At 34.6% G+C, this 437,615-nt stretch carries 454 protein-coding genes, 8 tRNA genes, 1 rRNA gene, 1 other RNA gene, 1 pseudogene, 4 riboswitches and 9 other annotated features (1 of these 478 only partly in view); of the genes and pseudogenes, 382 read left to right on the top strand and 83 right to left on the bottom strand.

Features of this window, described 5'->3' with window-relative positions; all coding sequences use genetic code 11:
* A 5S ribosomal RNA gene (gene rrf, locus AB1K81_RS18555) occupies window positions 1–77 on the top strand; the annotation flags it as partial.
* Between the two features lie 264 nt (window positions 78–341).
* On the opposite strand, the gene AB1K81_RS07980 is transcribed toward rrf, so the two are convergent.
* Both AB1K81_RS07980 and AB1K81_RS07975 read right to left on the bottom strand, forming a co-directional pair.
* The gene (locus AB1K81_RS07980; RefSeq protein ID WP_412976086.1) at window positions 342–530 is read right to left on the bottom strand and encodes a hypothetical protein; all 189 of its coding nucleotides are present in this window, start codon (window positions 528–530) and stop codon (window positions 342–344) included.
* An 84-nt stretch (window positions 531–614) separates the two neighbouring features.
* Window positions 615–1,883 carry a BaiN/RdsA family NAD(P)/FAD-dependent oxidoreductase gene (locus AB1K81_RS07975; protein WP_412976085.1) on the bottom strand — a complete coding sequence of 423 codons (1,269 nt, stop codon included), beginning with the start codon at window positions 1,881–1,883 and terminating at the stop codon, window positions 615–617.
* Window positions 1,884–2,063: 180 nt separating this feature from the next.
* Here AB1K81_RS07975 and AB1K81_RS07970 point away from each other — a divergent pair, with 180 nt between their 5' ends.
* The 6 genes from AB1K81_RS07970 (at window position 2,064) to AB1K81_RS07945 (ending at window position 7,747) form a co-directional block, all read left to right on the top strand.
* Window positions 2,064–3,689, top strand: coding sequence for a putative polysaccharide biosynthesis protein (locus AB1K81_RS07970; protein WP_412976084.1), 1,626 nt, complete (start codon window positions 2,064–2,066; stop codon window positions 3,687–3,689).
* A gap of 16 nt (window positions 3,690–3,705) precedes the next feature.
* A complete protein-coding gene (locus AB1K81_RS07965) occupies window positions 3,706–4,419 on the top strand; it encodes a pseudouridine synthase (RefSeq protein WP_412976083.1) in 714 nt (237 codons plus the stop codon).
* A 10-nt stretch (window positions 4,420–4,429) separates the two neighbouring features.
* A complete protein-coding gene (thpR, locus tag AB1K81_RS07960) occupies window positions 4,430–4,996 on the top strand; it encodes an RNA 2',3'-cyclic phosphodiesterase (RefSeq protein ID WP_412976082.1) in 567 nt (188 codons plus the stop codon).
* Window positions 4,997–5,000: 4 nt separating this feature from the next.
* Window positions 5,001–5,912, top strand: a complete 912-nt coding sequence (locus AB1K81_RS07955; RefSeq protein ID WP_412976081.1) for an NERD domain-containing protein — start codon at window positions 5,001–5,003, stop codon at window positions 5,910–5,912.
* Window positions 5,884–6,840: a diacylglycerol/lipid kinase family protein gene (locus AB1K81_RS07950; RefSeq protein ID WP_412976080.1), complete on the top strand. Its 957-nt coding sequence runs from the start codon at window positions 5,884–5,886 to the stop codon at window positions 6,838–6,840. Before AB1K81_RS07955 ends, AB1K81_RS07950 begins: the two co-directional genes overlap by 29 nt.
* Before the next feature lie 100 nt (window positions 6,841–6,940).
* Window positions 6,941–7,747 (top strand): phosphotransferase, encoded by an 807-nt coding sequence (locus AB1K81_RS07945; RefSeq protein WP_412976079.1) that lies wholly within the window; start codon window positions 6,941–6,943, stop codon window positions 7,745–7,747.
* On the opposite strand, the gene AB1K81_RS07940 is transcribed toward AB1K81_RS07945, so the two are convergent.
* Complete coding sequence (locus AB1K81_RS07940; RefSeq protein ID WP_412976078.1) at window positions 7,739–8,026, bottom strand: YtzH-like family protein; 288 nt, start codon at window positions 8,024–8,026, stop codon at window positions 7,739–7,741. The two genes, AB1K81_RS07945 and AB1K81_RS07940, sit on opposite strands and share 9 nt — an antisense overlap.
* A gap of 75 nt (window positions 8,027–8,101) precedes the next feature.
* Between AB1K81_RS07940 and trmB the strand changes: the two genes are divergently transcribed.
* Both trmB and AB1K81_RS07930 read left to right on the top strand, forming a co-directional pair.
* A complete protein-coding gene (gene trmB, locus AB1K81_RS07935; RefSeq protein WP_412976077.1) occupies window positions 8,102–8,746 on the top strand; it encodes a tRNA (guanosine(46)-N7)-methyltransferase TrmB in 645 nt (214 codons plus the stop codon).
* A 124-nt stretch (window positions 8,747–8,870) separates the two neighbouring features.
* A complete protein-coding gene (locus AB1K81_RS07930) occupies window positions 8,871–9,713 on the top strand; it encodes a YtnP family quorum-quenching lactonase (RefSeq protein ID WP_412976076.1) in 843 nt (280 codons plus the stop codon).
* A gap of 54 nt (window positions 9,714–9,767) precedes the next feature.
* Here the strand turns inward: AB1K81_RS07930 and AB1K81_RS07925 are convergent, their stop codons facing one another.
* Window positions 9,768–10,082, bottom strand: a complete 315-nt coding sequence (locus AB1K81_RS07925; protein WP_412976075.1) for a PepSY domain-containing protein — start codon at window positions 10,080–10,082, stop codon at window positions 9,768–9,770.
* Between the two features lie 166 nt (window positions 10,083–10,248).
* Here AB1K81_RS07925 and AB1K81_RS07920 point away from each other — a divergent pair, with 166 nt between their 5' ends.
* Together AB1K81_RS07920 and AB1K81_RS07915 are read left to right on the top strand one after the other, a co-directional pair.
* Window positions 10,249–11,313 (top strand): M42 family metallopeptidase, encoded by a 1,065-nt coding sequence (locus AB1K81_RS07920; RefSeq protein ID WP_412976074.1) that lies wholly within the window; start codon window positions 10,249–10,251, stop codon window positions 11,311–11,313.
* Window positions 11,314–11,382: 69 nt separating this feature from the next.
* Window positions 11,383–11,889 carry a DUF84 family protein gene (locus AB1K81_RS07915; RefSeq protein WP_412976073.1) on the top strand — a complete coding sequence of 169 codons (507 nt, stop codon included), beginning with the start codon at window positions 11,383–11,385 and terminating at the stop codon, window positions 11,887–11,889.
* A 17-nt stretch (window positions 11,890–11,906) separates the two neighbouring features.
* Here the strand turns inward: AB1K81_RS07915 and AB1K81_RS07910 are convergent, their stop codons facing one another.
* A complete protein-coding gene (locus AB1K81_RS07910; protein WP_412976072.1) occupies window positions 11,907–12,347 on the bottom strand; it encodes a YtoQ family protein in 441 nt (146 codons plus the stop codon).
* Between the two features lie 147 nt (window positions 12,348–12,494).
* Here AB1K81_RS07910 and AB1K81_RS07905 point away from each other — a divergent pair, with 147 nt between their 5' ends.
* From AB1K81_RS07905 to AB1K81_RS07870, 8 genes are all read left to right on the top strand, one after another.
* Window positions 12,495–13,007 (top strand): hypothetical protein, encoded by a 513-nt coding sequence (locus AB1K81_RS07905; RefSeq protein ID WP_412976071.1) that lies wholly within the window; start codon window positions 12,495–12,497, stop codon window positions 13,005–13,007.
* A 234-nt stretch (window positions 13,008–13,241) separates the two neighbouring features.
* Window positions 13,242–14,051, top strand: a complete 810-nt coding sequence (locus AB1K81_RS07900; RefSeq protein ID WP_412976070.1) for a DUF1444 domain-containing protein — start codon at window positions 13,242–13,244, stop codon at window positions 14,049–14,051.
* Window positions 14,052–14,071: 20 nt separating this feature from the next.
* Window positions 14,072–14,677 carry a YtpR family tRNA-binding protein gene (gene ytpR, locus AB1K81_RS07895; protein WP_412976069.1) on the top strand — a complete coding sequence of 202 codons (606 nt, stop codon included), beginning with the start codon at window positions 14,072–14,074 and terminating at the stop codon, window positions 14,675–14,677.
* Window positions 14,678–14,843: 166 nt separating this feature from the next.
* Window positions 14,844–17,099 (top strand): DNA translocase FtsK, encoded by a 2,256-nt coding sequence (locus AB1K81_RS07890; RefSeq protein WP_412976068.1) that lies wholly within the window; start codon window positions 14,844–14,846, stop codon window positions 17,097–17,099.
* Window positions 17,100–17,166: 67 nt separating this feature from the next.
* Window positions 17,167–18,276: a nicotinate phosphoribosyltransferase gene (locus AB1K81_RS07885; RefSeq protein WP_412976067.1), complete on the top strand. Its 1,110-nt coding sequence runs from the start codon at window positions 17,167–17,169 to the stop codon at window positions 18,274–18,276.
* Window positions 18,277–18,442: 166 nt separating this feature from the next.
* Window positions 18,443–19,753, top strand: a complete 1,311-nt coding sequence (murC, locus tag AB1K81_RS07880; protein WP_412976066.1) for a UDP-N-acetylmuramate--L-alanine ligase — start codon at window positions 18,443–18,445, stop codon at window positions 19,751–19,753.
* A gap of 265 nt (window positions 19,754–20,018) precedes the next feature.
* Window positions 20,019–20,420, top strand: a complete 402-nt coding sequence (locus AB1K81_RS07875) for a DUF948 domain-containing protein (RefSeq protein ID WP_412976065.1) — start codon at window positions 20,019–20,021, stop codon at window positions 20,418–20,420.
* Window positions 20,421–20,435: 15 nt separating this feature from the next.
* Window positions 20,436–20,825, top strand: a complete 390-nt coding sequence (locus tag AB1K81_RS07870; RefSeq protein WP_412976064.1) for a YtxH domain-containing protein — start codon at window positions 20,436–20,438, stop codon at window positions 20,823–20,825.
* 50 nt (window positions 20,826–20,875) lie between these two features.
* Here the strand turns inward: AB1K81_RS07870 and AB1K81_RS07865 are convergent, their stop codons facing one another.
* Window positions 20,876–23,008: a cell division protein FtsA gene (locus AB1K81_RS07865; protein ID WP_412976063.1), complete on the bottom strand. Its 2,133-nt coding sequence runs from the start codon at window positions 23,006–23,008 to the stop codon at window positions 20,876–20,878.
* Between the two features lie 164 nt (window positions 23,009–23,172).
* On the opposite strand from AB1K81_RS07865, the gene AB1K81_RS07860 reads away from it, so the two are divergent.
* From AB1K81_RS07860 to motS, 4 genes are all read left to right on the top strand, one after another.
* The gene (locus AB1K81_RS07860) at window positions 23,173–24,249 is read left to right on the top strand and encodes a bifunctional 3-deoxy-7-phosphoheptulonate synthase/chorismate mutase (RefSeq protein WP_412976062.1); all 1,077 of its coding nucleotides are present in this window, start codon (window positions 23,173–23,175) and stop codon (window positions 24,247–24,249) included.
* A gap of 131 nt (window positions 24,250–24,380) precedes the next feature.
* Window positions 24,381–25,376 (top strand): catabolite control protein A, encoded by a 996-nt coding sequence (ccpA, locus tag AB1K81_RS07855; protein WP_412976061.1) that lies wholly within the window; start codon window positions 24,381–24,383, stop codon window positions 25,374–25,376.
* Between the two features lie 59 nt (window positions 25,377–25,435).
* The gene (gene motP, locus AB1K81_RS07850; RefSeq protein ID WP_412976060.1) at window positions 25,436–26,260 is read left to right on the top strand and encodes a flagellar motor protein MotP; all 825 of its coding nucleotides are present in this window, start codon (window positions 25,436–25,438) and stop codon (window positions 26,258–26,260) included.
* A complete protein-coding gene (motS, locus tag AB1K81_RS07845) occupies window positions 26,250–27,038 on the top strand; it encodes a flagellar motor protein MotS (RefSeq protein WP_412976059.1) in 789 nt (262 codons plus the stop codon). The genes motP and motS overlap by 11 nt, the downstream gene beginning before the upstream one ends.
* A 14-nt stretch (window positions 27,039–27,052) precedes the next feature.
* On the opposite strand, the gene AB1K81_RS07840 is transcribed toward motS, so the two are convergent.
* From AB1K81_RS07840 to AB1K81_RS07825, 4 genes are all read right to left on the bottom strand, one after another.
* Complete coding sequence (locus AB1K81_RS07840) at window positions 27,053–28,207, bottom strand: acetoin utilization protein AcuC (protein ID WP_412976058.1); 1,155 nt, start codon at window positions 28,205–28,207, stop codon at window positions 27,053–27,055.
* Complete coding sequence (locus tag AB1K81_RS07835; protein WP_412976057.1) at window positions 28,204–28,854, bottom strand: acetoin utilization AcuB family protein; 651 nt, start codon at window positions 28,852–28,854, stop codon at window positions 28,204–28,206. The genes AB1K81_RS07840 and AB1K81_RS07835 overlap by 4 nt, the downstream gene beginning before the upstream one ends.
* A complete protein-coding gene (locus tag AB1K81_RS07830; protein ID WP_412976056.1) occupies window positions 28,854–29,507 on the bottom strand; it encodes a GNAT family N-acetyltransferase in 654 nt (217 codons plus the stop codon). Before AB1K81_RS07830 ends, AB1K81_RS07835 begins: the two co-directional genes overlap by 1 nt.
* 105 nt (window positions 29,508–29,612) lie before the next feature.
* On the bottom strand, window positions 29,613–32,579 hold the full coding sequence (locus AB1K81_RS07825) for a transglycosylase domain-containing protein (RefSeq protein ID WP_412976055.1): 2,967 nt from the start codon (window positions 32,577–32,579) through the stop codon (window positions 29,613–29,615).
* A gap of 123 nt (window positions 32,580–32,702) precedes the next feature.
* Window positions 32,703–32,919: a binding site (T-box leader), on the top strand.
* 62 nt (window positions 32,920–32,981) lie between these two features.
* Between AB1K81_RS07825 and tyrS the strand changes: the two genes are divergently transcribed.
* Window positions 32,982–34,253, top strand: coding sequence for a tyrosine--tRNA ligase (gene tyrS / locus AB1K81_RS07820; RefSeq protein WP_412976054.1), 1,272 nt, complete (start codon window positions 32,982–32,984; stop codon window positions 34,251–34,253).
* 46 nt (window positions 34,254–34,299) lie between these two features.
* Here the strand turns inward: tyrS and AB1K81_RS07815 are convergent, their stop codons facing one another.
* Window positions 34,300–34,836, bottom strand: a complete 537-nt coding sequence (locus tag AB1K81_RS07815) for a DUF6241 domain-containing protein (protein WP_412976053.1) — start codon at window positions 34,834–34,836, stop codon at window positions 34,300–34,302.
* 278 nt (window positions 34,837–35,114) lie between these two features.
* On the opposite strand from AB1K81_RS07815, the gene AB1K81_RS07810 reads away from it, so the two are divergent.
* Window positions 35,115–36,170 carry an ATP synthase beta subunit C-terminal domain-containing protein gene (locus AB1K81_RS07810; RefSeq protein ID WP_412976052.1) on the top strand — a complete coding sequence of 352 codons (1,056 nt, stop codon included), beginning with the start codon at window positions 35,115–35,117 and terminating at the stop codon, window positions 36,168–36,170.
* A gap of 446 nt (window positions 36,171–36,616) precedes the next feature.
* Here the strand turns inward: AB1K81_RS07810 and AB1K81_RS07805 are convergent, their stop codons facing one another.
* The 3 genes from AB1K81_RS07805 to rpsD form a co-directional block, all read right to left on the bottom strand.
* Complete coding sequence (locus AB1K81_RS07805; protein ID WP_412976051.1) at window positions 36,617–37,306, bottom strand: alpha/beta fold hydrolase; 690 nt, start codon at window positions 37,304–37,306, stop codon at window positions 36,617–36,619.
* Window positions 37,307–37,457: 151 nt separating this feature from the next.
* The gene (locus AB1K81_RS07800; protein WP_412976050.1) at window positions 37,458–38,414 is read right to left on the bottom strand and encodes an acetamidase/formamidase family protein; all 957 of its coding nucleotides are present in this window, start codon (window positions 38,412–38,414) and stop codon (window positions 37,458–37,460) included.
* A 302-nt stretch (window positions 38,415–38,716) separates the two neighbouring features.
* Entirely contained in the window at window positions 38,717–39,319 is a 603-nt protein-coding gene (gene rpsD / locus AB1K81_RS07795) for a 30S ribosomal protein S4 (protein WP_412976049.1), read from the bottom strand.
* Between the two features lie 340 nt (window positions 39,320–39,659).
* On the opposite strand from rpsD, the gene AB1K81_RS07790 reads away from it, so the two are divergent.
* The gene (locus AB1K81_RS07790; protein WP_412976048.1) at window positions 39,660–41,555 is read left to right on the top strand and encodes a sensor domain-containing diguanylate cyclase; all 1,896 of its coding nucleotides are present in this window, start codon (window positions 39,660–39,662) and stop codon (window positions 41,553–41,555) included.
* A 70-nt stretch (window positions 41,556–41,625) separates the two neighbouring features.
* Here AB1K81_RS07790 and AB1K81_RS07785 read toward each other — a convergent pair whose 3' ends face one another.
* Window positions 41,626–42,105, bottom strand: a complete 480-nt coding sequence (locus tag AB1K81_RS07785) for a GAF domain-containing protein (RefSeq protein ID WP_412976047.1) — start codon at window positions 42,103–42,105, stop codon at window positions 41,626–41,628.
* A 121-nt stretch (window positions 42,106–42,226) separates the two neighbouring features.
* Between AB1K81_RS07785 and refZ the strand changes: the two genes are divergently transcribed.
* The 10 genes from refZ to AB1K81_RS07735 all read left to right on the top strand — a co-directional run bounded on the left by refZ (window position 42,227) and on the right by AB1K81_RS07735 (window position 52,044).
* Entirely contained in the window at window positions 42,227–42,835 is a 609-nt protein-coding gene (gene refZ, locus AB1K81_RS07780) for a forespore capture DNA-binding protein RefZ (protein ID WP_412976046.1), read from the top strand.
* A gap of 241 nt (window positions 42,836–43,076) precedes the next feature.
* Complete coding sequence (ezrA, locus tag AB1K81_RS07775; protein WP_412976045.1) at window positions 43,077–44,768, top strand: septation ring formation regulator EzrA; 1,692 nt, start codon at window positions 43,077–43,079, stop codon at window positions 44,766–44,768.
* A gap of 182 nt (window positions 44,769–44,950) precedes the next feature.
* Entirely contained in the window at window positions 44,951–46,090 is a 1,140-nt protein-coding gene (locus AB1K81_RS07770) for a cysteine desulfurase family protein (RefSeq protein ID WP_412976044.1), read from the top strand.
* A 6-nt stretch (window positions 46,091–46,096) separates the two neighbouring features.
* Complete coding sequence (gene thiI, locus AB1K81_RS07765; protein WP_412976043.1) at window positions 46,097–47,299, top strand: tRNA uracil 4-sulfurtransferase ThiI; 1,203 nt, start codon at window positions 46,097–46,099, stop codon at window positions 47,297–47,299.
* Window positions 47,300–47,398: 99 nt separating this feature from the next.
* Window positions 47,399–47,608, top strand: coding sequence for an alpha/beta-type small acid-soluble spore protein (locus tag AB1K81_RS07760; RefSeq protein WP_412976042.1), 210 nt, complete (start codon window positions 47,399–47,401; stop codon window positions 47,606–47,608).
* 122 nt (window positions 47,609–47,730) lie between these two features.
* Window positions 47,731–48,339: a DUF2953 domain-containing protein gene (locus tag AB1K81_RS07755; protein WP_412976041.1), complete on the top strand. Its 609-nt coding sequence runs from the start codon at window positions 47,731–47,733 to the stop codon at window positions 48,337–48,339.
* Between the two features lie 21 nt (window positions 48,340–48,360).
* The gene (gene ytfJ / locus AB1K81_RS07750; RefSeq protein WP_412976040.1) at window positions 48,361–48,912 is read left to right on the top strand and encodes a GerW family sporulation protein; all 552 of its coding nucleotides are present in this window, start codon (window positions 48,361–48,363) and stop codon (window positions 48,910–48,912) included.
* Window positions 48,913–48,999: 87 nt separating this feature from the next.
* Window positions 49,000–49,500, top strand: coding sequence for a thiol peroxidase (gene tpx, locus AB1K81_RS07745; RefSeq protein ID WP_412976039.1), 501 nt, complete (start codon window positions 49,000–49,002; stop codon window positions 49,498–49,500).
* Between the two features lie 361 nt (window positions 49,501–49,861).
* Entirely contained in the window at window positions 49,862–50,863 is a 1,002-nt protein-coding gene (locus AB1K81_RS07740) for a class I SAM-dependent methyltransferase (RefSeq protein ID WP_412976134.1), read from the top strand.
* A complete protein-coding gene (locus AB1K81_RS07735) occupies window positions 50,860–52,044 on the top strand; it encodes an acetate kinase (RefSeq protein WP_412976038.1) in 1,185 nt (394 codons plus the stop codon). The genes AB1K81_RS07740 and AB1K81_RS07735 overlap by 4 nt, the downstream gene beginning before the upstream one ends.
* 181 nt (window positions 52,045–52,225) lie before the next feature.
* On the opposite strand, the gene AB1K81_RS07730 is transcribed toward AB1K81_RS07735, so the two are convergent.
* Complete coding sequence (locus tag AB1K81_RS07730) at window positions 52,226–52,660, bottom strand: universal stress protein (RefSeq protein ID WP_412976037.1); 435 nt, start codon at window positions 52,658–52,660, stop codon at window positions 52,226–52,228.
* Between the two features lie 117 nt (window positions 52,661–52,777).
* On the opposite strand from AB1K81_RS07730, the gene AB1K81_RS07725 reads away from it, so the two are divergent.
* Window positions 52,778–52,939, top strand: a complete 162-nt coding sequence (locus AB1K81_RS07725) for a hypothetical protein (protein ID WP_412976036.1) — start codon at window positions 52,778–52,780, stop codon at window positions 52,937–52,939.
* A 139-nt stretch (window positions 52,940–53,078) separates the two neighbouring features.
* Window positions 53,079–54,194 carry an alanine dehydrogenase gene (gene ald, locus AB1K81_RS07720; protein WP_412976035.1) on the top strand — a complete coding sequence of 372 codons (1,116 nt, stop codon included), beginning with the start codon at window positions 53,079–53,081 and terminating at the stop codon, window positions 54,192–54,194.
* A 36-nt stretch (window positions 54,195–54,230) separates the two neighbouring features.
* On the opposite strand, the gene AB1K81_RS07715 is transcribed toward ald, so the two are convergent.
* Window positions 54,231–55,331 (bottom strand): M24 family metallopeptidase, encoded by a 1,101-nt coding sequence (locus AB1K81_RS07715; protein WP_412976034.1) that lies wholly within the window; start codon window positions 55,329–55,331, stop codon window positions 54,231–54,233.
* A gap of 137 nt (window positions 55,332–55,468) precedes the next feature.
* Here AB1K81_RS07715 and AB1K81_RS07710 point away from each other — a divergent pair, with 137 nt between their 5' ends.
* Both AB1K81_RS07710 and AB1K81_RS07705 read left to right on the top strand, forming a co-directional pair.
* Entirely contained in the window at window positions 55,469–56,134 is a 666-nt protein-coding gene (locus tag AB1K81_RS07710) for a PspA/IM30 family protein (RefSeq protein WP_412976033.1), read from the top strand.
* Window positions 56,135–56,245: 111 nt separating this feature from the next.
* A complete protein-coding gene (locus AB1K81_RS07705) occupies window positions 56,246–56,926 on the top strand; it encodes a metal-dependent hydrolase (protein WP_412976032.1) in 681 nt (226 codons plus the stop codon).
* Window positions 56,927–57,053: 127 nt separating this feature from the next.
* Here the strand turns inward: AB1K81_RS07705 and AB1K81_RS07700 are convergent, their stop codons facing one another.
* The gene (locus tag AB1K81_RS07700) at window positions 57,054–58,139 is read right to left on the bottom strand and encodes a PulJ/GspJ family protein (protein WP_412976031.1); all 1,086 of its coding nucleotides are present in this window, start codon (window positions 58,137–58,139) and stop codon (window positions 57,054–57,056) included.
* Between the two features lie 62 nt (window positions 58,140–58,201).
* Between AB1K81_RS07700 and AB1K81_RS07695 the strand changes: the two genes are divergently transcribed.
* The 12 genes from AB1K81_RS07695 to AB1K81_RS07640 all read left to right on the top strand — a co-directional run bounded on the left by AB1K81_RS07695 (window position 58,202) and on the right by AB1K81_RS07640 (window position 68,220).
* Window positions 58,202–58,621 (top strand): type II secretion system protein, encoded by a 420-nt coding sequence (locus AB1K81_RS07695; RefSeq protein WP_412976030.1) that lies wholly within the window; start codon window positions 58,202–58,204, stop codon window positions 58,619–58,621.
* Window positions 58,614–59,069 carry a hypothetical protein gene (locus AB1K81_RS07690; RefSeq protein ID WP_412976029.1) on the top strand — a complete coding sequence of 152 codons (456 nt, stop codon included), beginning with the start codon at window positions 58,614–58,616 and terminating at the stop codon, window positions 59,067–59,069. The genes AB1K81_RS07695 and AB1K81_RS07690 overlap by 8 nt, the downstream gene beginning before the upstream one ends.
* Window positions 59,070–59,071: 2 nt before the next feature.
* On the top strand, window positions 59,072–60,697 hold the full coding sequence (locus tag AB1K81_RS07685) for a GspE/PulE family protein (protein ID WP_412976028.1): 1,626 nt from the start codon (window positions 59,072–59,074) through the stop codon (window positions 60,695–60,697).
* 11 nt (window positions 60,698–60,708) lie between these two features.
* Entirely contained in the window at window positions 60,709–61,749 is a 1,041-nt protein-coding gene (locus tag AB1K81_RS07680) for a type IV pilus twitching motility protein PilT (protein ID WP_412976027.1), read from the top strand.
* A 2-nt stretch (window positions 61,750–61,751) separates the two neighbouring features.
* Complete coding sequence (locus tag AB1K81_RS07675) at window positions 61,752–62,951, top strand: type II secretion system F family protein (protein ID WP_412976026.1); 1,200 nt, start codon at window positions 61,752–61,754, stop codon at window positions 62,949–62,951.
* Window positions 62,952–63,180: 229 nt separating this feature from the next.
* Window positions 63,181–63,264: riboswitch (cyclic di-GMP riboswitch) on the top strand.
* A 35-nt stretch (window positions 63,265–63,299) separates the two neighbouring features.
* Window positions 63,300–63,665, top strand: a complete 366-nt coding sequence (locus tag AB1K81_RS07670; RefSeq protein WP_412976025.1) for a competence type IV pilus major pilin ComGC — start codon at window positions 63,300–63,302, stop codon at window positions 63,663–63,665.
* Window positions 63,666–63,776: 111 nt separating this feature from the next.
* On the top strand, window positions 63,777–64,529 hold the full coding sequence (locus AB1K81_RS07665; RefSeq protein WP_412976024.1) for a prepilin peptidase: 753 nt from the start codon (window positions 63,777–63,779) through the stop codon (window positions 64,527–64,529).
* A 14-nt stretch (window positions 64,530–64,543) separates the two neighbouring features.
* Window positions 64,544–65,470, top strand: a complete 927-nt coding sequence (gene pilM / locus AB1K81_RS07660; RefSeq protein ID WP_412976023.1) for a type IV pilus biogenesis protein PilM — start codon at window positions 64,544–64,546, stop codon at window positions 65,468–65,470.
* A complete protein-coding gene (locus AB1K81_RS07655) occupies window positions 65,467–66,009 on the top strand; it encodes a hypothetical protein (protein WP_412976022.1) in 543 nt (180 codons plus the stop codon). The genes pilM and AB1K81_RS07655 overlap by 4 nt, the downstream gene beginning before the upstream one ends.
* The gene (locus AB1K81_RS07650; RefSeq protein ID WP_412976021.1) at window positions 65,999–66,529 is read left to right on the top strand and encodes a hypothetical protein; all 531 of its coding nucleotides are present in this window, start codon (window positions 65,999–66,001) and stop codon (window positions 66,527–66,529) included. Before AB1K81_RS07655 ends, AB1K81_RS07650 begins: the two co-directional genes overlap by 11 nt.
* Before the next feature lie 80 nt (window positions 66,530–66,609).
* A complete protein-coding gene (locus AB1K81_RS07645; RefSeq protein WP_412976020.1) occupies window positions 66,610–66,834 on the top strand; it encodes a hypothetical protein in 225 nt (74 codons plus the stop codon).
* 78 nt (window positions 66,835–66,912) lie between these two features.
* On the top strand, window positions 66,913–68,220 hold the full coding sequence (locus AB1K81_RS07640; RefSeq protein WP_412976019.1) for a DRTGG domain-containing protein: 1,308 nt from the start codon (window positions 66,913–66,915) through the stop codon (window positions 68,218–68,220).
* Window positions 68,221–68,240: 20 nt separating this feature from the next.
* Here AB1K81_RS07640 and AB1K81_RS07635 read toward each other — a convergent pair whose 3' ends face one another.
* Window positions 68,241–68,537, bottom strand: a complete 297-nt coding sequence (locus tag AB1K81_RS07635; protein WP_412976133.1) for a YtpI family protein — start codon at window positions 68,535–68,537, stop codon at window positions 68,241–68,243.
* Window positions 68,538–68,658: 121 nt separating this feature from the next.
* Between AB1K81_RS07635 and AB1K81_RS07630 the strand changes: the two genes are divergently transcribed.
* Window positions 68,659–69,621, top strand: a complete 963-nt coding sequence (locus AB1K81_RS07630) for a DHH family phosphoesterase (RefSeq protein ID WP_412976018.1) — start codon at window positions 68,659–68,661, stop codon at window positions 69,619–69,621.
* Window positions 69,622–69,733: 112 nt separating this feature from the next.
* Here the strand turns inward: AB1K81_RS07630 and AB1K81_RS07625 are convergent, their stop codons facing one another.
* The 3 genes from AB1K81_RS07625 to ytrH all read right to left on the bottom strand — a co-directional run bounded on the left by AB1K81_RS07625 (window position 69,734) and on the right by ytrH (window position 70,947).
* Complete coding sequence (locus AB1K81_RS07625; protein ID WP_412976017.1) at window positions 69,734–69,931, bottom strand: YtzJ family protein; 198 nt, start codon at window positions 69,929–69,931, stop codon at window positions 69,734–69,736.
* Between the two features lie 180 nt (window positions 69,932–70,111).
* Window positions 70,112–70,615 carry a sporulation membrane protein YtrI gene (gene ytrI / locus AB1K81_RS07620; RefSeq protein ID WP_412976016.1) on the bottom strand — a complete coding sequence of 168 codons (504 nt, stop codon included), beginning with the start codon at window positions 70,613–70,615 and terminating at the stop codon, window positions 70,112–70,114.
* A complete protein-coding gene (gene ytrH, locus AB1K81_RS07615) occupies window positions 70,615–70,947 on the bottom strand; it encodes a sporulation membrane protein YtrH (RefSeq protein ID WP_412976015.1) in 333 nt (110 codons plus the stop codon). The genes ytrI and ytrH overlap by 1 nt, the downstream gene beginning before the upstream one ends.
* A 131-nt stretch (window positions 70,948–71,078) precedes the next feature.
* On the opposite strand from ytrH, the gene dnaE reads away from it, so the two are divergent.
* The 8 genes from dnaE (at window position 71,079) to AB1K81_RS07575 (ending at window position 81,890) form a co-directional block, all read left to right on the top strand.
* Window positions 71,079–74,429, top strand: coding sequence for a DNA polymerase III subunit alpha (gene dnaE / locus AB1K81_RS07610; protein ID WP_412976014.1), 3,351 nt, complete (start codon window positions 71,079–71,081; stop codon window positions 74,427–74,429).
* Between the two features lie 90 nt (window positions 74,430–74,519).
* The gene (ystJ, locus tag AB1K81_RS07605; protein ID WP_412976013.1) at window positions 74,520–75,746 is read left to right on the top strand and encodes an NADP-dependent malic enzyme; all 1,227 of its coding nucleotides are present in this window, start codon (window positions 74,520–74,522) and stop codon (window positions 75,744–75,746) included.
* A gap of 57 nt (window positions 75,747–75,803) precedes the next feature.
* Window positions 75,804–76,418, top strand: a complete 615-nt coding sequence (locus AB1K81_RS07600) for a FadR/GntR family transcriptional regulator (RefSeq protein WP_412976132.1) — start codon at window positions 75,804–75,806, stop codon at window positions 76,416–76,418.
* A 159-nt stretch (window positions 76,419–76,577) separates the two neighbouring features.
* The gene (gene accD / locus AB1K81_RS07595; protein ID WP_412976012.1) at window positions 76,578–77,438 is read left to right on the top strand and encodes an acetyl-CoA carboxylase, carboxyltransferase subunit beta; all 861 of its coding nucleotides are present in this window, start codon (window positions 76,578–76,580) and stop codon (window positions 77,436–77,438) included.
* On the top strand, window positions 77,435–78,391 hold the full coding sequence (gene accA / locus AB1K81_RS07590) for an acetyl-CoA carboxylase carboxyl transferase subunit alpha (protein WP_412976011.1): 957 nt from the start codon (window positions 77,435–77,437) through the stop codon (window positions 78,389–78,391). Before accD ends, accA begins: the two co-directional genes overlap by 4 nt.
* Window positions 78,392–78,695: 304 nt before the next feature.
* A complete protein-coding gene (gene pfkA, locus AB1K81_RS07585; RefSeq protein WP_412976010.1) occupies window positions 78,696–79,655 on the top strand; it encodes a 6-phosphofructokinase in 960 nt (319 codons plus the stop codon).
* Between the two features lie 15 nt (window positions 79,656–79,670).
* Entirely contained in the window at window positions 79,671–81,431 is a 1,761-nt protein-coding gene (pyk, locus tag AB1K81_RS07580) for a pyruvate kinase (RefSeq protein ID WP_412976009.1), read from the top strand.
* Window positions 81,432–81,497: 66 nt separating this feature from the next.
* Window positions 81,498–81,890, top strand: coding sequence for an FxsA family protein (locus AB1K81_RS07575; protein ID WP_412976008.1), 393 nt, complete (start codon window positions 81,498–81,500; stop codon window positions 81,888–81,890).
* Here the strand turns inward: AB1K81_RS07575 and ytvI are convergent, their stop codons facing one another.
* On the bottom strand, window positions 81,891–82,997 hold the full coding sequence (ytvI, locus tag AB1K81_RS07570) for a sporulation integral membrane protein YtvI (protein WP_412976007.1): 1,107 nt from the start codon (window positions 82,995–82,997) through the stop codon (window positions 81,891–81,893).
* A gap of 315 nt (window positions 82,998–83,312) precedes the next feature.
* On the opposite strand from ytvI, the gene citZ reads away from it, so the two are divergent.
* From citZ to AB1K81_RS07440, 26 genes and pseudogenes are all read left to right on the top strand, one after another.
* On the top strand, window positions 83,313–84,428 hold the full coding sequence (citZ, locus tag AB1K81_RS07565) for a citrate synthase (RefSeq protein WP_412976006.1): 1,116 nt from the start codon (window positions 83,313–83,315) through the stop codon (window positions 84,426–84,428).
* An 88-nt stretch (window positions 84,429–84,516) separates the two neighbouring features.
* On the top strand, window positions 84,517–85,788 hold the full coding sequence (gene icd / locus AB1K81_RS07560; protein ID WP_412976005.1) for an NADP-dependent isocitrate dehydrogenase: 1,272 nt from the start codon (window positions 84,517–84,519) through the stop codon (window positions 85,786–85,788).
* Window positions 85,789–85,813: 25 nt separating this feature from the next.
* A complete protein-coding gene (mdh, locus tag AB1K81_RS07555) occupies window positions 85,814–86,752 on the top strand; it encodes a malate dehydrogenase (RefSeq protein WP_412976004.1) in 939 nt (312 codons plus the stop codon).
* A gap of 384 nt (window positions 86,753–87,136) precedes the next feature.
* On the top strand, window positions 87,137–87,829 hold the full coding sequence (locus AB1K81_RS07550) for a response regulator transcription factor (protein WP_412976003.1): 693 nt from the start codon (window positions 87,137–87,139) through the stop codon (window positions 87,827–87,829).
* Window positions 87,826–89,190 carry a two-component system histidine kinase PnpS gene (gene pnpS, locus AB1K81_RS07545; RefSeq protein WP_412976002.1) on the top strand — a complete coding sequence of 455 codons (1,365 nt, stop codon included), beginning with the start codon at window positions 87,826–87,828 and terminating at the stop codon, window positions 89,188–89,190. The genes AB1K81_RS07550 and pnpS overlap by 4 nt, the downstream gene beginning before the upstream one ends.
* 175 nt (window positions 89,191–89,365) lie before the next feature.
* Entirely contained in the window at window positions 89,366–89,914 is a 549-nt protein-coding gene (locus tag AB1K81_RS07540) for a nucleotidyltransferase family protein (protein WP_412976001.1), read from the top strand.
* A gap of 361 nt (window positions 89,915–90,275) precedes the next feature.
* On the top strand, window positions 90,276–92,912 hold the full coding sequence (gene polA, locus AB1K81_RS07535; RefSeq protein WP_412976000.1) for a DNA polymerase I: 2,637 nt from the start codon (window positions 90,276–90,278) through the stop codon (window positions 92,910–92,912).
* Window positions 92,913–92,924: 12 nt separating this feature from the next.
* Window positions 92,925–93,752, top strand: coding sequence for a DNA-formamidopyrimidine glycosylase (gene mutM, locus AB1K81_RS07530; RefSeq protein WP_412975999.1), 828 nt, complete (start codon window positions 92,925–92,927; stop codon window positions 93,750–93,752).
* Window positions 93,753–93,765: 13 nt separating this feature from the next.
* Entirely contained in the window at window positions 93,766–94,368 is a 603-nt protein-coding gene (coaE, locus tag AB1K81_RS07525; protein ID WP_412975998.1) for a dephospho-CoA kinase, read from the top strand.
* A gap of 126 nt (window positions 94,369–94,494) precedes the next feature.
* The gene (locus AB1K81_RS07520) at window positions 94,495–95,526 is read left to right on the top strand and encodes a glyceraldehyde-3-phosphate dehydrogenase (protein ID WP_412975997.1); all 1,032 of its coding nucleotides are present in this window, start codon (window positions 94,495–94,497) and stop codon (window positions 95,524–95,526) included.
* A 142-nt stretch (window positions 95,527–95,668) separates the two neighbouring features.
* A complete protein-coding gene (locus tag AB1K81_RS07515; RefSeq protein WP_412975996.1) occupies window positions 95,669–96,055 on the top strand; it encodes a cytosolic protein in 387 nt (128 codons plus the stop codon).
* 30 nt (window positions 96,056–96,085) lie between these two features.
* On the top strand, window positions 96,086–96,553 hold the full coding sequence (gene nrdR, locus AB1K81_RS07510) for a transcriptional regulator NrdR (protein WP_412975995.1): 468 nt from the start codon (window positions 96,086–96,088) through the stop codon (window positions 96,551–96,553).
* Window positions 96,554–96,600: 47 nt separating this feature from the next.
* Window positions 96,601–97,959, top strand: coding sequence for a replication initiation and membrane attachment family protein (locus AB1K81_RS07505; protein ID WP_412975994.1), 1,359 nt, complete (start codon window positions 96,601–96,603; stop codon window positions 97,957–97,959).
* Between the two features lie 21 nt (window positions 97,960–97,980).
* Window positions 97,981–98,913, top strand: coding sequence for a primosomal protein DnaI (gene dnaI / locus AB1K81_RS07500; RefSeq protein WP_412975993.1), 933 nt, complete (start codon window positions 97,981–97,983; stop codon window positions 98,911–98,913).
* A gap of 209 nt (window positions 98,914–99,122) precedes the next feature.
* The gene (ytxC, locus tag AB1K81_RS07495) at window positions 99,123–99,974 is read left to right on the top strand and encodes a putative sporulation protein YtxC (RefSeq protein ID WP_412975992.1); all 852 of its coding nucleotides are present in this window, start codon (window positions 99,123–99,125) and stop codon (window positions 99,972–99,974) included.
* A gap of 55 nt (window positions 99,975–100,029) precedes the next feature.
* Window positions 100,030–100,247, top strand: a binding site (T-box leader).
* Window positions 100,248–100,427: 180 nt separating this feature from the next.
* Complete coding sequence (thrS, locus tag AB1K81_RS07490) at window positions 100,428–102,380, top strand: threonine--tRNA ligase (protein WP_412975991.1); 1,953 nt, start codon at window positions 100,428–100,430, stop codon at window positions 102,378–102,380.
* A gap of 234 nt (window positions 102,381–102,614) precedes the next feature.
* Window positions 102,615–102,737: a sequence feature (ribosomal protein L20 leader region), on the top strand.
* 65 nt (window positions 102,738–102,802) lie between these two features.
* Complete coding sequence (gene infC / locus AB1K81_RS07485; RefSeq protein ID WP_412975990.1) at window positions 102,803–103,309, top strand: translation initiation factor IF-3; 507 nt, start codon at window positions 102,803–102,805, stop codon at window positions 103,307–103,309.
* Between the two features lie 29 nt (window positions 103,310–103,338).
* Window positions 103,339–103,533, top strand: coding sequence for a 50S ribosomal protein L35 (rpmI, locus tag AB1K81_RS07480; RefSeq protein WP_412975989.1), 195 nt, complete (start codon window positions 103,339–103,341; stop codon window positions 103,531–103,533).
* Between the two features lie 78 nt (window positions 103,534–103,611).
* Entirely contained in the window at window positions 103,612–103,971 is a 360-nt protein-coding gene (rplT, locus tag AB1K81_RS07475) for a 50S ribosomal protein L20 (protein ID WP_186870212.1), read from the top strand.
* A gap of 76 nt (window positions 103,972–104,047) precedes the next feature.
* Window positions 104,048–104,230, top strand: coding sequence for a DUF1294 domain-containing protein (locus AB1K81_RS07470; RefSeq protein ID WP_412975988.1), 183 nt, complete (start codon window positions 104,048–104,050; stop codon window positions 104,228–104,230).
* Between the two features lie 186 nt (window positions 104,231–104,416).
* The gene (locus tag AB1K81_RS07465; protein ID WP_412975987.1) at window positions 104,417–105,790 is read left to right on the top strand and encodes a tyrosine-type recombinase/integrase; all 1,374 of its coding nucleotides are present in this window, start codon (window positions 104,417–104,419) and stop codon (window positions 105,788–105,790) included.
* Complete coding sequence (locus AB1K81_RS07460; RefSeq protein ID WP_412975986.1) at window positions 105,768–108,194, top strand: site-specific integrase; 2,427 nt, start codon at window positions 105,768–105,770, stop codon at window positions 108,192–108,194. The genes AB1K81_RS07465 and AB1K81_RS07460 overlap by 23 nt, the downstream gene beginning before the upstream one ends.
* A complete protein-coding gene (locus tag AB1K81_RS07455; RefSeq protein ID WP_412975985.1) occupies window positions 108,184–110,061 on the top strand; it encodes a tyrosine-type recombinase/integrase in 1,878 nt (625 codons plus the stop codon). The genes AB1K81_RS07460 and AB1K81_RS07455 overlap by 11 nt, the downstream gene beginning before the upstream one ends.
* The gene (locus AB1K81_RS07450; protein ID WP_412975984.1) at window positions 110,028–110,585 is read left to right on the top strand and encodes a hypothetical protein; all 558 of its coding nucleotides are present in this window, start codon (window positions 110,028–110,030) and stop codon (window positions 110,583–110,585) included. The genes AB1K81_RS07455 and AB1K81_RS07450 overlap by 34 nt, the downstream gene beginning before the upstream one ends.
* Before the next feature lie 84 nt (window positions 110,586–110,669).
* Window positions 110,670–112,061: a hypothetical protein gene (locus AB1K81_RS07445; protein ID WP_412975983.1), complete on the top strand. Its 1,392-nt coding sequence runs from the start codon at window positions 110,670–110,672 to the stop codon at window positions 112,059–112,061.
* Between the two features lie 282 nt (window positions 112,062–112,343).
* Window positions 112,344–112,532, top strand: a pseudogene (locus AB1K81_RS07440) (hypothetical protein); the annotation flags it as partial.
* 194 nt (window positions 112,533–112,726) lie between these two features.
* Here the strand turns inward: AB1K81_RS07440 and AB1K81_RS07435 are convergent.
* Window positions 112,727–113,194 (bottom strand): helix-turn-helix domain-containing protein, encoded by a 468-nt coding sequence (locus tag AB1K81_RS07435; RefSeq protein ID WP_412975982.1) that lies wholly within the window; start codon window positions 113,192–113,194, stop codon window positions 112,727–112,729.
* Window positions 113,195–113,515: 321 nt separating this feature from the next.
* Between AB1K81_RS07435 and AB1K81_RS07430 the strand changes: the two genes are divergently transcribed.
* Complete coding sequence (locus AB1K81_RS07430) at window positions 113,516–113,806, top strand: RNA polymerase alpha subunit C-terminal domain-containing protein (protein ID WP_412975981.1); 291 nt, start codon at window positions 113,516–113,518, stop codon at window positions 113,804–113,806.
* Between the two features lie 226 nt (window positions 113,807–114,032).
* On the opposite strand, the gene AB1K81_RS07425 is transcribed toward AB1K81_RS07430, so the two are convergent.
* Window positions 114,033–114,323, bottom strand: coding sequence for a DUF1294 domain-containing protein (locus AB1K81_RS07425; protein WP_412975980.1), 291 nt, complete (start codon window positions 114,321–114,323; stop codon window positions 114,033–114,035).
* A 552-nt stretch (window positions 114,324–114,875) separates the two neighbouring features.
* Here AB1K81_RS07425 and AB1K81_RS07420 point away from each other — a divergent pair.
* Window positions 114,876–115,454: a TVP38/TMEM64 family protein gene (locus tag AB1K81_RS07420; RefSeq protein WP_412975979.1), complete on the top strand. Its 579-nt coding sequence runs from the start codon at window positions 114,876–114,878 to the stop codon at window positions 115,452–115,454.
* Window positions 115,455–115,493: 39 nt separating this feature from the next.
* Here the strand turns inward: AB1K81_RS07420 and AB1K81_RS07415 are convergent, their stop codons facing one another.
* Window positions 115,494–115,880: a sigma-w pathway protein ysdB gene (locus tag AB1K81_RS07415; RefSeq protein ID WP_412975978.1), complete on the bottom strand. Its 387-nt coding sequence runs from the start codon at window positions 115,878–115,880 to the stop codon at window positions 115,494–115,496.
* 110 nt (window positions 115,881–115,990) lie between these two features.
* Here AB1K81_RS07415 and AB1K81_RS07410 point away from each other — a divergent pair, with 110 nt between their 5' ends.
* From AB1K81_RS07410 to AB1K81_RS07385, 6 genes are all read left to right on the top strand, one after another.
* Window positions 115,991–116,476 (top strand): dUTP diphosphatase, encoded by a 486-nt coding sequence (locus AB1K81_RS07410; protein WP_412975977.1) that lies wholly within the window; start codon window positions 115,991–115,993, stop codon window positions 116,474–116,476.
* Window positions 116,477–116,535: 59 nt separating this feature from the next.
* Window positions 116,536–117,621 carry a M42 family metallopeptidase gene (locus AB1K81_RS07405; protein ID WP_412975976.1) on the top strand — a complete coding sequence of 362 codons (1,086 nt, stop codon included), beginning with the start codon at window positions 116,536–116,538 and terminating at the stop codon, window positions 117,619–117,621.
* Window positions 117,622–118,080: 459 nt separating this feature from the next.
* Window positions 118,081–118,830 (top strand): DUF817 domain-containing protein, encoded by a 750-nt coding sequence (locus tag AB1K81_RS07400; RefSeq protein ID WP_412976131.1) that lies wholly within the window; start codon window positions 118,081–118,083, stop codon window positions 118,828–118,830.
* Window positions 118,831–119,444: 614 nt separating this feature from the next.
* On the top strand, window positions 119,445–119,747 hold the full coding sequence (locus AB1K81_RS07395; protein WP_412975975.1) for an RNHCP domain-containing protein: 303 nt from the start codon (window positions 119,445–119,447) through the stop codon (window positions 119,745–119,747).
* A 100-nt stretch (window positions 119,748–119,847) separates the two neighbouring features.
* On the top strand, window positions 119,848–120,351 hold the full coding sequence (locus AB1K81_RS07390) for a DUF1572 family protein (protein WP_412975974.1): 504 nt from the start codon (window positions 119,848–119,850) through the stop codon (window positions 120,349–120,351).
* 13 nt (window positions 120,352–120,364) lie between these two features.
* Complete coding sequence (locus AB1K81_RS07385; protein WP_412975973.1) at window positions 120,365–120,874, top strand: GNAT family N-acetyltransferase; 510 nt, start codon at window positions 120,365–120,367, stop codon at window positions 120,872–120,874.
* 155 nt (window positions 120,875–121,029) lie between these two features.
* On the opposite strand, the gene AB1K81_RS07380 is transcribed toward AB1K81_RS07385, so the two are convergent.
* From AB1K81_RS07380 to sspI, 6 genes are all read right to left on the bottom strand, one after another.
* A complete protein-coding gene (locus tag AB1K81_RS07380; protein ID WP_412975972.1) occupies window positions 121,030–121,638 on the bottom strand; it encodes a lytic transglycosylase domain-containing protein in 609 nt (202 codons plus the stop codon).
* 54 nt (window positions 121,639–121,692) lie between these two features.
* Window positions 121,693–122,364, bottom strand: a complete 672-nt coding sequence (locus tag AB1K81_RS07375; RefSeq protein WP_412975971.1) for an ABC transporter ATP-binding protein — start codon at window positions 122,362–122,364, stop codon at window positions 121,693–121,695.
* Window positions 122,357–123,490: an ABC transporter permease gene (locus AB1K81_RS07370; RefSeq protein WP_412975970.1), complete on the bottom strand. Its 1,134-nt coding sequence runs from the start codon at window positions 123,488–123,490 to the stop codon at window positions 122,357–122,359. The genes AB1K81_RS07375 and AB1K81_RS07370 overlap by 8 nt, the downstream gene beginning before the upstream one ends.
* Window positions 123,487–124,710 carry an ABC transporter permease gene (locus tag AB1K81_RS07365; RefSeq protein ID WP_412975969.1) on the bottom strand — a complete coding sequence of 408 codons (1,224 nt, stop codon included), beginning with the start codon at window positions 124,708–124,710 and terminating at the stop codon, window positions 123,487–123,489. Before AB1K81_RS07365 ends, AB1K81_RS07370 begins: the two co-directional genes overlap by 4 nt.
* Before the next feature lie 21 nt (window positions 124,711–124,731).
* A complete protein-coding gene (locus AB1K81_RS07360; RefSeq protein ID WP_412975968.1) occupies window positions 124,732–126,321 on the bottom strand; it encodes a hypothetical protein in 1,590 nt (529 codons plus the stop codon).
* A 295-nt stretch (window positions 126,322–126,616) separates the two neighbouring features.
* A complete protein-coding gene (gene sspI / locus AB1K81_RS07355; protein WP_412975967.1) occupies window positions 126,617–126,841 on the bottom strand; it encodes a small acid-soluble spore protein SspI in 225 nt (74 codons plus the stop codon).
* A 98-nt stretch (window positions 126,842–126,939) separates the two neighbouring features.
* On the opposite strand from sspI, the gene AB1K81_RS07350 reads away from it, so the two are divergent.
* The 10 genes from AB1K81_RS07350 to AB1K81_RS07305 all read left to right on the top strand — a co-directional run bounded on the left by AB1K81_RS07350 (window position 126,940) and on the right by AB1K81_RS07305 (window position 136,817).
* The gene (locus AB1K81_RS07350) at window positions 126,940–127,677 is read left to right on the top strand and encodes a TrmH family RNA methyltransferase (protein ID WP_412975966.1); all 738 of its coding nucleotides are present in this window, start codon (window positions 126,940–126,942) and stop codon (window positions 127,675–127,677) included.
* A 51-nt stretch (window positions 127,678–127,728) separates the two neighbouring features.
* Window positions 127,729–127,959, top strand: a binding site (T-box leader).
* A gap of 93 nt (window positions 127,960–128,052) precedes the next feature.
* A complete protein-coding gene (locus AB1K81_RS07345; RefSeq protein WP_412975965.1) occupies window positions 128,053–128,199 on the top strand; it encodes a hypothetical protein in 147 nt (48 codons plus the stop codon).
* Between the two features lie 32 nt (window positions 128,200–128,231).
* Window positions 128,232–129,266 carry a phenylalanine--tRNA ligase subunit alpha gene (pheS, locus tag AB1K81_RS07340; protein WP_412975964.1) on the top strand — a complete coding sequence of 345 codons (1,035 nt, stop codon included), beginning with the start codon at window positions 128,232–128,234 and terminating at the stop codon, window positions 129,264–129,266.
* A 12-nt stretch (window positions 129,267–129,278) separates the two neighbouring features.
* On the top strand, window positions 129,279–131,705 hold the full coding sequence (pheT, locus tag AB1K81_RS07335) for a phenylalanine--tRNA ligase subunit beta (RefSeq protein ID WP_412975963.1): 2,427 nt from the start codon (window positions 129,279–129,281) through the stop codon (window positions 131,703–131,705).
* A gap of 173 nt (window positions 131,706–131,878) precedes the next feature.
* A complete protein-coding gene (locus tag AB1K81_RS07330) occupies window positions 131,879–132,442 on the top strand; it encodes a nucleoside/nucleotide kinase family protein (RefSeq protein ID WP_412975962.1) in 564 nt (187 codons plus the stop codon).
* Window positions 132,442–132,903 (top strand): NUDIX hydrolase, encoded by a 462-nt coding sequence (locus AB1K81_RS07325; protein WP_412975961.1) that lies wholly within the window; start codon window positions 132,442–132,444, stop codon window positions 132,901–132,903. The genes AB1K81_RS07330 and AB1K81_RS07325 overlap by 1 nt, the downstream gene beginning before the upstream one ends.
* Before the next feature lie 170 nt (window positions 132,904–133,073).
* On the top strand, window positions 133,074–133,943 hold the full coding sequence (locus AB1K81_RS07320) for a GNAT family N-acetyltransferase (protein WP_412975960.1): 870 nt from the start codon (window positions 133,074–133,076) through the stop codon (window positions 133,941–133,943).
* Window positions 133,944–134,029: 86 nt separating this feature from the next.
* Complete coding sequence (locus AB1K81_RS07315; protein WP_412975959.1) at window positions 134,030–134,866, top strand: SDR family NAD(P)-dependent oxidoreductase; 837 nt, start codon at window positions 134,030–134,032, stop codon at window positions 134,864–134,866.
* A gap of 5 nt (window positions 134,867–134,871) precedes the next feature.
* On the top strand, window positions 134,872–136,368 hold the full coding sequence (locus AB1K81_RS07310) for an AMP-binding protein (RefSeq protein ID WP_412975958.1): 1,497 nt from the start codon (window positions 134,872–134,874) through the stop codon (window positions 136,366–136,368).
* Window positions 136,369–136,385: 17 nt separating this feature from the next.
* Window positions 136,386–136,817: an NUDIX domain-containing protein gene (locus AB1K81_RS07305; RefSeq protein ID WP_412975957.1), complete on the top strand. Its 432-nt coding sequence runs from the start codon at window positions 136,386–136,388 to the stop codon at window positions 136,815–136,817.
* Between the two features lie 67 nt (window positions 136,818–136,884).
* Here the strand turns inward: AB1K81_RS07305 and rnhC are convergent, their stop codons facing one another.
* Window positions 136,885–137,820: a ribonuclease HIII gene (rnhC, locus tag AB1K81_RS07300; protein ID WP_412975956.1), complete on the bottom strand. Its 936-nt coding sequence runs from the start codon at window positions 137,818–137,820 to the stop codon at window positions 136,885–136,887.
* Between the two features lie 163 nt (window positions 137,821–137,983).
* Here rnhC and zapA point away from each other — a divergent pair, with 163 nt between their 5' ends.
* The 12 genes from zapA to uvrC all read left to right on the top strand — a co-directional run bounded on the left by zapA (window position 137,984) and on the right by uvrC (window position 151,354).
* Window positions 137,984–138,247 carry a cell division protein ZapA gene (gene zapA, locus AB1K81_RS07295; RefSeq protein WP_412975955.1) on the top strand — a complete coding sequence of 88 codons (264 nt, stop codon included), beginning with the start codon at window positions 137,984–137,986 and terminating at the stop codon, window positions 138,245–138,247.
* Between the two features lie 7 nt (window positions 138,248–138,254).
* Window positions 138,255–138,806: a CvpA family protein gene (locus AB1K81_RS07290; RefSeq protein ID WP_412975954.1), complete on the top strand. Its 552-nt coding sequence runs from the start codon at window positions 138,255–138,257 to the stop codon at window positions 138,804–138,806.
* Window positions 138,807–138,937: 131 nt separating this feature from the next.
* Window positions 138,938–140,656, top strand: coding sequence for a DNA polymerase/3'-5' exonuclease PolX (polX, locus tag AB1K81_RS07285; protein ID WP_412975953.1), 1,719 nt, complete (start codon window positions 138,938–138,940; stop codon window positions 140,654–140,656).
* A gap of 36 nt (window positions 140,657–140,692) precedes the next feature.
* The gene (locus AB1K81_RS07280; protein ID WP_412975952.1) at window positions 140,693–143,029 is read left to right on the top strand and encodes an endonuclease MutS2; all 2,337 of its coding nucleotides are present in this window, start codon (window positions 140,693–140,695) and stop codon (window positions 143,027–143,029) included.
* Between the two features lie 20 nt (window positions 143,030–143,049).
* On the top strand, window positions 143,050–143,457 hold the full coding sequence (locus tag AB1K81_RS07275; protein ID WP_412975951.1) for a DUF350 domain-containing protein: 408 nt from the start codon (window positions 143,050–143,052) through the stop codon (window positions 143,455–143,457).
* A 217-nt stretch (window positions 143,458–143,674) separates the two neighbouring features.
* Window positions 143,675–145,372, top strand: coding sequence for a long-chain-fatty-acid--CoA ligase (locus tag AB1K81_RS07270; protein ID WP_412975950.1), 1,698 nt, complete (start codon window positions 143,675–143,677; stop codon window positions 145,370–145,372).
* Window positions 145,373–145,533: 161 nt separating this feature from the next.
* Complete coding sequence (gene fadR / locus AB1K81_RS07265) at window positions 145,534–146,118, top strand: fatty acid metabolism transcriptional regulator FadR (RefSeq protein ID WP_412975949.1); 585 nt, start codon at window positions 145,534–145,536, stop codon at window positions 146,116–146,118.
* A 120-nt stretch (window positions 146,119–146,238) separates the two neighbouring features.
* Window positions 146,239–147,012, top strand: a complete 774-nt coding sequence (locus tag AB1K81_RS07260) for an enoyl-CoA hydratase (RefSeq protein ID WP_412975948.1) — start codon at window positions 146,239–146,241, stop codon at window positions 147,010–147,012.
* Window positions 147,013–147,034: 22 nt separating this feature from the next.
* Window positions 147,035–147,808 carry an electron transfer flavoprotein subunit beta/FixA family protein gene (locus AB1K81_RS07255; RefSeq protein WP_412975947.1) on the top strand — a complete coding sequence of 258 codons (774 nt, stop codon included), beginning with the start codon at window positions 147,035–147,037 and terminating at the stop codon, window positions 147,806–147,808.
* A 25-nt stretch (window positions 147,809–147,833) separates the two neighbouring features.
* Window positions 147,834–148,808: an electron transfer flavoprotein subunit alpha/FixB family protein gene (locus AB1K81_RS07250; RefSeq protein WP_412975946.1), complete on the top strand. Its 975-nt coding sequence runs from the start codon at window positions 147,834–147,836 to the stop codon at window positions 148,806–148,808.
* Between the two features lie 335 nt (window positions 148,809–149,143).
* A complete protein-coding gene (gene trxA / locus AB1K81_RS07245) occupies window positions 149,144–149,458 on the top strand; it encodes a thioredoxin (RefSeq protein WP_412975945.1) in 315 nt (104 codons plus the stop codon).
* A gap of 96 nt (window positions 149,459–149,554) precedes the next feature.
* Complete coding sequence (gene uvrC / locus AB1K81_RS07240; RefSeq protein WP_412975944.1) at window positions 149,555–151,354, top strand: excinuclease ABC subunit UvrC; 1,800 nt, start codon at window positions 149,555–149,557, stop codon at window positions 151,352–151,354.
* A 36-nt stretch (window positions 151,355–151,390) separates the two neighbouring features.
* Here the strand turns inward: uvrC and AB1K81_RS07235 are convergent, their stop codons facing one another.
* Window positions 151,391–151,828 (bottom strand): YslB family protein, encoded by a 438-nt coding sequence (locus AB1K81_RS07235; protein ID WP_412975943.1) that lies wholly within the window; start codon window positions 151,826–151,828, stop codon window positions 151,391–151,393.
* A 277-nt stretch (window positions 151,829–152,105) separates the two neighbouring features.
* Between AB1K81_RS07235 and AB1K81_RS07230 the strand changes: the two genes are divergently transcribed.
* The 4 genes from AB1K81_RS07230 to AB1K81_RS07215 all read left to right on the top strand — a co-directional run bounded on the left by AB1K81_RS07230 (window position 152,106) and on the right by AB1K81_RS07215 (window position 155,825).
* Window positions 152,106–152,723, top strand: coding sequence for a succinate dehydrogenase cytochrome b558 subunit (locus AB1K81_RS07230; protein WP_412975942.1), 618 nt, complete (start codon window positions 152,106–152,108; stop codon window positions 152,721–152,723).
* A 28-nt stretch (window positions 152,724–152,751) separates the two neighbouring features.
* Window positions 152,752–154,503: a succinate dehydrogenase flavoprotein subunit gene (gene sdhA, locus AB1K81_RS07225; RefSeq protein ID WP_412975941.1), complete on the top strand. Its 1,752-nt coding sequence runs from the start codon at window positions 152,752–152,754 to the stop codon at window positions 154,501–154,503.
* 33 nt (window positions 154,504–154,536) lie between these two features.
* Window positions 154,537–155,301, top strand: a complete 765-nt coding sequence (gene sdhB, locus AB1K81_RS07220; protein ID WP_412975940.1) for a succinate dehydrogenase iron-sulfur subunit — start codon at window positions 154,537–154,539, stop codon at window positions 155,299–155,301.
* A 74-nt stretch (window positions 155,302–155,375) separates the two neighbouring features.
* On the top strand, window positions 155,376–155,825 hold the full coding sequence (locus AB1K81_RS07215; protein ID WP_412975939.1) for an acyl-CoA thioesterase: 450 nt from the start codon (window positions 155,376–155,378) through the stop codon (window positions 155,823–155,825).
* 39 nt (window positions 155,826–155,864) lie between these two features.
* On the opposite strand, the gene AB1K81_RS07210 is transcribed toward AB1K81_RS07215, so the two are convergent.
* Window positions 155,865–156,089 (bottom strand): helix-turn-helix domain-containing protein, encoded by a 225-nt coding sequence (locus tag AB1K81_RS07210; protein ID WP_010099041.1) that lies wholly within the window; start codon window positions 156,087–156,089, stop codon window positions 155,865–155,867.
* A gap of 232 nt (window positions 156,090–156,321) precedes the next feature.
* Here AB1K81_RS07210 and AB1K81_RS07205 point away from each other — a divergent pair, with 232 nt between their 5' ends.
* The 8 genes from AB1K81_RS07205 to AB1K81_RS07170 all read left to right on the top strand — a co-directional run bounded on the left by AB1K81_RS07205 (window position 156,322) and on the right by AB1K81_RS07170 (window position 161,482).
* Window positions 156,322–156,774, top strand: coding sequence for a MarR family winged helix-turn-helix transcriptional regulator (locus AB1K81_RS07205; RefSeq protein WP_412975938.1), 453 nt, complete (start codon window positions 156,322–156,324; stop codon window positions 156,772–156,774).
* A gap of 23 nt (window positions 156,775–156,797) precedes the next feature.
* On the top strand, window positions 156,798–157,610 hold the full coding sequence (gene racE / locus AB1K81_RS07200; RefSeq protein WP_412975937.1) for a glutamate racemase: 813 nt from the start codon (window positions 156,798–156,800) through the stop codon (window positions 157,608–157,610).
* Between the two features lie 171 nt (window positions 157,611–157,781).
* A complete protein-coding gene (locus AB1K81_RS07195) occupies window positions 157,782–158,849 on the top strand; it encodes a GerMN domain-containing protein (RefSeq protein ID WP_412975936.1) in 1,068 nt (355 codons plus the stop codon).
* A 125-nt stretch (window positions 158,850–158,974) separates the two neighbouring features.
* On the top strand, window positions 158,975–159,724 hold the full coding sequence (gene rph, locus AB1K81_RS07190) for a ribonuclease PH (RefSeq protein ID WP_412975935.1): 750 nt from the start codon (window positions 158,975–158,977) through the stop codon (window positions 159,722–159,724).
* Window positions 159,725–159,736: 12 nt separating this feature from the next.
* Window positions 159,737–160,333 (top strand): XTP/dITP diphosphatase, encoded by a 597-nt coding sequence (locus tag AB1K81_RS07185; protein ID WP_412975934.1) that lies wholly within the window; start codon window positions 159,737–159,739, stop codon window positions 160,331–160,333.
* Between the two features lie 12 nt (window positions 160,334–160,345).
* Window positions 160,346–160,855: a metallophosphoesterase gene (locus tag AB1K81_RS07180; RefSeq protein WP_412975933.1), complete on the top strand. Its 510-nt coding sequence runs from the start codon at window positions 160,346–160,348 to the stop codon at window positions 160,853–160,855.
* Between the two features lie 472 nt (window positions 160,856–161,327).
* A tRNA-Gly gene (locus AB1K81_RS07175) sits at window positions 161,328–161,401 on the top strand.
* A 7-nt stretch (window positions 161,402–161,408) separates the two neighbouring features.
* Window positions 161,409–161,482: transfer RNA gene (locus AB1K81_RS07170), tRNA-Arg, on the top strand.
* A gap of 53 nt (window positions 161,483–161,535) precedes the next feature.
* Here AB1K81_RS07170 and AB1K81_RS07165 read toward each other — a convergent pair.
* On the bottom strand, window positions 161,536–162,132 hold the full coding sequence (locus tag AB1K81_RS07165) for a TetR/AcrR family transcriptional regulator (protein ID WP_412975932.1): 597 nt from the start codon (window positions 162,130–162,132) through the stop codon (window positions 161,536–161,538).
* 99 nt (window positions 162,133–162,231) lie between these two features.
* Between AB1K81_RS07165 and AB1K81_RS07160 the strand changes: the two genes are divergently transcribed.
* The 13 genes from AB1K81_RS07160 (at window position 162,232) to AB1K81_RS07100 (ending at window position 175,837) form a co-directional block, all read left to right on the top strand.
* Window positions 162,232–163,077 carry a Rossmann-like and DUF2520 domain-containing protein gene (locus AB1K81_RS07160; RefSeq protein ID WP_412975931.1) on the top strand — a complete coding sequence of 282 codons (846 nt, stop codon included), beginning with the start codon at window positions 162,232–162,234 and terminating at the stop codon, window positions 163,075–163,077.
* Window positions 163,074–163,943: a 3-methyl-2-oxobutanoate hydroxymethyltransferase gene (gene panB, locus AB1K81_RS07155; protein WP_412975930.1), complete on the top strand. Its 870-nt coding sequence runs from the start codon at window positions 163,074–163,076 to the stop codon at window positions 163,941–163,943. The genes AB1K81_RS07160 and panB overlap by 4 nt, the downstream gene beginning before the upstream one ends.
* On the top strand, window positions 163,921–164,769 hold the full coding sequence (gene panC, locus AB1K81_RS07150) for a pantoate--beta-alanine ligase (protein WP_412975929.1): 849 nt from the start codon (window positions 163,921–163,923) through the stop codon (window positions 164,767–164,769). Before panB ends, panC begins: the two co-directional genes overlap by 23 nt.
* A gap of 3 nt (window positions 164,770–164,772) precedes the next feature.
* Window positions 164,773–165,162 carry an aspartate 1-decarboxylase gene (panD, locus tag AB1K81_RS07145; RefSeq protein ID WP_412975928.1) on the top strand — a complete coding sequence of 130 codons (390 nt, stop codon included), beginning with the start codon at window positions 164,773–164,775 and terminating at the stop codon, window positions 165,160–165,162.
* A 42-nt stretch (window positions 165,163–165,204) separates the two neighbouring features.
* Window positions 165,205–165,627, top strand: a complete 423-nt coding sequence (locus AB1K81_RS07140) for a hypothetical protein (protein WP_412975927.1) — start codon at window positions 165,205–165,207, stop codon at window positions 165,625–165,627.
* Window positions 165,628–165,912: 285 nt separating this feature from the next.
* On the top strand, window positions 165,913–166,896 hold the full coding sequence (locus tag AB1K81_RS07135) for a tetratricopeptide repeat protein (RefSeq protein ID WP_412975926.1): 984 nt from the start codon (window positions 165,913–165,915) through the stop codon (window positions 166,894–166,896).
* Window positions 166,897–167,047: 151 nt separating this feature from the next.
* On the top strand, window positions 167,048–168,337 hold the full coding sequence (gene tig, locus AB1K81_RS07130; RefSeq protein ID WP_412975925.1) for a trigger factor: 1,290 nt from the start codon (window positions 167,048–167,050) through the stop codon (window positions 168,335–168,337).
* Window positions 168,338–168,692: 355 nt separating this feature from the next.
* Window positions 168,693–169,970, top strand: a complete 1,278-nt coding sequence (gene clpX / locus AB1K81_RS07125; RefSeq protein ID WP_412975924.1) for an ATP-dependent protease ATP-binding subunit ClpX — start codon at window positions 168,693–168,695, stop codon at window positions 169,968–169,970.
* Window positions 169,971–170,232: 262 nt separating this feature from the next.
* On the top strand, window positions 170,233–172,569 hold the full coding sequence (gene lon, locus AB1K81_RS07120; protein ID WP_412975923.1) for an endopeptidase La: 2,337 nt from the start codon (window positions 170,233–170,235) through the stop codon (window positions 172,567–172,569).
* On the top strand, window positions 172,550–173,131 hold the full coding sequence (gene yihA, locus AB1K81_RS07115; protein ID WP_412975922.1) for a ribosome biogenesis GTP-binding protein YihA/YsxC: 582 nt from the start codon (window positions 172,550–172,552) through the stop codon (window positions 173,129–173,131). The genes lon and yihA overlap by 20 nt, the downstream gene beginning before the upstream one ends.
* A gap of 441 nt (window positions 173,132–173,572) precedes the next feature.
* Window positions 173,573–174,397 (top strand): transporter substrate-binding domain-containing protein, encoded by an 825-nt coding sequence (locus AB1K81_RS07110; RefSeq protein ID WP_412975921.1) that lies wholly within the window; start codon window positions 173,573–173,575, stop codon window positions 174,395–174,397.
* A gap of 27 nt (window positions 174,398–174,424) precedes the next feature.
* Window positions 174,425–175,087, top strand: a complete 663-nt coding sequence (locus AB1K81_RS07105; protein WP_412975920.1) for an amino acid ABC transporter permease — start codon at window positions 174,425–174,427, stop codon at window positions 175,085–175,087.
* 12 nt (window positions 175,088–175,099) lie between these two features.
* Window positions 175,100–175,837, top strand: coding sequence for an amino acid ABC transporter ATP-binding protein (locus AB1K81_RS07100; protein ID WP_412975919.1), 738 nt, complete (start codon window positions 175,100–175,102; stop codon window positions 175,835–175,837).
* Between the two features lie 45 nt (window positions 175,838–175,882).
* Here AB1K81_RS07100 and AB1K81_RS07095 read toward each other — a convergent pair whose 3' ends face one another.
* Complete coding sequence (locus AB1K81_RS07095) at window positions 175,883–176,362, bottom strand: LiaI-LiaF-like domain-containing protein (protein ID WP_412975918.1); 480 nt, start codon at window positions 176,360–176,362, stop codon at window positions 175,883–175,885.
* 237 nt (window positions 176,363–176,599) lie between these two features.
* Here AB1K81_RS07095 and hemA point away from each other — a divergent pair, with 237 nt between their 5' ends.
* From hemA to AB1K81_RS07055, 8 genes are all read left to right on the top strand, one after another.
* Window positions 176,600–177,964, top strand: a complete 1,365-nt coding sequence (hemA, locus tag AB1K81_RS07090; RefSeq protein WP_412975917.1) for a glutamyl-tRNA reductase — start codon at window positions 176,600–176,602, stop codon at window positions 177,962–177,964.
* A gap of 20 nt (window positions 177,965–177,984) precedes the next feature.
* Window positions 177,985–178,803 (top strand): cytochrome C assembly family protein, encoded by an 819-nt coding sequence (locus AB1K81_RS07085; RefSeq protein ID WP_412975916.1) that lies wholly within the window; start codon window positions 177,985–177,987, stop codon window positions 178,801–178,803.
* A 15-nt stretch (window positions 178,804–178,818) separates the two neighbouring features.
* Entirely contained in the window at window positions 178,819–179,748 is a 930-nt protein-coding gene (gene hemC / locus AB1K81_RS07080; RefSeq protein WP_412975915.1) for a hydroxymethylbilane synthase, read from the top strand.
* Entirely contained in the window at window positions 179,748–180,482 is a 735-nt protein-coding gene (locus AB1K81_RS07075; protein WP_412975914.1) for a uroporphyrinogen-III synthase, read from the top strand. The genes hemC and AB1K81_RS07075 overlap by 1 nt, the downstream gene beginning before the upstream one ends.
* A gap of 17 nt (window positions 180,483–180,499) precedes the next feature.
* Window positions 180,500–181,486, top strand: a complete 987-nt coding sequence (hemB, locus tag AB1K81_RS07070) for a porphobilinogen synthase (protein WP_412975913.1) — start codon at window positions 180,500–180,502, stop codon at window positions 181,484–181,486.
* A gap of 15 nt (window positions 181,487–181,501) precedes the next feature.
* Window positions 181,502–182,788 (top strand): glutamate-1-semialdehyde 2,1-aminomutase, encoded by a 1,287-nt coding sequence (hemL, locus tag AB1K81_RS07065; RefSeq protein WP_412975912.1) that lies wholly within the window; start codon window positions 181,502–181,504, stop codon window positions 182,786–182,788.
* 199 nt (window positions 182,789–182,987) lie between these two features.
* Window positions 182,988–183,980: a stage VI sporulation protein D gene (spoVID, locus tag AB1K81_RS07060; RefSeq protein ID WP_412975911.1), complete on the top strand. Its 993-nt coding sequence runs from the start codon at window positions 182,988–182,990 to the stop codon at window positions 183,978–183,980.
* A 73-nt stretch (window positions 183,981–184,053) separates the two neighbouring features.
* Complete coding sequence (locus tag AB1K81_RS07055; RefSeq protein ID WP_412975910.1) at window positions 184,054–185,070, top strand: hypothetical protein; 1,017 nt, start codon at window positions 184,054–184,056, stop codon at window positions 185,068–185,070.
* Here the strand turns inward: AB1K81_RS07055 and AB1K81_RS07050 are convergent.
* A complete protein-coding gene (locus AB1K81_RS07050; RefSeq protein ID WP_412975909.1) occupies window positions 185,067–185,255 on the bottom strand; it encodes a hypothetical protein in 189 nt (62 codons plus the stop codon). The genes AB1K81_RS07055 and AB1K81_RS07050 overlap by 4 nt on opposite strands.
* A 141-nt stretch (window positions 185,256–185,396) precedes the next feature.
* Window positions 185,397–185,629 (top strand) — a binding site (T-box leader).
* A gap of 166 nt (window positions 185,630–185,795) precedes the next feature.
* Here AB1K81_RS07050 and AB1K81_RS07045 point away from each other — a divergent pair.
* Window positions 185,796–188,438 carry a valine--tRNA ligase gene (locus tag AB1K81_RS07045; RefSeq protein WP_412975908.1) on the top strand — a complete coding sequence of 881 codons (2,643 nt, stop codon included), beginning with the start codon at window positions 185,796–185,798 and terminating at the stop codon, window positions 188,436–188,438.
* 26 nt (window positions 188,439–188,464) lie between these two features.
* Here the strand turns inward: AB1K81_RS07045 and AB1K81_RS07040 are convergent, their stop codons facing one another.
* Window positions 188,465–189,331 (bottom strand): ATP-grasp domain-containing protein, encoded by an 867-nt coding sequence (locus AB1K81_RS07040; RefSeq protein WP_412975907.1) that lies wholly within the window; start codon window positions 189,329–189,331, stop codon window positions 188,465–188,467.
* A 1-nt stretch (window position 189,332) separates the two neighbouring features.
* A complete protein-coding gene (locus AB1K81_RS07035) occupies window positions 189,333–190,223 on the bottom strand; it encodes an ATP-grasp domain-containing protein (RefSeq protein ID WP_412975906.1) in 891 nt (296 codons plus the stop codon).
* A 63-nt stretch (window positions 190,224–190,286) separates the two neighbouring features.
* Here AB1K81_RS07035 and AB1K81_RS07030 point away from each other — a divergent pair, with 63 nt between their 5' ends.
* The 24 genes from AB1K81_RS07030 (at window position 190,287) to yajC (ending at window position 209,906) form a co-directional block, all read left to right on the top strand.
* A complete protein-coding gene (locus tag AB1K81_RS07030) occupies window positions 190,287–191,564 on the top strand; it encodes a bifunctional folylpolyglutamate synthase/dihydrofolate synthase (protein ID WP_412975905.1) in 1,278 nt (425 codons plus the stop codon).
* 118 nt (window positions 191,565–191,682) lie between these two features.
* Entirely contained in the window at window positions 191,683–192,600 is a 918-nt protein-coding gene (locus AB1K81_RS07025; protein ID WP_412975904.1) for a hypothetical protein, read from the top strand.
* Between the two features lie 189 nt (window positions 192,601–192,789).
* Entirely contained in the window at window positions 192,790–193,461 is a 672-nt protein-coding gene (gene radC, locus AB1K81_RS07020; protein WP_412976130.1) for a RadC family protein, read from the top strand.
* Between the two features lie 231 nt (window positions 193,462–193,692).
* On the top strand, window positions 193,693–194,736 hold the full coding sequence (locus AB1K81_RS07015; RefSeq protein ID WP_412975903.1) for a rod shape-determining protein: 1,044 nt from the start codon (window positions 193,693–193,695) through the stop codon (window positions 194,734–194,736).
* 12 nt (window positions 194,737–194,748) lie between these two features.
* On the top strand, window positions 194,749–195,612 hold the full coding sequence (gene mreC, locus AB1K81_RS07010) for a rod shape-determining protein MreC (protein ID WP_412975902.1): 864 nt from the start codon (window positions 194,749–194,751) through the stop codon (window positions 195,610–195,612).
* Complete coding sequence (mreD, locus tag AB1K81_RS07005; RefSeq protein WP_412975901.1) at window positions 195,609–196,133, top strand: rod shape-determining protein MreD; 525 nt, start codon at window positions 195,609–195,611, stop codon at window positions 196,131–196,133. Before mreC ends, mreD begins: the two co-directional genes overlap by 4 nt.
* A gap of 63 nt (window positions 196,134–196,196) precedes the next feature.
* Window positions 196,197–196,889 carry a septum site-determining protein MinC gene (gene minC, locus AB1K81_RS07000; protein ID WP_412975900.1) on the top strand — a complete coding sequence of 231 codons (693 nt, stop codon included), beginning with the start codon at window positions 196,197–196,199 and terminating at the stop codon, window positions 196,887–196,889.
* A complete protein-coding gene (minD, locus tag AB1K81_RS06995) occupies window positions 196,882–197,679 on the top strand; it encodes a septum site-determining protein MinD (RefSeq protein ID WP_412975899.1) in 798 nt (265 codons plus the stop codon). Before minC ends, minD begins: the two co-directional genes overlap by 8 nt.
* Before the next feature lie 233 nt (window positions 197,680–197,912).
* Complete coding sequence (locus tag AB1K81_RS06990) at window positions 197,913–198,683, top strand: peptidoglycan DD-metalloendopeptidase family protein (protein ID WP_412975898.1); 771 nt, start codon at window positions 197,913–197,915, stop codon at window positions 198,681–198,683.
* Complete coding sequence (locus tag AB1K81_RS06985) at window positions 198,670–199,536, top strand: site-2 protease family protein (RefSeq protein ID WP_412975897.1); 867 nt, start codon at window positions 198,670–198,672, stop codon at window positions 199,534–199,536. Before AB1K81_RS06990 ends, AB1K81_RS06985 begins: the two co-directional genes overlap by 14 nt.
* Window positions 199,537–199,596: 60 nt before the next feature.
* Window positions 199,597–199,672: a sequence feature (ribosomal protein L21 leader region), on the top strand.
* Window positions 199,673–199,685: 13 nt separating this feature from the next.
* Entirely contained in the window at window positions 199,686–199,994 is a 309-nt protein-coding gene (gene rplU, locus AB1K81_RS06980) for a 50S ribosomal protein L21 (protein WP_412975896.1), read from the top strand.
* Window positions 199,995–200,005: 11 nt separating this feature from the next.
* Complete coding sequence (locus AB1K81_RS06975; RefSeq protein ID WP_412975895.1) at window positions 200,006–200,335, top strand: ribosomal-processing cysteine protease Prp; 330 nt, start codon at window positions 200,006–200,008, stop codon at window positions 200,333–200,335.
* Between the two features lie 11 nt (window positions 200,336–200,346).
* Window positions 200,347–200,637 (top strand): 50S ribosomal protein L27, encoded by a 291-nt coding sequence (gene rpmA / locus AB1K81_RS06970; protein ID WP_010098994.1) that lies wholly within the window; start codon window positions 200,347–200,349, stop codon window positions 200,635–200,637.
* A 138-nt stretch (window positions 200,638–200,775) separates the two neighbouring features.
* Window positions 200,776–201,303 carry a Spo0B domain-containing protein gene (locus tag AB1K81_RS06965; RefSeq protein ID WP_412975894.1) on the top strand — a complete coding sequence of 176 codons (528 nt, stop codon included), beginning with the start codon at window positions 200,776–200,778 and terminating at the stop codon, window positions 201,301–201,303.
* A gap of 13 nt (window positions 201,304–201,316) precedes the next feature.
* Window positions 201,317–202,597: a GTPase ObgE gene (gene obgE / locus AB1K81_RS06960; RefSeq protein WP_412975893.1), complete on the top strand. Its 1,281-nt coding sequence runs from the start codon at window positions 201,317–201,319 to the stop codon at window positions 202,595–202,597.
* A gap of 126 nt (window positions 202,598–202,723) precedes the next feature.
* Window positions 202,724–203,746, top strand: a complete 1,023-nt coding sequence (gene safA / locus AB1K81_RS06955; protein WP_412975892.1) for a SafA/ExsA family spore coat assembly protein — start codon at window positions 202,724–202,726, stop codon at window positions 203,744–203,746.
* The gene (locus AB1K81_RS06950) at window positions 203,743–204,699 is read left to right on the top strand and encodes a hypothetical protein (protein ID WP_412975891.1); all 957 of its coding nucleotides are present in this window, start codon (window positions 203,743–203,745) and stop codon (window positions 204,697–204,699) included. The genes safA and AB1K81_RS06950 overlap by 4 nt, the downstream gene beginning before the upstream one ends.
* Before the next feature lie 123 nt (window positions 204,700–204,822).
* Window positions 204,823–205,374 (top strand): YhcN/YlaJ family sporulation lipoprotein, encoded by a 552-nt coding sequence (locus tag AB1K81_RS06945; RefSeq protein WP_412975890.1) that lies wholly within the window; start codon window positions 204,823–204,825, stop codon window positions 205,372–205,374.
* Window positions 205,375–205,567: 193 nt separating this feature from the next.
* On the top strand, window positions 205,568–206,176 hold the full coding sequence (ruvA, locus tag AB1K81_RS06940; protein WP_412975889.1) for a Holliday junction branch migration protein RuvA: 609 nt from the start codon (window positions 205,568–205,570) through the stop codon (window positions 206,174–206,176).
* 13 nt (window positions 206,177–206,189) lie between these two features.
* Complete coding sequence (ruvB, locus tag AB1K81_RS06935; RefSeq protein WP_412975888.1) at window positions 206,190–207,194, top strand: Holliday junction branch migration DNA helicase RuvB; 1,005 nt, start codon at window positions 206,190–206,192, stop codon at window positions 207,192–207,194.
* 11 nt (window positions 207,195–207,205) lie between these two features.
* Window positions 207,206–207,388 carry a DUF2905 domain-containing protein gene (locus tag AB1K81_RS06930; RefSeq protein WP_412976129.1) on the top strand — a complete coding sequence of 61 codons (183 nt, stop codon included), beginning with the start codon at window positions 207,206–207,208 and terminating at the stop codon, window positions 207,386–207,388.
* 13 nt (window positions 207,389–207,401) lie between these two features.
* Window positions 207,402–208,430, top strand: a complete 1,029-nt coding sequence (gene queA, locus AB1K81_RS06925) for a tRNA preQ1(34) S-adenosylmethionine ribosyltransferase-isomerase QueA (protein ID WP_412975887.1) — start codon at window positions 207,402–207,404, stop codon at window positions 208,428–208,430.
* 15 nt (window positions 208,431–208,445) lie between these two features.
* Window positions 208,446–209,588 carry a tRNA guanosine(34) transglycosylase Tgt gene (tgt, locus tag AB1K81_RS06920; protein ID WP_412975886.1) on the top strand — a complete coding sequence of 381 codons (1,143 nt, stop codon included), beginning with the start codon at window positions 208,446–208,448 and terminating at the stop codon, window positions 209,586–209,588.
* Between the two features lie 57 nt (window positions 209,589–209,645).
* Entirely contained in the window at window positions 209,646–209,906 is a 261-nt protein-coding gene (yajC, locus tag AB1K81_RS06915) for a preprotein translocase subunit YajC (RefSeq protein WP_412975885.1), read from the top strand.
* Between the two features lie 115 nt (window positions 209,907–210,021).
* Here the strand turns inward: yajC and AB1K81_RS06910 are convergent, their stop codons facing one another.
* Window positions 210,022–210,399: a TIGR04086 family membrane protein gene (locus AB1K81_RS06910; RefSeq protein ID WP_412975884.1), complete on the bottom strand. Its 378-nt coding sequence runs from the start codon at window positions 210,397–210,399 to the stop codon at window positions 210,022–210,024.
* An 80-nt stretch (window positions 210,400–210,479) separates the two neighbouring features.
* Window positions 210,480–212,039: a stage V sporulation protein B gene (gene spoVB, locus AB1K81_RS06905; protein ID WP_412975883.1), complete on the bottom strand. Its 1,560-nt coding sequence runs from the start codon at window positions 212,037–212,039 to the stop codon at window positions 210,480–210,482.
* 116 nt (window positions 212,040–212,155) lie between these two features.
* On the opposite strand from spoVB, the gene AB1K81_RS06900 reads away from it, so the two are divergent.
* The 7 genes from AB1K81_RS06900 to dtd all read left to right on the top strand — a co-directional run bounded on the left by AB1K81_RS06900 (window position 212,156) and on the right by dtd (window position 220,987).
* Window positions 212,156–212,443 carry a post-transcriptional regulator gene (locus AB1K81_RS06900; RefSeq protein WP_412975882.1) on the top strand — a complete coding sequence of 96 codons (288 nt, stop codon included), beginning with the start codon at window positions 212,156–212,158 and terminating at the stop codon, window positions 212,441–212,443.
* Between the two features lie 58 nt (window positions 212,444–212,501).
* On the top strand, window positions 212,502–214,760 hold the full coding sequence (gene secDF / locus AB1K81_RS06895; protein ID WP_412975881.1) for a protein translocase subunit SecDF: 2,259 nt from the start codon (window positions 212,502–212,504) through the stop codon (window positions 214,758–214,760).
* A gap of 84 nt (window positions 214,761–214,844) precedes the next feature.
* Complete coding sequence (locus AB1K81_RS06890; protein WP_412975880.1) at window positions 214,845–215,147, top strand: LapA family protein; 303 nt, start codon at window positions 214,845–214,847, stop codon at window positions 215,145–215,147.
* A gap of 80 nt (window positions 215,148–215,227) precedes the next feature.
* The gene (recJ, locus tag AB1K81_RS06885; protein ID WP_412975879.1) at window positions 215,228–217,564 is read left to right on the top strand and encodes a single-stranded-DNA-specific exonuclease RecJ; all 2,337 of its coding nucleotides are present in this window, start codon (window positions 215,228–215,230) and stop codon (window positions 217,562–217,564) included.
* Entirely contained in the window at window positions 217,554–218,066 is a 513-nt protein-coding gene (locus AB1K81_RS06880) for an adenine phosphoribosyltransferase (RefSeq protein ID WP_412975878.1), read from the top strand. The genes recJ and AB1K81_RS06880 overlap by 11 nt, the downstream gene beginning before the upstream one ends.
* A gap of 226 nt (window positions 218,067–218,292) precedes the next feature.
* A complete protein-coding gene (locus tag AB1K81_RS06875; protein ID WP_412975877.1) occupies window positions 218,293–220,491 on the top strand; it encodes a RelA/SpoT family protein in 2,199 nt (732 codons plus the stop codon).
* Between the two features lie 52 nt (window positions 220,492–220,543).
* On the top strand, window positions 220,544–220,987 hold the full coding sequence (dtd, locus tag AB1K81_RS06870; protein WP_412975876.1) for a D-aminoacyl-tRNA deacylase: 444 nt from the start codon (window positions 220,544–220,546) through the stop codon (window positions 220,985–220,987).
* A 43-nt stretch (window positions 220,988–221,030) separates the two neighbouring features.
* Here dtd and AB1K81_RS06865 read toward each other — a convergent pair whose 3' ends face one another.
* A complete protein-coding gene (locus AB1K81_RS06865; protein ID WP_412975875.1) occupies window positions 221,031–222,077 on the bottom strand; it encodes an N-acetylmuramoyl-L-alanine amidase family protein in 1,047 nt (348 codons plus the stop codon).
* Between the two features lie 104 nt (window positions 222,078–222,181).
* On the opposite strand from AB1K81_RS06865, the gene AB1K81_RS06860 reads away from it, so the two are divergent.
* The 4 genes from AB1K81_RS06860 to ssrS all read left to right on the top strand — a co-directional run bounded on the left by AB1K81_RS06860 (window position 222,182) and on the right by ssrS (window position 226,066).
* Window positions 222,182–222,355: a hypothetical protein gene (locus AB1K81_RS06860; protein ID WP_412975874.1), complete on the top strand. Its 174-nt coding sequence runs from the start codon at window positions 222,182–222,184 to the stop codon at window positions 222,353–222,355.
* A gap of 56 nt (window positions 222,356–222,411) precedes the next feature.
* Window positions 222,412–222,635, top strand: a binding site (T-box leader).
* Window positions 222,636–222,703: 68 nt separating this feature from the next.
* Window positions 222,704–223,984 carry a histidine--tRNA ligase gene (gene hisS / locus AB1K81_RS06855; RefSeq protein ID WP_412975873.1) on the top strand — a complete coding sequence of 427 codons (1,281 nt, stop codon included), beginning with the start codon at window positions 222,704–222,706 and terminating at the stop codon, window positions 223,982–223,984.
* Between the two features lies 1 nt (window position 223,985).
* The gene (aspS, locus tag AB1K81_RS06850; RefSeq protein ID WP_412975872.1) at window positions 223,986–225,749 is read left to right on the top strand and encodes an aspartate--tRNA ligase; all 1,764 of its coding nucleotides are present in this window, start codon (window positions 223,986–223,988) and stop codon (window positions 225,747–225,749) included.
* 124 nt (window positions 225,750–225,873) lie between these two features.
* A non-coding RNA gene (gene ssrS, locus AB1K81_RS06845) (6S RNA) lies at window positions 225,874–226,066 on the top strand.
* A gap of 655 nt (window positions 226,067–226,721) precedes the next feature.
* On the opposite strand, the gene AB1K81_RS06840 is transcribed toward ssrS, so the two are convergent.
* Both AB1K81_RS06840 and AB1K81_RS06835 read right to left on the bottom strand, forming a co-directional pair.
* Entirely contained in the window at window positions 226,722–227,381 is a 660-nt protein-coding gene (locus AB1K81_RS06840; protein WP_412975871.1) for an RsfA family transcriptional regulator, read from the bottom strand.
* Between the two features lie 253 nt (window positions 227,382–227,634).
* Complete coding sequence (locus AB1K81_RS06835) at window positions 227,635–228,918, bottom strand: replication-associated recombination protein A (protein ID WP_412975870.1); 1,284 nt, start codon at window positions 228,916–228,918, stop codon at window positions 227,635–227,637.
* A gap of 180 nt (window positions 228,919–229,098) precedes the next feature.
* On the opposite strand from AB1K81_RS06835, the gene cymR reads away from it, so the two are divergent.
* The 17 genes from cymR (at window position 229,099) to mtnN (ending at window position 245,224) form a co-directional block, all read left to right on the top strand.
* Window positions 229,099–229,518 carry a cysteine metabolism transcriptional regulator CymR gene (cymR, locus tag AB1K81_RS06830; RefSeq protein WP_412975869.1) on the top strand — a complete coding sequence of 140 codons (420 nt, stop codon included), beginning with the start codon at window positions 229,099–229,101 and terminating at the stop codon, window positions 229,516–229,518.
* 30 nt (window positions 229,519–229,548) lie between these two features.
* Window positions 229,549–230,691 carry a cysteine desulfurase family protein gene (locus AB1K81_RS06825; protein WP_412975868.1) on the top strand — a complete coding sequence of 381 codons (1,143 nt, stop codon included), beginning with the start codon at window positions 229,549–229,551 and terminating at the stop codon, window positions 230,689–230,691.
* A gap of 10 nt (window positions 230,692–230,701) precedes the next feature.
* On the top strand, window positions 230,702–231,814 hold the full coding sequence (gene mnmA / locus AB1K81_RS06820; RefSeq protein ID WP_412975867.1) for a tRNA 2-thiouridine(34) synthase MnmA: 1,113 nt from the start codon (window positions 230,702–230,704) through the stop codon (window positions 231,812–231,814).
* A gap of 13 nt (window positions 231,815–231,827) precedes the next feature.
* Window positions 231,828–232,484 carry a tetratricopeptide repeat protein gene (locus AB1K81_RS06815; RefSeq protein ID WP_412975866.1) on the top strand — a complete coding sequence of 219 codons (657 nt, stop codon included), beginning with the start codon at window positions 231,828–231,830 and terminating at the stop codon, window positions 232,482–232,484.
* Between the two features lie 29 nt (window positions 232,485–232,513).
* Entirely contained in the window at window positions 232,514–234,838 is a 2,325-nt protein-coding gene (gene recD2, locus AB1K81_RS06810; RefSeq protein WP_412975865.1) for an SF1B family DNA helicase RecD2, read from the top strand.
* Window positions 234,839–234,911: 73 nt separating this feature from the next.
* A complete protein-coding gene (locus AB1K81_RS06805; RefSeq protein ID WP_047986374.1) occupies window positions 234,912–235,106 on the top strand; it encodes a hypothetical protein in 195 nt (64 codons plus the stop codon).
* A gap of 47 nt (window positions 235,107–235,153) precedes the next feature.
* Window positions 235,154–236,221, top strand: coding sequence for an AI-2E family transporter (locus AB1K81_RS06800; protein ID WP_412975864.1), 1,068 nt, complete (start codon window positions 235,154–235,156; stop codon window positions 236,219–236,221).
* A 40-nt stretch (window positions 236,222–236,261) separates the two neighbouring features.
* Window positions 236,262–236,462: a binding site (T-box leader), on the top strand.
* Window positions 236,463–236,623: 161 nt separating this feature from the next.
* Entirely contained in the window at window positions 236,624–239,266 is a 2,643-nt protein-coding gene (gene alaS / locus AB1K81_RS06795) for an alanine--tRNA ligase (protein WP_412975863.1), read from the top strand.
* 103 nt (window positions 239,267–239,369) lie between these two features.
* Window positions 239,370–239,639, top strand: coding sequence for an IreB family regulatory phosphoprotein (locus AB1K81_RS06790; RefSeq protein WP_412975862.1), 270 nt, complete (start codon window positions 239,370–239,372; stop codon window positions 239,637–239,639).
* Window positions 239,640–240,053 (top strand): Holliday junction resolvase RuvX, encoded by a 414-nt coding sequence (ruvX, locus tag AB1K81_RS06785; protein ID WP_412975861.1) that lies wholly within the window; start codon window positions 239,640–239,642, stop codon window positions 240,051–240,053. It begins immediately after the preceding gene.
* A 15-nt stretch (window positions 240,054–240,068) separates the two neighbouring features.
* Window positions 240,069–240,353 carry a DUF1292 domain-containing protein gene (locus AB1K81_RS06780; protein ID WP_412975860.1) on the top strand — a complete coding sequence of 95 codons (285 nt, stop codon included), beginning with the start codon at window positions 240,069–240,071 and terminating at the stop codon, window positions 240,351–240,353.
* A 131-nt stretch (window positions 240,354–240,484) separates the two neighbouring features.
* Entirely contained in the window at window positions 240,485–241,600 is a 1,116-nt protein-coding gene (gene mltG / locus AB1K81_RS06775) for an endolytic transglycosylase MltG (RefSeq protein ID WP_412975859.1), read from the top strand.
* 144 nt (window positions 241,601–241,744) lie between these two features.
* Window positions 241,745–242,383, top strand: a complete 639-nt coding sequence (locus tag AB1K81_RS06770; protein WP_412975858.1) for an O-methyltransferase — start codon at window positions 241,745–241,747, stop codon at window positions 242,381–242,383.
* Between the two features lie 15 nt (window positions 242,384–242,398).
* Complete coding sequence (gene udk, locus AB1K81_RS06765) at window positions 242,399–243,064, top strand: uridine kinase (protein WP_412975857.1); 666 nt, start codon at window positions 242,399–242,401, stop codon at window positions 243,062–243,064.
* 112 nt (window positions 243,065–243,176) lie between these two features.
* Window positions 243,177–243,653: a transcription elongation factor GreA gene (gene greA / locus AB1K81_RS06760; RefSeq protein ID WP_412975856.1), complete on the top strand. Its 477-nt coding sequence runs from the start codon at window positions 243,177–243,179 to the stop codon at window positions 243,651–243,653.
* A gap of 170 nt (window positions 243,654–243,823) precedes the next feature.
* A complete protein-coding gene (locus AB1K81_RS06755; protein WP_412975855.1) occupies window positions 243,824–244,507 on the top strand; it encodes a YrrS family protein in 684 nt (227 codons plus the stop codon).
* A 30-nt stretch (window positions 244,508–244,537) separates the two neighbouring features.
* On the top strand, window positions 244,538–245,224 hold the full coding sequence (gene mtnN, locus AB1K81_RS06750) for a 5'-methylthioadenosine/S-adenosylhomocysteine nucleosidase (protein ID WP_412975854.1): 687 nt from the start codon (window positions 244,538–244,540) through the stop codon (window positions 245,222–245,224).
* 52 nt (window positions 245,225–245,276) lie between these two features.
* On the opposite strand, the gene sigK is transcribed toward mtnN, so the two are convergent.
* From sigK to AB1K81_RS06710, 8 genes are all read right to left on the bottom strand, one after another.
* Window positions 245,277–245,981 (bottom strand): RNA polymerase sporulation sigma factor SigK, encoded by a 705-nt coding sequence (gene sigK, locus AB1K81_RS06745; protein WP_412975853.1) that lies wholly within the window; start codon window positions 245,979–245,981, stop codon window positions 245,277–245,279.
* 143 nt (window positions 245,982–246,124) lie between these two features.
* Complete coding sequence (gene mnhG, locus AB1K81_RS06740; protein WP_412975852.1) at window positions 246,125–246,493, bottom strand: monovalent cation/H(+) antiporter subunit G; 369 nt, start codon at window positions 246,491–246,493, stop codon at window positions 246,125–246,127.
* Complete coding sequence (locus tag AB1K81_RS06735) at window positions 246,474–246,785, bottom strand: Na(+)/H(+) antiporter subunit F1 (RefSeq protein WP_412975851.1); 312 nt, start codon at window positions 246,783–246,785, stop codon at window positions 246,474–246,476. Before AB1K81_RS06735 ends, mnhG begins: the two co-directional genes overlap by 20 nt.
* Complete coding sequence (locus AB1K81_RS06730; protein WP_412975850.1) at window positions 246,786–247,262, bottom strand: Na+/H+ antiporter subunit E; 477 nt, start codon at window positions 247,260–247,262, stop codon at window positions 246,786–246,788.
* A gap of 5 nt (window positions 247,263–247,267) precedes the next feature.
* Window positions 247,268–248,749, bottom strand: a complete 1,482-nt coding sequence (locus AB1K81_RS06725; RefSeq protein WP_412975849.1) for a Na+/H+ antiporter subunit D — start codon at window positions 248,747–248,749, stop codon at window positions 247,268–247,270.
* Window positions 248,742–249,080 carry a Na(+)/H(+) antiporter subunit C gene (locus tag AB1K81_RS06720; RefSeq protein ID WP_412975848.1) on the bottom strand — a complete coding sequence of 113 codons (339 nt, stop codon included), beginning with the start codon at window positions 249,078–249,080 and terminating at the stop codon, window positions 248,742–248,744. Before AB1K81_RS06720 ends, AB1K81_RS06725 begins: the two co-directional genes overlap by 8 nt.
* The gene (locus AB1K81_RS06715) at window positions 249,081–251,423 is read right to left on the bottom strand and encodes a Na+/H+ antiporter subunit A (RefSeq protein ID WP_412975847.1); all 2,343 of its coding nucleotides are present in this window, start codon (window positions 251,421–251,423) and stop codon (window positions 249,081–249,083) included.
* A gap of 268 nt (window positions 251,424–251,691) precedes the next feature.
* Window positions 251,692–251,832: a sporulation histidine kinase inhibitor Sda gene (locus AB1K81_RS06710; protein ID WP_412975846.1), complete on the bottom strand. Its 141-nt coding sequence runs from the start codon at window positions 251,830–251,832 to the stop codon at window positions 251,692–251,694.
* A gap of 485 nt (window positions 251,833–252,317) precedes the next feature.
* Between AB1K81_RS06710 and AB1K81_RS06705 the strand changes: the two genes are divergently transcribed.
* The 11 genes from AB1K81_RS06705 to AB1K81_RS06655 all read left to right on the top strand — a co-directional run bounded on the left by AB1K81_RS06705 (window position 252,318) and on the right by AB1K81_RS06655 (window position 260,915).
* Complete coding sequence (locus AB1K81_RS06705) at window positions 252,318–252,836, top strand: YqeG family HAD IIIA-type phosphatase (RefSeq protein WP_412975845.1); 519 nt, start codon at window positions 252,318–252,320, stop codon at window positions 252,834–252,836.
* Window positions 252,836–253,933 (top strand): ribosome biogenesis GTPase YqeH, encoded by a 1,098-nt coding sequence (gene yqeH, locus AB1K81_RS06700; protein WP_412975844.1) that lies wholly within the window; start codon window positions 252,836–252,838, stop codon window positions 253,931–253,933. Before AB1K81_RS06705 ends, yqeH begins: the two co-directional genes overlap by 1 nt.
* Window positions 253,934–253,940: 7 nt before the next feature.
* Entirely contained in the window at window positions 253,941–254,768 is an 828-nt protein-coding gene (gene aroE, locus AB1K81_RS06695; protein WP_412975843.1) for a shikimate dehydrogenase, read from the top strand.
* Between the two features lie 4 nt (window positions 254,769–254,772).
* Window positions 254,773–255,063: a ribosome assembly RNA-binding protein YhbY gene (gene yhbY, locus AB1K81_RS06690; RefSeq protein WP_412975842.1), complete on the top strand. Its 291-nt coding sequence runs from the start codon at window positions 254,773–254,775 to the stop codon at window positions 255,061–255,063.
* A gap of 36 nt (window positions 255,064–255,099) precedes the next feature.
* Window positions 255,100–255,663, top strand: coding sequence for a nicotinate-nucleotide adenylyltransferase (locus AB1K81_RS06685; protein ID WP_412975841.1), 564 nt, complete (start codon window positions 255,100–255,102; stop codon window positions 255,661–255,663).
* Complete coding sequence (yqeK, locus tag AB1K81_RS06680; protein ID WP_412975840.1) at window positions 255,656–256,243, top strand: bis(5'-nucleosyl)-tetraphosphatase (symmetrical) YqeK; 588 nt, start codon at window positions 255,656–255,658, stop codon at window positions 256,241–256,243. The genes AB1K81_RS06685 and yqeK overlap by 8 nt, the downstream gene beginning before the upstream one ends.
* A 4-nt stretch (window positions 256,244–256,247) precedes the next feature.
* Complete coding sequence (rsfS, locus tag AB1K81_RS06675) at window positions 256,248–256,589, top strand: ribosome silencing factor (protein WP_412976128.1); 342 nt, start codon at window positions 256,248–256,250, stop codon at window positions 256,587–256,589.
* Between the two features lie 3 nt (window positions 256,590–256,592).
* The gene (locus AB1K81_RS06670) at window positions 256,593–257,342 is read left to right on the top strand and encodes a class I SAM-dependent DNA methyltransferase (protein WP_412975839.1); all 750 of its coding nucleotides are present in this window, start codon (window positions 256,593–256,595) and stop codon (window positions 257,340–257,342) included.
* Window positions 257,343–257,428: 86 nt separating this feature from the next.
* Window positions 257,429–258,010, top strand: coding sequence for a helix-hairpin-helix domain-containing protein (locus AB1K81_RS06665; protein WP_412975838.1), 582 nt, complete (start codon window positions 257,429–257,431; stop codon window positions 258,008–258,010).
* A gap of 63 nt (window positions 258,011–258,073) precedes the next feature.
* Entirely contained in the window at window positions 258,074–258,637 is a 564-nt protein-coding gene (locus tag AB1K81_RS06660; RefSeq protein ID WP_412975837.1) for a ComE operon protein 2, read from the top strand.
* A gap of 7 nt (window positions 258,638–258,644) precedes the next feature.
* Window positions 258,645–260,915: a DNA internalization-related competence protein ComEC/Rec2 gene (locus AB1K81_RS06655; RefSeq protein WP_412975836.1), complete on the top strand. Its 2,271-nt coding sequence runs from the start codon at window positions 258,645–258,647 to the stop codon at window positions 260,913–260,915.
* Window positions 260,916–260,989: 74 nt separating this feature from the next.
* On the opposite strand, the gene AB1K81_RS06650 is transcribed toward AB1K81_RS06655, so the two are convergent.
* Window positions 260,990–261,124 carry a YqzM family protein gene (locus tag AB1K81_RS06650; protein WP_412975835.1) on the bottom strand — a complete coding sequence of 45 codons (135 nt, stop codon included), beginning with the start codon at window positions 261,122–261,124 and terminating at the stop codon, window positions 260,990–260,992.
* A gap of 310 nt (window positions 261,125–261,434) precedes the next feature.
* Between AB1K81_RS06650 and holA the strand changes: the two genes are divergently transcribed.
* Entirely contained in the window at window positions 261,435–262,448 is a 1,014-nt protein-coding gene (gene holA / locus AB1K81_RS06645) for a DNA polymerase III subunit delta (protein ID WP_412975834.1), read from the top strand.
* Window positions 262,449–262,484: 36 nt separating this feature from the next.
* On the opposite strand, the gene rpsT is transcribed toward holA, so the two are convergent.
* On the bottom strand, window positions 262,485–262,751 hold the full coding sequence (rpsT, locus tag AB1K81_RS06640; RefSeq protein WP_412975833.1) for a 30S ribosomal protein S20: 267 nt from the start codon (window positions 262,749–262,751) through the stop codon (window positions 262,485–262,487).
* 200 nt (window positions 262,752–262,951) lie between these two features.
* Between rpsT and gpr the strand changes: the two genes are divergently transcribed.
* The 39 genes from gpr (at window position 262,952) to AB1K81_RS06445 (ending at window position 303,290) form a co-directional block, all read left to right on the top strand.
* A complete protein-coding gene (gene gpr / locus AB1K81_RS06635) occupies window positions 262,952–264,043 on the top strand; it encodes a GPR endopeptidase (protein ID WP_412976127.1) in 1,092 nt (363 codons plus the stop codon).
* 109 nt (window positions 264,044–264,152) lie between these two features.
* The gene (spoIIP, locus tag AB1K81_RS06630) at window positions 264,153–265,322 is read left to right on the top strand and encodes a stage II sporulation protein P (RefSeq protein ID WP_412975832.1); all 1,170 of its coding nucleotides are present in this window, start codon (window positions 264,153–264,155) and stop codon (window positions 265,320–265,322) included.
* Window positions 265,323–265,337: 15 nt separating this feature from the next.
* Window positions 265,338–265,673: a DUF3679 domain-containing protein gene (locus AB1K81_RS06625; protein WP_412975831.1), complete on the top strand. Its 336-nt coding sequence runs from the start codon at window positions 265,338–265,340 to the stop codon at window positions 265,671–265,673.
* Window positions 265,674–265,929: 256 nt separating this feature from the next.
* Window positions 265,930–267,738 (top strand): translation elongation factor 4, encoded by a 1,809-nt coding sequence (gene lepA / locus AB1K81_RS06620; protein ID WP_412975830.1) that lies wholly within the window; start codon window positions 265,930–265,932, stop codon window positions 267,736–267,738.
* Between the two features lie 108 nt (window positions 267,739–267,846).
* Window positions 267,847–269,016 (top strand): radical SAM family heme chaperone HemW, encoded by a 1,170-nt coding sequence (hemW, locus tag AB1K81_RS06615; RefSeq protein WP_412975829.1) that lies wholly within the window; start codon window positions 267,847–267,849, stop codon window positions 269,014–269,016.
* Window positions 269,017–269,082: 66 nt separating this feature from the next.
* Window positions 269,083–270,114, top strand: coding sequence for a heat-inducible transcriptional repressor HrcA (hrcA, locus tag AB1K81_RS06610; protein WP_412975828.1), 1,032 nt, complete (start codon window positions 269,083–269,085; stop codon window positions 270,112–270,114).
* 51 nt (window positions 270,115–270,165) lie between these two features.
* Window positions 270,166–270,747, top strand: a complete 582-nt coding sequence (grpE, locus tag AB1K81_RS06605; protein ID WP_412975827.1) for a nucleotide exchange factor GrpE — start codon at window positions 270,166–270,168, stop codon at window positions 270,745–270,747.
* Between the two features lie 31 nt (window positions 270,748–270,778).
* Window positions 270,779–272,608, top strand: coding sequence for a molecular chaperone DnaK (gene dnaK, locus AB1K81_RS06600; protein WP_412975826.1), 1,830 nt, complete (start codon window positions 270,779–270,781; stop codon window positions 272,606–272,608).
* Window positions 272,609–272,951: 343 nt separating this feature from the next.
* Window positions 272,952–274,079, top strand: a complete 1,128-nt coding sequence (gene dnaJ / locus AB1K81_RS06595; RefSeq protein WP_412975825.1) for a molecular chaperone DnaJ — start codon at window positions 272,952–272,954, stop codon at window positions 274,077–274,079.
* Window positions 274,080–274,148: 69 nt separating this feature from the next.
* Window positions 274,149–275,087, top strand: a complete 939-nt coding sequence (prmA, locus tag AB1K81_RS06590; RefSeq protein ID WP_412975824.1) for a 50S ribosomal protein L11 methyltransferase — start codon at window positions 274,149–274,151, stop codon at window positions 275,085–275,087.
* Between the two features lie 9 nt (window positions 275,088–275,096).
* A complete protein-coding gene (locus AB1K81_RS06585; RefSeq protein ID WP_412975823.1) occupies window positions 275,097–275,852 on the top strand; it encodes a 16S rRNA (uracil(1498)-N(3))-methyltransferase in 756 nt (251 codons plus the stop codon).
* Between the two features lie 2 nt (window positions 275,853–275,854).
* Window positions 275,855–277,210, top strand: a complete 1,356-nt coding sequence (gene mtaB, locus AB1K81_RS06580) for a tRNA (N(6)-L-threonylcarbamoyladenosine(37)-C(2))-methylthiotransferase MtaB (protein WP_412975822.1) — start codon at window positions 275,855–275,857, stop codon at window positions 277,208–277,210.
* A 111-nt stretch (window positions 277,211–277,321) separates the two neighbouring features.
* A complete protein-coding gene (gene deoC / locus AB1K81_RS06575) occupies window positions 277,322–277,993 on the top strand; it encodes a deoxyribose-phosphate aldolase (protein ID WP_412975821.1) in 672 nt (223 codons plus the stop codon).
* A gap of 162 nt (window positions 277,994–278,155) precedes the next feature.
* The gene (rpsU, locus tag AB1K81_RS06570) at window positions 278,156–278,332 is read left to right on the top strand and encodes a 30S ribosomal protein S21 (protein ID WP_042145999.1); all 177 of its coding nucleotides are present in this window, start codon (window positions 278,156–278,158) and stop codon (window positions 278,330–278,332) included.
* A gap of 15 nt (window positions 278,333–278,347) precedes the next feature.
* Entirely contained in the window at window positions 278,348–278,794 is a 447-nt protein-coding gene (locus AB1K81_RS06565; protein ID WP_412975820.1) for a GatB/YqeY domain-containing protein, read from the top strand.
* A 230-nt stretch (window positions 278,795–279,024) separates the two neighbouring features.
* Window positions 279,025–280,323, top strand: coding sequence for an NfeD family protein (locus AB1K81_RS06560; protein ID WP_412976126.1), 1,299 nt, complete (start codon window positions 279,025–279,027; stop codon window positions 280,321–280,323).
* Between the two features lie 51 nt (window positions 280,324–280,374).
* Entirely contained in the window at window positions 280,375–281,367 is a 993-nt protein-coding gene (gene floA, locus AB1K81_RS06555; RefSeq protein WP_412975819.1) for a flotillin-like protein FloA, read from the top strand.
* Window positions 281,368–281,400: 33 nt separating this feature from the next.
* Window positions 281,401–281,907 (top strand): hypothetical protein, encoded by a 507-nt coding sequence (locus AB1K81_RS06550; RefSeq protein ID WP_412975818.1) that lies wholly within the window; start codon window positions 281,401–281,403, stop codon window positions 281,905–281,907.
* Window positions 281,908–282,004: 97 nt separating this feature from the next.
* Window positions 282,005–282,283 carry a sporulation protein YqfC gene (gene yqfC, locus AB1K81_RS06545; protein ID WP_412975817.1) on the top strand — a complete coding sequence of 93 codons (279 nt, stop codon included), beginning with the start codon at window positions 282,005–282,007 and terminating at the stop codon, window positions 282,281–282,283.
* 27 nt (window positions 282,284–282,310) lie between these two features.
* Window positions 282,311–283,543, top strand: a complete 1,233-nt coding sequence (gene yqfD, locus AB1K81_RS06540; protein ID WP_412975816.1) for a sporulation protein YqfD — start codon at window positions 282,311–282,313, stop codon at window positions 283,541–283,543.
* A gap of 2 nt (window positions 283,544–283,545) precedes the next feature.
* Entirely contained in the window at window positions 283,546–284,514 is a 969-nt protein-coding gene (locus tag AB1K81_RS06535; protein ID WP_412975815.1) for a PhoH family protein, read from the top strand.
* A 76-nt stretch (window positions 284,515–284,590) separates the two neighbouring features.
* Complete coding sequence (locus AB1K81_RS06530) at window positions 284,591–286,720, top strand: HD family phosphohydrolase (RefSeq protein WP_412975814.1); 2,130 nt, start codon at window positions 284,591–284,593, stop codon at window positions 286,718–286,720.
* Window positions 286,720–287,184, top strand: a complete 465-nt coding sequence (gene ybeY, locus AB1K81_RS06525; protein ID WP_412975813.1) for an rRNA maturation RNase YbeY — start codon at window positions 286,720–286,722, stop codon at window positions 287,182–287,184. Before AB1K81_RS06530 ends, ybeY begins: the two co-directional genes overlap by 1 nt.
* The gene (locus AB1K81_RS06520; RefSeq protein ID WP_412975812.1) at window positions 287,174–287,527 is read left to right on the top strand and encodes a diacylglycerol kinase family protein; all 354 of its coding nucleotides are present in this window, start codon (window positions 287,174–287,176) and stop codon (window positions 287,525–287,527) included. Before ybeY ends, AB1K81_RS06520 begins: the two co-directional genes overlap by 11 nt.
* A gap of 177 nt (window positions 287,528–287,704) precedes the next feature.
* Window positions 287,705–288,607 carry a GTPase Era gene (era, locus tag AB1K81_RS06515; protein WP_412975811.1) on the top strand — a complete coding sequence of 301 codons (903 nt, stop codon included), beginning with the start codon at window positions 287,705–287,707 and terminating at the stop codon, window positions 288,605–288,607.
* Between the two features lie 176 nt (window positions 288,608–288,783).
* The gene (locus AB1K81_RS06510) at window positions 288,784–288,930 is read left to right on the top strand and encodes a YqzL family protein (RefSeq protein WP_412975810.1); all 147 of its coding nucleotides are present in this window, start codon (window positions 288,784–288,786) and stop codon (window positions 288,928–288,930) included.
* Between the two features lie 27 nt (window positions 288,931–288,957).
* Complete coding sequence (recO, locus tag AB1K81_RS06505) at window positions 288,958–289,701, top strand: DNA repair protein RecO (protein WP_412975809.1); 744 nt, start codon at window positions 288,958–288,960, stop codon at window positions 289,699–289,701.
* 55 nt (window positions 289,702–289,756) lie between these two features.
* Window positions 289,757–289,931: a binding site (T-box leader), on the top strand.
* Window positions 289,932–290,041: 110 nt separating this feature from the next.
* Window positions 290,042–290,920 carry a glycine--tRNA ligase subunit alpha gene (gene glyQ, locus AB1K81_RS06500; protein ID WP_412975808.1) on the top strand — a complete coding sequence of 293 codons (879 nt, stop codon included), beginning with the start codon at window positions 290,042–290,044 and terminating at the stop codon, window positions 290,918–290,920.
* Window positions 290,920–293,004 carry a glycine--tRNA ligase subunit beta gene (gene glyS, locus AB1K81_RS06495; RefSeq protein ID WP_412975807.1) on the top strand — a complete coding sequence of 695 codons (2,085 nt, stop codon included), beginning with the start codon at window positions 290,920–290,922 and terminating at the stop codon, window positions 293,002–293,004. The genes glyQ and glyS overlap by 1 nt, the downstream gene beginning before the upstream one ends.
* A gap of 170 nt (window positions 293,005–293,174) precedes the next feature.
* Window positions 293,175–293,804 carry a transcriptional regulator CcpN gene (gene ccpN / locus AB1K81_RS06490; RefSeq protein WP_412975806.1) on the top strand — a complete coding sequence of 210 codons (630 nt, stop codon included), beginning with the start codon at window positions 293,175–293,177 and terminating at the stop codon, window positions 293,802–293,804.
* Between the two features lie 19 nt (window positions 293,805–293,823).
* On the top strand, window positions 293,824–294,624 hold the full coding sequence (locus AB1K81_RS06485; RefSeq protein ID WP_412975805.1) for a pyruvate, water dikinase regulatory protein: 801 nt from the start codon (window positions 293,824–293,826) through the stop codon (window positions 294,622–294,624).
* 460 nt (window positions 294,625–295,084) lie between these two features.
* Window positions 295,085–296,893: a DNA primase gene (gene dnaG / locus AB1K81_RS06480; protein ID WP_412975804.1), complete on the top strand. Its 1,809-nt coding sequence runs from the start codon at window positions 295,085–295,087 to the stop codon at window positions 296,891–296,893.
* Window positions 296,894–296,921: 28 nt separating this feature from the next.
* Window positions 296,922–298,043, top strand: coding sequence for an RNA polymerase sigma factor RpoD (gene rpoD, locus AB1K81_RS06475; RefSeq protein ID WP_412975803.1), 1,122 nt, complete (start codon window positions 296,922–296,924; stop codon window positions 298,041–298,043).
* A 91-nt stretch (window positions 298,044–298,134) separates the two neighbouring features.
* Window positions 298,135–298,686, top strand: a complete 552-nt coding sequence (locus AB1K81_RS06470; protein ID WP_412975802.1) for a hypothetical protein — start codon at window positions 298,135–298,137, stop codon at window positions 298,684–298,686.
* Between the two features lie 76 nt (window positions 298,687–298,762).
* Window positions 298,763–299,128, top strand: a complete 366-nt coding sequence (gene cccA, locus AB1K81_RS06465; protein ID WP_412975801.1) for a cytochrome c550 — start codon at window positions 298,763–298,765, stop codon at window positions 299,126–299,128.
* Between the two features lie 77 nt (window positions 299,129–299,205).
* Entirely contained in the window at window positions 299,206–299,919 is a 714-nt protein-coding gene (locus AB1K81_RS06460) for a tRNA (adenine(22)-N(1))-methyltransferase (protein ID WP_412975800.1), read from the top strand.
* Complete coding sequence (locus tag AB1K81_RS06455; RefSeq protein ID WP_412975799.1) at window positions 299,900–301,030, top strand: Nif3-like dinuclear metal center hexameric protein; 1,131 nt, start codon at window positions 299,900–299,902, stop codon at window positions 301,028–301,030. Before AB1K81_RS06460 ends, AB1K81_RS06455 begins: the two co-directional genes overlap by 20 nt.
* Window positions 301,031–301,068: 38 nt before the next feature.
* Complete coding sequence (locus AB1K81_RS06450) at window positions 301,069–302,379, top strand: DEAD/DEAH box helicase (RefSeq protein ID WP_412975798.1); 1,311 nt, start codon at window positions 301,069–301,071, stop codon at window positions 302,377–302,379.
* 17 nt (window positions 302,380–302,396) lie between these two features.
* Window positions 302,397–303,290, top strand: a complete 894-nt coding sequence (locus AB1K81_RS06445; RefSeq protein ID WP_412975797.1) for a deoxyribonuclease IV — start codon at window positions 302,397–302,399, stop codon at window positions 303,288–303,290.
* A 45-nt stretch (window positions 303,291–303,335) separates the two neighbouring features.
* Here the strand turns inward: AB1K81_RS06445 and AB1K81_RS06440 are convergent, their stop codons facing one another.
* A complete protein-coding gene (locus AB1K81_RS06440; RefSeq protein ID WP_412975796.1) occupies window positions 303,336–303,620 on the bottom strand; it encodes a DUF2624 domain-containing protein in 285 nt (94 codons plus the stop codon).
* 171 nt (window positions 303,621–303,791) lie between these two features.
* Here AB1K81_RS06440 and AB1K81_RS06435 point away from each other — a divergent pair, with 171 nt between their 5' ends.
* A complete protein-coding gene (locus AB1K81_RS06435) occupies window positions 303,792–304,163 on the top strand; it encodes a hypothetical protein (RefSeq protein WP_412975795.1) in 372 nt (123 codons plus the stop codon).
* 14 nt (window positions 304,164–304,177) lie between these two features.
* Here the strand turns inward: AB1K81_RS06435 and AB1K81_RS06430 are convergent, their stop codons facing one another.
* Complete coding sequence (locus AB1K81_RS06430; RefSeq protein ID WP_412975794.1) at window positions 304,178–304,528, bottom strand: hypothetical protein; 351 nt, start codon at window positions 304,526–304,528, stop codon at window positions 304,178–304,180.
* A gap of 84 nt (window positions 304,529–304,612) precedes the next feature.
* Between AB1K81_RS06430 and AB1K81_RS06425 the strand changes: the two genes are divergently transcribed.
* From AB1K81_RS06425 to phoU, 12 genes are all read left to right on the top strand, one after another.
* The gene (locus tag AB1K81_RS06425) at window positions 304,613–305,248 is read left to right on the top strand and encodes an NfeD family protein (RefSeq protein WP_412975793.1); all 636 of its coding nucleotides are present in this window, start codon (window positions 304,613–304,615) and stop codon (window positions 305,246–305,248) included.
* 201 nt (window positions 305,249–305,449) lie between these two features.
* A complete protein-coding gene (locus AB1K81_RS06420; RefSeq protein ID WP_412975792.1) occupies window positions 305,450–307,078 on the top strand; it encodes a Na/Pi cotransporter family protein in 1,629 nt (542 codons plus the stop codon).
* Window positions 307,079–307,293: 215 nt separating this feature from the next.
* A tRNA-Asn gene (locus AB1K81_RS06415) sits at window positions 307,294–307,368 on the top strand.
* A gap of 8 nt (window positions 307,369–307,376) precedes the next feature.
* Window positions 307,377–307,453: transfer RNA gene (locus AB1K81_RS06410), tRNA-Met, on the top strand.
* Window positions 307,454–307,478: 25 nt separating this feature from the next.
* Window positions 307,479–307,554 (top strand) — tRNA-His (locus AB1K81_RS06405).
* An 8-nt stretch (window positions 307,555–307,562) separates the two neighbouring features.
* Window positions 307,563–307,639, top strand: a tRNA-Ile gene (locus tag AB1K81_RS06400).
* A gap of 9 nt (window positions 307,640–307,648) precedes the next feature.
* A tRNA-Ser gene (locus tag AB1K81_RS06395) sits at window positions 307,649–307,741 on the top strand.
* Between the two features lie 52 nt (window positions 307,742–307,793).
* Window positions 307,794–307,866, top strand: a tRNA-Phe gene (locus tag AB1K81_RS06390).
* A gap of 150 nt (window positions 307,867–308,016) precedes the next feature.
* Complete coding sequence (locus AB1K81_RS06385; protein WP_412975791.1) at window positions 308,017–308,628, top strand: superoxide dismutase; 612 nt, start codon at window positions 308,017–308,019, stop codon at window positions 308,626–308,628.
* Between the two features lie 121 nt (window positions 308,629–308,749).
* The gene (locus AB1K81_RS06380) at window positions 308,750–310,024 is read left to right on the top strand and encodes an MFS transporter (RefSeq protein ID WP_412975790.1); all 1,275 of its coding nucleotides are present in this window, start codon (window positions 308,750–308,752) and stop codon (window positions 310,022–310,024) included.
* A 68-nt stretch (window positions 310,025–310,092) separates the two neighbouring features.
* Window positions 310,093–312,225, top strand: a complete 2,133-nt coding sequence (locus AB1K81_RS06375; protein ID WP_412975789.1) for a peptidoglycan D,D-transpeptidase FtsI family protein — start codon at window positions 310,093–310,095, stop codon at window positions 312,223–312,225.
* A gap of 135 nt (window positions 312,226–312,360) precedes the next feature.
* Window positions 312,361–313,020, top strand: coding sequence for a phosphate signaling complex protein PhoU (phoU, locus tag AB1K81_RS06370; protein ID WP_412975788.1), 660 nt, complete (start codon window positions 312,361–312,363; stop codon window positions 313,018–313,020).
* Between the two features lie 47 nt (window positions 313,021–313,067).
* Here phoU and AB1K81_RS06365 read toward each other — a convergent pair whose 3' ends face one another.
* On the bottom strand, window positions 313,068–313,622 hold the full coding sequence (locus AB1K81_RS06365) for a hypothetical protein (RefSeq protein WP_412975787.1): 555 nt from the start codon (window positions 313,620–313,622) through the stop codon (window positions 313,068–313,070).
* A 22-nt stretch (window positions 313,623–313,644) separates the two neighbouring features.
* Complete coding sequence (locus AB1K81_RS06360) at window positions 313,645–313,854, bottom strand: hypothetical protein (RefSeq protein WP_412975786.1); 210 nt, start codon at window positions 313,852–313,854, stop codon at window positions 313,645–313,647.
* 175 nt (window positions 313,855–314,029) lie between these two features.
* Between AB1K81_RS06360 and rpmG the strand changes: the two genes are divergently transcribed.
* From rpmG to AB1K81_RS06340, 4 genes are all read left to right on the top strand, one after another.
* On the top strand, window positions 314,030–314,179 hold the full coding sequence (gene rpmG, locus AB1K81_RS06355; protein ID WP_026681152.1) for a 50S ribosomal protein L33: 150 nt from the start codon (window positions 314,030–314,032) through the stop codon (window positions 314,177–314,179).
* A 75-nt stretch (window positions 314,180–314,254) separates the two neighbouring features.
* Window positions 314,255–314,812, top strand: coding sequence for a 5-formyltetrahydrofolate cyclo-ligase (locus AB1K81_RS06350; RefSeq protein ID WP_412975785.1), 558 nt, complete (start codon window positions 314,255–314,257; stop codon window positions 314,810–314,812).
* An 81-nt stretch (window positions 314,813–314,893) separates the two neighbouring features.
* A complete protein-coding gene (locus AB1K81_RS18550; protein ID WP_489685621.1) occupies window positions 314,894–315,079 on the top strand; it encodes a hypothetical protein in 186 nt (61 codons plus the stop codon).
* A gap of 108 nt (window positions 315,080–315,187) precedes the next feature.
* Window positions 315,188–316,738, top strand: coding sequence for a rhomboid family intramembrane serine protease (locus tag AB1K81_RS06340; RefSeq protein ID WP_412975783.1), 1,551 nt, complete (start codon window positions 315,188–315,190; stop codon window positions 316,736–316,738).
* An 18-nt stretch (window positions 316,739–316,756) separates the two neighbouring features.
* Here the strand turns inward: AB1K81_RS06340 and AB1K81_RS06335 are convergent, their stop codons facing one another.
* Entirely contained in the window at window positions 316,757–317,590 is an 834-nt protein-coding gene (locus AB1K81_RS06335) for a hypothetical protein (protein WP_412975782.1), read from the bottom strand.
* 135 nt (window positions 317,591–317,725) lie between these two features.
* Here AB1K81_RS06335 and AB1K81_RS06330 point away from each other — a divergent pair, with 135 nt between their 5' ends.
* From AB1K81_RS06330 to AB1K81_RS06315, 4 genes are all read left to right on the top strand, one after another.
* Window positions 317,726–319,183 (top strand): spore germination protein, encoded by a 1,458-nt coding sequence (locus tag AB1K81_RS06330; protein ID WP_412975781.1) that lies wholly within the window; start codon window positions 317,726–317,728, stop codon window positions 319,181–319,183.
* Between the two features lie 84 nt (window positions 319,184–319,267).
* A complete protein-coding gene (locus AB1K81_RS06325) occupies window positions 319,268–319,483 on the top strand; it encodes a YqgQ family protein (protein WP_412975780.1) in 216 nt (71 codons plus the stop codon).
* On the top strand, window positions 319,476–320,438 hold the full coding sequence (locus AB1K81_RS06320; RefSeq protein ID WP_412975779.1) for an ROK family glucokinase: 963 nt from the start codon (window positions 319,476–319,478) through the stop codon (window positions 320,436–320,438). The genes AB1K81_RS06325 and AB1K81_RS06320 overlap by 8 nt, the downstream gene beginning before the upstream one ends.
* A gap of 160 nt (window positions 320,439–320,598) precedes the next feature.
* Window positions 320,599–322,479: an LTA synthase family protein gene (locus AB1K81_RS06315; RefSeq protein ID WP_412975778.1), complete on the top strand. Its 1,881-nt coding sequence runs from the start codon at window positions 320,599–320,601 to the stop codon at window positions 322,477–322,479.
* Between the two features lie 25 nt (window positions 322,480–322,504).
* On the opposite strand, the gene AB1K81_RS06310 is transcribed toward AB1K81_RS06315, so the two are convergent.
* A complete protein-coding gene (locus AB1K81_RS06310; protein ID WP_412975777.1) occupies window positions 322,505–322,687 on the bottom strand; it encodes a DUF2759 family protein in 183 nt (60 codons plus the stop codon).
* A gap of 174 nt (window positions 322,688–322,861) precedes the next feature.
* Between AB1K81_RS06310 and AB1K81_RS06305 the strand changes: the two genes are divergently transcribed.
* A complete protein-coding gene (locus tag AB1K81_RS06305) occupies window positions 322,862–323,488 on the top strand; it encodes an MBL fold metallo-hydrolase (RefSeq protein ID WP_412975776.1) in 627 nt (208 codons plus the stop codon).
* Between the two features lie 51 nt (window positions 323,489–323,539).
* Here the strand turns inward: AB1K81_RS06305 and AB1K81_RS06300 are convergent, their stop codons facing one another.
* From AB1K81_RS06300 to comGA, 8 genes are all read right to left on the bottom strand, one after another.
* On the bottom strand, window positions 323,540–323,782 hold the full coding sequence (locus tag AB1K81_RS06300; RefSeq protein WP_412975775.1) for a DUF2626 domain-containing protein: 243 nt from the start codon (window positions 323,780–323,782) through the stop codon (window positions 323,540–323,542).
* A gap of 135 nt (window positions 323,783–323,917) precedes the next feature.
* Window positions 323,918–324,289: a hypothetical protein gene (locus AB1K81_RS06295; protein ID WP_412975774.1), complete on the bottom strand. Its 372-nt coding sequence runs from the start codon at window positions 324,287–324,289 to the stop codon at window positions 323,918–323,920.
* Complete coding sequence (gene comGF, locus AB1K81_RS06290; RefSeq protein ID WP_412975773.1) at window positions 324,261–324,677, bottom strand: competence type IV pilus minor pilin ComGF; 417 nt, start codon at window positions 324,675–324,677, stop codon at window positions 324,261–324,263. The genes AB1K81_RS06295 and comGF overlap by 29 nt, the downstream gene beginning before the upstream one ends.
* On the bottom strand, window positions 324,658–324,996 hold the full coding sequence (locus AB1K81_RS06285; protein ID WP_412975772.1) for a prepilin-type N-terminal cleavage/methylation domain-containing protein: 339 nt from the start codon (window positions 324,994–324,996) through the stop codon (window positions 324,658–324,660). The genes comGF and AB1K81_RS06285 overlap by 20 nt, the downstream gene beginning before the upstream one ends.
* A complete protein-coding gene (gene comGD / locus AB1K81_RS06280) occupies window positions 324,983–325,456 on the bottom strand; it encodes a competence type IV pilus minor pilin ComGD (RefSeq protein ID WP_412975771.1) in 474 nt (157 codons plus the stop codon). Before comGD ends, AB1K81_RS06285 begins: the two co-directional genes overlap by 14 nt.
* Window positions 325,401–325,715 carry a competence type IV pilus major pilin ComGC gene (gene comGC, locus AB1K81_RS06275; RefSeq protein WP_412975770.1) on the bottom strand — a complete coding sequence of 105 codons (315 nt, stop codon included), beginning with the start codon at window positions 325,713–325,715 and terminating at the stop codon, window positions 325,401–325,403. Before comGC ends, comGD begins: the two co-directional genes overlap by 56 nt.
* A gap of 13 nt (window positions 325,716–325,728) precedes the next feature.
* Entirely contained in the window at window positions 325,729–326,781 is a 1,053-nt protein-coding gene (comGB, locus tag AB1K81_RS06270; protein ID WP_412975769.1) for a competence type IV pilus assembly protein ComGB, read from the bottom strand.
* Complete coding sequence (gene comGA / locus AB1K81_RS06265) at window positions 326,744–327,754, bottom strand: competence type IV pilus ATPase ComGA (protein ID WP_412975768.1); 1,011 nt, start codon at window positions 327,752–327,754, stop codon at window positions 326,744–326,746. The genes comGB and comGA overlap by 38 nt, the downstream gene beginning before the upstream one ends.
* 95 nt (window positions 327,755–327,849) lie before the next feature.
* Here comGA and AB1K81_RS06260 point away from each other — a divergent pair, with 95 nt between their 5' ends.
* A complete protein-coding gene (locus AB1K81_RS06260; protein ID WP_412975767.1) occupies window positions 327,850–328,365 on the top strand; it encodes a shikimate kinase in 516 nt (171 codons plus the stop codon).
* Between the two features lie 31 nt (window positions 328,366–328,396).
* Complete coding sequence (locus AB1K81_RS06255; RefSeq protein WP_412976125.1) at window positions 328,397–328,582, top strand: YqzE family protein; 186 nt, start codon at window positions 328,397–328,399, stop codon at window positions 328,580–328,582.
* A gap of 67 nt (window positions 328,583–328,649) precedes the next feature.
* On the opposite strand, the gene AB1K81_RS06250 is transcribed toward AB1K81_RS06255, so the two are convergent.
* Both AB1K81_RS06250 and AB1K81_RS06245 read right to left on the bottom strand, forming a co-directional pair.
* Window positions 328,650–329,441, bottom strand: coding sequence for a YqhG family protein (locus AB1K81_RS06250; RefSeq protein ID WP_412975766.1), 792 nt, complete (start codon window positions 329,439–329,441; stop codon window positions 328,650–328,652).
* On the bottom strand, window positions 329,431–331,095 hold the full coding sequence (locus tag AB1K81_RS06245; protein ID WP_412975765.1) for a DEAD/DEAH box helicase: 1,665 nt from the start codon (window positions 331,093–331,095) through the stop codon (window positions 329,431–329,433). The genes AB1K81_RS06250 and AB1K81_RS06245 overlap by 11 nt, the downstream gene beginning before the upstream one ends.
* A gap of 157 nt (window positions 331,096–331,252) precedes the next feature.
* A riboswitch (glycine riboswitch) is annotated at window positions 331,253–331,353 on the top strand.
* 3 nt (window positions 331,354–331,356) lie between these two features.
* A riboswitch (glycine riboswitch) is annotated at window positions 331,357–331,437 on the top strand.
* Window positions 331,438–331,527: 90 nt separating this feature from the next.
* Here AB1K81_RS06245 and gcvT point away from each other — a divergent pair.
* From gcvT to gcvPB, 3 genes are read left to right on the top strand one after another with little or no spacing between them, the layout of a single operon-like run.
* The gene (gene gcvT / locus AB1K81_RS06240; RefSeq protein ID WP_412975764.1) at window positions 331,528–332,640 is read left to right on the top strand and encodes a glycine cleavage system aminomethyltransferase GcvT; all 1,113 of its coding nucleotides are present in this window, start codon (window positions 331,528–331,530) and stop codon (window positions 332,638–332,640) included.
* 17 nt (window positions 332,641–332,657) lie between these two features.
* On the top strand, window positions 332,658–334,007 hold the full coding sequence (gene gcvPA, locus AB1K81_RS06235; protein ID WP_412975763.1) for an aminomethyl-transferring glycine dehydrogenase subunit GcvPA: 1,350 nt from the start codon (window positions 332,658–332,660) through the stop codon (window positions 334,005–334,007).
* Window positions 334,000–335,463: an aminomethyl-transferring glycine dehydrogenase subunit GcvPB gene (gene gcvPB / locus AB1K81_RS06230; RefSeq protein ID WP_412975762.1), complete on the top strand. Its 1,464-nt coding sequence runs from the start codon at window positions 334,000–334,002 to the stop codon at window positions 335,461–335,463. Before gcvPA ends, gcvPB begins: the two co-directional genes overlap by 8 nt.
* A gap of 167 nt (window positions 335,464–335,630) precedes the next feature.
* On the opposite strand, the gene AB1K81_RS06225 is transcribed toward gcvPB, so the two are convergent.
* A complete protein-coding gene (locus tag AB1K81_RS06225; RefSeq protein WP_412975761.1) occupies window positions 335,631–336,002 on the bottom strand; it encodes a rhodanese-like domain-containing protein in 372 nt (123 codons plus the stop codon).
* A 390-nt stretch (window positions 336,003–336,392) separates the two neighbouring features.
* On the opposite strand from AB1K81_RS06225, the gene AB1K81_RS06220 reads away from it, so the two are divergent.
* The 3 genes from AB1K81_RS06220 to AB1K81_RS06210 all read left to right on the top strand — a co-directional run bounded on the left by AB1K81_RS06220 (window position 336,393) and on the right by AB1K81_RS06210 (window position 340,501).
* Window positions 336,393–338,951, top strand: coding sequence for a vitamin B12-dependent ribonucleotide reductase (locus AB1K81_RS06220; protein ID WP_412975760.1), 2,559 nt, complete (start codon window positions 336,393–336,395; stop codon window positions 338,949–338,951).
* A 169-nt stretch (window positions 338,952–339,120) separates the two neighbouring features.
* Window positions 339,121–339,540: a transcriptional regulator MntR gene (gene mntR / locus AB1K81_RS06215; protein WP_412975759.1), complete on the top strand. Its 420-nt coding sequence runs from the start codon at window positions 339,121–339,123 to the stop codon at window positions 339,538–339,540.
* Window positions 339,541–339,610: 70 nt separating this feature from the next.
* On the top strand, window positions 339,611–340,501 hold the full coding sequence (locus AB1K81_RS06210; RefSeq protein WP_412975758.1) for a patatin-like phospholipase family protein: 891 nt from the start codon (window positions 339,611–339,613) through the stop codon (window positions 340,499–340,501).
* Window positions 340,502–340,519: 18 nt separating this feature from the next.
* On the opposite strand, the gene AB1K81_RS06205 is transcribed toward AB1K81_RS06210, so the two are convergent.
* A complete protein-coding gene (locus tag AB1K81_RS06205; RefSeq protein WP_412975757.1) occupies window positions 340,520–340,888 on the bottom strand; it encodes an SA1362 family protein in 369 nt (122 codons plus the stop codon).
* 211 nt (window positions 340,889–341,099) lie between these two features.
* On the opposite strand from AB1K81_RS06205, the gene AB1K81_RS06200 reads away from it, so the two are divergent.
* The 25 genes from AB1K81_RS06200 (at window position 341,100) to spo0A (ending at window position 361,778) form a co-directional block, all read left to right on the top strand.
* On the top strand, window positions 341,100–341,606 hold the full coding sequence (locus AB1K81_RS06200; protein WP_412975756.1) for a YqhR family membrane protein: 507 nt from the start codon (window positions 341,100–341,102) through the stop codon (window positions 341,604–341,606).
* Window positions 341,607–341,759: 153 nt separating this feature from the next.
* Window positions 341,760–342,821, top strand: a complete 1,062-nt coding sequence (locus AB1K81_RS06195; RefSeq protein ID WP_412975755.1) for a M24 family metallopeptidase — start codon at window positions 341,760–341,762, stop codon at window positions 342,819–342,821.
* A gap of 26 nt (window positions 342,822–342,847) precedes the next feature.
* Window positions 342,848–343,405: an elongation factor P gene (gene efp / locus AB1K81_RS06190; RefSeq protein WP_412975754.1), complete on the top strand. Its 558-nt coding sequence runs from the start codon at window positions 342,848–342,850 to the stop codon at window positions 343,403–343,405.
* Between the two features lie 124 nt (window positions 343,406–343,529).
* Entirely contained in the window at window positions 343,530–344,477 is a 948-nt protein-coding gene (locus AB1K81_RS06185) for a hypothetical protein (protein WP_412975753.1), read from the top strand.
* Window positions 344,478–344,716: 239 nt separating this feature from the next.
* Window positions 344,717–345,703 carry a stage III sporulation protein AA gene (gene spoIIIAA, locus AB1K81_RS06180; RefSeq protein ID WP_412975752.1) on the top strand — a complete coding sequence of 329 codons (987 nt, stop codon included), beginning with the start codon at window positions 344,717–344,719 and terminating at the stop codon, window positions 345,701–345,703.
* Window positions 345,639–346,151 carry a stage III sporulation protein SpoIIIAB gene (spoIIIAB, locus tag AB1K81_RS06175; RefSeq protein WP_412975751.1) on the top strand — a complete coding sequence of 171 codons (513 nt, stop codon included), beginning with the start codon at window positions 345,639–345,641 and terminating at the stop codon, window positions 346,149–346,151. Before spoIIIAA ends, spoIIIAB begins: the two co-directional genes overlap by 65 nt.
* 18 nt (window positions 346,152–346,169) lie before the next feature.
* Window positions 346,170–346,376 carry a stage III sporulation protein AC gene (spoIIIAC, locus tag AB1K81_RS06170; RefSeq protein WP_010093209.1) on the top strand — a complete coding sequence of 69 codons (207 nt, stop codon included), beginning with the start codon at window positions 346,170–346,172 and terminating at the stop codon, window positions 346,374–346,376.
* Window positions 346,377–346,381: 5 nt separating this feature from the next.
* Window positions 346,382–346,774 carry a stage III sporulation protein AD gene (gene spoIIIAD, locus AB1K81_RS06165; RefSeq protein ID WP_412975750.1) on the top strand — a complete coding sequence of 131 codons (393 nt, stop codon included), beginning with the start codon at window positions 346,382–346,384 and terminating at the stop codon, window positions 346,772–346,774.
* A gap of 36 nt (window positions 346,775–346,810) precedes the next feature.
* Window positions 346,811–347,983, top strand: a complete 1,173-nt coding sequence (spoIIIAE, locus tag AB1K81_RS06160) for a stage III sporulation protein AE (protein WP_412975749.1) — start codon at window positions 346,811–346,813, stop codon at window positions 347,981–347,983.
* A 10-nt stretch (window positions 347,984–347,993) separates the two neighbouring features.
* On the top strand, window positions 347,994–348,620 hold the full coding sequence (spoIIIAF, locus tag AB1K81_RS06155; RefSeq protein WP_412975748.1) for a stage III sporulation protein AF: 627 nt from the start codon (window positions 347,994–347,996) through the stop codon (window positions 348,618–348,620).
* Window positions 348,617–349,240, top strand: a complete 624-nt coding sequence (gene spoIIIAG, locus AB1K81_RS06150) for a stage III sporulation protein AG (protein ID WP_412975747.1) — start codon at window positions 348,617–348,619, stop codon at window positions 349,238–349,240. The genes spoIIIAF and spoIIIAG overlap by 4 nt, the downstream gene beginning before the upstream one ends.
* A 14-nt stretch (window positions 349,241–349,254) precedes the next feature.
* Window positions 349,255–349,800 carry a SpoIIIAH-like family protein gene (locus AB1K81_RS06145; protein WP_412975746.1) on the top strand — a complete coding sequence of 182 codons (546 nt, stop codon included), beginning with the start codon at window positions 349,255–349,257 and terminating at the stop codon, window positions 349,798–349,800.
* A 241-nt stretch (window positions 349,801–350,041) separates the two neighbouring features.
* Window positions 350,042–350,527, top strand: a complete 486-nt coding sequence (gene accB, locus AB1K81_RS06140) for an acetyl-CoA carboxylase biotin carboxyl carrier protein (protein WP_412975745.1) — start codon at window positions 350,042–350,044, stop codon at window positions 350,525–350,527.
* A 14-nt stretch (window positions 350,528–350,541) separates the two neighbouring features.
* Complete coding sequence (gene accC, locus AB1K81_RS06135) at window positions 350,542–351,903, top strand: acetyl-CoA carboxylase biotin carboxylase subunit (protein ID WP_412975744.1); 1,362 nt, start codon at window positions 350,542–350,544, stop codon at window positions 351,901–351,903.
* A 39-nt stretch (window positions 351,904–351,942) separates the two neighbouring features.
* Entirely contained in the window at window positions 351,943–352,338 is a 396-nt protein-coding gene (locus AB1K81_RS06130; protein ID WP_412975743.1) for an Asp23/Gls24 family envelope stress response protein, read from the top strand.
* A 139-nt stretch (window positions 352,339–352,477) separates the two neighbouring features.
* Window positions 352,478–352,861: a transcription antitermination factor NusB gene (gene nusB, locus AB1K81_RS06125; RefSeq protein WP_412976124.1), complete on the top strand. Its 384-nt coding sequence runs from the start codon at window positions 352,478–352,480 to the stop codon at window positions 352,859–352,861.
* A gap of 14 nt (window positions 352,862–352,875) precedes the next feature.
* A complete protein-coding gene (gene folD / locus AB1K81_RS06120) occupies window positions 352,876–353,727 on the top strand; it encodes a bifunctional methylenetetrahydrofolate dehydrogenase/methenyltetrahydrofolate cyclohydrolase FolD (protein WP_412976123.1) in 852 nt (283 codons plus the stop codon).
* Entirely contained in the window at window positions 353,724–355,073 is a 1,350-nt protein-coding gene (xseA, locus tag AB1K81_RS06115; protein WP_412975742.1) for an exodeoxyribonuclease VII large subunit, read from the top strand. Before folD ends, xseA begins: the two co-directional genes overlap by 4 nt.
* Window positions 355,066–355,299 (top strand): exodeoxyribonuclease VII small subunit, encoded by a 234-nt coding sequence (locus AB1K81_RS06110; protein WP_412975741.1) that lies wholly within the window; start codon window positions 355,066–355,068, stop codon window positions 355,297–355,299. The genes xseA and AB1K81_RS06110 overlap by 8 nt, the downstream gene beginning before the upstream one ends.
* A 2-nt stretch (window positions 355,300–355,301) precedes the next feature.
* Entirely contained in the window at window positions 355,302–356,186 is an 885-nt protein-coding gene (locus tag AB1K81_RS06105) for a polyprenyl synthetase family protein (RefSeq protein WP_412975740.1), read from the top strand.
* Window positions 356,187–356,213: 27 nt separating this feature from the next.
* On the top strand, window positions 356,214–357,041 hold the full coding sequence (locus tag AB1K81_RS06100; RefSeq protein WP_412975739.1) for a TlyA family RNA methyltransferase: 828 nt from the start codon (window positions 356,214–356,216) through the stop codon (window positions 357,039–357,041).
* A 50-nt stretch (window positions 357,042–357,091) separates the two neighbouring features.
* Window positions 357,092–357,541: a transcriptional regulator AhrC/ArgR gene (gene ahrC / locus AB1K81_RS06095; protein WP_412975738.1), complete on the top strand. Its 450-nt coding sequence runs from the start codon at window positions 357,092–357,094 to the stop codon at window positions 357,539–357,541.
* 18 nt (window positions 357,542–357,559) lie between these two features.
* Entirely contained in the window at window positions 357,560–359,275 is a 1,716-nt protein-coding gene (gene recN / locus AB1K81_RS06090; protein ID WP_412975737.1) for a DNA repair protein RecN, read from the top strand.
* A gap of 184 nt (window positions 359,276–359,459) precedes the next feature.
* Entirely contained in the window at window positions 359,460–360,746 is a 1,287-nt protein-coding gene (gene spoIVB, locus AB1K81_RS06085; protein ID WP_412975736.1) for a SpoIVB peptidase, read from the top strand.
* Window positions 360,747–360,995: 249 nt separating this feature from the next.
* Window positions 360,996–361,778: a sporulation transcription factor Spo0A gene (spo0A, locus tag AB1K81_RS06080; RefSeq protein ID WP_412975735.1), complete on the top strand. Its 783-nt coding sequence runs from the start codon at window positions 360,996–360,998 to the stop codon at window positions 361,776–361,778.
* Window positions 361,779–362,172: 394 nt separating this feature from the next.
* Here spo0A and AB1K81_RS06075 read toward each other — a convergent pair whose 3' ends face one another.
* On the bottom strand, window positions 362,173–362,409 hold the full coding sequence (locus AB1K81_RS06075) for a DUF2627 family protein (protein ID WP_412975734.1): 237 nt from the start codon (window positions 362,407–362,409) through the stop codon (window positions 362,173–362,175).
* A 372-nt stretch (window positions 362,410–362,781) separates the two neighbouring features.
* On the opposite strand from AB1K81_RS06075, the gene AB1K81_RS06070 reads away from it, so the two are divergent.
* The 7 genes from AB1K81_RS06070 (at window position 362,782) to AB1K81_RS06040 (ending at window position 370,197) form a co-directional block, all read left to right on the top strand.
* A complete protein-coding gene (locus AB1K81_RS06070) occupies window positions 362,782–363,879 on the top strand; it encodes a Glu/Leu/Phe/Val family dehydrogenase (protein ID WP_412975733.1) in 1,098 nt (365 codons plus the stop codon).
* A gap of 12 nt (window positions 363,880–363,891) precedes the next feature.
* Complete coding sequence (gene lpdA, locus AB1K81_RS06065) at window positions 363,892–365,313, top strand: dihydrolipoyl dehydrogenase (protein ID WP_412975732.1); 1,422 nt, start codon at window positions 363,892–363,894, stop codon at window positions 365,311–365,313.
* Between the two features lie 36 nt (window positions 365,314–365,349).
* A complete protein-coding gene (locus tag AB1K81_RS06060) occupies window positions 365,350–366,345 on the top strand; it encodes a thiamine pyrophosphate-dependent dehydrogenase E1 component subunit alpha (RefSeq protein ID WP_412975731.1) in 996 nt (331 codons plus the stop codon).
* Window positions 366,346–366,357: 12 nt separating this feature from the next.
* Window positions 366,358–367,341: an alpha-ketoacid dehydrogenase subunit beta gene (locus AB1K81_RS06055; protein WP_412975730.1), complete on the top strand. Its 984-nt coding sequence runs from the start codon at window positions 366,358–366,360 to the stop codon at window positions 367,339–367,341.
* A 19-nt stretch (window positions 367,342–367,360) separates the two neighbouring features.
* Entirely contained in the window at window positions 367,361–368,623 is a 1,263-nt protein-coding gene (locus AB1K81_RS06050; RefSeq protein ID WP_412975729.1) for a dihydrolipoamide acetyltransferase family protein, read from the top strand.
* 87 nt (window positions 368,624–368,710) lie between these two features.
* The gene (locus tag AB1K81_RS06045) at window positions 368,711–369,142 is read left to right on the top strand and encodes a BrxA/BrxB family bacilliredoxin (RefSeq protein WP_412975728.1); all 432 of its coding nucleotides are present in this window, start codon (window positions 368,711–368,713) and stop codon (window positions 369,140–369,142) included.
* Window positions 369,143–369,210: 68 nt separating this feature from the next.
* A complete protein-coding gene (locus AB1K81_RS06040; RefSeq protein ID WP_412975727.1) occupies window positions 369,211–370,197 on the top strand; it encodes an aromatic acid exporter family protein in 987 nt (328 codons plus the stop codon).
* Between the two features lie 46 nt (window positions 370,198–370,243).
* On the opposite strand, the gene prli42 is transcribed toward AB1K81_RS06040, so the two are convergent.
* Window positions 370,244–370,387, bottom strand: a complete 144-nt coding sequence (gene prli42, locus AB1K81_RS06035; RefSeq protein ID WP_412975726.1) for a stressosome-associated protein Prli42 — start codon at window positions 370,385–370,387, stop codon at window positions 370,244–370,246.
* A gap of 165 nt (window positions 370,388–370,552) precedes the next feature.
* Here prli42 and AB1K81_RS06030 point away from each other — a divergent pair, with 165 nt between their 5' ends.
* The 6 genes from AB1K81_RS06030 to AB1K81_RS06005 all read left to right on the top strand — a co-directional run bounded on the left by AB1K81_RS06030 (window position 370,553) and on the right by AB1K81_RS06005 (window position 378,198).
* Complete coding sequence (locus AB1K81_RS06030) at window positions 370,553–372,202, top strand: acyl-CoA mutase large subunit family protein (RefSeq protein ID WP_412975725.1); 1,650 nt, start codon at window positions 370,553–370,555, stop codon at window positions 372,200–372,202.
* A 25-nt stretch (window positions 372,203–372,227) separates the two neighbouring features.
* The gene (gene mce / locus AB1K81_RS06025; RefSeq protein ID WP_412975724.1) at window positions 372,228–373,046 is read left to right on the top strand and encodes a methylmalonyl-CoA epimerase; all 819 of its coding nucleotides are present in this window, start codon (window positions 372,228–372,230) and stop codon (window positions 373,044–373,046) included.
* The gene (locus AB1K81_RS06020; protein ID WP_412975723.1) at window positions 373,043–374,599 is read left to right on the top strand and encodes an acyl-CoA carboxylase subunit beta; all 1,557 of its coding nucleotides are present in this window, start codon (window positions 373,043–373,045) and stop codon (window positions 374,597–374,599) included. The genes mce and AB1K81_RS06020 overlap by 4 nt, the downstream gene beginning before the upstream one ends.
* A gap of 20 nt (window positions 374,600–374,619) precedes the next feature.
* Window positions 374,620–375,738 (top strand): M20/M25/M40 family metallo-hydrolase, encoded by a 1,119-nt coding sequence (locus tag AB1K81_RS06015; RefSeq protein WP_412975722.1) that lies wholly within the window; start codon window positions 374,620–374,622, stop codon window positions 375,736–375,738.
* Between the two features lie 277 nt (window positions 375,739–376,015).
* Entirely contained in the window at window positions 376,016–377,251 is a 1,236-nt protein-coding gene (locus AB1K81_RS06010; RefSeq protein WP_412975721.1) for a DNA polymerase IV, read from the top strand.
* A 239-nt stretch (window positions 377,252–377,490) separates the two neighbouring features.
* Window positions 377,491–378,198: a DNA alkylation repair protein gene (locus tag AB1K81_RS06005; protein WP_412975720.1), complete on the top strand. Its 708-nt coding sequence runs from the start codon at window positions 377,491–377,493 to the stop codon at window positions 378,196–378,198.
* A 156-nt stretch (window positions 378,199–378,354) separates the two neighbouring features.
* Here AB1K81_RS06005 and AB1K81_RS06000 read toward each other — a convergent pair whose 3' ends face one another.
* The 4 genes from AB1K81_RS06000 to AB1K81_RS05985 are packed head-to-tail and all read right to left on the bottom strand — an operon-like array spanning window position 378,355 to window position 382,464.
* Window positions 378,355–379,734, bottom strand: coding sequence for an aldehyde dehydrogenase (locus AB1K81_RS06000; protein WP_412975719.1), 1,380 nt, complete (start codon window positions 379,732–379,734; stop codon window positions 378,355–378,357).
* A gap of 6 nt (window positions 379,735–379,740) precedes the next feature.
* Window positions 379,741–380,664, bottom strand: a complete 924-nt coding sequence (gene rnz, locus AB1K81_RS05995; RefSeq protein ID WP_412975718.1) for a ribonuclease Z — start codon at window positions 380,662–380,664, stop codon at window positions 379,741–379,743.
* A 12-nt stretch (window positions 380,665–380,676) separates the two neighbouring features.
* Window positions 380,677–381,693 carry an NADPH dehydrogenase NamA gene (gene namA / locus AB1K81_RS05990; protein WP_412975717.1) on the bottom strand — a complete coding sequence of 339 codons (1,017 nt, stop codon included), beginning with the start codon at window positions 381,691–381,693 and terminating at the stop codon, window positions 380,677–380,679.
* Between the two features lie 15 nt (window positions 381,694–381,708).
* On the bottom strand, window positions 381,709–382,464 hold the full coding sequence (locus AB1K81_RS05985; protein WP_412975716.1) for a glycerophosphodiester phosphodiesterase: 756 nt from the start codon (window positions 382,462–382,464) through the stop codon (window positions 381,709–381,711).
* Between the two features lie 190 nt (window positions 382,465–382,654).
* Here AB1K81_RS05985 and AB1K81_RS05980 point away from each other — a divergent pair, with 190 nt between their 5' ends.
* From AB1K81_RS05980 to AB1K81_RS05960, 5 genes are all read left to right on the top strand, one after another.
* Complete coding sequence (locus AB1K81_RS05980; protein WP_412975715.1) at window positions 382,655–383,614, top strand: MBL fold metallo-hydrolase; 960 nt, start codon at window positions 382,655–382,657, stop codon at window positions 383,612–383,614.
* A complete protein-coding gene (locus AB1K81_RS05975; protein ID WP_412975714.1) occupies window positions 383,604–384,398 on the top strand; it encodes an SDR family NAD(P)-dependent oxidoreductase in 795 nt (264 codons plus the stop codon). The genes AB1K81_RS05980 and AB1K81_RS05975 overlap by 11 nt, the downstream gene beginning before the upstream one ends.
* 21 nt (window positions 384,399–384,419) lie before the next feature.
* Window positions 384,420–384,740 carry an iron-sulfur cluster biosynthesis family protein gene (locus AB1K81_RS05970; RefSeq protein WP_412975713.1) on the top strand — a complete coding sequence of 107 codons (321 nt, stop codon included), beginning with the start codon at window positions 384,420–384,422 and terminating at the stop codon, window positions 384,738–384,740.
* 248 nt (window positions 384,741–384,988) lie between these two features.
* Window positions 384,989–385,156 carry a hypothetical protein gene (locus AB1K81_RS05965; RefSeq protein WP_412975712.1) on the top strand — a complete coding sequence of 56 codons (168 nt, stop codon included), beginning with the start codon at window positions 384,989–384,991 and terminating at the stop codon, window positions 385,154–385,156.
* Window positions 385,157–385,579: 423 nt separating this feature from the next.
* Window positions 385,580–386,122 carry a GNAT family N-acetyltransferase gene (locus tag AB1K81_RS05960; RefSeq protein WP_412975711.1) on the top strand — a complete coding sequence of 181 codons (543 nt, stop codon included), beginning with the start codon at window positions 385,580–385,582 and terminating at the stop codon, window positions 386,120–386,122.
* Between the two features lie 691 nt (window positions 386,123–386,813).
* On the opposite strand, the gene AB1K81_RS05955 is transcribed toward AB1K81_RS05960, so the two are convergent.
* Window positions 386,814–387,725, bottom strand: coding sequence for an aldo/keto reductase (locus tag AB1K81_RS05955; RefSeq protein ID WP_412975710.1), 912 nt, complete (start codon window positions 387,723–387,725; stop codon window positions 386,814–386,816).
* Between the two features lie 129 nt (window positions 387,726–387,854).
* Here AB1K81_RS05955 and AB1K81_RS05950 point away from each other — a divergent pair, with 129 nt between their 5' ends.
* From AB1K81_RS05950 to AB1K81_RS05855, 20 genes are all read left to right on the top strand, one after another.
* A complete protein-coding gene (locus AB1K81_RS05950; RefSeq protein ID WP_412975709.1) occupies window positions 387,855–388,400 on the top strand; it encodes an NUDIX domain-containing protein in 546 nt (181 codons plus the stop codon).
* Window position 388,401: 1 nt separating this feature from the next.
* Window positions 388,402–389,574, top strand: coding sequence for an endonuclease Q family protein (locus AB1K81_RS05945; RefSeq protein ID WP_412975708.1), 1,173 nt, complete (start codon window positions 388,402–388,404; stop codon window positions 389,572–389,574).
* A 92-nt stretch (window positions 389,575–389,666) separates the two neighbouring features.
* Window positions 389,667–390,314, top strand: a complete 648-nt coding sequence (spoIIM, locus tag AB1K81_RS05940) for a stage II sporulation protein M (RefSeq protein ID WP_412975707.1) — start codon at window positions 389,667–389,669, stop codon at window positions 390,312–390,314.
* A 79-nt stretch (window positions 390,315–390,393) separates the two neighbouring features.
* Entirely contained in the window at window positions 390,394–390,852 is a 459-nt protein-coding gene (fur, locus tag AB1K81_RS05935) for a ferric iron uptake transcriptional regulator (RefSeq protein WP_412975706.1), read from the top strand.
* Between the two features lie 176 nt (window positions 390,853–391,028).
* On the top strand, window positions 391,029–391,235 hold the full coding sequence (locus tag AB1K81_RS05930) for a YqzK family protein (protein ID WP_412975705.1): 207 nt from the start codon (window positions 391,029–391,031) through the stop codon (window positions 391,233–391,235).
* Window positions 391,236–391,238: 3 nt separating this feature from the next.
* A complete protein-coding gene (xerD, locus tag AB1K81_RS05925; protein ID WP_412975704.1) occupies window positions 391,239–392,129 on the top strand; it encodes a site-specific tyrosine recombinase XerD in 891 nt (296 codons plus the stop codon).
* Window positions 392,130–392,227: 98 nt separating this feature from the next.
* Window positions 392,228–393,403, top strand: a complete 1,176-nt coding sequence (gene deoB, locus AB1K81_RS05920; RefSeq protein WP_412975703.1) for a phosphopentomutase — start codon at window positions 392,228–392,230, stop codon at window positions 393,401–393,403.
* A gap of 15 nt (window positions 393,404–393,418) precedes the next feature.
* On the top strand, window positions 393,419–394,243 hold the full coding sequence (locus tag AB1K81_RS05915; protein ID WP_412975702.1) for a purine-nucleoside phosphorylase: 825 nt from the start codon (window positions 393,419–393,421) through the stop codon (window positions 394,241–394,243).
* 18 nt (window positions 394,244–394,261) lie between these two features.
* Window positions 394,262–395,566: a pyrimidine-nucleoside phosphorylase gene (locus AB1K81_RS05910; RefSeq protein ID WP_412975701.1), complete on the top strand. Its 1,305-nt coding sequence runs from the start codon at window positions 394,262–394,264 to the stop codon at window positions 395,564–395,566.
* Between the two features lie 131 nt (window positions 395,567–395,697).
* Window positions 395,698–396,879, top strand: a complete 1,182-nt coding sequence (locus AB1K81_RS05905; RefSeq protein WP_412975700.1) for a D-alanyl-D-alanine carboxypeptidase family protein — start codon at window positions 395,698–395,700, stop codon at window positions 396,877–396,879.
* Window positions 396,880–396,983: 104 nt separating this feature from the next.
* Entirely contained in the window at window positions 396,984–397,337 is a 354-nt protein-coding gene (gene spoIIAA, locus AB1K81_RS05900) for an anti-sigma F factor antagonist (protein ID WP_412975699.1), read from the top strand.
* Window positions 397,334–397,777 carry an anti-sigma F factor gene (gene spoIIAB, locus AB1K81_RS05895; RefSeq protein WP_412975698.1) on the top strand — a complete coding sequence of 148 codons (444 nt, stop codon included), beginning with the start codon at window positions 397,334–397,336 and terminating at the stop codon, window positions 397,775–397,777. Before spoIIAA ends, spoIIAB begins: the two co-directional genes overlap by 4 nt.
* 12 nt (window positions 397,778–397,789) lie before the next feature.
* Complete coding sequence (sigF, locus tag AB1K81_RS05890) at window positions 397,790–398,542, top strand: RNA polymerase sporulation sigma factor SigF (RefSeq protein WP_412975697.1); 753 nt, start codon at window positions 397,790–397,792, stop codon at window positions 398,540–398,542.
* Window positions 398,543–398,674: 132 nt separating this feature from the next.
* Window positions 398,675–399,295 (top strand): stage V sporulation protein AA, encoded by a 621-nt coding sequence (locus AB1K81_RS05885; protein ID WP_412975696.1) that lies wholly within the window; start codon window positions 398,675–398,677, stop codon window positions 399,293–399,295.
* Window positions 399,273–399,701 (top strand): stage V sporulation protein AB, encoded by a 429-nt coding sequence (locus AB1K81_RS05880; RefSeq protein ID WP_412975695.1) that lies wholly within the window; start codon window positions 399,273–399,275, stop codon window positions 399,699–399,701. The genes AB1K81_RS05885 and AB1K81_RS05880 overlap by 23 nt, the downstream gene beginning before the upstream one ends.
* Window positions 399,702–399,765: 64 nt before the next feature.
* Complete coding sequence (locus tag AB1K81_RS05875; protein ID WP_412976122.1) at window positions 399,766–401,184, top strand: spore germination protein; 1,419 nt, start codon at window positions 399,766–399,768, stop codon at window positions 401,182–401,184.
* 121 nt (window positions 401,185–401,305) lie between these two features.
* Window positions 401,306–402,613, top strand: a complete 1,308-nt coding sequence (gene lysA / locus AB1K81_RS05870; RefSeq protein WP_412975694.1) for a diaminopimelate decarboxylase — start codon at window positions 401,306–401,308, stop codon at window positions 402,611–402,613.
* 114 nt (window positions 402,614–402,727) lie between these two features.
* Complete coding sequence (locus AB1K81_RS05865) at window positions 402,728–403,165, top strand: peptidylprolyl isomerase (protein ID WP_412975693.1); 438 nt, start codon at window positions 402,728–402,730, stop codon at window positions 403,163–403,165.
* 22 nt (window positions 403,166–403,187) lie between these two features.
* Window positions 403,188–403,649 (top strand): site-2 protease family protein, encoded by a 462-nt coding sequence (locus AB1K81_RS05860; protein WP_412975692.1) that lies wholly within the window; start codon window positions 403,188–403,190, stop codon window positions 403,647–403,649.
* A gap of 244 nt (window positions 403,650–403,893) precedes the next feature.
* A complete protein-coding gene (locus AB1K81_RS05855; RefSeq protein WP_412975691.1) occupies window positions 403,894–404,259 on the top strand; it encodes a GNAT family N-acetyltransferase in 366 nt (121 codons plus the stop codon).
* A gap of 109 nt (window positions 404,260–404,368) precedes the next feature.
* Here the strand turns inward: AB1K81_RS05855 and AB1K81_RS05850 are convergent, their stop codons facing one another.
* Window positions 404,369–404,458 carry a YjcZ family sporulation protein gene (locus AB1K81_RS05850; protein WP_412975690.1) on the bottom strand — a complete coding sequence of 30 codons (90 nt, stop codon included), beginning with the start codon at window positions 404,456–404,458 and terminating at the stop codon, window positions 404,369–404,371.
* A gap of 159 nt (window positions 404,459–404,617) precedes the next feature.
* Between AB1K81_RS05850 and AB1K81_RS05845 the strand changes: the two genes are divergently transcribed.
* The 13 genes from AB1K81_RS05845 (at window position 404,618) to AB1K81_RS05785 (ending at window position 416,740) form a co-directional block, all read left to right on the top strand.
* Window positions 404,618–405,361, top strand: a complete 744-nt coding sequence (locus AB1K81_RS05845) for a segregation/condensation protein A (RefSeq protein ID WP_412975689.1) — start codon at window positions 404,618–404,620, stop codon at window positions 405,359–405,361.
* A 1-nt stretch (window position 405,362) separates the two neighbouring features.
* Window positions 405,363–405,950: an SMC-Scp complex subunit ScpB gene (gene scpB, locus AB1K81_RS05840; protein WP_412975688.1), complete on the top strand. Its 588-nt coding sequence runs from the start codon at window positions 405,363–405,365 to the stop codon at window positions 405,948–405,950.
* 242 nt (window positions 405,951–406,192) lie between these two features.
* Entirely contained in the window at window positions 406,193–407,293 is a 1,101-nt protein-coding gene (locus AB1K81_RS05835; protein ID WP_412975687.1) for a D-alanyl-D-alanine carboxypeptidase family protein, read from the top strand.
* 1 nt (window position 407,294) lies between these two features.
* Window positions 407,295–407,882 carry a nucleoside recognition domain-containing protein gene (locus AB1K81_RS05830; protein WP_412975686.1) on the top strand — a complete coding sequence of 196 codons (588 nt, stop codon included), beginning with the start codon at window positions 407,295–407,297 and terminating at the stop codon, window positions 407,880–407,882.
* Between the two features lies 1 nt (window position 407,883).
* Window positions 407,884–408,414 carry a spore maturation protein gene (locus AB1K81_RS05825; protein ID WP_412975685.1) on the top strand — a complete coding sequence of 177 codons (531 nt, stop codon included), beginning with the start codon at window positions 407,884–407,886 and terminating at the stop codon, window positions 408,412–408,414.
* A gap of 91 nt (window positions 408,415–408,505) precedes the next feature.
* Complete coding sequence (locus tag AB1K81_RS05820; protein ID WP_412975684.1) at window positions 408,506–409,249, top strand: pseudouridine synthase; 744 nt, start codon at window positions 408,506–408,508, stop codon at window positions 409,247–409,249.
* A 51-nt stretch (window positions 409,250–409,300) separates the two neighbouring features.
* Window positions 409,301–409,879 carry a thiol-disulfide oxidoreductase ResA gene (gene resA / locus AB1K81_RS05815; protein ID WP_412975683.1) on the top strand — a complete coding sequence of 193 codons (579 nt, stop codon included), beginning with the start codon at window positions 409,301–409,303 and terminating at the stop codon, window positions 409,877–409,879.
* A 17-nt stretch (window positions 409,880–409,896) separates the two neighbouring features.
* Window positions 409,897–411,612, top strand: a complete 1,716-nt coding sequence (gene resB, locus AB1K81_RS05810; RefSeq protein ID WP_412975682.1) for a cytochrome c biogenesis protein ResB — start codon at window positions 409,897–409,899, stop codon at window positions 411,610–411,612.
* A 20-nt stretch (window positions 411,613–411,632) separates the two neighbouring features.
* Entirely contained in the window at window positions 411,633–412,826 is a 1,194-nt protein-coding gene (ccsB, locus tag AB1K81_RS05805) for a c-type cytochrome biogenesis protein CcsB (protein WP_412975681.1), read from the top strand.
* A gap of 108 nt (window positions 412,827–412,934) precedes the next feature.
* Window positions 412,935–413,651, top strand: a complete 717-nt coding sequence (locus AB1K81_RS05800; protein ID WP_412975680.1) for a response regulator transcription factor — start codon at window positions 412,935–412,937, stop codon at window positions 413,649–413,651.
* Window positions 413,651–415,420: an ATP-binding protein gene (locus AB1K81_RS05795; protein WP_412975679.1), complete on the top strand. Its 1,770-nt coding sequence runs from the start codon at window positions 413,651–413,653 to the stop codon at window positions 415,418–415,420. Before AB1K81_RS05800 ends, AB1K81_RS05795 begins: the two co-directional genes overlap by 1 nt.
* Window positions 415,421–415,467: 47 nt before the next feature.
* Window positions 415,468–415,648, top strand: a riboswitch (cobalamin riboswitch).
* A gap of 154 nt (window positions 415,649–415,802) precedes the next feature.
* Window positions 415,803–416,225, top strand: a complete 423-nt coding sequence (locus tag AB1K81_RS05790) for a DUF4430 domain-containing protein (protein ID WP_412975678.1) — start codon at window positions 415,803–415,805, stop codon at window positions 416,223–416,225.
* A gap of 5 nt (window positions 416,226–416,230) precedes the next feature.
* Window positions 416,231–416,740, top strand: coding sequence for an ECF transporter S component (locus tag AB1K81_RS05785; RefSeq protein WP_412975677.1), 510 nt, complete (start codon window positions 416,231–416,233; stop codon window positions 416,738–416,740).
* Between the two features lie 17 nt (window positions 416,741–416,757).
* Here AB1K81_RS05785 and AB1K81_RS05780 read toward each other — a convergent pair whose 3' ends face one another.
* Window positions 416,758–417,012, bottom strand: coding sequence for a ferredoxin (locus AB1K81_RS05780; RefSeq protein WP_412975676.1), 255 nt, complete (start codon window positions 417,010–417,012; stop codon window positions 416,758–416,760).
* A 134-nt stretch (window positions 417,013–417,146) separates the two neighbouring features.
* Here AB1K81_RS05780 and AB1K81_RS05775 point away from each other — a divergent pair, with 134 nt between their 5' ends.
* From AB1K81_RS05775 to AB1K81_RS05740, 8 genes are all read left to right on the top strand, one after another.
* Window positions 417,147–418,214, top strand: a complete 1,068-nt coding sequence (locus AB1K81_RS05775) for a YpbB family protein (RefSeq protein ID WP_412975675.1) — start codon at window positions 417,147–417,149, stop codon at window positions 418,212–418,214.
* Window positions 418,207–419,739 (top strand): RecQ family ATP-dependent DNA helicase, encoded by a 1,533-nt coding sequence (locus AB1K81_RS05770; protein ID WP_412975674.1) that lies wholly within the window; start codon window positions 418,207–418,209, stop codon window positions 419,737–419,739. Before AB1K81_RS05775 ends, AB1K81_RS05770 begins: the two co-directional genes overlap by 8 nt.
* A gap of 1 nt (window position 419,740) precedes the next feature.
* Window positions 419,741–420,316 carry a CPBP family intramembrane glutamic endopeptidase gene (locus tag AB1K81_RS05765; RefSeq protein ID WP_412975673.1) on the top strand — a complete coding sequence of 192 codons (576 nt, stop codon included), beginning with the start codon at window positions 419,741–419,743 and terminating at the stop codon, window positions 420,314–420,316.
* A gap of 1 nt (window position 420,317) precedes the next feature.
* A complete protein-coding gene (locus tag AB1K81_RS05760; protein WP_412975672.1) occupies window positions 420,318–420,620 on the top strand; it encodes a hypothetical protein in 303 nt (100 codons plus the stop codon).
* Between the two features lie 149 nt (window positions 420,621–420,769).
* Window positions 420,770–421,348 carry a genetic competence negative regulator gene (locus AB1K81_RS05755; protein ID WP_412975671.1) on the top strand — a complete coding sequence of 193 codons (579 nt, stop codon included), beginning with the start codon at window positions 420,770–420,772 and terminating at the stop codon, window positions 421,346–421,348.
* 173 nt (window positions 421,349–421,521) lie between these two features.
* Window positions 421,522–422,802, top strand: a complete 1,281-nt coding sequence (locus tag AB1K81_RS05750) for a Glu/Leu/Phe/Val family dehydrogenase (RefSeq protein ID WP_412975670.1) — start codon at window positions 421,522–421,524, stop codon at window positions 422,800–422,802.
* Between the two features lie 90 nt (window positions 422,803–422,892).
* Complete coding sequence (locus tag AB1K81_RS05745) at window positions 422,893–423,873, top strand: YpdA family putative bacillithiol disulfide reductase (protein ID WP_412976121.1); 981 nt, start codon at window positions 422,893–422,895, stop codon at window positions 423,871–423,873.
* 17 nt (window positions 423,874–423,890) lie between these two features.
* On the top strand, window positions 423,891–424,943 hold the full coding sequence (locus AB1K81_RS05740) for an LLM class flavin-dependent oxidoreductase (protein ID WP_412975669.1): 1,053 nt from the start codon (window positions 423,891–423,893) through the stop codon (window positions 424,941–424,943).
* A 441-nt stretch (window positions 424,944–425,384) separates the two neighbouring features.
* On the opposite strand, the gene AB1K81_RS05735 is transcribed toward AB1K81_RS05740, so the two are convergent.
* Window positions 425,385–426,356 carry an asparaginase gene (locus AB1K81_RS05735; RefSeq protein WP_412975668.1) on the bottom strand — a complete coding sequence of 324 codons (972 nt, stop codon included), beginning with the start codon at window positions 426,354–426,356 and terminating at the stop codon, window positions 425,385–425,387.
* A 92-nt stretch (window positions 426,357–426,448) separates the two neighbouring features.
* Between AB1K81_RS05735 and prsW the strand changes: the two genes are divergently transcribed.
* From prsW to AB1K81_RS05665, 14 genes are all read left to right on the top strand, one after another.
* Complete coding sequence (gene prsW, locus AB1K81_RS05730) at window positions 426,449–427,084, top strand: glutamic-type intramembrane protease PrsW (RefSeq protein WP_412975667.1); 636 nt, start codon at window positions 426,449–426,451, stop codon at window positions 427,082–427,084.
* 149 nt (window positions 427,085–427,233) lie between these two features.
* The gene (gene sleB, locus AB1K81_RS05725) at window positions 427,234–428,139 is read left to right on the top strand and encodes a spore cortex-lytic enzyme (protein WP_412975666.1); all 906 of its coding nucleotides are present in this window, start codon (window positions 427,234–427,236) and stop codon (window positions 428,137–428,139) included.
* A 12-nt stretch (window positions 428,140–428,151) separates the two neighbouring features.
* Window positions 428,152–429,492 carry a germination protein YpeB gene (gene ypeB, locus AB1K81_RS05720; protein WP_412975665.1) on the top strand — a complete coding sequence of 447 codons (1,341 nt, stop codon included), beginning with the start codon at window positions 428,152–428,154 and terminating at the stop codon, window positions 429,490–429,492.
* Between the two features lie 96 nt (window positions 429,493–429,588).
* A complete protein-coding gene (locus AB1K81_RS05715; protein ID WP_412975664.1) occupies window positions 429,589–430,251 on the top strand; it encodes a flagellar brake protein in 663 nt (220 codons plus the stop codon).
* Window positions 430,252–430,290: 39 nt separating this feature from the next.
* On the top strand, window positions 430,291–430,968 hold the full coding sequence (gene cmk / locus AB1K81_RS05710) for a (d)CMP kinase (RefSeq protein ID WP_412975663.1): 678 nt from the start codon (window positions 430,291–430,293) through the stop codon (window positions 430,966–430,968).
* A gap of 117 nt (window positions 430,969–431,085) precedes the next feature.
* The gene (gene rpsA, locus AB1K81_RS05705; RefSeq protein WP_412975662.1) at window positions 431,086–432,210 is read left to right on the top strand and encodes a 30S ribosomal protein S1; all 1,125 of its coding nucleotides are present in this window, start codon (window positions 431,086–431,088) and stop codon (window positions 432,208–432,210) included.
* An 87-nt stretch (window positions 432,211–432,297) separates the two neighbouring features.
* Window positions 432,298–432,885 carry a YphA family membrane protein gene (locus AB1K81_RS05700; RefSeq protein WP_412975661.1) on the top strand — a complete coding sequence of 196 codons (588 nt, stop codon included), beginning with the start codon at window positions 432,298–432,300 and terminating at the stop codon, window positions 432,883–432,885.
* A gap of 9 nt (window positions 432,886–432,894) precedes the next feature.
* The gene (locus AB1K81_RS05695; RefSeq protein WP_412975660.1) at window positions 432,895–433,782 is read left to right on the top strand and encodes a YIEGIA family protein; all 888 of its coding nucleotides are present in this window, start codon (window positions 432,895–432,897) and stop codon (window positions 433,780–433,782) included.
* 1 nt (window position 433,783) lies between these two features.
* Complete coding sequence (locus tag AB1K81_RS05690; RefSeq protein ID WP_412975659.1) at window positions 433,784–433,969, top strand: capping complex subunit for YIEGIA; 186 nt, start codon at window positions 433,784–433,786, stop codon at window positions 433,967–433,969.
* A gap of 247 nt (window positions 433,970–434,216) precedes the next feature.
* Window positions 434,217–435,527, top strand: coding sequence for a ribosome biogenesis GTPase Der (gene der / locus AB1K81_RS05685; RefSeq protein ID WP_412975658.1), 1,311 nt, complete (start codon window positions 434,217–434,219; stop codon window positions 435,525–435,527).
* 12 nt (window positions 435,528–435,539) lie between these two features.
* A complete protein-coding gene (locus tag AB1K81_RS05680; RefSeq protein ID WP_412975657.1) occupies window positions 435,540–436,577 on the top strand; it encodes an NAD(P)H-dependent glycerol-3-phosphate dehydrogenase in 1,038 nt (345 codons plus the stop codon).
* A gap of 63 nt (window positions 436,578–436,640) precedes the next feature.
* Complete coding sequence (locus AB1K81_RS05675) at window positions 436,641–436,901, top strand: stage VI sporulation protein F (protein WP_412975656.1); 261 nt, start codon at window positions 436,641–436,643, stop codon at window positions 436,899–436,901.
* Between the two features lie 273 nt (window positions 436,902–437,174).
* Window positions 437,175–437,372 carry a DUF2768 domain-containing protein gene (locus AB1K81_RS05670; RefSeq protein ID WP_412975655.1) on the top strand — a complete coding sequence of 66 codons (198 nt, stop codon included), beginning with the start codon at window positions 437,175–437,177 and terminating at the stop codon, window positions 437,370–437,372.
* 23 nt (window positions 437,373–437,395) lie between these two features.
* Window positions 437,396–437,615 carry the 5' portion of a hypothetical protein gene (locus AB1K81_RS05665; protein WP_412975654.1) on the top strand. It continues 500 nt past the right edge of the window, so the window shows 220 of its 720 coding nt (coding positions 1–220); its start codon is at window positions 437,396–437,398; its stop codon lies off the right edge, out of view.

Below are 437,615 nucleotides of genomic sequence, written 5' to 3'. Positions count from 1 at the left end.
CCGAACACAGCAGTTAAGCTTCTCAGCGCCGATGGTAGTTGGGGCATTGCCCCTGTGAGAGTAGGACGTTGCCAGGCTAAATTAAAAAGCCAAGAGATGAAGACTATCATCTCTTGGCTTTTTTGTTATTTAGCAATACTATGTAAAACCTATTAATTCGCTTAATAATTTTTCTATTCAAATATTTAATTATAAGTTAGTAATAAAACATTCCATTTTTTGGTTAAGAGTTACTAATGTTGAGTAGTTGTATAATTATCACTGAAGAGGTAATACGTTTAATTTAATTCCTTTTTCGTAACAGAAAAAGCACGCCCAATACAGGCGTGCTTAACTCCCAATTATGCCATTCCAAAAGGTCCTAATTTTTGCGTATTGCCTCCGCCTTTTCCACTCATACCTGCTACGAATGGAACCATTTTAGAAATGGCTTGGCCAAGATTTTGGTTGTTTCTAGTCATCGTATAATAAGTTGCTGCACCTACTCCAACTGAAGCGACAATTGGCAACCATTTTCCTTTTGTTTGCACTCGAAACCAACCCTTTCTTCTAGCCTTAGTTTAGTCCCCAATACAGTATTAGAATGCCTCAAACTGAGGAAAAGATTAAAGGAATCAAATGCCAGTACTTGCAGATTCAAAAGCTGCATTCATTCCAGCAAGTCTTCCTGTTACTAACGCAGACGTAATGTTGTATCCACCTGTATATCCATGGATATCTAAAATTTCACCACAAAAATAAAGTCGATCCATTATTTTTGATTGCATAGTATTTGGTACGATTTCCTTAATGGAAACACCGCCTCCTGTAACAAATGCTTTTTCTAAAGGAAGTGATCCATTCACTGTAAAGGTAAAGTTTTTAAAGTCTAGAACGATAGAACGAAGTGTTTCTTTTCCTAAATTAGCCGCTTTTTGATTATCTGAAACGTTATTTTTTTCTAAAATAAAGGTTAAGAAACGTTCTGGTACTATTCCCTTTAATAAATTTTTAACTGCTCTCTTCGGATTTTCTTCAATAGATGATAATAGTTCATGGAAAAGAAGGTCCTCGTTTTTATCAGGTAGCGTATCAAGGTGCATTGTTACTTGTTTTTTACCTTTCAAGATTTCTTTTACAACAAATTGAGAACAGCGTAAAACAGCAGGGCCAGATACACCAAAATGGGTGAAAATCATATCCATTTTATGGGTTATGATTGGTTTGTTTTTATCATTTAGGACTGAGAGTTCTACACTTCGTAATGAAAGCCCTTGTAATTTCTTTTGCTTAATAAAGTCTTCATTAGAAGTTAATGCTACTTCTGTTGGATATAATTCGGTTATCGTATGACCAGCTTTTTTCGCCCATGCGTAGCCGTCACCAGTCGAGCCTGTATAAGGAACAGCCTTACCCCCAACTGCAATTACTAAAGAAGAAGTCTCGATTTTGTCTCCATTTTCTAAGATGATCATGTGGTTATTTTTTCCGTAATGTACAGCTTTAACAGGTGTATTTAGTTTAACCGTTACTTGAAGCTCGTCCATTTTATTTATAAGTGCATTTACAACATCTTTGGCAGAGTTAGATACAGGAAACATCCGACCATGGTCTTCTTCTTTTAGAGCGACTCCTAGACCTTCAAAGAAGTCTATAATGTCATAATTATTGAAGACAGAAAAAGCACTATATAAAAACCGACCATTCCCAGGTATATGCCTGATTACTTCATCCTGTGGAAGACGATTAGTAACATTACATCTACCACCACCTGAGATAGCCAGTTTCTTGCCTAATTTGTTCCCTTTTTCGATTAACATCGTTTTTGCTCCGTGTTCAGCGGCAGCAATGGAAGCCATTAAACCAGAAGGTCCACCACCTATTACGATTACGTCATAATTCAATGCGATTCATTCCTTTCATCAGTATATTTTATCATTTCTAAGTAACGGTACTCAATTTTGAGCCAAAAAAATTATGTACATATCGAATTGTATAGAATTGTAAGCTAACGTTATCCATTGAACCGCTAGTATGATAAAATAGGCTTAATGTAATATTTTAAATTAAATGCAGGTGAAAAAATGTCGAAGTCATCAATTGTAAGAGGTGCTTTCCTATTAACGGGGGCGTCTTTTTTATCGAAGTTTTTAGGGATGATATATATTATACCCTTTAATGCAATGGTAGGCCCAGAGGGTGTCGCATTGTATAATTATGCCTATATACCATACAGTATATTAATTACAATTGCTACGGTAGGTATTCCTTTAGCCGTATCAAAGTTTGTATCCAAATATAATTCATTTGGTGATTATTATACTGGCATGCAAATGTTTAAAACCGGGATTTTTATGATGGCACTAACCGGGATTATTACCTTTTTAGGTTTATTTTTTAGTGCTGAATTGATTGCCCAACAAATAATTACCGATGAAAAAGAATTACAGAATAGTGTAGAAGATGTAACGATGGTTATCCGTATGGTTAGCTTTGCATTAATTATTACACCTTCCATGAGTATTATGCGTGGATTTTTCCAGGGAAATCAATCAATGGGGCCAACAGCAGTTTCCCAAGTTATTGAACAGATTGCGCGAATCATATTCTTATTGGTTGCTGCTTTTTTAATTATTTATGTCTTTAATGGGACAGTTACAACCGCAGTAGGCTATGCGACTTTTGCTGCGTTTATAGGTGCAATGGTTTCTTACGCAGTATTATTAATATATTGGAAAAAAAGAAAGCCGTATATTGACCAGAAAATAGCCGAACAAAAGACTGCTCATAATATTCCTAAGAAAAAGCTGATTGCGGAATTATTCCGCTATGCTGGCCCTTTTGTTATCGTATCAATTGCTATACCTGTTTTTCAGCTTGTAGACACACTTACTTTCAATAGGGGAATGGTGGCAATTGGTGAGGGTGCCGTTTCAGATGCGTTATTCGGTTCTATTTATTCACTAAGTCATAAGCTTGTTATTATACCAGTTACAATTGCAACTGGTTTATCGTTAGCGATTATGCCGGCAATAACTTCTGTGTTTAGTCAAGGTCAAAAGCCGTTACTGCATAACCAAATTAATCAGGCATTACAAATTATTATAGTATTAGTTATCCCCGCATCACTTGGTTTAACAATACTCTCTAAAGAAGCTTACGGTACATTGTATGGAGGGTTGGAAACGCTAGAGCGAACAGGTTCATTACTGGGCTGGTATGCTCCTGTTGGTATATTATTTGCGATTTTAACGGTTACATCCTCCATATTACAAGGAATAAATCAACAAAATCATGCTGTAATCAATCTATGCGCAGGAATTTTATTTAAAGTTCTTTTTAATATTCTATTTATCCATATGTTTAGTGCAAAGGGTTCGATTTTTGCAACGGCAATTGGGTTAGGTATAGCTGTGGTGCTCAACTTAATCCGAATTAAGAAATCAATTGATTTTCCGTTAAAACAAATAATAAAGCGAAGTATATTAGTAGGAATTTTTGTAGTTATTATGGGAATTGTAATTTTCATTTTAAAATTAATAGTTGGGGCGATCTTCCCATATGAAGAAACAAGGCTTGGTTTAATGTTTATGTTAATAATTGGTGTGGTCTTTGGGGGATATGTGTATTTGTGGTTCGCATATAAATCAACCTTATTAGAAAGAGTATTTGGAGAGAGAGTACGTGTACTAAGGAAAATATTTAGGTAGACACTGAGGTGTTTAAATGAGATTAGATAAATTACTTGCTAATATGGGATATGGTTCCCGTAAAGACGTAAAAGAATTAATTAAAAAGAAACGAGTTACCGTTAATGATTATCTTATTAAAGATAGTGGAATGAAGATTGATACTACTAGTGACTTAGTGAAAGTAGATGAGCAAGTTGTTAAGTACAAACCGTTTATATACTTAATGATGAATAAACCTCCAGGTGTTATTTCTGCAACCGAGGACTTGTATGATAAGACTGTAATCGATTTATTGCCACCAAGTGTGCAGCATTATCGACCATTTCCTGTTGGGAGATTAGATAAAGATACAGAAGGGCTCTTGTTATTAACGAATGATGGAAAGCTTGCTCATCAACTACTCTCGCCTAAGAAAGATGTAGGAAAAACATATTATGCTAAAATTTCGGGAACGGTAACAGATGAGGATATTGAGGCTTTTCTAGAAGGTGTTATATTAGAAGATGGATATCAAACGAAACCAGCTAAACTAAGTATTATTAGCTCTGGAGAACTTTCTGAAATTGAAGTTGTCATTACTGAAGGAAAATTTCATCAAGTAAAGCGTATGTTTGAAGCAGTCGGGAAAAAGGTTGTCTATTTAAAGCGATTAAGCATGGGAGAGTTAAAACTTGATAACACTTTAAAATTAGGAGATTTTCGTGAGTTAAACGATAAAGAGCTTTCTTATTGCCAATCAATGAAGTGAGGGATAAACTATGGGACAAAGTCCACATTATTTTATCGCAATTCCTGTACCAGATGATTTAAAAGCAATATTTGCTACTTGGCAAGATGATTTAATGCAAAAGCTTTCTTATAAAATATGGCCACATCAAGATGATTTGCATATTACATTGAAATTTTTAGGAGCTGTAGAAGAAGAACAATTATCTCAGCTACAGAAAGGATTAACTAATATTACACATACGGATTTTCCTTTAAACGTGGGGTCTATAGGTACTTTTGGAAAGCATGATAGTCCCCGTGTACTTTGGGCAGGTGTAGATAAAACGGAAATTTTAGAGGAACTGTATAAAAAAATAGAAGTAACAGCGACTCAATCAGGTTTTGCTAAAGAGAATAGACCATACCGACCTCATATTACATTAGCAAAAAAATGGACTGGTAATAAAGACCAAGTAGTTATTCTAAATGAAATAAAAGAAGACTATACATTTGAGACATTTCACATCAATGTGGAAGAATTTGTTCTGTATCAAATTTTTCCTTCTAAATTACCGAAATATGAAAGAGTAGAAACATATCGGTTAAAAAGGGGGTAATCCATTGGCCCAATTAATTAAACTTCAAAATTATATAACTCGTTATGAATGGGATATTTATCGGTATCCTAGTCAATTTATCCGATATAAACAAGATAATTGGAAGAAAATCCATTATTTATGGAGTAATGATGAACTTCTTATACCAGATCAACCTGAAGAAGAGGAACTGAAAAAATCAAAATGGAATTTATTTCAGAAGAAAAAGAGTCATGAATATACAATAGAAGATAAAGAAAAGGAAACGATTCCTCGTACTGAAGAAGAATTAAAGCACTATTTTTTAGAGCATATTATCCCATTTCAATTTAAATGGGCTACCTCAACTTTATCAAGTGTTTCTTTTGTAGATTCTAAATTTTATAAAGAAGAACTACTTCAGTATTTCTTAAAGAGATTTCCTGATACGTACTTATTAATGTATTATCCAATATTTGAAATTCGTAATGCTCCAATCGAAGGTGAGCTAATTTTAATTAACCCATTAGGTATTGAAATTATCTATTGTTTAGAAGAGGAACAAGATGCGGTGATCATGGCGTCAGACGATCGAAGCTGGGTATTTGAAAATGGCAATAAGAAAACGAAACGATTAAGTCCTGTATTTGCTTTGAAGAGAACGGAGAAAATAGTTAGAGGAATTTTAGATAAATATAACATCACGTTTCCGATTCAGAAGGTAGTACTTTCTCGCACAAATATTATTAATTTTCTATCAGAACCTTATAACACTAGAATAATAGGGAAACATGAATATGATGATTGGTTTCAAGAAAAACGTTCACTCATCTCTCCCCTAAAAAATAATCAATTAAAAGCAGCGGAAGCTTTGTTAAAACATTGCCAATCTTCCTATGTAAAGCGTCCTGATTGGGAAGAAGATTTTGATGGGATTATCTTGGAAGATGAGGAATGAAGCTATGTACATTTTTATTGTAAATCCAGTATCAGGGAATGGACGAGGCTTAAAGGTATTTCAAAAATTAGTAAAAAGTACTCTATACCAACAACTAGAAACAAAGTATTACTATACAGAATATCCTGGTCATGCAGAAAAACTTGCTAACGAGATAACTGCTGGAAATGCCCGGGATATTAAATGCATCGTTATAGTTGGTGGGGATGGAACGGTACATGAAGTATTAAATGGGTTAAGAGATGTTAAAATACCAATTAGTTTTATTCCAGGTGGTTCTGGCAATGATTTTGGACGAGGTACAAAGATTATGGGCTCGCCAATAGAAATTTTAAAAAGAATAGTAAACGATGAGAGTCCATTAATCTATTGGAAAGGTCATTTCATAAAGGACAAAGAAGAACGTTATTTTATAAATAGTATTGGATTCGGGTTTGATGCTGAAATTGCCAAAAAGGCCAATCTATCAAAATATAAGAATTTATTAAATAAACTCCGTCTAGGCACATTAACTTATGTAATAGCACTTATACAAGTATTAATTTATTTTAAACCATTTGTCGCGGAAGTTGAACTTGATGGCGAGAAGAAGTTACTCACAGATTGTTGGATGGTTACAATTGCAAATCATCAATATTACGGTGGCGGAATGAAAATCATTCCTACTGCTAAAATACAGCCCAATATCATACCCGTACTGATTATACATGGCATATCAAAATGGAAAGTGTTAGGATTATTTATTACGGTATTCACTGGTAAGCATATTGATTTTAAAGAAGTAGATTTATATCATGTAGAAGAGTTATCTATTCACATTAGTAACCCCATTTATTACCAAGTTGATGGACAAACTGCTTTTACCAATTCTTGTTTAATTGCTAAGGATAAACAAACTATCCAAATAATGGGGTCAAATTTTTCATAATAATTTGGGTAGACATCTTGAAAAGAATGAGAGAATTCGATACTCTATTAACATGTCTGTAATTTTACGTTAATTTATTTGGTGATATGGGGAATGCATGATGGAATGGTTTAAGAAGGTATTAGGTGAAGAATGGGAAATAACGCCTGCTGGTGGACTAACTGGGGAGGCGTATTTTGCCAAGAAAGATACGAAGCAACTTTTTCTTAAACGAAACTCATCCCCATTTTTAGCTGTTTTATCAGCTGAAGGTATTGTACCTAAGTTAGTTTGGACGAAACGACTGAACAATGGAGATGTTGTTACCGCACAGAAATGGTTGGAGGGAAGGGAATTAAGACCAGCTGAAATGCAGCATCAACGTGTAGCTGATCTTCTTTATAAAATTCACCATTCCACTGAGTTATTGCATATGTTACTAAGGTTAGGAAAGAAACCAATCACGGCTGATGACTATATTGTTTCTATTGAAAAGCGATTAAAACGTAATCAAATAGACAATGCTTCCATAGAAGTAAAGGACGCATTGACGTATTTAAATAACTATTTACCGGTTGCTAGACAAGAAAACTTAACAGTTTGTCATGGAGATATGAATCATCATAATATACTTTTAACAGATGATGGGCAATTATATCTAATAGATTGGGATAATGCGATGATTGCAGACCCAATATTAGATTATGGTAAGGTATTAAATTCTTACATTCCAAAAGAGAACTGGAAAGATTGGTTGAATCAATATGGAATCGAACTTGATAACGCGTTCCTTATCAGAATGTATTGGTATTTAATTGTTGACTGTTTATCCTTTTTCGCTTTTCATTATGAGCGTAATGAACATGATAAATATGAAGAACGTCTTTTATTATTAAAGGAATTAAATTTCCAAATGAGATTATTGTAAATTAGTTTGTTCAATTGCACTTATCCAATTATTAAGATTTTCTTTATTGGTTACGATATGCTCTTCTTGATTTTGAACGCTTTCACCTTGTCTACCATAATTATAGATTTCAGGTAAAAGCTGTAAGAGCTGTTCATTAGTTATTGCGTTTTTAGCCATCATCGATTTAACAAGTCGTTTAATTTGTTGATATTCCGAAACTTGAGCACAACATTCTGTTTGTTGTTCATCTAAAATGTCTAGTAGCAATTCGAGTTGATGATTTACGGTCAATGACATGTGACTTCACCTCATGGAATAGTATTCGATAATTCATTAAAAATATGTACGAGCGATAGAAAGAGGTGTCCGATATTGCGTCAACGTAATAAACCTTGGGCAGACGACTTTTTGCGTGAAAATACGCATTTAGTAATTCCAAGTCCAAGTGAACATAGAGGTAAATGGCAGGAACTATTTGGAAATAATAATCCAATTCATGTTGAAGTTGGAACTGGTAAAGGTCAGTTTATCGTAGGAATGGCAAGGCAATATCCCGATATTAATTTTATTGGAATTGAGCTTTCAAAGAGTGTTATCGTAACTGCAGCAGAGAAAGTTCAAGACTCAGATCAAAAGAACATCTTATTAATTCAAGAAAACGCCGAGAATTTAAATGAGATATTTATGGAAAATGAAGTTTCCACTATTTATTTAAATTTCTCAGATCCATGGCCAAAAAAACGTCATGCAAAAAGAAGGCTAACTTTTCATACGTTCTTAAAGCGGTATGAAACAGCTCTTAGTCCTAAAGGGGAGTTAATTTTTAAGACTGATAACCGAGGTCTATTCGAATATTCCTTAGTTAGCTTTTCGGAATATGGCATGCTGTTAAATGAGGTTAGTCTTGACTTACACAAGGATCACGATCCGGAAAATATTATGACCGAATATGAGGAGAAGTTTTCTGCAAAAGGTCAGCCAATATATCGTTGTAAAGCAGTATTTAGAGGAGAGTAATGTTACTCTCCTTTTTATTTTGTGGGGGAAAATAATGCGAAATTTAAATTTCTATGATAGCGTTTGCAAGAATATATACCTTTCGATACACTATTATTATATGATAATGAAGGGGGAGCATTAAATGGATGCATTACAAGTAGGTCGTGCTTCTTTAACTTGGCTGAATGGTGGAGTAAATCATTTAGATGGAGGAGCGATGTTTGGCGTTGTTCCGAAAGCCTTATGGACTAGATATTATCCAGCAAATGATCAGAATCAAATAGAATTAAGAACAGATCCCATTTTAATTCAACTTGATGGCCTCAATATATTAATTGATTCTGGGATAGGCAATAATAAATTAACACATAAACAAAAAAGAAATTTCGGGGTAACAGAGGAGTCCTCTATTGAAGCTTCCTTATCTGAACTAAACTTATCAATCGATGATATTGATATAATACTAATGACGCATCTCCATTTTGATCATGCATGCGGGCTAACGAAGGTATCCGCAAAAGGATATGAATCCGTATTTAAAAATGCAACGATTTATACTTCAACAATAGAATGGGATGAGATGAGACATCCTAATATCCGCTCTGTCAATACATATTGGGAAATGAACTGGAAGCCTATTGTAGAACAAGTTAAAACGTTCAATGAAGAAATGGAGATTGTGCCTGGGTTAAAGATGATCCATACTGGTGGACATAGTAATGGTCATGCCATTATCGTATTTGAAGACAATGAAGAAACATTTATTCATATGGCAGATATTATGGCAACAACTGCACATCAAAATAAACTTTGGGCAATGGCATATGATGATTATCCAGTAACCTCTGTCCATCAAAAAGAAAAATGGATGGAATATGGTTATCAGAAAGAAGCATGGTATACGTTTTATCATGATGCTTTTCGTCGGGCAATTAAGTATAATGCTTCAGGTGAAGAAATAGAAGTTGTGGAAAGAAGACGTTAAAAAATAATGAAAAATAAAAAGTAGCCTAGTTAATATAGGCTACTTTTATTTTGATTACATAGACTCTACAACATCAATAACTGCTCCGGTCTCTGTATCTGCATAAAATTCATATTGTTTATTTTGTCCGTCAATAGTTCGGGTAACACCACCACGATATGCATTATAATGTAAGCCATTTTTTTCAATAGTTTCTGGCTTCATATAAATCCATGATCCACTAATTGGTCCATGTTTTTTGAAAGTTTCTTTTGCGTTTTTTAATGCTTTTTCAGGTGTTATCTTTTGATATTGATCCAATTGTTGCTTTGCTAAGTATCCAGCTGCAAATCCAACGCTTGCAGCAACCATTGTTTTCTTCCAACCCATTTTCTCACCTCGTGGCATTAATCTTTTATCACTTGTTAGTTTATTTTTTAGTATACCGTAAAAGCAATAAAATAGAAAATATAATCCAATATGCAAGAATTGTGGAAACAATCAAGACCTTTCGGTATACTTAAAGAGGTAGTTATAAGGATGGAGGGGTACATAGATGAATCAGGAAACATTACAATTATTTAAAACGTTGACCGAGTTGCAAGGTGCACCAGGAAATGAGCATCCCGTACGGGCATTTATGAAGAGTGAATTAGAAAAGTATTCTGATGAAGTAATTCAAGATAATCTTGGTGGCGTTTTTGGTGTTAGAAAGGGAACTGGTCCACGTGTAATGGTAGCAGGACATATGGATGAAGTTGGTTTTATGGTGACACAAATTACCAAAACAGGCCTTATCCGATTTCAAACATTAGGTGGTTGGTGGAGTCAAGTATTGCTGGCACAACGTGTACAAATCATGACAGATAATGGACCAGTAATAGGTGTTATTAGTTCTATTCCTCCACATAATTTAACGGAAGAACAACGTAATAAACCAATGGATATTAAAAATATGTTAATTGATATTGGTGCTGACGATAAAGAAGATGCAGAGAAGATTGGAATTAAGCCTGGGCAGACCGTCGTTCCAATTTGCCCGTTTACACCAATGGCTAATGATAAAAAGATATTAGCAAAAGCATGGGATAATCGTTATGGTTGTGGACTTTCTATTGAATTACTTAAGGAATTAAAAGGGGAAACATTACCAAATGAATTGTATTCAGGTGCAACGGTCCAAGAAGAAGTTGGTTTAAGAGGAGCGAAGGTTGCTGCTAATATGATTAATCCTGATATTTTTTATGCACTTGATGCATCACCTGCCAATGATATGACAGGTAGTGATAGTGAGTTTGGTAAGTTAGGTAAAGGGGCATTACTACGTATCTTTGACCGTTCCATGATTACACACCGTGGAATGAGAGAATTTATCTTGGATACTGCAGAGTCTAACAATATTCCGTATCAATATTTTATCTCACAAGGTGGAACGGATGCTGGAAGTGTACATCTTTCCGGTAATGGAGTACCATCTGCAGTAGTTGGTATTTGTTCACGCTATATCCACACAGCAGCATCAATTATTCATGTGGATGATTATGCAGCAGCAAAGGAGCTTTTAGTTAAGCTAGTGAAATCTACCGATCAAAATACTGTCGATATGATTCGTAAACAATAATGGTAAAACAGCTGCTCCCTTGGGCAGTTGTTTTTTTGCTATATTATTCCATTTAAAAGGAGTCAAGCCATGAAGTTAATTGTAGGTTCAAAAAATCCAACAAAAGTAAATGCGGTACAAGATATTTTTATAGATAATGAAATCATTGGTATAGATGTACCGTCTAACGTTTCTAGTCAACCGTTTTCAGATGAAGAAACAATGCAAGGTGCCATAAATCGAGCCAAACTTTGTACGGAAGTCGAAAAGAATAGTTTCGGTATAGGATTAGAGGGTGGCGTCATGTACGTTGGTGATAAACTTTTCTTATGTAACTGGGGTGCACTTGTAACACCAACAGGAAGTACCTTTATAGCAAGTGGTGCTAGAGTGTTGTTACCGAAAGAATTAGAAATACCATTAAAGCAAGGAATAGAGCTTGGTGCGATTATGGACGAGTATGCTAATAAAATTGATGTATCAATAAAAGAGGGTGCAATCGGTGTGTTTACGAATAATCTCTTAAGTCGAAAGGATATGTTTGCCCAAGTTGTCACCCTTCTTAAGGGGCAATATGAGTATTGGAATAAAAAATAAGGGGGTAGCCCCCCCTATTATTCAAAAATATATCCTAACACGTCTATTGCTTGCTCGACTGTTTCTACAGTTACATTTGCTTTATTAGAAAGTTCTTTTAACGGATGAATCAAACTTTCAGGACGGATAATAATCGTCGGTTTATTCATCGTAATAGCTACACTTGCATCCATCGCAGTATTCCACTGTTTGTATTTCTCCCCAAACAGAGCAATTACAATATCAGCTTTTTGCATTAAAACTTGTGTTCTAAAATTATTAATACTTGAGGCAGCATCGTCTTTATATACGTTGTTTGGCTGCTCACCTAATATATTTTCTCCAATATCATCTGATAAGTCATGGTTTGTTTGTGGACCTACAAACTTTAATGGTAATTTCTTTTCTCTCGCTTTACTTACTATTTCTTCTCGCCAACTATCGTGAATTTGTCCAGCTAGATAAACGATGAGTTCCATTTGTTTACCTCCCTAAAAAGATTATGGTAAGTTAATAGTATCGAATTATAATTAGAAAGAAAAGTTATACGATTATACTTCTCCTTGAATTAATAGTAAGATTATAGGAGAGTGATGATAGGTCTAAAGTAGGAGGATGCGCAAAAAATGTCTAAAGCAACATATTCTATAAGTTCTATATTAGTAATATTTATCATTGTTTTAACAGTATTTAGTTTTAGAACGGAAGAATCGATTATTGAGCAAGCAGGAGAAAAAGCGAAGGAAATTTTTTATAATGAAGAAGTTCCCGAGGATAATTATCATGGTGAATATTTTTCATTTTATCTTCCAAGTAATATGGAAGTTGAAGAAGTCGATGATTTTAATGCCATTTTACAAAATGGACATCGGACATTAATTGTCTTTTACAATAAATTAGAAAGTAATGATAGTAATTTAAATTATGAAGCCGCTAAAACAGAGGATGCAGCATTATTAGAATCCTTCACGGATGATAATAAGTTCGGATATATTCGTTTACTACAAGATGAAGAACATATGGAATATGAGATACAAGTTGGTGTGGGCGGAGTTAAACTTACAACGTATACTACAAAAAATGAAATAATAAGTGATTCAGAAAATCTTATGAAAATAGCTCTATCTATAGTTCAGTAGTTATGCAAGGTTGGACTAAATAAAATAGTATGCTGGAAAATCGGACTAAACTGTTATAGCGGGAGCGGGTCAAATGCTCTAATCTACTAGTTCGATTTTTTTGTTTGAATACATTTCCTTTGACCTTGTATTCTATATAGGTGAAATAGTTGAATAGAAAACCAAACATAGCTATCATATAAAAGTATAGGTATAAACTAACGTGTAGCCGAATCAATACAAGGAGGCTTTTTTATGAAAATGACCAGTCTTAAAATGAAAAAAATCCTTGAGGAAAGGCTGACAGATTCTAGTCTTAATACAAAGTATAATAGGGAACAGGATACTTTGCGATTAGAGTGGAAAAGCTCAAATCAAGGTGTAACGATAAAATTACCTAATATAATCGCTAAATATAATGAGCGTGGTGAACAAGCTATAGATGAGCTAGTTGATCATATACATGAATCTTTAAAAATTATGAATCAGTCTTATCAGCTTGAAGGTATGGAGAAACAAATTTTTCCAGTGATACGATCAACTTCATTTCCAACTAGTTCCAACTCAGGTGCAGAACTTGTGTTTAAAGAACACACTGCTGAAACAAGAATTTTTTATGCGATTGATTTAGGGAAGTCATACCGGTTAATTGACCGTGTTATGCTGGAAAAGGAAAACTGGTCAGATAAGCAAATCGATGAAATTGCTACTTTTAACCTAAGGTCATTAGAACAATCCTATAAAGTCGATACAGTTGCTGATAATGATTTTTACTTTTTTGCCAAGCAAGATGGGTATGATGCAAGTAGGATTTTGAATGATTCACTATTAGAAGAGATTGCGGGAATGAGTAAAGGTGAATTAGCCGTTGCAGTACCACATCAGGATGTATTAATTTTGGCAGATATTCGAAATAAGACTGGTTATGATATCTTAGCACAAATGACTATGAAGTTTTTCACGGAAGGTAGGATACCAATCACCTCATTACCTTTTATTTATGAGGAAAGGAAATTAACACCTATCTTTATCTTAGCTAAAAATAAACCAGAAGATAAAAAATAAAACTAGAAAGAGTGAATAGAATGGACGTTTTTTATAATCCAAAAGGAATTGGTGATGTTTTAATTATCCCTATAGAAGAAACAGATGATCGTTATAGTGTATCCCATGAGATAATTGGGCCAGTTACTAAGATTATTGGTGGCAACAATGAAGTATTAGGATATAATATTGCAAATGCATCAACATATTTCTCGTTATCCGAAAATGGGAAAATCAACCTAACAAATGAATTGTTAGATGAAATTAAAAATTTGTTTGAGGCAAATAACATAAATGATACGCTAGACTTTGACTTAAGTCCTAAATTTGTTGTTGGCTATGTGCTCGAGAAGGAGCAGCATGAAAATGCTGATAAATTAAGTGTATGTAAAGTTGATGTAGGTGATGAAGTACTTCAAATTGTATGTGGTGCTCCGAATGTAGATAAAGGACAAAAGGTGGTTGTCGCTAAAGTTGGGGCCACGATGCCAAGTGGTTTAAGAATTAAGCCTACCGAATTAAGAGGGGTAGCGTCTAACGGAATGATTTGTTCTCAGAAAGAGCTAGGAATGCCAAATGCTCCAAAGGAAAAAGGAATTTATGTGTTAGACGATTCCTATTCAGTTGGACAAGCTTTTCCTGTATAATAGAGAGCAACCTGGTGTTATTACAGCCTAGGTTGCTTTTTCATTTTTAAGAAATTCTTATATAATTAGTAATATGATTTACTAGGAATAGTGTTATGTACTTAGAATCATAGAAGTACCAAAATATAAGTTAAACTAATGGAATCAAAAGAAAAGAGTGAACAAAATGTGGGATAAATGGAAGAGAAAAATAGAAACATTTATATGGAAGGAAGTAGATGAAGAAGAAGACTTACAAGATTACGAACCCAAAGAGCTAGACTCTCAAGCTGACATAAAGACAAGAATGGTCTATCAATATCCATACAATAATTCATACCATATTCCACAAATATCGGATCCAAAGGCAAAAATAAATAATAGACTAAATAAAGATATAGAAACACCAGCTTATCTAAGAAAAGGAAATAGATCAACTCATTCTGAACAACAATTACAGGTTCAATCTGAAGTTCAGAAAGAAAAAGAGAAAAAACCGTTTAAAAGAACGGAGGTTCCTTCACCGATTTATGGATTTAAAAATAGAAGTGAGAAGAAAGAAGTTGAGTCCATTCCAGCTTATGTAAGAAAACAGAATCAAGAATATGTAACAACCTCTAAAGCTATTGAAACAGATCCAATTAATGATTCAAGAGAATCTAGTAGTCTTGAAAACAATTATTTTGATAAGCAAGATGTAATTGATAAGGTTTGGGAAACACCATCTACTGAGAGAAATGGATTTCAACTGGAGCCTGAAAAAGAAGTTACAATCGAATTAGACACAGACCTTCTGTCTAGATATCAGCCTGAGCAAGAAAAAGTGGAGGAAGTAGCTGTAACCATTGAAGAAAATGAAGATTCAGTACCAACAACTAGATTAGAATATAAACATCAAAGAAGTGTTCCATATAATGTGATGATGACACCGGAAGATAAACGAAAAATATTACATAAAGAAGTGGAGCGAAAACTACAACCAGAAACAACTGAAGAGCCACAAAGAATTAGCAGTGGATCCGACCAAACTACGATTCCATTACATTTATTAAATGATCCGGTAGAAAAAAGTAATTTAAATGACCAATGGATAAAAGAACAACAGCAATTGTTAGAGCAAACATTAAAACATTTCCATGTCCGTGCTAGAGTTGTGAATGCTACCCAAGGACCTGCTGTAACAAGATTTGAAGTGCATCCAGAACTAGGGGTTAAAGTAAGTAAAGTAAAAAATCTTAGTGATGACTTAAAATTAAATATGTCCGCTAAAGATATTCGTATCGAAGCACCAATTCCAGGAAAAAACACCATCGGGATTGAAGTTCCAAATCCAACATCACAAATGGTAGGACTTCAGGATATAATTGGCTCTGAATCATTTAAAGAAAATTCATCTCCGCTCACTATTGCCTTAGGGTTAAATATTGAAGGAGTACCAATTGTAACGAATATACAAAAAATGCCACATGGTTTAATAGCTGGGGCAACCGGTTCAGGAAAAAGTGTATGTATTAATGCTATTTTATTAAGCTTAATTTATAAAGCACACCATGATGATGTTAAATTTCTCTTAATTGATCCGAAAATGGTTGAGTTAGCACCATATAATGGAATTCCACATTTGGTATCTCCTGTTATTACGGATGTAAAAGCAGCTACTGCTGCATTAAAATGGGCTGTAAATGAGATGGAAGAACGTTATGAGAAGTTTGTTCAAGAAGGAGTACGTGACATCGAACGGTACAATCAAAAAGTGCTAAAACAAGGTCGTGCTTCTGATAAAATGCCTTTTATTGTTATTGTTATTGATGAATTAGCGGATTTGATGATGGTTTCTCCTCAAGATGTTGAAGATGCAATCAGTAGAATTGCTCAAAAGGCTAGGGCATGTGGAATTCATTTATTGTTAGCAACACAGCGTCCTTCTGTTGATGTATTAACAGGTCTTATTAAAGCCAATATCCCAACTAGAATTGCATTTAGCGTATCATCCCAAATAGATTCAAGAACCATTCTCGACACAGGTGGTGCTGAAAAATTATTAGGAAAAGGGGATATGCTTTTTGTAGAGAATGGCACCGGAAAAAGTGTAAGACTCCAAGGCCCATTTGTTTCAGACGAAGAAATAGAACGAGTTACAAGTTATGTTAGTTCCATAGCAGAACCAAACTATTTATTTGAACAAGAGTCATTGTTGAGGCAAGTCGAGGCGGATGAAGAAGAGGACGATCTATTACCAGAAGCGATACATTTTGTATATAACCATAATAGTGCTAGTACATCTTTGTTACAGCGACATTTTAAGATTGGATATAATCGTGCAGCAAGATTAATTGATACACTAGAAAGTAAAGGGATTATTTCCGGACAAAATGGAAGTAAACCAAGAGATGTGCTTATTACCAAGGCAGAATTAGAAGAACTATTAAAAAGCGACACATAGTGTTTCCTTGTTATAATGTGTAGCTAGATATATTATATATATGGGAATAATAAATAAGGAGATTACAATGAAAGAGATAGAGCAAAAGTTAAGCGGTAAAATTGAACGTTTAACTAATAAAACTTTTAAATTTGATAAACGTATAAAAGAAGGCTGGTTCTCAGCTGTATATTTTTTAAAGACAAAAGAAATAGTGGAGAAAAAATTACCTAGAAATCATGTAACAATGCAGTTTTTTCAAAAAAAAGATGCCGTTCTTTGTGGTACAGACGAAGCAATCGCACTAGTACATACTTTTGCAGAACATCCTGAATCTTTAGAAATACACTCTTTGAAAGACGGGGATAAAATTAGTCCGTTTGAGACTGTTTTAACGATCTCGGGTCCATACCAAGAGTTTGGTTATTTAGAGGGGATAATAGATGGGATTTTAGCTAGAAGAACATCGATAGCGACAAATGTATATAATGTTGTAAAAGCGGCAAGAACGTCTGGTCAGCAAAAGCCTGTTATTTTTATGGGGGACCGTGACGACCATTATACTACCCAAGCAGGAGACGGTTATGCTGCATTTATTGGTGGTTCAACTGCTCAGGCTACCCATGCGATGAATGAATGGTGGGGAAAAGAAGGTATGGGCACAATGCCACACGCGCTGATTCAAATGTTTAAAGGTGATGTCGTAGCGGCAATGGAAGCCTATCATGAAGTATATCCAGATGATGATTTAGTAGCTCTAGTCGATTATAATAATGATGTTATTACAGATTCGTTAAAAGTTGCTCGAGCATTTGGTGATAAGCTTAAAGGTGTTCGGATTGACACTTCTAATACACTGGTTGACAAATATTTCCTTCGTAATCATCATGTGATGGGTACGTTTGATCCTCGAGGTGTAAATCCGGAGTTAGTTTTTGCTCTACGGAAAGCTCTTGACGATAATGGGTTTAATCATGTTGAGATAGTAGCAACTGGAGGTTTTACAGAAGAGAAAATTCGATATTTCGAATCATTAGGTGTTCCAGTAAATACCTATGGAGTAGGCAGAAGTTTATTAAAGCAAGATATTGGTTTTACCGGTGATAATGTATTATTAAATGGATCTCCAGAGGCAAAAAACGGGCGCCGTTATCGTCCTAACCCAAGATTGGAAAAAGTAGAATATCCGAAGAGGTAATCATACTGATATTATCAGGACACAACCAAATTACTATTTTATAACGGAAAAAGATTTGTTATAATAGCTTAATGTTATTATATATTTAGTAGCATACGGTTTTATGCTACTCTTCGAATGAAGGCACAACCCGTGTTTTTACACATATAGTTGGAGGTTCACTTTTATGACAATTTACCATTTTATTGGTATTAAGGGTACAGGAATGAGTGCATTAGCTCAAATTCTCCACGATTCCGGAGAAAAAGTGCAAGGTTCAGATGTGGAGAAGACCTTTTTCACTCAAGCTGCTCTTGAAGCAAAAAATATACCGATTTATCCTTTTTCAAAAGAAAATATAACGGAAGGTCTAACGATTATTGCAGGAAATGCATTTTCGGATGACCATGTAGAAATCCAAGAAGCTAAGCGTAAAGGATTAGTATATTACCGTTACCATGAATTTTTAGGTGAATGGTTAAAACAGTACACTAGTATTGCTGTAACTGGTGCCCACGGTAAAACTTCAACAACTGGTTTACTAGCACATGTTCTTGATTCATCTTATCCTATTTCATATCTTATAGGGGATGGAACGGGACATGGACATGTAGACAGTAATTATTTTGTTTTTGAAGCATGTGAGTATCGCAGACATTTTCTTAGCTATGAACCAGATTATGCTATCATGACGAATATCGATTTTGATCATCCAGATTATTTTTCAAGTATCAATGATGTATTTGATGCATTTCAATCAATGGCTGATAATGTAAAAAAAGGTATAATAGCATGTGGTGATGATGAAAAGCTACAGCAAATTCAAGCTAAGGTACCGGTAGTTTATTACGGATTTTTACCATCTAATGATTTCCAAGCCCAAAATGTTAGAGAGACCGAAAAGGGTACGGAATTTGATGTATTTGTTCGAAATACTTATTATGACACATTTACCATTCCTATGTATGGTAATCATCACGTACTAAATGCATTAGCCGTTATTGCAATCTGCCAATATGAAGGAATGGAAGCCGAAGCGATAAAAAATATTAGTACCTTTAAAGGTGTTAAGCGTCGCTTTACCGAAAAGAAGATTAACAAACAAATTATTATCGATGATTATGCACATCATCCTAGGGAAATTACAGCAACTATAGAATCTGCAAGAAAAAAATATTCTGATAAAGAGGTTGTGGCAATATTTCAACCACATACTTTTACGAGGACGAAAACATTTTTACAAGAGTTTGCAGATAGTCTAAAGGATGCAGATGCGGTGTATTTATGTGAGATATTTGCTTCTGCAAGAGAAGACGGTGGACAGTTGACGATTGATGATTTACAGAAATTAATTCCAAATAGTTCTATTCTAGAACTTCAGAATGTTAGTGAGTTAAAGAAGCATGAAGAAGGCGTATTAATCTTTATGGGGGCTGGTGATATTCAAAAATTTCAACAAGCCTATGAAGAAGAATTATCTCCTTTAGAAAATGCTTAAAATGTATCATAAGTCTGTTGCTAAAAAAGCAACAGACTTTTTTCTTGCCTTTACTTAATATGCAACAGAGGAAAATAATCCATGTATTAGAAATTTCTTCTACAAATCATTCGAATTTTATGATAGAAAAGCCTATAATGGAGATATACTAAATAGGAACTAAGAAATAAAATGGCCAATGTTTAAAAGGTGGGACATAAGGGAATCGTTTAAATGTACAAGCACAGCCATTGGCAATTATATTCATGGAAGGGATGATCAACTGATGGAGATATTATTATACATTGCTGCTTTAATTGCTGCTGTTGCTTTTGCAGTACTAGTAATATATTTAGCAATGACATTAAAAGCTTCAACTCGTACACTTAATAATGTGGCGAATACATTAGAAGGCCTTGAAAAACAAATGCAAGGAATCACATCAGAGACTACAGAACTATTACACAAAACGAATGCACTTGCAGATGATGTAAGCCAAAAAACAGCAAAATTAGATGGCTTATTTGATGGCGTTAAAGGAATTGGCGAGACTGTTCAAGATTTCAATAAAACATTAAAACAGTTTTCATCTAGTGTTTCTAGAGCAGCTGTTGAAAATCAAGATAAGGCATCACAGGCAGTAACATGGGGTGCTGCTCTATTTGATTTAATAAAAAAGAAAAAATAAAAGGGAGGAATAATCATGTCAGATAATAATGGTAAAGATTTTGTAGTAGGTGCGGTGATTGGTGCAGCTGTTGGTGCTAGCTTAGCTTTAATGTTTGCCCCAAAGTCTGGTAAGGAATTAAGAGGGGATATTAATCAAGGGGCGATACAGGTGCGTGAACGAGCTTCCGAATGGAAAGATGTTGCACAGTCAAAAGGTTTAGAATGGAAAGATATCGCACAAGCAAAAGGTCAAGAATGGAAAGAAAAAGCTACTGAAAAAGGGACAGAATTAAAACAAAAGACACAAGATATCACTTCAAATGTCCAAACGAAAATCCAAGACTTACGTAAGACCGATCAAAATGTAGCTAATGAAGAACAATCTCTAGCAACTACTGATCTTGAAAAAGAGGAAACGAATTAAAATAAAGGATGTCTTATTAAGGGAGTTACCCTTTTTAAGACATCCTTTTCTTAATTCCAAATGATTGCTAACCGGTCGCCATTCATAATGGGTTCGTAAAAAGTAGTAGGTTGGTCATTTTTTGTTAATACAAATTTTCCATTAGCTCCGGTTAAATCAATATCAACATAGCGAAATACATCTTGAAAAATAAACCCATCAATTTCTTTATCTTCAATCATAATATGATCATCTGGATAAATCTTATCCTCTTCTTCTAATACTTGATTTCCACGTTTTAAAATAAGTTGTGGTTGCTGAAGTGTAACCGTTTGTTGATTAAAAGCTACTTTTATTTGATGATAATATTTCTTGTTCATAAACTCAAGCAATGTTTTAGCTGTTGGACTTATTTTAGGAATTACGGTTAGTTGATCGTTTTCTCGTAGTTTGTAATCAAGTGAAACAGGTTTTCCGTTTACCGTTATTTGATTCTCAGCTAAACCTAAAGTCATTTTTTGATTATTAACAAATAGATTAAATTCCTTTTCGTCTGGTAGTCTCTCAGAACTTATAAAGGTGAAGAAATCTTTAATAGTCCTAGGCGTTTTAATAACGACTTTATCTCGATCTTGAATGATATAATCTTTTGTCTTGATTAAATTATTTACATAGTACGTTGGTGTGAGTTCATAGGCTTTATCATTATAGCTAATTTTAACTGGTGGCACTTCACCTACTAGTTCCTCAAGCTTAATCTCTGGTTGACTACCATCCAATCCTTTAGTTATTTCAATGATATCCCCATTTTGAACAAATGTATCGACGGTTGCGGTTTGTTTATTTAAGCGTATAGTCGGACTTTTTCCAAATTCTCCAGGTAATGTAATTTGCTTATCGTTTAAAGTAATAATCGATGCCATTCCTGGTTTTCCATATAGTTTATTTATTTCTATCCCTGCTTGTACTAAGCAGTCTCCTATGGTGAGTTGTTTCATTTCAAACATTCGGATTGTTTTATCATTTACTTTAATCGATATGTAATGAATTGGATTTTGTTTTGCGGCAATCGCAATCCCAATTGGAGTAACAAAATCTGGTCCCTTAGGGAGATTGTCTGTTTTATTCAGTACTTGGATTGCATCAATATCTCGAATGGCGACTCGGTTTTCTGGTAATTGCAGTTTATTAGCTAAACGCTTAGTAAAGTCTGGTGTTTGACTACCACCACCGACGAGCATTACTGCCTTAGGTTGTGTTCCATTTAAATGTAAAATTTCCTCAGAAATGGCTGATGCTAATTTTTCAATACTATCCTCGATATCTCTAACTAAATCGTCATACGTAATAGTTGATTCAAATCCTAGAATGTCAAAAACAGTAGCTTCTCTATCATTTACAACTTTCCGTTTCGTTTCTTCAGCTAATGGAAAGTCTAATAAATACTTATCACTTACGGCTTCTGTAATTTCATCTCCCGCAATAGGAACCATACCATAAGCAACAACAGTTCCCGAATTCGTTATCGCAATATCACTAGTTCCAGCTCCAATATCAACTAGTGAAACATTTAATCGTCTCATTGATTCAGGTATTAAAACTTGTATTGCTGCAATAGGTTCTAATGTTAATGCATCCATTTCTAAATTTGCTCTATTAAGTGCTGATATTAATGATTCGACTACTACCTTTGGTAAAAATGTTGCGATTACTTCAACAGAAGCATATTGTCCACTTTGATCAATCAAGGATCCTATTTTATCTTCGTCGATTTTATAGTGAAGTACAGAATACCCTACACAGTAATAATTAGCATAATTTCGATTAGACTCTTCCGAAGAAATAGTATGCTGTGCAGCATGTACGGCACTTAATTCTAAGTGTTTAATCGTTTCATGATCAGTAATAGGTTTATGATTCAGTTCAAGTGTAGCAGAGGAGGTAATCGTTCTTAGTGACCTACCGGCAGCAGCTACACAAACTTTATATAGTGGTCCATGGGTGGATTCTAACGTTTCTTTTACTTCTTTAATTACTTTAGCTACTTCTTCTACATGGTGAATTTGTCCATCTAACATAGCTCTTACGGTATGTTCTTTTACACAATAATCGACCAACGTATACATGTTGTCAATTTTTTCTAAAATAATTCCAGTAACTGAACGGGTTCCGATGTCTAACGCAAATATATATTCTTCCTTCATTATGTATCCCCCTAAAAGAAAAGCATTTAAATATGTATTCTATAATCTCTACTAATATTATAAACTTTAGGATGACAAAGGGAAAATTATTAGCTATAATTGGTCACATTATGTAGAATAAACTTATATATTGTAGTTTTTCCTTTTGGTGGGAGGCATTATAGATGAATCACAATGAATTAGAACAATTAAGAGATCGACTAGATGATGTTAATTTACAAATACTTGAACTTGTGAATTTGCGAGCAGCAATTGTAAAACAAATTGGTCAAATAAAAAATAAACAAGGTATGAAGCGTTTTGACCCTGTAAGAGAGAGGGAAATGCTAGATCAATTAATCTTGCATAATAATGGACCATTTGATAATTCTACGATTGAACATATTTTTAAAGAAATATTTAAGGCGGGTTTAGAATTAATCGAAGATGACCATCGCAAGGAACTGTTAGTTTCTAGGAAGAGAAAACCAGAAAATACGATTATTGATATTAAAGGGGAAAAAGTTGGTGATGGTAAAACCCATTTTGTTATGGGACCATGTGCAGTAGAAAACTATGAGCAAGTAAGGGAAGTAGCAAAAGCTGTGAAAGCTAATGGAATCAAACTATTTCGTGGTGGAGCATTTAAACCAAGAACGTCCCCTTATGATTTTCAAGGGTTAGGGATTGAAGGGCTACAGATTTTAAAGAAAGTGGCAGACGAATATGATCTTGCCGTTGTCAGTGAAATTGTTAATCCTGCTCATATTGAGATAGCTCTTGATTATGTAGATGTGATTCAAATCGGTGCAAGGAATATGCAGAACTTTGAACTGTTGAAAGCAGCAGGAGAAGTAGACAAACCAGTTTTACTAAAACGAGGGCTATCTGCAACCATTTCAGAATTTATTAATGCAGCTGAATATATTTTCTCTCGTGGAAACGGGAATATTATCTTGTGTGAGCGAGGTATTCGTACGTATGAAACGGCAACTAGAAATACATTAGATATCTCAGCAGTACCGATATTGAAGCAGGAAACGCATTTACCAGTAATGGTAGATGTCACACACTCAACTGGTAGAAGAGATTTATTAATTCCTACTGCAAAAGCAGCACTAGCTATAGGTGCTGACGGTATCATGGCAGAGGTACATCCTGATCCTGCAGTTGCACTTTCAGACTCAGCTCAGCAAATGGATATAGAAATGTTTGAAAACTTTTTACAGGAGTTATCGAAATATACTTCATCTATTAGCTAAAAAGGGTTTGATTCAAAAGGGTCAAACCCCTTAGTTTTACTTAGAAATATTTTGTATTTTTTCATCTAGTGGAGTATGATAATGATTAGAATGATATATGTCGAATGGAACGGAATTAGGAGGTAATTAAAATGACAGTAACAATATATGATGTAGCAAGAGAGGCAAATGTTTCTATGGCAACCGTTTCACGTGTTGTTAATGGTAACCCAAACGTTAAACCGACAACTAGAAAGAAAGTATTGGCAACAATTGAACGTTTAGGGTACAGACCTAATGCAGTAGCGCGTGGGCTAGCAAGCAAGAAGACAACTACAGTTGGAGCGATTATTCCAGATATTTCTAGCATATTTTTTGCGGAATTAGCACGTGGAATTGAAGATATCGCTACGATGTACAAATATAATATTATTTTAAGTAACTCAGATCAAAACAAAGACAAAGAACTTCAATTAATTAATACGATGCTTGAAAAGCAAGTTGACGGGATTATCTTCATGGGTGGAAATATTTCTGAAGAGCATATTCAGCAATTCTCAACAGCTTCCGTTCCAGTAGTATTAGCAGCTACATATGACGGTACCGATTCGACGCCATCTGTAAACATTGATTATGAGGAAGCGTCCTACGAAGCGGCTAAGAACTTACTTGATAAAGGAAATAAGAAATTAGCCTTCATTAATGGAAATGAAGATCATATGATTAATCAGTTAAAATACCAAGGTTATTTAAAAGCGTTAAAAGAAGCATCCATTCCATTTAATGAAGAATACGTTGTTAATGGCGATTATACGTATGAATCTGGAATGAAAGCTATTGAACAATTTATGAGTTTGAAAGATAAACCATCTGCAGTATTTGCAGCTTCTGACTCTATCGCACTAGGAGCAATCCATGGTGCACAAGATTTAGGATATAATGTACCTGAAGATTTAGAAGTATTTGGATTCGATAATACAAAACTTGCAAATATGGTACGTCCTACGTTATCAACGGTTGTTCAACCAATGTATGATATAGGTGCTGTAGCAATGCGCCTACTTACTAAATATATGAATAAAGAGGAAGTAGAAGAGAAAAAAGTCGTATTACCACACCGTCTTGTAGAAAGAAACTCAACAAAGTAAATTTAATGTCGGTATTTACAATATAGCGTCAATGAGGCATAAGTTTGGGGAGAGGGAATATGAGAAAAAGAGATATATTAACACCTATCGGCATAACTATAGGTTTTATTATGATTATGGCTGCAATACTCGCAAATGCTGGGGCTGAAGGCTTTGTCTCCTTTCTTGACATTTCATCTATATTAATCGTCATAGGTGGTGTTATTGGTTCATTATTGATTAATTTCAACTTGGATCAAATCAAATTAACAGGTAAGGTTATTAAAGGTTCCTTTAATAAAGACGAGCGCAAGCTTCCTGAATTAATCAATCTTTTTATCCGACTCTCTGAACGTGCAAGGCGAGAGGGAATTCTGGCATTAGAAAATGAATTAGACGATGTAGAAGATCCGTTTATTAAAAAAGGAATTCTTCTTGCTGTTGATGGTATTGAGCCAGAGGTAATCCACGATATTATGAGTGCAGAAATTACTGCTATGGAAGAACGCCATTATCGTGGAAGAATGATTATAGAAAAATGCGGGGAATATGCACCTGCTTGGGGAATGATAGGTACATTAATTGGTTTAGTGTTAATGCTGAACAATTTAACAGATCCTGCCACACTAGGACCTAGTATGGCAGTGGCACTACTTACTACTTTATATGGTACGGTACTTGCCAACTTAGTGTTTATCCCGATGGCAAGTAAGCTTGAAAATAAAACTGAGGAAGAAGTATTTATTAAGCAGATTATTATCGAAGGTGTTATTGGAGTTCAATCTGGTCAGAATCCCCGAATACTTGAGGAAAAACTTGGAGCATTTTTATCGGATGATATAAAAGCAAACGAGGAAGTAGAATCAAGTTCTACTTTCGTGGGGGAGGGCGTCAATGAAGCGTAGGGAAACTAAAAAAGGTGTAAAAAAAGGTGCCCCAAAATGGATGGTAACGTACTCCGATATGGTCACATTAATACTAGTTTTTTTTATCCTACTATTCTCTATGTCCCAGATTGATGCAACAAAATTCCAAGCGGTTTCTGAATCGTTTCGAAACAGGATGATTTTTGATTTTTTTCCTTCTCCTGTTCCTATGGATAATCCTACGGAAAGTACGAGTACAGAAAATCAAGGACAAACATCAAATGAATTTGAAATACCTGTAAACAATGAGGAAGAATCTGAACAGAACGCCAATTCCGATGAAACAGTAGATGATTCATTGGGTGATTTAATGGTAGAGGTTGAAAACTACTTAGATGAGCATAATTTAAATCATGTTGTATCAGCTAGTCGGTCTGAACGTGGAGTAGAATTAGTTTTACAGGATAGTATATTATTCGATCCAGGTGAAGCGGAAATCTTACCTTCAGCACGTCCCTTCTTAACAAAAGTTGGAGACATGCTAGCTCGCATTGATAATGATATTAAAGTAGAAGGTCATACCGATGATGTACCAATGTCTGGCTACCGCTATCCATCTAACTGGGAACTATCAGGTGCGAGAGCTAGTAGTGTTGTTAGAATATTAGTTGAAGAGAATGATTTAGAAGAAGAACGATTCTCAATAGCTGGATTTAGTGATACGAAGCCTATTTTACCAAATGACAGTGCAAGTAACCGTAGTAAAAATAGAAGAGTGGAAATTGTTATTTTAGAAGATTCATATACAGAAAACTAAAAGGAGTTGAATAATCAACTCCTTTTTACTTTTGTGTATTTCAATAGGTTTTGAAGGGTGAAGTTATTTTTCTCTTCAATAGCTTTCTTACGAGGGATTATTGGAAATAATTCATACTCGTCGTGCCAAAAAGTTGGTAAGGTAACAGGTGATTCTTCCTGCCACTTTTCAATCCATGATAAAGGTAGTTCCCCTTGCATAGGCTTTCCATCCTTCATGACATTCCAAATTTGAGCCCATGCTCTTGGAACTACTCGCCAAATATCATACCCTCCGCCACCAAGAGCAATCCATTTACCATGACAGTATGTTTTGCTTATGTCTAATGCGATTTCTGGTATTTTTTCATAGATTGCCATTGACGCACATAAGTGTGTCAATGGATCGTGAAAATGAGAGTCAGCTCCATTTTGAGTGATGAGAATATCAGGTTTAAAGAAATCAGCAATTTCTCTTAAAGCGGTTTCATAATTAGCTATAAAAGATTCGTCTTGAGTGAAAGCGTCTAATGGTAAATTAAAACTGTACCCATGACCTTCTTTAATTCCGCGTTCATTAACACTTCCTGTTCCAGGGAACAAATATCTCCCAGTTTCGTGTATAGAAAATGTACATACACTGGGATCATCGTAAAATGCCTCCTGAACACCGTCTCCATGATGTGCATCTGTATCAATATACAATACTTTTAAGTTATAATTTTTCCTAATGTATTTTATAGCAATGGCTGCATCGTTATAAATACAAAATCCAGAAGCTTTCTTTTTAAAGCCATGATGAAGGCCACCGGCAAAATTTACGGCACAAGTAGAACCATCTTTTAATACAGCATCTACTGCAGACAAGGTCCCACCAACGATCTGAGCGGCTGCTTCATGCATTTTTGGAAAAACTGGTGTGTCTTCCGTACCAAGTCCAAATTTTAACAATTCGTCTTTAGTCAAGAGTAGGGAGTTTTTAACTGCATGAATATATGATGGGTCATGAAATAATGAAATATCGGTCTCACTAGCAAGTCTGGGTTCTATTATCTGCTCGTCTGATAGTTGACCAGCTTCCTCTAATAAGTCTTTTGTGAGCAATACTCGTTTCTGATTAAACGGGTGATCGTCATGGAAGTGATAGTTCAATAGAGAATGATCAAACACATATTTTATCTTTTGATTCATAGTCTTGGCTCCGGTATATTATTTGGCCACATGAGTTCATACCCAGCATCTCTTAAATCACGAATAATTGGGAGTGGATTCATCGTTTGTACCCGAAATACTAAAATTTTATAATCCGGTTCATCTTTAAAAGGATAAACTAAAACAGATGATATGTTTACATCCCTTTTTCCAAAAACAGATGCAACTTCAGGTAAGATACCAGGCCTATGAGGCACCTTTATCTCAATATGCGAACCTTGAACATGGGTTCCTGTAAGCTGGATTAACGTATAAAGCAAATCCTTCTCTGTAATAACACCGACTAATTTGTCGTTACTTATCACTGGTAGACAAGCAATTTCTCGATCATAAAATATTCTGGCAACTTCTTCGACAAAATCTAACGGATGTGCAGTAATTACAGGACTAGTCATAATTGAAGAAATTTCTCTTTTTAGGACATGTTCGTCTGGATTTGATGATAAGATAGATGGGCGTGCATCTCTTACATCACGATCAGAAACTATACCAACTACAAACTTATCTTCATTTACAATTGGAATGTGTCTAATTTTATGGTCTATTAATAATTGATGTGCTTTCTCGATAGAATCTGTTGGACGTAATGTAAGAACATTACGATTCATTATTTCTTCAACATGCATTACAATCCCTCCCTAAGACTTCGTAATTGGTAACGTTTTAGAAATCTTAACTTTTCAAATTGCTGTATAGAATCCTCATCAACATTGGAACCTATTCGAACCATAAGACAATTTGCAGGGTGTGAAATGATCTCCGGATCATCTGTAGGAGCGGGAAGTAACCCCCCAGTAGCCATCATTTTCTCCATAACTTTTCGATATTCCCAAACACTTAAATTGGTTCCTTTTAAGTCCCAGTGCCAATAGTATTCAGTAGAAATAATAATATAATTTTCCATAAAAGGATCCATTATGGAAACTCTTAGTAGATTAGACGCCACTTTAGCCCCACGATAATCTGGAATTACTTCAATAGCTCCCAATTCTACTAGATTTTTCATTTGAAAGGTTGACCACCTTTCTAGAGGGTCAGGATGAAGGTAGGTAACATAACCTACTATTGTCTCTTCTTCTCTGGCAATGATAATTCGGCCTTCAGGCAAATCTGCTATACCGATTAATGCTTGAAATTGTTTTGAAGCCGGGCGAAAAGAAGTTAATTCATGATGAAACTCATACTGATGTAACTTCTCAGCTGGGATTGGTCCTTCGATAATAATCGTCTTATCATTTACTTGATGTTCTATACAGTTATATGTTTTGATATGTTCCATTTTTTCACCACCGAATTATCATGTTAATCTTTATTATACAAGATTATCGTTGTAATTTTTAGTCTTTTCTAGAATAAAAAAAGAAGAGGGGGTTTATCCCTCTTCTTATCCAGCATCATTGCCATTTTCTTCGCTGTTATTATTATCATTATCCCCAGGTGTGGGTTCTTCCTCTTCTTCCTCTTCTTCCGGTTCATCACCAGGATTTCCAGGTGCGACAGGATCAACTGATTCCTCTGGCTCTTGTGGTTCTTTCGGTTTATCTTTATCCGGTTCATCCGGTTCTGAGAAATCACCGATTACGATTTCTTTTGAAGGTGATGATTCTAAACCAAAGTAATCAACAGCTCTTACATGGTATACTCCTTTATTACTTGGTATTGAATATTGAGTTTCAATGGAATTTCCTATTAACTCAAATCTTTCACCTGGAGCACTTGCTCTGTAAATTCGATATCCAATAACATCTTTACTGTTTGAAGCTTTCCATGATAATCGATTACCATTATTCACTAATGTTGTAGGGGCAGTAGGTTGAGCTCCATCGTCTTTAACTAAGGTTTCAATTCCTTCTATATTAGGAAGGCTAATTTTTTCCCATGCTTCTCGTCTGATGGACGGGAAGAGTTGGGTTAAATCTTTCAGTTTGTCATATTGATTTCGAATTAACCAATCTGTACTAAAGGATAAGCCATCATCCTGGACAAATTCTTGTGGAGTATTTGGTCCTGCAAGTACTGCTTTACCATCCACAAGTACATATGATCCTCGGATTATACTATCGTCCACTTGTCTCGGTACAAAGTTGATATTATAAATATCACTGGAGACTAATCCGGCTTCAGTACATAGGTCAGAAGGAATCATTCCAGATGTAGCACAAATGTTACGTGATACAATGCCGTCAGGTCTTTGGAATCTTTCCGTTGGTGCGACTAATTCAGGGCGAATGTCTGAAGCAGCATTCATTAGTTCTGCCCACAATTTTATATTTCGATTCGTATGGTGAAGCTCACAACTAGAACATACTAGTGATTGGCCAATTCTATATCCTAGCCAAGCCCCCATAGTAACATTAGGGTTAGTACCAACGAAATGCACATCATGGGTAAATTGTGATGTACCAGTTTTCCCAGCCCAATCTACATTTTTATATTTCAACTGACTTGGAAGATATGCTGCTGAACCTTGAGTAACAACATCTCTCATCATATCAAGAGTTAAATAACTCGTCTGTGCAGTAAATACCTCTACTTGTTCACTTTTATGTTCATAAATAACTTCTCCATCTTGATTGGTGATTTTATCAATCATGAAAGCATCAACAAAATTACCACCATTAGCGAATGTTACATAAGCATTTGTATTTTCTTCTATTGTGATACCAGTAGATGTACCTCCAATAGCAAGAGAAGGGTTTGCATATTCATGATCACCGATGGAAGTAATTCCCATTTTTCGTAAGTATTGTTCAACTGGGTTGTCATTCATGATTTCTCGATATACTTTTACAGCTGGCATATTGTAAGAATTGGCTAAATGAGTTCGAACAGGCAATATACCATGATATCTTTCATCGAAGTTCTGTGGTGTATAAGGACCACCAGGTGTCTGCCACGTTGTTTCTATATCTGCAATCGGTGTCCCAGGTTGTACAATACCTTTTTCCATAGCAGGTGCATAAACCAATATAGGTTTCATCGTACTACCGTTTGAACGTTTAGCCTCTGTAGCATAATTTAATTGGTTGTCAAAGCTGAAGTCACGACCTCCAAGGAAACTAATAATTCTACCTGTTGAATTTTCAATTAATATTGCACCAGCCTCTACTCGTTGACTAGTAATTATTTCCCCAGTACTAGGGTCAGTTACCTGTCTAGTCGAATCAGGTCCATAATGTTGGAAGTTTTTAGCTACTTCTTGGAACGCATCATATATTTCTTTATCAATTGTAGAATGTATATTATATCCATTTCTACGTAAATCCCGATTTGCTAGGATTTGATATTGTTCATATAGTTCCTCATCAGCAGCTAAGTCTTCTTTTGAATAACCATCTTCTTCTGCAAGAATATACATTAATATTTCTTTAGCTCTTTTTTCCAATTCAAATGTCAAATATGGATATTTATCAATCGGTGTCTCTGATTCTGTTACAAAATCTGAGACAATATCATACTCGAGAGCAGCTTGATAGTCTTTTTCATTAATTTTTCCTAATTCATACATCCGGCTTAGAACTACTTTCATCCGATTAATACCAGGCTCTAAACCTTCTGGATCTTTTAAGCCGCCACCACTTTGATATGGTGTGTAGTAGGAAGGACTTTGTGGTAATCCCGCTAAAAATGCAGCTTGTGGCAGATTTACCTCGTCAGCGTTTACCCCAAATATTTCTCTAGCTGCAGTTTGAACACCAGCAATATTTCTACCATTAGCTCCACGTCCATAAGGGATAATATTCAAATATGCTTCCAATATTTGATCTTTTTTAAAGAACTGCTCTAAACGCATTGCTAATAAGATTTCTTTCGCTTTTCGTTCAAAGGAAACTTCATTGGTTAAAATCTGGTTTTTAATGAGCTGCTGTGTTAATGTACTACCTCCAGATTTAATCTCAGAATTAGTAAATTCTTGCACTAAGGCACGAATAATCGCTTTTGGTACAACACCATTATGTTCATAGAAGAATTCATCTTCTGTAGCAATAACAGCATTTCTTAATGTAGGTGAAATACCCTCTAACTTTGTTTCTTCACGATGAAGATCTGCTTGAATATCCCCTATGTAAACATCACCAGCAAAATAGAGCTTAGATGTTTCTTCATAGTTATAAATATCTTTTTCCATCGTTTCGTATGTAAGGATTGGCTCGTCTTTAACAAGAGATGCAAAGTAACCAAACCCAATACCTGCACCGAAGAACATCCCGATGATCCCTATCACAATAAAAAATAATATAACATTCCAGATAACATCATATGTAATTCGGGATACACGTTGAATCTTTCCAGTGCTCCAGACTGTTTTTACCTTGGTTCCAAATTCTTGGATAAATTGTTTAAAATCCACGATAAAACCTCCTATTATTCCAAGCATAATTATAGCATAGTAGTCTGTGAAGGAGGTATAGTAATTTAGAAAAAATCATTGCATTTTTTAATTTTATTTAATATGATATGTGTAATACTATATATTAAAGCAATGAAAGAAATAGTAGTATGGCAAATCCCTATCCAAGAGAGCTGGTGGTTGGTGGGAACCAGTATAAATTTGCATGCGAATTACAATTCTGGAGCATTCTTAATAAGCCTATTAGGTAAAATTAAGACGGTGAAGTCATCGTTAACAACCCCAAAGTGGCAGCAATCTGCAACAAGGGTGGTACCGCGTGTTTAAACTCGTCCCTTATATACATAAGGAATGGGTTTTTTTATTTTTATAAGAAAATATAGTAGTTGGAGTGTGAATGGAATGCATATTTTAGAGGATTTAGAAAAAAGAGGGTTAATTAATCAGGTTACAGATAGAGAAGGGTTAGAAAAGCACTTAACAGAAAATGAAGTGACACTATACTGCGGTTTTGACCCAACAGCAGATAGTTTACACATTGGACATCTTGTACCACTAGTGATGTTAAAACGATTCCAAAAAGCCGGGCACAAGCCAATTGCCTTAGTTGGTGGTGGAACTGGGATGATTGGTGACCCTAGTGGACGTTCCACTGAGCGTTCGTTGAACACAGAGGAAGTGGTACAAGGCTATAGTGAAAGCTTAAAACAACAAATTTCTAAAATTCTTGAAGTAGATAAGAACGAGAATGAAGTTGTTGTAAGAAATAATTATGAATGGCTTGGAAGTATGACTGTTATTGATTTTTTACGTGATGCAGGTAAGCATTTTGGTGTAAATTACATGCTTGCTAAAGAATCAGTATCTGCGCGTATCGAACAAGGTATTTCTTTTACAGAGTTTAGTTATATGATCTTACAATCATTAGATTTTCAGCAATTATATACGCAAGAAAATTGTACTCTACAAATCGGCGGTAGTGACCAATGGGGAAATATTACTGCAGGTATGGAGTTGATTCGTCGGGCTAGAGAAAATGAAGAGGAAGAAATAAAAGTATTCGGACTTACTGTACCATTAATTACAAAAGCAGATGGTACTAAGTTTGGGAAAACTGCAGGCGGTTCTATTTGGTTAGACCCAGAAAAAACTAGCCCATATGAGTTTTACCAATTCTGGATTAATTCCGATGACCGTGACGTAATGAAGTTTTTACGTTACTTTACTTTCCTAAACGAAGATGAACTAAACGAGTTAGAAAAAGAAGTAGAAAATCATCCGGAAAATCGTGTAGCACAAAGACGATTAGCGGAAGAAATGACAAGAATGGTTCATAGTCAGGAAGCGGTAGAACAAGCACAAAAAATTACTGCATCGTTATTTAGCGGAGATTTAAAATCACTTTCTGCTAGTGAAATCGAGCAAGGCTTCAAAGATGTGCCTTCATTCCAAGTAGGTAAGGAAGCAATTGGAATAGTAGATCTATTAGTTAATGCAAAAATTTCACCTTCAAAACGTCAAGCAAGAGAAGATGTTACAAATGGTGCGATTTACATTAATGGTGAAAGACAACAAGACTTAAATTATGTTATAACAGAAGCCGACCGAATTGACGATAAGTTTACTATTGTTAGAAGAGGGAAGAAGAAATATTTCTTAATTAGATACAATTAAAATGAAAGCTGCTAAGGATGATTTCCTTAAGCAGCTTTTGTTAAAATTATTGTTGAGTTTTAATATAAGCCTCTTCTTCTTCAACTGTAAGTACACCAGTAGCTTTTCCTATAGTGCCACCTTGAAGTTCCCAAATGGTATTATGGTCATCATCAACGCTTGAAAAATCACCTTTTGCCCATTTTTCTAAAATGAAACTATATACATCTTTATGATGGAGCTCAAGAATATTCAAACCTTCTAAAAGCCAGTTAATTCTTTCAGGATTAATTTGATAGAAACCCCATTTTTCATCTGCTTTTACTTTTTGATGGCTCATTCCATGGATATATTCTTGATAATCGGCATCTGTTAATTCATCGATAGTCTTTATTTGCCCAAATGGATTTAATCCTTTATCTTTATATGATTCCAATTGTTCATCTGTCACGGATCCACCTGTAGATTCTCTTATTTCATCTATGCTATTTGTGTTAGTAGTTACGTCTTTTTCGCTTTCCATCAAATCGGAGACAATTAAATATCCGAAAAAGCCTACGATAAGTACCGCTACAAAGGACAAAGAAATGATAACTGTCTTCATTAACCAATACCCCCTAATATAGAGTAATATATGTGGAAATAAATGAAAATAAGCCTATTTTACTAGTTTTTGTAATTTTTAGACTTAGTCATCGATTAAGTTTGAAATATAGTGTAGAAGATTGAGGGGATTAGCAAGGAACGTTTTGATTTTTTATGATTTTCTTGTAAGCTAGATAGTGTATGATGAAATGAACATATTATTTCTATGCTGTAACTGATATACTTTTCTATTTGACCAGTAATTTACATATATACTTGAGGAAGGAGCATGTGGGAATGGACGAATTAAAACTTAATGTTTCCTATTTGCGAAAACGAGTTCCTAATTTAACAATTGCAGCTAAAGAGAAGGGATTACGCCCTGCTACGGTTTCGAATTTATGTACAGGAAAGACACCAGTTGGACGTGCAGAAGTGAGAACATTAGTTGCTTTAGCAGAACTCGCGGATTGTAAGCTCGATGATTTAATTATTCGTGGAAATGATGTGCAAATGATTGAAACGGGTATTAAAGTACTGGATTTTTTAGCTCCGATTACTAAAGGTGGAATTAACGGATTTGTGGCACGTCCAGGAATGGGGCAGTTGGTACTATTGGCTGAAATATTTTACAGGTTACAAGCAAAAGATTGTATAACGGTACTTTTAATGCCTAACTTTGAATGCCCTGATTTAAAAGAAGTGAAAGAATCTGCAAATATTCTTTGCCATGATACAGAGAGCGTTTATAGGGAAATGATGAACGTAAATGAGAAGCAAGATGTAATTTTGGCTGCCGATAGGTCGCTAGTCATCACAGGGGAAATCTATTCTTTAATCGATGAACTAAAGGTATCAAAAGGAAAAACCATTACTACTTTCCTAGTTGATCAAACTGGAGAAGCGGTAGATGAAGAACTTCCATATGGACCTTTAGATACCTTGGTGACCTTCGACGCGGAATTAGTGTCAAGAAAACTATTTCCTGCAGTAAATCCTGTGACTTCAACATCTGTTATTACAGAAGAAGGAGCTAAACTAGATAATAAACATTATATTGTTCAACAAAAGGCGAGAAAAATAATGCGTCGTTATCGCGAATTGCGATTTTTAGTTAGCGCTTTTGGTTATGAGAAATTACAGCCTTCTGATAAAGAAGTTTATAAACGAGGGGAACTGCTTGAAGCATACTTGACGCAAAGCTTTTTTGTTGCCGAGCCTTTTACCAAAATGAAAGGAACTTCTGTACCACTAACCAATACATTAGAAGATATTAGTGGTATTCTAGAAGGGGAGATAACTAAGGTTAATGCTGACCAATTACAATATATAGGATCGTTAAGTAAGGTATAAAAATTGATTTTTAACGATAGTGGTATAGAAGAGGCTGAGACAAAAGTTTTTTAGTCAAACGAATAACCGAATGTAGTGCACCTACGACGCACCGTAAATATACTGCGCTTTCACTTCCAGCACAAGTGCGACATCTGCTCGAAAAGACCTCGCAGTGTCTTCTTTGCACCTCACAGTACAAGTGCGACATCAGCTCGAAAGAACCTCGCTGTGTCTTCTTTGACGCGGGGGGCTGGTGAGCCAGGCTGCTACTTGAATAATCTTCTCTGTAGCCTTGCACCGAGGAAACCTGCTGCGTAGCATTACTAGCAGACGCAGGTGCATACTCGGAGTCTCACCGATGCCTTTCCTCCCGCTGGAGTCTTCGTATATTTCCGGTGCTAGTATGGTGAATCATTCGGCTTTACTTCTGTACAATTTTGTTATGTCCCAGCCTCTTTCTGAACTTAACTATTAAGATATTCCGTAACTATGGAAATAAATTCTGATAAATTATCACGATGGACATGATGACCAGCACCGTCAATTGTAACCATTTTACAATCAGGAATAAGTTCAGAAACTTCTCGTAACTTGTCTTGTGAAATGTTACTTAAACTACCTCCAATAACTAACGATGGCGTAGAAATTTTCGGCAAGTTTTCCCACCACTCTGGTTTCGGTTGATTTAATTGCCCCATAATTGCCTGAACTACTTTCCAATCAAATGGTAAGGGTTGTTCTGGTTCAGGTGGAATTTCAATTGGTTTATCGGGAACTGGTGGAGGTGTATCAACAATTACTAATTTTTCTAGTCTCGAAGTATATTGTTGTGCGAAAAGATAGGATACTGTCCCACCCATTGAATGACCAATAAGAATAAAACGTTCCAGTTTCAAAGCGTTAACGAATAGAAGCAGGTCTTCACACATTTCTTCAAAAGAATACGTATTTGTTCTTGAGCTTTCTCCATGACCTCTTTGGTCTAAAGCAAGAAAGCGGAATTTTTCTCCCAATCTAGTAGCTACCTCATTCCAAGAATCTGAACTAGTCCCCAGTGAGTGTAGCGCAACTATTGGTAGTGCTAGAGGATCACCACATTCTCTATACTGAAAAGTATTTCCGTTTATGTTTATTTGTTCTGCGAAAGATTTCATATAATCACTCCTATATTTTAATAAAATTATTAATAATAATTTAATTCGCCCGATACAAAAAGAACTGCATTGAAGTGAAATTGAAGTGTGTCTAGTAATAAAATTGATTTTGTTACGATTGTGTATTGCAAAAGATTAATGGATTTATTTATTATCTTAAAGCGTCAAAGGGCAAATAGGCATGTACCCCCTTAACCGAATTAACTATTTGAGTTATTTTAAGGTCAACAACCATAGTAGCGTAAGCGTAAGCTTCTGTCCTAGTAATATTGTATAGTTCGGCCATCAAATCCAGCATATCACTTAAGGCTAACCACATTGCTTCATCTAAGTCTGCATGAAAAGCCATAGTAATCCATCCAGAATTGGTTTTTGCTCTTGGTCTGTGAATTTTTATATCTTCTCTGACGTTAAACGTTAAACTAACACGTTCCATTGGACACTCCAATGCAGGACCTGCGACTTCACCATCTCCTTGAACCGCGTGACCATCTCCCGTAGAAAAGAGTCCACCTTCAACCGATACCGGTAAATACAATGTGCTTCCAGCTTGTAATTCTTTACAGTCAATATTACCGCCACTATCTCGAGGAACAAAAGTAGAGTGTTGACCATCCATCATGGGTGGCATACCCATAACACCCATAAATGGGCGTAATGTTACACTAAAGTCAAAATTACCAAATTGACTTTTTCCTACCATTTTATCAACCTCTAGTTTAAAATCTAATATTACTTCTTTCGCTTGTTCTAATCCTAGCTTTTTATTCCAGTAGCTTGGAAACCCTCCTGCAGAAGTCCACCCCCATGAGCCTGGAATAATTTCATTGATTTTTATTTCTAAAGTATCACCGGGGGAAGCTTGGTTAATATATACAGGGCCAACTAAGGCATGGCCGAACTGATTGGATTGACGCTCGGGCTTAAGGTCTGTAAATCGCTTTCGTTGTTCTCCGGGAGCATGACGCTTTTCTAGTCCCCAAGCTGAATCTAATGTTTGGTAAATAACAGTATCTCCTGATTGAATGGTTAATGAAGGGTTTAAATCTTTACTGAAAAATCCGTGTAAAGTCTCTGAAGTAGGATTTAATTCATAAGTTTTTGACATAGATTTAACCTCCGTATTCAAAAATAGTAGAGGGATGAAGTTGTAGTTCACGCGATTCATTGTGGTCCGGACACATGATAAAAGCGTATGTATCATCCTAGTTCAATTAAAGAGTAACATAAATTACTATTAAAAGTAAATATATTTTCTGTGGAGAGTAAAATCAGTGTTAGAAGTTGAATGTAGATTAATTATGGAAAGGAGTTGAATTTATTTCATATCATTGCTTTTCCAATAAAAAAACCTTGAAAGGTTGGGTTAACAACATTTCAAGGCTTTTGAGTGTATAAACATGTTTAAGATTAACGAGAATAGAATTCTACGATTAATTGCTCTGTGATTTCAGACGGTAATTCAGAACGTTCTGGTAAACGGTTGAAAGTACCTTCTAATTTATCAGCATCAAATGTTAAATATTCTGGTACGAAGTTAGTTACTTCAATCGCTTCTTTCACGATGTCAAGGTTTCTTGATTTTTCGCGTAGACCAATTACTTGACCAGGTTTTACTAGGAAAGATGGAATATCAACGCGAGATCCATCAACTGTTACGTGGCCATGGTTTACAAGCTGACGAGCTTGTCTACGAGTACGTGCAAGACCTAGGCGATAAACAAGGTTATCAAGGCGAGACTCAAGAAGAATCATGAAGTTTTCACCATGAACACCTTTCATTTTACCAGCTTTATCGAATAGAGTACGGAATTGACGTTCGTTTAATCCATACATAAAGCGTAATTTTTGTTTTTCTTGTAATTGAAGACCATACTCAGAAAGTTTTCTGCGTTGGTTTGCTCCATGTTGCCCAGGAGCATAAGGGCGTTTGTCTAGCTCTTTACCAGTGCCAGTTAATGAAATGCCAAGACGACGTGATTTTTTCCATACAGGACCTGTATATCGTGCCATAGGACATTTCCTCCTTTATATTTTATTTGCATAAAACAAAATCCAACCGTGATCGATCCAACCCCCATTATGTTTTCATGTACCATCGCTCCAGCAGCTGAGAGTTACACGATACACCTCGAATATGAGGAACAAAATGAACAGATTGGTGATACACTTAGGCTGCCTTATTATTTTACACAAGGAATAGTATATAATTTTTTACAGTTTAAGTCAATGATTCTTTTTAAAGTAAAGCTTGTTTACATAACGTTTTGTTTAGTTTAGTGTGATAAATTGGTAAATTCTATGAAATTTATTATATAATAGTTTATATAAATCCTCCTAATAGGTGATTATGATGAATAAAAAATCTCTTCAAGAAAAACTAAAATTAATAAACTATAATTTACTTACTACAGTGTCACCTAAAAGTAAGGACTACTATAAAAAACTTTCCAGTAGTTTATTTAACTTATTGGATGTAGAGTTTATTGGGATTTATTTATATGACCAATGGACTAAGTTGTTTAAGCTGGTTTCAAATATAGAGGGTACAATAGAAAACTTAAATAAATATATCCAAGATGATAATAGTAAATACTGGAACACAATTACTCAAAATAAACCTTTATTGATAGAGGAGAAAGATTTATTATCATCTTCAGTAGAGGGAGATGTAATTACAATTCCTGTCCAACCTTTATATGGCCGGATTGGGATTATTGTATTTGGAATAGATACTAAGGATAGGTATTCAGATGACATTATTAATACGATTAAAGAAGAGATAGAGACATCTTGTACAATTGTAAATCAAATTATCCAATCTCAAGTAAATGCGGAGAGACATCACTTATTGTACGATATTACGTCAAAATTCTTAGTTTTAAATAATAAAACAGATATACTGACGGAAATCATTTCTAGTATTCGAGCTATATATCCTGACTTTACATATTACCTTTTATTGTCACAGGATCACGATGATACATTGGGACTTCCAATAAAAGCAATAGAATTTAGTGATGATTCAACTAAACTAGCAAGTTCTCAAGCTTTCATAAATGGTGAAATTCAAATAGAAGATCGGATACGGGAAAAGAAAACATGTGTTTACGTCCCACTAAAAGGTAACCAAGGTGTATATGGTGTGATACAAATAATTATCCCGACGATAACGGCTTTCCCAGAAGAAGAACTAGATTTCATTAAAAAGTTTGCAAATATTGCAGGAAAAGCAATTGAAAGTACTATTCTTTATCAGAACTCTAAGCACTTGGTATCGGATTTACAATTAATCAATGATTTAACACATCAATTAAATTCTAATTTGGAATTAACGGAAATCACAAGACTTGTAAGGGATCAAATAAATAAAATTTGTGAACCATCCGAAATAGGTTTTATATACAAAAAGCAAGAAATGGCACACCATTTTGAAGCTATAGATGGTAGTTCATCGCTTTTTGAAACTTTAGAGGGAAGAATGATTTCTCGAGATTTAGTTCAAGTTATATTAAAGCGTAAAGAGGCAATTTTTTCAGGCGATTATAAATCTGATAGTAAACTATCTGCGTATCAATCTGTCATGGTTTTACCTATGATTAATGATGGTGTGATTAATGGAATTGTAATCGTACTACATCAAAATAGATATGCTTTTACCTTTGACCAATTTAAGTTATTACAATCCATAATTCGTCATTCCACATTAGCATTTGTCAATACGATTTTGAAAGAGCAATTACAAAAAGCAGCTTCAACTGATTATCTAACTCAATTATATTCTAGAAATTACTTAGATGATAAAATCCTTCAGCATATGCAGAGTGGTGAAATGGGAACTTTAATATTGTTTGATATTGATAATTTTAAGCACATTAATGACACGTATGGTCACTATATTGGAGACGAAGTAATTAAGCAAGTTTCTGATATTATTAAATCTAGTATAGAAGAACGTGATGTTGCTGCTAGGTGGGGGGGAGAAGAACTTGCTATTTATTTACCGAACACGGATTTAAATAGTGGTGTTCAACTTGCAAGAAAGATAAATACACAGGTAGAGAACTTTACAGAACCAAGTGTAACCTTATCTGCAGGTGTATCATCTTGGAAAGCGACATCAGAGGATTCTGCGAAAAATTTCTTTATTCGTGCTGATAAGGCATTATACGAAGCAAAAAGTTATGGAAAAAACTGTGTCGTGAAATATAGTTTCGATGAACAGGAGAAGGACAATATTCGTATATGATCAAAAAATAGAGATTGAGATACTGAATCTCAACCTCCATTTTCAATGAGCACTTAAAGAGTACTAACCATTATAAATGCTTTTTAAGTTCTTCCACGAATTTCTCTAGGTAAATTTGATCAGTTTCATCGAAACGATTTAGTACTGGGCTGTCAATATCTAATACGCCTAATATTTCACCATTTTTTATAATTGGTACAACAATTTCCGATTTACTTGCACTGTCACAAGCTATATGTCCTGGGAATTGATTTACATCTTCTATACGTTGGGTTTTTCGTTCTTTTACTGCAGTTCCACATACACCTTTTCCGTAAGCTATACGAATACATGCAGGTAAACCTTGAAATGGCCCAAGTACAAGTTCGTCATCTTTCCAAAGGTAGAACCCTACCCAGTTAGTTTGATCAAGGAATTGGTTTAATAGAGCTGAAGCGTTGGATAAATTAGCGATAGTATCTGTTTCGCCATCAACTAGAGCAGTTAATTGTTTAATTAATAGTTCATAATCTTTTACTTTATCACCGGAATAAAGACTTGTTTGAAACATAAAAAATCATCCTTCCTTAATTTTGTTAAATTATCCCGGTAAATCATGCAGGATAATTTAATTCTTTGTCGTATTTATAAAATAATGATACATAAAACGCAACGAAAGGAGTTGAATTTCAATGAAAGATACCCCTACAAAAAGAAAAGTAGTTGAGGCGGCTTCATCTCTTTTTTATCAAAAAGGGTTCCATGGTACTTCCGTTCGCGATATCGCTGAAAGAGCCTCTGTCAATGTTTCTTCCATCAGTTATTATTTTAAGGGGAAACAAGGACTTTTAGAGTATGCCGTTTCTCGATATTATGAAGAATACTTGGCAATCATTGAAGCAACTCTTGAGGAATTTGATAATGATACACCAAACGAAAAATTAAAAAAATTAATACACCAAATTATACAATATAAACATACAAATCTTCAATTATCCTGTTTTATCCATCGCGAATTATCAATGGATTCGGTATTTGTTCGGGAAATGGTTGTTACTTACTTAGCAAAAGAGAACTTTATAATTGGAAATACGTTCTTAGCAGTGTTCAAGGAGAAGCAGGAGAAGAAACATAAGCTTGATGGTCAATTTTTATTAATGCAATTAAAAGGCATGCTTGTAACGCCCTATGTATTACATAATGAATGGAAGTCGCAAGTAGTTGGTGATTATTCGCATTCGCAATTCGTTAATAAATACGTTCAAACGATTCACCAATGGGTAGATTATATAACCCAATAAGAAAGCAATTTAGGTTGTTAAAAAACAGCCTTTTTTTATTCTTAAAAACAGGCAGAGGTACGTGAAATACAATATTGCACATTTTTTGACAAAAAAATTCGTTTTTAATTGATTTTTTTAGCCAAAAATCGCTTATACATGGTATTATAATGATTATAGTAAATAAGCAATATATGATGTTATTGTTGTTTTGTATTTATATAGATGGAATTTCTGCTTTGATTTTTTAGGGGGCTTTATTATGGAAATAATAATTGGAATAATACTTGTCGCAATCGCACTAATCATTATAAGCCTTATTCTTCGAAAGAGAGTATATGATTTTGTTGATCGTCTTGAGAGCTGGAAACTAGATGTTATGAACAGAAATGTATCTGCTCAGCTTACTAGAATAAAAGCGCTAAATTTATCTGGTGAAACGCAAGAACGTTTCGAATCTTGGAAGGAACGATGGGAATTTATTCTTTCGAAAGATTTGCCAGATATAGAAGAGTATTTATATGATGCAGAAGAGGCTGCAGATCGATTTCGGTTCTCGACAGCCAAGAAGATACTAAGGAAAACAGAGCAGAATTTACAAGCAATTGAAAAGGATATTGATAAAATTCTCGTTGAACTTGATGATTTAGTTGATTCAGAGGAAACAAGTCGTAAAGAGGTACAATATATTCAGCCAACTATTAAAAACTTACGTAAGAAAATTGCCCAAAATAGATTCCAATATGGTAAGGCAGAGGTTCGTTTTGAAGTTGAGCTTGATGAACTAGGTGAGTTATTAGGCAATTACCATGATCTAGTTGATTCTGGAAACTATACAGATGCAAAAGAACTGGTGACATCCTTAAAAAACAGACTTAATTTATTTGAAGAAGAAATAGAAGAATTTCCAGAAATATACAGAGCATGTAAACAAGATATCCCTTCACAAATTGATGATTTATATGCTGGTATTAGAGAGATGAAAGAAGAGGGATTCCGCATTGATCATCTCGGCTTTGAAAAGGAGCTACAAGGATATCAACAACGTCTTCTTGATTGTGTAAATGCTCTAGAAAAAGGTCAAGCTTCAGAAGTAAAGGCTTTAAGAAAAGAAATGGATGAGCGAATTCAAGAAATGTATCAGCTTCTCGAAAAGGAAGCTATTGCCAAAAGCTATATGGAAACCCAAGTTTCTAGTTATCAAAAATCAGTTGAGGAAATCGCTGCTTCCTTTGAGGAAACGAAAGCAGAAGTTAATACTTTAAAGCAGACGTATTATTTTGATGATCAAGACATGGAAAAATATTTATCATTAGAAAAAAGTATTGCTCAACTGCAAAAAGTTTATGATGAAGTGATGGAAGGATTAGAAGATGAAGATACGCCACATTCAGAACTAAGGTCCCATCTTGAGACTGGTTTTAATCAAGTAGAGGAACTTCTTGAAAAACATAATGACTTTAAGATTAGTGTTTATAATCTACGTAAAGACGAGATTGAAGCGAAAGAAAAGTTAGCGGATATTCGTGAGCAAATAAATGAAACAAACCGTAGGATTAAAAAGAGTAATATTCCTGGTGTCCCAAACTTCATATGGAACTTGATGGATGAAGCTCTAGAGAAAAGCAATCATGTGTTAAAGACGCTAGAGAAAAGTCCACTAGATATTTCAGAAGTGCAACGATCCTTATCACAAGCCAAGACAGCAGTTGATTTATTAATCGAGCAAACAGAAGTGATGTTGGATCAAGCTAATTTAACAGAACAAGTAATTCAATATGCTAACCGTTATCGTAGCAAGTATCCATTACTCGCAGCAAGACTTCTAGAGGCGGAAAACTTATTTAGAAACTATGATTATGAAGTCGCATTAGAAGAAGCTGCAAGTGCACTTGAAGAAGTAGAGCCAGGTGCTTTAAAACGTATTGAAGAAAATCAAGTCATTTTTAAATAAGAATGGAAGTGAGGCTGCTTTATGGAAAGAAATTTCCTAAAGACAGCCTTCCGTTTTGTGTTTATATACTGTTCAAAAGGTTAATTTACAGTGTGTTAGTTTGGTATGTACTGACGATGCTGATTTGGATATAAACTGTGAGAAAACTACGGGAAAATATATAACATAAGGGAGGATTTTTAATGATTTATCTAGATAACAGTGCAACAACGAAACCACATCCAGAAGTGTTAAAAAGTTTCCAACAAGTATCGACGAACTTTTTTGCAAATCCTTCTTCAATTCATCAGCTCGGTGGAGAGACGGAAAAACTACTTCTAAAATCTAAAGAACAAGCAGCATCACTTCTCCAAGTAGAAGAGGATGAAATTATATTTACTTCAGGCGGAACTGAGGGGAACAATATTGCAATTAAAGGCATTGCATTACAACATCAAGGTAGAGGGAAGCATATTATTACTACAGAAATTGAACACCCTTCCGTTTACGAAGCATGTAAGAGCCTAGAAACATTAGGTTTTCAAGTAACCTATTTGCCTGTTGATGAAAATGGAAAAATTTCAGTTCTTGATGTAGAAAATGCAATACGTAAAGATACGATATTAATTAGTATTATGCATGTTAATAATGAAATTGGTTCGATTCAACCAATAGAAGAGATAGGTGAAATTGCTAAACAATATCCTAAGCTCTTCTTCCATGTCGATCATGTTCAAGGATTAGGTAAGGTCCCTTTAAAACTAGCAAATAGTGGAATTGACTTATGTACGATGTCAGGACATAAAATACATGGGTTGAAAGGAACCGGAGTATTATATTGCCGTAAAGGCGTTCGCTTATTTCCATTATTCCATGGTGGTGAACAAGAATTTAATATTCGCTCAGGGACAGAGAATTTAGCTGGTTCTGTTGCTTTTGTTAAAGCTTTACGTCTAATAAAAGAAAGCCAGTCAACAGAAGCGAAAACGTTACGTAAGCTAAACAGATATTTACGTCAAGAATTAATGAAAATGGACGAAGTAGTAGTAAATACTGCTGAACAAGCTGCACCACATATCATGAACTTCTCAATTCCTGGGTTAAAACCAGAAGTTATGATTCATACTTTAGGAAAGCAAGGAATATTTATTTCAACAAAGTCAGCATGCTCGTCTAAAGATTTGGATGAAAGTAGAATAATTAAAGCCTGTGGATATTCAGAAGAGAGAGCGAAATCAGCATTACGTGTTAGTCTTTCTTATAACAATACAGTTGAAGAAATAAAGATATTTATAAATAAATTAAATGAAGCAATAACACAATTAAAAGAAGTTATGGAGTAGATAAAAATGGAATTTGATCATATATTAATTCGTTATGGAGAACTTGCCTTAAAAGGAAAAAACCGAAAATTATTTGTAGAAAAACTTCAGCAAAATGTTCGTCATAAACTTAATGATTTTCCTGAAGTAAAAGTAAAAAGAACGCAAGGGAGAATGTTTATTCTATTAAATGGCCAAAATCCACAGCCTATTATAGATAAAGTTAAATATATATTCGGAATCCATAGCCTAAGTTTGGCGATAAAAGTGGAGAATGAATTGGAAAAAATAAAAGAAGCGGCTTTATATACTTTAACTAATGCAGAAAACGTGAAAAAGTTTAAAGTTACAGTAAAACGTATAAATAAAGGATTTCCAGAAAGATCCCAGGAATTAAATCAAATTCTTGGTGGACATCTTTTAAGTAATACAGATTCTTATACAGTAGACGTTCACAATCCTGATTTAGAAGTAAAAGTAGAAATTCGTCAAGAAGCAACCTACATTACATCAAGCGTGGTTCGTGGTGCTGGAGGTCTTCCGGTTGGGACCTCTGGTAAAACGTTATTATTATTATCCGGAGGTATTGATAGTCCAGTTGCAGGCTATCTAGCTATGAAACGTGGAGTAGAAATTGAAGCAATACACTTTCATTCACCACCTTTTACGAGTGAACGTGCAAAACAAAAGGTGTTAGATTTAGCAGAAAAACTGGCAAACTTTGGACCTAGTATCAAAATTCATGTCGTACCTTTTACAAAGTTACAACAAAAAATCTTCCAAGAAACCCCAGATGGTTATGGTATGACTGTAATGAGAAGAATGATGCTTCGGATAAGTGAAAGAGTATGTCAAAAGGAAGACATCCTATCTATGACGACTGGTGAGAACCTAGGACAAGTTGCTAGTCAAACAATGACTAGTATGAATACGATTAATGAAGTTACGAATTATCCAATCATCAGACCCTTAATTACAATGGATAAGGATGAAATTATTGATATTTCGAAAGCAATCGATACTTTTGATATCTCAATTAGACCTTATGAAGATTGCTGTACTATCTTTGTTCCAAAGGCACCTAAGACAAAACCAAAACGTGATCGAGCTAATTATTTCGAATCAAAATACGATTATGAGGAATTAATTCAAGAAGCAATCGATGGAATAGAAGTTGTTAGAGTTTCTGACCAGAAAAAAACAGTGGATGCTTTTGAAGGATTATTCTAGAAAATCACGGTAAATTATTTAGCAACACTTACCAATAATAAACATGAATGGAATGCCTCCGTTTCGCACAATATAAGTGTACCAAGGAGGTGAAATACCATGGCAAACAACAATAGCAACAATTCAAACCAATTGGTAGTACCTGGTGCTCAACAAGCACTAGACCAAATGAAGTATGAAATTGCTCAAGAATTTGGTGTTCAACTTGGTGCTGACACAACTTCTCGTGCTAACGGTTCTGTTGGTGGAGAAATCACTAAGCGTCTAGTTCAAATGGCTGAACAACAGTTTGGTGGATTCAACGGTTAATAACAATTAAATAGTATAAATGGCAGAGAGCTATTCATTGCGAATAGCTCTTTTATTATTTTCTGCGAATAAAATTGGAAACATGTGGCAAACTATCGGTATTAAATCTTGGAGATGGAAGTATGCTTTGGATAATTATTGGCTCCTTATTGCTAATCCTTTTTTTTATTCTTATAACATTAAAATTGAAAATACGTTTTTATTATCGTTATCAGGAGGAGAAACATTTTATTGCTGTTGAAGTTTTTTATATCCGGATGCGGATTTTACATCGTGAAATGAATTTAAGTGAACAGTCACAAAATGGTTATTCTAATTTAACGGAAGTGCTCCAAGATATGGATAAGGAGGATTTAAAGGATTTTAAAGAAAGAGCTTTTAACATTCTTCCTCAATTAAAAAACGCTAAAAAAATGTTGACTATTATGATGAATAGCATCATTTTTCATCGGTTAAATTGGAAAACACATTTTGGTCTTGGCGATGCAGCTTCAACAGGTATAGCAGCAGGTGGAATCTGGATGTTTAAAGGTACTCTGTTAGGGTTCTTTTATGAACGATCTAATTTATTGTGCAAGCCAGAGATCTCTGTCACTCCTCATTTTCAACAAAAAGGGTTATATTCTGAAATAGATTGCATTGTATCAATTAGTTTAGGAAAAGCTATTCACACGAGTTTACGTATAGTACAAAATATAAAGTTTTATAAGAAAAAGGAAGTATATACTTAGATTTCTAAAGGAGGATTTACAATGGAGGAACATCCAATTCAAGGTCTTATGACTACCGCTATGGAAAACTTAAAAGATATGGTAGAGGTCAATACAATTATTGGAGATCCTATAGAATCTCCAGATGGAAGTGTCATTATTCCTGTCTCTAAAGTAGGGTTTGGATTTGCTGCTGGAGGAAGTGAGTTTGTTCCTAGTGACTCAGGTTCTGGAGGAGATAGTGATTCGAGCAGTGAGGCAGTATTTCCATTTGGAGGTGGTAGTGGTGGCGGTGTTTCTATTACACCAGTAGCATTTTTAATTGTAAGTCAAAAGGGAATTAAAATGGTACATCTTGATCAGAATACACATATTTATGAAAAGATAATTGATTTTGCTCCAAAAGCAGTTGAGAAAATTCAACAGCTGCTAAAAGAGAGCAGTCAAGGTAAAGGAAAGGGATCGAAGGAGAAAGATAATCAAGGGAAAAGTAGTGAGAATGAAAAGAAAGAAGACCAGCCCGACCCTAAAAAGAAATCTGATGAGGAAGAAAAGAATAACTCTGAAGAATCATCATCCATCTACGATATTTAAATTAAAGTTGATTGGAGATTCTTTTTTTGGAAATCGCACTATTCTTTTACTATAATAGATATAAGTCTATGGAATAGGAGGAAGATTATGGTTAATGTTACGTTTAAGCAACAACCTGTTACACTATTAGGTAATGAATTAAAGGTAGGGGATCAAGCTCCAGATTTTATGGTTCTTACCAATGACTTAGAAGAAAAATCGCTTTCAGATTATAAGGGAAAAATCAAATTAATTAGTGTCGTACCTTCTATTGATACAGGAGTTTGTTCGATCCAAACGAATCGTTTCAATCAAGAAGCGCAAAAGTTAGATAATGTCCATGTCTTAACAGTAAGCATGGATTTACCATTTGCTCAGAAGCGGTGGAGAGAAGTTAATAACGTGGAATGCTTAGATATGCTTTCTGATCATCGAGATGCTGACTTTGGAGAAAAATATGGTGTTTTAATAAAAGAACTCCGATTACTAGCTCGCTCGATATTCGTAGTAGATTCTAATGATAAAGTTACATATGTAGAATATGTTTCTGAAGTATCAGAACATCCTGATTACGATAAAGCATTAGAAGCTGCAAAGAAAGCAGAATAACATAAAAAGTCTTCCGTTAAGGAAGGCTTTTTTATTTGATATTAGTCATGTTTTGAAAAGAGTATTTTCAAACACTAATTCAACTCTCGAAAAAGCCTCTTTTAAAAATGTACGCACTATGTCTACAGTCGATAAATAGTTCACTATATCTTTAAGACTTGGGTTACTTGATTCATCGGCAGGAAAATCATTTGGTAAACCAAATATAGTGTACTAACTTAAATTAAAGATGATGTTTAATTACCTTTCTTAATAATACTTTTAATTTAAATCTTCTGTCTAAATCATTATTTTGTACAGTTAAGCCTTATATCTGTTACAATATAACGGGTCTAAAAGGAACGGAGGATTATTTATGAATATGGAAAAAACGAGCGTGGAGAAATTATTTGAATGGATAGATCAGACTACAGGAATCATTGAACAACATTTAAATGAACCATATCTTGATAGTTTAGTTATCTCACTTGAAACACTTTTTTACCAAGGTCCAGAAGAATCAATCGACGATATTTTGTCACACAAATTGAACATGGCATTAGATATAATAAAACTAGAGGAATATAAGCCAGATGAAATTAGAAAAGCAATTCAATTTGCTGTCTTAAAAGGGATGAAAGATAATACACAACAACAGCATCTCATTACCCCTGAAGCTATTTCATTAATTGTTGGCTATATAGCGCAAAAACTAATTGGTACAAAAGACACAATTCGTCTATTTGATCCTGCCTCCGGTACAGGAAATATGTTAACCGCGGTTGTATCACAACTCGATAAAAAGGTGGAAGCATATGCTAGTGAAGTTGATCCGACATTAATTCAACTTGCTGTAATTAGTGCTAATTTACAAAAAGTTTCCATTGAATTTTTCCATCAAGATAGCCTAAGACCATTTCTATTAGATCCGGTGGATTTAATTGTATCTGATCTGCCTGTTGGATATTATCCCGATGATATACGTGCAAGTAGCTATGAACTAAAGGCTGAAGAAGGACATTCTTTTAGTCACCATTTATTCATCGAACAAAGTTTAAACTACACTAATGCAGGTGGCTATTTACTTTTAATGGTTCCAAACTTCATTTTTGAAAGTGAAGGAAAGGACAAGTTACATGCTTTTATACAAAAACATGCTCATATTGTAGGGGTAATTCAATTACCGGAGAGTGCATTTAAATCTGAGAAAAATGCGAAATTCATTTTAATCTTGCAGAAGAAGGGGAAAAATACAGAAGGACCGAAACAACCATTATTAGTACAACTTCCATCCTTAAAAAACACTAGAGCTATGGAAGAGGTGTTAAATAAAATGAATCATTGGTTTACAGATTATCATAACAACAGGAGTGAACTTCATTGACAAACGTATTAGCTATAAATGCTGGTAGTTCATCGTTAAAATTCCAGCTTATTACTATGCCTGAAGAAAAAGTAAAAGCCAAAGGACTTGTGGAGAGAATAGGTTTACCTGAAGCAGTCTTCACATTTGAAGTCGATCAAAAGGACAAACAAGTTACGGACATTCCGAATCATGAAGTGGCAGTTAAGTTATTATTGACTAAATTAACATCATCTGGGGTTATTCAATCATTAGATGAAATTAATGCAGTTGGACATCGTGTCGTGCATGGTGGAGAAAAGTTTAATGATTCAGTTTTAATAACAGAGCAGGTCATTAAAGATATTGAGGAAGTTTCTGAACTTGCTCCACTGCATAATCCTGCTAACTTAACTGGTATTCATGCATTTAAAGAAGTTTTACCTAATGTTCCAATGGTAGCTGTATTTGACACGGCTTTCCACCAATCAATGGAACCTAAGTCATATTTATATAGTTTACCTTATGAGTACTACGAGAAGTATGGAATTCGCAAATATGGTTTCCATGGTACGTCGCATAAATATGTTTCCCAACGTGCTGCAGAAATAATGAATAAACCGTTAGAAGACTTACGTTTAATATCTTGTCACCTGGGGAATGGAGCAAGTATTGCTGCTATTAAAGGTGGTAAATCAATTGATACTTCAATGGGATTCACACCACTTGCTGGTGTAACGATGGGTACTCGCTCAGGAAATATTGACCCTGCATTAATTCCTTATATTATGGAAAAGACTGGGAAAACAGCAGAGGAAGTAGTAAATGTCCTAAATAAAGAGAGTGGAATGCTTGCTTTATCCGGATTTTCAAGTGATTTACGTGACATTGAACAAGAATCCACTACTAATAAACGAGCAGAACTTGCACTAGATGTATTCGCTGGTAGAATCCATAAATATATTGGTTCTTATGGGGCAATCATGTCAGGTATTGATGCGGTTATTTTTACTGCAGGAGTCGGTGAAAACAGTGATACCATTCGAGCTAAAGTATTAAATGGTTTAGAATTTATGGGTATTTATTGGGATCCTATGTTAAATCAAGCTGCTAGAGGTAAAGAATTATTTATTAGTTATCCGCATTCACCGGTGAAAGTTATCGTAATTCCTACAAATGAAGAGGTAATGATAGCAAGGGATACAATTCGACTTTCACACTAAAAAATAGGTATTGATATGGTTTACTATATCGATACTCTTAAAAGGAAAGCATATTTCCCCCTGATAAGAAAAAGAGGCTGGGACATTTCAATCAAACAAATAACCGAATAAATAACTGGTAAAGTGCATTATTCGGCGGTACATCTGTACTACTTTGTTATGTCTTAACCTCTTTTTTAATTTATCTTACGACTAAAACATCACAAGATGCGTGTCTTGTTATACTTTCTGATACGCTGCCAATTAAGAAGCGTTCTACAGCGTTCATTCCTGTTGCTCCACATATAATTAAATCAACTTTGAATGTTTCAGCAATATCCTTTGCAATTTTTACTCTAGGTGAACCATATTCGATACAACGGGAGATATTGGTAATGCCTACTTCTTTTGCGCTTTCAACATAACTATCAATTAAGTCCTTGGCATAATCCTCAGCTTGATTGGATATTGTACCGTCAAATGATTCAGCATATGCAAATGATCGAAAATCAACTACATGTGCAATGATTAAATGTGCATCATTTCGCTTTACGATATCTAGTGCTTTATTAAATGCTGTCTCAGAAGCTTCAGATCCATCAATTGCGACTAAAATGTTTTTATACTCATACCTCACTTTTCTCTCCCCTTTCTCATTTATACCTTTATTATACATTAAAAGCGCTTTCATTTGGTAAAAGTAAGCAGGCCTATATTGACAAAAATAGTACAAACTAATCATGGAGGTGAGTACATGGCCAAGAACAAAAACAAAAATAAACACAGGTTATTTGAAGATCCAAGTGGTGTTTCTGCAGTACAAAACCAATTATTTGAAAGTTATCAAAGTGGTGTTGTAGAAGACCAGTTGCATAATAATAAAGGTATTTGGACCTTTAATAATAGAAAGGCTTAACGTACACCTCTAAACAATCTACTCTAAAATAGGGTAGATTGTTTTTTATTTATTCGGTATTCTAGTATTAATAGTAGTATTTTTTATATTTTTTGTTACAATGGAAGTGCTTACAATTTAACAGGGAAGGTGTTCCAAAATGAAAATTGGGGTTCCAAGAGAGATAAAAAATAATGAGAATCGCGTAGCAATTACGCCAGCAGGAGTAATGACCTTGAAAAATGCGGGTCACGAAGTATTTATTGAGTCTAACGCTGGGATGGGATCTGGATTTACCGATGAACAATATGTACAAGCTGGTGCAGTTATTGTAAACACTGCAAAAGATGCTTGGGCTCAAGAAATGGTAATGAAAGTAAAAGAGCCGCTACCAGAGGAATATGATTATTTTTATGATGGATTAATTTTATTTACATATCTTCATTTAGCTGCAGAGCCATCACTTACTCAAGCATTATTAGATAAAAAAGTGGTTGGACTTGCCTATGAGACTGTTCAGTTAGCTAATGGCTCCTTACCACTACTCACACCTATGAGTGAAGTAGCGGGTCGTATGGCTGCTCAAATCGGAGCTCAATTCTTAGAAAAGCCAAAAGGTGGTAAAGGCATATTACTTGCAGGTATTCCTGGAGTAAAAAGAGCCAAAGTAACGGTTATTGGTGGGGGTGTAGTTGGTGCTAACGCAGCAAAGATCGCTGTTGGTCTAGGAGCGGATGTTACCATATTAGACTTGAATCCAGAAAGACTACGATATTTGGATGATATTTTTGGTTCTTCCATTAATACGATGATTTCGAATCCACTAAATATAGCGGATAGTGTTCGTGAATCAGATTTAGTAATTGGGGCTGTACTTATACCAGGAGCAAAAGCACCAAAGCTAGTAACAGAGGATATGGTTATGGTAATGTCAGAAGGATCTGTTATCGTAGATGTGGCAATTGACCAAGGTGGTATATTTGAAACCAGTGATCGGATTACTACCCATGATAATCCCACTTATACAAAACATGGTGTGCTTCATTATTCTGTGGCAAATATGCCAGGTGGTGTACCTCGAACAGCTACAATCGGGTTAACCAACGTAACAGTGCCATATGCATTGCAAATTGCTACTAAAGGCTACCGAGAGGCGTGCTTGAGTAACCCTGCTTTATTAAAAGGTTTAAATACAATAAATGGATTCGTAACCTATGAAGCAGTTGCAATTGCACATGGTTTAGAGTATCGAAATGTCGAGGACTTACTACAATAAGAAGAGGGTTTGACCTTTAAGGTCAGACCCTCTGTATTAATTGATAATCTGAAGCTCTTTTGGAAACTTAGTCAAGACTTGAGCACCTTCAGAAGTCATGAAAATCATATCTTCAATTCGAACGCCGGCTGTTTTTGGAACATAGATTCCTGGTTCGATTGTGTAGCACATTCCTTTTTGCAAAGGTAAGGAATTATTTCCGTGAAGCGATGGATATTCGTGGGTTTCTAATCCTAACCCATGTCCAATACGGTGGTTGAAATAGTTGCCGAAACCGCTAGAATCTATATGGTCTCTTGCTGCTTTATCAATATTACCTACAGCAGTTCCTAATTTTGAAGCTTCAATTGCCTTTAGTTGTCCTTCCAGTACTGTGTTATAAATCTTCTCTTGCTCAACAGTAATAGACTGAAATGCAACCGTTCTTGTAATATCAGAACAATAACCTTCATAGATTACTCCCAAATCGAATAATACCATATCACCTTTTTGAAGTTTAGCCGTTCCTGGTGTACCATGTGGAGAAGCGGTTTTATCACCGAATAACACCATAGTAGAGAACGACATTGCTTGAACACCTTGTTTTTTAAGCTCATACTCAATAGTTGCAATTACTTCAAGTTCACTAATGCCTTCTTTTAAGGCGTTGATACCAGTTTGCACACCAAAATCAGCTAGTTCTGCTGCTCTTTTTAGTAGTTCATACTCTTTATCTGTTTTAATGACACGTAATGTGGAAAGTAGCTCCTGTGCACTTTTAATGGTACTCTCAGGTAGAATTCCTTGAATACTATTGTACCTACCTAGTGTAAGGTTATCTTCTTCTACACCAAGAGTTTCAGGTATTTTTCCAACATTATTTAAAAAGGACTGAAACAACTCCCAAGGATTTTCATGATCATGATAATCTATCATCGAATAATTCCAACCTGCATTTCTTGCATCTTCTGCTTCCATAGCAGGTAAAATTAGTACAGGATCATGAGTACTACTCACATAAACAGCAACAACGCGCTCATGTGGATCAGTTAAATAGTTACTTAAATAATAAACATTTGCTGGTGTAGTAACGAGCATACTATCTAATTGATTTTCTTCTAATTTATTTACTAAAGATTGAATCCTTCTTTTTGACATTCATATCACCTCATCTATTACTATCATTATAAACTTAAAAAAAAATGAATTACAACTAAGAAAAATTTGAAACCATTCAGACTTTTATTCGTACTATAGGTAAGTTGTAATAAAATTTAAATTAATGGAGGTTGCCTATGTTTAAATTTTTCAAGAGAGTGAAGACTGTTGTAAGTTCAGAATTAAATGCAATGCTTGATAAAGCAGAAGATCCGGTGAAAATGCTGGACCAATTCCTTCGTGATATGGGAGAAGACATTCGAGAAGCAGAAGCAGCGGTTGCTAAGCAAATTGCAAATGAAAAAATCCTAAAACGTAAAGTAGAAGATGCTCAGGCTATGGTGCAAAAGAGACAGTCTCAAGCAGAAAAGGCTGTAGGTGCTGGTGAAGATGACCTTGCTAAACGTGCTTTACAAGAAAAGAAAGAATACGAGAATCAGGCAACATTACTTCAACAGTCATATGAACAAGCAAAAAATGATTCCGAAGTACTTAAGAATAAGTTAGATGAAATGAAAAAAGAATATCATGAAATGAATCTTAAAAAGGATTCATTGAAAGCTCGTGCTGAAGCAGCTCAAACACGTACAAAAATTAACCGTAGCATGTCATCGATTGGTGGCGATGAATCAAGAAGAGGATTTGAGCGTATGGAGGAAAAAGTACTTCGCTTTGAAGCAGAAGCTGAAACAAGTGAAGACCTATCCACTCAAGCTAGAACATTAGATGATGAGTTTAAAAAGCTTGATACAGATGTAGATGATGAATTAGCAGAATTAAAGAAGGCAATGGGTAAAGAGTAGTCAATAAAGACGGCATTTCATAATGCTGTCTTTTATTGTATTTTTAAAGGAAATTGGCCATAAATGTAGAATATATATTGTAAAGAACAAAATCGAAAGGGATGAAGCTTTATGAAAGTATCTTATCATGGACATGCTGTTGTAAAAGTGGAATCAGATAAGAATACGATATTAATAGACCCATTTATAACGGGAAATGGATTATGTGATTTAAACGCAGATGAAGTGAAGGCAGATTACATATTACTAACTCATGGTCATAATGATCATGTTGGGGACACAGTTGAAATTGCTAAAAGAAATGATGCACTTGTCATCGCTCCAAATGAACTAGCGGACTATTTAGATACTAAGGGTGTGAAAGTTCATGGGATGCATATTGGAGGTTCTAGAGAATTTGATTTTGGGAAAGTGAAATTTACTCAAGCATTTCATGGCTCGGGCTTCTCAGAGGAAGATGGAACAATTATATATACCGGTATGCCAGCAGGGATTTTATTAACGGTTGAAGGGAAAACCATCTATCATCTTGGGGATACAGCTTTATTTACTGATTTGAAAATGTATGGTGAAATGCATGATATTGATGTAGCGTTTATTCCTATTGGAGATAATTTTACAATGGGTCCTGATGATGCATTAATTGCAGCGGATTGGATTAAAGCAAAAATAGTTGTTCCAATTCATTACAATACATTTCCCGTAATTGAGCAGAATCCTGAAGATTTCGTACGTAAGTTGAAGACCGGTGAAGGGAAAGTTATGCATGCAGGCAGTGTGTTAGAACTTTAATGGTATGAGAAGGATATAAAAAACGTGAGCACTTTGCTCACGTTTTTAAGTTGAATTAAAGTCATTTATTCCAAGATTAGATAGTCGAATCTATTGATATTTGTCTACATTTTACGCCTTATTTTCATTATAAGTCACAGCTTCCAGTGCCATTTTTAATTATAATATTATTTGGAGAGCTTACAGTTGAATGAAAAATAGCGTTTCCTTCAGTGCAGATTTTTCCACTAGATGAATTAAAATCTACAGGCATGTAGAATGTGGCATTGCCTTTTATGATTATGTTGGCTTGATTTTCTATACGGACAGGACCATTAAAAGAAGCATCCCCATTAACTACTACAGCTGATGTTGAGTACAATTTCAGATTGTTAAATTTGGCATCTCCACCAATGTTAATGTTGGAATTGTTATGTAATAGTGTCTCAGCCAGAGATGTAAAATTCCTTTGAACATTAATGGAGGTATTCCAATATAAACTAAGGTTTTGCTCTATAAAGGCATTCTTTCCTACATTTATTTCGGTTGAATTATCCAATCTAAAAGCCTTATCGGCGTATAAGTTGTTATCAATCATAAATTCAACATCATGAATAGACAGGTTGTTGTTAGAAAAAAGTGTACTACCATTATTGATAGATATTTTTGGACATTGCCAAGAACCAATTTGACGAACGGTAAATTTAGTATTGCCATCGTAAATACATGATACAATCTTATCTACTTCATTAAATTCGGACGGGACTTCTTCTTCGGGTTCATCAGTTAATACTATCGGTGGTGGGTTCTTGATTGACTTCCAAGTAGTTTTAACCGTAATCTCATAACCACTACGATTTGTTGTGGTAATGGTTATGGGAAGTGTTTCTTGAGCAATAACCTCTTTAATACAGCCATTTACTATTTGGAGACTTTCATTTTCATTTATTACAAATTTTGATATCTGAATATCATTAGGTTGACTAAGACAAAGATTGAACCTCGTATATTGTGAAAGCGTGTCACTTTCCTTTAAATAATCATTCTTAAGTTGATTTACTAATACATTCGTTTCTTGAACTAAATTGATTCTTTCTGAACTAGTTTCTTCGTTTTGAAAAAGTTGAAATATAAGAGCAGTTGAGAGAGCTATGATAATGGTAAATAATGAAATGGTTGCGAGTAACTCTACTAAAGTTAGCCCCTTTTCATTTTTTAATTGACGAAATAGCATATTTATCACATCCGATTAGATGGTATAATAGGATAAAAGTCCGATATTTGGAGTGGATTCTATTGAATAGAAGGTCTCATTTATTATCTAGTAATGGTTTTACCCTTGTAGAGATTATAGCATCAATTACGATTCTTGGAATAGTTGTGGCCATACTTTTACCTATTTTTCCACAAATAATTGGTTGGACGAGTAGCGCTGATAATCAATTAAGAGGAAGTAATTTATTAGATCAAGCAGCCTTTGATATAAAAAATAGCAATATACTATCTACATTAGATCAGAGTAATGATTGTCCTAATATGAGTAATCCAATTAACTTGAGTGATACATTTACCTATATGGATAACTATTATCCTGTTATTTCATTATGTAAGGAAACAGGGACAAATCTATACCAGACCCATATTGAAATATATGATGAGGAAAATAAAATGCTAAGTGATACATACATCTATTTAAATGGTGATAGGAATGATTAACAATCAAAAAGGTGTAGCGTTCGTATTAACTTTGTCTATCATTACATTAATATTATTGTTTATCATGGTGTTATTTTACCAAGCTATAAACACCTCGACGCAAATAAATACTATGGAAAAACATATTGACGCAAAAAATATAGCTAGTATGGGAATGGATTATTATCAATATCATTTGGAGAACATGCAAGACGAGTTGCAACAAACGTTAAACAATGGTGGAATAAATGAATTGTTATCGAAAATTAATCAATTGAATAATGAATTACGAGGAAAAAAGGAAATCGATAGCAATAGATATTTTGAATTAGAGTTACCAACTAGTATCCCATATTCAGAAGGTAGTATAGAAATAGTAATTGCCTATAGCAGTAAAGGAACCGCCTTTGCAAAAACTGTAGAAGAGACAAGCGAAATTACGATAAAAATAAAAGGAAATGGGGAATAATGATGGCAACACGTAAACGACTAGGAGATCTTCTTAAAGAAGCCGGTCTAGTTACCGAGCAACAAATTGATGAAGCTTTAGAACATAAACGCCCCGATCAAAAGCTTGGTGATGTTTTACTGAAGTCAGGTTATGTAACCGAGCAACAACTAATTCAAGTACTGGAATTACAGTTAGGCATTCCCCATGTATCACTTTATCAATATCCGGTCGATGAACGTGTATTATCATTTGTTTCTAGAGAAACGGCGGAGAAGAATTACATTATCCCTCTCAAAATAGAAGACAATTCACTTCTTATAGCAATGAAAGACCCGATGGATTATTATGTCATAGATGATTTAGAGTTAGCTACTGGATTTAATATTAAACCTGTCATTGCGACGAAAGATGATATTCTTTATGCTATTAATAAATTTTATGTGAAAAGCAATTCGCCTAGAAGTATAGAAACAATGAATGACGATGATGAAAGTACAGTTATTCAGTTACTTGATCAAATATTATCTACAGGTGTTCAATTAAAAGCTAGTGATATACATATTGATCCACGTGAAATAGAAGTAAATATTCGGTACCGAATTGATGGTAGGTTGCATACGGAAAGAACAGTACCAAAGAAGATGCAAAATTCACTAATTGCTAGAATAAAAATTTTAGCTGATTTAAATATAACGCAAACGAGGCTACCACAGGATGGACGAATAAAGACAACAGTTGGCGTAACACCAGTTGATTTACGTATATCTTGTTTACCAACTGTCCACGGTGAGAAAGTGGTTATCAGAATATTAGATTTGAATAATGCACTTATGAACTTTAGTGATTTGAATTTTTCCGAAGAAAATCATAAGAAGTATTTAAAATTAATCAATCAGCCTTCTGGCCTCGTGTTATTAACAGGACCAACTGGATCTGGGAAAACATCAACCTTATATGCTGCATTACATTATTTAAATAAAGAAAGCGTTAATATCGTGACGGTAGAAGATCCGGTCGAGTATCAAATGGAAGGGATAAATCAGGTACAAGTAAATAGTTCAATCGGACTTACCTTTGCTAACGGGTTACGTTCGATTTTAAGACAAGATCCAAATATTATCATGGTCGGAGAAATTCGTGACCAAGAAACAGCGGAAATTGCAATCCGTTCTTCGCTCACTGGACATCTAGTTTTCAGCACATTACACACAAACATTGCTGTTGATACGGTTCCAAGACTAATTGAAATGGGAATAGAGCCTTATTTAGTAGTATCTTCCCTTAAGGGGGTAGTTGCACAGCGTTTAGTTCGACGAATTTGTAGGGACTGTAGAACGGATAGAAACCCAACAGAAATGGAAAAAGAGATTTTTTATAACAATGGATTAGAAGTGGATCGTATATATTACGGTGAAGGTTGTAGTTCTTGTCATAACAGCGGATATCGTGGAAGAATTGCCCTTCATGAAATTTTAATTTTTGATGATGAAATACGCAATATGTTATTAAATAACAAACCACTAACAAATATAAAAAAATATGCTAAAGATCAAGGCATGTCCTTCTTAATTCAAGATGGACTTGAGAAAATGAAGCGTGGGTTTACTACTTTAGAAGAAATAATGCAAGTTTCTATAAATGTATAGGGGGAAATAAGATGAAGGAACAACTGGATAAATGGCTTACGCTTGCTTATCATCTGCAAGCATCCGATGTACATATTACTATAGGAAAACCCCCTGTTTTTAGGGTGAATGGAAATTTAATAGAACAAGATTTGCCTAAAATCACACCTAAGGATACTACAGAAATTGTAAAATCGATACTACCAGAGGATAAATGGTTACAGCTAAAAAGTGAACGAGAGCTGGATTTTTCATATGGGATTCATGGAGTTTCACGCTTTAGAGTAAACACTTATTACCAACGTGGCGAGTTATCGTTAGCAATTCGTATCGTTCCCACTAGAATTCCATCAATAGAGGAGCTCCATTTACCAGCAATTTCTAAAAAGCTAATGGAAGAGACTCAAGGCTTAATTCTTGTTACCGGACCAACTGGTAGTGGGAAAAGTACTACATTAGCTTCAATGATTGATTATATGAACCATACGATGAAAAAGCATATTATTACATTAGAAGATCCAATCGAATACATGCATTCCCATGATAAATCAGTAATTGACCAGCGTGAGGTTGGCTTTGATACAAATAGTTTTGCAGCTGGATTAAGAGCGAGCTTACGCCAAGATCCGGATGTCATACTAGTAGGTGAAATGAGAGATTTGGAGACTATTTCTACTGCAATTACAGCGGCTGAGACTGGCCATTTAGTTTTAGGAACGGTTCATACAATTGGTGCAGTATCAACAATAGAAAGAATTATTGATGTTTTTCCAGTTGAACAGCAATCGCAAATCCGTATACAACTATCGAATATTTTAAAAGCTGTAATATCTCAAAGATTACTAATTACAAAGGATAGAACTACCCGACGTGTAGCAACAGAAGTACTTGTGAATACATCCGCTGTTAAAAATTTAATACGTAATGAAAAATTGCACCAAGTACAAAATGTACTACAAACATCGAAAGAGTATGGGATGCATACGTTGGAAATGGATATAAAAAGACTTCTTCAGGAAGACCTTATTACGCAAGAAGCTGCTGCTCCTTTTATTCGTGAAGGGAGTTACTAGTTATGGAATTTCAATATACTGGTAAGAACCTATCAGGAGAAAAAATTAAAGGGAAGATTAATGCTAATTCAAAAGAGGAAGCCTTAATGCTACTTCAGAGTAATGGTCAGGTTGTCATTGAAATTAAAGAATCAACCATTTGGAATAAAGATATAACGATTCATCGGAAAATAAATCATAAAGATCTTGTTATCTTTTTAAGGCAGTATGCCACGTTAATTCATGCGGGTATTTCGATATCAGATGCAACGAAAACGATGATAAAACAGTCTGAAAGTATAGTATTAAAAAATGCTTTAACCGATATTGAAAAACAACTTGAAAAAGGACAAGCATTATCGAAATCAGTAGAAAGACATCCTAAAATTTTCCCACCTTTGTTAATCAATATGATTCGTGCTGGCGAGGCAAGTGGTAAGCTAGACGAAATTCTTAATGAAATGGCAGATTACTTTGAAAAAGAGTATCGAAACCGCCAAAAAGTTATTTCGGCTTTAATTTATCCTAGTATTGTTGGTATTGTAACATTATTTCTTACGGGATTTTTATTAATTTTTGTTGTTCCCCGGTTTATAGGAATGTTAAATTCGTTTGGTGGAGATATTCCTCCGTTTACACAGTTTATTTTAAATTTAAGTGATTGGTTAGCAAGTTACTGGTGGGTATTCATATTACTGATTACTATCGGGAGTATACTTTATAAGTACTTCCTGCAAAGGGAAGAATTTGCGTATCGTGTGGATATTATAAAAATGAAATTCCCTTTTCTAGGAACTTTAGTCCATAAAAGTGCTTTAGTTCGTATGACACAAACATTGAGTACACTAGTAAATAGTGCAGTACCTATTTTACGTTCAATTGAAATCACGGAAAGAGTGGTGGGAAATCGAGTGATAAATAGAGTACTTGGAGATTCTAGAAGAGCTTTAGAAGTAGGAGAATCCATTACAAAGCCGATGGAGGGGCATTGGGCGTTTCCGGCATTAATCATACAAATGATTCAAATCGGTGAAAAAACAGGTACTTTAGATAAAATGTTACTGAAAGCCGCAGAATTTTATGAAGAAGAAGTAGAACAGCTATCAAGTCGCATTAAAACATTAATTGAACCAATAATGATTATTATTTTAACCATTATTGTAGGAAGTATCATAACAGCTGTGGTAATTCCGATGTTTTCATTGTTTGAAACCATTCAGTGATAACTTTAAAAAGTCGACGTAATGATTCATGATAACAGTCCACCAGGGATAATAAGCATGGATGGAGGTATTGGTTATCGCAATGGATTAAAAATGGTTTAGGTAATTTTTGAGTTATAAATAGTCAATTAAGTAAGGGTTAGTATAATATATTTTTTACTCGATTTTTATCAGACAAGCAATATATTTTGTAGAAAAAAAGAAACTGATGACGTATAATTAATCTAGGACTTATGTAGGGTACGATGAAGAGCTATCTTTATTTGGGCACTTGGATAGCTAAGAGTGAGTAGTGCAACCGTCCTACACTGTTTATAAAATGATATTTATAAAAGGTGGGGAATAAACATGAGGAACTATTTAAAGAAAGTAATGAAGAAGGAAAAAGGCTTTACATTGGTAGAGTTGTTAGCAGTAATTGTTATATTAGGTGTTATTTTAGCGATTGCTATTCCTAGTGTTGGGAATGTGATTAAGAATGCCCAAGAAGATTCTCGTGCTGCTAGTGTTAAATTGATTGAAAATGCTGCAAGATTAGCAGACATTGCTGGGGACTGGGATCTAGTTGATGATAACGATGATGGAGTTTTATCAGTAACTGAATTAAAGAATGCGGGGTATTTAGAGGATGAACCTGTAATTCCTGGTACAGATGATCCTTATGCCGGAACAGTTGATAAAAACTATGTTTATTCTGGTGAACCAACTTCTTAATGATGAAAAAATATATCGAAAAAATTATTTTAACAACGCCCATGCATGAAATCTGCAGGGCGTTTGTTTAATATATATTATGAAAAGTTACCTAAAATAGGAGAGTTTCAGTTGGAAATACTATTTACTATTTTCTTTTTAATTTTTGGACTGATTTTTGGTTCGTTTTACAATGTAGTCGGCTTGCGGGTCCCTATACATGAATCTTTTACAGAAGGAAGGTCGATGTGTCCAGGCTGTAAGCATTCTTTATCGTGGTATGAACTTATCCCTGTTTTTTCATACATATTTTTACTAGGTAAATGTAAGCGCTGTGGTGAGAAGATATCGATACTTTATCCGATAACAGAATTAGCTACAGGATTTTTGTTTGTTTTAAGTTACCTTACTTTTGGATTGTCTATAGAATTAATGATTTCGCTACTGTTATGTTCTATGTTAGTTATTGTCTTAGTTACGGATATAAAGTACATGCTAATCCCGAATAAAGTACTTCTTTTCTTTTTACCTATATTTATTATCCTACGAATAATCGAACCTCTTACCCCATGGTGGTCGTCCATAGTTGGAGCGTTCATCGGTACTTCAATTATTGCGATTATAATTCTAGTAAGTCATGGGGGAATGGGTGCTGGTGATATGAAACTGTTTGGGGTATTAGGAATTGTATTAGGGGTGAAACATGTTTTACTTGCCTTTTTCCTTTCCTGTATTATTGGTTCAGTAGTAGGGGTTCTTATGCTTTTACTAAAAGTTATTGAGCGTAAACAACCTGTTCCATTTGGTCCTTATATCGTCATTGCAACAGTCATTACATATTTTTATGGTGATCAATTAATTAACTGGTATTTTAATATCCTCTAATGGCAGGTGAAACAATGGGATTATTTAAGAAAAATAGAGTCAATATTGTGATTTCAAACCGAGCATTACGTTATACATACTATAAAAATGCCAAAAATACTTCCCTTACATTTGGAGAAGAAGAGTTGCCTATTGGGGTAATGAAAGACGGAAGAGTAGAGTCAAGAGTTGCTCTTGTAAAAATAGTAAAGAAGCTTGTCAAATCTCACAAATGGAGTGGAAGTAATATTTACTTTTGTGTTCCAGATGATACGGTAGTGATTCGTCAGCTGCAAATACCTGTTACATTAACTATGAATGAAGCGGTTAGTTACGTTAAAACTCAGTTAGGTACTAGTATCTATTTGCCATTTGAAGACCCTTCTATCGCTATTGAATTTTTGGAAGAGGAAGACGAAAAGAGAAATTTGCTTCTATTTGCATATCCAAAAGAGAAAATTATCGAGTTTGAAGGTGCTTTTAAGGAAGCAGGTCTTAAGTCTAAGGCAGTAGACCTTACTTCACCATCAGTTTATAGGTATTATTACAAAAATCGTCAAGAAAAGGCTGATGGAGTTTTACATATTCACTGGAATTTAGATGCATTGTCATTAACTACTTATCGTCTAGACAAAGCGATATTTACAAGATACATGAGTAATGAGGTATATGAAGAAAAACAGGAATTAAAAGAAGATGAGGCAAGTCAAGTAATAGACGATAATATTCGAGAAATTACGAGAATCATTGATTTTTATCAGTATTCTATTACAAAAGGGGAAGAAAGGATAAACTTACTATTAGTTACTGGTGACTTCCCGTATTTACATAGCGTATTCAAGATATTAGAAGAAACAGTTAATATTCCTATATATAAGTTTGAAGAAGAAATACCGATTAAGTTCATAGATGCTCTCGGATTAGCATTAAAAAATGGTGTTCATAAAGGGGAAACAATATGAATACAGAGATAAACCTTTTAGAACAAAAACCTAAAAAAAATCTAGCATTTTATTTCGTAATATTTATCTTCATAATTTTAATCGCTACTACTATTGTTGTACTAAATTTACAAATAGATTATTACAATACTCGAATTAAAACAGAAGGGGAACATATTGCTCAATTAGAAGAAGTTCTTCGAGAACATAATTTAAACATGGAAGACGAACAGCGATTAAGTCAAGTACATGAGATGTTGTCTACCATTCAAATGCAAAGTATTCCAAATGTCTGGCTATATTTCGATTTGACAGATCTTTTTAACCAAAACCAATTGCAAAGTTATGTTTTTTCTGGTGAAAATCAGGTGATCATTTCTGCGAAATTTAGTAGTCTCCCAAAAGTTGCTGATTATGTAGCTGCCATACTTGAACGGAATTATATTAACGATGTCGATATATCAAATGTGAACAGTGTTGGTGAATCTTACCAAGCAACCTTAACAATTAGTTTGGATCTGGACCGAATAAGAAAGGAGCTTGGTGAAGATGCAGATTAGATGGACAAAAGCTTATACATATATGTTACTTGGAATTATTATTTCCACGATTGCAATATTTGGAATTAGCTATATAAATATAATCAAACCATTACAAAACCAAGTGAATATATTAGAACAAGAATCAAAAATGTTTCAAAAGCAATATGATCTTTTAATGGAACAAAATATTAATGGTACAGATAATGAAATGAGTTCGGAGTTACAAGGTCGAATCCCGAATGAAAAAGCTCCTGATACCGTGTTAGAGAGTCTGGATAAACTTTCTGAACAATATAATGTTTCGATTTCATCATTACGCTCAAACGGAAAAACAGTAGAAAATGATGAGAATAGTATATTACAATCCAATACGTACTCAATGGATGTCGAAGCAACTAATATTTCGCAACTGAATTCTTTTTTAGATGCAATGGAAGAAAGTGGACGGTATATGATAATTAGAACAATGTCACTGTATCAATCTGAAAAAGGAAGTACGTTATCTATTACATTTGAAACGTTCCATACGAATTTTTAAATACCTGTCCAACAGATAAGTTCTTAAAAGGAATCCTATTTCATACCTATCTATATAGAAATGAAATAGGAGGAATAATCATGAGACATTATGCGTTCTTACGTTTACTATTAGCAGCTTTCTTTATGTATTTTGCTTGGCCACTGATACCACAATTTAGTTCACAGCTTGAAATGCTGTTTTGGGCTTGTTGGTTAGCTTTTTTTGTGTTCGTCTTTGGTGCTAATCTAGCCACTTTACTAAAAATATCGGACCCACCAGTAATGGAACAGGAATTTGATAAAGTTAGACAAACAGATGGTTAAACATTGAGCCTGATGCGATTCATCTGTATAATATAGTTACAAAAGGTGACTAGTACAGTTGAAAGTCGGTGATCCGAAGTGGCTACAAAACATGAACAAATTATTCAACATATCATTTCGTTATCTGTCGGAAGTAAAATCTCGGTTAGACAGATTGCTAAACATTTAAATGTAAGTGAAGGAACAGCTTATCGTGCCATAAAAGAGGCAGAAAACATTGGTTTAGTAAGTACCATTGAACGAGTAGGTACCATTCGTATTGAACGAAAGAAAAAAGAAAACTTTGAAAGATTAACATTTGCAGAAGTAATCAATATTGTGGATGGACAGGTCCTTGGAGGTCGTGATGGCCTACATAAGACGCTTAATAAGTTTGTCATCGGTGCCATGCAATTAGATGCAATGATGCGCTACACTGAAGCGGGGTCATTATTAATTGTCGGAAACCGAGTAAAAGCCCATGAGCTAGCATTAAACGAAGGTGCTGCAGTATTGATAACTGGTGGTTTTGATACGGATGATTATATTAAGCGTTTGGCTGATGAGAAACAATTGCCTATTATTTCAACGAGTTATGACACATTTACCGTAGCTGCGATGATTAACAGAGCAATTTATGATCAGCTAATTAAAAAGGAAATTGTACTTGTTGGTGATATTTGTACACCAGTAGAGCACGCACATTACTTGAAGATAGATGAAAATGTGGACGCGTGGTATGAAATAAACGAAAAATCTACCCATTCCAGATTCCCAGTGTTAGATGGGAAAAATCGAGTTGTAGGTATGGTTACTTCTAAAGATATTATTGGTAAGGATAGGGATTTTCCGATTGAAAAAGTAATGACGAAAAATCCAATTGTAGTTCAATCCAAAACATCGTTAGCATCTGTAGCACATATGATGGTGTGGGAAGGGATAGAGGTCGTACCTGTAGTAGATGAATCATCTACATTAAAAGGTATAGTTTCTAGACAAGATGTACTAAAAGCCCTTCAACAGATTCAGCGCCAACCCCAAATTGGTGAGACGATCGATGATATTGTAAAAAATAACGTAGAATCTTCTGAGGATGATAAGACTACCTTCCAGGCAAAGGTAATTCCACAAATGACTAATCAACTAGGAACTCTATCTCCTGGAGTATTTACTTCACTCGTTACAGAGGCTAGTAGTCTTCTCCTATTACAATTGAAAAAAGGAGACTTGGTTGTTGAAAATATCACAGTATACTTTATAAAACCAGTTCCAATCGATTCTAATTTAATCATTAAACCTAAGATTATTGAAGCAGGACGAATTTATGCGAAGATTGATATAGAAGTATTTAATGAAAAGAAGCTAGTAGGGAAAGCGTTACTAATGGCACAAATTATGGATAGATAAAAAAGCTGACTAGAACAATACTAGTCAGCTGGGTTTAATCTTTTCCATTCATTGCGGTAATGCTTTGTTTCTTTAAGTCCTCGAACAGACTGCATAATTCCAAGTACGATAAAAATGATACCGATAAATAGGGAAATCTTTGTTTGATAAAATACATATTGGTTAATACCAAAGGCTAAAATGAATAAACCAAGACATATTCTTGATTTCGCATTAAAGTACTTTTGAGTTAATCCATCCTTTGTTTTTAATATAGCAACTTTATAATATATGTACATAACAACGGATAGGACTATCACAATTGGAAAAATAATCATAAAATCCATATAATCTACTCCTAATAATATAGCTAATTTTATACATGTCATATTGTAGCATTATATCATAAATTTAAGCTAGTTATTATATGAAAATACTTTGAACAGTAAGGAGAACGCTATGTCTATACAAGCTATTCAACAAGCAATAGAAGAATATAATAGGATTATAATCCACAGGCATGTGCGTCCTGATCCAGATGCATTAGGATCTCAAGCGGGCCTCAGTGAACTGATTAAAGCATCCTATCCGGAAAAGGAAGTTTATGTAGTAGGAGAAGATGACCCTTCATTAACCTTTATGGTGAAAATGGATAAAATAGAGGATCATGTGTTTAAAAATGCGTTAATCATCATTTGTGATACAGCTAATACAGAAAGAATTGATGATGTTAGATATAAGCTAGGGGCAACAATCATTAAAATAGACCATCATCCTAATGTTGATCCATATGGTGATTTAAGCTGGGTTGACACGAAGGCTAGTTCGACGAGTGAAATGATTTATGATTTTTACTTAAATGCAGAAGGTTTAACATTAAATGATACTGCTGCAAGGTTACTTTACGGTGGGATTGTTGGGGATACAGGAAGATTTTTATTTCCAAGTACAACAAAGAAAACATTACAATATGCAGCGGAGCTGGTAACATATGATTTTGATCGTACGAAATTATATGATGGAATTTATAATGTAAAAGATCATATTGCTAGAATGCGAGGATACATATTACAAAATTTCACTTTGGATGAGGATGGACTAAGTGTTGTTAAATTAACAAAGGATATTCTTGAAAAATTTAATGTAAGTCCATTAGAAACGGGGCAACTGGTTGGAACGTTAGGGGATATCGAAGGTATTCTAACGTGGGTGTTTTTCATTGAAGAAACCGATCAAATTCGTGTTCGTTTACGATCAAAAGGCCCTATCATCAATGAAGTAGCAGCAAAATATAATGGAGGCGGCCACCCATTAGCATCAGGAGCATCCATTTACTCCTGGGAAGATGCCCAAAAGGTCATCCAAGACCTAAGACAAACATTAAAAAAATGGGACAGAGGGACAGGTTCATTGTCTCAGTAGTGCAGTAAGGAAAATACTATAGATTACGCGGTTCAATGGTACGTGGTGGGTCGGGGAACCTGTCCCTCTGCCACACAAAAAAGTGCTGATTTCATTTTTGAAATCAGCACGATTAACTGCTTTTGCTTTTTGTTACTGGAATAAACCAGCAACCAGATGGTGTTTCATCATAATATACATCGAGTCCGTATTTCACTATATCTCGCTTAATTAAACGAATAACTTCTTTTGATTCTGCATAGGCGGTACGTCCATTACGAAGTTGATTAATTTTGCGGTCACGAATACGTCTTTCATTCATAATCAACATGAGAATTCCTCCCTTTCCCAATAATATGAATGGTTATTCATCTATATTCTTATTTTACTCGAAAAGTGTTGAAATTCCTACTACTAAGCATTTTGTTTCATGAAATGTTCACATAATTCATCAAAAAACCTTACCCTTTAAAGATATGATAAAGGTAAGGATGAGGTGTTTGTATATTTTTTAATTTGATATCTTACCATTCACGATAATTCGAACAGTTGGTGCTATGATTAATCGCTTTATTTCAAAGTCATAAGAGAAATCATCGACTTTATAGGATTTATTTTCAATTGAGGATAATAATAGAGTGTCACTTTCTGCTACCATTAATAAATCTTTCCCGATTATGTCTTTAATTTCTTCTTTTACTAAACCTTCTAACTCATTTTGAAGCAACATATCAATTTTTAGTTCTTTTGCATTTAGAATTTCAAGTTCAATTTCTTCTATTACAATTTTTTGTTTCGATTTTTCATTTAAATCTTCATTATCTTTTTCCAATGCCAGTATTCTATTTTCTGCGTCATTTAGTTCCTCATGAAGTTTACTATTTTCAATTACCTTTTCTTGATACATCGTTCCATACATAAATATCACGACCCAATAGGAAATAAGGGCACCGAATAACATTCCAACTAAGAAGCGTTGCCAGCCAGGTTTTTTATGATATCTTGGAACATGCATTAGGTGATGTCCTCCTGAATAAGCCATTCTAGAATAATCATAGCAGACTTAGCACCGCCCATTGCTGATAATATAAGAAGTCCCTGCTTCAATACCTCTATAAAAGGACCATCTAAAAATCCCCTTTGTAGGTTTTCGATAGCGTCAAATGTACCTCCTATGGCTGCGACAATAGCCCAGATTCCAAGCTTTCGTGCAATTCGAGCCATTCCTGTAAATGGAGCTTCTCCTGTAGCAAAAGCACCAATACCACCAATTAATGTTCCGCCTATAAGGACGCCGAAAGCAATAAAAAAGCATTGGATAAATTGAGCAAAAAACCGTTCTTCCATATTGGATACCCCTTAAGTTTAAAGTGTGTTCCATTCATTCTATGTTTATATAGGACGAGTTATGTTTGTAGATATACAGAACACATGGAAATTGGCTATAATAGATTTAGAGAAAGTAGAGGCGGGTTAGTATGTCATTTACGCATTTACAAGTAAAAACAGGATATAGTTTTTTTAACAGCACGATTACAGTGGAAAAATTAGTTAATCAAGCATATCAATTGAACTTTGAAGCTTTAGCTATTACAGATGAGCATGTATTACATGGAGTTATTCCATTTTATAAGTTATGCATTAAAAAAGGAATCAAACCGATTATCGGAATGTCAATTAACGTTAAAGAGGAAGAGAATATAGAAGAATTGATCTTACTTGCAAAAAATAATGCAGGATATCGAAATCTAACGCGGTTAAGCACCTATATTCAAAGAAATGAAAAGAATAGTATTGAAAAAGAATTATTACCTAATTATATGGATCAATTAGTTGTTATCTTGCCGGTAAACACGAGTAGAGTCCAGCAATTATTGCAAAATAATTCCTATGATCAGGTCGAAAATTATCTTTCTTACTGGAAATCTCTCATAGAGGAAGAAGACTTTTATTTAGGTGTATCAGACTTTAGAGAAAAAGTGGAAAATCTATCTTTACATGTGGTTCGGGCATACCATGAATCCTTTCAAACGAAAATAGTTGCAATTAACGATGTCCGGTATTTACAAGAGAAGGATGCATATGCATTTGATTGCTTACAGGCAATGAAGAATGGAAAAAACTGGTCTGTAAAAGAGGGAAATAAATTAAGTCGAAACCATCATTTACGTTCCAAACTCGAGATGGAACAAGTATTTGCAGAATGGCCACAAATATTAGAGGCATCGAGGGAAATTACAGATAAATGTAATGTGACCTTTAATTTTGAGGCGAGAATGATACCTTCTTATCCAGTACCGGATAGTAAATCAGCACAAGAATATTTAGAAGAAATTTGCTGGAATAATATACAGAGTCGGTATCCTAATGTTACAGATTATATTAAATCAAGATTAAAACATGAGCTCTCCGTCATTAAGAAAATGGAGTTTAGCGATTATTTTCTAATCGTATGGGATTTCATTAAGCATGCAAAAGAAAATAATATCATGGTTGGTCCTGGTCGTGGTTCTTCAGCAGGTTCTCTAGTTGCTTACACGCTAGGAATTACCGATGTAGACCCAATTAAGTATAATTTATTATTCGAACGCTTCTTAAATCCAGAGCGTATTACGATGCCAGATATTGATATCGACTTTTCCGATGTACGACGTGATGAAGTAATTGCATATGTACGCGAAAAATATGGTGCTGAACATGTTGCCCAGATTATTACATTTGGAACCTTTGCAGCGCGTTCTCTAATTCGTGAATTAGGTAAAACAATGGCCATTGACCAAGAAGACATATATTTTATTTTAAAGCAAATTCCTAGCCAGACGTCTAGTTCATTAGTTACTATTGTAAAATCATCGAAGGAATTGACTAATTATATCCAGCAATCCGAAAACTTAAAGCAATTATTTAGAATTGCTACTGTCTTAGAAGGGCTCCCAAGACATATTTCTACACATGCTGCTGGTGTTGTTATAAGTGAAAAACCATTAGTAGAACATGTGCCATTAACAATAGGGACAACAAATACTGCTTTAACGCAGTATCCAATGACCGATTTAGAGTCACTCGGATTACTTAAGATGGACTTTTTAGGGTTAAGAAATTTAACGCTTATTGAACGAATTATCAAATCTATTCGATATAAAGATGATAAAGATTTTAATTTAAACAACATTCCAGAACATGATTCTCAAACCTTTGATCTTTTAAAACGAGGGAAGACAAATGGAATCTTTCAGTTAGAGTCAGATGGTATGAAGCAAGTATTAGAGCAGTTGAAGCCTAATAGTTTCGATGATATCGTGGCTGTAAATGCGCTTTATCGTCCTGGACCAATGGATTTTATTCCTACGTATATCGAGCGTAAGCACGGCATTAAGAAAACAACGTACCCACACCCTGATTTGGAGCCAATACTGAAAAGCACGTATGGTGTTTTAATTTATCAAGAGCAGATTATGCAAATTGCAAATCGAATTGCAGGATTCACATTAGGACAAGCTGATGTTTTAAGACGTGCAGTAAGTAAGAAGAAGCAGGACATAATGGATGAGCAGGAGACTCTGTTTATTCATGGTTGTATTAAGAATGGGTATGAGAAGAAAATTGGTGAGGAAATATTTGCATGGATTGTAAAGTTCTCAAATTATGGATTTCCAAAAAGCCATGCAGTTGCGTATAGTAAAATTTCCTATCAATTGGCTTATTTAAAAGCTCATTATCCCAAGCATTTTTACGCAGAGTTACTAACTTCTATTGGAAATCAACATGATAAAATTCATGTTTACATGAAAGAGATGAAGGATTTAGGGATTAATATTGGTGTGCCTTCTATTAATAAAAGTATTGGCAGATTCACCGTAGAAAAGAATTGTATCCGAATGGGTTTACAATCGATAAAAGGGATTGGTAACCAAGCGGTGCAAGAAATTATTCAAGCAAGGAAAGATAGACCGTTCAAAAACTTATTTGATTTTTGTCTACGGGTTACACCCAAAATTGTAAACCGGGCTACTATGGAATCGTTAATCAGAGCTGGGGCGTTTGATGAAACATATAGTAATCGTGCAAGCTTACTAGCGTCTATAGATCAAGCGATAGAATCTGGAGAATTATTTCGAGAATTTACTGATCAACCAAACTTGTTTCAAGATCAATTGGATTTAGAACCGAACTATGTAGTGATTGAAGATTTTAGTCAAATTAAGAAGCTTTCAGATGAAAAGGAATTACTGGGGATATATATTTCCAGTCATCCATTAATACAATATCGTAGTGTTTTAAGGGAAAACGGCTATATTACTCTACAACATGCAAAAGAGCTTGAGGGGAATAAAAATGTTAGAAGTTCCGTAATCATACAAGCAATTAAAACAATACGCACAAAACGAGGGGAGCCAATGGCATTTTTAACCGTAAGTGATGAAACAGAGGATATGGATGCTGTAGTATTCCCTGAGTTATATCGATTAAACAGTCGCTACATTGAAGAAGAAGCACTAGTATTTATTTCCGGAAAAATCGAGTCCAGAAATGGGAAAAAACAATGGTTACTTTCTACAATTGAGCCATTTGAGGAAGAGAATTTAAACCAACGATCTAAATCTAGATTGTTTATTAAAACAACAGAGCAAACTAATAAAGATGCATTAACTGTTATTAAAAAAATAGCAACAAAATTTCCTGGAACAACACCAATCATTGTTTACCATGAAGAACAAAAGAAAACCTACAAATTAGCAAATGATTATTTTATTGAAATAAACAAGCAAACATTAGGTTCTTTAGCGGACTTTTTTGGGAAATCGAACGTTGTTTACGAAAAGCAATAAAAACGAAACTTTACAGAGATTAGCATTTTGTTATAATGTAGTAGTCGAGTGGTCAGACCACTTAGGCGGCAAAAAGGAGCGAAATTAAAAGTGAACTTAAGAGACGAAGCATTGCATATGCACAAAGTGAATAAGGGGAAACTGGAGACGGTATCTAAGGTACCAGTCACAAATGCGAAGGAATTAAGTCTTGCCTATTCCCCTGGAGTTGCAGAGCCATGCAAGGAAATTCATGACCGCAAAGAAACGGTTTACGATTACACCATGAAAGGTAATATGGTTGCCGTTGTAAGTGATGGTTCCGCGGTTTTAGGATTAGGAAATATTGGTCCTGAAGCGGCATTGCCAGTTATGGAAGGAAAAGCAGTATTATTTAAAAGCTTCGCTGGAGTGGATTCATTTCCAATTTGTTTAGATACTCATGATGTGGATGATATCGTTAAAACAGTAAAATTAATGGAACCAACATTTGGTGGTGTTAATTTAGAAGATATTGCTGCTCCAAACTGTTTTGTTATTGAAGAACGATTAAGAAAAGAAACAAACATTCCTATTTTCCATGATGACCAACATGGTACAGCCATTGTGACGATTGCTGGATTAATAAATGCATTAAAACTAGTTGGAAAAAGCTTCTCTGAGATTAAGGTTGTTGCCAACGGTGCAGGAGCAGCTGGTATTGCCATTGTTAAATTGTTATACCATTTCGGAGTACGTGATATGATTATGTGTGATTCGAGAGGTGCGATTTTTGAAGGCCGCTCTTATGGAATGAATGGTGTGAAAGATGATGTCGCTAAATTTACAAACCAAAACAAGAAAGAAGGTTCTCTGGAGGAAATGCTAGATGGTGCTGATGTATTTATTGGCGTGTCAGTAGGTGGAGCATTAACACAAGATATGGTTAGAAAGATGAATTCGGACCCTATAATATTTGCTATGGCAAACCCAGATCCGGAAATTTTGCCAGAAGATGCAAAAGATGCCGGAGCTAAAGTAATTGGTACCGGTCGATCTGACTTTCCAAATCAAGTGAACAATGTTCTTGCTTTCCCAGGAATTTTCCGTGGAGCATTAGATGTTCGGGCAACACGTATTAATGAAAAAATGAAGATTGCAGCTGCGGTTGCTATCGCTTCACTAATTTCAGACGAGGAATTGAATTCAGATTATGTAATCCCTGCACCATTTGATGCAAGAGTAGCTCCTTTAGTAGCAAAAGAAGTAGCAAAAGCGGCAATGGAATCTGGGGTTGCACGTATTCAAGTTGATCCAGAAGAAATTGCGGAAAAGACTAGACATTTAGCAAAAATTTAATAAGTAGTTCCCTTTAAATAATAAGGATTTATTAAAAGGAGTGAAACATGGGTGTCCATGTCGCCAAATAATAAGGTTTACCACGGCGTTCTAGAGGAGATACGCAAATTTATTGAAGCAAATGACCTTAGACCAGGAGATAAACTTCCTTCTGAACGAGAATTATCAGAAAAGCTACAGGCTGGTAGATCATCCATTAGAGAAGCTTTGAGGGCTATGGAGCTTATTGGTGTTATTGAAACTAGACGTGGAGAAGGTACCTTCTTAAGTAAATATCGCCCATATCAGACGGTTCAATTACTTTCTTCGTTTATTTTAAAGGAAACGACTAAGGAAGATTTGTTATCCGTTAAGATGCTATTAGAAAAAGAAACCGCCAAGTTAGCTTTTACACAGATAAATGAACCAGAGTTAATTGAATTAGAGAGTATTTTAAATAATTCCTCTTTAAACGAAAAAGAAAAGCATTTTGCCTTTTTCAGTTATTTATTCGATATTAATAGTAATCAACTGTTAATGCGTATTTGGGGATTAATTGATGAGTATTCAAAGAGCTTTACAGGTAATTATTCCAAAACATTTTACTTGAAATTAATGGAATCCTATAAAACGAAAAACTACCAATCCATAGAAGGTCTATTCCACGAAGAAAATGCTTACGATATTGTGTAATTATTAAATTTTATATTTTTCTATTTCTTCGACTATTAATGACACATTTTTTGGGTAGACTTGCTGTATAGTAATATAATCAGGTCCAAATTAATAATTCGTATTCTAAATACATACCTGTTTATAATGGTAATGGTTAATGATAAAGGGGGACTTACTTTGCTCAAAGATCTTTTTAATAAGAAAAAGAAGTATGCTTCGATTCCTAGTGAGCAATCAAAAGTAGATATTCCTGAGGGATTAATGAAAAAATGTGATAATTGTTATAAAATATTCTACCGCAAGGAAATAAATAACAATCTAAATGTATGTCCAAACTGTGGACATCATCATCAATTAAATGCTTGGGAGCGAATTGATAGTTTATTTGATTCAGAAACATTTGTAGAATGGGATAAAGGAATGATAACAGCTAATCCATTGAATTTTGCTGGATACGAGAAAAAAATGGAAGGTGACCGCGAAAAAACAGGGTTAAATGAAGCGGTGGTTACTGGTTTTGGTACAATTGATGGACAGGCTACAGCAATTGCGGTTATGGATGCTAGATTTCGCATGGGAAGTATGGGGTCAGTAGTAGGTGAGAAGATTGCTAGAGCAATTGAGAATGCTAGAAAAGAATCTATGCCGTTTATTATATTTACTGCATCAGGTGGTGCTAGAATGCAAGAAGGTGTTCTTAGTTTGATGCAAATGACAAAGACTTCTGTAGCTATTAGTCGTTTCTCCCAGGCTGGAGGACTCATGATTTCCGTTATGACTCATCCTACAACTGGTGGAGTTTCTGCTAGTTTTGCATCGTTAGGTGATTATAATTTCGCTGAGCCAGGTGCCTTGATTGGATTTGCCGGGCGTCGTATCATTGAACAAACGATTCGAGAAAACTTACCAGATGATTTTCAAACAGCAGAATTTCAATTGAAGCATGGTCAATTAGACCAAGTTATTCATCGTCATGACTTAAAATATGTATTAGGGACACTACTTAAAATGCATCAGAAGGGTGGAGGTCCTAGATGAATCAAGTTTTAGATTTTGAAAAGCCAATTATAAATTTAAAAGAAAAGATTGCTGAACTTAAGAAATTTACTAGTGATAGTGATATTGATTTATCAGATGAAATCGCAACTCTTGAACAGCGTCTAGCTGATTTAGAAAATGATATTTATGGAAACTTAAAGCCCTGGCAGCGTGTGCAAATGGCTAGACACCAAGAGCGCCCTACAACCTTAGATTATATAAAAGAATTATTTACTGAATTTCTCGAGTTTCATGGAGATCGCTTTTATGGTGATGACGAGGCAATTGTTTCTGGGATTGCGTATTATAAAGATACACCTGTTACCGTTATTGGTCACCAACGGGGTAAAGATACAAAGGAAAACATCCGTAGAAACTTTGGGATGCCACATCCAGAAGGATATCGAAAAGCTCTACGCCATATGAAACAAGCGGAGAAGTTTAATCGTCCTATAATTTGTTTTATTGATACGAAAGGTGCATACCCTGGTAAAGCTGCAGAAGAGCGTGGTCAAAGTGAAGCAATAGCACGTAATTTAATGGAGATGGCAGGAATTACTGTTCCGATTATTTGTATTGTTATTGGTGAAGGTGGCAGTGGTGGTGCTTTAGCACTTGGAGTTGGGGACCGAATTCATATGCTTGAAAACTCTACTTACTCTGTTATTTCTCCTGAAGGTGCAGCCGCACTTCTTTGGAAAGATTCTGGACTTGCACAAAAGGCAGCAGAATCCATGCGTATTACAGCACCAGATTTATTTGAACTTGGAATAATTGACGAAATTATTCCTGAGCCAAAAGGTGGAGCACATCGTAACATAAAACAACAAGCTGCTAATATTGATACCGTCATCGAAAAATCTCTAGATGAACTAAAAGATTTATCAATTGATGAATTGTTGGAGAAAAGATGGGAAAAATATAAGCAAATTGGAGAATATAAGGAACTTTAAAAAAGGCTGTCTCGATTTTGTGTTACTCTGCAAAATCGGAGACGTCCTTTTTTTATTGAAGATTAAATAGTATGGCTTAATGTAAATGTGTTTTACTTATTGTTGCAAATAAAATCATTAAGTAAAGCATATTAAAAATAACTTGCAAATTTCGGTGTTTTTGATTGATATTTTAGGATTTTAGTCTTATCTTGTAAATGAGGCAAACGGAAATAAAGAGAGTTTCTATGATAATCTGACCGTAGTAATTCTATTTAACCAGAGCATACTAGATATTGAATTTATAATATAGAGGTGAATTAATATGAAAAGATTAGGAGTACTAACTAGTGGTGGTGATGCACCAGGAATGAATGCAGCAATTCGTGCAGTCGTTCGTAAGTGTATTTATCACGATGTTGAAATATATGGCATAAAAAATGGCTATCAAGGGTTAATTGAAGGTAATATAGAAAAAATGGATGTTGGTTCTGTTGGCGATATTATTCAGCGTGGTGGAACAAAACTTTTCACGGCTAGAAGTGAAGAATTTAAGACAGAAGAAGGACAACAAAAGGGTATTGAGCAACTTAAAAAGTATGGCATTGAAGGATTAATTGTTATCGGTGGAGATGGAAGTTTTCGTGGTGCTCAAAAATTAACTGAAAAAGGTTATCCATGTATCGGCGTTCCGGGCACTATCGATAATGATATACCGGGTACTGATTTTACAATTGGTTTTGATACAGCATTAAACACAATTATTGAAGCAATTGACAAAATCCGTGACACAGCAACTTCACATGAACGTACATATATTGTAGAAGTAATGGGTAGAGATGCAGGAGACTTAGCTTTATGGGCAGGACTTGCAGATGGAGCAGAAAGTATTTTAATTCCTGAGAAAAAAGATGACTTAGAAGAAGTTGTTTCCCGTTTAAAACGTGGCATAGAGCGAGGTAAAAAACATAGTATAATCATTGTTGCTGAAGGTGTAGGTAGCGCGTTTGATTTTGGTGAACAAATTCAAAAAGCAACAAATCTAGAAACAAGAGTAACGGTTCTTGGACATATTCAGCGTGGAGGGTCACCAACTGCTAATGATCGTGTACTAGCAAGCCGCTTAGGTGCAAAAGCAGTAGAGTTACTACTTGATGGAAAAGCAGGAAGAATGGTCGGTATACAAAATAATAAATTAGTGGACCATGATATTACAGAAATCTTACAAGAAAAACACTCTATTGATGAAGAAATGTATAAATTATCTAAAGAATTATCGATTTAGTAGGAGGATTTTATAATGAGAAGAACTAAAATAGTATGTACTATAGGGCCGGCTTCCGAATCGGTTGATACATTAGTAGAGCTAATTGAAGCTGGAATGAATGTTGCTCGCTTGAATTTCTCCCATGGGGATTTTGATGAACATGGTGCAAGGATAAATAATATTCGAGAAGCAGCTAGAAGAACAGGTAAAACGGTAGCGATTCTATTAGATACAAAAGGGCCTGAGATTCGAACTGCTAATTTTAAAGATGGTCAAGCAGAATTAATTGAAGGTAATACAGTTTACATTGCTATGAACGAAGTAGAAGGAACAGCTGAGCGATTTTCTATTACATACCCTGGCTTAATTGATGATGTTCATGTAGGGTCAAGAATTCTTTTAGATGATGGTCTTATTGAATTAGAAGTAGTCGAAATTGATCAGCAAAATAAAGAGTTAAAAACCGTTGCGCTTAATTCCGGTTTAATTAAGAACAAAAAAGGTGTAAACGTTCCGAATGTGGCGGTTAAATTACCAGGAATCACAGAGAAGGATGCGAAAGATATTGAGTTCGGAATCGAGCAAGATGTAGACTTTATCGCGGCTTCGTTCGTACGTAGACCATCTGATATTCTAGAAATTAGAGAACTATTGGAAAAACATAACGCAACACATATTCAAATTATTCCTAAAATCGAAAACCAAGAGGGTGTTGATAATATTGATAGCATCCTTGAAGTTAGTGATGGCTTGATGGTTGCCCGTGGTGACTTAGGTGTGGAAATTCCAGCTGAGGATGTACCATTAGTACAAAAGCAATTAATTAGAAAATGTAATACAGCCGGTAAACCTGTTATAACAGCCACCCAAATGCTTGATTCTATGCAACGAAACCCTCGCCCAACACGAGCAGAGGCATCAGACGTTGCAAATGCTATTTTTGATGGTACAGATGCAATTATGCTTTCTGGTGAAACAGCGGCTGGTAACTACCCAGTAGAATCAGTTAAGACGATGAATAATATTGCAGTAAAAACGGAAACTGCTTTAGATCACCAATCTATTTTGAAAAACCGTAGTGAATCAGTTGATATGACGATAACAGATGCAATTAGTCAATCTGTTACCCATACTGCTATGAATTTATCTGTTAGTGCAATTATTACACCAACTGAAAGTGGACATACTGCACGTATGATTTCTAAATACAGACCCAAATCTCCAATTATAGCTGTAACATACAATGACCGCGTTAATCGTCAGCTTTCATTGGTATGGGGTGTCCTTGCGATTACAGGAGCTAAAGCAAACTCGACAGATGAAATGTTAGACGTTGCAATTGATTTAGGAATTCAAGCGAATCTTTTAAATCGAGGAGATCGTGTTGTTATTACAGCAGGTGTCCCTGTAGGAGAAACTGGAACTACAAATATGATGAAAGTTCATATTATTGGAGATGTCGTTGCCAAAGGACAAGGGATCGGAAAGAAAAGTGCATATGGTAGAGCAGTCATCGTAAAAAACACTGAAGAAGCACTTCAAAAGATAAATCATGGTGATATCATAGTTACATATGGTACAGACCGTGATATGATGCCTGCAATTGAAAAAGCAGCTGGTATAGTAACAATTGAAGGTGGGCTAACTTCACACGCAGCTGTTGTAGGTCTAAGCCTAGGAATTCCAGTTGTTGTAGGAGTAGAAAATGCTTTTGATTTACTAAGAGACGGTGAAGATATTACAATTGATAGTACAAAAGGTGACATTTATAAAGGTCATGCAGGCGTACTTTAAACAACAAGAAGAAGGGAAAATGCTCCCTTCTTTTTTCCTATCTAATTTAAGAGAGGTAGATTTGTAATGAGATGGTTATTTCTAGCATTTCTAATTATTTCTGCAGCCGAAATAGCAGTGTTAGTCTGGGCGGGAAATTTAATAGGACCTTGGTGGGTTTTCATCATTATTCTGTTAACAGGATTTTTTGGTGTGTCATTAGCCAAGAAAGAAGGGCTTGAAACATGGAAACGAGCACAATATTCTATGCAGTATGGCCAAGTCCCCACACAAGAGATTTTAGACGGAATTAGTATACTAATCGGTGGAGTATTTTTATTTTCTCCTGGTTTTATAACAGACATTGTGGGATTCATCTTAGTCTTACCACAAACTAGAAAGTATTTTAAACTATTACTTGGTAAACTAATTAAAAAAATGATCGACAATAATACCATTATTATTAATCGGAAATGGTAGTTATCCTTTGACGAATTGAATTAGCTTGATGAAAATTCCGGACTGGTACAATACATAAATAGTAATCATAATAATCGGTGCAAACAATACTCCAGCAAAGCCCCAAATCTGAATGGTAACAAATAAAATAATGAGACTAACTAAAGGGTTGATACCTATACTAGCAGAGAGGATTTTTGGTTCTATTATTTGGCGTATTACGATAACAGTCATGTAAAGGATGCTGAGTGGAATAGTGTTTGAATAATCTCCAGTCAAAAAATTATAAATAATCCATGGAACAAAGATTACACCGGTACCAATCACGGGAAGTAAGTCAACTAGAGCTGCAATAGCAGCAATCGTTAGTGCATGTTTGCTTCCAATAACGACTAAGCCAATAAATATTATGGAAGCTGAAATGAAGATTAATATAAACTGTGCCCTTAAATAACCTGTAAAAGCTTTTTTAATACCTTTTTGTATATCGTATACAAACGAAAGCAGATGTTCAGGTAGTATTTTTTTTAGCAGACTTGTTATGTTATGCCAATCATTGACGATCATAAACGTAGCTAATACGATAAAGATAAGTGTAGTTATTGAATCGGGAAACTTGCTCACTACTTCTGGTAATTGAAATATTATGGAGTTCAATGAATTTGTAACCGTATTAGTTAGGTTTTCTAGAAATCTTACTATATTTTCTTGAATAGTTGTCTGCTGTGATTGGTCTAAAGAGTTAAATAGTGTAGCAATAGTCTGATAGAGGGGAATGATATGTTCATTTATCATATTCTCCATTAATTGGATAAAGGAATCGAAGTATGTTGGTAATTTATCCATAAAATAAAAAGCACCTTGAATAACCTCATTAATTATCACAATAACAACACTTACGAAAAAAACAAATATTGTAATGATGACTGCTAATGTAGCTAACACTCTTGGTATTTTCCAATTTTTTTCTATATAGGACACCAATGGATTTAGAAATAAAGCAATGACAAACGCTATTAAAAAAGGGTAGATATAGCCGATTGTCATTTTGACAGAAAAGAATACTATTAGTAATAAAACTACAAGAAACAGTCCTCTAATAATTGGATCTAATAACTGCTTGTACAATATAACGACCCCATTTGTAAAAATATATCTATTAAACTATATGTTAGACAAACAGGAAATATTAATAGTATCGTTTGTAAAGAGTAATTTGGTGAAAGCTTTACAATAATAGTCGCTTTATTTAATAGATTAATTTATTGAATAATTATTTGCAGAAAATTAAACGGTTTCATTTCACATTGCTTCAAAAATACTTTATAATTGGTTTTGGGGATGACAATAACCGTTTATTTCGACTTGGGAATTGTCTAAATTATTTAACATTATTTTTCGCTTAATGTTAGTACAATATAGAAAAAGGAGAGGGTTTTATCTATGACAGCAACGAAAGGTCTTGAAGGGGTAGTAGCAACACAGTCATCAATTAGTTCTATCATTGATGACCAACTAACTTATGTAGGTTATAGAATTGATGATTTAGCAGAGAATTCAAGCTTTGAAGAAGTAGTATATTTATTATGGAATCTAAAGTTACCAACCATCGCTGAATTAGATGCCTTTAAAAAGGAACTAAATGAAAACATGGAAGTTCCTGAAGCAGTACTAGAACAATTACGTTCTTACGATTTGACTAAAGTGCACCCAATGGCAGCACTTAGAACATCTATCTCTTTACTAGGTTTATATGATGAAGAAGCTGATGTGATGGAAGATGAAGGTAATAGACGTAAGGCGGTTCGCTTACAAGCTAAGATTCCAACTATCATCGCAGCGTTCTCACGTATTAGACAAGGAAAAGACCCTATCAAACCATTAGAAGATGTTAGTTATGCAGAAAACTTCTTATATATGTTAAATGGTAAAAAACCTAATGATATTGAAATTGAAGCAATTAATAAAGCGTTAGTACTTCATGCAGATCACGAGCTTAATGCATCTACTTTTACTGCTAGAGTATGTGTTGCAACACTATCAGATATGTATTCTGGCATTACTGCAGCAATCGGCGCACTAAAAGGTCCACTTCACGGTGGTGCTAATGAGCGAGTTATGAAAATGTTGACTGAAATTGGTACGGAAGATAATGCAATTCCGTATATAAAAGAGAAACTAGCAAATAAAGAAAAAATTATGGGTATGGGACATCGTGTATATCGTAGTGGTGACCCAAGAGCTAAGCATCTTCAAAAGATGTCTAAAGAACTAACAACGCTTACTGGACAAGAAAAATGGTATAATATGTCTGTAGCAATTGAGGACTATATTAAACAGGAAAAAGGCCTACCTGCTAACGTAGATTTCTATTCGGCTTCTATGTATCATAGTTTAGGAATTGATCATGATTTATTCACGCCTATCTTCGCTATGAGCCGTGTATCTGGTTGGGTTGCCCATATTTTAGAACAGTATTCTAATAACCGTTTAATCCGTCCACGTGCAGAATATGTTGGACCTAACACTCAAAAATATATTCCGCTTGAAAATCGCTAGGAAATTAATAAAAATATTGTTAGTTCTAATAGCCGGTGCTTCCGGCTATTATTACGATAAGCTACTAGAAAACTAGGAGGAATTTTGTATGACACAAGGAGAAAAAATTGTAGTAGAAAATGGTGTTTTAAATGTACCAAATCAACCTATAATTCCATTTATCGAAGGTGACGGTACTGGTCCGGATATTTGGGCAGCAGCTAGTCGTGTATTAGAAGCAGCTGTTGAAAAAGCTTATAATGGTACAAAGAAAATAGAATGGTTAGAAGTATACGCTGGTGAAAAAGCATTCAATAAAACTGGAGAATGGTTACCACAAGAAACATTAGATAAAATTGATGAGTATAAAATTGCTATCAAGGGTCCTCTTACAACACCAATCGGTGGTGGAATTCGTTCGTTAAACGTTGCGTTACGTCAAGAACTTGATTTATTTACTTGCCTACGTCCAGTACGTTATTTTGAAGGTGTTCCTTCTCCAGTTAAACGTCCTGAAGATGTGGATATGGTTATTTTCCGCGAAAATACAGAAGATATTTATGCAGGTATTGAATGGCAAAAAGGTTCTGACGAAGTGAAGAAAGTAATCGAATTTCTTAAAAATGAAATGGGAGTACATAAGATTCGCTTCCCTGAAACATCTGGTATTGGTATCAAACCTGTTTCAGAAGAAGGTACAAAGCGTCTAGTTCGTGCAGCTATTGAGTATGCACTAACGGAAGGGCGTAAGAGTGTTACTTTAGTTCATAAAGGTAACATCATGAAATTTACAGAAGGTGCTTTTAAAGGCTGGGGATATGAAGTTGCTGAACAAGAATTCGGTGATAAAGTATTCACTTGGGCACAATATGATCGAATTGCTGAAGAGCAAGGTAAAGATGCTGCAAATAAAGCTCAAGATGAAGCCGTTCAAGCTGGTAAAATTATAGTAAAAGATGCTATCGCTGATATTTTCTTACAACAAATCCTTACTCGACCAAATGAATTTGATGTTGTTGCAACAATGAACTTAAACGGAGATTACATCTCTGATGCATTAGCTGCACAAGTTGGTGGTATAGGTATTGCTCCTGGTGCAAACATTAACTATAACACGGGTCATGCTATTTTCGAAGCTACTCATGGAACAGCTCCTAAATACGCTGGCTTAGATAAAGTTAACCCTTCATCTGTAATCTTATCTGGTGTATTAATGCTTGAACACCTTGGTTGGAGAGAAGCAGCTGATTTAGTTACTAAAGCAATGGATAAAACAATCGCTTCTAAAGTTGTAACGTATGACTTTGCTCGTCTAATGGATGGAGCTACAGAAGTAAAATGTTCTGAGTTTGCTAATGAATTAATTAAGAATATGGATTAATTAACTTCAAAGGAGGCAACTTACAATGGGAAACAAGCGTAAAAAAATATCAGTAATCGGATCAGGATTTACAGGTGCAACAACGGCATTAATGCTAGCTCAAAAAGAACTCGGAGATATTGTTCTCGTGGATATTCCTAATATGGAAAATCCAACAAAGGGTAAAGCCCTTGATATGTTAGAAGCAAGTCCAGTTCAAGGCTTTGATGCTAATATTATCGGAACTTCCAATTATGAGGATACGAAGGAATCAGATATAGTAATTATTACTGCAGGTATTGCTAGGAAGCCAGGAATGAGTAGAGACGATCTAGTGAATACAAATGCTAAAATTATGAAATCTGTAACACAAGAGATTGTGAAATACTCAAAAGATACGATAATAGTTGTTTTAACTAATCCAGTTGATGCGATGACGTATACTGTATTTAAAGAGTCTGGATTCCCAAAAGAGCGAGTCATCGGTCAATCTGGGGTATTAGATACAGCGCGTTTCCGTACATTTGTTGCCCAGGAGTTAAATTTATCTGTTAAAGATATTACTGGTTTCGTATTAGGAGGCCATGGAGATGACATGGTTCCATTAACCCGATATTCCTATGCTGGTGGGATTCCATTAGAAAAGTTAATCTCTAAAGACCGTTTAAATGCAATCGTGCAAAGAACACGTACAGGTGGCGGAGAAATCGTTAACTTACTCGGCAACGGTAGTGCATATTATGCCCCTGCTGCATCATTAAGTGTTATGGCAGAGGCAATTCTTAAAGATCAACGTCGTGTTTTACCATCAATTGCATATCTAGAAGGTGAATATGGGTATAACGATATTTACTTAGGAGTACCTACAATACTAGGTGGTAATGGAATCGAGCAAATCATCGAACTAGACTTAACAGAAGAAGAAAAAGCAGCCCTTGATAATTCTGCTGAATCTGTTAAGAACGTTTTAGCGGTTTTAGAATAAATTAAAAAAAGAGTTTCATTCTACGCATCCAGTGGAATGGAGCTCTTTTTGTCTGTTAGAAACTAGCATTTTAGATATTGGTGCAATTGAAGCTTTGGAAAAATGTAATGCTTGCATATGAGGAACTTTCATCTTAAAGACTAAACCTTTATTGAAAATATGCAGCAGTTATTTATGAGATTAATCCCGAAAGTAAGGCAATTAACAGATTGGATGAAGGCTATAAAATAAGGATGTTCTAAATACGATTAGGACATCCTACTAATACATAATGTAAAAATTTATTTACAATAGTTATCTATTATTTTAATTATTCATGTTTCATTGTAAGATGAAGATAGATAAAAAGGATTGTTAACATAATAGAAATGGGGAATTAGTCGAATGAATGAACACGTTCTTATTGTAGACGACGAAATATCTATTGTAACATTGTTAAAATTTAATCTTGAAAAATCTGGGTTTACAACTGATGTTGCCTATGATGGACTTGAAGCTATACGGAAAGCAGATAAGAATACCTATGATTTTATCATCCTTGATTTAATGCTTCCTGAAATGGATGGGATCGAAGTCTGTAAGCATTTAAGAAGAAATCATATTGATACACCCGTTTTAATGTTAACTGCAAGAGACGAAGAGTTTGATAAAGTATTAGGGTTAGAAATTGGAGCAGATGATTATTTAACAAAGCCATTTAGCCCTAAAGAAGTAATTGCCCGAATTAAAGCAATTCTAAGGAGAACTAATGTCACTGTACCAAGTACTGTGAAAAATATTAAAATTGGTGATCTGACAATTTTCCCAGAGCGCTATGAAGCAGAGAAAAATGAAGAAGTGCTCACCTTTACACGTAAGGAATTTGAGCTGTTACACTACTTAGCAACACATAAGGATAAAGTGTTATCAAGAGATCAGCTATTATCAGCTGTATGGGACTATGATTTTGTTGGAGACACTCGAATAGTCGATGTGCATGTAAGTCATCTAAGAGAAAAAATTGAACCCAATACGAAAAAGCCGATTTATATTAAAACGATTCGTGGGTTGGGTTATAAAATGGAGGATCCAACGTGAGGTTTTTATCCTTAAAACCGATATTTCGTTATGCAATTATCATCTTTATCATTGTAGCATTTACAGGGATTGTATTTAGTCAGTTTATGAATAATTACATTGTATTGGTTTTAGTACTTTTAACAGAATATATTATCCTCATGATGATGTTGCATTTCGTTTTTGACAATTATGTAAAACCAATTCGAAAAGCAACGGATACGTTAGACGAGTTAGTGAAGGGGAATTTTCGTGCTAGAATGCATCACCCTGTAACTGGTAGTATGGCTTCTTTGCTAATGAAAATCAACAAACTGGCTCGAAGCTTAAGTGAATTATCTATTAATGAAAAAATGCAAGCAGAACAATTAACGACGGTCATTGAAAATATTCAAAGTGGTTTAATCCTAATTGATGAAAAAGGATATATTCATTTAGTAAACAAAAATTTTCTCAGTCTCTTTGGAAAGAAAGAAAAGGACTATATAGGTTACTTGTATTATGATGTGTTGGATAACGAGAAAATCCATAAAGCTATCCAACAGACTTTTTTATATGAAGAGAAAGTAAAAGATTCTGTTATTGTAGAAAGTGATCATGAGCAATATTTTGAAATTATGGGAGCTCCAATATTTGATGAAAAAAATATATTAAAAGGTGCAGTTCTTGTACTCTATGATATTACGGAATTAAAGAAATTGGAGTCTATGCGGAAAGACTTTGTAGCAAATGTTTCCCATGAATTAAAAACACCAATTACGTCAATAAGAGGCTTTTCCGAGACATTACTTGATGAGGATTTAAATGATAAAGATACGGCAAGACAATTCTTAAGTATTATAAATGAAGAAAGTAAACGACTTCAGACTTTAATAGAAGATTTATTATCATTATCCAAACTTGAAAAAGAAGATTCTAGATTAGAATTAGCGAACCTTCACTTTTCAGAATTGATGGACGAAGTGATACCGGTTCTTAAACAACAAGCAGAAAGTAGTGGTATAACACTTAAGGTTGAAAGTGTAGATGGTCTTGAATTTAAAGCAGACCGTTCTGGTGTTAAACAAGTTATGATCAATGTACTTGCTAATGCGATTAATTACACCCCAAATGGTGGAGAAGTAACGTTAATAGCAGAGGAACAAAAGGAGTATATTCATTTAATGGTTAAAGATACTGGGATTGGCATCCCAAAGGAATCGTTACCAAGAATATTTGAACGGTTTTATCGTGTGGATAAAGCCCGGAGTAGGAACACCGGTGGTACAGGATTAGGACTTGCGATTGTGAAACATATCGTCGAATTGCATAATGGAAAAGTAGAAGTAGAAAGTGAAGTAAATAAAGGTACGGCTTTTCATATTTATTTTCCGAAGAATTAAAAACACTCTCTCTGAGAGTGTTTTTGTCTTGAATACGTTAGCCTCTTTATATTAATTAAATAGTGCGTTATAGTTTCTATATAGTCTAGTTACGAGTAAAGAGGATTTAATGAATTATATAGTAATGATTAATATGTCACTTCACAAGTTTATTATCATCGTTAGGAGAAATAGGATGTTAGAGACGTTATCGCTTATTGGAAAAAAAGTAAACCAAACAGACAACATGTGGGGAGTGGGTGGCTCTCTTTTATTGAACTTCCATCATTTAATTGATAAGCCGAATGATATAGATATATTGGTCGACGAAAAAAATACGACACAGTTTAATAGCATAATGTTTAGCATGGCTGAGTCACAAGAAGCAAAAAGTCTCAAGCCATTTAAGACAGCTTTTTTTTCTAAGTATCGTATGGATCAGGTTACTATTGATATAATGGGGGGCTTTGCTATTGAACATAGTGAAGGTGTTTATACATTACCGATAAACCAAGAATCAATTGTAGAATATAAAAAGGTAGAAGGGGTCCGAATTCCACTCTGTTCGCTTGAAGACTGGTATATATTGTATTGGTTAATTCCAAATAAACAACCAAAAGCAATTCTATTAGAAAATCATTTTCTAAAGTATGGTGTTAAACACCCACAATTACTAGTTAAAGGATTAGAAAGGCCATTACCGTTCGAACTAAAACAGAGAATTAAAAAATTATTAAATATTTAGTTAGAAAAGATGAATAGATTCACCATGTTTTGTAGTCTTGCAATAATATACTTAAGCCTCGAATAATAGTAGATTCTCCATTTTTTCATGTTCTTTAAACCAAATAACCTATCTCGTGGCGAGAATACTCAGCTTTTTATTTTCACCACAGGCCCGACATCCGCCCGAAGAAACCCTAGCCCTTTGTCTCACCAATGCCTATCATCCCGCTTGAGCCTTCACATATACTTGTCACTCGAAGAATCAACTTAATACGCTTTTTAACACGGTATGAACCTATTCAGTCAAATTTTTTACGTAAAGTTATGTAAATGGTAAAATAGATGAAAAGCTGCCTGATACGAAGAAGGAGGAACTACTAATGACTAAAAAATTGGTTTTAATAGATGGAAATAGTATTATATACCGTGCTTTCTTTGCTTTACCTTTATTAAATAATGATAAAGGCGTTTATACGAATGCAGTTTACGGGTTCACAACGATGCTACTAAGAATTTTAGAAGAAAAAAAGCCAACCCATATGCTAGTTGCATTTGATGCAGGTAAAACGACGTTTAGACATAGTACATACAAAGAATATAAAGGTGGAAGACAAAAAACTCCACCAGAACTGTCAGAACAGTTTCCACTAGTAAAGGAATTATTAAAAGCATTTAATATACGTCATTATGAACTTGAACAATATGAAGCAGATGATATTATTGGTACTCTTGCAAAACAAGGAAAAGAAAACAATTTTGAAGTAGAGGTTATTTCCGGTGATAAGGATATGCTTCAACTCGTATCCGATAAAGTAACGGTAAATGTTACAAAAAAAGGGATCTCAGAAGTAGAGGCATATACTCCGGACTATTTATTAGAGAAAATGGAAATAACACCAGAACAAATTATTGAGTTAAAAGCTTTAATGGGAGATAACTCTGATAACATTCCAGGAGTCCCAGGAGTCGGTGAAAAAACAGCAACAAAATTATTCAAGCAATATGAAACTATCGATAATTTATATGAACATTTAGATGAAGTTAGTGGGAAGAAATTGAAGGAGAATTTAACGAATCATAAAGAGGATGCCTTTATGAGTAGAGAGCTTGCTACAATAAATTGTGACTCTCCTATTGAAGTATCCATTAATGATTTATCCTATGAAGGGTATCCGAATCAGGAAGTAGCAACGATTTTTAAAGATTTAGGTTTCCAATCCTTGTTAAGTCGAGTAACTACGGATGAAATGGCAGAAGAAACGAAGGAAGAACTTGAAGATTTGGATTATACGATAGTAGAACAAGTCCATTCTGACATGTTTACAGGTGAAGAAGCACTAGTCATTGAGATGCTTTCAGATAGCTATCATACAGCGCCGATTGAAGGAATTGGAATAGTAAACGATAATCAGGCATACTTTATTCCGACAGAAGTTGCCTTGGACTCAATCGAATTTAAAAAATGGGCAGAGGATCCAGTGAAAAAGAAAATTGTGTTTGATGCAAAGCAATCAGTTGTTGCTTTATTAAAGAAGGGGATACATCTAAAGGGAGTAACTTTTGATGTTCTACTTGCATCATATTTACTTAATCCTTCTGAAAATAACCATGACATACCGTCTATTGCTCATCGATTGGGCTTTAGAACTGTCCAATATGATGAAGAAGTATATGGAAAAGGAGCTAAAATGAAGGTTCCAAAACAAGAGGCACTAGCAGACCATATCGTACGTAAGACGGATGTATTAAGAAAGTTAGAAAATAAGATGGATGATGAGCTTCAAGAATATGAACTTTACTCCCTTTTAAAAGAACTTGAAATGCCTTTAGCACTTATTTTAGCTGAGATGGAACATACTGGAGTTTTAGTAGATGTACCGCGACTAGAGGAAATGGGTACAGAATTAAAAAAGCGTCTAGAGGAAGTGGAACAGGAAATCTATGTGCTTGCAGGAGAACAATTTAATATTAATTCACCGAAACAGCTTGGCCCTATCCTTTTTGAAAAGCTCGGTTTACCTGTGATTAAGAAAACAAAAACAGGGTATTCTACTGCGGCAGATGTCTTGGAGCAACTGGAACCACAGCATGATATTATTTCAAAAATACTACTTTATCGCCAACTAGGTAAACTACAATCTACATATATAGAAGGTTTACTTAAAGTAGTCGATAAGGAAACGAGTAAAATCCATACCCGCTATAATCAGGCGTTAACTCAAACTGGTCGATTAAGTTCCATTGATCCTAATCTGCAAAATATCCCGATTAGAATTGAGGAAGGTAGAAAGATTAGACAAGCATTTGTCCCTTCTGAGAACGATTGGATTATGTTTGCTGCCGATTATTCGCAAATTGAATTACGTGTATTAGCACATATTGCTAACGACGAAAAGTTAATTGCTGCATTTAAAAACGGTGAAGATATTCATACACAGACTGCAATGGAAGTGTTCCATGTTGGAAAGGATGAAGTCACTTCTAATATGCGTAGACAAGCTAAGGCGGTTAACTTTGGAATTGTATATGGAATTAGTGATTTTGGACTTTCTCAAAGCCTAGGAATTACTCGTAAGGAAGCCAAAAAATTTATTGAACGTTATTTAGAAAGTTATCCGGGAGTCAAAGCTTATATGGATGATATTGTTCAGGAAGCAAAGCATAAAGGCTATGTTACAACACTTATGAATCGTAGAAGGTATCTACCTGAAATTACAAGTAGAAACTTTAATTTAAGAAGTTTTGCTGAAAGAACGGCAATGAATACTCCAATTCAAGGTACAGCAGCCGATATTATTAAAAAGGCAATGATTGATTTACGAAAAAAATTATTAGAAGAAAACATGCAAGCTCGTCTTCTTCTTCAAGTACACGATGAGTTGATTTTAGAAGCACCTAAAGAAGAACTTGAGAAACTGAAAGAAATTGTTCCAGCTATGATGGAAAACACAGTCGAGTTAAATGTCCCATTAAAGGCAGACTATGCTTTTGGCAATAGCTGGTATGATGCGAAATAAGGAGAAATTTAAATGCCAGAGTTACCAGAAGTTGAGACAATACGAAACACACTAAAACGGTTTGTGTTAAATCGAACAATAGACGAAGTTAACGTGTATTGGGGAAAAATCATAAAAAAACCAGATGATGTTGAACATTTCAAACAGCTGTTAATAGGTCAAACCATTCAAGATATAAAACGAAAAGGAAAATTTCTTTTATTTGAGTTAGATAATTACACGTTAATTTCTCACTTGAGAATGGAAGGGAAATACAGTGTTCATTATAAGGATGAACCTGTAAAAAAACATACCCACGTAATTTTTTCCTTTACAACTGAAGAAGAACTCAGGTATAACGATGTTCGAAAATTCGGTACGATGCATATCGTAAACAAGGGGGAAGAGTTTATTCAAAAACCTTTGAATCAGCTCGGACCAGATCCTTTTGATGAAGACTTTACAGCAGATTATTTCTATAAAAAACTTAAATCTACTAACCGCTCCATTAAGGCAGTATTGTTAGATCAATCAATCGTAGCTGGTTTAGGAAATATTTATGTAGATGAAACGTTATTTAAAGCACGAGTTCACCCTTTACGAAAAGCGAATAAACTTACTAAAAAAGAAGTACAAGAAATACGAAAACAAGCTATCTTAACTTTGGAAGAAGCAGTAGCTCAAGGTGGAACGACTATAAGATCGTATGTGAATAGTCAAGGTGAAATGGGAATGTTCCAACAGGAATTGTCTGTCTATGGCCAAGAAAATAAAGAGTGTCCTAATTGCGGCAAATCCATTACGAAAATGAAGGTTGGTGGCAGGGGCACTCATGTTTGCTTGAACTGTCAAAAGCTTTAAAGGAGATTTTACAATGCCATTAGTAATAGGATTAACTGGAAGTATTGCAAGTGGGAAAAGTACCGTATCATCCATGTTTAAGGAATTAGAAATTCCGATAATTGACGCTGACCAAATTTCAAGAGATGTAGTAGAGCCTGGTGAAGGTGCACTCCAAGATATTATAAAAGAATTTGGCAAAGAAATTTTGCTACCAGACGGTACACTAGATCGAAAAAAATTAGGTTCGATTATTTTTACCGAGACGGAAAAACGGGCAAAATTAAATGCTATTGTACACCCCGCGGTTAGAAATCGTATGTTGGAGCTAAAGGAAGCTTACATTAATGCAGGCGAAAAATGTGTTGTGATGGATATTCCGTTACTCTTTGAAAGTAAACTAACACATATGGTTGATAAAGTTCTCGTTGTATATGTTGATGAAGAGGTTCAATTGCAAAGACTAATGAATCGAGATAGTTCTTCAAAAGAAGAAGCATTACAAAGAATTCATTCACAAATTCCGGTTAAGGAAAAGGTGAAACTTGCTGATGCAACTATAGATAACAACGGTTCAAAAGAGAATACTTTTGCTCAGCTTAAAGATGTTTTAAACAAATGGGAAGTACAACTATGAGAAAAACTCAAAGGATAATGAAAGTCCTTTGAGTTTTTTGTATTTATGCTTACATTTTATCGTTAATGTGTTATACTATATTTGAATTTTCAAGTCATTAGTATATCATAATCAGGAGGACTTATAATGAGTAAAACTCGAATTGCTATTAGTGGATTAGGAAGAATTGGGAGAATGGTATTTAGGCAAGCGATTACTGATCCTAATTTAGAGGTTGTAGCGATTAATGCTAGCTATCCACCAGAAACGTTAGCACACCTAATTAAATATGATAGTGTTCACGGGAAATTCAAAGAAGAAGTTAAAGCAGTTCAGAATGGACTTGAAGTAAATGGAAAACGAATTGAACTTGTAAACTCTAGAGAACCTGATAAATTACCTTGGTCTAAGTTAGCTATTGATGTAGTAATTGATGCAACTGGGAAATTTAAAACAAAAGAATCAGCTGGTTTACATTTAGTTGCAGGTGCAAAAAAAGTTGTCATTACAGCACCAGGCAAGCAAGTTGATAAGACAATAGTAATGGGAGTAAACCATAGTAGTTATGATGAAGAAAACGATGACGTTATATCCAATGCATCATGTACAACAAACTGTTTGGCTCCAGTAGTAAAGGTATTAGATGAAAACTTCAAAATTAAAAATGGACTAATGACGACTGTTCATGCCTTTACAAATGACCAAAAGAATTTAGACAATCCACATAAAGATCTTCGTCGTGCAAGGGGATGTACACAATCCATAATACCAACTTCCACAGGTGCTGCGAAAGCGTTAAGTGAAGTATTGCCACATCTTAAGGGGAAATTACATGGAATGGCTCTACGCGTTCCAACACCCAATGTATCATTAGTGGATTTAGTTGTGGACGTCGAAGAACCTGTGACGGCTAATATCGTGAATAATATATTTCGTGAGGCAGCTGCTAATGAATTAGCTGGTATCATTCAATATAGTGAAGAGCCTTTAGTATCTATTGATTATACAACTTCTGATTATTCTGCTATAATTGATGGTTTATCTACAATGGTAATGGAAGACAATAAAATCAAGGTGTTAGCATGGTACGATAATGAATGGGGCTATTCAGCAAGAGTGGTTGATCTTGTTAAGTATGTAGGTAGTTTCTTAAAGGCTAAAAATGTATCCGTTTCCTAAAAATATGTAAGTAGATTTAAGAGTTGGGCCATTCCCAGCTCTTTTTGATTTTAAATTTTTACTAGGGATAATTTGTAAAACATGTTAAAATAAATAGAGTTATAGTATACGGAACTAGTCAGATTAACTAGGAGTGGATGGCATGTCTTTTGGTAAGAAGATATCACGTTTTTTTTATAACCAAGCTGAAACATCAGATAAACATTGGGATAAAGAATTGCAAACCCATTATTATAAAACGACGAAAGACAAGGGACTTGCTATGTTACAAGATCTAGTGAATAGATCGAATAAATATGAACTTAATTCCGTTTCTTCAGAGCATGGTGAATTAAGTTTTTATATTGTAAAAGGGAAAAAAGCTTTCGTCATTGCTACTGTTATTATGGTTCGTCCATATCAAACTGCGATTGATTTTACCGTTTCTAGTGAATCAGCTTTACCGTTTGATTTTGGATATAGTTCTAAAGTGGTCAAAGAACTATATGAAAAATTAAATAAAGAATTACCTTTAATCGATAAAATTTAATGTGATTGTTAGATGAATGGGGTTAATTAAATGAGATGTTCAAATTGCCAGAATAAAAATACAAAAGTACTAGATTCAAGACCAATAGAAGAAGGACGTTCTATCCGTAGAAGAAGAGAATGTGAGAAATGTGGGTATCGTTTTACTACCTTTGAACGAATTGAAGAGGTACCACTTATTGTTGTGAAGAAGGATGGTACTAGACAGGAATTTAGTAGAGAAAAACTTGTTCGAGGATTAATAAAGGCTTGTGAGAAAAGGCCAGTTTCGATAGAGAAGATTGAGTCAATTGCTTTTGATGTTGAAAAGGAATTACGTAATACTGGAGCATCAGAAATTGATAGTGAAGAAGTTGGAGAAATGGTAATGGAACGTCTTTCCGGTGTTGATGACGTAGCATATGTCCGTTTTGCGTCTGTATACCGTCAGTTTAAGGATATTAATGTTTTCCTTGATGAATTAAAAGACTTAATTCAAACAGATAAAAAGAATTCCTAATAAAAATTGAAACATCTGCAGTAAAAATCGTAGAAAGAAGGGTTAAGATGAACATAGGAAAAATATTGCCAGTGGATGGTTATACTGTTGATTTGCATGGTAATTTGCCTGTTGATTATTCAAAATCATTAACCCATCTTTATCAGCCATTGCTTGGTATGAAGGCAGTTATGCTTTATCAAACACTTTTACATGAAATGGATTTTCAAAAAGAAGTATCGATTCAAACCCACCATACATTAATGAATTACTTAAATATTTCCCTGGTTGAGATTTATGAAGCTAGATTGAAGTTGGAGGGAATTGGTTTGTTAAAAACGTTTGAAGACAAGACGCTTGAGCAAACTAATTTTCATTATATCCTTCAAGTTCCTTTTTCACCTTCTGATTTTTTCCAAGATGCAATGCTTTCGCAATTATTATATCATCATATTGGAAAAGATAAATTTTCTCTTTTAAGATCTTGTTATTCCAGAAGTATTAAACAGCCTGCTGGAAATAATATAACCGTTTCTTTCGGAGATGTATTTGAGACCATTCAAACTGAAGTAACTCCAATGCAAAATATTAATCGTATTCCTGAAAGTACTGGACCAAAATTAGAATCGGTGGATTTTTCATGGATGGAACAAATGCTTAAAGCACGAATGATTCCTTATAAACGAGTTCTAACTTCGGAAAATAAACGAATAATGAATCAAATGATGCAGTTATATGGACTTTCAGAATATGAAATTGAGAAATGTGTGCTTTGGGCATTAACAGATGAAAATAGGCTTGATATAGAAGAGTTTAAAGAAGCATGCCATGATAGTTTTAAAACTTCACGTAGAGAAGCGACCGTACAACTGACTTCAAAGCCTTTTAATCAAACACAAGTAGAGAAACATGTTCCAAAAGAGCCTGTATCTAAAGAAGAACAACTCATCCGTCATTTAGAAAATATATCACCTAAGCAACTGCTTGAAGAACTATCAAGTGGAAATTATGCATCAGAACCAGATCTAAAAGTAATTCGTGAAATTATGACAACCCAAGGGTTGCCTTCGCCGGTAATGAATGTATTAATTCATTATGTTTTGCTCCAAACTAATATGAAGCTCTCAAAGGCCTATTTAGAAAAAATTGCTAGTCATTGGTCGCGAGCAAATCTAAAGACGGCTAGAGAAGCCATGATGTTTGCGAAAAAAGAAATAGAACGGTATCGTATAGCTACTGAGAAAAAACAGCAAAACTATCAAAATTATAATAAGAAAAGCAACAAAACGGAAATAATTCCGGAATGGTTTAAGGAACGGAAACAAAATACAGTAAAAGCAAAAGCTGAAGCAACAATAGATTTAGAACGTGAAAAAGATGAAATTGCTTCTCTCTTACAAGAGTACGCTGACAGTTCGAAAAAATAATGAGTACCAAGGATGATTGACATGAAACCAGTACAATCTGAATTAAAAAAATGGATGGAAAGAAACGAAAATTTCCAGGAAAATTATAATAGGATAAAAAATGAAGTATTAAATAATCCTGAAATAAAAGAATTTCTATCGTTACATCCAGAGCTTCCAGAACGGGAAATTGAAAAAAATCTAATTAAATTATATGAGTATACCACGCAGTCAAAGCAATGTGATCAATGTTCCTCTTTAGGTGGATGTAAAAATATGATACAAGGATATTCTCCTATTCTCAGTGTAGAAAATAATGAAATTCACTTATCCTATGAGAAGTGTCATAATCGTATTGTCTTTGAAAAAGAACAAAACCAGAAAAAATTAATTCAAAGCCTATATATGCCTAAGGAAATATTAGAAGCAACAATAGATGGAATCGATCATGATCCGAACCGAAGACAAGCAATTCGTGAAATTATAGCGTTCTTAGGAGAAGTTAAAGATGGTCTTCCTAAGAAGGGACTTTATCTTTACGGGCCATTTGGAGTAGGAAAAACGTATTTTTTAGGTGCAATTGCAAATGAATTAAAGAAACATAATATTTCTTCCATGTTAATTTATATGCCTGAATTTGTTCGAGAAATTAAGTCCTCAATCAAAGATGATTCTATTAATGAAAAAATAGACTACTTTAAAAAAGCTGATGTGTTAATGTTGGATGATATCGGAGCCGAAACCCAGTCGGCCTGGTTTCGAGATGAAGTTCTTGGAACAATTTTACAATATCGCATGATGGAAAGATTACCAGTATTCTTTACTTCAAATTATAGTATGGATCAACTGGAGGACCACCTTGCTAAATCGAATCGTGGTGATATTGAAGCAGTAAAAGCTGGAAGAATCATGGAACGAATGAAACAAATAAGTAAGGAAGTTCCTATCTTTTCAAATAATAGAAGAGAACAGTAAAGTCGATAGAAGGTTTTCCTTTTATCGACTTTTTATATTTTAGCTATTTTTCAACTATGAACATAAAGCTTGATGTATCTATGTAAAATGCCCTTATTTTTATCCCTATCATTTACTAACCTTACTAGTTTTAACGGATTAATCATTTTTTAATAAGTATGTCCATATAATGTAACAGTTTGGTTTTGGATGAGGGTGATGAGACTAAAATGGATGTTTATTTTTCTTCTACAAAAGAAGTAATCAGTTTTTGTGAGCAATTATTTCATTATAACAAGAAAATCGAATTACATTGGAAAACGCATGAAGATTGGGGGAATCATTTAAGAATTGAATACCAACAGACAGACAATGAATTAGTTGATTCCGTAGTTAAATCGATGGTTGAGGTTTTTGTTAACCACCGATTAACGAATTGGATAAGGGATATTATCGAACAAATTTATTATTACTCAAATCGAGATGAAATCGAGAAAATTATGGATATTACTCACTGGTTAATTGCTGGTGAAGATGAGGAAAGTGTCCAAGTTAGAAAGCAGAAAGATGATCCACTGCAACTTCTATATTCATTATTTGTTTCGAATGTGAAGAATACAACAACTGTACACTTTGAATCAATTGTAAAATTTAGATTGAAGGTTTTTAAGGAATATTTAGTTAATATGGTTGGATTAGCGATTGATGAATATAAACGAGAAGAGGATCATCAAGAATTTGTCAATATGCTTAGAGAATACATTGCAAAGAAAGAACCAGTTTATAATGTCGTTCATATATTACAAGGAAAAACGTTCTCATTTTTTAAATCTGACGGTAAAAAGTTTTCAAGAATAGAACTAAAAATGTTAATGCAGAAGGAGCCACTCTACATAGTAGGTTTAGATGCGGATGAACTAAATCTTGCTCCATTAGTTGCAATGGCTCCGAAAAAAATTAAAATTTATGGGGATTATCCGTCAGAACCGAAAACGTTAACCGTTATTAATGTTTTCCAAGAAAGAGTTGATTTTGAGCCATTTCATAAATTTCCTTTTCCTATTTATTTAAAAAATCAATAACAGGACTTGATTATCCTTTAAACTAACGCTATAATGTGGTTTATATTTAATATATTCATCTGTAAGGATAAGGACATGATCATTTGATTCCTGTTTTGCTTAGAGAGGGAAGCCTAGTGGTGAAAGCTTCCACATACAGCCGAATGATTACCACCTTTGAACTCTATTATCGAATGTAGTAGATAATAGCGTATATCTGCGTTAAAGATTTAAAGCCGTAACTTAGGTTACGGGAATTAGGGTGGAACCACGTGACCAACGCTCGTCCCTTTGCAAATTATGCAGAGGGATGGGCGTTTTTTAATTCATCAAAATTTTCTCTTTACTGTTGTATGGCTGTGGAAATTGAACTCAAAGAGCAGTGAGCGGTCGGAATACCGAGACTCCCGCTGCTTGATACTAGCAGTAAAATAGGAAGGAACATTAGAAAAATTAGTATAAGGAGTGTTAATGATGTCAGAAATTACAATTGTATTCCCTGATGGAGCTAGTAAGGAGTTTCCTCAAGGGACAACTGGAGAAGATATTGCAGCTTCTATTTCACCAGGATTACGAAAGCAAGCGTTAGCAATTAAATTAGATGGTAAATTATTTGACTTAAAGCGTGAATTAAATCAAGGTGGAAAGATTGAAATTATTACGTATAAAAGTCCAGAAGGTGTAGAAGTTGCCCGTCACTCCACTGCACATTTAATGGCTCAAGCTATTAAGCGACTTTATAAAGATGTTAAATTTGGAGTAGGACCGGTTATTGAGGAAGGGTTCTATTATGATTTTGATATGGAAGAGAAGATCACTCCAGAAGATCTTCCGAAGATTGAAAAAGAAATGAAGCGTATTGTGGATGAAAATCTGCAAATAGAGCGTGTAGAAGTATCACGTGAAGAAGCGAAGAAAATGTTTGAAGATATAGGCGATAAATTAAAGTTAGAACTTATCGATGCAATTCCTGCAGATGAACAAGTAACTATTTATAAACAAGGAGAATTTTTTGACCTTTGCCGAGGGATACATGTACCTTCCACAAGTAAATTAAAAGCGTTTAAACTACTAAGTATCTCTGGTGCATATTGGAGAGGGGATAGCAATAATAAACAGCTTCAGCGTATTTATGGTACAGCTTTTGAAAAGCCTGCTCAAGTTGAAGAATATTTACAAATTCTAGAAGAACGAAAAGAACGTGACCACCGAAAGTTAGGTAAAGAACTAGGTATCTTTACAGTAAACCAAAAGATTGGTCAAGGTTTACCGCTTTGGTTACCAAAGGGTGCAACAATCCGTCGTCAAATTGAACGATATATCGTTGACCTGGAGGAACGTCTAGGCTATAACCATGTTTATACGCCAGTACTTGCTAACGTTGATTTGTATAAGACAAGTGGACACTGGGATCACTATCAAGAGGATATGTTCCCAACTATGCAAATGGATAATGAAGAACTAGTTCTTCGTCCAATGAACTGTCCACACCATATGATGATTTTCAAAAATCAATTATGGAGCTATCGTAACCTTCCAGTTCGTATAGCAGAACTTGGAACAATGCATCGTTATGAAATGTCTGGAGCATTGGCGGGTCTACAACGAGTTCGAGCAATGACTTTAAATGATGCACATATTTTTGCCCGTCCTGATCAATTGAAAGAAGAATTCATCCGAGTAGTTGAGTTAATTCAACATGTATATAAAGATTTTGGAATCAATGATTATTATTTCCGCTTATCATACCGTGATCCAGAAGATAAAGAAAAATATATTGATAACGATGAAATGTGGGAAATGACACAAGGTATTTTGAAAGAAACAATGGAAGACATGAATCTTGAGTATGTAGAAGCGGAAGGAGAAGCAGCGTTCTATGGTCCTAAGCTAGATGTACAAGTAAAAACTGCACTAGGTAAGGATGAAACGTTATCCACTGTACAAATTGACGTATTGTTACCAGAACGCTTTGAACTATCTTATATAGGAGAAGACGGAAAGGAACATCGTCCAGTTGTCCTTCACCGCGGTGTCGTATCTACAATGGAACGCTTTGTAGCATTCCTGCTAGAAGAATATAAAGGAGCTTTCCCAACTTGGTTAGCACCAGTTCAAGTGAAAGTGATACCAGTTTCTCCACAGGTTCACCTTGATTATGCGAAAAAAGTAGCGGAAAAATTACAATACCAAGGTGTTCGTGTGGAAGTCGATGAGCGAGATGAGAAGATTGGCTATAAGATTCGTGAAGCCCAAACAGAAAAAATACCATTTGCTCTAGTTGTTGGGGATAAAGAAGTTGAAGATGTTGCGGTTAATGTCAGAAGATACGGTGAGCAGCAATCAGTAACACTTCCTTATCAAGAATTTGAAAGTCTTATTAAAGATGAGATTGATAAGAAAGTTTTGCGTAAAAAAAATAACTGATAAGTATAGACACGTGGCAGTACTGGCCGGAAGTGGATAGTTACAAACAAAAGCTTTGGTGTAACTATCCAACTATCTCGCGTAATTATCTGCAGTTACTCGTTAGTTTCCAATTTAAATATGGTGATACTTCCATTTCTCGGATAAGTAGTGTATACTAGTTTATGAAATAGGGTTGACATTTTATTCAGTTACGTGTTAATCTATAAAAGTTGAATAAAATTGAATGATCTTGATGACAAGTAGAAGCACCCGCTTCTCACCTGATTGACACGCTTAGTAGTCGACTGGTTTACATCTTTTATGAACGATTAAAGATATGTGGGTGCATTTGTGTGCCCACATTTTTTGTTTGATTAGAACTTGTCAGGCAATGGATCAGACCCAAGAATATTTGGAGGTGGCTGGTTATTAGCAAAGATATGAACGTTAATGAAAAAATTCGTGCGAAAGAAGTACGATTAATTGATTCAAACGGGGATCAACTTGGTGTGAAATCACGTCAAGAAGCATTAGAACTTGCACAAAAAGCTAATTTGGATTTAGTTTTAGTGGCACCTAATGCAAAACCACCTGTTGCTAGAATCATGAATTACGGTAAATTCCGTTACGAGCAACAAAAGAAGGAAAAAGAAGCTCGTAAAAATCAAAAAGTTATTAACGTTAAAGAAGTACGCTTTACACCTGGAATTGGCGAACATGACTTTAATACAAAATTAAAGAATGCTCGAAAATTTTTAGAAAAAGGCGATAAAGTAAAAGCAGCTGTTCGTTTTCGCGGACGTGCAATTACTCACAAGGAGCTAGGTCAAGAGGTATTAGATCGCTTTGCAGAGGCGGTTAAGGATATCGCAACAGTGGAATCTAAGCCGAAAATGGAAGGCCGTAATATGTTCATGATGCTTGCTCCAAACAATGAAAATAAATAAGCATTTAAGCATTCGAGGAGGAAATCAACATGCCAAAAATGAAAACCCACAAAGGGTCAGCTAAACGTTTTAAGAAAACTGGTTCTGGAAAAGTAAAAAGATCACATGCTTTCACAAGCCATATGTTCGCACATAAATCTCAAAAGCAAAAGCGTAAATTACGTAAAGGTGCACTAGTTTCTTCTGGTGACTTCAAGCGTATCAAAGCAATGCTTCCTAAATAAGAGGTATACTTTTTCAAAAAGCAATTATAAAACTAAACTAAACTGACATACAACGTAATGTATTAGGAGGGAATTACTATGCCACGTGTTAAAGGTGGAACAGTTACGCGCGCACGTCGTAAACGCGTACTTAAATTAGCTAAAGGTTACTACGGTTCTAAGAGAACTCTATTTAAAACAGCAAAACAACAAGTAATGAAATCAGGTCAATATGCTTATCGTGACCGTAAAAATAAAAAGCGTGAATTCCGTAAGCTTTGGATCGCACGTATCAATGCTGCTGCACGCATGAACGATCTTTCTTACAACAAATTAATGCACGGTTTAAAATTAGCAGGTATTGAAATTAACCGTAAAATGTTATCGGAACTTGCTATTAATGACGAGCAAGCATTTGCACAACTAGCTGAAAAAGCTAAAACTGCATTAAACAACTAAGATGAGGTGAAGAGGGGGAATACCCCTCTACCTCATTTTTTTATGGGAAAAATTATAAGTTGGAGGAGAAAAATACATGGAATTACTATATTACATAGGGTTTAGTAACCTATTAGGATTTGTACTTATGGGTTTCGATAAGAAAAAAGCAAGAAATGCCGAGTGGAGGATTCCAGAGCGGACTCTATGGGGAGTTGCTATTCTAGGAGGGTCTGTCGGCTCTTATATTGGTTATGAAAAGCCAAGTATTTGTACATAATTTCAGGAAAGTATTGGATATTTTTTTATGGTGTTCTATACTTATGATTAGTGAGGTTATTGTCTATATCCAATTATAAAGAAATCATAAAGGTTCTAATTGCAGTTGGATGGGGACGTAGCCCACAGCGGGAGGCGTATCCGCAGGTCGATAGACCGAGGACCTTATACCTTGGGGGTAAAATATATGGGTGTAATTAAGGATAGACAAACATCGTTAGGAACAGTTTATGAACGATACGACAGTAATAATGAGCTTATCCAAAAGTTTGGGATAATTGGCTTTATAAAGCTATCAACTGTAAGAAGGAAAACTTACTTCATAATTACAGATTTAAAAGGAAACTTAATAGAAGATGCCAATATCTATTTGAATGAAAAGATTGGCGATGACAAATATAAAAAAAGAGAAACTGCTTTTTCAGCTTTAAAGGTGTTCTACTCCTTTTTGGAACTTGTACATATTGATAATCTACAAAATTTAACTAACGGTGATATTAGGGATCTACGCTTGTTTTTAGAAGGGGGAAAAAAAGAAGGTAGTGTATGGAGTGTTGATCTTCGAGTTAGACGAGACAATCAGACATATAACAACTATCTAAATGTTTATAGAAACTTTTTAGAGAAAATGTATGGCATAAGAGATTCATTTTTGTTTGAAACGATAAAAATAGGTACAACTATAGGTAATGGATTCTTTGCACATGCACATAAAGGGACACAGGAACGATACAAGGCAAATAAAAAAGTATTTAAGCAACAATCTGTTCCGAAATACATAAAGCCTTATCAATACGAAAGAATTATGGATGTAATTGAAGAAAGCTATGGGATACGTGAAAAAGTGATTATTGATTTGATGTATAATTATGGGCTGCGTATAGGAGAGGTTTTAGGGCTAACATTTGAAGATATAGTGCCATCATATAAAGAAGGTTATTATAACCTCATCATCCGTGATAGAGTTTCTGACAAGCCTACACAAAGGGCCAAAGGAGTTATAACTCCTACATCGAAAGATGAATATAATGATGCTTGGTATAGAGAACAAGGTAATCACCTTGGATACCAGACGGTTCTAATTGAAGACGAAATGGCAGAATTGATTCAAGAATACATAGACGAATCGAGAGATGACATCCTTTTAAGTAAAAGCCCAATAAAAAGGGAAAACCTAAAAAATAATGCAAAAGCAGACAGGGTTAGTACGACTCCCCTTGTAAACAATGAGAATCAATATATCTTTTTAAATCACCAACACTATACTCCTATTACACAGGCTGGATGGGGGTATGTTCTTCGGGGGATTTTTAAAGAAGCAGGGATCCATGTAGATAAAGGTTCAAAATCTACTAATCTAAGCCATCGTTTTCGACATGCTTTCGCTATGAATCGAGTAAAAAACGGAATGCAAATTTTAGAACTACAAAAAGAACTTCGTCATGCAAGTCCGAAAAGTTGTGAAGCCTATTATAATCCTGATGATGAAGATAAAGTAGAATTGTTGAGGAAAAACAACGAAAGGTACAAAGAGCCTTATGATAAAGATAAAAACAAATGATTATTATACTGAGATTGAAAAAGAGACCATTATCTCAATAATTGCATCCCTTGAATCCGATTTGCAAATAAAAAATTTAATTTGGAAATGGCTTCAAACTAAGGATATTTGCGATATTCTAATGAAACGTAAATTCAAAGCAAAAAGAGGAAACTTAAAATTATTGTATATAAAAAAGTTTTTGTTAATTATCGGAAAGTACATACACAGCCAAGCGGATTTTAATTGGGAAAATTATTGTTTCATTTTTCACGAGGTTTCTGAAATTAGTAATTTTTCCCAAGCATCAAGAGAGATGATAAGCAATTTATATCAAAATATCATCTCGTTTGATGTGATTACGAATCCTGAAGTGAAATCATTTATAGTAAATTATAGAAATCTTTTCTTACCGTATGAGTTTGAAGTGAGGAGTAAGAAAAGACTAAAAATAACTCCGTTTATTGAAAATATTAGTACCAATTTTCCGATTAATTCAAGTGTAGGGCAAATTATACAGATAGGATACCATTCTCACAATAAGTTCATTTATGGTAATTATTTTATGCCTACGAATAATAAATTTTTATTTAATATCATGAAAACTTTTTTAGAGAATTTCGATCAACAAAGTGGTTACAAATTGACAGTCCATCATAGAGTTATGACTACATTATTTGAGAATAGTTTGAGTGGTTACAAAATTGATAGGTTTGAGGATTTTAACAAAGATACATTTAAAAAACAATTGCTCTTTTTCAATCAAATCATTGAAGAATATAACCCTGTCGGAAAACGTGAAGCCTACCCTTTTCTTACAATGTTTTATAGATCCATAGATGATACTTACCTAGAAGAAACCGGAGAAAGGTTATTCAATTCATTTTATTTCAATAGAGATCTTTTTACTCATATCTTATATCAAAAAAGTCTTGAAGAAGGCTATGAGGTTGTAAACATTAATGGAATAGGTGACTATCCTAAATGCGATAAATGGTTTGTTGTCGCTGACCTTAATAAAAGTGGAACTCACATAGGGAATATTAATAATTCCTTTATGAACTTTGAGCAGGTACACAATATAGAATTTAGAGAGGACTTAAAAGACTACATATGGAAATCTGATTTGACATATCGAGGTACTTACAACCATTTTTATGTCTTAATAGACTTTTTAAACCAAGCAGAAATGTATTTTCAAGATGAAATAAAAGTATTAACCTTAAAACCTTCATTAACGACATCCGACAAACTATTGGGTTCAAGTGAGGTTAAGCCTTTTTCTAATAGATTTTTAATTTTTTATCATGCAAGTCTCATATCAAATGAAAAATATAACGATAATACAACTAAGTCTCAAATTACTGTCATACGTAATTATCTAAAGCATATCCAAAGAAAATATAGCATTTCTATGTTTAGTATTGACCAATTCAGTTCAATCAAAATAGATAATAAAGGTGGAATTCCAATTCCATCAGAAGACTTTACTGAAATACAAAAGGAATTTATTCGAAGAATAAAGACTGAAGAAAATGAGACATTATTAATTGTTTTACAATTATCCATTGAAACAAAACTTCGTCACGGTGAGGTATTGGGATTAGAAAGGGATTGTATTGTATCAATTGATGATAGTGGTGAATATGGCACTATTAAATATTACTCTAAGACTTCTGGAAGAAAATATAAGACAGAGGTCTTTATGATAGAACATATTCGATTAATTGAAAAGGCTTTAAAACTAACTCAAGCAATTTATGAAAAAGCAGATACACCTTTAAAAAAATATATTTTTATTGGTAGTCATTACTATCTTGATAATAAAGTGATTAAATTAAAGAGCAGATTTAATCGTTTATTTACAGACGTTTGTAAAGACTTATATGATCAAGAGAAAATAAGATTACAGTACAGCCCTAGTAATTTACGAGATACATATATTGAGAGAGCTTGGCAAATGGTTGAGGATGGTCTTATTTCAACATTAGAGGTTGGTGTAATCACCGGAAACACAGCAGGAGTTGCAGCTAAATATTATCGTGATAGAGAGAACACAAAACGGTATGTTGAGGCACTTTATGAAGTTTCAATTTTGGACGATGAATTACAGGGAGAAATTGTTGATATTGAATCAGTTAAAGACTTACCACCTGTTCAAGATGGTGCGGGTAATTGTGCAAGTGAATCGTGTATAAAAGTAGAACTGGACGAAGATAGTTTTTATAAATGTTTGACTTGTAAAAAGTTTGTAACAACTATTGAACGTAGTTCTTATTTTGAAGAGAAAATGAAAGTTTATAAAAAAAATAAAGAAAATGCTACCTCGGTTGCTGAAAGAAACTTTTATTCAGGTTTGATGGAGTTGTATGGAAGTTACTTAGCAAAAATGTATTCGATTATGGAGGGGGAAAATGAACACTGAAAAAATAGAGTGGAATATAGATAATGCAAGTACATTATCCGGGCAACAGAATTACCTGAAAAGTGATTTTATTGATGAGCCAGCCCTATTGATTAGGACAAATTTGAGGTTTTCTGATAATAGATGGGAGATTGCCGATAAACTACACCCAAAGGCACACCCACTTGATTTTTCCCCTATCAAGTCAAAAATGTTTAGAGTATTATTGAAAAAAATTATGCTGCGTGAGCTGTTTAATAAACGAAATAGACCCAGTACAGTTTATAGCAGATTTAGTGAGATAAGAAGATTCATTTTTTATCTAGAAAAAGAAAAATATATGTATGATTTAAGATACCTAACACCAGAGATCATTAAAGGATATGTGGAAACACTTAAAAAAAATAATATAACAAAAAACTATCTATCGACGCTTCTTAAAAGTGTTGGTGGATTTTTACAGGAAGTTCAATTCGCTGGATGTGACATTGATTTATCGGAGTTTCAAAAGATACTTACTGTTCCAATAGCAGAGAGAAAAGCGGAAAAAGAGGTTCGTAAAACACCAAATATCCCAAAAAGAATTTTTAATCTTGTTGTTAAACGTGCCTTAAAAGATATGAAGGATGAAAGTCTTAGAAAACAAGATCGTATGATGGCGTGTTTAATTGTTATTTTATCCCACACAGGTATGAGAAAAGGCGAACTTCACAGATTAGAAGCTGGTAAATTAAAGGACATTACAATATTAAACAAAAAAGCAAAAGCATTTATACTTAACTTTTTCACTTTTAAAACAACTGCTGAAAATAATGGCAGATGGACTAAAACAATCGCATTTCCTGAAACGGTACAGGCTTATCGGACTATTGTGAAACTTTCAAAAGACGGGAGAAAAAAGGGAAACACCAATTATTTATTTTTGAACAAGTTTAATAAGTTATATGGTCGGACAACATTTGATAATCTTTTTGATACCTTTTTTTATAGAAATCAAAATGAATTATTTGATAACATATCTGAATATGAAAAAGAACAAATTCATTTGCAGAAAATTGACAGCTATTTAAAAGGTGTAATCCCAAAAACCTTACCAAATGTTCCGAAAATAGGTGATACTTTTTATACTTTAAATCCACATCAATTTAGAGTAGCCGTGGCAAATATTCTAAAAGATAAAGTTAGTTTGCAATGGATAAGAGAGCATATGAATCATTTGACTGAAGAAATGACAAAGCACTATTTTAGAGATGAACTTATAAAGGAAACACTATTCAAACGGGCAATGAATGATGGAACTTCTTTAGGTTTGGAACAAAACAATCAAAATCACTTTATAAAAAAAGAACTATCAGAACCAGAATTAATAAAAGCATATGAAGAGATTAATAAATTTCTCAAAAAGAAGAAATTCAATATTTTTAAGAATATTGATGAAATTATCAATACCTTAAAATATAACCCCTTACGTGAAAGCATCGTTGGGGTATGTACTAGACATTTAGGAATGTTGTGTGAGCGTCAATATCGTCTTGCAACCTTTGAAAAATGGTATTTTCTAAGTCCAAAAGTACCTAATATTGAATCGTTTGATTTCACCTATAAACGATTTATTGATAAGTCAAAAATCGTTCAACGCAACAAAGAATTAGTTCAACAAGATTCAAAGTATCAAAGAGATTATGAGAATGAATATTCTTCTTTAATTAAGTTTTATCAAAACCGGGTTGTACAAGAGCATGAATTACTTCTTTCTATTTTGAACAAGAAAGGAAAAGAATTCATCGTATCTTCTTACCCACAATTAGAAATCATAATTTCCGATATTGAAAATGTTAACAAGGAGATTACCAAATGGGCATTGACATTGAACTTAAAGAATGTGTAAATGAAAACACTCTAAGATATGGTATTGGTGAATTAGGTGAAATTAGCAGCACAAAAATACAGGAACAATTGATTTTGATAGAAGAATATCTACAAAAGGTCTGTATCAAACAAAGGCAATTAAAAGAACAAATAAAGCAGTCTAATAAATTATCTATTTCCGCTGTTTCTTCGGGGGCAAAAGTACCAAGAAGTCAGATTAACCTAAATACAAATACATTAAAACTCTATATTGAAAAACGAATTCAAGAAATTGAAAAAGAAGACATTTTAAATATAAATAGGACTAAAAAGCTCAAAAGTGAAAAAGGGGAGCTTTCCGTGTATGTAGATGGATTAAGACAGAAAGTAGTGGACAGCTTCGAAATGAAATTATATATAGAAAAGTTGGAGGCTGAAAATAAACGTCTTATCCAACAAATAGAAGATAGACAAAAGGATATTCAAAAATTAGAAATTGAAAACAAAAAATTGCGTAAGGAAGTTGCTCATCAGAATAATAAAAAAATTGTATCCTTCAGTTGATATAAAATCTAAGGTTACAAAAGGATAGTTGAACCTGATTATTGGCATGAGTTAGTGGGTATTTTGGAGAGGAGAGTCGATAAGATGGCTAAAAAGAAATCCAAGAATAAAAAGGGGTTTAGAAAGAAACATAAAAAACAAATTAAAGATAATTATAGCTTCAAGGAAATGGATATGACTTTTGAGGGTGCCAGAGATTTTCAACAATTATATTTATCAGCAAAACAGTTTGGATTTAGTGAACCGAAATTTGAAGAAGCATTTCAACAATTTGAAGAATCTTATAAACAATACAGAGCATTAAAGATCGTACCGGATAGATTTAATCATTTCTTTGCAAAAAAAGGCTGGATTGCATTTGAAACTTTAAGTTTTCCTTTAATGGAAAGTTGCGTCAAACTCGCCGAACAAGGAAAACCTGATGAAGCAGAAGATGCCTTAATTGAATACTTTACTAATAGGGAGAAAGTGAACTTTCTAGCTACTAGACTGATGGCTTTAGAAGAATTTAGGCCTAGAAGGACCCTGATGATAAATGCCCTAGAAGATCACTTTAGCGGAAGATACCATGCAAGCGTACCATTATTTTTGATGATGATAGATGGACTAGTGAATGACTTTGAAAATGTTGGCTTTTTTGCAGAAAGTGTAGAACTAACAGTTTGGGATACGATTGCAGCTCATGATAGTGGTCTTGGTACAATAGCAAAAATTTTTGGCAGAAGTCGTAAGAAAACGACTGATGAGGAAATTGTGTTACCGTTTAGAAATGGGATTCTACATGGTAGAGATTTAGGCTATAGTAATGTACAAGTTTCCTCAAAGGCACTTTCTACGTTACTTGCATTAAGAGATTGGGCAGATGCAGTTAAGGCTGGAAAAAAGGGTATCAATAAAGAATTTGTACCGCCAACAATCGAAGAGACAATGAATCAGCTTGCAAGCTCATTAGAACAATTGCACGAAAATCAAAAAGAACGAGAGTATATGAACAAATGGGTTAGAAGAGATTTAAAGGTTGGCGAGGATCTCCCAGAAAAAGGAGAGGTCAGTGATTATGCCAAAAACACCCCAGAAAAGGCCTTGATTGAGTTCATATATTATTTAAAAAAGAAAAATTTTGGAAACATGGCAAAGTTGATTTCAAACAGTTATTTAAAAGGTACAACAATAGGCAAGCTAGCTGGTGAACTTCGTGAAATATTTGATCAAATGAAACTAATAGATTTTAAATTAGTAAACGTTTATGATACCGCACCTGCAATTAGTGAAATTGAAGTGTTACTAGAATTTGAAAGAGTAGAAGACCAAACTCTTTTTGAAGTATTGCATAAATTTAGACTTTGCTACGAAGGAGAAAATGGTGATCCAGTTGCTCGAGGATATAAAAAGGCAGAATGGAAAATTTTGAGACATACTATTCGGGATTTGGAATACTCCCATCTAAAGATAAAAAGTGGTAACTTGAAGGGGTAAATCCAAATTAATAGGAAAAACACGGCATGGATTGTCAAACGCCTATGTAATTAACAGTCCTACCATTGCGTTTATTATTGATAAACATCTAAAAGATAAAAGTCTTAAATAAGCTAAACTATAGCTATTGAATCTCTTTTAGTTTCCGATAGTATTCGTTAGTTTACAACTCACTTAGTGGTTCTCTAATTCGCACTTACTGGCTCAATCAATCGACAATACTCATTGAACCCAAAAATTCATAAAAACAAATTGTGGACTTAATATTTATACTAAGAAAGGTTAGAGCAGAACATTACCTTCACTTTAGCAGTTAAATTAATTGCATTACTGTTAGTTAACGCTATGGATAGCGATGTTTTCCGTTATAGGGGCATATTACTTGTAACATTAAACAGTTTTCGATTGCTAAAGGTAAAAAAGAATAGAATCACATGTAAAAGGAATAGCACAACGTTATCCCTATTTTGATAAAACTATTATTTAGTTTTGGGTATCATTGTTGAATTGTTTCTGGCAAATTGACGTATGTTTTGGAAATTTGTTTATTAATCCTTATGAATCACTACTTATGAGAAGATGTATAGGTGCTAATATTTATACATATTTATGGAATTGTGTTTACTCCACTAACGGGGCAGAATAGTGAAAAGGTAGCGATAATGCTACCTTTTTGTGTCATCAATGTATTTCTTTTTCAAGCTGTCTGAACCAATGCCACCAATAATCATTAAAACTAATGGTGAAAAACTTACCACGCCCTTTGGCAATCCTTCTAAAATCATAATATTTGTACCAACAAAATAATTTAAGCCGAAAATTATTAGTTTTACTAGTAATAAAAATACTCCTAGCATAAATACACTATCAAAGAACGTTTTCCATTTTGGATATGCCAATTTCTTACTATCTTGAATTACTTGTTCCGTCAATTCTTTGTCACTCCTTAACATTTCATCTATTGTGATACCGAATAAATCACTCAACTCAATGATGATTTCGATACTTGGATAGTTCTTACCAGTTTCCCATTTTGAAACTGATTGACGACTCACGTGGATTTTGTCAGCAAGATCAGTTTGTGACCACCCTCTTTTTTCTCGTTCCTTTTTTAATCGTTCACTAAAAATCATGTTAGTCATCACCTTTCCTTATTTCATTATCGGGGGAGTGTATAGCTAAAGTAAAGATAGTTATAGGTGCATCAAGGTGCAACCTCATGTTGCCAATTAATAAACCTTGTCTTATCTATGTTATTTTATCCTTTATGTTGTAAAAGTAAAAATTACTAATGATTAATTATACTATTCGGGATGCGATTATCCAGTAATGATAGTCGCTCCTTGCGTAGATGGGCAGGTTAATTGAACATACAAATTTTTCAGACTGAACAACTATTGTATACTAATGAGAAGTATGTTAAATTGCAATTTAAAATAGTAGGAGGGTTATGATTGAAAGTAGAAAAAAAATTAAGAGTATGTGAAAAAGGGCATAAATATTATAAAAGTAGTGACTGTCCAAGTTGTCCTACTTGCGATAAAGAAAATAAACCTGAAAGTGGCTTCCTATCGAAATTAAGTTCACCAGTCAGAAATGCCTTGCTTCACGAAGGGATTGATACTGTGCAAAAACTCTCAAATCAGACCGCAAAGGAAATTTTAAAAATTCATGGTATTGGACCAGCTTCCTTACCAATTATGAGAGCTTCATTGGAAGAAGTGGGTTTATCATTTAAAGAATAATACTTTGTTTTCTATCAATTGCAACTTAGATTGTGAACCAATGTACTTAAAGTAACGGGTGCTTTAACAAAACAAGTATTAAAATTAAAGAGCCTAGAATATGCAAGAATTTATACACTTCATGTATATTTAGGTTCTTTTTCCATTCAAAAAACATACTGCCATAAACAGCATCTATTGATTTATTGATTGCCTAATACATTGAATGGCATTTTACTTTTTCTCATTATAAAGGGTTATTCTGAAAGAAATAAATGGCAAAAATGAATAATGCGATTTGAAATGTAATGATTACCGGAATACCATATTTGAATGATTTATGGTGGGTTTTATGCCGAAATCGCTTGCCACCTAAAAAAATCCCAACAGAACCGCCCAACAACGCAATATTAAATAATGTTTTCTCTTTAATTCTCCATTCCCCTTTGACAGCCCTTTTTTTATCTCGGTACATCAAAACCATACCAACAGTATTGATGAAAAATAAATATGCAAATACAAGAAAAATCAACTCCAAATTAACCTCCATCTCATTCCTTTAAATCTCAATCAATTGAATTATGTAAAGGAGTTACATTTAATCAAACTACAAATAATTATAACCGAAATTTGAATAAGATTCGCTTTTATTGGGCGAGTACAAAAGGAAAGAAAAAAGGTCATATTATTAATGAAGATTTACATGAGTAAAAACTGTCCAATTTTTTCATGGAAAAAGAACACGTTATATAAATAATTTACCAATATGAATCCAATTAGTTTATCATATTAGAAAAAAATAATTGTTTTTTTGTCCAAAAGTAAAGTAGACCTAATTTTACTAAAAAGCCAATAATAATCAAGTTAGAGTTTGATTGTACAAAAATCTCACTTATCATAATATTGGAATGAAAACATTCCGTCATAAAACAAAGCATAACTCGTTTCGTATTGGAATGCCATTATTAATTTTAGTTCATATTGTTCTATATGTTTATTTTTACATGTCATAATAGCTCGTCTCTTGTCATATACATGTACCATTAGTGGGTGCAGTGTCTTTTCTGATCTCTTAAAAAGGAGGCAGTTTATGGAGTTATTCGGGCAATATATAATGGCAATCGTTCAAACAGGTGGGTTATTTGCTCCGTTATTATTTATTATGGTTCATTTAATCCGTCCAATGTTTTTTCTACCGGTAGTATTTATTTGTGTATCTGGTGGTATTCTGTTTGGTGTATTTGCTGGTACAGTGTACTCCATAATTGGTATTACATTATCTAGTATTCTATTTTACATTTTTATTCAATGGATGCCGAAGTTGTCTAAACGTCTACTTAGAATGAAGCAAAGGTTAATCGGTAAACACTCTGAATTAACGGTTACACAAATTACATTGTTACGTCTTATTCCATTTATTCATTTTCATTTATTGTCCTTATGTTTACTTGAGATTAGTTCAAATTTTAAAGACTATATGAAATCATCATTAATTACAAATATCCCACTTGCTTTAATTTACACATCAGTCGGTGGTTGGTTATCCAATTTATCCCCAATGCATATTCTCCTATCTTTATCAGCATTACTCCTCTTGATTTATGCACTAAGAAGAAAAGAAATTGTAATAAAGTGGGAAGACTTTTTCCAAACGACAACACAACATTAAAAGGCTTAAGGGGGTTAGAAATTCCCCTTTAAGCCTTTATTAATTTCGTAATAATAATTTATTAATAGGGTGCTTCCAAGTTATCTTAGCATGGGGATAACGTAACAGTAATTCCTTCTCTAAGAAATATAGGTCATCTCGAGTTAGTCCTTGTAATTCAAGTGGATCTATTACCGTTACGTGAATATCTACAATTTCAAAGGAATCCTCCGTTGTACCTACATATTTTTCTCCTTCAAATTGACAACCTTTATAAACAAAACGAATATTTTTCTTACTATTTCCACGTTCATCTAAATAGTAAAAACCTTTTGTTTCCTTGGCATTATTCAGTAGCCTGTCAGGATTTCGAAAGTATTGTATAATAGAATAAACAAGCAATATAATAGCTGCTAATAGTAAAATGCGAAATAGATACACAATCATGACCATCGTCTCCTAAGATTTGGTTATTATTATGCAATACGTAATGGAAGTAAACAAGGTTTCATTATTTATATTAAAAACATGTTACAAACATAAGAAGGAGTTTGAAAATGAACTGGAACTTACTATTTGATATGCAGAAACGACTGGATTCTTATATTGAAGAAAATCATCAATTAACAGGGCGAGACTTATTTCAAGATAAATATTTAGCTTTATTAGTTGAGTTAGGTGAACTTGCTAATGAAACAAGGTGTTTTAAGTTTTGGAGCAATAAACCTAGAAGTTCTCGCGAAGTTGTGTTAGAAGAATATGTAGATGGCATTCACTTTATATTATCATTAGGTATTGTAAAAGGCCTAACTTTTGTTTCGAATACTTTAAATAGCTCAGATCTTACGGAAACAGAATTATTTAATCAAGTATTTGAACAATGTGTTGTGTTTAAAAACGCTCCAAATCAGATAAACTATACTCGTTTGTTTGAAACCTATTTAGAATTAGGTTTGAAACTTGGATTTAAAGAAGAGGATGTTCAAGAAGCGTACATAAAGAAAAATGAAGTAAACTATGAACGTCAAAATAGTGGCTATTAATATCTAAAATTTGTGTTTCACGTTATACTAATAGAATAAAGAATATTGGAGGTATACATATGGCTAAATTAGATGAAACATTATTGATGTTAAAAGATTTAACAGAAGCTAAAGGAATCTCTGGTAATGAAAAAGAAGCAAGAGATGTTATGGAAAAATACATAACTCCATATGCAGATGAAGTGTTTACTGATAACATTGGTAGCTTGATTGCTAAAAAAGTCGGTGAAGAAAACGGACCGAAAATTATGGTTGCAGGTCACTTAGATGAAATTGGTTTCATGGTAACGAGAATCGATGATAAAGGTTTTGTTTACTTCCAAACGATAGGTGGTTGGTGGAGTCAGGTAATGCTCTCTCAACGTGTTACGATTGTAACTTCTAAAGGTGATGTTACAGGGGTTATTGGATCTAAGCCACCACATATCTTATCAGCAGCGGAGCGTAAAAAGCCTGTTGATATTAAAGACATGTTTATTGATATTGGTGCTACAAGTAAAGATGAGGCTTTAGAATTTGGTGTCAAACCTGGGGATTCTGTTGTTCCTTACTTTGAATTTACACCAATGAAAAATGAAAAGCTATTACTTGCGAAAGCATGGGATAATCGAATTGGTTGTGCAATTGCAATTGAAGTCTTAAAGCAATTACAGAATGAAAGCCATCCTAATATTGTGTACGGTGTTGGAACTGTTCAAGAAGAGGTTGGTTTACGTGGGGCAAAAACAGCGGCTCACGCTATTCAACCAGATATTGGTTTCGGTGTTGATGTTGGTATTGCTGGGGATACACCAGGAATTAAAGAACAAGATGCAGATAGTAAAATTGGAAAAGGTCCACAGCTAGTTCTTTATGATGCATCAATGATTTCTCATAAAGGGGTACGGGACTTAGTAGTCCAAACAGCAGAAGAGAACAACATTCCATTCCAATATGCTTCGATTGCAGGTGGTGGAACGGATTCCGGTTCTATCCACTTAACAGCTAATGGTGTTCCATCATTATCCATTACGATCGCAACTAGATATATCCATTCACATGCTGCTATTTTACATCGTGATGACTTTGAGAATGCGGTAAAACTAATCGTTGAAGTAATCAAAAAGCTTGATAGAGAAACAGTAAACAACATTTTCTTAGCTTAAGAATATAGATCGCATAGTAGAATGTTATATTTCTACTGTGCGATTTTGCTTATCAAATATGTAATTAAATGTGATAAGAAAGTTGAAAAGACGGGGGTTCGAATGGAAGCTTTGTTGATTTAGTGGGTGTTTCTAGTATAGGATACTGATCCTTATAATCATAAAGGGTTTTTCTATCTTTTTCCGCAAAACGATCATACTTCTTTAACTTGATACGATAAGTATAAAGCATTTTTCCATAGGGGAAATGCTTTTTTAATACAAAATTATTTAAAACAACAAGAAAACAAATTAAAACAATATATTTTTATTGTAAAACGATAAGTGTTGGTCTAAAATTAAGAAGAGAGGTGAAATTTATAAAAATAAATAAGTATGAAGAGGAGAACTCTTATGAATTTACCATTACAAAAAGATTCAACAAAAAAGCTTGTGCACAACGGGATTAGTAGGGGGATAATGCAGCTCGTGGGCTTCGGATGGCAACAGGCATTATCCTGTATATTTCCTGTTGTAATATTTGTATCATTAGCTATTACACAAATCATCTCATTACCTTTTCTACCTCGATATGATTGGTTGTTTATCATCTGTCTTTTAATGCAATGGTTCATGGTACGTTCTGGTCTGGAAACTAGAGATGAGTTAAAGGTAATCACGTTATTTCATATTATTGGCCTCGCGCTTGAACTATTTAAAGTGCATATGGGATCTTGGTCGTATCCGGAAGAGGGGATATTTAAACTATTTGGTGTACCATTATACAGTGGGTTCATGTATGCAAGCGTAGCTAGTTATCTTTGCCAAGCTTGGAGGAGATTAAAAGTAGACCTTGTTAATTGGCCACCCTTTCTGTTAGTTGTAGCTTTAGCAACATCTATTTATTTAAATTTTTTCACCCATCATTATTGGATTGATATTCGTTGGTACTTATCCGTCCTTGTCATTATTGTTTTTTGGAAATCTTGGGTTACTTACAAGATAAATGGAACGCAATATCGTATGCCTCTTGCACTATCTTTTATTCTAATTGGATTCTTTATTTGGATAGCAGAAAATATCGCGACATACTTTGGTGCTTGGGAATATCCAAATCAACGAGATACGTGGAGCTTAGTTCATCTTGGCAAGGTAAGTTCTTGGTTACTATTAGTGATAGTTAGTTTTCTAATTGTAGCCACATTAAAGCTAGTAAAGCAAAAAAAGTAATAAATATATTAAAATGCTAAATATAGAAATGAATGGCATAGGGGAATTTATCCTATTTCTTCAATTTTTATCTGCATATATACCTAGAATTACTATGTATTATTTAAATCACCTTATACCACATAGTATTCATATATAAATATCTGAAAAGGATAGGGAGTAAACAGAGCGAGAATTTTAGTAAAAATTATCCCACGAATGTATAGGAAGTATTTTCTTGAAAGTAAACATGATAAACTATACTTGTTGGGTAACAAATAGATATTCGTGGTAATCTTAAAGGGGATGGTTAAAGTATTTACTTTAACTTTTATTCTACTCTAGGAATAGGGGACGGCTGCCAACGTCAGTGATACTAATCATACACCTACTGGTGGAAGGTGGAGTAACTTCTGTCTTACAGTGACTGGCACAAAGGAAACCAAAACCAGTTATGGTTCGGATATGCAGATGAAAGATGCTGTATGGAAGCTGGAATCAGAAGTAATCGCTATCCCTAAAGGAAGGCGGTGAATGGGTCACTAGATTAGTAAAGCCTGGGACTTAAAAATGTAAGGAAAAGAAACGGAACCCTGCCTCCGTAGATTTTTATTAAAAATCTTGGAGGTAAATTCTTGAGTAGAAAAAAAGAAAACACAGGATTTCAATGTGGACATTGTGGATCTAAGGTTTTACCACTTACAAATGGTAGCTTTCGAAATCACTGTCCGTATTGTTTATATTCCAAGCACCTTGATGAAAATCTTGGTGATAGGAGTAGCTTATGCCAAGGACTTATGGAGCCCATTGAATTGATTTATCATACAAAAAAAGGGTATCAAATCGTTCATAGATGTTGTACCTGTCATAAAGTACAGCGGAACATTATGGCGGTAAATACGGTACAAGAAGACAACATTTTTCTGTTATTAAACTAAATTTGTTATAAACCTCTTAATCTATTTGTTACCCTATTTCTTTTTAATAATACTTATTTATTTTACATAATTGAAAAGAATCATAATAGAGGGGGCCAACTTGAACCAATTTAAAATGGAATATCTAAATGTAATAATGAGCCAATTTAAACATTTTAAGAACAGGGCTGAATTAGGAATACAGCAGTTATCAGTAGATGAGTTACATTTTAAACCTAGTGGAGAGTCTAATAGCATAGCGATGATTATTAAGCATTTAAGTGGTAATATGCACTCGCGGTGGGTAGACTTTCTCACAACAGATGGTGAAAAAACATATCGAGATAGAGACGCGGAATTTACCTGGGGAAATGAATCAAAGGATTATCTTATGCAAATCTGGGAAGATGGATGGAATCTACTCTTTAACACGATTGAGAGTTTAACAGAAGATGATTTAGATAAAACCGTGATATTAAGAAAAAAACCTCTAACTGTTCTACAAGCAATTCAAACTGAAATTGCCCATATTAGTTATCACTTGGGGCAATTACTTTATATTGGTAAACAAATAAAAGATAAAGAGTGGATAATTCTAAGCATACCTAAAAATAAATCTAACTGAAAGGTTGATTTGAATGATTGTACTAGAAACAGAAAGATTATATTTAAGAGAATTAGTTTTAGAAGATGTGGATGCATTATCGTTAGTACTCTCTGATCCGGAATCTATGAAATATTACCCAGATCCATATAATCGTGAGAAGGTTAAAAGCTGGATTCAACGGAATATTGATAATTATAGAACATATAACCACGGGTTATGGGCTGTAGTTCTAAAAGATGGAGATATCTTCATAGGAGATTGTGGGATAACGATGCAAAACATTGATAATGAAGTCCTACCTGAAATTGGGTTCCATATTATAAAGGACTACTGGAATAAAGGATATGCAACAGAAGCGGCTAATGCATGTAAAGAATATGCCTTTAACGTAATAAACTATCCTGCTGTTTATTCTTATACTAGCATTCATAATATTCCGTCTTGGGCAGTAGCAAAAAAAATTGGAATGCAAACATATAAAGAGTATGAAAGAAATGGAGTAAAAATAATTGTACATGTAGCATACAACAGTAATTTATAAATATTACACCGTTTTACTTCTTTTAATCAGGGTCAAAAAAATACATTATATAGTTTCTTCTTTAAAAAGGAACAACTTAATTCAAAAGGAGAAGACTTTTGATGTTTAGAAAATGTCAGAGGAACTTGAATAACGAATTCAAGTTCCTCTTCGATTTAAGCTAAATAATTATTCATAACTTTCTTAACGTAATTCTGTGTTTCTTCAAATGGTGGTATTCCTTGGTACTTATCTACGTTACCAGGACCAGCATTGTATGCAGCTAATGCCAACTCCATATTGCCGTTATACCGGTTTAACATTTCCCTTAAATATTTCGTCCCGCCTTCAATGTTTTGTTTAGCATCAAATGGATTTAATACACCTAGGCCACGTGCGGTAGAAGGCATTAATTGCATTAATCCTTGTGCACCTGCACTACTTTTAGCAAATTGATTATAGTTGGATTCCGTCTTAATAACAGAATGTATTAACCGTTCATCAATACCATATTTATTAGCAGCTTCGGTTATAATAGCACTATATTCATTCGGAATGGGTTGTAATCCGCTTGGTTGTGCTAAATTAGTATTATATAGTAGTGAAGAAGAGGGAAAAGGTAAATTAGTTTGTTTCGTAGAAGTCGACTCTTCTAATTTACTATCTAGTATTTGTTTAAATGCCAAATCTACAATAGGTGAAAAACTTGATAGACTATCATTATTTGAACTTAAGATTGACATTGCTTGATATTGCATTATCATTTGTAGTTGTCTAATATCCATACGTTAGCCACACCTCTATTCACTACCATTTTACTATATAAGTAAGTTAAAATACTAGAATGAAATTATTTCTTTACCAGAGTCCTTTAAAATGTCCTCATAAAATGAATCTTCCCCAATACAAATCACTCGATCACAAAGGTGATTAATTTCATCCATGTCATGCGAAGTATAGATGATTATTCGATTATTGTCTTTTGCTTGTTTTAGTAGGTAAGAACCAATTTCTATTTTAGACTTTAAGTCAATCCCGACAGTTGGTTCATCTAAAAGTAACATTGTCGGTTCATGGATAAGAGTGATAGCGATGTTTAACTTCCGTTTCATCCCACCTGAAAGCTTTTTAACTGGTTCTTCCCATTTATCGAGATTCATATCTAAGCATAGTTGTCTTAATTCTTGACTGCTTTTAGAAGATAAGGAAAGCTTTTCAAAAAACAGCATATTTTCTTTCACCGTAAGCTCTTCCCAAATGGCAATATCCTGTGGAACATAGCCAATGTACTTACGTATTTCTTTCCGATTTTTGCTGTACAAGTAATTAAAAAAGGAAATGCTACCTTTATTAGGCTTATCAATCGTCGCTAAAATACGTAATAAGGTTGATTTACCCGCTCCGTTTTCTCCGACAAGTCCGATAATCTCACCAGGCCGAACGGTAAAGGTAAGATTTTCGAGTACTAGCTTTTTCCTATAGCGTTTCTTCAAAGAATCTACACTAAGCATTGGTAACCTCCTTTCGTATTAATGTTAAGATTAAAAATATGAAACTAATAATTCCCCATAAAATGGTAAGATTCTCATTAATAAAATCTTGAAGCGGGTTAAAATAATTTACATAAGGTATTTCAGGAATGATCTGATGAATCGGAATGATAGCACCTGTTAAAAAAGCTAGGACGATAACTAGCAAAATGGATACCCAATAGTAGGTAAAGGCTTTTCTAAAAAAACTTGCTAAACCAAAAGAGAGCATACATAACATTAGTCTAAAGCTGATTAATATGAATATAAAACGAAGTGAAATCGATTGATCTAAACGTAAAGTAAACAAAGCAATAGCTATTAAATCAAATAAGAAAAAAATAAAAAAATATAAGATAATTAATTTTAAATAGTAACTCCATTTAGAAACTTTCATAAACGAAAAACGAGCTGAAACGGTTAGTGCTCTTTCTTTAATTACCCAGTCAAATAAAAATAATGAACTTAATAAACTTAAAATAGCCCAAATTGTCCATGTATTCCATGAAATGAGAGAAGGTTGTTCCTCTGAATTCGACGTACCTGTGTAGGTAAATGCTGTATTCAATAGGTTTTCATTTAACTGAACTTGTCTTACCTTATTTTGGACTTCTTCCCAACTCCAAGGGTCAGAACCGTTATATTCTTCATTCATTTGTAGAATGAAGTTAGTCGCTTTAGCACGACCTGCTTCCTCTTGGACTAGTGAAACAATCATTTCTTTTACAGGAGTATAGGCAAAGGATAATTCTGTATAGTAACTCGAGATAATATTTTTTCTAAGCCCACTTTTTATATTTACTTCAAATTCATCATGAATAATAAACACACTGTCAACTTCATGTTTTTCAAGATTGTATAATGCTTCTTTTTCGTTACTTTCATAAACTTGTACAAGATTAGAATTAGAAATTGATTGTAGTAAATTGTTTGCCAAGGCTGAGTCATCTTCTACCACGATTCCAATGGGAACCTTGGAGTCGTCCTGGATAGTGTTTACGATAGAAATAAAAAGATATGTTCCAAGTACTGGAAGTAATAGCCAGAAAAGCGTGGTTAACAGTTTCTTTTTCCACAATAGAAGACGTGTTTTCAAGATATCTATCATGTCTTTAAACGCTCCTTTAGTAAGGCTAGACTAACCGTTAGGAATAAACCTATGCCAGTCGATAAAAGAAGAGGGATGTAATCCACATAGACTCGACCATTTAGTAAAATTTCCTCTAACCAATGAAATACTTGGAAAGAGAAAACATATGCTAAGTAATCTTGAAGATAGAGTGGCAAATAAATTTCTGGGATAAAAGATCCACTCGCAAGCATTAGGGTTCCGGTCAAAATAAGCTGCACTAATAAGGATAATTTTTTGGAACTTATAACGGTTTCTATAACTGATAAAATAAATAAAAAGATAACCGAATGTAAAGCTAGTAGTATCAATAATCGTGCATAATTATCACCTTGTAAATTAATATCCAGTGCCTGTACTATTCCGGTAAATAATAACATTCCTATCAGGATACTAATGATCAATGTGATCAATATTCTAGCTGTTATTTGTTGAAGATCTGTTACACCGTAAAGCATCATTCTAGTTTTAATTTCCTTCGATTGTTCTTTATATAAGAGTTGGTAAATCGTGAATATCCAGATGGTATACAAGAAAAATGCTGCAGCCAAGCCGAAATATTGCTTTGGTGAAGAAGTGGCATTATTAGACAACGCATGTTGATCTAATACATTGTCCTTACTAATCGCATATAACAAGAATTCATTAAATTGTTCTAGTACAATTTGGTTTCTCGATTCGGCGCTTAAGTTTAATTCTCTAGCGAAATGATTGATGGTTAAAATATTTGCTTGGGAAGAACTGATATGCCTTGCAGCGCTATTTACTAGCTCTTTAATAAGATAACTTTCCATTTCTCGATTAGGATTACCAACAATAGTAACGACAACAGAATCTCCATTTAATAATTTACTCGTAAACTCTTCCGGAAATAGAATATAGGAAACTATTTCGTCCTCTTCTATCATTTCTTTAGCAACAGTTTCGGAAACACGTTCCATGTGTAAAAAATCACCGAGCTGAGTGGAATCCTCTAATAATTGGATAATCATGTCCGTTTCGCTAGATTGGTCTAAGTCAACCAATCCTATTTGTAACGGTTCTTCCTCTAAATTTGATATAAAAGTAACTAAAATATACGCAACGAGTCCAATTAATAAAATTGGAAAAACGAAAAGAAGAGGAAGTGATCGCCACTTCCTCCTGAGTTGCAAGAAATTATTTTTGGTGAATAACGATACAAACTTAAGGAATTGCATTATGTTCACCTACTTCATAAATTAAAACCCAAATCCAATAATTCCCATTAACCACTGCTCTAATTGTGGAGTGACTTCTGTTTCATAGTATGTCATTAACTCTTCTATAGATAAACTACCAATATCTTTTATTTCATCTCCATTTGGTAATGAAATACTGTCAGTAATTTTGGAGTCTTTGTTGATAGTTAATACGACTGCATTTTCTGGAATACCGTCACCAGCTATTGTTAATTCATGATTGGAGTTCATTTGATCTCCATCATATTCCGCATTACCAGTCCAAAGTAAATCAAAAGTATAACCAGTTTGATCATGGAGAGTAAATTTACGGTTGAAATCTTTCTTATTTTTATCCGTTGTTTCATTAGATTCGTAGATTAGTTGTATCGTATCAAAAGATAAAGTAATAGTATCATTGGTTTCACCATCATTATTTGATAGTGTACCATCTAATGAAATTGTATGATCTGTTCCAAACTCATCAACAAGACCAAAATTATATGTGAGTGATACATCGGAATCATTATTTTCAAGCTGTCCAGTTAAATAAAGGGTAATTAATTGCTCTTCAGTTGGCCCTACTTCAATAGAAAAATCTCGTTTAACTATAATATCTTTATTGACCCAAATAGTTGATGTAAGGCCATTTGGTATGATGAAATTATCTAATCCATTTATCGCTTCTGTCATCACATTATCGTATTCTTCTTCAAAATTAGGAATATCTAAATTAGCATTTTCACCTAGTACTACAGGACCTGTTCCTTGTGCTTGAGCATACTGTACAATTATCTCTTTTAAATGTTCATCGTCAGCCATTTTAGTAAATAAGTCTTTTAATATCGCTTTTACTTGGTCTTCTGTTAAATGGAAAGTAATTTTTTCTGTATCAATGTTGTCACTTTCCATTTTGACTGTTTCATTACTAGATTTAAATGCATCTTCTGGTAATTCATCATATAGCCACTTTACATATTCATCTTCAATATATTTTACATCTTCCTCAGCTATAATATTACCTTCAAAAAGCATATTAAAGTCTAGCTTTTCTTCACCAGTAAAGGCATTTGGGTCAACTTGGTGAAGTAATTTACCTAAATCATCACCATTTAATTGTAATATTTCATTGATAAAAGGTAAGCCGAGCATCATTTTTTCAGACGTAACATAGAAATTAATATCCTCGATAGAGATATTTCCAAAGCTTCCCTTTATTCCTGCAGTTGCGATCTTCTCTTTACGATCCAATTGACTCGTTACAGTAACGGTACTGCTATTAATAATTTGTTCTGGTGTAACAAATCCTTGACTATTAGAAAGTTGCATATTTAATTGTGCAGAAATCTCATAAATATCTTCGATAGGATTTTCTAATCCTTTTTCATGCCAACTAAGCTCAGAATCAAATCTTTCCTTGACTTGTTCGGTTAGAAAATCATACGTATTCTTTTCAGAAAGAAAATAACTTGCCTTTGGCGTATTGCTTTCAATTAGAACAAATGCAGCAACACTTCCACCAATAAGTAAAACTGCTGCAGCGATAATAATCGCAAATAATTTGCTGAATCCCTTTTTATTCTGCTTTCCATCTTGATAGTAATCTACCATCTGTATTCCCCCATTCAAATCTGCCCATAAATTTTAATACAATACTTACATTGTATAACACCGATTTACAAAAGAGTCAATTTATTTTCGAAATGATATAAAATATATTGAATCATTACTAAAATTCTGAAGTGAAAGTAAGATGAAAGTTTTTATAGCTCTTTTGTCCATGTGTAGTAACTATTAAAAACGAAACTAATAGTTACTTCCATTATATTAGACAAGTTTAGGTAAATGACTTAATTTTAGATAAAAATAAAAGAAGGTATCATGTAAGACACCTTCTTAGATATGGTTAACTACCTGCAGTTTCACTTTTAACACCTTGCTCTAATGCTTCAAGCATTTCTTGTTTTTCCTGCTCATCTGATTGCTTCCAAATTAACTCAAATAATACACCAAGACCAGGAAGCATTTTTTCTTCACCTGATTGAATCGCATCAACAATGGTTGCTTCCAACTGACTTTGATCGTTATTTGAGATATTGGATAAAATGGCATTACGCAAATTTAGATTCAAAAAATCACTCCTTATTTGTATTAAACTATGGATAGTTTGACCAGTTTAGGATTAAATATGTATGATAGTAAAAAGAATAATGATAAGGAATGAAGAATTTGTTAACATCTGTAAAGAACGATAAAGTGAAAGCTTTGAAGAAATTACATACAAGGAAAGAACGTGAGAAAACAGCAACTTTTTTCATTGAAGGCTTTCATTTAATAGAAGAAGCGGTAAATAGCAATTGGACGATAAAGGAAATTATATTACAAGATGGCGTTTACTTACCAAAGTGGGCCGATGATTTTAAGATTGTTGAAGTCAGCGAAAATGTGTTTCAACACATCACCCAAACGAAAACTCCTCAAGGTATTGGAGCCGTTGTTAATTTGAGCAAAGTTACTAAGTTTGATGGAAATCATGTACTACTACTAGACCGTATACAAGATCCAGGTAATTTAGGTACAATCATTCGCACTGCTGATGCTGCAGGTTTTGATGCCGTTATTCTAGGAGAAGGCACTGTAGATGTTTATAATGATAAAGTAATTCGATCAACACAAGGCTCCATATTTCATATACCAGTTATACGTGACAATCTAATAGAGCGTATTCAGAATTTGAAAAAGGAAGGTTTTTCTATTTGGGCAAGTGCACTCACTAATTCAAAGGATTTTCATACAGTAAAGACTAACGATAAGGTTGCCTTAATAGTAGGAAATGAAGGATCAGGTATCCAGCATGATTTATTAGACTTGGCAGATGAACTAGTAAAGATTCCTATTTATGGTAAAGCAGAGTCACTGAATGTTAGTATTGCAGCAGGGATTTTAATGTACCATATTAAAGGTTAATTCTTGCAAATACTAGGTAAAATGACTATAATTTATTCTATATGTGAATAGTTAAAAGCTATGAAAGAGCGATTAACAGTAAAAAATATAGTTTTCAGGGAAGAAGCGTCTTAGACTGCGAACGCTTCTACTATCAACTCGTTAATCTTTCACTCTGGAGCTGACACTTGGACCTAATTAATTTAGTAAAGGTGTTCCGGAAAAATCCGTTAAAAATCTCGAGTTGGGCACACAAAGAGTGTCAACAAGGGTGGTACCGCGAAAACAAGCCTCGTCCCTTTTTTTATGGGATAGAAGGCTTTTTTATTTTAGTTTTGAACATAGTTTTGTCACCGTATGCAAAGTATTGAAGTGATTGTACTGAGTGGTCCAAATATGCGGAGACTTCAGTGGGGAATAGGCTCACCAGCTGCCCACGGCAAGGAAGATAATTCTATTGGTTATTCTAGTAATTGTCGCCCTTGTGCTGGAAGTAACGGCAAGTATTTTTGGACTGCGGACACGGCTGATAATGAAATGTGAAAATACTTATGAATTCTAGGAGGGAAAAAACTATGCAAGAAGAATTAAAAGCCATTCAAGAAGAAGCACTTGCAAAAGTGAAAGAAACATCAGACCTTAAAGAACTACAAGAAATCAAAGTTGCATACCTAGGAAAAAAAGGCTCACTTACACAAGTATTACGTGGAATGGGCAAACTCTCACCAGAAGAAAGACCCGTAGTAGGTGAAATCGCCAATCAAGTACGAGAAGCAATTACAACTGCTATCGATGAAAAGCAAACAACACTTGAAAATGCTGCTTTAGAAGAAAAACTAAAAGCTGAATCTATTGATGTAACTCTTCCGGGCAGACCAATTAAAGTTGGTGGACCACATTTACTTACAAAAGTGATAGAAGAAATTGAAGACTTATTTATTGGAATGGGCTATGAAGTGAGAGAAGGTCCTGAAGTGGAAACGGATTACTTTAACTTTGAAGCACTAAATTTACCAAAGGATCACCCTGCAAGAGACATGCAGGATTCCTTCTATATCACAAATGAATTATTACTACGAACACATACATCACCAGTACAAGCGCGTACGATGAAAGAATATAAAGGTGAAAAAGGATTTAAAATGATTTGCCCTGGTAGAGTGTATCGTCGAGATACAGATGACGCAACTCACTCTCATCAATTTACTCAAATTGAAGGATTATATGTAGATAAAGACGTTAAAATGAGTGACTTAAAAGGAGTTCTAAACGTATTTGCGAAGAAAATGTTTGGAGAAGATCGAAATATTCGCCTGCGTCCAAGCTTTTTCCCATTCACTGAACCTTCTGTAGAAATGGATATCTCTTGTAAAGTATGTGACGGAGAAGGTTGTTCTGTATGTAAAGGAACAGGTTGGATTGAGATTTTAGGTGCCGGAATGGTACATCCGAATGTATTAGAAATGGGTGGGTATGATCCAAAAGTATACTCAGGCTTTGCGTTTGGAATGGGGCCAGAACGGATTGCCATGTTGAAATATGGTGTAAACGACATTCGCCAATTCTATTTGAATGATAGTCGATTCCTAAAACAATTCCACCAGGCTTAAGGAGGGTAAAAGATGTTAGTTTCATTAAATTGGTTAAAAGATTATGTAAATATTGATGGTATAAGCCCAGAACAGCTTGCTGAAAAGGTAACAAAGTCTGGGATTGAAGTGGATCATGTGGAGTATATTGCGGAAAAGAGCAATAATGTTGTCGTTGGTTATGTGCAGACTTGTGAAAAGCATCCAAATGCCGACAAGTTAAACCTTTGTCAGGTTGATGTTGGTGAAGAGACATTACAAATTATTTGTGGTGCTCCTAATGTACGGCAAGGCCAGAAAGTAGTAGTCGCTAAACCTGGTGCTGTATTGCCTGGTAACTTTAAAATTAAAAAGGCAAAACTTCGTGGGGTAGAATCTAATGGAATGATATGTTCCTTGCAAGAGCTAGGATTTGATGAAAAACATATCCCGAAAGAATTTGCAGAAGGTATTTTTGTTTTTCCGGAAGATGCTCCAGTTGGTGAACCTGTTGAAACGTTATTAAATTCAACAGATGCGATATTAGAGTTTGATTTAACTCCTAACCGTGCAGATTGCTTAAGTATGTTAGGAGTAGCATATGAGGTTGGCGCATTATTAGATAAACCTGTGATACAACCGAATGAAGAAGTTCATACTTCAAGTGAAAATGCAGCTGATTATATCTCGGTTAAAGTAGAGGAAGAATCCTTAAATCCTTACTATGGAGCTTTTGTCATTAAGGATGTAGAAATTAAAGCATCCCCAATATGGATGCAAAATTACTTGTTAGCTGCTGGAATCAGACCAATTAACAACGTCGTAGATATTACGAACTATGTATTGTTAGAGTACGGTCAACCATTACATGCATTTGATTATGATCGTTTAGGTTCAAAAGAAATCGTTGTTCGTACAGCAAAAGAGGGGGAACAAATTGTTACCCTTGATGATGTGGAACGAACCTTATCTTCAGAAAACCTAGTGATTACAAATGGGCATGAACCTATTGCACTTGCTGGTGTTATGGGTGGTGCTAATTCAGAAGTGACTAGTGAAACGAAGAATATCTTACTAGAAGCAGCATACTTCGATTCAATATCCATTCGTAAGACAGTAAAAGCTACTGGTCTTCGCAGTGAGGCAAGTACTCGTTATGAAAAAGGAATTGATCCAAATCGTGTTAAACGCGCTGGATTACGTGCATGCCACCTATTAGAACAATATGCAGGCGGGAAAGTTTTAGATGGTGTCGTTGAATTCGATAAACTCGATCGTAGTGAAACAACGGTTGAAGTTGATACGGCAACAATCAACAAGAGACTAGGTACGGATATTTCTTCAAATGATATTGCAAAGATTTTAGAGAGATTAGCATTTAATTTTGAGCGTTCAGAAGATAACTTCAGAGTATTTGCTCCAACTCGACGTAGAGATATTACAATCTTTGAGGATATGCTAGAAGAAGTAGCTAGAATTTATGGATATGATAATTTACCGTATACTCTTCCAAAAGGAGAGGCTACTGCGGGAGGTCTTACGAAGAGACAACAACTTAGACGTGCTGTGAAAAACTATTTAGAAGGTGTAGGCTTAATGGAAACTAGAACCTATTCTCTAACTAGTGAAGCGTTTATCCAGAAACTAATAAGTCCAGAAATAAAAGCTTTAAATCCAGAACCAATTAGCTTAGCCATGCCAATGAGTGAGGAACATAAATATTTACGTTTAAGTGTTTTACCAGAACTATTAAAAACAATAAGCTATAACCTAGCTAGAAACCAAGCTAATCTTGCTTATTACGAAATTGGCTCCATCTTCATTACAAGCGAAAAGGAATTAACAAAACAACCTGATGAGCAACTCCGTCTTTCTGGTGTTCTAACAGGAAAATGGTTAGAACATTTATGGCAGCAAGAAAGTAAGAAAGTTGATTTCTACGTAGTGAAAGGGATTGTAGAAGGGTTATTCGACCATTTAGAACTTCCTTTATCTGTTAAACAGACTCAGCTTACAGATATGCATCCAGGACGTACGGCTGCTATATTATTAAACGGTAAAGAGATTGGGTTTATCGGTCAGTTACATCCAGTACTTGAAAAAGAGCTTGATTTAAAAGAAACGTATGTATTTGATATTAATATGGAAGCAGTGCTTGCTTCACATCACCATGTACCAAGCTATACACAGATTCCAAGATATCCATCTGTTACAAGAGATATAGCATTTATTTTGGATGATGCAGTACATGCAGGGGATGTAAAAGCAACTATTGAAGAAGTAGGGGCACCACTCGTAAAACAAGTTCAAGTATTTGACTTGTACAAAGGAGAAAATCTACCAGAAGGTAAGAAATCAGTTGCATACAGTCTACTATACCTTGATCCAGAAAAGACTTTAGTGGATGAAGATGTGGAACAATCTTATCAAACCATTATTGAAGCAGTAAATCAAAAACATAATGCATACGTAAGATCGTAATATGTTATTGGTTAGAGAAGAATAGGTATTTGTAAAAGATCACATAGAGTGCTATGTGATCTTTTTTATTGAAAAAAATGGAAGAAAAAATAGTTAAACAGTCTGAAAATTGTGTTAGAATAAGAGGAAATAGAATATTGAAAAATATGTCGAATTAATGGGGAGTACGATACGTGTTAGCATATAACCATCCATATATTATCTCAATTGCTGCAGTATCTGGTGGAGGGAAAACAACGATTTCTAAAGAACTTCATCAATTATTACAACAGTCCAAAGTGATTTATTTTGATGATTATCAATTAGAAGGTCCAGAAGATATAATCGATTGGGTAGATAGAGGAGCAAATTATGAAGAATGGGATATAACTCCTCTTATTCAAGATATAGAGAAACTAGCTACAGAATCGTTACATTATATCATTCTTGATTATCCTTTTGCACGAATGCATTCCAAATTACGCAGTTCAATCGACTTAGCAGTGTTTATTGACACACCGCTTGACATTGCTTTGGCTCGTAGAATAATAAGGGATTATCAACAGGATTCTAAAGTAGAATTATTCAAAGAAATGGATTTATACGTGAATTATGGCCGAAAAGGATATTTAGAAATGTTAACTTCCATTAAGCCAAACAGTGATTTAGTTGTAGATGGGACGTTAACCGTTCAAGATATTTTAATAAACATTACAGAGGCAATGAAGGTAAATCAAAGAGATTTGGAGGAGAAATAATGGGTTACATAGAAGAACTTAGAGCACTTGTGGGGAATAAACCTTTAATATTAGTTGGTACTGCAATAGGGGTCATCAATAATGACGGTGAAATTTTACTACAAAAAAGAGGAGATGGCCGCTTTGGAGTTCCGGGTGGATTTTTAGAATTAGGAGAATCTGCTGAAGAAGCTGGAAGAAGAGAGGTTCTGGAGGAAACTGGAATTGAAATAGGGGAATTAGAGTTAGTAACGGTTATCTCAGGAAAAGAACATTTTGTTAAATTGCCTAATGGGGATGAATTCTATTCTGTGACGATTGTTTATAGTTGTAGGGATATAATTGGTGGGGACTTAAAAGCAGACGGAACGGAAACAGTAGAAGCAAAATTCTTTAAGCCTAGCGAGTTACCGGATGGCTTAAATCCGTTACTAAAACAGCTTATTTCGTCCTTATCTATATCTTATAAGAAGTCAAATTAATACAGCAAAATCATGGATTAATGGAGGATATAATGCTGACCTCAACTTTAACGTTTTGATAGTAGTTTATTAAATAGAGTAAAGCTATTCTCCATAGTGAAAAATAATACGATACAACATTTTTAGTTTAATTCCAAAGCCTATAAATCATAGATGAAAAGGGGATAACCGTGGTAAACATAACATATATGCAACAAAATGACGTCGAAAAAGTAGCAAAATTCATAGCAGATTTAAATAGTATGGAGTCCTCTCATATTGGATTTTGTAGTAAAGATAGTGTAGAAATTACGGAGTATTTTCAGGAAGAAATTCCTTTTACTCACTGCTTTGTAACTGCTTTTAGTGATGGAGAACTTGTTGGGGTATTAGGGATTGATCCTGATTTTGAGAGCGGTGTAGGAGAGGTATGGGGACCTTTCGCTTTAAACGAACATATGGATATAGTGGATGAAATGTGGGAATTGCTTCATGCAGAAAGACCAAATAATATTAATAGTTATATTTTATTCCCAAATAAAGAAAATAAACTGGTCTATGAGTTTGCCAATCGTAACGCTTTTATAAAAGGGAGCGAACAAACAATATTAGTCTTTGACCGTAACGATATTCAGCTATTGCAGGATACTAGTTTAAAGGAACTAACACCTGAATACTATGATGATATGAAAGCACTACATGATCATACTTTCCCGGGTACTTATTATAGTGGCGAACAAATTATTAGTCGACTTGACGAGCATAATAAAGTATTGATTCTGTTAGAAGATGGGGAGCTATGTGGTTATGTATATGTTGAAGCGGAACCAGAGTTTGGTGATGGAAGTATTGAATTCGTTGGTGTGAATGAAGTGAAAAGAGGGAAAGGAATTGGTAGTCAGTTAGTAGCAGGAAGTTTAAAGTGGTTATTTACCTTTGACACGATTGAATCTATTAGATTAACAGTAAGTACAGAGAATAAAACAGCTATAAACCTATATCAAAAAGCTGGGTTTAAGTTGAAACATAGTTTATACACTTTCAGGAAGAGTGAGAACTAGAGGTTGTCTCTTACTATATTTAAGGGTGGGGAATGTATGGCTACAAAACTAAATTTATATCATGTTTCTTCCTATAAGGAGAGCATATGACAAAAGCGTATACGTTATTAGAAAAGTTATTATTTCCGCCGACCTTAATAAATACAATAAAACTAGAAAAAGAGCTTCAAGGTAAAAACATTATCATTACAGGAGCGAGCTCTGGTATTGGAGAACAATTAGCTGTTTTATTAGGAGAAATAGATTGCCATTTAATCCTTGTAGCAAGAAGGAAAGAACGACTTCTTCAACTACAAAAACAAATTAAACGTGCGAAAATTAGTGTTTTTGCTGGGGATTTAAGAGACAAAGTAGAAATGCATCACTTGATATCCTATATTCGTACCCTAGATGGGAAACTAGATATCATTGTTAATAATGCAGGAATTTCCATTAGCCGTTCCATATTTGATTCTTTAGACCGCTTACATGATTTTAAGCGAACAATGGCAATTAATTATTTTGCCCCCGTAGAATTACTACTGGCTACTATTCCAATACTTGAAGGGAGTCATGGACAAATCATAAATATTTCTACCATTAATACATTACTGACTCCTTTCCCAAAGTTTTCTGCTTATCAAGCTTCTAAACAAGCCTTTGATGTTTGGTTCCAATCAGTGGCACCTGAGCTGAATTCAAAGGGTATCCGCACCACTTCTATTTATCTGCCACTTGTTAGAACACCTATGATTGAACCTACGAAAAAATATATAAATGCACCAGCTATGTCACCATTACATGTAGCAAAGATTATTAGTAAAACGATGTATACAGAGCGTAAACGGTTTAAGCCTTGGTGGATAATATTTGGACAAGTAAGTTCTCTACTATTTAGAAGCGTTTGGGAAAGAACCTCAAAAGTTAACATAAAAAAAAGGTGATATTAATGAAAATCTTAATTTTTCTCTATATTTTATATAAGATAAACATGATATCACCTTCCAGTCTGTTTTCCTTAGTCAAAGCACTTACTCGAACAGGAACTAATTTAATGGCGATGTTAGAAGTGGCTGTTACAAAGTACAATAAAAGGGTTGCGATTATAGACGATGACAGAAGTATTACATTCAAGCAATTATATATTGAATCTAATCAATTAGCAGATTATGTTTTTCAGTTTGAGGGAATTCGTGAAGGGAAAAAGGTTGCTATTCTTTGCCGTAATCATATTCTGCTCATTGAATCGATATTTGCGGTTTCAAGAGTAGGGGCAGATCTGTATTTACTGAATACCGATTTGGGTAACGAACAAGTTAATAATCTATTATCTAGTAATAAGTATGATGCGATTATTTATGACTCTGAGTTTAGTTCACTAGTTGTTAATGCTAGATGTAATGGGAAGAAAATCGATATAAAATTACTTAATCAGTTAACACATTGTACTTCAAAGATTCCAAGGGCTTCTAGTGGAAAACTAATTCTCCAAACAGGTGGAACGACAGGTACGCCTAAAGTAGCAGGGCATAAACCATCCTTATTAAATTATTTAAACCCTTTATCTACAATGATTAGAAGGATGAACATACTACATTACAAGTCTGCTTATATAGGTACGCCAATTTTTCATGGATATGGATTAGCTCTATTATTGTTGTTTATCGCTTTAGGCAAGAAATGTCTAGTCACAAAACGTTTTGATGCGAAGCATGCTAATCATATAATAAATCAACATCGAGTTGAATTGATAACCGTTGTACCAATAATGCTACAAAGGTTATTACAATTAAATAATACGAATCTGCAATCTTTGCAATGTATTGCTTCAGGTAGTGCAAAGTTAAATCCTAAGCTTGTTCAATTAACATCTTCTCGATTGGGAAATGTGTTATATAATTTGTATGGTACATCTGAAACAGGATTAAATATGATTGCAACACCAAGGGATTTAAACTTTTCGGCATTAACGATTGGAAAGAAAATATTTGGTAGTCATATTAAAATAGTTGATAAAATGGGTAAAGAAGTTAATTCAGGAGTAATTGGTGAAATTATGGTTAAAAATTCGTGGTCCCAAAAATATAGGATAAACAGATGGATTCTCACAGGTGACCTAGGATATCAAGATAAAAATGGATACTTTTATTTAAGTGGAAGAACTGACGACATGATAATATCGGGTGGTGAGAACGTTTATCCGTCAGATGTTGAGCATATTCTCTCGGAGCATTCCGAAATAGAGGACGTCGCTGTAACAGGAGTATTGGATGAAGAATTCGGTGAGCGATTAAGAGTCTTTGTTAAGACTACATCTTTAACAGAAGAAGATATTCGAAAATGGCTAAGTACAAGGGTAGCAAGGTATCAAATGCCTAGAGAAATTGTAATTGTAGATTGCATACCTTATACACCATTAGGGAAGAAAGATCTAAAGCGATTATAGTAGTAGAGGAGATAATGATGACTCATAAATTAGGGGCAGGAATGGTTGTACTAGAGGATAATAAAATTTTATTAATAAAAGATGAGAAAGGCTGGGGATTACCTAAAGGTGGAACGGAATTCGGTGAATCTTTTATGGAAACTGCAATAAGAGAGGGAAGAGAAGAAACAGGTTATGAAATAAAGGCAAATGAAGTTGCCTTTATTACAGAATTTAAGTCAAAAAAATTCGGTAACTATTTACAAGTCTATTATTTCGGCAAAATAGTAGGGGATTCTGATATGCCTATTGATCCTGAAATAGAATCAGTAAAATTTATTGCGACAGAGAGATTAAGAGAGTATATTAAGTTCCGACCGTGGATAATACCTTTAGAAAGGTGGCTAGAAGAGCGGACTATTGGGTATTATTCGTTTGATTTGGACGAAGAAGGTTTTGAGATTGATTAGAAGATTACCATAGTTTAGAAAGAATCTGAAAAGAGAGATGATGAGAGCGCCTCATCATCCATCTTCATCATAAATACTGTCTAGCTTTCTTTGTATTTGCAAAGTGAAGCTTAGCACATGTTTGAAGTACTTCTTCACCTTGTTCACGAATGATTCGAGCGATAGTTTGATCAACCACCTTAGATGCACCTTTTCTTAGTTCAACACCAATTTGTTCAGAAAGCTTATCCATTTCTTTGACAAAGCTTGCTCTAGCAATAATAGACGCTGCTGCCACTGCTATCGAATAACTCTCCGCTTTCGTCATAAAGTATGTTTTGCTAGGTAATGTTCCTTGCTCTGATGCGATATGTTTTTTATATACTCCTGGCTCGCAAAATTGATCTATTAAGATCCCTGTATAATCGACATCACCTATCTTGTTTAGGAGATTGTTAATTGCGTGATGATGAAGCATTGCTTTCATTTTACCTTGTGACCAACCCCTTTTTTGAAGTGTGTTGTATTTCGGGTTATGTAAGATTAGTAATGAATAAGGAATATGCATTTGTGCCATTTCTTTTGCTAAATGAATAATTTTCTCATCTGTTAAGTTCTTAGAGTCTTTAACACCTAGCTCTTTTAATAAAGAGATTTGAGATGAGTTGATATAAGTACTAGCTACTGTTATTGGTCCAAAATAATCTCCTGTTCCCGCTTCATCTGAACCAATATGTGAAGAAGTAAATAGAGTCTCTGGTGGAGTATAGATAGAATGAATTGCTGACTTTTTGATTTCTGCATCAGTGTCCGAATTATTTACTCCATTTAACCACTTCCCGATTTCCACACTAGGATTATTGCCTTGGAATAAGACTTTCCCTGATTTGTAAGCAGTTATAACTGCATTGGAAGTTTTCGCACGGAAAACCGCCCCTTGTGGTGAAGATGTTAATGATTTATGATAATATTGTTTCATTTTTTCAATTTCTTCAGTTGTAAACACATACACATTTTGAGACATGAACGTTCATCCTTTCTATTCAATATTGACTATAACAAAGTATTCATAAGAAAGAAATGCAAAAAAATAGGGCACGAACAGTTTCCCAATTGTCTGTCTTCGTGTTAAGATAAACTATAGAAAAAAATGCTAGAATCGTTAAATAAGGTAGGAGGGTAACCTAGTGACCCAAAAACAAGATAAAACGCGTGTAACGGTTGAAATAAGAAATAGGTCATACACGATTGTTGGAGATGAGGATGCTAGTCATGTTCGTTTAGTGGCTAGTCTAGTAGACCAAAAAATGAGAGAAATCCATGAAATGAATCCACAGCTAGACACGGCTAGTCTTGCTGTTTTAACTGCAATAAATTCTATGAATGATTACTTAACATTAAAAGAAGAGTATGCAACATTACTAGGTTCAATAAAAAAAGAAAGAGGATAAAATACATATGGTAGATTTTATACTGATATTCTTATTAATATTCGGTTTCCTTGTCGGATTAAAAAGGGGACTGATACTTCAGGCGGTACATTTATTAGGATTTGTAGTTGCCTTTATATTAGCTTCCGTCTTCTATGATGATCTTTCAAACCACTTAGCTATTTGGATACCATATCCAGATTTAGGGGATGAAAGCCTGTGGGCTGAATTTTTACAAGCATTACCTTTGGAGAGTGCTTTTTATAATGCTATTTCCTTTGCACTTATCTTCTTTGTAGTTAAATTTGGTTTGCAAATATTAGCTTCCATGATTGATGTTATTGCTTCACTTCCAATCTTGAATTCTATAAATAAGTTATTAGGTGCAATCTTAGGTTTCTTGGAGATTTATTTAATCCTTTTTGTATTTTTATACATCGTAGTACTTACTCCAATCGGTACAATTCAAGAATGGGTAAATAATTCGAATGTAGCATTATTTATTGTGGAACATACACCATATTTCTCGGAAAAGATTAAAGATCTATGGTTTACACATATCGTTTCCATCATTGAATGATAAAGACAAGGCTAATTCATAATACTAGGATTATCATTGTATGCTAGGTACAATAAAGATAATTCGTTATGAATTAGCCATATTTTTTGTTTGGCTTGATAATATTAAGAAATTTTGAATGGGTGATAAAGGTGACAATTAATAAAAAAGACGTTATAAAATTGTTAGAAACATTTGCGATATATCTAGAATTGAAAGGGGAAAATCCCTTTAAAATATCTGCCTTTCGAAAAGCAGCACAAGCATTAGAGAGAGATGAACGATCCTTATCTGATATGATGGATTTTACAGAAATAAAGGGAATTGGTAAGGGTACAAGTACAATAATAGAAGAGTATCTGGAAAAGGGTGAGTCTGAGGCCCTGGAAGAACTAAAAAAAGAAGTTCCAGAAGGATTAATTCCATTACTTAATGTTCCTGGTCTTGGAGGTAAGAAGCTTGCCAAGTTATATCAAGAGCTTAATGTCGTTGATGCAGAAAGTTTAAAGGAAGCAATTGAATCAGGGAAAGTTGAAGGGTTAGCAGGTTTTGGTAAAAAATCGGCAGAAAAGATACTTGCTGCGTTAAGCGATTTGGGGAAACGCCCGGAACGTTTACCTATTGCATATATGCTCCCGATTGCAGAGCGTATTGAAGAATATTTACGTACAATTCCAGAAATTCATCAATTTTCAAAAGCGGGTTCCCTTCGCAGGATGAAAGAAACGATTAAAGATATAGATTTTATTATTTCGACAGATGAAATGGAAAGTGTGAGGGAAGCATTACTACAAATGCCTGATTTAAAAGACGTAATTGCTAAGGGAGATACCAAGATTTCTATTACGTTAGACGATGTGTATGATGTAAATGTAGACTTTCGTTTAGTAACGAATAAAGAATTTGCAACTACTTTGCATCATTTCACTGGCTCGAAGGATCATAATGTTGCTATGCGCCAATTGGCGAAATCCCGAGGAGAGAAAATTAATGAGTATGGTATTGAAGTTGAAGAGACGAATGAATTATTAACTTTTTCCAGTGAAGAGGAATTTTTTAACCATTTTGGCTTACAATTTATTCCTCCTGAAGTGAGAGAGGATACTGGTGAAGTTGTTGCTTTTCAAGAGTCAATTGACTTAGTAGAGTTAGAAGATATTCGTGGAGATATCCATATGCATACTACTTGGAGTGATGGGGCTCAGACGCTTGAAGAAATGGTGAATCAGGCTAGAAACTATGGTTATGAATATATCGCTATCACAGACCATTCTAAAAACCTACGTGTTGCTAATGGTTTAGATGAGGACCGACTTCGGAGTCAACGAGATGAAATTGCAAAACTAAATGAAAAATATAGTGATATTCACATATTTTCCGGTGTGGAAATGGATATTTTAACTGATGGTTCTTTAGATTTTTCTAATGATTTTCTAAGAGAAATGGATTATGTCATTGCAGCAATCCATTCGAGCTTCAATCAATCAGAAGAACAAATCATGAAAAGATTGTATAATGCTTTAGAAAATCCTTATGTGTCTCTAATTGCCCATCCAACAGGTAGACTTATTGGTAGAAGAGAAGGATATAAAGTGAACTTAGAAAAGTTAATAGAGCGAGCTAAAGAAACAGATACTGCGCTTGAAATAAATGCTAATCCTAACCGATTAGATATATCAGCAGAGTGGGCGAGAGTTAGTCAAGAAGCAGGAGTAAAAATAGCGATAAATACAGATGCTCATAGTTATAAAATGTTGGAGCATATGAAATATGGTGTTGGAGTCGCAAGAAAAGGCTGGTTAAAGAAAGAAACGGTGTTAAATACTTGGACAAAAGAGAAACTAATAGCGTACTTTAACCGTAATAAATAAAGAAGCCAGATTACATCTTGGTAAAGGAGCAAGTCAATGAACGAACGAATATTACGAGTGTTAGATTTTCAAAAAGTAATCGATCGCTTGATTCAACATGCTCAAACTAGTTTGGGAAAAGATTTAGCATCAAAGTTGAAACCTTCTACTAATTTAGAAGAGGTAAATCGATTACAAGATGAAACAGATGAAGCTAGTCAGGTAATCAGATTAAATGTACCAATACCTTTAGGTGGAATTTTTGATATAAGACCTAGTCTAAAAAGAAGTGTTATCGGAGGAGTATTAAGTACATCAGAATGTTTAGATGTGGCTAATACTATTTACGGCGGTCGTCAAGTGAAGGATTTTATTGACGGATTAGATGAAGATTTACCTATTCTGAAAGAACTAGTGGAAGCCATTACACCATTAAGAAATCTTGAGCTTGAGATTAAAAGCTGTATTGATGACAATGGTCGTGTGATGGATAGCGCTACAGAAAGATTAAGAGGGATCCGTACTTCTATAAGGACACATGAAAGTAGAATAAGGGAGAAACTAGAAAGCTATACGAGAACAAAGAGTAATATGTTATCTGATGCGATTATTACGATACGTAATGACAGATATGTATTACCAGTAAAACATGAGTATCGCGGAGCGGTTGGGGGGATAGTTCATGATCAATCTGCATCGGGACAAACGTTATTCATGGAACCAAAAGCAGTAGTAGACTTAAATAACCAATTACAAGAGTTACACGCAAAAGAAAAACAGGAGATTGACCGTATTTTACGGGAGTTAAGTCAAAGTATTGCTGAAGAGGAATCTTTTTTATCAGAAAATGTCCGTATTTTAGCTATTGTCGATTATATGTTTGCTAGAGCAAATTTAGCTCGAGAAATGAAAGCTTCAAGACCAACGATGAATGATCTCGGGATTATGAAAATGCAACAAGCACGTCATCCTTTGATACCAATTGATGAGGTAGTTGCAAATGACATTGAGATTGGAAGAGATTTTACTTCCATTGTAATTACTGGTCCGAATACAGGCGGTAAAACCGTTACATTAAAAATGGTCGGATTATGTACATTGATGGCTCAATCTGGGTTACAAGTACCGGCACTTGATGGATGTGAAATGGCAGTATTTGAAAATGTTTTTGCAGATATTGGTGATGAACAATCTATCGAGCAAAATTTAAGTACGTTCTCCTCGCACATGACAAATATAGTAGATATTTTAAACTATGTAGATGACCGTACCCTTGTCCTTTTTGATGAGTTAGGAGCCGGTACTGATCCACAAGAAGGGGCAGCTCTTGCTATGTCTATCCTAGACGAAGTGGTTTCGAGAAATGCACGAGTTATTGCAACAACACATTATCCTGAATTAAAAGCATATGGGTACAATCGGAAAAATGTCATTAATGCTTCTATGGAATTTGATGTGCAAACGCTACAGCCTACATACCGTTTATTAATTGGTGTGCCTGGTAAGAGTAATGCATTTGAAATCTCTAAAAGATTAGGGCTAGAGCAATCTATTATTGAACGAGCTAAAAGTCATATTGGGGTTGATTCTAAAAGCGTTGAGAATATGATTGCATCGTTAGAAAAGTCGAAAATTCAAGCAGAGCAAGAATATGAAGAAGCACATAAGATCCTACTTGAAAGTGAAGCTTTAAAGAAACAAATCGAAGAAGAATGGCATCGATTTGAAAGTAAACGTGAGGCATTATTCAAGAAAGCGGAGGAAAAAGCTGAAAAGGCACTTGCTAATGCTCGTGAAGAAGCAGAGACTATTGTTAGGGAAATTCGTAATATGAAGACCGATGCTAAACTGAAAGAGCATGAATGGATTGCAGCAAGAAAAATGTTAGAAGAAGCACAGCCACAATTAACTTCTAAAAAGGAAACTAAAGAACAGAATATAACAAAGGAAACATTTAACCCTGGTGATGAAATTAAGTTATTAACATTAAATCAAAACGGGATAATTCTTGAAAAAGTAAGTGACAATGAATATTTGGTACAAGTTGGTATAATGAAAGTAAAAGTAAAAAGAAATGACCTGCAATTAATTGGCAAAAAGAAAGAATCATATCAAAAACCTTTAGCAACCGTAAAAGGCTCTAATTATCACGTACCTCTTGAGTTAGATCTTCGGGGAGAACGATTTGAAGACGCCTTACTCAAGCTAGAGAAATACATCGATGATGCTATATTAGCAGGTTATCCGAAGGTCTTTATTATTCATGGTAAAGGAACTGGAGCACTACGTAAGGGTGTACAAGATTATGTGAAAAAACATCCAAGTATTGCGTCAACTAGACAAGGTGCAGCAGGTGAAGGAGGAAGCGGTGTTACCGTAATCGAATTTCGATAAGAGTCTAAGGGGATGGTTAAATGAACAACTTTTGGGAGAATGTGTTTATAGATACTGCTGCTAGTTTTAGTGTAGTTATACTTTGTACGGTTGTATTCTTAGCGGTATTTGAATTAGTAACGAAATATAAGAATTGGGAAGAGATACGACAAGGAAATGTTGCCGTAGCAATGGCAACTGGTGGTAAAATTTTTGGTATTGCTAACATTTTTAGATATTCAATTGAACATAATGATACATTGTTAACAAGTATTGCTTGGGGGACGGTTGGATTTATACTTTTATTAATTGGTTATTTTATTTTTGAATTTCTTACACCAACCATTACGATTGATGAGGAAATTGGTAAAGGAAATAAGGCTGTCGGACTAATTTCCATGATCATTTCCATTGGACTGTCTTATGTTATTGGTGCAAGCATTATATAGAGGTAAAGGGAGAACATTATGGAGACTTTGGCAAAAGTATGTATAGGAGTAGCGGTAGCATTTGTTTTAGTAGGGGTACTATATCTCGTTTTTGATTTTGACTTTAGTATTTTTTAGTTACAAAAGAAAAAAATTTTTCAGAATCTAAAATAAAATTTCAAAAAATATAAATTAGTCGGTATAATAGAACTAACTATATAAAAAGGAGGTTAGTTTTATGGGGGAAGAAAAAAGATGGCATAAGCATTACCCAGATGAAATACCGACTTGTCTTTCTTATGACGAGAAGCCATTGCATCTATTTTTACAAGATGCTGCTTCAGAGTACAGAGAAAAGAAAGCGCTTCATTTTATGGGTAAGGAATTAACGTATGGCGAAGTGTTTGAACAGGCTAAAAAGTTTACCCACTATCTTCAGGGCCTGGGCATCAAAAAGGGCGACCGCGTAGCAATTATGTTACCAAACTCTCCGCAATCAGTTATCGGGTATTATGGTGCTTTAATGGCCGGCGCAATTGTGGTGCAAACCAATCCACTTTACACGGAGAGGGAATTGGAGTATCAATTAAATGATTCAGGTACAAAGGTTATTGTTTGTTTGGATATTTTAGTTCCTAGAGTGACAAGCGTAAAGAAAAATTCTCCACTTCAACATATGATTGTTACGGGAATTAAGGATTATTTACCTTTTCCAAAAAACTTACTATATCCATTTATTCAAAAGAAGCAATATAACATGGTTGTGAAAGTAGAAGAATCAGCTGATACACATGTTTGGAATAAGATAATGGAGCAGGCTAAACCAGAATATGAAGAGATAGATGTAAATCCCGTCGAAGATATAGCATTGCTTCAATACACTGGTGGTACAACGGGTTTTCCTAAAGGTGTCATGCTATCACATCAAAATTTAGTTGCAAATGCGAAAATGTGTGAAGCATGGATTTATAAGATGAAAAAAGGTGAAGATATAGTTTTAGGTGTATTGCCATTCTTCCATGTTTATGGGATGACTGCAGTAATGAATATTTCCATCTTAACAGCCGCAAAAATGATTCTCTTGCCAAAGTTTGATGCAGGTGAAGTGCTAAAGACAATTCATAAATTAAAGCCAACTGTATTTCCTGGTGCACCAACGATTTATATTGGGTTGTTAAACCATCCTGAGCTTAGTAAGTATGATTTATCATCAATTGATGCTTGTATTAGTGGTTCCGCTCCTCTTCCAGTTGATGTTCAGGAAAAGTTTGAAAAGGTAACAGGTGGTAAGTTGGTGGAAGGTTATGGTTTAACCGAATCGTCACCAGTTACGCATGCTAATTTAGTATATGGAAATCGAATAAGCGGTAGTATAGGTCTCCCTTGGCCAGATACGGATGCAAAAATTCTAGATATGGAAACCCACGAAGAGGTAGAAATTGGGGAGATTGGTGAATTAGCAGTGAAAGGTCCACAAGTTATGATGGGTTACTGGGAAAAGCCCGAGGATACTGAGAACACGTTGAAAGATGGGTGGCTATTAACGGGTGATTTAGGTTATATGGATGAAAATGGCTATTTTTATATTGTAGACAGAAGGAAAGATATGATTATTGCTGGTGGGTACAATATTTATCCTCGAGAAGTAGAAGAAGTTCTATATGAGCATGAAGCGGTTCAAGAAGCGGTTGTAGCAGGAGTTCCTGATCCATATCGTGGAGAAACAGTAAAAGCATATGTCGTTCTAAAAGAAGGATACGCCATTACTGAAAAAGAATTAAATACGTTTTGTAGGGAAAAGTTGGCAGCTTATAAAGTTCCAAGAATTTATGAATTCCGTGATGAATTACCTAAGACAGCAGTAGGAAAAATCTTAAGAAGACAATTAGTGGATGAAGAAAAAAGAAAAGTTAAGGATGAAGTAAGTACTACTTGAGCAAAATGCTTAAGAGGCTTCTAAAAGCATACAAACTTAATATTGACAGAATAATATTCTGGGTTTAAAATAAAATATGAATGAATCATCATTCATATTTTATTTATTTTGAAAGGCGACTAGAGCTTTTCCAATGCTTGTATGCTTGAAGGAGAAACGTAATGAAAAACAACAAACCGAAATATAAGTTAATTATTGATGCGGCAGTCGATGTGATTGCAGAAAATGGTTACCATGCTTCACAAGTTTCCAAAATTGCTAAAAAAGCAGGGGTAGCAGACGGTACCATATACTTATATTTTAAGAACAAAGAGGATATTTTGGTTTCTGTTTTTGAAGAAAAAATGGGACAGTTTATCGAACAAATTGCTGCAGCAACTAGTGAAAGAAAAAGTGCAAGTGACAAGCTGCTTACATTAATTGAAATGCATTTTGGTCAACTAGCTGCTAATCATCATTTAGCGATAGTAACACAGCTAGAGTTAAGACAGTCTAATTTATCCTTGCGTCAGCAAATAAATAGTATTTTAAAACCCTATCTAGTAGTTATTGATGGAATTGTCAAAGAAGGAATTAAAGAAAAACTTTTCCGTCATGATATTAATGTACCTTTAATTAGACAAATGATTTTTGGTACATTAGATGAAACGGTAACAAACTGGGTCATGAATGAAGAAAAATACGACTTAGTAAGTTTATCCCCAGTTGTTCATAAATTAATCACGCAAGGAATAAGTGTTAAGTAATACATAGTTAAACTAATTCTAGCTTCATCGTATTGATGTAATGTATAAAACGCAATGCGGTTTGAAAGAAAAAGATTTCAAACCGCATAACTAGAAACTAATTATGAATGGGGTGTTAACGTGGGAGCAATTGATTTCACATTATCAGGAAATGTTGCAACGCTAACGATTCAAAGTCCACCTGCAAACGCTTTATCTAGTACTCTTTTGAATGCGCTTTCTGAAAAACTAGATTTAATTGAGAAGGAAGAAAAAGTAAAGGCGATTGTTTTAAAAGGGGAAGGAAGATTCTTCTCAGCAGGAGCAGACATTAAAGAATTTACATCTTTACAAGAAGCATCAGACTATCAATCGCTCGCAGAATTTGGTCAAGAGTTGTTTGACCGAATTGAGCATTTTTCAGTACCTGTAATAGCAGCAATCCATGGGGCTGCTTTAGGTGGTGGCATGGAGCTTGCACTTGCTTGTCATATCCGAATTGCGACTGAAAATGCAAAGCTGGGTCTACCTGAATTGACTCTTGGAATTATACCTGGCTTTGCAGGAACACAGCGCCTTCCACAGTATGTTGGGACAGCAAAGGCATATGAAATGATCTTAACAGGTGAGCCTATTACAGCAAAGGAAGCATACCAGTATGGGTTAGTGAATCAAGTTGTTAGTGAAGAAGAAGTATTTGAAGTAGCAACAACATTAGCTACTAAAATCGCTTCAAAAAGTAAGCCAACAATAAATCGTATAATGCAACTTGTACCTTATGCAAAGTCTGAAAATTTTGCGAGTGGGGTAAAAGAAGAGGCAAAAGCATTTGGGGAAATATTTGGCTCCCAAGATGCTAAAGAAGGGGTTTTAGCTTTCATTGAAAAACGAAAGCCTAATTTTATAGATAAATAGATAACAAGAGGAGGAACTAGAGATGAATATCTACGTGTTATTAAAAAAGACATTTGATACAGAAGAAAAAATCGTAGTGACTGATGGTCGAATTGAGGATGATGGTGCAGAATTCATCATTAACCCTTATGATGAATACGCAGTTGAAGAAGCTATCAAACAGCGTGATGAACATGGTGGTGAAGTTACTGTTGTCACTATTGGGGATGAAGATTCTGAGAAGCAACTTCGTACCGCATTAGCTATGGGTGCTGATAAAGCTGTCTTAATTAATACTGAAGATGACCTTGAAGAAGGGGATCAATATACAACAACCAAAATTTTGGAAGCGTTCTTCGAAGATAAAGAAGTAGATTTAATACTAGCTGGAAACGTCGCAATCGATGAAGCAAGTGGTCAAGTTGGACCAAGACTTGCAGAACGTTTAGGTATTAATTATGTAACAACTATCACTAGTCTAGAAATTGACGGCGATACAGTAAAAATCGATAAGGATGTAGAAGGAGATGTGGAGAAAATCGAAACATCTTTACCACTATTAGTAACATGTCAACAAGGTTTAAATGAGCCAAGATACCCTTCTTTACCGGGAATTATGAAGGCGAAGAAGAAACCTTTAGAAGAATTAGAAATCGATGATCTTGATTTAGATGAAGATGAATTAGAACCAAAAACAAAGACAGTCGAGATATTCTTACCACCTGAAAAAGAGGCAGGAAGAGTGTTAGAAGGAGAAATAGAAGACCAAGTAAAAGAACTTGTTTCGCTGCTAAGAAACGAAGCGAAAGTACTTTAATTAGAGAGAGAAAGGAGAATTTATCATGAGTGAAAAAATACTAGTTATAGGTGAATCTAGAGATGGTGTGTTACGTAATGTTACTTTCGAAGCAATCTCTGCAGCGAAAAAGATAAAATCTGAAGCTGAAATCGTTGGTGTTCTTTGTGGAAATGATACACTTGAAGAACAAGCTAAAGAAATGATCTATTATGGAGCAGATAGAGTTGTTACAGTAAAAAATGAAAAGTTAGCTTCTTATACTTCTGATGGGTATGGTCAAGCGATTTTAGCAGTTATTGAGGACGAAAATCCTTATGGTATCGTGATGGGGCATACTGCAATCGGAAAAGATTTAACTCCAAAAATTGCAAGTAAGTTAGAATCTGGTTTAGTATCAGATGCTGTTGATATACATGCTAATGGTAATGAAGTTGTATTTACAAGACCTATTTATTCTGGTAAAGCTTTTGAAAAGAAAGTAATTTCAGAAGGAATTGTGTTCGCAACAGTACGCCCTAATAATATTCAAGCATTAGATCGTGATGAATCTCGTTCAGGCGATGTTCAAGAGAAAACAGTTGATATTTCGGACTTGCGAACTGTCATCAAGGAAGTGTTACGTAAAGCTACAGATGGTGTTGATTTATCAGAAGCAAAGGTTGTAGTAGCAGGTGGACGTGGTGTGAAGAGTGCTGATGGTTTCAAACCATTATACGAATTAGCTGAAGTATTGGGTGGTGCTGTAGGAGCGTCTCGTGGAGCATGTGATGCAGACTACTGTGATTACTCTCTACAAATTGGCCAGACAGGTAAAGTCGTAACACCTGACCTATACATTGCAGTTGGTATCTCAGGAGCAATCCAACATTTAGCAGGAATGTCCAATTCAAAAGTAATCGTAGCTATCAATAAAGACCCAGAAGCAAACATCTTTAATGTAGCCGACTACGGAATAGTTGGAGATCTATTCGAAATCGTACCTATATTAACAGAAGAAATAAAAAAACTAAAAGCTTAATAAAGTGTTTGTAGCTTATTTTAAATAAGGCATATTTTGGGATTGTTACTTGCACTGAACGGCCCGAATACACGTAGACTCCCGCGGGAATGGTGGCATAGGTGAGACCCCACAGAGCTTTAGCTCAAGAAGGCTCACCAGTCCCCCCGCAGGAAAGCAGTGTGTATTCGGGCCGCGGGCTTGTAAAGAGAGTAATTACATGGATTTAAGCTAAAAACTATTAAGATATAGTGTTTTTTATTTGGATAAGAATCTCAAGAATAAGCAAACTGTTAGTAAGGTTATCTATAATAATGGTATACTCTTTTTGAAATGAAGTAAAAGGAGGAATTTGAGTGGCAATTAAAAATGTTACAGATCAAAACTTTGCAGATGAAACCTCAAAAGGTTTAGTATTAGCTGACTTCTGGGCGCCATGGTGTGGCCCTTGTAAAATGATAGCTCCAGTACTTGAAGAAGTAGATGGAGAAATGTCTGAAAAAGTACAAATTGTTAAACTTGATGTAGATGAAAATCAAGAAACAGCAAGTAAATTTGGTGTAATGAGTATTCCAACATTATTATTATTTAAAGATGGTAATGTCGTTGATCAAGTGATTGGATTCCAACCAAAGGAAGCACTTGTTGAATTAATTAATAAACACGCTTAAGTTTAACAAAAATCTAGTTCAAATAATAAATCCCTTGTTGCAGCTGTAACAGGGGATTATTTTCTACTGTCTAAAATAGTTTAAGGAATGACGATAATGAACCAGAAAATCCAAGAAAAGCTAGCAGTTTTACCCGCTAAGCCGGGGTGCTATTTAATGAAGGATAAACATAATACCATTATATATGTTGGAAAGTCCAAGATGTTAAAAAATAGAGTTCGTTCCTACTTTACGGGTGCACATGATCAAAAAACACAACGATTGGTTCAAGAAATAGTGGATTTTGAATACATTATCACTTCATCAGAGATAGAAGCACTCATTTTAGAAATGAATCTAATAAAGAAGTATGATCCGAAGTTTAATGTCATGCTCAAGGATGATAAATCCTATCCGTACTTAAAAATCACCTCCGAAAGACATCCGAGATTAATCATCACACGAAAAGTAAAAAAAGATAAAGGGAAGTATTTTGGGCCATATCCAAACGTTATTGCTGCAAGAGAAACAAAAAAGTTATTAGATAGACTTTATCCTTTGCGTAAATGTAATAATCCTCCTGGTAAGCCATGTTTATATTATCATATGGAACAATGCTTGGCATGTGGAGATAAACCACCAACAGTTGAGTTCTATAAGGATGTCGTTCATGAAATACAATCATTCTTGCAAGGTGGTTTTAAATATATAAAACAAGCTCTTACTCAAAAGATGCAAGATGCAAGTGAACAATTAAACTTTGAAAGAGCAAAAGAATTAAGGGATCAAATTCAACATATTGAAGTAGTAATGGAACAACAAAAGATGACCTTAAATGATAGAGTGGATCGTGATGTATTTGGCTATAGCTATGATAAGGGATGGATGTGTATTCAAGTGTTCTTTATTAGACAAGGGAAATTAATCGAACGAGATGTTTCTGTTTTCCCTTTCTTTGATGAAGCAGAAGAGACGTTCTTAAGTTTTATAGGTCGATTTTACCTCCATGAGAACCATCCTAAACCAAAACAGATCTTTGTTCCAATTGGTACCGAAACGGAATTATTAGAAGAGTTACTAGAAATAGATGTTCATACTCCTTACCGTGGTAGGAAAAAAGAGTTAGTAGAATTGGCTATGGAAAACGCAAAAGCCTCTTTGTCAGAGAAATTTTCTATTATTGAGCGAGACGAGGAACGAACTATAGTCGCTGTAGAAAAGCTTGGTGAGGCATTAAATATAGAGACACCGCATCGAATTGAAGCATTCGATAACTCCAATATCCAAGGAACTGATCCCGTATCTGCTATGGTTGTATTTGTAGATGGGAAACCGAGTAAGAAGGACTATCGGAAATATAAAATAAAAGATGTGCAAGGTCCAGATGACTACGAAACGATGCGTGAGGTCATTAGAAGAAGGTATACACGTGTTTTAAAGGAATCGTTACCAATTCCAGATTTGGTTATAGTAGATGGTGGGAAAGGCCAAATGAGCGCTGCTCTGGATGTGTTAGAGAATGAATTAGGATTAGACATCCCGCTGTGTGGGCTTGCTAAAGATGATAAACATAGAACGAGTGAATTATTATATGGATTTCCACCAACAGTCGTACCATTATCAAGACAATCTCAAGAGTTTTATTTAATTCAACGCATTCAAGATGAAGTGCATCGATTTGCTATAACATTCCACAGACAACTACGAGGTAAAAATTTATTCCAATCAGAGTTAGATAAAATACCAGGTGTTGGTGAGAAACGAAGAAAGCTATTATTAACACATTTTAAATCTGTAAATGAAATACGAAATGCTCAACTTGAAGATATTACAAAGCTTGGCATTCCACAAAATATTGCCGAAATCGTGTTGAAATATTTAAATGAGGATAATAATGAAGAGGATGCTTTAGACTAACCCTAAAATTTATTAGGATAGTCTAAGCATCCTCTTCTATTCTACAAAGACAACTGTAAATTCAACTTGATGAATTTTAGGGCGTATTTCTTCTACACATTCACATTCTACTCCTTTAAGAATAGAAATTGCTTCAGCAAGAAATCCCGCTTCTAATCGGAATTCTGTTTCAATTGGCATGGCTAAACGTTGAACAACAGAGTCTGCTAGAAGATGAAATTCTAACTTGTTACTCTTTTCCTTAAATAACTCAAGACGACCCCAACCCACTTTTTCAAAGAAAAAGATGATATCCCCCAACGCTTGTAGATTGAATTTTCTTGCAAGGCTTCTCCCCATAAAATACAGTAGTGCATCAGATTCAGATCCAAATATATCTGGTAAGCTAATATATCGAATTAAGTCATATCCTGCACCTGTTGATTGAATCTTTTCCAATAATTCAATTGGAAGTTTCTCTTGTTTTTTTGGCATAGCTAGATTCCTTCCTATATGTAAAAAATTCACATAGTAACATTATAAGTATATTGTTATTATCCATGCATTTTTATTTTTACGCAAGATTTACTAATCCTTGAAAGCGATTTAAATTAGGAAAAAAATTAGGTGGCCTTTTCTTGACGCTAATTAGAGTTAGTCGTACAATAAACATGTTGCAAATTGTACATTTTAGTGAAAATATTGATGTTTTATTTCGTCTAAAATGTCAGACTATTTACTAAATCATCAGAAGAACTAAGGGGGGTATCACATGGCGGAGCATAGGGAGTATTTTTACAGAAGGTTACACTCTTTATTAGGTGTAGTTCCAATCGGATTATTTATGGTTCAACACTTAGTAATTAACCATTTTGCAGTGTATGGAGAGGAAAGTTTTAATAAAGCAGCTAGTTTTATGCATAATCTTCCATTCGTACTAGCATTAGAAATCTTTATCATTTACTTACCAATTTTATTCCATGCAATTTTAGGGGTTTATATTGTATTTGTTGCAAAAAACAATGTAAGACGTTACGGTTTCGTACGTAACTGGTTGTTCTATTTGCAACGTATATCAGGAATTATTACGTTAGTATTTATTGCATGGCATGTTTTTGAAACACGTGTGCAAGTGGCTCTAGGAGCGCCTCTAGATTATAGCCTTATGGAAGGAATTTTAACGAATCCAGTAATGTTCTGGTTTTATGTTATTGGTGTTCTTTCTGCTGTATTCCATTTCTCCAATGGATTATGGGGCTTCTTCGTTTCTTGGGGTATTGCACAATCACCAAGATCACAAAAAATTGTTACATATGCTACTTTAATCGTATTTTTAGTAGTGAGTTATATCGGTATTAGAACACTAATTACTTTTGCTTATGGAGTGTAAGAAAAGAGAGAAGGAGTGAGTTTTCATAATGAGTAACCGTAAAATTGCTATAGTAGGCGGAGGCTTAGCTGGTCTTATGGCAACTATTAAAGCTGCCGAAGCTGGTGTAAGCGTTGACCTATTTTCAATAGTTCCTGTAAAACGTTCTCACTCTGTATGTGCCCAAGGTGGTATCAATGGTGCCGTTAACACGAAAGGGGAAGGAGATTCTCCTTGGCTCCATTTTGACGATACGGTGTATGGAGGAGACTTCTTAGCAAACCAACCACCTGTAAAAGCAATGTGTGAAGCAGCACCAGGAATAATCAATATGTTAGACCGAATGGGGGTAATGTTTAACCGTACACCAGAAGGTCTACTTGATTTCCGTCGTTTTGGTGGTACACAACATCACCGTACTGCTTTTGCTGGGGCAACAACAGGTCAGCAATTATTATATGCATTGGATGAACAAGTACGACGCTATGAAGTAGAAGGCTTAGTAACGAAATATGAAGGATGGGAATTCCTAGGTGCAGTTCTTGATGAAGAAGGTGTTGGACGTGGTATTGTCGCACAAGACATGAAGACACATGAAATTAAGTCATTCCCGTCAGATGCAACGATTATGGCAACTGGTGGACCAGGGATTATCTTTGGTAAATCCACTAACTCTATGATTAATACTGGATCTGCTGCAAGTATTTTGTATCAACAAGGTGCAAAATATGCTAACGGTGAATTCATCCAAATCCACCCTACTGCAATTCCAGGAGACGATAAGCTACGTCTTATGAGTGAATCTGCTCGTGGTGAAGGTGGACGTGTTTGGACTTATAAAGATGGTGAACCTTGGTATTTCTTAGAAGAAAAATACCCTGCATACGGTAACCTAGTTCCACGTGACATTGCAACTCGTGAAATTTTTGATGTTTGTGTTAATCAAAAACTGGGGATCAATGGTGAGAACATGGTTTACCTTGACCTTTCTCATAAAGATCCAAAAGAACTTGATATTAAACTTGGTGGAATCATTGAAATCTATGAAAAATTCGTAGGAGAAGATCCACGTAAAGTTCCAATGAAGATTTTCCCTGCTGTTCACTATTCAATGGGTGGTTTATGGGTTGACTACAATCAAATGACAAGTATTCCTGGAATATTCGCTGCTGGAGAATGTGATTATTCACAGCACGGAGCTAACCGATTAGGTGCCAACTCTTTACTATCGGCAATTTACGGTGGTATGGTAGCAGGTCCTAAAGCAATTGAATATGTTGAAGGATTATCTAAACATGTGGAAGACTTAGATTCTAGTCTTTATGAAAATCGTGTTAAAGAAGAAGAAGAGAAGTTTGAAGCTCTAATGAACATGAGTGGTGAAGAAAATGCTTATCAGATTCACCAAGAGCTTGGCGAATGGATGACAGATAATGTTACAGTAGTACGTGAAAATGCGAAACTATTAAAAACAGACGAAAAAATTCAAGAATTACTAGAACGCTGGGGAAATATCAATATCAACGATACTTCTCGTTGGAACAACCAAGGCGTAATGTTTACTCGTCAGCTTAAAAATATGCTTCACTTAGCGCGTGTTATTACGATTGGTGCTTATAACCGTAATGAAAGTCGTGGTGCACATTATAAGCCGGAATTCCCTGAACGTAATGATGAGGAATGGTTAAAGACTACGATTGCAGAATTTGATGCAAAAGAAAATGGACCAAAATTCTCTTATGAAGAAGTCGATGTATCCTTAATTCCGCCACGTAAACGTGATTACACGAAAAAGCACTAAAACGTAAAAAATAGCGAAGGGAGTAAACTGAAAATGGCTGAACAAAAGACTGTTACATTTATTATTACGCGTCAAGATAGCCCGGATACTGCTCCATATCAGGAAACATTTGAAGTTCCGTATCGTAAGAACATGAATGTTATTTCTGGGTTAATGGAAATTCGTAAAAATCCCGTTAATACAAAAGGGGAAAAAACGACCCCAGTAGCATGGGATATGAACTGTTTAGAAGAGGTTTGTGGTGCATGTTCAATGGTGATAAATGGAGTGCCTAGACAATCTTGTGCTGCTTTAGTTGATGAATTAGAGCAACCAATCCGTTTAGAGCCAATGTCAACATTTCCAGTTGTACGTGATTTAGTTATCGATCGTGAACGTATGTTTGATGCACTAAAACAAGTTAAAGCCTGGATTCCTATTGATGGATCCTATGATTTAGGGCCTGGTCCTCGTATGCCAGAGAAAAAACGTCAATGGGCTTATGAACTTTCAAAATGTATGACTTGTGGGGTATGCTTAGAAGCTTGTCCAAATGTTAATGATAAATCCAATTTCATTGGACCTGCTGCAATCTCTCAAGCTCGTTTATTCAACTCACACCCTACAGGTGAGATGAATGCAAGTGAAAGATTAGAAGGTTTAATGGAAGAAGGAGGACTAGTTGGTTGTGGGAACGCACAAAACTGTGTCCAAGTTTGTCCAAAAGGAATTCCATTAACAACTTCTATCGCAGCAATGAACCGTGCAGCTACTGTACAATCATTTAAAAATTTCTTTGGTAGCGATAACGCACATTAATAATAACTTACAACCAGACCCTTACCGAGACTTTGGTAGGGGTCTTTTTCACATAAAGTGGGGAGAGTTAACACATGAGGAAAATTTCATATATTGAAGATTTTGAGGTGTGGAAAGGAGAATTTTCCTTTTCTATACCGGTTCGAATTCGTTTTTCAGAAACAGATATGTTTGGGCATGTTAATAACGTTAGTCCGTTTATTTACTTTGAAGAAGCACGGATTGAGTATTTAAAGTCTGTTGGGCTGTTTGAAAACTCGAGTCATACTGAAGGTATTCCTATCGTTGCTGATTTGCAATGTGATTACTTAAAGCAATTATTCTTCCAAGATAGCCTCAGACTATATGTTAAAGCAGCGCACATTGGAAACACCTCATTTGATATTCACTATATGGGTGTCAATCAACATGAGGAAGTTTGTTTAACAGGAAGAGGGAGAATAGTGTACATTGATCCATCTACTGGAAAACCACTTAAGCTTGGCGTAAGTCTTAAGGAGAAATTATTGGCAGCATCTAAATAACTATAAAACCGACTTCCTGTAAAGGAAAGTCGGTTTTTTCTAGAGCTTTAATTCACCCATGCGGATGAGCTCTACAACTGCCTGTGAACGCCCCTTGACTCCTAATTTTTGCATAGCATTTGAAATATGGTTACGGACAGTTTTTTCAGATATAAACAATTCCTGGGCAATTTCTTTTGTTGTTTTGTCCTGAACTAAGAGCTCGAATACTTCTTTTTCACGTTTAGTCAATAATTGCTTCGGTTTGTACTCGTTGTCCTTCAAATGTTAACCCCTCCTTGCTGTCATAGAGCTGCAGACTTGAGGGTAATTATTTAGTCACTAATAGCTTATGTGATGAAGAATAAACGGTGCGCACATTTCTTGAATGAAAAAAATATATTAATATACACCATTTTTTCCACTAAATACTATAGTTTTTGAAAAAAATCATAAGTTTTTCGAGCTTTTATGATAAAATATGACTATATTGAATGGAAGTTCAGGAGGTAAGGTCTTGGTATATAATATTTCAGCAGAACAAATTGCAAAGTTAGAAAAAAAACTCCGACATATTTCGGGTGCAATAAAACAAAATGGCCGTAAAATACTTAATAATTATCCGATTACAAATCCTCAATTCATTGCTCTTCAATGGTTAAAAGAAGAAGGTGACTTAACGATTGGAGAACTATCTGCAAAAAATGGGTTAGCGTTTAGTACCACTACCGATTTAGTGGATAGGATGGAAAAAAATGATTTAGTAGAACGTGTACGGGATACGAACGATCGACGAGTAGTACGTATTCATGTTTTAGAAAAAGGACATCGAATTATTGAAGAAGTTATTTTAAAGCGTCAAGAGTATTTAAATAATGTGCTAGAGAATTTTACCGAAGAACAAACGACAACTCTTATAGAACTTCTTGATTTACTTCATGCACAAATGAAAAGTATAAATGAAAAATAACATCTTAGAAGAGGCGAATTTAATTGAATAAACCAATCGGTGTCATCGACTCTGGGGTCGGTGGTTTAACAGTCGTACATGAATTAATGAGACAACTTCCAAGGGAGAAACTTATTTATCTTGGAGATACACTAAGGTGTCCATATGGTCCAAGAACTTCAGAGGAAATACGAAGGTTTACTTGGGAAATGGTCGAATTCTTATTAACAAAAGATATTAAAATGTTAGTTATAGCCTGTAATACAGCTACAGCATATACGCTTAATGAATTACAAAATCAACTAACTATACCAGTAGTTGGTGTCATCCAACCAGGTGCTCGTGCAGCAATTAAATCAACGTTAAATGACCATGTTGGTATTATTGGTACGGAAGGGACTATCCGTAGTAATGCTTATACGGAAGCACTAAATATGATTAAACCGGAACTTTATATTTCTTCACTTGCTTGTCCGACATTTGTACCAATGGTAGAACAAGGAATGTTGTCAGGGGAGATTGCGAGGTTAACGGTTGCAGATGCTCTATATCCATTAAAAGACTTCCCTGATATGGATACACTTATATTAGGTTGTACGCATTATCCGTTATTAAAAGATGTAATTCAGGAAGTGGTTGGACCACAAGTAACATTGATTTCTTCGAGTGAAGAGACTGCTAGAGAAACTAGCACGATACTAGAAATAAATCAAATGTTAAATGATGGATTAGAACATTGTCATCATCAATTTTTTACAACTGGTGATATTGATATATTTACTTCATTAACAAATAGGATATTTAATAGCTCAATTGAAAATTTAAGATCTGTTTCTATTGAAAAGGCTGTTATATAATTTCCGAGTAGTAGGTCTACTCTTCGTGATAACAAAACTAATTTGTTATATTGCGGGAGTTAGCCCTTTTTTGTATTAATAAAAATTTGTCCACAAATTTTATACTTCAGGTCTAATTTAGTTGATGGGCTCGTATACATAGTAGTACAAACCATCGTAGGAGGGAATGACATGAGAAAGCGAATAGTGCTATTGGTAATGACTACTTTGTGTACGTTACTGTTTTTAACGGGATGTTTTCAAGGAGAACAATCTTTACCTGATATGGATCCGCCGCCAAATGCTGAAGCAGTTGACGGACAGGATAATCAGTCTTCAGAAAGTGATGAAAGTGAAAACGAGGATACAGATGAAACAGGTCAAACAGTAAGTCGTCAATTATTCTTGTTAGATTCAAATGGATTGGTAGCCCCACAAACGCTTGAACTGCCAGTACCTGAAACAAAGGAAGTTGCATCTCAAGTATTAGAGTATATGGTTAAGGATGGCCCAGTAACAGCATTATTACCGAATGGATTTCAAGCAGTACTACCGGCAGGTACAGAAATTCTCGGCCTTGATATCGCTGAAGGTACGATTACGGTAGATTTATCTGAGGAATTTGCAGAATATGGTACAGAGGAAGAACACCAGATCTTAGAAGCAATGACGTTTACGTTAACTCAATTTGATAATATTGATCGAGTGAAGCTTCGTATTAATGGAGAAGATTTAAAAGCAATGCCTGTAAACGGCACTCCAATTGCAAATGGATATTCTCGGGCAAACGGAATTAACATTGTCCAATCCGATACCGTTGACTATATAAATAGTAAAGCTGTAACAATGTATTTCCCGACAGAACATGATGACAATCAATACTTCGTTCCAGTTACGCAATATGTAGAAGTAAAAGATGGTGATATTACCCAAGCAATCGTTCAAGCTTTAATTGATGGACCAACATATGAAACGAACTTGATGCAGGTTTTTAATGAGCAAACCATGCTTCTAGACGAACCAAAATTAAATAGTGGGGTGCTTGAGTTAGTATTTAACCAGGAAATCTTGAAGGATATGGAGAATGGCGTTATTGCAGATGAGGTGATGGAGTCATTAGTTCGCACATTAACCGAGCAAGAGACCATTGAAGCAGTGAACGTGAAAGTAGAAAATGTAGAGCAAATTGCAAATGAAAGCGGAGAAGTCTACTCAGAACCAGTTACAAGAGAATCCATTAATCCATCTGAAAAATTATAAATAAAAGATAAAGGGAGGGAGCAGTTATCTGTTACCTCCTTTTCTTTGTGTATCCTAAACAATTGTATAAGGTGAATCTTTCCAGTAAAATATGATAAGCTAATGGTTGATAAGGAGGAAAATAAATGAGAACTGATCAAAGAAATGTAAATAACTTAAGACCAATTGCGATTACAACAGAATTTATAAAGCATCCAGAAGGCTCTGTATTTATTCAAGTGGGAGATACAAAGGTTATTTGTAATGCTACTATTGAAGATAGAGTCCCTCCTTTTATGCGTGGCCAGGGGAAAGGATGGATAACAGCAGAGTATGCTATGTTACCTCGTGCTACCCAAGATAGAAATATTCGTGAATCTTCTAAAGGTAAAGTTTCGGGAAGAACGATGGAAATACAAAGATTAATTGGACGAGCGCTTCGTTCAGTAGTTGATTTAGATTCAATTGGTGAAAGAACGGTATGGATAGATTGTGATGTTATTCAGGCTGATGGTGGTACAAGAACAGCCTCTATAACAGGAGCATATGTAGCAATGGTTCTTGCTTTTGGTAAACTTTTACAAAATAATGTGTTAAAGAAAATGCCCGTTACAGATTTCCTTGCCGCAATCTCAGTAGGTATATTACCAGATGGAACGGAAATATTAGACTTAAACTATGAGGAAGATTCAGCGGCAAATGTGGATATGAATATTGTTATGACTGGTTCGGGTGAGTTTGTAGAGATTCAAGGAACAGGTGAAGAATCTACCTTTTCTATGGTCCAATTACAAAACCTATTAAAGTTAGCAAGTGATGGAATAAGTGAGATTTTTGAGATTCAAAAGGAAGCAATCGGAGAACTAGCTAATCGAATAGGTGAAACAGTTAAATAAGGAGTTCATGACATGAAAGAGATTATTATAGCAACTAAAAATGAAGGTAAAGCTAAAGAATTTAAAACGTTGTTTGACCGGTATGGGATTAAAGCGGTATCTCTTTTAGACTTACCTCAAGATTTGCCAGATATTGAAGAAACCGGTTCAACATTTGAAGAGAATGCAGCATTAAAATCCGAGGGTATAGCAAATATATTAAATATCCCGGTAATGGCTGATGATTCTGGCTTGGAAATTGATGCTCTTGACGGTAAGCCAGGGATATTCTCAGCTCGTTATGCTGGAGAGCCGAAAGATGATAAGAAGAATATTCAAAAGGTGTTAGAAGAGCTAAAAAATGTTCCCGAAGCAGATAGGACTGCACGATTTGTGTGTGTGTTATCCATATCCATTCCAGGGGAGAAAACTATTTATAAAAAAGGTTATTGTGAAGGCTCTATAGCAATAGAAGAAAAAGGTAACCATGGGTTCGGATATGATCCGATATTTATTCCAAAAGTATACAGCCATACAATGGCGGAACTAACTCCTGAAGAAAAAAATAAAATTAGTCATCGTAAAAATGCGATGGTTCAATTAGAGGATTGGATACAAAACCAACGTTAGTAGGGGGATATCATGACAAAAGTTGTAATTATGAGTGATAGCCACGGATTAACAGAAGAAATAGAATTAATTAAGGAAAGAGAAAAAGCTGATTATGTATTACATTGCGGTGATTCAGAGCTAAGTGAGTCTGCTAAAGAATTAGAGGGTGTTTACACAGTAGCTGGAAATTGCGATTTCTATGGTAACTTTCCAAAAGAAATAATTAAAGAAATTAATGGATTAACATTTTTAGTGGTACACGGTCATTTACATAATGTAAAAATGAGTTTAATGAACCTATCCTACCGTGCTGAAGAAGTGAATGCGGATATAGTTTGTTTCGGACACTCTCATATTGCAGGAGGGGAAAAAATAGGAAATAAACTATTCCTGAATCCAGGGAGTATCCACCTTCCTCGGATGAGGAGAGAGAAGACTTATTGTGTTTTAGAATGGAAAACTGGTCGTGAGGTTGAGGCTAGATTCCGAACGGTTGAAGGAGATACGGTAGAGGAGTTATCATACAGTATTACTCTTTAATGACAAAAGTGGGGTGTTTCTGCATGAAGCACCCTAACATTTTAATATTTTGTAAATTAGTAATTTGGATTTAGGTGTTGACTTTTAGGATCAAACTCCATATAATAATTTTTGTGACCAAAAAAAGTTACGTTCAAAAGAATAATGGTGCAAAATATGTGGGTGTAGTGTAATGGTAAAACTCCAGCCACGAGCGACCGCTTCTACCGAATATACTACGAGTTGTCCCGAGGAATACGCTTCCTTGAAAATACTAGAAGACACAGGGGCATGACCGTGCGTGAACAAGAAATGAATAACAAATCTACACTTTATGCGGGTGTAGTTTAATGGTAAAACTCCAGCCACGAGCGACTGCTTCTACCGAATATACTACGAGTTGCCCCGAGGAATACGCTTCCTTGAAAATACTAGAAGACACAGGGGCATGACCGTGCGTGAACAAAAAATGAATAACAAATCTACACTTTATGCGGGTGTAGTTTAATGGTAAAACTCCAGCCTTCCAAGCTGATGTCGTGGGTTCGATTCCCATCACCCGCTCCATACATATGTCCCAGTAGCTCAGCAGGATAGAGCAACAGCCTTCTAAGCTGTGGGTCGGGAGTTCGAATCTCTCCTGGGACGCTAAAAGAGGTAGAGCCAAACTTTTTGAATGAAAAGTTTGGCTCTTTTATTTATCATTCATATGGAAGCATCGTTTTTATCATCAAGAATTGCTTGTTAATATGCTCCTCCGTAATACCACCAACAAGAGATAGAATACTCAACCCTTCAATTACAAACATAAAATTTTCAGCAAGTACATCGATTTTATCATTCACTAATACGCCTTGGCGAACTCCTAATAATAAAATTTCCATAATGGTAGTTTTTACATGGTCAAGTAGTGACTGTTGAAATTCCCGATGTTGATCGTCTTTATGTGAAAATAAAAATTCGTATGTAGAACGTAACATGCTTTCTTCCATATGGAGTAATCGTCTTTTGTGCGATGCAAGGAAAGCATCTAAAAGTTCAATAAATGGTCTGTTTTGGTCGATGGACTTTTTTACCGCTTCAAAATTTTGATGATTTCTTCGCTTCACTACCTCCATATAAATTTCATCCACTGAACTAAAGTAAAGGTAAATACCTCCTCTACTTATAGAACATTCATCAATAATATCTTGCATCGTAACCTCGATAAATCCTTTACGACAAAAAACGTCTTTTGCACTTTTTAATATAGTTTCTTCCTTTTTTCTTCGCCTTTCTGCCTGAGACGCTTTTATCATACAACCACTCCAAATTATTTAATGACGCATCTGTTATTATGTGTTACAATCTTTTCAATAATATATGACACGAGTGTCATTAAGTCAAGAGGTGTTAGAATGGAGCTTCCTAAAGTTGGTTTTATCGGAGCTGGGAAAGTCGGTATTACCCTCGGTAGATATTTTGCAGAAAATGAGATACCTATAATTGGTTTCTATAGTAAAACGGAGACAAGTTCGAAGCAAGCTGCATACATAACAGGTTCAAAAAGTTTATCACTTGAGGAAGTTATTCAAGCTAGTAATCTACTATTTATAACCGTTCCTGACTTTGTTTTGCCTGAACTATGGGAGCGGGTTCGTACATTTAACCTTGAGGGTAAAGAGGTTTGCCATTGTAGTGGTTCACTAACATCTTTCGTGTTTAACGATATTGAATTTAAAGGGGCCAAAGGCTTTTCTTTACATCCACTTTGTGCAATTCATGACCTCTATTCTTCCTATATGAAAATGGAAGCGGTTCATTTTACGTTAGAAGGACCAAGAGGTGGAAAATATTTACATAACCTACTTCGAATCTTAGACAATCCAGTTGAACATATTGCTCCCGAGAATAAGGTTCTCTATCATACAGCAGCTGTGTTCTGTAGCAATTTAGTTATAGCGTTGGCTAAAATGGGCTCTGACCTGTTAAAGGATAGCGGGCTTAGTGAACAATTTGCAGTACATGCATGGAGAGGGCTATTTGAGCGGAACGCTCAGAATATAGTTGAAAGAGGGTTAATCCCTGCTTTAACTGGTCCGATTGAAAGAGGTGATGACTCTACAGTGAAGTCTCATCTTAGTTCTCTTCATGGTTCTCATCGAAAGGTTTACCAAATACTTTCACAAGAGTTGATTGCTTTAGCAAAAGAGAAACACCCGGAAAGAGATTTCTCAAATATAGAGGAGGTACTGAAAAGATGAAGAATACTGTGATGACGCTACAAAGGCAAAAACGTGATGGTGAAAAAATAACTATGCTTACTGCATATGACTATTCTACTGCGAAATTGATGGATAAGGCTGGGATAAACTGCTTATTAGTAGGAGATTCGCTAGGTATGGTGATGTTAGGGTATGATAGTACTCTTCCTGTTACAATGGAAGATATGTTACATCATACTAAAGCAGTAGTTCGAGGGGCTGAAAATGCATTAGTCGTAGCTGATTTGCCATTTATGTCTTATCAAGTAACTGTTGAAGGTGCTGTGAAAAATGCAGGTAGATTAGTAAAAGAAGCAGGTGCTCAAGCAGTAAAACTTGAAGGGGGAAGAGAAGTATGTCCTCAAATTAAGGCAATTACTCAAGCATCTATTCCTGTAATTGGACATCTTGGTCTAACTCCTCAATCGGTGAATGCACTTGGTGGATATAAAGTGCAAGGACGAGAAATTGACGCAGCGGAAAAACTTCTTGAAGATGCATTGGCTGTACAAAATGCTGGCGCAGTTGCATTAGTACTAGAATGTATTCCTGGAAGCCTTGCAGAATGGTTATCGGAAGTGCTAACTATTCCAACGATAGGGATTGGTGCAGGAGCAGGATGTGATGGGCAAGTATTGGTTTACCAAGATATGCTTGCTATGTACAGTGATTTGTCACCAAAGTTTGTTAAGAATTTTGGTTCTATTGGTGAGCTTATGAAAGAAAGTTTTATGACGTATGCTAACGAGGTTAAGAAGGGAATATTTCCAGCAGTGGAGCACACCTATAAAATTGATCAAGAAGTGTTAGACAAAGTGAAGAAGAAATATGAGGAGGAGCATCATGATAATCGCAACGACCACTGAGGAAGTACGGCACTATGTACGTGAATGGAAAGAAAATGGTCTTACTATTGGCTTTGTTCCAACGATGGGATATTTACACGAAGGTCATGCGAGTTTGATACGAAACGCAGCTGAAGAAAATGACAAAGTTATCGTAAGTATCTATGTTAATCCAATGCAATTTGGGCCGTCTGAGGATTTAGATAGTTATCCTAGAGACCCTGAACGTGATCAAACAATTTGTGAGAGGAATGGAACTCATCTTATATTTTTCCCTAAGGTTAAAGAATTATATCCATCTGGGTTCAGTTCTTTTGTAGAAGTTGATGGTCCTTCAGATGGTCTTTGTGGTAGTACAAGACCTGGTCATTTTCGTGGTGTATGTACCGTAATTACGAAGTTTTTTAATATCGTTCAACCAGACAATGCTTACTTCGGTAAGAAAGATGCCCAACAGCTTGCAGTGATACGTAAAATGACTAAGGATTTATGCTTCCAAGTAAATATTGTAGGTTGTCCGATAGTTCGGGAACCTGATGGATTGGCATTGAGTTCTAGAAATAAGTATTTAAATCCAACGGAAAGAAAAGCAGCTTTGTGTCTTTCAAAAGGTCTTAATGAAGGTTTAAGATTAATAGAAAATGGGGTAAGAAAAGCAGAGATAATAAAATCTGCTATACATGCTCGAATTGAACAAGAACCACTTGCACGTGTGGATTATGTAGAGGTTGTTGACCCAGATAATATAAATTCTATTGGAAATATTGAAGGGGCTATTTTGTGTGCGGTCGCGGTTTATATTGGTAACACTAGATTAATTGACAATTTTACATGGGAAGAGGCATAAGAAATGAATGTAACAATGTTAAGAGGGAAATTACACAGAGCAACAGTAACAGAAGCAAATCTAAATTATGTAGGAAGTATTACCATTGACGAGGGTTTAATGGAGGCAGCTGGAATATTAGAGTATGAACAAGTCCAGATAGTTGATATAAATAATGGAAATAGATTTGAAACTTATGTTATAAAGGGAGAACGAAACTCTGGCATGATTTGCTTAAATGGTGCTGCTGCAAGATTGGTTCAAGTTGGCGATAAAGTCATCATTATGAACTATGGACAGCTTTCATTAGAAGAGGCAGCCAATCATAAACCTCAAGTGGTATTATTAGAAGATAATAATCAAATTATCGAGACTAATGATTTTATAAAACATGGGGTAGAATCGGGTAGTTAAGAGATTTTAATTAATTGGTTAAATAAGGGAGGTATGTTGAAGGTGAAATTAATAAAGTTTTTGTTTATCACGATACTCGTATTAGGAATTCTAGGATATGGCGTTTATTATTTCGGAACGAATATAGCATCGGAAAAATTAATGGAAGTGTTGTCCGCTGAATTAGAAAATAGTGGGGAAATGGAAAATATAAAAAAAGCGATTGAATCTGATCCAGAATTACAAGCCTTCTTAGAAGATGTGAAATCTGTAGATGAAAGTACCTTACCTGTTCAGACAAAGGAAGAAGCCACTAGAATGTTAGTGAAAAAAGTTGGAATATCTGGTCTTCAAGAAATCCAATCTAAAGTTCAACAGGGACAAATGTCTAAGGAAGAGCTTATGCAAGAAATAGAAGAGAGATTATCTCCGGAAGAAATCACAGCTCTAAAAGTTATTGCCTATAAGGAGCTCTATAGTAAATAAATGTGGTAAAAGGACTAAATTTTAGTCCTTTTTAATTTGTCATAAGTTCGTAGTTTGTTATGCTAAGTCCTACAAGATTGCTTTTCATTGTAGATTATGCAATTATATAGATTGGAATTTATAACTGTAAATAGAATAATTATTCTAAGGGTCTGTGACTACTGTAAATGTTGAAACCATTGAAGGTTTCTTTTTTTATACTAGTAGTAAGGATTTAAAATCCTGTTATCTATGTATTCTTCTATTATCAAATGATAAAAATATTGTACAAAGGGAGGGGAAGCTATGAGTAATGATGAAGATAATGTTATTCTCTTTCCTAAATGGAAAAATACTTTAAGAGAAGAAGGTTTTCTTGCATTACAGGAAAAGCGATATATTGAGGCATTAGATAAGTTAAATGAATTACTCCAATATAACACAGAAGATCATGAAATTATAATAGGTAAGTTAATGTGTTTAATGGAGCTTGGGCGCTATCAAGAAGCAGAAGATATGTGTGAAGAAATCATTCAAAATAAACAGGTTGAACATCATTATCAATATATACATATCTATCTGACTATTTTATTCCAAACGAACAAGTATAATGTATTAATGGATATTATTGAAAACGAGCTAGCATCTGAAAATCTACCTGATGTCCTAAGAGAACAGTTTCTACAGCTATATGATATGAGTGAGAAAATGGAAATGGATGTTGTAGAAAAGAAATCATCCATTTATACCGAAGAATTACTAGAAGCAGTATCGGCTTCTAATCACGATAAACAATGGAGAGCAATTGTGCAGCTACGATCTATGGGAGTTGACCCCGATAGCAATACAATCGATTTATTAGTAGAAGAGGACATCCATCCGGTTATTAAAACAGCAATTTTCTGTTGGCTGCAAGAGAGCCATTACACTAGATTGGTTAATGTAGGTAAATTCGGGAAAAAATTAACTATAAAGCCGCATGATATACCAGAAATTCCTTTAACTGAAGCATATAAACGTATTTTAGGTCATTTACATGAGGTAGAACAAGGGAATCCAACATTATATCATTTTTTAGAAAAATTACTGTATCGATATTTCTATGTTCACTATCCAATTCTACCATTAGGAGAGGATTCCGAATTAGTGGCAGAGAGTTTAAAAATAATAGGCTACCAAATTATGAATCAACAAGAAATATCTCCTATTGAAAAACATGAAAAAGCAATCCAATATATGGAAGATATATTAAACTGTGAACAGTTATATTTATCTATCATTGAGGATTAATTAAAACTTTTTCATATGTCTTGAAAGGCATAACAATTATGGTATAATAAGATGGTTGCAATTTTAGAAAGTGTTTATAAAATACTTAAACGAATCTAATTAATGAAATTAAGTAGTTAATGGAAATAATAGATTTTTGGAGGGAAAATATATGTCAGTAAAATGGGAAAAAAAAGAAGGTAATGAAGGAGTTTTAACATTTGAAGTATCAGCAGAAGAGTTTGAAACTGCTTTAGATAAAGCCTTCAAAAAAGTTGTGAAAACAGTTCAAGTACCTGGATTCCGAAAAGGTAAAATGCCTCGTCCAATTTTTGAAAAACGATTTGGTGTTGAAGCATTATATCAAGATGCGGTAGATATTGTATTACCAGAAGCATATACGAAAGCAGTTCAAGAATCCGGAATTGAGCCAATTGATCAACCAAGTATTGATATTGAACAAATCGAAAGAGGTCAAACGTTAGTATTTACTGCTGATGTAACTGTAAAACCTGAAGTTAAGCTAGGTGAGTATAAAGGTCTTGAAGTGGAAGAGTTAGATGCTACAGTAACTGATGAAGATGTAGACAATGAATTACAACAACTTAGAGAGCGTCATGCAGAATTAGTTGTTAAAGAAGAAGGTAGTGTCGTAGAAGGTGACACAGTTGTTATGGATTTTGAAGGCTTCCTAGATGGCGAAGCATTCGAAGGTGGAAAAGGCGAAAACCATTCACTTGAAATCGGATCTGGTCAATTTATTCCTGGCTTTGAAGAACAATTAATTGGAAAAGAAGTTGGCGTGGAAACAGAAATCAAAGTTACTTTCCCAGAGGATTATCATGCAGAAGATTTAGCTGGTAAAGAGGCTACTTTCAAAGTAACTATTCATGAAATTAAAACAAAAGAACTTCCAGAGTTAGACGATGAGTTTGCAAAAGATGTGGACGATGAAGTAGAAACTCTTGAAGCTCTTAAAGCTAAAAAGCGTGAAGAACTTGAAGCAGAGAAAAAACAAACTGCAGAAAATGCTAAGCGTGAAGAATTAATCAATAAAGCTAGTGATAATGCAGAAGTTGAAGTTCCAGAAGTAATGGTTGAAACAGAACTTGACCGTATGATGCGTGAGTTTGAACAACGCTTACAAATGCAAGGCATGACTTTAGATCTTTACTACCAATTCTCTGGTCAAGATGAGAATGCATTAAAAGAACAAATGCGTGAAGATGCTGGTAAACGTGTGAAAACGAACCTTACATTAGAAGCAATCGTTAAAGCAGAAAACCTAGAAGTTACAGATGAAGATGTTAATGCTGAATTAGAAAACATGGCTTCTATGTATGGTGTAGATACTGCGCAACTTACTCAAATGCTTGGTGGAAATACGGAAGCGATTAAAGAAGATTTATTATTTAGAAAAGCAATTGATTTCTTAGTGGATAATAGTAAAACAGTTGCATAATATAATAATGGACTGGTAAAATACAACAAAAAACAAGGTGCGAAATTTCGTGCCTTGTTTTTTTAACCTAAAGAATGTTTATCTTTAGTAATTTTAATCGTAATTTAGTATGATTAAATTCAGAGTAAGATTCTGTCGTTGTCAATTTTATTGGGTATGGATACATATACTAATAAAATGAGTGTGGATAGATATTTGATGCTAACATGATTTGAATATGAAATTATTGATAATGGTAACCTATACATCAAATGACAGTGTATATTATTTTGTTTTCAAATCGGCATCTGATATGATATCTATTATAACTAAACGTTTTGTGTTATTGACCAGAAACTTTAGGGGTGAAAAATTAATGTTCAAATTTAATGAAGAAAAAGGGCAGCTTAAGTGTTCGTTTTGTGGAAAAAGTCAAGAACAAGTACGTAAACTAGTTGCTGGTCCTGGTGTTTATATATGTGATGAATGTATTGAGTTATGTACTGAAATCGTAGAGGAAGAACTAGGTACTGAAGAGGAAATGGAATTTAAAGAAGTTCCAAAGCCAAAAGAAATTTGTGAAATCTTAGATGATTATGTAATTGGACAAGGAAAAGCAAAGAAGAATCTTTCGGTAGCAGTTTATAATCATTACAAACGTATAAATTCACCAAAATCAAATGATGATGTTGAAATATCGAAAAGTAATATTGCAATGATTGGTCCTACTGGTAGTGGTAAAACATTACTAGCGCAGACACTTGCACGTATTCTTAATGTGCCATTTGCGATGGCTGATGCAACATCTTTAACAGAAGCAGGTTATGTAGGGGAAGATGTAGAAAACATTCTTCTAAAACTTATCCAAGCGGCTGATTATGATATCGAAAAGGCTGAAAAAGGTATTATTTACATTGATGAAATAGACAAAGTTGCTCGTAAATCCGAGAACCCATCCATTACAAGAGATGTTTCTGGTGAAGGGGTACAACAGGCTCTTCTTAAGATTCTGGAAGGTACCGTTGCAAGTGTACCGCCACAAGGTGGACGTAAACATCCGCACCAGGAATTTATTCAAATTGATACAACAAATATTTTATTTATTTGTGGTGGGGCGTTTGATGGTATCGAACAAGTCATTAAGAGAAGACTTGGTAAAAAAGTAATTGGTTTCGGTGCAAACGAAAAACAGGAAGAATTAGATAAAGGTAAACTACTTTCTAAAGTGCTTCCAGAAGACTTGCATCGATATGGGTTAATTCCTGAATTTATTGGAAGACTACCAATTATTGGTAGCCTTGAGCCATTAGATGAGGCAGCACTGATTGAGATTTTAACGAAGCCAAAGAATGCACTTGTTAAACAGTATGTAAAATTATTCCAAATGGATAATGTGGAATTAGAATTTGAAAAAGAAGCACTAGAAGAAATCGCTAAAAAAGCAATTGAACGTAAAACAGGTGCTCGTGGACTACGATCAATTATTGAAACAATTATGTTAGATGTAATGTTTGAGCTTCCATCAAGAGAGGACATTACAAAGTGTGTTATTACAAAGGATACAGTGATCAATGAAAATGGCAGTCCGAAGCTATATTTCAAAGATGGCACTGTAACTGAAGGAATAACAAAGCTTCCTAAAGAAAGTGCGTAACGGTATAACATTTATGTGAAAAGGGCTGACTAGGATTCTTGTCCCAACCAGATGTGACATCTGAAGTGGAATTAAAGTCCATAGTTAGCTCTTTTTATGTTCGATGTTATTTCATTGAAAGAATTAGCTTGAGCTTCAAGGGGTAAGCTAAGAAAAACATATTCAATCTATATTATTTTACAAAGAAAAGATAGTTCTATAAACTTTAATACAATATATACATAATATGTTAGACAATTAATTGTTTGGAGGTACATACAATATGACTAATGATGTAAAACAAGTTCCCCTCCTCCCGTTACGTGGCCTATTAGTATTTCCGACGATGATATTACATCTTGATGTAGGAAGAGATAAGTCTATCGCTGCCATAGAAAAAGCAATGGTTACTGATCAGACTATCTTTTTAGCCGCGCAAAAGAAAGTGAGTATAGATGATCCAAAGCCTGAAGAAATATACCGTATTGGAACATTAGCTAAAATTAAGCAAATGTTAAAACTTCCAAATGGGACATTTCGTGTGCTGGTAGAGGGTTTAAATCGTGGTGAAATAATTCGATTTATAGATGAGGAAAATGAATTAACAGTTGAAATTCAGGAGTTAGAGGAAGTACATGGTGATAAGCTAGAAGAAGAAGCGCTAATGCGTAATATTCTTAAACAGTTTGAACAATATGTAAAAGTCTCTAGAAAAATAACGAAAGAAACATTAACTACGGTTAGTGATATTGAAGAATCAGGAAGGCTTGCTGACATTATTACATCGCATCTTACTTTAAAGTTAAAAGAGAAACAAGAGCTACTAGAGATGGTTAATACACAGGAACGATTACAGCACTTAATCAATTTAATATCTAATGAAAAGAAAGTATTAGATTTAGAGAAGAAAATTGGACAACGTGTCAAATCTTCAATGGAGAAGACACAGAAAGAATATTATCTTCGTGAACAATTAAAAGCAATTCAAAAAGAGCTAGGGGATAAGGACGGTAAAACTGGCGAAGTAAGTGACTTACGAGAAAAAATTGAGAAATCCGATATGCCAGACCGCATCATGGAAGTAGCAATTAAAGAATTGGGGCGATATGAAAAAGTCCCTCAATCTTCTGCAGAGAGTTCGGTAATCCGGAACTATTTAGAATGGTTACTAGCTTTACCATGGACAGAAAAATCGCAGGATACGATAGAGATAAATCATGCTCAGGAAATTTTAGATAAAGATCATTATGGACTTGAGAAAATTAAGGAACGTATTTTAGAATACTTAGCAGTTCAAAAGTTAACAAACTCAATTAAAGGGCCAATTCTTTGTCTTGTTGGTCCGCCAGGTGTAGGTAAAACCTCACTTGCAAGGTCCATTGCAAACTCTGTTAATCGCAATTTTGTCCGAATATCGCTTGGTGGTGTTCGTGACGAAGCTGAGATTCGTGGACATAGAAGGACTTATATCGGTGCTATGCCAGGTCGTATAATTCAAGGCATGCGCAAGGCAAAGACGGTTAACCCTGTCTTCTTATTAGACGAGATAGATAAAATGTCTAATGATTTTAGAGGGGACCCATCTTCAGCGATGCTAGAGGTATTAGATCCAGAGCAAAACAATAGCTTCAGTGATCATTTCATTGAAGAACCTTATGACTTATCAAATGTACTATTTATAGCGACAGCTAACTATGTGAATAATATCCCTGGCCCTTTATTAGACCGTATGGAGTTAATTTCACTTTCTGGCTATACCGAGATGGAAAAGCTTCATATAGCGAAGGAGCATCTTCTTCCTAAGCAATTAAAAGAAAACGGTTTGAAAAAAGGAAATTTACAAGTGAGAGATGAAGCTCTCCTTAAATTAATTCGCTTATATACTAGAGAAGCAGGGGTTCGTACATTAGAAAGACAAATAGCAAAGGTTTGTCGTAAAGCTGCTAAGTTAATTGTATCTGACGAAAAAAAACGTGTAGTCGTAACTGAGAAAAGTTTGGAAGAACTTCTTGGTAAACCAATTTTCCGATATGGACGAATGGAGAAAGAAGATCAAATAGGTGCAGCGACAGGACTAGCTTATACAACAGCCGGCGGTGATACGTTATCGATTGAAGTGTCCCATTACCCTGGTAAAGGCAAACTAACGTTAACAGGTAAACTTGGTGACGTAATGCGAGAATCAGCACAGGCGGCATTTAGCTATATTCGATCCAGAGCGGATGAACTTGGTATTGAGCAAGATTTCCATGAAAAATATGATATTCATATCCACGTTCCAGAAGGTGCAACACCAAAAGATGGACCTTCAGCAGGAATCACCATGGCTACTGCGCTTGTCTCTGCACTTTCTAATCGTGCAGTAAAGAAAGAAGTAGCTATGACAGGAGAAATTACGTTAAGAGGGCGTGTCTTGCCAATTGGTGGACTTAAAGAAAAATCATTAAGTGCTCATCGAGCAGGAATCACAACCATAATTTTCCCTGAAGATAATAAAAAGGATTTAGATGATATTCCTGAGAGTGTACGAAACGAGTTAACCTTTATTCCGGTTAATCATCTAGACCAGGTACTAAAGCATGCCCTAGTGGAGGAGAAAAATGAAAGTAACAAACGCTGAAATCGTAATTAGTGCTGTAAGTAAGAAACAATATCCGAATGACCAACTACCCGAAATCGCACTAGCAGGGAGATCAAATGTTGGGAAATCATCTTTTATTAATAAGCTTATAAACCGAAAGAATTTAGCTAGGACATCATCAAAACCAGGGAAAACACAAACATTGAATTTCTATCGGATTAACGATGCATTCTACTTTGTTGACGTTCCTGGATATGGCTATGCAAAAGTATCAAAGACAGAGCGTGAAAAATGGGGAAAAATGATGGAAGAGTATTTCCAAACACGTGAGACGTTAAAAGCAGTATTTTTAATTACGGATATCCGTCATGAACCTACTAGAGACGATATCCAAATGTACGAATTTCTTAAGCATTTTGATCTTCCAGTAGTAGTAATTGCAACAAAGTTGGATAAAATTCCAAAAGGAAAAAGAGCACAACATATTAAACGTACGTTAAATACCCTACAAATTGATAAAGGGGATTTAGTATTACCTTTCTCATCCGAAACTGGGGAAGGTAAAGATGAGGCATGGGGGATATTAAAAAAATATTTATAGATTGGAAGGGACCAAATCGTATAATTTGGTCCCTTTTCATTTGTCTCAACTGAAGTTACTACATTATGTACTATTAACGAGATAACTTCAATCTATATCGAGAAACATCTCCGATTTATCTTGGAATTACAACGGTATTTCAGAAAATATCAATGCAAAACAGTGAAATATCGATCATCTCAACCACAGCATCAGCCATAATTTCGTTTCACTCAGCCTACTTTATAGCTAATATTGACGAATTAAGAGTGTTTTAGAGTATTACACAGCAATTATAAGCGTTTCGCAGGTATTTACGTTTAATAAAGATAATATATCTTTTATCTAGATTAATCTGACTTTTTGAAATTAGGTATCAAATTCTAATATTGTTATACTCATAAAGTAGGAAATGATTTTTAGTCATTTCAAAAAACAAGGAAGAAAGGATTAATTTACCTTATGAAAAAACTGAAAATTACACTTTTTATCGCGATTTTATTGGTTGTACTAGCTGCTTGTGGATCGGAAGGGGAAACTGACAGTTCAACTGAAAATCAAACAGGAGATAACCAGAATGCTAGTTCAGAATATGGATTGATTGAAGAGGGCAAGCTCATTTTTGCGGCTTCAGGAGAGTTTATGCCTTTTAGTTATATGGAAGGTACTGAAATGGTTGGTTATGATATTGCAGTTGCAGAGGCTATTGCAGAGAAATTAGGTTTGGAAGCAGTTCCTCAAAAAGCCAAGTTCTCTGGTATTGTAACTGGCGTTAATGAAGGACGTTATGATATTGCGGTAGCAAGTCATACGGTTACGGAAGAACGTAAAGAGAAAGTAAATTTTTCTAAAGCTTACTATTATTCTGGCCCGGTAATTTATACGAGACCAGACAGTGAGATTCAATCAGCTGAAGATTTACAAGGTAAAGAAATTTCGGTATCTAGAGGCTCTACTTATGTAGATACAGCTAAGGAATACACAGATAACGTTCCACAAGTTGATAGTGATGTAGTTGCATTACAATCATTAGCATCTGGCCATCACGATGCCGTAATTACAGATAATATTACAGGTAAAACCGCGATTATGAATGGTCTGGAAATTGAAAGTCGAGGTCAATTAGGTGTAAGTGAACAAGCGATTGCGGTAAATAAAGAGAATGAAGCTTTATTAAATGCAATTAATGATGCGCTTCAGGAATTAAAAGATAGTGGTGAATTAGCTAAACTAGCAGAAGAATGGGTTGGTGTTGATATTACGCAAGAACCTGAAGAATTAGAGTAACTTACTATATGATGTAACGTTAAGGAGTTGAAACACTTGTCTCATTTTTTACATGTATTTATGGAAAGTTATCCATTATTTCTTCAAGGTCTGAAAATTACCCTTTACTTATCTGCTGCGTCTTTATTAATAGCTTTTATTATTGGATTATTTTTTGCGATATTAAAAATTTCCAAAATTAAGCCATTAGAGTGGATAGCTGATGCGTATATTTGGGTGATACGTGGTACACCATTAATTGTACAGATTTTTGTACTATATTATGGTATAACTGAAATTATACTTATTGATAAATTCTGGGCAGGTGCGATTGGCCTTGCCATCCATAGTGGGGCTTATATTGCGGAGATTATTCGTGGTTCCATCCAATCTATAGATAAGGGACAAATGGAAGCTGGGAGATCCCTCGGGATGACAACACTTCAAACTATGCGGAGGATTATTCTTCCGCAAGCATTTCGTCGCGCAATTCCTTCTCTTGGTAATCAGTTTATCATTGGCATTAAAGACTCTTCATTAGTTTCCTTCATTGGAGCACAAGAATTATTTGGTGTGTCTAGCTCGCTAGGATCCAATTCTTTTGATTTCTTAACATTCTATTCGGTTGCAGCTATATATTATTTAGTTATTGTCTTAGTGTTAACAGCTATTGTGAATCGAATTGAGAAGAGACTTTCGAGAAGTGATTGAGGAGGAAAATATATGACTACAAAAGAAATGCTGCGTGTAGAACAATTAAATAAATCTTTTGGTGATTTGCACGTTTTGAAGAATGTTGATCTAAATGTAGATGAAAGTGATGTTGTCGTATTAATTGGTGCTAGTGGTTCTGGTAAAAGTACTTTATTACGTTGTTTGAACTTTTTGGAGATGAAGGATGACGGTAAGATAGTTCTAGAGGGTGAACAAATAGAGAAAGAAACTCATAATTTAAATAAAATCAGAGAGCATGTCGGGATGGTGTTTCAGCATTTTAATCTATTTCCACATAAAACAGTATTAGAAAATGTGATAGAAGCACCGGTTTTAGTTAAAAATATCCCAAAAGAGCAAGCGATAGAAGAAGGAAAAGCACTACTAGATAAAGTAGGGCTCGGAGATAAATATGATGTTTATCCTTCTACTCTCTCCGGTGGTCAAAAACAACGGGTTGCCATAGCAAGATCATTAGCTATGAAACCAGATGTTATGCTATTTGATGAACCTACATCTGCACTTGATCCGGAATTAGTAGGAGAAGTATTGGCTACGATGAAGGAATTAGCTGATGAAGGAATGACCATGATTGTGGTAACACATGAAATGGGATTTGCTAAAGAAGTTGCGGACTGGGTAGTATATATGCATGATGGAAAGATTGTGGAATACGGAAGGCCAGATGAAATATTTAACCACCCAAAAGAGAAGCGGACACAAGAATTCTTGAGTTCCATATTATAACATAATGAGGCTTATCCTAGGGGAGATTCCCTAAGGATAAGCCTTTTACTTTTTCTTTAAAAGATAAATACCAATGATAACAAGAACTATTGGCCAGTAAACGTTAATAAAGTTTACTACATCATGTATCCAATTAAACCAGGTAGGAATATTAACAGAAAAGATAAAAAGGCATGCTAATGCAGTAAGAATAATTCCTGGTAATAAACCTTGCTTTGTTTTTAAATAACGAATTAAAAAAGCAATACCGACAATTAATGGGTACATAGCCCAGTGGTCAATCCAAAAACTATAATGCCTTATACCGTGAAAGTGAATGCCTAATCCTAACAAAATGGTTCCACTAAACAATTGATTATAATCTTTAACTTGGAAGCTATAGATTAAAAGAGCTATGCCAATAATAATTAGTATTGTTGGCCAAGAATAAAAATCTGTAAATATTGGGAGTTTCAATTGTCTTAATAGGAAATAAACACCAATCCCAATTAAAAGATATGCGGTTAACGTATTTTTATTTTTCATTTCATCACCTTTGATAAAGATAAATAATGCGCTCTATAAGTTGATTTCTTGCTTCTTATAGAAGGGTGTGATAGAGTACATCTGAGTTTAATTTTACGTTTCACATAATGATAACATATAGTTTCATAATCTGTTCACAAAAGTGAAAAATGAGACGTTTTTACTATGTTATACTATATTATAGTATGAATTTTTAGCGAGACGAAGAACCGCTTTATTTTTCGGAGGAGAGATACGGTGCATATTTTAAAAGTTGGTTTAAATTACAAAACAGCCCCTGTAGAAATTAGAGAAAAACTAACTTTCTCAGAAAACTCTCTTCAGGATGCTATGCAGGAATTAAAAAAACGTAAAAGTATTTTAGAAAATGTCATATTATCAACCTGTAATCGAACAGAGATCTACGCTGTTGTAGACCAAGCACATACAGGGCGTTATTATATTAAGCAATTTTTAGCTGACTGGTTTGATGTGGATAAGGAAGAATTATCTTCATTTTTAAGAATTTCTGAGGATGACGGCGCTTTAGAGCATTTATTTAGAGTTTCATCAGGACTAGATTCAATGGTATTAGGGGAAACGCAAATTCTTGGACAAGTTAAACAAGCGTTTTTAACTTCCCAGGAAGTAAAAGCAACCGGTACTATATTTAATGAATTGTTTAAGCAAGCTATTACCTTTGCTAAACGAGCTCAAAAAGAAACATCTATAGGGGAAAATGCAGTATCTGTAAGCTATGCAGCTGTAGAATTAGCTAAAAAGATTTTTGGTACATTAGATGCAAAGCATGTCGTAATTCTAGGTGCAGGGAAAATGGGTGAATTAGCCGCGAAGAATTTACAAGGCTCTGGTGCTACTAAAATTACGGTTGTAAATCGTACATTAGAAAAGGCTAGCGCATTAGCAGAAAAATTTAATGCTCAAGCAGCCCAAATCGATAACCTTGAAGAGGTGCTGAAAAGTACAGATATTTTGATTAGCTCAACAGGGGCGGATTCCTATGTTATCACACAAGAAATGCTTGAACCAATTCAAAAGGAACGAAAGGGTAGGCCATTATTTTTAGTTGATATTGCTGTTCCTAGAGATTTGGACCCTGCATTAGAGAAATTAGATAATGTATTTCTTTATGATATTGATGATCTTCAGCATATTGTAGACGAAAATCTAGAGACCCGTAAAAAAGCAGCAGAGCAAATCGAAATTTTATTAGAGAAAGAAATTATCACTTTTAAAGAGTGGATGAAAACTTTAGGCGTTGTACCAGTCATTTCTGCTTTACGAAACAAGGCATTAACAATTCAAGCAGAAACGATGAAAAGTATCGAGCGTAAAATGCCTAACTTGACCGATAGAGAGAGAAAGGTACTTAGCAAACATACAAAAAGTATTATCAACCAGTTACTAAAAGATCCGATTACACAAGCTAAAGAATTAGCTGGGTCAGAAAACGCAGCCGAAGCTTTACAATTATTTGTTGATATCTTTGGTATTGAAGAGGAAGTAAAAGAGGAATTTGCAAAACAAACCATCAAAAATGATGAATTACTTGAGTCTCTAAAAAGAGAGATTCCGTTAGTAAGTAAGTTTGCTACGAAATAACTCAGTAAAGGATTTGTCGTATGGTAGAGGTACGTTGGATCTATGAGGGAATATTATGTATTTATGCTTTGAGTCTTATTTGTTATTTTATTGATTTTGTACAGCAAAACCGGAAGGCGAATATATTAGCCTTCTGGTTACTTTGTATGGTTTGGCTCTTACAAACCTTTTTTTTATTTTCCTCACTCATTAGAGAGAGCCGTTTTCCGATTGCTACTTTAACCGATAGTCTATTTTTCTATGCTTGGGTCCTCGTGACATTTTCGGTATTAATGAATCGCCTATTAAAAACTTATTTTATGGTATTTTTTATAAATTTATTTGGGTTCTTTATATTGCTAATGCATATCTCACTTGTTGCTAAGACGCAAAGTGTACAAAGTGGGATTCGACTTGTAGATGAAATTTTAATTGCACATATTTCCTTGGCAATTATTTCATACGGATTTTTTACGATTTCCTTTATCTTCTCCCTTATATATATCGTGCAATATCATTTCTTAAAAGAAAAGAAAGCTATAAAATGGATATGGAAGTTGGGAGATTTACATCGGTTGGAGAAGGTAACTTTTTGGACGATAACAATTGGTGTTCCGTTATTACTACTAGGTATTATTTTAGGCTTTGCATGGGCTTATACGGAGAATACGGAATTTTATTGGTTTGATTTAAAAACAATTGGTTCAATACTTGTTTTAGGAATTTATATAATTTATTTACTACTTCGAGTGGTTAAACGGAATACAGCTAAATCTTTAGCCTTGTACAATACTTGTGCATTTTTAATATTGATTATTAATTTCTTTTTATTTACTAGACTTTCAAATTTTCACATTTAAGTAGGAGGATTACATATGCGTAAAATAATTGTTGGTTCAAGACAGAGCAACCTAGCACTAACACAGACGAATTGGGTCATAAATGAATTAAAAAAAGCCGGAGTAGGGAATGAATTCGATGTAAAAAAGATTGTTACAAAAGGGGATAAAATTCTTGATGTAACGTTATCTAAGGTTGGTGGAAAAGGGCTATTCGTTAAGGAAATAGAGAAGGCACTTTATGATAAAGAAATCGACTTTGCTGTTCATAGTATGAAGGATATGCCTGCACAATTGCCAGAAGGATTAATCATTTCTGCTGTACCAGTCAGGGAAGATCATCGAGATGCACTGATTTCAAAAAATGATGTACCTTTAAAGGAGTTACGAGAAGGGGCAATTGTTGGAACTAGTAGCTTACGTCGTGCCGCACAAGTGTTGGCTGAACGGCCGGATCTTGAAATTAAATGGATTCGTGGGAATATCGAAACTAGAATCCGTAAGTTGCAAGAGGAAGATTATGATGCAATTATTTTAGCGGTATCAGGACTAAAACGTGTTGGTTTAAGTGAAGAGCTTATTACCGAATACTTAGAGCCAGAAGTATGTGTTCCAGCAGTTGGACAAGGTGCATTAGCAATTGAGAGTCGTGAAGACGACCAAGAACTTACCGAGATACTAGCTAAGATAAATGATGACTATACAGTTAAAACTGTTACTGCTGAAAGAACATATTTAAATCTTTTAGAAGGCGGTTGCCAAATTCCTATTGGTGGATATGCACATTTAGAAAATGATGAAGTCGTGTTAAATGCGCTTGTTGGAACTCCAGACGGAAAAACAATTTTAAAAGAAGTTGTACGAGGGAAAGATCCAGAAGAAGTAGGAAAAGAAGCAGCTGAAAAGCTTTTACGTCGTGGTGCAAAAAGGATCATTGAAGAAGTAAAAGAGGAGTTAGATCAATAATGCTTCCGTTAGCGGGGAAGAAGGTTTTGGTTACTAGGGGACAAGAGCTTGCTCAAAAGTTTACCGAAAAGCTTCTTGCAAATGGTGCTACTGTCTATGAAGTACCGTTATTAAAAATCACCTGTAAAAATTTTCTTAATGATGTGTATATGGTGAAAAATAGCCAATGGATTTTTTTTACGAGTGTTAATGGTGTAAAATGCTTCTTTTCATTAATAAAACAATATAACATTACATTACCTAGTGTAAACTTTGTGGTTGTAGGACAGAAAACAGAAAAGGTTCTTGAACAATATGGCTACAAAGCTACCTTTATTCCTTCTATTTATGACGGTGAAAATTTAGTAAAAGAGTTCCTTGAAAAATATGCTGGAGTTAAAAACGTATTGTTAGTGCAAGGAAATCGATCAAGGGATGTTATTGCTAAAGGGCTATCCGAAGCGGGTGTTTCCTTCCAAACTTTGGTAGTCTATGAAACACTTTATAATTCAGATGAAAAGTATAGACTACAACAAGTATTAAATGAAGTAGAGTTTGATTTTCTAACCTTTACTAGCCCTTCAACGATTGAAGCATTTGTAAAGTTTGCAAATAAAACTTTTTCCGACAGAACTAGAATAGTTTGTATCGGGAACACAACGCTTAAAAGAGCGAAGCAATTAGGATTTAAGCAAGTAGTTTGTCCTGATACGTATACTATTGAAGGTATGATTCAAGTTATGTGTGAAGAATAAAGAGAGGACTGATTTACATGAATATAAGTACTGAGTTTAAACGTCATCGCCGTCTACGTTCATCCAATTCGTTGAGAGCAATGGTAAGAGAGTACCATTTACGTGTGGAGGATTTTATTTATCCAATGTTTGTTGTCGAAGGAAATAATGTAAAAAACGAAGTCCCTTCTATGCCGGGAGTTTATCAAGTATCCATGGATTTATTACTAGATGAAGTAAAAGAAGTACATGAGCTTGGTATTAAATCCATTATCCTGTTTGGTGTACCAAATGAAAAGGATGAAGTTGGTACAGGTGCTTTTATTGAAACAGGAATAGTTCAAGAAGCGACTAGATTAATAAAAAATGAGTATCCAGAAATTCTAATTGTGGCTGATACGTGCCTATGTGAATATACGTCCCACGGACATTGTGGGGTAATTCATAATCACGATGTAGATAATGATGAATCATTAAAACTACTAGCACGTACGGCTGTATCTCAAGCTAAAGCAGGTGCTGATATTATTGCACCATCTAATATGATGGATGGGTTTGTAAAAGTGATTAGACAAGCTTTAGATGAAGCAGGGTTTACAAATATTCCTATTATGTCTTACGCAGTAAAATATGCTTCTGCTTTTTACGGTCCTTTCCGTGATGCTGCAGATAGTACACCGCAATTTGGCGATCGTAAAACATATCAAATGGATCCCGCTAATCGATTAGAAGCAATAAGAGAGGCAGAATCCGATGTCGCTGAAGGAGCAGATTTCCTTATTGTAAAACCAGCATTATCGTATTTAGATATTGTTCGTGATGTTCGCAATAACTTTAATCTTCCAGTTGTTGCTTATAATGTAAGTGGTGAATATTCCATGGTTAAAGCTGCAGCTCAAAATGGATGGATTGATGAAAAAAGTCTAGTGATGGAAAAATTGACATCGATGAAACGTGCAGGTGCAGATTTAATTATTTCCTATTTTGCTAAAGATGTAGCGAAGTGGTTAAAGGAAGATAAATAAACGAGGAGGTTAATAATGAAACAATTTAATCAATCAATTGATGCGTACAAAGAAGCGATTGATTTAATGCCAGGTGGAGTAAACTCCCCAGTAAGGGCATTTAAATCAGTAGGTATGGATCCGATTTTTATGGAGAGTGGAAAAGGCTCGAAAATTAAAGATATAGATGGTAATGAATATATTGATTATGTTTTGAGCTGGGGGCCCCTTATTTTAGGTCATTCGGACGAAAGAGTGGTCGGTAAGCTTCATGAAGTGATTGAAAATGGTACAAGTTTTGGTGCTCCTACATTATTAGAAAATAAACTTGCTAAATTAGTAATTGAACGAGTACCTTCTATTGAAGTGGTTCGTATGGTTAACTCTGGTACTGAAGCGACGATGAGTGCTTTAAGACTTGCACGTGGCTATACAGGTAGAGATCTAATCTTGAAATTTGAAGGTAGTTATCATGGGCATGGAGACTCTCTATTAATTAAAGCTGGCTCAGGTGTTGCTACATTAGGCTTGCCTGATAGCCCAGGTGTTCCTAAGTCTATTGCTCAAAACACGATTACGGTTGCTTATAATGACCAAGAAGGTGTACGGACTGCCTTTGAAAAGTATGGTGATAATATTGCTGCTGTAATTGCAGAGCCGGTATGTGGAAATATGGGAGTAGTTCCACCTAGTAATGGTTTCTTAAGCTTCTTAAGACAGATAACAGAAGAACACGGTTCTCTATTAATTTTTGATGAGGTTATGACAGGCTTCCGTGTTGGTTATCATTGTGCACAGGGGCATTTCGATGTAACCCCAGATTTAACTTGTTTAGGTAAAGTTATTGGCGGTGGTTTACCTGTAGGAGCATATGGTGGAAAACGAGAAATTATGCAACAAGTAGCGCCATCTGGGCCGATCTATCAAGCGGGAACCTTATCAGGTAACCCATTAGCAATGACTGCAGGATATGAAACACTAAGTGCATTAAACGAAGCTTCTTATGAAGAAATGAATAAAAAGGTAGATTTATTAGTAGATGGTTATCAAAAAGCAGCGACAGACTACAATATACCTCTACAAATTAATCGTGCAGGCTCTATGGTTGGTATTTTCTTTGCGGAAGAACCTGTTACTAGTTTTGCTACTGCTTCTAACTATAATTTAGCGCACTTTAATAAATATTATCGAATTATGATTGAAGAAGGTGTCTTCTTACCACCTTCACAATTCGAAGGTCTGTTCTTATCGACTGCTCATACGGAGGAAGATATTGAAAAGACAATTCAAGCAGCAAGAAAAGCATTTTCACAACTTAATTAAGTACTGTAAAGACTATTGGGAATGTCCTAATAGTCTTTTTTTGATAAAAATTTTCTTATTTACATGTTTTAAGACTGTAAAAAGTTCCTATTTCTATCAAGAGATTTTTCTCTACTTAGCATATCCTAATGTCTTGGCTCATATAGATAATTAAGAGATAAGAGCATATGGAATGTATGTTTTGAAGGGAGGAAGTTACTTGGCTAGTGAACAGAATGTGTTTCGCTTTGATTTAAATGAGTCATTGTATTTTGAGAAAGGCCAGGAAGTCGCTGAAATTATGGGGATTTCCTTAGAACCAGAGATTTCTATACAAGAATTTAATGATTATATTTCCATTAGAGGTGTTATTGAATTACATGGTTCTTATCAAAAAGCAGAAACTTTAGATGAAGATGAAGATGAATCGTACATAGAAGGGTATGATTCAAAAAGGTATATGGAAAGGGTTACGGATACTCAATATGGAGTTACAGAATTTACCCATCGTTTCCCTGTTGAGATTACGGTTCCTTCCTACCGAGTGGAAAATCTAGATGAGATTACAGTCATGATTTCAGAATTTGACTATGAATTACCAGAACCAGATTATCTTTATTTACGTTCTACAATTGAAATTCATGGAATTAATAGTCAAGTGGAAGTTGAAGATGAAACCGAGTCAGAAGAAACCTATGGAAACGAACCAACAAATGAGCCTAGTTTAACTAGAGATGAAGAATCATTTGAATTTGAAGTGAAGAATGAAAATGAATCTTCCAGTTACTTAGAAGATACTCCGGAACCATTACCTGCGTTAACAGATGAAGAGTCAAATGACGCAGTAGAAAACGATCGTTGGAAGTTTATGCAAAAAACACAAACCTTTGATGAATTTTTCAACAAAAATAAAGAACTAGAAGTAGTGGAGGAAGAGACATTGGAAGAATCCTCCTCTGATGAATCTGTTAGTCTTGATGACGCTGACGAAAGTAGAACTGGAAACGCAGATTTAACGTATCTGGCTGATATGTTTCGTAGTGGGGAAGAGCAATATGCAAAATTAAAGTTACGTATTGTTCAAGAAAAAGATACGTTAGAATCCCTTGCTGAACGATATGAAACTACAACACTTCATATTCGAAATCAAAATCGACTAGAAGATGATGATATATCAGAAGGGCAATTACTATATATTCCTGTTAAAAAGTAAATGAAGAAATGATTTACCCCTTGTCATGAGTCAAGGGGTAAATTATTGTAAGATTTTATAGGTGGTGAATATCTTGGAGAATGTTCGGCGAATATTAGAATCATATCGTGTCTTTCCTATTGATATAGAAAAAGTCACCGAACGTCTGTATTTTATTAAAGGGAATAAACAACAATATGCTTTAAAAAGAAGTAGTTTAACAGATTCTCGTATTCCTACTTGGATTAATATATATCGAACCGCTTATACTCAAAACATACCGAATATATTACCAATATATTTGAATAAGTCTGGTAAATTATTTACTAAAGATGGAGAGGACATCTATTATTTAACTCCATGGATTGAACATCAAAATCGAAATGCTTCTATAGGTAAAGTGTATCAAAATCTAGGCTTCATTCATTCTAAAACAAAACGTATACAACAGATTACGGGAGAAAATCGGGAAAGTTCACGTGAGAACTTTTTGTTATATAAAAAACAAATGGCGGAGTATCGAAAGAAGTTATTAGATCATGTAGAACAATTTGAAGCGGAACATTTTATGTCACCGGTAGAATTATTTGTGTGTACGCAATATCGTGATTTAGTGCAAGTGTTTTATGTTCTTGAAAAACGTCTAAATCAATACTTAGAATCATTAGAAGAATTATCGGAATGGAAGGTGTGTCTATGTCATGGGAGAATGAAAGATTCCCATGTGCTTCATGGGAACCAACTATTTTTCATTAATTGGGAACATGCATCATTTAACAACCCAATTCTAGATATATCGACGTATTTAAAGCACAAAACACAGTATTATGATACCGAAGAAAGACTTTTATTAGATCAATTGAAATTATATACCGAAGAAAATAAGTTAGAAAATCATGAACTAACTCTACTTTCCATACATTTATTAGATCCTACAGATTATGTTAGGATAATTGATACGTATAGAAATACGAAATCTATGAATATGATAGATTATGTGGTAAAACTCCAGCGGTATCATCGTCAACTATTATTTGGTATCCGCTTTTCCGAATATATTGAGGAAGAATATGAAATGGTCTCATTAGATGAAAGTAGTACAGAAAGTTAAATCCACTTTAAATAAAACGCTATATAAATTCCTGCTAACAGCAATGTAAGTAACACATCAAAGGTTGTAGGGAGGAATATAGTACGGATTAATTGGAAAATAAGTATCGGTAGCGTAATCTGTTCTGCAATAAATAAACATTTTCTAGCCCATGGTGGTAAACGGTAGCGATAATATCGTGCCATATCATAATCACCTCCATTATAATGCACCAAAATCGTTATTTTTAATACTATATGTATAAACCAAGCTAATTCGTGCAATCATCTAAATTAATAGTTGATTTTATAATTGAAATTGGCTAAAATAAGAAAATAATCATATAGGAAAAGCAAATGAGAGGGAAGAGTACAGAATAGTTGCCTTAAAGAGAGGAAAACATTGGTGGGAGTTTTCTAGGTAAACGTTTTGGAAGGTCGCCCTTGATGCAGCGACTCTGAAAATCCAGTAGGAGTATGCCGGGTTAATAACCGATATCAAACAATGAGTGTACAGGTGAAATCTATCCACCTGTAAACAAAGGTGGTACCACGGAAACCCAACCCTTTTCGTCCTTTATTAAGGATGAAAAGGGTTTTTTATATTTTTAGGGCTTAGCTATTGATTTCATTTAAAGGTAAATCACTCTATTTTTTCGCTTTGAGAGGAGTGTATTTGTCTTCTGCTTTAGACAGAAATCAATATTTGCAAATTATGACCTAACACCATAAAGGAGGATGATTTAAATGGAAGAAAAAAACACAACCCTACCACCCAAATACGATCCACAAACAGTAGAAAAAGACCGTTACAAATTCTGGTTAGATGGAAAATACTTTGAAGCAACCAAAGACCCAGACAAAGAACCATTTTCCATCGTAATTCCACCACCAAACGTAACCGGTCGCCTGCATCTTGGTCATGCATGGGATACTACTATGCAAGATACGATTTCACGAATGAAAAGAATGCAAGGCTATGACGTGTTATGGTTACCTGGGATGGACCATGCGGGAATCGCAACACAAGCGAAGGTAGAAGCACGTCTTAAAGAAGAAGGCACGAACCGATATGAGCTTGGTCGAGAAAAATTCCTACAAAAAGCTTGGGACTGGAAGGAAGAATATGCATCCTTTATCCGTTCCCAATGGGAAAAATTAGGTCTCGGACTAGATTACTCAAGAGAACGCTTTACCTTAGATGAAGGACTATCTGATGCAGTTAAGGAAGTGTTTGTAAAGCTGTATGAAAAAGGATTAATCTATCGCGGGAAATACATCATTAACTGGGATCCTGTAACCAAAACAGCTCTCTCTGATATTGAGGTAATTTATAAAGAAGTTAATGGTAATTTCTATCATATGAAATATCCAATTAAAGATAGTGATGAAACGATTGAAATTGCAACAACTAGACCAGAAACCATGCTTGGTGATACTGCTGTTGCAGTACATCCGAAAGATGAACGATATCAGCATTTAATTGGAAAAACAGTAGTTCTTCCAATCGTTGGTCGAGAAATTACCATCATTGCTGATGAATATGTGGATATGGAATTTGGTTCTGGTGCAGTTAAAATTACACCGGCACATGATCCAAATGACTTTGAAATTGGTAACCGTCATGATCTAGAACGTGTTCTAGTAATGAATGAAGATGGCACGATGAATGAAAATGCTGGTAAATATGAAGGTATGGACCGTTTTGAATGTCGTAAACAAATAGTAAAAGATTTACAAGATAAGGGAGTACTGTTCAAAATAGAAGAGCATGTACATCAAGTTGGACATTCTGAACGAAGTGGTGCAGTCGTAGAGCCTTACTTATCAACTCAATGGTTTGTAAAAATGCAACCGCTAGCTGATGAAGTTTTAGAAATGCAAAATACGGAAGACAGAATAAATTTTGTTCCAGAACGTTTTGAAAGAACGTATTTAAACTGGATGGAAAATATTCGCGATTGGTGTATTAGTCGTCAGTTATGGTGGGGACATCGAATTCCAGCTTGGTATCATAAAGAAACAGGAGAAATCTATGTTGCAAAAGAAGCTCCAAGCGATATTGAAAATTGGGAGCAAGATGAAGATGTACTTGATACATGGTTCTCTAGTGCTTTATGGCCGTTTTCTACCATGGGGTGGCCAAATGAAGACGCTGAAGACTTTAAACGATACTTCCCAACGGATGTATTAATTACGGGATATGATATTATCTTCTTCTGGGTAGCGAGAATGGCATTCCAATCAAAAGAATTTACTGGTAAGCGACCATTCAAAGATGTATTACTCCATGGATTAATTCGCGATTCAGAAGGAAGAAAATTTAGTAAGTCACTTGGTAATGGCGTCGATCCGATGGATGTTATCGAGAAATATGGTGCTGATTCACTTCGTTATTTCTTATTAACCGGAACCTCACCAGGCCAAGACATGCGTTTCTATTGGGAAAAAGTAGAATCTACTTGGAACTTTGCGAATAAAATCTGGAATGCTTCCCGTTTTTCTTTAATGAACTTAGAAGGATTTACGTTTGAGGATATTGATTTAACTGGTGAGTTATCTTTAGCAGATAAATGGATTTTAACTAGATTAAACGAAACCATTGAACAAGTAACACGTAATACCGACAAATATGAATTCGGTGAAGCAGGTAGACATCTCCATAACTTCATCTGGGATGAACTATGTGATTGGTATATAGAAATGGCGAAAATCCCACTATACGGAGAGAATGAGCTTGCTAAGAAGACGACACAATCTGTATTAGCCCATGTATTAGATCAAACCATGCGCTTACTACATCCATTCATGCCGTTCATCACCGAAGAAATATGGCAAAAGCTTCCACATCAAGGAGATTCTATTACAATTGCCAAATGGCCAACGGTTCGTGAAGATTTCCATGATGAAAAGGCATCAGAAGAAATGAAACGTCTAGTTTCCATTATTAAGGCAGTTCGTAATATCCGTGCTGAAGTAGACACACCAATGTCTAAACAAATTAGTCTGTTAATTCAAGCTAAGGATGAGACTATTGTCAATGAACTGGAAAGTAATCGCGGTTATTTAGAGCGTTTCTGTAATCCTAGTGAGCTTGTAATAGGAATTAAAGTTGATGCTCCTGAAAAAGCAATGACTGCTGTTATTACAGGTGCAGAAATCTTCTTACCATTAGAAGGGTTAATTGATTTTGATAAAGAAATTGCCCGTTTAGAGAAAGAGCTTGAAAAATGGAATAAAGAAGTGGAAAGAGTAGAGAAGAAACTATCTAATAAAGGCTTTATCGCGAAGGCTCCAGAATCTGTCGTGGAGGAAGAAAAGAAAAAACAACAAGATTATTTAGAAAAACAAAAAGCAGTACAGGTGAGACTAGCAGAATTAAAATCATAAACTATAAACGGGAATCTAAGTTTCAACTAAGATTCCCGTTTTATTGTTTTACTTATGAATGACACATACTTTTCCACTATATTGATATCACTAACAGCACTAAGGGTTCTAGAACCAACTACATCTTCTATCTCATTAAATAATAACTCCCCATCTAACCCAATTAAAAAGTCTATGCCGACCATTCCAAAATCAAAATGCTTTATAATGCTCATAATAAGCGCTCTTTCTCCTTCACTTAACTGGTATAGGTTAGCCGAACCACCAAGTTTGAAATTTGCGCGAAAGTCTGTATTACTTTCTCGAAGAACCGCACCAACAATCTCTTTTCCTACCACGAATACTCTTAAATCCTTTCCAATCTGAACTTTTGTAGATTGGATCACATAATCAATTGGGCTACACTTCAAAAGAAAGGTTAGCCATTCATCATTATCTTTAATGAAATAAACTTGTTTTCCGCCCCTACCAGTTGCTTCTTTTATTACAAAGGGATGATTAGAAAGTGGGGGCTTTTCCGTTAAGTTTTTTCCATTTATGAAGAAAGTATCTACCATTGGAACTCCTAAACGGGCCATTTCGAAATAAGTTTTCGATTTATGATTACATAATTCTGAGATTATGGAAGAATTAAAAACGTGTACGCCTAATTGTTCTAACTGCTTGTTTAGGATAGGCTCAACAGTACGAACAACTGCAAAATTAGGTAGTGTGGATTCCTTTTCATCAATTAAAACAGAATATACGTTTTGGACCACTCCGACTTGAAGCTCTTCTCTTAAAATTAATTGTAAATATAAGCCTTGTTTATTTGCCTCTGAAATAAACCAATCTATGTACTCTTTATTTTCAATTGCATCTTCTGAACTATATATTAACCAGCCATTTGCCACATTAATCCCTCAATTTTTCTAAAATATACTCCACAATTGCATCAGCAGCGTTAATTCCAGTACAATCGTAAAGATTTCGAATATGTGCATTAGAGTTAATTTCACAGATGATATATTGATCATTCTCACCAAATAATAAATCAACACCGCTAAAATCTGCACCAATTGCTTTGGAAGCTTGAATGGCAATTTCTTTAGCAACTTCCGTCGGTTCATAGGCGACCATCTTACCACCGCTAGTAATATTTGCTCTGAAATCATTTTCTGAATATCGTTTCATGGCAGCAACTACTTTGTCCCCTACGACTTGTAGTCTTATGTCTTTACCTTCACTTGATTTAATAAATTCTTGAAACATAAACGGTTTCCCATATAATTCTTGTACCTTCTCTTCTAGCTCCTTTTTTGTATGAATTAAATAGACTTGTTCCCCAAATGAGCCGTAAGCCTCCTTCACAATCATTGGAAATCGTAATTGTTCTATAATGAAATCTAAATTTGGAAGATCTTTTTCTTTACGATTATAATATACCTTTGGTGCAATAATAGTTTTCGGTATAGGAAGATTTTGTTTTGCTAAAGCTTGATACGTAGCAACTTTATCATCACTAGTTTCGATTACATCTGAGCGATTAAAGACAGGGATACCAAGAGATTCTAGTTGTCTAGCTAAATAAATATCTTTGTCAGTAAAAATAACATAGTCTGGTAATTCATAATCTGTTAGAACTTCAAGATTACTGGTACTTAATGATGATAATAGTTCATTGTTTTTTATTATATAGGTTTTAGAATTTTGCTTTGAGGCCGCTTCAAATAGCATCTCGGCAAAATCTAAAAATTTGTTACCAGGCAAATTGCCATTATAAATAATCCAACCAATTTTACTCAATATTCGAATTCCTTTCATCATATGCTATACTAAATTTTAATTGATAATAAAGCTGGTGATATTATGTTTCATAGTATAAAACAGATAGAATCTTTTTTTAAAGAGAGAAGTACATTAGGTATAAAGCCTGGACTAGATCGTATGTATGCGTTGCTAGCCTCTCAAAAGAATCCTGAAAAAAATTTTAAATCTATACATATTGCAGGCACGAATGGGAAAGGATCAACCTTAACGTATTTAAAGTCAGCCCTAGTTGAAAACAATTACCGTGTAGGAGTTTTTACTTCCCCTAGCTTTACTGGTTTGACTGGATATATTATGATTAATAATCAACCAATAAGTGATAAGTCTTTTATTCAATTGTTCAATAAGTTATTACCAAGTATAAAAGAGTTAGATTTAAAAGGGATGCACGCCACGGAATTTGAAATTATAACAACGATAGCTTATATGTATTTTAGTGAAAACATCGATATTGCTATTATTGAAGCGGGTATGGGTGGAAGAGAAGATTCCACCAACTGTATTCAGCCAATTGTCTCTATTATAACAAATATCGCCAAAGACCATGCTAGTTTTTTAGGAGAGACAATAGAAGAAATAGCTTACCATAAGGCTGGCATTATAAAAGATAATATTCCAGTAGTTCTCGGAAAAATTAACCCAGCTTGTATTTCAGTTATTGAGGAAGAGGTTCGCCTAAAAAATACAACAACTTTTCTGTTAAACAGAGATTACTTTTATAAAAGGACAATTATAGATGATAATCGACAGTTTTTAGAATGGAATTATCGTTATTTAAATTATCAGGTTGAAATTCAAATGACTGGATTACATCAAGCGGATAATGCTGCAACTGCTTTAATGGCACTACAGATAATCAAGAATAGTGGAATTAGTATAGAATGGGAAAAAGCACTTGCAGGATTAAGAGATAGTAAAGTTCAAGGTAGATTTGAAAAGATTCATGATAATCCGATTATAATACTAGATGGTGCACACAATCCGAATGGAATGGAAGCATTTCTTAACACGGTGAATCAATTATATCAAGATCAACATAAGCACCTAATATTTGCTGGATTTAAAGATAAAGAATTACAGAAAATGCTTGAGATGGCATTACCGTACTTTAATTCGGTAATGGTGACTTACTTTGATCATCCACGTGCAGAATCAGCTGAAAATTTAGTGGAAATGGTAGCATCTGACAAGGTGAAAAGTACGAATTGGGAAGAAGAAATGAAGAAAATAAAAGAAGGTAATGATATTTATTTCTTTGCGGGTTCACTACATTTTATCGGTATAGTTAGAGAATATATAAAAAATCAAACCTTGTAAGGTTATTCCGGTTTATGTTGAAATAAATAGTTCTCCTTGTGACAACATTCTCCTTACTTTTTGCAATGTATATGCTAGAGTTGAAAGAACGAATCTAGCAAAGTGGGGGTAACAGAACATGGCCGTTAAAAAACAAATAGTAGTCAGGTTAGATGGAAAAGGAAAACAAGGGTCTTTTCGTAAATCAAATTATAGTCAAGTAGAGAATATAGAGAGAATGAATGAAGAACTAGCAGCTGCAGAAGAATCTAGTGACAGTAAGATTCATACTTTTACTAGAAATTATGATATACCTTTACTATCACAATCTAGCTCAAAGAGTAAAAGTAATTTTCATATATTTAAACCGATTATTATTGCGATTATTTCTGCTATTATTATCGGTTCTATCATGGGATTTATTATGTTAAAAATAATAGTTAATTTTGACAATAATCTTACAGTAACACAAGATTATGTTGCTCCTACTAATGGTGAAGAAAATGGTAATGAGGGAACAACTACTTCCACCAGCACGGAAACTTCACAATATAAAATTGATGCAATGTCTGCCTATGTTTTACAAGGAGGAGTTTTCTCATCAGTAGCAGGTGCAGAGGTGGAATCAGAAAAGTTTGTGGATGCTGGATATTCACCAGTTATTTGGGAAAAAGACAATCAATTCTTTTTACTAGTAGATTTAGGTTTATCTAAGGAGTCATTGCAACAAGATGTGACTTCTCTTAAAGAGAGTGGAATAGAAGTATATGCGAAAGAATGGCAGTTAAGTGAACAAGAACTGGAACTTACAAAAGAGGAACATGAGTGGTTAGTTTCATTTCAAGATAAATGGAAATTGACTTTAGAGACAGGGAATATTGAAGCGAAACAGTGGCAACAGATATTAGATCAAGCGCCTACTCAGTCAGAAAAACTGTCTAGTCTAGTTCGTAGTATTGAGGAGAATGTTTCTGCTGATGATAAAAATACAGAAGGTGTTTTACTTAAAACTTGGAAAACTTTTGCAACGGTATTAACTACTGTAGGTGTGGAGTGATATAGTATAAAAAATTTTAAATTAAGAAGAAACCAGAACCTAAAAAATAGAGATATAGGTACTGGTTTTATTTTTTTGGATAAATTTTTTAAGTTGAAATGTTTATTTTGTTCATTTGTAAGTGATTCATAACTAAGCTATTCTATTTCTAAACGAAAGGAGGAAATATCGTTGAAAACTTCATCGATTATGATCAAAGATGTTCCGAAAGAAGACCGACCTCGTGAACGACTTCTAAGTTTAGGTGCTAATCATCTTTCGAACCAAGAGTTGTTAGCAATTCTATTAGGGAGTGGAACAAAAGATGAATCGGTTATGACCCTTGCTAATCGAGTTTTAATGCATTTTGAAGGATTAAAGCTTTTAAAAGATGCAACCTTTGAGGAACTTACTGCTATAAAAGGAATAGGAAATGCTAAAGGAGTATTAATTCTATCTGCGTTAGAACTTGGAAAGCGTTTAAGTCAGTATAGACCAAATGAACGTTATGTAATTCGCTCACCAGAAGATGGTGCAGATTATATTATGGAAGAATTGCGTAATTTAAATCAAGAGCATTTTGTAGTTCTGTTCTTAAATACTAAGAACCAAATTATTCATCGTCAAACAATATTTATTGGTTCACTTAATGCGTCAATTGTCCATCCTCGTGAAGTTTTCCGTGAAGCAGTTAAAAGGTCTGCTGCATCCATCATCGTAGCTCATAATCATCCTTCAGGTGACCCAACCCCATCCCAAGAAGATATCCATGTGACAAAACGACTTCAGGAATCCGGTAAAATGATAGGTATCGAATTATTAGATCACTTAATCATAGGAGATCATAAATTTGTATCATTAAAGGAAAAAGGCTATATATAGCACTATCAATTTCTCTCGTTTTTTCGTATAATTAAATAGATAAAGTATGAGCGCCATTTTCATATTAAGTTGAAAGTGGCGCTTCTTGAGATTGGAAAAGAGATAATACATATTTTTTCCATGGAATCATGTGCGTTATTTGAATATATTATACGGTCCGCCACATAAAATATAAAAGAACAGTCATGCTTTATAATGCAAAACTTATAGTAATCGGAGAGGGAGATATTATTGGGGATCTTTGGATTTTCTCAAGATTTAGGAATTGATTTAGGTACAGCTAATACATTGGTATTTGTTAAAGGAAAAGGTGTAGTATTAAGAGAGCCATCTGTCGTCGCTAAAAATGTAGAAACAGGTGAAATAGAAGCAGTAGGTAGTGCAGCAAGAAATATGCTAGGTAGAAATCCGGGGAGTATTTCAGTTATAAGGCCGATGAAAGATGGTGTAATTGCTGATTACGATACAACAGCTGCAATGATGCAATATTATATTAAACGTGCAATGAAGAGTCGTTCAACATTTGCTAAAAAGCCAAATGTGATGATTTGTGTTCCTTCAGGCATTACAATGGTAGAAGAGCGTGCAGTAATTGATGCATCGAAACAGGCTGGTGCAAGAGAGGCATTTCCAATTGCTGAACCATTTGCAGCAGCAATTGGAGCGGGGCTACCTGTATGGGAACCGACAGGGAGTATGATTGTCGATATAGGTGGTGGAACGACAGAAGTAGCAGTTATATCATTAGGTGGAATTGTTGCATGCCAATCTATTCGCAATGCAGGCGATAATATGGATAATTCTATTGTGAACTATATTCGAAAGTCGTATAATTTAATGATTGGTGAAAGAACAGCCGAACAGATTAAATTCGAGATTGGTTCAGCAAATGATAAAAGTATAGCAGAACATGAGATGGATATTCGTGGAAGAGATTTGCTTACCGGATTACCTAAAACTATATCTATTACCGGTAGGGAAGTTTCAGAAGCACTAAAGGATACAGTAGACGCAATTATAGATGCTGTTAAAACTACGTTGGAAAAAACGCCACCTGAATTAGCAGCAGATATTATGGACCGTGGGATTGTATTATCTGGCGGAGGTGCGCTATTACGTAATCTTGATAAAATAATTAGTGATGAGACTAAGATGCCGGTATTTGTTGCGGATAATCCACTAGATAGTGTTGTAATTGGGACTGGTAAATCGTTAGAATATATTCAACATTTTAAAGCGCAACCGAATGTATCTACTCGTCCTACAGTAGAATAAGTAGGTGTTTTTATGTCATTATTTCGGAAAAAAAGATTATTTATTATACTAATTGGAATTATAATACTCGTTGCTCTAATAGGGTTTTCAATAAAAGATCGTACCAATTTAACTACAGGAGAACAGTTTGTGAGTGATGTGATTGGAGTATTACAAAATGTAATTTCTGCTCCTGTACAGTATGTTGCGAACATCTTTGAGAATATCGATGATGTTCGTAATACATATGATGAAAATCTTATTTTACGAGAAAAGTTAGCGCAATATAAAGGATTAATTTATGAAGTACAAGAGATTAAAGAGGAAAATGAAGAATTAAGGGCGTTAGTAGAAAAAGAGGATTCGATTCGAGCGTATAATCCCATTCATGCGACTGTAACTGCAAGGTCTCCAGAACGTTGGATAGACCAGGTTACGATTAATAAAGGTTCACTTGCAGGAGTAAAAGAAAATATGGCAGTAATTACAGCTGAAGGTATGGTTGGGAAGATACAGACTGTTTCCGAGGTAACCTCTACCGTTCAACTGTTAACTGGTTTTGATGAATTTAACCGAATTTCGGCAACAGTTTCTCGAGAAGAAGGAAACGATATTTTTGGTCTAATCGAAGCATACGATAAAGAAACAAAGTCTTTATTGTTTAAAATCATCGAGGAATCAGACCAAGATTTGGAAGAGGGAGAACTAGTTGTTTCTTCTGGAATGGGTGGTGTCTTTCCAGCTGGTTTACTTATTGGTACTGTTAAAGAAGTTATTCCAGATCAATATGGATTAACGAAAACTGCATTAATTGAGCCTGCCGCTAATATGTATGAAATTAATAATGTAGTAGTAGTGGAACGATTATTAGGAAGCGAAGAGGGGGAGGAGGAATGAGACATATTTTCCTACCCCTTATTCTTCTATTAATACTAGTGTTGGAAGGGGTTGCACTGGACTTATTACCAAGTGGCCTCATTGACGGTGACATCATGATTACACCTCATTGGGTTTTAATGTTTCTAGTATTAATCGCAATCTATTATGACCGTAGGAATTCCTACCATTCCATCGTTTATGCTCTTATTTTTGGGCTTCTATTTGATATAGCTTATACTGGAATATTAGGGGTGTATATGTTTACTTACGGTGTTACCGTTTATATCATTCACGAACTAAGAAATATGTTACATAGTAATATTTATTCGGTATTATTGTTTGGTATAATAAGTATAATTATTGCAGATGTAATCATTAATATGATCTATTATTTTGTAGGAATAATGGATGCAGAATGGATTAACTACATCATGTCACGCTTATTGCCATCGATTTTAGCGAATTCTATTTTCTTACTTATTATTTATCCGATATTCGCCAAAAGGCTTGAAAAATGGAAAGATAATAGCATGAAATAGAATAAATTGATTAGTTTTTATACCTACACGTATAAATATTGAAGCACTAATGAGGTGAAAGCATTGCAGGACACAAAGCAAAAACAAAATGTAACTATAAAAGGCACTAGAGACGGGCTTACACTATTCATTGATGATCGTTGTTCATTTGAAGATGCGTGTAGGGAACTTCGTGATAAGTTATCCGTTAATAGCTCACAAAAAGATGAACAAGTCGTCCCTGTTACGGTAAAACTAGGAAGTCGTTATTTATATGATGATCAAATGGAAGAATTGGAAAAAATCATTACTGAAAAAAAACAGTTTACCGTTCAAACAATAGATTCGAATGTAATTTTAAAAGATGAGGCACTCAAGATGCTGGAGGATACGGAGATTAAAGTATATAGTCGAATCATCCGATCTGGACAAGTTCTGGAAGTAAAGGGTGACTTGCTTTTAATAGGAGATGTAAATCCGGGTGGAAAAGTTGTTTCAACCGGGAATATTTATATTATGGGTAGTCTTCATGGCATAGCCCATGCAGGAGTAGACGGTGACCAAAATGCAATTATTACAGCATCCTATATGAACCCGAGCCAACTTCGTATAGCGGATTACATTAGCCGTTCTCCTGATTACCAAACAGATGGCGTCTATATGGAATGTGGTCTCATCGATAAAGAAAAAGATAAAATCATAATTGATAGATTACAAGTTTTAACACATAAACGTAAAAGTTTAAGTGGATTTGAAAGGAGAATAATCAATGGGTGAGGCAATTGTTATAACATCTGGTAAAGGTGGGGTAGGAAAAACTACTACTACTGCTAATTTAGGAACTGCACTAGCTTTAATGGATAAAAAGGTTTGTTTGATCGATACGGATATTGGTTTACGAAATTTAGATGTTGTAATGGGACTTGAAAACCGCATTGTCTATGATATTGTGGATGTTATTCAAGGACGTTGTAAATTAAAACAAGCATTGATTAAGGACAAACGCTTTGACTATCTTTCTTTACTTCCAGCTGCTCAAACAAGTGATAAATCAGCTGTTACTCCAGAAGGAATGCGCGAAATTGTTAAGGAATTAAAAACGGAATATGATTATATTATAATTGATTGTCCAGCTGGTATTGAGCAAGGGTACCAAAATGCCGTGGCTGGGGCAGATAAAGCAATCGTTGTGACAACACCTGAAAAATCTAGTGTCCGTGATGCAGATAGAATAATTGGATTACTAGAAAAAGAAGAGATAGATTCACCAACATTAATTATTAACAGAATAAGGAAGCATATGATGAAAACAGGAGATATGCTTGAAATCGATGAGATTGTTCAAGTCCTTTCTATTGATTTAATTGGTATAGTATTAGACGATGATGAGGTAATAAAAGCATCAAATCATGGAGAACCAGTAGCATTCCAACCGAACACCAAATCATCCATAGCGTACCGAAACATAGCTAGAAGAATACTAGGAGAATCTGTACCACTTCAATCACTAGAAGACGAAACTGGTATGTTTAAAAAAGTGAAGAAGTTCTTTGGAATTAGAAGTTAATTTAATTAACAGAAGAATGAACAAATGATCGTTCATTCTTTTTTTGTTGTGAAATAAATGGGTTTTGATTATAAATAAGTATTACAATGCGTGATTGGAATGGAAAATACAAGCGACTCCAATGAAAGGATAGTTATCGGGGAGATCAATCAATTAAATATTTGTCCAATCATATCTTGTCCAATCCCTTCATACAATGGTATAAACGACGATTAATGAAGGAATGAGGACCTATGAAAAAAGAAATAAAGGATGTCAGAAAATCAATCAGTGAACGAAAAAAAATTAGAGGAGTGCCTACAAAAGCAAAATCATCAACGATAAGTACAATCATGCCTTCCATACCACAAGATGAAGAAAAACACGGTTTTTACCCTAACTTTATCGATAGCCAAGCAACAGATTATTCTAGAAGTACTACGATAACTAATATTATCTTAAAAGGGATATTTTCTATTATGTTATTTTTTTCTATCGCTATTATTTGGCAAAATGATGCTAAAATTTTTGATGCGCCAAAAGAATGGACAAGTAATATGCTAACTGAGGAATTCCCTTTTGCAAGTGTGTATAAGTGGTACAACGAAACGCTCGGGACACCATTAGGCTTTTCACCAGATAACTCAGACGATTCAGAGGAAGTATCTTTAGCATTACCAGTATCCGGTAATGTCATTGAAACATTTCAAGTGAATGGAAAAGGGATCATGATTGCACCAACAGAAACTACTTCAGTTACTGCACTACGTGAAGGTGTTGTCGTATTTTCTGGGAATAAACCAGATACAGATAAAACGGTAGTTATTCAGCATGCTGATGGATCAACTTCAACATATGGTTTTTTAAGTTCTATTGATGTGCATTTGTATCAGATTATCAATAACCACCAAAGGCTTGGAGAATTTACACCTACAGAAGCGAATGAAATGGTATATTTTGCAATTGAAAAAGATAATAAATATGTTGATCCGGTTCAGGTGATTGAAGTTGATGACAATCCGTAAGCTGATACCTCCAATTCATATACATCCAATTTTATTATTCTTTATCATCATATCTTTTATAACGGGGACATTTGTTGAATTGTTTATCATTTTATCTATTGTATTGTTTCACGAATTAGGCCATTATATAGCTGCGGCATATTTTAACTGGAGGATTAGGCAAGTAATGCTATGGATATTTGGTGGGGTAATGGATACCGATGAACAAGGAAGTAGACCTGTTAAAGAGGAATTCATTGTCACGATAGCAGGTCCTTTTCAGCATGTCATGATTTATTTATTAGTCCTTATTGCATCTTACTTTTCTTTGCTACAACCATCCTTAATTGATACGATACTTTTCTATAATACGACATTACTTGTCTTTAACTTACTACCGATTTGGCCATTAGATGGTGGCAAGTTATTATTTTTTCTCCTGTCGCAACGATATTCCTTTCAACGTGCATACCATAATATAATTATTCTATCGATAATACTTTGTTTACTAATTATTATAGTCCAGTTGTTAGTTTTCTCATTTACATTAAGTTCTATATTGATCATGGTATTTTTACTCTTCGAAAATAGATCAGAGTGGAAGAAAAGGCATTATGTATTTATCCGGTTTCTGTTAAATCGCTATAAAGGAAATAATTGGATTAAGTCTGTGAGCCCAATAACGGTACCATATCAATATACATTGATGGAGGTGTTTTCGCTTTTCAAACGCGACGTGAAACATTCTATCTTTATTCAAATGCCGGATAATAAACGGCTAGCAATTGATGAAAATGAATGTTTAAGAAGTTACTTCTTTGATAGAAATTATGATAAGACAGTTGGAGAAGCTGTTACATATACAATAATATAGAAACTCACTTGACAAAGATTAGCGTAACATGATAACATTTGTATGTTATTCATCGTAGCACCCGTGCTACAACCGCACAGAACAGGTTTTTAAAAGCTATTAATAGTTTACCTGTATGGCGAGTCTGAGTTTAATAAGGAGGTGCAGTTATGTACGCTATTATCGAAACAGGTGGTAAGCAAGTTAAAGTTGAAGAAGGCCAAGTAGTTTACGTTGAAAAAGTTACAGCAGACGTGGATGAAACTGTTACTTTTGACAAAGTTCTTTTCGTAGGTGGGGAAAACGTTAAAGTTGGTTCTCCTTATGTTGAAGGTGCTACTGTTACGGCTAAAGTTGAAAAACACGGTCGTCAAAAGAAAGTCACTGTATTCAAATTCAAGCCTAAGAAAAACTACCATAAGAAACAAGGTCATCGTCAACCTTATACGAAATTAGTAATCGAAAAAATTAACCAATAAGGGCCATTCTTATGATAAAGGTAACTGTATACCGAGATAATAATCAAATAAAGTCCTTTGAATTATCTGGACATGCAGATAGTGGTCCCTACGGATATGATTTGGTTTGTGCAGGAGTATCTGCAGTTTCATTTGGGGCAGTTAATGCCGTTTTGGAGCTAGCCGATATCGATCTAGCAATTGAACAAGGTAGTGATGGCGGTTATCTTCGTGTAACTATTTCAGATTCTGAAGCTAGTGAATCGATGGAAAAAGCCCAACTTCTGTTCGAAGGAATGATTGTTTCACTTCAAACAATTGAACGTGATTATAGTCAGTTTATTAAGATACAAAGTAAATAGGAGGTGCTCTAATGCTACGTCTAGATTTACAGTTCTTCGCATCTAAAAAGGGTGTAGGTAGTACAAAGAACGGTCGTGACTCTGAGTCCAAACGTCTTGGTGCTAAACGCGCTGATGGTCAATTCGTAACTGGTGGATCAATTCTATATCGTCAACGCGGTACGAAAATCTATCCAGGTGAAAACGTTGGTCGTGGTGGTGATGACACACTTTATGCAAAAATCGACGGTGTTGTAAAATTTGAACGCTATGGTCGTGACCGCAAAAAAGTTAGTGTTTACCCAGTTGCTCAAGAAGCATAATATTATGACTTATAAAGACTCCAATCATTTAGGTGGTTGGAGTTTTTTTGTTAGAAAATGTATTATAGGGAATCTTTTATATCTGTGATGAACCCATCCAAATTTTCTGCTATAATTTTACTATTGGGGGAGGATAATGTGGATATAAAGGATGTTATTCATTTATTGCGACTACAAAGACATGATCTAATGAACGATTTACAAATTGTTCATGGGTATTTAAGTATGGGAAAAAATGATAAAGTAAAGAACAAAATAAATAAAATTATTGAAGAGTTTAATCGTGAAAGATTACTTATGAATATAAATTGCCCGAATTTTGCTTTATGGTTAATCCAAGTGAATTTACAACATAATCATATTCAATTTACATACGATATCCATACTAAAAGTAAAAATCTACATTCATATGATAGTGTATTAACTAAAATTGGGAAAACAATAACTCGTTACATCTTAGACGATAAATTAGAAATAATAAAAGGGGAATTACTACTTTTAGAAAATGAAAGTATTTTGAACATGGTAATTACCTTAAGTGGGCGACCGATTGATTGGAATAGGTGGAAAGAAAGACTATCAGAAGAATTTGAAAATGTATTAATACAGGTAGAGGATCTAGAAGAAAGTATAAAATTTTCGTTCTCTATATCTTCGTTTGAATAGATGAGGTGAGTAGATGTTTGTCGATCAAGTCAGTGTCTATGTAAAAGCTGGAGACGGTGGAAATGGTCTTGTTGCTTATCGTAGAGAGAAATATGTACCTTTAGGAGGTCCTGCCGGTGGAGATGGTGGCAACGGTGGTGATGTTATTTTCAAGGTAGATGAAGGATTAAATACATTAATGGATTTACGTTATAATCGCCACTTTAAAGCTAAACGTGGTGAAAACGGAATGAGTAAGAATCAACATGGTAAAAACTCTGTACCACTTATTGTACCAGTACCGCCTGGAACGACTGTAATTGATGAGGATACAAATCAAATCATTGCAGATCTTACCATTCATGGCCAAGAAGCAGTCATTGCAAAGGGTGGTCGAGGTGGTCGAGGGAATTCCCGTTTTGCAACCCCTCGTAATCCTGCACCCGATTTTGCTGAGAACGGTGAACCGGGTGAAGAAAAGAATATAAAAGTAGAATTGAAATTGATAGCAGATGTAGGGCTTGTTGGATTCCCAAGTGTCGGTAAATCTACGTTTTTATCCGTTGTAAGTGCAGCTAAGCCAAAAATTGCAGATTACCACTTTACAACGTTAGCTCCTAATTTAGGTGTCGTGGATACTGGTGATCAACGAAGCTTTGTATTAGCTGATTTACCAGGATTAATCGAAGGAGCTCATCAAGGCATAGGTTTAGGGCATCAATTTTTACGTCATGTAGAGCGGACGAGAGTTATCATTCACGTTATAGACATGGCCGCTACTGAAGGAAGAGATCCTTTTGAGGATTATGAAAAAATTAATAAAGAATTAAAAGAATATGATGAAAAGCTCATGACTAGACCACAAGTAATTGCGGCGAATAAAATGGATATGCCTGGGGCTGAAGATAATTTAGAGAAGTTTAAAGAACAACTTGGTGAAGGTGTGCCAGTATATCCAGTGTCAGCTTTAACAAAAGAAGGATTAAGAGATATTTTATATGCGGTGGCAGATCTTTTAGAAACGATACCGAAGTATGCACCTCAACTTGAGGAAACCGAGGAAAAAGTAGTCTATCGCTATCAGAAAGAGGAAAAAGGATTTACCATTAATCGTGATGATGATGGAGCATTTGTTGTTTCAGGTCCGAAGATTGAAAAGTTATTCAAAATGACTGACTTTAACCGTGATGAAGCAATTCGTAGATTCGCACGTCAAATGCGGTCAATGGGGGTAGATGAAGAGCTTCGTAAAAAAGGTGCAGTAGACGGAGATACTATCCGTATATTACAATTTGAATTTGAGTTTGTTGATTAAAGTCGTTCTCCTAGAGAATGGCTTTTTTATTTGTTTCGAATAAAGTTCAACATTTCCATATATTTTGCATATCTTGATATAGAGTGATTAGCCCAGAATGAGAGAAGTGAAAGGAGTTCGTAACACATGAAAATTCATATTGTACAAAAGGGAGATACAATGTGGGAGCTATCCCAAAAGTATGGAGTTGATTTTGAAGAATTAAAAGCTGCAAATTCACATATTGCTAGTCCAGACATGATTATGCCTGGTATGAAAATTCGTATTCCAACAACAGCTAAAACAGTTAAAAAAGAAGCTCCAGTAAAAGAAGTAAAGAAAGAACAACAGGTAGAAACACCATATAAGGATATTTCTCCTAAACCAATACCTGTAATTAAAGAAGATGATGAAAAACCAGTAATGCAAGTAAAACCAGAAGTTCCTATGCCCGAGATGCCGCAAATTCCGCAAATGACCATGCCTCTGATGCAATCTCCAACAATTGAACAAGAACAACATACAACCTATATGACTTTTAACTTTCCAGAAAGCTCAGAGAGTAAGGAATCTCATGACAAACCAGTACATCATGAAAAAAAGACTAAAGAGCAGCCTGCAAGTTTCCAACCGATTTACGAACCAATGCATCACCCAGTCCAAATGATACCTTGTTTCCCTGTTCATCCTTGTCACCATGTTCATCCTTGTTGGGGAGGGCATCCAGTACCTTTATTTCCGATGCAATTGCCTGCACATGTCGGGCAGCAACCAGTAATGCCAATGGTACAAAATACTAAAGATGATTGTGGCTGTGGAGGTCCTTCGATTCCGCAAATGGGCGAAACATTTGATCCGAATATGTTCCAAGGACAACAAGGAATGCCACAATTTGATCCAAGTATGTTCCAAGGACAACAAGGAATGCCACAATTTGATCCAAGTATGTTCCAAGGACAACAAGGAGTGCCACAAATTAATCCAAGTATGTTCCAAAGCCAACAAGGAATGCCGCAGTTTGATCCGAATTTTGCTGGGAACCAAGTAGATGGACAGCAATCAGAAGCAAATGTAACTTTTCCAACCATGCCAGGCTATCCTGAAAATGGTTTTCCAACCCCTCCTGGATTCGGTGAATTACGAGTGAATGAGGAAGAATCATCAGATTGAGTAACGAACTAAGTAGAGACGATCAAAGAATCAATCGTCTCTCTTCTTTTTTATATTGGGAGGGAAGTATTGAAGCAAAAATTATTCAACCAATTAAGCGTAACATATATTATATCGAAACGATTTCTGGTAATAAATATGTGCTGAAAGGTCATTCCAATGTTATTAATTTAAAGCAGCAATGGGATTTTTTTGATTCATTTCATTCTAAAGAAATTGTGCCTTTTGTTCGATATCCAAATGGTAAAAATGAGATTTCTACAGGAACCAATTATTATTGGACAATTTCTCCATATATAACAGGAAGAAAGCTAAATTATCAGTCGGAAGTGGATAGACAGAGAGCGGTTAAAACAATAAAAAAATTTCACACTGCTGCAAGTCAAATATATGTTCATAATATGGTGAAAAAGTCGTTGTTTATTAAAAGATGGCAAGCAAGGCTGTATAAATTTATAGAAACAGAACAACTATTTGAAAAAGAAGGGTTCTTATATTTATATCATGATATTATTTTCTTAATGAAACGATATTTAGAAATTGTGTCTAGATATCCGTGGTATAAAGAACAATTACATGCTGAGACGAATGGAACATGGGTACATGGTGATGTTGCATCACATAATTTTATACAAAATGAAAAAACATATATGATTGATTTTGACCTGTTACAATGTACTTTTCAAGATTATGATTATATTCAATTAGGGCAACGCTTTTTGCCACACATTAATTGGGACGTAGAAACATTATTATCTTATAAGATGGTTAATGAAGAAAGTTTGGAACGATTCCTAATTACAGTATTTATTCCAAGTGATATGTTGAGGGAATGGTTACATTTCTTAACAGGAAAAAGACGGATTAGTGTGGAATCGTACTTGCAGACAATGGAACAAGAATGGATTAAACGAAAAGATTTTTTAAATGATTCTAAGCGGCTATTAAAGTAAAGCACTTGCAATTTATTATTAAAAGTAAGATAGGATTTTTTCCACTTTTTTTTGAAAAAGGATAATATAACCGGTTGTAAATTACCTCTCTTTTAGCAAACTAGCTGTAAGGGAGGTTATATTATGCGTAGAAAATTACTTCTTGTTCTGACAAGTTTAATTTTTGCTACCGCCTGTGGAAATGAAACGGAAGAAGGTACAAATGAAATCAACAACAATTCCATCAGTCCGATCAATTATGAAACACCAGAAGAACAGGAAGAAAGAACCGATAATCGAGAAAAAACCATTGGTGAACTAGGTGGCTATCCGCAAAGTGAACAAGAATATGTAAATGAAGGGGATAAAAATTTAGGAGCGAGCAATGAAGATTCCTATACTAATGAAAGAACGTTACAAATTTCTGAATATTTATCAGAAAGAAAAGAAATTGTTCAAGCTCAAGTTGCTGAAACAGATGAACGAATTATTGTAGCTGTCATGACAGGAAATAAATATTATCCCGACTTACAAGATACAATTGAAGATGAGGTAAGACAAATTGTTTCCGATAAAGAAATTGTAGTCTATACTGATAGCATTTGGTGGGACCGAATGCGCAATTTAAACAGTAGTCCTAACCATCTAGATGAAGAAATCGAAGAAAACTTAAATAACTTCTTTAGAAATGATTAGGGACAGGTACATTGGCTCAAACCTACAAGGAGAAATCTTTGTAGGACTTTTTTATGCAATATATAATAGTTTAGGGCACTTTGAATAGATGAGGCAATAATGGCTCAATGAACTTTTCCCTCTGTCCAACATGTGCTGGGATTGGGAAATTGTGATAGAATAGGTGAAGGATTTAAAGTGGGGAGAAGATAGAATGATTTCGTATTTACGTGGGAACTTAGTCTCTATTCAAGATGAGGCTGTTATTATAGATGTGAATGGTATAGGGTATGAAGTAATTTGTCCGAATCCATTTGTATTTCAAGATTATTTAAATAAGGAATTTCACATACATACTTATTTCCATGTGCGAGAGGATGCTCAAATATTATTTGGCTTTAAAAATGAGGACCAAAAATATTTATTTACAAGATTATTATCAGTTTCTGGTATTGGTCCAAAAGGGGCATTAGCGATATTAGCTGGAGTTAATATTCCGGATTTTGTAGCGGCTGTTGAGCGTGAGGATGACAAATTCTTAACTAGTTTTCCTGGGGTTGGCAAAAAAACAGCAAGACAGATTATTCTTGATTTAAAAGGAAAATTAACTGCGAACATCCATATTTCCAATGTTGACGTAGAAACTGATACAAAGGGTCAAGTGCGATCTGATGAATTAAAAGAAGCAGTTGAAGCGTTAAAAGCTTTAGGTTATATGGATAAAGAAGTTAAACAAATTCTACCAGAACTGAAAAAAGATATTAACGATCATAATACGGATGAAATAATTAGAAAAGCGTTAAGCTTGTTAATGAAAAAATAGGGAGGAAGATTGTATGGATGAGCGAATGGTTACTGGTGAGTTACATGCTGAAGAATCCTCCGTTGAGCTTAGTCTTCGCCCGACAACATTAAATCAATACATTGGTCAGGACAAAGTAAAGGAAAACTTACAAATCTTTATTCAAGCTGCAAGGATGCGAAATGAACCATTAGATCACGTACTATTATACGGACCACCAGGACTTGGAAAGACAACTCTTGCTGCTATCATTGCTAATGAAATGGGAGTGAATTTTCGTTCTACATCTGGTCCAGCAATCGACCGAGCTGGAGATTTAGCAGCTATTCTTACCTCTTTAGAAGCGGGAGACGTTCTATTTATTGATGAAGTTCATCGTCTGCCAAGAGCGGTTGAAGAGGTACTATATTCAGCTATGGAAGATTTCTTTATTGATATTGTAATTGGTACTGGACCAAGCGCAAGATCTGTCAGAATTGATTTACCTCCTTTCACATTAGTAGGTGCTACTACAAGAGCAGGATTATTATCAGCACCTCTACGCGATAGATTTGGAGTACTATCGAGGTTAGACTATTATGAAACGAAAGATTTGTGTGCGATTGTAGAACGAACTGCAGAGATTTTTGAAACGAAAATTGTAAAAGAAGCAGCACGAGAAGTTGCACGTCGATCACGAGGAACGCCACGTATAGCTAATCGTTTGCTGCGTCGAATTCGAGATATATCTCAAGTGAACGGGGAGGAGCAAATAAGCTTAGATACGACTAATATAGCGTTACGCATGCTTCAAGTAGATGACCAGGGATTAGATCATATAGACCATAAATTGTTAAAAGGAATCATCGAGGGATTTCAAGGTGGACCAGTTGGATTAGACACAATTGCTGCAACTATTGGTGAAGAATCACAAACAATCGAGGACGTCTATGAACCATTTTTATTACAAATTGGATTTATTCAACGAACACCTAGAGGCAGAGTGGCAACACATAAAGCATATCAACATTTTGGTATGAAAGTGAATGATGAAGCGTGAATTTAGGTAAGATGTTTATTATAATAGGAATTATTTTCATCGTTATTGGGGTAATATGGTTAATTGTTGGTAGACTACCTGGTGATATATCGTTTAAGAAAGGAAATGTCACCTTTTATTTCCCAATCATGACTTCTATTGTTGTCAGTATCATTCTATCGTTGATTTTTTACATTATAGGAAGATTTCGTTAAAAGGAGTAACACCATGAATATTGAAGATTTTGATTTTGATTTACCAGAAGAATTAATAGCCCAAACACCATTGACTGAGAGAAGCGCATCTAGATTAATGGTATTAAACCGAGAAAAGAAGGAAATAGATCATAAGCATTTTAATAATATTAAAGATTATTTAAGACCCGGAGATTGTTTAGTACTTAATGATACACGAGTTTTACCAGCAAGACTTTATGGAATAAAAGAAGATACAGGTGGAAAAGTGGAGATACTCCTTCTTAAGCAGCTAGAGGGAGATTCATGGGAAGTTTTAGCAAAACCTGCAAAACGCCTTAAAGAAGGAAGCATCCTAACTTTCGGGGAAGGGAAATTACGAGCTACCTGTACAGATACACTGGAACATGGTGGGCGTATATTACAATTTGATTATGAAGGTATTTTCTATGAAGTATTGGATGAGTTAGGTGAAATGCCTCTACCTCCATATATTAAAGAACAATTGCCAGAAAAAGAACGCTATCAAACTGTGTATGCTAAAGAACAAGGGTCTGCTGCTGCTCCGACTGCTGGGTTACATTTTACGAATGAATTATTGGAAGAATTAAAGGAAATGGGTGTAACGATTACGTTTATTACACTTCATGTAGGACTTGGAACTTTTCGTCCTGTAAGTGTAGACAATATTGACGAACATAAAATGCATGCAGAATTCTATGTCATGTCAAAGGATACAGCTGATACGTTAACAAAGATTAGGGAGCAAGGTGGTAGAATTATTTCAGTAGGGACAACGTCTACAAGAACTCTTGAGACGATTGCAAGAGATAACAATGGACAATTTGTCGAATCTAGTGGTTGGACAGATATATTCATCTACCCTGGATTTGAATTCAAGGCTATTGATGGGCTTATAACGAATTTTCACCTACCTAAGTCAACGTTAATTATGCTTGTAAGTGCGTTTAGTGATCGTGAATTTATATTGAAAGCTTATAATACTGCAGTACAAGAAAAATATCGCTTCTTTAGTTTTGGCGATGCGATGTTAATTATTTAGAAGAGGAAAGATAAAATGACTATACCTATACGTTATGAATTAATTAAAACAGATAAACAAACAGGGGCTAGACTTGGAATTGTTCATACACCTCATGGTTCTTTTGAAACCCCGACCTTTATGCCAGTTGGAACACTTGCAACGGTAAAAACGATGAGTCCGGAAGATTTAAATACAATGGGTGCAAATATTATCTTATCAAACACCTACCATTTATGGTTAAGACCGGGTGAAGATATTATTAAAGAAGCTGGCGGATTACATAAGTTTATGAATTGGGATGGTGCAATTTTAACTGATTCAGGTGGATTTCAAGTGTTTAGTTTAAGTGATATGCGGGAAATTAAGGAAGAGGGAGTTCACTTCAGAAACCATTTAAATGGAGAAAAGCTATTTTTGTCTCCAGAAAAGGCTATGCAAATTCAAAATGATTTAGGCTCTGATATTATGATGGCTTTTGATGAATGTCCACCGTATCCAGCAACATATGAATATATGAAGCAATCTGTGGAAAGAACTTCTAGATGGGCAGAAAGATGTTTAAAAGCTCATGCGAAACCAGATGTTCAAGGGTTATTTGGAATTATTCAAGGTGGAGAGTTTGAGGATTTACGTCGACAAAGCGCACAAGACTTAATTTCTCTTGACTTACCAGGCTATGCAGTAGGTGGACTTTCTGTTGGCGAACCGAAAGATGTTATGAATCGGGTATTAGAATTTACGACACCGTTAATGCCAAGTAATAAACCAAGATACTTAATGGGTGTTGGTTCTCCGGACTCCTTAATAGATGGCGCCATTCGTGGTATAGACATGTTTGATTGTGTATTACCAACACGAATTGCACGAAATGGAACATGTATGACTTCATCAGGTAGATTAGTGGTACGAAACGCAAAATATGCACGTGATTTTAATCCGATTGATGAAAACTGTGATTGCCATGTATGCCGTAATTATTCAAGAGCATACATAAGACATTTAATAAAATGCAATGAAACATTCGGATTTAGACTTACTACTTATCATAACTTGTATTTTCTGTTAAAATTAATGGAGCAAGTACGACAAGCAATACGCGAAGATCGACTTGGAGACTTTAAAGAAGAATTCTTTGAACAATATGGTCTTAATAAACCAAATGCAAAGAATTTTTAGTGACGTTTAGAAAGCTAAAATTTTTAAACGAATAGATTTGAAAGGAGGGACAAGTACATGGAAAATTTTGTGACGTTAATACCATTAATAGCAATGTTTGTTATCTTCTATTTCTTGCTAATTCGTCCACAACAAAAACGTCAAAAACAAGTAAGACAAATGCAGTCTGAACTTAAAAAAGGTGATTCTGTTGTAACGATTGGTGGTTTTCATGGTGTAATTCATGCTTTAGATGAAAACACTGTAGTATTACAAGCAGGAGACGGTTCAAAACTTACATATGATCGTTCTGCGATTCGTGAAGTTAAAACTGTATAATAACAAATGATAAAAGAGACTGACCTTTTGGTTAGTCTCTTTTGTGTAATCTTGCATGGATTTATACTAGAACCTTCCCGCAAATACTTTTTTATTACTTGTATGGTTCAAATCTTTACTCATGATTTGAAGCAATGTTAACCCCGATAGCTCCACCAAATAATGCAGCCAGAATGTAGAATAGGTGATGGATAGTCTGTTGTAAATCGAAGCCTACTTGATATCCTAAAAATTGAACTAAAAACGTAAACACGGTGAATCCTAGTCCAGTAATGGTACCAATCAACCAACCCTTTTGTTTTCCTTTGGCACCCGCAACTGCCCCACCAATAAATAGTGAGATTAATCCAATAACAAGTGTTACCCAATCAAGAGCAGGTTCATTAAAACTGGAAAATCGTAATAGTAAAGCTAAAGCCATACTTGAAACTAGAATTAATCCAAGTACAACGATCCAACCATAAAGTAGAGCAGTGAATTGTTGGTTACGCATAAAACTCCCCCTCACAAAAGTCCTTTTATAGTATTCATATTCTCGTCCTATAAAAAGTAGACGAGTTTTTTGCAGTGATTTTATGATTTAATCCATTTTTGGATAAAAGGAATTTGTTCTAGTTCTTCTTTTGTAATGAACTTTAAAACAAAAAGTAGTACGATATAAATAGCTGTCAGGATGATTAAGGCTAAGCCAAATAATATGATGTTTGGATCAAATTGAATGTAAAAATCAAAAATCATTTTTCCAATAAACCAGGTTACGATGATTAATGCTATCATTTTCATTATGTCTTTGATTGGGATATAAAAATTAATAGCCTGACGTAGGGAGGCTAGATGTAATAATGTGATTAATATAACGCCTACTGACATAGCTATTGCAACACCCATGATGCCGAAACTTTCATTGGATGCAAGTATAAACAACACAACAAATTTTACTACTGCTCCAACTAAACTATTCCACATTGCTGGTCTAGCGAGATCAAGTGCCTGTAGTGCTGCTTGTAAAGGTGACTGTATATAAAGTAGAATATAAAATGGTGCCATAAATATTAAGATATTACTAGCATTAGCAGTACCATACATAAAAGATAATATTGGGACCGCAAAAATAGAAAGTACAACGGTTGCAATAGCTCCTGAAGCGAATGATATTCGAATAGATTGGTGAATTCGATAATGTATAAGTTGACTATTTTTTCTTGCCTCGGCTTCCGAAATGTTAGGAACTAGAGCTATGGATAGTGATTGAGTTATAAATGTAGGTAGAAAAAGGAGTGGTAGAACAAATCCAGTTAACTCTCCATATTGTTTTGTAGCTAATTTATTTGAGATACCTGCTAAGTTTAAGCTATGTGCAACAATAATTGGTTCAAGGAAATAAGAAAAGGAACTAATCATTCTACTTCCTGTACTTGGTAACGCGATAGAGAATAGTTCTTTAACAGTTTGTTTACTAGATTTTATATAAGCAAAAAAACGATGGCGTATACGAATTGTTTTCTTACTCTTAAATTGAAATATCATATAGAGTAAGGAAGCAAATTCACCTAAGATAACACTAAACATGGCTCCGGCTGCTGCAAATTGTACACCATAAGGTAATAGTAGATGTACAAATAGGGCAACAAAGCTTATTCGTACAATTTGTTCAATAACTTGTGAATAGCTTTGTGGTTTCATGTTTTGTTTCCCTTGGAAATAGCCACGTAAAACAGATGAAACTGCAACAATCGGAATGATTGGACTAACCGCAATCAAAGGATAAATGGTTCGATCATCTGTCAATAACGTAGTAGCAATAAATGGTGCGGCAACTATCATGACTGCTGTAAAGATAATACTAGAAATAGATGTTATGATAATCGAAACAACTAATATTCGTTTAATTTTAGCTTGGTCGTTTTGTGCATCTGCTTCTGCTACGCGTTTTGAAATGGCAACTGGAAGTCCGAGTTGGGTTAAAGTCATCACTAGGAATAGAGTAGGAAGAGCCATCATATATAGGCCGACGCCCTCTTCGCCCATTAGTCTGGCAACGACAAGACGATTTACGAAGCCTAGAAATCGGGTGATCATTCCTGCTAATATTAAGATAAGGGTCCCTTGGAGAAAAGTTTGTTTAGACAACATCGACGACCTACCTTCTCAAAAAATAAATTTTCATATACAATGATATATATGCAAGATTAGTGGCTAAGCATGACAACTTGTACAATGAATTAATTCTTTCTAGGAAGGTGAAGGTCTTGGAAATAATAAAGACTGTTGATAATTGGAAAGAGGAGCTAAAGCCAGCTTTAGAGAGTAAGGCGCTGGAGTTTCAATTAATGGGGTATTCTAAAGCAACAGAAGAAGATGTTTGGAATTGCCTTTCAAAGAAGGTGTGGAAAGGTAATCCAGAAAAAAGGCTATATGAGGTTGTCCAAGATGTCTTGCACCTTAGTTCAACTATTTATATGAGCTATTTAACGATAGATGCATACCAAGATGATGACTTGATGGCTTCCATAGCAGCTCTAACCGGCAGTGATTAAACCCCTGTAAGCTTATACATACACGGTTTGATACAGATTAAGGGAGGAACTATTTATTATGAAAAGTAAAGGACGTATTACATCCTTTTTCCTAATAGTTATTGCATTAGGACTTATTATTGGACTATTTACACCAAGTGTTACTAAAAATATTAATCTTGGGCTAGATTTACAGGGTGGATTTGAGGTTCTTTATAAAGTGGAACCTTTAGATGACAATCAGGAAGTAGATCGCAAATTAATGGAAGCTACTGTTCAATTATTGAATGATAGGGTTAATAAGCTTGGGATAAGTGAAGCAGTAATTGACATTGAAGGGGAAGACCGAATTCGGGTCCAGTTAGCTGGTGTTGAAAACCAAACACAGGCTCGAGAAATGTTAGCAACCAGTGCTAGACTAACTTTTCGAGATGTAAACGATACTGTTTTATTAGATGGTGCGGATGTAAAAGAAGGTAGTGCTAAGCAGGATTTCCATCCTGACACGAATGCTCCAATTGTTACTTTACAATTAAATGATGGTAAAAAATTTGCTGATGTAACGAGAGAATTATCTACTAAGCCAGAAGGAGAAAATTTACTAGTTATTTGGATGGATTATGAAGAGGGTGATTCCTTCAAAGATGAAGTACTAAAAGAGGATCATAAGTTTATTTCAGCTCCATCTGTAAATGAACCTATAACTGGTGGAAATGTTATGATTACTGGATCCTTTACTATTGAGGAAGCACAGTATCTTGCAAATATCATTAACTCAGGATCCTTACCAGTAAATATGGACGAAATCTTCTCAACGTCAGTAGGAGCACAGTTTGGTGAGCAAGCATTAGATCAAACTGTATTTGCTGGAATCATTGGTATTGGGATTATTTTCTTATTTATGTTAGTTGTGTATCGTTTCCTAGGACTCATTTCGGTTATTTCATTAAGTGCTTATGTCTTTTTAGTGCTTGTTATCTTTGAAAGTCTTAATGGTGTTCTTACTTTGCCAGGTATTGCTGCTTTAATCCTAGGTGTTGGTATGGCGGTCGATGCTAATGTCATAACCTTTGAACGTATTAAGGAAGAGCTGCGTGAAGGTAAATCACTTCCATCAGCATTTAAAACTGGAACTAGTAATTCATTACGAGCTATTCTCGATGCAAACATTACTACGCTTTTAGCGGCTGCTGTATTATTTGCTTTTGGGACAAGTTCTGTAAAAGGTTTTGCTACGATGCTAATTATTAGTATAGTTGTTAGCTTTATAACTGCAGTCTATGGAACTAAACTATTACTGCAATTATGGATTAAAGTTAAATACTTTAAAAATCATCCTGGTTGGTTTGCAGTAAGAAAGTCAGATATTAAAGATATACGAGAGAATACCGAACTACCAGCTACTTTCCTTCGTAAGGAGTGGAGTGTTGTAGATCATCGTAAAAAGTTTTTCATTTTTACTTCTATTCTGCTGGTTATTGGTGCAATTTCCCTAATAGTCTTTAAATTGAATCCCGGAATTGATTTTACAAGTGGATCAAGGGTGCAGATTATGGCGGAACAATCGCTTAATTCTGAAGAAATTAAGTCAGACCTTAATAATTTAGGGCTAGAGGCAAAATCATTAGTAATTTCAGGTGAAAATAATGAAATTGCGGTTATTCGATACCAAGAAGTAATTGAGGATAAAAAAATCGGTGAGCTTACTGATTATTTCCTAGAAAAATATAATGCTGAACCAAGTGTCAGTGTTGTCTCTTCAATAGTTGGAGAAGAATTAGTAAAGAATGCAGTTTATGCACTTCTTATTGCTGCTATTGGAATGATTATTTATGTGGCGTTCCGCTTTGAGTTTTTCTTTGCGATAACGACTATAATCGCTCTACTTCATGATGTATTTATTATGCTTATGGTCTTTAGTATTTTTAGAATCGAATTTGATGTAACAATAGTTGCGGCAATACTAACAATAATTGGTTACTCAATAAATGCAACCATCGTTACCTTTGACCGAATTCGTGAAAACATCCAACGCACGAAAAAAGCAGTTAAGTCCTTTAAAGACCTTGCAAGTATCGTGAATAGGAGTATCGTACAAACGATGACTAGGACGGTAAATACTACGATAACAACTATAATTGCTGTCGTAGCATTCCTTGTTCTAGGTGCAGAACCGATACAAGGATTCGGGATAGCATTATTCGTAGGTCTAATTGCAGGAACCTATTCATCTCTATTCCTTGCTACTCAATTGTGGCTAGTATGGCGAGGGAAGAATATTAAAGAAAGACCAGTTGATTTTAGAAAGAAAAAACGTGTTGAAGGACCACAAGTATAAAAGACAATCCCTTTGCAAATTGCAAGGGGATTGTTTCTTTATTCTTTGTATAAAATATAGATTAGAGATTAAGGAGGTTATTGTATGAAAGGTCAAACCTATGTAATTATTGCTATTATTTTTATGATAGTAGTCGCTATATTTGCTGTTACCAATGTAAGTCCTGTTCAAGTAAATTACTTTTTCTGGCAAGTAGAGTCACCTTTGATCCTTGTCATATTATTTTCTGTGCTAATGGGAGTGATCATAACGGCAGCAGTTGGTATGGTAAAAATGTTTAAAATGCAAAAGGATTTAAAAAGTTTGCGAAGAAAGAATGATAAATTAACGCAGCTATTTGATAAAGACAAGGTGGAGAAATTAAACGAAACTGAAACTGATAGTTGAATTCTGGTTACCTTGATTAGATATTCTCATTGCTACCCCTGACTCTATTTGTGTATAATAGATTAGTCAGGGGTGAATTTATGTTACGAAGCAAGTCAAAATGGAAATTTGTAAGTTCTGAAGAATGTCAAGGACAGTGGAAGGATAACTCAACTGAATTGTCCCCCGTGATAAAAGAGTTATTAATACAACGTGGTATACAATCGAATGAAGAGGCACAAGAATTTTTGTTGCCATCTATTGATAAATTAATTGATCCATCGAATTTAGCATCAATGGATAGTGCTACAAAGCGAGTTCATCAAGCGATTAAAGCCAAAGAAAAAATATTAGTATTTGGTGATTATGATGCAGATGGCGTTAGTTCTACAACCATACTTATTAAAACGTTACAAGAGCTAGGAGCGGATTGTGATTTTTATATACCTAACCGGTTTACAGAAGGATATGGACCGAATGAATCCGCATTCAAAAAAGCTTTTGCGGACGGATTCAAGCTTATTATTACGGTAGATACTGGAATAGCATCTGTCCATGAAGCAGAAGTTGCTAAAGAACTAGGGCTAGATTTAATCATAACAGACCATCATGAACCACAGGATGTTTTACCTGATGCGTACGCAATTATACATCCTAAATGTTCTCCAGATTATCCGTTTAAAGAATTAGCTGGTGCAGGTGTAGCATTTAAATTTGCACAAAGCTTACTTGGTTACTTTCCAGAACAGTTTTTAGATTTAGTTGTAATAGGAACAGTAGCTGACTTAGTTCCTTTAGTTGGAGAAAACCGCATTTTAGTTTACTTTGGCTTAAAGAAATTATCAGTAACAACGAAACAGGGACTAATAGCTTTAAAGAAACAATGCAATATAGAAGGGAAAACTACCGAAGAAGATATTGGCTTTTTAATTGGACCTAGATTAAATGCGGTAGGGAGATTACAGGATGCAGATCTTGCAGTCCACCTTTTATTAACAGAGGATCCTGAAGAGGCAAATGAACTAGTAGAAATGGTTGGACAACTTAACCAAGAAAGACAACAAATTGTTGCTTCCATTGTAAAAGAAGTGGAACAACTAGAAAATATAGATGCTAGTAAAGGTGTAATAGTTGTAGCTAAAAAAGGGTGGAATGAAGGAGTCCTAGGTATTGTTGCGTCTAGGTTAGTTAGAAAATATGACCGACCAGCTATTGTGCTGTCTATTAATGAAGAAAATGGTACTGCAAAAGGTTCGGCAAGAAGTATTCCAGCATTTGATTTATTTCAAAGTTGTATGAATTTAAAAGATCTTTTTACGCATTTTGGTGGTCATGCACAAGCTGCTGGAATGACGTTACCAGTTGAAAATGTGGCCTTACTAGAAAAAGAACTAGATACTATAATTAAACAGGAATTAACGAGTGAAGATTTCAAACAAGAGGTTCTAGTAAGTAAAACACTTCAGCTTTCGGATATTTCTGAAGGGCTAATTAATGAAATAGGTAAACTTGCACCATTTGGTATGGCAAATCCAAAGCCGAAGTTTCATATTAAATGTAATCCTTATGAAGTTCGCCAATTAGGGAATATGAAAAAACATCTTAAGCTCATGTTTAACGAAAATGGAATTTCGTTAGAAGGTATTGCATTTGGGATGGGAGATTTATATTCTTATATATCACCTAAAGCGTTAGTTTCGGTTGTTGGTGAGCTTGGGATAAATGAATGGAATGGTATACGTAAACCACAGATTGTTGTGGAAGATATGGAAATCGGTCATTGGCAACTATTTGATCACCGAGGTAAAAAACAAGTTGATATTAGGGACTTCCTTAATCAATTTGATAACCACACCGTACTATATAATGAAAAATTCAATACCGTTCATAACTTTCCTGATGAAATTAGACAAATAACATATCAAGAAGCGGTAGCATTAGATGAGAAAGTCGACGTATTGTATCTTTATGACCTACCATCAGATCTAGAAGAATTAAGACTCATTATCAACAAAGTAAAACCGGTAAATATACATGCATGTTTTTATGTGGAAAATAGTGCTTACTTGTCTGCATTTCCATCTAGAGAAGACTTTAAATGGCTATATTCTGTAATCTGGAAAAAACAAGTCCTTGATAGTAGAAAAGACTTAAATCCAATTATAAATGCAAAAAAATGGCATAAAGATGCTGTTATATTTATGTTAAACGTGTTTTCTGAGCTTGAATTTGTTAATATAAATAATGGACTTATTCAATTAAATAAATCACCTCAGAAAAAAGATCTGCAGGAAGCAAGCGTTTATCAGGAACGTTTAAAACAAACAGAAATTGAAAAAATACTTTATTACGCTACGTATGAAGAATTATTGAGATGGTTTCAAGATTGTATGGGACAGATGGAAAACCTTAAGGAGGAAATGAAGCATGGATTATAAACAATACATTAAAATTGTACCCGACTGGCCTAAACCAGGCATTGAATTTAAGGATATTACACCATTAATGGATAATGGTCAGGCCTTTAAATCAGCTGTAGATGAGATAGTAGAGTTTGCAAGAGATAAACAAATTGATTTAGTGGTAGGACCAGAGGCAAGAGGATTTATCGTAGGGTGTCCTGTTTCTTATGCATTAGAAGTAGGATTTGCACCAGTTAGAAAAGAAGGTAAACTACCACGTGAAGTAATTAAAGTAGATTATGGTTTGGAATACGGACAAAATGTTTTAACAATCCATAAGGATGCTATCAAACCTGGTCAACGAGTATTAATTACAGATGATTTGCTAGCAACAGGTGGTACTATTGAAGCAACAATTAAATTAGTAGAAGAACTTGGTGGAATTGTTGTAGGTTGTGCCTTTCTAATTGAGCTAACGTATCTAAACGGACTAGAAAAACTAAAAGGTTATGATGTCTTAACTTTAATGAAATATTAAAGCTAGAAGGTCTGGTGGAGGTAATCTTTCATCAGACCTCTTATAATATGGGAAACGTGTTAAGGGCAATTTTTAGTATGAAAAAATTTTAGGACAGCTCTAAAGTCCCTGGTTTGTCGACAATCTTGACGAATTGGCATAAAATGTTTATTAATTTTTACTTTACATTTTCGTAATTTTTTTTGATACTAGAAAGAAAGTATCTTCTACAATAAAAGGTGATAATATGGCAAAAAGTGACATTATAACAATAGAGCAATTAGAAGAAATGGCAAAAAAATATCTTTTAGAAGAAGATGTTAAGTTTGTTATGCGAGCATATAAATTTGCAGAAGAAGCGCACAAGGACCAGTATCGTAAGTCTGGTGAAGCGTATATCATACACCCTATTCAAGTTGCTGGAATCCTAGTAGATTTAAGAATGGATCCAGAGACCGTAGCGGGTGGTTTTTTGCACGATGTTGTAGAGGATACCGAGATAACACTTGAAGAAATCGAAGAAGAATTCAATAAAGAAGTGGCCATGCTCGTTGATGGTGTCACAAAACTAGGTAAAATTAAATATAAATCTAAAGAAGCACAACAAGCAGAAAATCATCGAAAAATGTTTGTTGCAATGGCAAAGGATATACGGGTAATATTAATTAAGTTAGCTGATAGATTGCATAATATGCGAACCTTAAAGTTCTTACCACCTGAAAAACAACGTTTAAAGGCAAATGAAACGATAGAAATTTTTGCACCACTCGCTCATCGTCTAGGAATTTCAACTATTAAATGGGAACTAGAAGACATTTCTTTACGTTACTTAAATCCTCAACAATACTACCGTATCGTTCAACTAATGAAGCAAAAACGTGAACAACGTGAATCCTATATTGACGATGTTATACAGGAAGTGAGCAAACAACTTGAAGAAGTTAATATAGAAGCAGAGATCTTTGGTAGACCAAAGCATTTATATAGTATTTACCAAAAGATGGTGAAACAAAACAAACAATTTAATGAGATTTATGATCTATTAGCAGTACGTATTATAGTCGATAGTATTAAAGACTGTTATGCGGTGTTAGGGATTATTCATACATGCTGGAAGCCAATGCCTGGTAGATTTAAAGATTATATTGCGATGCCAAAGCAAAATCTTTACCAATCTTTGCATACTACTGTAATTGGACCAAAGGGAGATCCGCTAGAAGTACAAATTCGAACAAAGGAAATGCATGAAATTGCCGAGTATGGGATTGCTGCACATTGGGCATATAAGGAAGAAAAGCAAGTAAATAGGGATAAAAAATCCTTCGAAGAAAAACTTACATGGTTCAGGGAAATTTTAGAGTGGCAAAACGAAACTCATGATGCAGAAGAATTTGTTGAATCATTAAAAGTCGACTTGTTTTCTGACATGGTTTATGTATTTACTCCTAAAGGTGATGTGATAGAGCTTCCTTCAGGTTCTGTACCACTTGATTTTGCTTATCGTATTCATACCGAAATAGGTAATCATACTATAGGTGCAAAAATCAATGGAAAAATGGAACCACTAGATTATAAGCTTAAAAACGGTGACATTATTGAAGTGCTAACATCTAAGCATTCATATGGACCGTCACAAGACTGGTTGAAAATTACACAAACATCACAAGCAAAAAATAAAATTAGACAATTTTTCAAGAAACAACGACGTGAAGAAAATATTGCCAAAGGTAAAGATTTAGTTGAAAAAGAGATTCGAGCACTTGATATTGAACCGAAGGAAGCATTAACAGAAGAAAATTTAAAGCGTGTTTACGAGCGATTTAACTTTGTTTCTGAGGAAGATTTATATGCTGCTGTTGGATATCAAGGTATTACAGCAGCTTTAGTGGCAACAAGATTAACAGATAAAATACGTCAATCCCGTCAAAAAGAACAAGACCTTGCGCAAACACTAGAAGGGACAAAAAACGACTACAAGGAACAGAAAAAATATAAGAAAGATTCTGGTGTTATTGTAGAAGGTATAGATAACTTGTTAGTACGTTTGTCTAAATGCTGTAATCCGGTTCCAGGAGATGAAATAATTGGATATATTACAAAAGGTCGCGGTGTCTCAGTGCATCGATCGGATTGTCCTAATATACAAACTGAGGAAGCAAAAGAACGCCATTTACATGTAGAATGGGAAGAAGATCAAACACAGAAGCAATATCATGTGGATCTAGATATCTCTGGTTATGATCGAAGAGGTTTATTAAATGAAGTTCTACAGGCAGTGAATGAGACTAAGACGAATATTACTCATGTAAATGGTAGATCAGATCGTAATAAAATGGCTGTTATACAAATAACCATTTTAATTCATAATACGAATCATTTAAGAAAAATTGTGGATCGAATCAAACAAATTAAAGATGTTTATGCTGTAACACGTACGATTCAATAACCCCATATTTATTATGGGGTTTTTGCATAGTAAAGTTAAAGGAGTTATAAAAATGAGAGCTGTTATTCAACGAGCGAAAGATGCTAGTGTTTCGGTGAAAGGGGAAGTAATTGGAGCAATAGATAATGGTTTTGTAGTATTATTAGGAGTTACACATGACGATACAAAGGAAGATGCTGCGTATCTTGCTAAAAAAATTGTCCATTTACGCATTTTTGAAGATGAAAATGGAAAGATGAATTTATCCCTTAAAGACGTCGGAGGGGACATGCTTTCTATATCACAATTTACATTATATGGTGATACGAGAAAAGGTAGAAGGCCGAATTTTATGCAGGCTGCAAGACCTGAACAAGCTTTTGAATTATATGAGCATTTTAATGCTTTAATCCGTTCAGAAGGGATACAGGTAGAAACGGGAGAATTTGGGGCTATGATGGATGTTAAACTATTGAATGTCGGTCCTGTAACGTTAATTTTAGATAGTAAAGAATAAGAGAGGTGGCAGTTATATACCAACTGCTTACCTCTCTCTTATTTTACTTAGCAAAATATTGTTGTAATCCATTTACCATTCCTGAGACTAATTTCTTTTGATATCCATTTGTTGAAAGAAGAGCATCTACTTCAGGATTTGAAATGAAACCAAGCTCAATTAAGACAGCAGGTTTTAAATTTTGACGGATAACCTGAAAGTCACCGAAATGATATCCTCTGTCTCGGTCACCTGATTCTCTAATAACCTGTTGATGGATATGACGAGCAAGGTCTTCATATTGGTCATGGTAATAATAAGTACTAATCCCTGAAGCCGATGGTATATCTGGTGCACTATTGTAATGGATACTAATAAAAGCATCAGCATTTACGGTATTCGAAAGGATGGCACGACTTCCTAATGTAACAAAGGTTTCTTTGTCTCTAGTCATTAACACTTCTGCACCTAGCATGGATAGCTCTTGTGCTAAAATTTCTGCCGTTTTATAGGTTAAATCTTTTTCAAACACTTCATTTATACTTATTGCACCAGAATCATTTCCGCCATGACCGGGGTCAATTACGATAGTCTTACCTTTAAACCCATCATTTGTTTTTCTTGTACCTTCGGTAACGAGATCTTTTAAAACATATCCTTCCGTATCTTCGAATTTAATTTTCAACCAATTATCCACTTGATCTATTACAGCAAGTTTGTCTCCTTTACTCGCAAAATGAATAATCTCATAATCAGTAGAAGGGCCATTTCTTATTTGCGTTTTTTCGAATTGCACTGTAATGGTTTCTTGTTCACTAGTTTCTACTACGTTTTCGCTAGAATCATCTTGCAATATCGTTACATAATCCATGGATACCCAAGCTGTAGATTCATCAAGTTGAATTTCAACCCAATCGCCTTCTTGATTCACAATGGAATATTTCTCATTAGAATGTACTTGACCTATTTTGTTATAATTCGTTCCTGGCCCACTTCTTAAATTTAAATTGTCTTCGTTTACAATGATTTCTGATGTACTAGCTGTGACAGGGATAATCCCAAATGTAAGCAAAACAATGATTACAATCAGTATAGTTTTTTTATAAGGCAAAAGACTTCCTCCTAATTTATGAACAAACTTAAGGTTTCTTTTCTATTTTAATAAATATTGTCCAATTAGGCAAAACTAGTGTTAAGTAAAAGGAGGCACAAGTTATGCGAATGAGTGAAAAGCATTGGAGCTCTCAAAATAATCGAGATATTTTCGGGGTAAACTTACATAAGTTTATTGAAATGGAAGAGTCTTCTGGACATATGGAAATCGCACAAGAATTAGGGATATCATTAGGTGAAGTAAAAGCATTGAAAAAAAAGATAAATCGTACTTGACAATCACGGGGCAAAACATTATGATAATATTCATTCAAGTATCTTGAACGATAATGAAATATCCTATGATGGAAAGAGTAACTAGCTATTGCATGAATAGAGACAAAATGCCTTAGGCTGAAAGCATTTTGCATCGCAACCTGGTGAAGGACATTCCTGAGGATCTATATTGAACGTATATACTAGTAAATATAGACGTCTTGCAGGCGTTAACTGTGAAAAGAGGATGTTATTAGTAACATCAACTAGGGTGGCAACGCGGGTAACTCTCGTCCCTTTTTATTAGGGGACGGGAGTTTTTTGTATACTTTTTTAATGAATGATACATAGTTGTAGGAGGATGAAGGAATGAATATTAAAGCGCCAAGAGGTACAGTAGATATTCTACCGAAGGATGCGCAAAAATGGCAGTATGTTGAGGATAAAATAAAAGGAATTTGTGATAAGTTCCATTATGAGGAAATTCGTACACCATTATTTGAACATACCGAAGTATTTTCACGTGGTGTTGGGGATTCAACAGATATTGTACAAAAGGAAATGTACACGTTTGAAGACCGTGGAGGTAGAAGTCTCACATTAAGACCAGAAGGTACAGCTGCTGTAACGAGAGCATTTGTACAAAATAAGTTGTATGGGGAAGCCAATCAACCAGTAAAGCTTTTCTATTTTATGCAAATGTTCCGATATGAACGTCCACAAGCAGGTAGAATGCGTCAGTTAAATCAATTTGGGGTTGAAGTGCTAGGAAGTGCAGATCCTGCTGTTGATGCAGAAGTTATTGATTTAGCTATGACGGTTTACCAATCTTTAGGATTAACATCTTTAAAACTAGTAATTAATTCATTGGGAGATGTAGAAAGTAGAAAAAGTCATCGTGATGCATTAGTTAAACACTTTACTCCACATAAAGAAGAGTTATGTAAAGATTGTCAGTCACGGCTTGAGCAAAATCCGATGAGGATATTAGATTGTAAGGTCGACCGTGATCATTCAGCTATGAAGACTGCTCCTTCTATTTTAGATTATTTAAATGAAGAGTCATCTACTTATTTTGAAAAGGTTAAAAATTATCTTGATTTAATGGGAATTTCCTATGAAGTCGATCCAAATCTAGTTAGAGGGCTGGACTATTATAATCACACTGCATTTGAAATTATGAGTGAGGCAGAAGGATTCGGCGCTATTACAACTCTTGCTGGTGGTGGTAGATATAATGGTCTTGTTGAACAGCTGGGAGGACCAGCTACACCAGGTATCGGGTTCGGAATGGGAATTGAACGACTTTTAATGGCACTTGATGCTGAAAGTGTCGAAATTCCTGTTGAGGACGATTTAGATTGCTTTATCGTTTCCGTTGGAGAAGCTACAAAATCCGAAGTAGTTCGTATAACACACGATTTACGTCAACATGGTATTCAAGTCGATCAAGACTATCAAGGTAGAAAAATAAAAGCTCAATTTAAAGCGGCAGATCGATATAAAGCGAAATATGTATTAGTTTTAGGAGAAGAAGAGCTAGAAAAACAAGTTATTAATGTAAAGGAAATGGCTACTGGTGAACAAGTAGAAGCTCCTCTAGATCAATTGATTAACTTAATGAAAGAAAAGCTACTAGGAGGAAAATAGGATGAGCGAAAGAGTACTTGCAGGAACTTTACGAGAAACAGATGTCGAAAAAACTATTTTACTTAAGGGATGGGTACAAAAACGCCGTGACTTGGGAGGTCTAATATTTATCGACCTTCGTGATAAATCTGGTGTTGTACAGGTAGTGTTTAATCCTAATCATCAGGAAGCATTATCTATTGCTGAATCAGTTCGTAGTGAATATGTTATTGAGGTTGTAGGACAAGTTGTACTTCGTGATGAGAATACGATAAACCCACAGATGGAAACAGGGACAGTTGAGGTCATTGCATCTCAAATTTCTATCTTAAATAAATCAAAAAACCCACCATTCCTAATTCAGGATGAGACAGATGTATCAGAGGATTTACGTTTAAAATATCGTTATATTGACTTACGCCGTGGATCTCTTCAAGAAACATTTAAAAAGCGCCATCAAATATCTCAAGTTGTTCGCAATTTCTTAAATGACGAAGGTTTCTTAGAAATGGAAACCCCAATTTTAACAAAAAGTACACCTGAAGGGGCTCGTGACTATTTAGTACCTAGCCGTGTACATCCTGGTGAGTTTTATGCATTACCACAGTCACCTCAATTGTTTAAGCAGTTGATTATGATGAGTGGATTTGAAAAATATTATCAAATTGCTCGTTGTTTCCGTGATGAAGATTTACGTGCAGATAGACAGCCTGAATTTACACAAATCGATATCGAAACTTCCTTTATGACAAGTGATGATATCATGACAATGACAGAACATATGATGCAAAAGGTAATGAAAGAAGTAAATAATGTTGACATTGAGTTACCTTTACCACGTATGCCTTATCAAGAAGCGATGGAGCGTTATGGTTCTGATAAACCGGATACGCGATTTGATTTAGAACTTATTCATGTTTCAGATGTTCTAATTAATTCTAATTTTAAAGTCTTCCAAGGTGCAATTGAAAGTGGTGGAAAAGTCGCCTTACTAAATGTGAAAGGTGAAGCAGCTAACTTCTCTCGTAAGGATATTGATAAGTTAACAGAATTTGTAAATGTTTATGGTGCTAAAGGTTTAGCATGGCTTAAGCTAGAAGGAGAGGAATTAAAAGGTCCGATAGCAAAATTCATCTCTGAAGAGGAAAAACAAGGGTTGATTGAAAAAGCAAATGCACAAGATGGTGATTTACTATTATTTGTCGCAGATAGAACTTCTGTCGTTTATGATAGTCTCGGTGCATTGAGACTTAAGCTAGGAAAAGAACTTGGTTTAATAGATGAAAGTAAATTTAATTTCTTATGGATTACAGATTGGCCATTATTTGAATATGACGAAGAGCTTGGGCGATATTTTGCAGCTCACCATCCGTTTACTATGCCATTTGAAGAAGATATTGAAAAACTTACTTCCGACCCAGCTAGTGTACGGGCAAATGCTTATGATTTAGTACTTAATGGTTATGAACTAGGTGGCGGATCGATTCGTATTTATAAGCGTGAACAGCAGAATGAAATGTTCAAAGTACTTGGTTTTACGGAGCAAGAGGCTGAAGAACAATTTGGTTTCTTATTAGAAGCGTTAGAATATGGTGCTCCACCACATGGGGGAATTGCACTAGGACTCGATCGTATTGTAATGCTTCTTACTGGTAGAAGCAATCTGAGAGATACCATATTATTCCCTAAAACAGCTTCAGCTTCAGATTTACTGACCGATGCACCGAGTGAAGTGAGTGAAACACAGCTAACTGAATTATCTATTCAACTAAATCAAAATAAATGACATGATTTTTCATCTGTCTATAATTTGTAACAATTGTAATGAATACTTCATATAAAGGTATATTGAACGCACGATATTCGTGTGTTAAGATATTTTTACAAACGTAATGCATTACGAAATGGAGTCAATCCTGATATGTTAGTCTATAAAATACGTTTTGACCGAACAGAATAGAAAAGGGAGCCTGATTTAGTTTTCGTATGGCATACATGCCTCGTGTTCGCCTATGTAGGAGGAAGTATAAAATGCGAAACAAGGCACCCACCTGCTCGCAAGCGGGATCAAAACTTACTATAGACGGCATTATTGGGATTGACGTATACATAATACCTATGGCTAGCTCCTGCAATGGAAGCTAGCCATTTTTCCACGTAAATATTTCTAAATAATTCGTAATTAATATATAGGTGGATAATAATGGACTATTTGAGTTATCGTGTGCTGTTAGATGCTCATTATTCTTAGAGAGTACAGAACTAGTGGTGGCGCAAAAATCTATTAACTGGCTCTTATATTAAAGATTTAAAAGAAATAGAGAGTTGAATATTAAATGAATATTGAAGGATATTGTATTAACTACTGATGGACTTCTAGAGTGTTATAATGAATCAAATCAGTCAGCAGTAAATATTTATAAATAATGGCTTACGACCAATTTGATGAGGGGAATAGAAGAATACTTCTAACAATCGATAGTACTACTATTATTTCATGAAATAAAGGATTCTAACGTGACAATACCAAGTAATGAATAAGAGGCTGGGACATACAAAATAGAATGGATGTTAAACCGAAAAATGCCACTAACTAGAACCGGTTGTATATACGGAGACTCGGTATGGCATCGGTGAGACTCTGCAATATGTATTTCCGGAACAAGATTGATATGGATTATGCAGTTTTTATTTAACTAACATTCTATTGTCCCAGCTTAATCATATATTATTCTAAGCTATTAAACATTCAAAATATCTAGTTAGATCCTTGAGCGATTTGCTCCAAGTTGCCGTTTTTATCCATACGGAAAGCAGGAGCCTTAAAGGAACCTTGATCCTCTAATACGGTCATTTTTCTAGCTCTATCCATAATTTGGACGAAAACTTTATAATCTTCTTGAATTGTGACAAGCTCACGTTTTGTATCAGATAGCTCCTTTTCTAATTTAGTTATCTGCTCTCTAAGCATTGCATTTTCTTTTTGCGCTTGATCGAGCGATACTTTTGATTGATTGGAAGCATAATAATCTTTTTTTAGTTGGTTTAAAAATTGTATTACTGTTTCTAACGTAATAGTAGAGGATGTAGTTTCTGAACTATTATTTTCCTCTGTATGAACGGTTTCATAGTTTTGTTGAAACGTAATAACTGGTGATCTATTTACTTTTCTAGTTTTTTCCATAGCGCGTTTCTTTTCTTTACGTTGTCTTTTAGCTAAATCAATAGCATTTATATATTTTTTTCGAATTTCGGCATTCCACCTAAACCCACATGCTGCAGAAGTACGATTCAGCTTATCTCCAACCTCTTCAAAAGCATTTAGCTGGGTACTTCCTTCACGGATATGCCTAAGTACCGTTTCTGCTAGTAGTAGGTCGTCTTCATGTGACCATGCATCCTGTCTTACTTTAGTCATATATTTCATCTCCTTTTTCAATTACTACCTAATTCAAAACAATAGATTTTCTAACTAGTAAATTTTGTAAATCAAAGAGTCAGTTCATTAGATAGACAGTTTTTAGAATTGACTTTAAGGTCAGTAATTCCTTTTTCCATAGTTTAGACGGGAGTTTATTATTTTATACGTAGTCTAAATAAAATTTTCCACTGTATTTCGTCTTAAAATAGAAAAAACTAGGCATCTATAGATGTCTAGTTTTCTACACTTTTTATTTATGATTCTTCTTCTCTTTCAATATCTGTTCATAAACTTGCTTCATTGCTTGTTCAAATTTTCCTGTGTCCTTAGGTTTGTAGTATTCTTTATTTTTAATAGGATCTGGTAAATATTGCTGATTAACCCATCCACCGGGGTAATCATGAGGATATTTATAGTCTACACCTCTACCTAAACTAGAAGCACCTTGATAATGAGCGTCTTTTAAATGTTTAGGGATATCACCACTTTTACCGCTTCGGATGTCTGCTAATGCTGCATCCAGTGCAGTGTATGCGGTATTCGATTTCGGAGATAAACATAATTCAACAATTGCGACGGCTAAAGGTATTCTTGCTTCAGGAAAACCTAATCTTTCAGCAGCTTCAACAGCTGCTACCGCACGTGGCCCAGCTTGTGGATTAGCCAAACCAATATCCTCATATGCTATAACAATCATTCTTCTAGCAATCGAATCTAAGTCACCTGCTTGAATTAATCTCCCTAGATAATGAAGGGCTGCATTGACATCACTACCTCGTATTGATTTTTGGAAGGCGGATAATACATCATAGTGGGCATCCCCATCCTTATCATGGGAAAAGCTTTTCCTTTGCATACATTCTTCAGCAATTTCTAAGTTAATATAAATTTCATCATCCTCATTTTTCGGTGTTGATGCTACAGCTAACTCTAATCCATTTAGTGCAGAACGCATATCACCACCAGAACTATGGGAGAAATGTTCTAACGCTTCATCTGTTAAATTAATTTTTTCCTTCCCAAATCCATTTTCTTTATCCGTTATTGCCCGTAATATGGCCTTCTTTACATCATCTGGTGTCAAAGCGTGTAATTCAAATATGTGGCAACGACTCCGGATGGCTGGATTAATAGCATGATATGGATTACTAGTTGTACAACCAATTAAGGTAATTAAATTACTTTCTAGATGGGGTAGAAGAAAATCTTGTTTCCCTTTATCTAAACGATGTACTTCATCTAAAATCAATACCATAGAGCCAGACATCTTAGCTTCTTCTACAACTATCTCCATATCTTTTTTCTTATCTACTACGGCATTTAATTTTCTAACCTGTAAATTAAGTGTTTTAGCAATAGCGGTGGCCATAGATGTTTTACCAGTACCTGGAGGTCCATATAAAATCATAGAAGCAAGTTGCTCTGCTTTTACCATACGGTTTAATATTTTCCCATCACCGACTAAATGTTCTTGTCCAATGATTTCATTTATATGATTAGGTCTTAGGCGATAAGCAAGTGGTTGGTGTTTCATATTTCATCGTCCTTTAAATATAATAATAGTTTGGTAATCTTAGCCTAAGCTTGATTCGAAAAAAATGCAAGAAGACTAACTTCGTGCTATAATACCATGTATTTTAAACTTAGCGGTGATAATGGTATAGTTAATATAGAAAAAATCGAAATTAGAGTTGTGACTAGAGGAGTAATATATATGAAAATTTCAACAAAAGGACGCTATGGGTTAACGATAATGCTGGAGCTTGCCAGAAATTTTGGAGATGGCCCAATTCCATTAAAAACAATTGCCAAAGAAAATAATTTGTCTGAACATTACCTAGAACAATTAGCAGCACCACTTAGAAATGCTGGGTTAATCAAGAGTGTGCGTGGCGCATATGGGGGATATATTTTACCAGAAGATCCAAAACAGATAAGTGCTGGTGACATTATTCGCGTCTTAGAAGGTCCAATAGTTTTAGTTGAAGGCATCGAGGATGAGGAACCAGCAAAACAAGCGTTATGGAAACGTGTAACGGAAGCAGTTAAAGAGGTATTGGATACGACCACTTTAGAAGATCTTGTGAATCATGAGAAAGATGATCCGTTAGAAGGATATATGTTTTATATCTGATTATAAGAGTAAGAAAGGACGATAATAGAAATGGAACACATTTATTTAGATCACGCAGCTACCACGCCAATGGATAAAAGAGTAGTTGAAGAAATGTTGCCAGTTTATAAAGAAGTGTTCGGAAATCCTTCTAGTGTACATTCTTTTGGAAGAAAGGCGAGACAATTATTAGATACAGGTAGACGTGTTTTAGCGGATAGTATCCGAGCAAATGAAAAAGAAATTATCTTTACTAGTGGTGGGACAGAAGCGGATAACCTTGCTTTAATTGGTACTGCAAAAGCAAATCAGCATAAGGGAAACCATATTATTACGTCGGTTATCGAGCATCATGCAACCCTTCATACAGCTGAATATCTAGAAAAAGAAGGATTTGAAGTAACATATTTACCTGTAAATAAAGATGGGAAAGTATCTGTGAGCGACCTGAAACAAGCTTTACGTGACGATACGATATTAGTATCCATTATGTATGTTAATAATGAAACAGGGATTATTCAGCCTATTCATGAAATCGGAGCCATACTAAAGGACCACCAAGCCTATTTCCATACGGATGCAGTTCAAGCTTATGGCACGTTAGAAATAAATGTAAACGAGCTTGGTGTTGATCTATTATCGGTTTCGGCACATAAAATAAATGGTCCTAAAGGTATTGGATTTTTATATGCAAAGGAGGGCATAAAGATTAATGCCCTTCAGTTCGGTGGAGAACAAGAACGTAAACGACGTCCTGGAACTGAAAATGTAGTGGGGGTTGTCGGGTTTAAGACAGCGGTAGAACTAATGATTGAAGAACGAGAAACTCGGAACCAAACATATGAAGGATATAAACAACTATTTTTACAAATATTGAAAGATGAGGGAATTCATTTAGATATTAATGGTGATATCAATTGTACGATTCCTTCTACTGTTAATATAAGCTTTCCAGGTACTAACGTAGAAAAGTTACTTGCCAATTTTGATTTATCGGGAGTCGCCGCTTCTAGTGGTAGTGCATGTACTGCAGGTTCTGTTGAGCCATCACATGTATTATCAGCGATTTATGGCGAGAATGATCCATGTACAACAAATTCGATCCGCTTTAGTTTTGGTTCTGCCAATACGAGGGAAAATGTAGAGGAAGCTGCATATCGTATTGCAAAAATTATAAAGCGATTAGTAAAGTAAGGTGGTTATAATGAAGGAAAATAAAGATATACGTGTTGTTGTCGGAATGAGTGGTGGAGTCGATTCGTCGGTAGCTGCCTTGCTTTTAAAAGAACAAGGCTATGATGTAGTTGGTATTTTTATGAAAAATTGGGATGATACTGATGATTTTGGAGTATGTACAGCAACAGAAGATTTTGAGGATGTTGTTCGAGTATGTAATCAATTAGACATTCCCTATTATTCGGTCAATTTTGAAAAACAATATTGGGATAAAGTATTTACCTATTTCTTAGAAGAGTACAAAGCAGGACGTACTCCAAATCCTGACGTTATGTGTAATAAAGAAATTAAATTTAAAGCTTTTTTAGATTATGCTCTAGATTTAGGGGCGGATTATTTAGCAACAGGGCATTATGCTCAAGTGCGTGAAAATAATGGAAAATACGAAATGCTTCGCGGGGTCGATTCGAATAAAGATCAAACCTACTTTCTAAACCAATTATCTAGTGATATTTTAGAAAAAGTAATGTTTCCATTAGGACATTTACCAAAATCGAAAGTTCGTGAAATAGCAAAAGAACATGGATTAGCTACTGCAACGAAAAAAGACAGTACTGGAATATGCTTTATCGGAGAACGTAATTTCAAAGAATTCCTAAGTGAATATTTACCAGCACAACCTGGTGAAATGCAGACATTAGGTGGAGAAGTTAAAGGTAAGCATGATGGCTTAATGTATTATACGATTGGTCAACGTCAAGGTCTCGGTATTGGTGGTTCAGGAGATCCTTGGTTTGTTGTTGGGAAAAATTTAAAAGAGAATATTTTATATGTTGAACAAGGATTTAGTAATGAGTATTTATATTCAGATGAACTTGTTGCAACAGATATAAATTGGATAAATCCTGATTCAATCCGAGAAACGTTTACCTGTACGGCAAAATTCAGATACCGTCAAGAGGACAGTGGTGTGACAGTATATGTACAAGGTGATGGTACAGTTAAAGTGATTTTTGATGAAAGTCAACGTGCTATTACACCAGGTCAAGCTGTTGTGTTTTATGATGGTGAAGTATGTCTTGGTGGCGGAACGATTGATAAGATTAAGAAGCAAAACAACATTTTAGATTATGTTGGATAGGGAGAACGGGGAAATGAATAAGATTGCAAAAGCAGTAGAATTAATGAAAGATAATCAATACGAGCAAGCAGCAAATCTCTTTAATGAATACATTGAAGAGAATCCGAATGACCCTGTTGGTTTTGTGAATTTTGGAAATTTGTTGCTGCATATAGGAGAACATGAGACTGCCATAAAGTTTTTCCAAAAAGCAATTTCAATTAATGAAACAACTGCGACCGCTTATTACGGTATTGGTAATGTTTATTACGAAAAAGAAGACTTCCCTAATGCCGGGAAGAATTTCCTTGAAGCAATTAAAAATGGCCTAGAAGAAGCAGATGTATACTTTATGCTTGGAATGACTCATCAGAATCAACAGCAATTTAAACTGGCACTTCCTTATCTGTTAAGAGCAAAGGAACTAACTCCAGATGATGAAGAAGTTCTATTTCAATATGGACTTGCTTTAGCACAGAGTGAATTGTTATCTGATGCAAAAAAAGAATTTGAACTGTTACTAGAGAAAAATAACGAACATAGTGACGCCTACTATAATCTTGGAGTCATTTCCTTATTTGAAGAAAATGTAGATAGGGCAATAGAGTACTTTAATAAAGCATTGGAATTTAATCCAGAGCATGTATTAGCAGCGAACGGTAAGCGAGTAGCAGAAGAAGCAATGAATTAAGAGGGCAGTCTGAATGTGGGGTATTTAGTATGGAACATGATCAAAACATGGAAATAGAAACGTTTATTAAGGGAGAACTTCTCTACACGATTTTTCAAAATGACATAGAGCATTTTTCCATTGCGAAAGTAAAAATACTAGATACTAATTTAAACTACGCGGAGAAAGAAATCGTTATTAAAGGCTATTTCTCTCAGTTGCAAGAGGAAACTGTCTATAAGTTTACTGGGCAGCTTGAAAAGCATCCTAAATATGGTCAGCAATACAATGTGGTATCATATCAAACTTTCATTCCTGATACTAAAGATGGATTAATATCCTATCTATCTAGTGATATGTTTTATGGTATAGGGAAGAGAACGGCCAAAAAAGTAGTTGACCATTTAGGTGAGTCAACTGTATCCAAAATATTAAATGACCCAACTGTCCTTGAATCCGTTCCAGGCCTAAAAAAGGAAGCAGCAGCTACGATTGTTAAAACATTGCAAGAAAACCAAGGTTTTGAACAAGTTGTTGTTTATTTATCTAAATATAATATAGGTTTAAAAATGGCGCAAAAAGTGTATGAAAAGTACAAAGACGAAACAGTTGGCTTATTAGAAGAAGATCCGTATCGCTTTGTTTTCGACATTGAAGGGTTTGGATTTCATACCGCAGATGAAATTGCCAAAAAGAATGGAATATCTTTATCTAGTCCTAATCGTGTTGGGGCTGGATGTATATATATTTTACAAAGAAGTGTACAAAATGGACATGTATTCTTACCACTCGAATATTGTGTAGATGAAATTAGTGCTTTATTAGGAAGCCCAGATCATGAGTTATCAACTGAAGTTATTCAACACATTATTGAAGAGTTAAATACAGAGAAGAAAGTAATCTTAATTGAAAGTAGAGTGTATTTACCATCACTTTACTATGCTGAGGATGGGTTTGCCTCAAGTATAAAAAGATTAATCGGTTCTCAAATTGAAGAAGAAACAACACTTGCCGATTTAATGAAGATTATTGGGAAAATTGAAGAAGAAGAAGTCTTAAGTTATGGTAAGGAACAATTCTCAGCAATTGAGCAAGCATTAAAGTCGAAATTAATGATTCTAACAGGCGGCCCTGGAACAGGGAAAACCACTGTTATTAAAGGAATTATAAAGGCTTATGCAGAAATCCATAATCTTTCCATTGATCCGCGTGATTATGAAAATAAAAAAGACTTTCCTTTTGTATTAACAGCCCCTACTGGTAGGGCGGCGAAACGAATAAAAGAATCAACAGGGCTCCCTGCTTTAACTATTCACCGATTACTTGGCTGGAATGGTAGTGAGGGCTTTGAAAAGGACGAGCATGAACCTTTAGAAGGAAAGTTTCTAATCGTGGATGAGTTTTCTATGGTAGATATATGGCTTGCTAATAACCTTTTTAAAGCCATTCCTTCTGATATGCAAGTTCTTATCGTTGGAGATGAAGATCAGCTTCCTTCGGTTGGTCCTGGGCAAGTTTTAACGGATTTACTTGAGAATAACCATATTCCGAAAGTAAGTCTTCATGAGGTCTATCGACAAAAAGAAGGCTCAAAAATAATTCAACTAGCTCATGGTATTAAAAATAACAGTTGCTCTATGGACATACTTACAAATGATAAAGATTTTAGCTTTATTAATTGTCGTGAGAAGCATGTAGTGGATGTCATCACCAAAGTATTCGAAAAGGCGATGAATAAAGGACTAGATGTTCGTGACATTCAAGTTTTGGCTCCAATGTATAAATCCCAAGCAGGAATAACGATGATTAATAATGCCTTACAAGAATTAATCAACCCAAAAAGTAAAGGGAAAAGAGAAGTAAAAGCCAATGATACAATTTTCCGAACTGGAGATAAGGTTATTCAATTAGTTAATCAACCTGAAGATCAAGTGTTTAATGGAGATATTGGTGAGGTTGTAGCAATTTTCCGGGAAAATGAAAATACAGAGAATGTAGAACAATTAGTCGTTTCATTTGATGACCGAGAAGTCGTTTATGAACGAAAGGACTATATTAATTTAATGCTAGCTTATTGTATTTCCATTCATAAATCGCAAGGAAGTGAATTTCCTATTGTGATATTGCCGGTTGTTTCATCGTATAATCGTATGTTACGTAAAAATCTACTTTATACAGCTATTACGAGAGGACAAAAATCTCTCATAATTTGTGGTGAAAAAGAAGCCTTTTTCAGGGGAATTCAAACGATAGACACAAATAAAAGGTATACTTCTTTACAGGAGCAGTTAAGCGAAAGGTTCCACAATCTAGAAAATCATAATGATAATTCACAAGAAGATGAATACGACATGTCTCCTTATGATTTTATGTGATTAGGTATATTTTGGGAAAATAGGGAAAGCATAACATAATACTTATCATATTTTTCAGGAGAGATTAGTACTTATGTTAATGCGATGCCCGAATTGTAGCAGTAAAGACATTGGAAAAATAGGTTCTCAACAATTTTATTGCTGGAATTGTTTTGTAGAAATGTCTGTTTCAGGTAATGAACTAACTGTGCATCAAGTAGAAGCTGATGGTAGTTTAAGCTCACTTAATGATTTATTTACTGAAGAAGAAAGAAAACTAGAATGGTAATCCTTTAGTTTGGAACGAAAATTCTAAAACTAAAGGAGTTGTACCTTATGTTTTCCGAAAAGAAGCCAACTAATTTTCTCTATTGGATTGTTACAGGGATATTTGTATTCCTTTTCATATATTTACTAGTAAAGCTTTTTCCTTACTATAAGGCTTTTTTTGCTTTTTTATGGCATCTATCTGCACCATTTTTGATTGCCTGTCTAATTGCCTATTTGCTATACCCTATCGTACAAAAAATCCATGAATATAATATTCCTAGAGGTATAGCTATTTTATTCATATACATTCTTTTTTTCGGTGGGGTTGGTTATTTAGTATATCGAGTGTATCCGGCAATAGTTGCACAATTAAAAGATTTGGATGATTATTTACCACATCTAGTGGACATGTATCAAGACATTATTTATCAAGTATATGAATCCACTTCTTTCTTACCAGAAACAGTACATGATAAAATAGAAGATATGATACGCTCTATTGAAGCATCGTTGGATTCTTTGATAGGTAAACTAGTTGGTGGAGTTACTAAAATAATCGACTTTATTGTTGTGTTAACGGTAATACCAGTATTAGTTTTCTACTTTTTAAAGGATTATGGGAAAATTAAAGGGTATGTAAAACGGTTTATTCCAAATAAATATAAGGATACATCTAGTAACCTTGTGCATGCTATTGATGAAGGGCTAGGTGGCTATCTTCGAGGTCAACTACTTGTAAGTCTATTTGTAGCTATTACCACTTATATTGTATTTCACTTCTTAGGATTAAAATATACTTTATTACTGGCAATATTTATGGGGATTATGAATTTCATACCGTATTTTGGACCTATCATTGGGGCGATTCCTGCAATCATAATTGCACTAACTGTATCAGGAAAAATGGTTCTATTCGTTGTAATTAGCGTTTTCGTTATTCAATTAATAGAAAGTAATTTATTGTCACCCTATATCGTTGGTAGAAGTACACGGATTCATCCTGTTGGAATAATCTTTGTTTTATTACTTGGTGGAAAGGTAGGCGGGGTATTAGGAATGGTACTAGCTGTTCCATCCTTAACTATTTTTAGGGTCATTATTAAACATATATGGATTATGGTAAGAGAAAATTGACTTTTTATTAAAAGTTAACTATAATATCGCTATCATAGTTATTATCGCAATGAAGGTTCTGAGTACATGGCACTCAATTTTTAGAGAGAGATTTCCTTAGGCTGAAAGAAATCTTAAATTAGAACCATGGAAGCTAAGCCTGAGTACGGCTAATCCCCGTCGGTTTCATACCGTTATCATGTTCAAGTGATGGACATTCGTCCATAATTAGGGTGGTACCGCGAACAATCTCGTCCCTGCAATAATGCAGAGAGGAGATTTTTTTATTTGTGTAAATTTTTTATCCTTACTGATTTAGAAGGGAATTTATAAAGTTTGCACTGAGCTATCCGAATATACGGAAACTCCCGCGTGTATGGTTAGAAATCAATAATATTTTAGTTAATAATAAGGAGGATATATATGAAAAAATTAACTTCAGCTCAAATTAGACAAATGTTCCTTGACTTCTTCCAAGAAAAAGGACATAAAATCGAACCAAGTGCTTCACTAGTCCCTCAAGACGATCCAACATTATTATGGATTAATAGTGGAGTAGCTACTTTAAAAAAATACTTTGACGGACGCGTTATTCCAGATAATCCTCGAATCGTAAACGCCCAAAAATCTATCCGTACAAATGACATCGAAAACGTAGGTTACACGGCAAGACACCATACATTCTTTGAAATGTTAGGAAACTTTTCAATTGGAGATTATTTTAAAAAAGAAGCAATTGAATTCGCATGGGAATTTCTTACAAGTGAAAAATGGTTAGGTCTTGATCCTGAAAAATTATCAGTTACCGTTCATCCAGAAGATGATGAAGCTTATGACATGTGGTTAAACGATATTAAATTACCAAAAGAAAGAATAATTCGCTTAGAAGAAAACTTCTGGGATATAGGTGAAGGGCCAAGTGGTCCAAACACTGAGATTTTCTATGATCGTGGCGAAAGTTATGGTAATGATCCGAATGACCCGGAATTATATCCTGGTGGCGAAAATGACAGATATTTAGAAGTTTGGAACTTAGTATTTTCTCAATTCAACCATAATCCAGATGACACGTATACACCATTACCAAAGAAAAACATTGATACGGGTATGGGATTAGAGCGTATTGTTTCCGTTATTCAAAACGTCCCTACTAACTTTGAAACAGACTTATTCATGCCAATAATTAAAAAGACAGAGCAACTAGCTAATGTAAAATATGGTGTGGAAAAAGCAAGCGATACTGCTTATAAAGTTATTGCCGACCATATTCGAACAGTCAGTTTTGCAATTAGTGATGGGGCATTACCTTCAAACGATGGAAGAGGTTATGTATTAAGAAGATTAATTCGTCGTGCAGTTCGTTTTGCTAAAGAAATTGGAATTGAAAAGCCATTTATGTATGAATTAGTTGCAACGGTTGGTGAGATAATGAAAGACTTCTATCCAACAGTTTTAAAACAACATGATTTTATTCAAAACATTATTAAAGTGGAAGAGGAACGTTTCCATGAAACATTAAATGAAGGACTTGATATTTTAACAACTATCATAGAAAAAGAAAAGTCAAAAGGTTCGAAGGTATTCCCTGGTGAAGAAGTATTCCGTCTCTATGATACTTACGGATTCCCAAAAGAGTTAACTGCTGAATATGTAGAACAATTAGGATTTACCGTAGACGAAGATGGATATGAGAGAGAAATGGAGAAGCAACGAGAACGTGCAAGAAATGCTCGTCAAAAAGTTGATTCGATGCACGTCCAAGATGAAGTACTTGGGAAAATAGATGTTGAAAGTGAATTTATCGGATATGAAAGTTTAGAATCCGATACAAAAATCGTAGCATTAATTAAAGATGGAGAACTGGTTGATATTGCAAAGAAGGGCGAGGAAGTGTTAATCTTTCTAAAAGAAACTCCGTTCTATGCTGAAAGCGGAGGACAAATCGCTGACCATGGCACGATTTCAGGAGCTAATGGAACTGCTTCAGTAGAACATGTTCAAAAGTCGCCTAAAGGTCAAAACATTCATCGTGTAGTGGTTGAAGATGGGGAGCTACATGTCGGTGATTCTGTTAAGGCACTTGTAGATGCTGATTCCCGCAATCTAATTATTAAGAACCACACAGCTACACACTTACTACACCAAGCACTTAAAGATGTTTTAGGTACTCATGTGAATCAAGCAGGGTCTTTAGTTGCCCAAGAGCGACTTCGATTTGACTTCTCGCATTTTAATGCTGTTACGGAAGAAGAATTAACCCAGATTGAAAAAATCGTAAACGAAAAAATATGGGATTCAATTCAGCTGGAGATCAGTTTTAAGAGTTTAGCAGAGGCTAAGGAAATGGGTGCTATGGCGCTATTTGGGGAAAAGTATGGTGAGATTGTACGTGTTGTCAAAATCGGTGACTATAGTCTTGAATTGTGTGGTGGTTGTCATGTACGAAATACTTCTGAAATTGGATTGTTCAAAATTGTATCAGAAGGTGGAATTGGAGCAGGCACACGACGTATTGAGGCTGTAACAAGTAAATTTGCATATCAGTTCTTATCTGAGAAAGTAAGTCTATTACAAAACACGGCTCTATTAGTCAAAACGAAAGATGTGAAAGTACCAGAACGTGTAGAGGGACTTTTCCAAGAAATAAAAGCATTACAAAAAGAGAATGAATCATTAAATGCAAAACTTTCTAATTTAGAGGCTTCTTCAATTTTAGATAAAGTTGAAGTAGTTTCAGGAGTGAATGTATTAGCACAAAAAGTTAACGTAAAAGACATGAATCAACTAAGAACAATGGTCGATGAGTTGAAACAAAAACTCGGTTCTGCCATAATCTTATTAGCAACAGAAAGTGACCATAAAGTACAACTTGCATCAGGAGTTTCAAAAGATTTAATTGATAGAGGGCTACATGCTGGTAATTTAGTGAAAGGTGCAGCTCAGCTTTGTGGTGGTGGTGGCGGTGGTCGCCCTGATATGGCACAAGCTGGTGGAAAAGACGCAAGTAAAATAGTTGAAGCCTTACAATATATGAAAACGTATGTCGAGGCAAATTTAAAGGAATAATGATTACTGTCAACGTACACCAAAATCAATAATAAATATTATATTAAATCTTTTAAACATGTTAGAATTAAAATAGAGTTAAAAAGTGGAATGAGGTGTCGTGATGAGTTCAATTGATAAAACAATGAAATTCAATTTTTCGGAAGAGCCATTTGATCGAGATATTAAAGAAATTTTAATGACTGTCCATGAGGCGCTTCAAGAAAAAGGATACAACCCTATTAATCAAATAGTCGGTTATTTATTGTCTGGGGATCCTGCATATATACCAAGATATAAAGATGCAAGAAATCTAATTCGTAAAATTGAACGTGACGAAGTAATAGAAGAACTTGTCAAATATTATTTAGAACAGCAGTATAAAGGTAATTAGATGAAGATAATGGGTTTAGATGTTGGCTCTAAGACAATTGGAGTCGCAATTAGTGATGAATTGGGATGGACAGCTCAAGGACTTACAACGATTAAATGGGATGAAACCGATATTCATTCTGCAGATAATCAATTAAAAACGATTATCGAAGAGCATAATATAACAAAAGTAGTCATTGGCTTACCTAAAAACATGAACGGTTCAATTGGAGAACGTGGAGAAGCGTCAAAGCGTTTTGCAGATCATATTGAAAAGGTATATAATCTGCCTACCGTTTTATGGGATGAACGTCTAACGACTATGGCAGCTGAACGTGTTTTACTTGAAGCTGATGTTAGCCGAAAAAAACGTAAAAAGGTAATCGATAAAATGGCTGCTATGATGATATTACAAGGTTATCTTGATCAAAAGTAAAAAGGAGAATTAATTATGGCTATTGAAGAAAAAGAACGCATCATCATTCCTGATGAAAATGGAGAAGAACATTTATTTGAGGTATTATTTACATTTGATGTAGATGATACAGGTAATTCTTACATTGCAGTAGTGCCAGCAGAACAAAAAGATGCTGAAGAAGTAGAAGTTTATGCATTTCGTTATGAGGAAAAAGATGACGAGGATATTTCCTTATTTGCAATTGAGTCAGATGAAGAATGGGAAATTGTAGAAGAAATGTTAAATACACTAGCAGAAGAAGAGGAATTGAACGACTAACTAATGTTATTAAGCTCATTCCAAAGTAGGTGTCTAGTAGGAGACACCTACTTTTCTTTATGCGTTTTGATAAATCCTAGCACTTATTGTCTTTTTTTAGTATAATATACCGGATGAGAGGGGGATGATGAATGTCAAAAGGAAAAGATGAAGGTAATTTTAGAGATAATTTAATTGCTAGAAGTGAAGAGGCAAGAACAGTTCGTAAAATCGTAGCTATTGTTATCATTACACTCATTATCATCCTTGCAGTCGTCGGTATTTCTGGCTACTTGTACATTAAATCAGCTCTAGAACCAGTTGAACCAGGAAACGAGCAAGGGGTTGAGATAGAAATTCCTTTAGGTTCATCAACTTCAAGTATTGCTACCTTACTTGAGGAGAATGAGATTATAAAAAATTCTATGATATTTAGATTCTACATTAAGTTTAAGAATGAATCTGATTTTCAAGCAGGAAACTATACTTTCACAAAATCAATGACCTTCGATGAAATTATAGAATCCTTGAAAAGTGGTAGAATAATCAAGGAACCTGTATACCGTGTTACCATCCCAGAAGGACTTAATATGGAGGAAATTGCAAAGTTATATGCAGAAAAGCTTCCAATTACTGAGGACGAATTTATTGAAAAGGTGACAGATTCAAATTATATTAGTCAGTTAATGGAAAAATATCCAATTCTTACTGAAGATATTTTAAATCCTGAATTACGGTATGCGCTTGAGGGTTATCTCTTTGCAGCAACATATGATTTTTACCAAGAAGATCCTCCTGTAGAAATTATTATAGAGAATATGTTGGACAAGTCACAAGCAGTACTTGGTCAATATATGGATGGTATTTCCGAAAGAGGGTTAACCATACATGAGGCTGTTACGATGGCATCACTTGTAGAGAAGGAAGCAGTAACAGAAGACCAGCGCAAAAAAATTGCCGGAATCTTTTACAATCGTCTAGATGTCGGCATGCGTCTACAAACAGACCCAACTGTTTTGTATGCACTTGGTGGTCATAAGGAAAAAGTATTAATAACTGATTTAGAAGTAGAATCACCTTTCAATACTTACCAAATCGATGGTTTACCTATTGGTCCAATTTCAAACTTCTCGGAAAATGCTTTGTCAGCTGCGATTAATCCTGAAGAAACAGAGTTCTACTATTTCTTACATGATGGAGAAGGAAATATCTATTATTCTGAGACTTTAGAAGAGCATAATGCTTATAAGGCGCAACATATTAATTAAAAAATCGTGGAAGTGTGAAGAATGTATTCACATTTCCCGATTTTTTGCATGATGTCCTAGATTTTTAGTAGTAAATCAATTATTAAAGCATAATTTTGCCACAATTTGGTATCCTAATAGGATAAGTATAAATGAGGGTTTTATATGGATGAACAATTACTAAACTATTTAAACAACCTTCTTCCACAAACGGAAGAATGGGTAAAAGAGCTTGAAGAACAAGCAAAAATCGATCGTATCCCTATCATGGATCCTGTTGGGATTAATTTTCTTATGCAATTAATACGTCTAAATAAACCAAAGAAAATCCTAGAGATTGGTGCAGCAATTGGTTATTCAGCATTACGTATGAATGAAGCTAATCCTGATGCATTGATTACAACGATTGAAAAAGATGATGTAAGGTACAACCAAGCGGTTAACAACATAAGAAAGCAAAAAAAAGAATCATCAATAGAGATTATTCATGGAGATGCTTTAGAGGAATTAAGTAAGCTTGCAGAAAATAAAAGAAGTTACGATTGTATTTTTATTGACGCTGCTAAAGGCAAATACAAAAGCTTTTTTGAACTAGCATTACCATTATTAGAAATGAATGGATTTATCATATCCGATAATGTATTGTTTAGAGGCTATGTGTCTGATCCTAATTTTGAACATCCACGTTATAAGAAAATGGTGGAAAAAATACGAGCATATAATGAATGGCTGGTAAATCATCCTAGCTTTATTACAACAATATTACCTATTGGTGATGGGGTTGCTATTAGTTATAAAAAATAGAAAAGGGGTAGCAAGATGCAAGACAGACCAGTAGTGATTGGAGTTGCAGGTGGTAGTGGAAGTGGAAAAACATCTGTAACAAAATCAATCTGCCAGCGATTTTCAGATAAAACAATTCTAGTCATTGAACAAGACTATTATTATAAAGACCAGAGTGATCTGCCTTTTGAGGAACGTTTAAAAACTAATTATGACCATCCACTTGCTTTTGATAATGATTTATTAGTTAAACATATTCATGAATTGTTGAATCAAAAACCCATTGATAAACCTGTTTATGACTACAAAGTGCATAACCGTTCAAAGGAAGTTATTCGTGTAGAACCTAAAGATGTCATTATTTTAGAAGGTATTTTAATCTTAGAAGATCCTCGACTAGTTGATTTAATGGATATTAAAGTGTTTGTTGATACCGACGCAGACCTCCGAATTATTAGAAGGATGCTTCGTGATATTAAAGAACGAGGAAGATCACTTGACTCTGTTATAGATCAATACTTAAACTCTGTTCGCCCAATGCATTTACAATTTGTTGAACCGACAAAGCGTTATGCAGATATTATCATTCCTGAGGGCGGAGAAAATCATGTAGCAATTGATCTAATGGCGACAAAAATCGCTGATATTTTGTCAAAAAATAAAGAAAATAGTTTAAACAAAAGTATTGAAAAACTATATTAAATCTGCCATAGTTATGGTTAGTATACTTTTAAGTTGATTTGGATAAACCCAAGTCACAGGTCAATGTTTTATCAGATTTAAAGCAGTAGATAGACAAAGGAGTGTTTTTTTTATGGCTGTTGAGAAAAGTTATTATATGACACAAGAGGGGAAAGAAAAGTTAGAGCAAGAACTTCTTTATTTAAAAACCGAAAGAAGACAAGAAGTTGTTGAAAGAATTAAGGTTGCTCGTGATTTCGGCGACTTATCTGAGAACTCTGAGTATGATGCGGCGAAGGATGAACAAGCTTTTGTAGAATCCCGAATCTCTCAGGTAGAAAAAATGATTCGTAACGCTGTAATTATTGAGAATGATAATGAAAATCCAAATATGGTTTCCCTTGGTAAATCAGTTACATTTAAAGAACTACCAGATGGTGAAGAAGAAACATATACAATTGTTGGTAGCGCTGAGGCAGATCCATTTGAAGGTAAGATTTCGAATGACTCTCCGATGGCAAAAAGCCTACTTGGGCATGAAATAGGAGAAGAAGTTGCGGTAGTAACACCAGGTGGAGAAATTCAAGTAAAAATATTAAAAGTAGAGTAGTAAAAAGCGGGGTGCATACTCCGCTTTTATTATATTTGCAGGTCGTTTCTACCTACATTATTTATAACAAAAATACATAAAAATCAATATGGTAATAATGGAAAGAATATTATTCCTATCATATAAATTGTGATAATATAATAAAGTATACATAGGGAGGGGAAGATAGAATGAGTAATTTTGATAGATATTCTCGTGTAAACAAATTTGAAAAAAGACGTAAAAATACTAAATTAATGTCTATACTAATTGTTGCTGCAAGCTTCCTAGTAATTATTCTATTAGGTCTATGGATATTTGGTCCAGATGATGAGCCTAATGTTACGGAAGAAATTTCAAGTCCTAATAATGAGCCAGAAGAGGATGAAAATAAGAGTACAGAAGTAGAAGACACGGATTCGGAACAGGGCTCTACTTCAACAGAAGATTCTTCCTCTGGAACAGAAGACAATACTAGTGATCAAACAGAACAAGGTGATACAGGAATAGATTCAAATGAAAATGTAGAGACGGAAACAACTGAACCTGTAGCAACAGATGATGATAATGTAGTCAGTGCATATACTGGTGATTGGCAACCGGTTGGTACAGAGCAAGTTGGTCCACATACAACACAATTCGATACGGAATCTATAGATTGGAAAGAAATGGAGAAGGCAATTCGCTCAGCTACTGGCCTTACCGAAGAGGATATGATTACGTGGTTTATCGGAAATGGTGGACATCAAAAGGCTATAGGAACTGTAACCAATAAGGCCCAAACAGAAATTTATCGTGTTTATCTTAGCTGGGTAGACAATCAAGGTTGGCAACCTACCTTAGTTGAGATTTTAAAAGAAAATGATAAAGATTAATTGATTTAATTACTTAGGAGGACATGCATCATGACAATTGGTATCGTTGGCGCAATGGATGAAGAGATTGAAATTTTAAAAGAAGAAATGACTGAAAAAGATGAAACTACCATTGCAAATTGTTTATTTATAAAAGGTAAATTAAAAGGCAAAGAAGTAGTACTATTAAAATCTGGTATTGGGAAAGTAAATGCTGCTATGGCGACGACTATTCTGATAGAGCGATTTTCCCCAGAACATATAATTAATACCGGCTCTGCTGGAGGATTTTCGGATAAGTTAGAAGTAGGGGATATCGTAGTCTCCTCTGAAGTGGTTCATCACGATGTGGATGTAACAGCCTTTGATTATGAGTATGGACAAGTTCCAGGTATGCCTGCTACTTTTGAAGGGGATAGATCATTAGTAGATAGTGCTATGAAAGCAATTGACCAACTGGACGTTAAAGGTGAGGTTGGTTTAATAGCAACAGGCGATTCCTTTATGGAAGATCCGAAACGGGTAAATGAAATACGAGAAAAGTTTCCGACTATGATAGCAGCTGAAATGGAGGCTGCAGCAATTGCTCAAGTATGTCATCAATACAACTTGCCATTTGTTATCATTCGTGCGCTTTCTGACATAGCTGGCAAAGAATCTTCCGTATCTTTTGATGCATTCCTAAAAAAAGCTGCACATAACGCTTCTACGATGATATTTCATATGCTGGAAGATTGATATTAAAAGAGGATGCATCGTAGTAACTCAACTACGTACATCCTCTTATTTTTTACCCTTTACGTTCATTTCGATAATACTCATGAAAAACCTTCATTAAAGCCCTTTTTTCGATTCGAGATACATAGCTTCTAGATATGTTCAGTTTCTTCGCAATTTCTCTTTGTGTCATTTCTTTTTTATTATTCAATCCGTATCGATAAATGATTACTTCTCTTTCGCGTTTATCTAGAATTGAAAAATAATCCTGCATTTTTTCAATTTCCATATTTAATTGGATGTATTCTATGACATTTTCATTTTCTGCTTCTAAAATGTCAATAAGACTGATCTCGTTACCTTCTTTATCCTGACCAATAGGATCATGTAATGAAACATCTTTCTTAACCTTTTTTAAGGCTCTTAAATGCATCAGAATTTCGTTCTCGATACAACGAGCAGCATATGTTGCAAGTTTTGTACCTTTCCCAACAGAAAAGCTCTCAATCCCCTTAATTAAGCCAATAGTACCTATAGAGATTAAGTCTTCCATATCTTCACCGGTATTTTCAAATTTTTTTACGATATGGGCAACAAGTCTCAAATTATGTTCAATTAGTTTATTTCTTGCTTCCTCACTTCCATTTTGCATTTCCTCAATGTATTTTGCTTCTTCCTCTGAAGAAAGGGGCTGTGGAAAGGCATGGTTTTTTACATAGGAAACAAAGAATAGAGCTTCCTTAATTAGCAATGCAAGGACACTCAATATTCCGGACAAACACATACACCTCCTGACTAGGCTGGGCTATAGCCTATATAAACACACTATGTCATGTGAAGTTGTCTTGTGTCTGTCCTTATAAAACAAATACAAGCTAAAAAAAAGACGTCTTATAGGGACTTGCCCTTAAGACGTCTGATTTATGATTGTTGTTTTCTCATTGCTTCTTCATATGCATCTGTACGATTTTTCGTAACAGGCTTTACCCCGCTATTATGAGCTGCACGACCAATCATATGAGCGGATACCGGTGCGGTAATTAAAATGAAAACTATTCCGATTAAAAGTTTTCCACTTACGATATCCTCTCTAACTAATAAGTATAGAAAGGCAGCTATTAAGATACTCGATACACCAAGCGTAGAAGCCTTTGTTGCAGCATGTAGCCTTGTAAAAATATCTGGAAAACGCATGATACCAATAGAAGCAGATAATGTAATAAAGGCACCGAAAAGTAATAATAAACTAACAATAATATTTACAACTAATTCAATCCAAGTCCCTGTCAATAATAACACCCTTTTCTACATATTTTGCTGTAGCAAGTGTACCTAGGAATCCTAAAATTCCAACTAGTAAGACCACGTCGTTTAAATATGGTGTAGAAAGGTAAATGGCTACAAGTCCAGTAAGTGCCATTAGGTTAATACCAATAGTATCTAGCCCAACAGCGCGATCTGGGTTAGTAGGACCTTTAAAGGTTCTATAAAGAAGCAATACAAGTGATATTCCAATTGCAATGGAACAGATGACAATAGTACCATCTAATATTTTTTCTGAAAGTTTAATGGCTTCTTCCATTTATCTAGTCACCTCCAGAATGGCTTTTTCAAAACTATCTTTTATTTCTTTGACCGATTTGTCTACTTCATCTATATCCATTGCATGAATGTACAGTATGTCGTTATTATCCGAAACGGCAACAGATAAAGTACCTGGTGTTAGTGATATAAGATGTGCTAATATCGTTATTTCCCAGTTGGTTTTAACCTCTAAAGGTAATGCGAATATACCTGGTTCGATTTCTGGTTTTGGTGTATAGACCAATTTAAGAATACTTATATTGGAAAGAATTACTTCTTTAACAAATAAGAGTAAAAGGTTTACGATTTTTACCACTCTTATTCCGTAGAACCTGCCTGGTATAAAACGATTCAGCAGAAGTACTAATAGAATACCCCAAATGTAACCTGCAATAAAGCTGGATAAAGTATATGATTCACTCAGGAACATCCACATGATTGCAATAATTAAGTTAATAATAATTTGAAATGCCATGGTAATTACTCCTTTAATACAGAATCAATATAAATTTGGGGATCTAGTAAATACTCTGCTACCCCTTCAATAGAAGGATAAATAAACTCCGCTCCGATTCCCAGAAAAACAGAAACTGCTAGCAAACCAACAATAGGTAAAATCAATCCTAAAGATGGTTTTTTCTTATACGTTTTGGATTCGTCTTTTTCTCCCCAGAAACCTCGAATGAATATTTTCATTACAGAATAGAGGATTAAAAGACTTGAAATCAATGCAATTAATGTAATCGCGATTTCATCAGCAGATAGTGCTCCTCTTAGTAATAATAGTTTTCCAATAAATCCGCTAAACGGTGGAATTCCAGCCAAGATAAATGCTGAGATAAAAAGTAACCAACCTAAAAGAGGATAATGATGGATTAATCCACCCATTTTCTTTAAGTCTGATGTACCTGCTACATAGGCTATTACTCCAACGAGTAAGAAGAGGGCGGACTTAATAACCATATCATGTAGTAAGTAATAAATGGATCCACTGAGCGCATCTTGATTAAAAATGCCAATACCCATAATAATAAAACCGATAGCAGGAATAATGTTATAGCTAATAATTAATTTGATATTATTCGTTGAAAGAGCTCCTATAACCCCAAATAACATGGACAGACCTGCAATCCATATAAATGCTTCATGCGTTATTTCCATTCGATGAATAAAAATTAGCGAGAAAACACGGAGAATGGAATATATCCCGACTTTAGTTAAAAGTGCACCAAATAGGGCTGATACGACCGGATTTGGAACGGTATATGGTCTTGGTAACCAGTAATAAAGTGGGAATAACGCTGCTTTTGTACCAAAGACAAAGAATAATAATACGGCAATTGTAGTTAAAATGCCATTTTGTTCCACCGTTGCTACACGTTCAGCAATTTGTGCCATATTAATTGTTCCAACTGCACCATATAGTAGTGCAACAGCTGTTACGAATAGCATGGAAGAGAAGAGGTTAATGAGAACATATTTTATCGATTCTCTTAATTGAACTTTATCTCCTCCTAATACAATCAATGCATAAGAAGCCATTAGTAGTACTTCAAAGAATACAAATAGGTTAAACAAATCACCTGTTAAGAACGCACCAGAAACACCTGCTATTAGCATAAAGAAAAAGGTGTAAAAGTAATGAGTTTCCTGCCTTAATGTTAATGAATGTGGTGCGAAAAATGCAGCTGCAGTCGCAATGACATTAGTTGTTAAGATAAGTAGAATTGATAATTTATCCGCAACTAATATAATTCCATAAGGTGCAACCCAATCACCTGTTTCTAAAATTATCACCCCATCCGTAAACACTGAGTAAGTTATATACAACGCTACCGCTAAACTAATTAAGGTAAAAAGTTTAGTTAAGAGGCGAGTAGTTTTAACTTTAGAATTCGTAAATGCAACAATTATACCTGATATTGCTGGGATGATGATAGGTAATACTGCTAAATTACTCATTCGATTCACCCCTCATTTCTTCCATATTGTCTGTTTTATTTTCTTGTGCTGTTCGATAAGCTAGTACGAGTAATAGGCTTGTAATACCAAAGCTAATTACGATGGAAGTTAAGATTAAAGCTTGTGGTAATGGGTCCGTATAATTTGTTACCGAATCATCTAATATAGGAGGTTGACCTCTTTTAAGTTTCCCCATCGTCAGGATAACTAAGTGGGCTCCATGGGATAACAGCACTGTACCAATAATAATCCGTAATAACTGTTTTTGTAATAGGTTATAAACAGCAGTTGCAAATAATATTCCAGCTAAGATAAGAATAATATATTCCATTTATTTAGCCTCCTTATTATCTCGTACTTTAATGAGGCCATAGATGGCTAAAGCAGCAATTCCAAGTACTACTATTTCAAATAGGGTATCCAGTCCACGCATATCTACTAGAATGACGTTTACGATATTATGACCGCCTCCTAGTTTATAAGAGGTTTCAATAAAGTAATCGGAGATCTTATCAAACCAATTAGAACTGTGAGCAGCGATACCAGTTAAAGTAATTAATAATCCCATTCCGACAGCTAAGATCGTATTAGTTGTAGTTGTTTGAATAGTCTCCTCACGTTTCCTAAGCTCTGGTAAGTGATAATAAGCGAGTAGGAAAAGAGCCATCGAAACAGTTTCCACTACTAACTGTGTTAATGCTAAGTCTGGAGCACGGAAGATGACAAATAGGATGGAAATTCCAAATCCTACAATACCTGTGATCAATATAAGAGCTAGCTTATTATTAACAAAAATAGTAGCTAAGGCAGCAAGTACCATGATTACTACAACTGCTATGTCGACCACTTTCACTTCCTCTAAATCATCAAAACTTATACTACTTAGCCCACCAGTTGTAAACATAATAGTAAACGTAACTGCTATGATTGCTAGTAAAATAATAGACATATATAACTTAATTGATCCCGTCATATAAGAGTTTGTAATACTAGCAGAAATGTCATCTATCTTTTGAATTAGTTTGTCATACACTTTATTTAAACTAAGCTTACCAGGTATAGCATCATAAATATTACTCCATTTCTTGAGAGTTAAGAATAGGATTATGCCAAGTCCAACTACTATAAGAGACATTTGAAAAGGCTTAAAATCAAACCCATGCCAGTAATGAACATGATAAGGTTCCATTGTACTGTTTGTTATAGCACCCGTAGCATGAGCTAACAATGTTCCATTAGGAATATTTGGGAAAAGCCCAATGATAATGACACCTAGGACTAATATGATAGGTGAGATAAGCATTCCAATTGGTGCTTCATGTGGCTTTTTCTTAAGCAATTCAAATTTCTTTGGTCCAGTAAACACACCGAAAAATAGATACATGGAGTATACAAATGTGAAGATACTACCAAACACTGCTAAATATGGAATAGCTGTTGATAGTACTTGTGCAAAACCATCTGTACCTTCAACTAATTTTACCGATGAACCAAAGAATAATTCTTTACTATAAAAACCATTTAGGAATGGAAGTGGCACACCCGCCATGGAGAAAGTGCCAAAAATAGCTAACGTACCTGATATCGGCATAATAGTAAATAAGCCACCAAGTTTTCGTATATCTCTTGTACCAGTTTCATGATCGACAATACCCGCAATCATAAAGAGGCTTCCTTTAAATGTCGCGTGGTTTAAAATATGGAAGACCGCTGCAAATATTGCAGCCTCTGTACCAAATCCTAACATAGCCATAATCATACCTAATTGACTAATAGTAGAGAATGCTAGTATTCCTTTTAAATCAGTTTGTCTCACTGCCATATAAGAGCCCCATATTAACGTTATAATCCCCACTATACTAACGGTAATAAAGAACCATTCAAATGCTACAAAAATCGGTAAAAATCTCGCGATAAGATAAATACCTGCTTTAACCATTGTAGCGGAGTGTAAGTATGCACTAACCGGAGTTGGTGCTTCCATTGCATCAGGTAACCAAATATGAAATGGAAATTGTGCAGACTTAGTAAATGCTCCAAGAAGTATTAATCCTAATATTAATGGCAAATAATTACTGTTCATAATGAAATCTATTTGTTCAATCATTTCGCGAATACTAGTTGTACCGGTGATAACGGATAGTAAAACCAAACCACCGAGCATACTTAATCCACCGAAAACGGTTATAAGCATAGACTTTTGTGCACCATAGCGTGATCGTTCACGGTGATGCCAATATCCAATTAATAAGAAAGAAGAGATAGATGTAAGTTCCCAAAATGTATAAAGTACAAATACGTTATCAGACAATACTACACCTAGCATGGCTGACATGAACATAAGCAAGTAAACATAGAAGTGCCCTAAACTTTCAGAAACATGTAAGTAGTAGATGGAGTAGAATACAACAAGTGTACCGATTCCACTAATTAGTAGGACAAATAATAAGCTTAGTCCATCCAAATAGAAATCAAAATTAATATCAAGGGAAGGAATCCAGTTATATGTATGACGTAAAGGAGAAAAGTCATTACCTATAAAACGTATAAAGTAAAGGAAGATTCCTAAGGGGATAAATAATACAAATATACCTGTATGCACTTTATTTTTAAATTTACTTATTAATGGTACAAATAAAGCAAATACAAGTGGTATTAATACTGCAAATATCATGTATGAATTGACCTCCTATTAAATTGTTTGTTTATCCCAAAATAGCATTATATATTTATCCTTATTTTGAGTTAGCTTCCAACTTATCATTTACTATTGTTTATTTTAATATATAAACACCAAAGTCTCAAAGCGATATAACGTTACATATAAAAGAAAGCTTACCATATTTTATAGGCAGAAAAAAATAAAAAACCCTTATCATTCACAAGAATGACAAGAGTTATAAAATTACTTCCTATTTATATAGTTTTAATTCAAATTATGGTTAGCTACTATATTTTATTTTGTGACTTAAACCTCGACGATATATTTCATCTTCAATAAGTGAAACGAAATCAGGGCTTAATTTTAATTCATTTGCTTTATAATATGACTCGATTAACAATTCATCTGACAAATGTTCCATAATCGTAGCCCTCCTAGACCTAAACAATACTTTAATTTTTAATTACTAGATTAAAGTTAAATATAACGTAACACGAAAAATAATAGAGGACAAGATACCAGTTATCTACATGAGGTTGTAGATAACTTGTGTATAAAATCGCCATTTTTCACGTAAACCTAGTAATAATACTGTTGATAATGTGAATATAGTTATCCACAGTGCGACTTATGCGAGAATTTGTCGAACGATTTTTGCATTTTTAATGGGAAAATTACATATTTCTACCTCTTACAACATATATATGGTATTTTAATATGCATAGGTTTTTATTTGGCAGAGGTAAAAAATTGCCCTCTACTGCATAAAAAACTAACTTAAGTTAGAAATAAGTTAATGCAACTTTTTCTAGTACTATATATAATAACCAAAAATACTTTTGTATAAACATTGGATAGGTTAGTATATAAACGATAACATTTATTGTTAATAAAGAGGTGTAACGATTGTTAAAAAGATTTCTACCAAATGAACATGTTAAAAGTATATTTGATATTAATCCCATTGTTCTAAAGGAAAAAGGGATCAAGGGAATTATTACAGATTTAGATAATACGTTGGTAGCATGGGATGTAAAGGATGCGAGTACTGAAGTAATAGAATGGTTTAAACTAATGAAGGATAATGGCATTAAAGTTACCATCATATCAAATAATAAAGAAGATAGAGTGAAAATGTTTTCAGAGCCACTTGGTACACCGTTTGTATTTAGTGCTAGAAAACCATTAAGACGTGCTTTTATTACTGCTGCAAAGAAAATGGGATTGAAAAAAGAAGAAATCGTGGTTATTGGTGACCAACTATTAACTGATGTTTTAGGTGGTAATTCAGCAGGATTTTACACCATTCTAGTAGTACCGATTGTACAAACTGATGAAAAGATAACGCAATTTAATCGAAGTATAGAACGGAAAATAATGAATTATTTCCGTAAAAAAGGCATGATTAGTTGGGAGGAAGAATAGTGGAGAACATACATTGTATCGGTTGCGGAGTTGAGATACAGACCGAAGACCCAAAAGGACTTGGGTATACACCAAAATCTTCTCTTGAGAAGGAAAATATTCTATGTAAAAGATGCTTTAGACTAAAGCATTATAATGAAATACAAGATGTGTCTATTCATGATGATGATTTCCTAAAAATGGTAAGTTCGATTCGTGAAAAAGAAGGCCTTGTCGTACATATCGTTGATATATTTGATGTGAACGGAACAATGATTAAAAGTCTACCTCGAATAGTGGGAAATAACCCAATTATTCTTGTTGGGAACAAAATGGATTTATTGCCAAAGTCTACAAACCAGAATAAACTTATACAATGGTTACGCTCAACCGCAAAGGAGCAAGGCATTAAAGTAGAAGATGTATTCTTAATTTCATCGGTTAAAGGGTATGGTATTGATGTATTAACGGAGCAAATTGAAAAATATCGTGAAAATCAAGATGTCTATATTGTTGGAACAACAAATGTAGGGAAATCTACATTTATCAATCGATTAATTAAACAATCCGTGGGTGAAAGTGATGTCATTACGACTTCTTATTTTCCTGGAACTACATTAGGGTTTATTGAAATTCCATTAGATGAGGGTTCTGCACTTATTGATACACCTGGAATTGTAAATCACGAGCAAATTGCACATTACGTATCCGACCAAGATTTAAAAGTAATAACACCTACGAAAGAAATAAAACCGAGAGTTTATCAACTAAATGCAGAACAAACATTATTCTTCGGTGGATTAGCTCGTTTAGATTTTATAAAAGGAGATAGACAATCATTCGTTTGTTATTTTTCAAATCAACTTCCAATACACCGAACAAAGCTTGAAAAAGCAAATGATTTGTATAACAATCATCTTGGTGAATTATTATCTCCACCAGATGAAGAATCCATCCAATCGTTACCACCACTAACGACAAGCTCGTATCGATTAAATGGTGATAAAACAGACATCGTATTCCCTGGCTTAGGATGGGTTACTGTAAGTGGTGCTTGTACAATTGTTGCACATAGTCCTAAGGAAGTTGCGGTATCCGTAAGAAAGTCGTTAATTTAGGAGGAATTTGATGGAACAATTAGGCTTAATAGGATATCCAATCAAGCATTCCTTATCTCCTTGGATACATACGAAGTTCTTAGAAAATACAAATTTTAAGGGGAGTTATTCGATCTTTGAAGCCCGAGAAGATGATTTATTACATCTTGTTCAGACTATGAAGGATAAAGGTGTTAGAGGATTTAATGTTACAATCCCATTTAAACAAAAGATAATTCCTATGTTAGATGAACTCGACCCTACTGCAATGAAGATTGGCGCGGTCAACACGGTATTGAATCATGATGGTAGACTTATTGGCTATAATACTGATGGAATTGGTTTCCTTCGCTCATTAGAAATAAGTCATCCAGAAGTAGTCGATAATAAGAAGATAAAAATACTTTTAGTTGGAGCTGGTGGTGCAGCGAGAGGCATCTATTATGCACTCAAGCAAGCTGGTTATTTATCGATTAATATAACTAATCGGACGATAGAAAAAGCGGAATTAATAGTTGGAAGAGATAAATCTGCATGTATTTCTTTAAAAGATGCAGAGAGAAACCTACAAGAATATGACCTGATTATCCAGACAACTAATGTTGGTATGAGACCGAATGAAGAAAATTCGCCGTTGTATCTTCATAATCTGAAATCTACTGCGATAGTTAGTGATATTGTTTACCAACCTATTTGGACAAAATTTTTAAAAGAGGCAGAAGCTAAAGGTGCAAAAGTACACCACGGTTATTTAATGCTATTATATCAAGCTCAATTTGCATTTGAGATATGGTTTGGTATCGTACCACCACTTAATGAAATGGATAAACAATTAAAACAATTACTAGAAGGGTGATAACATGCTAACAGGTAAACAAAAAAGATATCTTCGCTCCAAAGCACATCATTTAAAACCAATTTTTCAAGTAGGGAAAATTGGTGTTAATGAAAATATGATCGTTCAAGTTAATGAAGCATTAGAAAAGAGAGAATTAATTAAAGTAAGTATTTTACAAAACTGTTTAGAAGATAAAGATACGGTAGCGGAAAACTTGCAGGCTGGAACAAATGCTGAAATCGTACAGATTATAGGTAATAATATTGTATTGTATAAAGAGTCTAAAGAGAATAAAGAGATTGAGTTACCATAACTTGTCGGTAATTAGCTCTTTAGAAGGGGTTATTAAATGAATCGTATTGGAATTCTAGGTGGTACCTTTGATCCACCTCATATAGGACATTTAATTATCGCACAAGAGGTAAAAGATGCACTTAATTTAGAGCAGGTTTGGTTTATCCCAACCTATGAACCTCCTCATAAAGATGTAGCAACGCTAGAGGTAAGGAACCGAATTGAGATGCTTAGACTTGCATTAGAGGATAATGATGCATTTATATTGAATACTATTGAAACCGAACGTTCAGGGAAATCATATACAATAGACACGATGAGGTTGTTGGAAGAAAAATATCCTAATACTGATTTCTACTTTATAATAGGAGCAGATATGGTAGAATATTTGCCTAATTGGTACAATATTGACGAGTTAATGAATATGGTCCAATTTGTCGGGGTGAAACGTTCTGGATATGAATTAAAAAGTCCATTCCCGATTAAAGTGGTTGACATCCCAATGGTTGATATTTCATCTAGTGTAATAAGAAACAGAATTCGAGAGAAAAAATCAATAAAATACCTTGTTCCAGATTCAGTGTATTCTTATATAAAGGGGCATGGTTTATATGAATAAAAATGAAGCAATTAAATTAGTGGAACCACATTTAACAAAAGAGAGATTTGAGCATTCCTTACGTGTTGCGGATACAGCTGTAAAACTTGCAAACAAGTACAATGTATCAATAGAAAAAACGGAACTTGCAGCTGTTTTTCATGATTATTGTAAGTATCGTTCTCTGAATGAAATGCAAAGAATTATTGAAACATCAAGTTCTCTGCCGAAAGACTTGCTTTTATATCACCACGAACTTTGGCATGGTCCGGTGGCTGCTTTAAAAATAGAGGAAGAATTTGGAATTACTGATGAAGAAATAAAGGCTGCCATTTATTATCATACTACTGGAAAAGCTAATATGAGTAAACTAGAACTTATTGTATTTGTAGCAGATTATATTGAGCCTGGTAGGAGCTTTCCTGGACTCGATAAAGTCCGAGAAATGGCAGAACATGATCTTATTAAAACAGCTTGGATGGTATCTCGAAATACAATTACTTATTTAATGGAAAAGAAAAATCGTATTTATCCTGATACATTTCATGCATATAATGATTTAACAAGACTTTTAGATGGAGGTAATAAATTTGAACAATAATCCTATGGAAATTTTAAAATTAGCAGCTGAAGCATGTGATGATAAGCGAGCAGAAGAGATTGTAGCATTAGATTTAGCTCAAGTATCTTTAGTAGCAGATTATTTCTTAATTTGCCACGGCACTAACGAACGTCAAGTCCAATCCATTGCTAGAGCTGTAAAAGAAAAGATGGATGAACATCAAATATCGGTAAAACGACTAGAGGGCTTTGAACAAGCAAGGTGGGTGCTAGTTGATTTAGGTGATGTAGTATGTCATGTTTTCCATAAGGATGAAAGACAATATTATAACTTAGAACGTCTATGGGGAGATGCAGCTCCGGTACCTCTAGAGGTAGGTCAATAGATAATGGCATATCAACTAATGGCAAGTCTTTATGACCAATTTATGGAGGATGCTCCATATGATAATTGGGTGGAATTCACCAAGAAAATCATTGAGAAATATCATTTGAAAGCAGCTAATGTAATTGATTTAGGTTGTGGTACCGGGGAGATTACACTGAAATTAGCAAAAGAATTTAATATTACGGGTGTTGATTATTCAACAGATATGCTTACCATAGCTTCACAAAAGGCAAATGAGGAAAATGTAAAAGTAAATTGGATCCATCAGGATTTAAGAGAGCTTGAAGGTTTAAATAACTTTGATTTAGCTATCAGTTATTGTGATGTAATCAATTATATTACGACAGAAGAAGACGTGCAAGAAGTGTTCTTACATGTTAGCCAAGCTTTGAATGACCATGGCATATTCATTTTTGATGTTCATTCGATTAAGCATGTAGTAGAGGATTTAATAGGGAACTCTTTTTCTGATGTTACAGAAGATAGCGCATATATTTGGACTTGCTATCCTAGTGAAATTGAAGGAGAAATGTTTCACGAATTAACGTTCTTTAAATCAAACGGAAATACATATGAAAGGTTTGATGAATCCCATCATCAGCGTACATTTCCTATAAAAGTTTATCAGCAATTATTAAATCATGCAGGATTTGAAATTTTAGCTTTTCACCGTGATTTTTTACTAGAAGATGATTTTTCTGAAGGTGAAGCGGAAAGAATTTTTGTTATTGCACAAAAAAGGACGAGATAAGTGATTTTCTCGTCCTTTTCTTTTTTTGCCAGAAACATATCCCTTTTTGTATCATAAAGGAACACTAGTATTAGGATGTGATAGTAATGCTAGAAATGATTCGGAAAAACAGATTTATATTGTTTATCGTAATGGGAGTTGTAATTGTATTCATAATTTATATTAAAAGGGCAGACCATCAGGAAGTTATCACTCCATTTGATGATGGAAAGAATTTAGCGGGCGTAGAAAATCTTGAAGAAAATGAAGCAATTTCAGCAGTTGTAGATATAAAAGGTGAAGTAATACGTCCTGGGGTATATGAAATGGAACCGAATGCCCGTGTTAAGGATGTTATAGATATAGCTGGGGGATTTACAGAGGATGCTGATCAAAATTATATTAACCTTGCCCAAAAGGTAATCGATGAAATGGTAATTCTTGTTCCACGTATTGGGGAAGAAGGGGGGACTACAGAAGATAGTCCGGAAAATTCCAAAATAAGAATAAATTATGCGACAGAAGAAGAAATACAAAAACTACCAGGAATCGGCCCTTCAAAAGCAAAAGCAATAGTACAGTATCGTGAGGAACATGGATATTTTCAATCGATTGAGGATTTATTAGGTGTTTCTGGTATCGGAGAGAAGACGTTGGAGGGTATTCAAGAAGAGATACAAGTTCCATAAGAGATTGACGATAAAAAACTTGCCATGTACACTAGACTTCATAGAAGGGAGAGACGTTAAACGATGGAAAGAATTTCTTGGAATCAATATTTTATGGCTCAAAGCCATCTACTTGCGTTAAGAAGCACATGTACAAGGCTTATGGTAGGAGCAACTATTGTTCGAGATAAACGAATCATAGCAGGTGGGTATAATGGAAGTGTTTCTGGTGACGTTCATTGTGTCGATGAAGGGTGTTATGTCATCGATGGACATTGCGTAAGGACGGTCCATGCAGAGGCAAATGCTCTTTTACAATGCGCTAAATTTGGTGTTCCTACAGAGAACGCAGATGTTTACGTTACCCACTTTCCATGCTTACAATGTACGAAGCAATTAATTCAAAGTGGAATAAGAACAGTTTTCTATGCTGAGGACTATAAAAATCATCCATATGCGATTCAACTTTTTAAAGAAGCGGGAGTACGGACAGAAAAAGTAGAACTAGATTATTTAGCGCTTGATATGAATTACAAAGAAAAAACTTCTCTCATCACTGAACTACTACAACTAGTAGATGATAAAAACTCTAGTGATGTCGCTGCTCTGAAAGAGAAAGCACAGGAATTATTTCATTTAACAAGGTAAGATTCGTATGAAAGGCTACTGGTATATTCTTGCTTTTGCTGCAGTTTGTAGTGCTATTTCCATCATTTATAATACGTTTTTTTGTTTGATACTATTTATCATTTGGGTACTTTATTTAAATAGGAAGAAGCGGCTAGGGAAGATTCCTATAATTACTTCCCTAGTCGTTTATCTAATGTTCTTATTGTTAATACCTCCGATTGAATCCATTCACTTTGAATTAGAACCATTTACGACTACAGTAACAGGGAAAATTATCGGTTCTGTTACTTCATCAGATACAATCCTCCAATTTGATTTAAAAGATGATAAAACAGAAAACTTAATAAAAGTAACTCTTTTTCAACCAGATTTCCATCATCCAGATATCTCGAATATTAAGTCTGGTGCAGAGTGTACTGTAGAGGGAGAGGTACGTCTTCCGGAAGATAGTCGTAACCCCGGGCAATTTAATTATCAAAGGTACCTTGCTACTAATGGAATATATTATGAGATGTTGATTACTTCCCTAGATTCTCTTTATTGCGATGGTCAGAATAATCTAAGTTTGCTTCATACAGTTAGATTAAACTTAATGAATTATCTTTTAACTCGATATTCAGAAGAGGCCAGTTCTTGGATAATCGCCCTCGCTTTAGGTGATGATAGGTTTATTTCTGAGGAAGTAACAGAACTTTTCCAGCGGTGGGGATTATCTCACTTATTAGCAATATCTGGTTTGCATATTGGCTTAGTTGTTGGATTATTATATTTTGTTATGATAAAGCTACAATTTTTAACAATTGAAAAAGCACAAAGTTTAATGGTTTTATTGTTACCAATATATGCTTTTCTAGCTGGTGGAGAACCTTCCGTATTACGTGCAAGTCTAATGGTTATTATTGTGATTATAATGCGAAGATGGAGGTGGAAACTAAATACTTTAGATGTCATCAGTATCGCATTCTTAAGCTTAATTTTAATGAATCCATACATTATTTACCATATAGGTTTTCAGTTATCATTTCTCGTTAGTTTTGGTATCATTCTGTCAAAAAATTGGCTATTGGACAGTGGACAGTTACTTTTTCAAATGATTAAATTAAGTTTTATTTCGCAGCTCATGATAGTACCCCTCCAAATTCTTTACTTTTATAACTTTAATCCACTTTCAATCTTGCTTAATATTTTCGTTGTTCCTTATTTTACTTTCTTTGTAATTCCTCTTATGTTTGTACTTTTGTTTATTTCTCCATTTCCTTTCATTACTGAATTATTAGATAAGTTATTTACGTTTATACAAGAAGGCATTTTTTTAAAGATAGTAGAATTGGTAGATTTATATGCGTATTTTCCGTGGTTTACAGGACAATTTCCAACTATGCTTCTCGTATTATATTATGGTTTGTTCGTGTTAATGATGAAAAGGATTCAATTGGCTAAATTAAATCAAGCCTTTTCCTGCGGTATCATCTTAACCATTCTTTTAGTATACATAATGGTAAGGCCGTACCTATCTCCTTATGGAAGTGTAACGATGTTAGATATAGGTCAAGGGGATGCGATTGTAATTGAATTACCATTTCGAAGAGGAGTGTTTATTGTCGATGCAGGTGGTGCTATCTCGTTTGAAGGGGAAAAGCCAACAGATACGATTTACAAAAAGGTAGTAAAACCTTTCCTACAATATCGAGGTATCAAAAATATAGATGCTATATTTATTAGTCATGAAGATACTGACCATAATGGAAGTATTCCATATCTGTTAGAGGATTTTGAGGTAAAAAAAGTGATTGTAAGTGAGTTTTATCAATTTGAAAACGAGCTGCTTCAAAAGGTTGCTAATAAGAAGGTTTTACGAGTGAAGGCAGGACAAACCATTGATATGAAAGGAAAGAGGTTTAAAATTCTTTCCCCACGGGTAGATAAAAAAGGCAGCAATGAAAATTCTCTTGTGTTTCAAACTACTCTTGGCGGAAAAAACTGGTTATTTACCGGTGATATTGATAAAGAAACCGAAAAGGCTATTCTACATTCAGCCCCCGATTTATCCGTTGATATATTAAAAGTAGCTCATCATGGAAGTAACACCTCGACTGATCAAAACTTTATTTCTGCAACAAAACCAGATTACGCATTGATTTCAGTTGGAAAGAATAATCGGTATGGTCACCCAAACAACGAGGTTTTGGAAGTGTTTGAGAAGGAAAATGTTTATGTTTTAAGAACAGATCAATCAGGTGCTATAATTTATCGATTTAATGAAAACAATGGAACCTTTTATCAATTCAATCCATAATCTATAAATGAACTAGGAAATAACAAAAGAGACCGGATATATACCAGTCTCTTTTGTTACGATACCATATGTACTTAAGAGCCAACAACACTAATTACTACACCGATTAAAAATATTAAAAGAAAGAAAACTAAAGAAAAAGTAAAACCTTTAATGGAATCAACTACATCATTATTTTTTGATTGTGGATCCTTTTCAAATTCATTCATAGCTAACCCTCCTATACCAACCTTTAGTATAAATTAAATACATAAAAAAATCCACCATTGATGCAAAAATGTCAAATTTAATTATGTATACCCAAAAATAGAAAGACTTAACAACTATACTTTATGCGAGAAGGGTCATGCTATAAAAGAAAGAAAAACATCGTTTAACATATTGTTCCTAGGGCATTATGTTAAACGTTCATATAGATAGGGAGGGAAATTCTTATCCCTAATTTCCCTCTCAGGTTTTTCTTGCTATTCACCGATTAACCCATTACCATAAAGAATATAATTAGTTGGAGTGAATAGCATGTCATATACAGAGGCAATAAAACAAATAAAAAAACAAAGTATCCCAGAAGTCATTTTATTATATGGTACAGAAAACTATTTTATCCAGAAAATCAAGGAATTATTGGTAAAAAAAGTTTTAGATGATGAAGAAAATTTATCTACGTATGACTTAACTGAAACACCTATACAAGAAGTAGTTGCAGATGTGGAAACCTATCCATTTTTTGGTGAAAAAAAAGTCATTATCGCTACTAATGCTGTTTTTCTAAAAGCTAAGTCAGACAAGCTTCCTTTTGAACACCAATTATCTGTTTTAGAGCAATACATAGAGATGCCAGTAGATTATTCTGTGTTAGTTCTAGTTGCACCATATGAAAAGATTGATGAACGGAAGAAAATCAGTAAACTTCTAAAGAAAAATGGTCTAGTAGCAGAATGTAATCCGATAAAAGACTATGAATTAAAAAACTGGATAATGAATTTAGCAAAGCAACTAAACATGACGATAAATGATGACGCATTTGAAACGTTTGAGAATGAACTTTCTACGGATTTAAATATCATCGAAAGTGAATTAGAAAAAATCTCTCTCTATGTAGGGGAAGGCGGTATTGTAACCAAACAAGTTGCTGAGGAAATGGTATCACATTCGGTAACGAGTTCTGGGATTCGTCTAGTTGATACAGTCATCGAAGGTAACCTTGCGAAAGCAATTGCAATTTACAAAGACTTAGAAAAAATGAAGGAAGAACCAATCGCCTTAATTGGATTATTAGCTTTCCAATTTAGAACTATTTTAAGAGTGAAGCTTTTAAAACAAAAAGGTTATAGCTCTGGTCAAATGCAAAAACAATTAGGAGTGCATCCCTATGTAATAAAGGTTGCACTTAACAGAGAAGCGAAGTTTACGGTTAACAAACTAAACTATATTATCGATCAACTAACTGAAACTGATGCAATCATTAAGCAAGGTAGAATGGATAAGTCACTGGCATTTGAATTGTTATTATATAATCTTATAAAACAATAAAAAAACGATCCTTCTGGGATCGTTTTTTTTGAATAATTAGGCACCAAGACCGTTAACTTTTTTAGTTAGACGACTCTTTTGACGGTCACCAGCATTTCTATGGATAAGACCTTTTTGTACTGCTTTATCAATTTTTTTGACTGTTTCTGTTAATGCGGTTTTTGCATTTTCAACATCATTAGCTTCAACAAATTTCTCTAAAACTTTTATTTGTGAACGCATTTCAGATTTTACTGATTGGTTTTGAGCACGCTTTTTATTGTTTACATCAACACGTTTAATTGCGGATTTAATATTAGCCATTATTTCACCTCCTAAAAACACTAACGTTCATTACATTGAACAAGAGACATTGTACCAAAGTTAGAGCTTGTTTTCAATAAGAATTATCCTATCTTCATCGTAAATTGTATGTTTTTAACAAAAATGTTAAGGCTAATCCTATAGATTTATGTATATTTACAATGCCTGAAAGGATGCGATTTAGTTTGAGTGAAAAGGAAATGAAGGAAAACCAATTTCAAGTACGTACTGACCTAGCTATCGAAGCAAAAGATATGTACGTAGAAAAGGAGACTCCTCCTGAGGATAAAATAAAAGGGGTACAACTTAAGGATATTGAAGAGAATGGAATTAAAATTTCTTACGTTGATATAGATGCTGAAGGTGCAGAATTACTAGGGAAGAAACCTGGCTCTTATGTAACCATTTACGCAGATGGTGTTAAAAAACAAGATACGAAACGCCAAGAGAATGCAGCCAAAATTTTAGCAAGAGAGATTGAGAACTTGCTTGAGAAAAATAATATTAAAAAAGATGCAACAGGGCTTATCGTAGGTCTTGGTAACTGGAATGTGACACCAGATGCACTTGGACCGATGACGATAGAAAAAGTATTAGTGACTAGTCACTTATTTAAGTTAGAACATGAGTCAGTGTCTGAGGGGTATAGACCGGTAGGGGCAGTTACCCCTGGTGTAATGGGAATTACCGGGATTGAAACGAGTAATATAATTTTTGGGATTGTAGAAAAGTTTAGCCCAGATTTTGTTATAGCAATTGATGCATTAGCGTCTAGATCAATAGAACGAGTAAATGAAACAATCCAGTTATCGGATTCCGGCATTCATCCTGGGTCAGGTGTAGGGAATAAACGCAAAGAGCTTAGTAAAGAAACTCTAGGGGTACCGGTTCTAGCTATTGGGGTACCGACAGTTGTTGATGCAGTAACCATAACAAGCGATACCATTGATTTCATTTTGAAGCATTTTGGAAGAGAATGGCGCGAAAAAGATCGCCCATCTAAGTCGTTGGCTCCGGCAAGTATGTCTTTTGGAGGAAAAAAATATACGGAAGAGGATTTGCCTGACGAGGAAAAAAGACAAACTTTTATGGGGATTGTTGGCAATTTATCTGAAGAGGAAAAAAGAAAACTAATTTCGGAAGTCTTAACCCCAACTGGCTATAATATGATGGTTACACCAAAAGAAGTAGATGGTTTTATGGTAGATATGTCCCATGTTTTAGCGAACGGAATAAATGCTGCGTTACATGAAGCGGTTGATGTTGACAATTTCGCTTCCTATTCAAGGTAAGAAATTTGTATAACTCTATTAAATTTTGTGAAAAATGAGAGCAAGAGGTTCTACCTTCCGAAGATTCGTCATAGATTTTATTATAGACGACTAGGAAGGTGGAACAATTATGCTAGAACCTCACCGATTTAAAAGCAATCATAAAATAGCTAACTATGTAAAAAAAAGCGCAATATATGTAGTGAGTGTATTCATTTTATTTGTTCTTATAGGAGTAATTACAACAATTTCACCTGCATTAAGATTATCCTCCAATACATTAACAAATTGGACGAGTGAGATTGAAAGTTCTACGTTTATGTATTTACTCGGAATGGAAAACCGAATCTTTATGGATGGACTTCCTCCAGAAGCGGAAATACCAAATCTATCATCTACTCTTTTTCAAATAGCAACTAGCATACAACCAGATGATCCGAGAAGCTTACTTGGAAATGAACTTCCGGGTTTTTCCATTTATGATAGTGAAATATTTATAGCTGGTGAAGGAACAAATTATACAAATCTTCCAATTGAGTCTTCACCACCACTTGAAGAGGTTTTAAAAGACAGAGAAGCTGTGGTAGATGAAGGTGTTGATGTAGAAAGTCCAGAAGAAGTCCCAGAAGGCACACCTACTACAGGTGGAAGAGAGGTTGTTTTTATTTACAATACACATAATTATGAATCGTTTTTACCACATTTACCTGGCGTAACAAACCCAAATTTGGCTCAGCATAGTGAAGTGAATATATCATTAGTAAGTGAACGCTTTTCCAGTGCGCTTAAGAAATATGGAATTGGCAATCAATTAGACAAGACTGATACGATGAAATTATTAGATGAGAAAAACATGGAGTACTGGCAATCCTATGATGCAATTCGAGCAAATGTTCAAGAAGCTTTTTCTAATAATAAAGATATTCAATATGTTTTTGATTTTCATAGAGATTCACAAGGTAGAGAAGAAACGACAAAGATTATAGAAGGGGAAGCATATGCAAGGATTGCGTTTGTGATAGGTGGAGAAAATGCTAATTATGAAAAAAACCTAGAAATCGCTACTAAACTCTACAAATTAATGCAAGAAAAATACCCGGGATTAAGTAGGGGGGTATTGCCACCTAAAAAAGGTGCGGGAACAGACGGAGTTTTCAATCAAGATTTACATGAGAACGCACTTACTGTTGAGGTTGGTGGAGTAGAAAATAATCTGGAAGAATTATACCGATCTGCTGAGGCGTTAGCGGAAGTGTTTAGTGAATTATATTGGGATGCTGAAAAAGTTAGTTCGGAATGAGGAGGGTTTTAAAAGATGTTTAAGTTTATATCCGTAATGTTGTTACTAGTGATATGTTTTTTAGTAGGTGCCATCGTAGGGATTGACCATACTGGCCAAAGCATCTTCTCTACTGAACCTAATGCAACTACTACAGAAGTAGTAGAAACATCGAATGAAGTTAAACATACTGCGAATGAAAACCCCAATGCGCCAGAAGTTGTTAATCAGCAAACGATTACCGAGGAGCTTCAAGCTACAAATTCCGACCATCTAAGTCAAAAAACAGCATCCTTCATTGAAGTGATTGTACAAGGCTTTTATGATGTAATTGTTGAAATCTTATATCAGATATCACAATTGTTTTTCTAGAGTAAGACACTATACTGGTGGCCCGAATCCATTCCATCAAATAAGGTGTAATGGATTCGGGCCACCAACATTTTTATGGATATTTACCATATCATACATAAATTAAGACCATAAATGTATTAATATAACAACTCTTTCTTGAAACAATAGGCTTCAATTGCTATAATCATCCTAGCAATCATCGAAATTTTTATAGGAAGTATTAAATTTGTACTTTTACTGTTAGTGGTAAAGGCAATAGGAGTGAACATCACGTATGGCGAGAAAACAAGAAAATGTACGTAATTTTTCTATCATAGCCCATATCGACCATGGTAAGTCTACTTTGGCTGACCGTATATTAGAAAACACACAAACTGTTACAAAACGTGAAATGAAAGACCAAATTTTAGATGCGATGGATCTAGAAAGAGAACGTGGAATAACAATCAAACTAAATGCAGTACAGTTACATTACAAGAGTAAAAGTGGAGAAGATTTCACATTTCACTTAATTGATACACCAGGTCACGTCGATTTTACATATGAAGTATCTAGAAGCTTGGCAGCTTGTGAAGGTGCCATATTAGTTGTGGATGCTGCACAAGGAATCGAAGCACAAACATTAGCCAATGTATATCTTGCTTTAGATAATGAATTAGAGATTATTCCTGTCATTAATAAGATCGATCTACCTAGTGCGGACCCAGAACGCGTGAAAAAGGAATTGGAAGAAGTTATTGGAATAGATCCTGATGATGTGATATTAGCATCTGCTAAAGCGAATATTGGTATTGAAGATATCTTAGAAAGAATAACGGAAGCTGTTCCACCACCAGCAGGTGATCCTGATGAACCATTAAAAGCACTTATTTTTGATTCATTATACGATTCCTATCGGGGTGTAGTTGCTTATGTTTGTATTAAAGAGGGCTCTGTAAAGGTTGGAGATCGTATAAAAATGATGGCAACTGGAAAAGAATTTGAAGTAAATGAAGTTGGAGTGTTTACTCCGAAACAATTGCCTTTAAAAGAGCTTCATGTTGGGGATGTAGGATATATTACAGCTTCAATTAAAAATGTCGGAGATACACGTGTAGGAGATACCATTACCTCTGCAAATAATCCAGCTACTGAACCACTTCCAGGGTATAGAAGACTTAATCCGATGGTGTATTGTGGATTATATCCGGTGGATTCTAATAAATATAATGATTTACGTGAGGCGCTAGAGCGTTTGGAATTAAATGATTCGGCATTACAATATGAAGCAGAAACATCACAAGCATTAGGATTTGGTTTCCGTTGTGGATTTTTAGGATTATTACATATGGAAATAATCCAGGAAAGAATCGAACGAGAATTTAAAATTGACTTAATCACAACTGCACCAAGCGTTATTTATGAGGTTCAGCAGACAGATGGGGAAGTAATCACTATTGATAATCCATCTATAATGCCAGATCCACAAAAAATACAAGAAGTTCGTGAACCATATGTGAAAGCTACTATCATGGTACCAAATGAATATGTTGGAGCAGTCATGGAAATCGCTCAGAAGAAACGTGGTCAGTTCATTGATATGGAATATCTAGATGATATTCGAGTAAATGTTATTTACCATATACCACTTTCTGAAATTGTATATGATTTCTTTGACCAATTGAAATCCAATACGAAAGGGTATGCTTCATTTGACTATGAATTGCTCGGATATCAAGCATCGAAGCTAGTTAAAATGGATATTCTCCTTAACGGTGAGACGATAGATGCGTTATCATTTATTGTCCATAAAGATTTTTCGTATGATCGTGGGAAGCAAATTGTAGAGAAATTAAAAGAACTAATTCCAAGACAACAATTTGAAGTACCGGTACAAGCAGCAGTTGGGAATAAAATAGTGGCAAGGTCAACCATTAAAGCAATGCGTAAAAATGTTTTAGCAAAATGTTATGGTGGTGACATTTCGCGTAAAAGAAAACTTCTTGAAAAACAAAAAGAAGGTAAAAAACGGATGAAGATGGTAGGTTCCGTAGAAGTGCCTCAAGAAGCGTTTATGGCTGTTTTAAAAATGGATGATGAATAAGTGAGAAGACGGAAGAACTTAATAAAGTTTTTCCTTTTCTTTTTTAGATAGTTATCCAGTTGTCCCATGTTTTTCATTAAGCAATTTGAGTGTTAGGAGAAAACTATAATGATTCAATCTGTATATATTCACATACCGTTCTGTCAGCATATATGTCATTACTGTGATTTTACGAAATTCTTCTATAATGAGCAATTGGCTACGGAATATTTAGATGCATTATCTAATGAAATAAATGTACAAGTTCAGGGTGAAAAGAACCGAGTAAAGACCATCTTTATTGGTGGAGGAACACCTACCGCATTAAATTATAATCAATTAAAGAAGCTACTCGCGTTCGTAGAAGAAAAATTTGATGTTTGGAACTGCGTGGAGTACACCATTGAAGCTAATCCAGGTGATTTCGATGAAAAAAAAGCTAAATTATTGAAAGAATACGGGGTTAATCGAGTTTCACTTGGAGTACAAGTATTTGATAATGCGATGTTAGAAGAACTTGGACGAGCTCATCGTATTGAAGATGTCTATAAAACAGTCGAGCTTTTAAAAAAAGAAGGGTTAACTAATATTAGTCTTGATATGATTTACTCATTACCCAATCAAACACCTGAACACTTTGAAAAAACTGTAACTGAGGCTCTTTCTTTTGACTTACCGCACTATTCGGCGTACTCTTTACAAATTGAACCGAAAACAATTTTTTACAATAAGTTTAAAAAAGGTCAATTACATCGACCAGCACAAGAAGACGAGGTTGAAATGTATGAAATCCTTAAAAATAAAATGCGGGCAAGTGGACTTAAGCAATATGAAATTAGTAACTTTTCAAAACCTGGTTTTGAAAGTAAGCATAACTTAACCTATTGGAACAATGACTATTATTATGGATTTGGTGCTGGGGCAAGTGGGTACCTACCGGGAAAACGTACGATGAATATTCGTCCATTACCCGCCTATATTAAACAAGCTAATGAAGATGGTAGACCATTATTGAAAGTTGAAACAATAGGATTAAAAGAACAAATTGAGGAAGAATTATTCTTAGGATTGCGAAAGTTAAGTGGAGTTAGCAAAAGAAAATTCCAAGATAAGTATGGTTTTAGTCTTGAATTACTTTATAAATGGCAAATTGACCATTTAGTACAAAAAGGTTGGTTAGTGGATAAGAAAGATAAAATCCATTTATCTGAACAAGGTGTGCTATTTGGTAATGATGCATTTGAGTATTTTCTTTTAGAAGATGAAGATATAAAGGCAATAGCATTGACAAAAAAATAATGATTTGATAATTTATTATTAGTATTAGCACTCAAGGATATAGAGTGCTAACAGGGGTGATCATTAATGTTAACGGATAGGCAATTAATGATTTTGCAAGTTATAATTGATGATTTTATTGAATCAGCCCATCCAGTTGGTTCGCGTGCGATTTCAAAAAAAGATGATATATCATTCAGTGCTGCTACTATCCGTAATGTGATGGCTGACTTAGAAGAAATGGGGTTTATAGAAAAAACTCATTCTTCTTCTGGTCGTGTCCCATCAGAAAAAGGATATCGTTATTACGTGGACAATGTCATAGCACCGTCCATTGATAAAAGCAATTTAAATATTATGAAGGATTTAATACGGGATGAATTCATCGATTTTGAGAGACTCGTACAAAAGTCAGCTGAGGTATTATCTGATTTAACTAATTATACGTCTATCATCTTAGGACCAGAAATTTTTGAAACAAAGGTTAAACAGCTACAAATTGTCCCGTTATCAGAACATACGGCGGTAGCAATAATGGTAACGGACTCGGGACACGTTGAACATCGTTCCTTTACAATCCCAGGAGAGATTAGTCCAACTGATTTAGAAAAAATCGTCAATATTTTAAATGAACGACTAAAAGGTGTTTCTTTAGCGCACTTACCAAATGTAATTACAACTGAGGTACTCTCTTTAATGAAGCTATATGTAAGAGATTTTGAAAAGTCGTTTGATTATATTAAATCAGCTTTCTTCCATGACCAACCAGTTAAACTTTACATTGGTGGTAAGACTAACCTTTTAACACAACCAGAATTTAACGATATTAATAAAGTTCGTTCATTCTATCAGATGATGGAAAATGAAGATCAGGTTGTAAACTTGTTAAAGACAGCTCAACACGGAATCAAGGTTTCGATTGGAAATGAAAATAAGATAGACGAGATTAAAGACTTCAGTTTAATTACTGCGTCCTACCAATTAGGATCCGAACAAATGGGTACAATAGCGCTAATTGGACCTACTCGTATGGAGTATCGTAAAGTAATTACGTTATTAAATGCATTATCAAATGAAATGACAGAAGCTTTATACTTATGGTATAAAAACAACGTATAGTAAAACATGAAATGAAAGTTAGTAGGAATGTGTGTATTTGGAGGTGCCAGCATGGAAGAAAAAGAGGTTACAGGTGTCGAAGAGGAAAAGCCACTTGAAAATGAGGAAGAAATTCAAGATGAGGCTGTTTTTGATTCGGAAGTAACAGAAGATTCGGCTTCAGATGTGGATATATCGAAGCTTGAGGAAGAATTAGCAAAAGCTAATCAGGAAAAGGAAGAGTTATATCAAAAGTTGTTAAGGACACAAGCGGAATTTGAAAACTATAAAAAACGTTCCCTTAAAGAAAGAGAAGCAGAACGTAAATATAAAGCGCAAGATTTTGTTACAGAGCTCTTACCTGCTATTGATAACTTTGAACGTGCTTTACAGGTGGAAACTACAGATGCAAATAAAAGCTTATTAGATGGCATTTCTATGGTTTATAGACAGCTTGTTGATGCTTTGAAGTCACAAGGTGTTGAGCCTATCGAAACTGTAGGTAAGGAATTTGATCCAAATATTCATCAAGCAGTAATGCAGGTAGAAGAAGAAGGGTTTGATCCTAACACAGTTGTAGAGGAACTACAAAAAGGGTACATGATGAAAGATCGTGTAATCCGTCATGCAATGGTAAAAGTTAATCAATCTTAAGAAAAGGCTATGATTCAAGGAGGAAATATCAATGGGAAAAATCATCGGAATTGATCTAGGAACAACTAACTCATGTGTTGCAGTTATGGAAGGTGGAGAAGCAGTTGTTATTCCAAATCCAGAGGGTAACCGTACAACACCATCAGCTGTAGCCTTTAAGAATGGTGAAAGACAAGTAGGGGAAGTAGCAAAGCGTCAATCTATTACAAACCCAAATACCATCCTTTCCATTAAACGTCATATGGGTACAGATTATAAAGTAAAAGTGGAAGATAAAGAATATACACCACAAGAAATTTCTGCGGTTATTCTTCAGTACTTAAAATCATATGCAGAAGATTATATTGGTGAAAAGGTTGATAAAGCAGTTATTACTGTACCTGCTTACTTTAATGATGCAGAACGCCAAGCAACTAAAGATGCTGGTAGAATTGCTGGTTTAGAAGTGGAACGTATTATTAACGAACCTACGGCTGCTGCTTTAGCGTATGGTATCGAAAAATCTAATGAAGATCAGACTATTCTTGTCTATGACCTTGGTGGAGGTACTTTTGATGTATCAATCCTAGATATTGGTGAAGGTACTTTTGAAGTTGTTGCAACTGCAGGGGATAATCGATTAGGTGGAGATGACTTTGATGAAGTCATTATTAATCATTTAGTTCAAGAATTTAAAAAAGAAAATGGCATTGATTTATCTCAAGATAAGATGGCGATGCAACGCCTAAAAGATGCTGCTGAAAAAGCTAAAAAAGACCTTTCAGGGGTTGCACAAACACAAATCTCATTACCATTCATTACTGCTGGAGAAGCAGGTCCATTACATTTAGAAATGAATCTTACTCGTGCTAAATTTGAAGAGTTATCTTCTGATTTAGTAGAACGTACGATGGTACCGACTCGTAAAGCGTTACGAGATGCAGATTTAACTGCTAATGATATCGATAAAGTTATTTTAGTAGGTGGTTCTACACGTATTCCAGCGGTACAAGAAGCAATTAAACGTGAAATCGGAAAAGAACCTTCAAAAGGAGTAAACCCGGATGAAGTAGTAGCATTAGGTGCTGCAATCCAAGGTGGGGTTTTACAAGGTGATGTAAAAGACGTTGTATTACTTGATGTTACACCACTATCATTGGGTATTGAAACAATGGGTGGCGTGTTTACTAAATTGATTGAGAGAAATACAACAATCCCAACTAGTCATTCACAAGTTTTCTCAACTGCTGCTGATAACCAGACAGCTGTTGATATTCATGTGTTACAAGGGGAGCGTGAAATGGCGGCAGATAATAAAACACTTGGCCGTTTCCAATTAACCGATATCCCACCAGCACCAAGAGGGGTACCACAAATTGAAGTTTCTTTCGATATTGATGCGAACGGTATTGTTAACGTACGCGCTAAAGACATGGGTACTAACAAAGAACAGTCTATCACGATTAAATCTTCTTCTGGTCTATCAGATGAAGAGGTTGATCGTATGGTTAAAGAAGCAGAAGAAAATGCCGAAGCTGATAAAAAACGTCGCGAAGAAGTTGAACTTCGTAATGAAGCAGACCAACTTGTCTTTACAACAGATAAGACCTTAAAAGATTTAGCGGATAAAGTTTCAGAAGAAGAAAAACAAAAAGCAGAGTCAGCTAAAGATGAGTTGAAAAAAGCTTTAGAGGGCAATGACCTTGATGAAATTAAAGCGAAGAAAGAAGCTCTACAAGAACAAGTACAACAATTATCTGTAAAACTTTATGAGCAAATGGCCCAAGAAAATCAAGCTGGTCAAGAGCAATCAGATCAAAACGCGGCAGATGATGTAGTAGATGCAGATTATCAAGAAGTAGATGACGAAGATAAAAAATAAGTAAATATATTAACAAAAAAAGTCAAAGTCAGGACCTTCTTGACTTTGGCTTTTTTTGAAGGTAATTATCTGATTGGCAATTTGATAACTTTTAGATGCACTAAGCGATTGGAATACACGTACACTCCCGCGGGAGAAGTGGCCAGGGTAAGACCCCACAGTGCTCGAGGACGAGTCGACTCACCGCTCACCCATCAGGAAAGCGGAATGTATTCAAGCCCCGAGCTCGGTGTATCAATCATTAAATAATTTTAAAGAATACTAGCATTGAACCATTTGCCATCATATTACTGTTAATGTTATGATTTACTCTATGTGAAAGTGATTCGGGAGAGTGATACAGATGTCAAAACGAGATTATTATGAAGTTCTAGGCGTAGAAAAAAACGCATCAAAAGAGGAAATTAAAAAAGCATACCGTAAATTAGCACGTCAATATCATCCTGATGTAAATAAAGAACCGGATGCAGCAGATAAGTTTAAAGAAGTAAAAGAAGCTTATGAAACATTATCAAATGACCAAAAACGTACACAATATGATCAGTTCGGACATGCAGGAATGAACGGTAATCAAGGCTTTGGAGGCTTTGGAGGATCACAAGATTTTGGTGGTTTTGGTGATATTTTTGATATGTTCTTCGGTGGTGGCGGACGTAGAAGAGATCCAAACGCACCACAGCAAGGTGCAGATTTACAATATACCATGATATTAGAGTTTGAAGAAGCTATCTTTGGGAAAGAAGCAGATATAACCATTCCGAAAGATGAGCAATGTGATACTTGTCACGGTTCAGGAGCTAAACCTGGAACTAAACCAGAAACTTGTACTCACTGCCACGGATCTGGACAATTAAACACGGAACAGAATACACCATTTGGCCGAGTGGTAAACCGTAGGGTTTGTCATTATTGTGATGGCTCCGGGAAGATTATTCCAGAAAAATGTATGACGTGTAGTGGAAAAGGTACTGTTAAGAAAAACAAAAAAATACACATCAATATCCCTGCCGGTATTGATGATGGGCAACAAATACGTGTAGCTGGAAAAGGGGAGCCAGGTAAAAATGGTGGTCCTGCAGGAGACTTATATGTAGTCATTCAAGTTAGAAAACATGAATTCTTTACTCGTGAAGGGGATCATATTTTCTGTGAATTGCCATTAACCTTTTCGCAAGCAGCCCTTGGCGATGAAGTAGAAGTACCAACAGTACATGGTAAAGTGATGCTGAAGATTCCTGCTGGCACTCAAACTGGAAAGGTCTTTCGTTTGAAAGGTAAAGGGGCACCTAATGTTCGAGGCTACGGTCAAGGGGATCAACATATTAAAGTTCGTATTGTAACACCTACTAAACTGACAGAACGTCAGAAAGAGTTACTACGTGAGTTTAATGAGATTTCTGGTAATGAGAGAATCGAAGAACAAGATGATTCATTATTCCAGAAATTCAAAAGAGCTTTTAAAGGGGAATAGCATCTATTCCCCTATTACATAATTTTAAAAACTAGAATATAAGAAATTTAACGAAATGAGTGAGATCACTTGAAATGGTCTGAGGTATGTATCCATACGACAAATGAAGCAATTGAACCGATTTCTAATATACTTCATGAATTAGGTGCAAGCGGGGTTGTGATTGAAGACCCGTTAGATTTAATAATCGATCGAGATACGATGTTTGGTGAAATTTTCGAGTTGGATGCCAGTGACTATCCAGAAGAGGGTGTCTATATTAAGGCCTATTTGCCGGTAAATAGTTTTCTCGTGGAAACGATAGAAGAAATAAAACTAGCGATTAATAATTTAACTACCTTTGATATTGACTTAGGGAAAAATCAAATTACATTGAGTGAAGTAAATGAAGAAGATTGGGCAACTGCATGGAAAAAATATTATAAGCCTGTTCAAATCACTGAAAAGATTACAATTACACCAACTTGGGAAGAATATACTAGAAAAAATAACGAGGAAATTGTTATTGAATTAGATCCTGGTATGGCATTTGGTACAGGGACTCATCCTACCACGGTTTTAAGCATTCGTGCTCTAGAAAAGTACATAAAAGGAAACGAGACCATAATTGATGTTGGTTGTGGTTCAGGAGTACTGAGTATAGCATCGGCACTTCTCGGTGCAAAGGATATTTATGCTTATGATTTAGACGAAATAGCAGTTAAAAGTACAGAGCAAAATGCAAAGGTGAATCAAGTTAATAAATCTATTCATACGAAACAAAATAATCTATTAAACGATGTTCATATGGAAGCAGACCTCATTGTTTCTAACATATTAGCTGAAATTATTGTTAGATTTGTTAAAGAGGCTTGGGATAACTTAATTCACGGAGGGTATTTTATTACTTCTGGAATTATACAGGCAAAAAAACAAATGGTGTTAGACGAACTTGAACAACAAGGGTTTGAAATTGTGGAAATTAATGAGCTAGAGGATTGGGTTTCGGTAGTAGCTAAGAAAAAGTAGGTGCATTTTATGCAAAGGTATTTTATTCCAGAAAGTAATTGGGATCATGATACCGTTACGATCGATGGTGACGATGCTCACCATATAATACGGGTTATGCGAATGAAAGTAGAGGATAAAATAATCTGCAATCCTCCAAAATCTAAAGGGGCTGTATGTAAGATTATACAAATCGCTACTAATTATGTAATGGCTAAAGTTGAAGAATGGATTGAAAACGATTCAGAGTTACCTGTTTCCATTACAATTGCCCAAGGCCTACCAAAGGCCGATAAAATGGATTTAGTTTTACAAAAAGGTACGGAACTAGGCGCATCTGCTTTCATCCCTTTTATAGCAGAGCGTTCTGTAGTTAAATGGGATACGAAAAAAGAAGAAAAGAAGTTAATTCGATATGCTAAAATTGTAAAAGAAGCTAGTGAACAATCACATCGTAATCACTTACCAGAGATAAAACCTGCAATGAATTTAAAACAGCTTTTAGAAGAAAGTGCTACATACGATGTGCTTCTTATTGCATATGAGGAAGAAGCAAAGACTGCTAATTATCAATCATTTGCTAGCGTAGTAAGGGAATTTAAACGAGGGGAGAAAATTATGATATGTATTGGACCAGAGGGAGGATTTTCGCCTCATGAGGTAGATACATTAAAAGAACATAATTTTATTCCTGTTCGACTAGGCCCAAGAATTTTAAGAACAGAAACAGCTGCTTTATATGCGTTAGCTAGTATATCGTATCACTTGGAAGAATTGGAGGGTTAAAATTGCCAACAGTTGCTTTTCATACATTAGGATGTAAAGTGAATCACTATGAAACAGAAGGAATTTGGCGTATGTTCATGGAACAAGGCTATGAACGTGTAGATTTTGATCATGACTCTGATGTTTACGTTATTAATACATGTACCGTAACAAATTCAGGGGATAAAAAGAGTAGACAAATTATTAGAAGAGCAGTTCGAAAAAATCCTGACGCCATTGTATGTGTTACTGGATGTTATGCACAAACATCACCAGGAGAAATACTAGAGATACCCGGGGTTGATGTTGTTGTTGGGACCCAAGACCGTAAAAACATGATTAAATATATAGAGGACCATAAGAAGACGAGAGAACCAATTAATGGTGTATCGAACATCATGAAAAATCGTGTGTTTGAGGAAATGGATGTACCAGAATTTACTGATAGAACTCGTGCTTCTTTAAAAATACAAGAAGGATGTAATAATTTTTGTACGTTTTGTATTATACCTTGGTCAAGGGGTCTACTTCGTTCACGAGATCCAAAAAGCGTAATAGAACAGGCACAAAAGTTAGTGGATGCTGGATATAAAGAAGTTGTTTTAACTGGCATTCATACGGCAGGGTATGGTGAGGATTTAAGTGACTATAATTTCGCAATGTTATTACAAGATTTAGAAACAAAAGTAGATGGATTAGAGCGTATCCGTATATCTTCTATTGAAGCTAGTCAAATTACGGAAGAAGTAATTGAAGTATTAGATCAGTCAGAAAAGATTGTCCGTCATTTACATATTCCTTTACAATCAGGATCTGACTCTGTATTGAAACGTATGAGAAGAAAGTATTCTAGTGATTATTACTACCAGAAAGTAGAAAAAATTCGCAAAGCCTTACCTGATTTGGCTATAACGTCAGATGTTATTGTAGGCTTCCCGGGTGAGACAGAAGTAGAGTTTATGGAGACATACAACTTTATAAAAAAAGTTAGTTATTCTGAGTTGCATGTATTTCCATTTTCTCGAAGAACAGGGACTCCTGCAGCTAGAATGGAAGATCAAGTAGATGAAGATATTAAAAATGAAAGAGTACAACGTATGATTGACTTATCAGAAGAACTTGCAAGGGAATACGCCTCTCGTTATGAAGATGAAGTTCTAGAGGTAATCCCAGAAGAACGTTTACTTGAAGAAGAAAATCCAAATATGCTGGTTGGTTATACAGATAACTATTTGAAAGTTAAGTTCGAAGGTACACATGATATGATTGGCAAGATTGTACGTGTGAAAATAAATAAATCAGGTTATCCGTATAACGAAGGTACATTTGTACGGATTATGGATAATGCAACACACGGTAAAATGAAATTGAATGCCTAGTCATAAGACTGGGCATTTTACTTATTAAATAATGAATTATAAATAGCTTTTTATTATAGAAAATGCTATGATACCAAAGAGGTACGTACAACTGAAGAAGGGAAGATAATAATGATACAAAACTTAGAGAAATTTATTGATCATACGCTATTAAAACCAGATACAACAAAAGAAAGCATTTTAAAAATTGTAGAAGAGGCAAAGGAATATGAATTCGCTTCTGTATGTGTCAATCCGCATTGGGTTTCACTATGCTATGAACATTTAAAGGATACACCGGTTAAAGTTTGTACTGTAATAGGGTTTCCATTAGGAGCAACTTCCACAGAAACGAAAGTATTTGAGACAAAGCAAGCTATTTCTGAAGGTGCTACTGAGGTAGATATGGTAATAAATATTGGCGAATTAAAATCAGGTAATGATGATTTTGTCAAACAAGATATACTTGCGGTAGTTGAAGCTGCGAGAGGACAAGCACTGACAAAAGTAATCATAGAAACATCGTTATTAACAGATGATGAAAAAGTACGTGCATGTAAGCTAGCTAAAGAAGCTGGTGCAGACTTTGTTAAAACTTCTACTGGATTTTCTGGTGGAGGTGCAACAGTTGAGGATATTACATTAATGCGTAAGACTGTCGGCCCAGAAATGGGAGTGAAGGCTTCTGGAGGAGTACGTGACTTATCAGGTGCTAAAGCAATGATTAGTGCAGGAGCAACAAGAATTGGAGCAAGTGCTGGAGTTGACATCATTAATGGTAATCAAGGTACATCGGATTATTAAGAATAATTACCTATACATGCCAGATAGAAAAAGCTCTTTCCGCGTGTATAAGAAAAAATAATCAGTTGACCGATGTTTCGTGTTATATTATAATTACAAAAGGCGTGTGAAATGACATTCGTCTTATAATCTGTTTTATGCTTCGGAGGGAGGGAAATTAGCATGTCAAATACAACTCGCGTTCGTAAAAACGAGTCTCTTGAGGATGCTCTTCGTCGCTTTAAACGTAGTGTTGCAAAAAGTGGGACACTACAAGAATATCGCAAGCGTGAACACTATGAAAAACCTAGCGTTCGTCGTAAAAAGAAATCTGAAGCTGCTAGAAAGCGTAAATTCTAAAGAAGGTGCTAGAAGATGTCATTATTAACACAGTTAAACAATGATATGAAGCAGGCGATGAAGAATAAGGATAAGGAAAGACTTAGTGTTATTCGCATGGTTAAAGCTTCATTACAAAATGAATCGATAAAACTTGGTAAAAGTGAACTATCGGAAGACGAAGATTTATCAATTTTATCAAGAGAATTGAAACAAAGAAAAGATTCCCTCCAAGAATTTAAATCAGCTGGACGCGATGATCTTGTTGAAAAACTTGAAACGGAAATCAAAATAATTGAAGAATATATGCCTGAACAGCTTTCTGATGAGGAGCTTTCAGTTATTATTCAAGAAACGATTCGAGAAACTGGTGCATCTTCAAAACAAGATATGGGTAAAGTGATGAGTCGGATTATGCCTAAAGTTAAAGGTAAAGCTGACGGATCTAAAATTAATAAATTAGTTCAAGAACACTTGAATTAGTATACCCGAGAAACCCTTGCTTAAAAATGGCAAGGGTTTTTTAATTTTTCGATACATACAAATCCTCATATTCCTACCGTTTCAACATAAAACTATGATACTATTTACTTATAGTAACATGTCCTTTTTTACTTTTTTGAAACCTTATTTTCACTTTAAACGTATGAAAAGATGTGTTAAAGGAGGTGTAATAATTGCTTAGGAAACGATGGGTGTGTTGTTTTTTCATAATGAATGCCATTATTTTATCGTTATTTCCATTAAGTAATCAAGATGTTTCATATGCTGATGAACAAGGTGGAGGGAAACTAATCTATACTATTCCAATTGAAGATGATGTGGAAAGGGGATTAGAAGCCTTTTTAAGAAGAACTACGGAAGAAGCTAAAGAAGCAGGTGCAGATCACATAATTTTCGAGATTAACACACCAGGTGGTAGTGTGGAAGCAGCTGATAACATTGGCACAATCATTGCTGATTTAGAGATTCCAACTACTTCATTTATTATTAGTCAAGCTCTGTCTGCAGGATCTTACATAGCACTTCATACGGATACTATTTATATGACGCCTAGAGCAACAATGGGAGCGAGTGGTGTTATTAACTCAGATGGCACTGCGGCTGATAAGAAAGCACAGTCTGCTTGGTTAAAAGCGATGACAAGTGCTGCTGAAGCTGGAGGACGTGATCCTATATATGCTGCCGCTATGGCAGATTCTAGTATTGATTTACCGGAATATAATGCTCCTGAGGGAGAATTCTTAACGTTAACTCCTCAAGAGGCAGTTGAAGTAGGATATTCTGAAGGAATAGTGTCCCATCGAACGGAATTACTACATGAATTAGGCTTATCAAATGCAACGATTATTCAGTCAGAGACAACACTTGCAGAAAATATTGCAAGATTTATTACAAACCCTATCGTTATATCCATCCTATTATCATTGGCAGGTTTAGGATTGGTTGTGGAATTGTATTCGCCAGGATTTGGTGTACCTGGTAGTATTGGAATTATCTCATTAGTATTATTTTTCTATGGACATGTGGTAGCAGGACTTGCTGGTATGGAAGCAATAATTATTTTATTAATAGGTATTGCACTTATTATTGCAGAATTTTTTGTACCTGGTGGAATTTTAGGTATATTAGGAGTGGGAGCGATAATAGGTTCTCTCTTCATGTCTGGTGCTGATATTGGGGAAATGACGATGAGTATAGCCATCGCTTTTCTAGTTGTTATTATTGCATCTGTTATTTTATTTAAAAGAGTAGGTTTAGATAAAGGCGTATTCCGTCATGTCATACTCCGGGATCGCACATCAACCGAATTAGGTTATGTTTCAAATGAAAACCGACTCGAATTAATTGGCATGGTAGGGGTTACTGCAACACCGCTTAGACCTTCAGGAGTCGCTACAATTGGTAAAGAAAGATTAGACGTCGTTTCTGAAGGAAGCTTTATTGAAGTCAATAGACCAATTAAAGTTGTAAAAGTAGAAGGTGTCCGTATTATTGTTAGGGAATTATAAGGTTAATTAATAGCCTATAAGATAAATATAAAAATCTAGGAGGAATATATTATGGAAACATCAGAATTCATTTTTCCAGTGATTCTAGTCGCTGTAATCTTGATTGCAATTGCAATCTTATTTACATTTATACCGGTTACACTATGGATAAGTGCACTAGCCGCAGGAGTTCGTGTAGGCATACTACAATTAATCGGGATGCGCTTACGTCGAGTTGTACCAAGTCGTGTCATTAATCCATTAATTAAAGCACACAAAGCTGGACTTGATGTTACAACAAATCAACTGGAAAGTCACTACTTAGCTGGTGGTAATGTTGATAGAGTAGTAAATGCCTTAATTGCTGCACACCGTGCAAATATCGAATTATCATTTGAACGCGCTGCTGCAATTGACCTAGCTGGTCGTGATGTATTAGAAGCAGTACAAATGAGTGTTAACCCTGAAGTAATTGAAACGCCATTTATTGCAGGTATTGCCATGGATGGAATTGAAGTAAAAGCAAAAGCAAGAATTACTGTACGAGCAAACATCGACCGTCTAGTTGGGGGTGCAGGTGAAGAAACAATCATCGCCCGTGTAGGTGAAGGTGTCGTAAGTACTATCGGTAGCTCTGTAACACATGCAAAAGTATTAGAAAATCCAGATTCTATCTCACATACTGTTTTATCTAAAGGATTAGATGCAGGTACAGCGTTTGAAATTCTATCCATTGATATTGCTGATGTTGATATCGGTAAGAACATTGGGGCGATTTTACAAACTGATCAAGCTGAAGCTGATAAAAACATCGCACAGGCTAAAGCAGAAGAACGTCGTGCAATGGCCGTAGCCCAAGAACAAGAAATGATTGCAAAAGTACAAGAAATGCGTGCTAAAGTTGTGGAGGCAGAAGCAGAAGTACCTCTTGCCCTTGCAGAAGCATTACGTTCTGGAAAATTAGGTGTTATGGATTATTTAAATTATGAAAATATAAATGCTGATACTGATATGCGTGATTCAATTGGAAAACTATCTAAAGAAAACAATGATGAAAATAAATAAGCTAATGTTTAGTTTAGGAAGGGGGATACGTTAATGGAAGGATTATTACCTATCATAGCCGTAATTGTTTATGGAATTGTTAAGGCGTTGAGTGGGAACAATGGGCAAAATCAAAATAATAAGCCTACATCAAATCGCCCAAGTAGTATTCCTAAACCAACACCTACCCCTTCAGGTGGTCAAGAGAGAACAAGACAAACTAGTCAGCAAGCTGCTCCTTCAAATACGTCTATAGAAGAACAACAAAAAATGCAAATGGAACAGTTGAAGAGTAGATTGAATACCGGAACTAATGTATACATGGAAGAAGTTAATCAACAAGATATGACTTTAGGAAAAGGTATTCAAGATGCAATTAAGCATCAAACTACAAACAAGAATAAACAGGCTAAAGAGCAGTTTAAAAAAGAAGTTAAAACAGGACTTAATCATAGCGGAATTGTAAATGGTATTATTATGTCAGAGGTATTAGGTCCTCCTAGAGCACGTAAACCATATCAAAATGTAGTTGTTGAAAGAAAAAGACAATTACATCGTTAATTAAAACCCAAAAGCATCCTACCGATGCTTTTGGGTTTTTTAGTTCTTATCTGTTTCATTTTCTCATAAATATGTAAGTGAGAGGGGGCTAGCATCTGTGAAAAAATTACAACAACGATTACGACCTTGGCTAGTAAAATATCTAGCACTGCCTTCTGATGTTGTAATGGAATTGCCTAGAATAACTATCATTGGTCAGATACATGTATATATAGAAAATCATAAAGGTCTTGCCGTTTTTACGGATGATGAATTAAGACTAAAGTCAACTAAGGGCTATATTCAGATTAAGGGATCCTCATTTGTCTTAAAGATGATGTTACCAGAGGAAATTTTACTGGAAGGAAAAATAACAGATGTGAAATTTATTTCATGATAAATGCTAGTTAACCGGGAGGATGAAATGAAACAGATACAAGGGTCATTTATAAAGGGGTATGTACGAATTGTCGTTAGTGGTAATTTACCAGAACTTTTTTTTCAGGAATGTACAACTAAAGGTATTACGGTTTGGAATATTAAGAAAGAAGGGAAAAACTCTTGTAGTGGTAATGTAAAACTTTCTGATTTATCAAAAGTGAAATTATTAAGGCGAGGGAAAAATTATAAGATTTCGTTTAAACAACGGAGAGGATATCCATTTTTGTTAAGTCGCTTTTTAAGAAAAAAAGAATTTGTCTTATCTTTTATTATGAGTATTTTATTAATCTTATTCATGTCAAATATTATTTGGAAGGTTGAAGTTACCGGTGATTTACCAATAGAAATAGAAGAAAAAATTGCTAAGCAATTGGATGAGTATGGAATTCATCCAGGAGCTTGGATTTTTACAATTGATTCTCCCGGTATCATTCAACAAAAACTTACGAATGATATTCCAGAATTATTATGGGTTGGTGTGCGTCAAAAAGGGACAACCTTTCAATTAGAAGGCGTAGAAAAAATTGTAGTTAAAGAAGAAGAAGTCGATGGACCAAGGGACTTAGTGGCAACGAAAAAAGGTGTTATTAAAAGTATGTATGTTTCGAGAGGACTACCAAAAGTGGAAATCAATGACTACGTAAGGCCAGGACAAATCCTAGTTTCAGGTACATTAAACCAAATTGAAGCGAAACCGGATGAAGATGAATCCAATGATGAAAAAGAGATAAAACAAATAGTAGTACCTGCAGAAGGTGAAATTATTGCAACTACATGGTATGAGATGGATGTCACTGTTCCATTAAAACAAAATTATGAACTCCTAACCGGTAACCAAGAAAAGAAATACTATTTTGGAATTAATGATTTTAAAGTTCCGGTTTGGGGATTTCGTTCCCCTGAATATGAAGCGGTTCATTATGATAGTACGGAAACTCCTCTTAGATTCTTAAAATGGGATTTACCATTTAAAATTATAGAGACAACATTAAGTGAAAAAAAGTTACACGAACTGGAAAGGTCAAAGGAAGAAGCTATTCAAGCGGGTATCAAACAAGCAAAGGAAGAGCTCCAATTGCAACTTGGTCCAAAGGCAAAAGTAGTATCGGAAAAAGTTTTGCATGAAACTGTAGAGAATGGTAAAGTTAAATTAGAATTGTATATGACAGTAGAGGAAAATATTGCTAAAGCACAACCTATAACTCAAGGAGATTGAATATGCCTGAAAATTTAAACGCAATTGATATTGAACTGACAAGTCCAGAAGAAGCTCTAGAGCTTTTTGGAAATAATGACAGATATTTAAAACATATTGAGGATAAACTAAATGTCTCCATCGTTACTAGAGGAGAAAAAATTAGTGTTTCTGGAACAGATAGTGATATCGCAATTGTACAGGACGTCCTGTTAACTCTTTTAAGTGTTGTTCGTAAAGGAATTAAAATTGCTGAGCGTGACATCGTTTACGCAATTGAGTTAGCAAAGCAAGGTAAAATCAATCATTTTGAAACATTATTTGAGGATGTCATTGCCAAAACTGTTAAAGGTAAATCTATTCGGATTAAAACCCTTGGACAAAAAAGCTATGTCTCTGCTATTAGAGAGAATGATTTAGTATTTGGTATTGGTCCTGCTGGAACTGGGAAAACATATCTTGCTGTAGTGATGGCGGTTCAAGCACTTAAAAATGGCCAAGTAAAGCGAATTATTTTAACTAGACCTGCTGTCGAAGCAGGAGAGAGTTTAGGTTTTTTACCTGGTGATCTAAAAGAAAAGGTTGATCCTTATCTTAGACCGTTATACGATGCATTAAATGATGTACTAGGCGCTGAGCATACACTAAGACTAATTGAAAGAGAAACGATAGAAATTGCTCCTTTAGCTTATATGAGGGGTAGAACATTGGATGATGCATTTGTTATCTTAGATGAAGCGCAAAACACAACCCCTGAACAAATGAAGATGTTCTTAACTCGATTAGGGTTTGGATCGAAAATGGTAATAACAGGTGACTTAACACAAATTGACCTCCCAATAGGAAAAAGGTCAGGGTTACATGTGGCTGATAAAATGTTATCAACTATTAAAGGGATTTCTTTTATCCATCTAACTCAAACTGATGTAGTGAGACATCCATTAGTACAGAAGATAATTGATGCATATGAAAAAAGCAACAAGATTGATTAGTCAAGAGACCCAAATGAGGGTCTTATTTCTTTATTTTTTAAAGTAAATAGATGAAAATAATAGAGAGGTGATTATCATGAATTCGTTTAAGAACATTATAGAATATATCATGAAAATACGAACTAAATGGCTGCGAATTATCTTGCCGATTGTTGTTTTAGGCCTTTATTTTTTTCTTTTAACGTTTAATAATGTCTATACGGAAACATATGATATCGAGCCTCTTACTACTGCAAGAGAAACTATTCGTTCACCGATTACGATAGAAAATCAGGAAGAAACCGAGAGGAAAAAAAACGAAGCTGTGAATGCAGTTGAAGATCGCTTTGATATTTCGACTACTATAGCGGAAGAACAAGTTAGTTACATAGAAGAAATATTTAATGCAATAGATAAACTAGAGTCAGAGTCCCTTACTGAAGAGGGAGAAGGAATACCAGTTCCTTTAACCAACCAAGAGAAAGTAAACAGACTAAAAGAATTGTTATCGAATAGTATCACAGAAAAAGTGGAAGATAGTATTTATTTAAGACTACTTGATGTTTCACCGGAAGAAAGGGCAAAGGGTGAAGAATTATTTATTTCCTATGTACAAGAAGTATTTCAAAGAGGGGTTAGAACAGAAAATATAAATACAGCCATTAATGATGTGAAAGAGAATATTCGTTATTCGACTCTTAATGACAATTTAATAGATGCGCTACAAGAATTAACGGAATTTGTTATCGTTGAAAATTCCTTCTATGATTTGGAAAAAACATCTGAAGCTCGGAATCAAGCCTCGAGTAATGTTGATCCGGTAATGATTAACGCTGGTGAAGTTATTGTTCGAGAAGGAGAAACGATTACGAATGAAACGTATGAAAAACTTGAATTAGTTGGACTATTAAATAAAGACAGAAATGTATTTCCAGTTATTGGGTTAAGTATTATCATATTGTTAATAGTGTTGATTATGATTTATGAATTGAATCGAATTGATAACCGAAAAGGTTTAGATAAAGGAACAATAGCCTCCGTTTTACTAATTAGTTTTATCGTAATATCACTAATGAAAGTAATAAGCTTATATACTACACAAGGAAATGAGTTGTATTTTATAGTACCAGTAGCAACGGGAGTTTTATTAGTTAAACAGTTAATAAACGAAAGGCTTGCAATCGTGTTAACTACTTTATTTGCTCTTTTAGGTGGAATCATATTTAATGGACAAATTCCTGGAACACTAAATATTGAAGCGCTAGTTTATTTCATTTTTTCACAGTTTGCTGCAATTGTTTTTTTAATGAATGTAAAAGATCGCTTATCAATTGTTCGTTCAGGAATTGGAATGTCCATTGTTAATATCATTACGATATTATTATTTGTATTCTTGTCCTTTGAAAAATATACTTTAGGTGATGTATTTGTTCTATCTTGTTTTGGGTTGGCTTCTGCATTCTTATCTGCAGTACTTACGATAGGTCTATTACCTTTTTTTGAGACAGGTCTTGGTATCCTTTCTGACATTAAGTTACTGCAACTTTCTAGTCCGAACCAACCATTGCTTAAAAAAATTCTCACTGAAGCACCTGGTACCTATCATCATTCTATTATGGTTGCAAATTTGAGTGAAACGGCATGTGATGCGATAGGAGCTAACGGTTTATTAGCGAGAGTAGCTGCTTATTATCATGATATTGGAAAAACAGTCAGACCACATTATTTTATTGAAAATCAATTATCAATAAAAAACCCACATGATGTCATTTCGCCAGAACAAAGTGCTGAAATTATAATCCGTCATCCCTATGATGGTGCTGAATTGTTAAAGAAACATCGGATGCCAAAAGAAATTATTGACGTTGCCATACAACATCATGGAACAACTTTATTAAAGTATTTTTATTTTAAAGAGAAAGAAACTAATAAAACAGCAAGGGAAGAGGACTTTCGTTATCCTGGACCGAAACCACAGACGAAAGAGGCGGCTATTATTTCTATTTGTGATTCCGTTGAAGCAGCGGTACGTTCCCTTCAAGAACCAACAGAAGACAAGATTGATGAAATCGTTTCTAGCATTGTAAATGACCGATTAATGGATGGTCAATTAGATGACTGCCCACTTACGATTAAAGAAGTAAAAATGGTTCACCAAACAATTTGTGAGACATTAAAAGGAATATTTCACTCAAGAATTCAATACCCATCTAAGGAGGCAAAATAGTGGAAATAGACTTTCATGATAATACAAATTCTGTGATAGAAGAACATCAAGAGTTAATTAAAGGGCTTCTTGATGTAGCGGCTAAACAAGAGCAAGTTGCTAATAATGCTGAGGTATCCGTCACGTTTGTGAATAATGAGGAAATCCGAGAAATAAATCGGGAGTATCGGAACATAGATAAGTCTACTGATGTTATATCATTTGCTCTTGAAGAATCTACCGAAGAGGAAGTAATGATTATTGGAGAAGATATACCAGTTGTTTTAGGGGATATTATAATTTCAGTTGAAAGAGCGAAAGAGCAAGCTGAAGATTATAATCATTCCTTTGAAAGAGAACTAGGTTTTCTAGCAGTGCATGGTTTTTTGCATTTATTAGGTTATGATCATATGACAGAAGAGGATGAAAAGATAATGTTTCAAAAACAAGAGGACATACTAGGGGAATTCAATCTTGGAAGGTAAAAAAAAGCAGATTGGTTTCACATTTGCCCTTAATGGTATTAAAGAAGTAATGAAATCTGAACGAAACTTTCGGTTGCATATTATATCAACCTTATTAGTCATTATAGCTGGTATTTATTTCGATATTGAAACGATAGAGTGGGTGGCTGTTTTTACTGTTATTGGTTTAGTAATCACTACTGAAATATTAAATACTGCAGTTGAGGAAATTATAAATTATGTGAAGCCTGAGATTCATCCTGCTGCTAAAAAAATAAAAGATATGGCAGCTGGCAGTGTTTTAATAGCATCTATTACAGCGTTAGTTGTAGGATTTATTATTTTTGTTCCGAAAATATTTTAAGGGGTATCTATTGGCAAATAGCCTTTGATACCTTTTCTTTTTTTGAGGATATTTATCGAAGGAGATAAACTTTTTAAAGCTTTTGTCGATAACATGAAACTAGAAAGATTTTGTAGTATAATAGACCAAACATAGAAATGATATCGTAATAAGTAACTTCTTGGAGGAAAAACATATATGGAAAATAAATACAAATCAGGTTTTATTGCAATCATAGGACGTCCAAATGTTGGCAAATCAACATTTATGAATAAAGTAATTGGCCAAAAGATTGCTATTATGAGTGATAAACCACAAACGACTAGAAATAAAATACAAGGTGTTTTAACTAAACCTGATGCACAATATATTTTTATTGATACACCGGGAATTCATAAACCTAAGCATCGCTTAGGTGACTTTATGGTGAAAATTGCCGAAAATACTTTGAATGAAGTAGATGCTGTATTATTTATGATTAATGCGGATGAAGGATATGGTAAAGGAGACCAATTTATTATAGACCGTCTAGAACGAGTGAAAAGTCCAGTATTTCTAGTAGTGAATAAAATTGATTTAGTACATCCTGATAAACTACTTCCGCTTATTGAATTATATAAAGAAAAATATGATTTTGAAGAAATTATTCCAATTTCTGCTCTGCAAGGAAATAATGTTGATCATCTTTTAGAGGTTTTGAAATCTCATTTACCAGAAGGGCCACAGTTTTATCCAGCAGATCAAGTGACCGATCATCCAGAGAGGTTTATTATAAGCGAGTTGATAAGAGAGAAGGTATTACATCTAACTAGAGAAGAAGTTCCACATTCTATTGCAGTTGTTATTGAAAATATTGAAAAACGCGAATCAAATGCTATTTTTATACAAGCAGTTATTGTGACGGAAAGAAAGTCTCAAAAAGGGATATTAATTGGAAAACAAGGTAGCATGCTGAAAAATATTGGGAAAGATGCACGGAAGGATATTGAAGCATTATTAGGTTCTAAAGTGTATCTTGAACTTTGGGTAAAAGTTCAAAAAGACTGGAGAAATAAGCAGAGTCAATTGTTTGAATATGGTTTCCGCCAAGATGAATATTAGAGTTGGTAAAAATTATAACTAATTGTTTCTGACTTGAGTGGAAAAGATAAGTATATCCGGAAACATTGCTAGATTTTAATTAATAAGCATGAATTCCAGATTAAAGTAGGAAAAAAGCAGTGTTCTAACTTAGAAACTAATACTTTTAAAAGGTATAAAGAAAGGTGTGTTTTCTTGTGATCGACTTAGTATGGAAACTATTTAGTCAAACAGGAAATATTGAGACCTATTTACTGATGAAAGAGTTAGAAAGTGAACCTCATGAGCTAGACGATAGCTCTGAAAATAATCTGGAGAACTTACCGGTTGATACAAACATGTAGCATGCAGTATATAAAGGGGAAGTATGTATGCTAGAGAAAATTGATGGCATAATAATAAAAACTAAAGACTATGGTGAAACACATAAAATTATTACGATATTCAGTAAAAAAATAGGTAAATTTTCTGCTATTGCACGAGGTGCAAAAAAACCTAAAAGTCGAATGGCTGCCGTAACGCAGCCATTCATTTATGGACAATTTTTTGTATACCTTAATAAAGGTTTAAGTAATGTGCAACAGGGAGAAATTATTGAATCATTTCGACCAATACGGGAGGATATAATTAAAACAGCTTATATTGCCTATTTAATGGAATTAACAGATAAATTATTAGATGAGCAAACCCCTTATTTAGAAATTTACACACAACTTATGAAAACAATGGAATGGATTAGTGAAAATGAAGATGTAGATATTCCAATCATGATGTATGAAATGAAATTGTACCGTGCAGGAGGTTTCGCCCCTACAGTACATATCTGCACAAATTGTGGTGGGAAAAATGCACCTTATACTTTTTCCATGGTAGAAGGTGGATTGCTTTGTTCGAAATGTCATTACCTTGATCCTGAATCGATAGGCTTATCAAATTCAGTTGTAAAGCTGTTATATATTTTTTCTGCAATTGGCATTGAAAGAGTAGGAAATGTATCCGTAAAAGATGAAAATAAGCAATTATTAAGGAATTTATTAGATAATTACTACGATCGTTACGGTGGATACTATTTAAAATCAAGAAAGTTTCTTAACCAATTGGATAAGTTAAAATAATATCCAAAATGTTGACAAATGTTATTTATATACAGTAATATGATACATATTCATTAGGAATGTGATGAAAGAGAAGAGTACTTTCTGTTCAAGTTATAGCGAGTCCAGGATGGTGTAAGCTGGATACATTGACAGTTAGGAATGGCGCTCTGGAACATGTACAAATAAAGTGGCTTTATTAATTGATAAAGCAAATAGGGTGGAACCGCGGATTAAAACCCGTCCCTATGTCTATAAGCTAATTATAGGCATAGGGACGGGTTTTTATATTTTCTTATCTCTGTATTACTTAGAGAATCCGGCAAAAAGAGTAATTTAAGAATAAATGGAGGTAGTTTGGATGAATATTCAAAATATGATACTAACTTTGCAGAAGTTTTGGTCAGAACAAAACTGTATATTAATGCAAGCTTATGATGTGGAAAAAGGTGCTGGAACAATGTCTCCTATGACATTATTACGAAGTCTCGGACCAGAGCCTTGGAGAGTAGCTTATGTAGAACCTTCGCGTAGACCAGCAGATGGTAGATACGGTGAAAATCCAAACCGACTTTATCAGCATCACCAGTTTCAAGTAATAATTAAGCCCTCACCAGATAACATTCAAGATCTATATTTGGATTCCTTAAAGGCTTTAGGAATAAATCCACTGGAACATGATATTCGCTTTGTAGAGGACAATTGGGAAAATCCAACACTAGGTGCGGCTGGTCTCGGTTGGGAAGTTTGGTTAGACGGTATGGAAATTACACAATTTACGTACTTCCAACAAATTGGTGGACTAGAAGCAAATCCAGTCACGGTTGAGTTAACTTACGGAATTGAGCGTTTAGCATCTTACATTCAGGATAAAGAGAATGTATTTGATTTAGAATGGACAGAAGGATTTACTTATAAAGACATATTTAAACAACCTGAGTATGAACATTCCAAATATACATTTGAAGAATCTAACGTTGATATGCTTTTTAAATTGTTTACGATGTACGAGGAAGAAGCACAAAAAACAATGGAAAAAGGTCTAATTTTCCCAGCTTATGATTATGTACTCAAATGTTCTCACACCTTTAACCTTTTAGATGCTAGAGGTGTAATCTCTGTTACAGAGCGTACCGGTTATATTTCAAGAATTAGAAATTTAGCTCGAAATATTGCGAAGGCATATGTAGAGGAAAGAGAACACCTTGGTTTTCCTATGCTTAAAAAGGAGGATAAATAATGGCTAAGAATGTGTTATTTGAAATTGGTCTAGAAGAACTTCCAGCTCGATTTATAGATGATGCTCAAACACAACTTGAAAACAAAACAATTAATTGGTTGGAAGAAAAACGTATCTCTTATACTTCAATCCAAACTTTCTCCACACCTAGAAGACTTGCAATTCTCATTCAAGGCATGGATGAAAATCAAGCGACAATAGAGGAAGAAGCGAAGGGGCCGGCAATTAAGATTGCAAAGGACAAAGATGGTAACTGGACGAAGGCAGCTATTGGTTTTACTAGAGGCCAAGGGAAATCTGTAGAAGATATTTATACGAATGATATTAACGGTACTACTTATATTTTTGTAAAAAAAGTAATTGAAGGTAAACCAGTAACAGAGATTCTACCTGAATTTAAGAGTATTATTGAGACAATCCAATTCGGAAAAAACATGCGATGGGGCGAGCAGTCGATGAGATATGCTAGACCAATTCGTTGGTTAGTAGCATTATACGATAATGAAGTAATACCATTTGAAATTGCCGGTGTTCATACGAGCAATACTTCATTTGGACACCGATTTTTAGCTGCTAGTGTGACGATAACTAATCCATTAGCTTATAAAGAACAAATGAAAGATAACTTTGTTATTGTTGATTCTAAAGAAAGAGAGAATTTAATTTTACAAGGAATTAAACAAGTCGAGAATCAAGAAAAATTTTCCGTCCCAGTAGATGAAGATTTATTAGAGGAAGTCAAAAATTTAGTAGAGTATCCGACTGTTTTTGTAGGTTCGTTTGAGGAAGAATTTTTGGAACTACCGGAACAAGTGCTAATTACTTCTATGAAGGAACATCAGCGTTATTTCCCTGTTAAATCTCAAGAAGGAGAATTACTTCCAAATTTTGTTGGTGTTCGAAACGGGGATAACGATAACTTAGTTACTGTAATTAAAGGTAATGAAAAAGTATTAAGAGCACGATTATCAGACGCTCAATTCTTTTATGAAGAAGATCAAAAGAATTCTATCGAGTTTTATCAGGAGAAATTAAAGAATGTAGTATTCCAAGAGAAACTAGGAACAATTCATGAAAAGGTAAATCGTGTCGTTCGTATTTCAAAGAAGATAGCTGAAGTATTACATGTCAAAGAATCTGATAAAGAACATATTATCCGTGCAGCAGAAATAAGTAAATTTGATTTAATGACTAATATGGTCAATGAATTTACTGAACTTCAAGGTATAATGGGTGAAAAATATGCCCGGATTTTTGGTGAAGATGAGGCTGTTGCAGTTGCTATTAAAGAACATTATATGCCTACAAGTGCAGGTAGTAATCTACCGGACACTTTAATTGGTTCAATTGTAAGTGTTGCAGAGAAGTTAGATACCATTGTAGGGTGCTTAGGTGTAGGTCTAAAACCATCCGGTTCAACAGATCCATATGGATTACGCCGTCAAGCAACAGGAATTTTACGTATTGCGAATGAACGCGGGTGGGAGATCAAAGTAGTAGATTTATTTAACATCGCAGTTGAATTATTTGCATCTCAGAACATTAAGGATTTTGATATTAAATTAGTACAACAAGAGTTACACGGCTTCGTTCAACAAAGAGTAGCCTTTGTACTAAAAGAAAAAGGTATAGAGCAAGATATTATTCAAGCGATAACTAATGAAGAAATTGGGGTTATGTCTGCTATTGTTCAAAAGGCAAGCATCTTATCACTAAAGCGAAATGATGAAAGCTTTAAACCGATTCAAGAGGCTTTGGTCCGTGTGTTAAACCTTTCTGGAAAAACTACTAATATAGAGGTAAATCCTGCTTACTTTGAAACGAATTCAGAAAAAGCATTATATCAGGCATATGAAGAGGTTAAAACAAATTACCAAACGCTATCAGATAAAGAGGATTACGAGGGAGCATTTAAGCAACTGGAGAATTTAGCAAATCCAATACATCTATTTTTTGCACATAATATGGTTATGGCGGATGATGAAAAATTAAAAAATAATCGCTTAGCCTTATTGAATCGTATTGGTATATTATTGAATAGCTTTGCTAACTTAAATGCTATTGAGTGGAAGCAACATTTTTAATTAAATGGATATACTAATTTTTCTTTCCGGTCTATGTAGGCTATAATATTATTAGAAATAGTATGTCTTTTAAAAATTTAGGTAAGTGAAAATCCAAAGATGCATAGCTTCGGGCGTTTCAAAACGAGCGCCCTACGCTTTTCTTTTAAACCGTTGGGTGGTGTGGAATAGTGGAATTATCCAATCGTCAAGAAAAAATAATAGAAATTGTTAAAAACAATGGTCCAATTACAGGTGAGCATATTGCAGAACAATTGAATCTCACTAGAGCTACATTACGTCCAGATCTTGCTATATTAACTATGGCTGGATTTTTAGATGCAAGACCTCGAGTTGGCTATTTTTACACTGGGAAAACTGGCTCAGAATTACTTACAGAAAAAATTAAAAAGTTTAAAGTTCATGAATATCATTCGATACCAATAGTCGTACAAGAGAGTTCTTCTGTATATGATGCAATCTCCACTATATTTTTAGAGGATGTAGGTACATTATTTATTGTTGATGAGAATTCATGTCTAACTGGAGTTGTATCGCGTAAAGATTTATTGCGTGCAGCTATTGGGAAGCAGGATTTAAGTGCTCTTCCTGTTCATATCATTATGACTAGAATGCCAAATATTACGGTATGTAGGAAAGAAGACTTATTAATTGATGTGGCCAAAAATTTAATTAATAAACAAATTGATGGGGTACCAGTAGTAAAGGATACACCAAATGGATTAGAAGTTGTTGGTCGAGTAACGAAAACAACAATTACTAATGTATTTGTGGAATTAATTTCAAGTAATCAAATCTAGCCCTAGGGGGATGATGCGAATGCATACGAAAAAGAAAGTTTTTGTTTTGTCTGATTCTGTTGGGGAAACGGCCGAGCTAGTTATTAAGGCTGGATTAAGTCAGTTTACATATAGTCTTGAAATTCAACGTATTCCTTATGTGGAAGATAAACAGACAATCGATGAAGCGTTAAATCGTGCAAAAGATGCTAACGGTATTATCGGGTTTACTTTAGTTGATCCAATATTACGTGATTACTTAAATGAGAAAGCATCAGAAGTAAATGTTGAAGCAATTGATATAATGGGCCCTATGTTACAGGCGATGGAAAGATTCTTCAATAAAAAACCTCGTCAAGAGCCTGGGCTTGTTCATAAATTAGATGAAGATTATTTTAGAAAAGTTGAAGCGATTGAATTTGCAGTAAAGTATGATGATGGTCGAGACCCAAGAGGTATCTCTAGAGCAGATATAATTTTGATTGGTGTATCCAGAACTTCAAAAACTCCTTTATCTCAATTTCTTGCACATAAACGTTTAAAGGTTGCTAACATACCGATAGTGCCCGAGGTCGAACCTCCAGAGGAGCTGTTCATGGTGGATCCGAAGAAATGTATTGGATTAAGGATTGAACCAACAAAACTAAATGATATTCGAAAAGAAAGATTAAAGGCTTTAGGACTTGGCAATCAAGCAACATATGCTAATATCAAACGAATTCACCAAGAATTGGATTATTTTGATAAAATTGTGGATAGAATTGGATGTAGAGTGGTTGATGTTTCAAACAAAGCAGTGGAAGAAACTGCTAACCACATTCTAGGTTTAATAAAAGAATAATTTGGTGTTTTAGGAGCATTACCTGTAGGGAATGCTCTTTTATACTGGTTTAAAAGTGATATTTTTTTAAAGAACCGCATATTTTAATAGTAATTTTCAAGAAAATGTATTATAATAAATTTTTGTGTAAAAATAGTTGATATTGTATACAATAGTATAGGGTCACTATATAAGATATTCTGAAAAATAAAACATTCATTTTAAAGAAGGAATCTGCATTTTTTTGTAGAATAGTATTATAAGACTAATTAAATATAGTCCAGGACTATATATTTTTAGGATAATATGGCACAACTACCTTCATGCAACTCAAGATGACTTCAATATCCTTCTAAGAGTTTTCTCAAAATAGAAGGTATTTTTTTCGACAAACACAAAAAAGTTGTCGAATTATGAAGGAATTTATTAGGGGGATATCGAATTAATATAAATATGAAATCTTAAAGATCTGGTGGTTTATATGGCGAACCAAATATCTGAAGAATTAATTGAACAAATTCGAAGTACTAATGACATTGTTGATACGATTGGAGAATATGTTCAATTAAAGAAACAAGGCAGGAATTATTTGGGGCTTTGTCCGTTTCATGGTGAGAAAACTCCTTCTTTTTCAGTCTCACAAGAAAAGCAAATTTTCCACTGTTTCGGTTGTGGAAAAGGTGGAAATGTTTTCACTTTTTTAATGGAAATTGAAAGTTTTAACTTTTATGAAGCAATTAAACATCTTGCTGAAAGAGCTGGTATAGAACTTCCAAATGATGCCATTAATCAAGAATCATCGCTATCTAAGGAAAGCCAACAAGTACTTTCCGCACATGAATGGTTAATGAAACTTTATCATCATCTAATTCGATATACTAAGGATGGTAAACAAGGCTTAGATTATCTTCAGGAAAGGGGAATTACCACTGAAGCGATTGACACGTTTCAACTAGGTTTTGCTCCAAATACGAAAGATTTTATCGCGACGTTTTTAGAAAAAAAAGGTTTTCATCCGCAAATGCTGGTGAAATATGGTCTACTCGTTAGAGGGCAGGATGATTCCGTCACGGACCGATTTAGAGGTAGAGTAGTTTTTCCGATTAGGAATCACTTGGGGAAAACAGTAGCTTTTGGAGCAAGGGCGATGGAGGGACAAGAACCGAAATATTTAAATAGCCCTGAATCGGATTTGTTTCAAAAAGGGAAAATGTTATACAACTTTGATTTAGCTAAAAAGCATATCCGAAAACAAAATGAGGTTGTATTGTTTGAGGGTTACATGGATGTTATTTCTGCATATCAATCTGGGGTTCATAATGTTGTGGCAACAATGGGAACGGCCCTTACAGAAATCCAAGCGAAGCTTCTTGGGAGATATGCGGAAACCGTAATAATTTGTTATGACGGTGACAATGCAGGAATTGAAGCTACATACAAAGCTGCTAAGTTACTTCAACAAACAGGTTGTCAGGTGAAAATAGCTAGTCTGAAGAATAACCTTGATCCTGACAGTTATATAAAGGAGTTTGGTGGAGATGCTTTTAAACGAGAGGTATTAGAAGCAAGTCAAACATTTATGAGCTTTTATATGCAGTATATAAAAAAGGATTATAACCTAAGTCTAGAAGGCGATCGAATAGAATATGTGGAAGAAATTCTCAAAGAACTAGCTAAAATAGAAAGCTCAGTCGAAAGAGAATTCTATTTGAAGGAACTAAGTGCCGAATTTAACATCTCAGTTCAAACCTTGCTTGAAGAAATAGAACAACAAAGACAAAAACTAGGTGCTGGCAAGGATAAGTGGGAAAAAGACAGATATACTAATAAAGTAGAAAAGTCAAGGGGTAAATTATTACCAGCTTATCATAATGCTGAAAGACAGCTTTTGGCATATATGCTTCAGAACCGGACCATCGCAGATAAAGTTCAAGAGGAAATTGGCGTTTCATTTAATATTGATGATCATAAAATTATTGCTACTTATTTATACGCGTTTTATGAAGAGGATAATCCTGAAAGTGTTAGTATGTTCATTGAGCGAATAACGGATGAGAAGTTAAGAAAAGTGGTTATCGAACTGGCGTTAATTCCTACCCAAACTGACATAAGCGATAAAGAGATTAATGACTATATACAGATAATTCGTAATGAAAGTAGTACAGGGGTAAGTATTAAACAACTCAAAGCTGAACAACGATTAGCTGAACAGCAGCAAGATCCAATTAAAGCAGCTCAAATAGCACTAAAAATTATAGAATTACAAAGACAAGTTAAGCATTTAAATTGATTCAAGTAGTATGGAAGGAGGGGGACTCATGGCTGACAATAAAACTTCTCAAACAAAAGATAATGAGCCTGAGTTAACTTTAGAGCAAGCCAAAGAACAGCTTGTTGAAATTGGTAAGAAACGAGGCGTTCTTGCCTACGAAGAAATCGCTGATCGCCTTTCAAGTTTTGTGATTGAGCCTGATCAAATGGACGAATTCTACGAAAACCTTGCTGACCAAGGTATAGATGTAATAGGTGAGTCTGATGATGACCCTAAAATGAAAGAAATTGAAAAAGAAGAAGAATTTGATTTAAATGACCTTAGTGTACCATTAGGTATAAAAATCAACGATCCAGTAAGAATGTACTTAAAAGAAATTGGCCGTGTAGATCTATTATCTGCAACTGAAGAAATAGAGTTAGCAACTCGCATCGAGCAAGGTGATGAAGAGGCTAAGAAGCGGTTAGCTGAAGCTAACTTGCGATTAGTTGTAAGTATCGCTAAACGGTATGTAGGTAGAGGAATGCTTTTCCTAGACTTAATTCAAGAAGGGAATATGGGATTAATTAAAGCCGTCGAAAAGTTCGACTATCGAAAAGGATTTAAGTTTAGTACGTATGCTACTTGGTGGATTCGTCAGGCAATTACTCGTGCAATTGCAGACCAAGCAAGGACAATCCGTATACCGGTTCATATGGTCGAAACAATTAACAAACTAATCCGTGTTCAAAGACAGTTACTTCAAGATTTAGGACGCGAACCTACACCAGAAGAGATTGGTGAAGAAATGGATTTAACCCCAGACAAAGTTCGTGAGATATTAAAAATTGCTCAAGAACCAGTATCACTTGAAACGCCAATTGGCGAAGAAGATGATTCCCATTTAGGTGACTTTATTGAAGATCAAGAAGCTATCTCACCATCTGACCATGCTGCTTATGAATTATTAAAAGAGCAGTTAGAAGATGTACTAGACACCCTAACTGACCGTGAAGAAAATGTTCTTAGATTACGATTTGGTCTTGACGATGGTCGTACACGTACATTAGAAGAAGTTGGTAAAGTGTTTGGTGTAACTCGAGAAAGAATTCGTCAAATTGAGGCTAAAGCACTTCGTAAGCTAAGACATCCTAGTCGTAGTAAACGATTAAAAGACTTTTTAGATTAAATCGGTTAGTCATTGGTCATGAATCTAGAGCAATGACTTTCCTTTCTTTTTTTAGTAATGTAGCTGTTTATCTGCATTGGGGTGATGTGGTTTGGCAGATGATCGTACTCGTACAATTGTAAAAGAAATCAAATATTGGAAGGATCATAAATTACTTCCTGAATCACAGTGTGATTTCTTACTTGCCTTATATACAAAAGGGGAAGATGAAACGATATACGATAACAAGATATCGAAATATAAGGCTTCCCTTTATATTCAACTTACTTTGTTAGTATTGATGGTACCGTTTTCATTTCTTGTAGTTTATTTTACTCAATTTAAATTCATTTTGCAACTGAGTATTTTAGTTCTTTTTATAGGATATGCTTTTTTAGTATTCCGTTACCTTTATAAAAGAAGCCTTAAATTCGTACATATCTCGATTATTGTACCGCTTATTATGCTGTTACTCTTGACAGATTTAGTGTTAGATATGCTTCATATCAATCAGTATTTAACCATCATATTTTTTCTTATTAATTTTGTTTGTTGGTTTTTATTAGGTAGAAAATTACAATATAGATATTTGATGGCTTCTAGTGGTTTGGCAATTTTTATTTTATTGTTCTTAAACTTTTCACATCTTTTTTCTTTCAACTAAAGCGATTTTCATATAGAATAGATATAGCTATGTGGAATATTTTTTTATTCCGGGGATACATAAGGAGGAAATACTAATGAAACGAAACCCATTAATCCCCTTTGCAATGATTGCAATTGTAGGGATACTAGCAGTAATTATTATTTCATTTGTAGGTATTAATCAAAGGGATCAGATTGCTGGTGGCGATGAAGGACAAGCTGAAGAAGCAATTATGGAAAATCCAGAGGAAATTTATGAAGCGAATTGTATGAGCTGTCATGGGGCAGATCTTTCTGGTGGTTTGGGTTCTGATTTAAGAACTATTGGAGCTGATAAATCATTAGATGAAATTCAAAATATCATCACAAATGGTACAGAAGGCGGTATGCCTGCGCAGCAAGGTACATTAGCTGAAGAAGAAATAGCCATCATTTCAGAATGGTTAAGTGAAAAGAAATAAATAGTGTCGGGGAAAGCTTTCTGATATAATACAGAAGGCTTTTCTTTTATATATCGATGTATAATTGGAGGTTACTCATGACTGAAGAGATTAAACTGTCCAGAAGATTGTTACAGGTTGCTTCCTATCTTCCAAAAGGAGCAATTTTTGCTGATATTGGTTCCGATCATGCATATCTTCCTTGTTATGTCTGTAAACAGGACCCTTCAGCACGTGCTATCGCTGGTGAAGTAAATAAAGGTCCTTTAGCTAGTGCAAAGGAAACTATCCATACATATCAATTAAGTGATGTTATAGATGCTAGGTTAGGTGATGGGCTTTCTGTTCTACAACAAGATGAAGTAAAACAACTTGTTATTGCGGGGATGGGAGGAGCATTAATTCGTTCTATCCTTGAAAATGGAAAGGATAAGCTGGGTAGTGTTAATCTTATCATTGCACAACCAAATGTGGATGAAAGGAATGTACGCAGTTGGTATTTGGACAATGGCTATATAATAGAAGATGAAGCTATTTTAGAAGAAAATGGACACATTTATGAGATTATTGTTGGGAAAAAAGTTGAAGATACTTATTCACTATCTGAGCAACAATTGCTCTTTGGACCAATCTTACTAACAAAAAGAAATGCATTATTCAATAAAAAATGGAATTCCGAACGTAATAAATTAGTACGTATCATAAACCAAATGAAAAATGCAAAGGAGAAAGATACAGTAAAAATAGGTCAATTTGAAGAACAGTTAAAATGGATAGAGGAGGTACTTCGTAATGGCTCAAACGATAACTAACTCTGATATTTTTAAATTAATGGAAGACTTTGCACCGAAATCATTTGCTTACGATTGGGATAATGTAGGGTTGCAAATAGGGTCACATACTAAACCAGTAAAAAAAGTCATGATCACTTTAGATATACTAGAATCAGTAGTTGATGAGGCAATCGAGAAAAATGTAGACCTAATCATCGCCCATCACCCAATATTATTTAAACCATTAAAACAACTAAATCTTGATAGCTGGCGGGGAAGAATTATTAAGAAGCTTATTCAACATGATATTACCGCTTATGCAGCACATACAAATTTGGATGTTGCAAATGGTGGAGTTAATGATATGTTAGCTGATTTAATTGGAGTTGAAGATAGAGACATTCTAGTAGAAACAACTCGTGAAATACTGTATAAAGTTACTGTCTTTGTGCCTGAAACACATTTGGAAATGGTAACAGATGCACTTGCAAAAGAAGGTGCAGGTCATATTGGCAATTACAGTCATTGCACATTCCAAACAAAAGGAATAGGTACGTTCATCCCCTTAAGTGAAGCAAATCCCTTTATAGGTAAGCAACATGAACTTGAAAAGGTACATGAGATTAAGGTTGAAACAATCGTACAACAATCAATCTTGTCTCGCGTATTAAAAACAATGATTGCTGCTCATCCTTATGAAGAAGTTGCATATGATGTATACCCTTTAGAAAATGATGGGGAGAAGTTTGGCATTGGAAGAGTTGGAAGATTAAAGGAACCAACTACTTTAGAAGCCTTTGTTAACGTGGTAAAAGAGGCATTAAATATAGAAAATTTACGTGTGTCAGGCCGTTTGGACCGTACAATAAAAAGGATAGCTATTTTAGGTGGTAGCGGTGAAAAATATATATATCCTGCATTACAAAAGAAAGCGGATGTTTTGATTACTGGTGATATGTCTTTTCATTTTGCACAAGAAGCGATAGAAATGGGAATTTCTGTTATCGATGCGGGGCATTATATAGAACAAGTAATGAAGTCTGGTACGAAAAAATATTTAGAGCGAAAAATAAAAGAAGATGCTACCATAGACAAATCACTTGAAATAATCATTTCGGAGACGAATACAGACCCATTTCAATATCGATAGTAATTTAGTTTAGGTGAGGCACTAAAAGGAGTTTTTTTATGAATAGAACATTTAAATCAATATCATTACAACCAGGTATATTAGACGTGATAGAAAAATTAGAATTTCAGCAACCAACTGAAATTCAGCAGAAAATAATTCCTGCTATTCTGAAAGGTCAAAGTGTAATTGGACAATCCCATACAGGCTCTGGGAAGACACATTCGTTTTTACTTCCTATATTTAACCAACTAGATGGGAGCAAAAATGAAGTACAAAGTGTCATTACTGCTCCTACGCGTGAACTAGCAACACAGTTATATGATGAAGTAAAAAAGATTATCAAACTTGCTGGCAAGGAAGAAGAGTGGAAGGCGAAGTTGTTGGTCGGTGGTACTGATAAGCAAAAAATGGTTGGCAAATTAAAAGAGCCTCCTCACATTATAGTTGGAACTCCAGGACGTATTTTAGATTTAGTTAAGGATGAGGCAATTACCATTTATTCTGCCAATTCATTGGTAATTGATGAAGCCGATTTAATGCTTGATTTAGGGTTCATTGAAACATTAGATCAACTGTTAATTCGTTGCAAGCAAGGTATACAATTAATGGTATTTTCTGCAACTATTCCACAACGATTGGAACACTTCTTTAAGAAATATTTGGAAAATCCACTTCATGTAAAAATAGCAAATGAATTGTCACCTGAAACAATGGAGCATCGTTTAATCGCAGTTAAACATCGAGATGAAGCTGAAATTATTTTTCAAATTTCGGAAGCTATCAATCCTTATATCGCGATTATATTTACTAATGGTAAAGAGAATGCCGATAAATTACATGAAAAGCTATTAGAAAAAGGTCTGAACGTGGGAATTATCCACGGTGGACTGCAACCTAGAGAAAGAAAGAGAATATTAAAAGAAATACAAAGTCTTAAATATCAATATATCGTTGCAACAGATTTAGCATCTAGAGGAATTGATATTAAAGGGGTAAGTCATGTTATAAACGCACAACTACCAAAAGAAGAAGAATTCTATATCCATCGTGTTGGAAGAACAGCAAGGGCTGGAATGGAAGGGACTGCAGTTAGTCTCTATCGAGATGAAGATTTAAAACTTATAGAAAAGCTCGAACAAAAGGGATTGGAATTTGTCTTTTATGATGTAAGAAATGGTGAATGGAAAGATGCGAAGGCTTGGAATGAAAGAAACCTTCGGCTTAAGACAACGACTGAAGTTGAAAAAGAAGCATGGAAAAAAGTTCGTAAGCCGAAAAAAGTAAAACCTGGTTACAAGAAAAAAATGAAAAGACAACAGGAATCGATTAAGAAAAATTTAATTAGAGGTAAAAATAAAAAGAAATAATGGGGGAGAACATCGTCATGTTAAAAATAGGTTCACATGTATCAATGAGTGGAAAAAATATGCTTCTTGCATCGAGTGAAGAAGCGGTATCCTATGGTGCCAATACATTTATGATTTATACGGGTGCACCTCAAAACACTAGAAGAAAGCCGATTGAAGAATTAAATATTGAAGCTGGACTTAACCATATGGCAGAAAACGGAATTGACGATATAGTAGTCCACGCACCATACATTATTAATATCGGGAATAGCACGAAAACAGAAACTTTTGAATTAGGAGTTAACTTTCTGCGGAGTGAGATAGACCGAACAGAAGCAATTGGTGCGAAACAAATCGTTCTTCACCCGGGTGCACATGTTGGGGCTGGTCCTGAGGAAGGAATAAAAAAAATAATTGAAGGTTTAAATGAAGTGCTAGGTAGGGATGATAACGTACAAATTGCCTTAGAAACTATGGCAGGGAAAGGCTCCGAAATTGGTAGAAACTTTGAAGAAATTGCAGAAATAATAAATGGTGTTACCCATAATGATAAATTATCTGTATGCTTTGATACTTGTCATGTCCATGATGCTGGTTATGATATTGTTCATGATTTCGATGGGGTATTAGAACAATTTGATAAGATAATTGGTGTCGACAGAATAAAGGTTGTACATGTTAACGATTCTAAAAATGAACGTGGTGCACATAAAGATCGTCATGAAAACATTGGATTCGGACATATTGGCTTTGATGCATTACATTACATTATTCATCATCCGCAATTACAATCGTTACCAAAAATTTTAGAAACCCCATATGTTGGTTTGGATAAGAAGAATAAAAAGGCACCATATAAATTCGAAATCGAAATGATTCGTAATGGATCATTTAATCCTGACCTACAAGAAATTATTATGAACCAATAAATAGAAAAAGCTACCTTGTAAAGGAAAATCCTTTAAGGTAGCTTTTTAATTAAATAAGTGCTCTAGCCCATATGATTTGATTAACTCATGGAAAAGTTTGTTTGCCTTTAATGCTGTTTGTCGGTCAGTAATTTCACTTAAATCTTGAAGCATTTTCTCCCTTTCTTTACTTTCAAATGGATTGAGTCTTTTTGTTCGTACATAGGTGGCTATATCAGTAGCTTGTTGTCGTGAAATGGAAAAACCATATTGCCCTGAATATTCGATTACATCTTCTGGTGTAATTTGCCTCATTTTATTGAGGATAATTTGTTTTATAAAGATTGACATGTAAACACCCCTCTGTACAACACTATATGCTGAAGTGAAGTAAATAACAACTTGTTTATCACATTATGATGTAAAATAGACTTTTCCCTATGGTGGTAAAAAGTAACATTATAAGATTTGTTTTTAATCATAAACTATAATTGCACCTCATCACTTAGAAGGAGGTCAATTATGGACGATAAAAATCGTACCAACAACGTTGAGAATGCTCCAAATCATGGTGAAGATGATTACACTTCCCGTCATACAGATGGAATTTTCAGTAGTCGTGACGAGGAAACTGCTGCTGAATTAACTGCAGATGATTACAGAAGAAATGTTACAATTGACGAGGATAAAACGGAAGCTAACACGTCAATTGGTTGGATTGCACTAGTGTTGTCAATCGCATCATTCTTCTGGGCACCGATTCTTTTGGGTGGTGCTGGGATAATTGTCGGGTTTATAGCGAGAAGTCGCAATGCGAATACGCTTGGTAATATTGCGATCGTTGCTGGAGCAGTCTCTATATTGATTACACTGTTTATATTACCTTTCGTTTAGAAGAAGAGGCTAGGTTAATTCCTGGCCTTTTTCTTTTTGATTTCCTCATATTTAGGGAAAAAGTAAAAGTGATTTTGCTTAAGTTTATTTGGATCAACATTTGGATTCAATGAATAGAAATCGGCTAATATATCTCCTGTATTATAATTTTCCATATTAGGATTGAGTTGCTCTATCACGGTTAGTACTGTATCGCCTGATTCAATTTTTACTTTAATAACGTCAAAGCGACTATTGGTGCTCATGGAGTTACTTTCGTTTTCACCTGTATTATTTGATGTGTAAGTATTTGTTCCAACATTCAAATCTTTATAGATACTTATTAATAATAGTATAATAAAAATATAAAGAATGAGTTTTTTCATGATTTACTCCTTATTATGAAACCATTTTATATGTATAACCGTATGTAGTAGAAAGTTTATTTTACTTTGGAGAGGGAGAAGAATATGGAAATATTTTCTCAAGAGTGGATTGCACTAGTTATTACTGGATTAGCAACTTTATTTTTAATAGGTGAAGTATTAGTTAATATGCGTGGTATTTTTGCTTTATTAGGTATTGGATTTATTACCGTATATTTCTCAGTATATTTGGAAACTAACTCCCTTATTCTTATGCTTGTCATATATTTTCTTGGTATAGCACTAATTGTTATTGATGGAAAAGTATTAAATGATGGAACCCTCGCTACTATAGGTGCTGCAAGTATGATTGCAGCAGTAGCATTACCGGCTCCAAATTTCGCTGCAGGAGCCTACGCTGTACTTGGTGTTCTTTTAGGAACAGCAGGATCACTTTTCTTCTTAAAAGTTTTCAAGCGTAGAGATATGTGGAATAAAATAACGTTAAAGGATAAATTAACGAGTGAAGCAGGGTATAATTCTTTAAATGATGAGTACAAAGCGTTATTACACCAAGAGGCAGTCACTTTAAATGATTTGCGTCCCGTTGGAACGATAAAAGTAGGAAATAAAGATTATAGTGCCGTATCGAATGGGCAGTGGATACCTAGAGATACTAAAGTCCTCATTACACAAGTAGATGGTACGAAAATACTAGTAGAACCAAAAAATAATCCTTAAGGTCAAATCTTAAGGATTATTTTTTTACATTTAACACACAATAATTTTATTGAGATAAAATTATATTAATAATCCCTAATGTAAATTTTATGTAAAGTTTTTAATAATTCCTTTACAAAACGTTTGATTTTATAAATAATAGTTAGGGTGTGTTTTTATTTGGGAATACATAAAAGAACTTATTAAAGGGGCGAATATCCATTGGAAATAGATGTGCAGACACTGATTTTTGAATTCATCGGTGGTTTAGGTATTTTTCTTTTAGGTATTAAATATATGGGTGATGGATTACAAAAATCAGCTGGAGATCGGTTGCGTGAAATTTTAGACCGGTTTACAAGTAACCCATTTTTAGGAGTACTTGCTGGTATAGTAGTAACGGTCTTAATTCAAAGTAGTTCAGGTACGACAGTCCTTACAGTTGGATTGGTTAGTGCTGGTTTTATGACGTTAAGACAAGCTATAGGTGTTATCATGGGTGCAAATATCGGCACAACGATAACGGCATTTATTATTGGAATTGATGTTGGGGAATATGCTTTGCCGATTATTGCTGTTGGTGCGTTAATAATCTTTTTCTTTAAACATCAAAAGTTTACAGCAATTGGGCAAGTAATCTTTGGCTTTGGATCCCTATTCTTCGGTTTAGAGTTAATGAGTAGTGGTATGAAGCCATTAAGAACTTTAGAAGCATTTCAAGAATTGACGATAAGCATGAGTGAGCACTCTATATTAGGGGTTGTAATCGGTACTCTATTTACTGTAATCGTACAGAGTTCAAGTGCAACAATTGGTATATTACAAGGTCTGTATGCTGAAGGAGCAATTACTTTAAAGGCTGCTTTACCGGTTCTATTTGGGGATAATATCGGTACAACGATTACGGCTGTCCTGGCTTCTTTAGGCGCTACAGTTGCTGCTCGTCGCGCTGCTTTTGTTCATGTGATTTTTAACTTAGTAGGAACAACAATATTTTTATTATTATTAAATTTATTTACGCAATATGTTATTTATTTACAAAGTCATTTTTCACTAAACGAGGAAATGACTATTGCGTTTGCACATGGAAGTTTTAATGTGTTAAATACTATTATCCAATTCCCGTTTATAGGACTTCTAGCTTGGATAGTTACAAAGCTAGTTCCTGGTGAAGATACAACGATTGAGTATAAGCCGAAACATTTAGATCCCATCTTCATCCAACAATCTTCTGCCCTTGCATTAGACCAAGCAAAAGCAGAAGTGGTACGTATGGGTGAATATGCCTATCAAGGAATGGAAGAGACTAGTTTATACCTTTCAACTAACCAAACAAAGCATGCTGATATGGCATTACAAATTGAAGGGGCATTAAACAGTTTAGATAGGAGTATTACTGATTATTTAATCGACATCTCTGGTGGGTCTTTATCAGAATTTGAAAGTGGAAAACACACTATCTTAATGGATACTGTAAGAGATATAGAAAGAATTGGCGACCACTTTGAAAATATTGTAGAGCTAATTGATTATAAAATCTCTAACAAAGTTATCATAACTGATAAAGCACAAGAAGATTTAAATAATATGTTTGACTTAACAATGTCTACTGTTAAACAAGCAGTCAAGGCTCTTGATACGAACAATCGTGAAGAAGCTTTAGCAGTAGTTCAAAAAGAAGATCAAATTGATAAAATGGAACGTAGCTATCGGAAAAAGCATATTATTCGTATGAATGAAGGGGATTGTAGTGTATCTGCAGGTATAGTCTTTGTAGATATAATCTCAAACCTAGAAAGAATTGGCGACCATGCAGTTAATATTGCAGAAGCAGTATTAGGGGATCAATAAAAATAAAGGGAGGTATCAACCTCTCTTTATTTTTTTAAATTTTTTATTGATATTTTTATTTAAAGGTGATATAGTAATTATTGTCGTTTTCAATACACCCTTTTTTAATACATATTTTAATTGTAAAATAGTTGTTGACACGAATGTTTGAACATGTTATATTATATCTCGTGCCACTTAAATAGTAGACAAGTTAACAACTTATTATGAATTATTCCACAGTAGCTCAGTGGTAGAGCAATCGGCTGTTAACCGATCGGTCGTAGGTTCGAATCCTACCTGTGGAGCCAAAAAAAATGGCGGCGTAGCTCAGCTGGCGAGAGCGTACGGTTCATACCCGTGAGGTCGTGGGTTCGATCCCCTCCGCCGCTACCATTACTATCATTTGTTTAACATCATGGCGGCCGTGGCGAAGTGGTTAACGCACCGGATTGTGGCTCCGGCACTCGTGGGTTCGATTCCCACCGGTCGCCCCATATATAAAGGACCCTTAGCTCAGTTGGTTAGAGCTATCGGCTCATAACCGATCGGTCGCAGGTTCGAGTCCTGCAGGGTCCACCATGTATACTCGGAGGTATACCCAAGTCTGGCTGAAGGGATCGGTCTTGAAAACCGACAGGCGGGTCAAACCGCGCGGGGGTTCGAATCCCTCTACCTCCTCCATACATATTATTTTGATTTTAAAAAAAATATTGAATTAACAACATAATATTTAGGCTTGGTAGCTCAGTCGGTAGAGCAATGGACTGAAAATCCATGTGTCGGCGGTTCGATTCCGTCCCAAGCCATCATTTCAAACAAGCACTTTGCTTGTTTTTTTGTTGTAAAAGGATAATTAATGGGCAAATAATTTGCAAGAACTGGAAACCTCTGATAGTCTTTCATGTAAAGGGTGATATACCCTTGAATAACATATATTTGAAGGAGGATATTTCGAAATGGCAAAATTTGAATTACCTGAATTACCTTATGCATATGATGCATTAGAGCCAACAATTGATAAAGAAACAATGAACATCCATCATACAAAGCATCATAATACTTATGTAACAAACTTAAATGCTGCTCTTGAAGGGCATTCTGATCTTCAAGATAAAACACTTGAAGAATTAGTAAGCAATCTTGATGCATTACCTGAAAGCGTTCGTACAGCAGTACGTAACAATGGTGGTGGACATCATAATCATAGCTTATTCTGGAAAGTTCTATCTCCAAATGGTGGCGGGGAGCCAACTGGTGAATTAGCTGATAAAATTAACGGTAAATTTGGTAGCTTCGATAAATTTAAAGCGGAATTTGAAAATGCTGCTAAAACTCGCTTTGGTTCAGGTTGGGCATGGTTAGTAGTAAGTAACGGTGAACTTGAAGTAACAAGTACTCCAAACCAAGATTCTCCTTTAATGGAAGGTAAAACTCCTATTTTGGGACTTGATGTTTGGGAGCATGCATACTACTTAAATTATCAAAATAAACGTCCTGATTATGTAGCTGCATTCTGGAATGTAGTAAACTGGGATGAAGTAACTAAAAACTATAACGAAGCTAAATAAAACTTTATTGGTAAACTTAGAGGAGGACACATAGTGTTAAACTATGTGTCCTCCTCTTTATTTTGTATATCTATATTTGAATTGCTTACACTAAGGAAAGAGAGAAAAGGGGCAATTCAATATGCAAAAAACCTTACAGTATGTTTTTGGGAAAACAAAGGTAAATAGGGACCTAATACTATTATTAGTAATCGGTGGATTATATTCACTAGGAATTTATTTATCCAATACTTTTGTAAATGTCTACTTATGGAAACAAGCAGAAGGTAATTACTATACGATAGCTTTTTATAATTTAGCCATATTTATTTTTCAACCACTTACTTTTATAGCCGCCGGAAAAATTGCGAAAAAAGTGGACCGAGTAATAGTATTAAGGTTAGGTGTTATCTTTCTATCGCTATTTTTTTTAATGGTATTAATAATAGGTGACAAAGCAGCATATTTTAATTTTTTGTTAGGAAGTTTATTAGGTATTGGATATGGTTTTTACTGGTTGGCATTTAATGTACTAACCTTTGAAATAACAGAACCGGAAACTAGAGATTTGTTCAATGGCTTTCTAGGTGTATTACAGTCTTTAGGGGGAATGGTTGGACCATTCAGTGCTGGTTTCATCATTTCTAAAATGCCTGCAAATATAGGGTATAGTACGATATTTACTACTTCTTTCATTTTATTCATTTGTGCTGTAGCATGTAGTTTTTTTCTAAAAAGAAGACCTGCAGAAGGTGTATATTTATTTGCAAGGGTAGTAGCAGAAAGAAAAAATAATAGAAACTGGAATAGGATATTAAATGCTCACATTTTTCAAGGGTTAAGAGAAGGTATTTTCCTATTTGTTATTACGATTTGGGTTTATATTGTAACGCAAAGTGAGCTTGCACTTGGTATGTTTAACCTCTACTTCTCGGGTTTTTCATTTGTCTTCTATTTTTTGGCTACTAAATTTATTAAACCTTCAAAACGCAAAAAAGCGATACTCTTGGGTAGCTTAATGCTATTTCTAGCATTGTTTATTATCATTTTCCACGCAAGCTATGCTACTTTAATTATATATGGAATTATTATCGGGATTGCATATCCAATTGTGAATGTACCTTATCTATCGATGACTTTTGATGTAATTGGAAAGGCATGGAAAGCTGGTGAATTACGGATTGAATATATTGTTGTCCGTGAGTTATTTTCTAATATTGGCCGGGTAACTTCTATTATAACCTTTATTATTAGTATTTCACTATTTGATAGTGAAAAGATTATCCCAATATTATTAATCATTTTTGGTTCGATGCATTTAGGAGTATATATATTTGTAAGGAATATTTTTCTGACGGGTACGAATAAAAAGGATGTTCTTATAAAAGATCAAGTGACTGATGAAAATAATCGTTAAACTCCTCACGTATAAATGGTATAATAAAAAGATAATGAAACCATAGAATTTTGTAATGGGGGAGAGAAATGAAGAAGGAAAAAAAACAAAAAGCGCAGCTTCCCTTTCGATTAAATATATTATTTTTCATCGTGTTTTTACTATTTGCTGTCCTAATTTTACAACTAGGTGTAGTTCAAATACTAAATGGGGAAAGTTTTCAAGAAGAAATTAATAGAACAACACAGGATACAACAAAGCTTCCAGTGCCACGTGGCGAGATTTATGACCGTAATCATAATGTGATTGCTAAAAATAAACCAATGTATGCCATAACATATACACCTCCTAAAGGTGTTCAAGCAAAAGATCGATTAGAAGTTGCCCAGAAGCTTGCACTTTACATCGATATGTTTCATCCAGATAAAGATGAAAAAGAAAAACAAATTAACAGAATAACAGATCGGGATAAGAAAGAGTATTGGTATGTGTTGAATCCTGATAAAGTGAAGGACAAATTATCGGTTGAAGAAGCTGCTGATATGGAACCGGCAGAGCAATATAAAGTGATTCTGGACAGAATTACCGAGGAAGAATATGATAATAATCTATCAGAGCAAGATCTTGAAATTATTTTGATTAAAAAAGAGCTTGATCGTGCTTATGCGTTAACACCACAAATTGTAAAGAGTGAAAATGTAACTCCGGAAGAATATGCAAGGGTTGCAGAACATCTCTCTGAATTACCAGGTATTAATGCGACTACTGACTGGGTCCGAGAATTTCCATACGATGATACATTCAAAAACATTATTGGAAATGTATCCACGGAAAAAGAAGGGGTACCAGCTGAAAACATAGATTACTATTTGGCAAAAGGATATAATAGGAATGACAGAGTAGGCTTGAGTGGACTTGAAGAACAATATGAGGATTTTCTTCGAGGTAGGAAAGAACAAGTCGAATATGAAATGAGTAAAAGTGGAGTGATTTTAGACTCAAACGTGGTCGTCCCTGGTGAGAGTGGAAAAGATCTTATTTTATCCATTGATATCGAATTTCAAAAAATGGTTGATGAAATTCTTAAAAGTGAATTAGAAGCAGAAACACAAGGTGGAGACAATAGATTTTTACGTGATGTCATGGCAGTTGTCATGAATCCTAACACGGGAGAATTGTTGGCTGTTTCGGGGCAAGGATATTATGATGATCCAAAGACAGAAGCCCGTGAAAAAAATGACATAGTTGATGTGGGATATAAAGCTCTATACGATGCCCATCGTCCTGGCTCTACTGTTAAAGGTGCTACCGTATTAGCAGGGTATGAATCAGGTGTAATCAATCCTGGAGATAGCTTAGTAGATAAACCGATTAAAATAGCAGGGACTGAAGAGAAAGGTTCTTGGAAAAATCTTGGCTGGGTAGATGACCTTAGTGCATTAAAGCAATCATCCAACGTATACATGTTCTTTATTGCAATGAAAATGGGTGGAGAATATAACTATGCTTACGATAAAGGAATCACTTTTAATCCAGCTGCTTTTACTAAAATGAGAAATTACTTTAGACAATTTGGGCTAGGGGTTCCAACAGGTGTTGATTATCCATATGAAGAAACTGGATTTGTTGGTCCGACTGACATAGTTGGTGCAGCAGGTTTATTTCAGGACTTTGCAATTGGACAATATGATACCTTTACAGCTATGCAACTAGCACAATATGTTTCAACTATTGCAAACGGCGGATATCGAGTTCAGCCCCATTTCTTAAAGGAAGTTCGGAATCCTAGTCTAGATGGTGAAAATCTTGGGTCTGTATATAAGACTGTTAACACAAAAATATTAAATAAAATAGTGATGGACGACAATTTAATAAATAGGGTGCAAGAAGGCTTCCGTCAAGTTTATCAAGAACCTGGTGGAACAGCTTATAACTATTTTAAAGAGACCAATTTTAATGCAGCGGGTAAAACAGGTACTGCAGAAAGTGATGTATATATTGATGGGGAGCATTATGAGACCATTAATTTAACAATGGTATCATATGCACCATATGATAACCCCGAAATCGCCCTTTCTGTTATAGTGCCTAATCTAGATGTTGACACTAATTCTGCCATTAACCATAATATTACACGCAGAATTTATGAAGCATATTTTAGCCTTAAAGAAAAACGAGATCAAGCTAATAATAATACCGAAAATGTTGATGAAAATGAGTAAGTATTTACCCTAAGACGAATAATGTCTTAGGGTTTTATTATACGAAAAATTTACAATATTTTTACATAAGGTTAATATATCTTTCATATTAAACCGTTAGGATAAGTATATGATGAAATGGGGGAGATCGATAGTATGCCAAGCAGAGAGCAGTTCCATTCTGAAATGGAAGAGTTAAATCAGGATATTATTCGAATAGCAAATAAAACAAAGAAAGCCCTTAGTAATTCAATTGACGCCTTATTTAACCAAGATATCGAATTAGCTAAGCAAGTTGTTAGTGATGATAAATTAATTGATAAAGAAGAAGCATCTATCAATGATAAAACAATTTTACTTATAGCGAAACAACAACCAGTTGCAACCGATCTTCGACGCTTAATTATAACACTACGGGTAGCAACCGATATTGAGCGAATGGGGGATAATGCTAAAAATATAGCTAAATCTACTATACGTTTAGGGAAAGATTATCAAGAAGAAATACCAAAAGAATTAAGGACAATGAGTAATACAGCGTTGGTTATGTTGGAAACGGCTTTAAGTGCTTTTCAGCAAGAAGATATTTCGTTCGCGCAAAAGCTAGCGGAGATGGATGATAAAGTTGATAAATTATATAAACAAGTCGTAACAAATATGCTTGGTAAAACAGCAATTAATTCTGAGGAAGTTCAATATTTGATGCAAATTGCTTTTAGTGCACGATATATTGAGCGCTTCGCTGATCATATTACGAATATTGGAGAGAGTATCTTATTTCTAGTAAAAGGTGAAATAGTAGATTTAAATGATTAAAAAAGAAGAGGGTATTAGGGAGAATTCCCTAAAACCTCTTCTTCTTTTTATTTTGTAAGTGCTTCTGCTATTTCGAAATAGCTCATATCACTTGATAAAGTGAATTGTCCAAGCTGGATTCGGTTTGCATAACCTTCATCTTCTAAATAAGAAATAAATTCACTAGAACTATCTATAATACCATTTGATTCAAGTTGGTTGCTGATTGTTGATGAAGGCATACCAGCTTCGATAGTTAGTGTATAGGATTTTGCAGTTGGTTCTTGTTGCTCTGTTTGATTAGCGGAAGATTCTTCACTTTGGTTATCAGTAGATTCTTCTGTAGAGCTCTTATTGTCATCAGATTCGTCTTTATCAGAAACTTCTTCTGTTTCAGAAGCAACTTCAGTTTCTTTCTTATTCACTTCACCATCCATAGATAAAGAAATATATTCTGTTTCTGTTAATACACGATATCCTTGTTCTTTTAATTCGTTAACAACATCTTCTATTGGCATTTCTGAAAAATCTTCTTTAGAGCTACTTGTGAAATAGTTAATTACTAACATAATAAGGGCAGCTGTAAAAAGACCAATTGCAAATGCACGTATGGTTTGTTTCATGTTCTCCACCTAACTTTAATTATTAATAGAAATCAGCTTCTTGATATTCTTCTGTAAGTAGTTCCTCTTCCAAAACTTTTACTTTCTTTTTAAGCTGGTACGTTTCTTGCATTGTCGAAATTGATAATTGCTCGATTTCACTCTCAATTTTCTCAAAACGATCGTTTAAGAAAAAAGAAGCAATGAATAAAGCTACTGCAATCACAACAATCGTTATTCCTGCGATAATCATTTACTTTACCTCCATTCATATACATACTAGTTATATCACACAATTCGACATGAGGAAACCATAAATTTTTTCCATAGACTTGATTGATTGTAAAACATCTGCTATTATTAATAAGTCTGAAAAGAACTAATAGATGCGATTAATGCAAGTTTACTATAAGTTTGGAGGGAAAAACATGCGCGTAAACATTACTTTAGCTTGTACTGAAACAGGAGATCGTAACTACATTACAACAAAAAATAAGCGTACAAATCCTGAGCGTATTGAGCTTATGAAATATTGTCCACGTCTTAAAAAACATACTTTACACCGTGAAACGAAGTAATCTTTCACAACAAAGGCTTGCTCTTAATATAATATAGAGCAAGCTTTTTCTTTAAAAAAAATTAGGGGTGTGGGTATGCAAAAGGATGAATTAAGAAAACAAATCATACAAATCTTAACTAAGTTATCTGAACAAGAAAAAAATCAAATCGAAGAAAAACTTCGATATAACTTATTCCATTCAACATTATGGAAAGAAGCTGAAACAATTGCTATAACGATGTCGCAAGGTTTCGAATGGAATACAAAACCAATTATAGAAGAAGGTTGGAAGCAAGGAAAAGTGATAGCTGTTCCAAAGTGTTTCCCTAAAGAAAAAGAGCTTATTTTTTACCGCTTACATAGTTTTCATGAACTTGAAACAGTCTACTACAATTTATTGGAGCCAAAGCCTACAGAAAAGAATAGATTGTCTAAGAGCTCTTTGGATCTAATTATTGTACCAGGAATAGTATATGATTCTAATGGTTATCGGATTGGTTTTGGTGGAGGTTATTATGACCGTTTTCTTTCATCCTTTAATGGAGAAACCATTTCAATATTAAGTGAAAAGCAATTAGTCGAAAGTGTGCCTTCTGAAGCACATGATATAGCAGTTAGGCATCTCGTTATAGAAGAAGGTTTTATAAAATAAATTCTATAAGAATATTTTTTGCTTAAAGAAGAAGACTATAAACACCAACCTTTAAAAGGGGTGTTTTATTTGAGAGTTTTTATGATGCTAACAGCTATCATCGGTGTTCTATCTTTTATATATAAATGGAGATATAAAATCATGAACGCCATATTAGCTGTCAGTTTCTTAAGGAAGTTAGCTGTATCTATATCCATGAACTTACCCTCTATTCGGAAAAATATTCTTCCTAGTATCTTTAAGGAAACCACAGATTCAACAACTTAATGCATGTTGGAAAAGGGCTGTATATACAGCTTCTTTTTTATTTGCTAATTTTTAAAAAAGGTATTTATTATTTTATTTTGATATGATGTAAAAAGGGGAGGGGAATGAATGAACCATAAAGAGAACTACATTATGTATTCGATTGCCCATAAATTAGTTAATGAATATGGTTATGAAATTTTATATTTAAATAATAAGGCAGAAGAAATTTGGCTTGAGAAGTACGAAAATAAAGCTTCTACCGTTTTAAGAATATCTACAACAGGTTTTGATTGGAAAAACCACTTAAAGAAAGATATTGCCATTGTTTTTCAGAAAATCGGTGCAATGCGAAAATTGTTACGGGGTAAAGATATAAAAGTACATAATGTTTATATTTCCCCACATACGCCAATTGATAGTTGGGAAATGCTAAAGAAACCTTTGACATTTCAAGATAAAAAACCTATTTTAATGAACATATATTATTTAACAGGTGATGACGTTTTTGCTGAGCAAAAGCGTCTTGAAGAAAATATAGGTGTTACAGTATCGTACGATGAAGAAAGTATAACGGATGAATTGATGGAAACGTCTATCCAACGATATAAAGTCGACCTTTATAAGCGAATTCAAGAAAAACAGAAACAAGATCAGCGAATTTTCAATTATGGTAAGCCATTATTTACCTATCTATTAATAGCGATTAATGCGATACTTTATTTACTAGTAGAATTAAATGGCGGAAGTCAAGATAATAAAACATTAATTGATTTCGGTGCAAAGTATAACCCTTTAATCGTTGAAGGTGAATGGTGGCGTATTATATCCTCGATGTTTTTACATATAGGATTTTTACATTTTGCTTCGAATATGTTATTCCTTTATTATTTTGGATCATTAGCGGAAAAAATCTATGGATCAACTAGATTTTTTATTATTTATATGCTAGCAGGAATAGGTGGTGGATTAGCTAGTTTTGCCTTTGTTACTAATATATCCGCAGGAGCATCTGGTGCTTTATATGGGTTGTTTGGTGCGTTTATCTATTTTGGAATATTCCATAGACGTATTTTTTTACAAACAATTGGAAGAGATGTTTTAATGCTGTTAGGAATTAACATACTTTTAGGGTTTATTTTACCCCAACTAGACGTCTATGCTCATATGGGCGGACTAGTTGCTGGTTTTATGGCTGCTGGTATTGTGCATTTTCCTAAAAAAAAGAATGTTCCCTTGCAGATGATTACTTTCATTATTTACTTAGTGGCAATTATAGGAGTATGCATATTCGGCATTCAGCATAACGAAACTGATCCTAGTTATCATTTAATAAAAATAGATAGTTATTTACAAGATGAGCAATATGAAAAAGTAGTAGAAAGTGCGACGCTTGGTTTGAAAAATCCTGGAGAATATAAGGGAATGTTGTTATTCCAGAGGTCATATGCCTATATTCAATTGAATGAATTAGATTTCGCAATAGCTGACTTAGAACAATGTATTCAGTTACTTGAAAATCCGAAAGATCTTCCAGAGGCTTTTTCAAACCTGGCCATTCTATACCTAGAAAAAGGGGATCAAAGGGCAGAAGAAATGATTGAAAAAGCCTACCAAGCAAAACCTACAGATAATAAAATGAAAGAACTATACGATGTAATTAAAAATAATGGTGATTAAGTATAATGTATACTTTAATCACCTAGTTTTTTGTATTAATCTATTCATTTTGCTATTCATTTCATATAGTACATATAAGTGTTCACCGTTTTTATCTAATAAAATTAATGGTATATAACTGGTTAGCTTTTCTTTAGAATCAATAAATGGTATTAAATAGTTTTTATATATTCCCTCCCATAACTGCCCCATAATACGATCTGTATCCTCTTGATTAAATCCTGGGAATGGTTTTTCTTGAAATTGGTAAAGGCTTGTTAATGGTATGCTGTAATATTGATTGATGTCTATATTGTAATGGCTCCATAATTTTTGCCATCGTGGTAGTATGTTATTTTTAGTTTTTGTATCCAATTTCTGATTGATTAATGGATTTGATTTTTCTCGAGATAGTCCAATAAAATGATTATCTTTCTTCAATACATAGAATATCTCATGTGATAATTTCTGAATACTATTGATTACATCATCATGATGAATTTCACCATAATGAAATGAGATAGCTTCCCATTTCTTATTATCATTTGCCTTAATACTTTCGGTAAACGTGATTGTGTCCGTATTCTCTCTCCACTTACTTCGCATCCCATAAAGTTCTCCGTCAGCGAATAGTAAGGATACATCTTGTCTTAAATACAGTGGAGTCTTAGACTTGGATTGTACATTCCAAGTAAGGCGATAACCTTGTTTTTCAGTTGAAGACAACTCTAATGAAGTTGAAGCAGAATCGAAGCTTGTCCCATAATCTATTGGAAAATACGTAATAGTTGGTGCACTTTTCAAATCCTTTACGTAGTAGATTCCAATAGAAGTTACAATTAAGAAACTTAGGACTATTAGCACATTTTTCATAAACGTCCATCCTTAGATAAATTTATTTCTTCATTCATATGTAAAGATGTACTAGTTTATGAATGGTCTACCATGAATAGAATTGATAGGTACGTATAAACTATGGCTAACATTAAAGATTTGCATGGAGGGACTATGGAAAAGGAAAAACAACCACTATTTTCATCATTTGATCAAAACAATTCCTATATGCAAGAAAGGTTACAAGTTGATAAAAATTTTGATATTGTCAATCTGGATTTAGAGTATGCGGAAAGAAAAATGGCAATGTTTTTTATTGATGGCTTTGCTAAAGATGATATTCTACATTTATTAATGAAATTTTTAGCTGATCTCGACCCGGAGGATCTCAAGCCAGATGCTTTAACAAAATTAATGAAAAGATATTTACCTTATGTAGAATTAGAGGAAGTAGATGATTTAAATCAGGCGGCAGATACAGTTTTAGGTGGACCGACTGCATTACTAGTTGATGGAATTAACAAAATCATTATTATTGATGCTAGAACTTACCCTGTCCGATCACCAGGAGAACCTGATTTAGAAAGAGTTGTAAGAGGTTCAAGAGATGGATATGTCGAAACGATTGTTTTTAATACTGCATTGACAAGAAGAAGGATACGAGATCGTTCATTACGTATGGAATATATGAAAATTGGTAGAAGGTCCCAAACCGATATTTGTATTTGTTATATAGAAGATATTGCGGACAAAAGTAGAGTAGAGGACTTAAAGAGTAAATTAAAAGAAATTGATACGGATGGTCTTCCAATGGCTGAGAAGACGATTGAAGAATATGTAAGTGGGAGACATTGGAACCCATTCCCGAATGTTCGGTATACGGAAAGACCAGATACTGCAGCAAGTCATTTATATGAAGGTCATGTTCTCATCATTATCGATGGTTCACCTAGTGTGATGATTACTCCAACAACTTATTGGCATCACTTACAACATGCAGAGGAATATAGACAAAAACCACTTGTCGGGGCATACCTTCGCCTCGTAAGATTTATTGCTGTATGGGCATCTATTTTTATCTTACCGCTATACTATCTATTTTCAACAAATCCTGAATTATTACCAAGTGGAATGGAATTTATTGGATTAAAAGAATTAGGTGTAGTTCCTATATTACTTCAGTTTGTCATTGCTGAAATCGGAATAGATATACTTCGAATGGCGGCAATACATACTCCAACATCTCTAGCCACAGCAATTGGTTTAGTTGCAGCTATCTTAATTGGACAAGTAGCGATAGAGGTAGGTCTGTTCTCTTATGAAGTTATTTTATATTTAGCAGTTGCAGCAATTGGAACTTATGCTACACCGAGTTATGAAATGAGTCTTGCAAATCGGATAGTACGTTTGTTTTTATTACTATCCACAGCTGCATTCGGTGTCAACGGTTATATGATAGGAACGCTTCTTTGGTTACTATATACCATACGAATGAAATCCTTTGAGATTCCATATTTTTGGCCGGTCTTACCATTTTCGTTTCGTGCTTTTCGTGACGTTTTTATTCGAACGCCAATACCATTAAAACGAAAGAGACCTACGATTTTACACCCACAAGATCCAGACCGATAAGTAGAGGTCTTGGGTCTTTTTATTTTGCAAAGAAATTTATATCCCTTTTTAATATATTTGGTATAATATAGATTGGTGATTTTTATGAATTCAATTTATGATGTGCAACAACTCTTAAAAAGGTTTGGTACATTCATTTATACGGGAAATCGACTCGTAGATTTAGAGTTAATGCAAAATGAGATTAAGGAAATGTATACATTTGGTTTAATTAGTGTAGAGGACTATAGATTAGCGCTTTTACTTCTACGACAAGAAATAAACATACTAAATTCTAAAAAAGGTGAGAGACATGAATAAATCAATAATTGTTGGAGTAGATATAGGAGGTACTACTGTTAAAATAGGTTTACTAAAAGACAGTGGTGAAATTATGAAGAAGTGGGAAATAGATACAAAGAAGTCAACTGACGGAACGACTGTCATTAATGATATTTGGGAATCGGTTTTAGTTAAACTGAATGAATTAGCTATAGATTTAAATGACGTTTTAGGAATTGGCATTGGAGCTCCCGGTTTTATTGACGGTGAAAAAGGGTATGTGTATGAAGCAGTAAATATTGGTTGGCAAGAATTCAAACTTTCTGACTATATGTCTCGTAAAACTGGCTTACCAGTTTTTGTTGAAAACGATGCAAATATCGCAGTTTTAGGAGAGAACTGGTTAGGTGCAGGTAATTTGGCAAGTGATATTATAGCCGTTACTCTAGGTACAGGTGTAGGTGGCGGACTAATAGCTGGAGGAAAAATCTTAAATGGGGTAAACGGCACTGCAGGAGAAATTGGTCACATTACAGTTGAGCCAGATGGACATAGTTGTAATTGTGGTCGAAGGGGTTGTCTAGAGACGATATGCTCAGCAACTGGAATTGTTCGTCAAGCGAAAAAATATATAGAAGAAGATTCTACAAGTAAGTTGGCTCAATTAGAAAAGAAAAATGGAGCAATTACAGCTAAAGATGTATTTGAATTGGCGGCAGTTGGCGATAAGGATAGTATTCAAATCGTTCAGCATACGGCAGATGTACTAGGTTTCGTTTTAGCTAATCTAGCCGTCACCATAAACCCATCGAAAATAGTAATAGGTGGCGGAGTTTCTAAGGCGGGAGATTTATTATTACAACCTATTAAAAATTCATTTACAAAGTATGCTTTGCCACGAACTAGTGAAGCATGTGAAATACGAATTGCAGAATTAGGAAATGATGCTGGAATCATTGGTGCAGCTTATTTAGTGAAGGAAAATATTTCCTGATAGGTAATTTTTCTCCTATTAAATGTCATGTTTTTGAAACTTTTTTGTGATTTAACACGTCTTATATGATAGCAAGTTTATTTTGCACGATAAGTATGCCGTTACGATTCTAGCTGGAAAAAGCATATAGTAAAGCAGTAGTTTCTTAGGAGGAAATGTTATGAATATTAAAGGAATAAAGCTTCCTTTATATGTAGTAGCTACACTATTATTTGGTATTAAAACATATCTTGTTTATCGATTCTTATTTACACTTGAATTGGAAAACACGATGCAAGAGTTTATCTTATTCGTAAACCCATTCGTTTCAGCATTTTTAATATTTGCTATTAGCGTTTGGATAAAAAGACCTGAAAGACAAATGAAATATTTACGTTATACAATCTTACTTGGTACACTTATTATTTATGCAAATCTAGTATTCTACCGGTCTTTCTCCGATTTCATTACCATTCCACAATTAATGCAAGGTGGAAATATGGGAGATTTAGGATCTAGTATTTTATCGTTGATCAAAATTTATGACATACTTCTATTTGTGGATGTTGTTGTTATTTGGTATTTAAGTAAAAAGCATCAAGAAAGAGTTGTGACGAATTATCCTCGAGGTGGGAAAGTATGTGCCCTTGCATTATCTTTAGCATTAATGGTAGGAAATTTCTTTTTAGCAGAGATGGAAAGACCACAACTTTTTACAAGAGCGTTTGATCGTGAATATTTAGTTAAGTATATTGGGTTATTTAATTACCATGTGTACGATATAGTTCTGCACTCTAAAGTCAAATCACAACACGTTTTCGCTGATGGAAGTGAGTTACCTGCAATTGAAGATTATGTTGATAGTGTAATAGCTACAGGTGATAAATCAGAACTTTTTGGAGTAGCAGAAGGTAAAAACGTTATTCTAATTTCTGCGGAATCGTTACAAAGCTTTGTTATTAACAATACGGTAAATGGTCAAGAAATCACACCATTCCTTAATAGTTTAGTAGATGATGAAGATACGTATTATTTTGAAAACTTCTATCATCAAACTGAACAAGGAAAAACATCCGATTCAGAGTTTTTAACTGAGAATTCTCTTTATCCTTTACCTAGAGGGGCGGTTTTTTACACTCATTCTCAAAATGAATATAAAGGATTACCAGAAATATTAGGGAATGAAGGGTATTATAGTACTGTTTTTCATGCCAATAATGATAGCTTTTATAATCGTGACCAAATGTATCCAAGTTTAGGGTATGATTATTTTTACGATGTAGAGGCATACGAAGTAAATGATAACAATAGTATAGGTTGGGGATTAAAAGATAAACCATTCTTTGAACAATCCATGAAGTATTTGAATACGCTTGAAGAACCTTTCTATGCAAAGTTTATAACACTTACGAATCATTTTCCGTTTGAATTGGATGAGATGGATAAATCAATCGATCGTTATGACTCGAATTCGAATACCCTAAATAACTATTTCCCAACTGTAAGATATATGGATGAATCAATTGAGGAATTTTTCCAACTTCTTAAAGATTCAGGGGTATACGAAGATTCAATAATCATTATTATGGGAGACCATTACGGGATAAGTTCAAACCATAATAAGGCGATGAGTATGTATCTTGAGAAAGAGGAGATTACACCTTATGATCATGTTCAACTGCAGCGTGTACCATTGTTCATTCATATTCCAGGACATGGGAAAGGTGAAGTGAAGTCAACCATTGCTGGTCAAATTGACATGAAGCCGACAATCTTAAGTTTACTAGGTATTGAGCATAAAAATGATATATACTTTGGTAACGATATGTTCGCTGAAGATAGAAAAGAATATATTGCTCTTCGAAATGGTGATTTTATTACGAAAGATTATGTCTATACAAATGATAGCTGCTATGATTTTAGTAGTGGAGACATTATAGAAGAAGAGTCTGCTACCAAAGCATGTATGGCGCTCAATGAAACGATTAAAAAAGAATTAAATTATTCTGACGATATTATATACGGTGATTTATTCCGATTTGTTAATTTTGATGATAAATAAAAAAAGCTGCTACGGCAGCTTTTTTTTATAATGAATCCTTTATTACTGATATGATTGTACTTACTGAGAAAAATCCAAATACCAACACTGTTAGTGCAGAAAATACTAGTGCTAAAAAGTTACGATATTTTAGTTGACGAATAAATGATACTACAGCTACAATTGCAACTACTAGAAACATAATACCCAAAACTATATGTAATGACATCGTTACTGTAAACCTCCTTATGCTTTTGTTTCATCTTTGTTTGTTTAATAAAAACATTTATATTAATATGTATCATACTACCACATTTATTCTAGTATAAAATTATGGTTTTGTCGAGAATATCACACAATATTTCTAATTTCTTCACATTCAAGAAAAAGAGGGTGTAAATAAATGGAGATTAAGCATTTTTCGTTAGGACCTTTGGGTACAAATTGCTATATTTTAATGAAAGAAAAGAAGGCTGTCATTATTGATCCAGGAGGAGAAGGGGACAGGCTAATTAAGTGGTTTACTGAAAATCATATTACCCCTATTGCAATTTTGTTAACTCATGCGCATTTTGATCACATAGGTGGGGTTGAAGAATTACGAACAACTTATAACATAAAGGTTTACATGCACGAGAAGGAGAAGCATTGGTTAGAAGACGCAAATCTTAATAGGTCTATGCTTTTTACTGGAGAAAAGATAGTCACTACTCCACCAGATGCTCTAATAGAACCAGGTCATTTTTCTGTTGGTCCTTTTAGCTTTGAAATACTATATACACCGGGGCATTCTCCTGGAAGTATCAGTTATTTCGTTGAAGAACAAAAAGTTATATTTAGTGGTGATGTATTATTTAATCGAGGGATTGGAAGAACGGATTTACCTGGTGGCGAATTTTCTGTATTATATAATTCAATTCAAACGATGCTATATAAATTATCTAATGATATTACAGTATACCCTGGACATGGTCCAGAAACTACTATAGGTGATGAAAAAAAATATAACCCGTTTGTAAACAAATTTTGAGCAAAACAAAAACCCTGCGATAATTCAATATGTAAGCAGGGTTTTTGTTTTTTAATGCCCGAAACCAGGCACTAAAATAAATTCTGAATACCATGTAAAACCTATCATGAAAACAGTACAATAAGCTCCGAACAAGTACATATACATACGCTCAGATAATTTTAAGTAACTTACTGTTAGGAAGAATACCGTCTGAACTAGGAATAGTAATGAAGTGTTAACCATACCACCGACAAAAAACATTACTGTAAAAATTCCAGTCCAAAAGGCAAGGACTCTAAACATTCTGTCCATAATTTCCCCTCCTTTTCGGTGACGTCATCAATGTTATTATATACAAGTCAATCCATAATGTAAATGAAACATATGCGTAGTTTGAAATTTATTTACAAATAGTAAGGTATAGTTACGTACTATAATAAAGAGGATTCATTCATATGTTGATGTTTTTAACGTTTTTGTGACAGTAGAATAATATTCCTTGTCTGTCTCAATTTTAAAAAGTATATGATTCATATCTTCCACTTCTTCTAATGTAATCATAACTTTGCCATTAGGAAAATGGTATTCAACTGTTTCACTATTAATATTTTCTAAGTACTCTTTTTTATACTTTGTATATCCCATTTGGAATAGGGTTTGCGATTTGACTTGTTCTATTAAATTGTACGTCATTTTTAGATCATGCTGAAGGGAAAAAATATTTGTAGAAAAAGTTAGTAATACGACAGTACATACAAGTAATACAGAAGGGAACATAAAGCCATTTTCTTTAAGGATAAAAGACAATTGTTCTCTCATACTGATCTTCCTTTTTTGTATTTACAATTACATTAATACCATGATGAAGGGAGGATACTTGAAATGATGTTACGTCACGTAAGTATATTTCATGACCTTTTCCATTTACTTGTCTTCGTATCACATCACCATATTTTTCAAATACTATTTCATCTTCATTATTATAAGTTAGAAAAACTTTTTCTGGTGTAGTGCGAAAAGTAAGTGCTTGATTTACTTCTTGTTGTAACAAGTTAAAAAATTGTTGTATTGATAATTCATCATAATAGGATTCTTGTTTAAGTGAGTTATAAATTGCTGCCATTATAGGTATAGTGATCATGAATGCAGTCAAAATGAATAGTTGGTTTAGCAATGTAAATCCATTTTCAAAACTCTTGTATTCCATAAAGGCAGATCTCTTCCTCTCGGTTCTTTATATTTGTCCATTTGGCACACCCTTGAATGATATTACTTTCTAATAACGTAAAACCGAATGTTACCTCTATGTGTTCAACATTTCGTTTAAATTGACTAGATGTCATCCCATTCCATATCACTGTTTGTAATTCATCATATAATTGATAGGTAATGACTCTTTTGTGACTTAGAATCTCTCTTTCGTAGGAAACAAAAGAGGATAATGGTACTAACGTAATGCTGAGTACTATTAGTATGGCTAATGAAACTAAAACCTCCGTAATGGAAAAACCGCTATTGTTTTTCAATATAACCACGTCCTTTACCAATGGGAAAGACAATATTATACGTGTTTTTTGGGGTGTTGATTTGAAAGGTACCTGCTCGCCTGATTGAACCGTTTTGATTAAACGAAATAGTCTGAAGTGTACGTGTGTTGATTTTCCAACCAGTTGGAAGCCTTCGTTCAATATGTTCATTCTTCTGACCGATAAGTGTGTAACTGTTTTGGTAAAGAATAATTCGTAAGTACTCATCTTTTACACCTAGTGATTGATTTTGTAAATATAAAATATCGTATTGTAATCGAGCAAAAAATTCCTTTTCTGTTTTGCTTTCTAACAAAGAATGGGTTACTGGTACTGTAAACGATAGGATAATAGCCATAATGGAAAGAACAACTAATATTTCTACAAGAGAATATCCTAGTTGGTTATTCTGATTGGGGTGCCGATACTGTTCCATTTTCTGCATTGTACTCCAGCTCATTATTTGAGCATTCCTTCTGGTTATTACGGATATATCCTTCTTCTACCAGCACATCAAGATTAGATGGATATTCATAGGATTCTAAATAATACGCATCAATTTGAGTTTGGACTACTGAAACTAATGCATCACATCCTTTATTTTGAACTTCTTTACTTTTACTTCCTAAGTTAGGGATGATAAGAATCATTAAAACAGAGACTATCATTAAAACGACTAACATCTCGATTAATGTGAAAGCATATTGGTTTTTAAACATAACTAGTTCTCCTTTAAATAGTGTTAATAAATTGATACATTGGTAGCATTAGTGATAAGTAAATCAGGATGATAATCAAGCCTAATAAGATAAAAAATACAGGCTGAATATATGTGATAATATTTACAATCTTGTCATTTAGTTCATCTATTAAAAATGTAGAATAAGTAGCTAGGTCTTTCTCTAATGACTCTGAATTACTATTTTTTTGAAATATGGATGTCAGTTGTGGGCTTAAAAAGGTTAATTGTTCCATAATAAGTGATATAGGAAAACCTTGATTTAAACCATTTATTAATTGAGTTGCATAATAGGAAAGTAACGGTAGCTTTGTTTGTTTAGAAAGAATGGTGAGAACATCTTTAATTGGCAATCCAGTTTTTAATAAGGTTTCTACATGAGTTGAGAATAGGAAGGATGTATTCAATTTTACATAACCACGATATATTGGAAGCATATTATAAAGTTTAATTTGGAGTTCAACCGGAGTTTTTGGTTTCATATGTGTCCATAGAAAGTAAATGGTCAGAGATATCAAAATTACCATAATAAATCCATAGTAAATAAGGGAAGAAAAGGTTATGGTTGTATTAATCATATGGGACTCTTGATTGTTTTGTTGGAAAAGGGATAGAAGGTTAGGCAAGACCTTATGTTGAATGAAAAAGAAAACCATTGAGAAAATGATAATTAATATAATAGGATAACGAATTACTTGCGTAAATTTTTTCAAATGATTTAATCGTTGTTCATAAATATGAAGACATTTATTAAGATTGGCTTCTAAGTTCGCATGTTCTTTCGCAAAATATAGGTAAGTCGTGATGATAGGATGAAAGGATAGTTTTTCTAGTGATTTATCCAATGTTTCACCAGATTTTAGAAGGATAATGACTTGTTCTGCAACTGACAGTAGATTCTTATCCCACTTCATCGTTTCTAATGCTTCTATTAATGGGTAGCCGTTCGAGAGCGACCTAGACAAACGTTTCAAAAAAGTTAACTGTGTTGTTGTTTTTAATCGTGGTTCATAAACTTTTGTAAGTATCTTCTGTAATAAATCCATACCGTAATGCCTTCTTTCGTAAATAATCAAACGAATGTTTATAATACGTAAGATCAGTTTGTTTGCTAAAAATTATATTGTTTAATAAGTCTCCATCCAAAATCTCTAATATAGCAGCCCTTTTCATTTTCGGATTACTCGATATAATAGGCAATAGCTCTATAGAAGAAATACCTATTAGCGATTGATCTAATTCTATTGGAGTTAATCCCATTTCCAGTAAACGGTGAATTGTTCCTTGAGTATTCTTTGCATGTATGGTACTTAAAACTAAATGTCCTGTTAATGAGGCTTCTAATGCAAATTTAGCTGTTCCACGATCTCGTATTTCTCCAACCATAATAATGTCAGGGTCATGTCTAAGTGCTGCCTTGAGCCCGGTTTGATAAGAAATCCCAGCTTTCTCATTTACTTGAACTTGTAAAATATCTTGAATATTTTTTTCTATAGGATCTTCTAGCGTAATCGTCTGATATGATTCATCCTTTAGAGCAGATTCAAGTAAAGCATATAAAGTCGTCGTTTTACCACTGCCAGTTGGACCAGAAATAAGGATTAGACCTGATCGCCGATTCATCCATTGTTTTAGTTTAATTAGTTGTTCCTTAAATAGAAATAATTGCTCAAGTGAAAGGTTTTGATTTTGTGGGAGAATGCGGATAGCTAAGCTTTCTAATTGATTAACTGGTAAGGTGGAAAGTCTTAAAGAAAATTTCTCACTATTTGTTGAATGAAGTAGTGTTCCATTTTGGGGCTTTCTAATTTCACCAATATCCATACCTGATGTAAACTTATAGTAAGTAAGAAGGGATTCATAAAGGTTTCTTGTTATTGATTGATAGAGAGTTCTTTTTCCATGAATACGGAAATAAATAGTAGTGTTTGAATCGAAGGGATAAAAATGAATATCCGAAGCCTGGTTTTCAATAGCTGCACTAAGTATATTTTGTGAAAGTGTCTCGGCTTTACTCAAATAAACAACACCTCCTTCATTGTATATTTTTTTATTCGACATAAACTCGCTAATTCCTTCTTTTTTTATTAAAAATTTTTTAAAGGATGTATAAAATGAAACAACTTTATTTAATTGGCTTTATGGGAAGTGGAAAGTCGACTGTAGGTCAATATACTAGTGAAAAATTAAATGTAGAATATGTAGATTTGGATATGGAAATTGAAAGGATACAAAGGAAAAAAATAGTAGATATATTTAGAGAAGAAGGTGAAGAGACTTTTCGTACATATGAAACCGAGACGTTAAAAGCTGTCTGGGATAAAGTATTAGTTGCAACTGGAGGAGGAGTTGTGGAAAGAGAAGAAAATATAAGATACATGAAAGAAAAAGGAAAATTGATTTATCTGAAGACGTCCTTTACGGTCATACAAAAAAGATTGAGGAGGGACCATAGTCGTCCTTTATGGAAAGATACTAATCAAAATGAAGCACTTTTTAATAAAAGAACTACGCTTTATGAACAGGTTGCTGATTATGTAATTATTTGTGATGACAAATCGTTAGATGAAATAGTAGAAGAAATTGTAAACATATATACGTATAATGGATTTTTATCATGTGAAGAATAAAAATAATCTTTATATAAAAGGGGTGGTAAGAATTAAAGGAAATGATTATGTGAAATTTATGACACAGCAAGTTGTATCTTATATGGATCTTCCAAAAGAAGAACGTAGACAGAGAAGGATTGAACAAAAAGCAAATAAACCACAACCACCAATTGGTAACAAGTGGTTTGGTGTGTTACCTTTAGCTATTAAATCCATTTTTAAGCGTGCTCAATGAGGGTGTCTTTATAGTAGGGTCTGAATTGCATGTGCTCAGACCCTAATTAGGCATCCTTATTAATTAACTATAAATGAGACTTTGTATTCGTGTTTAAATAGAAAATTCCTCCGTTAATTACTTTAATATCTACCTTAGGTTGATAGCGATCTTTTAGATCCTGTAGCTCTTTCTCCATTTGATTCAAGTCTTCTTTTCGATCTCCTTCATAAAAATGTTTTATTAATTCAATTTCATTATCTAATTGCTCAAGAGACTCTTTTGCCCAATCATGATCGTTATCTTGTATATATTGATTGATAACAGATAATATGCGATTAAAACCGCTTTTCGGCTTGATAATTGGAGTAATCGTGTAACAATAATCAGATATCTGCATTTGAAAATTCTTAGTTAGCAAGGAATCCATCATTTCTGTTTGCATGATTCCATTAATCAAATTTAACCCAATTGAAAATATCTCATCTTTTTTAAGCTTTCCAATATAACTAATTTTTATATTAACAACTAGCCAAGGGTGTAATGGAGTATTTTGATTTGTATGAACCACTTCGAAAACTCTTGTAAATCGCTCGTTTTCTTTTAAGTGATTTAATATCTGTTGTAGTCTAGGACTACCAAAATGGATTCTTTCTCCCTTTTCTTCTAAAGAATCTTGATTCGTAATAAGAGTAAGCTGCATTGGGTCACCTTCTCTACCCATTTTCTTTATGTAATGCCAGTAAAAAGGCCTGTTCATTAACGCTCGGTCCATCTCTTCATTTAATTGAACCTTTAAAACACCATCGTGATTGGAAATGATGTCACAATGATGAGCAGTGAAATAGTCTTCTAAGAAAGAATTTAAGTTAATTGCCATATTGAGACTCCTCTTGGAACGTATTCTGATGTGTATGATGGATAATTGATGCTAAGTTATCTAGTTTAATCTTCATTTCCCCAGTAGAAGACGATTCGTTCATTATACTCTGTACTTCATCTTCAAAATTATCAATATTTAGTTCAGCCAATATAGCATCCAAATGTCCAATTACTTTTTCAAATAATGCAATCTTCTCATAAAGTAATGTCATAATATGTTCCTCCAGTGTATTACGGATGGCAAAATTATAAATGTATACATCTTTTTCTTGTCCATAACGGTGAATTCTACCAATTCGTTGTTCTAACCGCATTGGATTCCAGGGGAGGTCATAATTTATCATGAAATTACAAAATTGTAGATTAATACCTTCCCCACCAGCCTCTGTAGCAATTAACACTTGTGCTTTATCTTTAAAAAGTTGCTTCATCCAATCTTTCTTTCCTCGTTTAAATCCTCCCCGGAATGGAACAGAAGTAATACCAAATTGTTGTAAATACCATTGAAGATATAGCTGAGATGCTCGATACTCAGTAAAAATAATGACTTTCTCATCCCCAATTTGTTTAATTAAATCCACAACTTTTTGTGCTTTTGCGTGATGTGGTAATTGTCCAATTTTATCTATAATAGGCTCCAGAACTTCTCTTCCTTGATTTTCCTCATCTCTTATAAATTTTTGAAGAGAGAGGTAGCATGCTTCTCTTGAAGAACATAGCTCACGTAAGAAGGTAATCTTTGAAAAAGAAGAAAACGGCTGGAAAGTACGATCGAGCTCATTATAGACGTCATATTCTTCAGGAGTAAAATCAACCCACACTGTTTCAATATGACGTTTTGCCTTATCAAGCAGAGTATCTTTCCTTGTATTTCGCACCATAACTTTTTGTACAAGCTGCTTTAAATAGACATCCTGATTTAATCGTTTTCGGTCTTTTCCATATTTCTCTAAAAATGATTCATAATTTCCTAAATGACCTGGTTTTAAAATCGAAACTAAGTTGAAAATTTCAATCAATTGATTTTGAACTGGGGTTGCGGTGAGTAACAAGCAATATTTTTTCTTTAATGCCCGTACAAATTCATAGTTTTTCGTTTTATGGTTTTTAATTTTATGTGCTTCATCAATAAGGATAAAGTCATAATTTATATCTAAAATCGCTTCTCTGTGTGGAGAACGTTTAGCTGTATCTATCGAAGTAACAATAATATCGTATTGATCCCACGGGTAAGATTTTCGAAAAGTTGCAGCTGGAATGAAAAACTTCTCATTTAATTCTTTAACCCATTGATTTACCAGTGAAGCCGGTACAAGGATAAGCACTTTTTTTACGAGCCCTCGGATCATGTATTCTTTTAAGATAAGTCCAGCCTCGATTGTTTTTCCTAATCCAACTTCATCAGCCAAAATAGCACGGCCATTCATTTCTTCAATGGCTTGTTTAGCAGTTTCAATTTGGTGTGGTAGAAATTCCATTTGTGGTAAAAACTCCAAAGCTCGTAAACCATGAAAATCTTTTGTAATGGTTGTAAGTTCAGCACTATATGCCATTTTAAATAGCTCCCAAGATGAAAATGGACCATCCTGATCTAACTTTTCTTCTAACGTATCAATAAAGCTTGAATCGTAATTGATTTCTATAGGTTTCATTCTATACTTCCTTTATTCAGTAGTTTCCTATTCGTCCTATTAAATATAAAGGATACATTTTAATAGTTGTGTGGTATAATGAAAGCGAAATCTTAAGGGTTAAGTTAAAAGTTTTGATACATAGTATAACCAAAAGTGAGAATTTCATAAGACGCGGATGAATACAGGGGGAGAGATTACTCTTCGTTGTACGATTAGTAACGCCGAAGGAGCAAGCAATTATGCGAATCTCTCAGGCAAAAGAACTTCTGTAGGACGCACCTCTGGAGAGTGTTTACATATGTAAACCACCCACGAAGCACGCATTTTTTAAATGCTAAACTTTCTGGTTACAGGACAGAGACAGTATGAAAAAGGGAGGAATTAGCCCCTTATTATACTGTCTCTATTTTTATGGGGAAAAATTAGAAAATTATAAAGGGAGTGGAAATTGTGAGTGAACTGAAAAGAACCCCAATTTTTCCGGAATATGAAAAGCTTGGGGCAAAGACAATTGACTTTGGTGGATGGGATTTACCAGTTCAATTTTCTAGCATCAAAGAAGAACATGAAGCAACAAGAACAAAAGCGGGCTTATTTGATGTTTCCCATATGGGTGAAATTTTAGTAACAGGACCAAAGGCAAAGGATTATTTACAATATGTTACGACTAATGATGTATCCAAATTAGTACCGAATAAAGCACAGTATGCTTTGATGTGTTATGAAGATGGCGGTACAGTAGATGATTTTCTAATTTATATGCTAGGAGATTGTGAATATTTAGTTGTGGTAAATGCAGCGAATACAGAGAAAGACTTTGAATGGATGGTAAAAAATAATCAATTTAATGAAGACGAAGTAACTATTCAAAATGTTTCATCGGAATTTGCGCAGCTAGCATTACAAGGTCCAAAAGCAGAAGAAATCTTACAAACTATTACGAATATAGATTTAAGCACTATCAAATTCTTTAGATTTGAAAAAGAAGTTTATATAAATGGGGTACAAAACCCAGTATTAGTATCAAGAACGGGATATACAGGTGAAGATGGTTTTGAATTGTATATCACAAGTGATGAAGGACCGAAGCTTTGGAACATAATTCTTGAAGCTGGGAAAGATAAGGGTATATTACCGATCGGACTAGGTGCAAGAGATACGCTTCGTTTTGAGGCAAATTTACCATTATACGGTCAAGAAATATCTGCTAAGATTACTCCAATTGAAGCAGGCCTTGGTTTCGCAGTTAAAGTTAATAAGGAAGCTGAGTTTATCGGAAAAGCAGTATTAAAAGATCAAGTGGAAAATGGAACGAAACGTAAACTAGTTGGAATTGAAATGATTGATAAAGGTATCCCTCGTAATGGGTATGAAGTTTTACACGGAAATGAAGTTATTGGGTTTGTTACTTCTGGTACACAATCACCAACGTTACAGAAAAATATTGGGTTAGCGTTAGTTAAAACAGAATTCGCTGAACTTGGAGAAGAACTTGAAATACAAGTTAGAAAACGTAGATTACGTGCTAACGTTATTTCTAGAAAATTTTTAAAACAAGATTAATAGGGGAGGGAATGAAAATGGATTTTCGTTATTTACCAATGACAGAAACTGATAAACAAGAAATGCTTAACACAATTGGCATTTCTTCTACAGATGAATTATTTTCAGACATTCCAGAAAAAGTTCGCTTAAAGGAAGCTTTAAAATTGAAAGCTCCTAAAGGTGAAGCAGATTTAAAAAAAGAACTCGTACAAATGGCTAATAAAAACTATAACCTAAGGGAATATACATCTTTCTTAGGTGCAGGGGTATATGATCACTTTATCCCTTCTGTAGTAGACCATATTATTTCTAGGTCTGAGTTTTATACTGCATATACGCCATACCAGCCTGAAATTTCACAAGGGGAATTACAAGCTATTTTTGAATTCCAAACGATGATCTCAGAATTAACAGGTATGCCAGTTGCTAACTCGTCTATGTACGATGGTGGAACTTCACTTGCAGAGGCCGTAAACTTAAGTGCTGGTCAAACTAGAAAGAAAAAAGTATTAGTATCTAAAGCAATTCATCCAGAGTCTCAGGCTGTCATTGAAACATATGGTAAAGGTCAAAATTTAGAAATTGTCTATATTGATCATTTAAATGGGCGCACTGATTTGGATCAACTTGCGAGCAATTTAGATGAAAATACAGCTAGTGTTGTGATTCAATATCCTAACTTCTTCGGTCAAATTGAACCTTTAGCAGAAGTTAGAAGATTATTAGATAATCAATCTAAAGTAATGTTTATTGTATCTAGTAATCCATTAGCTTTAGGCTATTTAACGCCACCAGGTAAATTTGGTGCTGATATTGTTGTTGGAGATACACAAGTATTTGGAATTCCAGCCCAATTTGGTGGACCACATTGTGGATATTTCGCTACAACGGAGAAGCTAATGCGTAAAATTCCTGGCCGTTTAGTAGGTCAAACAACGGATGAAAATGGCCTGCGTGGTTTTGTTTTAACGTTACAGGCTCGTGAACAACATATTCGTCGGGATAAAGCAACTTCTAATATATGCTCTAACCAAGCATTGAATGCTCTCGCAAGTGCTGTAGCGATGAGTTCAATTGGTAAACACGGCTTACGAAAAATGGCAGAACTTAATATGCAAAAGGCTCGTTATGCTAAGCAAAAATTTATTGAAGCAGGGTTCGAGGTTTTAGTTGAAGGTTCCTTCTTTAATGAGTTTATCGTGAAACTACCAGTTTCAGTACAGATTGTTAATAATAAATTATTGGAAAAAGGAATTATCGGTGGCTATGATTTAGCTACTTATTATCCTGAGCTTGAAGGTCATATGTTAGTTGCAGTAACAGAAATTCGTACAAAAGAGGAAATAGATACTTTTGTAAAAGAATTGGGGGATATCCATGAGTAATCAAGATTTTGCCTTAATTTTTGAACGTAGTAAGGAAGGTAGAGTTAGCTATAACTTACCTGAAATAGATGTACCTATCGTCGATTTAGATGCTGAACTAACAGATACGTATGTAAGACAAGATGCACCTGATTTGCCTGAAGTAAGCGAATTAGATATTATTCGTCACTACACAGGATTATCTAATCGAAACTATGGTGTTGATTCTGGCTTCTATCCATTGGGATCATGTACGATGAAATATAATCCAAAAATCAATGAAGATGTTGCACGCCTAGACGGATTTAGTCATATACATCCATATCAAGATCCAAAGACTGTTCAAGGAGCACTTGAAATGATGTTTGACCTGCAGGAATCGTTAAAAGAAATTACTGGGATGGCTGGCGTTTCACTTCAATCGGCAGCTGGTGCACATGGAGAGTGGACCGGACTGATGATGATTCGTGCGTTCCATGAAGCAAATGGGGATTATCATCGTACGAAAGTTATTGTTCCAGACTCTGCACATGGTACTAATCCAGCTTCTGCTACTGTAGCAGGTTTTGAAGCGATTACTGTAAAATCTAACGAAAATGGTCTTGTAGATTTAGAAGACTTAAAACGAGTAGTTGGAGATGACACTGCAGCCTTAATGCTTACAAATCCAAATACACTTGGGTTATTCGAGACAGAAATCCTAGAAATGGCTGAGATTGTTCACGCAGCTGGTGGAAAGCTTTATTATGATGGAGCGAACTTAAATGCGATTATGGGCTATGCTCGTCCAGGGGATATGGGATTTGATGTCGTACATCTTAACTTACACAAAACATTCACAGGCCCACATGGAGGTGGAGGACCAGGTTCTGGTCCGGTTGGAGTTTCCGAAGAACTAGAGCCTTTTTTACCAAAGCCTTTAATTGTGAAACAAGATGATTTTTACACATTTGAATATAATCGTCCACAGTCAATCGGTCGTGTAAAACCATATTATGGTAACTTTGGTATTAACCTTCGTGCTTATACGTATATACGTACGATGGGTGGAGAAGGACTTAAGAAAGTAAGCGAGTATGCGGTATTAAATGCTAATTATATGATGCGTAAACTAGAAAAAGCCTATGATTTACCATTCACACAGCATTGTAAACATGAATTTGTGCTTTCTGGTAGAAGACAGAAGAAGCTCGGTGTACGTACATTAGACATCGCAAAACGTCTTTTAGACTTTGGATATCATCCTCCAACTATTTACTTCCCACTAAATGTCGAGGAAGCATTAATGGTAGAGCCAACAGAAACGGAGACCAAGGAAACATTAGACGGATTTATTGATACAATGCTACAAATTGCAAATGAAGCGGAAAATAACCCTGAAATCGTCCAAGAAGCCCCCCATAATACAGTAGTTAAGCGGATGGATGAAACAACGGCTGCTAGAAAACCGATTTTACGTTATTATAAAGAGAAGTAGAATATTAATGCGTCATAAGATATTATCTTGTGGCGCTTTTTTTAATAGTTGTTTTTGAAGCTAGCAAGAGGCAATTATTCCAAAATAATGAAGAAACATGGATTTATTTAAAACAAAAATAAAGAAGCCTAAAATTCGAGGCCTCTTTATTTTTGTTGTAGATAGTACTAACCTTGTTTTACTTTTCCGGTCCACTTTTTAAATCCACCTTTTAACTGGTAGATATCTTCGTAACCTTTTTTATGAAGCAATTGTGCAGCTCTAGCAGAACGTGCTCCGCTTTGGCAATAAAGGTAAACAGGCTTATCTTTACGAATCTCAATTAAACGTTGTTTCATTTGGGTTACTGGAATATTTCTAGAACCTAGTATGTGACCATTTTTGAATTCCTGCGGCTCTCTAACATCAATTAGTTGAGCTTTACGGTAGCCTTCACGAAATTGATCTTCTGTTAAAGTTTTTAAATAAGTTCGTTGTCTAAAGTAACGAAACACTGTGATTACGATAAGAATGATTAGTGCTAATAAAAGATACTCCATCTATTAATCCCCCGTCTTTCCATTTGTACTTACTTATTATAGGCTGAAATCATGATTTTTTCAAAGTTTTTCTATGGACAAGTATATTGTAATTATGTCGAATGTTGTTGAGAAAATTAGATACCATAACCATATCATATTACGCAATGTGAAAAATAGTTTATTTAGATAATAATATACAGATCTAGCTTAAATTATCTAGGTTTTTCTTCAATTTTTGCTCTTTCTCATTTGTTGACAAAAACTATATAATGTGCCTTATTTACTATATATTGTGTTTGTATTAAATTTAAATACAAGATATTGAAACATCTTACCTAAATATGGTATGGTGATAGTAATTAATTCTAGATTAATAGAATTTGCACTTATGTCTAAAGGAGAGATAAAATGTCTACGGTTGTCGAATCAAGAACGAACATTAACGTGGATATGCTTAACGAAGATATTAAGCAATTTCCACAGGTACACCCAATAACGCCAGATATGAAATTACTACATAAAGGTGTGTCTAGGTTAGTCATGCTAGACCGTTATTCCTTTAAAGATACAGAGAAAAAGACATTAAAAGAAGGAGACTTTGTTGTCCTAACGGTTAAAGCTGATCCGAAATTCCCAGCAAGAGGTTTAGGATTTATTAAATCTATTGATCGGGTAAACAATGAAGCGTTAGTTCAGGTCGAGCCTGATTACACTTCAGTTTTAGATGGAGAAGAAGCAGAAACTGGAGTCGTAAAAAGAGGATTGGACAGTATTGATAAGCCATTAGAAGTCTACTATGAACAAATTGCAAAACGTAATGCAACGGGATTAGCAAGTGTGGAACCGACTGAAAAATTGCGTCAACAATCCTTTGAAAAGTTTTACAAGGAACTTGCAGGGCTTAATTTCATCCCAGCAGGAAGAGTATTGTATGGTGCAGGTTCTGACACGGAAGTAACTTACTTTAACTGTTATGTAATGCCTTATGTTAGAGACTCACGAGAAGGTATTTCAGAACACCGTAAGCAAGTAATGGAAATTATGAGTAGAGGTGGAGGCGTAGGTACAAATGGATCAACACTACGGCCACGTAATGCACTAGCAAGAGGTGTTAATGGTAAATCATCGGGTTCCGTATCATGGTTAGATGACATTGCAAAATTGACTCATCTTGTAGAACAAGGAGGTTCACGCAGAGGGGCGCAAATGATAATGCTTGTTGATTATCATCCTGATATCATAGAATTTATCATTTCTAAGATGCAAAACCCTAGAATCCTAAGATATTTAATTGAGAACACCGAAGATGAACAAATTAAAAAACTTGCACAAGAAAAGCTGAAATTCACACCACTTACAGAAACTGAAGTCGATCTCTACCAAGGAATTTTAAATTATAAGAACATTCCTGGACAAGGCGGATTTACAGATAAGGTATTACGTGAAGCGGAAGAAAAATTAAGAACAGGTGGTACCTATTCTGTTCACAATCCAGAGTTCTTAACAGGAGCTAATATTTCTGTATGTATTACGAAAGAATTTATGGAAGCAGTAGAAAACGATACATGGTATGAACTTAAATTCCCTGATGTGGAGAATTATAATGAAGAAGAAATGAAAGCATATAATGAAAACTGGCACAATGTTGGTGATGTACGTAGATGGGAAGAAATGGGCTATGGAGTCCGTGTATATCGCCGCATCAAAGCAAAAGAATTATGGAACTTAATTAATGTTTGTGCAACGTATTCTGCAGAGCCAGGTATCTTTTTCATAGATAACGCCAATGACATGACTAATGCGAAAGCATATGGTCAACAAGTAGTTGCAACAAACCCGTGTGGAGAACAACCTCTTGCACCATTTTCTGTTTGTAACCTAGCAGCAGTAAATCTGGGTGAAATGGCAAATAAACAATCTAAAACAGTAGACTTCAACAAATTAGAAGAAACCGTAAAAACGGGTGTACGTATGCAAGATAATGTAATTGATGCGACCCCATATTTCTTAGCGGAAAACAAAAAACAAGCCCTAGGTGAACGCCGTATTGGACTAGGCGTAATGGGATTACACGATTTACTTATCTATTGCGAAACAGAATATGGTTCTGAAAAAGGAAATGAACTAGTAGATAAGATTTTTGAAACGATTGCCACAACAGCCTATCGTGAGTCTATTGAACTTGCAAAAGAGAAGGGAAGTTTCCCATTCTTAGTAGGTGAAAATGAAGAAGAAACAATGAAATTAAGAGAAGCATTTATTAATACTGGCTACATGAAAAAAATGCCAGAAGATATTCGTCAAGATATCTTAAAATATGGGATTCGTAATTCACACTTATTAACTGTTGCTCCTACTGGAAGCACTGGAACAATGGTTGGCGTTTCAACTGGTTTAGAGCCTTATTTCTCCTTCTCCTACTTCAGAAGCGGAAGATTAGGTAAGTTTATTGAAGTAAAAGCAGATATTGTCCAAGAATATTTCGATGCAAATCCTGAAGCAGACTCAACAACACTTCCGAAATGGTTTGTTACAGCTATGGAATTATCTCCAGAGGCTCATGCCGATACGCAATGTGTTATCCAACGTTGGGTTGATAGTTCCATCTCTAAAACGGTTAATGCACCTAAGGGCTATAGTGTAGATCAAGTTGAAAGTGTGTATAGAAGACTTTATCGTGGAGGTGCTAAAGGTGGTACGGTATATGTTGATGGAAGCCGTGACTCCCAAGTACTAACACTAAAAGCCGAAGAAAATAATTTCGAGCAAACAGAATTATTTGAAGAAACTAATGAACCACAAAAAGTTGTCTTAATGGATACGATTCAAGAACTTAAATCAACGGATGTTACCATTGGTTCAGAAGTAGGCGACACTTGTCCAGTATGTCGTGAAGGTAATGTAGAGGATATTGGTGGATGTAATACATGTACTAGCTGTGGAGCACAATTGAAGTGTGGTTTATAATAGTATAAATGATGAGGTTATCAAACTAAACGTTTGATAACCTTTTTTTATCATAGTCATTGTCATATTCCCCTAAAAGCTTGTATCGTACTCAAAATTACGGTATCCTCAATATATGGAAACAATGTTGCGCAAGATAAAAATTTATTCATGAAACGAGGAGAACAGGATGCCAACACCAAGTATGGAAGATTATATAGAGATTATTTATAACTTAATCGAGACTAAAGGGTATGCTCGGGTTTCTGATATTGCTGAAACTTTAGAAGTACATCCTTCTTCCGTTACAAAAATGGTTCAAAAACTAGATAAAGATGAATACTTACTATATGAGAAATACCGTGGCTTTGTCTTAACAGAAAAAGGAAAAAAAGTTGGTGAACGATTAGTTTTTCGACACGAGCTTTTAGAGAATTTCCTTGAGATTATCGGAGTTGAGGAAGAAAATATATACAATGATGTTGAAGGAATAGAGCATCATCTAAGTTGGAACTCGATTGATAGATTAGGTGATCTTGTAAAATATTTTAAAGAAGACCGAAAACGATTAGATGATTTAAAAGCTGTTCAAAAACATAATGATAAATAGAGCTTGACATTGTTCTATTTTTAATACTTATTGCTTACATATTAATTAAAAAGTGATAAGGAGATAGTTTATGAAAATAGACGGTGTCTTCTCTGGTGGTGGTGTGAAAGCATATGCTTTCATTGGAGCTCTTGAAAGTATAGCCGAGAAAAACTTAGAATTTGAACGAGTCGCTGGTACATCTGCAGGGTCTATCTTGGCATCCTTTATTGCTGCGGGTTATAACGGAGATGAAATTAAACGGTTATTAGATGAACTAAATTTAGAGGAATTTTTGGACCCACCAAGTCTTACTAAAATCATACCTGGGAGTAAATGGTTCTTTTTGTATTATCAAATGGGACTTTACAAAGGTGATAAATTTGAGAGGTGGATTTATTACCAATTAGCGAAAAAGAGGATTTATACTTTTGGAGATCTAAAGGAAGGTTATTTAAAAGTAATAGTCAGTGATTTAACCTTAGGAAAGTTAGTTGTCATTCCTGATGATTTGGAACGAATATACGGGATTAGCCCGAATGATTTTCCAATTGCAAGAGCAGTAAGAATGAGTGCAGGGTTTCCGTATTTTTTTATGCCCAAAAAGTTAACTGGAATAAGTAAAGAAAAAAGTTTAATTGTAGATGGTGGTCTTTTAAGCAATTTTCCATTATGGGTATTTGAAAGTGATACAAATAAACGAACTCGACCAATTCTAGGTTTAAAGCTCAGTGATTCCCCTCAACATACCTCTCCGAAAAAAATTAAAAATGCACTAGATATGCTACATGCTTTATTTTCCACAATGAAACAAGCCCATGATGCAAGATATATTGCTAAATCCCAGAAAGAGAGCATTATCTTTATTCCTGTAAAAGATGTTCATACTACTGATTTTAAAATTGATAATAATGTGAAAGAAAAATTAATCAATAATGGCCGAGATGTGGCTAATAATTTTCTTAGATATTGGTCGACTTAAAAAAGCGAGCTTCTAATATTAGAGGCCCGCTTTCTTCCGTTTCGATTTGTTCCCATCTATTACTCGTAAATGTGATGGGCGTTTTTTCGATTTCTTTTTCAAAGGGTTAGTTTGCTGTTGTTTTATAATAGGTGTTTGATTAGTATGTGAGTATTTTGATTTCGATTGTCTTACTGCCTGTTTATACTTCTTAGCATCAGTCGATTTGTTACGACCACCTAAAATAAAGAAATATATTAATCCAAAAATAGTTATTCCTATTATGATACTAACAAGAATATTAAGTAAGAATCCTGTCGTGTTACCAAACAACTGGATAATGAGTCCTAATACTGCTAATCCAACAATTCCGTATATGATAAATTTAATAATGGAATTTTTCCTCATGTGAATCTTCCTTTCATTACATGTATGTATATGTTACCTACTAATATATTTCAGAAATATGATAGATAATCGGTCTTGCATTACTAGTATAATTGTTTCCGTCTTACCACAAATTATTCAAACTCTTTTTCTTCTCTTCATTTTATCAATAAACGTATTTTCTGTAATGCATTTTAACCAATGGGTAATACTAAAAATGGAGGTGGATCATATGGAAGATAAAAAACTCGAACAAAATAAACAGGAGGAATCATCAACTTTTCTTGGTAGATCATTACTTACGGGATTTATTGGGGGAATTATAGCAAGTCTATTAGGACTGTTCATGTATTATTTTAATTTTATGGAAGTTTCGGCAAAATCTTTCTTACTTCGTTCATGGACTACAGCTAGATGGACAGACACTTGGTTAGGAGAACTCGTGACAATTGTACTTATTGGTATTATATCCATTGGAGTTGCACTAATTTACTATGGAGTGTTTAAAAAAATCTACTCAATTTGGATGGGAGTAGTTTACGGTATTATATTGTGGGCTATCGTCTTTTTTGTATTACAGCCTATTTTTGTTAATGTACCTAGTGTTTCTGAATTGGAATTAAAGTCGATAATATCTACTATATGTCTGTACATATTGTATGGAACCTTTATTGGGTATTCTATTTCGTTTGATTATCATGATTCCATATTAAGTAAGACTACTAAAAAAGAAGAATAGAAAGCCTGCGATCTAGAAATTAACTTCCTTTCATTAGCTAAATCAATATTCAAACTTGTCTATTTATGGTAAACTGTTAAAGTCATAACAACTAAAAAGAGACGTGTTTTTGTTTCATATTATGCTAGTGAACAAAAGGGAAGGGATGAAGAGATGGAAAAGCTAAATAAGATTAGACAATCACTTCAAGAATTAAATCTTGATGCATTAATGATTGCAAGCCCGATTAACCGCCGTTATGTTACTGGATTTACTGGTACAGCTGGTATTGCATTAGTTAGTGCCGAAGAAGCTATCTTTATTACAGATTTCCGTTATACAGAACAAGCATCAGCTCAAGCAAAAGGTTTTACAATTGTTGAGCATAAGACATTAATTGAAGAAGAAGTGAAGTCACAATTAACGAAACTTAATGTTAAACGATTAGGCTTTGAAAAAAATCACATTACTTATGCTACATATGATCGCTATAATGAGTTGTTAGATCTAGAGTTAGTTCCAACCAGTGAAATTGTAGAAAAAATTCGTTTGATTAAAACACCGGAAGAATTAAAAATTTTGAAGAAAGCTGCTGAAATTGCTGATCAAGCTTTTGAACATATTCAAGGTTATATTAAACCTGGTGTTAAAGAAATTGAAGTTTCCAATGAACTTGAATTTTTCATGCGAAGACAAGGTGCAACACAATCTAGCTTCGACATCATTGTAGCATCTGGTTTCCGTTCTGCAATGCCTCATGGAGTCGCTTCTGCAAAAGAGATTCAAGCTGGTGAGTTAGTTACATTAGATTATGGTGCACTATATGAAGGCTATGTTTCAGATATAACTAGAACTGTAGCTGTTGGTGAGATTAGCGATGAATTAAGAAAAATTTATAATACTGTGTTAGAAGCACAACTTCGTGGAGTAGATAATATAAAACCAGGAATGACTGGCATTGAAGCAGATGCTCTAACTAGAGATTATATTAAAGAACAAGGTTATGGCGATTATTTTGGTCACTCTACCGGTCATGGAATTGGGTTAGAGGTGCACGAAGGTCCTGGACTTTCGTTCCGAAGTGGATTAAAATTAGAACCTGGTATGGTTGTAACGGTTGAACCAGGAATTTATATTCCGAATATTGGCGGTTGCCGCATTGAAGATGATATTGTTATTACGGAAACTGGTAATGAACGATTAACAACATCAACGAAAGAACTTATTCAGCTATAAAGCAAGAGCTTCGAGGAGGACAAAGAATGATCTCAGTAAACGATTTTAAGACAGGTTTAACAATTGAATTAGATAATGATGTATGGCAAGTTGTTGATTTCCAACATGTAAAGCCAGGAAAAGGTGCTGCATTTGTTAGATCCAAGCTTCGCAACCTTCGTAATGGTAGTATTCAAGAAAAAACATTCCGCGCTGGTGAAAAAGTAGGAAAAGCGCATGTTGAACATAAGAAGATGCAATACTTATATGCATCAGGCGACTCTCATGCGTTTATGGATACAGCAACATATGAACAAATTGAACTTACTTCTGAACAAATTGAGCATGAATTAAAATTTATAAAAGAAAATATGGAAGTGTCTATTATTAGTTACCAAGGACAAATGCTTGGAATTGATCTTCCTAACAACGTAACACTAGAGGTAGTCGAAACAGAGCCAGGTATTAAAGGAGATACCGCAAGTGGTGGTACAAAACCTGCAACAGTGGAAACAGGATTAGTAGTTCAGGTACCATTCTTCGTCAATGTAGGAGATAAGCTTATTATTAATACTTCTGATGGGAAGTACGTTTCTCGGGCATAATAATAACTTTGTGTAGAAAGTGATCATCAATTATGATGGTCATTTTTTTATTGGGGAGAGTTCGTTATCTTTTGAATATTTATGATAAAATGATAATAACAATGCAAATTTTTGGGGGTTTATGATGAAACTATCAGCTGAGCAGTTAAATATAACAAGAGATTATTTAATACATAATTGTCGGAAGCTAGAAATTGCCCGTTTTGAATTTTTATTTGGTAATGGAACAAAAGATACAGTAATAGAAAGTCTAAAAGAATTTCAAAATGAAGATGGAGGATTTGGTCATGGAATAGAACCTGATTTTTGGTTGCCAAAATCTTCTGCAATGGCAAGTTGGGCAGCGGGGCAAGTCCTTATAGAGGTAGGTGCTGAAAAAGACGAACCACTAGTACAGTCGCTAGTTTCCTATCTAGTAAATACATTTGAACAAAAAACTGCGAAATGGGCATCTGTACGCCCTGAAAATAATGATTACCCACATGCCCCATGGTGGCATTGGAATGAAGGCGCAGTAGAAAATTGGTCCTATAACCCCAGTATAGAGCTAGCAGCTAACCTTATACATTGGTCTGAACCGGATAGTAAAGCATCAGAATTAGGTTGGAATTCTATAGAAAAGGCTGTTACTCATTTAATGGTTCAACATGAAATGGATAAGCATGAAATTAATAACTTTCAACAATTTATTAAAATTATTAAACCGTATAAAACTATCCTGGAATCTATTGTTCCATACTCTTATGAACAAATATCGGACAAAATAAATGATTTAGCATTAGACTGTATTAATAAAGATGTAGCTGAATGGGATACAGGGTATGTGTCGTTACCTTTAGATTTTATCCATAGTCCTAATGATCCATTGTGTAGAAAACTAGGCTCTTTAATAGAAAAGAATTTTACTTTTTATTTGGAGAAACTGTCAGATGAAGGTATTTGGGATATCTCGTGGACTTGGGGAAGTTATGAAGAGGAATATGAAGTTGCAAGGACTTATTGGAAAGGGATTTTAGCAGTAGAGAGATATAAACGATTTGATCAATTTGGCTATTTAGAAAAGGAAATGTAAGTGAATAAATCTTTAGATAAAGATATTTCCAAGTTCTATAAAATTAATATACCTATATAAAAGTGTCAGTTCTAATTGAACTGGCTTTTTTTGTCATTATACATTTTAGTCTCCCTAATCTACTACATAATATTATCAACTCTATTATTTAACTTCTATCAGTCATAAAATCTACACTCAGACATACATTTACTTATAGAAAATCAATTTCTAAAACCTATACAAAGTGAGGACAAGCTATGGAGGAGATACTTCGTTTATTTCCGACTGAAATTAAATCTCTCTTAAAAAGAAAAATTAGTAACCGCTGGGATATACTGCAGGAAATACGGGTGCGATTAAATCAACCAATGGAGCTTATATTTGACCATGGATTGGAATGGGTTATTCAAGCACAGCCAACGAAGCAGGATAGTATTTATATCATTAACCAGTTAAGTGAGTTTTCCTTATATAGAATGGAAGACGAATTAAGAGAAGGATATATAACTATCGAAGGTGGTCATCGGGTTGGGCTTGCAGGAAAAGTAAACACGGTAAATGGTTTTGTTAAAGCAATACAATATATTACCTTTTTAAACATAAGAATTGCTAAAGAAAAGATTGGGGTTGGAAAGAATGTTATCCCTTATCTATATGACAATGGTTTTTTAAATACGCTATTTGTTGGTCCGCCTCAATCTGGAAAAACAACATTAATACGAGATATTATTCGTATCGTTTCATCTGGATGGAACCATGTACCAGCAAAAAAAGTAGGGGTTGTGGATGAACGCTCCGAAATAGCAGCGTGTTTAAAAGGCGTACCACAACATAATCTCGGTAAAAGAACAGATGTGCTTGATGCATGCCCAAAAGCTGAAGGAATGATGATGATGATTCGATCCATGTCACCTGAAATTTTAGTTGTAGATGAAATAGGAAGTGATAAAGATGTACAAGCCCTAACGAATGCGATCAATGCAGGTGTGACTGTAATCTGTACGATTCATGGGCAATCGTTAGAAGAACTTAAAAAACGTCCTTCTATCTTTCCATTACTCCAAACGAAAGTTTTTCATCGGATTGTTCTTTTAAAGGGACAATCATCTCCTGGAACAATTCAAGGAGTTTATGACGCTAATGAAAAAAATATATATCAGAAAACGGGGTGGTTGCCAAATGAAGTGGATCGGGGCAGTAATATTCATCGGCGCAACGACATGGCTAGGATTCGAATGGAGTAATAAGCTTACGCGCCGACCGAAGCATATCCGTCAGCTGATAAATGCTCTTCAAGTATTAGAAGCTGAGATTCTATATAGTCAAATGCCTTTACATGATGCATTTATCTCCATCTCAAGGCAAATTCCTGAACCGTCAGCATTGTTTTTTCGAACGGTAGCAGAGAGGATAGTGGTTTCTCATAATCATTTTGAATCCATTTGGGAAGAGAGTGTCCTTAACTATATCGAACAATCGAGCCTTGGAGAGAATGAGAGAGAAATATTACTACAATTTGGTAGAACATTAGGTCAACACGATTTTCATCAACAACAAAAACATATTCAGCTTACGATTAAACATTTGGAAAGAGAATTAGAAGATGCAAGAGAAGAACAGGAAAGATATGGGAAGATGGCTAAAAACCTCGGTTTTTTAACTGGTCTATTTATCGTATTATTGCTTATTTAGGGAGAAAGGGGCTGCATTATGCTATCAGATGCATCGATATTATTTCAAATTGCAGGAATAGGAATTATTGTAGCATTAATTCACACTATTTTAAAGCAAATGGGGAAGGAAGAAATTGCGCAATTTGTTACATTGGTCGGGTTTATTATTGTACTTGTTGTTGTTATTAATGGTCTATCTGATTTATTTCAACAAATCCGGTCCGTATTTCTTTTTCAAGGGTAAAGCAAATGGATATCATTCAAATTGTCACGCTAGGTATTATTGCTAGTATTCTTTATATCATTTTAAAGGATATGCGCGGCCCCTTTGCATTTCTCATACTACTCATTACCGGCATTGCTTTATTTTTAGCAGTTATAAGTCAAATTGGATCCATTATTCGTTTGATTGAGTCTCTCGGTCAAAAGGCAGCTATTAACACAATGTATATTGAGACAATCCTAAAGATAATCGGTATTGCCTATATTACCGAACTAGGTGCTAGTATTACAAAAGATGCCGGACTGGGAGCTGTTGCCTCCAAAATAGAACTTGCAGGAAAAATTTTCATTTTATTACTTGCCATTCCAATCATATCAGCAGTAGTCGAAGCAATCCTAAATTTCTTACCTTTAGTGTAGGTGGATATTTAGAAAGGAAGGGAGCAATTGAAGTGCATGAAACGGATTAGTCGTATTAGTTGTATATTTTTTTTCGTTATGTTTCTTGGACAAGCCGTTGTGTATGCAGAAGATCAGCCTGAAGCTCCCGTAGAGGATGTCCTATTAGAAGATATATCATTCGATGGAATTGGGGAATATTGGAACAGTGTAGTAGAAGAATATGGAGGGTATATTCCAGATCTCCAAAAAAACGGACTATATGACTTTATTAAAGGAAACGATGAATTCTCTATTAAAAATATAATTGCAGGTGGGCTAGAATACTTACTGCATGAAGTTATTTTAAACGGAAAATTACTTGGGTCACTTTTGTTACTAACTCTATTTTCTGTGTTACTTCAGACAATGCATACAGCGTTTGAAAGAACATCTGTAAGCAAAATTGCTTACTTTGTTGTTTACATTGTTCTTATATTTATAGCATTAAATAGTTTTTATTTGGCAGTTTCATATGCAAAAGATGCTATTTCAATGATGAGTAGCTTTATGATTGCCTTAATTCCATTAGTGTTAGGGCTGATGGCGTCGTTTGGAAGTGTAATATCCGTTTCATTCTTTCATCCAATCATCATCTTTCTTATTAACTTCAGTGGGGTTTTAGTTTCTAACTTTATTATGCCGCTATTATTTCTGTCAGCTCTATTAATTATTGTTAGTAGTTTAAATGATAATCATAAAGTTACGAATCTTGCTGGTTTATTCCGCTCAGTTGCTATCGGGACACTAGGAATCTTCCTAACTATCTTTTTAGGTGTTTTATCAGTACAGGGGGCAGCTAGTGCTATCCAAGATGGGGTGGCAATGAAGACAGCGAAATTTGTTACAGGTAACTTTATACCGGTAGTCGGTAGAACATTCACTGATGCCGCAGACACAGTCCTTAGTGCTTCATTATTACTTAAAAATGCTGTTGGAATTGTTGGAGTAGCGATTGTGATCTTCATCGCATTGTTTCCAGCAATAAAGATATTTGCAATAGCATTGATTTATAAAGTTGCAGCAGCAGTATTACAGCCGATAGCAGATGGGCCAATTATTACTTGTTTAAATACGATAAGTAAATATATAGTTTACATTTTAGCCTGCTTACTGGCAGTATCATTAATGTTTTTCTTAGCAATTGTCATAATTGTTACAGCAAGTAATATTACATTATTACTTCGATAGGATGATGGAAATGGATCTTCTAATCAACTGGGTAGCCCAAATTATTATATTTATTTTACTAGCAACAATTATTGACTTACTTATACCAACTGGTGGAATGAAAAAATATATAAAGTTTGTAATAGGGTTAATTTTAATCTTAATTTTCTTACAGCCTATATTCTATTTATTTAAAGTGGATATACAAGAAGCCGTGCAGCAGTCTTTTTTAACAATTATTAATAACGATTCAAATGAATCAAAAGTAGAAAATTTGATTGAATTGCAAAAAAGTGAAATAGAATCGTCAACTAGTGCATATATTTTAGAACAAATGGCTGTCCAACTTAAAGATATAGCAAGTGCTCCTCTTTTGGACAACTATCAAGTGAAAATAAGGGATATATATTTCGAGTTCAAGGAAGGAGCAACAATCTCCTACGAGGGGCTAGAAGAAGTAATGGTGTATCTTGGAGAATCAGAGAAAGAGGAGGGAGCAGTGAATGCAGTAGAGGATGTTGTCATTGATGCAGGGAAACAAACACATAAAACTGAAGATGGAGATGTCGATCTTCAGGGTATTGAGTCCTTGTTGCGAGAAACTTGGGAATTAACGGATAAGAAGTTAACTGTTATATGGGAGGGAGGGGCATCTTGATAAATAAATTACAAGAATTCCTAAAAGAAAAATTAAACGGGTCTAAAAAGACTGGCTATGTCATCATTATTGGACTAGTTGCTTTACTTGTAATCTTAGTGGGAAACATATTTTCTACCTCATCCCAGAAGGATTTGGAACAAGATATGCCAAAGATGGAGTTAAAATCAGAGTCCCAAACTGAAGAAGCAATTTCTAATGAATCTGGAACAACGTCTGATGTGGGTGTACTGGAGGCGAACTATAAAAAACAATTAGAAAATATGCTTGAAAAAATCGATGGTGTCTCTGAAGTAGAAGTAATGGTCAATTTAGACTCTACTGATGTCAAAGTATATGAACAAAACTTAATTAAAGGAACACAACAGACAGAAGAAAATGACCGTAATGGTGGGACAAGACATATACAGGAAAATACAGAGGAGACCCAGACTGTCATTATCAGACAAGGTGACAAAGAAACACCAGTGTTAGTTCAAACAAAGAAACCCGAGGTAAGGGGAGTACTTGTAGTGGCAAAGGGTGTGGAAAGAGCTACCATTAAACAATGGGTTGTGGAAGCTGTCTCAAGAGTACTTGATGTTCCAACACATAAAGTATCTGTAAAGCCTAAAAATTAAGGGAGGATGAAATAATGTTGAAAAAACAAACAGTATGGCTATTAACTATGTTGAGTTTAATGATTGTGTTGAGTGTGTATTATATGACGGCTGATCCTGGTGATTTTGCTTATATAAACACAGATGATGAACCAAATTCAGAGGAAACAGCTGGAGATTCAACACCTGATGATAGTTCTAGTGTTGCTGTATCAGCGACTGGTAATGAGTTATTCGCTGCGCTACGCTTAGAGGTTCAAGATGAGAGAAGTAAGAAAAAGGATAGATTAGAAGATATTGTTGCAAGCAGTAATGCTTCTCCAGAGGAAAAGAATCAAGCTTATGAAGAAATGGATGCCATTGATCAAGTTTATACGAAAGAAACAATTCTAGAAGAATCTATTTTGGCAAATGCAGAATATCAGGATGTGTTAGTTCGTGCTGATGGGGATACGGTTCATGTACATGTACAGGCAGACGAACTTACAAATTCAGAAGTTGTCAACATTATGCAAATGGTTCGAGATGAATTTGGTGAATTAACAGTCGATGTTATCCATGAACCAATGACAGAAAGCTAAGAATAACTTATCGCTTACATCAAGTCTTTAAGACTTGATGTTTTTGTTTTTTTTAGAAAAGAAATTCCTTCAATATTCATTCGCGTATATAGTGGTAGATTGGTATAATAGAGTAAACTAGAAAGCGTTTTCTAAAGTAGGCGCATAAAAAATGTTGAAGTTTCCCCCATATTTATCGTAAAATATTAAGAGGAGTTATTAGTACCTAATAACAAAAAAGGTAAGGGAGTGCTAATTAAACATGTTAAAAGTTCAAGAAATACGTGAAATAATAAAATTAGTAGATCAATCTTCAATTAATGAGTTTACTTATGAAACAAACGGAACGAAAGTATCAATGAAAAAGTCTACAGATAGTGTAGTTACGCAAGCTAAACCAACTGTACAAATAGAAAAAGAAGTAATGCAACAACCGGTCGTTCAGCCAGTGAAGGAAGAAGTATTAGAAAAAACGGAAACTCCTGTTCAAAAAAATAATGTTAATTTCGACTATGAAATTACTTCTCCAATGGTAGGTACATTCTATAGTGCTCCTAATCCAGATAGTGATCCATTTGTATCAGTAGGAAGTTCAGTTAGTAAGGACACTGTAGTATGTATTGTAGAAGCGATGAAGTTATTTAATGAAATAGAAGCAGAAGTAAGTGGTGAAATCGTTGAAGTATTAGTAGAAAATGGAGAGCTTGTGGAATATGGGCAACCATTATTTAGAGTAAAAACGAAATAAGGGGACGTGCTAATATGATTAAGAAATTGCTTATAGCAAACAGAGGAGAAATAGCTGTCCGAATTATTCGTGCTTGTAAAGAAATGGGTATTGAAACAGTTGCTGTGTACTCAGAGGCTGATAAAGAGGCATTACATGTGCAATTAGCTGATGAAGCTTATTGTATTGGTCCGAATTCTAGTAAGGACAGTTATCTGAATTTCGCTAATATAATTAGTGTAGCAAATTTACGAGATGTCGATGCAATTCATCCTGGATATGGATTTTTAGCAGAGAATGCTGATTTCGCTGAGATTTGTAAAGCATGTAATATTACATTTGTAGGACCTTCATCAGAAGCAATTCAAAAAATGGGAATTAAAGATGTTGCTCGTGAAACAATGAAGGAAGCAAGTGTTCCAATAGTTCCAGGATCTAATGGTATCATTGGAAGTGAAGAAGAAGCAATTGAAATTGCTAACTCTATTGGTTATCCTGTTATCATCAAAGCGACTGCTGGTGGTGGAGGAAAAGGTATTCGTGTTGCAAGAACAGAGGAAGACCTTATTAAAGGGATTCGAATTACCCAGAAAGAGGCAGAAACTGCATTTGGTAATCCTGGTGTTTATATCGAAAAATTCATTGAAGATTTTCGCCATGTAGAAATTCAGGTATTAGCAGATACCCATGGCAATGTCATTCATTTAGGTGAACGTGATTGTAGTATTCAAAGACGATTACAAAAATTAATAGAAGAAACACCATCTCCTGCCCTAAATGAAGAAATTCGTGCTAAAATGGGGGAAGCGGCAGTGAAAGCTGCTAAGGCAGTTGATTATGTTGGTGCTGGAACGATTGAATTTATTTTTGATCGAAAAACGAAGGATTTCTATTTTATGGAAATGAATACTAGAATCCAAGTAGAACACCCAGTTACAGAAATGGTTACCGGTATTGATTTGATTAAAGAACAAATTAGAGTCGCAAATGGTGAAGTACTTTCTTTAAAACAGGAAGATGTAACGTTTAATGGTTGGGCGATTGAGTGTAGAATCAATGCAGAGCAGCCATTTAAGAATTTTATGCCTTCTCCTGGTAAAATTGATATGTACTTATCCCCAGGCGGATTAGGAGTGCGCGTGGATTCTGCAGTATACCCTGGTTATTCCATACCACCATATTATGATTCTATGATTGCCAAGCTGATTACCTACGGTTCTACACGTGATGAAGCAATTTCTCGTATGAAACGGGCACTCGATGAGTTCCTTGTAGAAGGGGTTCATACTACTGTTCCATTCCATCGATTAATAATGGATCATGAGGTTTTCATAAAAGGTGACTTCAATACGAACTTCTTAGAGGAACACCCAATCACTGAACCAAAACAATATTAGCATCAAAGATTTATCATAAGTTAATAAAGGAGTGAGATAATGGCTGAACAATCTTTAGTGAATATGAGTGAAAACACAGGACTTGGAAAGGTTGAAATTGCCCCTGAGGTTATTGAAGTAATCGCAGGTATCGCAGCAACAGAAGTAAATGGGCTTGCTAACATGCGTGGTAATTTTGCAACTGGAGTAGTTGAGAAATTTGGTAAGAAATCCCATAGTAAAGGGGTGAAAGTCGAACTTACTGAAAATGGGATTCTTGTTGATGTATATGTTGTTTTAGAATTTGGCGTTTCCATACCAGATGTTGCACAAAAAGTTCAAGCAAATATAAGGCAAACATTAAAAACAATGACATCCTTAGACATTGCTGAAGTAAACGTACATGTAGTTGGATTACAAATGGAAAAAGAAAACGCAGAAGAGGCCTCAGAATAAAAAGAAAAGCCAAAGATATTTTTAGGATATCTTTGGCCTTTCTTTTTTATATACATACAAAAAGAAATCGTTAGTTTGTGGCGTCTGACTCGTAATCATGTTATCATTTGAAAAGAGATTATTAAAGGAGCAATGCATGATGAAACGTCACGAAGCAAGAGAAAAAGCATTTCAAATATTATTTCAATTAGATATGTTAGAAGAAGATTTGGAAACCACGATAGAAGAAAGATTAAATGATGAAGAAAAGGATGATTTCCTTCAAACACTAGTGTTAGGCGTAGTGAAGGAAAGACAAGCAATAGATGAGAACATTTCTGCAAAATTAGAAAAATGGTCTTTTCATCGTTTACCATCTGTTGAAAAAACGGTATTACGTATTGCAACATTTGAGCTAAAACATATAGAAGATATTCCGGACAATGTATCCATTAACGAAGCGGTTGAACTGGCAAAAATGTACGGGGATGAGAAATCAGGAAAGTTTGTAAACGGTGTGTTATCTAAAATTATCAAGAAATAGAGGGGAAGATAATGATGGTAGCTGAGGTTATAAATGGTAAGGAATTGTCAATAAAACTAAAATTAAACATGAAGAAAGAAGTGGAGCACTTAAAAGAAAAAAATATAGTGCCTCATCTAACTGTTGTTTTAGTTGGGAATAACCCAGCATCACGATCCTACGTAAATGGAAAGAAAAAAGCATCAGAAGAGGTAGGGATTAGTTCGGAAATTCTAGAACTTTCAGAGGCTATTACCGAAAGTGAACTGATACAAATAATTGAACAGTTAAACAATGATGAAAACGTCCATGGTATATTGGTGCAACTTCCACTACCAATTCACATTAATGTTCAACATATTATAGAGGCTATCGACCCTACTAAAGATGTAGACGGCTTCCATCCGTATAATGTAGGGAAAATGATGACAGGACAGGATACTTTTTTACCATGCACCCCTTATGGAATTATGACTATGCTTCATTCAAAAAAGATTACAATCGAAGGAAAGCATGCTGTTGTTATTGGAAGAAGTAATATTGTCGGCAAGCCTGTTGGTCAGTTGTTGCTAAATGAAAATGCAACGGTGACTTACTGTCATTCCAGAACGGAAAATTTAAAAGAAATAACCAAGCAGGCGGATATCCTTGTCGTTGCTGTTGGCCGGCCCAATGTGATTGATAAAGAGTATATAAAAGAAGGGGCAGTCGTTATTGACGTTGGAATTAACCGATTGGAAAACGGTACTTTAACTGGTGATGTTGATTTTGACAGTGCTTCTTTACATGCTGCCTATATAACACCTGTTCCACGTGGTGTTGGTCCAATGACCATTACGATGTTATTACATAATACAATTAAAGCTGCAAAAGGTATGAAAAAATGACAAATAAGTATTTAACTGTAACTGCATTAACGAAATATATTAAACGAAAATTAGATATGGATCCCCATTTACGTGATATATGGTTAAAAGGGGAAATTTCTAACTTTAAACTCCATTCAAGAGGTCATATGTACTTAACAATAAAGGATGACCAAGCAAGGATTAATGCGGTAATGTTTGCAGGTAATAACCGCTTTTTAAAGTTTAAACCTGAAGATGGCATGAAGGTACTTATCCGTGGGGAGATCAGTGTGTTTGAAGCAACTGGTCAATACCAGCTTTATATTCAACAAATGGAGCCAGATGGTATTGGTTCCTTGTATTTAGCTTTTGAACAATTAAAAGATAAGTTAAGAAAACAAGGTTATTTTGATGAGCAGTATAAAAAGCAAATTCCTGATATACCTGAACATATTGCGGTCATTACATCCCCAACCGGTGCAGCTGTAAGAGATATTATTTCAACAATTAAACGTAGGTATCCAGTAGCTCAAGTAACGGTATTACCTGTTCTCGTACAAGGTGTAAATGCAGCTACATCTATAACTAGAGCGTTAAAAAAGGCAAATGAGTTAGGTTTATTTGATGTTATTATCCTTGGTCGCGGTGGGGGTTCGATAGAAGAATTATGGAGTTTCAATGAGGAAATTGTTGCAGAAGCAATATTTCATTCGAAAATTCCAATCATTTCAGCTGTTGGCCATGAGACGGATGTAACCATAAGCGATTATGTAGCCGACTTACGAGCACCGACCCCAACTGGTGCAGCGGAACTTGCTGTGCCGTCACAATTCGAACTTATAGATCGAGTTTCAAAAATGAAACAATCTTTAAATAGTTTAATAGGGATGACATTAAAGTATCACCGAGGTAAATTAGAGCAGATGGTGAATTCTTATGCATTTCGTTACCCAGAGCAACTAATAAGGCAAAAAGAGCAACAGTTAGATAAGAATAAAGAACGAATGGAACGATCATTTCAACATGAATTTAATAAGAAAACAGATCGGCTTAGTAATTATAAAACAAGGCTTATAACACAGCATCCAAAAAGAAGGTTCGAACAAGCTACAAAAGCTTTGAATCAATTGATGAAACAAAATAATCAAATTATGACACAATATGTTGAAAAACAGTCCAATCAATTAACTCGTCAGCTGGATAAACTTACACTACTTAATCCATTGGAAATAATGAAACGTGGTTTTGCGATTCCGTATACTTCAATTGGTGAAATTATTAGAACAACGACTCAAGTAAACGCTCGCGATCAGATTAGCATTAATCTGAGGGACGGGATACTGGATTGTGAAGTATTGGAGATAAAGGAGACTAATAATGGATAACTTTAAAGATTTAACATTTGAAGAAGCAATGGAGAAACTTGAGGAAATCATCGGGAAATTAGAAGAAGGGGATGTGCCTTTAGAAAAGGCAATTTCGTATTATCAAGATGGAATGCATTTATCAAAAATTTGCAGTGATAAATTAAATCATATCCAAGAAAAAATGGTGCAAATTATGAATGAGCAGGGGGAGCTAGTTCCTTTTGATATACAGGAGGATGAATAATAGTGGAAGTCCTATTAAAAAATTATATTGAAACGAATCAAAAAGTTTTTCATGAAGAGTTAACGAGACATCTTCATCCATTAAATATCCCTGAATCACTAAAAAAATCCATGCTATATTCACTAAATGCTGGTGGGAAGAGGCTTCGTCCCATCTTACTTTTAGCAAGTTTTGAAACGTATTCAACTAATATAATGAAAACGTATCGTACAGCATCTGCTCTAGAAATGATACATACATATTCGCTAATTCATGATGATTTACCTGCAATGGATGATGATGATTACAGACGTGGTTCACTAACAAACCATAAAGTGTTCGGGGAAGCAACAGCGATTTTGGCTGGTGATGCATTGTTAACCTACAGCTTTGAGATGATAACAAATGACCCGCTATTATCCGAAATAGAAAAAGTCTATATAATAAATTTATTAGCAAAAGCAAGCGGCCCTACAGGTATGGTTGCAGGACAAATATTGGATATGGAAGCAGAGAATCAAACAGTTGAATTAGAAACATTAGAAAAAATTCATGCATTAAAAACAGGTGAATTACTAAAGTTTGCGGTAACAGCTGGTGCATATTTAGGGAATGCTACCGAGGAGCAAATAGGTTATTTAAAGGAATTCGCACATTATTTAGGGCTAATCTTCCAAGTACAAGATGATATTTTAGATATTACAGGCGATGAAGAGAAGTTGGGTAAAGCGGTTGGTAGCGATGAATCTAATAATAAAAGTACTTACCCTAAACTCTTAGGACTAGACGGTGCAAAGGAAATGAAAATCCGCTATTTAGAGAAGGCGAAAAAGTTATTAAAGAAAGCAAATGCTGATACATCAAGACTTGCTGATTTAACGGATTATTTTAGCGAGCGTGACTATTAAACTTGAAACATGTAGAGGATTAAACAGATGAGCAAAATTAGACTAGATGTTCTACTCGTAGAACGGAATTTAATTGAAACCAGGGAAAAAGCTAAGCGAGCAGTAATGGCAGGTTTAGTTTATTCTGAGCAAGAGAGATTAGATAAGCCTGGGATGAAAGTAGATGAAGATATCCCCTTAACTATAAAAGGTAAGTTAATTCCATATGTAGGAAGAGGTGGATTGAAGCTAGAGAAGGCTTTGAAAGTGTTTTCTTTAGATGTTCGTGATAAAATTATGATGGATATAGGATCTTCAACGGGAGGTTTTACGGACTGTGCACTCCAATCAGGCGCAAAGCTTTGTTATGCAATTGATGTCGGCTATAATCAATTAGATTGGAAACTCCGAAATGACCCCCGTGTAGAAGTAATGGAGAGAACTAATTTTCGGTATGTAACCGAAGATATGTTAAGGAAAGGACGACCGAATTTTGCTTCAATTGATGTTTCCTTCATTTCTTTAAAACTAATTCTTCCTGTTTTAAAGAATTTATTAGTAGCTAATAGCGATACTGTAGCATTAATTAAACCTCAATTTGAAGCAGGAAGAGAACAAGTTGGGAAAAAAGGTATTGTCCGGGATAAAAAAGTGCATGTGGAAGTTTTACAAACGATACTCACATTCGCTAAAGACGAAGGATTTGAGCTATATGGGTTAACATACTCACCGATTACTGGTGGGGACGGTAATGTAGAATTTTTAGTTCATCTAGGCTGGGAAAAAGAGGAAAGTGGAAAGTCCATTGAAGAACTGAATCCCGAATTTGTAGTCAATGAAGCTCATTCAGACTTAAAATCAGCACAGAATACATGAGTTAAAGGACTACTATTCGTAGTCCTTTTTAATTAAAATGGGGGTGCAATATGAGTAAGATTCAAAGACATATAAAGATAAGAGAGTTAATTACTGAAAATGATATTGATACACAAGATGAATTAGTTGATCGATTAAAAAATTTAGGTTATAACGTTACGCAGGCTACTGTTTCTAGAGATATAAAAGAATTACACCTTGTAAAAGTGCCTACTTCAGGCGGGAAATATAAATACAGTTTACCTGCTGACCAACGTTTTAATCCGCTTGATAAATTAAAAAGACTAATAATGGATGCTTTTGTAAAGATTGATCATACTAGTCACTTTATCGTATTAAAGACGTTACCAGGAAATGCGCATGCAGTTGGAGTACTTATTGATAACTTAGATTGGGACGAGATAATGGGTACTATTTGTGGAGATGATACTTGCCTAATAATTTGTCGCACTGAAGAAGATACTACGATCATTAAAGACCGCTTTATTAATATGCTTTAAGGAAACAGGGGTGAACATATGCTAACTGAATTATCGATTCGTAACTTTGCGATTATTGACCATGTTACACTCACCTTTCGAGAGGGCCTTACTGTCTTGTCTGGCGAAACTGGAGCAGGTAAATCCATTATAATTGACGCAATACAATTACTCGCAGGTGGACGAGCTTCTGTTGATTTTATTAGACACGGTGAAGATAAAGCAGAGATAGAAGGTTTATTTTCAATTGAATCAAGCTCTCATCAAATATATGCAATCGGAAAACATTACGGGGTAGAAATTCATGATAATGAGGTAGTGCTCCAAAGACTAATAACGGCTTCAGGAAAAAGCATTTGTCGTGCAAATGGTAAGTTAGTTACACTTGCAATATTAAAGGAATTCGGTAAAACATTAATAGATATTCACAGTCAGCATGAAACTCAGTCTTTAATGGAACCTGATAATCATATTGAGCTATTGGACTTATACAATCGAGATAATATTGAAGAAGTTAAAGTAGAATATTTAACTCTATTTGAGAAATTAGAAACTTTGAGAAAAAGATATAATGAATTAAATGAAAACGAGCAAGAAATGGCACAAAGACTGGATTTATTAGAATTCCAATTAAATGAATTAGAGAAAGCAAATTTGGTACCAAACGAGGACGTAGATCTAGAGAAAGAGCGGAATCAGTTAATCAATTATGAAAAAATATATAAGGGTGTAATGGAAGCATATAATGCTTTATATGGTGAACAAAAAGGGCTGGAATGGTTAAGTATTGCACAAAAATCATTAGAAGAAATTAGCCATTATGATGAAGAAATTGAAAAAAGCTCTGAAGCATTATCGAACCATTTTTATATGATGGAAGATTTAACTTATGAGCTAGGCAATTTCTTAGAAGCTTTGGAATACGACCCAGATCGGTTAAACGAGATTGAGTCTAGATTATCAGAGATTAGCCGTTTAAAGAAGAAATATGGTTCATCAGTAAGTGATATAATTGAATATATGGGGTCAATTGAAGAAGAGATTGAACAAATTAAAAATAAAGATTCTCATCTTCAAAAATTAGCAAGTGAAATAGAAGAAATTAAACTAGATGCTTTCCTTGAAGCGAAGCAATTACATGCTTTACGTAAAGAAGCCGCAAGTAAACTAATTCAAGAGGTCCAAGATGAATTAAAGGATCTATATTTAGAAAAAGCTTCTTTCTCCGTACAGTTCACACCGGAAAATGTTGTGGAGAATGCAACTTTGCACAAAAATGGCATTGATCAAATCCGTTTTCTTATTTCAACGAATGTTGGAGAGCCTTTAAAAGAAATCCATAAAGTTGCATCTGGAGGAGAGCTTTCTAGAATTATGTTAGTACTTAAAAAGTTATTTGCTAAACATCAAGGGGTTACTAGTGTTATTTTTGATGAAGTAGATACTGGGGTAAGTGGAAGGGTTGCGCAAGCAATTGCAGAAAAAATATACCAAATATCCAATGATTCTCAAGTTTTATGTATTACACATTTACCACAAGTGGCAGCAATGGCAGATACTCACCTGTTTATAGAGAAGAATGAAATGGGAAATCGTACCATTACTCAAGTTGCAGAATTAACGGAAACAGAACAAATAAATGAATTAACGAGAATGATGACAGGTACTAAAATTACAGAAACCGCAAAAGAACATGCAAAAGAGCTTCACACATTAGCACAAAGTTTTAAAACTAAAGTTATTGTAAATAACTAAAATATGAAAGCTGTCCAAATAGGTAATTATGAAGGACAGCTTTTTTAATTTACATATTTTGTAAAGGAAATGATAAGCAGGTTTTCTTATCTTTTCCCGGTTTAAAAAAGACCATTAAAGGTCAAATTAGAAGTACAGATAAAAATTTATGGTATGGGTTTAGGAACAAGGAGAGTGGACATTTGTGAAGCATATAGACAAAATTCGTATCATTACAGGAGTTTTACTACTACTCACATTGCTAATTGTTCCTTTATCGACCCCTATACAAAATTATTTTACCATTCCCAATAAAATAGTTACGTTTCAAAATCAATTCCCTCTAAAGGTTCCCAACCTAGGTAATTCTGTTAAAGTCCATGCTTCAGCAATTGATAATTCCGAAGCAGTAAATGCATCTAGTTTTACTTTTACTGAACCTGGAGATAGTCAGTTGTTTTACTCCGTTATGGGTGTACCGATAAAAAAGGTAGATGTATCGGTATTAAAAGATGTTAAAGTAATTCCTGGTGGACAATCAATTGGCGTGCAATTGCAAACTTTAGGAGTGTTAGTTGTTGGACATCATTTGGTAAATAGTGATAATGGTACACTTTCTCCAGGTGAAGAGGCTGAAATTAAAGTAGGCGATGTCATTATGGAAATAAATGGGCATAAAATTGAGGAAATGAAGGATGTTAAACCGATTGTAGAAGAAGCAGGCAAAAATTCTGAAGCTTTAAATGTTAAAGTGAAACGAGGTAATGAAACATTTAATACGGAATTAAAGCCTGTACTAGATAAAAAAGAAAATGAATTTCGAATTGGTTTATATATTCGTGATTCTGCAGCGGGTATTGGTACAATGACATTCTTTGAACCAAAATCAAAAAAATATGGTGCGCTAGGACATGTCATTTCAGATATGGATACGAAAAAACCTATTGAGATTCATGACGGGACAATTGTTAGATCAACTGTGACATCAATCCAAAAGGGAAATAACGGAACACCCGGGGAAAAGCAAGCAAAATTTTCAATTAGAGAAAATAAAATTGGCTCTATTACAAAGAATAGCCCGTTCGGAATCTTTGGAAAGCTTAATGAATCAATTGAGAATGGAAAATATGACCAACCAATGCCTATTGCACTGTCGCATGAAGTGAAAGAAGGACCTGCTAAAATATTAACCGTAATAGACGGTGAAAAAGTTGAAGAATTTGATGTAGAAATAGTTAGTAGTGTCCCTCAAAAAACTCCTGCAACAAAAGGGATGGTAATTCAAATTACCGATAAAAAATTGTTAGAAGCAACTGGTGGTATTGTACAGGGGATGAGTGGTAGCCCGATTATTCAAAACGGAAAGGTTATTGGCGCAGTTACGCATGTATTCGTTAATGATCCAACAAGCGGGTATGGAGTTCATATTGAATGGATGCTTCAAGATGCAGGAGTAGATATTTATAAAAAGGAAGAAAAACAAGCAAGTTAATAAATGTGGATTTGAGTCTGTGCTTATGCGCAGGCTCTTTAAATTTATATTATGAAAGTAAATATTTTTCGACAAACCATTATTTTATATGTCGTTTTTAATCGAATTGTAACGAAAACGAAAGAAAAACAAAGCAAATTAAAGAAAAGATAAAAAAAGGCAAAGTTTTTTTAAAAAAAGAAGGATATTTTGAAGTTTTGTCGAATACATAGAGTGGACATTTAGAAATACCTTAAAGGAGGAACATTTGTGGATAAGATTTCAATATGTTTAGTAGATGACAACAGAGACTTAATTAATTTAATGGAGGAATTTTTTGAGGATCAACCTGATATAGAGGTTGTTGGCACAGCATATAACGGTAAAGATTGTCTTTCATTAGTAGAAGAAAAGAAACCAGACGTTTTAGTACTAGATATTATTATGCCTCATGTAGATGGACTTGCCGTTTTAAATATGCTTAGAGAGAAGGGCAAATCTAATAATGATCCACATGTAATTATGTTAACTGCTTTTGGTCAAGAAGAAGTAATGAAAAAAGCTGTAGACCTAGGGGCATCATATTTTATTTTAAAACCATTTGATTTAGAAAATCTTGCTGATCAAATTCGTCAAGTAAATGGAAGAAGTGTATTATCTAGTCGCTCAAATACAGGTATGAAAAAGGAAAGAAGGAAGAAGGACCTAGAAGCAAGTATTACTAATATTATTCATGAAATTGGTGTTCCAGCTCATATAAAAGGATATATGTATTTGCGTGAAGCAATTACAATGGTATATAACGATATTGAATTATTAGGTTCTATTACTAAAGTCTTGTATCCAGACATTGCAAAGAAATTCAACACGACTTCATCTCGTGTTGAACGTGCGATTCGTCATGCTATTGAAGTTGCATGGAGTCGCGGTAATATCGATTCTATCTCTGCTTTATTTGGATATACCGTAAGTATTTCAAAAGCAAAACCGACAAATTCAGAATTTATTGCTATGGTTGCAGATCGACTGCGCCTGGAGCATAAAGCAAGCTAAAAGTAAAAAAATTACTGTATGGTTAGATACAGTAATTTTTTGTTTTTATTCTTCATCTTCAAACAATCTATAGAGGGATTGTACTGCTTAATTTAAATCTCCAGCATCAATTCCAAACATCAGAAGAACCTTGCTTATTCATTTTTATTTCAACAATAGCTGAAATAAGGGCAGGGATAGCTTTTTTGTATAATACCAATCGTATTCATCATACCTTCGCCTACTATCAAAATAGTGCTAGTCCATGCTTTAGAGTTACAGTACCAGGTTGTAACTCTTTTCTTATTCTTTTCTATTACTCGCACTTCATTTTCCGGAGTAAATTGCCTATCCTGATGATAACGGATAGATACTTTTCATGAATTATACCCTCTTCGTAAGTTTCAATTATTTATTATTTATCATGATTGCCATTCTTTTCAGCCTGTTTTTTACGATCGCGATAAATAATAAAGCCCCCTAAAAATGCTAAGCCTCCAATGAAAAGTAATAATCCTATACTAAATTGGATACCGGCATGGATAAAAATCGGATGAAATTCATCGAATAAGGTATCCCGCATTAGTTTAATACCAATTGCGGCTATAATGCCGGGAATAAAAATAACTAATACTGCAACTAATCTAATCATTTTTTCTCCTTTATAGGTAACATAAAAACAGTTTCTTATATAGGTCAATAGTATACCAAAATATGAATAATAGATAAAATTTTTAATTTGCCATATTTCAAAATCTACCGTATGATAGAAAGGGAAGTTGAAAAAGGCATCAAAAATAGCAAGAAAAGCGCAATATTTTTTAATATTTAAAAAATATTTTTTATTTGAAACAAAAATAAAGCGCTTACATTTCCTATAAATAGGGATTTTGTATTATAATGAAAAAGTGGTATTTTTTAATCCATATTAATGCTATTGCATTTAGCGTCAAAAAGCTTATTAATTAAGCGATTTAGCTGTGATCAAATAAACAACTTTTTATAGAACTGAGGAGGAAATGAAATGGAAATTTTCAAAGACATGGAAGTATATGATTATGAGCAACTTGTTTTTTGCCAGGATAAAAATTCAGGTTTAAAAGCAATAATTGCAATTCATGACACAACACTAGGTCCAGCACTTGGTGGTACAAGAATGTGGACATACGCTTCTGAAGAAGAAGCTATTATTGATGCAATGCGTTTAGCAAAAGGAATGACATATAAAAATGCTGCTGCTGGATTAAATTTAGGTGGAGGAAAAACGGTCATTATTGGTGATCCTCGAAAAGATAAGAACCCAGAAATGTTTCGTGCATTTGGAAGATATATCCAAGGTTTAAATGGTAGATATATAACTGCGGAAGATGTTGGAACAACTGTTGAAGATATGGATTTAATTCATATGGAAACTGACTTTGTTACTGGAATATCTCCTGAGTTTGGTGCTTCAGGTGACCCATCACCAGTAACTGCTTATGGTGTTTATAAAGGAATTAAAGCTGCTGCTCTTGAAGCGTATGGAGATGATTCTTTAGAAGGTAAAATAGTTGCGGTACAAGGTGTTGGAAGTGTAGCATTTACACTATGTGATTATTTACATAAAGAGGGCGCGAAATTGATTGTAACAGATATTAATAAAGCAGCTGCTAATCGAGCAGTAGAAGCTTTTGGCGCGACTGCAGTAGACCCAAATGATATTTATGATGTTGACTGTGATATCTATGCTCCATGTGCACTTGGTGCAACGATTAACGACGAAACAATTTCTCGTTTGAAGGCAAAAGTAGTGGCTGGTTCTGCAAATAACCAATTAAAGAGTACAGAACATGGTGATATTTTGTTCGAAAAAGGTATTGTATATGCTCCGGATTATGTTATTAATGCAGGTGGAGTTATAAATGTTGCGGACGAGTTAAATGGGTATAATCAAACGAGAGCAATGAAAAAAGTCGAAGGGATTTATGATAGTTTACTTAAGGTTTTTGAAATCTCAAGAAGAGATAACATCCCAACATATATGGCAGCAGATAGACTGGCAGAAGAACGTATTGAGTCAGCTAGGAAATCAAGAGGACAATTCTTATTAAATGGACTACACACATTAAGTAGAAGGAAATAAGGAGGAGCATAAATGGCCGAGGAGTATGATTTAGTAGTACTTGGAGGCGGTACAGGTGGTTATGTAGCTGCTATCCGTGCTTCGCAACTTGGTATGAAAGTTGCCGTCGTAGAAAAAGGAGAACTAGGTGGTACATGCTTACATAAAGGCTGTATACCGTCTAAGTCATTATTGAGAAGTGCTGAAGTTTATAGGCAAACAAAAAACGCTCATGAATTTGGAGTAACGACAGCAAATGTGGAACTGAATTTTAACCGAGTTCAAGAAAGAAAAGCAGATATTATCAATACACTTCACAAAGGTGTTCAGGCTTTGATGAAAAAAGGTAAGATTGATATTTTTCATGGTTATGGAAGAATTCTAGGCCCAAGTATTTTCTCACCTCTACCAGGTACCATTTCGATTGAATATGAAAATGGTGAAGAAAATACGATGATTGTACCGAAATATGTATTAATCGCAACGGGTTCAAAACCTAAGTCACTTCCTGGCTTAGAAATAGATGGAACCTTTGTGATGAGCTCTGATGAAGCGCTAGAAATGAAAGATTTACCAGAATCAATCCTAATTATCGGTGGTGGAGTAATTGGGATTGAATGGGCTTCTATGTTAGCTGATTTTGGAGTAAAAGTAACTGTTATTGAATATTTGGATCAAATTTTGCCTACCGAAGACGCTGATATTGCAAAAGAAGTAGAGAAGCAATTAAGTCGTAAGGGAGTCAAATTTGTAAAAGGTGCAAAGGTTCTTCCAGATACTCTTACTAAAGAAAATGGTGTAACAATTGAAGTGGAAATTGGTAGTTCTATTCAAAATTTTGATGCAGAGAAAATTCTAGTATCTGTTGGACGCCAAGCAAATACAACTAATATCGGATTAGAAAATACAGATATTGCTATAGATAAAGGGTTTATTCAAACATCTAGTTTCTACCAAACAAAAGAATCACATATCTATGCTATAGGTGATGTTATTGGTGGAATGCAATTAGCGCATGTAGCTTCACATGAAGGAATCGTTGCAGTAGAACATATGGCAGGAAAAAAACCAGAAACCCTAAACTATGATAATATTCCAGCTTGTATTTATGCTAATCCAGAAGCTGCTAGTGTAGGGTTAACAGAGAAACAAGCAAAAGAAAAGGGCTATGATATAAAGGTCGGCAAATTCCCGTTTAAAGCAATTGGGAAAGCGTTAGTTTATGGTGAGTCAGAGGGCTTTGTCAAAATCATCATGAATAAAGATAATGAGGATCTGCTTGGTGTACATATGGTCGGTCCCCATGTAACGGACATGATTTCAGAAGCTGGACTTGCTAAAGTATTAGATGCCACTCCGTGGGAGATAGCTCATAGTGTTCATCCACATCCTACACTTTCTGAAGTGATGGGTGAGGCTGCGCTTGCAATAGAAGGATTACAAATTCATGGATAAAAAGTGATGTATTTTAAATTAAAGGGAGGGACTCTTATGGCAACAAACCGTCATGAAGAACTTGGTTTGTCCAATACCGAAGTATTGGACATGTACAAAACGATGCTTCTTGCTAGAAAACTTGATGAAAGAATGTGGTTATTGAATCGTGCAGGAAAAATCCCTTTTGTTATTTCTTGCCAAGGCCAAGAGGCTGCACAAGTAGGGGCTTCTTTTGCATTAAATCGGAAGGAAGATTATGTAGCACCTTATTACCGAGATATGGGAGTTGTACTTGCATTTGGTATGACTGCGAAAGAATTAATGTTGTCAGCTTTTGCAAAAGCTGAAGATCCAAATTCTGGTGGTAGGCAAATGCCAAGTCACTTTGGACAAAAGAAAAACCGTATTTTAACAGGTTCATCTCCTGTAACAACTCAAGTACCACATGCTGTGGGTGTAGCATTGGCTGCAAAAATGGAAAATAAGAGCTTAGTTTCTTTCGTTACTCTAGGTGAAGGTTCATCTAACCAAGGAGACTTCCATGAAGGTCTGAACTTTGCTGGAGTTCATAAATTACCTGTTATTACAATGGTAGAAAACAATAAATATGCTATTTCTGTACCAGTTGAAAAACAATTAGGAAATCAAAAAGTATCTGATAGAGCACTTGGTTATGGTATGCCAGGCTATACAGTTGATGGAAATGATCCACTAGAAGTGTATAAAGTAGTTAAAGAGGCTAGAGAACGTGCTGTAACTGGTGACGGTCCAACACTAATTGAAGCAGTATCTTATCGATTGACCGCTCACTCAAGTGATGATGATGACCGTGCTTATCGTAATCGTGAAGAAGTGGAAGAAGCGAAGAAGCTTGATTCCATATTTACATTTACAAACTATTTAAAAGATGTTGGAATCCTAACAGATGATTTAGAAGCTGAAATTACGAATGAAATAAATACAATTGTAAATGAAGCAACGGACTATGCAGAGAATGCTCCATATGCTAATCCAGAAGATGCTTTAAAATATGTATATGAAGAAAAGTAGGGAGGGGTAATAATGCCAGTTATGTCTTATATACAAGCTGTCACGACTGCTTTACGCGAAGAAATGCAGCGTGATGAGAAAGTATTTGTATTAGGTGAAGACGTTGGTAAAAAAGGTGGCGTTTTTAAGGCTACAGAAGGATTATATGATGAATTTGGAGAATACCGTGTATTAGATACACCTCTAGCAGAATCAGCTATTGCTGGTGTTGGTATTGGTGCAGCCATGTACGGTATGCGACCTGTTGCGGAAATGCAATTCGCTGACTTTATTATGCCAGCAGTTAATCAAATCATTTCAGAAGCTGCAAGAATTCGCTATCGTTCAAATAATGACTGGAACTGTCCAATTGTTGTTAGAGCTCCTTATGGTGGAGGGGTACATGGTGCTTTGTATCATTCACAATCCGTTGAAGCTATATTTGCAAATCAGCCAGGATTAAAAATTGTTATGCCTTCAACACCATATGATGTAAAAGGATTACTAAAAGCAGCAATTAGAGACAATGACCCTGTTCTATTTTTTGAGCATAAACGTGCTTATCGCTTATTAAAAGGTGAAGTACCAGAAGATGATTATGTACTTCCAATTGGTAAAGCAGATGTGAAACGGGAAGGTTCAGATATCACTATTATTACGTACGGATTATGTGTTCATTTTGCCCTACAAGCTGCAGAGAAATTAGCAGAAGAGGGAATTGATGCACATATTTTAGATTTACGTACCATTTATCCGTTAGATAAAGAAGCAATTATTGAAGCTGCGAAAAAGACAGGAAAAGTTTTATTAGTAACAGAGGATAATAAAGAAGGTAGTATTATTGGTGAAGTTGCAGCAATCATAGCAGAAAATTGTTTATTTGATTTAGATGCGCCAATTCAAAGACTAGCAGGACCTGATATACCGGCAATGCCATATGCGCCAACAATGGAAAAATTCTTCATGATGAATCCAGACAAAATTGAAAAGGCTATGCGCGAACTGGCAGAATTTTAAATAGATAGGAGGGAAATCTATGGCATTAGAAAAAATTACGATGCCCCAACTTGGGGAAAGTGTAACAGAGGGTACAATAAGTTCTTGGCTTGTAAAAGAGGGTGACCATGTTAATAAATACGACCCAATTGCGGAAGTCATGACAGATAAAGTAAACGCTGAAGTCCCTTCTTCCTATACTGGGACAATCAAGGAGCTTGTAACTAAAGAGGGAGAAACCGTCTCGGTTGGAGAGCTAATTTGTTACATTGAAACGGAAGCAGGAGATTCAGTAGAATCCGTTGCTTCTGAAAAAGTGGAAACGGTAGCTTCTTATCGTAATGTAGAAGAATCGGTTGATCAATCCATGAAAAAACGTTATTCTCCAGCTGTACTTCGAATGGCTCAGGAAAATAATATTGATTTAGAACAAGTGGCTGGAACTGGTCGTGGTGGAAGAATTACCCGTAAGGATATTGAAAATATTATTGCAACGGGTCAAATTCCTACTGATAATCAGACTCGTACTCTACAAGTAAATAATGACCAAAAAACTATGTCTACTTCTTCTGCACCACAAGTAGCTCACCCTACTTCGCAAGCTGGAGATATTGAAATTCCTGTAACGGGTGTAAGAAAGATAATAGCTCAAAACATGGTTCGTTCTAAGACGGAAATACCTCACGCATGGATGATGGTAGAAGTGGATGTAACGGATTTAGTTAGTTATCGAGATAAAATTAAAAGTAAGTTTAAACAATCTGAGGGATATAATCTAACGTACTTTGCATTCTTTGTAAAAGCTGTTGCTCAAGGGTTGAAAAAATTCCCACAATTAAATAGCACATGGGCAGGGGATAAAATCATTCAACGAAAAGATATTAACTTATCCATTGCAGTAGCAAAGGATCAAGAATTATTTGTTCCAGTTATTAAGAATGCTGATGAAAAGAGTATAAAAGGGATAGCTAGAGAGATTAATGAATTAGCTTTAAAAGCTCGGACAAATAAACTAAGTGCAGATGATATGCAAGGTGGTACGTTTACTGTTAATAACACTGGGTCATTTGGATCCGTTCAGTCGATGGGAGTAATTAACCATCCACAGGCAGCAATTTTGCAGGTTGAATCAATAGTGAAAAAACCGGTTATCATTAATAATATGTTTGCAGCAAGAGATATGGTAAATCTATGCTTATCGCTTGATCATCGTATTTTAGATGGGTTAGTTTGTGGTCAGTTCTTAGCCTATGTCAAAGAGACATTAGAAAATATGAATGAAAATACGGTACAAGTGTATTAGAACAAGCTTTATAGATTGAATTTTACTAGCAAACTTGATAACCTATATGTTAGGTAAGAATAAACTTAACATAAAGGGGTGGCTTATATGGATTTTAATTTATTTATGAATGATATCGTTGATGCTGCACGTAAAGATATAACTGAAGCTGGGTATGAGGAGCTTAGAACACCAGAAGAAGTAGATGCTGCTTTAAATCGGGAAGGGACCACACTAGTTATGGTTAACTCTACTTGTGGTTGTGCTGGCGGGGTTGCCCGACCTGCAGCGGCTAACGCGATTCACTTTGATAAGCGTCCAGATCATTTAGTGACAGTGTTTGCAGGACAAGATCGAGAGGCTACGGAGAAAGCTCGTACATATTTTGAAGGGTATCCTCCTTCATCACCTTCTTTTGCTTTTTTAAAGGATGGTAAAATTGTAACGATGCTTGAACGTCATGATATTGAAGGCCATAGTGCTATGGAAGTTATATCAAAGCTTCAAGAGATCTTTGACAAACATTGTGAAGAAGTATAAGAAAGAACAAAATAAGGCTGTCCTATTACTTTAAGGTCAGTCTTATTTCTTATTAAAGGAGAATAAGGGTGAAAATCGGGTATAGAACCATCAAAACTGCTATTGGTACACCTCTTTCAATCGTGGTAGCTCAAGCATTAGGACTTTCAAATTTCACATCTGCAGGTATACTTACGATTTTGACCATTATGCCCTCACGTAAGCAATCTGTCCTTAGTGCATGGCATCGATTATTAGCCTGTATCGTTGCAAGTATACTTTCATTCTTGTTTTTTGAATTTATTGGATATAATCCAATTATTTTGGCATTAATGCTTTTAGTCTTTATTCCAATTACAGTATTATTAAAAGTAACCCCAGGTATTATTACGAGTTCTGTCATCATATTAAATCTGTATAGTACTGGAGATATTCCTTTTTCACTGCTACTTCAACAATTTATTTTAATACTAGTAGGAATAGGTACAGGGTTATTGATGAATTTATACATGCCAGGAAATGAGCAAAAATTAAAACAAATTCAAATAAAGTTAGAGCAAAACTTCCAAAAAATTTTGACAGAAATTGCATTATATATACGGGATAATAGTACAGTATGGGATGGTAGAGAGCTAAAGGAATCTGAGGAATTATTAAAACAAGCAACTAATCTAGTTGTAATAGAAAAGGAAAACCATTTGCTACGTTCACAGCACAATTATTATGACTATTTTAATATGCGTAATAAACAGTTAGATTTATTTAGAAAAATGCTTCCTTTAGTAACTAAATTACCAAATAGAGATGAGATATCTTTAAAAATTGCAGACTTTTTTGAAGGATTGGCAGAATCCGTGCATCCAGGCAATACAGCTATTGTATTTTTAGAGCTTCTGAAAGATTTAAGGGATGAGTTTCATAAAGAGGATTTGCCTACTACTCGTGATGAATTTGAAACTAGGGCTAATTTATTCCGATTATTACATGAAATCGAAAGCTACTTACTGATAAAAAAACGGTATAAAGATAGTGATGTTAGTTTAATAAAACGAACAAAAGTTGCGAAAAAAAATTAAAAAGACTGTGATTACTCATAGGAGTAATCCAGTCTTACCATTCACTTTATAAATTGATAACAAAAGCTAGACCATAGGTTATTGTTGAAACAACCATTGCAATAATCATAATATAAATTGCTATTTTCATGCGACGCTCGCGCTTAGATTTTCTTTTTGGAGCAGGTTTTGTAGTTTGTTTTGCAGACATTTTTTGTCCTCCCTTAAATCCCATGTGCTTTTATTATTTTAACGTTAAAATAGTAATAGGACAAGTAATAATTTAAATTCATATTTTTTTATCTAAAATTTTCCTAATATTTACCTTATTGCAAGAGCTATAAAGATTCTACTTTTACTGAATGGGGGAACAAGTATGAATATCGACCAAAAAGGAGTCCACAAGAAATGGAGTGATTCGGTTGAGGAGATTTTAAAGCGCTTTCCTGAAAGAAAAGCTTCTTTTCAATCTAGTTCGGATATAGAAATTGAAAGACTTTACTATCCAGAGAATGATAGTACTTATTTAGAAAAGTTAGGCTATCCTGGAGAATACCCTTATACAAGGGGAATTCAACCAACTATGTATCGAAGTAAGTATTGGACTATGCGTCAATATGCAGGGTTTGGTTCTGCAAAAGAAACAAATAAACGATTTCGCTATTTATTAGAGCAAGGACAAACTGGACTTTCAGTGGCATTTGATTTACCTACCCAAATTGGCTATGACTCTGATGATCCTATGGCTGAGGGCGAAGTAGGGAAGGTAGGTGTAGCAATTGACACATTACATGATATGGAGGAATTATTAAATCAAATTCCATTAGATAAAGTAAGTACATCGATGACTATTAATGCCCCAGCTTCCATTTTACTATGTATGTATATTGCAGTCGGGGAGAAGCAAGGTGTACCTATAGAAAAATTAACTGGCACCATTCAGAATGATATTTTAAAAGAATATATAGCACGAGGTACATATATATTCCCACCGAAGCCATCGATGAGATTAATAACGAACATCTTTGAATATTGCCAAAAGCATGTTCCAAAATTTAATACAATTAGTATTTCTGGTTACCATATTCGCGAAGCGGGTTCAACTGCAGTACAGGAGGCAGCATTTACGATTGCAAATGGGATGGCTTATGTGGATGCGGCAATAGAATCTGGGCTAGATGTTGATACGTTTGCTCCTAGGTTAGCATTCTTCTTTAATTCCCATAACAACTTCTTTGAAGAGATTGCTAAATTCCGTGCGGCTAGACGGGTTTGGGCGAAAATTATGAAGGAACACTATCAATCAAAAGATCCAAAAAGCTGGAAGCTACGTTTCCATACACAAACAGGCGGCTCTACGTTAACTGCACAGCAACCGGACAATAATATTGTACGTGTAACATTACAAGCATTAGCAGCAGTGCTTGGAGGAACTCAAAGCTTACATACGAATTCACGAGATGAGGCATTGGCATTACCTACAGAGGAGTCGGCTCGTATTGCCTTAAGAACGCAACAGATTATAGCTCATGAAAGTGGTGTAGCAGATACGGTGGATCCGTTAGGCGGATCTTACTATATCGAAGCATTGACCGATGAGATTGAAGTTGAAATAGAAAGATATTTAAGGCAAATAAAAGAGCTTGGTGGTGCTGTAAGTGCTATCGAGGAAGGATTTATGCAACGTGAAATCCATCGAACGGCTTATGAGACGCAAAAGCGGATTGAGAAAGAAGAGGAAATTATTGTAGGCTTAAACAAATTTAAAGTGGAAGAAGAGGTTAATCCTGACATTTTAAAAGTAGATGAAGAATTAGAACGGAAGCAAAAGTCTAATCTTCAAAAAATTAGAGATGGAAGAGATCATGATTTAGTAGAGAGTACATTAAAGCAACTACAATGGGCTGCTAGTCAAGCGGATGAAAATTTGATGCCATATATTTTAAATGCTGTAAAAGCATATGCCTCTGTTGGAGAGATTTGTAATATCCTTCGAAGAGAATTTGGCGAGTACAGAAGCATCTAATTAATTGTTAGGGAGGAACATAAATATGGCAAAAATTCGAGTTTTAATTGCTAAACCAGGCCTTGATGGGCATGATCGAGGTGCATTAGTAATAGCTCAAGGGTTAAGGGATCATGGGATGGAAGTTATCTACACAGGACTAAGACAATCCCCTGCTCAAATTGCTAAGGCTGCTATCCAGGAAGATGTCGATGTGATTGGTTTATCTTCCTTATCAGGTGCACATCGGACCCTTTTTCCAAAAGTAATCGAGGAATTAAAGGTATTAAATGCTGATGATATTCCGGTTATTGGTGGAGGGGTGATCCCGTCGGAAGATATACCATTTCTTTTGGAAAAAGGGGTTAAACAAATATTTACTAGTGGCTCTACTATTGAAGAATTAGCAAATTACATTAACCAGCTTGTAGGCCCAAGTCATCAAAGTATAACGAATAAAATATCTCATATTGGAATTGCTGTTAATTCTATTGAAAAAGCGCTTCCTTTTTATACGAAAACACTAGGTTTAGAATTGGAAGGTATGGAAGAAGTAGCTTCTGAGGGAGTAAAAGTTGCCTTCTTAAGAATTGGAGAAAGTCGTTTTGAATTATTAGAAGCAACTGCAGATTCCTCCCCAATTCATAAATTTATAGAAAAAAGAGGAGAAGGTATCCATCATATCGCCTTAGATGTTGAGAATATTCAAGCGAGAATTAATAGTTTAACTAAAAATGGCATTCAGTTTATTCATACGGAACCAAAAGCTGGAAGCCACCACACTAAAATTGCATTCATGCATCCGAAATCAGCACATGGTGTATTGTTTGAGCTTTGTGAAGCAACAGGAGGTGAAGAAGTATGATGGATATGTTTGATAAAATAAATGAACTTTACGATAAACGCAGAATGGCGGAGTTGGGTGGCGGTGATGAGCGAATAGAAAAGCAACATGCCAAAGGAAAATGGACTGCAAGAGAACGTATTGAATATCTTTTAGATGAGGGAAGTTTTGTAGAATTAAATACGTTTATTGAAAAACGCGGAACAGATTTTGAAATGAATGGTTCCAGCGGCATGGGTGACGGGGTCATAACAGGATTTGGTAAAATTAATGGCCGTCCAGTGTATTTATTTGCTCAAGATTTTACCCTTTATGGTGGGGCACTAGGAGAAATGCATGGTAAGAAAATTGCTGCTGTCATGGATCTAGCGGCAAAAAATGGAGTCCCATTTATTGGACTTAACGATTCGGGTGGTGCAAGAATCCAAGAAGGAGTATCATCTCTTGATGGGTACGGCCAAGTATTTTATAGGAATGCTATATATTCTGGATATATTCCACAGATCTCTGTCATTATGGGGCCAAGTGCTGGTGGTGCCGTATATTCACCAGCAATAACTGATTTTGTTATTATGGTCGAAAAAACTTCTCAAATGTTTATTACTGGTCCAAAGGTAATCGAGACTGTTACAGGTGAAAAAATAACTTCTGAGGACTTAGGTGGAGCTCATATTCATAATAGCAAAAGCGGCAATGCCCATTTTAAAGCCAAAAATGAAGAAGAGGCATTGGATCATGTGAAAAATCTATTATCCTATTTACCTAACAATAATAATGAAAAGCCTCAAGAAGTGGAAGTAGAAATGGATGAATTAGATGATTATCGACCAGAACTAGTCGATATTGTTCCTTTTGATTCCACTCGTCCTTACGATATAAAAAGCGTAATAAGGCAAGTAGTAGATGAGGAAAGTTTTTATGAAATTCAATCAGAATTCGCAAAAAATATCGTAGTCGGATTTGCTAGAATGAGGGGACAAACAGTAGGTTTAGTTTGTAACCAACCGAAACATCTTGCAGGTGGACTTGATATTGATTCTAGTGACAAGGCAGCTCGATTCATCCGTTTTTGTGATTGTTTTAATATTCCAATTATAACGTTTGAAGATGTAACAGGGTTCTTTCCTGGCATAAAACAGGAGCATGGTGGTATCATACGACATGGAGCAAAAATATTATATGCTTATTCTGAAGCAACTGTTCCTAAGCTAACGGTTATTGTAAGAAAAGCTTATGGTGGTGCTTATGTTGCATTAAATAGTAAGTCAATTGGAGCAGATTTAGTTTATGCATGGCCAAATGCAGAAATTGCGGTTATGGGACCAGAAGGAGCAGCGAATATAATTTTTGCCAAAGAGATTGCAGCTAGTTCAGCCCCTGAAAAGACACGTCAAGAAAAGATAAATACATATCGAGAAAAGTTCGCTAATCCATATGTTGCAGCAAAATTAGGTATGGTTGACGATGTTATCGATCCTAGGGAAACTCGAATGAAGCTAATCCAAGGGTTAGAAATGTTACAAAATAAGAAAGAGGATCGCCCGAGAAAAAAACACGGCAATATTCCTCTTTAATACTAGGAGGTTTAGACAACATGGTAAATAAAGACAGAGTAGTGAATGAATTTATGGAACTTGTCCAAGTGGATTCCGAGACAGGTTATGAAGCGGAAATAGCGGAAGTGTTGAAAAAGAAATTTCAAGAGTTAGGATTAGAAGTTTTAGAAGACCATGCAAAAGAAAAAACTGGTCACGGAGCTAATAATCTTATTTGCACGTTAAAAGGAACGAAGGATGGCGTTGACCCGATTTATTTTACATCCCATATGGATACAGTAGTACCTGGTAAAGGAATTAAACCTTCAATTAAGGATGGGTACATTGTATCTGATGGTACAACTATACTTGGAGCAGATGATAAAGCAGGGCTAGCAGCAATGCTTGAAGCAATACGTACAATACAGGAAAATAATTTGGAACATGGCGATGTACAATTTGTTATTACAGTAGGAGAAGAGTCGGGACTAGTAGGAGCAAAAGCTCTTGAGCCTTCTATGATTAACGCAAAATTCGGATATGCTTTAGACAGTAATGGAAATGTAGGAGATATTATTGTTGCTGCTCCGACTCAAGCAAAAATAAATACAATCATTAAGGGGAAAACCGCACATGCTGGAGTTGCACCTGAAAAGGGAGTTTCTGCAATTACAATAGCAGCTAAAGCAATTGCAAAAATGCCTCTAGGACGTATTGATGAAGAAACTACTGCTAATATTGGTCGATTCGAAGGTGGAAAACAAACAAATATTGTAGTGGATCATGTTGAAATACTAGCCGAAGCCCGTTCCCTTGTACTAGAAAAAATGGAAGCACAAGTTGCAGCTATGAAGGATGCTTACGAAACTACTGCAAGAGAGATGGGCGGAGAAGCTGTTGTTGATATTAAAGTCATGTACCCTGGATTTAAACAACAAGCAGGGGACCAAGTGGTAGAAGTAGCAAGAAGAGCTGCAGCAACAATCGGAAGGGAAAGTAATCTACTAAAGAGCGGTGGCGGCAGTGATGCAAACGTAATTGCTGGACTTGGAATCCCGACTGTTAATTTAGCAGTTGGTTATGAAGAGATTCATACGACTAACGAACGCATTCCAGTCAAAGAATTAGTGAAAGTAACTGAATTGGTAACTGCTATTATTAAAGAGGTAGCAAAATAATACCATGATAACGATATATAAATAACATTAGGGGGACCATTGCTTTGGTTTCTCTGATGTTTTTTATTTATAGAGAAAAATCTTATGATAGATAATAGTTTCTTAATATCCACTAAATAGAACTTAAATAACAAAAAAAAGGGTTAAATTTATTTCAAAAGCGAATTAGGTGCGCGATATTCTGCTATCTGTTACCTAAAATGCTTTTGGGACAACGACTCGTTAAACTATGCTATAATATAAGTAGAAACAATTGTTCGGGAAGGTGTTAAAGCGTATGAAGTATAATAGAGCGCGGATAATTTTCCACCTAGATATGAATAGCTTTTATGCCTCGGTAGAAATGGCCTATAATCCATCGTATAAGGGGAAACCATTAGCAGTGGCAGGTAACCCTGAAGAACGTAGAGGGATTATTATCACAAGTAATTATGAGGCTAGGGCAAAAGGTGTTAAAACTACTATGCCTATCTGGCAGGCTAAAAAACTATGCCCAGAATTAATTGTTATCCGCCCAAACTTCGAACGGTATCGATTTGCATCAAGAGAGATGTTTAAAATTTTAAATTCCATTACACCATTTGTAGAACCAGTATCAATAGATGAAGGTTATATGGATGTGACAGATGCAACATCTCCTTCTAATACAATACGATTAGCAGAAGAATTACAACAGAAAATTAAGAAGGAGCTCGATTTACCTTGTAGCATTGGTATTGCTCCTAATAAATTTTTAGCTAAGATGGCTTCTGATATGAAAAAGCCTATGGGAATTACAGTGTTAAGGAAGCGTGACATACCGGCAAAATTATGGCCTTTACCAGTAGGAGAGATGTATGGAGTAGGGAAGAAGACAGCAGAAAAGCTAAATACGATTGATATTGATACTATTGGTGATCTTGCGGAAGCGGATGTTTATCAACTGAAGCAACTGTTAGGCATTAACGGAGAGCGTTTAAAAAATCGCGCCAATGGTATTGACATAAGACCGGTTGATCCAGATGCAGTAAATGAGTTCAAAAGCATTGGTAGTTCTGAAACCTTGCCTACGGATACTACGGATATAGTGGAAATAAGAGGTCTATTAACAGCATTGGCAGATAATGTAGAGATAAGAATGAAAAGGAAGCAAGCAGCTGGAAGGTCTGTACAATTATCTATTCGTTACCATGACCGAAGAACCATAACTAGAAGCAAAAAGCTTCCTAATTATATTGAGAAGAAAGAAGATATTCTAAAAGTAGTATTTGAACTTTTTGAAAATCATTGGAATCAAGAACCGATACGTTTATTAGGTGTAACGGTGCAGGATATTGAGGAAAAACAAAATATTGTAAAGCAACTTGATTTATTTACGTATAGTAAGGATGCAGAGAAAGAAAAACTGTATAATGCTATTGATAAACTGACAGAAAAGTTCGGGAAAAATCCGTTTGTAGAGATCAAAGAAGATAATCATCAGCAACCAAGAACTAGTTTTCAAAAAGACTTTCTAGACGATTTTAAAATGTAGGCTCGAGTAATATTACTAGTTATCAAGAGAATTTTAATAAGAAGCGTTGATTGGTTAACAGGGTCTATGTATGTATTACAAAAAAATGAGTAAGGGAATATCATTTTGTTATACCGGAAGATTGAGCAAAATAATTCTAACACTATTATTTGGTAATATTCTAATCATAATTATATTGTGTAAGAATTTTGGAATAAATGTTCTGGTCGGAAAATCATTATTCTAAGGAAGTGAAAACTATGGAATTGGAAACAGTTATGCAAGAGTTAGAAGCACTTGGCAAAGATCGAATGAAAAAAAGATATTTGAACAATGGAGCACATGAACCTTTATTTGGTGTGGCGACAGGAGCCATGAAGCCTTTATCTAGAATTATTATGAAAAACCAAGCCTTAGCGGAAGAACTATATGCGACAGGAAACTATGACGCTATGTATTTTGCGGGAGTGATAGCTGACCCACAAGCAATGACAGAGGAAGATTTTGAACGTTGGATAGATGGTGCTTACTTTTATATGATATCTGATTATGTAGTTGCTGTTACACTTTCAGAAACAAATATTGCACAAGAAATTGCAGATAAATGGATTGCAAGCGGTGATGAACTGAAAATGTCAGCTGGTTGGAGTTGTTATTGCTGGTTATTAGGTAGTCGTCCAGATGAGGAATTTAGTAAAGAAAAGTTAAGTAAAATGATTGAGCAAGTGGTCAGTGCGATTCACGACTCACCTGATAGAACAAAGTCATCTATGAATAACTTTATCTATACTGTTGCGATTTCTTATAAACCACTTCATGATAAAGCAATAGAAGCGGCTAAGGAAATTGGACCGATTGAAATGAATAGTAAAGGTAAAAAGAAAATAGTTACTCCGATTTTTGACAAGATTCAAAAGGATTTGGAAAGAAACTTATTAGGCTTTAAACGTAAATATGTAAGATGTTAATTGGAAGGGCGGTCATTATGATCGCTATTACAATATAATTTAAAATTAATAATTTCCAGAACAGTATGCTATTAGTTTGTTAAGATGATAAACAAATCACAGTATGAACCTACTTAGGTAGCGTTAGTTAAACTAACACTACCCAAATGATCACTCTTATTTCATTATTTTTTTTATTAACGAAAAGGCTAGTTTTCCACCTGGATACCTAAGTGGTATATCAAATTTAGTAGTTTGCTTTAATATGCTCTTTTGATGCGAGAACGTATCAAAACTATGTTTGCCGTGATAGCCTCCCATACCACTACTTCCTACGCCACCAAAAGGCAAGTTTGGATTAGCTAGATGGTAAAGCGTGTCGTTTACGCAACCACCACCAAAGGATAGGGTTGTCATTACTTTTTCTTGATTTCTTTCCTTTTCACCAAAATAATAGAGAGCTAGTGGTTTTTCGCGTTGCTTTAGTTCTGTTATAACTTCTTCTAACGAATTAAAAGTAAGTACAGGAAGAATAGGACCGAATATTTCATCTTGCATAACGGGATCTTCCCAAGATATGTTATCGAGTATTGTTGGTTCTATTTTTAATTGGTTACGGTCAACATTACCACCATAGAATACAGAGCCATTCGATAAGAATTGAGACAAGCGATTAAAGTGGTTTTCATTTATTATCCGTACATAATGGTTATTATGAATAGCGTCTCTACCATATAAACTTTTGATTTGTTTCTGCATTTCTTTTAATAGTTTTTCTTTAATCTTTTGATGAACATACATATAATCTGGAGCTACACAGGTTTGTCCTGCATTCGTATATTTTCCCCATACAATCCGTTTAGCCGTTAAACCTATATCCGCATCCTTATCCACTACAACAGGACTTTTTCCTCCTAGTTCAAGTGTAACTGGCGTTAGGTGTTCACTTGCTTTTCGCATGATGATTTTCCCCACTGGAGTACTTCCAGTAAAGAATATATAGTCAAAGCGTTGATTTAATAAAGCTTTGCTAGATTCACTATCCCCTTCCACAACAGTTAAATAACTAGAGTCAAACGTTTCATTAACCATTTTGGCTAATAGGGAAGAAGTGGATGGACTAAATTCCGATGGTTTAATAATAACTGTATTTCCTGCAGCAATAGCCCCAATTGCTGGTGCTATTGCTAGTTGTAACGGGTAGTTCCAAGGCGAAATCACTAACGTAACACCATAAGGTTCCTTACGGATAAAACTTTTCGTTCCCTTATGTGTAATGGGTGCATCAACTAGTTCGTCCGCCATCCAATCCTTTAAACTCTTTTCTGCATGTTTAATCTCGTTGTAAAGAAAGCCAAGCTCAGTCGTAAATGTTTCGTATGTTGACTTGTTTAGATCTTGTTTTAATGCCTGGTATATACTTTTTTCGTACTTTTCTAACATGTTTCGTAGTTTTCTGAGATTGTCTATCCGAAATCGATAATCTAACGTTTGTTCACTTAAGAAAAAAGAACGCTGATTCTCTACTAATTTTTGAATTTCTACCAAAAAAACCATCTCCTTTTAATGGGATGGAACATCTATTTTGAAAAAGTCAGAAGCAATTTCCGTATTTGGAAAAATGCTTTGTGCTTCTTCTAATAGTTGGTCCAAATCTTGCTTTTGGTACCTAGAAGAAATATGTGTTAAGACTAACTTTTTTACATTACTATTATTTGCAAGGGATGCTGCTTGTTCAGTTGTAGAATGAAAATAGTTACGGGCTAATTCTATACTTGCTTTGTTAAAAGTTGCTTCGTGAACTAAAACATCTGCAGATTGAACAAATTGTTCATTTTCTTCCGTTGACCTTGTGTCTCCAAGTATGACAATATGCCTTCCAGATTTATCTGGTCCTATAACATCTTCTCTGTTTATCTTTCGACCGTCCTCAAGCGTAGTTGTCTCATTTTCTTTTATTTGGCTGTAAATTGGACCAGGGCTTACACCTAGTGATTTTAACTTATCCACTTGTAATTCTCCTGGCTTGCTTTTCTCCTCAATGCGAAAACCGTAGCTTGGTATCCCATGATCTAACTTTTTACAGTATACAATAAACCCTTCATCTTCTAATATTTTCCCTTCACTTATTTCAACAAATGAGAGGGGGTAGGTTAAATGTGTACCACTAAGATTTAAACTGGTACGTACATATTCTTCTATGCCTTTAGGACCATAAATGATTAGTTCATCCTCACCGCCTTGAAAAGACCTAGAGCTTAGTAAACCTGGTAATCCGAAAATGTGATCGCCGTGCATATGGGTAATGAATACTTTATTTATTTTTCTAGGTTTTATCGAAGTATGAAGAATTTGGTGTTGTGTTGCTTCTCCGCAATCAAATAACCAAATACTATTAGCTTCTTGTAACATCATTAGTGCTATAGACGAAACATTTCGTTCTTTAGATGGTACTCCTGAACCTGTACCTAAAAATAATAACTCCATGAACGAGCCTCCTTATCTCCAACCACGTACATATTGTTTAGGAGCTTCTAGTTCATAGCCTAGTTCATCGGCTGCAATCTTTGCCCAATATGGGTTTCTTAATAAAGATCTACCAATGAAGATAAGATCAGCTCGGTCATTTTGCAGAATTTCCTCAGCTTGAATGCCTGTAGTAATTAGTCCAACCGCTCCTGTAGGAATACCAACTGTATGCTTAATGGCTTCGCAACGTTTAACTTGGTATCCAGGGTAGGTGTTGATTTTAGCAGGTACAATTCCTCCAGAACTACAATCAATTAAATCAATGCCTAGCGCTTTTAATTGTCTTGCATAGAAAAGGAAGTCTTCTAATGTGTTTCCAGCATCGTTATACTCGTCAGATGAAATACGAACAAAAACAGCACCGTTAAATTCTTTTGAAACAATTTCTACAATCTCTTTTAAGAAACGGAAACGATTTTCTTTACCGCCACCATACTCATCTGTTCGCTTATTAGTTAATGGAGACAAAAATTGATTAATAAGGTAACCATGAGCTGCGTGGATTTCAACCATATCAAACCCAGCATCTGCTGCTCTTTTTGCTGCATCACCAAATGCATGAATAATGCGTTTAATACCAGAAATGTCTAATTCAGAAGGTTCCTGGTATTTTTCATTAAATCGTAAAGGGGATGGAGCATAATTAACATCTTCATCCTCAGCTTTACGACCTGCGTGAGCTAGCTGAATACCGGCTTTAGAACCGTAATGGTGTAATTCTTTAACAAGATCACCTAAACTAGCTACATGCTCGTCATCCCATATTCCAAGATCTTTTGCTGTAATTCGTCCTGCTTTTTCCACAGCGGTTGCCTCTAACATCACTAAACCGACTTGCCCAACTGCTCGAGATACATAATGAGTCCTATGAAATGGTGTTAATTTACCATCTCCATTTTCACATGAGTACATACACATTGGAGACATTACGATTCTGTTTTTTAATGTCATATTTTTAAACGTAATTGGGGAGAAAAGTTTTGTCATGATTATAAACCTCCATTATAATTGCTTTTTAAATTGGTATACTTTTCTATAGGTTAATGCTTTATAAGGTACATCTGTGAAAATACCATCACAATCTTGCAAAAAACAATTCATCATATGCTTATACTTGTTCACCGTGTAAACCCGAACGGGCATATGTTGTTCTTGTGAGGCTTTCATTAGCGATTGATTCAATAAACGATACTTGATATGTAGTGCATTAGCACCAAGTTTTTTTGCATATTCAACTAGATAAGGATTTCGTTTGGAAGTTAAAAATGCTATCTCGACCTCATCTTGATAAGGTGCTAATCTTTGTACACTTTTTGGACTAAATGTAGATATAGTCGTCCGTTCTAACAAGCGATGATTCTTTAGCTTGTCATAAACAATTTGTTCTAAGTTTTTATAGTCAATTTTGTTGTTTTTTAATTCGATGTTAATATATAAATCTTTTGGTTTGATCCAAGTTAAAAAATCATCTAATGTAATTATTTTTGCATCACGAAAATCCGATGAAAACCAAGACCCAGCATCTAATTTGGCCAATTGATCATAAGTAAAATCTTTTACATAGCCGTTACCACTAGTAGTACGGCTTACTGTTTCATCATGGATTAAGACTGGTATATTATCCTTTGTTAATTGTACATCCGTCTCAATTCCTTCGGCGCCAAGATTATAGGCGAGTTCAAAGGCTGCCATTGTATTTTCAGGTGCAATCTTACTTGCTCCACGGTGGGCAATAATTTTAGTTGTCAAATCCTTCACCTCTAGTTTGATTTTGTTTCAAATTAATGGGAAAGTCAACCAATACACAAGGGGAAACACTACAAAAAGATTCACGAAGTATTGATTAGTGACTTCATTCTATTTTAGCGTTAAAATAACTATAAGTGAATGAACGAGGATTCAGTTTTATGTGGAAAAAGGCAAGTTTTATAGAATAGAGGGGAATTAAATGACAGTAGCCAAAAAAACGATTCATCAGATAACAGTTCCAACTCCTTTTGCAGTAGGAGATACCCATGTATATTTATTAAAAGGAGAGATGCTTTCTTTAGTAGATGCAGGAATAAGAACGGAAGCTGCTTGGGTTGCATTGGTTGATCAGTTGAAAGATTTGGGATATATGCCAAATGATATTGAACAAGTTGTTTTAACCCATCATCACCCAGACCATACTGGATTAATAGATCGATTTGACAAAGTCGAGAATATTATTGGTCATAAAAATGTTGAGCCTTGGCTAACGCGTGATGAAGATTATTTTAATCATTTTGAGACATTTTACTATGAATATTTTAATTTAAATGGTGTACCTAGCCGGTTTCGAGAAGTATTAAAAAAATTAAGAGGTCAATTAGATTGGGCCGGAGAAGGTAAATTAACGATACCAATTGATGAAGGGGATACGTTACCAGGTCATCCTGAGTTTAAGGTTGTGGAGACAAAAGGCCATGCACAAAGCCATTTATCTTTTTTAAAGGATGACGGCACTTTCATTGGTGGTGATCACTTACTTCATCATATTAGTCCAAACCCGATTATGGAACCTCCTTTAATCGGAAAAACCGATCGTCCTAAACCTTTGTTACAATATAGAGCAAATCTAAATAAATGTTTAAGTTTGGATATAAATGTTGTACTACCAGGTCACGGGAAAATTTTTCATGATGTAAGTGAAGTTGTTTCCCGTGCTTTGACTAAACAAGAAACGCGCGCTAATAAAGTACTTAGTTTACTAAAGGAATACGCTCAAACTCCTTTTCAACTATGTGAGCAAATTTTCCCTAGGCAATACGAAACACAAATTGACTTAACTATGTCCGAAACAATTGGTCAATTAGATTATTTAGAGGATAATGGTTTAGTCACAAAAACTATTGAAGACGGGGTTTTCTATTATCATGCATTCTAAATTTCATGGAAAAAGAATTGTTATTACAGGCGCATCGAGCGGTATTGGAGAAATGCTTGTTAAAAAAATAGCAGCAAATGGTGGAACACCAATTATGATTGCTCGGTCATTAGATAAATTACGTCAGCTACAAGATCAAATTAAAGAGGAACATAATATAAAAGCCTATTATTATCGAGCTGATTTAACAAAAATTGAGGAAATGGATGAAGTAGTTTCCATTGTCTTAAAAGAGCATGAAACGATTCATGCCCTAATTAATAATGCAGGGGTTGGTGTCTTTCAATATATAGATGAAACGAAATGGGCAGATATTGAGATCATGTTCCAGTTAAATGTTCTTTCTCTTATACGAATGACGAAGTTGTTTCTTCCACATTTTATTCATCATAATTCCGGACACATTATTAACATTGCCTCACAAGCTGGAAAAATATCAACACCTAAGTCGGCAGTTTATGCGTCTACTAAACATGCAGTTATTGGTTTTACTAATGCTTTGAGGCAGGAAACTGCAAAAGATAATATAGCAGTCACGTCAGTTAATTTAGGTCCAGTAAGAACAAACTTCTTTTCTTTAGCAGATCCAGATGGAAATTATCAAAAAAGTGTGGACCGTTATATGCTTGACCCTGAAAAAGTTGCTACTAAAATAGTAGAACATGTCTTTACTCAGAAACGAGAAATTAATATGCCTTTATGGATGGATTTAGGTAGTAGGCTTTATCAAGTTTTTCCAGGTATTATGGAGAAAGTACTTAAAAAGCAATTCAATAAAAAATAGCAGATTTAGGGGAGATATAAATTGAAACTTACAATAACACCGGAGGCTCAAGGAAAGATTAATGAATTAAATGTTCATAACTTGAATTTCCTACAGTTAAAATATGACACAAAAGGGTTAGGCTGTGGTGTAAATGGGCTACCTACTTTCATTCTAGTATCTCGCAAGGAAGATAAGCATTTTGAAGTCGATAACAACACTTTTCCGACTATAATTGAAAAAATGCAAGCAGTGTTTTTTGCTGATGATATGAAATTAGATTATATAAATGGAATGTTTCGATTATCAAGTCCTGAAGGGATACTAAATCCATTTATATCAACATCAAGTATTGTTGAATAATGAACAACTATATAAATCATATTTACAGTCGCGTAAGTTATTATCTAAGTTAACTTGCGCGATTTTTAGTAGTGTTAAATATAATTTGAAAGGTGGAATAATGAATGAATGAAGTGAATTATTAAACAATTAAACCCATCCTCAATTAATAGAACTACCTTTAATTGATTTATATTTTGATTTTTCCCACATCATTTATTTGAAATATGGTAGTATTTCTTTAAGTAACGACTGATAGAAGGGTGTAATTGATGAAGAGGTTCTTGTATACTACTATAATAGTATTTTTCCTATCCGTTGTTATTTGGTATTTCAACCCTAAACAGTATGATAAAACTCTAGAAGGGGTTTATTATCAACTAGGTGATAACGATGTGTATGAAGAGGTTTCCGTGCAACTAAATGGTACATTATAAAATCTAATATCTGGTGATAAGAGGTTTGAAGGAACAGTTGAGATTCAAGGAGAACATTTACCTATGATTCCAATAGGGAGAAGCTAGAATTATTTTATGATGGAGAAGGTCCCGGAATATTGCATCCTATTTTAGAAGTGGCGGAGATGGAATATTAATACCAGATATTTACACGTTCGGATTAATATATGCAGACAGTAAATTCGAACAATTTTCAGTAATGATCCATACAAGAGAAGCGGATAATCCTGACAGTGGTTCCTGGACTGGTATGGATGGATACTTGATTACAGCTCCAGCTAGAAATAGGGATGAAGCTCTGGACATAACTACAAATTATTCAACCATGTAAAAAGAAAAGGAGACATGTTTATATATAGTAATTAAGGCAACAAATATTACGTTTATTGGGGGATAGATTATATGGTATATAACCATCAAACTAAAGCTATAACTACTGACAGACTTTTACTAAGATTTTTCCAAAAATCTGATGCAGAAGTTGTAGCTAGATTATGTAATAATTACAATATATATAAAAATACCATGTACCTTCCTTATCCATACTCTAAAGAACATGCATTAATATGGATGGAAAGGCATATTGAGAATTTTAATGCAAATAAAGCATATGAATTTGCTATAACAAATAAAGAAACAGGAGAGGTATTCGGAGCAATAGCACTATCAAATAATCAGAGCTTTAACCATGGTGAAATTGCATATTGGATTGGTGAAGAATATTGGGGACACGGGTTTGCTACAGAAGCTGCTGAAGCTGTCATTAATTTTGCCTTCAAAGAAAAAAATTATCACAAAATTTTCGCGCGATATTTTACTACCAACCCAGCATCAGGTCGAGTTATGGAAAAATTAGGTATGACTAAAGAAGGGATTTTGAAAGAGCATGTAATAAAGGATGGTCAATATATGGACCTAGTATATTATGGGATTATTAACCGTTAATTTTATACCGTTAAATCTTTAAACGGTTATTTCACATGGTGATATGTATATCGTTATATTTAGAAAAGATAGTTTTGGTGATAATTACCATTTTCATCACTAGGAATGTGAGGAGTTAAAGTGGGAATTTCTGAAGTACTTTTAATTATGCTTGTATATGGTGGTCTATTTTTATTTGCATTTCCATCGATTTCTTCAAATAATAAAATACTAGTTTATATAAAGTCCATATTCCTAGTTGTTTTGTATCTATTTATTTCGGCTATTATTTGGTTTTCTTATAGGGGGCAAGAATATCATCTCAACAACCATAGCGGTTTCGAACGATTAGCTTTACTGGTGAGGCAATTCTTGTATTAATCTGTTTTAGCATCTTTAATATAATTTTATTATTGTTAGGTATTCTACTGAAAAGTAAAATGTACTACATAAATCCATGATTTCTAAACTATATGAATAATAAATATGCTATTTGTATTGTACACTTTTTGTAAAAAATATATATAAAGTGAGGTGTCATATGAAGCAATTAACCTTTCATGAGTTACAGGGCTACCTACTACTAAAATACAAAGAAAAGCTTGAGGTTGAATTTTCCCTCAAGCTATATTGTATGTTTAGTACTGTTAGTTAGTCGACAATTTAATCTGTAATTTCGCGGATATTCTCTATGTTAGAAAAACTATTTACTCTATCTATGCTGCGTATATTTGTTTTCCTTAGTTATTTCTTTTAACTTTACGTATACATCCTTTTTTAATAAATCATTAGTATTTAATGTTATATTTTCTCTTACTTGTTGCAATGAACTTGCACCAAATACAACACTTGTTACAGCTCGATGATGTAACACGTATTTTAATGCCAGCTCATTTACATTAGAAGAGATATTCTCTAATTCTTGTTGGACGGTGATTAATTCTTGATACGTATAATTTAAATAACCGTCTTTTCCTTTTTGCTCTATTTGATTACGTGATACGTTACTTAACATCCCTTTTGCAAGAGGTCCCCTTGCAAGTACACTAATATTATTCTTATATAGTAAGTCTAACGTTTCTTCCTCTGGTCGTCTGTCTAGTAAGCTGTACTGAGTCATCACTCCATCAATAGAAGACTTGTTAACAAATTCTCGAATAACATTTGGTCTTATAGAAGAAATGCCGTAAGCTCGAATAATTCCTTCTTGTTTTAATCGTTCAAAAGCCTCAATCGTTTCTTCGATTGGATCTTCAATTGTTCCACCATGTAACATATAAAAATCGATATAATCGGTTTTAAGCCTTCTTAAGCTCTCTTTTACTGCTTTTAATATATATTCTTTTGATGGATCCCAAAACCAATCTTGATTCAATTTATTAAAATGGTTCCCGACCTTAGTAGTAAGTATAATTTGATCTCGTTTATGCCGAATTGCATCTCCAACAATCTCTTCATTTAAACCAAAATCATACAAATCTGCAGTATCTAAGTGGTTTATACCATTATCTAATGCAAAATCGATAATGTCTCTAGCTTTTTCTTTATCAGTTCCAAGAGTCATACAACCTAGAGTCAAAGCAGATATTTCAATATTTGATGTTCCTAGCTTATTTTTTTTCATCCTAACAACCTCCTAGCATTATCATATTTCAAATGAATAGCCAATGCCAAGTTCTTAAGCTTTTCTTCATTAACTTGAAAGATTACATATGCTAAAATAAAATCATTAACGTTGAGAAGGATGAACGAAATGAATAAATTTGAAGAGAAGACAATCAGTTCAAAATCTATCTATAATGGAAAAGTTGTGAAATTACAGGTAGATGATGTCACATTACCAAATGGAAAACTATCTAAAAGAGAGTTAATCAAACATCCGGGTGCTGTCGCAATTATTCCTATAACAAAAGAAAATAAGATTGTGCTCGTTGAGCAATATCGAAAGCCTTTAGAGAAATCCATTGTTGAAATTCCAGCTGGAAAGCTTGAACCAGGAGAAAAACCAGAAAGTACTGCTATTCGTGAACTGGAAGAAGAAACGGGATACACGGCTAGAAATGTAACAAAGCTAACTTCGTTTTATACTTCTCCAGGGTTTGCGGATGAATTAATGCATATATACTTTGCTAAGGATATCGAGAAGCTAGAAGTACCCCCTGCAATGGATGAAGATGAGTTTGTTGAAATATTAGAATTAAGTCTAGATGAAGCAAGGAAATTAGTAGAAGAACAACGAATCCATGATGCTAAAACGATTTATGCGATTCTTTACTTAGAAATGCGGGAGCTGTTATAACATGTTAAGGTCTTATTTTGCCGATATGCATATTCATATTGGAAGAGATGTATTTGATAAGCCGGTTAAGATTACAGCATCAAAGAACCTAACGATTACCAATATTTTAAAAGAATCTAGTCGGAACAAAGGGATTCAATTGATAGGGGTTATTGATTGTCAATCACCTAATGTACAACACGAATTAAAGCAGCTTATAAGAGATGGATTAGCATTTGAACTATCAGATGGAGGAATCCGTTTTGAAGAGGTAACCTTATTATTAGGTTCTGAAATTGAAGTTTATGATAAGAATTGTCGTGGTCCAATTCATGTCCTTTGTTTCCTGCCTAGTTTACAGGAAATGGAACAGTTCTCAGAATGGTTAGTTACCAAGATGAAGAATATTACACTAAGCTCACAACGTTATTATGGTTCAGCTAAAGAACTGCAATATAAAGTGAAAGAGCTGTCAGGAATCTTTATCCCAGCACATGTATTTACACCTTATAAAAGTCTTTACGGTAAAGGTGTCAATCAATCCCTAGAAGAAGTATTTGATCGAGATTTAATTGATGGGATTGAATTGGGACTTAGCTCAGATACATTTATGGCAGACCAAATTAAAGAACTTCATTCCTATACTTATGTGACTAATTCAGATGCACATTCTTTAGCAAAGATTGGAAGAGAATATCAGGAAATCATGATGAAGGAGCCTTCCTTTAAAGAGTTCCATTATGCACTTCATCAAGTTGAAGGAAGGAAAATAGTTCGTAATTATGGTATGAATCCTATGCTAGGTAAATATCATAAGACTGTTTGTGATAAATGTCTTCATTATATGAGTTCAGATACATCTGTATGTGAGAAGTGTGGTTCAAGTAAGATAGTGAAAGGTGTAGCAGATCGAATTGAAGAGCTAGCTGATTTTGATGGAAAAGTTATAAATCGACCACCGTATTTGTATCAAGTACCACTTGAATATTTACCGAAACTTGGACCAAAAACCTTTAAAAAATTATTAGAAAATTTTCAAACGGAAATGAATATCATTCATCAAGTCCCCTATGAAGAATTAATAGAAATAATACCAGAACACATTGCGAAATCTATTATACAAATGAGAGAAGGAAAACTAGTAATTACAGCTGGTGGTGGTGGCAAATACGGAAGTGTAAAACAGTCTGAATGATATTCTAATAAAAAACATAGATTTGATAGGAATGTTTATCTGGAAAACTTCATAACTTTTATTATAGACGAGAGAGTGAATGGAGGATTCCGATGAACAAACGTACACTAGTAATAGACCATTTAAAAACTCATGCTACTATTTATGTATTTATGATTATTTTATTTTTAACTGGGATCGTTTTTGGTGCAATAGTAGTAAACAGTATGGGGTTTGAACAGAGAACAGATCTATTTTTTTATGTAGAACGTTTTTTTGGCTACTTAACGAATGATAATACTATTAGTAATAATGAAATATTAAAGGAAAGTTTTTTATACCATGTAAGATACTTACTTCTTTTATTTATTTTAGGTTTATCGGTTATTGGATTACCTATTGTATGGATATTAATTTTTTTAAAAGGATTAGTTGTAGGGTTCTCAGTAGGTTTTATCGTCAACCAGTTGGGAGTTGAAGGGTTTATACTAGCGACATTTTCTATTGCACCACAGAATATACTTGTAATCCCGATTTATATCATTGCTGGTAGTCTCTCCATGATATTTACACTTGGATTATTAAATAAGTTATTTGCCAGAAAAGCCTCATTTTCACAGCCAGTATTAAACCCGTTTATTAAATATGTTACGGTATTTACTGTATTACTTATCATTTCTGCGATTCCAGCCATAATTGAAGCATTTGTTGCAAATGAAGCGATGGTTTCTTATATTAAAACTTTATATACGAAAGAATAGTGCACAGAACCATTTAAGTTTTGACACGCTTAATCCGTGTGCATATAATTAAAGGTGGGATATGAGGGAGGAGATCGCCATGGAACATCGAATTGATCGTATAAAGAAACAACTTCATGCACAAAGCTATAAGCTGACTCCACAACGTGAAGCAACTGTACGGGTATTGCTTGAGCGAGAAGCGGACCATTTAAGTGCTGAGGACATTTATTTATTAGTAAAAGAAAAAGCACCTGAAATCGGTTTAGCAACCGTATATCGTACGTTGGAATTATTATCAGAACTTAAAATAATTGATAAAATTAATTTTGGCGATGGCGTCTCCAGATACGATCTACGAAAAGAAGGGGCCGAGCACTTTCATCATCATTTAGTTTGTATTGAGTGTGGATCGGTAGAAGAAATTATGGAAGACTTATTAGGTGATGTAGAAAAGGTAGTGGAAAAAGAATGGGGCTTTCAAGTACAAGATCACCGCTTAACATTCCACGGACTTTGTAAAACATGTCAGAAAGCAGCTGTAGAAACTACTTCTTAATCAAAATGCCTTTTCAATAGGAGAAGGCATTATTTTAATTTTCATCGTATTCTTTTTAGTGTAAAATGTATATGTATCATAAATATTATGGGACTTGTTTTCTAGTTAATATGTATAAAGTATATGTTTTTTGGCATATCTTTTAATAATTAGTTTTAATTAAAGGAGAATGCCATATGAAAAAGATGGTATGGGATACGGTTAAGGTATTTGCTATTTTTGTCGCTTGTACATGCTTATTTTATTTTGGGTTACAAGTAATGCATTCTGAGTATGAACAGTTTCATCGATATGATACGCCTGAGGGTCCATCAGTTAAAGTATTCAATAATGAGCAAAGCTTTATTGATCGTTTAAATATCTTTTTTCGATTAGGGGAGTAGAGAATGCTAAATCATGCTTATAATGATTTTTTTCATTATCTGCAAGTTGAACGAGGATTATCTGATAATACATTAAAATCATATAAAAGAGATTTAAATAGGTATACAAAAGATATGGCTACAGGTGAGAAAGAATCGTGGAATGAGGTTACTAGAACGGATGTTGTTGGTTTTCTTTATAAACTAAGAGACGAAGGTAAGTCATCCGCCACTATTGCTAGAACTATTTCATCTATCCGCCAATTCCACCATTTCTTAATGCGTGAAGAAATTGTCAACCATGATGCAACATTACATATTGAAACACCTAAAAAAGAGAGAAAACTTCCAGATGTTTTATCAATAGAAGAAGTGGACAAGCTCCTAAATATTAAAGGAAACTCTCCTTTAGATATTCGTAACAGGGCAATGCTTGAATTGATTTATGCCACAGGTCTTCGGGTGAGTGAACTTGTTACGCTTAAAAATGATGATCTGCATTTAACGATGGGATTTGTCCGTTGTTACGGTAAAGGTTCGAAAGAAAGAATTGTACCACTAGGAGATATGGCACAGCAATCTATCGAAGATTATTTAAAATATGCTCGATTAAATCTATTAAAAAAGAATAGAGATGAGAATATTTTATTTTTAAATCAGCACGGAAGACCTATGACAAGACAAGGCTTCTGGAAGATACTAAAAAAACTAGCTAGAGATGCTAACATAATGAAAGATATAACACCCCATACGTTAAGACATTCTTTTGCAACACATCTATTAGAAAATGGTGCTGATTTACGTGCTGTTCAAGAGATGCTAGGACACTCAGATATATCTACTACTCAAATCTATACACATGTTACGAAAACGAGATTAAAAGATATGTATAAATCTTTTCATCCGCGTGCATAGATTTTCTTTTTAATTCAAGTTGTCTGACATCCTACAACTTATTGATTAGAACATATTATTATAAAAATAAGACAACATAAGCTTGGGAGGTTATGAATATGAGTAAATTCGATAGAATATTTTTAGTTGTTATGGATTCTGTAGGAATTGGAGAAGCACCTGATGCGGAGAAATTTAATGATAAAGGTGCTGATACTTTAGGTCATATTGCTGAACATATGAACGGTTTACATATGCCAAATATGGGTGAACTAGGTCTCAGTAATATAAGAGAAATTAAAGGAATTGAAAGGGCTTTAAAGCCAAAAGCGCATTTCACTAAAATGCAGGAGGCTTCAAATGGAAAAGATACTATGACAGGACATTGGGAAATCATGGGATTACATATTGAACAACCTTTCCAAACATTCCCGAATGGTTTTCCGAAAGAATTAATTGATGAATTAGAAACAAGAACAGGTAGAAGAGTAATTGGTAATAAGCCAGCATCCGGGACTGAAATCTTAGATGAACTTGGAAAAGAGCATATGGAAACTGGGGCGTTAATTGTATATACTTCTGCTGACTCTGTATTACAAATTGCAGCTCACGAAGAAGTAATACCGATTGAAGAGCAATATCGTATATGTGAAATTGCTCGTGAACTAACTTTAGATGAAAAATATATGGTTGGAAGAGTAATTGCTAGACCATTTTTAGGCAACCCTGGAGCGTTTGAACGTACTTCTAATCGTCATGATTATGCGTTGAAGCCATTTGGAAGAACGGTAATGAATACATTAAAAGACGAAAATTACGATGTTATCGCAATTGGAAAAATATCTGATATTTATGATGGAGAAGGTGTAACAAAGGCTATCCGTACAGTAGATAATGACGATGGGATGACAAAGCTAGTAGAATCTATGGATATAGAGTTTCAGGGGATTAGCTTTTTAAATTTAGTCGACTTCGATGCAAAACACGGACACCGACGTGATCCACAAGGTTATGGTGAAGCATTAGAAGCATATGATGCTAGACTTCCTGAAGTGTTGAATAAGATGAAAGATAAGGATTTATTAATTATTACAGCTGATCACGGAAATGACCCTGTTCACCATGGTACCGACCATACGCGTGAATTTGTACCATTATTAATACATCATAAAGGTATTGAATCAGGTAAGGAGTTACCAATTAGAAAAACCTTTGCCGATATAGGTGCAACGATAGCAGATAATTTCAATGTAACATTACCGCAACACGGAACAAGCTTTTTAAACGAGATTTAATTGGGAGAGATTGAAATGGAATATTCAAAAATAAAAGAAGCAAGTCAATTTATTGAAAGTAAATTATCCACCAAACCAATAATTGGTCTAGTCTTAGGTTCAGGTTTAGGAGTACTAGCAGATGAGATTGAAAATCCTGTCGTAATTCCTTATAACCAAATACCGTATTTCCCGGAATCAACCGTTTCGGGTCACAAAGGACAATTAGTAATTGGTGAATTAGAAGGAAAACAAGTTCTAGCTATGCAAGGTCGTTTTCACTTTTATGAAGGATATACGATGCAGCAAGTAACGTTTCCGATTCGAGTGATGAAAGAGCTAGGTATAGACTCTATTATTGTAACGAATGCTGCAGGTGGTATTAATGAAAGTTTTCAACCTGGTGATTTAATGGTGATTACAGATCAAATTAATAATATGGGAACTAGTCCTCTTATCGGACCAAATGACGAACAGTTAGGTGCGCGCTTTCCTGACATGTCTTCTGCTTATGATAAATTATATGTGGAGCACGCATTACAGTCTGCAAAAGATTTGGGTTTAAACGTTCAAACTGGAGTATATGTTGGGAATACAGGACCAGCTTATGAAACACCTGCAGAGATTAGAATGCTAAGAACTTGGGGTGGAGATGCAGTAGGAATGTCGACAGTTCCTGAGGTAATGGTAGCAAATCATGGAAATATGAAGGTACTCGGAATATCATGTATTTCCAATATGGCTGCTGGTATTTTAGATCAACCTCTTACACATGATGAAGTTATGGAAACCACAGATAAAGTAAAACAAGACTTTTTACAATTCGTAAAGAAAATTATTCAAACATTACCATTGAACTAACAGGAGGTGGGAACTACTATGCGAATGTATGACGTCATTGAAAAGAAACGTGACGGTATGGAACTAACAGACGAAGAAATTTACTTTTTTGTAAATGGTTATACGAAAGGCGAAATTCCTGATTATCAAGTTAGTGCTTTAATGATGGCTATATATTTTCAAGATATGACAGAAAAAGAAAGAGCTACGTTAACCAAGGCTATGGTTGAATCTGGTGACCAGATTGACTTATCTGAAATTACCGGAATTAAAGTTGACAAGCATTCCACTGGTGGAGTTGGTGATACGACGACATTAGTATTAGCTCCTCTAGTAGCGTCACTAGGAGTTCCAGTTGCCAAGATGAGTGGACGTGGCTTAGGGCATACTGGTGGAACCATTGATAAATTAGAATCTGTACCAGGTTTTCATACCGAAATAACGAATCAACAATTTATCGATCTGGTAAATAAAAATAAAGTTTCAGTAATCGGTCAAACAGGTAACTTAACACCGGCAGATAAAAAACTTTACAGCCTACGTGATGTTACTGCTACTGTTAACTCTATACCGCTCATTGCTAGCTCTATCATGAGTAAGAAGATTGCTTCTGGTGCCGATGCTATTGTGCTTGATGTGAAGACAGGTGCTGGTGCATTTATGAAAGATATTAATGATGCTAAAGAGTTAGCTAGAGCAATGGTATCAATAGGAAAACAAGTAGGTAGAAATACAATGGCGGTTATTTCCGATATGAGTCAGCCATTAGGCTATGCGATTGGTAATGCGTTAGAGGTTAAGGAAGCAATTGAAACTTTACAAGGAAAAGGACCAAAAGATTTAACAGAGCTATGTTTAGTCCTCGGTAGTCAAATGGTTGTATTGGCGGAGAAAGCAAAAAGCTTAGAGGAAGGCAGAAAGTTGTTAGAAGAGAATCTAACTAATGGTAAAGCTTTTGAACATTTTAAAACATTCCTTGTTTCACAAGGCGGTGATGCTTCAGTTGTAGACAATCCAGATTTATTGCCTAAGGCTTCCAACCTAATTGAAGTTAAAGCTACAACTTCTGGCACGGTTAAATCTATAATAGCTGACCATTTAGGAACTGCTGCAATGATGTTAGGTGCAGGTAGAGCAACAAAAGAATCCGAAATTGATTTAGCTGCGGGAATTATGCTGCATAAAAAAGTTGGAGATTCAGTTAGTAAAGGAGAACCTTTACTAACATTGCATTCTAACAGTAAAAATGTGGATGCGGTTATTGATTTAATTCAATCTAGTATTATTGTTACAGATGAAAAGACGGAAAAACCGACACTTATCTATGATGTGATAACGGAATAGTTGATGAAATGGGAATCTCGCTAATGTAGAGATTCCTTTTTTATTTGAAAAAGTTTTATGGTTTTCCGACTTATAAATATGTTTAATTATGGTAATCCTAGAATTATATTGATTGCTGGAGGTTATACATAATGAAAAAATATGTTCTAATGATAAGTTTACTATTTTTTACACTTCCTTTATTTGGCATGACAGTAGTTGCAGAAGAAAATAGTGATTCACAAAATGAAGAGTCATATGATCTAGCTCCTGATGCTAAATCCGGCATTTTAATTGAACGGGATACAGGAAAGATAATTTTTGAGAAAGAGGCTCATGAAAAACTACCGCCTGCAAGTATGACAAAAATAATGACGTTACTATTAATCATGGAAGAATTAGAAAAAGGCTCATTAAAGAAAGAAGAAACGATTCGAATTAGTGAAAATGCCGCTTCAATGGGAGGCTCGCAAATTTTCCTGGAAGCTGGCGAAGAAATGAAAGTAAATGATTTATTGAAAGGTATTGCCATTGCTTCTGCAAACGATGCAAGTGTAGCATTGGCAGAAAGAATTGCTGGAAGTGAAGAAGCTTTTGTTAAAAAGATGAATGACAAAGTGAAAAAACTTGGTTTAAAAAATACCGTGTTTCAGAATGTTACCGGATTACCTGCTGAAAATCATTATAGTACAGCTTATGATATGGCTATGATGGCAAAAGAACTTTTAGGCCATGAATCCATCACAGACTATACTTCTATTTATGAAGACTATTTGCGCAAAGGTACTGATAATGAGTTTTGGCTAGTCAATACAAATAAGTTGGTTCGTTTTTACCCTGGAGTAGATGGGTTAAAAACAGGCTTTACAAATGAAGCAAAGTATTGTTTAACAGCAACAGCGAAAAAGGGTGATATGCGTGTCATTGCTGTTGTAATGGGACTAGATACACCAAAGGCAAGAAATGCTACAGTATCTAAAATGCTAGACTATGCATTTAATACGTATGAAACGAAGAAGCTTTTTGATAAAGGTCAAGCTATAACAGAATTAAATTTACTAAAAGCTGAAAATAGAAAAACTGCAGTCGTAGCTTCAGAATCTATAAGTACACTATTTAAAAAAGGGGATACAATAGATGAGTTAACAACCTCCGTTAAGCTTGATACTGTTGAATTACCTTTAAGAAAAGGGGATCAAGTAGGTACTCTTCAGGTGAAAAACGGAGAGGAATTAATTTCTGAAACACCTTTAATAGTAGATGAAGATGTAGATAAGGCTTCCTTCTTTACACTATTTAAACGTTCTATTCAGAAGCTGTCGAAAAATGACTGAATTATTCTAGTTTAGCCGAAATATTTCTTCTTTTGTCTTGCAGGAAGGAATTTACCCATTGCACAACGAATTGTACTTACATAAGGAATGTAAGGAGGATTAAAATGGGTCTAGATTATACATTTGAAGTAAAAGAGGATGTTCTTATAGTTCGCCTTGCTGGTGAATTAGATCATCATGAAGCTGAAAGTTTGCGCGAGCAGTGGAAGGACATGCTTTATCATAATCCAGTCAAACATGTAATTTTAAACCTTGAACAGGTTAGTTTCATGGATAGTTCTGGGCTAGGTGTGGTCCTCGGTAGATATAAGGAAGTATTGCAATTAGGAGGGGAAATGGTCGTTTGCTCCATACCGCCTTCAATCAAACGTTTGTTTGAAATGTCTGGGATGTTTAAAATTATTCGTCTCGAGGAGAATGAGTTATTCGCTTTAGAAACATTGGGGGTGGCTTCATGAGAAATGAAATGCATGTAGAGTTTTCAAGTGTCAGTCAAAACGAATCTTTTGCCCGCGTTACGGTAGCTGCTTTTGTAGCTCAGCTTGATCCGACGATGGAAGAATTAACGGAGATTAAAACCGTTGTTTCTGAAGTAGTTACAAATGCGATTATTCATGGCTATAACAATGAGCCTGATCATAAAGTATCCATCACTTGTCGGCTACAAGAAGATGGAGAAATAGAATTAACTATTCGTGACTTTGGTGTAGGTATTGATGATGTTGAAGAAGCTAGGCAACCACTTTATACATCCAAACCAGAATTAGAACGTTCGGGTATGGGATTTACAATTATTGAGAATTTTATGGATTCCGTTGAAGTAGTTTCAAGAAATGGTGAGGGTACCACTGTTCATATGAAAAAGCAGTTAACGAAAAGTAAAACGGTTTATAATTAGGGATCGATGCCTATGGTTAATGTAAAGCAGGATAAGCGGAATGAAGCATTAACGGATGAACAAGTAAAAGCCTATATTCTCAAAAGTCAGCAAGGAGATAAAGAAGCCCGCGATTTATTGGTTGAAAAAAATATTCGGTTAGTTTGGTCTGTTGTTCAACGATTTATGAATAGAGGATATGATCCAGACGATCTTTTTCAAATCGGAAGTATAGGTTTGATTAAGTCTATTGATAAATTTGATTTATCATATGATGTCCGATTTTCAACCTATGCAGTGCCAATGATAATTGGTGAAATCCAAAGATTTCTTCGTGATGATGGTAGTGTTAAAGTTAGTCGTTCTTTAAAAGAAGTTGGTAACAAAATCCGTAAGAAAAAAGATGAACTAACAAAACAGTTCGGTAGGTCTCCAACAATTAATGAAATTGCTGATGCATTAGAAATCTCACCTGAAGATGTTGTTCATGCCCAAGAGGCTTCGAAAGCACCTCATTCTATTCATGAGACTGTATTTGAAAATGACGGAGATCCTATTACATTATTAGATCAAATTGCTGATAATGATTCGAATTGGTTTGATAAATTGTCATTGGAAGAGGCAATACGTGACTTAAATGAACGGGAAAGATTAATCCTTTATTTAAGATACTATAAGGATAAAACACAATCTGAAGTTGCAGAAAGACTTGGCATTTCCCAAGTTCAAGTATCTCGACTTGAAAAAAAGATATTATACGAAATGAAAAATAAGATGGATCCGTAAAAGCTGCTATGGGGTAATCCCCTGGCAGCTTTTTGGTAACTATAAAGCTAATTTTAGTCCTCCATTTAATAAAATCGATAATTAAAACAAATACTAACATGTATCGATAATGATTCCCCTGAGGTGAAAGAAATGGAAGGGCTAATATATTTACGTATGAAAAAGAATTTAGAAATTAAAAATCCAATGGAGGTGAAACTGAAAGATGTAGCTTATTTGTCTTCAAATTCAAAGACAAATTTAAAAGAATTGGAAGAAATAAGGATTTATCGAATTACTGAAAAAGATAAGGAAATTGTTATCATTGATAGCTTCTTTATTATAAAGTATTTAACGGAAAACTACCCGAAACTTGAAATCCAATTAATAGGACCTGAACAGACAATTATTCGGATAAGCAAATACAAGAAAAACCCAAACATCTTTATTGTTGTATTAGTTTGGTTATTATTATTTATCGGTACAGCAATGACTATTATTAACTTTCACTATGATGTGAGTATGCAAGCCGTGCAACAAAAATTACATTATTTATTAACCGGAGAAGAAAATAAATTTCCGTTATGGATTCAGATACCGTATTCGTTTGGTTTAGGTATAGGTATGATTTTATTTTTTAATCATTGGTTTAAGAAACGATTCAATGAAGAACCAAGTCCGTTAGAAGTAGAAATCCACAAGTATCAGCTGTCCCTAGATGATTATGTTATTTATCATGAAAATAAGTTAAATGATCCAAAACTTCCTCATTAAGCTGGTAGAAGTCTTGATTGGATTTTCTGGGGGACTCGCTGTTGGTTGTGGTTTTGTGGCCTTTCTAACTGTACTAGGTATTATTCCAAGATTAATTCAGCTAACAAAAACATTGTATTTAGTAAAAGTGTACACAGGCTGTGTAGTATTAGGTACTTTATTTGGTACGTATCTTTCTTTTGTTGAGGTATTCTGGGATAATCCGGTTATCTTGCTCGTTTTGTGGGGAGCGCTACATGGTGTATTTAACGGTATGTTAGCTGCTGCACTAACAGAAGTTTTAAATGTCTTTCCGTTATTATCTAAACGTATAGGGTTGGATAATAAACTAATAACACTTATGATGGCAGTTGTTTTAGGGAAAATTGCAGGTTCATTATTTCAATGGATTATTTTAGTAAGATGAGAATGGAGGACTAATATTGAGTCAACAACCGATTTCGGCAAATATTAAAGAAAATGCCCGCTATATGAAAGAGAGAATTGGAGTCGGTTCTTCTTTTGACGTTGGATTTAGGGAAATTGTATTGTTAAAAACGGAAGTTCAATTATATTATGTAACTGGTTTAGTTGATAGTGTGATTATACAAGACCTTTTAGAAGAACTAGTCAATTTAAACGAAAAAGAAAGTGAACGGAAGAAAATAACACAAATTATAAAAAATCGATTACTTCATCAACAGGTTTCCGAAACTAAGACATTAGATGAAGCGGTTGACCAAATACTTTCTGGATTAATTATTGTTTTTATAAATGGAGAGAGATTTGCTTATACCATAGATGTGCGTAACTACCCAGGTCGAACACCACAGGAACCAGACACGGAAAGAGTAATCAGAGGTTCTCGTGATGGATTTACAGAAAATATTATTGAGAATACAGCTTTAACAAGAAGAAGAATACGCGACGAGCGCTTACGTAACGAAATGCTTAAAGTAGGAGAACGTTCCAAAACGGATGTATGTGTATCTTATATTAAAGACATTGCAGATGATGGATTAGTCAAGTTAATTAAAGAAAAGATCGAGAAGATATCTATTGATGGGATTACAATGGCGGAAAAGTCCTTAGAAGAGTATATTGTAGAACGGAAATGGAACCCATATCCGTTAGTTCGTTTCACAGAAAGACCAGATGTAGCTGCTAATCACCTTTTAGAAGGACATGTATTAATCATTGTAGATACTTCTCCTAGTGTAATCATTGTTCCAACGACCTTCTTCCATCATGCACAACATGCGGAGGAACATCGACAAGCACCACTTATTGGTACGTTTATTCGATGGCTTAGATTTCTAGCGATATTTCTATCTATTTTCTTATTACCAACATGGCTTTTATTTGTATTGGACCCAACTCTTTTACCGAAAGAACTATATTTTATCGGACCAAATGAAGAGGGCAATATACCAATTATTTTTCAGCTCATGCTAGGTGTCATTGGTATAGAATTTTTAAGAATGGCAGCAATTCATACGCCAACAGCCTTATCAACCGCAATGGGCTTAATTGCAGCGGTATTAATTGGTCAAATTGCTATTGATGTGGGGTTACTAAGTCCAGAAGTAATACTATATATTTCGATTAGTGCAATTGGAACTTATGTCACTCCAAGTTATGAGTTAAGTGTAGCGAATAAAGTAGCGACTGTTGTACTCCTAATTTTAACTGCTTTATTTGGTATATACGGTTATGTTATAGGAACAACTCTGTTTATATTGTTCATAATTAGTCTTCGTTCGATGCGGACTCCATACTTATGGCCGTTGCTTCCGTTTAATTCAAAGGCATTGCTTTCGGCGATATTTCGAATTCCGACTCCTTTTGCTAATACAAGACCAAGTATAGTACACCCTAAAAATATATATCGCCAACCAGTTAATAAGTAATTTTGTAAGGAATAGAATCCGGATCTTTTCGAAGGGGGATTTTATTCCTTTAGTTTTTCGACTGATTATGATAAATTTTTTATAAGTATTTTTACTAATCTAAAAAAATAGGTGATGGAAGATGGAAATGGATCAATATCCATATCGAATAAACAATGAAGGGCATTTAGAAATTGGTGGTGTTGATACAGTAATGCTCGCAGAAAAATATGGTACACCACTGTATATATATGATGTTTCCGTAATACGAGAGAGGTGTAGGTCCTTTGTAGATACATTTAAAAAATTAGGGGTTCGTGCACAAGTCGCCTATGCTAGTAAAGCCTTTTCTTCCGTTGCTGTGATGCAGGTAATAAAACAGGAGGGATTGTCAGTAGATGTAGTTTCAGAAGGAGAATTATATACTGCATTACATGCTGGGATTAATCCTGAAAAAATACATCTTCATGGTAATAATAAAAGCCCACGAGAGCTAGAAATGGCAGTTAAGCACCAAATTGGTTGTGTTGTGGTAGATAATTTTTATGAAATAGAATTGTTAACGGAGACATTAAAATCTCATCGTAAGAAAATGGATGTAATCATCCGCGTTACCCCTGGAATTAAATCGGAAACACATCAATATATTATGACAGGAAATGAAGATTCTAAATTTGGTTTTGATTTACACAATGGTCAAGCTGATGAAGCTTTTCATTCCTTATGGGAAAATCCATTTGTTAATTTTAAAGGACTACACTGTCACATTGGGTCACAAATTTTTGATACAGAGAAATTTGTGACGGCAACGAATATATTATTTAGTAAACTTGTAGACTGGAAAAATAGTCATGGATTCATTCCAGAAGTTCTGAATTTAGGTGGAGGATTTGGGATACGTTATACAGAAGAAGACCAACCAATTCCACTACATCAATATGTAGAAAGGCTAGTAGAAACAGTAAAAGAGCATAGTGCTAAAATGGATATACCACTTCCAGAAATTTGGATTGAGCCTGGTCGTTCTATTGTAGGGGATGCAGGTATTACATTATATACAATTGGATCACAAAAGCATATACCTGGAGTACGTGATTATATCTCTGTGGATGGAGGTATGACAGATAACATTAGACCTGCATTATACCAAGCAAAATATCATGGTCTACTTGCTAATCGGGCTAATTCTCCTACAGATACCGTTGTTTCCGTTGCTGGAAAATGTTGTGAATCAGGAGATATGTTGATTTGGGACTTGCCTATCCCAAAAGTAAACAGTGGTGATATTTTAGCTGTTTTATCAACTGGTGCTTATGGGTATTCGATGGCGAGTAACTACAATCGTATTCAAAGAGCGGCTGTAGTTTTTGTTGAAAACGGACAAGATAAATTAGTTATTAAACGGGAAACATATGAAGATATCATTAGCCATGACCTTTCTTATGAATAAATTAAGTATTAGAATTTAGAGACTGGATAAAAAGTAACTAAACTTTAATTTCATATTTAGAAATGTTATCATGATTTAGTAATAATAGTTTTTTATTTGAATGGAGATGAAATAATGTCTAAAAAAGGCTATATTTTAATGGAAAATGGAAATAAAATTGAATTTGAACTATACCCAAATGAAGCACCAGGTACAGTAGCGAACTTTGAAAAATTAGCTAATGAAAAATTCTATGATGGCCTTACCTTCCACCGAGTTATACCTGGATTTGTCAGTCAAGGTGGATGCCCAATTGGAAATGGAACTGGCGGGGCTGGTTACACAATTAAATGTGAAACTGAAAATAATCCACATAAACATGAAGAAGGATCACTATCTATGGCTCATGCAGGAAGGGATACTGGAAGCAGTCAATTCTTTATTGTTCATGAACCACAGCCACATTTAAATGGTGTCCATACTGTATTTGGAAAAGTTACTTCCGGAATAGAGCATGCAAAGGCAATGCGTAATGGGGATGTAATGAAAGAAGTAAAAGTAATCTCTGAATAAACGAATAATTAGGACGGTTTAGATGAATACAGCTCTAATGATGTTTTACCTCGTTTTGTTTGTTGCACCAATTAGTAATTTTTTCCACGAATTAGGGCATTTACTGGGTGCAAGGCTTGCGAAAGCAGATGTCATAACGGTTACTATTGGTAGAGGTAAGGAAGTTCTTAAATTAGAATATAAAAATATTGGTATTCAAATAGGAATATTATTCTTTACTTCGGCTGTGACAAGTAGTAATAGAGAAAAATCATATGGCTCATTTGAGATGATATATATTTCGTTCCTTGGTCCATTCTTTAATGCAGTAATTGTGTTCATCTGTTACCCCCTATACCAAGACTTAACGAATCCATACTTTTTGGTATTCATACTTTATAATGGTTGGTTGTTTATGATGAATTGCATCCCATATAAAATAGGTAAGCAAGAATCTGATGGCTATGTTATTATGAAGGAAATTTTTCAAAAAAATGTATACTAGTTAGTAAAAAATGTCAATAATGGTAAAAGGATGAGTAATATGAATCAGCGTAAGAAAAATATCCTACTATTTTTTAGTTTATTAGTTCTAGGTGTTATTTGGGGATTTGCTTATTGGATTATATTTGTATTCTAGAACTATTATTGACAAATATAGATTAATAGGTCAATATATATAACGACTCCAAGTTAAATAAATTCAACTAGATTAAGATCAAAAGTTATGTACATAGTGAGGGGTATCTATGTTAAATCGCTACAAAAAAAATTCGGAAAAGATTGCAATGGGTTTATTATCTTTTATGCCTGAGGAAAAAGATGTAAAAAAATTGCAACAAACAATAAAAGAATACGAGACGAATCCAGATTGGCATCTTTATCTATGGAAAGAAGTAGATGATATTATCGGTGCAATCGGATTGCGAGTTGATGGTGATCAAGCTATAATTCAGCATATTTCCGTTAATCCTTCACACAGAAATGTTGGTATTGGTAAAAAGATGATTCAAGAAGTAAAGAAAATTTATACTAATTTTAATTTAAGTGCTGTTGAACCAATTCGTGTATTTTATAATCATTGTATTCCATTAGAAGATAATACAAAAGATTAAGGAAGTCACTTATGCTTATGAAATAAAATTTCTAAAAAAAACCAGCCCTACAGTTATAGGGCTGATTTTTGTAAGAAATAATAAGGTGTTAAATTAATCGTAGTCTATTTTATAACCAAGCTGCACCGACAATAATTAATAAAATGAATAACACTACGATTAAAGCAAAGCCTCCGCCATAATTATATCCTGCACCCATTATAAATTCCTCCTTTTGTAAACTTGAATAAATGTTTTGGGGAACATTTATCTTACGTTAATAACTTATGTAGATACCCATCCCTGTGTATAGGCGTTTTAAACAAGTGAAGATAAAATATCTTTAGTTCTTGTAAGTATTTTGGAAAGGGCGACTAATATGAGTCAAGCTTATCAAGTAAAATTAGATACTTTTGAAGGTCCGCTTGATTTATTATTACATTTAATTAATCAATATGAGATCGATATATATGATATCCCTGTAGCCCAAATCACTGAGCAATATATGAATTATATTCATACAATGCAACACTTGGAATTAAATATTGCAAGTGAATACTTAGTAATGGCAGCGACACTTTTAGCTATAAAAAGCCAAATGTTACTTCCTAAACAAGAAATAGAAGAAACTGATGAAGAATATATGGAAGACCCTAGGGAAGAACTAATGCAACGATTAATCGAATATAGAAAGTTTAAAGAGGCTGCTGAAACATTTAAAGAAAAAGAACTGGAAGCGCATCAAACATTTACTAGACCTCCAGTGATTTTTGAAAACTTAAATATTGAAAAGACCATGGTTCAGGGTGATATTTCTATATATGATATGTTAGGTGCCTTAGGCAAAATGCTTGAAAGAAAGAAATGGAAAGAACCACTTGAAACTAGAATTCAAAAATCTGAAATTTCTATTGAACATCGCATGGAAGAAGTATTACAAATAGTTAAAGGAAAAGCTAGAGGGGGAATTACGTTTGATGAATTGTTTACAGATCGAACTAAATCCCATATTGTAGTCACATTTATGGCTATTTTAGAATTAATGAAGATTAAAGAAGTAACATGTAAGCAGACGAAGCATTTTGAACCATTATATGTATATTATTCAGGGGATGAAATATAAGATGAAAAATGTTAAAGCCATATTAGAGGGGCTACTATTTGCATGTGGTGATGAAGGAATAACGATTAGAGAACTCGCCAAAATTATGGAAATCTCGGAAAAAGCTGTTGAACATTTAGTAGAAGAGTTGAAGTATGATTATGAGCATGCTAGTAGAGGGATAATGATGATGGAGTCTCATAATGTATACCATCTTACCACAAAACCAGAGCATAGTGAGTATTATAAGAGGCTTGTAGAATCACCACAGTCAAGTAGAATGTCCCAAGCTGCTTTAGAAACACTTGCTATTATTGCATACAGACAACCAATAACGAGGTCAGAAATAGACGAAATTAGAGGGGTTAAGAGTGATCGTCCTGTTCAAACATTACTGGCGAGGTCCTTAATTGAAGAAGTTGGAAGAAAAGATGGAGTGGGACGTCCGGTTCTATTTGGAACGAGTAAAGATTTCTTAACATACTTTGGTCTTACCTCTTTAGAAGAGCTTCCACCATTACCAGATAATTTTGACCCAGAAGAATTTGAAGACGAAGCAGACCTATTTTTCGACCACTTCAATGATCTTGAGGAAGCAAACAATAATTAATTATTATTGCTATTATATTCTTTGATTTATCATGATAAAAGTAAAAACTTCAATCTCTTTATACCCGTATCATTTTAAATGGTACGGGATTTTTTGTATTTAAATTTTTGGGGTAGTAGAAATTAGTCCTGTTTATTGTAAATTTAGGTGAAGGATTAAATCTAAAAAGGTAGTACAATTTTATTCATATCAAGTGCCCTCATGCATAAAATGTATAGACATGATTTTGGGGAGGACAAACAATGCGTTTTATTGCAATAACCCTGATTACATTAATAATTTCCACTTTAGCATTCCCGCTTATTGGACATGCTAATCCAAGTGTTTCCGCAAATAATGCGGTTCTTATCGAACAATCTACAGGAAGAATATTGTTTGAGAAGAATGCACACGAAAAACAAAATATTGCTAGTATTACTAAAATTATGACTGCAATCATAGCAATCGAATCAGGAAAAATGGATGAAATGGCCACTGCTAGTAGAAATGCCGTCTATACGGAAGGTTCTTCCATTTATTTAAAAGAAGGAGAAAAGATGCTAGTTGAAGATTTAGTTTATGGTTTAATGTTACGATCGGGTAATGATGCAGCGGTTGCTATTGCAGAGCATGTAGGAGGAAGCGAAGAGGGCTTTGTTTATTTAATGAATGAAAAAGCTAAATGGTTGGGAATGACTAATAGCCATTTTGATAATCCACATGGTTTGGATTCTCAAACACACTATTCATCTGCCTACGATATGGCTTTATTAATGCGCTATGCGATGGAAAACAACGAGTTTCAAAAGATTACTGGGGCTAAATCCTATAAATCTGATAAAAGAGAGTATAGTTGGCGTAATAAAAATAAATTACTAACTGCTTTGTATAAATATTGCACCGGTGGTAAGACCGGCTTCACAAAACAAACTGGTAGAACACTTGTCTCAACCGCATCAAAAGATGGCATGAATTTAATTGCAGTAACACTAGATGACCCTGATGATTGGCGCGATCATATGAACATGTTTGAATGGGGATTTGATACCTATAAGATGGAACCAATTGGGGAGAAAGGAATGATAGATATTCCAATTGGTCCAGAAGAAAAGATAGAAGGTCATATCCATAATGATGCACTTTTTCCATTGAAGGACGGCGAAAAGGAAATAATTAAGACAGAATTAGTTCCTTTAGAACATTCATTTCCTGGTAAGGAACTAATAATAGGAAAACAAGTATTCTATTTAAATAACCAAGAAATAATGGAGGTTGCTATTTTTCAAGAGAAAAAACAAAAATCCGAGAATACGTTTTTCTCCAATATAATTTCTCTATTCAGACAAGTGTTTAGGATGGGATAACATGGTAAATTTAATCTGGGCTTTTTTAGCAATTGTAGGAATAATTTATGCTATGTTTAATGGCACGATGGATGAAGTAAATAAAGCCATATTTGAAAGTGCAAATGAAGCAGTTACGTTATCAATCGGACTTATCAGTGTATTAGTATTTTGGTTAGGGATAATGAAAATCGCAGAAGAAGCCGGTATATTGAAAGGTCTTGCAAAATTATTTAGACCAATAGTCGTTAGACTCTTCCCTGATATCCCAAAAGATCATCCAGCGATTGGTTACATACTTTCTAATGTTACGGCAAATATATTTGGTCTAGGTAATGCCGCCACTCCGATGGGTATTAAGGCTATGGAAGAAATGAAAAAATTAAGTGGTACAGATGAAGCATCTAGATCGATGATAACCTTCCTAGCGATTAACACTTCTAGTTTAACGCTAATTCCAACTACCATTATAGCAATTAGGATGCAATATGATTCAGCTTCACCAACGGAAATTGTAGGGACAACGATACTAGCAACCTTAATCTCTACTTCCAGTGCAATACTGATTGACAGGTTTTTCTATTATAGAAGTGCATGGAGGAAGAAATAAAATGGTATTTATTTCACAAGTGAGTACATGGATCATTCCACTATTTATTATGTTAGTCTTGCTAGTTGCAACTTGGAAAAAGGTGCCTTCATATGAATTGTTTGTTGAGGGAGGGAAAGAAGGGGTTAAAATGGCCTTTTCTTTGCTTCCTTTTTTAGTAGGGATGATTGTTGCTATTGCTGTTTTTAGAAGTTCAGGAGCATTAGACGCTATTATTAATATAATTTCCCCTGTTCTACTATTTTTTGGTGTGCCACCAGAAATCGTGCCTCTTGCTCTAGTAAAACCTATTTCTGGATCTGCAGCACTTGGAGTTACTACTGAATTAATAGCTACACATGGTCCAGATTCCTTTATTGGAAGACTAGCATCTACCATGCAAGGAAGCACCGATACAACTCTGTATATTTTAACTGTATATTTTGGTGCTGTGGGAATACGGAAGATGGGTTACGCCCTTAAAGTTGGACTTTTAGCAGATTTAATTGGTATAATAGCAGCGATAGTTATTGTAACTTTAGTGTTTGGTTAATCTCGGATAATGGATAAAATCACTTATGTAGCGTTAAGATAAACTTAGCGCTATTATTATGCTTAAAAAAAGAATGGAATTGGTGGATACTATGTCAAATACATATGAACGTTTACAAAAAGTTATTGCCCAAAGTGGAGTAACTTCTAGAAGAAAAGCGGAAAAATTAATTGAGGAGGGAAAAGTAAAAGTTAATAATAAAGTCGTCACTGAACTAGGTACAAAGGTTAGTCCAGATGACAAAATTGAAGTTAATGGTATTCAATTAGAAAAAGAAGTTCCTGTACATTACCTTTTTTATAAACCAAGAGGTGTTATTTCAAGTGTGAAAGATGAAAAAGGTAGAAAGGTCGTAACGGATTTCTTTCCTGAAATTGAAGAAAGAATTTATCCTGTGGGAAGATTAGACTATGATACTTCTGGAATTCTCCTTCTTACAAATGACGGTGAATTTGCTAATTTGGTTATGCACCCGAAACATGGTGTAGAAAAAGTATACGTTGCAAAAATAAAAGGTATTCCTTCGAAACTTGAGCTTGGACGTCTAAGAAAGGGTGTAAAGGATAATGGAGAATTGTTAAAGGCTATCAAGTATCGAGTGATATCTTCAGATAAAAAGAAAAATACTATGATATTAGAGCTAACTTTACAAGAAGGAAAAAATCGTCATGTTCGTCGAATGATGGAACAATTAGGATACCCAGTAATGAAGCTAAAGCGTGAAAGATATGGAATGTTAACTCTTGATGGGATGCGTGTCGGGGAATATCGTAAGCTAACTCCAAAAGAAGTAAAGCAAATGATAAACCTTGCCACACAAATTGTTGAAGATTAGACATAATTTCATTGACCAAATAATGGTATAATTGGTCGGGGAGTGATGTATGTGAAAATTGAACAAGCAAAGCTAAATAAAAAGAATAAGCGAAGAAATAGATTAATATTCCGATCTGTAATATTAGCCTTACTCCTTCTAGCTGTAGTTTATGCACTAGTTACTAATATTACAGCAGACAGAACAATTTATAGGGCAGGAGACATGGCTCCAGATTTCCAATTAAACCAGGTGAATAATCATAATGAATTAGAGACAGTTCGTCTTAGTGATTATAAGGGGAAAGGTGTCATGCTGAATTTCTGGGGAACTTGGTGTGAGCCTTGCGAAGCAGAGATGCCTTATATGCAATCCTTATACCCAGAGTATAAGGAAAAAGGTGTAGAAATTATTGCGGTAAGTCTAGATGCAACTGAATTTGTAGTGGATAAATTTATTGATAAGTATAATTTAACTTTCCCTATACCTCATGACACTAAAGACCAAGTTCGTGATTTATATAAAATTGGTCCAATACCAAGTACCTTTTTTATTAGTCCGGAGGGAGAGATAGTTGAAATTGTGGAAGGTGCTCTAACGTTAGAGCGATTAGAGAGCTATTTAAAACAAATTCAACCTTCTGAATCATAATTGTGAGAGGGATAAATATGAAACATATAAAGTGTGAATGTGGACATGTCAATCCAGAGGGTACTGTCCTTTGTGAAGCCTGTGGTAAACCAATTGATATAAACCAACATATTGATGGTAATGACAAGAAAAAACTTCTGAACATGCGTTATGAGGGAAGTGCGAGAAGATCAACTACGTATAATAAAACAGTTATTGATAAGGTATGGAACTTCTTCTCTTCTGTAAAAGTTGCTGTTTGGTTGATTGTTATTGCGTTAGTTGCTTCAGGAATCGGAACTATTTTACCTCTAGAGCAATATATTCCTGCGGACGCTGTTTCTAGGGATCCGGCTATTTTCTATAAAGAGACGTATGGGTTATTCGGGCAAATTTATTATCAATTGGGTTTTCATAGACTTTACAGTTCTTGGTGGTATTTAATTCTAATTGCGGCTATAGGTGTATCATTAGTTATTTGTAGTATCGACCGTTTTGTTCCGCTGTATCGTGCTCTAAAACGCCAAAGGGCAAAGAGACATGAATCGTTTATTAATAGACAGCGATTCTATAGTGAGACAGAAACCGTTTCAATGGAAGAAGTAGAAATTGTTAAAGAGCGATTAAAAAAACAACGCTATCGAATTAAAGAAGAAGATGGACATATTGTTGCTGAAAAGGGAAGATTTTCTAGATGGGGTCCTTATGTAAACCATATTGGTCTTATAATTATTTTGATTGCGGCTCTCCTACGGACTACATCCTTCTTCTATTTAGAAGATTATGTATGGGTACGAGAAGGGGAAACACGTGTTATTCCTGGAACTGGTGGGGAATACTATATCGAGAACCATGAATTTATTCTAGATACATATGACGAAAATGATGAACGATTCCAAGAAGCACTTCAATTAGAAGGTAGAGTAATCCCTAGTAATTTTCAAACAAATGCTACAATATATCATGCTGAGGAATCGGAAGTTCTTGGTGCTGAAGAAGACCTGATAAAAGTAGATGAATATGAAATTAGTATGAACAACCCTGCAAAAATCGGTAGTTATACCATTTACCAACAAGGTTATCAATTAAATGAGTTTTCTAAGATGACATTTAAGATTTATGAAATGAACGACCCAGATGCAGAGGCACTTGGTGAATTCTCAATTAATCTATTTGATTTGCAAACAAAGTATGAGCTAGAAAATGGATTCACAGTTGAAGTAGTCGAGTATTATCCGGATTATGAGCTGACTAACGAAGGAGTAAAATCAGAAACAAATGAGTCTAATAATCCAGCATTTGTTTTCAATTTATATCCACCAGATAGTGAAGAACCGGAAATTAGTTTTGTCGGAGATGTAATTGGATCTGCAGAAGATTTAGGAATTGATACGAATGTAGTTGACCTTCAACCAATGGGACATGTAGTTGGTTCATTTGCACCATCTATAGACGCTACAGGAGAAAATCAATATCGTATCTTAATTGATAATATAGAATTTGATCGTAAGAGTGGTCTAAGTATTAAACGTGATAACACACTACCATTATTCATGATAGGCGCGATTATCTTTATGATTGGTGTAATACAGGGTATGTATTGGCAGCATCGACGTGTATGGATACATCCTAAACATAATGGCATTCTATTAGCTGGTCATACGAATAAAAACTGGTATGGTTTGAAAAAAGATATAGAAAAAATACTAGAAGATACTAATATTAATATGGTACAAGATCAAAAAGAAGATTAATAGTAACAAGGAGGAAACTCATGGAGAGTTTATTGAGTACGAGTAGTACCATGCTTTATACAGCGTTTGTATTATACTTGGTAGCGACATTGTTTTTTGGTGGTACCATTCGTGATAAACATACAGATAATAAGAAATCAGGTTTTGTAGGGATATTAGCAATTTCCATTACTATACTAGGCTTCCTTGCTCAACTAACTTATTTTATTACAAGATGGATGGCTTCGGGACATGCTCCAGTGAGTAATATGTTCGAATTTGTTACGTTCTTAGGAATGTGCTTAGTATTAGCCTTTATCATTATTTACTTTATTTATAGGTTAAATATTTTAGGTTTATTTGCATTACCTATTGCGTTAATATTTATCGGATATGCAGTCATGTTCCCGACAGCTATTGCGCCACTAGTTCCATCGCTACAAAGCCATTGGTTATATATTCATGTAACAACTGTGGCGTTAGGATCAGGGATTTTATTCATTAGTTTTGTTGCTGGTATAATTTACTTGATTTATAATATTGATCAAAACAAGCGCTCAAGTCGTGTTATATGGCTTGAAGTAGTTTTATATTCAATTTTTCTAGTTATTGGTTTTATTGTCATTTCTGCTGTATTCAACATGATGAACTACAGTGCTAACTTTGAATATCCGCTAAATGATGAAGTTGTAGAAACAGAATATACATTACCACCGATAGCCGCACCATATGATGGTACTTTGTTAACGGAAGACGTTATGAAGCCTTGGTTTGAAACGCCTTCATGGATGCATGGAGCTGATGCAGGCAAAAAATTTAATACGGTAATATGGTCGTTTTTAGCTGGTTCTATTCTATACGGATTAGTACGGTTAATTTTTAGAAAACGAGTTGGAGCATTAATCCAACCATTACTTAAAAGTGTTAAACTAGATCTGGTAGATGAAATTAATTATCGCTCAGTTGCAATTGGTTTTCCCGTTTTTACTTTAGGAGGATTAATTTTCGCATCCATTTGGGCTGAAAAAGCATGGGGGCGCTTCTGGGGATGGGATCCAAAAGAGGTTTGGGCTTTAGTTACGTGGTTCTTCTATGCTGCGTATTTACATTTAAGGTTGTCTCGTGGTTGGCATGGAGAAAAATCTGCTTGGTTAGCAGTTATAGGGTTTGGTATCATCATGTTTAACTTAATTGTAGTTAATTTAGTACTCGCAGGTTTGCACTCTTACGCATAATTATTCTTCATAAAACATGACATTTTTAGTACAATGTCATGTTTTCTCATACATTTAAAGAAGGTTGGTTTATACTAAATAATAGATTTAATAAGGGGGAGCAAATCAATGGAAAATAGTACAAGAGTACTTGTAGTTGATGATGAAGAAAGAATCCGCCGACTAATTCGGATGTATTTAGAACGTGAAGATTTAGTTGTAGAAGAGGCTGAAAATGGAACTGAGGGCTTAAGGTTGGCATTAGAGAAAAATTATGATGTGATCCTATTAGATATAATGATGCCAGAAATGGATGGTATAGAAGTATGCCAAGAACTTAGAAAAGAAAAGAATACCCCGGTTATTATGCTTACAGCAAAAGGTGAAGAAACGAACCGGGTACAAGGGTTTGAAGTAGGGACTGATGATTATATTGTTAAGCCATTTAGTCCTAGAGAAGTAGTACTTCGTGTTAAGGCATTATTACGTCGTACAGGAGCACAATTGAATCAAGAGTTAAATTCACAGACAAAAGATTTACTAGTCTTTCCACATTTAACTATTGATCATGATGCACATCGTGTTACGGCTGACGGACAGGAAGTAGCACTTACCCCTAAAGAGTATGAACTATTGTGCTACTTAGCTAAGTCACCGGATAAAGTTTTTAACCGAGAACAGTTGTTAAAAGATGTTTGGCAATATGAATTCTTTGGTGATTTAAGAACTGTTGACACACATGTTAAACGTCTTCGCGAAAAATTAAATACAGTGTCCAAAAAAGCTGCTAAAATGATCGTAACGGTATGGGGTGTTGGATACAAGTTTGAGGTAGATGATGAATAATGTTTTGGCGTAGTGTAGTTGGGAAGCTAGCAGTAACTATATTATTGCTAGTTTCTTTTGTTCTATTTATATTAACTGTATTTTTACTGGAGTTTTTTGAAAACTTCCATGTTCAAGAAGCTGAAGCAGACTTGTTGCAAACGGCAACGAAAGTATCTGTTATGGTAGAAAATCATGAAGATAAATCTTTAGTACGTGAAACGACTGAACGGGTAAAAGACCCGTCCAGCAAGGTAATTATTTTATTTTCTGATGGAGATTATTGGAGTTCTGATACCGATGACCAACAGTTAGCGAGTTTAGAAGACAAATGGATAATTGATCATTCTAATGTAGACAATATTAATTCCTCTAACGATACTCTCAAGGACGAGATTGAGGGTTCCGAACAAGAACCGGGTATAATGTTAGTTGGAAAAGCAGTACCTAATACGGATGCAGTTGTTTTAGTTTATCAATCACTTGCTATTGTTGATAGGACAAAAGCTGAAACTACTAAAATTATTTTAGGTGCAGCGGCAATTGCAATCGTTTTAACAACCATTTTTGCCTTTTTCCTATCCACTCGCATAACCTCACCACTTATCAAGATGAGAGAAGCTGCCTTTGATTTAACAAGAGGTGAATTTAATACGAAGGTTCCTATTTTGACCCATGATGAAATAGGTGAATTAGCAATGGCTTTTAATCATATGGGAAGACAGTTGAAATTCCATATTAATGCACTTAGACAGGAGAAGGAGCAATTATCGAGTATTGTTAATTCAATGGCAGATGGTGTTATTACACTAAGTCGCAATGGAGATATTATTGCAACAAATCAACCTGCTGAAATGTTTATGGATGATTGGTATTTTGAAAAAAATTTATCAAGAGATTCCGGACAGCTTAAATTACCAAATGAATTAATGGATACCCTTCAACAAGTTATTGAAGGGGAAAAAGAAGTAATTGAGGAAATAACCTTACAAGGTAGAACATGGGTTATGATTATGACTCCTTTATACGACCAGTCATATATTCGTGGAGCGGTAGCGGTTATTCGTGATATGACAGAGGAACGTAGATTAGATAAATTAAGAAAAGATTTCATTGCCAATGTCTCTCATGAACTCAGAACACCAATTTCAATGTTGCAAGGATACAGTGAAGCTATAGTAGATGATATCGCTGATAGTAAAGAGGAAAAAAATGAATTAGCTCAAATAATTTATGAAGAATCATTAAGGCTAAGCCGATTAGTAAATGAGTTACTAGATATGGCTAGTATGGAAGCTGGTCACTTAACCTTAAATACAGAAAAGGTAGAGGTTACTCCTTACATCGAACGAATTTATCGTAAGTTTCAAGGCATTGCTACCGAGAATCAGGTAGATTTCAAACTTATTAAGGATGTTTCACAATCATTTGCATATTTTGATCCAGACCGTATTGAACAAGTGTTTACTAATCTAATTGATAACGCCATCCGTCATACTAAAGAAGATGGATATGTAAAAGTTTCCGTTACCAATGATGAAAATGGATTTTCAGTTTCCATTGAAGATAGTGGTAGTGGGATACCGGAAGAAGATTTACCTTTTGTATTTGAACGTTTTTATAAAGCAGATAAATCTAGAACGAGAAATAAGCATGTGAAAGGGACTGGGCTCGGCCTTTCTATTGCTAAAAATATCGTGAAATCTCATAAAGGTACCATTACCGTGAAAAGTAAAATTAATGTTGGAACAACGTTTAATTTCATACTTCCGAAAGATGATGAGATATAAGTCTTGTATTTTAAAAATTGTGTGTTACTATAATTATTAGAATTGAATACAAGCGTTTTGATATTGGTGATTTTCTTAAAAGGGAATCTAGTGAAAGTCTAGAACTGTCCTCGCAACTGTAAAGTGATGACGAAATAAGCGACAACCACTGTAGAGAAATCTATGGGAAGGGCTTAGAGTAGGTTCGTAGTCACAAGTCAGTAGACCTGCCAGTATCTTTTGTATCAATGATCCCGGGGATAGGACAATTGAGACAATCTTGTACATAATAGGCTTATTTATGCTTTTTTTGTTTACAGACTGTCAAAAGAGTTAACTAGTTACGGGGTTAGCTCTTTTTTTATGCACCTGTTCTCTAATTTATGACATGGAGGAGACAATAATGAAATCAATACTATTAAAACTGCTTACTGTAACAATTACATTAGTAGTTCTTACGGCTTGTGGAACTAATGATTCATCAAATAATGCATCTCAGAATCAAAATAACACAGCCGAAAACAGTGAACAACAAGAAGAAGCTACAGTTAGAATAGTCCTTTCTAAAAATAAAGAAGCCGAGGTATTAGAAGAAAAAGAAGTAGAAATTGAAGAAGGCGACAATTTATTGGATGTTATGAAAGCGAACTTTGATATTGAAGAAGAAGGTGGATTTATTAATTCACTTGAGGGATTAGCGTTAGATGAAGAAAAGAAAATGTCATGGATGTTTTCCATTAATGGTGAAATGTCAATGGTAGGTGCAGCTGAAGTCGAACTTAAAGATGGAGACATTATTAATTTCGATTATCAATCTTGGGAATGAGCTAATTGAATATCTATAAAATTACCCTTTTAGCTTTACTTGCAGCATTAGCTGTAGTTGGACGTATTCTGTTAAGTGTTATACCTAATGTTCAACCCGTAACTTCAGTAATAATCATAAGTGGAATTTTCTTAGGTCCAGTTGCAGGTATGATTTTATCCATTTTAATCACTTTTTTATCTAATATGATTCTAGGAACAGGTATTTGGACTATTTGGCAAATTATTTCCTGGGGATTAATAGGAATTATCAGTGGAGTAATTGGTAAGACAATGAAAAAAATTCCGTTCTATGTTGTCTTAATTCTTGCTATTTTTAGTGGGTACTTGTATGGTTTCATCATTTCTTTAACAAACTACCAAATTACTGGGCAAGGGTTCCTTGTCTATTATTTGGCTGGATTACCATTCGATACGTATCATGCAATTGGTAATACAGTTATCATGGTACTGTTATATCCAACAATCTCATTCATTTTTCAAATATATATCCAAAAACATATGAACACCAACTAAATGTTGGTGTTCTAACATCAATCTTCATACTTTAACGGATTCTCCTCAAAAGGATGCTCTGCTATTTTAATGGAGTCACTGGGACACCCTTCATAAGCATCTAGAACATCATCTTCTAATTCTTCTGGAATTTCTCTATTCCCAGTATTATTATCTATCATAACAAAGGCTATACCTTCATCATCATAATCGAACAGCAATGGGCAAGTTACCCCACAAGCACCACAGGCAATACATGTATCTTTATCTACAATGGTATATTTAACTCTCATTATTCCTATCCTCTCACATAACTCTAATCACTATAAAAACAGGTGCTACTTTCTATTGTAAAATGTAAATTATTATTATTCAACTATCCCATCAATGATATGATAGAAGTATGTTTTAAAGAGGGGTTAAAAATATGTATATCGAAGGGCTTTTATTAGATTGTATCGATCGTATTAAAACAAACCGTTCTGTTTTTGGAATATATCATGTAATTACGGGAAAAAAATCTATACAATCTGTTCATGATGCAAGGCTATTTCAGGTAGAAAAGTACTATGGTATATATCAATCATTTTCGAGACAATCGTTTATTAATACGATTAATAAAATGACTGAAAATGGCTGGCTTATTAAACTAGACACGGATGGTTTCTATGAGATAACTTTAAATGGAAAGCAAATATTAAATAAATATTTGGATACTTCAATATATAATAGTGTAAATGGATTAGCTATGTCCGGAAAGGACCATACATTTTTAGAGAGATTGTATTTACTAGTCCAAACGTATTCTAATATTCAATCAAATTATTCTTCATTTATTCCTGTTATTGATAATCAAGATATTAGCAATTGGGTCAAAAATTTCTATCGTAACAATAGAAATAAAAACACTGCTAAAAGGTTGTATGAAGAACTACATCATCTATTTTCAAGTATATCTAGCTTAGAGGCAAACTTTTTCGTTGACCGACTAAGTGGTTATCGCCATTATGGAATGAGTATGAACCAATTAGCAAAGGAATATGAGCTGACAATAGAAGATGCCAATATATTATTATTGGCCATTACCCATCACTTGTTAGCGTTAATAGAAAATAATATTGAGAAATATAGTATACTTTCACAATTAATCCAAATTAGCGATAACAGTAAATTTATTACGAAAACAGCACACCAAACGTATCAATTATTAAAGAATCAAGGTAGTATAGAAGATATAGCTAGAAAAAGAAATTTAAAAATAAATACAATTTACGACCATATTGTTGAGATTGCTTTGTATGACTCTAAATTTGATATTTTAGGCTTTGTATCGCTAGAGGAACAAGAAGAAATAATAAAAGTCGTTAGAAAGAAGCAAACCTTGAAACTAAAAACGATTAAAGAAAATTGCAGGGAAACAATAAGTTATTTCCAAATTAGGCTTGTTCTTACGAGATTAAAGGGGCTATTACCGGAGGAAGAAGGCTATGTATAAAAGGTTATCGTTAGAAAATGAACTTGAACATTATTTCGGATATTCGGAATTTCGAACTGGTCAAAAGGAGATTATTTCTGATTGTTTAGATGGAAAAGATGTATTAGGCATTCTTCCAACTGGTACAGGTAAATCAATTTGTTACCAGTTACCGTCCAGACTTCTTGACGGTATAACGATTGTAGTATCACCATTAATTTCTTTAATGATGGATCAAGTAAAAGAGTTAAAAGCTAAGAATTATAAAGAAGCAGTCGCAATTAATAGTTTTTTAGATTATGAAAATAGAAAATATATATTCCGGAACATAAACAAGTATAAATTAATCTACGTATCGCCAGAAATATTACAACAGAAGGAACTTCAATCCTATTTGCAAAGTCTTTCTGTTAGTTTGTTTGTTGTAGATGAAGCCCATTGTATTTCACAATGGGGGCATGAATTTAGACCAGATTATCAAAAATTAGATACTATTACTGAAATGTTAGGTAATCCGCCTGTTCTGGCATTAAGTGCAACGGCAACTAATGAAGTACAAGAAGATATTATTTCTTCACTTAAACGCCCATCTATGATCAAACATGTCTTTCCTATGGATAGAACTAACATTGCTCTTTCCGTTCAGGAAGTGGTAAATAACGAAGAAAAGCTGGAAATAATTACTAGTGTTCTTAAGGAAAGAAAGATGCCTTCTTTAATATATTTCTCTAGTAAATCTGCAGCTGAAAATGTTTCACACATACTTTCTGAGAGGCTTCCTGACCATCGGATTGCCTATTATCACGGTGGCATGGAACAAATGGATCGTATTGCAATACAACAACAGTTTATGAATGACCAAATAGACATAATTTGTTGTACTAGTGCATTTGGAATGGGGATCAATAAAAATAACATTCGATTTGTATTTCATTATCATTTTCCAGGTCAACTAGAATCCTTTATTCAAGAAATAGGTAGGGCGGGTAGAGACGGTCATCAAAGTGTTAGTATTCTATTGTATAGTAAGCAAGATATTTTCTTACCAAAGCAAATGATAGAAAGTGAGCTACCATCAGATGAGGATTTAATGCGTGTCTATCGAGGCATACATTCCTATCAAAAAAATAATTTATCTTTGCCACATAATATTGAGGAAATTGAATCATTTTTTGAAGTTAGTGAGGTACAATGGAGATTTATTTCTTTTCAATTAGATAAACATGGCATCAATTTAGAAAATGGTTTAAAATATGACCAAAGTAAAATTGAACAAACATTTAAACTAATTCAGAATATTCGTGATGAACGACTGCTATTAAAGCAATCCAAGTTAAATGATATATTAAGATGGATCCAGGCAGAAGGCTGTTTAAGAGAAAAACTTTATACAAAATTCCAAAAAGTCTATACAAAGATTGATGAATATTGTTGTAGTAACTGCGGAATTAATCTGCAAAGCTTTAAACCAGATCAGACGAATAAAAACAGGTCAACACAATCATGGGAAATTAAATTAAAGCGTTTATTGTTAATAGGAGAGTAATATGAAGCAATCAGAAATCGCAAAGCAGCTTACAGATCAAAAATTGAGAAAAGCAGTTGTCTTTTCACAAATATTGTTATTATTGATATCGGTTATATTGAGTTTTATTCTATTTGAGCGTTTTGCTGATTGGATAAATTTATTTACAGTAAATCTGAAAGAAATAGTTTATTTCGGTATAGTACCGGGAATTGTTATTGTACTTATTGACCTCATAATGATTTCCTCTTTATCGAATTCGTACTATGATGACGGTGGTATTAATAAACGAATCTTTACTAATATTTCTCTCCCTAAAATTTTTCTTATTACATTATTAGTAGCAGTCTCAGAAGAACTATTATTCCGTGGTGTTTTACAAACGAATTATGGCTATCTTATTGCAAGTATTACCTTTGCATTGGTACATGTGCGATATTTACGTAAGCCTATCCTTTTGATTTCTGTTTTATTAGTAAGCTTTGTAATTGGGTATATATATATAATTACTGGTAGTTTAGTCGTTACCATAACCACACATTTTTTAATTGATTTTTTATTAGGATTACTTATCCGTTATAAGATTTGGGGTGATTAACATGGAAGATACTAAAACAACGAATAGCCAAGATCAAGCTGATGAGCTAAAAACTATTTTAAGTGAATTGAACCGACATCAAAGAGAGGTAATTCCAGATGAAGATCATAATGTTGACAGTACAAATCAGAAAGATATTAGTGTACTAAATCTTCCCCCAAGAAAAGAGGTTCACGGCCATAAGAGAAAAAGAACACATTTAAAAATTACAAAACCTTTTTTAAGATTAGCTTTTGTTGTAGTATTACTACTAGCCGTATTGGTTATCCTTTTTATTCTAGGGGATGGGATGATTTCTTTTTAAAAAATAATGAATTTCTCCTTATGTAAAAGTTAACTTGTATAACGTTCAACAATTTATAAAAAAGCATATACTAATAAAAACAATTTCATTGTAGCTAGATAGGCTAACCTTTGAAGAGGAATATTTTGTTCATTTGAGGAGGATGCTATGTGCGTATTGAAAGGGTGTCCAGTAGTCAATTTACAATATTTTTAACGTTTGATGATTTGGTAGAGCGGGGATTTAATAAGGAGGAGTTGTTAACTGATGCTACAAGCATCCAGAACCTCTTTACAGATGTTATGTATGAAGCAAGTTCAGAGTTAGGTTTTGAACTTGAGGGTAAGCTTTATGTGCAAGTCTATCTTATGCAAGCACAAGGTATGCATGTTATTGTGACGCAAAACGCTGATAATATAGATTGGGATGAGGATTTCATTGAAATGAAGGTTACACTAGACGAGAGCAGAGAGTTAATTTTTTCATTTGATGATTTTGAAAGCATAATACAAGTATCTTCCTATTTAAACACGTTATCTGTAAATGGCGGACAAATATTTTATATGGGAAGCCGCTATTATATGCTTCTAAGACGAGATGAACTAGGAGGTAATAATAAAGAAAATATTATTGCACTCATGTCAGAGTTCTCAAATCCTAGTATTGTTACGTCTTATCGACTTAAAGAATATGGGAAAATTATTATTAAATCAAATGCAATCGAAACCATTATGAAGGCTTTTAATTAATTCAGTATTTTTATAATATTATTAGAAATGATATATAGTAGTAAGCGTTTACATTTTTTATAAAATTAATAAGAAAAAGAGGGTTTTTATATTGCATATTTGTTTTTAACGTGTATACTAATCTCTGAGAATAGCTATTATAAATATTTATATGTTCCTTAGGAGGTAAATTCATGGTAGCCGAAAAAGCAGCAGATTCTACCAAAGAGAAAAATGATCAAATGGATGTACTTAACTCAACACAAACTGTTGTAAAAAATGCACTGGAGAAACTGGGTTACCCTGATGAAGTTTATGAGTTGTTAAAAGAGCCACTTCGTATGATGACAGTTCGTATACCTGTACGTATGGATGATGGATCAACTAAAATCTTCACTGGATATCGTGCACAACACAATGATGCTGTAGGACCTACAAAAGGTGGAATCAGATTCCATCCCGATGTAACGGAAAGAGAAGTAAAGGCATTATCTATATGGATGAGTTTAAAAGCTGGAATAGTTGACCTACCCTATGGTGGTGGTAAAGGTGGCATAATTTGCGACCCACGTGAAATGTCATTCCGTGAGCTAGAAGCTTTAAGTCGTGGATATGTAAGAGCAGTTAGTCAAATTGTTGGACCAACGAAAGACATTCCTGCACCAGATGTTTTCACTAACTCTCAAATTATGGCATGGATGATGGATGAATACAGTAGAATTGATGAATTTAATAGCCCTGGTTTCATTACAGGAAAACCAATAGTACTAGGCGGTTCACATGGTAGAGAATCTGCAACGGCAAAAGGTGTTACAATTTGTATCAATGAAGCTGCTAAGAAACGCAACATTGATGTTAAAGGTGCAAAAGTAATTGTACAAGGGTTTGGAAACGCTGGAAGCTTTTTATCGAAGTTTTTACATGATGCTGGTGCTATCGTTGTTGGCATTTCAGATGCATATGGTGGGTTATATGACCCTGAAGGGTTAGATATTGATTATCTATTAGACCGTAGAGATAGCTTTGGTACTGTCACGAAATTATTTAATAATACCATTACAAATAAAGAATTATTGGAACAAGAATGTGATATACTTGTACCTGCAGCTGTAGAAAATCAAATTACAAAAGAAAATGCGAATAACATAAAAGCAACTATTGTTGTGGAAGCGGCGAATGGACCAACTACAATGGAAGCAACTAAAATCCTAACTGAAAGAGGGATTTTACTCGTCCCTGACGTACTTGCTTCTGCTGGTGGCGTTACAGTATCTTATTTTGAATGGGTTCAAAACAACCAAGGTTTTTATTGGACGGAAGAAGAAATTGATGAAAGACTTTACCAAACGATGACAAAGGCTTTTAATACCATATATGATACAGCTGAAACAAGAAGAATTGATATGCGTTTAGCTGCATACATGGTTGGAGTTAGAAAAATGGCTGAAGCATCTCGCTTCCGTGGCTGGGTATAACTTGTATGAATAATGATACAAAAAGCTCTTATCATATAAAAAGATAAGGGTTTTTTGATTTTTAGTTAAGGGGAAGTGCGATTAATGAGTATACAGAAGGAAAAGGTAATTATCATTGGTGCTGGACCTTGTGGACTAGCATGTGCAATTGCATTAAAGGAAAAAGGTATAGAATCTTTAATTATTGAAAAAGGAAATGTTGTTAATTCCATACACAATTATCCAACACATCAGACATTCTTTAGTTCAAGTGATAAGTTAGAAATAGGAGGTATTCCGTTCATTACAGAAATGCAAAAGCCAAAAAGAAATCAAGCGCTAGCTTATTATAGAAATGTTGCAGAAAGAAGTAATTTGAGGATACACTCATATGAAAAAGTAACCTCTTTAAAAAATGAAAATAATAAGTTCAATGTATTAACTGAGAAATTCACTGGAGAAGAACAAAGTTATGAAGCTGAACAAGTTATTATTGCAACTGGATATTATGACCAACCTAACTATATGAATATTCCTGGTGAAGAGTTACCAAAAGTTCATCATTATTTTAAGGAAGGGCATCCTTATTTTAATAAGAATGTTGTCGTAATTGGAGGCAAGAATTCAGCGGTAGATGCTGCCTTAGAACTCCATAAAGCAGGTGCGCATATTACCGTTTTATATCGAGGAGACAATTATTCTAAAAGTATTAAACCGTGGATATTACCAGATTTTGATTCATTAGTAAGAAAAGATATTATCAGGATGGTATTTAAGGCAGAGGTTCTAAAGATAACGAATGAAGCAGTTTATTATCAGATTGAAGATAAAGAGTATAAAATTGCTAATGATTTTGTTTTTGCAATGACAGGGTATCGCCCAGATGTAAAGTTAATTAAGGAGATAGGGGTTCAGTTTAATCCTGAGAATGGTAAACCGATATATGATGAAGGGACATATGAAACTAATATAGAAGGTGTATTTGTAGCAGGTGTTGTAGCAGCCGGTAATAACAACAATGAGATTTTTATTGAAAATGGAAGATTTCACGGAGAGAAGATAGCAGACGTCATTGCATCCCGTACAAATTAGTGTAGAGGAGAATTCACGTGGAAATAGGTGTTACAACTTTTGTAGAAACAACCCCAGATATTAAAACAGGTGAAGTATTAAGTCATCCTGAAAGAATTCGTGAAGTAGTAGAAGAAATAGTTTTAGCGGATGAAGTTGGACTCGATATATTTGGAGTGGGGGAGCATCATCGGAAAGATTATGCAAGTTCAGCACCTGCTGTTTTATTGGCAGCAGCGGCGTCAAGAACCAAAAAGATCAGATTATCTAGTGCGGTAACAGTGCTATCTTCTAATGATCCAGTTCGTGTTTTTCAAGATTTCGCAACAATAGATGCCATTTCTAACGGTAGAGCAGAAATAATGGCAGGTCGTGGCTCTTTTATTGAATCGTTTCCTTTATTTGGCTATGACTTAAAAGATTACAATGAACTCTTTGATGAAAAATTAGAATTATTGTTAAAGATTAGGGAGTCGGAAGTTGTATCTTGGGAAGGAAAACATAGGGCATCGATACATAATCTTGGAATATACCCTAGACCAGTACAAAAACCAATTCCAGTATGGATTGCAAGTGGTGGAACACCAGAATCAATTGTTCGTGCGGGTGTATTAGGATTGCCGTTAGCTCTGGCAATTATTGGTGGTAGCCCATTGCAATTCGCCCCATTAGTTGACTTGTATTATCGCGCAGCATCACAAGCAGGGCACGATCCATCCAAATTAATTGTAGCTTCACATTCGCATGGATTTATTGCTGATAGTGTGGACGAAGCAGTTGAAAAATTCTTTCCTCCAACACAACAAGCGATGAATGTATTAGCAAAAGAGCGTGGATGGTCTCTATATACTAGAGGTACGTTTGACCATGCTAGAAGTTTAGAGGGGGCATTATATGTAGGTGATACAAAAACTGTTGCGGATAAAATAGTTTTATTACGTAAACATGTTGGCATTAAACGGTTTATGCTCCATGTTCCAGTGGGATCAATGCCACATGAGGATGTAATGAGAGCTATAGAGTTACTGGGTAAAGAAGTAGCTCCTTTAGTTCGAGAAGAAATTACTCGTTGGGAAAATGAGAGAGGCTGAGACAAAAGTTTTTTAGTCAAATGAATAACCGAATGTAGTGCACCTACGACGCACTGGAAATATACTGCACTTTCACTTCCAGCACAAGCGCGACATCTGCTCGAAAAGACCTCGAAGTGTCTTCTTTGCACCTCACAGTACAAGTGCGACATCTGCTCGAAAAGACCTCGAAGTGTCTTCTTTGCACCTCACAGTACAAGTGCGACATCAGCACGAAAGAACCTCGCTGTGTCTTCTTTGCCGCGGGGGGCTGGTGAGCCAGGCTGCTACTTGAATAATCTTCTCTGTAGCTTTGCACCGAGGAAACCTGCTGCTGCGTAGCATTACTAGCAGACGCAGATGCATACTCGGGGTCTCACCGGTGCCTTTCCTCCCGGTGCTAGTATGGTGAATCATTCGGCTTTACTTCTGTACAATTTTGTTATGTCCCAGCCTCTTTCATTAAATATCATTTTCAAAAATCTTTCTTAATTCGTGTATATCAGTCGTATTTTCCAATGCGATGAGTAATTTTATCCTTGCTTTTGGTCCAGTTAATCCGTTAGTAAAAATTATTCCCATTTCTTTTAATTTCTTTCCTCCACCTTCATATGCATAAGTGGGTTGTACTGCACCTCGGAAGCTTCTGGATACTAATACTATTGGAATATTATCTGCTAAAATTTGTTCAATAGCTGGAAGTGTTTCTTTAGGAAGATTCCCTTGCCCCAATCCTTCAATTATTAACCCATCAGGTTTGCCATTGTTTACTAATTCAAAGATTTTACTATCCATTCCTGCATATGCTTTTAACAACGGAACATTTTTTGAAATGTCTTCCGCAGGATAAAAGGTTCTATAAGTTAACTGATGATGAAATTGGATCGAATCTTTTGTAATAATACCGATCGGTCCAAATTGTGGACTTTGAAAGGTTGCTATATTACTCGTTGATGTTTTCGTAACATTTTTTGCGCTATGAATTTCATCGTTCATTACCACTAATACCCCTTTTGAATATGCGTTAGGAGATAATGCAACCCGAATAGAGCTTATTAAATTATATAGCGCATCTGAGCCAATCTCATTACTAGAACGCATTGCTCCTGTTACAATAACTGGTTTTTCAGTATCTAAAACTAAATCTAGAAAATAAGCAGTTTCCTCCAATGTATCTGTTCCATGTGTTACAACTAACCCATCATATTCTAATAAAAACTTTTCAATAGACTTAGCTAACTTTAGCATATGTCTTGGTGTAATATGAGGAGATGGTAAAGAGAACTCGATATGCTCGTCAATTAGAACATTATCACCAAAATTATATGGAATATTTGACAGTGGATGTACATCCGTTGTAAGAATCTCCCCGGTTAGCTTATTTTCGAGCATAGAAATCGTACCACCTGTGTGAATGATGATAATTTTTTTCATAAAAAACACCTACTTTTCTAATAAATTATGTATTTCCAATCGTTTCGTAACATGGTACGATTGAATTAGTTAAGAAGGGGAAGGTTTACAATATGCTAGGAATTATATCTGCTGGGGTTGCTCCTGCACTTGCATTAATGTCTTTTTTTTATTTAAAGGACAAAATCACTGAGCCACTCCCATTGATTATACGAACATTTATTTTTGGTGGATTACTCGTATTCCCAATTATGTTCATCCAATATGCTTTTGAGAGTGATCAAATCGGAAATCTTTTTATCCAGTCCTTTTTTGTTGTTGCTTTTTTGGAGGAGTTTTTCAAATGGTTCATATTTATATATGTAATTTATCAACATACTCAATTTAACACCCACTATGATGGGATAGTATACGCGGTTTCCATTAGCCTTGGTTTTGCAACGGTAGAGAACGTTCTCTATTTGTTAGTAAATGGGATAGAATATGCTTTTACTAGAGCGCTATTTCCAGTATCCTCTCATGCATTATTTGGTGTCATTATGGGCTTTTACTTCGGGAAGGCAAAAATGAATCCAGAAAATAGAGCAGGAAATATTGTTTTAGCTTTGTTTATTCCTATCATACTACATGGAATCTATAATTTTATTTTAGGCTATGTTACGAATTGGGCTTTATATGTTATACCTTTCATGATATTACTTTGGTTTTTTGGCCTACACCGTGTAAAAATCGCAAATGCTAGTTCTTAATGTGACGTTGTTTAAAAGAGACTTTTAAAGTCTCTTTTTTTATTATGGAACAGATTAATAATTGGTTTATCTAGATTGGTATGCATAATTTAGAAGTTTCATCAAAAAATAGGTACTACTAGACAAACATGAAAGTGAGAGGTATTAACATGACTTTAAGAAAATACATCTTGTTACTTATTATATGTCTAATTGCAATTGGACTTCAAGAAACATACAATCCAAAACAAGTGGATGCCTTTACTAATCAGGTAATTCAAAGAGGAGCAGTTGGCAATGATGTTATAGAGCTGCAAGCTAGACTTCAATATATTGGCTTTTATAACGGAAAGATTGATGGTGTTTTTGGTTGGGAGACTTATTGGGCTTTACGTAATTTTCAAAAAGAGTTTGGGCTAGAAATTGATGGCCTTGCCGGATTAAAAACTAGACAAAAGCTAGTTGATGCGACTGAATTTAATGGTAAGTGGGTTCATGAACAACTCGCTAAGGGCAATGATTTTACGTATTATGGAGGAACAGATTTAACAAAACAGACAAAGAAGCCAACAGGTAAAAAAGGGGGCGGTGGAGGTGGACAAACTCAACAACCAACTCCGAACACGGGTACTACTAACGAAAATACAAACCAAGCTCCGAATACTGAAAACACCGCAAACAGGGAGAGGACTACTGCTGCAGTCAATGTACCTCAAGGTTTTTCTCAAAATGATATAGATTTAATGGCAAATGCCGTATATGGAGAAGCTAGAGGTGAACCTTATGAAGGGCAGGTTGCAGTTGCAGCAGTGATATTAAATCGTGTTGAGAGTAGTACTTTTCCAAATACTGTAGCTGGGGTTATTTTTGAGCCTAGAGCTTTTACAGCAGTAGCAGATGGACAAATATGGTTGACCCCGAATGCAAAAGCAAAAGAGGCGGTTCTTGATGCTATAAATGGTTGGGACCCAACAGGGGAAGCGATTTATTATTTTAATCCTGATACTGCTACATCTAGTTGGATATGGGGTAGACCACAAATCAAGCGTATTGGTAAGCATATCTTTTGTAAATAGGGGTGTTATATTATGTTGCGTTGGATAGTTATTGTTGTCTTAGCAGTAGGTGTAGTAGGAACTGCTGCTTGGGGTTATAAAGAGCACCAAGAAAAAAATGCGATATTAATTCAAGCAGAAAATACGTATCAACGAGCTTTTCATGAACTTACTTATAATATTGACTTAATGCATGATAAAATTGGTACAGCCATTGCCATGAACTCAAGGGAACGGTTGTCTCCACAGCTTGCAGAGATTTGGAGGCTAACATCTGACTCATTATCAAATGTTGGACAATTACCATTAACATTACTGCCGTTTAATAAAACCGAAGAATTTTTATCAAATATTGGTGATTTTACTTATCGGACTGCAATTCGTGATTTAGATAAAGATCCATTATCTGATAAAGAACTGAAAACATTAGAAGATCTCTACACCCAAGCTGGAGACATTAAGGAAGAGCTTCGTCAAGTGCAACATACTGCATTAGAAAATAATCTCCGCTGGATGGATGTTCAACTAGCATTAGCAACAGAAGATGAACAATCCGATAATACTATTATCGATGGTTTTAAAACTGTTGAAAAGAAAGTGGAAGGTTATTCAGAAGGAAATATAAATTCAGCTATATCTGGTACATCATCTGAAAATCATCAATACGAAAACATCCAAGGTAAAAAAATTAATGAAAACGAAGCGCTGCAATATAGTAAAGATTTATTCAATATAAATAATGTAAATAATTTAAATTTATCTGAAACGGGCGATGGAGCTGAAGTACCGTTATATAGTATTTCCTATTCTGAAGGAGATAAGAGGGCGTATTTAGATATCACACAAAAAGGTGGTCACCCTATTACGTTATTAGTTGATAGACCAATTGGAGAACAAAAAATTAGTTTAAATGATGGATATAAAATAGCAGAGGAATATATCCAGAATCATGATTTTGATGATATGGAACTATTCAATAGTAGTCAGTATGAAAATATTGGTGTATACTCATTTATTTATAATCAAAATGGTGTTCGGGTATTCGCGGATGCTATTGAGATAAAGGTAGCATTGGATAATGGAGACATCATGGGATTGACTGCTAATAACTATTATTTAAATCATCATGAACGTGATATTCCTGAACCTAAACTTACTTCAGATGAAGCTAGAGAATTTGTGAATCCTAATGTTGATATACAAGAAGAATTTTTAGCTGTAATTACGAATGACTTAGGTCAAGAAGTTTTCGTTTACGAGTTTTTAGGATTATTAGGTAACGATACGTATAGAATCTTTATAAATGCTATGGACGGAAACGAAGAAAAAGTAGAGAAATTAAATGGTAAAGAAATTAATTATGCAGGAATTTAGTTTGGGAGAGGGTTTAGTCCTTTCCCTTTTTTTATTTTTTTGTGATAATAAAAGATAAGCTATTATATCTTCAAATAGATTATGTGGGGGAGTATTATGAAGATTGGCGTTTTTTTAATAATAGAAGCATATAGCCTTGAAACAAATTCTATTGAAAAGTACCGTTGTAAAATTATTGATATGAATAGTAAATATATTTACGTTGATTATCCTGTTCACTTGAAGACGAAAAAAACGAGTGAAGCATTTAGAAGTGGTAGTAAAATGAATGTGGAGTATATTGGAAATGACCAATCTGTTTACCGCTTCAAAACCGAGGTCAAAGATAGAAAAAGAGGAAAGATACCAACTTTAGCTCTACTGAAACCTAAGGACGACGATGTTGAACGAATTCAAAGGAGACAATATGTTCGGGTTGACGCTGCAATAGATGCTGCCATACATAGTAAAGAAAATCATTTCGCACCTTTTACTACTGTGACGGTAGATATAAGTGGTGGAGGGATATCTATAATATTACCTAAAGGAATGAGTATTCAAGAAGAAGAGAATATATATATATATCTTGTTCTTCCTATGCTTTCTGGTGAATATTATTATCTTGATCTATCAGGCGAGATAGTGCGTATAATTCAAAATGAAAATAACGCAAATACTGCATCGGTTAAATTAGTTTCACTTAGTGAACAGGATAAACAAACAATAATACGGTATTGTTTTGAGAAACAGCGTGAAGCAAGGCAGAAAGAACTTCAATAACAACATGTGGATTGACAATGAGAGGAATGAATTTAAGTTATGAGGAAAAAGATTGCAGTTGCTATTGATGGACCAGCAGCAGCAGGGAAAAGCACAGTAGCAAAAATAGTTGCAAAGAAATTATCTTATATTTATATAGATACTGGTGCAATGTACCGAGCTATTACATTAAAAGCTTTAGAAAATTCTGTAGATGTAAATGAAGAAAAAGTGCTAGTATCGTTACTTGATTCAACTAGTATAAAGTTAATTCAAACAGAAGAAGGACAACGAGTTTTACTTGATAATCGAGATGTAACAGTAGATATTCGTACAAGTGACGTAACAAATAATGTTTCATATGTTGCAAAACACCCTAAAGTTCGTGAAGATATGGTAGCAAGACAACAACAATTAGCCAAAGCACGTGGTGTTGTTATGGATGGCCGAGATATAGGTACTAAAGTAATACCTGATGCGGAAGTAAAAATATTCTTAATTGCATCTGTCGAAGAGCGTGCTAAAAGAAGACATGTAGAAAATCTAAAAAAAGGCTTTCCATCGGACCTAGAAAATTTAAAGCTTGAGATTGAAAAACGAGATTTAATTGACTCAGAACGTGAAGCATCACCACTTGTAAAGGCAGATGATGCAATAGAAATTGATACAACATCACTTTCTATTGAGGAAGTTGCAGACCGTATATTGGAGAAAGTTTATAGTATTAAAAGTGAATAATGTAATTATCTTTAGTAGTCACAATTGCTTGACAAATATAGGTAAATATTAGAAGTTATAAAAAGGAAGTTTTTTATTTTCTTGTTATATGGATGCTTTGGTTAAGGAGGAATTGGAATGAGTGAAGAAAACTTAAATTTGCAAGTTGGGGATAAGGTAACAGGTACAGTTGTTAAAATTGAGGACAACCATGTTCTTGTTGATATTGGCTATAAAACCGAAGGAATTATTCCAATCGGCGAATTGTCTAATCTACATATCGATACTCCAAATGAGGTAGTAAAAGAAGGCGATACGTTATCTTTATCTATTAAAAAAATTGAAGATGATGAAGTAGTTCTTTCTAAAAAGACTGTCGATCAAGAGCTCGCATGGGGCGATTTAGAGAAGAAATTTGAATCTGGAGAAGTTTTTGATGTTCAAATAAAAGAAGTAGTTAAAGGTGGCCTTGTTGCAGATGTTGGCGTAAGAGGATTTATTCCTGCATCATTAGTAGAAGCGCATTATGTAGAAGATTTTTCTGTTTATCAAGACCGTACATTATCAGTGAAAATCGTGGAGTTAGATAAGGAACAGAACCGCATTATTCTTTCACACCGTGTCGTAGTAGAAGATGAACAAGCAAACAAAAAATCGGAAATTCTACAGTCTCTTGAGGTTGGACAAGTAATTGTAGGTACAGTCCAACGTATTACTGATTTTGGAGTATTTGTAGATATTGGAGGAATGGATGGATTAGTTCATATTTCCCAACTATCACACGACCATATTAGTAATGCAAGAGATGTAGTTTCTGAAGGAGAAAAAATTAAAGTAGAGGTTCTTTCCGTCGACCGAGATAATGAACGTATAGCCCTTTCTAGAAAGAAAGTACTTCCGGGACCATGGGAAAATATTGAAGATAAAATTAAACCTGGCCAAGTGGTGGAAGGTACAGTTAAACGGTTAGTTAACTTTGGAGCATTTATTGAAGTACTTCCAGGTGTAGAAGGTCTCGTTCACATTTCTCAAATAGCTAACCGTCATATCGGTACCCCTCAAGAAGTTCTAGAAGTTGGTCAATCAGTTAAGGTAAAAGTTCTCGATATTAATGAGTCTGAAGAAAGAATGTCTTTAAGTATTAGAGAATTAGAGGCTGAAGAGGAAGCAAAAGATTACAAGCAATATGAAAAAGATGAAGAACAATCGAGTTTCCAATTTGGTGATTTAATTGGTGATAAATTAAATAAGTTTAAACAATAAGTAAAAAAACTCCTTTCCTAAATACGGAAAGGAGTTTTTTGTTTAAAATCAACCCTTCAAAGCAATAATAAAGATGGGTGAGAACGTATGGATGGAATATTCTATTACTGGTTTAGTTGGATTTTATGGGTGATATTAACTTTTTTTATGCCCAAAAACAAGAACAGAACAATATACTCCGTTTGGATATTAATTACTATCATATTTTCTAATGTTTATATTACTAGTGACTATTTAGAAATATCTATAGCCTATCTATCCATCATAATAGGAGGATTTATACTACTTTCCACATTGAAACGTAAAGGAATTCTTCTATTCTCCGCATTTACTATAATGATTGGTTATGCAAGTTTATTAATTTGGGAAACGAATGCTCCAGTTTGGATTTTTATGCCAAGACTGCTAATTATTCCAATTATTTGCGTACTTTTAACAGTAATCCTCACCAAAAGATTTATTTCTAGAATTACGATCAGTTTAATCGGGTTATGTAGTGGAGAATTTTTATATAGTCTTTTATTAACTAATTATTCCATTACGAAGACTATCGGGGGCTTAATGTTTTTAGATACACTTTTTGTTGTTTTATTCATCATCGTCATTATTACGGCCGTCCAACTAGGGAAAGAAAGAGTATCGTTATTCTTATTCAATAAAATGAACAATATATGAGGTGGCAAAATGAATGAATATACATTGCCTATTGTATTAGGTGTAATTATTGGTACAATCGGAAGAATATTGATGCTTCGAACAGATTATAGACAATACCCAACCTATCTTCACGGGAAAATAATTCATGTGGCATTGGGATTTATTGCAGCTTCTCTAGGCGCCGTTGCTGTACCTGCTTTAATGGAAATGAACTTCACTGCGGTAACGTTTTTAACTGTTGCGGCAACACAATTTCGTGAAGTAAGAAATATGGAACGAAATACATTAAGTGAAATAGACGATTTTGAGCTTGTATCAAGAGGAAAAGCATATATTGAAGGGATAGCAATATCGTTTGAAAGCAGAAATTATCTAGTTATTATGACAGCATTCATCACGACGTTATTTTACTTACTATGGAATGTTTATATGGGATTTGTAGGTGCAATACTTTGTTTAATTATAAGTAAAATATTACAAAGCGGTAGTACGATTAACGATCTTGTAGATATAGAATATGTTGAGCCCCATTTTGATGGAGCTGGACTATATGTAGATAATATTTATATTATGAATATTGGATTACCGGAGAGACAAGAAGAAATTTTGAGATATGGAATGGGGTTTGTGTTAAAGCCTAAAAATATTAATGTAGTGAATACAATAGCTCATTTAGGGCAAAGGCAAGCTATTTTACATGATGTATCTGTATCATTAGGAGTATTTCGAGATTCCGGAACACCAGCATTAGTTCCCTTAATAAAACGAGATTTAGATGATGGGAGATTAGGTGTTTTCATTCTTCCTCAAATAAGAGATAAAGAAAAAGCTATGAAAATTATTGGAGCAGTACCAGTATTAGAAACTGCTATTCGAATGCCTTCTAAATCAGATATTCGGCAGGAGGTTAACTAGTATGGTTTTTGAAAAAGCGATCTTGGCAATTATAACAACAAATAAAGAAAAGGTGACTGGTGGAGCACCTATTTTTATTTGTGAGGATTTTAATGAATTACAAAAGTCAGCTGCCAATTTAGAGGCAATTTTAGATGGGATAGCACACGCGTTAAGTGAAGAGGTTTTTATCATAGTAAAACATTAAAGATTGTTAAGATTACTTTCTTTTGCTAGAATAAATAAAGCTATTAAAGTGTAGTATGAAATTTAGCTGACCTGACATGAAAAGGACTAGCACCGAATAAACGTGTTCGGTACACTCAGCAAGATCTCATACTTTTAGTATTCCACCTTATCACAGCCCACTGGTGCTAAGGCGGTAATCTAATAATATTAATTAAAATTTTAAAAAACTAAATGTATATTTACATAGAGAGAGGATGTTCCTTTCGATGAGGAAAGCTACTGTAGCCATTGTAGGGCGACCAAATGTTGGAAAATCTACTATTTTTAATAGATTAGTCGGTGAAAGAATATCAATAGTGGAAGATATTCCAGGTGTTACTAGGGATCGTATTTATTCACAAGCTGAGTGGTTAAATACGAAATTTAATTTAATTGATACTGGTGGTATTGAAATTGGGGATGAACCGCTTTTAGTGCAAATGCGTCAACAAGCAGAAATCGCTATTGATGAAGCAGATGTTATTATTTTTATTGTGAATGCAAAAGAAGGCATTACTGGTGCAGATGAAGAAGTTGCTAAGCTTCTATTTAAATCAAATAAACCGGTAGTTCTTGCAGTAAACAAAGTGGATAATCCAGAAATGCGAGACGAAATTTATGAATACTATTCCTTAGGCTTTGGAGAACCATTTCCAATTTCAGGTTCACATGGTCTTGGTTTAGGTGATTTATTAGATGAAGTAGTTGGACATTTTCCCAGTTTTGAAGAAGCGGAAAAAGATGATGATACGATTTACTTTAGCTTAATAGGCAGACCAAATGTAGGAAAATCTTCTTTAGTAAATGCTTTACTGAATGAGGAACGAGTTATTGTAAGTGATATAGAAGGTACTACTCGTGATGCAGTTGATACTCACCTTCACAGAGAAGGTCAAGACTATGTCATTATTGACACTGCCGGAATGCGTAAACGTGGAAAGGTATATGAATCATTAGAAAAGTATAGTGTACTTCGTGCTTTGAGAGCAATTGAACGTTCAGATGTTGTATTAGTTTTAATTGATGCAGAAACGGGTATACGAGAGCAGGATAAAAAAATAGCAGGTTATGCACACGATGCGGGACGTGGAATTGTTATAGTGGTTAACAAATGGGATACGGTTGAAACAGATGAAAAAACGATGAAAGAATACGAAGAAAAAGTACGAGCTCATTTTCAATTTTTAGACTATGCACCAATCGTATTCTTATCTGCAAAAACGAAGAAGCGTATACATACGTTACTACCAATGATTCAAGTAGCTAGCGAGAACCATGCAAAGAGAATTCCGACAAATATTCTTAATGACGTCATCATGGATGCTATAGCTATGAACCCAACACCAACCGTTAAAGGGAAACGCTTAAAAGTATTGTATGCAACACAAGTTGCTGCAAAGCCTCCAGCTTTTGTTATTTTTGTTAATGATCCAGAACTAATGCACTTTTCTTATCAACGATTCTTAGAAAATAAGATTCGCGATGCATTTGGCTTTGTTGGAACACCGATAAAAATATTAGCTCGTAGACGCTCTTAAGGGGGATTATAGGTGAATAAAGTAACTGTTTTAGGTGCAGGGAGTTGGGGTACAGCATTGAGCATTGTACTCGCAGATAACGGACACGAAGTTAGGTTGTGGACGCACCGAAAAGAACAAGCGGAAAAAATTAATTCCACCCATAAAAATGAACGATATTTAGAAATCATGATTCCTGAAAAGATTAAAGCTTTTCATGATATGGAAGAAGCAATTCAAGATACAGATGTCATTTTACTAGTTGTACCTACAAAAGCAATTCGTGAAGTTTCTCACCAATTAAATTCAATTTTAAAAGGTCATCCAACTATTGTACACGCGACAAAAGGAATTGAACCTGGTACATTAAAACGAGTATCACAGATGATTGATGAAGAAATGGATAAAGTTAAGTATGAAGATATTGTTGTCTTATCAGGTCCAAGTCATGCTGAGGAGGTTGGTTTAAGACAACCAACAACTGTAACCGTTGCTTCAATAAACGATGAAAAGGCAAAGATTGTACAGAATATATTTTTTAATGAAGTATTCCGAGTTTATACAAGTAATGATGTAATTGGTTTAGAATTGGGTGGAGCCCTTAAAAACATTATTGCATTAGGTGCCGGTATATCAGACGGGCTTGGATATGGCGATAATGCTAAAGCAGCACTAATTACAAGGGGACTAGCTGAAATTACAAGACTAGGTACTTATCTCGGTGCTAATCCTTTAAGTTTCTTAGGATTACCAGGAGTAGGTGATTTAATTGTAACTTGTACTAGTGTTCATAGTAGGAACTGGAGAGCAGGGAATCTCTTAGGGAAAGGCAAAGGTTTGGAAGAAGTTTTAGAACAAATGGGCATGGTTGTAGAAGGTGTACGAACAGCAGAAGCCGCATACCAATTTGCTATACAAGAAGATATTGAGATGCCAATTACAAACGGTATATACGATATCTTACACCATCAGAAAAAACCTAAAGAAGTTGTAGAACAATTAATGAATCGCGATAAACGAGAAGAGATGGACGATTTAGCCACATTGTTAAAGAACCGTTACGCTCGCTAACACACTGCCAAAATTCCTTGCATATACTATGTTGAAGTAATCTAGCAGCAAGGAGGCGAGCGTGTGAGCAATAAAGGTAACAATCCTTTTGACAAAATTCAGCAATCAGCAGGTATTAGTCCAAGCGAAATTTATAAAGTTGCTGATTCAGTTAAAAATGCCAATTTTTCGGATGAGAAAACCGTTCGAAGGCTCGTAAGGCAATTAGCGAAAATGGCGAATAAACCCATCTCGAAAGAAAAAGAAGACAAAATTGTGAAATCTATAACGAATAATAAAGTTCCAGGAGATCTTAATTCACTGAATCAATTGTTTAAAAAATAACGAGACTTGGGCAGGTGAGGATACAACCTCGCGTCTACTCGCATAAAATAAAACGCACAAGCATTCATAGATAGAGCCTGCGTGGGTATTATTTAGTCAAGCCAGGATGAAGACGGCCCCTCTTCCTCCTGGATTTTTTATATTCCTTTACGCTTTATTGAATCGATATTTAAGTGTCACAATATAGGTGCTAGTCTTATAATTAAATGCTCAATTTAATACTATATGGTATAATAACGGATGCATGAAAATGGAAAACATAGAGGTGAAAATATGTCAGAATCAATGCTTAATATGTGGATTTCTTTCGCTGGCATGGGTCTATTAATTTTAGCTATCGGACTTATCGTTCTAGCTAGACATAAGCTAAAAGGATTCTTATCTGTCATGGTATCATTTTTAGCATATGTTAGTTTGTTCCTAGGAGGTATAATCATACTTTATATCGTATTTAGTGGACCAACTATATAATGCATACGGAGGTAAATGAATGAATGAAACATACATATAAATTTGTTGTGCTAGCACTGGTGTTATTTATATTAAGTGGTTGTTTATATCCAAGTAGCCAGCTAGAAAAGAATCAAATTCCTAATCAGGCACAGCTTGATATGGTTCAATCTGCAGTAGATGATTATCGTGAGCGTACGAATGGATTATTACCAATTCGCACTAAGTCAAATGATACTCCTATCTTTGAAAAATATATTGTCG

The organism is Ornithinibacillus jepli (genome assembly GCF_047228935.1).
In the GTDB taxonomy this organism is placed as follows: Bacteria; Bacillota; Bacilli; order Bacillales; family Amphibacillaceae; genus Ornithinibacillus.
Note: the sequence above shows the minus strand (reverse complement) of the source record. Positions and strands in the feature narration are given on the sequence as shown.

Coding starts and splice junctions, on each gene's coding strand:
- AB1K81_RS18550 (WP_489685621.1), top strand. CDS start 314,894: ATGATGCTAACAGCTATCATCGGTGTTCTATCTTTTATATATAAATGG.
- AB1K81_RS06430 (WP_412975794.1), bottom strand. CDS start 304,528: ATGAAAAAACTCATTCTTTATATTTTTATTATACTATTATTAATAAGT.
- AB1K81_RS07710 (WP_412976033.1), top strand. CDS start 55,469: ATGTTTAAATTTTTCAAGAGAGTGAAGACTGTTGTAAGTTCAGAATTA.
- lpdA (WP_412975732.1), top strand. CDS start 363,892: ATGGCCGAGGAGTATGATTTAGTAGTACTTGGAGGCGGTACAGGTGGT.
- AB1K81_RS07655 (WP_412976022.1), top strand. CDS start 65,467: ATGAATACAGAGATAAACCTTTTAGAACAAAAACCTAAAAAAAATCTA.
- AB1K81_RS07520 (WP_412975997.1), top strand. CDS start 94,495: ATGAGTAAAACTCGAATTGCTATTAGTGGATTAGGAAGAATTGGGAGA.
- AB1K81_RS07305 (WP_412975957.1), top strand. CDS start 136,386: ATGACTCATAAATTAGGGGCAGGAATGGTTGTACTAGAGGATAATAAA.
- AB1K81_RS07230 (WP_412975942.1), top strand. CDS start 152,106: ATGGCGGAGCATAGGGAGTATTTTTACAGAAGGTTACACTCTTTATTA.
- rpsU (WP_042145999.1), top strand. CDS start 278,156: ATGTCAAATACAACTCGCGTTCGTAAAAACGAGTCTCTTGAGGATGCT.
- AB1K81_RS05845 (WP_412975689.1), top strand. CDS start 404,618: ATGAGTCAAGCTTATCAAGTAAAATTAGATACTTTTGAAGGTCCGCTT.
- AB1K81_RS05670 (WP_412975655.1), top strand. CDS start 437,175: ATGTCAGAATCAATGCTTAATATGTGGATTTCTTTCGCTGGCATGGGT.
- deoC (WP_412975821.1), top strand. CDS start 277,322: ATGATACAAAACTTAGAGAAATTTATTGATCATACGCTATTAAAACCA.
- AB1K81_RS06890 (WP_412975880.1), top strand. CDS start 214,845: ATGAAAGGTCAAACCTATGTAATTATTGCTATTATTTTTATGATAGTA.
- AB1K81_RS06205 (WP_412975757.1), bottom strand. CDS start 340,888: ATGAGGAAAAATTCCATTATTAAATTTATCATATACGGAATTGTTGGA.
- AB1K81_RS06110 (WP_412975741.1), top strand. CDS start 355,066: ATGGATAACTTTAAAGATTTAACATTTGAAGAAGCAATGGAGAAACTT.
- grpE (WP_412975827.1), top strand. CDS start 270,166: ATGGAAGAAAAAGAGGTTACAGGTGTCGAAGAGGAAAAGCCACTTGAA.
- AB1K81_RS07915 (WP_412976073.1), top strand. CDS start 11,383: ATGAAGTTAATTGTAGGTTCAAAAAATCCAACAAAAGTAAATGCGGTA.
- AB1K81_RS06485 (WP_412975805.1), top strand. CDS start 293,824: ATGCATACGAAAAAGAAAGTTTTTGTTTTGTCTGATTCTGTTGGGGAA.
- AB1K81_RS07925 (WP_412976075.1), bottom strand. CDS start 10,082: ATGGGTTGGAAGAAAACAATGGTTGCTGCAAGCGTTGGATTTGCAGCT.
- nrdR (WP_412975995.1), top strand. CDS start 96,086: ATGAGATGTTCAAATTGCCAGAATAAAAATACAAAAGTACTAGATTCA.
- hemL (WP_412975912.1), top strand. CDS start 181,502: ATGAAACAATTTAATCAATCAATTGATGCGTACAAAGAAGCGATTGAT.
- AB1K81_RS06815 (WP_412975866.1), top strand. CDS start 231,828: ATGAATAAGATTGCAAAAGCAGTAGAATTAATGAAAGATAATCAATAC.
- AB1K81_RS07050 (WP_412975909.1), bottom strand. CDS start 185,255: ATGGCACGATATTATCGCTACCGTTTACCACCATGGGCTAGAAAATGT.
- AB1K81_RS07835 (WP_412976057.1), bottom strand. CDS start 28,854: ATGCATGTTGAAGAAATAATGAATCGTAATGTTCTTACATTACGTCCA.
- AB1K81_RS06010 (WP_412975721.1), top strand. CDS start 376,016: ATGAAGTATAATAGAGCGCGGATAATTTTCCACCTAGATATGAATAGC.
- AB1K81_RS07270 (WP_412975950.1), top strand. CDS start 143,675: ATGGGGGAAGAAAAAAGATGGCATAAGCATTACCCAGATGAAATACCG.
- AB1K81_RS06375 (WP_412975789.1), top strand. CDS start 310,093: ATGAAGAAGGAAAAAAAACAAAAAGCGCAGCTTCCCTTTCGATTAAAT.
- gpr (WP_412976127.1), top strand. CDS start 262,952: ATGAAGGAAAACCAATTTCAAGTACGTACTGACCTAGCTATCGAAGCA.
- AB1K81_RS06685 (WP_412975841.1), top strand. CDS start 255,100: ATGAATCGTATTGGAATTCTAGGTGGTACCTTTGATCCACCTCATATA.
- AB1K81_RS06225 (WP_412975761.1), bottom strand. CDS start 336,002: ATGGAGTATCTTTTATTAGCACTAATCATTCTTATCGTAATCACAGTG.
- spoIIIAB (WP_412975751.1), top strand. CDS start 345,639: ATGAAGTGGATCGGGGCAGTAATATTCATCGGCGCAACGACATGGCTA.
- refZ (WP_412976046.1), top strand. CDS start 42,227: ATGAAAGATACCCCTACAAAAAGAAAAGTAGTTGAGGCGGCTTCATCT.
- dnaK (WP_412975826.1), top strand. CDS start 270,779: ATGGGAAAAATCATCGGAATTGATCTAGGAACAACTAACTCATGTGTT.
- AB1K81_RS07635 (WP_412976133.1), bottom strand. CDS start 68,537: ATGATTATTTTTCCAATTGTGATAGTCCTATCCGTTGTTATGTACATA.
- aspS (WP_412975872.1), top strand. CDS start 223,986: ATGAGCGAAAGAGTACTTGCAGGAACTTTACGAGAAACAGATGTCGAA.
- AB1K81_RS07400 (WP_412976131.1), top strand. CDS start 118,081: ATGCAGCTCGTGGGCTTCGGATGGCAACAGGCATTATCCTGTATATTT.
- AB1K81_RS07725 (WP_412976036.1), top strand. CDS start 52,778: ATGGCCAAGAACAAAAACAAAAATAAACACAGGTTATTTGAAGATCCA.
- AB1K81_RS06840 (WP_412975871.1), bottom strand. CDS start 227,381: ATGACTAAAGTAAGACAGGATGCATGGTCACATGAAGACGACCTACTA.
- AB1K81_RS06660 (WP_412975837.1), top strand. CDS start 258,074: ATGGAAAGAATTTCTTGGAATCAATATTTTATGGCTCAAAGCCATCTA.
- AB1K81_RS07420 (WP_412975979.1), top strand. CDS start 114,876: ATGGAGTTATTCGGGCAATATATAATGGCAATCGTTCAAACAGGTGGG.
- sdhA (WP_412975941.1), top strand. CDS start 152,752: ATGAGTAACCGTAAAATTGCTATAGTAGGCGGAGGCTTAGCTGGTCTT.
- AB1K81_RS07885 (WP_412976067.1), top strand. CDS start 17,167: ATGAAAGAGATAGAGCAAAAGTTAAGCGGTAAAATTGAACGTTTAACT.
- rnz (WP_412975718.1), bottom strand. CDS start 380,664: ATGGAGTTATTATTTTTAGGTACAGGTTCAGGAGTACCATCTAAAGAA.
- AB1K81_RS06535 (WP_412975815.1), top strand. CDS start 283,546: ATGCCTGAAAATTTAAACGCAATTGATATTGAACTGACAAGTCCAGAA.
- AB1K81_RS07790 (WP_412976048.1), top strand. CDS start 39,660: ATGAATAAAAAATCTCTTCAAGAAAAACTAAAATTAATAAACTATAAT.
- AB1K81_RS07045 (WP_412975908.1), top strand. CDS start 185,796: ATGGAAGAAAAAAACACAACCCTACCACCCAAATACGATCCACAAACA.
- AB1K81_RS07950 (WP_412976080.1), top strand. CDS start 5,884: ATGGGATTATCTTGGAAGATGAGGAATGAAGCTATGTACATTTTTATT.
- AB1K81_RS05860 (WP_412975692.1), top strand. CDS start 403,188: ATGAATACAGCTCTAATGATGTTTTACCTCGTTTTGTTTGTTGCACCA.
- dnaG (WP_412975804.1), top strand. CDS start 295,085: ATGGCGAACCAAATATCTGAAGAATTAATTGAACAAATTCGAAGTACT.
- AB1K81_RS07405 (WP_412975976.1), top strand. CDS start 116,536: ATGGCTAAATTAGATGAAACATTATTGATGTTAAAAGATTTAACAGAA.
- AB1K81_RS06380 (WP_412975790.1), top strand. CDS start 308,750: ATGCAAAAAACCTTACAGTATGTTTTTGGGAAAACAAAGGTAAATAGG.
- AB1K81_RS06185 (WP_412975753.1), top strand. CDS start 343,530: ATGAAACTATCAGCTGAGCAGTTAAATATAACAAGAGATTATTTAATA.
- AB1K81_RS06825 (WP_412975868.1), top strand. CDS start 229,549: ATGGAACACATTTATTTAGATCACGCAGCTACCACGCCAATGGATAAA.
- rsfS (WP_412976128.1), top strand. CDS start 256,248: ATGGAAATTTTAAAATTAGCAGCTGAAGCATGTGATGATAAGCGAGCA.
- AB1K81_RS06530 (WP_412975814.1), top strand. CDS start 284,591: ATGAATTCGTTTAAGAACATTATAGAATATATCATGAAAATACGAACT.
- AB1K81_RS06770 (WP_412975858.1), top strand. CDS start 241,745: ATGGATGAACAATTACTAAACTATTTAAACAACCTTCTTCCACAAACG.
- cymR (WP_412975869.1), top strand. CDS start 229,099: ATGAAAATTTCAACAAAAGGACGCTATGGGTTAACGATAATGCTGGAG.
- AB1K81_RS05690 (WP_412975659.1), top strand. CDS start 433,784: ATGGTTTTTGAAAAAGCGATCTTGGCAATTATAACAACAAATAAAGAA.
- floA (WP_412975819.1), top strand. CDS start 280,375: ATGGAAACATCAGAATTCATTTTTCCAGTGATTCTAGTCGCTGTAATC.
- AB1K81_RS07900 (WP_412976070.1), top strand. CDS start 13,242: ATGAAAATGACCAGTCTTAAAATGAAAAAAATCCTTGAGGAAAGGCTG.
- AB1K81_RS05800 (WP_412975680.1), top strand. CDS start 412,935: ATGGAAAATAGTACAAGAGTACTTGTAGTTGATGATGAAGAAAGAATC.
- hemW (WP_412975829.1), top strand. CDS start 267,847: ATGATTCAATCTGTATATATTCACATACCGTTCTGTCAGCATATATGT.
- AB1K81_RS06425 (WP_412975793.1), top strand. CDS start 304,613: ATGGAAATATTTTCTCAAGAGTGGATTGCACTAGTTATTACTGGATTA.
- gcvPB (WP_412975762.1), top strand. CDS start 334,000: ATGAGTAATCAAGATTTTGCCTTAATTTTTGAACGTAGTAAGGAAGGT.
- AB1K81_RS05835 (WP_412975687.1), top strand. CDS start 406,193: ATGCGTTTTATTGCAATAACCCTGATTACATTAATAATTTCCACTTTA.
- AB1K81_RS05795 (WP_412975679.1), top strand. CDS start 413,651: ATGTTTTGGCGTAGTGTAGTTGGGAAGCTAGCAGTAACTATATTATTG.
- AB1K81_RS06030 (WP_412975725.1), top strand. CDS start 370,553: ATGAATATCGACCAAAAAGGAGTCCACAAGAAATGGAGTGATTCGGTT.
- AB1K81_RS05875 (WP_412976122.1), top strand. CDS start 399,766: ATGAAAGAGAGAATTGGAGTCGGTTCTTCTTTTGACGTTGGATTTAGG.
- AB1K81_RS05780 (WP_412975676.1), bottom strand. CDS start 417,012: ATGAGAGTTAAATATACCATTGTAGATAAAGATACATGTATTGCCTGT.
- AB1K81_RS06445 (WP_412975797.1), top strand. CDS start 302,397: ATGTTAAAAATAGGTTCACATGTATCAATGAGTGGAAAAAATATGCTT.
- AB1K81_RS06315 (WP_412975778.1), top strand. CDS start 320,599: ATGAATATTAAAGGAATAAAGCTTCCTTTATATGTAGTAGCTACACTA.
- AB1K81_RS07365 (WP_412975969.1), bottom strand. CDS start 124,710: ATGCAATTCCTTAAGTTTGTATCGTTATTCACCAAAAATAATTTCTTG.
- tgt (WP_412975886.1), top strand. CDS start 208,446: ATGACTATACCTATACGTTATGAATTAATTAAAACAGATAAACAAACA.
- spoIIIAF (WP_412975748.1), top strand. CDS start 347,994: ATGGATCTTCTAATCAACTGGGTAGCCCAAATTATTATATTTATTTTA.
- AB1K81_RS07455 (WP_412975985.1), top strand. CDS start 108,184: ATGAACACTGAAAAAATAGAGTGGAATATAGATAATGCAAGTACATTA.
- AB1K81_RS06710 (WP_412975846.1), bottom strand. CDS start 251,832: ATGGAACATTTGTCAGATGAATTGTTAATCGAGTCATATTATAAAGCA.
- xerD (WP_412975704.1), top strand. CDS start 391,239: ATGCTAAATCATGCTTATAATGATTTTTTTCATTATCTGCAAGTTGAA.
- AB1K81_RS06300 (WP_412975775.1), bottom strand. CDS start 323,782: ATGGACAGAATGTTTAGAGTCCTTGCCTTTTGGACTGGAATTTTTACA.
- greA (WP_412975856.1), top strand. CDS start 243,177: ATGGCTGTTGAGAAAAGTTATTATATGACACAAGAGGGGAAAGAAAAG.
- resB (WP_412975682.1), top strand. CDS start 409,897: ATGAAACATATAAAGTGTGAATGTGGACATGTCAATCCAGAGGGTACT.
- spoIIIAE (WP_412975749.1), top strand. CDS start 346,811: ATGAAACGGATTAGTCGTATTAGTTGTATATTTTTTTTCGTTATGTTT.
- AB1K81_RS07970 (WP_412976084.1), top strand. CDS start 2,064: ATGTCGAAGTCATCAATTGTAAGAGGTGCTTTCCTATTAACGGGGGCG.
- AB1K81_RS06005 (WP_412975720.1), top strand. CDS start 377,491: ATGGAATTGGAAACAGTTATGCAAGAGTTAGAAGCACTTGGCAAAGAT.
- AB1K81_RS06360 (WP_412975786.1), bottom strand. CDS start 313,854: ATGATTATCGCAGGAATAACGATTGTTGTGATTGCAGTAGCTTTATTC.
- motP (WP_412976060.1), top strand. CDS start 25,436: ATGAGAAAAAGAGATATATTAACACCTATCGGCATAACTATAGGTTTT.
- phoU (WP_412975788.1), top strand. CDS start 312,361: ATGCCAAGCAGAGAGCAGTTCCATTCTGAAATGGAAGAGTTAAATCAG.
- AB1K81_RS06045 (WP_412975728.1), top strand. CDS start 368,711: ATGGATTTTAATTTATTTATGAATGATATCGTTGATGCTGCACGTAAA.
- AB1K81_RS07075 (WP_412975914.1), top strand. CDS start 179,748: ATGCTTCCGTTAGCGGGGAAGAAGGTTTTGGTTACTAGGGGACAAGAG.
- AB1K81_RS05950 (WP_412975709.1), top strand. CDS start 387,855: ATGAATAAATTTGAAGAGAAGACAATCAGTTCAAAATCTATCTATAAT.
- mreC (WP_412975902.1), top strand. CDS start 194,749: ATGTCATTATTTCGGAAAAAAAGATTATTTATTATACTAATTGGAATT.
- AB1K81_RS05930 (WP_412975705.1), top strand. CDS start 391,029: ATGAAAAAGATGGTATGGGATACGGTTAAGGTATTTGCTATTTTTGTC.
- AB1K81_RS05695 (WP_412975660.1), top strand. CDS start 432,895: ATGAATGAATATACATTGCCTATTGTATTAGGTGTAATTATTGGTACA.
- infC (WP_412975990.1), top strand. CDS start 102,803: ATGAACGTTAATGAAAAAATTCGTGCGAAAGAAGTACGATTAATTGAT.
- AB1K81_RS06880 (WP_412975878.1), top strand. CDS start 217,554: ATGGATTATAAACAATACATTAAAATTGTACCCGACTGGCCTAAACCA.
- mreD (WP_412975901.1), top strand. CDS start 195,609: ATGAGACATATTTTCCTACCCCTTATTCTTCTATTAATACTAGTGTTG.
- ald (WP_412976035.1), top strand. CDS start 53,079: ATGAAAATTGGGGTTCCAAGAGAGATAAAAAATAATGAGAATCGCGTA.
- AB1K81_RS07805 (WP_412976051.1), bottom strand. CDS start 37,306: ATGAAATCTTTCGCAGAACAAATAAACATAAACGGAAATACTTTTCAG.
- scpB (WP_412975688.1), top strand. CDS start 405,363: ATGAAAAATGTTAAAGCCATATTAGAGGGGCTACTATTTGCATGTGGT.
- AB1K81_RS07250 (WP_412975946.1), top strand. CDS start 147,834: ATGAGTGAAAAAATACTAGTTATAGGTGAATCTAGAGATGGTGTGTTA.
- AB1K81_RS07800 (WP_412976050.1), bottom strand. CDS start 38,414: ATGTCAAAAACTTATGAATTAAATCCTACTTCAGAGACTTTACACGGA.
- minD (WP_412975899.1), top strand. CDS start 196,882: ATGGGTGAGGCAATTGTTATAACATCTGGTAAAGGTGGGGTAGGAAAA.
- lon (WP_412975923.1), top strand. CDS start 170,233: ATGACTAATGATGTAAAACAAGTTCCCCTCCTCCCGTTACGTGGCCTA.
- ccpA (WP_412976061.1), top strand. CDS start 24,381: ATGACAGTAACAATATATGATGTAGCAAGAGAGGCAAATGTTTCTATG.
- AB1K81_RS06990 (WP_412975898.1), top strand. CDS start 197,913: ATGAAAAAAGAAATAAAGGATGTCAGAAAATCAATCAGTGAACGAAAA.
- AB1K81_RS06585 (WP_412975823.1), top strand. CDS start 275,097: ATGCAAAGGTATTTTATTCCAGAAAGTAATTGGGATCATGATACCGTT.
- nusB (WP_412976124.1), top strand. CDS start 352,478: ATGAAACGTCACGAAGCAAGAGAAAAAGCATTTCAAATATTATTTCAA.
- AB1K81_RS07195 (WP_412975936.1), top strand. CDS start 157,782: ATGAGAAAGCGAATAGTGCTATTGGTAATGACTACTTTGTGTACGTTA.
- AB1K81_RS07810 (WP_412976052.1), top strand. CDS start 35,115: ATGGACGAATTAAAACTTAATGTTTCCTATTTGCGAAAACGAGTTCCT.
- spoIIIAD (WP_412975750.1), top strand. CDS start 346,382: ATGGATATCATTCAAATTGTCACGCTAGGTATTATTGCTAGTATTCTT.
- AB1K81_RS07110 (WP_412975921.1), top strand. CDS start 173,573: ATGAAAAAACTGAAAATTACACTTTTTATCGCGATTTTATTGGTTGTA.
- AB1K81_RS05885 (WP_412975696.1), top strand. CDS start 398,675: ATGGAAGGGCTAATATATTTACGTATGAAAAAGAATTTAGAAATTAAA.
- queA (WP_412975887.1), top strand. CDS start 207,402: ATGAATATTGAAGATTTTGATTTTGATTTACCAGAAGAATTAATAGCC.
- AB1K81_RS06250 (WP_412975766.1), bottom strand. CDS start 329,441: ATGGCAATTAACTTAAATTCTTTCTTAGAAGACTATTTCACTGCTCAT.
- AB1K81_RS06200 (WP_412975756.1), top strand. CDS start 341,100: ATGGAAGATAAAAAACTCGAACAAAATAAACAGGAGGAATCATCAACT.
- mdh (WP_412976004.1), top strand. CDS start 85,814: ATGGGAAACAAGCGTAAAAAAATATCAGTAATCGGATCAGGATTTACA.
- AB1K81_RS07910 (WP_412976072.1), bottom strand. CDS start 12,347: ATGGAACTCATCGTTTATCTAGCTGGACAAATTCACGATAGTTGGCGA.
- AB1K81_RS07685 (WP_412976028.1), top strand. CDS start 59,072: ATGGCAACACGTAAACGACTAGGAGATCTTCTTAAAGAAGCCGGTCTA.
- AB1K81_RS06385 (WP_412975791.1), top strand. CDS start 308,017: ATGGCAAAATTTGAATTACCTGAATTACCTTATGCATATGATGCATTA.
- rpsT (WP_412975833.1), bottom strand. CDS start 262,751: ATGGCTAATATTAAATCCGCAATTAAACGTGTTGATGTAAACAATAAA.
- radC (WP_412976130.1), top strand. CDS start 192,790: ATGATCAAAGATGTTCCGAAAGAAGACCGACCTCGTGAACGACTTCTA.
- AB1K81_RS07690 (WP_412976029.1), top strand. CDS start 58,614: ATGATTAACAATCAAAAAGGTGTAGCGTTCGTATTAACTTTGTCTATC.
- AB1K81_RS06295 (WP_412975774.1), bottom strand. CDS start 324,289: ATGAGAGAACAATTGTCTTTTATCCTTAAAGAAAATGGCTTTATGTTC.
- AB1K81_RS06720 (WP_412975848.1), bottom strand. CDS start 249,080: ATGGAATATATTATTCTTATCTTAGCTGGAATATTATTTGCAACTGCT.
- yajC (WP_412975885.1), top strand. CDS start 209,646: ATGGAAAATTTTGTGACGTTAATACCATTAATAGCAATGTTTGTTATC.
- ytxC (WP_412975992.1), top strand. CDS start 99,123: ATGGATGTTTATTTTTCTTCTACAAAAGAAGTAATCAGTTTTTGTGAG.
- accB (WP_412975745.1), top strand. CDS start 350,042: ATGTTAAAAGTTCAAGAAATACGTGAAATAATAAAATTAGTAGATCAA.
- yihA (WP_412975922.1), top strand. CDS start 172,550: ATGAAAGTAACAAACGCTGAAATCGTAATTAGTGCTGTAAGTAAGAAA.
- AB1K81_RS06440 (WP_412975796.1), bottom strand. CDS start 303,620: ATGTCAATCTTTATAAAACAAATTATCCTCAATAAAATGAGGCAAATT.
- AB1K81_RS06715 (WP_412975847.1), bottom strand. CDS start 251,423: ATGATATTTGCAGTATTAATACCACTTGTATTTGCTTTATTTGTACCA.
- recO (WP_412975809.1), top strand. CDS start 288,958: ATGCTAGAGAAAATTGATGGCATAATAATAAAAACTAAAGACTATGGT.
- rplT (WP_186870212.1), top strand. CDS start 103,612: ATGCCACGTGTTAAAGGTGGAACAGTTACGCGCGCACGTCGTAAACGC.
- mltG (WP_412975859.1), top strand. CDS start 240,485: ATGTCAAAAGGAAAAGATGAAGGTAATTTTAGAGATAATTTAATTGCT.
- spoIIP (WP_412975832.1), top strand. CDS start 264,153: ATGCTAGAACCTCACCGATTTAAAAGCAATCATAAAATAGCTAACTAT.
- AB1K81_RS06860 (WP_412975874.1), top strand. CDS start 222,182: ATGCGAATGAGTGAAAAGCATTGGAGCTCTCAAAATAATCGAGATATT.
- rph (WP_412975935.1), top strand. CDS start 158,975: ATGAGAACTGATCAAAGAAATGTAAATAACTTAAGACCAATTGCGATT.
- AB1K81_RS07875 (WP_412976065.1), top strand. CDS start 20,019: ATGGAGATATTATTATACATTGCTGCTTTAATTGCTGCTGTTGCTTTT.
- secDF (WP_412975881.1), top strand. CDS start 212,502: ATGAAAAGTAAAGGACGTATTACATCCTTTTTCCTAATAGTTATTGCA.
- AB1K81_RS06790 (WP_412975862.1), top strand. CDS start 239,370: ATGAGTTCAATTGATAAAACAATGAAATTCAATTTTTCGGAAGAGCCA.
- comGF (WP_412975773.1), bottom strand. CDS start 324,677: ATGGAATACAAGAGTTTTGAAAATGGATTTACATTGCTAAACCAACTA.
- hemC (WP_412975915.1), top strand. CDS start 178,819: ATGCGTAAAATAATTGTTGGTTCAAGACAGAGCAACCTAGCACTAACA.
- AB1K81_RS07625 (WP_412976017.1), bottom strand. CDS start 69,931: ATGTTGATTATGAATGAAAGACGTATTCGTGACCGCAAAATTAATCAA.
- tpx (WP_412976039.1), top strand. CDS start 49,000: ATGGTTAATGTTACGTTTAAGCAACAACCTGTTACACTATTAGGTAAT.
- AB1K81_RS07470 (WP_412975988.1), top strand. CDS start 104,048: ATGGAATTACTATATTACATAGGGTTTAGTAACCTATTAGGATTTGTA.
- ruvA (WP_412975889.1), top strand. CDS start 205,568: ATGATTTCGTATTTACGTGGGAACTTAGTCTCTATTCAAGATGAGGCT.
- sdhB (WP_412975940.1), top strand. CDS start 154,537: ATGGCTGAACAAAAGACTGTTACATTTATTATTACGCGTCAAGATAGC.
- AB1K81_RS06565 (WP_412975820.1), top strand. CDS start 278,348: ATGTCATTATTAACACAGTTAAACAATGATATGAAGCAGGCGATGAAG.
- AB1K81_RS07460 (WP_412975986.1), top strand. CDS start 105,768: ATGATAAAGATAAAAACAAATGATTATTATACTGAGATTGAAAAAGAG.
- cccA (WP_412975801.1), top strand. CDS start 298,763: ATGAAACGAAACCCATTAATCCCCTTTGCAATGATTGCAATTGTAGGG.
- AB1K81_RS07575 (WP_412976008.1), top strand. CDS start 81,498: ATGAGATGGTTATTTCTAGCATTTCTAATTATTTCTGCAGCCGAAATA.
- AB1K81_RS07760 (WP_412976042.1), top strand. CDS start 47,399: ATGGCAAACAACAATAGCAACAATTCAAACCAATTGGTAGTACCTGGT.
- AB1K81_RS06735 (WP_412975851.1), bottom strand. CDS start 246,785: ATGGAAGAAGCCATTAAACTTTCAGAAAAAATATTAGATGGTACTATT.
- AB1K81_RS07415 (WP_412975978.1), bottom strand. CDS start 115,880: ATGATTGTGTATCTATTTCGCATTTTACTATTAGCAGCTATTATATTG.
- der (WP_412975658.1), top strand. CDS start 434,217: ATGAGGAAAGCTACTGTAGCCATTGTAGGGCGACCAAATGTTGGAAAA.
- AB1K81_RS06325 (WP_412975780.1), top strand. CDS start 319,268: ATGAATTCAATTTATGATGTGCAACAACTCTTAAAAAGGTTTGGTACA.
- AB1K81_RS07700 (WP_412976031.1), bottom strand. CDS start 58,139: ATGCTATTTCGTCAATTAAAAAATGAAAAGGGGCTAACTTTAGTAGAG.
- AB1K81_RS06460 (WP_412975800.1), top strand. CDS start 299,206: ATGACTGAAGAGATTAAACTGTCCAGAAGATTGTTACAGGTTGCTTCC.
- AB1K81_RS07505 (WP_412975994.1), top strand. CDS start 96,601: ATGAACATAGGAAAAATATTGCCAGTGGATGGTTATACTGTTGATTTG.
- AB1K81_RS06075 (WP_412975734.1), bottom strand. CDS start 362,409: ATGATTAGATTAGTTGCAGTATTAGTTATTTTTATTCCCGGCATTATA.
- AB1K81_RS05830 (WP_412975686.1), top strand. CDS start 407,295: ATGGTAAATTTAATCTGGGCTTTTTTAGCAATTGTAGGAATAATTTAT.
- pyk (WP_412976009.1), top strand. CDS start 79,671: ATGAGAAGAACTAAAATAGTATGTACTATAGGGCCGGCTTCCGAATCG.
- AB1K81_RS05765 (WP_412975673.1), top strand. CDS start 419,741: ATGAAGCAATCAGAAATCGCAAAGCAGCTTACAGATCAAAAATTGAGA.
- panD (WP_412975928.1), top strand. CDS start 164,773: ATGAATGTAACAATGTTAAGAGGGAAATTACACAGAGCAACAGTAACA.
- panC (WP_412975929.1), top strand. CDS start 163,921: ATGATAATCGCAACGACCACTGAGGAAGTACGGCACTATGTACGTGAA.
- AB1K81_RS07135 (WP_412975926.1), top strand. CDS start 165,913: ATGAGTAATGATGAAGATAATGTTATTCTCTTTCCTAAATGGAAAAAT.
- sleB (WP_412975666.1), top strand. CDS start 427,234: ATGACTTTAAGAAAATACATCTTGTTACTTATTATATGTCTAATTGCA.
- tyrS (WP_412976054.1), top strand. CDS start 32,982: ATGCATATTTTAGAGGATTTAGAAAAAAGAGGGTTAATTAATCAGGTT.
- AB1K81_RS06985 (WP_412975897.1), top strand. CDS start 198,670: ATGACAATCCGTAAGCTGATACCTCCAATTCATATACATCCAATTTTA.
- AB1K81_RS05715 (WP_412975664.1), top strand. CDS start 429,589: ATGAAGATTGGCGTTTTTTTAATAATAGAAGCATATAGCCTTGAAACA.
- AB1K81_RS07255 (WP_412975947.1), top strand. CDS start 147,035: ATGAATATCTACGTGTTATTAAAAAAGACATTTGATACAGAAGAAAAA.
- alaS (WP_412975863.1), top strand. CDS start 236,624: ATGAAAAAATTAACTTCAGCTCAAATTAGACAAATGTTCCTTGACTTC.
- ytfJ (WP_412976040.1), top strand. CDS start 48,361: ATGGAGGAACATCCAATTCAAGGTCTTATGACTACCGCTATGGAAAAC.
- accA (WP_412976011.1), top strand. CDS start 77,435: ATGAATCAAGTTTTAGATTTTGAAAAGCCAATTATAAATTTAAAAGAA.
- AB1K81_RS06340 (WP_412975783.1), top strand. CDS start 315,188: ATGAACCATAAAGAGAACTACATTATGTATTCGATTGCCCATAAATTA.
- rpmG (WP_026681152.1), top strand. CDS start 314,030: ATGCGCGTAAACATTACTTTAGCTTGTACTGAAACAGGAGATCGTAAC.
- ytrI (WP_412976016.1), bottom strand. CDS start 70,615: ATGCATGTTCCAAGATATCATAAAAAACCTGGCTGGCAACGCTTCTTA.
- polA (WP_412976000.1), top strand. CDS start 90,276: ATGACTAAAAAATTGGTTTTAATAGATGGAAATAGTATTATATACCGT.
- AB1K81_RS06050 (WP_412975729.1), top strand. CDS start 367,361: ATGGCATTAGAAAAAATTACGATGCCCCAACTTGGGGAAAGTGTAACA.
- AB1K81_RS06000 (WP_412975719.1), bottom strand. CDS start 379,734: ATGGTTTTTTTGGTAGAAATTCAAAAATTAGTAGAGAATCAGCGTTCT.
- AB1K81_RS07650 (WP_412976021.1), top strand. CDS start 65,999: ATGCAGATTAGATGGACAAAAGCTTATACATATATGTTACTTGGAATT.
- spoIIIAA (WP_412975752.1), top strand. CDS start 344,717: ATGGAGGAGATACTTCGTTTATTTCCGACTGAAATTAAATCTCTCTTA.
- AB1K81_RS07840 (WP_412976058.1), bottom strand. CDS start 28,207: ATGAATCAAAAGATAAAATATGTGTTTGATCATTCTCTATTGAACTAT.
- AB1K81_RS06015 (WP_412975722.1), top strand. CDS start 374,620: ATGGTAAATAAAGACAGAGTAGTGAATGAATTTATGGAACTTGTCCAA.
- AB1K81_RS05825 (WP_412975685.1), top strand. CDS start 407,884: ATGGTATTTATTTCACAAGTGAGTACATGGATCATTCCACTATTTATT.
- AB1K81_RS06350 (WP_412975785.1), top strand. CDS start 314,255: ATGCAAAAGGATGAATTAAGAAAACAAATCATACAAATCTTAACTAAG.
- rpmA (WP_010098994.1), top strand. CDS start 200,347: ATGCTACGTCTAGATTTACAGTTCTTCGCATCTAAAAAGGGTGTAGGT.
- AB1K81_RS06670 (WP_412975839.1), top strand. CDS start 256,593: ATGGCATATCAACTAATGGCAAGTCTTTATGACCAATTTATGGAGGAT.
- AB1K81_RS07275 (WP_412975951.1), top strand. CDS start 143,050: ATGAACAACTTTTGGGAGAATGTGTTTATAGATACTGCTGCTAGTTTT.
- AB1K81_RS07160 (WP_412975931.1), top strand. CDS start 162,232: ATGGAGCTTCCTAAAGTTGGTTTTATCGGAGCTGGGAAAGTCGGTATT.
- glyQ (WP_412975808.1), top strand. CDS start 290,042: ATGAATATTCAAAATATGATACTAACTTTGCAGAAGTTTTGGTCAGAA.
- prsW (WP_412975667.1), top strand. CDS start 426,449: ATGCTAGGAATTATATCTGCTGGGGTTGCTCCTGCACTTGCATTAATG.
- obgE (WP_412975893.1), top strand. CDS start 201,317: ATGTTTGTCGATCAAGTCAGTGTCTATGTAAAAGCTGGAGACGGTGGA.
- hisS (WP_412975873.1), top strand. CDS start 222,704: ATGAATATTAAAGCGCCAAGAGGTACAGTAGATATTCTACCGAAGGAT.
- AB1K81_RS07920 (WP_412976074.1), top strand. CDS start 10,249: ATGAATCAGGAAACATTACAATTATTTAAAACGTTGACCGAGTTGCAA.
- AB1K81_RS06020 (WP_412975723.1), top strand. CDS start 373,043: ATGATGGATATGTTTGATAAAATAAATGAACTTTACGATAAACGCAGA.
- AB1K81_RS07860 (WP_412976062.1), top strand. CDS start 23,173: ATGAATCACAATGAATTAGAACAATTAAGAGATCGACTAGATGATGTT.
- AB1K81_RS05775 (WP_412975675.1), top strand. CDS start 417,147: ATGTATATCGAAGGGCTTTTATTAGATTGTATCGATCGTATTAAAACA.
- AB1K81_RS06835 (WP_412975870.1), bottom strand. CDS start 228,918: ATGAAACACCAACCACTTGCTTATCGCCTAAGACCTAATCATATAAAT.
- xseA (WP_412975742.1), top strand. CDS start 353,724: ATGACAAATAAGTATTTAACTGTAACTGCATTAACGAAATATATTAAA.
- AB1K81_RS06310 (WP_412975777.1), bottom strand. CDS start 322,687: ATGTCATTACATATAGTTTTGGGTATTATGTTTCTAGTAGTTGCAATT.
- AB1K81_RS07215 (WP_412975939.1), top strand. CDS start 155,376: ATGAGGAAAATTTCATATATTGAAGATTTTGAGGTGTGGAAAGGAGAA.
- AB1K81_RS07940 (WP_412976078.1), bottom strand. CDS start 8,026: ATGTCATTGACCGTAAATCATCAACTCGAATTGCTACTAGACATTTTA.
- AB1K81_RS06780 (WP_412975860.1), top strand. CDS start 240,069: ATGGCTATTGAAGAAAAAGAACGCATCATCATTCCTGATGAAAATGGA.
- sigF (WP_412975697.1), top strand. CDS start 397,790: ATGGTTAATGTAAAGCAGGATAAGCGGAATGAAGCATTAACGGATGAA.
- AB1K81_RS07515 (WP_412975996.1), top strand. CDS start 95,669: ATGTCTTTTGGTAAGAAGATATCACGTTTTTTTTATAACCAAGCTGAA.
- AB1K81_RS06450 (WP_412975798.1), top strand. CDS start 301,069: ATGAATAGAACATTTAAATCAATATCATTACAACCAGGTATATTAGAC.
- AB1K81_RS07435 (WP_412975982.1), bottom strand. CDS start 113,194: ATGATTTTTAGTGAACGATTAAAAAAGGAACGAGAAAAAAGAGGGTGG.
- AB1K81_RS07740 (WP_412976134.1), top strand. CDS start 49,862: ATGGAAAAAACGAGCGTGGAGAAATTATTTGAATGGATAGATCAGACT.
- AB1K81_RS05760 (WP_412975672.1), top strand. CDS start 420,318: ATGGAAGATACTAAAACAACGAATAGCCAAGATCAAGCTGATGAGCTA.
- efp (WP_412975754.1), top strand. CDS start 342,848: ATGATCTCAGTAAACGATTTTAAGACAGGTTTAACAATTGAATTAGAT.
- AB1K81_RS05750 (WP_412975670.1), top strand. CDS start 421,522: ATGGTAGCCGAAAAAGCAGCAGATTCTACCAAAGAGAAAAATGATCAA.
- hemB (WP_412975913.1), top strand. CDS start 180,500: ATGAATATAAGTACTGAGTTTAAACGTCATCGCCGTCTACGTTCATCC.
- spoIIM (WP_412975707.1), top strand. CDS start 389,667: ATGAACAAACGTACACTAGTAATAGACCATTTAAAAACTCATGCTACT.
- AB1K81_RS05820 (WP_412975684.1), top strand. CDS start 408,506: ATGTCAAATACATATGAACGTTTACAAAAAGTTATTGCCCAAAGTGGA.
- AB1K81_RS06625 (WP_412975831.1), top strand. CDS start 265,338: ATGTTTAAGTTTATATCCGTAATGTTGTTACTAGTGATATGTTTTTTA.
- dnaI (WP_412975993.1), top strand. CDS start 97,981: ATGAAACCAGTACAATCTGAATTAAAAAAATGGATGGAAAGAAACGAA.
- ytpR (WP_412976069.1), top strand. CDS start 14,072: ATGGACGTTTTTTATAATCCAAAAGGAATTGGTGATGTTTTAATTATC.
- AB1K81_RS07310 (WP_412975958.1), top strand. CDS start 134,872: ATGAAAATCTTAATTTTTCTCTATATTTTATATAAGATAAACATGATA.
- AB1K81_RS07815 (WP_412976053.1), bottom strand. CDS start 34,836: ATGAAGACAGTTATCATTTCTTTGTCCTTTGTAGCGGTACTTATCGTA.
- AB1K81_RS07865 (WP_412976063.1), bottom strand. CDS start 23,008: ATGAAGGAAGAATATATATTTGCGTTAGACATCGGAACCCGTTCAGTT.
- AB1K81_RS06195 (WP_412975755.1), top strand. CDS start 341,760: ATGGAAAAGCTAAATAAGATTAGACAATCACTTCAAGAATTAAATCTT.
- rpsD (WP_412976049.1), bottom strand. CDS start 39,319: ATGGCACGATATACAGGTCCTGTATGGAAAAAATCACGTCGTCTTGGC.
- AB1K81_RS05855 (WP_412975691.1), top strand. CDS start 403,894: ATGTTAAATCGCTACAAAAAAAATTCGGAAAAGATTGCAATGGGTTTA.
- AB1K81_RS07325 (WP_412975961.1), top strand. CDS start 132,442: ATGGGTTACATAGAAGAACTTAGAGCACTTGTGGGGAATAAACCTTTA.
- AB1K81_RS07630 (WP_412976018.1), top strand. CDS start 68,659: ATGTCTATACAAGCTATTCAACAAGCAATAGAAGAATATAATAGGATT.
- tig (WP_412975925.1), top strand. CDS start 167,048: ATGTCAGTAAAATGGGAAAAAAAAGAAGGTAATGAAGGAGTTTTAACA.
- AB1K81_RS07870 (WP_412976064.1), top strand. CDS start 20,436: ATGTCAGATAATAATGGTAAAGATTTTGTAGTAGGTGCGGTGATTGGT.
- ypeB (WP_412975665.1), top strand. CDS start 428,152: ATGTTGCGTTGGATAGTTATTGTTGTCTTAGCAGTAGGTGTAGTAGGA.
- thrS (WP_412975991.1), top strand. CDS start 100,428: ATGTCAGAAATTACAATTGTATTCCCTGATGGAGCTAGTAAGGAGTTT.
- AB1K81_RS07965 (WP_412976083.1), top strand. CDS start 3,706: ATGAGATTAGATAAATTACTTGCTAATATGGGATATGGTTCCCGTAAA.
- AB1K81_RS07670 (WP_412976025.1), top strand. CDS start 63,300: ATGAGGAACTATTTAAAGAAAGTAATGAAGAAGGAAAAAGGCTTTACA.
- AB1K81_RS07550 (WP_412976003.1), top strand. CDS start 87,137: ATGAATGAACACGTTCTTATTGTAGACGACGAAATATCTATTGTAACA.
- AB1K81_RS06210 (WP_412975758.1), top strand. CDS start 339,611: ATGAAAATAGACGGTGTCTTCTCTGGTGGTGGTGTGAAAGCATATGCT.
- AB1K81_RS07540 (WP_412976001.1), top strand. CDS start 89,366: ATGTTAGAGACGTTATCGCTTATTGGAAAAAAAGTAAACCAAACAGAC.
- safA (WP_412975892.1), top strand. CDS start 202,724: ATGAAAATTCATATTGTACAAAAGGGAGATACAATGTGGGAGCTATCC.
- AB1K81_RS07360 (WP_412975968.1), bottom strand. CDS start 126,321: ATGGTAGATTACTATCAAGATGGAAAGCAGAATAAAAAGGGATTCAGC.
- AB1K81_RS07380 (WP_412975972.1), bottom strand. CDS start 121,638: ATGGATATTAGACAACTACAAATGATAATGCAATATCAAGCAATGTCA.
- AB1K81_RS07890 (WP_412976068.1), top strand. CDS start 14,844: ATGTGGGATAAATGGAAGAGAAAAATAGAAACATTTATATGGAAGGAA.
- rpoD (WP_412975803.1), top strand. CDS start 296,922: ATGGCTGACAATAAAACTTCTCAAACAAAAGATAATGAGCCTGAGTTA.
- uvrC (WP_412975944.1), top strand. CDS start 149,555: ATGAACCAGAAAATCCAAGAAAAGCTAGCAGTTTTACCCGCTAAGCCG.
- AB1K81_RS07180 (WP_412975933.1), top strand. CDS start 160,346: ATGACAAAAGTTGTAATTATGAGTGATAGCCACGGATTAACAGAAGAA.
- AB1K81_RS05915 (WP_412975702.1), top strand. CDS start 393,419: ATGGAATATTCAAAAATAAAAGAAGCAAGTCAATTTATTGAAAGTAAA.
- AB1K81_RS07410 (WP_412975977.1), top strand. CDS start 115,991: ATGAACTGGAACTTACTATTTGATATGCAGAAACGACTGGATTCTTAT.
- AB1K81_RS07030 (WP_412975905.1), top strand. CDS start 190,287: ATGTTTCATAGTATAAAACAGATAGAATCTTTTTTTAAAGAGAGAAGT.
- udk (WP_412975857.1), top strand. CDS start 242,399: ATGCAAGACAGACCAGTAGTGATTGGAGTTGCAGGTGGTAGTGGAAGT.
- AB1K81_RS06875 (WP_412975877.1), top strand. CDS start 218,293: ATGGCAAAAAGTGACATTATAACAATAGAGCAATTAGAAGAAATGGCA.
- AB1K81_RS07830 (WP_412976056.1), bottom strand. CDS start 29,507: ATGGAACATATCAAAACATATAACTGTATAGAACATCAAGTAAATGAT.
- mntR (WP_412975759.1), top strand. CDS start 339,121: ATGCCAACACCAAGTATGGAAGATTATATAGAGATTATTTATAACTTA.
- yqeK (WP_412975840.1), top strand. CDS start 255,656: ATGAATAAAAATGAAGCAATTAAATTAGTGGAACCACATTTAACAAAA.
- AB1K81_RS06800 (WP_412975864.1), top strand. CDS start 235,154: ATGTTTTCCGAAAAGAAGCCAACTAATTTTCTCTATTGGATTGTTACA.
- holA (WP_412975834.1), top strand. CDS start 261,435: ATGTCATATACAGAGGCAATAAAACAAATAAAAAAACAAAGTATCCCA.
- recD2 (WP_412975865.1), top strand. CDS start 232,514: ATGGAACATGATCAAAACATGGAAATAGAAACGTTTATTAAGGGAGAA.
- deoB (WP_412975703.1), top strand. CDS start 392,228: ATGAGTAAATTCGATAGAATATTTTTAGTTGTTATGGATTCTGTAGGA.
- pheS (WP_412975964.1), top strand. CDS start 128,232: ATGCAAGAAGAATTAAAAGCCATTCAAGAAGAAGCACTTGCAAAAGTG.
- AB1K81_RS07095 (WP_412975918.1), bottom strand. CDS start 176,362: ATGAAAAATAAAAATACGTTAACCGCATATCTTTTAATTGGGATTGGT.
- spoVB (WP_412975883.1), bottom strand. CDS start 212,039: ATGTTGTCTAAACAAACTTTTCTCCAAGGGACCCTTATCTTAATATTA.
- thiI (WP_412976043.1), top strand. CDS start 46,097: ATGGAATTTGATCATATATTAATTCGTTATGGAGAACTTGCCTTAAAA.
- AB1K81_RS05790 (WP_412975678.1), top strand. CDS start 415,803: ATGAAATCAATACTATTAAAACTGCTTACTGTAACAATTACATTAGTA.
- AB1K81_RS07715 (WP_412976034.1), bottom strand. CDS start 55,331: ATGTCAAAAAGAAGGATTCAATCTTTAGTAAATAAATTAGAAGAAAAT.
- ezrA (WP_412976045.1), top strand. CDS start 43,077: ATGGAAATAATAATTGGAATAATACTTGTCGCAATCGCACTAATCATT.
- rplU (WP_412975896.1), top strand. CDS start 199,686: ATGTACGCTATTATCGAAACAGGTGGTAAGCAAGTTAAAGTTGAAGAA.
- yqfD (WP_412975816.1), top strand. CDS start 282,311: ATGAAACAGATACAAGGGTCATTTATAAAGGGGTATGTACGAATTGTC.
- clpX (WP_412975924.1), top strand. CDS start 168,693: ATGTTCAAATTTAATGAAGAAAAAGGGCAGCTTAAGTGTTCGTTTTGT.
- AB1K81_RS06100 (WP_412975739.1), top strand. CDS start 356,214: ATGAGCAAAATTAGACTAGATGTTCTACTCGTAGAACGGAATTTAATT.
- glyS (WP_412975807.1), top strand. CDS start 290,920: ATGGCTAAGAATGTGTTATTTGAAATTGGTCTAGAAGAACTTCCAGCT.
- mce (WP_412975724.1), top strand. CDS start 372,228: ATGGCAAAAATTCGAGTTTTAATTGCTAAACCAGGCCTTGATGGGCAT.
- AB1K81_RS06725 (WP_412975849.1), bottom strand. CDS start 248,749: ATGAGTAATTTAGCAGTATTACCTATCATCATCCCAGCAATATCAGGT.
- folD (WP_412976123.1), top strand. CDS start 352,876: ATGGTAGCTGAGGTTATAAATGGTAAGGAATTGTCAATAAAACTAAAA.
- AB1K81_RS06320 (WP_412975779.1), top strand. CDS start 319,476: ATGAATAAATCAATAATTGTTGGAGTAGATATAGGAGGTACTACTGTT.
- AB1K81_RS05880 (WP_412975695.1), top strand. CDS start 399,273: ATGATCCAAAACTTCCTCATTAAGCTGGTAGAAGTCTTGATTGGATTT.
- AB1K81_RS07280 (WP_412975952.1), top strand. CDS start 140,693: ATGAACGAACGAATATTACGAGTGTTAGATTTTCAAAAAGTAATCGAT.
- AB1K81_RS06730 (WP_412975850.1), bottom strand. CDS start 247,262: ATGGCATTTCAAATTATTATTAACTTAATTATTGCAATCATGTGGATG.
- AB1K81_RS07645 (WP_412976020.1), top strand. CDS start 66,610: ATGAGACATTATGCGTTCTTACGTTTACTATTAGCAGCTTTCTTTATG.
- AB1K81_RS05910 (WP_412975701.1), top strand. CDS start 394,262: ATGCGAATGTATGACGTCATTGAAAAGAAACGTGACGGTATGGAACTA.
- AB1K81_RS06455 (WP_412975799.1), top strand. CDS start 299,900: ATGGCTCAAACGATAACTAACTCTGATATTTTTAAATTAATGGAAGAC.
- AB1K81_RS06655 (WP_412975836.1), top strand. CDS start 258,645: ATGAAAGGCTACTGGTATATTCTTGCTTTTGCTGCAGTTTGTAGTGCT.
- rpmI (WP_412975989.1), top strand. CDS start 103,339: ATGCCAAAAATGAAAACCCACAAAGGGTCAGCTAAACGTTTTAAGAAA.
- AB1K81_RS06365 (WP_412975787.1), bottom strand. CDS start 313,622: ATGAAACAAACCATACGTGCATTTGCAATTGGTCTTTTTACAGCTGCC.
- panB (WP_412975930.1), top strand. CDS start 163,074: ATGAAGAATACTGTGATGACGCTACAAAGGCAAAAACGTGATGGTGAA.
- AB1K81_RS07680 (WP_412976027.1), top strand. CDS start 60,709: ATGAAGGAACAACTGGATAAATGGCTTACGCTTGCTTATCATCTGCAA.
- AB1K81_RS06260 (WP_412975767.1), top strand. CDS start 327,850: ATGAAACAACTTTATTTAATTGGCTTTATGGGAAGTGGAAAGTCGACT.
- motS (WP_412976059.1), top strand. CDS start 26,250: ATGAAGCGTAGGGAAACTAAAAAAGGTGTAAAAAAAGGTGCCCCAAAA.
- spoIIAA (WP_412975699.1), top strand. CDS start 396,984: ATGGGTCTAGATTATACATTTGAAGTAAAAGAGGATGTTCTTATAGTT.
- gcvPA (WP_412975763.1), top strand. CDS start 332,658: ATGGATTTTCGTTATTTACCAATGACAGAAACTGATAAACAAGAAATG.
- AB1K81_RS07675 (WP_412976026.1), top strand. CDS start 61,752: ATGGAATTTCAATATACTGGTAAGAACCTATCAGGAGAAAAAATTAAA.
- dtd (WP_412975876.1), top strand. CDS start 220,544: ATGAGAGCTGTTATTCAACGAGCGAAAGATGCTAGTGTTTCGGTGAAA.
- AB1K81_RS07025 (WP_412975904.1), top strand. CDS start 191,683: ATGGCCGTTAAAAAACAAATAGTAGTCAGGTTAGATGGAAAAGGAAAA.
- citZ (WP_412976006.1), top strand. CDS start 83,313: ATGACAGCAACGAAAGGTCTTGAAGGGGTAGTAGCAACACAGTCATCA.
- comGB (WP_412975769.1), bottom strand. CDS start 326,781: ATGGATTTATTACAGAAGATACTTACAAAAGTTTATGAACCACGATTA.
- AB1K81_RS07345 (WP_412975965.1), top strand. CDS start 128,053: ATGCGGAGACTTCAGTGGGGAATAGGCTCACCAGCTGCCCACGGCAAG.
- AB1K81_RS07375 (WP_412975971.1), bottom strand. CDS start 122,364: ATGCTTAGTGTAGATTCTTTGAAGAAACGCTATAGGAAAAAGCTAGTA.
- AB1K81_RS07290 (WP_412975954.1), top strand. CDS start 138,255: ATGGTAGATTTTATACTGATATTCTTATTAATATTCGGTTTCCTTGTC.
- AB1K81_RS07385 (WP_412975973.1), top strand. CDS start 120,365: ATGATTGTACTAGAAACAGAAAGATTATATTTAAGAGAATTAGTTTTA.
- lysA (WP_412975694.1), top strand. CDS start 401,306: ATGGAAATGGATCAATATCCATATCGAATAAACAATGAAGGGCATTTA.
- AB1K81_RS06070 (WP_412975733.1), top strand. CDS start 362,782: ATGGAAATTTTCAAAGACATGGAAGTATATGATTATGAGCAACTTGTT.
- AB1K81_RS05700 (WP_412975661.1), top strand. CDS start 432,298: ATGGATGGAATATTCTATTACTGGTTTAGTTGGATTTTATGGGTGATA.
- AB1K81_RS06975 (WP_412975895.1), top strand. CDS start 200,006: ATGATAAAGGTAACTGTATACCGAGATAATAATCAAATAAAGTCCTTT.
- spoIIAB (WP_412975698.1), top strand. CDS start 397,334: ATGAGAAATGAAATGCATGTAGAGTTTTCAAGTGTCAGTCAAAACGAA.
- AB1K81_RS07370 (WP_412975970.1), bottom strand. CDS start 123,490: ATGATAGATATCTTGAAAACACGTCTTCTATTGTGGAAAAAGAAACTG.
- AB1K81_RS06435 (WP_412975795.1), top strand. CDS start 303,792: ATGGACGATAAAAATCGTACCAACAACGTTGAGAATGCTCCAAATCAT.
- AB1K81_RS05770 (WP_412975674.1), top strand. CDS start 418,207: ATGTATAAAAGGTTATCGTTAGAAAATGAACTTGAACATTATTTCGGA.
- AB1K81_RS06945 (WP_412975890.1), top strand. CDS start 204,823: ATGCGTAGAAAATTACTTCTTGTTCTGACAAGTTTAATTTTTGCTACC.
- AB1K81_RS07945 (WP_412976079.1), top strand. CDS start 6,941: ATGGAATGGTTTAAGAAGGTATTAGGTGAAGAATGGGAAATAACGCCT.
- yhbY (WP_412975842.1), top strand. CDS start 254,773: ATGCTAACAGGTAAACAAAAAAGATATCTTCGCTCCAAAGCACATCAT.
- pilM (WP_412976023.1), top strand. CDS start 64,544: ATGGGATTATTTAAGAAAAATAGAGTCAATATTGTGATTTCAAACCGA.
- pheT (WP_412975963.1), top strand. CDS start 129,279: ATGTTAGTTTCATTAAATTGGTTAAAAGATTATGTAAATATTGATGGT.
- ruvB (WP_412975888.1), top strand. CDS start 206,190: ATGGATGAGCGAATGGTTACTGGTGAGTTACATGCTGAAGAATCCTCC.
- ahrC (WP_412975738.1), top strand. CDS start 357,092: ATGAGTAAGATTCAAAGACATATAAAGATAAGAGAGTTAATTACTGAA.
- coaE (WP_412975998.1), top strand. CDS start 93,766: ATGCCATTAGTAATAGGATTAACTGGAAGTATTGCAAGTGGGAAAAGT.
- AB1K81_RS05945 (WP_412975708.1), top strand. CDS start 388,402: ATGTTAAGGTCTTATTTTGCCGATATGCATATTCATATTGGAAGAGAT.
- era (WP_412975811.1), top strand. CDS start 287,705: ATGGAAAATAAATACAAATCAGGTTTTATTGCAATCATAGGACGTCCA.
- cmk (WP_412975663.1), top strand. CDS start 430,291: ATGAGGAAAAAGATTGCAGTTGCTATTGATGGACCAGCAGCAGCAGGG.
- AB1K81_RS06130 (WP_412975743.1), top strand. CDS start 351,943: ATGGCTGAACAATCTTTAGTGAATATGAGTGAAAACACAGGACTTGGA.
- AB1K81_RS06245 (WP_412975765.1), bottom strand. CDS start 331,095: ATGAAACCTATAGAAATCAATTACGATTCAAGCTTTATTGATACGTTA.
- AB1K81_RS06930 (WP_412976129.1), top strand. CDS start 207,206: ATGTTTATTATAATAGGAATTATTTTCATCGTTATTGGGGTAATATGG.
- dnaJ (WP_412975825.1), top strand. CDS start 272,952: ATGTCAAAACGAGATTATTATGAAGTTCTAGGCGTAGAAAAAAACGCA.
- AB1K81_RS05905 (WP_412975700.1), top strand. CDS start 395,698: ATGAAAAAATATGTTCTAATGATAAGTTTACTATTTTTTACACTTCCT.
- mtnN (WP_412975854.1), top strand. CDS start 244,538: ATGACAATTGGTATCGTTGGCGCAATGGATGAAGAGATTGAAATTTTA.
- prli42 (WP_412975726.1), bottom strand. CDS start 370,387: ATGTCTGCAAAACAAACTACAAAACCTGCTCCAAAAAGAAAATCTAAG.
- mutM (WP_412975999.1), top strand. CDS start 92,925: ATGCCAGAGTTACCAGAAGTTGAGACAATACGAAACACACTAAAACGG.
- AB1K81_RS07315 (WP_412975959.1), top strand. CDS start 134,030: ATGACAAAAGCGTATACGTTATTAGAAAAGTTATTATTTCCGCCGACC.
- namA (WP_412975717.1), bottom strand. CDS start 381,693: ATGACAAAACTTTTCTCCCCAATTACGTTTAAAAATATGACATTAAAA.
- AB1K81_RS07785 (WP_412976047.1), bottom strand. CDS start 42,105: ATGTTTCAAACAAGTCTTTATTCCGGTGATAAAGTAAAAGATTATGAA.
- AB1K81_RS06560 (WP_412976126.1), top strand. CDS start 279,025: ATGAATGCCATTATTTTATCGTTATTTCCATTAAGTAATCAAGATGTT.
- accC (WP_412975744.1), top strand. CDS start 350,542: ATGATTAAGAAATTGCTTATAGCAAACAGAGGAGAAATAGCTGTCCGA.
- AB1K81_RS07165 (WP_412975932.1), bottom strand. CDS start 162,132: ATGATAAAAGCGTCTCAGGCAGAAAGGCGAAGAAAAAAGGAAGAAACT.
- dnaE (WP_412976014.1), top strand. CDS start 71,079: ATGTCATTTACGCATTTACAAGTAAAAACAGGATATAGTTTTTTTAAC.
- AB1K81_RS06335 (WP_412975782.1), bottom strand. CDS start 317,590: ATGAAAAATGTGCTAATAGTCCTAAGTTTCTTAATTGTAACTTCTATT.
- AB1K81_RS07100 (WP_412975919.1), top strand. CDS start 175,100: ATGACTACAAAAGAAATGCTGCGTGTAGAACAATTAAATAAATCTTTT.
- AB1K81_RS06755 (WP_412975855.1), top strand. CDS start 243,824: ATGAGTAATTTTGATAGATATTCTCGTGTAAACAAATTTGAAAAAAGA.
- ccsB (WP_412975681.1), top strand. CDS start 411,633: ATGGAGAGTTTATTGAGTACGAGTAGTACCATGCTTTATACAGCGTTT.
- fadR (WP_412975949.1), top strand. CDS start 145,534: ATGAAAAACAACAAACCGAAATATAAGTTAATTATTGATGCGGCAGTC.
- lepA (WP_412975830.1), top strand. CDS start 265,930: ATGGCGAGAAAACAAGAAAATGTACGTAATTTTTCTATCATAGCCCAT.
- AB1K81_RS07085 (WP_412975916.1), top strand. CDS start 177,985: ATGGTAGAGGTACGTTGGATCTATGAGGGAATATTATGTATTTATGCT.
- AB1K81_RS06305 (WP_412975776.1), top strand. CDS start 322,862: ATGGAGATTAAGCATTTTTCGTTAGGACCTTTGGGTACAAATTGCTAT.
- AB1K81_RS06805 (WP_047986374.1), top strand. CDS start 234,912: ATGTTAATGCGATGCCCGAATTGTAGCAGTAAAGACATTGGAAAAATA.
- AB1K81_RS07445 (WP_412975983.1), top strand. CDS start 110,670: ATGGCTAAAAAGAAATCCAAGAATAAAAAGGGGTTTAGAAAGAAACAT.
- AB1K81_RS06060 (WP_412975731.1), top strand. CDS start 365,350: ATGGCAACAAACCGTCATGAAGAACTTGGTTTGTCCAATACCGAAGTA.
- AB1K81_RS05980 (WP_412975715.1), top strand. CDS start 382,655: ATGACAGTAGCCAAAAAAACGATTCATCAGATAACAGTTCCAACTCCT.
- pfkA (WP_412976010.1), top strand. CDS start 78,696: ATGAAAAGATTAGGAGTACTAACTAGTGGTGGTGATGCACCAGGAATG.
- AB1K81_RS07235 (WP_412975943.1), bottom strand. CDS start 151,828: ATGCCAAAAAAACAAGAGAAACTTCCAATTGAATTATTGGAAAAGATT.
- icd (WP_412976005.1), top strand. CDS start 84,517: ATGACACAAGGAGAAAAAATTGTAGTAGAAAATGGTGTTTTAAATGTA.
- AB1K81_RS06650 (WP_412975835.1), bottom strand. CDS start 261,124: ATGAATGAATTTGAAAAGGATCCACAATCAAAAAATAATGATGTAGTT.
- recN (WP_412975737.1), top strand. CDS start 357,560: ATGCTAACTGAATTATCGATTCGTAACTTTGCGATTATTGACCATGTT.
- AB1K81_RS06665 (WP_412975838.1), top strand. CDS start 257,429: ATGCTAGAAATGATTCGGAAAAACAGATTTATATTGTTTATCGTAATG.
- fur (WP_412975706.1), top strand. CDS start 390,394: ATGGAACATCGAATTGATCGTATAAAGAAACAACTTCATGCACAAAGC.
- ruvX (WP_412975861.1), top strand. CDS start 239,640: ATGAAGATAATGGGTTTAGATGTTGGCTCTAAGACAATTGGAGTCGCA.
- AB1K81_RS07705 (WP_412976032.1), top strand. CDS start 56,246: ATGAAAGTATCTTATCATGGACATGCTGTTGTAAAAGTGGAATCAGAT.
- AB1K81_RS05960 (WP_412975711.1), top strand. CDS start 385,580: ATGGTATATAACCATCAAACTAAAGCTATAACTACTGACAGACTTTTA.
- comGC (WP_412975770.1), bottom strand. CDS start 325,715: ATGTTTAAAAACCAATATGCTTTCACATTAATCGAGATGTTAGTCGTT.
- AB1K81_RS07930 (WP_412976076.1), top strand. CDS start 8,871: ATGGATGCATTACAAGTAGGTCGTGCTTCTTTAACTTGGCTGAATGGT.
- recJ (WP_412975879.1), top strand. CDS start 215,228: ATGTTACGAAGCAAGTCAAAATGGAAATTTGTAAGTTCTGAAGAATGT.
- AB1K81_RS06145 (WP_412975746.1), top strand. CDS start 349,255: ATGTTGAAAAAACAAACAGTATGGCTATTAACTATGTTGAGTTTAATG.
- AB1K81_RS07905 (WP_412976071.1), top strand. CDS start 12,495: ATGTCTAAAGCAACATATTCTATAAGTTCTATATTAGTAATATTTATC.
- thpR (WP_412976082.1), top strand. CDS start 4,430: ATGGGACAAAGTCCACATTATTTTATCGCAATTCCTGTACCAGATGAT.
- ytrH (WP_412976015.1), bottom strand. CDS start 70,947: ATGGAAGAACGGTTTTTTGCTCAATTTATCCAATGCTTTTTTATTGCT.
- AB1K81_RS06055 (WP_412975730.1), top strand. CDS start 366,358: ATGCCAGTTATGTCTTATATACAAGCTGTCACGACTGCTTTACGCGAA.
- AB1K81_RS06910 (WP_412975884.1), bottom strand. CDS start 210,399: ATGCGTAACCAACAATTCACTGCTCTACTTTATGGTTGGATCGTTGTA.
- murC (WP_412976066.1), top strand. CDS start 18,443: ATGACAATTTACCATTTTATTGGTATTAAGGGTACAGGAATGAGTGCA.
- AB1K81_RS06330 (WP_412975781.1), top strand. CDS start 317,726: ATGGAAAAGGAAAAACAACCACTATTTTCATCATTTGATCAAAACAAT.
- AB1K81_RS07755 (WP_412976041.1), top strand. CDS start 47,731: ATGCTTTGGATAATTATTGGCTCCTTATTGCTAATCCTTTTTTTTATT.
- AB1K81_RS07185 (WP_412975934.1), top strand. CDS start 159,737: ATGAAAGAGATTATTATAGCAACTAAAAATGAAGGTAAAGCTAAAGAA.
- AB1K81_RS06550 (WP_412975818.1), top strand. CDS start 281,401: ATGGAAGGATTATTACCTATCATAGCCGTAATTGTTTATGGAATTGTT.
- rnhC (WP_412975956.1), bottom strand. CDS start 137,820: ATGTCTCAAAATGTGTATGTGTTTACAACTGAAGAAATTGAAAAAATG.
- comGD (WP_412975771.1), bottom strand. CDS start 325,456: ATGAGCTGGAGTACAATGCAGAAAATGGAACAGTATCGGCACCCCAAT.
- hrcA (WP_412975828.1), top strand. CDS start 269,083: ATGTTAACGGATAGGCAATTAATGATTTTGCAAGTTATAATTGATGAT.
- AB1K81_RS07770 (WP_412976044.1), top strand. CDS start 44,951: ATGATTTATCTAGATAACAGTGCAACAACGAAACCACATCCAGAAGTG.
- AB1K81_RS06220 (WP_412975760.1), top strand. CDS start 336,393: ATGTCTACGGTTGTCGAATCAAGAACGAACATTAACGTGGATATGCTT.
- AB1K81_RS07600 (WP_412976132.1), top strand. CDS start 75,804: ATGTCGCCAAATAATAAGGTTTACCACGGCGTTCTAGAGGAGATACGC.
- AB1K81_RS05850 (WP_412975690.1), bottom strand. CDS start 404,458: ATGGGTGCAGGATATAATTATGGCGGAGGCTTTGCTTTAATCGTAGTG.
- AB1K81_RS05955 (WP_412975710.1), bottom strand. CDS start 387,725: ATGAAAAAAAATAAGCTAGGAACATCAAATATTGAAATATCTGCTTTG.
- AB1K81_RS05735 (WP_412975668.1), bottom strand. CDS start 426,356: ATGAAAAAAATTATCATCATTCACACAGGTGGTACGATTTCTATGCTC.
- AB1K81_RS05975 (WP_412975714.1), top strand. CDS start 383,604: ATGCATTCTAAATTTCATGGAAAAAGAATTGTTATTACAGGCGCATCG.
- AB1K81_RS07465 (WP_412975987.1), top strand. CDS start 104,417: ATGGGTGTAATTAAGGATAGACAAACATCGTTAGGAACAGTTTATGAA.
- AB1K81_RS05865 (WP_412975693.1), top strand. CDS start 402,728: ATGTCTAAAAAAGGCTATATTTTAATGGAAAATGGAAATAAAATTGAA.
- AB1K81_RS07450 (WP_412975984.1), top strand. CDS start 110,028: ATGGGCATTGACATTGAACTTAAAGAATGTGTAAATGAAAACACTCTA.
- spoIIIAC (WP_010093209.1), top strand. CDS start 346,170: ATGCTATCAGATGCATCGATATTATTTCAAATTGCAGGAATAGGAATT.
- mnmA (WP_412975867.1), top strand. CDS start 230,702: ATGAAGGAAAATAAAGATATACGTGTTGTTGTCGGAATGAGTGGTGGA.
- rpsA (WP_412975662.1), top strand. CDS start 431,086: ATGAGTGAAGAAAACTTAAATTTGCAAGTTGGGGATAAGGTAACAGGT.